Source organism: Hungatella sp. L36 (assembly GCF_014288035.1).
This window is the reverse complement of the sequence record NZ_JACOPC010000004.1, coordinates 1-461,373: the sequence shown is the minus strand read 5'-3', so window position 1 is coordinate 461,373 and position 461,373 is coordinate 1. Positions and strand designations below refer to the sequence as shown.

The following is a 461,373-nucleotide window of genomic DNA, read 5'->3' as shown; positions in this document are numbered from 1 at the left end:
TCGTCCCTTGAAAAATAATCCGGTTTAAATTCTGCTGTTAGCGATTGCGGTGGTGTAACCAGAATACTCTCTTCTGGTTCCAGCCGATTCCCTGTAAGCAGCCTGGTGACCGTATACTCCAGGGTCTGTTTATCCAGTACCGCCTCTTCTGTGGCAACCAGTGTATGATCAAGAATCTGGAATGTTACATTGATCCGGCAGTTAGCGGTACATGGTTTCCCTTCAAAGGATGCCGACGGCCTTGTTTCTGCAGTCAGAATTGCAACACCACCGTTTTGATGGCCGGCGCCAAAGATTGTATTTGGTATTTTATATCGGTAATTTTCCTCCTGTTGTTTTAGCTCCAACTCGCTGATAATTTCCCTGAAAAATTTTGCATTTGAATTCAACGTTATACTGGCTGATTTTGCTGTATATCCATCTGAGTTTTCATCCTCATTTTTTGCCAGTCCGATTAAATCCGCATCATCAATGCTCCATCTAACCCGGTTATCGCTCACATCATTATTTGTATCAATAACTGCCTGTATGGTAACCGGCTGCACCTCTGTTCCCGGCTCCAGATTACCGTTGATATACCGGGCTATCAACTTTCCTGCCTTATTTCTGATTTCTGTGGTCTTTACCGGATTCTTACGATTGCCAGTTCTGGTCTGTGTCACAGTAAAATTATAGATATCCGGATCTACATGAACAGCTACCGCTACTTTCTTATAAGTTCCATCAATCACGATATCTTCTTCCGGCATCTTGAAGGTATAACAGTGGCTGTCTGCAGAATACACTGTATTCTTACTTATTCCGTCTGCGTTTATATAATATGGAGTTCCGGACATTTGAAATTTTTCTGTTTCCGTATCATTGGGAGATGTATTTACATAGACAATGGAGCCAGCCGCTACAGCTCCCCGGTTATTCTTATCAAGCACCTTGGAATACTGTGATGCTCCCTTTGCTTCCAGCAGTGCAACATCATAAAAATTCCGGCCATTCGCTGCCGTGTCGATCTGATTTACGATAATTAAGTATCCCCGAACCGGACGGCCTACAGAATTAGGCGCGAAATGATCAATCGTATAACGGCTGTCTTCGTTTTCGTCCATAACCGTTAAGATACCGTCTTCCAACTCTTCATAGAAATATTGGTCAGTCATATTTTTACTGGTTCCGCCCTGCACCAGCGTATAATGCAGATCACTGCTATGCCAGTATCCGATATGAGCCGCATAAGTATAATCATTATCATCTGCTATTTCGGATCCACATACATTGGCACTGATCTTGCTCTCGGAATCGGCAAACAGGTACGCCACATCGTCAATGTAATTAAAGTTTGTGGCCGCCCCCTGTCTCGTTCCGATAAAAGTACCTTCTCTTGCCATTGACCCCAGCTGTGAATTCCCGATACTGCCTTCAAATCGTGCCACCTTTAATTTTCCGGATACATAGTTTCCGGTTATTCCGCCAATTGCAGTGGAATGGCAGCCCCCAATGGTTCCATTTACATGGACGTTATAAATATCTGTGGAATTCTGAAATCCGACTATTCCCCCGGTATAACCAGTTCCCTGGATTCGTGCCGTGTTCCCCGTACCAGTGGCAACATCACAGTCTGCGATAACGGAATCCGAAGCGATGCCTGCGACTCCACCAATGTAGATCACTTCATTCCCGGCCTGCGCATCTATTATAACGTTATCACATATGGTATTCTCAATAACGGTTCCGCTTATCTCACCTGCAATCCCGCCTGCGATCCCTGAAGTGTTCAGTGCTGCGTTTTTAACGGTCACATTTCGAATTTCTGAGTCAACAGCATAGCCCACTACCGTTCCGATTCTGTCATTTCCTTTTACTTCTTTATCTGGAATGATTTTTACATCGTGAACTTTGGAATCACGTATTGCTCCGAACAAACCAATATGATCATAATTCCCGTACTTATTTAACTTCAGATTTCTGATCGTATATCCCTTTCCATCGAAATCCCCATGGAAAGCGTATTCCACCTCTCCCGACATTTCTGAAGAATCTCTGTAAAAGCCAATGGGAATCCAGTCCACGCCCTGCATGTCGATATTACCGCCAAGGGCAAAGTAACTGCCTGCATAATCGCCCACGTAGTCCGCTCCCTCTGCATCAGGAACCGCCATTCCCATCGCAGTCAATTCTGAAAGTCCCATGAGTTGTTCCCGATTCTTAATCAAAAATGGCTTTTTCTCAGAACCATCCCCCTGCGTTCCATTCAGGAATTCGAAACTTGTCTTACCACTCCATGAATCCCAGATATTTCCCAGTGAATTTGCTGCTCTCAAGGCATTAGACAGTGAGGCCTTTGTCTTTTCGTCCCCTCGTGATGCGTTGGATTCAGCAGCAGTCTGTTTCTCGCCATTTTCCAATTCAGCCCAGGTCGGTTCCAGAGCATTCGAACTCGTGGAGGCATTTCTGCTGCCTTCCAGATCTTTTGCCAATATCGGATGCGAATGAAACGCAGAGAATGCTATTATGCCGCACAGGCTATAGGCCAACAGCTTTTTCCACCGCTTACAGTCTCCCTGCCCTATGTTGTGGTTACTCTTTCTCATTGTCTTTTTCCTCCCTATTCTGTGTATTTTCTTCATTCACTGATCTGCCCCATATAATCTGCTGAAACGGACAAATGAATATTCTCCTCCTCGTGAAGCTTACTCCTCATGCTGTGCGATGACAAAGGCTGGCCGAATTCCTATACTCGTGTCAGAGACATCAACCGGATGCAGGCTGCCATTTCCCAGATCCACTACGTAGATACCTTTTCCATACTGAAAAACGTCTTCCCCTCCATATTGCGGAGTTCTCAAGTAATATCCTTTGGAATACGCAGAGTATTGAGACTGTGGATTATTCTGGCTGCTTCCATTAAATTTCCATAGAACATCTCTGTATTTCACCGCTTCTTCCATCGATAAGATAAACATCTGGTCTTCCATTATCTGAAATGGTTTTTCAAGTTTTTCCAAATCGTCAAATGCAAACTGCTCGTATTCTCCCGAACCGGTCTTTCCCTGATAAGCTGTATTCACACCGGTGTAAATGAAAGATATGTCTTTTGCTGGACTTTCCATATTTTTTTGAAGCCATTTACGGATATTGGAGGTTTTATAGTTGTTATCCAGGCCAAATTCCCATTTCTGTATGGACGTCCCGTCACTTTCAATGTCGGACCGTATTACCGTTTCACATAGAAAAAGAGCTGCATTTCCACGGTTATCCATCATATCGCTGTAATCTTCATCAATACATCGAAATCGATATTGCTTACCACCAATACGTCTTATCTGTATATCGCCTTCCCGGTAAACTGCCTCTTTGGGAGCAGTCTCATCATTGATTTCCTGATAACAGACATCACAGAATCCATCTTCATCTTTATCGATATGCCCCGACGCCGGAAAGAGCACTGTCTCCTCATAGCCGCACAGCCTGCACAGTAATCTCTCATGCCCACCGGATACACAGTCTGCCAAAACATGCTCCTGCATCCTCATCTCATGAATACAGGATTCCTGTCTCCAGACTCTTTGAAAACCGATCCGTACAATACAGTAGCGGTTTTCAGCGCTCTTAAATTCATCCATAAGGAGCCCTGAGACATTTGTTATGTCAGCAAATTCCTGACCAATTACCACCGTGGAAGGACTATGGTTTCGTGCAACCAGATAAATCTCATGGCGTTCCCGGTCATGGACCATGGAAATCAGATTCCTGAGCCGTTCCCGGCTTTCTTCCTGATTCTCTGTAATTACCGGCCAATCTTCCGTTCTGCTTCCTGTGATATTGAGATCGGCCTCTTTGGCAGTTTGAATCCATTTCTCCAGTCGCTGCTCCCCCTCCTCCTGCTCGGGTTCTTCAGCCATTTGATCGGTTCTGCGGAACAATACTGTATATTTTTGAAGACCTGTACCTGACACCGTTATCCGTTTGGGGCTTTCTTCCAGGGCCTGATATAGCCAGCCATCACTTCCTTTCATAAGTTCCGGAAAATCTACAGTCAGCTCCATTCCTTCTTCACTCTTGCCGGCCTGCGTACGCATTATTTTTCTGTTTGGATCTGTCTCCTCAATAAAACGCACTTCCCAGGAAACCATTTTTGCTTCAGACGGGGTTGCAATGTCCTCAAATTTATTTTCTGCACCTGGCTCGTCTTCTCCAGACTTATCATCATTCTTATTCGAGTTATCCTCGCCCCCCTGATCTTCGGACTTGTTACTATTTCCATCTTCCGTTTCCGGCCGTTCGTCTCCATCGTTATCTTCTTTATCCCCGCCTGTTGAGGCGCCGCTTTCCCCCTTAACGCTTTCCCCCTTAACGCTTCCTCCCTTACCGCTTCCTCCCTTACTGCTTCCTCCCTTACCCCCGCTTCCACGCTTCCCTTTTCCTCCGGCCCCCGCTCCTGCCTTTTTATCCCCATCCATTGTATCCGATGACATCAGACCTTTGCCCGCTGCATACCACTCCTCCCCGTGTTCATTCAGCCAGGCTCCACTTGTTCCTACGAAGTATCCGTCTGGAGTTTTACCCTCCAAATACAAGGCTCCCATTGGATACAAATCGGAGCTGATCTCTGCAAGGTAATAGCATTTTCCGTCAATCCACTGCCAGCCTGTCATCATTCGTCCCTTTCCAGCGCCTTCTCCTGTGTTAAGAAAATACCAGTATCCGTCCACATAGATCCAGCCAGTATCCGCCATACCAGACGCATTCAACCGGTACCAAGCCCCGTCCTGTTCCGCTTCATCCCCAGTATTTAACACAGGCCCATGAACTGTTTGACAGACCCACCGGCCGGCGTTTTTACTATTTTCCTCCACATTCTCTGCGCAGGAAGGAGCCGCATATATAATGGTCAGAACAAATCCCAGCCACAGCATAAACCATTGTTTCTTTCTTCTGTATCCTTCCAGTCTGCCTCTCGGCCTCTTAAAAGTATCTCCGGCTATCGCCTGCCACCTTTTTCTTATAGTCCACATCCGTCCCTCTTCTCCTCTCTCTTTTCCACAGCCCGCTTAATCAGCCACGCCGCCAACAGCATGAATAACAGGGCCAGTATTAATGACACAGTAAGTACAATGGCCTCTCTCCTGATGATCCAGGCTGAGTCCGGGTCATACTCCACTGCTTCCACCACTCTGTTAGAGACAATTTTCTTCTCTTCTGCCGGCGTTTGCTCATACTCCTTCAAGCTGTATACTGATCTGCATCGATAGCCCTCAATCTCGGGATATGTGACCGTTCCTCCATAAGTAATCAGGTAATCTATTACTTTCCGTTTTCCAAAAGCAGTCGCATCCCTGCATAAAATATCATCTTCATCTAAGTATGGCGCTCCATTCCATACAGTACTGGTAACCCTGTAATGTTCTTTCGTCACTCCAATTTCTGACAGAAGGGCGTCCTCATACAGCTCCAGCCGCAGCGGTTCTCCATCAATTGGCACATTCTCTTCTCCCAGCTGATATGTCTCTGCTCCATATGAATGAAACACAACCGGAAACGTAAAGTCTTCGCGCCATTCTTCGTTCACCTTCCTCCTTTTGATTACCGGATACTTTGCACTTACCTGCAGTCCTGAGAAATCTTCTTTCGATGTGATACTTCTCGTCTCAGGAACTGACTCCATATTTTCTATGCCTTCGTACAAAACTTCCTGTTCCACATGCTTCTCCCTGGGACTCACTTTGACTGGCTCCAATTCCCAGGTCTTTAGCCGATACAACTTTTCCCCCTCTTCATAAATGAGTTCCGGCGTGTATTCTTCTGATGATCCAAACATGATCTCAGAGATCACCGTTATCTCTGGTTTCGGCCGTGCATAAGCCATTTCTGAAGGAATAGACATCAAAACTATCAGCGCAGCCAGCATGCCACCTGACCATTTTCTATTCATTTTTTATTTTTCACTCCTTGCGTAGTGTATTTAGGTTATTCAAAGGGGGAACCTATACCCACTCAGTACCTATATTTTTTCATCTTCCCTTTTATTGGGGACAAAATAGAATTTAGCTGTGTGATTCGTCCATAAAACAAGTACTTATACAGACACCTGTTAATCGCTTGCATCTGCTTCCCTGAATATCGTTTATAAAGCTAACTTAATCAAAAAAAGCGCAAACAACCTTCACTTAAATCGGAGATAAACCCGGCAGAATTTTATTCCGGGTACAGAAAATAGAAAAGAAAAAACTGAATAACTAAACAGGCACTCATCCGTGCTCAAACAGCGCAGCATGAAACACCTATACGAAACTAATTCGGGAATAAAAGGTTATTGCAAGATAAGTAAAATATATTGAAAAAATAAGAAAAACGATACGGCTTATGCCGCAAGATTTTATGTATGTTTTACAATTTTTAATTGTAAAAACAGTATAACTGATAATTACCAAATAATCAAGGGGTTTTACCAATTTCATAAAAATATTTTTACCAACAGAAAAAAGCCGCCTTCGGCCGAATCAAGCAGTTCACCATTCCAGTTTCCGATCTGCTCAATCCGCCAAGACGGCATTTTATTCTCACAGCCAATACTCCAGTTACTGCTAATCGCATTTCAGTAACCTTCTCATACCTGCAATATTCCCACCAATCCCCTTCATACCTCAACATCTTCACGCCCAAACAATCAATGAGAATCCTCCACCGTATCAATCCAGTCCACATCGGCCATCGGCCGTTTTACCGTGCTGTCCTTCCCCAAATACTCCAACTGATCCAGTACATGTGTATCAGTCACGTAATTATCGGTGACATCCAGTTCCCTCAGATTTTTAAGACCGGCTGCAAACTGAAGATCCGTGAGCTGGTTTCCCCGAAGGCTCAAATATTCCAGCGAGGGATAATGGCCTAAAAATGAGGTATATTCATCGAGAAGCACATCATCGTAATTAATAGAACGGACCATGCCGTCAGACCACATTTCAATATTTTTGTACAATTTCACATGGTTTAAGGAGAGGGCCTTTAACGCAGGATTATCCTGAAGACGGTCAAACTTCACCTCAAAACTGCTTTTGTCTAAAATCAGGGTTTCCAGGGCCGGAAGATTAAACGCGTAGGACACATCCCCATAGAATTCCGAATGATTCATGTCCAGGTAGGTAAGTCCCTGGCAGCCGGCAAGAAAGCTTAAATCATCGCTGTTTCCCCAGTTTTTCCGGTAAGTCAGCTTCTTTAAAGCAGGCAGGGAAGCTATCACCGACGGCTGATCCACGTTGCAGCCCTGAACCTTCAGTTCTTCCAGGCCCGTCAGACTGCCAAGAAAACGAATCCCCATCATTCCATGAAATTCCCCATGCTTTAAACCGGTAAGTGCCGTAAGATCCGGATCATCCTGATTCGTGTATTTATTTATTACCAAAGTTTCCAAACCTGTAAGCGTTCCCACGGGATTATAATCACGAACTTCACCGTTGTCTACCAGCACAAGCTCCTTCAGACTCTCTTTCCCCACGAGCGGATCGAGCAGAAGAATCTTAGAATCCGTGATTCCAAGGCTCGCAAGTTCCGGCATATGATTAATAAAGCTGATATCTTTCAGGTTTTCCGCGTCAATCGACAGGCTCCCCAGCTTCTTAAGCACATTCAGGACCGTAAAATCATTCACCTCATCCATGTCGTATAACTTTAAATTTTCCAGGTCCTTCACCTGAGCTAATGCGGATATGTCCGAAATTTCCCGGCAGTCTTCCATCTCCAGTGACTTCAGTCCCGGAAAATAGGACAGTTCTTCCAGACTCTTTAAATGGGAAGCGTTCAAACGTTCCAGACCTTTGGCCGCATCTCCCAGCGCAAGACGCAGCATATCCAGCTGTATGTAGTCGCAGGTAATCATTTTTAAGGAGCTCAATGTCTCCAGACTGCCCTCCGGCAATTCCGTGTGATCCAGATTCAGATACTCCAGCTGCGGCAGCGCGGCAATATCCTGAAGCTCCAGGGCCTCCTGACAGACCACCACATTGATATCCGCATCCTGCCCCTGTTCGGCGGCCACGATCGGATTTTCAAAGCTGTATGTAATCATCCACCCGGCTTCGCCTTTCCTCATGGACAAATATTTAAAACGCCCCAGTTCCTCTTCCGTGACCGAGGAAACGCTCGTTCCCAGGGCCTCCTTAATCAGTACCTCAAAGGACGCGGAATACGTGGCAGACGCCTTGCTTTTATCCGATGACTGCTCTTCCGAAACAGACGCGGCCACCGTCACTTCCCTGCTGGGATACTTATTCGCATTTTTTGATGTTCCGGAAAGAGGGATCAGAATCAGTGCCATGATGCCAATCACGCCGATAACGGCTCCGGCAGCAATTGCCGCTTTGCTCCCCGACTCCTCCTTCTTCGCCATGCTGTTGTGGGAGGTCTCCTGCTTATACTCGATAAACACCTTCGGCTGTTCCGATTCCAGATAATATTTTGTGTGGCAATACTGACAGTATCCCACATTCTCGTCCTTTTCATCCAACTCGATGGGGCCGCCGCAGGACGGACACTTTAAGGCTGTTAGTTTCATTTTGGCTTTACATTCCTTTCGCTTCGTTCATGGGCAGACTGTCATGTTGCTCACTGCCTGAACCGTCTTTTATATGAAATCATTTTTGTAAATAATTCCGATCCTATACCAATCACAGGAAGGCGGACAGCACATTTCGGATCAAACTACAACCGCTATTTTTAATCATAAACCGATTCCATGCACTTTCGCTTTCCGCCCTGTATGTTTTCATTTTGCTTTGCTTCTTATGGCATTATACCACATGTTGCAGACCGTAGAGAACTATAATACGGAACTTTATTGGAAAATTGTCTTATTTTCCACCTTCCGGCTGCGGGAATCCAGCCCATGTGCTATTTTGAATATTCCAATTTACCATACAGCATAAAAAGGCTTGTAAAAGCGGCGCAGGACCACGATTACAAGCCTTTTATGAATCTCTTATACGAATCACTTCTATGAACTTTTCACGAATTCTTTTCACGAACTCTTTTCACAAATTCTTTTCATGAATTTTTTTTATGAATTCCTATAATATATTTTTCTTATGCATCCTTCTTATAAATCCCCTGCTTCATCGCCGTTCTATCTCACCTGAATACGGAATGCCGTCGTCTGAGGCGGTATACTCGCCGTCTGGAAATTCGCATGGGTTATCTGTACCAGCTGGCCTGGGCGCAGATCACACAATCTGATCGGAAATCCACTTCTGTTCAGGATAACCGTCGAGCTTGTGACAATATATCTCGTTATTCTGCTGATATTGTTTGGCATGCCGGCAAGAAGCTGACTGTTATTGCAGTCAATCCAGATCACTCTCTGCGTTGTAGTATTGGCTGATGGTCTGGAAGGCTGTCTCGTGACTATCGTAAATGCAGTAGACTGAGGCGGTATGCTTCGAGTCATACTCGGTGAAAATGTTACATCCACCCGCATTCCCTGGCGGATATCACTGAGACGGATTGGCATTCTGAAAGAATTCATGATTGCGGTGTTATTATTGACATTCAACCGCAGCTGCTGAACAGTGGTTACTCCGCTTTGCCACGGAACCGAGTAGGAAATTATAATAAATCCGGTATTTCTGCCGGAAGAAGAAACCTCATCGACAAACGCATTGTCGATTCTAAGAAAATTTCCTTGTGTAATTATGGAACCTAAGGAGTCATTGGCCATATAAACCTCTTAAGGATGGATATGTCTTTTCTATCATTATATGATTAGGAACACAAATGTTTCTATGGAAAAGAAAAATAATCGGTTATTGTCTGACCTTTTACCGCATCGGAGAATCCTTTTCTATAACAGATCCATGTATTTATTCCACAACAAACGCCCTGTTTTTTTTAAAACAGGGCGCCATTCTCTATTTATTTCCTATCTCAACCTGAAACCATAAAAAACAAAATATCAAACCATCCGTTTACATGGTCTCATTCACCTTCGCCAGCTTCGCCGCCTGATCAGCCGCAATCAGACTGTCCAGCAGCTCCGTGATATCTCCGTTCATAATTGAATCAATCTTATAAAGTGTAAGCTTAATTCGATGATCGGTCACACGTCCCTGGGGGAAATTGTACGTACGGATCTTCTCGGAACGGTCTCCCGTACCAATCTGGCTCCGGCGTTCTTCCGCCTCAGAATTCTGTCTTTTCTCCAGCTCCATGTCATACAGCTTGGAACGGAGCAGGCGGAACGCCTTTTCCTTGTTCTGAAGCTGGGATTTCTCGGTCTGGCTGTAGATAACAATACCTGTCGGAATATGGGTCAGACGAACCGCGGAGTCCGTCGTATTGACACACTGGCCTCCGTTACCGGAAGCACGCATGACATCGATCCTGCAGTCCTTATCCTCGATTACCACATCCACATCCTCCGCCTCTGGCATAACCGCCACAGTCGCTGTGGAAGTGTGGATCCGTCCGCCGCTCTCCGTCTCCGGAACACGCTGAACACGGTGAACACCGCTCTCGTATTTCAGCTTGGAATAGGCTCCTTTTCCTGTGACCATGGCCACGACTTCCTTGAAACCGCCGATTCCGTTTTCATTGACACTGATCAGCTCCACTTTCCAGTGCTGGCTCTCAGAATAGTTCACATACATACGGTACAGCTCAGCCGCAAACAGAGCGGCCTCATCTCCGCCCGCGCCGGCACGGATTTCCAGAATGATGTTCTTGTCATCATTGGGATCCTTGGGAAGAAGAAGAATCTTAAGTTCCTGCTCCAGCACTTCGATCTGCTTCTTTGCATCGGATAATTCTTCCTTTGCCATCTCACGCATCTCTTCGTCATTTTCTTCGTCCAGAATGGTAAGGCTGTCTTCCACAGCCATCTTCGCCTTCTTATATTCCGTATAAGTCTCTACCAGCGGCGCTAAATCTGCCTGCTCCTTCATCAGCCTGCGGAAACGGTTCTGATCCTCCGTCACGGAAGGATTGCCTAATTCCAGCATCAGCTCTTCATAGTGAATCAATATATCGTCTAATTTATCAAACATGGGAAATTAACCTCCAAAATCTTACATTACAGGTAACTTTGCATTGAAACTTTTCATTGAAACTTTATAAAACCATGGTACCCCTGACCACGCGGTCAAGCCCTGGCGCATCCTGATACACACAAACGCCCTGGAAACCGGCCTCCCGAAGAAGTCCGCTCACCGCCTGCCCCTGGTCGTATCCGATTTCAAAATAAACGGTTCCTCCCGGATTTAAGTAGCTGCCGCATTCCGCAGCAAGCCGCCTGTAGAAATACAGTCCATCTGCCATTCCGTCAAGAGCCAGCCGCGGCTCATGATCCCTGACCTCCGGTTCCAGCTCCTCGATCACGCGCGAAGGAATATAAGGTGGATTTGACACAATCACATCAAACCTCCTGCCGGAAAAAGCTGAGAACAAATCGCTCTCTGCAAGCGTAAGCTTCTGTACGCTGCCCTTCTCATCTGCTCCCTCCGCCAATCCGGCGGAAACTTCCAGCCTCCAGGACTTTTCCTCTCGGCACTCCGCTGTAACTCTGACGGGATTCCATTTCGCCTGCATCAATTCCCGGGCGTTCTTTTCTGCCACCTGAAGCGCCTCCAAAGAGATATCAGCCAGTGTCACATCAGAAAATCCACCGAGGATGGACAGGCTTACCCCGATACATCCGCTTCCGGTGCAAAGATCCAGGACGCCAGGGTTCTTTCCCTTATAATCCTTTAAGACCTGCTCCACCAGAGTCTCCGTATCCTGGCGCGGAATCAGCACATGTTCATTGACTGAAAATTCCAGGCCCATAAATTCACGGCTTCCCGTAATATGCTGAAGCGGAATCCGCTCTGACCGTTTCTCTATCATCGCACGGTAATCCGCTACGGCTCTTTTAACCGAATCCTCATCCTTCACCTCATCGTTTCTGTGCATGAGGAAATGCACCATATCTGTATGGAATGCCTCGAAAAGCAGATACTTTGCATCAAGCTCCGCCTCTCCGATTCCGGACAGTTTCAGTCTCTCCGTTCCTTCGTTCCATAATGCCTGTAATGTCAGTTTCATCCCTGCTTCTCCGGAAAATTCTTATTTAAAAACTCCCGCCAGTCAAAAACCGCCTCTACGGACGCGATGCCGACCTCAATCATGCTGTCATCCGGCTCTGTCGTGGTAAGTCCCTGCATCCACATGCCAGGACGGCTTAGAATGTCCATGATCTTCGAATTGCTTCTGCCGGCCAGACGCAGAAATTCATAGGATACCCCCGCGATAACCGGAATCAGAACGATTCTGCTGACTACACGCAACCAGATCGTATCTACCCGTACCACCATGAAAAACAGGATACTGATCACCATAACGATGAGCAGAAAACTGGTTCCGCAGCGCTTATGCTCCTTAGAGCTTTTTCTGACATTCTCCACAGTCAGATCCAGACCGTGCTCCAGACAGTTAATACACTTATGTTCCGCTCCGTGGTACATAAATGTCCTGCGTATATCCTCCATATTGGAAATAATCTTGATATAAGCGATAAAAATTACGATTCTGATGATTCCCTCGATCACCGCCATCACGGTCTGCGATGCGATAAAACGATGGAATATGTTCGCCAGAAACAATGGCAGAACCATGAAAATAGCAATCGCCATGATCACAGAAAACACCATTACCACTGCCATCAAGGCCTTCTCCAGCTTCTCACCGAATACGCGGTCTAAAAACTGTTCAAACTTTCCGGGTTCTCCAGCATCCTCATCGTCCTCAAAAAAACTGGCAGAAAACGTGAGGGACCTCATCCCCAGCACCATGGAATCGACAAAGCTGAATATTCCGCGCACAAACGGCAGGGAAAAAAACTTTACCTTCTCACCCATGCTGATATACGTATCCTTTTTAACTTCAATCTCTCCGTCCGGCTTACGGACTGCGGTGGCATACTCATCCCCGTTTTTCATCATAACGCCTTCAATCACGGCCTGTCCGCCGATGCCTGAATATTTCATATGTTCCACCTCTCTATAAATCCCAAAAAAGGTTGAGCTAAAGTGTTTCCACCAAACTCAACCTTTTCTTTGCTCTAACTTATTCAGCGGCCTTAACGCCATATTTACGATTGAATTTATCAATACGTCCACGTGCTGCAGCAGCTTTCTGCTGGCCGGTATAGAATGAATGGCACTTAGAACAAACTTCTACGTGGATATCTTCCTTTGTAGAACCGGTTACAAATTCATTACCGCAGTTGCAAACAACTTTGGCCTGGTAGTAATTTGGATGGATTCCTTCTTTCATGATTTTCACCTCACCTGATTTGATTTCTATTATTTTATTTCAATCTGCATCCTGAGTTCTGTAGACTCAGAACGTCACAGCAAACGATCTGCTGTTTTATCTGATTAAAATCCATTTTCTCTAATAAACAGCTTATACAGTATATCATAGAATTTTTTTTAATGCAAGCATAATTTTTACAAAGACCGACAAAACATTAATATCGGAAAAGCTTCTTCGACATCTCCACAAACTCCCGATTTGTCCGTGTCCTGGTGAACAGATCCAGGATCTTCTCCACCGCATCCTCAGGCTTTAAGGTGTTGGTCGCCTTGCGAATGAGATCTACGGCCTCGGACTCTTCCCTCGTAAGGAGCAGATCGTCTCTTCGTGTACCGGATTTCAGGATATCGATGGCCGGGAAGATCCGCTTCTCAGACAGCTTCCGGTCAAGCACCAGCTCCATGTTGCCGGTTCCCTTAAATTCCTCATAGATAACGTCGTCCATACGGCTTCCCGTGTCTACCAGGGCGGTTGCAAGAATCGTCAGGCTTCCTCCCTCTCTCATGTTTCTGGCGGCACCGAAGAATCGTTTCGGCATGTGTAAGGCCGCCGGATCGAGACCGCCGGATAATGTACGGCCGCTGGGGGCTACCGTCAGGTTATACGCCCTTGCCAGACGCGTAATGCTGTCCAGCAGGATGATCACGTCGCGTCCGTGCTCCACGAGACGCTTTGCCCGCTCGATTACCATCTCGGAGACTCTCTTATGGCGCTCCGGAAGCTCATCGAAGGTGGAATACAGAACTTCCACATTGTTGCCGGTTATGGACTCCTTAATGTCCGTAACCTCCTCGGGACGTTCATCGATCAGCAGGATGATGACATGCATATCCGGATGATTGACGGTTACTGCCTTGGCCACCTGCTTTAACAGAGTCGTCTTACCTGCCTTCGGCGGGGATACGATCATACCTCTCTGTCCCTTACCGATCGGTGACAACAGATCGAGAACTCTCATTGCCGTGGTATTGCGTCCCGTAGTCTCCATGTGGAGTCTCTTATCCGGGAAAACAGGCGTCATATTTTCAAAGTTCGGTCTGTGCTCAGCCGCGCTCGCCGGATAACCGTTGATGTATTTTACAAACAGAAGGGCTGCAAACTTCTCCGCTGCGGTCTTCACCCTGCGGCTGCCCTGTATGATATCACCCGTCTTCATATTGAACCTGCGGATCTGGGACGGAGCCACATAGACGTCATTCTCACCCGGTAAGTAGTTCTCACAGCGGATGAAGCCGAAGCCATCCGGCATCACTTCTAAGATGCCGTACGCGTCGACGCCGCTGTCCAGTTCCTGAAGCTCCGGACTCGGCTGAAATTCCGGGCGCACCTCCTCGGCCGTTTCCCTTACGGATTCGATCCGGTTCATCTCCTGGCGCTGGTCCTGTCTGTCCTGGCGGTCGTTCCTATCCTGGCGTTCATTCCTGTCCTGACGCTGCTCCGGCCTGTCCTGACGGTCATTCCTGTCCTGGCGGTCGCTTCGTTCCATGGAATCTCCCTGGGACTGCCTGTAATTACTGGTTCTCTGCGGTCCTTCCTGCCTGTAGGAACGGACCACCGTTCTCTTTTTATCATTCGGATTCGTTCTGTTTACGGAGGCCGCCTGTGTCTGAGCAGGAGCCTTCTCCTCCTTAGCCGGCTCTGCGGTTCTCCTCGCTGGCTCCTCGGCCTGCTTCACCGCTTCTGCGGCTCTCCTCGCTGGTTCCTCGGCCTGATTCACCGTTTCCCCTGCACTAACAGAAGGTTCTTCATTCCCGGTTGAAACATCTGCCGGAGCACTTTTTCCTTCCTTTTCGCCTGCCTTCTCACAGAGAATATCAATCAGCTCCGCCTTTCTCATGGAACCGTAGCCCTTGATCTCCTGTTCTTTGGCAAACTCCTTTAATTTAGCCAATGATAATGTCTCTAATTTTTCACGCATAACTTTCTCCTTATTTTAACTACTCCATATGACAGTTCTTTCATATTCATGGGAATTATCTACGATAGAATATCGTAAACAGATGTAAATAAAATCTGACGTCAGGTCGTACGATAATTTCATTATATACCCTGATTGTCAAAAAGGGAAGATTTTTTTATCTCCATAAATTGCACAGCCCTTTGCCGTGTTACAGTTCACAGCCCTGTCGGCCTCTGCTTCCCGGTCTGTCCCGGTCTGTCCCGGTCTGTCCGCAGGGCCTGCGGCCGGGAGGGCGCAAAGCGGTCAGCGAATCAGTTCCTTCATCGTCCGCCCGTCCACCCGGCCCAGATCCAGTCCCAGAATTTCGGCCAGTGTCGGCCCTTCATCGACCAGTGACATTTTCTCCACCCGGGCCCCCGCTGTAAAATGCGGGCCTGCAGCCATAAAAAATGTCCGGTATCCATCCCGGTCGGGAAGATACCCGTGGGTTGCCGCCTGGATATGGAAATCCGTATGATGGTCGGAGGCTCCGGCCTTTCTCCTGTATTCTTCCCAGCCATTCTGGAAGTAATACCCATCCGCGGCCTCCAGCACAAACGCACATTCCGGGTCCGCCCCCAGTGCGGCGGCTTCGTTGCGGGTAAAGATGCGGGCAATTCCGCTGTTTTCCCGCTCCATCATGCGATTTAAGAGTTTTTCCGTCCGCCCGAGACAGCTTCTATCCTTCACATAGATATAACAGCATCCGTCACAGTCTCTGGCAATCGCCTTCCAATCACGGATTCTGCCGTTTTTCACCTCTGCCAGCCCAGCCTTTACAAAATAGTAATTCGGGTAAATCGCTTCCTTCACATCCAGCTGGCAGTGGTCTCCCAGTATCACCACATCCGTCTCGTCCTCCAGCCCCATTTTACGGAGCAGCCCGAGAAGCTCCCCGAGCCTTTCGTCATGACGCCTGATGGCCGCCATGGCCTCCGGGCTGTCCAGTCCGTACAAATGGCGGTTCGTGTCGACATCGGTCAAATGAACCAGCATCAGATCAGGCCGGTATTTCTCCAGGGTGTGAAGCATGGACGCATGGACGAAATGATCCAGCTGCGGCTGCCTGATGCCTTCCCGCATAGATCCGAACTTCATCTGAAGCTCCAGCTCATAAAGAGGCGTCCCGTTCATCATGCACACGCCCAGCTGATTCTGCCACGGACGGTTCGGAAGCACCTCCGGCAGGTTGTAATGCACTCTGGCCTTCCCCATCACCGGCCACAGAAGGGAAGCCACCCGGTATCCGTTCTTTACCGCTTCATCATACAGGGTCGTTCCCTGCACGTATTTCCGCTGCCAGAACCAGTCCGATGGTTCCCGCTCCGGCTGTACCTGTAAATTGTTGACGATTCCATGGTTCTTCGGATAACGTCCGGTCACAATGCTCACATGAGCCGGATAAGTCAGGCTGGGATATACACTCACCACTTCACCGCATCCGGCCGCCCGCTTAAAGAATGGGCCGAAATTAGGCAGCGTCTCCATATAGGCCAGGTCCCTTCCGCCCACGGCGTCCAGGGACAGAATTATCATACGGCGTTTTTTTCTGTCTTGTCTGCTCATTTCACCAATTCCGCCTTTCTCCCTACTCCTCTGCCTCGTTTCGGATAAACTCCATGTGTTCCTTTATTTTTCTTTCGTATCCGTTCTCCGTCGGCTGGTAGAACACGCTCCCCTCCATGCCGTCGGGCAGGTACTGCTGTTTCACATAGTGATTCGGGAAATCATGGGCATATAAGTATCCCTGGCCGTGTCCCAGCTTCGCCGCGCCCTTGTAATGGGCATCCTGTAAATGCACCGGAACCGGCATGGTCTTTCTTGACTTCACTGCCTCCAGTGCATCAAAGACCGCATTGCAGGCCGCGTTGCTCTTGGGAGCCGTGGCCACATAGGTGACGGCCTGGGAAAGAATAATCTGAGCCTCCGGCAGGCCGATCCGTTCCGCCGCCTGGGCCGCCGCCACGGCTACGACCAGCGCCTGCGGGTCCGCATTTCCCACATCCTCCGCCGCGCAGATCATGATTCGCCTGGCTATGAATTTCATATCTTCTCCCGCATACAGCATCCGGGCCAGATAGTAGACGGCCGCGTCCGGATCAGAGCCCCGCATGCTTTTAATGAATGCGGATATCGTATCATAATGGTTGTCCCCGTCCTTGTCGTAACGCACCACCCGCTTCTGAATACACTCCTGAGCCACGTCAATATCGATATGGATCTTTCCGTCGGCCGGATCCCGCTCTGTCGTCATGACCCCCAGTTCCACGGCGTTCAATGCGGCTCTGGCGTCTCCATTCGCCACATCTGCCAGGAAGTTCATGGCCTCCTCGTCGATCACCGCATTGTAGACCCCCATGCCCTTATCCTTGTCGTAGACGGCCCTGTGGATCAGTTCTCTGATGTCCTCCCGCTCCAGCGGCTTCAGTTCAAACACCCTGGAACGGGAAAGAAGCGCTCCGTTCACCTCGAAGTACGGATTCTCTGTGGTGGCGCCGATCAGAGTCAGCGTCCCATCCTCCACAAACGGAAGTAAATAGTCCTGCTGCCCCTTATTGAAACGATGGATCTCGTCTACGAACAGGATCGTCTTTTTCCCAAACATCCCCAGGGAATCCTTAGCCTCCTTCACGATCTCCTCCATATCCTTTTTACCGGCGACCGTGGCATTGATCTGTTTAAAATCAGCGCTGGTGGTATTGGCGATCACCTTTGCCAGCGTCGTCTTTCCAGTCCCCGGAGGTCCGTAAAAGATCACGGAGCCCAGCTTATCCGCCTTGATTGCCCGGTACAGCAGCTTGTCTTTTCCGATAATGTGCTGCTGCCCCACCACCTCGTCAAGAGTCACCGGCCGGAGCCGGGACGCCAGGGGAGATTCCTTATCCATGGTATTTTCTCTCATAAAATCAAATAAATCCATTTTCCTTCTCCTGCATTGTATACAATATCACTTCCCGGCAGACCCGCGTGAGCTGGATTCCGGAAAAACATCAGTCGTACCAAAAGTATAGCCCTGGTTTCAAAAAGTGTCAATGATTTCCGGGAACATACATTTGGATGCGGTATTTCAAAAGCCTGGCCGCGTCGGAAAAGCCCCCGAATCTACAAAGGCTTTTTCCTGATATAAAATGCCCCGCCTAAAAGCACTGCACTATTGAAAGCCATAATCAGTCTCCATATAAAATACTGATCTCTCATAACCAGAAGCACGACAATCAAAACGCCTGCAACAATCCATGAGAGAATTTTCATTTCCTTATCAAACAGCGCCTTGCTGATAGAAATACCCGCAATTAAGTAACCAGTCAGACACAGGATTCCAATACCCAGGAAAAAGAATTTTTCCGGTATTCTCCCAAAAGCGGCCATGAGCACTCTGGACGCAACGGTCATTAAAAGATAATTACATATAATAACAGCTGCACACACGGCATACAGCTTCTCATCCAACGCATGAGTTTTCCTGATAATGCCCCTATAATCAAAGGTGATATACAGCAGGGCGAGGAATCCAACCAGATCTCTCAGGATATAATTTATGGTATTAATCATGCGGAGACCGAACAATCCTAATATAAAATGGTACACTGCAACCGTGCTGTAAACGTTCCAATAGATAAACACAAGACTGCACAGAATCATAAAGTTTGATAAATAATAGCAGAACCTCTTTCTCTCCATACCGCCCTCCCATCTGACGTTTCCCAACGCTCTATTCCACGAATACCTTTTTAAAGACTTCCTGTGTCTCCGGGAATTCGCTTTTATTCTCATACTTCTCCGAATTCGCAAATGCGGTCTCCACATTTTCCCATTTTTTTTCACAGGTTCATTATACCATGGCCGGCAACCAATATCATTACGAACTTTTAAATATAGAAAAAGCCTGCCGAAGCGCTCCGGCAGGCAGACTTGATCTGCATAAGATCCGTTCTTACATTAATTAACTCCGATTGACATCGTCTCCGGCAGAGTGCTTCCGCCGTCGATCACGATCTGAGATCCGGTTAAGTAGCTGGACTCATCACTTCCCAAAAATGCAAACAGTTCGCCGACTTCAATCGGTTTAGCCAGACGCTTCATCGGAACACCTACTGCGATGTCTGCGATTGCTGCCTCCGGATTCTCCGGATTGGATTCCAGAGCCATTTTTTCAACCATCGGTGTGCGGGCATAGCCTAACTGGGAGCAGTTTACGCGGATATTGCGGGCTGCGTACTCTACGGCAAGGCACTTGGTCAGGCCGACGAGAGCGGCCTTTGTCATGGCATAAGCCGCCTCGCCCGCATCGGCAACGATGTCACCGGTTACGGAAGACGCAATCACGATGTTTCCGCCGCCCTGCTTTAACATATATGGAACCACGGCTTTACAGGTGTTCCATACGCCCTTGATATTCACATCAATGTGGAAGTCACGAGTCTTGTCATCCATTTCCTCGAAAGGTGCTAAACGGCATACGCCCGCGTTACAGCATGCAACATTGATCTCTCCGAAGGTATCAGCGCCCTTCTTAGCCGCAGCGTCCATCTGCTCACGGTCGGCTACATTGGCAATAACCGTAATAATTTCCGCATTGTATTCCCTGCGCAGCTTCTCAGCAGTCTCCTCTACCGAAGGGGATAAATCTACCATAATTAATTTTGCGCCGTATTTTGCGTAAGCAGTGGAGATTCCCTCTCCAAGACCTGCAGCAGCGCCGGTAATCAATGCAACTTTTCCATCTAATTTAGCCATTTTACATATCTCCTTTGTTGTTTTTATATTCCAGGCGGAATGACCGCATGGTTTGCTATAATCATTTAAAACTTCCGGATACCGTCCGGCGTCTCAATTTCCACCGGATGCTTCTTCCAGTTTACCAGATTCATCCACAGCCAGATGATGCCGCCGATTCCAAGATAGACGAAGAAGCAGATCCAGGAATCCACGCCCTGTCCCAACGTACAGAAAAATGCAATCGTTATCGCTATCACCATGGCGAAGATCCGGAATGCGTCGCCGCCCTTCACCGTATTGGAGCTCTTCCAATCCGGATGCTTGTGGTGAATGCAGACCGCCGAAATCATTGTCAGCGCATACGCACAGGCACAGCCAAAACTCATCAGATTGAAGAATGCACTCATAAAATCAGAGGAGTTCTGTAAAACTATAAAAATTAAAGACAGGATCAGCAGAAAAATATTCGGCAGCAGAGGCTGCTTATTTTTGTTCACTTTTGCAAATATTTTCGGCAAAAAGTTTTTGTTCGCCATGGAGTACAGCATACGGACCGTGGACATCCAGAAGCCCAGCAGGGAAGCGCCCATGCCCAGGAGGCAGGAGATGAGTCCCACAACTATCGGCCAGAAAACCCATCCGAGTTCATTCTGCATCGTAGCAATCGTCAGGAAACCATCCTGCGCAAATCCCGCGTATACGTCCTTTAAGCCGTCCAGACCCGCAACACAGAAATAGTAGAATACGTAGATACAGCCGCATGTCAGAATCGAACCGCAGATCGCTTTTTTAGAGCTTTTAATGGGGAAATCCCCCTCTTCCACCATCTGGGGAACCGTCTCAAAACCAAAATACGGAGTAATCAAAAGCGCCATACCGATAACCCAGCCCGGAATTCCGTGGACAGAATCCAATGTGGAGGTGAAAATATTTCCAAAGTTTGCAAGATGCCAGTGACCGGAAAACAGCAGGATAAATCCGGTTAGTATGGTAACCGCAATATTACAGAACAGCATGCCGGCCTGGGCCTTAACGAGAAACTGGACATTCTGAATACTCATCAGGAAGTACAGAATCAAGAGAATCGCCGCACAGCCTACCATGGGCCAGGTGCCCAGATTCAAATGCATCGTCTTATTCACCCATGTCATGATCGCCATAACAACAGCCGGCGGAACGGATATCCAGGCCGCCATAATCAGCCAGGAAGCCAAAAAGCCCACGTGTTTGTTAATCCCGACCGTATTATAAATCAGCTCCCCGCCGGAAGTGTGAAACAGAGAAGCAAGTTCGCTGTATACCAGTGCAATCGGAAGGATTGCAACCGTCATCAGGGCAAAAGCAAGAAATGTACCGGTGCCGCAATAACCGTAGAAAACAGAATCCCAGTAGTTTACAAAGGTAAAAATAGAGCCTGTCGCTACCGTATAAACAAAAATCAATTTCAAACTTTTGTTCAGACCGCCATTTTTATTTTGATTATCTTCCATTCCCAAAACTCCTTTACATAATTAAACTTTTCAGCAGACCCACCGCCGCAGATCATGAGGCGTTAAGCCCACAGAAATAAAAAGGTCCAAAAACCCCTTACAAAGTTTTTGGACCACAATGCCACTCTACTGATATACGCCGTTGCATATCATCTTATATTAAATTTTACCGCTAAAGTGATATCCCTTTAACTGAAATAGATCATAGCACTTTGTGATTAATTTGTCAAGAAAATACCAGTTAATGGAAGACAGAAAATCTGACGGCGGTCCCCTCCCCGCTTTCAATCGTTAGCGTGCCCTTAAGGCTCGATTTCACAAGGCTGTCCACAAGCTTTAATCCAAGGCCCTTGCCGGATCGGTCACCGCTTTTTTCATCAATTCCGCATCCATCATCCCTGACCGTAACCCAGGAGTATTCCTCTCCCTTTTCTATCGTCAGGAAAATGCTGCCTTCCTCACGGTCACAAAAGGCATATTTGATGCTGTTTGTCACCAGCTCATTGACAATCAATGCAACGGTGGATGCCACGTGCTCCGGAAGCTCCAGATCATCTCCTGTGACCTCCACATGAATCCGGCATCCGCGGACGCTCCAGCTCTCCAGCACACAATCGATAATCTGAGCCAGCATGGTCTTTAAATCAACCGCTTCTGCCCCGGTATGAGCGAGAAGGTCATAGGTCATGCTCATGCTGCGGATATATCCGGTAATGGTTTTGGCAAACGCCTTCACCTCTGCGTCCTTTTTCTGTGCCGCCTCCAGCCCGACGAGGCTGATGATCGTCTGAAGGTTATTTTTCACGCGGTGATGAACCTCATGGATTAAGGCCGCCCGGTAAGCGATCTCGTCCTCCATCTGCCGGATCTTCGTCTTATCCCGCAGGATAACGAGAATTCCCTGATACACTCCATTTTCCCGAATCGCACTGATATTCTCCTCCAATACGTATCGGTCAGTCTGGACTTCCTGCTTCCAGGTACCGCCAGCCATAATCTCTTCCTGGCTGTACCTTCCCGTCAGATCCAGTTCTTCATATCTGCGGCCGATGAGGCTCTCCGGATGTCCGGCCTTCTGATACAGCTCCTCCGCCCGCGCGTTCGCAAAGGTGCAGATACCCGCCTCATCGCAGATCAGGAACCCCTCCTGCAGATTGCTGATCAGCTGATTGATCTTACTGTCAAAGAAAGCCGTTTTTCCCTCTTTATTTACGATACGTATAGGCTCCGTATCTGCCCCGGAATTCAGATATTCATAAGTTAAAGAGCCGATGACCTTCTGCTGGTCATTAAAAATGGGACTGACCGTATGGCGGACCACAATCTTTCTATTGTCAATGATACCGATCAGCCCTCTGCCTGGAATCCCGTGTTCCAGCGCCCGATATACCGCCGGTTCATCTTCCTTCTTTTCAACCTCCCCGATCACGTCCCGCTTATAGAGGTCACAGTCCGGATGGCGGTACTGGGCCGCAACCATGGATTCCCCGTTTCGTGTCAGTATATTGATATAGGTATCCCCGCTTTCCAGATTACCGATAGAAGGCAGCGCATGGGATACATCCAGAAGAATCTGGATATCCGCTTCTGTCAAATCGGTATAAGAATGGGCAATCTGGACCAGCTTCCTGTCCCGTTCTTCTTTTGTTAGACAATCAGGCATTTTCCCCTCCCGTCCTCGGTTTTTTCAGCTTGTTTTCGCACCCTGTTTTTCAGTCTCTCTACTCTCCATACGCTTTTAGAAGCGTTTTTGCTATCTCCGCCATGGGCTTTCCCTTGTCCATGGCCAGCCTGCGAATATAGGAAAATGCTTCCTTCTCTGTCATATTTCTGCGCTCCATAATAATTCCCTTGGCACGGTCCACATACTTTCTGTCATTGAGCGTTTCCTTTGTTCTGCTGAACTCCCGCTCCATTTCCTCAATCTGCTTATATTTATTCTGAGCAATCTTAATAGCCGGAATCAGAGTATCTTCATCCACCGGCTTCACAATATAGCCCATGATATCCATATTCACTGCTTTTTCGGCAATCTCCCTGTCCCGGTAAGCGGTCAGCACAATGATAAATCCGGCCAGCTTCTCCTCGTTGATCACCCTGGCCGCTTCCAAACCGGTCATAACAGGCATATTGATGTCCATAATTATAAAATCCGGTTTCGTCTCCCTGCATAGAGTAACGGCATCCATGCCATCCTCGGCCTCTCCTGCCACTTCGTAACCGTTATTCTCCAGGATTTCCCGAATATACATACGGATCAGAACTTCGTCATCTGCAATTACACCTCGTAACCCCATTAATCTCCCCCCAGCCATATACTCCCTGTTTGTATATGAAATATATGTATTTATTCAACTTCTCATTATACCATGAAATCAGGGGGAAACGCAATCTTCATTTGCCTGCGCGCTTAGAGTGCACTCCAGGGACGCACGCGGAGGTGTCTGCTCCATACCGCCTCAACAGGCTCAGAGAAGAAAAATCAGTGCAATCGCAAGATATGCAGGAAACATGCGCCGGTTGGCGGCAAAATAGCAGAGTACAAAAAAAGCGGAAAGAATCAGGCTGAACAGCGCCGTTTCCCAATCCTTCGTCAGTCCATGAAGCATTCCCCAGGTCAGCGCACAGAAAATCCCTCCCCACGGTATCAGAGAGGTCCGCCTGACAGGAAAAAGAGACTCTCCCGCCTCCTGTCCAAAGACAATGATAAAAAGAATCAGCGCGGATTCAAGAAGATAATAAAGGTGCTGAAGCAGAAATACGGAAATCCCTGCCCTCCCATATGTTCTTAGGAAGTACCTGAGTTCTGACAATGGTTTTAAATGCAGCCTCATTTCCTCTGCATCAAACGACATGAATAGAATACCGGCAGCCATGCTCTATCTGTATCGTCTGAAAAAAGAGATCGTAAAACAGAATCAGGATATTCAGCTGATCCGCCGTCTAACCCTTGAAAAAGGAAACAGCACACATGGCGGCTTCAGGGAACGCAGCTGATCAATCCACCAGAAGCTCCTCCACTGTGACAAAAGTATACCCCTGCTTCTCCAAAGTATCGACGACCTCCAGCGCCGCCTGCACCGAAGTCGGGAATACGTCGTGCATAAGTATGATATCCCCGGGTTCTACATTCTTCACGATTTTCCTCACAACTTTGTTTGTATTCTGCAGCTTCCAGTCAAGAGGATCCACCGACCACAGCACCACCGTCATATCGGTTGCGCACTCCAGCTCCTCATTCCACGATCCGTACGGAGGCCGCAGATATTCCGGCCTCTGGCCTGTGATCTCTTCGATTTTCCGGTTGGTTTCCCCGATCTGCCCGCAGGCATTTTCCAGTGTCTCCTTGCTCATCTGTACATGGGTAAACCCATGATTTCCGATCAGATGGCCGTCCTCCTTCATCTGGCGGATCACCCCTTCTTTTCCGTCAATATTTTCTCCCAGAAGAAAAAACGTGGCATGTACGCCCCGCTCTCTGAGTCCATCCAGCAGCTGGCTGGTATAGACGGAATGAGGGCCGTCATCGAAGGTAAGTGCGATCTGTTTCTCCCCGGAAAACTGGCGCCGCACCTCACTCTGCGCCGAATCCCCGGCGTCAGCCGGAAGAAAGAGAGTCCCCTTCGTTTCCTGATAAAAGCCATACATGCTTCTTCCCAGCGCGATATCCAGTGCAAGGACAGCAAACAGGCATAAAATTTTCCATCTCAGTTTCATTTCGATCTCTGGCTTTCTCACTATTATTAAACAATCTATGCACAGACGAAAGAAAATAAAACCGGTTTGTTTTCGTAATTTTTCTATCTTTTTCCCCTAAAATACGATATAATAGGGATATAAACCTGTTATTGTTGCATAATTTCATACGCACATGAAATTCTTTTGAAAGGAGAGGATGTTATGGGGCATAAAATTATTACCATCGGCCGTCAGTTCGGCAGCGGCGGACACGAAATCGGCGACAGGCTGTCCAAATCTCTTGGCATTCCGCTGTATGACCGGAATTTAGTGGAGATGGCAGCCGATAAAATGGGGCTTTCAGAAATCAGTGTTGAAGAAGTGGATGAATCTGTTTTAAACACATTTTTGTCAGCCTACCGCTATCCGGACCATGTCAATTCTTTCACCGGCTATGGCCTTCCTTTAAATGACAGCACCTATTTAACGCAGTCATCCATCATCGAAAGCCTGGCAAAGCGCGGGCCCTGTATCATCGTCGGCCGGTGCGCGGACTACGTTCTCCGTCAGAATTCCGGCTGTCTGAATATCTTCATCAGCGCGTCCATGGAGGACCGCGTCAAACGGATTATGGACCGCTACAACCTGACGGAAAAAGAGGCGGCCACCGCGATTAAGCGGACAGACCGGAGAAGAAAGAATTACTATGAGACGTATACCGATCAGAACTGGGGCAGCACCGATTCCCACCAGCTGCTGATCAACGTCAGCAAGCTCGGTATGGAACGAACGCTGGGACTGATTGAATACCTTTATAAATAGCCATAATAACCTTATAATAAACTACAGGAGCGATATGCTTTCTCGAAGGAGAAACGGCATATCGCTCCTGAATTTTGTTCTTCCTGACGTTCCGGCATCCATACTACCTCTATATCATACCAACAAAGTGGTAAAACAGCCATATCACGCTCCCGCCAATCAAGGCGATTCCGCCAACTGCTGCAATGAGAAACAACGCAACCGCCGTCTGAAAAATCAGCAGGCAGAGCAGCGGATGCTTCTTTTCCAGTTTATCCACCATTTTTTTCACAAGGTTCCTATTTATTAAAAGGACTTCCATCATCGCAATCCCCTCCTCTTCTGCTTTCATTATAATGCAGGGCGATTTAAAGATTCTACGGTTGAGATTGCGGCTTTCATAAACATTCTATAAACGATTGACTTGTTCCGCTTTCCTGGGATATGATTAGAGTAATAACTTTTTACAGTGGAGGTCTTGACTGTTGCAGACGAAATATCTGATTTTGATTCTGGGGCTTTTGATTGTTATTCTGGCTCATAGTGACCGCGGCAGAAAGGCCGGCGGATCCGGCCGCTATATAAAGAGTATTCTGGGGATTGAAAACGGGAGCGGGAGACGTATCAAGGGATACGATTACATTCGTGTTCTGGCCGTTATCGCCGTCATCGGGACCCATGTCGTTCAGTCCGATACACAGCTTTCTGCAGGCAGTCCCGGATGGATCGGCCTGCGCATCGCGGAGACCGCATTTCTGACCTGCAACGTGCTGTTTGTCATGCTCAGCGGGGCGCTGCTGCTGAACCGCGGGAAGAACCTGTCGCGTCCTTTTATAGGAAACGGGTCTTTCGGGTCGTCATTCCCATGGCGGTCTACTATATGTTCTACCTCTATATGGGACTCTATCATTCCGGGCTGTTTAATCCGGCAAACTGGCTTGACGCGGGAAGGCGTTTTCTTTCCGGCCCCTCGGACTGGAACCCGCATTTCTGGCTGATGTATGTTATCATCTCCTTCTATCTCACCGCACCGTTTTTCAGAGTCATGGTGCAGAACATGTCCGACCGCCTTCTGACGTCATTTGTCTTTTTGACCTTTGTCATGAACGGCGCGCTTGCCTGGCTTCCGTTGGCTGGAATCCAGTTCAGTTTCGTAACCGTCCTATGCGGTTGGGAATCCGTGTTTGTATTCGGATATTTCTGGACGAGACCAGTCTCTAAACGCTTTTTTAAGCCTTTTATGGCCCTCGGGGCAGTGTCCTTTGTCTTCACCGCTGCCGCCTCCTGCATCGCTCCTGACGGGGCTGAAATGCTGTTTAACAAGGCTCCTACGATGCTCTTCATGGCAGGCGGCATTTTTGCATGATTTTCTGAGAGGGAGGACCATTTGAAAATGCCGGGGATGGCCGTCAGAGTAATCGGAAAGTATGGATTTTCCATTCTACTGATTCACTGGTACATTCTGCATTACGTCACCGAGGAACGGCTCGGCCTCTTCGCCTCCTCCTTTGGGGTTATCGGCGGCACCGCGCTCGCCATGGCCGTGACGCTGATCCTTTCCCTTCTGGCTGCTCTGGTGTTTGACAATACCGTTGTCATTGCCGTGGAATACGTCTGCGAAGCTGCGCTCAAATGGTTAGAAAAGATATGGAAAAGGCTGACCCGTCGGTCAGCCTCATAGTTTACATAAATTCAAATCGGCCAGTTTTCACTGCATCGGCCATTTCTTTTTACGACTCCACAAACCGGTATCCCACCCCGACTTCCGTCAGGATAAACCGCGGCTTCGTGGAATCTTCCTCTATCTTCCGCCGGATATTCGCCATGAATACGCGGAGGGACTGGTAATCATCCGTCGTGTCGTAGCCCCATACCTCCTGCTGTATGAAATGGTGAGTCAGCACTTTCCCGGAATTGTTTACCAGAAGCGTCAGCATCTTATATTCGATCGGAGTCAAATGCACCTCGCCGTCTCTGACAAAGACTTTTCTCTTCTCGAAATCCATCTTGAAGGTATCCAGCTCGAAGACCGGCTCCTGCTTGGGGGCGTTGCTGCGGTGGCGCAGTGCGACCCGGATTCTGGCAAGAAGTTCACCGGCGTTAAACGGCTTGGTGATATAATCGTCGGCTCCGGCGTCCAGCGCGCCTACCTTCTCCTGCTCCATGCCCCTCGCGGAAACTACGATGACCGGCACATCGGATTCCTGACGAATCTGGTCCAGCACCTCCATCCCATCCAGGTCCGGAAGCCCTAAATCCAGCAGGATCAAGTCCGGATTGTTGGCGTAAAAGCAGGAAATACCAGTCAGGCCGTCGTCGGCCAAATCACACCGGTATCCCTTCGTCTTCAGTGTTATTCTTATAAAGTTCTGAATTGTCTTGTCGTCTTCTATTACCAGGATATCTGCATCATTCATTCTGTCTTACCTCCATCGGCATGTCAATCTGGAACGTGGCTCCCCCCTTGTCGTTGTTAAACGCCGTGATACGGCCTCCGTGGGCTTCCACGATGGCCTTGCAGATGGTGAGCCCCAAACCGACTCCCCGCTGCTTATCTCCGTTTTCATACGCAGTTGTAAAAAAATTATCAAAAATCTGGTCCAGCCGTTCCTGCGGCACCCCGATCCCATTGTCGGATACCTTAAAAACAAGGAAACTTCCGTTCACTTTGGCGGATACGGTAATGGTGGTATCCTTACCGGAGTGACGGATCGCATTGTCGATTAAATTCACCAGGACCTGGGTGAAGAGCCTGGCGTCTACCGGCAGCAGCACGATGTCGTGGGGCGTGGACGTCTTTAACTGGTGATCCCCCAGCCGCTTGGATACCAGCGTGACGGCGCTCGATATCAGGTCATCGACCACCTCTTTTTTCTTCTGTATCTCCAGACGCCCTTCCTGAATTCTCGTCATATTGAGCAGGTTCTCCACCATGGAATTCAGCCATTCCGCATCGGTGCAGATGTCGTTTAGCATGCTCTTTGCCGTCTCCTCGTCGAGCCCGTTGTAATTGTCATACAGGAAATTGGAGATTCCGGCGATTCCGGTCAGCGGAGTCCTTAAATCATGGGAAATACTGCGCAGCAGAGTGCTCTTCAGCCTTTCCTTCTCAATCTGGATCTTGGTATCCTCCTTCTCCTCATTCAGCCTCTCCCGCTCCATCACCAGGGTAATCTGGGAAATAACGGTGTCCACATAAATCCGCTCTTCCGTCTCCAGCTCACTCTCGCTGCAGTCAAAGATTACGACGCCGTACGTTTTATTGTTGCTGCGGATCGGCACGTATAGAGAGGGATTTTCACCGAACTGGGACTCCCCGTGGCCGCAGACCATGGAATTGCGGTAACACCACTCCGCTATGGTATCGGCAAACTCCTCGTTATCCCGGTTTCGAATCAGAATATCCACGTGTCTGGCCGTCAGCTTCTTCAGACTTTCACTGCTGTATCTGGCTACGGCCGGAAGACCGGACAGATTTAAGAATCCGCTTCCGATGGCATTCAGCCTGGAGGTGATCTCCGTCCTGGTGTTAGCGATGTCCATCTGCTTCTGCAGTTTAACCGTCAGCGACGCCACGATAAATGCAACAATGATAAAGATCAGCAGCGAGATCACGTAGTTGGGATCATCCACCTGAAAGGTGAATTTCGGGGCGGTAAACAGGAAGTTAAAGGTGAACACAAATACCACCGCCGAACCGATTCCCCAGCACATGCTGCTGGTCTCCACACTGCAGATCACGACGCCTACCACATAGAGCAGAAGCAGGTTCTCAATCCGGACCCCCATATGGTTGAGCACGATGGCAAACATGGTGGACAGCACCCATATGACGGCTACTTTTGCAGCATTTTTTACTATTTTTAAGACATATCCCGCATCTGCGGCTTCATTTCTCATGATTCAATCCTTTTCCCGTTTCTTTTTCCGCTTGTACCTGCCTGAAAGCGTTTCTCACGCAGGAACTTCTTTCCGTCTGATGCCATTCTGACTACAGCGATAAGAACCACGTAGATCTCCAGCCGCCCCATGAACATACCGGTTATGGCGGTCCAGTGAATCACCGGACTGGCTCCATACGCCGTAATTCCCACGGACAGCCCTACCGTTCCCAGCGATGACGCAAACTCAAACATGGAATCCTGCAGGGAGTAACCGTAACAGCAGAATATAAATGTCCCCGCGCCAAACAGCAGGAGATAGAAAAATACAAACGCGTTGATCTGTTTTCTTTCCCGGTCCGTGACCGCATCCTTCCGCCCGCCCCGGTTAATCTGCTCTGTAAATACCACCCGGTCCGGATACGTATCCCGCACCAGCTTCCACCAGATTTCCTTCAGCATAACATAAACACGGTAAATCTTCAAGCCGCCCGCCGTGGAGCCGGCTCCGCCTCCTATTAGCATTAGAAGGATCATAAGAAACATCATGGCCGGCGTCCAGGAGGCGAAGGAGTCCACCGTCTGAAACCCGGTCGTCGTCAGCGCGGAAACCGCCTGAAACAAAGCCGCCCGAATGCTTTCCGGCACATTGCCGTACACGCTGTTCGTCAAAAGAACCGTCAGAAGAGGCACAAAGAGAGCCAGCAAAAACAGCCAGCAAAAACAGCATGAGCCTTGTCTCGCAGTGCGAAAAGAACGCCCTCCATTTTCCCTTCAGGAGAAGCAGATGAACGAAAAAATTCGTGCCTCCCAGCAGCATAAGCACGATTGTGACCATCTCGATCGCGGGGCTGTGATAATATCCGATGCTCTCCGGCCTCGTGGAAAAACCGCCGGTGGAAAGCGCTGCCACGGCGTGATTAATTGCGTCGAAGAGGCTCATTCCAAACAGCACATACAGTAGTGTTCCAGCCAGAATATAGCCGCTGTAAATCCCTATGACCAGCCTGGCGGATTCGATTAAATTGGGGAGCAGACGGTCTGAATGGCCTTCCGCGTGATACAGACGCATCCCATAGACATCGGACAGAACCGACGTCATGACCAACACCAGCCCGATCCCTCCGAAGAACAGCAACACGGTCCGGTGAATCAGAAAAATACGCGGCGCCGTACCCGTATTGACCACAGTCAGACCTGTGGTGCTGAGTCCGCTGGTAGTCTCAAACACGGCCTGCGTCACCGTGTAATTTCCCGTAAGAACGAAAGGCATGGCCGTCACAAATATAACGATGATCCAGGTTCCCAGCACCACGATCATCTCCTGATTCTTTTCCAGCCTTCCGGCCTTTCTGCCCCGCAGGACAAGGCTCATTAAGTATCCGGCCAGAATAGCGGAGACTCCGGGCGCCACAAAGTACTGCGCCTGCCCGATTTCCTCCGGATAAAAGAAAAGGGTAAACAAAGGCAGCATCGTGATGATCCCTGCCAGAATCATCACGATTCCCATATAACCGGCAATGAGGCGACCGCCTTTCAGCGTGCGCCGGTCGTCCTGGTATTTTGCGCCAAATGTTTCCCATATCATCTTGTCACTTTTCATTTTCTTCACTGCCTATGATCGCTTTTACCGCCTCTTTTTGACTCTCAGGCGTCGTCATGACGACCAGACGGTCCCCCGCCATGATCTTGCTCTGCCCGTTGGGCACCGTCACCTCGGCGTCCCTGATGATGCAGCTGATAATGGTGTTAAAAGGCAGCCGCATATCGGCAATCTTCCGTCCCACCGCCGGGCAGTCGGACATCACTCTGATCTCATTCACCAGAACCCTCTGGTTCTCCAGCGGCATAACCTTGACCAGATCTTCCACCACAGAAGCCTGTTCAATATAATGGGCCAGCATATAGGTAGCGCTGATGGCCCGGTCCACGCCCAGCAGCTCAAAGATTTCCACATTTTTCGGATTTCTTACGGTACAGACGGTCTTTTTCACGGCAAACAGGCGCTTTGCCATCTGGCAAATCTCCAGGTTATCCGCGTCCTTCTCCCGCAGCGCGATCACAATATCGCATCCGCGGATTCCGGCGTCTTCCATCACATACTCCTTGCAGGGATCGCCGTAGATCACGGATATATCATCGTGAACCGCTGCGAGATGCTCACAGTAATTCATATCCTCATTGACCGTAATCAGTTTATGTTTTCCCATTAACAAAAGTCCGATCAGGAAATCAGCCTCGTCCCTGCCTCCTGCCACTACGATTTTCATGAGACCACCGCCTCCTGATACTCGCCTTCTGTCAGACGGTCAAACTCATTGACCGACAGCACAAACGGGCAGATTGGCTTCACATTAAAACCGCTCAGCAGCTTTTCTTTATTTTTATCATTGAGCCGTGAAAATACCTCCGGCACCTTAAATATCCGGCATGCGATCTGGGATGCCAGAATATTAATATTATCATCATCCGTAGCCGCGATAAATACCTCCGCGCTCTCAATTCCAGCCTGTTTTAATAAATCCACGTCGGTTCCGTCGCCTACAATCTGATACCCTCCAAAATCATCCGGTAATTTTCGGAATGCATCTTCATTTAAATCAATAACCACAATTCTTGTATTACGCCCTGAAAGTTTACCTGCCAATCCCGCGCCAAATCTGCTCGCCCCTGCGATGATGATTGTTTTCGTTTTATGAAAAAACATACTGGCACCTCCTTTTTCTATCTAAAGCATAAAACAGCGTATTTTTACAGTTTTATTGTAGCGGATGGCATTATAAAAATGATAGTGGGAATCAATGCAGACATATAAAGATTCTATAAAGATGGGATCCAGGAATAAAGAGTTAAAAAAAGACCACTGTCCCGCAAGAGACAGCAGCCTTTTCATTCTGGTTTTATTCAGCAAAAACAGTGATTATGCTAAGCAAACGTTAACTGCCTGCAAACCACGGTTTCCTTCGGTTGTATCATAAGTTACCTTCTGGCCCTCTTCAAGAGTCTTGTAGCCATCAGCCATGATTCCGGAAAAGTGTACGAATACTTCTTCGCCAGTCTCGTCGTTTGTGATAAAACCATAACCCTTTGCTCCATTAAACCATTTTACTGTACCGTTGTTCATAACGCGTACCTCCTATAAAAATAAAAAAATTATTTGATTTATCTCATGAAACAAAAATCACATATTTTTGTAAAGCATCATCCGAAAATAATGACTTACAAAAATATGTGAAATCATAACCTCATTCGATAATACGGGTGTAGTTTACACCTTTTTTCATAAATTGTCAAGACTATTACAGCATTTTCCCTAAAAAAACCCCCGAGTCTGCAAAACAGATTCGGGGGAAAGAAGAGTCTAAATTACTTTAATGTAACTTTTGCACCCTCAGCCTCTAAGGAAGCCTTGATCTGCTCAGCTTCTTCCTTGGAAGCGCCAGCCTTAACTACCTTCGGAGCGCTGTCAACTACGTCTTTAGCTTCTTTTAAGCCTAAGCCTGTAGCTTCACGAACAACCTTGATAACTTTAACCTTGTTAGGACCAACTTCAGTTAATTCAACGTCGAACTCTGTCTTCTCTTCTTCAGCTGCTGCGCCAGCGCCTGCTGCTGCTACAACAACACCTGCTGCTGCGGATACACCGAATTCTTCTTCACAAGCTTTTACTAAATCATTTAATTCTAATACGGATAATTCTTTGATAGCTTCAATAAACTCAGCTGTTGTTAACTTTGCCATGATAATATACCTCCATTTAATATATGTTTGATTTTTTGTAAGAAAGTTCAGCTTCCCGTGGTCGCTGAACGGCTGATTATCTAAATTCAGCCTGCGCGCCGCTTGTCTTCGTTAAGAAAATTAAGCCTCTGCGCTTTCGCCGCCCTGTGCTTCTGCGATCTGCTTGAGCACGCGAGCAAAGTTGGTGATCGGAGACTGGATGCTTCCAAGTAACTTTCCAAGAAGAACTTCTCTGGAAGGAATGCTGGAAATCTGAGCCATGCCCTTTTCATCGTAATATACGCCTTCAACAACGCCGCCCTTAATCTCTAATGCCGGAGCTGTCTTGGCAAACTCAGCAAGGATTCTTGCCGGAGCTGTCGCGTCTGTCTTGGATACAGCTAATGCTGTAGGTCCTTCCAGATTCGGCTCCAGAGCCTCGAATGCTGTGCCCTTTGCTGCAAAACGGATCATTGTATTCTTGTATACTTTGTAACCAACGCCTGCTTCTCTTAACTTCTTACGCAGTTCAGTATCCTGAGCTACAGTTAAGCCACGGTAGTCAACAACTACTGCGGTCTCAGCGCCATCAAGTAATTCCTTGATCTCGTCTACAACTGGCTGTTTTAATTCAACTTTTGCCATTATGGTTTACCTCCTGTTTAGTCTAAACCTGGCCGATCATCCGGCCGGTCCGCCCGTATAAACCGCAAAAAGAATATCTCTGTCCTGACGGAGCGCTTTTATCTCACTGGACTTTCGTCCCCGTAAAACAAAAACCTCTCTGCCATAAGGACAGAGAGGTCTACAGATCATTCGTTAAAACGATACTTGTACGTTCCTCGGCAGGCGTTTACACCTTATGCCTTGCGGCACCTGCTGTCTTCGGCAGTCAATACTTTGCGTATTGTAACATGATTTATGATTAATGTCAACCACAAAACAAAATTAGTTCATTAATTTTGCTACGTTCAGCTTTACGCCAGGCCCCATGGTAGAAGTCAGAGTAACGCTCTTTAAGTAAGCACCCTTAACAGCACTTGGTTTTGCTTTCATGATTGCATCGATAAGCGTCTGGAAGTTGTCCGCTAATTTATCTTCTTCGAAAGAAGCTTTTCCAACTGGCACGTGGATAATGTTTGTTTTATCAAGTCTATACTCAACTTTACCGGCTTTGATATCGTTGATAGCCTTCGTTACGTCCATGGTAACTGTACCAGCTTTTGGGTTTGGCATTAAGCCCTTCGGTCCGAGTACACGTCCCAGACGTCCAACAACACCCATCATATCTGGTGTAGCAACAACTACATCAAAGTCTAACCAGCCTTCGTTCTGGATCTTCGGAATTAATTCCTCTGCTCCAACGAAATCAGCGCCTGCAGCTAAAGCCTCGTCAGCCTTAGGTCCCTTAGCGAATACTAAGATTCTTACAGTCTTACCTGTACCATGAGGCAGTACAACTGCACCACGGATCTGCTGATCTGCGTGACGTCCGTCACAACCGGTTCTGATATGAGCTTCAATTGTTTCATCAAATTTAGCACTTGCAGCTTTCTTAACTAATGAGATTGCTTCCGGTGCATCGTAGAGAACAGAACGATCGATTGTCTTCGCTGCCTCTGCGTATCTTTTTCCTCTTTTCATTATAAATAACCTCCTAGTGGTATTGTCGGGGATGTCCCTCCCACGTTTTTAATTCCTGCTGATTCACGGGTATGTTCACTGGGCTAAGCGCGGAAGAACCGGGCCAAGCTTTGTGAACGGCGTCTTCACTAAACTCGAAAGGATCTCGTTAAGTGTTCACAGCCTATTCAGCTACCTGAATTCCCATGCTTCTTGCCGTACCAGCAATCATGCTCATGGCTGCTTCCAGAGATGCTGCGTTTAAGTCAGGCATCTTTGTCTCGGCAATCTTCTGTAAATCTTCTTTGGAGATAGTCGCTACTTTTGTCTTGTTCGGAGCCGCAGATCCGGATTTAAGCTTGCATGCTTTCTTTAATAATACAGCTGCAGGCGGAGTCTTTGTGATGAAGCTGAAGCTTCTGTCAGCATAAACAGTGATAACAACCGGGATGATTAAGTCGCCCTGGTCAGCTGTTCTTGCGTTGAACTCCTTTGTAAACTGTACAATGTTAACACCATGCTGTCCGAGTGCCGGTCCGACAGGAGGAGCTGGTGTAGCCTTTCCCGCTGGAATCTGCAGTTTGATATATCCTGTTACTTTCTTTGCCATAATTAGGCACCTCCTAATAAATGTGGTATTGTCGGGGATTTCCCTCCCACGAGCCCTCTGAAACCAAAAGGCCGCTTTTACTTGTTACATCTTTTTAATTTCGTTGAAATTCAGTTCAACCGGGGTCTCTCGGCCAAACATCTCAACATTAATCGTGATGGATTTCTTACCTTCGTTGATGGACTTGATAGCACCAACGGTATCCTTCCATGCACCGGAAATTACCACAACGGTATCTCCAACCTCAAAATCAACAATGACTTCCTCGTTATTTCTGAATCCTAAGCTCGCCATCTCATCTTCTGTCAGAGGAACCGGTTTCGATCCAGGACCAACAAAGCCTGTCACACCACGGGTATTACGCACCACATACCATGTATCATCATTCATGATCATATGGATCAGTACGTAGCCGGGGAACATCTTCTTATCGGCCTTTTTCTCCACACCATTCTTCAGTTCGATAACGGATTCCAGCGGAACTGACACTTCCAGGATCTGATCCTGTAAGTTTCTGTTTTCAATGGTTTTCTCAATGTCGACTTTTACTTTGTTCTCATAGCCTGAGTAGGTATGGACTACATACCAATGTGCTTCTGACATACACTCACCTTAACCCTTAATCATTATAAGATAAAACTGAGACCGAACTTGATGATTAAATCAAGAATGGCGATAATCAGTCCTAAAGCAATCGATACAGCCAGTACTGCAATTGTCTGCTTCGTTACGGTTTCTTGGTCAGGCCAGACGATTTTCTTGAACTCAGTCTTCAAACCCTGGAAGAAATTCTTCTTCTGAGCTCCCTCGTTGTTCACTGTATCTCCCATAATTTCACGTCCTTTACGTCAAACCGATTACTTAGTTTCCTTGTGCAAAGTATGTGTCTTACAGAATCTACAATACTTTTTGGTTTCCATTCTGTCAGGATGAGTCTTCTTATCCTTGGTCATGTTATAGTTACGCTGCTTGCATTCTGTACATGCCAGTGTGATCTTTGTGCGCACGACTTCCACCTCCACTTAAATTTTCGTTGTTGTTATTCGGCCATTCTTCTATTATCAGGTTCTCACGCCCTGCGCTGCCGCAAAACGTAATTTTGAGCATAAAAAAAAGACCTAAGCTCTTCCATTCGCCCAATTACTATATCATATGGGTCAGGATTCGTCAATCTTTTTTTGCGAAAAACTATTGATTTATAAAGTTTTTTAAGTATACCACGAAGAGAAAAAAATTGCAAGCAGGAAAAACAGCTTTGCCAGGAAACGACAAAAGGAGCCGCTGCTTTCGACTCCTTCCGCATTTTTCGACCGGACTGTAACTGTAGGCGCTCTCTTCCCTGCATATGTCCGCGTCTTCTTCCCAGCAAATCACCGCTCAGCTTTGCCGGCCCTCAGCGTTAAAATCAAACACGTGTGGCACTTCTTCCTCCGGCATATGTAAAGCCCTTCGCAGCTCCCGCCAGAGGCATACGATAGAGTTCTCGCCCTCCCGCAGATCGGCCACCACCAGGCCTCCCTCCGCTGTCAGAAGCGCATACGCCTCTTTATATCTGCCGGTCTGATAGAGCGCCGTAATATATTCCAGCACGACACGTGACTCGGAGGCCACGTTCTCCGGAAGCTGCTCATAGACCCGGATCAGCGCATCATACCCGCCGCATCTGGCCAGAACCCGGAAACCTTCCTTAACATAGGAAAGATCTCCCGCCCGCTCCATCAGTCCCATTTCCATCCCGGACACGGCTCTTTCGTACTCCCGGCCTTCCAGACAGAGCAGTGAGGCCAGACCGTAACGGCTCCAGGCGTTTTCCTTCTGGCGGATGCTTTCACAAAAGCACGACTCCGCCTCCCTGTTTTTCCCGCGGGCCATGTGATTTAATGCAAGGTGGTATAACAGGTGCCAATCCGCTGAAACCGTACTTTGGGTTTGATTCGCCTGATCTCTCAGCCTCTCGTACCAGAAGTCATCCGCCATGCAGTCGGCAGGCATGTCAGCCGGATCCGCTGACGGAAAATGGCCGGTTTCCAGAAAAATCCGCCATGGAGTCTGGCGCTCATCCTCACTGGAAAAATCCAGATGAGGAGAAAGCGGTTCTTCCCCTCTGCGTACACGGCAGGCATTTTCCAAGTCTGCGTAACCGCTGCCGCGGTAAACCACCTCGCCTGGCTTCATGGCCCATCCATGGCTGTCCCTCAGCGTTTTTTCCAGCGTCTCCCCTTCTTTCTCACGCACCATGGCCGTCAGACCTTCCCGTTCTTCCTCAAAAGAGTCGCTGCGCCCGCTTAAAGTCACGGCGCCATACCGTTCCAGCCACTCCCACGCGGTGTGGGGCGCCATTGGAATACAGCCGTACTGCGTCTTTCCAAGCCCGGCCTGAATCTCCACATAACGGCCGGCTTCCTCCGTGAGATATTCCTGCCAGCGCGCGGAAGCGCTGTTATTGCCCCAGGTAAAGAGCTTACGCCCCCGCAGGCGGCGTGTGGAATACTGAAGAAGCCCATAGCCGTCCGGAGCCACATTTGCAATATAGCGCGGGGCCTCCTCCGGGATATTGAAGAAATAATCCACCTGCCCGGGAATATTTTGGTAATATGAGATATCGACGCCATCCACCACCGGAACCGGCACTTTATAGACGCTTCCTCCGCCGCTGCTGTAGGCGCTCTCCGCCGGCACAATCACACGGCCGCCTTCGTATTCCGGAACCGCCATATTGCTCCACCAGTACATGGGCGTCACGTCCGGATTATGATTCACCACGCGCATGCGGCAGTTTAGGAAGGCGCCGCCCTCATCCAGCCAGAAATCCATCTGATAGACCATTCTGCGCACCCGCTCGTATTCATACATGCGCAGCACCGGCATACCGCTGTCATTCTTCAGCCTCGCGGTAAAGAGCGGTTCCATGGTCAGAGGCGTATGGCCGATGAGACCGATGTTCCATTCCACGCCGCCTGAGAACCAGGCGTCACGCAGCGCCAGATTACTGGGGCGTATCACATCATTGGTATAAAGCAGCTCGCGCCCCGCCTTTAAATCGGTAAGCCGCCACAGGCGTCCGCCGAATTCAGGCAGAAACACGGCCCTTAAAAATTCATTCTCAAGGACTGCGGTCTTCACCGGATGAATGCCGCATTCCCGCGTATAGCAGGTATAATCCCGGTACGGATAACTATTCGTAAGCATCCCGTAGGCTTCGTATATCTCATCGTCCTCGTCTAAGTAAAACGCTGTCTTGTTCTGCATATTTTCCATGCCTGTCAAGTTGGGCACCGAGGCCTCCGGCCCTTTGGGCGCAGTTTTCATATATGCAGTTTCAAATGTCAATGTCGGATGCATAGGCTACCCCTTGATCGCTCCGCCTGTTACGCCTGCGATAATCTTGTCTGACAGGAACAGATAGAGCAGGAAGGTCGGCGCAAATACGATGACGACGGCCGCAAACATTCCGCCGTAATCATTTGTATACTGCATACCTTTTACCATATTATAAAGACCTACGGCAATCGGGCGTACGTTCTGCTTGCTTGCAAACAGCATGGACATGAAAAATTCATTCCAGATGGCGATAAAATTGAAAATCGTCACGGTAATAATACCGGGCTGCGCCAGCGGAAACATGATCTTCCAGAAAGTCTGGATGGGGGAACAGCCGTCGATGGCCGCGGCTTCCTCAAAGGTGTAGGACAGATTTGAGAAAAACGCCAGCAGGAAGAAAATGCTGAATGGCACATTCATGGCGATATAGAGGAACATAATGAGTCCCCGTGTGTTCGTAAGCTTTAATGATGTAATAATGGAAAAAAGAGGCATTACAATCATGATAACCGGAATGCCTAACGCTGTCGCAAACAGATTCTGCAGAATCATGTTGCCTCTGAATTTAAAACGCGACAGAGCGTACGCGGCGGGCGCCGCTACCAGGATAATCATGGTACAGGAAATCGCCGTATAGATCAGGGAGTTTACAAAGAACACGCTTATCTTCTGTGATTTCCATGCATTGGTATAGTTTTCAAAATGAAATCCGCTGGCGAATTTAAATAATTCTCCGCTTAAAATCTCACGGCTGGTGGAAAAGGAAGCCAGTATAACCCAGCCGATCAACAGGATCGTAAATATAAGCCAGACCACGCACATGATATATCCGGGCAGTTTGGGAACTTCTCTCTTGATACTCACTCTCGGCTTTATTTCTTTTTGTTTTGCCATGCTATCTACCTCCCTACAGATCCGCGTCATCATTTTTAATGATGAGTGTGGTTAAGCTGAATACCGCAACTACAATGACTGCCATCATAACACCGATTGCGGCGCCCACGCCGGAATCACGTACTGCCTGGACCGCATTGGACGCACCGAAAACAAGCTCATACATATAGTTCAGCGGCATTACCGTCTGCTCGGATAAGTTGACCGGATCGAATACCTGGCCCCAGATAAAGAAGCCGACACTCGATACCGTCCACATAACGAGGTTGGTCCGAATGGAACCGCGGAGCAGAGGAAGCGTAATATACCAGAATTTTTTGAATACATTGGCGCCTTCTATGGAAGCGGCCTCGTAATAATCTGCGCTGATCCGTTCAATACCGCTCATAAAAATCAGCATATGGTATCCTACCATACCGAAGCAGTAGGCAATCAGCATGCTCCAGAATTTGTGGTGGGGATCCGTCCACATGACATTGCTGCCGCCAAACCATCCGATGATGGTGTTGAGCAGGCCGTAGCTCTCTTTACTGAGCGCATAATACAGCCACATGGTACCCATAGCAACTGCGGAAACCAGGTTTGGCAGATAAATCACGCTTCGGAAAAACTTTTTTCCTTTCATACCGTTTGTGAGGGCTACTGCAAACACCAGCGCCAGAGCCATAACGGCGATACCGCCGACCAGCCACAGTCTTCCCAGGTTCATCATAGCCGTCTGGAACATATTGTTGTTAAAAGATTTCACATAGTTGGTAAAACCGCTGAACTGCCATGTGGAAACCGGATCTGTCACACCTTCTACCTTGCAGAAGCTCATGATAAAGGTGCGCATCGTCGGATACAGAAATACAATTAAGTACAGCAGCACAGCAGGTGTCAGGAACATTACCAGCATGGGAGTGGTGTTCCGGCGCAACGGGCTGCCGCCTTTTTTTGCCGTTTTTTGCTTTGCCATAAGAGTCGCCCTCCATTTTCCATAGAACACATTTTTCTATTGAAATAAAAAGGGGGCGGCGGCAGTGGCGCCACCGCCCCTTTGTCTATCAGTCTGTTAAAGCGATCATGAACCCTTCTGAATCTTAGCAAATGCATCCGCAAACTGCTGTGCGTTGACACTGCCGCTGATCATCATAGCCATGTTAGTCTTAATAGCCGCGTTGACATTGGTATCATTTTCCATTCCTACTGCCCAGTTCAGTCTGTGTGTCGTAGAATCCAGAACTGCCTTGGCATCTGCAAGTGCTGCCGGCCATGTAGCATTGTTGTCCATCGGAACACCCATACTGGCATCAGCAAGCTTCTGATCCCATTCGCCGCTTGTCAGCCACTGAATCAGGGCAAATGCAGCGTTCGGATACTTGGTATCTTTGTTGATTGCGAAACACTGTGCACCGTACTGGTTGGATTCTGCTCCGTCACCGCCTTCAGCGATCTGCGGAAGTGAGAATGCGCCCCACTTGAAGTCTTCCGGTGTCTGGTTCTTTACTTCGTTTGGAAGCCAGCTTCCGTTTAAGTACATGGCAACACTGCCGTCAGCGATATTGCTCTGGCCCTGCGGATATACGTTGCCTGCTGCACGTGGATCTATGTAGCCCTTTGTTGTCAGTTCTTCCAGAACCTGTGCCGTCTTTAAGACTGCTTCGTTGCTGAAGTCGCCTGCGGCAACTGCCTCGGTTGTATCAGAACCAGCGACACGGTCCATAAGGAAACCGAACAGACATGCCATATAAGCGTCATCAACGGTCATCGGAATCACGCCTGCTCCCTTAAGTGCTTCACAGTCGGCAAGGAATTCGTCCCACGTAGTCGGAACCGCTGTAATACCGGCTTTTGTGAAGGCATCCTTATTATAGAACATAATAAATGTGGATGGCTGATAAGGAACACTCTTTAAGGTGCCGCCGCCCTGCTGCTTGGCTAATTCGATCAGAGTGGCATTCTGTGCGCCGTTTAACGGAGAAGCATCATACATACTCTGAATATCCAGAAGATATTTTCCCCAGGTACCGTTTACACGTTCGATATCTTCGTCAAAGACATCAACGGTCTCTCCTGCGGACAGTGCCGGCTCCAGAGTCTTACGTGTGTCACGGGAGCCTGCCCAGTTAATCTCTACTTCTATACCGGTAGATTTGACGAAAGCGTCAACAGCCTCGGAGATCGCCTGGCCCTGCGGCTCAGTCTCTGCCCACATTGGCCAGTAAACCAGTTTGGCTCCATCTTCAATTGTACCTGCAGCAGCGGCTGTCTCTGCCGGAGCAGCCTCTGATCCTTCCGGAGCTTTGGTCTCTGCCGAAGCCTGTGTGGTGGGTGCCTGTGTCTCTGCCGTCTTGGTGCTTCCACATCCTGCAAGAGCAGATGCAACCATCGCAGACGCCAGAACTAAACTCAGTATTTTTTTCATGTAAAAAACCCTCCTTTTTCAAATATGTTTATAGTATACACCTTTTTTTGTATATTTCAACGAAAAAAGAAATTTTTTCCACAAATATTCCACAACGGATTTCATTTTTACATATTCTATTTTATGCAACCTTACCATAGCGTTTTATTTCTCCTCAATACCGTCTTTTTTCCTATATATGAATATCCTGGCCTTTTATGCATAAATAAGGAAGGGCTGGAGTACACTGGTATTAGATATGGAATGGAAAGAATAAAAGGAGGAAAAAACATGGTAGACCGTTGTGTATGCTGCGGCGCAATCGTTCCCGAAGGTACGGAGGTCTGTATCAACTGCCGTCACCAATATTTGGATACTGAGAATGGACAGACTGTGTCATGTCCGGATCACTCCATTTCCCGGGCGCAAAATCTGAAGAGGCAGGAAACTCCCGGCCATTAGCAATAAGATACGATTTTATTTTTTCCCCGACTCCCTGAGGCAAAGGTAAAATTTCATCATTTCAATGGCCTCCTTCTGCGTCTTTTCATCGTATTTTTTCAGGATTCGGTAGGCCAGGTCCGGATTATCGATCTGTTCTTCTCCCGCCTGACCGAATAAAATATAATCCACCGAGAGGTCGAGATAATGCGATAAATCCAAAAGTGTCTCTATGGACATGCCGCAGGTTCCCCGTTCAATATCGCCGTAATAGTGAACGGCCCTGCCTATTTTTCCGGCCACCTCCGCACTCGTCATTCCCAGTTCCTTCCGCCTTTGTCTGATTCTTTTTGCAGCTCCGGCGCGGTCGTATACCATTTCAACTCCTCCTTTGTTTCCCCCAATAAAAAATGATCCGGCGGTAGAAACCGCCGGTGTTTTTTGTTTGTGTGATTGATGTTGTTTGTATTTTCTGTTATTCTGCCTGATACCCTCTGTCAATGATGGTATGCAGTATCGTATTCACGTAAGCGTCACACGTCTCTATCTGATCCGCCTCAACCATGATCCGGAGTACCGGCTCTGTTCCGCTTTCACGTACCAGAATGCGTCCTTCCTCGCCCAGTTTCTCTTCCACTATGGCAATCGCATTTTTAACTGCCTCGTCATTTCTGGCGGCAGCCTTGTCCCTGACACGGATATTTTTCAATACCTGTGGATAAACCGTAAACGGTTCGGCCAGTTTGCTGAGCGTCATTTTCTTCTCCAGCATCACTTCCATCATCTTTATGGCAGTCAGAATTCCGTCCCCTGTGGCGGCATATTTCCGGAAAATAATGTGGCCGGACTGTTCCCCGCCGAGCCGGTAGCCGTTCGCTTCCATATTTTCATATACGTACTTGTCTCCGACTGCGGTCTTTTCATATTCGATTCCGGCTGCGTCAAACGCCTTGTAGAGGCCGAAGTTGGACATTATGGTGGTGACCACCTTGTTTCCCGCCAGCTTACCCCGCTCCTTCATGTAGCAGCCATAGATGTATAATATTGCGTCTCCATCTACAACATTTCCATGTTCATCTACACAGAGGCAGCGGTCGGCATCCCCATCGAAGGCAAATCCCACATCCAGGCCGTTTTCCATGACATGCTTTTGCAGGGCCTCAATATGGGTGGAACCGCAGCCCTGATTGATATTAATGCCATCGGGATTGTTATGTATCACATATGTCCGCGCCCCCAATGTGTCAAAGACGTTCTTGGCAATCATCCATGCGCTGCCGTTGGCGCAGTCCAGGCCAACCTTTAATCCCTCATAAGAGCGGGTGGCCAGCGATATCAGATAGCCGATATAGCGGTTCCGCCCGATGGCGTAATCGACAGTTCTGCCGATCTTCTCTCCTTTTGCAAACGGGATCTCTCCAGTAATGCCATCCAGATACGCTTCTACCTTCAGAATTGTATCTTCCTCCATCTTTTCGCCGTAGTAATTGATCAATTTGATACCATTATCATAATACGGGTTGTGGCTTGCTGAAATCATGATGCCGCAGTCGAAGTCCTCCGTTCTCACTACGTACGATACGCTGGGTGTTGTCGTGACATGGAGAAGACAGGCGTCCGCCCCCGAGGCCGTAAGCCCCGCAGCCAGGGCGTACTCAAACATATAGGAGGAACGCCTCGTATCCTTGCCTATTACAACCTTTGCGCGTCCGTCCGCGCGTTTTAATCCATAGTACCAGCCGATAAAACGACCTGTTTTGTATGCGTGTTCTGCGGTCAGAGTTTCGTTGGCTTCGCCGCGGAAACCGTCGGTGCCGAAGTATTTTGACATGAGTTGTTCTCCTTTTTTGTTTATTTCCAGCTGACAAGACTGATTATCAGAAGTACAATCATAATTCCCGATGTACTCAGAATAAAGCTTCCAGCAAGTAATTTGCTTTTTCTACATATTCCTTTTCTATATACTACCCATATTGCAAATCCCAATAGAACTCCATAAGTATTATTAAAAATATCATCCAGCTCACACAAGCCTGTATGCGTAAAATACTGATATACTTCCACAAAAACGGAAAGAATAAGACCGGCTGAAAATGTACGCAACAATCGTCTGAATACAGACAAGGCGGAGGGCAATATGATTCCCAGTGGCAAAAACAACATCATATTTCCAATGATATCGTACCAATGCCTCCAGGAATGATTTGTCCAGGCATAACGAAAGGTCCAGAACAGGTGAAGATTTAGATTATCCCCCCTATATCTGCCTCTCCCCAGTATTGTGGCGGAGAGTATGGTAAATATCCAAAACATAAGCAGCAGTCTCCAGATATATTCATTTCTTTTTCTGCCTTCAATTAACCATCTTATTATTACTCCAATCAGGATTAATGACAGGCATAATAACGGCACCACATATTCTGAATATGCAAATCTGTATGGATTCCAGATATTCGCCAAGCTTACTCCACCATCCTTATGAATTATTTTTTCTCCATACCATTTTATTTATTATTCCAGTATAGCTCTGTATGATCTTAACCACTTTGGTACTTACATTTTCATCCATATAGCAGGGGACGTTAACCCCGTTATCCTCGTTTTTTATCATTTTAACCGCCATGTCAACAGCTTGGAGAACCTGATCGGCCGTAATACCGGCAAGAATAAAATTTCCCTTATCCAGTGCTTCCGGTCTCTCCGTACTGGTACGGATACAGACCGCCGCAAAAGGTATGCCTGCAGACTGAAAAAAGCTGCTTTCCTCCGGAAGTGTTCCTGAATCTGAAACTACTGCAAATGAGTTCATCTGTAAATTATTATAATCAAAGAAACCCAGTGGTTCATGAATCCGTACTCTGGAATCAAGTGTGAAATCTCTAAGCTCTAAAAACTTTTTACTGCGTGGGTGCATGGAATAAAAAATTGGCATATCATACATCTCAGCCAGCTTATTCACCGCGGAAAACAGCTCCATAAAATTCTCTTCAGTATCGATATTTTCTTCCCGATGGGCTGACAACAATATATATCGGCCTTTATCCAATCCCATTTTCTCCAATATTTGACTGTCTTTTATTCTTTCCAAACTGGTATGAAGGACTTCCGCCATCGGACTCCCTGTGACGTATGTCCGTTCTTTTGCGGTTCCTTCAGAATTTAAATATCGTCTCGCATGCTCACTGTAGCATAAGTTTACGTCTGCTATATGATCAACTATTCTACGGTTTGTTTCCTCGGGAAGACATTCGTCAAAGCACCGATTACCGGCTTCCATATGAAAAACGGGAATGTGAAGGCGTTTGGCTGCAATTGCTGATAGGCAGCTGTTCGTATCTCCAAGAATTAATAGTGCCTCCGGCTGAATTTGCACCATTAGTTTATAAGATTTATTAATAATATTCCCAATTGTTTCTCCCAAATCTTCCCCCGCAGCCTCCAAATAGTAATCAGGCTCACGCAATCCCAAGTCTTCAAAAAAGACCTGATTCAGACAGTAATCATAGTTCTGACCGGTATGAATCAGTATCTGATCAAAATAGATATCACATTTTTTAATAACTTCAGATAGACGAATGATTTCAGGCCTGGTGCCAACAATTGTCATTAACTTTAATTTATTCATCCACCGTTTCCTCCACATTTAAAAAATAAGTATCTGGATTTGCAGGGTCAAAGCATTCATTACACCACATGAATGTAACCAGATCGGCATTGCCTTCATTTATTATGTTGTGAGTATATCCTGGCGGAATATCTACTACTTCCATTTTTTCTCCAGATACATGATAATTAATAATTTCGTCTGAGCCAACCTTTCTGAATTGAATCAGCCCCCTCCCACTGACCACTAAAAATTTTTCATTTTTTGTATTATGCCAGTGATTTCCTTTTGTAATACCAGGCTTACTAATGTTTACGGAAAACTGGCCACGTTCAGGAGTACGAATAATCTCTGTGAAAGAGCCCCTTTCATCTTTGTTAGTTTTTAGTGGATAGCAAAAGGAGGTTTTAGGAAGATAGCTTAAATATGTACTGTACAATTTCTTTATAAATCCCCCTTCAGCCATATCCGGAACGGTTTTCTCTTTCCTGCTTTCCCGAAAGGAAAAGATTGCTTCTGCTATCTCCCCCAAAGTTGCCGTATGTTCTACCGGAACACTACAAAAACCTTCATTAAGTCTAAACGGTTTCTTCTCCATTGCACAGATAAGTTCTGAAATCACATCATCGATATAGACCAGTTTCAAAACTGTTTCCGGATTGTTTATCTGTATAGGGAGTTCTCGCGCAATATTATAACAAAATGTTGCTATCACACTATTATAATTAGGGCGGCACCATTTCCCAAACACATTAGGAAAACGATATATATACACATCTGCCCCGCATTCTTTTCCATAAGAAAAAAATAAATCTTCTCCGGCTTTCTTACTTTTGCCATAGGGATTGTTCATCTCTGCCTGAATGGAAGACGCAAGCATTACAGGACAGAAGTTATTATTCTTTTTTAAAACTTCCAGTAATCGGGAAGCAAATCCAAAATTTCCGTTCAAAAAGTCTTCCGGATTTTCAGGCCTGTTTACTCCGGCAAGATTAAAAACAAAATCGCAGTCTTTGCAAAACGCCTCCAAACATTCTTCTGATGTTTCAACATCGTATTCGTAGATTTCATGTCCTCCCCGATTTTTTAATTCTGCTATAAGATTTTTTCCAATGAATCCATTAGCTCCGGTTACTAAGACTCTCATCTATCTGGCCTCCCATTCTGCAATTTCATCACGTATATATGATAACTCGAGTAGTTTTTCTTTCACTTGAGTTAAATTTAGTAATTCCGTATTGCTGGAGTTAAACTCACGAAGTATATTTCTCTCCTTATTTCCCTCTTTAAAATACTTATCATAGTTTAGGTCGCGTTTGTCACATGGCACGCGGTAAAATCCCCCCATATCCAATGCATTTGCGCATTCTTCATTAGTCAAGAGTGTTTCATACATCTTCTCACCATGGCGAATTCCAATGACTTTAATTTCATTTGATGCGTGGAAAAGTTCTTTCACGGCTTGAGCCAATATTTCAATGGTACAGGCTGGCGCTTTCTGAACCATTATGTCTCCTGATTCCGCATTTTCAAATGCAAACATAACAAGTTCCACCGCTTCTTCCAGGCTCATGATAAATCTCGTCATGGCAGGCGCTGTTACTGTCAAAGGCTTCTCTTCTTTAATCTGACTGATAAACAGCGGAATTACCGACCCTCTTGAACACATAACATTCCCATAACGCGTACAGCAGATCGTTGTCTTATCCGGAGAAACAGTTCTGGCTTTTGCTACAATTACTTTTTCCATCATCGCCTTGCTCGTACCCATCGCATTGACAGGATACGCGGCCTTATCGGTAGAAAGACATATTACCTTTTTCACACCTTCTTCAATAGCAGCATTTAAAACATTTTCAGTTCCAAGAACGTTAGTTCTGACTGCCTCTAAAGGAAAAAACTCACAAGAAGGCACCTGCTTGAGAGCAGCCGCATGGAAAATGTAATCTACACCATACATAGCATTTCTAATGCTTCCCATATCACGAACATCACCAATATAAAATTTGATCTTATCACTGACATCTGGAAAGTTTCGCTGATAAAAATGCCGCATATCATCCTGCTTTAACTCATCGCGGGAAAATATGCGGATCTCTTTTATATCAGTAGCTAAAAAGCGGTTTAATACAGCGTTTCCAAACGAACCAGTTCCTCCTGTAATTAACAATGTCTTATTTTTGAATAGACTCATAGTTTTTCTCTCCCTGCTTAATTCTCTCCATAAATATCTCTGGTATAGACCTTATCTGCAACGTTTCTCAATGGCTCTTCCATACGATTCGCAATAATAACTGTGCTCGCCCTTGAAAATTCATTAAAATCTTTTATTACAGCGCACCCTTCAAACTTATCACTCTTTAAATTGGGTTCAAAAATAATTACCTTGATATTTTGATTTTGAATATTATCCATTACACCCTGAATTGCAGATTCTCTAAAATTATCTGAGTTCGCCTTCATTGTCAGCCGGTATACGCCAATAACAATATCCTGATTCTCAGGATAACCGGCCCTCCTAAGAACTTGTTCAGCAACAAACGCCTTTCTGGTTTGATTGGAATTAACAATTGCTTTAATCAGATCATTCGGAACGTCCTGATAATTGGCAACCATCTGCTTTGAATCTTTTGGTAAACAGTATCCTCCAAAACCAAAAGACGGATTATTATAATTCATTCCAATTCGGGGATCCATGCTCATTGCCTCAATTATCTGCTTTGAACTAAGTCCTTTACTTTCTGCATAGGTATCCAACTCATTGAAAAAGGCAACTCTCATGGCAAGATATGTATTGGAAAAGAGCTTGACAGCTTCGGCCTCTGTGGTTTTTGCAATAATGACTTTTATATCCTTCTTAATGGCTCCCTGGCACAATAATTCTGTAAAGATCCTGGCCTGATCTTCCAGATCTATATCATTAACACCCACAACAATACGGCTGGGATACAGATTATCGTATAGTGCTTTTCCCTCCCTTAAAAATTCCGGTGAAAAAAGTAATTTTGCCATTGGATATTTCTGCTGCATCAGCTTTGTGTAACCGATAGGTACTGTTGATTTAATTATAATAACGGACTGAGGATTAATAAGCAGTACCCGCTCAATCACCTGTTCTACTAAAGATGTATCAAAATAATTTCTTTTTTCAATATAATTCGTCGGTGTCGCAATAATTACGTAATCTGCGGATTTATAAGCTTCTTCATCATTTTCAGTGGCAATTAGCTTCAGTTTATGATTTGATAAATAATCTTCAATTTCCTTATCCACCAAAGGTGATTTCCTGTTATTTACCATATTTATTTTTTCTTTTAACACATCCACTGCATACACAGTATTTCTTTGTGCCAAAAGTATCGCATTGGATAAACCTACATAACCAATTCCTGCAACCGCAATCGTAAAAGATCTATTGATCATTTTTCTTTCCTCCAATAAACAAAGTTCCAATAATATATAATGTTATTAACTTAGTACAATTAGCTGCTACTGCTGCTATGCAGAAACCAAGAAGTCCGTATGCATTAAGTAAAACCAGTCCCATACCAACATAGGTAATACCATAAACAAGTTCTTTAATTATCTGAAGCCATGTGGGAGCGAACTTTAATACTGACGACTGTGTCAAACTGCACACGGTACTGATCGTCGCCGCCAGATTTGCTATAAATATATAAGGCGCTGCCTGTTCAAAAACTGTAGGGTATAATAATTTTGTAAAAAATGGTGAAAATATCACAGAAAAAATCACAAAAATCACACCTCCGGCAGCAGCAATCATATTAATCGACCAGAATTTTTTCTTTGTCATAATAAAATTTCTTTGTGCATAATATCCCAAAAGCACTCCTGCTATCGGTGTCATAACGATTCCTAATGATTTTCCAAAAAAAGAGGCAACAGTATAAACTGTTACCGCATTTCCCCCCAGTAATGGATAAATAATAAGTCTATCCAAATAAGTAATAAGGGTAGTTGATAAGCCTGTAAATATCAAAATAATGTACTTGATTAGTGTCATCCTAAAAACTGGCGTAGTAGTTATACGCTCCTTTTGCAAGGAACTATTTTTTAGTACATAAATAAGCTGCAACAACTCAGCCAATATAAAAGGAATAACCCAAATATGGAATCCCATTAGAGCCGCAACTCCAACAGCATACCCCACAGCCCCCACAATATTTTGAATCAGTATCTTTTTAAAATCGAGAATCAATCGGAATTCCACACAATAATAAGATCTTACCGTTCCCAGAACAACAAAGACTGCCAAACCAATTACGGTGATAATTGATTGCCTGAAATAGAGACTGCTGATCATACAGGAAAAAACTACAGCAATAAGCGAAGCGAAAAACAACAGACCATTAAAATCGCCTTCCAGATGCTCTCTCTCGTAATCGTTATTAACAATAAGCCTTACATTATTAAGAGTGTTTCCAAATGCGACAATAACGGTATTCGCAATCCCCATTATAGTAAGAAGAGTCCCATATTCCTGATTATTGAACTTCAATGCTAAAAACGGGTAAACAACAACCTGCATAACTCCTGTTAGAATTACAGATGCCAGAATATTATAAAAAAAGTCCTTTGAAATACTCCCAAACCTGCCCTTTGTTTTCATCGCCATACTTTAACTAAAATATTCCTTTCATATCTACACTCGCAAAGTTCTCCAAGGGCAGCTTAACAGGCCTCCCCGTTTTCTGGCTTTGATAAATTGCAAGTACCACTTCCAGTGCATTCTTTCCTGCTACTGCATCCACATACGGTTTTCTGTCTGCTTTAACTGATTCAATTACATCTTTAAACAAACTTATGTGTCCGTTCCCATAGACATTAGACGCAGCTTCTTCTAATCCCTGTTTCTTTATGTCCTCATCAGACAGATCGGCAAAATTCCACACATCAATATTATTAGCTGATGTGCCCCCCAGTTTAACGGTCCCTTTTTCTCCAAATAAATATAAGGTCTCTTCCAGATTTTTAGGATATACATTTGTTGTCCCCTCAATAGTAGCAACAGCCCCGTTCTTAAACTGAAGAACTGCCATACCGACATCCTCTGCTTCCAGGTAATTATGAAATTGTTGCCTTGTAACTCCATAAACGGTATCAATCTCATCTCCAAGCATCCAGCGAAGAAGATCGATACCATGAATGCACTGATTCATTAAAGCTCCACCATCCTGCTCCCATGTTCCTCTCCATGGTGCCTGTTCATAATAGCTACGCCCCCGGTTCCATCTCACATGAACTGAGCCGTGTGAGATGCATCCAAAACGCCCCGCTTCCAGAACCCGTCTCATTTCCTGTACTGCAATATTAAAACGATTTTGATGGCAGGCCGAAACCTTTACACCATTTGCCTCAGATCGCCTGATTATTTCCTCAGCATCAGAGATATTCATTGCCATTGGCTTTTCTATAATAATGTTTATTCCATGATCAATACAATAGAGAGCGATCTCTGCATGAAGACCGCTTTCCGTAGCAATGCTGATAAGTTCTAACTTATTCTCCTCTATCATTTGTTTATAATTTTCATATCGTTTAATTGAAAGATCTTCTTCTAAATCATATTTTTTTAGAAGTGTATCTATATGATCCGTACTTATATCACAAACCGCTACGATTTCCAGCTGATTGCTTAAAGCCGCTTTAATATGATTAGCAGCAATACGCCCACATCCGATTAGTGCATATCTCATTATATTTTCCTCTTATGAATTCATTATATTTTTGACAAAACCTATAAATTTCTTATGCTCAATTGCGAAATTCCCACTTACCGATGATCCATCAGCAACATTTTTTGTAACTACAGCTCCCATATTTACCCTGGAATCATTCCCTACAGTGATTCTGTTTGCAATAGAAGCATTTAACCCAATCCAGGTACGATCGCCAATAGTCGTATTGCCTCCAATTGCTGCATTGGAGGCAATCAGGGTGCTTTCCCCCACTTTAACACCATGGGCAATGTAGCAATGAGCATCAATTTTAGTATGATCACCGATAAATGTAACATCGTCCTGCCAAATTCCTTTTGCAATTTGTGTAAATGGATATATTTCAACAGAATTTCCAATGACTGCACAGCCTTGATCAGACAGTCCTTCCATAATTCCGGAATTGGCTCTTGCAAAGGAAAAGCTTCGACCGCCAATCACTACATTGGAATGGATAATACTGTTATCGCCGATTGCTACATTTTCATGAATGACCACAAATGGTTCAATAACAACATTTCTTCCTATCCGCACATTTTTACTAGCAATTGAAACCTGATGACTAATGGTACAGCCTTCACCTATCGTAGTCTCCATGTTCTTTTTTTCACCTTTAGCTACATAATGGTTATAAATCTGGTGAAATAAAAATTTTGGTTCATCCGACACTATAATCCCTTTTACATGAGAAGGCAGTTTATCAATTAAATCTGCTTTACAGATCATACAAACCGCATTCGGATTAATTTGAGGAATAAATTTTTCTTTTTCCATAAAACTCAAAAAAGGTTCTGTCACTTTGGAAGTGCAGTAATTCATATCTTCAAATTCCGCATCACAAATTATTCGTGCATTTTTTCCTATAGGTACTTCTGATAATTTCATACCTTACCCCTTATAACTGTTTACAGTTTTAATTACACTTTGAATTTCTTCGTCCGTCAGTTCCGGAAACATCGGAATAACAAGGCTGTTTTCCGCAATATTTTCTGCATTTGGGAAATCTCCCTTTTTGTATTTCAAATTCTCAAATACTTTTTGTAGATGCAGCGGAACCGGAAAATATACTCCACTGGATATTCCACAATCCTCAAGATACTTTCTCAGCTTGTCCCGCTTCTCTGTAACCAAAAGATATACATAATAAATATGAGTATTGTACTCCGCTATAAATGGTTTTTTTACCAGCTGATTTGTTATTTTTTCGTTATACATAGCTGCAATTTGGCGTCTTCTTTCATTCCAGCCGTCCAGATAGTCCAGTTTTACGTTTAGAATAGATGCCTGCAATGCATCAAGCCGTGAATTATATCCCACAACAAAGTTGAAATATTTAGGAAGATTCCCATTAAAATCTACTTCTGATTGCGATATATCTGTTCCCTTCTGCAATCCATATGTGAAGTATCCGTTCATTCCGCTGCCGTGAACCCGCAATGCCATACACTGTTTATAAATTGCTTCATCACTGGTAATGATCATGCCTCCGTCACCTGCAGCTCCAAGATTTTTAGTTGGAAAAAAGGAGATGCAGCCTGCATCTCCCATACTTCCGGCTTTTTTTCCCTTATAATCTGCCCCGGCTGCCTGTGCCGCATCTTCTATCACTTTTAGCTTATATTTTTGAGCGATACTGCATATTACGTCCATATCTGCACATTGACCATACAAATGGACTGGAATGATTGCTTTTGTTTTCTCCGTAATCTTTTCTTCTATTTGAGCAGTGTCCATCAGATATGTATCTGATGTGCAATCAACAAATACTGGAATTGCGCCAACAGCAGCGATGGATTCAGCAGTGGAAAAAAAGCTCATTGCTGTAGTAATGACTTCGTCTCCTGCTTTTACACCACAGGCCCTGAGCGCAATAACAAGCGCATCCGTACCATTCCCAACACCTATTGCATATTTTGTTCCACAATAGTCAGCAAACTCTGTTTGGAACCTCTCCACAGACTCACCGAGTATGTATGATCCAGAATGTAAGACCTCCAGAGCCGCCTGATCTAACTCCTCCCGAATTGATTCGTACTGCCTTACAACATTCATTGATGGTATCATTTTTTATCCTCCGTTCATTCATATAATCTTCTAGCTAATGTTTTATAATCAAAAAATTTTTCTGCTATGGCTCTTGATATCATTTTCATCTCATCAATATTTACTTTTCCCAAAGATATGGCCGTCAAAGCGTTGCTGGCCTCCTCCATATTATTAATAAGCCAGCCATTCCCGTTTACAAATGGCCGATATTCTTTTAAATTATTTAGAATTACTACACTATTTCTACAAATTGCATTTTGTGCAATGGCAGAAACTTTTCCCGGCTGAACATAAATATCACATGCATTTAAATATCTGTTTAATTCATTGCCATCGCGCCACCCCAGATATCGGACTCTGCTGTCCTCAGCGATTAATGCTTCCACCTTTTCTTTAATATCTTCTGATAAACTGCCTATTAAAATAAAAATTAATTGATCATTTTTTATTTTCTTAAATGTTTCCAGCATTTCAACCAGCTTTTTATTTTCATCAAACTTTCCAGCCTGAAGGAACAAGATATTGTCAGCTCTTAAATTAAGTTCTTTTATAACATCGTTTTTTGCCTGGTCTAACTCCTGACTGGATGGCAGGTTGCCTCCCAATGAATAAAATTCTATTTTTTCTTCTGGCAGTTTATACACTTCTCTAAGAAAATCTCCGCATCCTATAGAAATATAAAATACTTTTTCAATATATGGTAAAGCGTTTTGCAGATAGAATCGATACAGTAGTCCATGTAAAATGCCTTTAGACAATAAATTTGTACCTGATGTATAGTAATCTGCATGTGAATCTATATATATTTTCACATTATTATGATTTTTTTTATATCGGCACAATGTTTTAATTTCTAATGAGCTGGTTCCATGAAACAAGATAACATCTGGCATAAATGCCTCAATCATATCGTACAGACCATCAATACAGTGGAATTTTTGATTAATAAAACGGATACCAAAATCTTTATATTTTCTGCGTTTTACTAAAATGTTATCTTCGTTAAGGTAATCCCTGGGTTCTGTATAATATCCTTGTTTGTTGTCGTTATTTTTAAATGTATAAGTAGATGCTATAATCAACACTTCGTGGCCGTCTAATTTATTTTGTCTTGGTAAAATATTTTCCTGATAGTTATAGTGATCTATGTAAAAAGCAGAGATACAACAATGCAGAATTTTCATTCCTTTATGATCCTCCACTCAATTTATAATGATTTATTAATACCTCTGGATCGAAAAAATCATTTCCATATTTTAACAGTTCTTTTTCATCCCAGTTCCACCACCCGATTCTCATCAATTCCTCAATCATTTCGTCTGAAAATCTTTTTCTAATTAGCCGTGCAGGGTTACCTCCCCATATTTCATACGGACCTATATTTTTAGTAACCACAGCCCCCATTCCAATCACAGCGCCGTCCGATACAGATATTCCAGCTTTAATTTTAACACCATTGGCGATCCACACATCGTTGCCTATTACAGTTCTTTTATATGGATTAAACTCTTTATTTGAAAAATTTCGTTTAAGCGCATTAGAACCTTTATAGAATACTGGAGAAGTCGAGACAAAAGCGCTTGGGTGCTCTCCTCCACCGATTATGCAATCACCTGCAATGGAGCAGAAAGAACCTATTGAAGTATTAATAATTGTCGCATTATAACCAATGTATGAGTAACGTCCCACCTCAACATCTAATAACTGGCTTCCGCCGAATATTTTAACTTGTTTTTGAAACGAACAATGTTTAATAGATGTGAACCTTAGCCTTTTAAAAATTTTAGGTAAATAGTACATATCAATCCTCTTCTAATTGTTTTTGGTATTATCCGTTACTTTTTAAAGTCAAATATTTGATATTACTAAAAGCAAAGACAATGCCAATAAACAGCCATGCTCTTTCATTTATTAAATAAGAACTTGAAAAAAGCAACGATATCAATCCCGTTGCAAATGCACAGTAAAAAGCAGTTATAATCTGATTATTAATCAATTCTAAATGCTTAATACTTTTATATACTTTTATAAAAAAAGCGAACAAAATAGCGCCTCCAAATACGCCTCCAAATTGATACAATATTTCAAAAAACAAATTATGTGCATACTGACCACTGATTGCAGATGAACCTGAAAAATTTTGGTTTAAGATTACTCTGTCAGCATAAAGTCCATGTGGCAGTATGATATTTCTTTTAATCTCCTCTATCAGTATCTCGTAATAACTATTCCTATTGGATAAATCAAATAGGTTCCCATTTTTTAATAAAATCAGGGTTCTCGAGGTCGAGTTTATGGAGAGCATATAATCCAGAATTTCATCTCTTGCAAAATAAACCAGTATAGCTGCAAGTGAAAAGGCGCCGCAGGCGATAAGCTTCTTATACAAAGGAAACTGAGCTAACTGAATCCATATAAAAATGATTATTGAGACAGCCATACAGGCAACGGGACCTCTCGCTCCCATAACAATTAACTGGATTGTTAAAAAAGTGGATATTATTAGTTTTAGAACTCTTCCCTGTTTTCGTTGTATCATCATAATTAATATTAGCGTTGTTGGAATTAATATATTGTATGAAAAGGTCATGTAGCCTTCCCGCATACCATATTGATCCAGACTTCCCATATTGGCATAAACAATACAATAAACTATTACCAGTACATAATATTTTTTTATTGAATTCCATAGGCCTTCATCAATTTGTATATTTCTGGCTAAATAAAACCCTACGAGACATCGGCTGATAAAAATCATACTTCCCGATAATAACAAGGAATTAACATCACTTCCATTAACAAGGAGGCTGAACAATGCAAAGACAATGTATAAAATCCCCATTCCCAACAGGTTATTTACCCTTTTTTTATTACAGGCATCCATACAGACAAAAAATAAGATCAATAAATAAATTCCATTTCTGCACAGGTTTGTCACCATTGTATTACCAGTAAAAATTCTAATCAGATCAATGATCATGACAGAATTTATAAAAAGACAAAATACTTCTCTTTCTATATTAATTTTCAATCGAAATGTTCCAAATTTCAGTACCATATTCTACCCTCAAATATCAATCACAAGCTAAAAATCAGTTAATGTTTTTACTGTTTTTTATACACATGATATATTTACCAACGCATTTCTCCCGACTGATATTTTCTTCTACGTATTTTCGTGCATTCCTGCCATACTCCTGTAAATATTCTCTGTTAGAATATAAATACTTGATATTAGAACTTAATCCCTCCCAGTCTTCAGCATGATTAAACATTCCAACCTTTTGACTATTTATTAATTTCTCCATATCAGTATCTGAATCAAAACTGGCCAAAACCGGCGTACCTGCCGCCATAATACTCCAGGTCTTACTCGGCATTGCGCTGCTGCCAAACCCCTTCTTACACGGAACAATTGAAACATCGCCTAAACTATATACATAAGATACCTCTGAATACGGCTGGATCGGAAAAAAGCTAAGATTACAGAGATTAAGCTCTGCCGCCATGTTTTTGTATTCTTCCTCCTGGGCTCCTTTACCAAAAATCAAGAATTTAATATCACTGCAGTCCTTCAAAACTTCGGCGGCTTTTATTATCACCTCAATATTTTGTGCATACCCCAGATTTCCCGCATAAACAACATTAAAATTTTCTCTGGATAGCCCAAACTTTTCATACATATAGTTTTGATCTTTCGGAATTGGTTTTACTACGTTTCCGTCGATCCAGTTGTTAACAATTTCTATTTTTGATTCGGGAACCCCTTTCGTCATAATGTTTGTTTTCATGTCATTAGAGATAACAATAATCTTATCCGCATTTCTATATGTAAAATTTTCAATAACTCTGCCCATTCGATATACTGCTGATCCTTTTTTTGCTATCCCGGTTCCTACCAGCGAATCCGGAAAAACGTCCTGCAAATTGTATACAAAAGGAATATGCATTACTTTTTTTATGATTGCTGCTGTTGCTCCCTGAGTGGGCGGCGTGCTCTGGACAAAGATAACATCAGCTTTAGAAGATATACTTTTCAAAATAAATACTGCGTTCATTAATATATAACGAGCCGCCCGCCCAATCACGCTCTTCCCTTCTTTTGGAATGCCGATTCGATGTATTCTTAACCGGCCGTTACACCTTACTTCTACTTTATGGTTTTTATATTTATTTCGTACTTCATCGCTAACGCCTCTTGTAGGCAATGGTACAAATAAATCAACATCAATCCCGGAACCAGCCATATCCTCATAAAGATTTGTCGATAAGTATAAACTCGCTGCAACCTCTGGTTCATAATATGCGCTGAAAACGATTGCTTTCATATCACTCCCTTTATTCATATGTGATCCCTATTTCTTTTATTGCGTTTTCACATTTTTTCATTGCTTCTGCCGCGGAATCAGCCTGTGCAATAACAAAGCCAATACGGTCAACGCTGCTTCTCACCTGTTTGATGTGTTCTCCTACTCCATGAACAATACTGATCTGCTTTATTCCTTCAATTTTACCAGCGTTCTGTACACCTTCTATCTTTTGTATAACCCCTTCTTGACTTTCTAAATAGCGAATAGCTGAGGCTTTAAAATGCTTTGTTTTATAATCTGGCGTTTCTCCAAGAGCTATTTTAATACAACACTCAACCATATTGACTCCTGTCGATAACGGCACTAAATGTGTTGTGATATTATCCCCACCAAGTCTGGCGCCTAATTCTATAATTTTAGGTCCCTCACTGGTCACTTTTATTTCCGTGTGTGAAGGCCCATTTTCAATACCGATTGACCGATTTGCTGCTACAGCCACTTCCATAATTTTTAGTTGAATATCGGCCGGCAGCATAGACGGTTGACTATGCCCCGTCTCTACAAAGTAGGGAGCACCTGTCGTCATCTTGTCTGTAATCTGAATCACGTGGCATTCCCCATCTAAGCTTAACGTTTCTACGCTTACCTCCGGCCCCTCTAAATACTCCTCAACAACTAAATCTCCAGAACGGGAATATTTTTTACTATACTCATAAGCTCTATCCACCATTTCTTTCTCATAGCTTTTAAGGAGATTTACACCTCTGCTTCCCGAATTATCTGCGGGTTTAATAATACATTGACAGCCATGTCTCTTTATTTCATTAACAGCTTTGAAATAATCTTCTTTGCTGGAGGCTTTAAAATACATTGGTATCGGTACACTATGAGAATATAACGCATCTCTCATTGCAGCTTTATTCGTCGCTTTTAATGCAGTTTCTTCAGTAACACCTGCCAATCCAAGTTCTCTCGCTACAACTGCAATTGTTCTGATCGGCATATCACTCGCCAACGTCATAATTCCATTAATACCGTGTATTTTTGCAGCCTTTAATACTTCTAAAGTATCTGTTGTACTAATAACTTCACGATCGATTCCTTCTTCGGCAAATCCTGCTGCATTGGGATCCATATCAACTGCAATTACAGACAATCCCATCTCTTTCGCTTTTTTTATAGCGGGTAATTGCAATATGCCAGCCCCTAAAATCATAATTTTTTTCATTGCTTTTTTGCCCTCTCAGCCTTTGTCAACCCGATAGATATTTTTACGAAAGAGTACCGTTTTTACTGTCATGCAAATTATCTTTACATCGAAAAGAAACGACATATGTTCAACATAGTAAATATCGTTTTTCAGTTTTTCTTTCGTACCTACTGCATTACGATTAATTGCCTGATTATAACCTGTTACTCCAGGACGAACTTTAAGTATTTTCCTTTCTTCCTCACTATACTGACTGAAATAGGAAGCACTATCAGGCCTTGGACCAATCAAAGCCATATCTCCTTTTAAAATATTAATCAGCTGGGGTGTTTCATCAATACTGGTCTTCCTCGCAAACTTTCCAAATTTTGTAACCCTTGGATCATCCACGGAATTATAAGTTGACCCATCTTCAAGGCGTAGGTCCGGTGCATTCATTTTCATACTGCGCAGTTTGTACATCTTAAATGGTTTACCAAATCGCCCAGTACGATCCGCCAGGTAAAAAACCGGTCCGCCGTCTTCCAGCTTAATACAAATAGCGGATGCAAGCAGAATGATTCCCAAAAACGGCATTCCTATCAAAGCAAGTATAAAATCAATTACCCGTTTTACTTTTATATACATAGCTCAACTCCTCAGGCTGTAACATATTAATAATGAAATAATTCCTTATACTTTCCGGCATCAATATCTTTTTTATAATCTCTCATCATAACTTTAAAATCTGCATATTCTGGAACAAATCCAAAATCTCTTTTTGATTTTTCCATAGAAAACAGATATGATGGTGTACTATTCAGTATCTCCGGTTTATAAACAACTCTTGACTTTTTATCTGGACTCAAAGCAAATAAATCCGCAATTACTTCTGCCTGTTCCTGTAATGTTACACCTCTCCCAGATGTCATATTATAAAGGCCACTGGTCTTTTCACTCTGCATTGCTAAATAGAATGCATGAGCCACGTCTTTTACGTATACGACATCCCTGCTTAAATCCTTATTTCCAAAAACAGTGATATCCTCTCCAACAGCTGCCTTATCCATAAAAATCTGAAGTCCGGACTTGACATAGGTGCCGTTGATAAATAATGATCCATGGGGCCCCACGCCATAAACGGGAGGAAGACGGAAACAGGCATTTTTCATACCATGCTGCTGATTATAGTATTCCATAACATCGCAGGCTGCATTTTTCGACATCACATAAATTGCATGATCGCCTGTATAAAGTCCTCCCCGCGGTTCTTCCTCTGTTAACGCCCGATCCGCGGTCCACGATTTTCTGACATCGGCGTAGGAGGAAGTTGAAATTACCCTTTTTATTTTATTTTTTCTACAGTACTCCAATACATTAATTGTACCTATTGTATTTATGTTAAAATAATCGGCTGCATTTTCATCTTCATCCAAATTTACCTGTGCATTTGCAGGCAATAGTCCAGCTAATAAAATTACACCTTCCACCCCGTGCCTGGGAAGTTCTTCAAAATCTTCTTTTCGAACAAGATCCAGATTTTTATAACACACGTTTCTATTTTCATAATATGAGCGAAATTTATTGTTACGCCCGGTAACAAGTACTTCACACCCCTGTTTCAGAAATTCCTCAACGGTATGAACTCCAATAAAGCTAGATGCACCGATAATAATATACATAGACGGTCTTCCTCCATAATATTTACACTATATTTTCTGTTACTACAGTCCTAAAAATTCCCATGACATACTCCACATCCTGATCCGTCAATCTTGTATGAAGAGGAAGACTAATCAAATTATGATAATAATCATAGGCATTCGGAAAGTCTTTGATATCCCACCCCAACGCTTTATACGCTGACATCATAGGCAACGGCTTATAGTGCACGTTAGCAGCAACACCTCGTTCTGCAAGCTTAATTATGATCTCATTTCTTTTCTCAATACTGATTTCCGGAATTCTTACCATATAAAGATGACCGGAACTGCTATGGCCTTCTCCGTAATGTTCCAGATGCTTTATGCCCATTTCATCACACATGGCATCATATTTTACAATAATTTCTTTTCTTCTTGCCAACATCGCGGGATACCGTTCCAACTGTTTCAAACCAATGGCTGCTGTAATATCTGTCATGTTGCATTTATACCAGGCACCAACAATATCATATTCCCAGGCGCCAAGTTGAGTTTTTGCCAGCGCATCTTTTGACTGGCCATGAAGTGAAAACAACTGATACTGGTGATATATCTCCTCATCGCTAACTGTAGGTATGGAACGCCAGGTAGATGCACCACCTTCTGCCGTTGTAAAATTTTTTACTGCATGAAACGAAAAGGACGTAAAATCTGCTATTTCACCTGCCATTTTACTATGCCTGCAAGCCCCTAATGCATGTGCGCAGTCAGCAACAATAGCTACTCTGCTGATTGCTGCCTGTATCTTATTTTGGGGTCTGAAAATATTTTTTTTATTTTCAGCCACTTGAAAAATGCGCTCATAATCACAAATAATACCGCCAATATCTACCATAACAATTGCTTTTGTTTTCTCTGTTATAGCTGCTTCTACGGCCTCATAATCCATCTCAGTGCTATTTGGCTGTGAGTCTACAAAAATAACCTTTGCTCCCACATGTAATACTGCTGACGCAGAGGCTGTATATGTATAGGCTGGCACTATGACCTCATCCCCCTCACCAATTCCAAGAAGACGAAGATTCAATTCTTCTGCTGCTGTGGCAGAATTTAAGCACACAACCCTGTTTGTATGGCAATACTCTGCCAGATTTCTTTCTAATTGCTTTGTACGAGGGCCAGTAGTAATCCAGCCGGAGCGCATTGCTTCACAAACTTCTGCAATTTCCAGTTCACTGATATCCGGCGGGCTAAATAAAATATTTCTTTTTTCCATTTCTTTTCCTTCTTTGATCTAAAATTTCACCCCTAATTTTTCTCCAGTATCTCCAATCCAACCTCCACTCTCTGTATTCTTCCAAACATAACAAGTTCCAACCATGCCTTTCGCCTGTGTCTGTCTATCTTACAGATAGCGCCTTCCAGCTCTTTTAAAGGTCCCTCCAGTATTTTCACTTGATTATCTGCAATTAAGCCTTTTGATATGGTTACGATCTGCTCTTCTTTACCCAGCCTTTTTAAAATGGCTATTTCCTCCCAAGTTAATGGAACAATTGCACTGCCAGTTCCCAAAAGTTTTGTAAGACCTGTAACTCGTTTCAATTCTCCGAAAAGTAAATCCACATCCTGGCTGTCAGCAAATACGTAACCTGGGAACAGCGGCATCATTTCCTTATGCCACTGCCCCATATAGCGCTTTAATTGTTCCTGATAAGGTATAAAGCACCGTTCCATTGCATGATGGTCAACCAGCCTCTCACATTGCTTTCGCACAGATTCCTCTGTTCCAGTCCTTACCTGTATCACGTACCACATTGCTTAAATCCCTCGTTTTCTCCTGTGCACGCTGGAATGTATCAACAATAATATCTCAGTTTAGAAAATCCCGTCTCCAGGGCATGCTTCGCCACTCCGTCATCTTGCAGGCGGATTTCTAAACTTATCTTTTGTCATCCAAATAATATAAAACGCGGCAAAGCGACGATTTTATCCAATTGGATTTTATACTTTCTTTTTCTATTTAACTGATAACATTCTCCTGAAGATAATTTACTGAAGATAATTTACTGAAAATGATACTCCGGTATAATCTTCTGAACCAGCTGCCTCATATCCCCAGTCTCTTTCCACGCAGCTTCGTCAAGTCCAGCCAATTCTAACTCGAATTTTTCATAATCCATCTCAATCGGCTTCCCAATAAATATCCGGCTGTTCTTCGTCCCCTGCAGCCCTTCCTCCGCCATCAAAAGCTCTTCATACATCTTTTCTCCCGGACGAAGTCCCGTAAACACAATATCGATATCTTTATATGGCTCATATCCGGAAAGACGGATCAGGTTTTCCGCCATATCCAGAATTCTCACAGGCTCACCCATATTAAGCACAAAGATTTCTCCGCCTTTTGCATAAGCCCCGGCCTGCAGGACCAGACTTACGGCTTCCGGAATGGTCATGAAATATCGGATGATTTCCGGGTCCGTGACGGTTATGGGGCCGCCGTTTTCGATCTGTTTCTTAAATAATGGGATCACACTTCCATTGCTCCCCAGCACGTTGCCAAACCTCACCGCGACAAATTCCGTGCTGCTCTTGCTGTTGCACATCTGGATCACCATTTCACAGAGGCGCTTGCTGGCTCCCATGATATTCGTGGGATTGACTGCTTTATCGGTGGAAATTAAGACAAAATGCTTCGTCCCGTACTTCATGGCCGCTTTGGCAGTTTTGTATGTTCCAATGACATTATTCTTAATTGATTCATTTGGACTGTCTTCCATGAGCGGTACATGTTTATGCGCCGCAGCGTGATACACGATGTCCGGACGGTATGTATCAAAAATAGAGTCCAGCCGGTTCGTATTTCTTACGGATCCAATCAGGGTGACGAGATCCAGTTCCGGATAGTTCCGCTTTAATTCCTGCTGAATCTCATAAGCGTTATTCTCATACATGTCAAATATAATCAGACGCTTTACCTCGTGGCCGGCCAGCTGTCTGCACAGCTCGCTGCCGATGGATCCGCCTCCACCTGTTACCAAAACCACTTTCCCTTTTACGTATCCCATAATCTCATTTAAACTGACCTTTATGGGTTCCCTGCCTAAGAGATCATCGATTTCCACATCACGCAGCTTGGAGATGCTGACTTCACCACTCATTAACTGATACAGACCCGGGAGTATTTTCAGGCTGCATTTCGTTCTCTGGCAGATCTCCAGAATCTTTTTCCGCTCTACACCGGTAACGGTGGGTATCGCAATATAGATCTCCTCAATATTGTACTTTTCCGCTAACTCGGGTATCTCCTCCCGTGTCCCCCGGATCGGTACGCCATTGATATATTTTCCGTTTTTATTCCGATCGTCATCTATGATACAGACCGGTATACCAGGTGCTTTTTCGCTGCTGTTTAACTCTTTTATCAGAAGAGTGCCTGCCTGTCCGCCGCCGACAATCATGATCCGCTTCTTTACTGCGGCATCCCGCTTTCTTCCCAGATGTCTTCCTGCCAGCCGCAGCGCCCGGTAGCTCATACGGCTGATTCCCACAAATGCCGTTATAAATAAAAGCCATAAGATATGGTAGCTTCTGGGCACCTCGATGCTTAAGAATCTCATTCCCAGGATTTGCAGAATAAACGTTACGCCACAGGCCGCAACAATGGATTCCAGCTCAATTATCCCGGCACTGCTCCACATAATGGAATACAGGCGAAACAGAGCGAATACAAGAACGGTCGTCACCGTCAGAATCACGCTGTATGACGTGACTGCGCTTATATATTGTGAGGGTATGGATTTTGTGGACAAATCAAACCGGATCCAAAGAGCTAAAAATGAGCAGATCTGAATCATGCAGATATCGTAGATAAGAAATAATACCGATCGGAACCATTTATTTGCTATAATACGTGTCTTTATCATTTTATCCCCTTCGTATCCTACTTGCGCCGTCTGGAACGCTTTGCCTGTTTTTCTTCGCTGCTGACAGATGTCGTGTTCACTTCCGTGTTTTGTTCACTCTTTTCTGCCTTATCACTGCTTCCGCTGGCCCCATAACCGTAATACTTCCCATAGTACTTACTGTAATACCCGCTGTAATAGCCTTTATTCTCCTGGTCCACCTTGTTAAGAACCGCGCCCAGGATCCGGCATCCGCTCTTCTCCAGCTGGCCTTTTACCTTTTGAACCATCTTATAGCTGATGACTCCGCTCTCCACCACGATAACGGCTCCATCCACATTTCGCGCAATGATCGCCGCGTCAATGACACTGCCCAGAGGCGGGGTGTCAATCAGGATGTAATCATAGTTTCCCCGCTGTTCGCTGAGCATCTCCTCAAATCTGGAATTTCCCAGAAGCTCCGCCGGATTCGGTGTGGACGGGCCGGCGAAAATCACTTCCATGTTTTCTATGTTTGTGCTGTAAGTGACATTTTCGGCGGATTCCTGGCCCACGAGATAATGGCTCAGGCCTCTCGTCTCCCGGTCGACGCGGTAATGGCCCATCAGGACGGATTTTCGCATATCCGCGTCCAGCAGAAGCACCCGTTTCCCATCCTCGGCAAATGATCTCGCCAGCTGGAATACGACTGAGGTTTTTCCCTCGTTGGGAATGGTGCTGGTAAACAGGATCACCCTCTGGTCGTCGCCGCAGAATGTGATGTTGGTTCTCAGCGTTTTAAACGCTTCGTTTGTCCTGAAATCCAGCTGCGGTATTTTCTTAAATTCTACCTTCTGCATTTACTCCACCGCCCTTCTTCCCCATTTGCTTTTCTTCTTTTTTCTTCTCTGATTTTCTTCAAATTCCGGTATCTGCCCCAGCGTGTTGAGGTCCAGATAGCGCTCGATATCTCCGGCATTCCGGATGCTGTCATTCATCAAATACAGCAGAATGATAATGCCTGCCGCCGCGATCCCTGCCGCCAGTCCGCCGAGTACCGTATTCTTTCTCACATTTGGACTGGAAGGCGCTGTGGGGAGATTTCCCTCTTCCACGATTTTTGGCGGCACCGAGTCCATGATCTCGGCAATGCGCGCTACCGACACCGATGCCATCTCATCGGCAATGGCCCGTGCTGTCTCTGGATTTGTATCCCTGGCTGAAATAGTCAGAATTCTCGTATCGGCCGGATTGTTGACCGTAATTTTCCCATTTAACTGCTGATAACTCATGTCTAATCCCAGATTCCTTGTCACCTGCTCAAGAACCGGGCGGCTGGTCACCAGCACCTTATAATCCTTTGTCAGCTGTGTTCCCAACTGAAGATCTGACAGCGATGTAATATTGTTTGTCTTGTTTAATATGTAAATCATGGTGGAAGACGTGTAAACCGGTTCCACCAGGGTTGTGGTGTACAGCATGGCCGCCGCCGCCCCCACGACAACCGCCAGAATCATAATCCACAGTCTTCTTTTCATCACCCAGAAAAGCTGCAGCAAATCAATCTCTATCTCATCGTCTCTTGTATCTTTCATCGTTCTCCCTCTGAAATTCTTATAGTATCCGGCCCTCCAGCAGCCTCGCAGGATTTTCGTAGAGCACACGCTCCACAAGCCCTTGATCACAGTGGCGTTCCAGCCATTCCACCGCCTTTCTCATCCGCGGCGGTTTTCTGTCCGCGCCATGTGCATCCGTGGAAATCAGCTGGACATAACCGGCCTTCATCAATTTCCTGTACCAGACCATCCGCACGTCCGGAATCCGCTGAAAAAAGCACTCCGTATTCATCTGAATCACAATTCCCAAATCCCGCAGTTCCTCTATTCTCTCCACGCTCTGATACAGGCAGACATATCGCTCCACATGTGCCAAAACCGGGATATATCCCTTTCTCACCACGCGAGAAAGCCCCTGAAACATATCCTGGTATCTTACCCCCTGATAGAATTCCAGAAGCACGTACTTGGTATCTGCAATTGTAAATATCTCGCCCTGTTTTAACAGTTCCTCCACGCCGGAAACGTAGAGCACTTCGTTGCCGCAATAATACTTTATGCCTTGAATCCCTGCGTTTTCGGCGGCCTCTCTGACCTCATTTATTCGTTCTAAAATGACTTCCTTCTCTGCAGAGACCTTCCCCGGTGTATAATGAGGCGTAAATACGATATGACTGATTCCTTCATCCCACGCCATCTGAACAGCACGCAGAGACTCCTCCAGAGAAACGGCACCGTCATCTATTCCATAAAGCAGATGGCAGTGGAGATCAAATAGACCGAGCGGCATTTTTTGTACCCCCCCCCCGAAATGATTCCGATAATCATTATTATCTTTGTCTCTTCCTTTTCTCATTCCTCTCATGCCATCCTCCCGACTTCATCTTTCGTACTTCATACATTTTGATATATAGAATGCCATTGCTGACAGACAGCAGCCCATGCCTCCGAGCGAAAGCGCGCTGTATCCGGCTGAGACTGACAGATACCGTGCAAATTCATTCATATAGACCGGTTCTGTCCACACGGTTCCAGCCCCTCCGAATCGCCAGAGCAGAAGACCGCAGACGCCAAGGCCTAAAAATCCCACAAACAGGCTGGTTCCGAATCTCTTGACCGCCCGGTAACGGGAACGGCTCAGACAGATCAGTTCTGCGGTCCCCAGTGAAAAGACCAGAACAGCACCTCCCAGTAAAACCGGCATCCAGCGCAAAAAATCCCTCGTCTTCTGGCGCCACCAGTCCATCCCCGCCCAGTGCACCAGATTCTCACACCGTGCCTCCAGGCCGTCCATCAGGTACTCCACGCCCGCGGCAGCCACTTCAGAATTCGGATATGCATGCCTGTAACCGGCAGATACAAAAGACCGCAGCGGTTCCATCGCTCCCGCTAAATCAGGGTGCGGCGATTCTCCCTCAAGCTCTGCTTTTACCTGCTGCCTGGCAGTCAGTACCACATTGGAATACTTGACCGTGTCCCCGTAATCATATTCAGGCGCCTGGATCAAGGACAGAGTCCTGAATGTCTCCCGTTTCATATCGTCATAAACCGTCTGGTACCAGGAAGTCTTTTCGATCTGGTTTAACACCGCCTGTTCTGAAAATGCCCCAATGCGAAGCGATAGAAGCAGTCCTGAAAGGAAACAGGCGCCGGCCGTCATGCAGATTACAATCGTCTGCAGCGCCTTTCTCGCCTTGCTCCGGCGCCTTAAGCTCCGGTTCCTGGCAGTTTGGGCCAATGCCGTTATCAAAATGAGTAAACACACGGCTTCGCCCACCATGAGCAGGCAGTAAAGAGCCGGATCTAGCAGGCGATGCCATCCATTTTCTGTTCCAGCTCCAATTCCAGTTCCTGCGTCCTCTCCTCCCGCACGATTCCCTCCGAACCACCAACACCCCGGCAGCCGGAAAATAACGGGAGCACACTTCTTGAACTTCTCATCAGGCTTATTGCCGGGCCACTCTTCAAATTGTTCGTCAGACCTCTCCCCAAGCTGTTTGTCAGAACGCTCCTCATCTCCTGACAGGCCTTCCTGTCCAGAGCCCTTTTCTTCCTGGGATCCCGCCTCTGATTCTATCGCTTCTATGGTATCTGCGGCGGTCTCCCCACTGCCTCCGACTTCATAGAGATAGCCCTCCGTCACACCGCGTTCCACACTGCCGTACATTTCTGCGGCCGCGGCCGCGCAGGTGTCTGCGTTTAAGTCCACATCCTCCCTGCAGAGGTATGCGGTCAGCTGGTCGATATACGTCTGCTTTGCCCGGTACTCTTTTCCATTCCATTCAAACGTACCTTTGGCCTTTGCCACCAGCTCCTGTTCGCTGGCATTTAATCCGGATGCGCAGCCGGTCAACGGTGAGATCAAAACAAATATAATGGATAAAAGAAATGTAAAAAGGATTACTAATAAACATTTCGTTCTTTGAATCATCTCAGAGGACCATCACTCAATTGACAGCAACGGAATATACGAGAGTTCCGTCTTCATATCCATAGTCCAGCGTTCCGGAATAGGATACCGTCACCGTATAGGACCCTCTAGCCTGAGAAAAGCTTCCGCTTCCCGAAAAGCCCAAGCTTCTCGCCGCTCCCACCAGGTCGCCTGCCTCATGAACCACTGCGCTTCCTCCCGGACCGCTGATTGTCACTTCATTGATATATCCGGAGGACAGAAACACCTCAAAAACCGACTGCGCAGCCGGAAGTCCCTCCAGCATCGTAGAAACGGCAACCGGAGTCACACTTATGCTCTGTCCGCTGATCGATGCGCTGGCTATGTGTTCACTTCCGCTTGTCTGATTGACTGCATCTATGATGTCGTTCTGTACGGCGTCCCTGACCCGCACTTTTTCCCTGGACGAACTGCTGTCTGAACCGGAAGTCTGGTTTCCGTTGGCGGACCACACCTGCGCGGTCGGGACAGGAGGTACGGATCCTACGGTTCCATTTTCCGTAAAGTGATAGATCACACCGTTAATTTCCTTATCCCCTGTAAACAGCGCTCCGCTCGGTTCCATATAGTATACTTTCTGGTCTACTTTGATCAGACCGGTCTGCATGGCTCCGCTGTAAGCGAGAAAATACCATTTTCCATCAGGATCCTGGTGCCAGCCGGTCTTCATCGCTCCTGTGTCTGTTGCCAGGAAATACCACAAGCCGCTGCCATCCTGAAACCATCCGGTCTGCATGATTCCACTCTGGTCAAAATGATACCAGCGCCCATCCGTATCCTGGAACCATCTGGCTGCCTGATACTGCCCTTCCACAGACATATAACGCCAGCCCTCCCCGGTTAAACTCCATCCCGGCGTCTGCGCGTAGACGGCTGCTGCCGCGCTGATACTAAGTCCCAGTGTAACAGCTGCAAGTTTCCATGTTTTTCCTCTCATCTTTTCTCCTCCTGATTGAAATATCCTGATTGAAATATCCTGATTAAAATACCCTGTCCGCAATTGTCCTGTCTGCATGATTGGAATATTATGCCGCCTCGGCGCTCTGATTCTGCCCGGGAAATTACCGACCATGTTCGGTTTACAACATAATACACATTATGTTGTGATAAGCATACAGCAACGAAGTTTCGTTGTCAATATACGACAGGGTATTTTTTTTAGAACCTGTAAGGCTTTGCGGCAATAAAAACGAATAGGATCAGGTCTGCGCTCGGACAGCGGCATTTATTCCAAATACGGAAAAAAGCCGCAAATACATGATAGCGCAGGCCTTTTTTACTACATATTGTGTAATATGTAGTTTACCGTACTAAAATCCTTGACATAAAAATCTAAGAGTTGTATAATTGTCACAACATAATGTGTATTATGTTGTGTTTTTATATTATTAGACCCATTTCATTCAATTGTCTTTCATATTCCCAACTGCTCGTCATGGTATAAATCCTGGTTGTTTCGATGCTGCTGTGCCCCAAAATATCGGCCAGATGCACAATATCTTTCTGTTTTCCATAATACGTCCTTGCAAACAGATGACGCATATTATGGGGAAATACTTTTTCATGGGAAATCCCCGCTCGCTCACATATTTTGTTCATTTCAGTCCAGACATTGCTGCGGTCGATCGGTTTGCCTGTCCGGGTTATAAAGATGCTTCCCGACTGGATGTCGTTATTGATACAGTAGTCTTTTAGTTTGTCCTTCAGCTTTAGAGGAATCAGGATAATCCGCTCCTTTCCTTTGCACGAGACGCTCGCATACCCCCTCTGCAGGGATTCTGCCGTTATATTGCGCAGTTCGCTGATGCGAATTCCGGTCCCGCAGATCGTCTCCATAACCAGGGCCAGCCGATCTTTCTTCTCACTCTGGGCCGCTTCAACCAGTCGAATGTATTCCTCTCTGGTCAGCTCTCTGTTCTGATCGGTAAATACGCGTTTCTGGATCTTCAGTAGCCTGACACGGCATTCCTGCCTTTCGTAAAATGTAAGGAAGCTGTTCAGCGCGGTTAAAAAGGAATTCACACTGGAAGGCTTATAGCTTCCTATTAGTTCTGTTTTGTAGTGCATGGCGTTTTCTTTCGTTATCTTGTCTCCCGTTCCCCCACAGGTTTGCAAAAAATCCAGAAATTTGCCAGCATCCCGTACATACTTACTGACTGTCGACTTACTTTTCTCATTGTAGATGAGATACCTTCGATACTCTTCCAACATCATATCTGCATTCATTTCTGTCTCCATCTGTCTTCTCCTTTTCAATTTTACGTTTTATGCACTATTATTACCGATACCAAAGAAAATATTATCTGTTAGGAGATCAGAAAAAAAGTGTTTCATCCATTTCCTGTAAAAATGTGAACATAATCATACCGGCTGATATGTCGCCCGAAACTCAAACCGTGGATGGAAACGATGCAATATCCCCAAAACCATTGACTTTCCACTCGGAATTTGATAAATTTTTATTATTAAACATCCTAATTCAGCGCAGCAGCCACAAGGAATTTCCATACCTGTTCGGGCTTCATGCTGATTTACCTGCTTACAATATGAATGGAAAGGTGAAGATACTCATGATGAACGAGAGAATACATGATGAATTCCTGAAGATACTGGCTGAAGAACTGATCCCCGCCATGGGATGCACCGAGCCCATCGCACTGGCCTACGCCGGAGCCAGGGCTAGAGAGGTGCTGGGCTGCCTGCCCGACAGAGTCATCGCTTACTGCAGCGGCAACATGATTAAAAATGTCCGCTGTGTCACGATTCCCAACTCAGAGAGTATGGTCGGCATCGAAGCCGGCGTCATGCTGGGAATTGTCGGAGGCAATGCCTCCAAATGTATGGAAGTTTTAGAAGATCTGACAGATGAGGACCGGAAGACGGCGGCCGCTATGCTGAGAGACGGAGTCTGTACCGTGGAATATCTGGATTCTGAGATTCCGCTGCACATCATCCTGGAGCTGCATAAGGACGCTTCCGTTGTAACGCTGGAGATCCGGTATGACCACACCAACATCACGAAGATTACGAAAGACGAAGAAGTGATTTTCAGTTCAGACCATAAGGAAGGCGGATGCAGTCTGGCGGACCGCAGTCTGCTCTCCGTGGATAATATTAAGGATTTTGCAGACCAGGTACCGCTTAAGGATATCCACGAGCTGCTGGACCGGGTCATCATTCATAATATGAACATTGCCTATGAGGGAATGGCCGGAAGCTACGGACTCGGTATCGGAAAGATCATCAAGGAATCGTACCCGGATGGCGTGGCTGTCCGCATGAAGGCCTACGCGGCCGCCGGATCGGAGGCTCGAATGGGCGGCTGTGACATGCCGGTCATGATCAACTCCGGCAGCGGAAACCAGGGAATCGCCTCCTCTGTACCTGTCATCGTCTATGCAAGGGAGAATAATATCTGCCAGGAACGTCTATACCGGGCTCTCGCATTTTCCAGCCTGCTGACCATCTACCAGAAGGAATTTATCGGCAAGCTGTCTGCCTTCTGCGGCGCCGTATCCGCTTCCTGCGCATCGGGAGCCGCCATCACCTATCTGGTGGGCGGAACTCTGGAACAGATTAAGAATACCATCGGGAATGTCTTAGCCAATATCCCGGGCATCATCTGCGACGGTGCGAAGATCTCCTGTGCCGCCAAGATCGCCACAAGCCTGGATGCCGCCATGATGGCCCACTATCTTGCCATGAACGGCAGGGCCTACCAGGCAGACAGCGGCATTCTCCAGGAGGACGCCGGCGAGACGATCAGCTGTGTGGGATACATTGGAAAAGAAGGCATGAAACAGACCGATAAAGAGATTATTAAGATTATGCTGCAGTAGTATCTCGCAGTATGATTCTTTGCAATGAAATTTAACAAAATAAGCGATTCATCTCCACCTGTAGAGGCTGGGAGATGAATCGCAAAAACAAGTTCAGCGGCAGCGGCGGGCATATATCCCCCACTGCCATGTCATTCTGGGTATTGTATTCTGGACTCAGAATGTGGATTGAAACAAACACACAAACAAAAACACACTAATCTTCATCCAATTTCCGGTTAATCCGGTTTCTCATCTGGAGAATCCAGTAATCCGACTTCGGATACCGCTTAAAGGTGATCGGCTCTCCCAAATCCTCCTCCAGCATATCAACGACGTACTCTCTCCCCTTCTTATCGGCCAGCTGCTCCATGGCCCTCACGTCCTGCATCGTATGGCACAGGACCATCATGCGTATGGATTCCTCCGGTTTTCCGTCCGCTCCCGGATACACCAGGAATGAATCACCGGATGGAAATGCGCCGTCGGCATCCGTGGACCGGTAGGGATCCAGGGTCTTTAATGAGTACTGGGAATTATAAAAATTGTATCCCCAGTGAAGAATTCCCTCCATGCCGTATTTAAAGACCTGCGCGCCATAGATACGGCATCTGGCGGACGGCATGGCCATGAAGCGGTTGCTGACCAGATAATCCTGGGCTGTACAGTAATAGCTCCACAGAGGCGTAACGCCTGCTTCCAGAAATGGTTCCATATGGTCATTGGAGCACACCGGGCAGTCGATTTCTCCCTCCCTGCAGACCGCGATGCTGGAGATGGCGTCCATGATGACAAAATCCTTCAGATACGGCGCCACGGATTCTCTCGCCTGCTTATAGGATAAGAGATGCTGCGGCTCCGGTTCATCGGAAATGTGAAATCTGGTTATCCCGGCAATGCCTAATTCCCGCAGCTTTTCCGTCAGCCTGGGAAGATAGGCCTCCAGGAATGTGGTGTAGCGTCCGCCCACGGCCGGATCATCCCAGCCGAACAGCTTTATTTCCTTCCCGTTCTCCTCGGCCATGATCTTCGGAGGATGACCGGCTCCCCACTGGGTAAAGAGATGGGACATTTCAAAACAGGTCATGCCGCAGGATAAGCACATGGCAGCCCAGCGCTCCAGCCTGGAAAAATCGAATTCATAGCCGCCCCCGGGAAGCACCTTTACTCCCACCAGCTGAATCGTGGTCCGCTCTCCGCCGGGCGCCGTGTCGAGAGGCGGGGTGAACTGCGGCGTCAGGATCATATTACAGCCCCTGGCCGCAGCCGCCGATATGAAATTCTCCATGATCCTCCAATGCTCCTCGGAAAAGACAGGCACCTGGTAATAGTCGGCAAGACAGTCTCCGTGGAACCATTCCGTGCGCAGGAGTCTCTGGGGACCGAGTACGGTCCGGTACACCTGTATGGAGGTCTCTCTCCTGCACAGCTCCTCTCCCTCCGGCGAAGCAAATACCACAGCCACAGGAATTTCCCCATGCGGTCCGTTCTCCGGAATCTCCACATCAATCCACAGGCTCTTAAACTGGCCCGGTGTGAAGGTAATGCGCCCTCCCGCCGGCTCAGTCAGCAGATCCGGATACATTCCCGGCTGTGTGCGCAGATAATTGCTGTCCGCACAGCTGTTTACCGGGCGTAGGGATGGAACCGGGATGATCTCCCGGATACGGCAGTATTCCGCAGCCGGTGATTCCACCCGCACCACCGCATCGAAATTTCCCCGGCCGCCATTTCCGCCGCCGCAGGTATACGCGGCCACGAAGCTGAACGTCTCCCCGCGGAGCATCGTAAATCCGGTACAGCACGGGTCCTCTTCCGGCTCCTGTCCGGGAAATACCTTCGCCAGTGCGCTCATCAGTTTTATCTGGTATTCTCTGTTATCTTTCATCATACCTCCCCATACGCCTCATTTACTTCCGGGAAACGGGCGCATACCTCCCGCTGCCATCCATGCAGGAGCATCCGGAGCCGCGCAGCCATCTCAGGCATGTTTTCACAAATATTGTTCGTCTCACTGAAGTCCGCTTTCAGGTCGTAAAGTTCTCCGCGTCCATCTTCGAAAAACTCAATATACTTGTAGTCTCCCAGAACAACGGAAGCGGCAGGAGTCCCTCCCTGGTTTCCATAGTGTGGGTAGTGCCAGAAGACAGGCCTTTCCGGCATGTGATTACCGGCCAGCAGAGGAACAATGCTTCTTCCGTCGATGGGAATCCCTGCTTTTTGCGTTACGCCGGCCAGTTCCAGGAATGTGGGATAGAAATCCGGGGTCGTAACAGGCACGTCACACCGGCTCCCCGGAGCCACGTGGCCCGGATACTTAACGATCAGCGGAACCCTGGTTCCGCCCTCATAGACCCAGCCCTTTCCTTCCGAAGCGGGCAGATTGCAGGTGGGCGAGCCTTCGCTTGTGGCGAGTCCGCCGTTATCAGAAGTGAATACCACCACGGTATTCTCCTCTTCTCCGCACTCAGAAAGCGCCTCCAGCAGCCGTCCGATATTCTGATCCAGATTCCAGATCATTCCCGCGTAGGACGGATCCGACTGAATCACTCTTCTGACCACGCGCCGTCCCTTCTTATCCTCGGTATGGTGGAATTCTCCTTCCACCAGGGCCGTCTCCTGATCGAGCCCCTGCTCTCTCGCCTTCTTCTCGAAGCGCTCCCGGTCCTCATCCTTCACCTGTATCGGTGTATGTACCGCGTAATGGCATAAATTCATGTAAAATGGCTTCCTGCTTCCGCCCGCCTTCCGCTCTTTCAGCAGGCGGACCGCCTCGTCCGTGATCCGGTCTGTCAGATATTCCCCTTCCGGCCCTTCGGGAAGCGTCTCGATCCCATAGGGGCTGAAATATCCTTCGTGGGGATGGCCCCAGGAACAGCCGCCTATATTGACATCAAATCCGAAATGGTCCGGGTAGTATTCTCTTCCTCCCAGATGCCATTTCCCCACATGCCACGTATCGTATCCCGCATCCTTTAGCGCCTGGGCGATTGTATACTCCCCCTCCGGCAGATGCTTGATATACGGGGCATCAATGAGTTTTCCCCTCAAGGGGTGAGAGGTTCCTTCCATATCGATCCAGTCCGTCACACCCAGCCTGGCCGGATACTGTCCGGTTAAATAGCTGGCTCTCGACGGAGAGCAGACCGGGCAGGACGCGTAGGAATTGGCAAATACCATCCCCTGTCTGCAAAGCCGGTCAATGTTGGGCGTCTCATAAAAGGTACTGCCGGTACAGGCCAGATCCCTCCAGCCCATATCGTCCATAAAGATAAATAAGAAATTCGGTTGTACTGCCATGATTTCTCTCCTCCGTTTTCATGCGGTGCTGCACTGGCTTTACGTCCCCACCGGGCCATATACATCTGTGCGTACAGCGTAAAGGCCGGGTCTGCAAAGCTGTCCCGATCCTGTCACACCTTCCCTTACCCCGTCGATCGCAGGATCCGCATACTTGAGAAACCACGTTTCCATCTGCTTCTTCAGCTCCAGAACCTTTGCTTCATACTCTGGAAGCCCAAAGAGGTTTTCTGTCTCTCCCGGGTCGTCGGTCAGGTGATAGAGTTCGTGCGTTCCATAGGGGTATCTGTGGATATACTTCCATTCTCTGTTCCGAATCATCCGCACCGGGCCATATTCGTCAAACACGACGATCTCTCCCGTCCGCTCCTGTTCCCCGCCGGTAAGCAGGCTGGAAAAGCTCTTCCCCGGAAGGCCTTCCGGGAACCGGTCAGACAGGCCGGTCAGTTCCAGCAGTGTGGGGAACAAATCATACGCACTCACTATCTCACAGCATACACTTCCCGGAGCGATATGGCAAGGCCAGGATATAAGAAACGGCACTTTGACTGCCGAATCGTACATATTCATAGGAAAGGTTCCGTTTCCCTTTCCCCAGATTCCGTGCTGCCCCATGCTCATGCCGTTATCCGCAGAGAAAATCACGATGGTATCCTCTGTCAAATGCTTCTCTTCCAGGGCGTCTAAAAGTCTTCCCACCTGCTCATCCATGGCGCTGACCGCCGCAAAATAGCCCCGCAGATTTTCCTTCCTCTTTTCCGTACCGTAGACCGGCCCGGTCAGCAAATCGGGATGGTCCGGAATATCCGGAATGGAGGCAAAATCACAGTCCTCATAGAAGTCGATCCATTTGGCCGGATGGTGCTCCTTTCCCCATGGGGCGTGAGGCGCCGTGAAGTTCACAGCCAGGTAGAACGGTTCCTCCTCCTTTGCCAGCTCATCTAAATAGTCCAGAGCCTTATCGGCGAAGAGCTCCGTCACGTATTTGCCGTGCTCCACCGTGATCTCCCCGTGATCCACAATGTCCGGATGGTAATAACAGCAGCCTCCCAGACCGATGGTGTACCATTTCTCAAATCCATGCTGGGGCGTCACGCTGTCCCCCAGATGCCATTTGCCCGCCAGGGCACAGTGATATCCGTCCTCCGCCAGGATGTCCGTATAGGCGGTCTGCCCGTCTAAATAGGCGATGGGCTTCCGTTCATTTTTGTAGCCGTCCGCGTAGGGATTCTCTTTTCCCTGGGCGGCAAATTTTTCCGCGTCCACACTTCCGCTCCGGATCCAGTCCAGGACACCGTGGCCCGACGGAATCTTTCCGGTGAGGAGTGACGCACGGGCCGGCGAGCAGACCGGCGAGGCGCAGAAGAAGTTGTCGAAGCGCATCCCCGAAGCGGCGATTCTGTCCAGATTCGGGGTATAAAGCTCGGGGGTGCCCGAGCAATGCATTGCCCAGGCCCCCTGATCATCTGTAAGTATGAAGAGTATATTTGGTTTCTTTCTCATCGATTATTCCACCTATTTTTCTGACTTGTAGATCTCATTGGCTTCTTTTAAGATCTCATCGCCGCCCTGGTTTCTCCACTCTTTCCCAAGAGATACCACGCCATCCTCGATGGATATCTTTCCCTGAAGCATATCGGAGAAGTACTGGATAAATACGTCATTCACTGCGGATCCATTTTCAATTTCCGCCGGGGTCTTCTGTTTGATTAAATTCGGCATCTGGCACTCGGAGGCTAACTCCACGGTCTCCAGTGCGCGTTCTCTGTTGGGATCGGTTGCCGGGATATATCCGCTCTCCAGCGGCCAGTAGAAGGAGCCCCAGGCCAGCGCATGCGCCCAGCCGTCATCTGCAAATGCGTCTTTTGCACGTTCTTCTTCGTTAAAGGTGATGGTGTCTCCGTCCTTTGTATAGTGGATTCCTTCAATACCAAGTCTCAGTAAGTCATTGCCTTCCTTGGAAACCATGAAATCGACAAATGCAGCCGCCTTATCCGGGTTCTTGCACGCTGTGGTGATACAGGTCATCATACCGCCTTTTCCCTGTTTGTTCAGTCCTCTTGCTCCATCCGGTCCTGCAGGCGGAAGTCCGTAAGAAATGGAAGCCTCCGGGTACAGTTCTTTTACGCTGTTTTCATGTCTTGTAACATGGCGGAACAGAGGCCCAAGCATGGCGCCGCTTTTACCCTGATAGAATTTCTCTTCCTTTTTCGGCTGATCGTTAAGCATCAGTTCCGGATCAACTACCTTTATATCCCATAAATCCTTGATATAATGCATGGCCGGGATAAAAGACGAATCCTCAAAGAATGGAATAATTTCACCATTCTCATTCAGGGAATAGTCCGCATACGGAAGGCCGTAGGCAAAAAATACCCAGTCAAAAGGCGTGACTCCGCTTGAACTGCTCGGTTTTTCAGCCGTATATCCGTATGTATCGTTCTTTCCGTTCCCATCCGGGTCATTGTTTGTAAATGCAATCAGCACATTTTTCATATCATCCAGTGTTTCCGGATATTTGAGTCCCAGTTTATCCAGCCAGTCCTGTCTGAATATGATCAGGGCATTTGCCGCGTTGTACTGGGTAATAAACGGCAGTCCGTAATACTTCCCATCGATAGCTGACCACTGGTAGTCGTCGTCCAGCCACTTTTTTATATTCGGCATTGTATCAAAGTAATCATTGAGGGGAATAACCATGCCGTCGTCAATCCACTGCTGTGTGGCGCTGGTTCCATAGCCTCCTGTCACCACATCGGGAAAGTCCCCGGAAGCCATGGCTACATTGACCTTTTCCGTATTTGCCTCCGGTACGATCTCGACTGTCAGATCGATTCCCAGCTTTTCATTAATGGCCGCTATAATCCGGTCATCCGGTTTGATCGCTTTTGCCGCCGCGTCGCCCGTCGTCAGCCAGCGGAGCTTTACCCGATCCTCGGACTTGGACGAAGCTTCCGTCTTTGCAGATTCTGTCTTCCCTGACTCTGTCTGGCCTGATTCCGCCTTTGTTTCCTTGTTATTGGCCGCTGCGCCCCCGCCGCAGGCAGTTAAGGAAGCTGCCATAATCCCTGCCAATACCAAACTCATTACCTGTCTTTTTTTCATTTCATATCCTCTCTTTCTTTATATAGTAATTGCTGATTTCTTAGAATTCAGATACGCTTAACCCTTGACCGCCCCCGCCGTCATTCCTGTTGTAAAATATTTCTGGAAGAATGGGTAGGCGCACATGATCGGAATAATCGCCATCATAACCGCAGCCATCTTCATCGGCTGCCCCAGCAGGAACAGGCTCTCGCCTCCGCTGGAATACGCTGCATCGTTCTGAAACAGCATGGAACGCAGGAACAGCTGCAGCGGCCACGCCTGTTTGCTGTTGATATACATGATCGCCGAGAAAAAGTCATTCCAGTGATCCACCGCATAAAAGAGCGTAACGGTCGTCAGCGCCGGCTTGGAGATAGGAAGCATGATGCGGAACAGGACTCCAATTTCCGTACAGCCGTCCAGCAGTGCCGCCTCTTCCAGCTCCAGCGGTAAATCCATGAAGAAATTGCGTAAAATAATCAGATTGTAGGTATTGATCGCCGACGGAAGGATCATGGACCACAGAGAATTCATAAGATGAAGGTCCTTAACCACGATATAGGTCGGAATAATACCGCCTGAGAACATCATGGTAAACACCGCCAGGAACATGAAGAACCGCTGTCCCTTTAAATCCTTCTTTGACAGCACATAGGCCGCCATCGTCGTGATCGTCATATTGATCAGGGTACCTACGACCGTTATGAAGAGGCTGTTGGCGTAGGAGGTCCACAGTTCTATATTCTTCACCATGTAGGCGTAGCCGTCAAGTGACCATTCGGAAGGCCACAGATGGATACTCGTTGCAAGATAGCTTTTCAGTGAGGAAAATGACACCACCAGACAGTCCCAGAAGGGATAAAAGGTCGTCAGAGCCAGCAGCAGCAGCAGCGTCACATTGACGACGTCAAAGACCTTGCTTCCGGTGGAAACCTTAACATGGCTTCCTTCCTCTTGTTTTTTCAATCTCAGCATCAGTAAATTCCCTCCTCTCCGGACATTCTTGCAATCTTATTGGCGGCCACTACCAGGCCAAAGTTAATGACGGATTTAAACAGGCCGACCGCCGTGGCCAGTTCGAATTTTCCATCCTGAAGGCCCATTCGGTATACGTACGTGTCGATAATATCCGCTGTCCCGTAGACGCCCGGATGGTAGAGAACGAAGATCTGCTCGAATCCGGCCTGCATCAGACTTCCGATACGGGTAATCAGTATTACAATGATGATGGAACGAATACAGGGGACCGTAATATGTACGAGCTTCTGCCACCGGTTGGCGCCATCCACGGTCGCCGCCTCATAGAGCTGGGTGTCGATGCCTGTGATTGCGGCCAGATAGATGATGGTATTCCAGCCGAAGGTCTTCCAGATCATGGACACTACCATGGTCGGCACGAAAAACTTTTCATCCGTCAAAAATCCGATCGGCTGAAAGCCGAGGCTCTTGATCACTCCGTTGACAATTCCCGAATCCATGGAAAGAATACTCGTCAGGATACCGCCAAGAACTACCCATGATATAAAGTTGGGAATGTAGATGGCCGTCTGAATCACTTTCTTCATCCGCAGGTGGCGCAGTTCATTTAACATGAGTGCGATAATAATCGGAAATGGGAAACCGAATATCAGACGGATCAGGCTGATCCTTATGGTATTCCAGAACACCGAATAAAACTTTTCCATGGAAAACAGCTTTTGAAATGTTTCAAAGCCGACCCAGGAACTCCTCATAATTCCTTTCATCGGGTTAAAATCCTTAAATGCGATAGTCACCCCATACATTGGTACATAGCAAAAGATGATGTAATAGACGATTGCCGGAACCAGCATCAGATACAGATACTTGTGTTTCCATATATAAGTTTTGATTCCGGGTCCATTTCTCACCTTTCTGTTTTTGCTTACGACTGCTTTCCCCAACCTTCTCCCTCCTCGTTATGAGCATTTAGCGGACATCCTTCGGCCGCTTACGTGAGATCACTTACATTTCTCGTGACTAAAGCATAGCAAACTATTGTACTAAAATAAGTACAAAAAATAATCCTATTTCGTTCATTTTTTCACAAACCGTCATATTTACCTTATTTTCAATGGAAATTGCAAAAATTCATCTGCTTTTTAACCAATTAAGTTTATTTTTTGCTATGGATTTTATACATTATATCCAATTTGTGTTTTGATTTTTACCATTATGCGGAAACCTTTTCGCTCATTTCGCACAAATCTTTTTGACTATCTGTCTATTTTTTGTTATAATTGGATACAACTAATCATTGGAAAGGATGGGACCATTGGGAATTAAGCACAAAAACACCAGGGACAGCAAATGGAAAAACATTCTGAAATCCAGACATTTCCGTTCATTTTTCTATATTACATTTCTATTCACTACTGTAATCTTTATCATCGGCGGCGTGGTGATTACGCTCCAGAACCGGATGAAGCTTCATGAAAATCTGGAGATGAAAGCGAATTATGTGGCGCTGTCGGTTCAGGATAATTTGTCCAACATGAAAAGCAGCGCGGTATTTATGGGGAATCTGGCCTCCATCGAGCGGGTTCTGGAATCGAAGGCGCCCACACTCGATCAGCTTTTACGCATGACCAACGATGTGACGCCCTACTCCACCCTGTACCACTATGAGTCTATCTGCCTCTTTTTCAACCGCTCCCAGAGAGTCTTTGACTCCAGCGGCGGGATGTATGATTACAGTGATTTCTATAATAAAGAATTGATAGACACCCTTGAGAATATGAAGGGAGAGGAGATGTGGCTGATTAATGTCCCCTATAAGCGTTACTACGCCCCCACTCCGGCGGTTCCCGTGATAACCTATGCGCGCCGGCTCCCCCTGTATAAATCCCAGGGGCGGGGCTATGTGACGGTATCCTATTCCCTCGACCGGCTTCAGAAGGCCGCCGCAGAAGCCGCGGGCCACAATCCTTACACGGCCACGGTTTCCTTTCAGGACCATTTGCTCTGGTCCTCCTCCAATACCGTCATGAAGAACTGGGACAACGGGCTGTCTGTCTCTGAGAATGAGGAACTTCTGCTGCCAGGCACCTCCACGTTCTCCTCCTTCTCCACGATCGGGGCCAGGTGTTCTTTTTACGCGTCCAGGATGGACCTTTTTACCGCAGTAAGCGCCACGCTCCTGCAGTGGTTTATCATCTATCTGGCCGTGGCTGCGGCCGATTTCGCCGCTTCCATGATTTACGGCATGATTATGCTGCGCCCGGTGGATGCGATCATGAAGAAGATCGGGATCAATCCCTACACGGAGATTCCCGGAGTCCGGGAGGATGAATTTTCGCTGATCAGCACCGCTCTCGATAATCTGAACGCGCAGCTGTCCGACATCGGTACCGTCATGCATGAAAACCAACTGCTGGTCCGCGAACGGCTGCTGTCAGGCATCCTCTATAACTACGTGGATATCACCAGTCTTCCGCCGGAATACGAGGAACACGGGCTGGTATTTCCCTATCCGTTTTACGCCGTTATCCTGATTTCTCTTCCCTCTCTCGACGAGATGGAGGACTATACGAGGCGCGAACAGCTGAAGCTGGTCATCCGGACCAATACCACCAACGCCTTCTCCGCCCTGGGCACTGCCTACAGCCTCTATATTGACAATAAAAGTATCTGCATTATCCTGAATACCGGACTGTCCGACGCCCTGGGAAAGGAGCTGTCGAAGCTGTGTACCGCCCTGAAGAAGCGGATGAAGCAGAGTCTCAGCGTCTACCCGCTGTTCTCCATCGGTATCTGTTCCGAGTCGGAACCGGCCCCATGGCAGGTATGGCAGCTGGCCCGGCGTAACTTCATCTTTACGGCCGCGGATGCCGATGATTTCGTTCTGCTCAGCTATCAGAATGAATTCACCTCCTCCATTGACCAGGATATGCTGTCCCGCATCACCCAGGCGATCATCGATAAAGACGGCGCCGGCTTAAAGGAGCAGACCGATGCCTTCCGCGACCGCTATCTGGAGAGCGAGGACCAGGAAGAGGTCAGGCGGATGGCTCTCATCACCGTCAGCACCATCTACGCCTCTCTTCTGGAGATCAACGGGGACATTCCTGACATCCAGATAAACGCCTCTGTGCGCAAGCTGGAAAACGCCTCCTCCATCGAGGAAATCAATAAGTATTTTTACAACTGCCTGTTTGGGATGCTGGATGCAAAGAACAAGATTTCCACGGAATCCTACGGTTATATCCAGAAGGCGATCCAGTATATCGAACAGAATTACTCGCAGCCCATCACCATCCCGCAGATTGCCGGCTTCGTGGGCGTCAGTTCCATCTATCTGACGAAGCTGTTTAAGCTCTCTACCGGAAAGACGCTGTCGGAATATTTAAACTACTACCGCACCCAGAAGTCCCTGGACCTGCTGATGAATACGGAGGAGACCATCGGCTGGATCAGCGAAGCCGTGGGCTACAGCGACGTAAGAAGCTACATACGTTTCTTCAAGAAATTTTACTATATGACTCCCAGCGAGTACAGAAAAGACCGCTGATCCTTCCTGCGGAACAAAAAATAGGGTTCTCCGAATATAACAGCGGAGAATCCTATTTCTTTGTACTGCTTCTGTACTTCGTTACTGGATTTCTTTCAGATACCGTTCCAGCGCATCCTGCCAGGATGGCAGTCTCTCAAATCCGTTTTCTTCCAGCTTATCCTTGCTCATGCGGCTGTTCATCGGCCGTTTTGCCTTTGCCGGATACTCTGCGGAGGTGACCGGAATTACCTCGACATTCATGTTTGCCTGTTTAAATATCTCCCGTGCAAAATCACACCAGCTGCACAGTCCCTCGTTTGTGGCATGGTAGCGGCCGTACTTGTCGGTCTCAATCATATCCACCAGAAGGCGGGCGAGATCGTAGGTGTAGGTGGGGGAACCGATCTGGTCGGATACCACGGTGAGTTTGTCGTGGGTCTTTCCCAGATTCAGCATGGTCTTTATGAAGTTCTTGCCGTTTACGCCAAACACCCAGGCGATGCGCACGGTAAAGTATTTGGTGAGATTCTGCTCGATCGCCAGCTCACCCTCGTACTTCGTAAGGCCGTAGACATTTAACGGTTCTCTCTCATCGTCAGGCTCCCATGGACGGGTGCCCTGGCCGTTAAATACGTAGTCCGTGCTGATGTACATCATCTTGATGTCCAGCTCCCGGCAGACCCTGGCAATATTCTCCGTGCCGTATGCATTCACGCGTCTGCAAAGCTCCAAATTGTCCTCCGCCGCGTCCACTGCCGTATAGGCCGCACAGTGAATCACCGCATCCGGACTGGCTTCCCGGATCACACGGTCTACGCTCCCGGCATCCGTAATGTCCATCTCATCGATATCCACGCCGATCGCCTCATGGCCTCTCTTTTCCAGCTCATCGACCACATCGTGGCCCAGCTGGCCCTTTACTCCTGTTACAAATACTTTCATATATGCCTCCAGTGTGCTTTCTGCGAATTATAAACGGTCTCCGTACATATTCTCAAAGTAGTTCTGGTACTCTCCGTTGATGATGTGCTTCCACCAGTCTTCATTGTCCAGATACCACTGAATGGTCTGTTCGATTCCTGTATCAAATGTGTATTTCGGCTTCCATCCAAGCTCTGTCTCCAGCTTTTTCGGATCGATGGCATAACGTCTGTCATGGCCGGGACGGTCGGATACGTACTTGATTAAGCTTTCCGGCTTGTTCAATGCCTTTAAAATCGTCTTTACCACTTCCAGGTTCGTTCTCTCATTGTGGCCGCCTACGTTGTAGATCTCGCCTTCCCTGCCCTCGTGGATAATTAAGTCGATTGCGGTGCAGTGGTCGGCTACATGGAGCCAGTCACGGACATTTTCACCTGTTCCATAGACCGGAAGCTCTTCATCCGCCAGCGCGCGGCTGATGATCAGCGGAATCAGTTTCTCCGGGAAATGGTACGGTCCGTAGTTGTTGGAGCATCTCGAGATAGTTACCGGCGTCCCGAAGGTTCTGTGGTAAGAGAGCACGAATAAATCGGCGCTCGCCTTGGAGGACGAATACGGGCTGGAGGTGTGGAGCGGGGTCTCTTCCGTGAAGAATAAGTCCGGACGGTCTAACGGAAGATCTCCGTACACTTCGTCGGTGGATACCTGATGGTATCTCTTGATTCCAAACTCACGGCAGGCGTCAAGGAGAGTGGTGGTTCCCATAACATTCGTTCTGACGAAGCTTTCCGGATCGGTGATGGAGCGGTCAACATGGCTCTCCGCCGCGAAATTGACGATCACGTCCGGTTTCTCTTTTTCAAATAAGTCGAAGATGAATTTGCGGTCCGCAATATCACCCTTTACGAACTTGTAATTCGGCTTGTCCTCTACCGGCTTTAAAGTCTCTAAGTTGCCCGCGTACGTTAATAAGTCTAAGTTGATGATCTCATAATCCGGGTATTTGTTTACCATGTGATGGACGAAGTTGCCTCCAATGAAGCCTGCGCCTCCTGTAACGATGATTTTCATATGTGATTTCCTCCTGTTTTTACTTAATATCAATATATTTACCGGCCAGAACATCCATAAGATAATGGCCGTACTGATTCTTCTTAAGTGGTTCGATATCCTCTAAAAGCTGATCCCTGGTGATCCAGTGGTTTAAATACGCGATCTCTTCCAGACACGCCACTTTCCTGTGCTGATGGGTCTCCATGGTGCGGACAAAGTTGGTGGCGTCCGCCAGGGATTCGTGGGTTCCTGTGTCGAGCCAGGTAAAGCCCTGTCCGAGAAGTTCCACATCCAGTCTGCCCTCTTCCAGATAGATCCGGTTTAAATCGGTGATTTCCAGCTCGCCGCGGGCGGAAGGCTGCAGATTTTTCGCATACTCTACGACCTTATTGTCGTAGAAATAGAGTCCGGTCACGCAGTAGTTGCTCTTCGGATGCTCCGGCTTCTCCTCGATGGATATGGCCTTTCCGTTGGAATCGAATTCCACGATGCCGAACCGTTCCGGATCGTCCACATAATATCCGAACACCGTAGCGCCCTCTTTTTTGTTGGCGGCCTCCAGAAGACGTTTGGTCAGACCGTGTCCCGCGAAGATGTTGTCGCCCAGAATCATGGCTACATGATCGTCCCCGATAAATTCCTCGCCGATGATAAACGCCTGGGCCAGCCCATCCGGTGACGGCTGGACCGCGTAGGATAAATGGATTCCAAACTGGCTTCCGCTGCCTAAGAGCGCCTCGAACCGCGGGGTGTCATCGGGTGTGGAGATGATCAGAATATCTCTGATTCCCGCATTCATCAGAACGGACAGCGGATAGTAGATCATCGGCTTGTCGTAGATCGGCAGAAGCTGCTTCGATGTGACCATGGTCAGCGGGTAAAGTCTTGTGCCGGAGCCTCCGGCGAGGATAATTCCCTTCATAGTGTGTTCCTCCGTATTTTATTTTATCTGTTTTCAGGTTTAGTTCTTCCGTTCATTTTCTTCCTGCACTTAAAGATACCGGCTCTCTTGGTGACAAAAAGCGTCCCCTTTTTCTCGATCTTCTTTTTTAAAAATTCCCGGAATTCATCGTACCGCTCGCTCAAATACTCCTGCTGGTTACCGTGACAGGAAAGAATATACTCCATCAGCGGCCCCTCATCCCGGACCTCCAAATGGTCCTCATACAGGATCTCTTCCACCTGGTCAAAATGGCGGTTTAAAATCTCCCGGCCGTTTTCCAGGCCAAACACGTCGTATAAGTTCACTTCCGACAGCACGATCCGTGAATCAAACTCCTTCACCAGCTGGCTGATCTCCTTCATATGTTCCCGGCCGTAGGTGCTGCAGAAAAATGTCCCGTCCGGCTTCAGAACCCGCCGCACTTCCTCCAGCGCACCGTCTAAGTCCTTTAAATAGAACAGCACATGGTTGGCCGAGACCTTATCGAAGCTCTCCTCCGCCTTCGGAATCCTGCAGCAGTCAAAGACTTCATAGGAGAATCTGCCCGGCACACCTTTTAAATGTTCTCTGGCATCCTGGATCATACCCTCCGAGACATCGGACAGGCAGATCACCGCTTCCGGCGGGATTAAATCCCGGTTCTCTCTCCACAGCTCTCCATTTCCGCATCCGGTCTCCAAAACTGTTTCACCGTCCTTCAGCTCCAGCTGGGAGTACAGCCACGGAAACCACCCGATGGGATTCTTCGCATATTTCTTGTGAAGATCAATCCTGATGTTGATATTGGCCGCATTCTTGTACTGCTCCACCAGGCTCTTTTCCATATTGGTAATATGGATTAAGTGCAGGATTTTATTCCAGTCAATGACCGGATTGTCCTTTACCAGCTTCGAGGTCTCCGAAAGTGTCTGCTCCACCAGTTTCAAATGCTCGATCCGTTTCTTCACCAAATCCAGCTGAAGCTCCAGGGACTGCTCTACATAGCCGTTGTCATCATCGTTGATGGTGATCGAGCGGATCTCGTCTAAGGAGAAGCCTAGATATTTCAGTGAAAGGATCTTCTGGAGCTTGGCAAAATCGGAATCCGTGTACAGCCGGTATCCGGCCTCGCTCATGCCCGCCGGTTTCAGCAAGCCCTGTTTGTCGTAATAACGGATCGTCCGGATTGATACGTTTGCCTTTTTTGCGAACTCTCCGGAAGTATAATACCCTTGCATATTCTGCATCACCGCCTTTGTTCTGGGATCTTTATGATACCATTATATAGGGTGACGTAAGGGAAGGGTCAAGTGTTTTTTAGAATTTTTATTTTTTTAGAATTTTTAACAATGGAATACAGCCGCCGGTATTCCAAAATAGACGGAGAAATTTAGATTAGAAAGATTAATAATGGCTCCTTCCGGAAAATGATTCAGATATTCCGCTAAGGAGCCATATTTCTGACTTATAAAACTGATGCAGTTAATAGCAGCAGCCCGATATTCCTTTATCGCGTCCATAACAGCCACGAAAAAAGCAATACCAACTCGGCTGAAACCATTTCTTATAAACGAACCGTTTCGATTTTTGTTCGATCTGCCTCCCGGGCCGCCAGCCCATCGGTTCCCTTTCCCACAGCCGCCATTGCAATCGGCATAAATCCGGATGGAACTCCCGCTAATTCACACAGTTCAGGAAGCATCTGCATCACGGCCGGAACGGCAAATAAATAGATGGAACCTAATCCCAGATCGGTCGCTTCCAATAAAATGTTCTCTACAATACAGGAGGCGTTGCAGTATGGAATGGCAGCATTGGGGCCTTCTCCCTTCCTGCCGCTGATCAGGATCGCTGTTGGCGCATGATAGATCGGGTGCGCTCCTACTGCCGGCATCGCGGCGCAGACCGCTGCCTCGATTTTCGCAAGAAGCTCCTGATCCTGTATTACGCTTATTTTAACGTCTGAATAGTTTCCATTCGCAACCGGTGCCGCATTGGCCGCCTCCAAAAGGGCAGTACACTCACTTTCAGTAATCTGCTCTCCTGTAAAGCTTCTGCATGACCGTCTGGTTAATATTGTCTGTTTCATATCCATAGTATGAATCCTCCTTCGCTTATGATATGATAATCATACTATGTACGAAAAAGTTAAGCAAGTACGCAGAATTATCATACCTGGTACGGTTCAGCGTACTTCATTTCAAGGAGGTTGCCATATGGAACAGGAAATCAAAGCAGAAGCATCTTTACAGGGTAAGCCGGATACAGTCTCACCGGATACATGTCCGGTCCGCAGAACGCTGGAAATTCTCAGCGGGAAATGGAGATCACGGATTCTATATGAATTATGCCAGAAACCATCGTACCGGTTCGGCGAATTGAAAAAGGCGATTCCAAAAATCACCAATACCATGCTGACCGCCACATTAAGAGATTTGGAGGAATTAGGCATTGTCACCCGCGAACAGTTTAACGAAATCCCTCCCCATGTGGAGTATTCCTTGACCGACAAAGGGAGGGCGTTGATTCCCATTTTTGTGGAGATGGCAAAATGGGGCGAGGCGTATTTGTAGATCATTTATAAGAATCGAAAAGTAAGGGGATGTGAAACAACGCTTCCCCTCCAGAAAAATTCTTACAGCAATCCCGCTGTCTTCCCTACACCATCATCTGGTAATTCTCAATATCCAGATACCTTCCAAACTTCACGCCCACTTCTTTGATCGTCCCGCAGTGCAGAAATCCAAGCTCCTCGTGCAGATGGATGCTGGCCTGATTTCCGCCGGTGATCACGGAAACGACGGTATGTATTCGCTCATCCTCCCTCGCCAGGTTCAGTATATGCAGAGTCAGCTTCCTGGCAATTCCGCGCTTCCGGTAATCCCTGTGGACGTAGACAGACAGTTCCACGGTAGCCGCATAGGCCTCCTTCACACGATAGGGGGACAGGCAGGCATAACCGACCGCATGGCCGTCCTCCACCGCCACGATTAAGGGATGATTACTTATGTTATGAGCATAATACCAGTCGAGCCGCTCCGACAGCGTCCTGGGGTTGATATCGAAGGTCGCTTCCCCGTGCAGCACCTCGTAGTTATAAATATCTAAAAGATATGGGACGTCTTCTTCCTGCGCAATTCTGATTTCCATAAACTTTTCCTCCTGCGTTACTATTTCTTTTCCTAATATTACAATATTTTACTGTCCCCGTCCAATACAAATCGCAATAAAATAGACATTTTTCACTCCCGCACGCAACAGTGCCCTGGCGCACGCCTCCATCGTGCTTCCGGTCGTATAAATATCATCCACCAGAATCACCCGCGTTCCCCCTTCCGGCACCGCTCCCGCTGCAAACGCCTCCTCGAGATTGTGAAGCCGCTCCTTTGGATTCAGCTGCTTTTGAGGCGCGGTCTTCTTCCTGCGCACCAGCATCTCCGGACAGACCGGGATCCCCAGCCGTTCTCCGATCCGGTCGGCAAAAATCTCCGCCTGGTTAAAGCCCCTCTGACGCCTGCGGGACGGATGGACGGGCACCGGCACCAGCGCATCGGCTCCCAGCCGCATCAGAAGCTTCCCATACCGAAGGCAGACCGCCTCCGCGTAAAAATCGAGATATTCCCGCCGGTTTCTGTACTTAATATCCGCCATGGACTTTTTCGCGGTGTCATTATAGTTTAACAGCGCCCTCCCGTAATCAAAGGACCGCTTGTGCTTCGTACAGTCCAGGCAGTACTCCCTCTCGGCACTGGTAATCTCCTTTCCGCATTTCTTGCAGACGGGCTGTTTCACGAAAGACAGCTTTTTCACACAGCCAGGACAGATCAGCTCTCCTTTGGGCAGCACAATGCCGCCGCAGACAGGGCAGCGGCGGGGGAAAAGGAGGTCGGTTAAAAACCGTTTTATCCTGCTTGCGTTTGTAATATGCGTATTATTTACTGGGGAAATTACCTCTGCAAATGTTTTTCTTCGTACAGGGTCACTGCTCTTAGTGGTTATTTTTCTTTCTATAAATTGAATTTTTCCTATCGTATTTTCCTCCATCATCCTGTGTTTTTTGATTGATCTCTCTTTATTTAAATGATAAATATACGGGAATAGAAATGCAGAAATGTCGCAGACACACAACAGAAATAATATAGAAAAAAATTGAATACAACCTTACCGTCAGCTCACGAATAAAGAAAAAAGTACCAGCCAGTACCAGAACAGAGAGAGAATCTATATAACTGTATTGCTTCCTCTTTCTGCTCCGTTACCAACCTTCTATCAGATCCGCTACTCCATCTGATAAATCTCACAAATCCTCTCCCTAAGCCCCGAATACCGTCTCTGCTCCATCTCATTATCCACCATGGCCTGGAACACCTCCGGCACTCCCACCAGACAGACACAGGCCCTGGCCCGCGTCACCGCGGTGTAAATTAAGTTCCGCGTCATCAGCATCTTCGGTCCGCTGAAAATGGGAATCACCACGGCGGGATACTCGCTTCCCTGAGATTTGTGGATGGTGATGGCATAGGCCAGCTCCAGTTCCTCCATCTGTTTGAAGCTGTATTCCACCATACGGCCCTCGTCGAACTCCACGGTAACCAGCTCCGCAAATAAGTTGATCTCACGGATGATTCCGATATCCCCGTTGTAGATTCCGGTTCCCTTGTCCACAGGGATCCCGTATTTATTCCGGACTTCCCACTCGATGTTGTAATTGTTCTTGATCTGCATGACCTTGTCGCCCACACGGAAGGTCACGCCACCGCTCTCCTTCTCCAGCTTGCTCTTATCCGGCGGATTTAGGTATTCCTGCAGGATGGTGTTAAGCCGTTCCACGCCCAGCGCGCCTTTCCGCATGGGAGTCATGATCTGGATATCGTAGGGGTCTGCGCCCACATACCCCGGCAGCTTCTTCTGTACCAGGGTAATCATGGCGTTGATGATCATATTGGGGTCATCACGCTTGATAAACAGGAAGTCATTGCTCTTCTTTCCGAGGGGAACCGTCTCACCTGCATTGATCTTATGGGCGTTGACGACAATATCACTCTGGCTCGCCTGCCGGAAGATTCTGGTCAACATAACTACGTTAAAACAGCCTGCCTCGATGACGTCCTTCAGCACATTACCGGGGCCGACGCTGGGCAGCTGGTTCACGTCCCCCACCAGGATCAGTCTGGTTCCCGGATTGACCGCCTTTAACAGCGACTGCATCAGATGGATATCCACCATGGAAGTCTCGTCGATGATGACGGCGTCCGCGTCCAGGGGATTCTCCTCATTTCTCTCGAAATGCATGCCGATGGAACGCTCGTCCCCCGGCATACCGGAGATCTCCAGCAGCCGGTGTATGGTTCTGGCCTCATAACCGGTGGCCTCGGTCATCCGCTTCGCCGCCCGGCCTGTCGGCGCTGCCAGAAGGATCTCCATCTCCTCACTCTCAAAATACCGGATAATGGTGTTGATCGTCGTCGTCTTTCCAGTTCCTGGTCCGCCCGTGATGATAAGAAGGCCGCTGTTTACTGCCTCCACCACAGCCTGCACCTGTTTTTCGTCCAGCTCGATCGACTCTTCCTTCTGAATCTGAAGCAGCTTCTTTCTGATCTTCTCTTCCGGCTCCCGTCCCCTGATATTTAAATCGTGGAGCATCCGCGCCACGCCCATCTCCATGTAGTAATACTGGGAGGCATAGACAACACGGACGCCCTCCGACTCCCGGATCACCAGACGCTTGTCGATCTGCATGTCCATCAGGTGTTTTTCGATGGATTCCGGTTCTACCCGCAGGAGCTCCGATGCCTGGGAGAGGAGGTCCGTCTCCGGTAAGTACGTATGGCCGTTGCCAGTGGCCTGAAGAAGCGTATAGAGAACGCCGGATTTAATGCGGAAATCCGAATCTGTGAAGATTCCCACCCGCTTGGCAATCTCATCCGCCATCTTGAAGCCCACGCCAGCGATATCGTCCGCCAGCTGATATGGATTTTCTTTGATAACCGTATAAAGCCTGGGGCCATATTCCTGATAGATTTTCACGGCCAGGCTCATGGAAATGCCGTATTCCTGGAGGAACATCATGGCCTGGCGCATCTCCTTCTTCTCTTCCACCTGCTCGGAGATCGCCATGGCCATCTTCTCGCTGATCCCCTTCACTTCGGATAATCGCTCCGGTTCTTCCTCCATAATACGGAAAGTATCTGCCTTAAAACGCCGGACAATCCGGGCCGCCAGCGCGGCTCCGATTCCCTTTACGGCGCCGGATCCCAGGTAACGCTCCATGGCCGCCGTATCCTCGGGAGCCTTGATCTCGTAGGTTTCCACCGTCATCTGTTCCCCATAGACCGGATGCTCGGTCATAGGGCCGGTGGCTTCCACCATCTCGCCCTCGCTGATATAATGGAAATTGCCGACCAGAGTGTATTCCTCTCCTTCGTCCGTAAGGCTCAAGACCGTATAGCCATTTTCTTCATTGCGATATTTAATTCGTTCTACAAATCCGCAGACCGTCGCCATGGTCTTCCCCCTTTGTCGTCATAGAAAAAATACAGAAAGCAGGCAGTCACAAAACAAGCCCTGCCGGAATCCTATGATCCGCCAGGGTTGTCCTGCAACTATCCTGCTCAAATGGTTAAAATTCAGATTTACCGCCGTCATGGGTGAACTCGATAAACTTTCCTGTACCAATCGCAACTGCCGTAAGCGGATCTTCCGCGATCATGGTATTGATTCCCGTCTTTTCCTCGATCAGAGAATCCAGGCCGGAAAGCAGGGAACCGCCGCCCGTAAGAACAATGCCGCGGTCAAAGATATCGGCAGCCAGTTCCGGCGGAGTTCTCTCAAGTACGTTGTGCACGGCGTCCACGATCTGCATCGCCGGTTCTTTCAATGCATCCAGAGTCTCATCGGAGGTAACGACAATCGTCTTCGGGAGACCGGTAACCAGGTTACGGCCTCTTACTTCCATAGTCAGAACTTCCGGTCTGCGGTAAGCAGCACCGATATTAATCTTAATCTCCTCTGCGGTTCTCTCACCGATCAGAAGATTGTGTTTTTTGCGCATATAACGGACCAGCGCCTCATCGAAATCATCACCGGCCACCTTGATGGACGTACTCACTACCGTACCGCCCAGGGAAATAACGGCGATATCGGAGGTACCTCCGCCGATATCTACGATCATGTTTCCGCAGGCCTTGGCGATATCGATGCCTGCGCCGATGGCAGCCGCAACCGGCTCTTCGATAATCGATACTTCTCTGGCGCCCGCCTGATACGTAGCGTCCTCTACCGCCTTCTTCTCAACCTCTGTGGCTCCGCTTGGAATGCAGACGCTGATTCTCGGCTTTCTCAGTGTTTTCTTGCCTACTGCCTTGTTGATGAAATATTTTAACATCTTCTCCGTTACGGTATAATCGGAGATAACGCCCTGGCGAAGCGGTCTGACTGCGACGATGTTGCCCGGCGTTCTGCCGATCATCAGTCTTGCCTCTTCCCCGATTGCCTTGATTTTATTCGTGTCACGGTCGATTGCAACTACGGAAGGTTCTTTTAACACAACACCCTTCCCTTTAATATACACAAGTATGCTGGCGGTACCTAAGTCGATACCGATATCATTGGACATCATAATTTATTTCCTCCTGTTCGCTTAAACGGTTCCCAGAGTTTCCTTTATCTGTATTTCAAATTCGGGTTACTGGCCCTAATAGTTAAATTTCGTTTATCTCCCTTATTATATACAATAACAACCTGTTTTTAAAGGGTTTTTTTTATTTTTATTATGTTTATGGTTTTTTTATGTCCAATACACACTTTGGTCACAATTTCCCCGTATACTGAGAATACGTTATCCGAGAGGATAGCGGGCCTTTGTTTCAAGTAACTTACTTGAAATCACAAAGCTTTTTCATACTCATACCGGATGGTCATAAGATCATCCGGCCCCCCTAAAGATTAGTTCCCGCTTCGATCCCCCTCGGAGCGGGAATTTTGTCTGTATAAAGGAATTCGGGAATGAATGAAAAAGGACGTTCGGGGAGCAGGGCATAAGAAAAAGAAACATAAGAATAGCATACCCGGTTTTTACGAAATAATTTTAAATAAATACTTCATAAAGTTATAACCTTTTTTATTATTTCTTAATGGAAAGTCCACAGATTGCACACAAATTCCTGATATTATATAACTAATCACAAAACAGTGATTAACACAAAGCTTTTTCATACTCATACCGGATGATCCAAAAAATCATCCGGCCCCCCTAAAGACATTATCCTAATTTATTATACCTACCATTCCCAATAGTTTAAAGAAGCAGCCGCCTGGAACAAGGCGGCTGCTTCTTTATTATCATCCATCCCTCCCGGCGCCCTGCCGGGAAGGAACGGAATATCAATTTCTTCTATGACAGCTTCAGCGCCCACTCCCGGCAATCCCATACCTTTGTCGCCACGCCCTCATAAAACTCGGGCTCATGGCAGATTAAGAGGATACTTCCCCGGTACTCCTTCAATGCGCGTTTCAGTTCTTCCTTCGCCTCCACGTCCAAATGGTTGGTCGGCTCGTCCAGCAGAAGCACGTTCGTTTCCCGGTTAATGAGTTTACATAATCTCACCTTTGCCTGCTCACCTCCGCTCAGGACACGGACCTGGCTCTCGATGTGCTTGGTCGTCAGGCCGCACTTGGCCAGGGCGGAGCGGACCTGGTACTGAGTATAGGCCGGGAATTCCTTCCAGATCTCCTCGATACACGTCGTCTTGTTGCCGGGCGCCATCTCCTGCTCGAAATAGCCGATCGACAGGTAGTCGCCAAGCGTCACCTTTCCGTCCAGCGGCGGTACCAGTCCCAGAATGCTCTTTAAGAGCGTCGTCTTACCGATTCCGTTGGCGCCGACCAATACGATCTTTTCCCCGCGCTCCATACGGACGTTTAGCGGTCTCGACAGCGGTTCGTCGTAACCGATTATCAGATCGGTGGTCTCGAAGATCGTCTTTCCCGCGGTTCTCGCCTCCAGGAAATGAAATTCCGGCTTCGGTTTCTCCCGCGCCAGCTCGATGACATCCATCTTGTCCAGCTTCTTTTGTCTGGACATGGCCATGTTCCTGGTTGACACCCGGGCCTTGTTGCGCGCCACGAAGTCTTCCAGCTCCGCAATCTCCTGCTGCTGGCGCTTATAAGCCGCCTCCAGCTGCGCCTTCTTCACGGCATGGACTTCCACAAACTTATCGTAGTCTCCCACATAGCGGTCCAGACTCTGATTTTCCATATGATAGATGATATTCACCACGCTGTTCAAAAATGGAATATCGTGAGATATCAGAATAAAGGCGTTTTCATACTCTAATAGGTAACGTTTCAGCCACTCGATGTGCTGTTCGTCTAAATAGTTGGTCGGCTCGTCCAGTAGCAGGATGTCCGGTTTTTCCAGAAGCAGTTTTCCCAGCAGAACCTTGGTCCTCTGGCCTCCGGAGAGCTCGGTGACGTCCTTATCAATGCCGATATCCGTAAGCCCCAGGGCCCGGGCCACCTCTTCCACCTTGGAGTCTATAATATAGAAATCGTGGGCCATCAGAAGGTCCTGGATCGTTCCCAGTTCTTCCATCATGGTCTCCATCTCTTCCTCTCCCGCTTCGCCCATGCGGTCACAGATCTCATTCATCTGTTCTTCCATCTGAAACAGAAATGCAAACGCGGACTTTAACACATCCCGTATCGTCATTCCCTTTTCAAGAACCGTATGCTGATCCAGATAACCGACACGGACGCGCTTCGCCCATTCAACCTTACCTTCGTCAGGCTGAAGCTTTCCGGTAATAATATTCATAAATGTGGATTTGCCTTCGCCGTTGGCTCCGATTAAGCCGATGTGCTCTCCCTTTAAGAGACGGAACGACACGTCGCTAAAGATGGCCCGGTCTCCAAATCCATGTGTCAGATGTTCAACGTTTAATATGCTCATTCGTAAACTCCTCAATCTTCTTATTCTTTACCCATTTTACATGACAACCGCCGTTCTGGCAAGGGGAAAGAGCGCGCTTAGTTTTGGGTTGTAAAATTCGACAAAAACGTTTATGATATAGTATAGATCGTTAAGTCGATAATTTTAAACGAAAGGATTTTACTTATGTACATATACACCTGGTATCAATGGCTCCTCTTTTTCTTCATTTACTGCTTCATAGGCTGGATCATTGAATCCACATACGTTTCCCTAAAATGCGGCCATTTCGTAAACCGCGGTTTCTTACGCCTTCCGCTCCTCCCGTTATATGGAAGCGGGGCCATCATCATGCTCTGGGTCTCCCTGCCGTTCCAGGATAACCTGTTCCTTGTTTTTCTGTCCGGAATGATCGGCGCATCCGCACTGGAATACGTCACCGGCTGGACCATGGAGCGCCTGTTTAAAATGAAATACTGGGACTACACCAACAATCCCTTCAATATTAACGGCTATATCTGCCTGGGCACCTCCATTGCCTGGGGCTTTCTGACCATTGTGCTGACAGAATTTATTCACCGCCCCGTGGAAACCGTGGTACTGGATTTAAACCCCATCGTGTGCATCGTCTTATGCGGCATTATCGGAGCCCTGTTTGTGGCCGACACGGTGGAATCCACGAAAGAGGCCCTCGATCTGGGCCGCGTGCTGGAGTCCATGACAAAGATGAAGGCAGAACTGGAGGAGATCCAGGTGCAGATGGCTCTCTTAAAGGCAGAAACCGCGGACAAACTCTCCGATCTGCGTGACGAGCAGATTCAGCGGGCGGCCAACCTAAAGGGCGAAGCCGCTGTAAAGATCACCACCTTGAAAGCAGAAACTGCCATGCGTACAGAAGAGACCATAAACGCATTAAAGGAAAGTGCGGAACGGGGCCTCGAGGCCGCTTCCCTCTTCAAGGAGACTGCAGGCAAGGCAGTCCCCGACTTATCCTCACTGAGTGAACGTCTCCAGTCCCTCACAGAAAACCGGGACAAGCTATCCAAACATCTGGGCTTCTACCGCAAGGGCCTCTTAAGAGGAAACCCGACCGCCTCCTCCAGACAGTTTGGAGAGGCGTTAAAGGAATTAAAGGAACGTCTGAAAAACTAAATAGCAAAAAACAGAGTGGAATAGACTGGAAAAAACAGAGCAGAAACATCGGCTCTGTTTTTTTTGTATCATGAATGCTGCTAAATTTTTTTGTTCTTTCTCTTTACAAACAGATCAGAGTATGGTATTCTCTTTTTATAGACCGACAGTCAGTCGGTAATGAATCGTAAAAGGAGACGGCACAATGAGAACGGTAAAAGAACCTGAGATACGTAAAAATGAAATTCTGGATGCGGCAGATACACTTTTCGCCCAGAAAGGCTTTGACAATACCAGTACCGGCGATATTTTAGAGATGGTCGGAATCGCGAGAGGAACCCTGTACTACCATTTTAAATCAAAAGAGGATATTCTGGATGCCCTGATCGACCGGTATAACAGACAGATCCTGAGTGCGGCGCAGGAGGCCGCGTCCGACAGCAGTCTCACCGCCAGAGAACGTCTGATCCGCACAATACTGGCGCTGAATGTCAGCCAAAAGGGCGGTCAGGAGCTGAAGGAGCAGATGCACCGGCCGCAGAACGCGCTGATGCACCAGAAGACACAGATGGCGGTATTAAACGGCGTCACTCCGATTCTGACGGGGTTAATCCGGGAAGGCGCGGAGGCCGGATACTTTCAGACTCCCTATCCAAGGGAGTGTGTGGAGATGATTATGGTCTACAGCAACGTCTTCTTCGACGATGCCACGGAAACCTCAGAGGAACTGAGAGACGAGCGGACGCAGGCGCTTATCTTCAATATAGAACGGCTGCTGGGAGCAGAGACCGGGAGTCTTGCATCGGATCTCATGCGGGTGTTTGGCAGCAGAAAGGTCGAGCGGAATGAAGCAGACAACTAATTTTAATAAATTTCTTCTCCTCTGGACAGGAGAACTGGTTTCCGCCATCGGAAGCGGACTCACCTCCTTCGGGCTGGGCGTATATGTCTTTCAGCAGACAGGTATGGCCTCCGCCACGGCACTCGTCACACTGCTGGCCTTTGCGCCGGGACTGATTCTGGGCGTTCCTGCCGGGGTTCTGGCAGACCGTTACGACCGCAGGCTCTTAATGATTCTGGGCGACGGCCTGTCCGCGCTGGGACTCCTTTTCATCCTGTTCTGCCTCTCTAAGGGGGAGGCCGCGTTGTGGCAGATCTGTGTGGGCGTTACCATAAGTTCTGTGTTTTCCTCGCTTCTCGATCCCGCCTACAAGGCCACGGTGACCGACTTACTGACGCCGGAACAGTATACGAAGGCCAGCGGTCTGGTGGGTGTCGCAGGATCTGCGAAATACCTGATTTCTCCGGTACTTGCAGGCCTGCTGCTCACTATCTCCGATATTCGTCTTCTGCTTCTCTTAGACACCGCTACCTTTTTCTTAACAGTTACTGCGACGCTGGTCGTCCGGAAAGGGATCGACTCCAGGAAGACAATGGAGAAAAAATCCTTTACCAGAGAATTTTCGGAAGGATGGAATGCCATCACGCAGAAGAAGGGCGTGCTGGTGCTGGTTATTCTGTCTTCTGCCATCACATTTTTCTTAGGCTTTATCCAGACGCTTTTCGGCCCGATGATCCTGGGCTTCGCAGACAGCACTGTCCTCGGCGTTTCCGAGACCATCTGCGCCTCGGGCATGCTCATCTCCAGTCTGGTGATCGGGACGGTCAGTTTGAAGAAAAACCGCGTGGTCATCCTGTCTGCCGCCCTCTTTGCAGCGGGAATCTTCATGGCCGGTTTTGGAATCCGGGAAAACATCGTTGTTATCTGCATCTTTGGATTTCTTTTCTTCTCCTCCCTGCCTTTTGCAAACGCAGCGCTGGATTTTCTCGTCCGCACGAACATTGCCGATGATTTCCAGGGAAGAGCCTGGGGGCTGATCGGTGTCCTGTCACAGCTGGGATACGTGGCCGCTTATGCAATTTCCGGCATTCTGGCAGACGGTACCGGCGCGCTGTTTTCCATCGGCTCCGGGAGAGGTTCCGGTCTCCTGATCGTCGCAGCCGGTCTTTTCCTGGCCGCCATATCCTTTCTGCCCTGCCGGATCAAATCCGTGAGGGCTCTTGAAGAAACGAGGTAAGTTATGAACTATTGCCGCATCATCCGTAACGATATCAGAAAAAGCCGGCTCACCACCATGATCACTACCCTGTTTGTGGCGCTGGCCGCCATGCTCGTCTCCCTGGCCGTTATTCTGGCTCTGAACCTTGCGGGCGCCCTGGACCGGCTGATGGTGCAGGCAGAGACACCCCATTTCATGCAGATGCACTCCGGCCCGCTGGATGCTGAGCCCTTAAACCGTTTTGCCTCACACCATGAGGCAGTTGACCGGTATCAAATTCTGGGGTTTTTAAATATTGACAACGGGGAGATTGAACTGAACGGCCAATCCCTGATCAGCAGTACGCAGGACAACGGTATTTCCACTCAGAGCGGTGCGTTTGATTACCTTCTGGACCTGGATGGAGCCGTCATCACCCCTGCCGTAGGGGATATCTACGTTCCGGTCTGCTATATGCAGGAAGCTGCCATGAAGACCGGCGACACCGTCTCCGTCTGCGGAATTCCGTTTCGCGCAGCCGGATTTCTGCGGGATTCACAGATGAATTCCATGCTCTCTTCCTCCAAACGCTTCCTCGTAAGTCCCCAGGATTTTGAGCGGCTGAGAGACCTCGGAACCATGGAACATCTAATTGAGTTCCGTTTAAAAGATTTATCGGCCCTGGACGCCTTTGCCGCTGATTATATGGCCGCCGGGCTTCCTTCCAACGGTCCGGCCGTCACATACCCACTGTTTCGCATGCTGGGCGCCTTATCCGACGGCATGATGATCGCCGTGATCCTGCTTCTCGGATTCCTGACCGTAATGATCGCCTTCTTATGCATTCGTTTTACGCTCCTGGCCCAGTTGGAGTCCGACTGCCGGGAACTGGGCGTGATGAAGGCGATCGGCCTGCGCGTCTCCGACATAAAGAAACTGTATCTCGCCAAATATGCGGCGATTGCCGCGGCCGGATGTACGGCAGGCATCATTCTGTCATTCCTGCTTAAAAACCTTCTCCTTCAGAATATCCGTCTAAACATGGGAACCGGCGGAAACGGCCCGGCCGCCTTCTTCCTCGCACCGGCGGGCGTTTTGATCGTATTTTTTGCCATTCTGCTTTATGTAAACGGAGTTTTGGGACGTTTACATAAAATATCCGCCTCCGAGGCCATGCGGCGCGGTACCGGACCGATGGCTTCCGGCGGCGCCGGCCGGATGGCTCTGAGCCACAGCCATTTTTCCAATGTCAGCATCTTCCTGGGAATCCGGGATGTACTCCTGCAAAAGAAGCTGTACGGCGTCAATTTTATCGTACTTCTCTTTGCGGCATTTCTCCTTGTGATTCCCATCAATCTGTATACCACCATGTCGTCCAGGGGCTTCGTCACCTACATGGGAATCGGTAACTGTGATCTGCGGATCGATCTGCGCCAGTCAGACCATTTGGCAGAAGACGCCGCCCGGATCGCCCGGGAGATGGAACAGGACGCCTCCATTCTCCGCCATACTTCGCTGATTACCAAGGCATTTCAGGTGGAAACGCCGGACGGTACCGTTAGTAATCTCCTGACAGAGCTGGGGGATCACCGGGTATTTCCTGTTTCCTACGTAAAAGGGCAGGCCCCTGTCTCCCCCGATGAGATCGCCCTCTCTGCCATGAACGCCGAAGAGCTGGGCAAGAACCCGGGCGACAGCCTCACACTGATTACCGGCAGCGGTACACAGACCATGACGGTATGCGGAATCTATTCCGACATCACCAACGGAGGAAAAACGGCGAAGGCCTCCTTCCCGGCGGATTCAGACGATACGGTATGGGCCGTCATCTATGCCGGACTGAAGGATCCCTCGATGCTCTCACAGACTGTCCGTGAATATGGGGACACATTTCACGATACGAAAGTCACGGATATCCGCGATTACGTCGCCCAGACTTACGGACCAACGCTTAACTCCATCCGCATGGCGGCCATCGCTGCGGCTGCGGTGGCTCTTGCGCTCACCGGTCTGATTACACTGCTGTTTGTCAACATGCTGACCGCAAAGGACCGCTACTCCATCGCCGTGATGAAGGCCTCCGGGTTCACGGCCGGGGACATCCGGCTGCAGTATATAAGCCGTTTCGTACTCGTATCCGTGTGTGGAGTCTTTGCCGGAATCCTTCTGGCCAATACTGTAGGCGGGGCATTGGCCAGCCTGGTGCTCTCCGGTTTCGGCGCCCCCTCCTTCCGCTTTGCGGTAAACCCTCTCCTGTCCTGTCTGCTCTGCCCGCTTCTCATGATCTACACCGCGGTCTCCGCCTCACTTGCCGGCACAAAGGGAATAAAGAAGATCACAATAGCTGAATATGGAAAGGAATAGCATGGAAAGGTATAACATAGAAAGGTATAACATGGAAGAAATCATACACGCCAAAAATATCATCAAATCGTTTCACGAGGGATCCCAAAACCAGCGCATCCTGGATGGTATCAGCCTGTCGGTCCGCGAGGGCGAATTTATCTCGGTGATGGGTCCCTCAGGTTCTGGAAAATCGACGCTTCTCTTCGCACTGAGCGGTATGGACCGCATCGACAGCGGCAGCGTATCCTTCTGCGGCAGCGAACTGTCCGCCTGCACGGAAAACCAGCTGGCAGACCTTCGCCGGACACAGATGGGCTTCGTCTTCCAGCAGCCCACTCTGCTGAAGAATTTAAACATTCTGGACAATATCATCCTCCCATCCCTGCGGGATAAAAAGAAGGATGTCTCCCGGATCACCGAAAAGGCAAGATCACTCATGAAGGAGACCGGAATCGGGGAGCTGGAGGACAGGGATATCTCCCGTGCCTCGGGCGGACAGCTCCAGCGCGCCGGAATCTGCCGCGCCCTCATGAATGACCCAAGAATCCTGTTTGGCGATGAACCCACCGGCGCCTTAAACTCAAAATCCGCCCAGGAGATTATGGATATATTTACGGAAATCAACGCACAGGGAACCGCAGTCATGCTGGTAACGCACGATGCCAGGATCGCAGCCCGCACGGAGCGCGTCCTGTTCCTGTGTGACGGCAGAATCGTACGCGAGGCTCATTTCCCCAAATATACCGGGAAAGATATGGAGCAGCGGATGGAAAAGATCATGGAACTTATGAAAGAAGCCGGGATATAACCGGCCTAGCCTCTTATGCATATTAAAAAGGAAAGCATCATCCATGATATAAAAATCACTGGTGATACTTCCCTTTTTATTCCATTACTTATTTCGTCTTCATGAAACGCAGTTCCCTACATCATGGAATCCACCATGGCCATCACCGCTTCACCCAGCTTCGCAGATTTCTCATCCGCATCCGCAAGGGAAGTTCCCTTGATCCCATAGTAGAACTTGATCTTCGGCTCTGTGCCGGATGGCCTTACACACAGCCATGCATCATCGGTCAGATCGTAATAGAGAACGTTTGACTCCGGAAGTCCGGTCGGTTTTACTTCGCCGTTTTCCATATCCTTAATGGTATCCAGCTTATAGTCCCTGGCAGAGACCGTCCTGTATCCGCCCACTTCGGTTGGTGTGTTGTTTCTTAATGTATCCATGATGGCCTGGATCTTTGCCTGGCCCTCGATTCCCTTCAGTCCGATGGACTTGACGGCGTCTTTATAGTAGCCGTACTTCTCATAGATGGCAATCATGGCATCCCATAAGGTCATGCCCTTCATCTTATAATAAGCGGCTGCCTCACAGAGCGCTACCGTAGCGGAAATCGCGTCTTTATCACGGGCATACGTACCGATCAGACAGCCGTAGCTCTCCTCCAGACCGAATAAATACGTTCCGTATCCCGTATTCTCTTCTTTTAAAATCTGCTGGCCGATATACTTAAATCCGGTCAGAACCTCAATCAGCTCGCATCCGTAGGACTTCGCCACCGCGTCAACCAGATTGGTGGTAACGATGGACTTCACCACCTGTCCATCCTCCGGAATGGCACCGCGCTCCTTCTTCTGGCTCAGCACATATTCACATAACAGGGAACCTGACATGTTGCCTGTAAGCGGAATGTAGTCGCCGGACTTCGCATCTTTTACGTAAACGCCGAGACGGTCTGCATCCGGATCGGTCGCCAGCACTAAATCGGCGTCCTTCTCCTTTGCCAGAGCGAGGCCCAGTTCAAAGGCTTCCTCTGCCTCCGGGTTCGGATAGCTGACGGTCGGGAAGTCTCCATCCGGAAGCTCCTGCTCCGGAACCACATATACGTGGCTGAAGCCGATCTCAGCCAGCGCTCTCCTGGCCGGAATGTTGCCTGTGCCGTGGAGTGGAGTATATACAATCTGGATGCTGTCCTGCATCTTGTCGATCGCTTCCTGATTCACTACCTGGGCTTTTACCTGCGCGATGTATTTATCATCAATGGCTTCGCCGATGATCTCGTACTTGCCTGCTGCCTTTGCGGATTCCACATCGGTGGTCTTTACCGTGGAAAGGTCTGTGATCGCCAGAACCTCCGCGGTTACTCCCTTGTCGTGAGGCGGGGTAAACTGTGCGCCGTCCTCCCAGTAAACTTTGTATCCGTTATACTCAGGCGGGTTGTGGCTTGCGGTGATGTTGATACCGGCGATACAGCCCAGTTCCCTGACTGCGAAGGAAAGTTCAGGAGTCGGACGCAGGGATTCAAACTTATAGGCCTTAATGCCGTTGGCCGCCAGAGTAAGGGCCGCTTCCTCTGCAAATTCCGGAGACATATGTCTGGAATCGTAAGCGATAGCCACGCCTTTATCGGCGCCGCCCTGCTTGATAATATGATTGGCAAGCCCCTGGGTTGCCCTGCGGACCACATAAATATTCATACGGTTGATTCCCGCGCCGATGATGCCGCGCAGGCCTGCCGTGCCAAATTCCAGATCCTGGTAAAACCTTTCTTTAATTTCATTCTCGTCCTCTTTAATGGACCGGAGTTCTTCTTTCGTAGCCTCATCGAAGTATGGATTAGCCAGCCATTCTTCATAAATACTCTTATAGTCTTTCATAAAACACAATACTCCTTTCTCTCCATTCTGTTATCAACATTATAAATCATAACAGCTTAAAAGGAAAGCGAAATTGTGTTATTTAATTCTGGAAAGGAACTCATTGCGAAGCGGCTGCTGCAATTCCAGGTCCTTCAATTTCTCGATATTTCTGGCCGGAATCCAGGCTTTGTTCGCATTGTAGTAGAAATTGATCTGTTTCCAGTATTTTTCCGGATACAAAAACAGATAGTAAAGGCAGGTCCTGTCTGTGTCCGAAAGCGGAAGGATTTTGGAATACGTTTCCAGCATGGAGGTGCCGAGTTTTAAACTCCAGTCATGCTTCTCCATGGCCTTTCTCATAAAATGGTACAGGTCTTCCATCTGCATTCCCAGATGCATGCGGTTAAATTCCACCACGGCCACGTCCCTGGGACACATCAGGATATGATGCTGGTTTAAGTCTCCGTGACACAGATAGCATTCCTCATCTCCGTGATACGCACAGAATTCCTTCATGCCAAGTCTGGCGTCCTTGGCCTGCTCGTAGAACATATCGTAGTTTCCTATGACGCAGAGTTCAAACTCCGTCTTTTTTCTCTTGTTTCGGATAAAGGAACGCGCCCTTATAAGCTCCCGGTTATGGCGCTCCATCTCATCTCCCGGAAGCTGCACGAGAATAGAACCGAGATTCCACTCTTCCTTGAATTCGATCTCTCGCAACATTTTATGTAAACTGGCAATCTGCGTAATGGCTCTGAGGACTTCTTTGTCGTCTTTTAAATTACACTCTTTGTCGGCATACCAGTCTTTTACGATCCATCTCGTCCCGTCATCCGCGCTGGAAAGCAGTTCGCCCTCACGGTTTCTCACATAACGGTCCACAAAAGGGTGCCAGGCCTCTTCCAGCTGTGTAAACACCTGGTCTTCGAAATCCAGCCGTTTTATGGTCCCTTTATATTCTCTGAGAAGCTTCAGGCCCTGGTTTGTCTCACACAGCCAGGCGCCGCGGCCGCGTCTCACATCCAGAATTTCAAGCTCATACTGCGAAAGCACCTCTGTGTATTTCTCTATCACAACCACCCCTCCAACTCTTAGCTCATCGGCTACTTCTAGGGTATGAGTGGCGGAACGGAAATATACGTGAAAAAAGAAAGTTTGGCCCCTGCTTCCGCTGCTGTTTTTACACAGCCGCGGCCGCAGGGGCCAAACTCCTTCTCATGATTCCTTTATCCCATTTTCCAGTCCGGCGGCGCGCAGCAGATACGCTCTCTCGTTGCACTCCGGACGCTCCAGCACCTGTTCCATCAGCGCATTCAGCGTCTTTCCAAGCGCTGGTCCCGGCTTCATGCCGGCCGCCATCAGATCGCGGCCATCTACGGCCAGATCCTTTAAATTCACCGGGTCTCCGGCCCCGCGGATCTCCTCCGCCAGTGCCTTAACCGTCTCTAACGTCTCTCCATAGCCTTCGCCTACTTCTCCGGCAAATACCGTCTGGAAGCAGAGCAGGCTGTCGAAGAGATCGCCGGGAATCTGGTTCATCACCCGCCGGATCGCCGGTTTTTCAGCGGCGATCGGCGTCCTCCACCGGGATACAAGTATTTTTACCCGATCCATGGTGTCACAGTCCATCTTCAGATCCCGCAGTATGTCTGCCGCCGTCTCCCCCTGCTCCCTGCGGAGGAAGCCGGCCCATCTCATATATTTTACAGCAGGAAGACATCCCAGCGGACGCAGCTCGCCTTTGCTCAGCACGGCTGCCTTAAAAAATGGCTCCGAGATATAGCGGGAAGCCCCGGTGTCGGATACTCTCTTCATCTTCTCCGGATGGCCGGACAGCAGCAGCTTCGTAAGCTCCGTCGCGATACGCTCTTTGCTCACCTTTTCCAGGTTGGGCGCGATCAGGGAAATCGCCTCGTATGTCTCGTCCTCAATCCGGAAATCGAGCTGTGCGGAAAACCGGACTGCCCTCAAGATTCGGAGTGCATCCTCCGTAAAGCGGTTCACGGCGCTCCCAACGCACCGGATCACCCGGTTCTCTAAATCCTCCATACCGCCAAATGCATCCACCAGCCCCTCGCGGCCGTTGTAAGCCATGGCGTTGATGGTGAAATCGCGGCGTTTTAAGTCTTCTAAAAGGCTGGTGGTAAAATCTACGGACTTCGGATGGCGCCCATCCTCATACTCACCGTCCACCCGGTACGTGGTCACTTCATAGCCCTGCCGGTTAAGCATCACCGTAACCGTGCCGTGCTGGATCCCCGTATCGATCGTCCGGCTGAAAATGGCCTTTACTTCCTCTGGCTTCGCCGAGGTGGTGATATCCCAGTCCTCCGGCTCTTTACCCAGCAGGCTGTCGCGGACGCACCCGCCCACGACATACGCCTCAAATCCGTGCTCATTCAGTTTTTCAATGATCTGCTCCGCGTCCGCCGGAACCCGCATTTCTATCCCCATGCCATCATCTCATTTCTATATTAGTTTCAATCCACCAGCCTTACGGTTGAATCGATACAAGCATTAATATGCGCGGCCCCAGTATACCATCTTCGCCGCCGGCTTTCCGCAGCAGATACACGTATCGGAAAGTTTCTCCTGCTTAAATGGCATACAGCGTGAAGTCGCTCCTGTCAGTTCCTTGATCTTGTCTTCACATTCCTGGCATCCGCACCACATGGCTTTTACGAAGCCCGGTTTCTCTTCAATCGTCTTTGTAAATGTATCAAAATCAGTCGCCTCATACGTATGGGCCTCACGGTGTGCCAGTGCGCGCTCGTACATATCGCGCTGGATGGTATCGAGCAGTTCTCCAACCTTCTGACCGATCTCATCCAGGGAAACGGCGGTCTTCTCGTGGGTATCACGGCGAACCAGAATGGCCTGGCCTGCCTCAATATCCTTCGGTCCGATCTCCACGCGGACCGGAATACCGCGCATCTCAGATTCAGCGAATTTCCATCCCGGGCTCTTGTCGGTGTCATCCACCTTCACACGGTATCCGGACAGCACGGATTTGATCTCGGCCGCCTTCTCCAGAACGCCTTCCTTCGACTGCTGGATCGGAACAATCATCACCTGAACCGGTGCGATTCTCGGAGGCAGCACGAGGCCGTTGTCATCGCCGTGTACCATGATGATGCCGCCGATCAGACGGGTGCTCATGCCCCAGGAGGTCTGGTGTACGTACTGCAGCTTGTTTTCTTTATCAGAATACTGGATTTCGAAGGCTTTTGCAAATCCATCGCCAAAGTTATGGCTCGTTCCGGACTGAAGTGCCTTGCCGTCGTGCATCAGCGCCTCGATCGTGTAGGTAGCTTCTGCTCCGGCGAATTTCTCCTTGTCGGTCTTCTGGCCGCGGATAACCGGCATGGCCAGGACTTCCTCACAGAAATCGGCGTAGAGATTTAACATCTGCTCGGTTCTTGCCTGCGCGTCCTCTGCTGTGGCATGAGCCGTATGGCCCTCCTGCCATAAGAACTCGCGGGAACGTAAGAACGGTCTCGTCGTCTTCTCCCAGCGCACAACGGAACACCACTGGTTATATACCTTCGGCAGATCGCGGTAAGACTGAATGTCCCTCGCGTAAAAATCACAGAACAGAGTCTCTGAAGTCGGTCTCACACAGAGGCGCTCTGCAAGCGGCTCCAGACCGCCATAGGTCACCCATGCCACCTCCGGCGCGAACCCTTCAACATGATCCTTTTCCTTCTCGAGAAGACTCTCCGGAATAAACATCGGCATGTATACATTTTCCACGCCAACCTCTTTAAATCTTCCGTCCAGTTCCTTCTGGATATTCTCCCAGATCGCATAACCGGCCGGTTTGATGACCATACAGCCCTTTACGCTGGAATAGTCGATGAGTTCCGCTTTCTTCACCACATCGGTATACCACTGGGCGAAGTCCACATCCATTGATGTGATTGCTTCTACTAACTTTTTGTCCTTTGCCATAACAATTCTCCTTTACCTCTTAAATTTACGTATTTTCCTGTCAATAGAGTCCGGCAGGCCGGACTCCTGCGCCGGAGCGCGGCTGCTTCAGCACGGAGGGCGCATCCCGTGAAACAAAAAAGAGCCGCCGATCCCCAGACAAGGGACCGAACAGCTCGGTGGTACCACCCAATTTAGCCACAATCGTGACTCACTTGTATCTCCGATAACGCCGGATATGCGCCGCAGTTTGCTGCGGGACTCCAAGGCAGGTTGGGCGACCAGGGGCATGAAGGTCTTCCACCAGTGACCCTCTCTCTGGAATGCATCATCGCTTACTAATCCTCTTCCACGTCTGAAACGTATGTTGTTATGTTAGCTTGTATGGTTGATTTTACGCTATTTGGATTTCTTTGTCAAGGGGAGATCAGAACTTGCCCCTGCTGATTTTCATGCACCGTTGACTGAACCGCATCTATAAAAGCAGCTGGATCCAGAAAACGCTCCCCGGAATCATTTTCGTAAGCCGTCTGCCGCATGAGATCCAACAGCTCCTGGCCTGTCAGCGATGGATTTACCTGCCAGCCCAGAGCCAGGACGCCTGTCCCATAAGGAATTGCCCAGCTATGTCCGCCTGACGCGTCATAGCTGTAAGAATACTCACCTTCACTGGAGACCTCTGCCGTGGTGCGGTATCCCACCGGGGTTCCCAGGGCCTGCACAGGACATTCCAAAAAATCACCGTCAGGCGTTCCGATTTTGCTCGCCGTAATATCATCCCGTTGATCGAAATCAAAAAAGCTGGGCCAGAATACACAGGTATCATAGTCCGCTCTGCAGTCCAATACCAAGATACCGGCCTCCCGGGCCCGTTTCACCGCCTCGTCCCACACCTCAGGATGATCAAAATATTCCGTGTTTGTGAGGTCTGCTGATACACTGACAGCACGAATTTTTTCAGACTCCGGCAGTGTTTTATTCTGCTCGATCATCCAGTCCAGCGCCTGGCCTGCCATTTCCGATGCGTTTCTGTCCCAGAATTTGATTGCTGCATAGTACAGCCTGACATCCGGGGCTGTTCCGATGGAGTTCCCCGCAAGCAGACTTGTTACCGCAGGGCCATGCATCGAACTGGGGCGGTCTTTTTCGGTCAATCCCACGGTATAGTACTCTTCAATCTTGCCTGCATACTCTGGATGTCCGGGCAGTAAGGGCTGGTCAATGATTGCCACTGTCACGTTTTTACCTGTAATTCCCCGGTCATGAAGTTCCTGCACATGCAGTCCGGGATTTTTTCCAGTTTCCATAATCTCGGCCGCAAGCGCTTCGTTTCCCTCAAAAAGCGTATTTTGATTAAACCAGTATGTAATCATATCCGCCGGAACATACTCACCGGAACGCAGTGTATTGACTTCATCAAACCCACGCACATCCGAATAGGGAGCCAATACCTCAATGGTCCCGGTACTCGTTTCAGGTATGGAGGCGATCGGCGGCTCAGTCTGACTGCCGCTTCCGCTCTGCCCTGTATTAGGGGCACAGGAACAGAGAAAGAACAGGGAAAATACGATCATTGCCATCCTCTTTTTCATTTTACTTCTAACCTCCTTCGTCTTCTTCGCTGATTACCCCACCCTCGTTCCGTTCGGAACAGGTTTTTCGGGCATCGCAAGAACTGGTACGATTCCGTCCTCATAACCAATGTCCCACAGCATTCCATGGGACTCGATGCCAAACATCTCTCTCGGCGCCAGATTCACAACAAACAACGCCTGTTTCCCTTCTACTTCTCCTGGATTCTCCCGTTCTTTTTTCAGTCCGACGAGAATTGTCCTCTTAAATGTACCGAAATCCACGGTCAGCTTTACCAATTTATCTGATTTCGGTACGTCTTCCACCAGTTCGATCGTCCCCACCCTGATATCAACTTTTTCCAAATCACTCATCTTGATTTCTGCTTTTATATTTTCCATGACACGCTCTATGCTTTCTTCATAAATATTTGATTTATTATTCCATACCATTTTCACGGAAGGTGACACACAACACGGGGATACGCCTATATCTCCGCAAGCAGATACAGGCATCTGACCGCATTTCTGATCACTTCGTCCGGGAACTCATATTCTGGCGTGTGAAGGTCCGGACAGTCTTCACCGGCTCCTATGCCGAAATACATGCCCTGGCATTTCTTTAAATACCATCCGAAATCCTCAGACCAGCGGAATGGGGCGGCGGCTTCGAGGCAGGGGATTCCTTCCTGCTCGAAAAGCATCCGGCTCATGTCTGTGATCTCAGGGGTGTTTACGGTATCACAGGAAATTGTCTCCCTCCTCATAACCGCAGTACCCAGCGGATAGCCTGGGAGATTGTGATAGCCGTAGACTCTGTCCGCGCCCAGTTCTTCTAATAATCTGCTGCATGGATTTCCGCCTTCTCCGGTCTCCTCGGCAGGCTGGAAGAGGAAGCAGAGATTCTTTTGAAAAACCCGCCCCTCCGTCAGGAGGCAGAGCCCCGCCAGAATGGCGCTGTGGCCGTCGTGGCCGCATCCGTGATAAGGAATGTTACCGGCGCCTTTTATGGCGTCCATGTCCGCGCAGAAGACAACGGTTTCCTCAGCGCCGTTTTCCTGATGGAGGGCGTAGAACCAGCCGCCGCGGTCTGTGACCGAAAGGGAGGTGTGTTCTCTGATAAACGTTTTTAACACTTCCATAGTCCTTCGTTCCTGGCCGGACAGTTCCGGGATTTTGTGGAGTTCTCTGCGGAGCGCCTTTATTTTTTCGAAGGTCTCATCGTCAAGAGCGCTGTGGCTTCCTGTACTGCCGCATTCTTTATCCCCCAGCGGCTTTTCGCTTATAATCCGCTCGGACTCCTGCCTGACCAGATCACGTAAACGTCTGGTGTATTCTGACATGTTCGATATGTCATCGCCATATGTAAGATTCAGCTCATATTCCAGAGGGAGCCATGTGTCCGCGCCCGCCTCGTTATGCTGAATCAGGGTCTCGATCTTGTCCAGAGCCTTGGTGAGTCTTGCCTCCTTCGTCTGAAGCGCCTCCATCTCGTCGAAAAGGCCATTAAGCCTGCATGCCAGATTATCGGGGAGGGAACCAGTCATGGTCCGAATGACGGCGCTCTCCGTCTCTTCATCTGCACCGCCTTTTATAAAGGCAGGAATATCCCCGGTAATGGCCTCGCCCCAGTCGTGGATCAGACACATGTTCACCACCCGGTCCATGTCCAGCTCCGGGAATTCATCCTTCAGCAGAAATGCCATAACCGCCAGACGCCAGCTGTGCTCTGCTACGCTCTCCCTCCTGCCGGAGGTGGTCCAGTTATGGCGGGTATTGCATTTTAGTTTTTCCAATATTCCTAAAAATTCGATCAATTTCTCCGGCTCCATTGCTGCCTCCATTTCTGCCATGGCATCGCTGCCCCGGCACGCCTGTTGAGATTCTTATATGGAACCAGTATACCACTAGCCGCCGTACAGTTCCACCAGATCTTCAATAATCAGGAGTCCGATCGGCCCCAGGATAAAGCCCAGAAGGCCGAACAGCTGAAGTCCCACATACATGGAGATCAGCGTTTCAAGCGGTGTCAGGCCAACCTTGTCTGCCATGATTTTGGCCTCCATCACCTGACGGAGGAAGTAGCAGATAATATAGATGACAAAGAGGCCGATTCCGTAGAGCCAGTCTCCATTTACCAGGCGAAACAGAGCCCAGGGGATCAGTACCGTTCCCGTGCCGAAGATGGGAAGCGCGTCGAGAAGGCCAATTCCGATTCCCAGAAGCAGGCTGTACTGATTGCCCATAAGGAAAAGGCCTGCAGTGCAGATGCACATGGTCAGGAACATGATGCTTCCCTGTGTCTTCAGCCATGCACTGCCTACCATGGTCAGCCTGCTGCCCAGCAGGGCAAATTCGTGGCGGAAAATGGAATTGTCACGGCGCATCCGAATATCCTCCATCTCCTGAAGGGAGAGGATGGTGGCGATAAACAGAATAATGGTCATGACCGTAACCTCCACGAAACAGCGCACGACGGTCATGGAATTTACCATTAAAAACGGCATGGCGGCATCCTTCATGGCCTTCCCGCCGCCGACCAGCATCTCACGCAGCATTTTCACCAGAAAGCCCCTGGGAAGGCGGAAGAGATTCTCGGTAAAGAAGCAGCATCCGGTCAGCCAGCGGTCGAGGCTGTTAATCATCTGCGGAAGGTTGTCGAAGAACAAATTCGCCTCCATACACAGCTTTCTCCCGCCATAATACAGAAGCGTGCCGAACAGCGCCATCAGGATGATGATCTGGACGCCGCCGATAAGTGCCAGGGGCAGATGGACTTCTTTCCGTTTTAATGTAAACCTGCATTTCTTTTCCAGCCATACGGCGGAAGGGCGAAGTGCCAGGGCAAATATATATGCAATCAAAAAGGGAATCACCAGGGGCAGCAGATACTTAAAGCTTGCATAAACTGCCCCCGTAACTCCCAGTATTAAAAAAGTTTTCTTCAGTTTCCTACTCGGTTTCTCCATGGACTCACCTGTTTCTGTTTTGTACTTCTTTTGTACAAAATCTAGTATGAGCCGCAGGGCAGTAAATTATTCGGACTTGCTCCTGCCAAAATTTATCCAATTTTGTGATTTTCGATGTAGTATTTTTTCTTATTCGCCGAACCGCCCTCTACGACACAGAAATCCAGCAGATCGCCGACCTCCGTGTACAGCACCAGCGATTCCAGTGTCCTGGCCACGGTAGAACGGTTGATGACCTGTTCCCGGTCCGAAAACGGTGCGTACTGCCGGTTGATCCTATCCGCGATCTGCGAGATCGTCAGCGGCTGCTCCTTTGATCCATGTTGTTTTAATATATTTACAATCACCAGCGGAAATAAAACCTGATGCATGATACTCATCCTCCTGTTGAGGCTTAAAGATCATGCGGTCCCTGCCGCGGGACTGGATATCCGCCGCACGTTCTTTAAGCGATCGTCTGCTGCAACGCAAAAAAGCCTGTAGTTATCATAACTGACAGGCGCGCTGCTGTAATATCGCTCACGTAGTACGACGGTTTCCATTTCGTTTTCCATTCCTTTCTTCCTATTATAAAATACTTCAAACGGAAAAGGAGGGATTCGAACCCCCGGTGCCTGACGGCACAATACTTTAGCAAAGTATCATCTTAATCCTCTCGATCACTTTTCCAAATCTTGAATTTCCCCTTTTTCCGAAGCGCGTCGGCTCCCGTCTCGCTTCGTTTGACGAAAAATGGATGCGGCAGGACTCGAACCTGCGTTGTTTCCGATGTGAGAGATTTACAGTCTCCTGCCCTCGCCGCTGGGCTTACGCATCCTCAAATATTACGTTTCAGTCTTTCTTTCTGTTGTCTATGGTCTGTTGTCTATGGTCATACTTTACCACACCGAACAATGCAAATTTGCATTACTTTAAAGATTTTTGAAATTATTTTTTATAGTATGGCGGATATCCTGCTGCACACAAAAAAGGAACCGCCGGGCAGCGATTCCTCCGATATCATTACATTTTACATTCAAAATGTCTAAACGGATTTCACGATAAACCATATCCCGACTGCATGGATTCCCTCTTATATTGTACGCCAAAAGCTTCACTGCAGTAAGTCTCTGCACTGAAGGTATCGCTGCAATATTCATAAGTGAATGCATGAGCTGGTCTGTTCATCGCTGTTATCCTCATAAAAACGTTTATCGCCGCAATCGGCAGAAGCGTTTTTGATTTCGTTTATTTTCGTTTTACTTCATCAGTGTATCACAGGGGATGCAGTCTGTCAAATGTTGTCTGTGGTCTGTCTTCTGCCTAAAGCCTCATCGGCTTGAAAACCATCTCCCCGTCCTCCCATTCCACACAAGCCAGATACGCGTGCCGGTTCGGATCATACAGCGGATCTCCCGTGATCTCATCGTACTGCCGGGCGTGAAATACCATGATATCCCGGCCATTCTCATCGACAGTGAAGGAATTATGGCCGGGACCGTACAGTCCGGCCGTTTCATCAGTCACAAGTACCGGCAGACGTTCCTTGGTCCAGCTGGCGGGGTCGAGAAGGTCACTGTCCTCTTCGGCGCTCAGTAAGCCCATGCAGTATTCCGCGCCTGTGGCGCTGGCCGAATACGTCATGCAGATGCGTCCGTTCCGCCGAATAACCGCCGGCCCCTCATTGACCCAGAAATCAACCCGCTCCCAGTCGTAATCCGGGGACGACAGGAGAACCTGCTTCGTCGCCAGACTATGCGGGGACTTCATCCTGGCAATATAGAGATTGGAAATTTTCTTTCCCACGCTCACCTTTTCCGCCCAGACACAGTACCACGCGCCGTACGAAGCAAAGACGGTCATATCCAGGGAAAAATCCTGAAAGGAAAAATCATCTGCGGCCTCCATCATCCCCAATTCCTGCCAGGGACCTTCCATGGGATCCTCCGCCCTGCACTCCAGCACATACGGCCGGATGGCCCAGACATCCTCTGCAGCGCCCGCAGCAAAGTAGAGATACCAGGCGTCTCCGATCCGGTGAAGCTCCGGCGCCCAGATGTGGGCGCTCATCTCACCGCTTTCATGTTTTTTCCATACCGTTTTCTCGGGAGCCTCCCGAAGCCCCATAAGGGAATCCGACTTTCTCAATATTATTCTGTCGTACTCCGGAACGCTGGCCGTAAAGTAATACGTGCCGTCGTCGTGGCGCGTCACATACGGGTCTGCCCGGTTACTGATAAACGGGACATTTTCCGGAGTCTTTTTATAGTTAAACTGATTCATACATGTTTCCCCCTCCGACGTCTAGCCTTTCACCGCTCCGGCCGTCATGCCTTCAATGAAATACTTCTGGAAAGCGATAAACAGGATGAAGATCGGGATAATGGAGAACAGGGAACCTACGATCAGCAGGCTGTAATTGTCTCCATAAGGGTTAATCAGCGTATTTAAACCAAGGGTCAGCGTGTATTTATCCGAAGAACGGATTACCAGCAGCGGCCACAGGTAGTTGTTCCATGCGTTCATGCCGTTTAAGATTGCCATGGCGGAGAACGCCGGCTTCATAATCGGTACGATCAGCCTTAAAAAGATTCCGTATTCCGTGGCGCCGTCGATTCTTCCAGCCTCTAAGAGAGACTTTGGAAGGCTCAGTAAGTACTGGCGGAAAAAGAAGATTGTGGATGCATGCGCCATGAACGGAAGGACAATGGCCGTATAGCTGTCCATCAGCTTCATCATGGACATCTGCTTATACAGCGGCAGCATAACAACCTCCAGCGGGATCGAAAGGATAAGAAGGACGATGACGAAAAATACCCTTTTCCCCTTAAACTCGTACGCCGCAAAGCCGTATCCGACAAAGGCGCTTACGGCCAGTGTCAGAAGCACGGTCAGAGCCGTTAAAAAGATACTGTTGAAGAACCAGGTCCAGTACTCGTGCTGTCCCGTGAAAAGAAGGACGAAATTGTCGAGGCTCATTCTGGAGAAATTGATATCCAGGTTTAAGCCGTACTGTAATAAGTCGCCTCCGGGCTTGAAGCTGGCGATTAACAGCAGCCAGATCGGAAGAATAATCACGATTGCCAGAACGATGAACAGGATGGTACTGCCCCACAGCTCCAGACTCGCCTTTTTTGATTTACCGGATAATTTCGTCTGCATACTATTTATCCTCCTCTTTAAAGGTACCTGTCAGCTTCAGCTGAATGACATTGACAACCATGACGATGATAAGAAGCACCATACCGACGGCACAGGCGTATCCCATGGCCCGCTTCTCCACGCCCTGCCGGTATAAGTATCCGACAATGGTAAGGCCGATGTTGTTCGGGGAGTTGTTGCCCTTGAACAGCATGGTACTCTCCAGGAACATGGACAGGCCCGCGTAGATGCTGATGGTCAGTACGTAGACTGTAGTCGGCTTTAACAGGGGGATGGAAATGCTTTTAAACTGCTGCCATTTCGTCGCTCCGTCGATGGACGCCGCCTCGTATAATTCCGTCGGAATGTTCTGGAGGCCGGCCAGGAAATAGAGGATATTGACGCCGGTCCAGCGCCAGCAGGCCAGCAGAAGGAGGGCAAAATATGTGGTATTAGCGCCCTTTAACCATTTGATCGGGTCGAGGCCAAAAAATCCAATGACCTGATTGAAGAGGGAGGAGGCCGATTCTCCGAACATAAGCCGGAAAATCGTACCTGCTACCACTACCGACGTCAGAGCCGGCAGGAAATAAACGGATTTAAAGAACTCGGTTCCCTTTAACAGTTTATTGTTTAATAATGTAGCAAACAGCATCGGGAAAGGAATCAGCAGAACCAGTGTCCCGACCATATACTTAAAGCTGTTCCACACGGCTTTATAAAAGATTTTATCCGTCAGCAGCCGGGAGTAGTTGTTAAACCCCACCCACTCATCCTTCAGCACATCCTGAAAGCTTAACAGCACGCCGTTGCATATGGGGGCGATCCAGAACAGAAGGACCGTGATGACAAACGGGCAGATAAATACGTATGGGGCTATTTTCTGTGAATAAAACAGTTTTTTCATTCCGCTAACTCCTTTCCTCGATGCTTTCCATCATAACTTATCTGAATTCATTGTCCAACGTTTCCTGGGACTGGGTCAGTGCTTCCTTAATATCCATTCCATCCTCGTAAATGCTGTTGAGCGTTACGTTGCAGAATTCGTTGTTGATGGACGGCATCTTCTCATCTGTAAAGCAGGTCAAGAGACCGATACTGTCTTTTACTTCATTTAATACGTCAAATGGATAGGTGGTAAAATACTGTACAAACTGGTTATCCGGATTCTGTGTCAGCGCCGTGTCGGTCCATACTTCTGTGTTGACCGGGTCAAAGCCCAATACGTTCCAGATTTCCTTACTTGCTTCAGCAGACAGCTTGATGTATGCCATCACTTCTGCCGCCAGGTCTGCGTGCTCGCCGCTGGCTACAACAGCCGTACCGGTACCGCCGCCGCCGATGGTCTGAACCTTGCTGCCTTCAAATGCGGGAACGGCTGCGATTGCTACCTTGCCCTTTAAGTCGGTCATGTAGTTGGTGTATCTGGAGGTCTGCCAGAAAGGCATAATCTGTGCTGCGTAGTCGCCGGAATTATAGAACGGATACGCTTCCTCGTTGTCAGGCTGTCCGCCCGGAACGGTTGCAAATGCGCCTGTATCCTGCATTCCCTTTATGTAGGTCAGTACTTCTACCATCTCGTCGCTGGTGATGTTGACATTGCCGTCAGCGTCTAAGTAATTTCCGCCCTTTTGAGCCAGCATCAGGTTGATCATCCACTGTGCGCTGGTTTCGATACATGCGAAATACTTGCCGGTTGCTTCGTAGTACTTGACGCCCGCTTCCTTGAAGTCATCCCATGTCTTAATGCTCTTGTAGTCAACGCCTGCCGCATTTAAGAGATCTTCGTTATAGAAAGCTACCGTGGTTCCTACGTGGGTCGGGAAGCCGTAGATCTTTCCATCCTTGGAGTAAATGTCGAGTCTGGATTCTACAACGGTGTCTCTGTACGGCTCGATTGCAGATGTCAGATCCATCAGGCCGATTTTTCCTGTCATGAACGCCGGGAATTTGCCCAGCTCGATATCCACGATATCCGGCGCGCCTTCGCCTGACTCCAGAGCCAGAGACAGCTTGTTGTGCATATCATCGTAAGCCATGTTGCTTAAGACCAGCTTCACCTTCTTATCCGGATTCTCTGCGTTCCATTTCTCCGCCATGTCTACATAAAACTGCTGGTGCAGCTCGATGAAGGTCCATACATTTAAGGTGGTGACATCGTCGCCTTCCACGGCCATCTCATTCTTGCCTGCGGAAGCAGCTGTCGTCGTCTCGGCGGCCTTGGTATCATCTGTTTTCGTATCTGCGCTCTTGGAGCCGCATCCTGCGAGGGCTGAAACTGCCATCGCTGCCGTCAGTAAAACTGCTAATACTCGTTTTCTCATAAAAGTTTCCTCCTTATTCTGAATCATTTATTCTGATCAGGCTTATTGGCCTGCATCACACATGGTATAATTCCTTCATCCATACGGTCATCTCACCCGGCGTGCGGTTGCACCACCTGGCGTATGGAACCGCCTTCAGCGAAACATCTTCTAACTGCGGCCGTTCTGCGGCGTACAGCTTCTTCTCCTGCGGCGCTCCTGCAGACAGCCGTTTGCCGTGAATGGAAACGCTTACCACGCCGCCTAAAAGATCCGGTTCCCAGGTCTCAGCCGGCGGCTGGGAAGTATCTGCAAAGACTCCGGCCAGATTCGCGCCGTTGTCCGTTTCTTCCAGACAGTACACGACAGGCCCTTTCTTAACGGCCACTCTTCCCGCGTCAGCCCGTACCATGGGATTGGCCCACACATAGGCGGCCGGCATATTCCAGGTGAGAATGACCGGGTCATAGCCGCCGTCCTCATCCAGTACGGCGTACCCCGTCTCCTCATGCCACCGGACCGGTCTGCCGTCACGTCCTGTTATTGCAAATCCTTCCGCGTATGCGGGAATCCGGAGCGCCAGCTCCATCTCCTTCCCGCCACCTCCGCCTCGTGTAATCTCACACCGGCCTTTCCAGGGCATCTGACTCTCGATTTTAAGAGACCCCTTCGAGTTTTGAGTATGCTCCGGGTTAAGACGGTCTTCCGGATCCTCCAGGATTCCATCGATCACGGTGCTTACATATAGGTTTACATAAACCCGTTTTTCTTCTCGAAATGCGATATAGTGGCCCAGGCTTGCTAACGTTCTCGCAATGTTGGGCGGACAGCAGGCAACGCCGAACCATTTCTGGCGCACCGGCTTGACGTGTTCCATGGAAGTCCGGTTCATGCAGTTGTCCGGCCACACCTCCAGGGGATTTACATAGAAGAAGCTCTTTCCGTCCATGGCGATTCCCGCCAGGATGTTGTTGTAAAGCTCCAGCTCTACGGTGTCCATATAGGAAGCGTCCTTTGTGATTCTCGCCATGCGGCTCCCGAAGAGAGCCAGGCCGATGGACGCGCACGTCTCGGAGTAATTCCGGTCGTTTGGCAGGTCGTAATCGGTTGTGAACCGTTCCAGAATGCCGGAGGAACCGATTCCTCCTGTCAGGTACATTCTCTTTCCGGTCATATTGTCCCAGAGAGTCTTACAGGCATCCATCAGGGCTTCGTCCCCGTATTCCAACGCCAGATCAGCCATAGCACAGTACATATAGACGGCTCTGACTGCGTGTCCCTCCGCCGTCTTCTGATCCCGCACCGGCATATGGGACTGGGAATAGGCCGGGTCATATCCGGAGAACTCAGGAAAGATTCCCCTGCCGCCTCTCCTCTTCTGCTCCTCCAGAAAATAATTCGCTCCCACGCCTCGGATATCGATAAAATACTTCGCAAGCTCCAGATACTGCCGTCTTCCGGTCACGCGGTAAAGACGAACCAGTGCGAGCTCGATCTCCTGGTGGCCGGGATATCCGTGAATCTGATCCGCCTCCGGCCCGAAGGTATCGCAGAGCAGATCAGCCGTTTTACAGACAATCTTTAAAAATTCGTCCTTCCCGGTGGCCTGATAGTAGGCAACAGCGGCTTCTATCATATGGCCCGCGGTGTAGAGTTCGTGCCCCTCCTGGAGATTTCTAAACCGTCCCTCCGGTTCCTTTATAATAAAGTATGTATCCAGATAACCGTCTTCCTGCTGGGCTCTCCCGATCAGTGCGATAGTCTCATCGGCCAGCCGCTCCAGCTCCTCATCCGGAAAAGCCTCCAGCGTATACGCCACAGCTTCCAGCCATTTCGCCACGTCCGTATCCTGGAACACGGCTCCCATGAAGTCTCCTTCTTCTTCCTTTGCAGCCACTTTAAAATTGTGCAGGCAGTGGCTCGGCTCCGCGTCCTTTACTAAATCGTTTAATATTTCCCACTGATACGGGATAATACTTTCTCTCACGAGATCAATGGAAGGTTTCCAGAATTCATCGGTAATTTTCGTATTTCTCAGCGGTATTTCCTGAAACATCTTAGCATTTCCTCCTTTCTCGTTATATTAAACGATTAATATAAATGTTATAAAAAAAATACCATTATTAACGTATGGCATGTTTTTATCGGTTATTTCTTATCATTTATGCATTCAATATGCTTTTTTCATACTTTCGATCCATCTTTTTGTTTTATATGTTAGATAATATCACAACAAAATCGCCTTGTAAAGTACTTTTGCGCAATTTTTCCATTTTATTAATCGTTTTATATAGGGCACTTTGACTACAAGTATAGGTTTTTCCTATGACTGCAAAAAAAGGAAGTACAGTCTACCTGTCCGATATATATCGGTTGGCAGATCGTACTTCCTATCATTGTCACTTCGGAATCTTTTCTGATGCATTCTTCTCAGACATATTCTTTCCGGATATATCCTTCACCGACTTCCGAATCCGCCTGGTGCACTCCACTGCGCAAACGGACTCCTCCTCGCTGATCTCCCTGCCTTCCAGCATCTCAATCATGATTTCGCTGGCCCGGTAGCCGATATCGTGAAGCGGCAGGTCAATGGTCGTCAGCGGCGGATTATAATAACTGGACAGCTCCCGGTTATCGTAGCCCACCACGGACAGATCCTCACCCACCGTCATGCCTAACTCCGCCAGCCTGTCGTAGACGCCGCCCGCCATCAGGTCGTTCATGCAGAATACCGCCGTGATATCCTTTGCAAGAAGCTTCGTAATGCCCTCATAGCCTGACTCCCTGTTCCAGTCTCCCTCGGTCACGAAACCCGGGGAATAGAGGATTCCGCTGTCAAACAGCGCCTCCTGGTATCCCACCAGCCGGGACTGCGCGTGGATACTGTCCGCTTTTCCCATAATCACGCCGATTCTCGTATGGCCGTTCTCGATTAAGTATTTCGTGATCTCGTATGCGCCATGGCAGTCGTCCACCACGACGGAGGGCACCTTCGGTGTCCTGGAATAGCCGTAGGCCATCACCGCCGGTATGGGAAGGTTCTCCGGTATACATAAGATCGGCCGCTCATGGGACGCTACATAGATGATTCCTTCCACCTGCTTCTGCATCAGCTTTTTAATCTCACGGTGTACCACCTCGTAGTAGTCGTCCTTGCTGTAGTAGGTATCATTATACTTTTTATAAAGCCTTAAATTGATCAGAAGGATCTGATAATCCACCTGTTCACACTGTTCCGTAATTCCATCTATGATATCCGGAATGCTGAATATGGTCATATCCTCGGCGATCACGCCGATGCTTCTCGTTTTCTGCAGCTTCAGATTTTTGGCCACCACGTTTGGCGTGTAATTCATCTTCTCAATCATGGCCATCACGTTTTTCCTGGTCGCCGCGCTGGCCCCGGGCTTATCATTCAATATATTTGATACCGTTGCCACGGAAACATTGCACGCCTTCGCAATTTCCTTTATGGTTGCCATTCAATCACCCCCAAGTCTCTAAAACTATTAATACAGATTTTTGGGGAAATGTCAAGCTGAAACGTTTAATATATACAAAATCTCTGAATCTCCCGGTCTAAGACCGCGCCGATCCTATGGTAGCCCGCCCGGTTGGGATGAACCCGGTCTTCCAGGTATATACCGGCATTATCGCGGTGAATTCCGCACAGCCGCCGCATGTCGATGAGCGGGAAGCCCAGCCGCTTACTGGAGCGCTCCAGCTCCTCGTAGTAATCAAGCATGGTGTATCCGTTTTTGTTGGACAGTTCGTAAGCCTCTCCCGCCTGCGCCATGCCATCCGGACACTCAAACCGGTAGATCGGAGTCACCCAGACCAGTTCCGCGGTGGGAGCCGCGGCGCGCAGCCTGTTCACAGCTTCCTTTACCCCATGGGAGAACTCTTCCATCCCGCTTCCCCAGTACCAGTCGTTGCTGCCGTGCCAGATAAGAAACAGCTCTGCGTCTTCCGGAACCGGATTCTTATCGAGCACCTCCAGCATGCCGCCGGGCGTCTTTCGCGTCAGTCCGCTGGAGCCGACGGCAAAATTATACACCTTTTCCAGGGAGAGGCTGCTTTTCAGCATGGCCTCATAGCCGCCCTCCCCGTGTGTTCCCGTTGAAATACTGTCGCCGTAAATCGCTATTGTCTTCATAAAATATCACGCCTCATTTGTCATACAAGTCAGAATTTAAAATGTCAGCTTCATGTCGCCCTGCACCATAATCGAGTGCTGTGCGCCCTGATAGATCAGATTTAACTTGAAGCAGTCCTCTGTATGGATGCTCACCTCAAGGGACCCGCCTGCGTCCTTTGCCTCGAAATCAGCCGTCTTTCCTGCAAACCAGTACCGCTTGCAGCCCAGAACGCCTCCCCGCACCAGATGCTCGGATATCTCCCAACGGACCGTCGTTTCCGTCTCATTCCTGTCGAGGGACAGGCCTGCGGCGTACTGGATCAGATAGAGAATCGGAGCAAGGCCGGACCAGCCCACAAAATCCTTGTTGTCTGCATCCCCGCTGGATATCTCATCCGGCGGATAGTTCTCCCAGATAGTTCCCGTCTGCTCATAGACCTTTGCGATCACGTCCAGATGGTTGATGGCGATGTCCTTGGCCAGCTTATGGAATCCGTGCTTCTCCAGTCCGCAGGTGACGAGGGCGTTGGTCGGAGCCCACACGGAGCCTCTCCAGTATCCGCCTCTTGGATCGTATCCCTCTTCGTCCGCAGCCACAACCGGAATCCGGTGTACGCGGTTAAAGGTCTCCTTGTCCTCCAGCCATTCGATGAGACGTTTTCCCTGCTTCTCATCTGCCACGCCGGACACCAGCGGGAAGAAGCCCGCGATCGTCTTGATTCTGGTCTGGCGCTCGCCAAATGTCATATCGTAGTAAAATCCGTCCTGTTCGTTCCACATATAGTGATTGATTTTCTCGATCAGAACCGTGCGGTCCTTCACGAGGCCTTCACGCCGTATATCGTAATCCGGCACCTCGTATCCCCGTTTTACCAGGACATCCATGATGTCAATCAGATTGCCTGCAAACATGGCCATCTCACTGCTGGTATCCACTGCGAGTCCCAGATGCTTGTTTCTCGGTGAGTTATCCATACTCGCCCAGTCCGTAACGTACAAACCGTTCTGATGGCGCAGATGGTACTTCATCGCCTCATGATAGTGGTAGAGCGGCTCAAATACCATGTGAAGACGCGCCGCATCTCTCGTATGGCAGTAGCTCTCCCATTCCGCGAAGGCGAGAAGGGGATGGTTTAGATTGTCTAAGGTCAGATACGGCTTCTTCTCGATGATGCGGCCCATATTCGGCTTGTACATGTCCTCATACGGCAGCTTTCCCAGTTCTCTTAAGGTACGGAAGCCGTAGTGATTCTGGAAATAGGAGTACAGCGGGCTGTCAAAGGCATTGACCCACAGGAGAAAATCTTTTCCCGTCTCCCGCACCATCTCTCTGGGTATCTCCCCATCATCGAACTGCTTGCAGTAAAAGTTATCCAGGGAACAGATTCCCGGAACGTAAGGATGAAGAAGATTGCAGAACAGCGTCATAAATACCGTGTCCCAGAGGAAAATATCATCATTAAACGCGGCGTCCACGAAATTGCTCACAAACCCGCTGCCCTCTGTCGGACGGTGTACGTTGGTATATAAAACCTGAATCGCATACTTGTAGCAGTCCACCCACTCCGGATGGCTGGATACGATAGGAACCGGCAGCCTGTCCTTTACCTCTTCGTAGCTTAAAAGCGGCGCTCCGTCGTACTCTTTCTTATCAAAATACATTCCCCTGTCGAGGGAATCCAAAAAGCTGTAATCTCTGTCCATACCCTGCTTCTCCTCTTTTATAATGTCAGCTGTTAATCTTCATCCACAGATATTCATATGGCTCCAGCGTGACCTCCTGATTCATCTGTTTACCGGAAAGCAGACCGCTTCCCGCCATTCCTGTCTTCAATTCTACCACATCATCCGATACATTGATAAGTACCAGAATCTGATTTTCTTTCGTTCCCCTCAAGAGCGCGAACACTCTCTCATCCAGCTTCAGAACCTGCTGCGGACTGTTGGGCGAGAACGCGTCCTCCTGCTTCCGGATCTTTAACATCTGTCTGTATCCGGCCAGCACCCGGCTTCTTAAGGAATCCGGATCCGAGAGTTCCGCCTTCAGCTGGTCTGCGTCAAGCTTCTCCCTGTTAATCCGTCTCTTGATCCCTGATTCTTCGAAATCCTTATAACAGTTTCTGGAGCCCAGAAGGCTGTGGTAATAAATCGCAGGCATCCCCATGACGGAAAGCAGAATACACTGGGAGCCGAGGAATTTGCGGACCATTTTCCCCATATCCGTCTCGTTGCCGGCTATGGCGTCCAGGTAATTGATGTTCAGTTCATACGGGACCATACTGCCGTCGGCCAGGGAACGGTAACCGACTTCTCCGCCGCGCTCCATGACCTGTGCCACCATGAGACGCCGTTCCCCCTCGCTTAAGATGTCTTCCACCGGGCGAAGGCCGATTCCGTCGTGGGATGCCAGGAAATTAAAGTAGGCAGTCGCTTCCGTGGTCGGTTCCAGCCCCGCCGCCCAGTCCGATAAATGCTCCGCGCTCCCGCTCAAGTATGAGTACAGAGTCAGCGGAGGAAGCGGAAACTGGTAAACCAGCCCGGCCTCATCATAGCCGCTGCCAAAGTAGCTGATGTTCTCCTTATGAGGCACATTGGTCTCTGTTATAATCGTGCAGCCCCTTGCGCAGGACTCCAGGACACACCTCATCAGCTTGATCAGCTCGTGGGTCTGCGGAAGATGCATGCAGGTCGTCCCCAGCTCCTTCCAGGCAAAGCCGATGGCGTCAAACCGGATAAACCGCGCGCCCTTCGCCGCGTAGAGCAGAAGTACGCCGAGAATCTCCATTAAGACTTCCGGGTCCCTGTAGTTTAAATCCAGCTGGTCCTCGCTGAAGGTGGTCCACAGATACTTCGTCCCCATGGAAGTATCAAACTTCGTGAGCAGCGGCTGCGTTCTGGGCCGGATCACGGTGCTGTAGTCCCCATCGGGATCCGCCTCGATGAAGAATCCCCGGTAGTGCGGATTTCCTGCCGCATACTCTTTAAAGTACCGGCTCGACTTAGAGACGTGATTGATCACCGCGTCAAACATCAGATCGTACTGTTTCCCCAGATTTCCGATATCTTCCCAGTCTCCCAGCTCCGGATTGATCTCCTTAAAATCCGTCACTGAGAATCCGTCGTCCGACGTATAGGGGAACATGGGAAGTAAATGGACCGCGCTCACCGTATCGGAGAGCTCCTCGTTTAAGAATGAGCGGAGTGTCGCGAGAGGCGCTTCCCCCTCTCTTTTAATTCCGTCACCGTACGTAATCAGCATGACATCGTCCTTGCTCACCCATGGATAAAGCGCCTCACCGGAGGTACTCCCCATCTTAAGCTTCCACGATTCCGTCAGTGCTTCTATCCGCTGTTCCAGTTCCTCCCAGCAGTCCGGGTATAAATTTTGTAAGTGTTCTTTTATGCTGTCCATATTCTATCTCCATGCGATATATAGTGTTATGATTTTATTTCCCGGTACCGTACAGGTTATGGTGTCCGCCGTGTGCTTTACTTCTCCTTCCAGTTCCTCCAAAAGGCTGCACGCCCGGCATTCACCGATCTCCCGGCCGGTGCGGATCACCAGTTCCTCCTCGTGGCTGCTTCTGTTATAGAAACGCACCACCGTTCCGTCCATTGTCCGGTGTTTCTTAAGGGCGCTGAGCAGGATGTTTTCGTTGTCAAAGCTTAAGAAGGATCCGCCGGCCCCTCTGTCTGCCGGAAGGTGCGGTATGTCCGTTCCATAGAGAGGATATAAGTATTTCTCTGCCTCCCTGGCCGGATTCTCTTCATCAAACAGAACCGCGTATTCCACAGTGGTCTCCCCCAGCTCCATGGCTCCCTTCGTCTCCACCACAGGGGTGGTGCTCTCCTGTCCATCCAGCCATGAGGCTGGAAGGCCGTGGAATAAGTAACTCGTACTCCGAAGCAGGGTGATATAGAAATCCACTGTCTCTCCGTTTTTCTTCGTGTGGTACTCATAAAGACCTTTTCCCATCACGTGGAAGCTTCCATCACATTCCGCCGCCGTTCCTTGCGAGGCGCTTTCCTTTTTCCCCCTGAGTCCTGCGTATCCCCGCATCGGGTTTAACAGGGACTGCGTCGATTTAAGCTCCGGTGCAAAGTCCTTTCTTTCCCCGGTCCGCTCCGTCTCCTCAAAGCCTGTGTTTGAGTATTCTGCCGGATTTTTTAATGCCACCGGGAATCTGGCAAACAGGATGTGATCCGGACAGGGATTGTCGATCTGTACCGTAAATTCCACCCGGTCCGTTCCCTCAGTCAGACAGACGAGTGTTACGATCCGGCACACCCGATACTTGGCGGAGCGCTTTAAAAATCCGCGGTCCGCCCGGTCCGGTATGTTCAGTTCGGCCGTTATCTTAAGCTTCTGTGACAGGGGGCTGTTGTGAATTACGGATACGCCCGTCAGCCTTGCCAGCACATGTTCGTCCAGAAGCGGAGACACGTGCTGATACTCATCTCCCGCCTCGCCTCTGTCCACGAAGCTGTTCAGTCCCCGGTATATTTGTCCGTTCTTTTTGTCCAGCACATTGATGCTGGCGTCTTCATTGACGGTGACAGAAAAACGCTGGTTTTCAATCTTAGCCCCGGATGGCTGGCGCCGCACGTAGAATTCCTGGCACCGCTTCTCCAGAAGACGGCTCTTCTGAATCCGGAAATACCGGATGGAAAGTGCCGGAATATCTTTTACCGGGAATAAAATCTTTACACACGTTCTCGGGACCTTCTCCTTGCTGTTGTAGAGGTATTCCCGGGTGATCACCTCATCCGAAAGTTCCAGAATTTCATAGGGAATCTCTTCGCCGTTGTCCCCGTAAAGCACGAAATCCTTCCAGCCTCCGGCCTTCTCCAAGTGCACCGTCTGTTCCGTCATCCCTGTATAGGCAAATGGATGGGGATTGAAGACCGCCAGATACGACTCATCGCCGGAAGCCTGTCCATACTCTTCCCGTCCCGTCAGCTCCTCCATCGCCGCCTCGCTGATCCGTGAGGAGGACTGGAGCGCATGGATTAAATAGGACTTGATATCATCCATCACCTCGTCGGTGGAACAGCCGGAGATTCCGTCGTGTCCCAGAGATATGGAGATGTTTCTCCAAATTTTTCCGAAGAGCCCTCCCGGATAGTCAAATCCGTCTCCGCAGGCAGAGGCCAGGACGGCCAGCGGCTCCGCGTACCGTTCCACTTGCGACTGAACCGCAAACAGAAGGCGTTTGATCCGGCCCCTGCAGGAAGTGACCGCGGTCGGATCCGGCCCGTACCGGAAATCCCGCAGCTCCCCTCTGACCGTTCTCAGTCCGCGGCAATCGCCCGCCGCTTCCTTCGCCATTTCCGCATAATCGGCAATGGAACCATTCCTGATATCCAGCTCCGGAAACGTTTCCTTCACGTCTCTCACCATAGCCGTAAAATCCGGGTCCTGATAGAGATGATCGGAACCATTAATCAGCAGAAAGGTATTTAAACGGCTGGATTCCTTTAACGTGCGGTAGGCATCGTAGAAATGCTCTGCCGCGGTCTTTCCCATTTTCCCCCAGCTCTTCAGACTCCAGTATCCCAGAATCATATACTCGCACAGGACGCGGGACCCGTCCGGGGACTCCCACCAGAATTCCTTTTCTTTGTATTCCGTCCGGTCCACTCCCCGGAAGAAGAACGCCGTATCGATTCCCACGCCGTTTAGTATCTGCGGAAGCTGGGAGAGATGGCCGAAATTATCCGGCACATAACCCGCGTTCAGCCTGCCTCCAACCGACCGGCATACCTCATCTCCCAGCAGGAAATTACGGATCAGCGCCTCTCCTCCGGATAGGAACTCATCCGGCAGATTGTAGAGCGGCCCGAATACGAGACGCCCCTCCGCCGCCAGCTTTTCGATTCTCCCCCTGTTTTCCGGGTAGATCTCCAGGTAATCCTCCAGAACCACCGACTGTCCGTCAAAGGTATAGCACAGAAACTCCTCATCCTGTTCCAGAAGGGTGATCAGCCGGTTCATCAGACCACAGAGCCGGATCTGGAACTCCTGAAAGGTACGGTACCACTCACGGTCCCAATGGGTTGATGCCGCGATCAGAATCTTATCCATGTTGCATCCTCTTTCCACCGTTGCACGGTTTCCTACTTATCTGACTGCTGCTTGATTCCGATTACTGCTTAATCCTGAAGGACGTATCGCGGTCAAAGAACATCACCTTATCGTCCTTCACGTTTAACGCCACATTCGTCTTTGGTGCCATCTCCATGCAGGTGGTGGTGTGAATCTTCACTTCATTTCCGCCGATCTTTGTGATCAGAATGGCGTGGGAACCCTGGGGCTCCACGAAATCAATGACGGTGTCACATAAGTAACCTTTTGTCCGCTCCATGGAGAATGACAGATCGATGTATTCCGGCCTCACGCCTAAGTCCACCTCTTTGCCTGCGTACGGCAGAAGCGCATCCTTTAAGGAATCCGGCACCAGATAGTGAATATCATCGTTTACAGCCATCAGGCCGTCTGCTGTCTTTTCGATCTTTGTGACAAAGAAATTGGTCGGCGGCGTGCCGATGAATTCTGCGACAAATCTGGTCGCACTGTCCTGATATACCTCCATGGGCGTGCCGATCTGCTCGATCCTGCCCTTGTACATGACGACGATTCTGTCTGCAAGGCTCATGGCCTCAGACTGGTCATGGGTAACGAAAATGCTGGTGGAATTCTGCTGAATATGAATATTCTTCAGCTCGGTTCTCATCGACACACGGAGCTTTGCATCCAGGTTGGACAGCGGTTCGTCCATCAGGAAGATCTTCGGCTTTACAACGATCGCCCTGGATACGGCAACCCTCTGTCTCTGTCCGCCCGACATCTGCGCCGGATAACGGTTTAAGAGCCCTACGATATCGGTGGCTTCCGCGGCCGCCGTCACGCGTTTTTTGATCTCATCCTTCGGCACCTTCTGGAGCTTTAAGGGATAGGCGATATTGTCAAATACCGTCATGTGGGGCCAGATGGCGTAGCTCTGGAATATCATGGATACGCCGCGGTCCTTCGGCTTCTTTCCGATTACGTCTTCCCCGTCGATTAATATCTCACCGCCGCTGATATCCTCGAGTCCCGAGATCATGCGGATGGTGGTCGTCTTGCCGCAGCCGGATGGTCCCAGAAATACGATGAACTCTCCCTTCTCAATGGATAAATTCATATTATTAACAACCAGCGGACCATCTTTCGTATATTTTTTCTGCAAATTCTTGATTTCCAAATAGCTCATAAGCTTCCTCCTATAATTCTACTCCGCCCCACATCTGACCGATATATTTTCTGATAATGAATGTAAACACCAGTGCCGGAAGGATCAGCACGATACTTCCCGCCGCCGCGTACTGGATTCCGCTTGAGGTGGTTCCGATCGCCTTATAGACAACCAGGGACAGCGTCTGGTTTTTATTGGTCAGGATCAGGGCTGAAATGGTATCATTCCAGGCTGTTAAAAACGAATACATCGAGCTCGCCGCCAGGGCCGGAAAGGCCAGCGGCAGGGTGATCTTCGCAAAAGTCTGCACACTGTTGGCTCCGAATATCATGGACGCCTCTTCCAGTTCCTTGTTGATTCCGATGAAGATACTGTTGGTGATCCATGCCGTCAGCGCGATATTGGGGACGGAATAGAGAAGCGCCAGACCGATTCTCGTATCAAAGAGGCCGAACTTAATCAAAAGCATTGCCATGGGAATACTGATTCCCACCACCGGGAACATGCGGACGATTAAAAGCGATACATTAATCTGTTCCTTAAACTTAAACTGGAACCTGGCCATGGCGAACCCGGCCAGACTGCCGATTCCCAGGGAAATCAGAATCGTGTAGAGTGAAACAATAATACTGTTTTTCAGCGCCGCGGCCGCGTTTGGCACGATACTGAAGAACGTCTTGAAATTATAAAATAAGTCTTTTTTATAGGTAAACTCCATGGGGCCATTGGTCAGAGTCTGCTTAAAATCCTCGACCAGCTCCTCACCGGGCACTGTTACCGCATACTGTCTGGTAAAGTGCGCTTCCAGCTTGGAGGCTCTCTTCGTCGTGATAATGGATTCATATCCCTCGCCGCTGTCGTAGAAAATCTCGAATTCCCCCTCCGAAGTCGGCGCCACCTTGACGGTGACCGTGCGCTTGGGGATGAGCCGTTTGGGGAATTCCGTCATTTCGACGGAGTTGGAAAATGCAACCGTTGTAAATGCAAGAAGCGGAACCGCCACAAGGAGGACCATGGTCGCCAGTATCAGGGCCATAACGGTTTTCTGTACGATATTCAGTTTGTCCATCATTTTGCTGCCTCCTTCACTTTAGCCAGGCGTTTCCTGCCTTTTTCGTGGGAACCGGCTCCCGCGCCCTTCGATACCTTTAAGTACACAACCGTCGCACACAGTACGATCAGAGTCGTCAAGAAGGAGAGCGTAAATGCGAGCTTCTGGCTCGTGTTGACACCGGGTACGGCTTCGACATAGAACGCGATTCGCTCCACCAGGAACGGAACCTTGCTGTATCCCAATACCATAACCGCGATCGACCATACCTGAATGGCCGCGATCAGTCTCATAATGATCGACGTGGTGATGGATGGCTTTAAGATCGGAATCACGATATCCTTAAAGGTCTGCCATTTGTTGGCTCCAAAAAGGTATGCCGCCTCCTTTAATTCCCTCTGTACCCCCTGAAGTCCTGCAATTAAGATAATCATGACGGAAGGGGTTACGGTCCAGGTGTCGATGAGGATGATCAGGAAGACTGCGGACAGTCCCTCCGCCCCCATGAACACGATGGGCTTGTCAATTAAGTGTAATCCGATCAGAACGGTGTTGATCCAGCCATCTCTGACCAGTCCCGTCTTCCAGAGTATCGCTACTGCGGTCGGGGTAATGGCCATGGGAATCATGGAAATGAACATCAAAAGCTTGGAGCTTTTGAACTTTCTCGAAAGGAGTACGGCTAAGAGAAGCGCCAGAAAATATTGAAGCACAACTGAGACTGCTGCAAATGTTGCGGTGTTAAAAATTGCCGGGCCGATTAAGTCGGACTGGGCCATCAGCTTAAAGTTGCCAAGAAGTGTGAAATTGCCGTCAAAATCAGTAAAAACCTCTTTTACCCCCGACAGCACCGGCAGCAGCCAGAATACTGCATAAAAGAGGAATGCCGGGAGCAGAAGCAGATAGGGAATGCTTTTTTTACTGAATATTGCTTTTTTTGTCGTCTGTTTTGAATCGTTCTCGTTCAAATATATCCCCCATTCCTTTAGGCAGGATAATCCTGTCTGTATAATAGAAAGGCCTGGAAATGCCCGGTGAAGATCGTATTGTAACAGTTCAGACGGCTCATCTTCTTGACCGAAATACCGGTCAAGAAGCATCGGATATCCATCCGATGCAAAAATCAGTGCAAAAACGGTCTTATAAGCAAGCTTAACGCCCGCCTTTGCACTGATTTTTCCGCCGTCTGAACTGTTACATCGTATTACCACACCGCAGCTTTCCAGGCCTTTGCATAATTGATTAGTTCTTCAATGCTTCCAGCTTACTCTGCTCTTCTGCAAGGTAATCATCTCCAGGAACCGCTTTATTCTTTAATACATCGTTAAAAATATCACCGTAAAGCAGTTTTACCGCGTTCCAGTCAGAATACTCTGCTGCCGGTACACCGGTTACGATCGTGGTCTTTAACATTTCAATACCGGCTCTCATCACTACGTCGCTGGATTCCAGAATGTCGCCAACCTCTTCGATCGGGCTTAAGGATCCGCCGTAGTTGGAACAGAATTCATAGTTTACTTCCGGATCTGCGATGTAATTGATAAATTTCTCTGCCAGTTCCTGATTCGGAGCACCCTGAGCGATGCCGTAGCACCATGCGCCTGATGTGGAGCCTGCGCCCTTGCTTCCCTTAGGAGCCGCGCCGATTACATAGTTGTTGGGAGCTGCGTTGTAGCTTGTACCAACAGGTGCCATATGTGCAAATGTCAGCCATACGTCGCCGCTGTTTAACGGATCTGTCGGTGCGGTGTACTGATCCTGCTCCGCGTAGAATCCATTGCCTGCCGCGATCTTAGCGATAATCCCCAGCGCCTCCTTGAATCCGTCAGAGGTAAATTCCGGGAAACCTCCGCCATAAGCCAGGCTCATGCCGCCCATCGGGTATAACAGCTGGGAGCTTGTTAAGTTGGCAGGCATCATGGTCTTGCCTTCGCCTTCACCGGCTGCGATCGCAACCGCCCAGTCTGCGTACTGTTCCCATGTGATACCGGTAACAACATCTTCTTCTGTCAGTCCGTCCGGAAGGTAATCCAGGGCCTTCTTATTGGCACACGTTACGTATACATCGAAGGTAAACGGAGCGAAGTAGCGGACACCGTCTTTATTCGTTGTGTTGTCAAACATCTGAGTATAGGTCGATCCTGTGCTGTTTACCAGCTCTGTAATATCCTGCATCCAGCCGCCGTTCACGTATGGCGCCATGTTTGCTGTGTCAGCGTAGATAATATCGGTTATGTAATTCTTGCCTTCCTGCTCCGACTGGATCTTCTTCACCGCGTCCGCCTGAGCCACAAAATCCACTTCTACGGTACAGTTATTCTCCTCTTCGAAGTTCTTGAAGAAGGTATCCATCAAGTACTGCTTTTCATGAATTTCCGGAGTGCCGCTGTAGGTAACCTTTAAGACGTTCGAGCCGCCGGCTTCCTTCTTGGCTGCTTCCGTCGCCGGCGCCTCCGTGCTCTCTGCTCCGGCTGCCGCCGTCGTCTCGGGAGCCTTTGTCTCAGCCGGCTTCGATGAGCATCCCGCCATGCTCGCCGTCGTTATTACTGCAAGACCAAGTGCCGCTAATTTCTTCGTTAAGTTTTTTTTCATTGTTCCCTCTCCTTTACCATTTGTTGATGATAACATTATAACATTCCAACATTCCTACCACAATGTGGCAGCGCCCAAACCCGGGCCACGCTTTTGTGCATTTGCACAATTGCCGTTTCTACTTTTCCCCGCCCATTTTAATCACGGCGATATAGAGCATCATCAAATCCTTCGCCCGTCTCGGGTTCCGGTTCAGCAGCTCTTCGATCTTTGCCAGACGATAGTTTAACGTATTGCGGTGAATATGAAGCTTATCACAGATCTGGGCATAGTTATCGTTGTCTTCCACGTAAGCGGCTATCGTCTCCTTCAAGACGCCGTCCACATCCCGCTCCTCCAGAAGCTTCAGGATCTCCTCCAGCTCCCTGGTCACTTCTATATTATTAAGAAGACATTCCAGCGAAACCTCGTGGTAGCACAGAATCCGTTTGCGGATATTCAGCGCCCTGGCTATGTGAAACGTCTGCATGACGGAGTTTGTCGTTCTGCTGGCAATGACATCGGATTCACCAATATAACAGTTCTCCAGATCTTTGCTGATATCCAGTATTTTCTCCAGACGCGATTCCAGCCTTTTATCCGACCGGAACAGAATCAGGACCTCCTCCATACCCTGACGCACGATGTACTCTCCCGCCGCCAGATGGCTTTTTATGGTTTCAATGATGCTGTAGCGGATTCTGCTGCTGGTTATGACGACTGCGGTTCTCGGAATCTTCATATCAATGCCTAAATACGCCGCCTGGTCGTAAAATGCGTCGTCGTACTGTTCCTTGCTTAAGCCGATCCATTCGTACAGGAAATCCTTCAGACGGCTTTCCTTAATGGAGGACATATCGCTCAGCAGACGGTTTTCAATGGTCAGAACCGCGATGGATAAACAGATCTGCCCGATAGGCATCACTTCTTCCACGTCCCCGCCGATTGCAATCACGCCCAGTATGCTGTTGTTATAGATAATCGGAAGGCTGACGCCCTTCTGTTCTGTGGGAGTGCTCTCATATATCACATAGGCTTCCTTCCGCTTCAGCGCGGTCAGCGCTCCCTTGTGAAGCGTTCCCAGCGTGCTTTTGTCACCGCTTGCAAGGATCTCTCCGGCCGTGTCCGTAATGTTGATATTGCAGGGGATGATTTTCATAATCCCGTCTGCAATCTTTTGCGCATTCTCTGTATTCAGATAATTTTCGTACATGTGATCTCCATCCCCTCTCTGGCAGTCCGTTCTTCAAATGGACTGCCAGACACCACGGCCGTTTTCTTCTTTCCATGATCCATAAAGGAAAAACGTATGGACTGCCAGTGGTCCGGCAGATGCGGAGTAAACCGATACGTTCCGCCATCCGTTTTTATCCCTGCAAATCCCCTCAGGATGCAGTTAAGGATCCCGCCCAGCGATGCGGCGTGAATTCCTTCCGCAGAATCCTTATATCCCTCACAGAGATCGATCTCCATCGCCTGACGGAAAAATTTCATCGCCATGTCCATTTCCCCAATCACGGCCTCCGCCTCGGCGTGTGCACAGAGGCTCAAGGAGGAATCGTGAGTGTTCAGTGCCTCGTAAAACTCCACGTTTTTCTTAACGGTTTCTGCGTCAAACCGGCCTGGCAGAAGCTCCAGCAGCATGACCACATCCGCCTGTTTCAGTACCTGCATGTCCACCACCTGGCTGCGGCTGTAGTCCTTTAAGATCAGCTGGCGCACGTCCGCGTTCCTGTATTTCTCAATGTCCGGCAGCTTCTTTTTACTGAGAAAGGTGTCGTCCTGCGGAATAATCTTCTCACCATTCGGCTCCGGCAGATAGAGGAAGCGGAGAAAATGGTCAAACCGCTCGCTCCATCCCTCTTCCCGGTAGGAATCCGCCAGAGGGTTATTCCAGGAGGCCAGGACATCTCCCGCCGCTTTTACATTTTCGTAAGCCATGTAATTGGTATATGCGTTATTGTCCACATGCTCCGTGTACTCATCCGGACCGATCACATCACGAATCTCGAGACGGCCCTTCTCTTCGTTCCAGACGGCTCTGCTGTGCCAGAATACAGCGGTCTCCAGAATCATCCGGCATCCGTACTGCTCCATGAATTCCCGGTCGCCGGTCGCCTGATAGTAAGAGATCAGCCCATGAATGATATCCGCGGTCACGTGGTGCTCCTTGATTCCCGACCATACCTTCGCGGCCTTTCCCGTATGAATGTCGATTGCCGCGTAAAGCGGCGTCTCCTCCTCGCCGGAGGACGCCGCCTCCCAGGGATACATGGCTCCGGAGTATCCATACTCTTCAGCCTTCTTCCGCGCCCCAGCAAGGCCATGGTACCGGTAAAGCAGCAGATTCCTCGCTGTCTCCGGAAACATATAAATAAAAAATGGCATGATAAAGATCTCCGTATCCCAGAAGACATGGCCCTTATAGCCTTCCCCGGTCAGGCCCTTTGCAGCCGCACTGCAGGAACAGCCGTCCCAGGGAACCATGCCCGCCAGATGATACTCTGCGAATTCCACAGCGGCCCGCTCTTCCTTCGAAGCCCCGGTGATCTCAATGGCTGCCATATCCCAGAATCGGTCAAACGCCTCTCTGTGGCGGCGGTTCAGCCCGTCCCAGCCAGCCTCCTGCGCTTCCTCCAGGACGTCCGCCATCTCCGTCACGGTCTGACCGGCCGTCTTTCCGGCAGCTTCTTCGCCGTTTTCCACATAAAACAGCGTATACTTACAGATTGTCCACACCTCTCCCGGCCGAAGCTCCTTTTTAAAGTCCTGACAGATTCCTCTCCGTTCCAGATGAAAGGCCGCCGTCTCACGGCTTTCGCCTGTGCTGCATACCGTCATAACAGATAGTATCTGCCCATCGTCGCATCCGCATTCCAGGAACATCCGTTTTTTTTCAAATACCCTGGCTTCCATATGGTCGAAATGGGACACTCCACTGTTTGTAATCTGTCCGTTGATTCCGGTGGAAAGCTCCAGAATACCGCCTTTCTCACAGGAGAGCGACAGCTGATGGCAGAACAGCCGCCGGTTGTCCGCAGATGCGAATCTCCTGGAGGTAAGCGTGACACCACCGGCCGCCTTCATTTCACATCCGATCCGGCTCTCCAGCTCTCCGTATCTTGTATACAGTGAGCGGTCGTAATCCGTCAGACGGCAGGAATCCAGGCGCAGGTTCTCCCCATTGATACGGATTCTGAATTCGGTGACATCGGGGCAGTTTACCAGCTCCGTCACCTCATGGACACCGGCCTTATGGTACAGGCCGCCGATAAAGGTTCCCCTCGACTCATCGAGCTGCTTCGTCTCGAAGGACGCCCGGATGCCCAGAAAGCCGTTGCACTGTGCGAAAACGGCTTCTGTCTTTCTGTTATAATCCGGATTCCGTTCCGGTTCGTAAAAACGGAATCCTTTTTCCTTCTCCTCTGTTTTGTAATAGATCATAGATTTCCATTCCCATATATGACCGGTCTTCCCGTTCCGGCGGATCGGTATAAACCGGTAATCAGCTTCTGCACATAGACGGCCTGATCCGGCGTGACAAGAATATCCGCCCGGCCCATGCAGCTCTCCACAAAGTTTCTGATGCAGTCGTAATGCCAGTCCTTCGTCTCATCGAAGGGATAGACCGCGTTCACCTGCTGCCCTTCCTCATCGCCGTAGATTCCTAAGGGAAACACGCTGATTCCCCGTTTGCTGCCGTACAGGCGGACATTTCTCTCTTCCTTATCGGCGATATTGACTGCAAATGAGGTCCTTACATGTAAGGAACCGCCGTTGGTAAATCGAATGAATCCGAACAGGCCGTCCTCCACGCCGAATCTGGCGCCGTCCCAGCTTCCCATGAAGCCTGTTCCGCCCTGTTTTCCGATCAGGTCCGAGGAGGAGGCGCAGACATAGGATACTTCCGGGTAGTCCAGCAGACAGGCGGCCAGATCCAGCATGTGAGCGCCGATATCGATCAGCGGACCGCCTCCCTGCATCTCCTGGTTTGTGAAATTGCCCCATCCCGGAATCCCTCTTCGCCGAAGCCAGGTCACGTCCCCGGCGTACAGAGTTCCCATCTCACCGGCTTCGATCTTTCTCTTCAGAAAGGTGATCTTTTCCGCATGGCGGAAATGAAACCCAAACGTTAAGATCTTTCCGCACCGCCTTGCGGTATCCCGCATTTTCTCCGCTTCTTCCTCCGTGATCGCCGGCGGCTTCTCACACAGGACGTGGCAGCCGTGTTCCAGGCAGAGACACGTCATATCACAGTGAAACTTGTTCGGCACACAGATACTGACCGCGTCCGGACGGACCTCCTCAAGCATGGTCCCGGCGTCCGTGTACCAGGATGGAATAAGAAACTCATCGGCCGCCATTTTCGCCGCCTCCTGATTCACATCGCAGACCGCGCTTACCTCCACGTCCGGGAGGCTCTTATAATGATTGATATGGGAGGTCCGGGCTACCTGCCCGGACCCGATAACTGCTACCCTAAGTTTGCTCATGGCCTTCTCCCTGTATTGCAATTGCTGGTTATGTATGAAATGATTTACCTAAACTGTTTTACATAAACTGCTTCATATAAGCAATGGAATCCACATAGACCTTCAGCGGATCTTCCCCGCGGATTCTTCCCTCATTCACAACCGCTCCGTCGTATCCAATCCTCTTTAACGTCTCCATATGGCGTCTGAAATCAATACTTCCGGTACCCGGCTGGTATCTGTGATTCTCCGCGATATGGATATGGCCGATATAATCCTTATATTTTTCCAGTGTCTCGGAGATATCATCCTCCTCGATGGACATATGATAGAAGTCGCCCGTAATCTTCACCATCTCAAATTTTCCTTCGTCGATAATGGAAGCTGCGTCTTCAATCGTATTTAACATATGGTCCTGATACCGGTTTAACGGCTCTAAGTAGATGTAGATTCCGCACTCCTTCGCCGTCTCCTCAAGCTGGCTCAAAGAGTCCAGAATTGCCTTTCTGTCTCCTTCCCGGCTTCTCGGAGATACCATCGGAGGAAGGCGGTATGTAAACATGCCCCAGGCCGCAGGAACCACCACGCCGGTTCCTCCCACTTCCTTTAAATTCCGGATGATCACCTTCAAATCAGCAATGCCGTTCAGTCTCTTCTCCTCGATAAAATCGCCGATCCAACCGCGGTATCCGCCGCAGGCGCTGGAGACCGGAAGGCCGGAAGCGCAGACAGCCCGTTTGATCTCGTCCGGCTTTTCCATCAGCACCTTTCCATCGATCTCGAAGCATTCAAAGCCGATTGATTTTACAAATTTAAATTTTTCTGTCAGGTCCTGCGGAAAAAAATCCCTGTCCTGTGTACCAAGCAGCATCATTCTTCACCTCCAAATGTAACGCCCATCTTTATGCTCTTTTCCTGTTCCTTATCCATATAAGTGCAGATGCCCTCTGCTGAATCCTCAAATTTCACGACCGGATCGATGATCTCGGAGCAGTCTAAATATCCGCTCATCAGCATATCCCAGACCACGTCCTCGATTCTCTTTCTGTTCCACCTCGGATAATCCGGGTTCGGTTCGCTGCACGCTCTCGAGAAAACGATCTTGCCGTAATTATAATGAGCTTCCTGTCCCAGCCAGAGCCCCGCCGGAAATGGCTTTGCAAATGCCAGATAGGCGATAGTTCCGCCGTATGCCAGCCCCTTTAACGCGGACTGAAGGGCCTGCACGCTGCCGCTGGTCTCCAGAATCGCATCCGCACCCATCTTTCCGGTAATGCGTTTGATCTCGTATCCCACGTCACAGGCGGTCGGGTCGAAGCAGTAATCGGCACCGTACTTTCCTGCGATCTCTCTTCTCTTTTCAATGGGGTCCACCGCAATCACGATGGAGGCGCCTGACTTCTTTGCCATCTGTACCGCCAGCTGTCCGATGGCGCCCAGTCCGATTACGACCACATTGTCGCCGGAGCGGACATTGGCGTCACGAATTCCGCCCAATGCGAACTGTGCCGGATCGTAGCAGACGGCATTTTTCGCGGAAGCTTCCCTGCTCATCTTTCTCAGCTTATAGTTGTCCACGGCATTGACAATCTCTGTCTCCTTAATCGGTCCGTAGGAACACACTCTGTCGCCTACCGCATATTCCGTAACATCAGCGCCTGCCTCAATGATGGTTCCGACAAACATATTGCCGATGGGAAGATCGCCGAACTCAATTCCGCGCGGCTCTTCCGCGTCTCTATCCACAAATACCTTCCAGTCATTATCAAATTTTCCATCGATAAATGGTGTTGTGCCTCTGAAATCGGCTAACTCCGTTCCATGCTTCGGTGCGGCAAACTCCACCTTCACTCTCACTTCGTTACTCTGAATCGGTCTGTCCTCATAATCCTTTAATTCGGCTACTCTCGGCGCCGCAGCTACAAGCTTCTTCATGATGCTTCCTCCAAACTCTTCTATTATATAGACTTTTTAATTTTCTTTACTCTGTCCCGGCTATGCCGGTAATTCTGGTCGATTCCCGTTCCTTAATGGTGGACGGCAGGAAAATCTGCTCTCGGATCAGTGCCTCATGACACTGCTTCTTCTGAAGGAGGGACTGGAGCAGAGTGATGCAGTTCTCCGCCAAACCTTCAAAGTCCTGACCCAGAGACGACAGGGACGGATATGCTTCCTCGTTGACGGCCAGATCGTCTGCCGACAACACGCCCAAATCCTGGGGGATTCTGTATCCGCACTCGGCCGCGGCCCTGTAGATTCCCAGGAACCGGTTGTCTCCATTTGTGAAAATACTGTCTGCTGCCCCTTCCTGCAGCAGCTCCCTGGTTCTTTCGTACGCGGTCTTTGCGTCTTTCACGCCGTAGACGACGCGGCCTTCCGGGACTGCCTTTAAAAAGCCGCCGACACGCAGCTTCGTAGAATAGAAATTTGCGTCATTGGTCAGGTAACAAATCTTTTTAAAGCCTTTCTCTTTTAAGTATCCGCCTCCCTTTAACCCCACATCGAAGTTGTCAAGGCTGACCGCCGGGATATCCTGTTCCTCCGGCTGTCCAAGGACTACATACGGAGTTCCGGTCCGTTTCAAATACTCGATTCTCTGATCTTTTGCCATATGTTCCAGCAGTATGGCGCCGTCGGCGATACCACTGGATAGCAGGTAAAATCCATCCGTCTCATCTTCCAGAAAACCGTGGCTGTCGGATGGAGACACAATGATCTTCAAACCGATGCCGCTGGAATAGCGGAACAGATACTTAAGCATCTCGCTTCTCCATAAGTTCATATAGTCGCCGTTGTGCTTGTCCAGAAAAACAATGATGATATTGGTTCTGTTCTGTTTTAAACCTTTGGCCAGAAGGTTTACCTGGAAGCCGCACTGCTCCATCGATTTCCGCACCGCGTCCCTCGTCTTCGGACTCACCTGCTCGGGATGATTTAATACCCTGGATACCGTCTTCAAAGACACGCCGCAGTGCTCGGCAATCTGCATCATATTTGCTTTTTGAATCTCAACCACCCTCTCTCCGTTTTATTTTGTCCTGTGTCCTGTTTCATTTTGTCCTACGTTGTCATTTTAAAACAAACCATTTTCTTTGTCAATTTGCCGGGGCATTCTTTATGCATTTATTTGAATTCTCATTCGGCGATTGTGCAGATGCACAAAGGGGGCGGCGGCCTCTGAAAAAGAGAGCCGGACCCCGGCGCTTTTCTTCCAGCGCGCCCAGCTCCGGCTCTCTCTCATTTTCCTATGAAATCATCAGGCCCGCTCCCGGTCCCAGAGGCAGTCCGGCCCCCATCCACAGGATGAGCAGCAGCGACCAGCCGATCAGGAAACAGATGCAGTATGGAAGCATGGTGGATACCAGCGTCCCGATCCCGGAATTGTCATCATACTTCTTAGCAAACACCACCACCATGGCAAAGTAGGCCATCAGCGGCGTAATCAGGTTGGTAGCAGAATCCCCGATGCGGTACGCCACCTGGACCAGCTCCGGCGAGTAGCCCAGCAGCATAAACATGGGTACGAAAACCGGCGCCAGAATCGTCCATTTGGCGGAGGCGGAGCCCATGAACAGGTTGATGACCGCTGCCAGCAGAATAAAAAGCACCATCAGAACCGGCCCTCCTGCCCCGATATGGCCCAGAACGTCTGCCCCCTTCAGCGCCAGGATCGTCCCCAGCTTCGTATAATTAAAGTAACTGATAAACTGAGCCGCCGCAAATGACAGCGCAATATAACCGCCCATGGCCTCCATATTGCTTCCCAGCTGGGCGCAGACATCCTTCTCGCCTTTGTATGCGCCGGAAACACGGCCGTAAACCACGGAGGGCACGAAGAACAGCAGGGCGATCAGCACGATCAGACCCGTCATAAACGGAGAAGAGGAAATCAGACTTTTCGTCTCCGGGTTCCTGAAAAAGGAATTCTGCGGCCATGCCAGCAGGGCGATCGCCGCGGCCAGCACAAGAAAGCTTATATTGGCGAGTCGGAGTGCCTTTCTCTCCCGACCGGTCAGAGATACGGCCGACCGGTCGGATGGGGAATCGGCCGGCTGGCCGGACAATCCATCGGCCGCGCCGCCTTCGCTTCCTTCCCCGTAAGTCTGTTTTACGCCTCCAGCCAGACGCGGTTCCACGATCCGGTCCGTCACCCAGCTGCCCAGCGCCACGATCAAAAAGGTGGACACGATCATAAAATACCAGTTTGCGGACGGCTCCACAACGTAGCCGGGGGAGACCAGCTGCGCCGCCTCGGAGCTGATACCTGCCAGCATGGGATCCAGCGTTCCGATCAGCAAATTGGCTGAGAAGCCGCCGGACACACCGGCAAACGCCGCGGCGATTCCGGCGATCGGATGGCGGCCGCATGCCAGAAACACCATTGCGCCCAATGGAATCAGCACCACATACCCTACGTCCGAAGCCACATTAGACATGACACCGAGAAATACTAACATGGGCGTCACCAACTTTGCGGGCGTCACCGACACCGTCTTCTTCAGCAGTGCCGACAAGTATCCGCTGCCCTCCGCGCAGCCCACGCCCAGCATAGTCACCAGAACCACGCCCAGCGGAGCAAACTCCGTAAAATTGGTTACCATATGAGTCAGCATGTATACGAGACCGTCGCGGTCCATCAGGCTGACCACCGACACAGTCTGTGTCGTCACTTCCATTGTCGTACTGTCTATCACGTCGCCTTCCGCCGAAATCCCCGCCGCAGCCAGAATTCCCGATAAAAAGACGATAAAAAGGGCAAGCGCTGCGAACATAGTAATCGGATGAGGCAGCCGGTTGCCCACTTGCTCTACGGTATTGAGGAAACGGAAAACCAGTGATTTTCTTTCCTTTTTCCCTTCATTCTGTTTCATATAGAATAAACACCTCCTCGGTCTTTTCTATTTTTACCAGAATGAGGTATAGTTATGTATGCGTTTTACTTTACTTTTTTGTGATTGTTTTATTTCAATCCACATTATGAGCCCATATATCGCTCATAATGACATGACAGCCTTACTGTCTTTTATCTGGTTTCCAGATAAGCCTGACCTCATGTCAGTGGGGGATATATTGCCGTTAAGCTTGTTTTTGGCGATTCATCCCTCCACCTGCGGAGGTGGGGGATTCCTCGCTTATTTTGTTAAACTTATTAAATATCGTCCCCTGCGGCTTTACCGTAAACTCCATCTTCTTTTTATTCCCCGGATGAGTAAAGGCAAGCTTCCAGGCGCAGAGAGCTACGTTTCTCTGGCCGGCCACCTTCGGTCCGGCCGGATTGTATTTCAAATCACCCAAAAGCGGAGTTCCATGTCCGGAAAACTGAACGCGGATCTGATGGTGGCGTCCTGTCTTCAAATCGATTTCCACGAGGCAGAGCGGGCCCTCCTCTCCCTCCTGCTCCTCCAGGACCCGATAGCTTAATTCCGCCCTCTTCGCATCGGTTATCCCCTTATCCACAATTTTAGAAATATTATTTTTCCCGTCTTTCCACAAATAATCCACGTATGTCCCAAAGTTATCCACAGGTTTTCCACAAATAACAGCCAGATACTTTTTCTCCATCTGATGCCCGGAAACCTGCTTACTTAAAGCCCCCGCAGCTTCTTTTGTTTTTCCAAAAACAAGTATTCCACCAACCGGCTTATCCAGCCTGTGGATAACTCCCACATATGGTTCCCCTTTTTTTGGGGACAAACTGTTGATATGTTTCTTCACTTCACTGACCATGTCCGGCTCAAAGGTCCGGTTGGACTGCGACTCAATTCCCACCGGCTTTTCCACAACAATGATCTGGTCATCCTCATACAGTATATTCAGCATCCTTATTACTCCTGTTTTTTTATGTTCTCTGCTTCTGCCCAGTCCTCGCTTTCGCTCGCTTCCTGCTTCTGCCCGGTTACCATTTCTTACACGTCTCTACTCAGCCCACTCCTTCATCATCACTCCCACGGACCGGCTCATCTCCGCGCTGAAATCCGAATTCCATTTCCGCTTGCAGAATGCACGCAGCCAGCGGTCAAATTCTTCTTCTGTCTTTCCCTGGCGGTCAGATAAAACCGATGCATACTCCTCTGCTTCCATCTGACGGTATGTATTCTCAGATACCACCGCCGCTTCCGGCAGACGAACCGGCTTTTCGCGTTCCTGCTGCTGCTTTGTCGGGTAGCCGAACACTACCATGGCGGTAGGTACCACATACTTTGGCAGATGAAGCAGCTCCCTGTGCGTCTCGTACCGCTCCAAAATATCTCCAATATAACAGGATCCAATTCCCAGGGCAGAAGCCGCCACCACCGCGTTCTGGGCAGCGATCAGCGCGTCGCAGGAGGCCAGCATAAAGTCTCCCATGCCCGGCTTTCTGACTTCCTCCTCATGCTGCAAAAACAGGTCGTACCATTTCCGGTAATCGGCACAGAATACCAGCACCATCGGTGCTTTGGCAATAAACGGCTGGTTGTCACAGGTAACCGCCAGCGTGTCCTTGAGCTTCTGGTCCGTCACATCGATAATAGAGTAAAGTGTCATATTGCCTGCGCTTGGAGCCTGGATCGCCGCCTGAATTACCATCTCCTTCTTCTCCGGTTCGATGGGCCGTTCCTCATAGGCGCGAACGGATTTTCGCTCATATAATTCCTGTATAGTCTGATTCATATTGTAATTTCCTCCCTGCATAAAGTATATAAGTATATTACACTGTTTTTTAAATTATTTCAGTATAATCTTATTTTTTCGTGTACTTTATTTTCTTAAAAATTTTTGTAAATCCATTGCATTTTTCTCTCACAAGTTGTATAGTATATAAAAAGATAACATGTAGTTTTCAAAACTATATCACATAATTTTTATTAATTGACAAGGAGGAAACATTATGAAATTTAAAATCAAGGACCCCGGAAGCGCAATCACACATTTTATCGGCATGCTCATGGCACTGTTTGCCGCCACACCGCTTCTCTTAAAAGCATCGGCCGACGACAGGCTCCACCTCGCTGCCCTGTCCATATTTATCATCAGTATGATCCTGCTTTACGCGGCGAGCACCATCTATCACACACTGGATATTTCTCCAAACGTGAACAGAATTCTGAAGAAAATTGACCACATGATGATTTTTATACTGATTGCCGGAACGTATACTCCGGTCTGCTTAATCGTTCTGGGTGACCGGACCGGCTGGGGACTTTTGGCACTGGTATGGGGAATCGCGATAGCCGGTATCGTCATCAAGGCCTGCTGGATCTATTGTCCCAAATGGTTTTCCTCTGTACTCTACATCGCCATGGGCTGGGTATGCGTCCTGGCATTTACAAAGATCATCAATGCACTTCCGCGAGCTGCATTTGGCTGGCTTCTGGCCGGTGGTATCATCTACACAGTGGGCGGTATCATCTATGCGCTGAAGCTGCCGATCTTCAACTCGAAGCATAAGTATTTCGGCTCTCATGAGATTTTCCACTTATTCGTCATGGGCGGCAGTCTCTGCCACTACATTATGATGTATCAGTTTGTAGCATAAGAAAACAAAGAGTCCGGTCCGCTGGACTCACGCGCCGGAGCGCGGCTGCTTCAGCAACCATATTTCCATGGCGCGAAATGTGCATCCTGCCCGGAAGGCTTTTTATGTAATAAGGGCACTTTCCTAATACAAAAAACCGCAGTTCTTTTCCAATAATCCGAAGAGAACTGCGGTTTTTATTTGTCCAGATACCTCCGCCGGTTTACCATTCATCACACAGCGCAGTACCCGTACTACAGCGGACTGCCAGCCACCAGCTCCAGCTTGTCCTTCCTGGATAGCTTTTTTATGGCGGCCTCACGCCTCATGGCCTCCTCCTTCGTCTCAAAGATCTCATAATACGCCAGAGACACCGGCCTGCGCGCCTTGGTGTACTTGGCGCCCTTCCCGTCGTTGTGCGCCTTTAAGCGCTTGTCCAGCTGGTTTGTCCAGCCGCAGTACAGCGTATCGTCTGCACATTTCAACAAATATGTATAATTCATCTTCCGTTGCTCCTGTTTCTGAAATTTCACATTCCCAATCACTCACACCTTTGCCGCATCTAACCGCTCGGACGACGTCCTGCACCTGCCGCCCTGATCCATGTTATGTAAACGGTAATCACGTCTTGCAATCACGTCACTACCGCCCAGGAATGTTCCCCTGTCATCTATTTCAAGCACCAGCTGGATGCGTTATGGCGCCGTCTGGGGTACTGCATAGCTATAATATATTATATAACAGAAGGGGCGGATGTGTGAACACAAAATTTCCAAATCCACTGGAATTATCGTAGCAGTGGACGACAGGGCTGTGAACTGCAGCAAATTATCTGTTTACACCGTGAATGTCTCCGCCCAGCCTGCGCATATTAATCCTGTAGCCAGTCACGAAGCTTCGTTTTGGCATGCTTTCGACAAAGCGGCCGTTTTCTGCCATGGACAATAAAAATGATGAAACAGGCGCCTCCTGTCCCTGTAAATGGGTAAAATGCCCCCGCCACGGCGACTGCGGCGCCTGCAGAGAGCATCACGAGAAAGAGAAGAAGTTCCCGCCTTTCTGCGAGAAAAATCCGCGCAGGAAAAAAGGCGCTGCAAAGTCCTCCAAAAAGGATTAGTACTGCATTTTATTCACAGTTAATTGCGCAATGCAGTACGTATTTAGGTCCGGCGGTACTAGCAGCGCCTCATACCAGCAAAAAGGAGATTCTGCCGCATACGCCGCACCATCTCCTTTTTGATCTTTCTCACAGCAGCCCAGGGCTTTAGCGTGTTTGAAAATCCAAGCCCGTCAGCTGTGCCCCACACTTATAAACGTTCCATCGTTCTATGACATTTCTTTCACCAGCAGCAGACGGTCTCCCGGCTTAATCAGACTGTCGGTCAGCCCATTGGTCGTCATGATCGTTTCCACCGTTGTATGGAATTTTTTTGCAATTTTCCACAGAGAATCTCCAGGCTGGACAATATAGCCCACAATTCCCGGCATCTGCTGCAGTTTTTTTAAGTCCATCGGGGCTTCCGATACATTTTTGATCACCTGCTCGCATACCGGCTGAAGGGCCAGCAAATCCAGCGCGATCGTGGCCTTCACCTCCACCGTGCCGCCGCCCATCATCACTGCACTCATCTGCTCCAGTCCCGGAACCAGCTGGCAGATGGTCTTCTCGTTGATCCCCGGCGCCTCGATTAAGTAATGGAACGGAATCACCTCCACAGAGGACTGAATCGGCTGGCTGTCGTCCGCAGTCAGATAGAGCAGACTTACCTCCAGCACGCCCTCCACGTGAAGTCCATCCTCCTTGACCTCCGTCTCGTCAATCTTCACCACGCCCTCGCTGTGGCAGATCTGAAGGATACGGTCCGCGTGATCCATGTTTAACTTCTCAGCAATCTTACATTTGCTCATATTCTTGGTGAGCACCTTGTCAAAGCATGCGTCTCCCGTCTCAAGAGACAGCTCCCGGTTTGTGGAGTAGAGATCGCTTAACAGTTCCATGCTCTCTTCCCGATAGAGCTTCATATCCAGCTCCAGGACGGCATCCACGTCGAGCTCCCGCATTTCCCCGTCATAATCGGGCTTCGCTTCAATTTCCCGGTGAATCAGATGAACCGACACAGAGGGCACCATCTCCTCGGAAGCCTCGGATAGATCCAGCTCTCCGGTAAATGGAATACTCTCTTCCAGCCACTGAACCGGTGCGTCTTCCCCTTCTCCCTGGTAAATGACGAAGACCATCAGCTCCCCGTCCAGCACCATTTTGCCGTCTAACGGCCTGGTGGTAATGCCGCGGAGCTTCATCTCGCTCCACAGAATGTGATCAATGTTCGGCTTATTTCCGGACAGCTGTAAATTCTCCTTGATCCGGTATGTATCCTTGCGGCGCACCGCGATCGCAGCCACATCCACATTGCGGCGCAGAACCTCCACCTGAGGCGTTCCATTTAAATCGCTGGCGCCTCCCATCATGGCCGGCGCTCCTGCGCCAGACATACCGGTGTCCAATTCTACGGCAGCCTCCACGTCATAGAGAGTCTCCACCTTTACTTCCAGCGTGACGATAGCCTTGATGCTTAGCTTTCTGGAATTGATCATGCCGGCATTTAAATCTTCCAGATCCCAACCCAGCTGGACATAGTCCTTCTCTTCCAGCCCCGGAACATTGATGGGTTCCTCAAAGGAAATGGAACCGCCCAGAGCCTGCAGTCCTCCCTCTGACTTCCTGTATAAGACATTAAAATCCATTTTCCCGCGCACCAGGACCCGTTCTCCCTGGTTTTTCACGGATTCGATGACGATTTCACCGGAATCGAGAATGACCTGATCCACATCGTCCATAGTATCCGGAACGATAAAATCATCGTCGAGGGTTATCTGTGACGTGGCGTTTCCTTTCCAACGGTTCATATGTATGTTTTTCTTCACCAGCTCCAACATAAAAAAGCACCTGCCTTACCTTCTATATTCCTTTAAGAAAGTTTATGCAGGTGCATGTTCCAATATTACGTTAATATTCATCCAGAAAATGATGGCGCTCCCCATTCTTCACATATCCGATGCAGGCGTCCAGGTTGACGTTGGTTACGCTCTTGAAAATGTTGTTTTCAATGTTGGGATTGATCTTTCGGAATTCCTCGATCAGTTCCTTCATCTCCTGACGCTTCGAGGAGTGAACGATATCGCCGCCGGCCATCCCGTCTGACGCGGCACTTTCGGCTCTCATGGCCCGTTCCTTTGCGATGGCCTCCGTGAACCGGCAGGCACACTGCAGAAAATGCAGGCCGTTCTCTTCCTTCCAGTCGATAATTGCCCGCTCCTTCACAAAATACAGCGGTCTCAGAAGCTCCATCCCTTCAAAATTCGTGCTGTGAAGCTTCGGCATCATGGTATTGACCTGCCCGCCGTACAGCATGCTCATAAGCACCGTCTCGATCACATCGTCAAAATGATGCCCCAGTGCGATCTTATTGCATCCCAGCTCCTTCGCATGGGCGTAGAGGAATCCGCGCCGCATACGCGCACAGAGGTAGCAGGGGGATTCATCCACATCTACCACCACGTCGAAGATATCGGAATCGAATATCTCGATGGGAATCTCCATCAGGGCTGCATTTTCCTCGATCAGCTTCCGGTTCGCCGGATGGTATCCCGGATCCATCACCAGAAAATGAAGCCCGAATTTCATCTTACCATGGCGGAGAATCTCCTGCATGCACTTTGCCAGCAGCATGGAGTCCTTGCCGCCGGAAATACAGACAGCAATGTTGTCTCCCTCCTCGATCATCTTATATTCATTCAGCGCATCCACAAAGGGGCGCCATATTTCCTTGCGGTAATTCTTGATAATGCTGCGTTCGATCTGCTGGCAGCGTGTCTTTGGTTCCTTCATCTGATCGGCCTGCTCCTGTCTGCTTTTCTGTATTTCTGCATTTCTGCTTTTCTGCATTTCTGCTTTTCTGCTTTTCTGCTTTTCTTCTTTTCTCTATTCTGCGTTCTCTTTTTCCCTGACACTCGCCAGTTCTTCCTGAAGGGACGCGATCGTCTCCTCCATCTGCCGGATCCGCTCTTCCATCTTGCAGTAGTGATCCATGGTCACAAGATTCTTTTCCTTTTTGGGAATCGGCACGCCGTCGATCTTGACAGCCCGGGCCGGTACGCCCACTGCCGTCACATTATCCTGAAGCGGCTTTAACAATACGGCGTTTGCCGCGATGGTACAGTTATCCCCCACCTCGAAGGACCCTAATATCTTGGCTCCTGCCCCTACGGTCACGTTGCTTCCCAGGGTCGGGTGGCGTTTCCCCTTGTTTAAGCCGACGCCGCCTAACGTAACGCCCTGGTATATCGTACAATTATCCCCGACTACCGTTGTCTCGCCGATCACTACGCCGCAGCCATGGTCAATTAAGATCCCGTGGCCCAGCTGCGCCCCGGGATGAATCTCTATCAGTGTGAAAAACCGGGCGATCTGTGAAATCAGCCTGGCGGCAAAAAACATCTTATGCTTATAAAACCAGTGTGCAAACCGGTGCCAGATCAGCGCGTGGACGCCCTGATAAAGAAGAAGCACCTCTAAGGCGTTCCTCGCCGCCGGGTCACGTTCCTGAACAGCTTTTACATCAAGCCATATATCCTTTAATATCATACGATCCGTCCCCTTTTCTTTCCATTTTCCTTCCATTTAATTCCTAGTGAAACAGTATACCATAGTATATCATATGATGTGGAAAGAAAAAAGGACAATTTCCAGAAATTTAAAGTTCCTCTTCCCAGTCAACATCAAGTACTGCAAACATTCTCTCCTGCACTAAGGCTGATGTGCCAGGCCAGCCTGTCTAACGTTTTTTTCTTCTGCAATTCTATATCTTTTAAGATAGTAAAAAGGCGTCAAACAGTCATTTGACTGTTTGGCGCCTCCTCTTCTCAGACATGCCGCATTTCCTCCTGCCTGGCTACTGGAACACCACCGGCAGCTCGGAAAGCTCCGTCTTGATGACGATAAAGGGGAATGAGGGTTCCGTCCCCCCGCTTTCACCTTTTTCCGGTCCCAGCAGATCCGTATCCAGTACGATGGAGTTCTCCGTCAGATACAGCTCATTCACAGTGATGCTGTAGCCGCCGGTGTCCTGTTTTCCGTATCCAACCACTATGTATAAGTTCTGGTCGTCGCTGTAGGTCAGCTTGAACGGCGTCTTCTGCTTTTCGGCAATGATCTGCTTTAGCTCCTGTGGAATATCTGCTTCCGCTGTCACGGAAAATTCCAGGTCCCGTACTTTGTTTCCGTCATCCTTGCTCATGCTGCACCCGCTCAGTGTCCGTACAACCAGAACCCACATGCAAAGGCACATGAACAGCATCCATTTTCTGTTCAATAAACTCTTCATAGCACTCTCCCCGTTTATGTTGATTATTACTATCTTATTCGTCCATGCCGGGGAATATGCGGATTTTTCAAAATCCGGCTGCAAAAGGTGATCCCTTCCGTTTTTTCTAAAATTTTCATCGGAAAACCTGTTTATCTTCCGGACCAGTGGAAATACTCATAAACAGAACGACAGGAGACGGACAACCGCCAAGGGCCAGGACCGTTTCCGCAAATTATTGACATAGATGTATTAACAGGAGGAGACCATGATGAATCATTTATCAGATAAATATAAAGAAAAACTTGTGCTGCGCGGTGACTTATACTATGCCGACTTATCACCGGTAATCGGTTCCGAGCAGGGCGGACTGCGCCCCGTACTGATCGTACAGAATAACACGGGAAACCGTCACAGCCCCACCGTGATCGTCGCGGCCATTACCAGCAGGACAACCAAGGCCAAGCTTCCCACCCACGTACCGGTCACCAGAGAGGAAAGCGGTTTAAAATGCGATTCCACCATCCTTCTCGAACAGGTAAGAACCATCGACCGCTGCCGCTTAAAAGAGTACATAGGACAGCTCTCACCCGGACAGATGGAACTGGCGGACACCGCACTTCTCACCAGCTTCGGGCTAAAAAAAGAGACCGCTGTCCGGGACCGTACTCCTGTGACGGTCCGGACAGCGGTCCCCTCCCGCATGTATTCCATGCAGTCATCATAACTTACCGGTCTGAATCTTTGCTGCACATGGCCAGCCTGTGCTGGTATTTCTCTTTCGTAGCCAGGCCTCCCCGGATGTGACGCTCGGATTTGTTGATGTCGAGAATCACTCTAGCCCGGGCTGCCAGGGAAGGATTGATGTGCTCTAAACGGTCTGTTACATCCTTATGTACCGTAGATTTGGAGATACCAAATTTCTTCGCCGTCTGCCTTACCGTAGCATGATAGTCTATGATGTAGTTGGCTATGGCAACTGCACGCTCTTCAATATATTCCTTCAAGAAAATCCCCCTGCTTAGGACGTTTTTACAATCTTATGCGGGGGGAATATTGAATATGCCATGCCGTCTTTCTTAATTCAGAATTAAGCATCCAAACTGCGTTTTCCCCACGCTGTATTTGACATTCCCCCCACTTGCAGTTAGACTGTAACAGAGACACTTCTTTATAAAATTACTTATAAATGAAAACTTACTGCACACGTTCACACGTTTTGAGAGGAGGCCGCATGATGGCTGAACCATATAACATTTTTATCGAGGGAATACCAGGCAGCGGCAAATCGACCCTGTTAGACACCCTGTCCCGGCACTTTACAGACTACCGTGTATATCGGGAGGGCGACATCTCCCCTGTCGAGCTGGCCTGGTGCGCTTATATGAGCGAAGATGCATACCGGCAGTCCCTCCTCGATCTGGCGGATATGCGCGGCGAGGTGGAACGGAATACCATAAAAGAAGGGGTTCAATACATCGTTCCCTATACGAAAATAAAAACCGGCAATTTCCACTTTTACGAATACATGGAGAAATTCGAAATCTATGGCGGGAGAAAGGATCCTTCCGAATTCCGGGAAATCATCCTGCGGAGATTCCGGGATTTCCACTCAAACGGCAATGTATTTGAATGTTCGTTTTTCCAGAATATCATCGAGGAACTCATGCTGTATGCAATGTTCAGCGATCAGCAGATTATAGATTTTTACCGGGAGCTGGCGGCGCTGCTGGATTTATCCGCGTTTAAGCTGATCCGTCTCGTTTCGCCGGACATCAGGCAGTGTATCCAGACCATCAAAGAAGAGCGGGTCAATCCGGAAGGCGAAGAAGTCTGGTATCTCATGATGATCGATTATTTAAGCCGTTCCCCCTATGGAGCAGCGCATCAGATTCAGGGCTTTGAAGGCATGGTCAGCCATTTTAAACGCAGAATCGCGCTGGAAAGCGAAGTTATGAAGCTTCTGCCTGCCGGGTGCTGCTTTGATATCGAAAGCAAGCACTATGATACGGCGGATTTGCTGCGCATTTTCTGATCCGGGTCTGCTGGAGCTGCTTCATCAGCACTCTGTTACGGAAATTGAAATCATTGGAACAGATGGCTGCTGCTGTGTGGCCTCCAGTGCCGTAGATGCCTGTAAATCAGGCTTTCACGTAACTCTCCCCTGCGAATTCATCGGCGTACGAAATATGGCAAAGTTTAAAGAAAGAAAAAAGAAACTGGCGGAAGATGGAATTACCATTCTCTAATGAAACAGGTGGAAAGGAGCAGTGCTCCCTTCCACCTGTTTTCTTTTCACGAACAATCCACTCTGTAAAATACTCTATTCTTCCGTCAGAACAAACGGATACTCATAGTCTTTGATATATTCCAGAAGGCCCAGGTCCCGTTCTGCCACTCTGGAAACCACATTGACCCGTTCATCGGCGTCAAGTTCCGTAAGCACGATCTGCATCTCCCCCATATATCTGCCGTAGCCCGTGTTGTCGATAGTGATGGTGCCTCTCGGCCGTGCTCCCGTCCGCCCCGGCTCAAACTGCCTGCGGTTCACTCTCCTGTATTCATTGGAACGAAGGACATCGGCCGCCACGTCCACGCGGTTATGGTGGATCATGTTCAGAATGCTCTTCTCTTCCGTGTTCTCTGTGCACAGTCTGATGATCCCGCTGCCAAACAGTTCTTCCAGCTTACCAAAGGTATCCGGCTGCAGGTCAAAATCTCCCAGAATCACCTTTTCTATTCCATAGAGATGCTTCATTTCCAAGTATGCCTGCAGCGGCGGCATGGTGCGGTGAGCCTCCAGTGTCGGCAGGCCCTCGAAGATCGTCCCTCTCATCTCCTTGTCCCCGGCGATGAATACGGCGGTCTCGATTCCCCTTGAGAACAGCCACTCATTTTTCCGGACAAAATAGCGGATATCCAGTCCGGTGTTCTTTCTCGGATAATAGTTGTACCACGCCTCAAAATCCCCGCGGTATCCGGCGTCTTTCAGTTCCCCGATCTGCTCGTCGTCGATCGTACTGGCATTGAGCACGATCTTAAAGGCCTCCGAAAGCCGGACGATCTCCTGTGCCGTCATCCCATTATCGATCCGCAGGCCGGTGACTCCTGCCCGCTTTAACTCGTCCGCCGAAAAGTTCCGGAAGGTCCTGGGGGAGACGTCCACCACAAACTCCTGCATGTGCTCCCGTATGTATGCCCCGGCCTGAAACAGGTTTTCCTTCACGGTCTCTGCATTTTCTTCCGGAATCTGCACGGAGGCAAAGACCACATCCGCATTTAAGCGTTTCATCTTCTCTAAATATCCGGTTAATTCCGACGGAGTCTTTTCCGTCAGTGAAATCGTAACTCCAAACATGTCTTTTCTCTCCGTTTCCCGCTTCCTATGCCATCTCGAGATCTTCTAAGTCCGTCACTTCCCGCTGGGCCTGCGCCGGCACACCAAAGAGGTACGTCGCCGCAAATCCCACCGCGTAGGAAATCAGCAGTCCGCCCACATAAATCATCCATTTATGGTCTGCAATCAACGGGATCATCAGGATTCCGGTTGCTCCGATGGAGGTAGCGCCCACATTGCCAAACGATCCGATAAACGCGCCGCCGAATCCCGCGCCGATGCACGCCGTGATAAACGGCTTTCCAAGAGGAAGCGTAACACCGTAGATTAACGGTTCTCCGATTCCCAGAATACCTGCCGGAAGTCCGCCCTTGATGATGTCTGTCAGCGGCTTATTTTTTCTGCATTTAAACCACAGGGCAAACGCTGCGCCGACCTGTCCGGCGCCGGCCATGGTCAGAATCGGAAGCAGTATGGTCATTCCGGTCTGATTGATCAGTTCCACATGAATCGGTGTCATAAAATGGTGCAGCCCCAGCATAACCAGCGGCAGCCAGACCGCAGCCAGTATAAATCCGGCGAATGCTCCGCCGATTGCCAGCAGCTTCGTTACTACGAACAGGATTCCGTCTGATACCCAGCCTGCAAACGGCATGATGAAGAAAATCATTATGAGGGCCGAGATAAATAACGATAAAAATGAAGTTGCAATTAAATCAATGGATTTCGGCATGATGTCGCTCAGCTTCCGGTGAATGACCGACAGAATCCATACTGCAAGGATCACGCCGATCACACCGCCCTGTCCGGGCCGCAGTGCCTCACCGGTAAAAATATTGAGGATCGGCGCGTCCGCGCTCATTCCGGTCAGCAGAGCCACTGCGCCCAGGGCGCCGCCAAGTCCCATGTCCGTCTTGAATTCCCGGGCCGCGTTGATTCCCACGTAGATCACCAGATAGGACAGAACACCGGCTTTAATCACCCTTAATACGGTCACCCACTGGTTGAAATCCGCGCTGAGCATTCCCTCGCTGATCATGGTTCCCACGATGGACTGAAGTCCCGCCATCAGTCCGGTGGCAATGAATGCAGGCGCCAGTGGAATAAAGATATTGGAGATGGTCTTAAGAAGCAGCTTTCCCTTGGAAACCTTCTGTTTTTCCTTTATCACGGCCTTATTGTGGGCCGCAATCTCCTTCGCCCGGTCCTTGTTGGACACTGCCCCTGACGGAGAAAGGATTTTGTTGATCTCCTCCGTAATCTTTGCGGCGGCTCCAGGTCCCACGATGATCTGGAACTGTGCGTCGATATTGACTCCCAGCACGCCCTTTAACCCCTTGATCCGGTCAACCTCCGCTTTATCTGCATCCGCCAGCTCCAGCCTTACCCTGGTCATACAATTGTTCGCCGCGATAATGTTCTCAGCGCCTCCTGAATACTGGATAATCGACTGCGCTAACCCCCCGTACTCTTTCATAGTAATTCTCCTTTCGTCCTCTGTCCTCTAATGACTGATTTCCTGATTTACAAGCTGCAGCGCCTTGCCTGCCCGGCCTCCGGCCGCTTCCAGCAGAGCCTTCGCCTCCTCGCGGGAGACTGAAGCCTTAATCATCACGATGGCTGTCTTGGCATCGTGGTGTGCGGCCTCAAGCATTTGAACCGCCGTCTCCTCACTGCATTCCGCCGCTTTCATGACGATGTTGACCGTCCTCTTCTCCAGCTTGAAGTTGGTTGATTTCATGTCCACCATGAAGTTTTTATACGTCTTTCCGTTCTGGATCATGCTGACCGATGAAATCATGTTTAATACCATCTTTTCCGCGGTTCCCGCCTTCAGCCTCGTCGATCCCGCAATAATCTCCGGTCCCGTCTTCAGCTCCACTGCGATGTCCACGCATTTGGAGATTTCAGCATTTCCATTGCAGGAGACGGCGCCTGTACAGCATCCGATGCTCTTCGCATACCGGACCGCCCCGATCGCATAGGGGGTTCTGCCGCTGGCCGTAAGCCCGATCACCAGGTCCCCGGAGCTTAATCGGATATTTTTCAAATCCGCCTCTCCGCCCTCCAGATCGTCCTCCGCGCCCTCTTTTGCCCGGATAAAGGCATTTTCACCGCCCGCTATGACGCCTACTACCGTGTCATAGGAGACTCCGAATGTGGGCGGGCATTCGACCGCGTCCAATATTCCCAGTCTTCCGCTGGTTCCGGCTCCGGCGTAGATAATTCGCCCCGATGATGCCAGCGTCTTCGCCGCCTGTGCTACCAGTCTTTCGATCGAATCCAGAGACGCCTTCACCGCGTTGACCACTCCGGCGTCTTCCATATTCATAACCTCCAGGATCTCTCTCACCGACATGTCGTCCAAATCCATGGTTCTTTTATTTCTCTGTTCCGTCATTAATTCTTCTAAATTCATTCCATTTCAATCTCCATTTTCCGGCTCCGGCACCATCAGGAACGCACTTTTTTCATCTGCGTTTTCTCGATTCTCTCAATGTTATTTTCATAATCCAGTTTGATGTATGCAGAATACAGGATATCGATCACATGCAGCTGCGCCAATCTGGAAGTCATCGCTGCGCTGCGGACGAGATATTCTGAGGAGGCCACCCACAGTTTATAGTCCGCCATTACAGACAGATCCGACTCCGCAAATCTTGTGATCGCGATGACCGGCACCTTATGTTTCTTTAAAATAGCAGCAATATCAAGCATCTCTCTCGTCAGACCGGAATAGCTGATGATGATTCCGACTTCCTCACTGTTCATGTTTTTGGCGATTACAAGCTGCGATTCGAAATCTTCCTCGCAGCAGCTCATCTTATTCACCCGCATGAATTTACTGTGGGCGTCCTTTGCCACCAGCAGAGAGCTGCCGACTCCGAATAATGAAATCCGGCGCGACCGGTCAATCAGCTTTGCACACTTCTGCACGGTCTCCAAATCCACCAGTTCCCTGGTTTTCTCCAGCGCGGCCATGCTCCGGTATACAATCTTATCAATCACATCCTCCAGCCCGTCATTCTCCTCGATATCCCGGTCGTAGTTGATCTCCGGCGCTTTCCGGTTGGCAAGTTCATACGTAAGGGACCGCGTGAAATCCTTGTAACCATCGAAGCCAAGCTTTTTACAGAGGCGTATAATGGTGGACGCCGACGAGTAGGTGTCTCTCGCAAGCTGATGGATGGTGGACACCGAAGCCTGGTCCGCGTGATCCCTGATGTACTCAATGACGTTGGTCTCGGCCTCTGTCGCGTCCTTCGCGTACTCATTTAATCTGACTAATACGTTCTTCATATTGCTCCTTTTCCTGCATTATACATCATGCAATTTTATTGTCAATTATTTCGCTTTTTGTTGAAACTTTATTTCATTCGTTGGAATATTTTACCACATTTTGACGAAATACGTGACATATTTTTTGCATTTTCAGCAGAATTGCACTGTGTTTTTCTTTCTGTATAAAAGAACAGAGACCGCGAAGCCATAATTTCTGGTTTCACGGTCCCTGCCGCATTACAAATCCATATTCTATTTCCCTTACTCTGCGAAACGAGGAAAACGCAGGGTTCCCCGCGGACTGCCCTGCGCGTCTACTCTCCCGCAGATTATTATTTCAGAACAAACAACCGGAAAAGTGAAATAGAAAGATACCTGGAACGGCCCCGACTGTCCCCTTCCGAAATGTCTCACAGTTACATTATATATTTACCAGCTTCGAAGCGGCTCCGTTTGTAACCATATTCTCAATTTACAGGAATCCTTCCTGCAATACAATAGGGTGTGTAGAATTTTGTCGAATCTTTGCGAATTTTGTCGAATGTGTTTTCCCGCTCACTCTGCACGAAAAGAAATGTGATCCGTTCTCCCGCTGCGGCGCTTTTCATCCGACTCAATCCAGTCATCCAGGGTGAGCGGTATATAATCCGAAAACATACAGAAGCAGTTGATCATCTGACACGGAACGGAAAGCGGCGGGCCGCCGTGGCAGTCCGGCCGTTGGGCGCGCCTGGTCTCATCCTGATACCGGTTCACCAGCGCTTCGTCAAAGGTATCATGCACGTGGCCGTACAGCATATAGGCCCTGGGCCGCCCCTCCTCGTCCTTCCGGTACTGGCCGTTGTAACAGATCATGGGGTAATGGCTTAAGATCACCTTTCTCTTATTATCCCGGAGTTCCGCATAAGGCTTCACCCACTCCAGGCGGCTTCTGTCAAACTGTCTGTCCGCCAGATACGAATCGTGATTCCCTTCAATCAGGCAGATCCGGCCTCTCAGCTGACGCAGAATCCCGTTGGTTTCCTCGCCGGTACCGAGGGACAGATCTCCCAGCACGACCACCTCATCCTTGTCCCGTATCCTGCTGTTCCACTGGTGAATCATATGGGCGTTCATCTCAGCAGCATTTAAAAATCCCCGGTGATCCATCTGGTAATTTAAGTTTTCATGGTAAAAATGCAGATCGGATATATAATACCGCATAACTACGCCCTCCTTCCTGTTCCTGCTTATTTAAGTAAATTATACCCGATCCGCTGCCATTTCACAACCCGCACATAATAGAAAGGAGATGGCCCGGCTGCGTTTCTCAACGCATCCGGACCATCTCCTCAAACTGCCGTGCTTTCTCCAGGAAGTCTTCCCGGCGCAGTTTTCCCCCGGCCATCAGCCAGGTATAGTCATAGTAATTAGGCAGAATCTCCAGTCCCATCATTTCCTTGGCAAACGCGTGGGCCGCGATCTCGCTGCACCGCAGGATTCCCGCCTGCCGCCTGCGCCCGAAGAGCTTTACAAGCTGCACCGGTTCCAAATAGTCGGAGACAAATCCATGGCTGTAGTAAGGCTGTGTTCTGTCATCCTTTATCTCACCGCTGTGATACTCCAGATAATGGAAGTATTCATGGGCCAGATGGACGGCCAGCGCCACCTCTTCTCCGATCACATAATCGCAGCTGTGCTTCGCCAGCTCCGCGATGGACTGCTTATACATCAGGACCTTTGCGCTTCCGTCCTTCCCATATTCACTCTGGGCCCGGAAGGAGACGCCGTAGTTTTCCCCGCTGGCCTCCTGATAAATGATCTCGATTCCCGCTTCCTCATACAGCGCGAAGATGCCGCCCGCCCCCTTTACTTTTTCGGCGGCTTCCCGCCCAAGGCGCAGAGGTTCTTCCACGTAATAGCGGTACTTATCTTCCGGTATCCTTTTAAACAGCAGGTCGTTGCTGAGTTCAAACATACCCAGGACTTCATCCGATATCATTTCCGAGCCCCCCTTCTTTACTATTTATATGCGACTGCAATCAGCTCTTCGCCGTCCTCCAGCCCTTCAATTTCCACATCCAGGATGGAATTTAACTGTTCTGCGCTCTGCATTCCCGTCAAATCCAGCATCTTCTCCCGATAGAAGATGAATACCTTTGGGATGGTGGCGTTGGCGTCGGAGAAGGTGGTATTGGCATCCAGAAATTCCGCGAACACGTCACCCTTTCTGGCCTTGGCAAATTTTAAGTAAGCCGCCTTTTCCTTCTTAAGCCTTACCACGCCCTCCCGGTCGATGACACAGAGGCGGCGGCTCTTCTGGCTGAATACGCCGAGGAATTTCTTCTTTAACACAGACTCATAGACGTTCCAGCGGCCCGATGAGGCCACACAGTTGGTGTCTTCCGGCGGCGTTCCCAGCGCTTCCGCCGAGATCTCCCTAAGCTGCTCCGGCTTTAGATCCGCGGCCGCCAGGTCCTTCTGCCGCAGCTCCGTGGCGCCTGTCGCTATGGCCCGCAGAATATTCTTCTGCGCGTCCACCTCGATGGTCACATCCACGGTTGCCTCATTGGCGCCGGATTTCACGATCTTCTCAATGATATCGCGGCGCATTTTCTTGATATCGTCATCTGTGGGATTGGCGATGGTTCTCTCCATCTGTTCCCGGACCATGGCCAGCGCCACGCCGATGGTTGAGATATATGGTGCGTTCTTTGCTATTTTCCACTTTACATTCATGCGTTCTGCCAGAGAATGGACGATTACCGCGCCGGAGCCGCCGCCGCCCACCAGGGTTACAAACCGGGTATCCAGCTCATACTCATCGATCAGCTCTTCCACGACCGCCGCCAGCTTATCCATGGCAAGATCCATGGTCTGTCTGGCCGCCTCTTCTCCGGTGCATCCTAGATACGTTCCCAGCGCGTCCCAGGCGGCTTTCGTCGTCTGTGCACTGCCGCTCGCGTAGTCGCCCTCCGGAATGCAGCCCAGCAGGTTGGCAGCTCCGGCCAGCGTCAGGGAATACTCCCTTCCGGCCGGGTTCTTCACCAGCACATACTCCTTCGGATCGTCCTTTCTGGGGCTGACAAACAGCACCTCCGATCCGTCCAGTTCGCCGTCCTTCTGAAAACATTCATACTCTTTCCCGGCGATATGAGCCGAACGTGGGCCGATATCCGCTATTTTTCCGCCGTTTACGCGCACCATGGAGCCGCCCGCCACGCCCAGTGTCCGGACGTCAAGCGACTGCAGATACGTCTTATGGCCGCCCACCTGGGCGTATTTGATCATGACTTTTCCATTCTTAATTACCGAGATATCCACGCTGGTTCCGCCTGCCTCGAAAAAGATTCCGTCTGAAATCTTTTCATACATCAGCGCTCCCGCCACGCCGGCCGCCAGACCGGAAAGCATGGTGAGAATCGGACGTTTCCGCACCTCATTGATGCTCATGACACCGCCGTCGCAGCGCATAATCATCAGTCCGGACTGAATCTTCGTATCCACTACGGCCCGCTCCGTCATGTTGGCGGTCTCCATCATCTTCGGAATCAGGGATGCGTTGACCACAGCCGTCCTGGTCCTCATCTTCAGACCGTAGAGCTGGGATATCTCATGGCCGCCGGTACAGTAAAGGCCCTGATTTTCGGCATTTTCCTGTACCCGCAGTTCATTTTCAGGATTATCCACGCTGTAAGCCTCGGAAGCGACTATGACCTCCGCGCCCGCGCCGCGCACCTCGTCGATGGCGGCCTGAATGGTTGAATCGTTCACTGATTTAGAGTCGATAAACGTATGGCTCGTCTTTAAGAATTTACCCGGAGCCAGTTCGATGTCACCTACATTTGTCTCATTCCTGGCGCCTCTTGAGTCCATGCCGGTTCCCATGCCGATGATGCCAACATTTGCTACGTCTCCCTCCAGCAGCGCGTTGGTGGCCTGTGTCGTGCCATGGGCGATGAAAACCACATCCTCCGGTGCAATTCCAAGCTCCTCCATCAGCTGGCTGATGAGCGCCACTACGCCTGCCGCCACGCCTTCCTCATGGGTGGTCGGAATCTTCTTCTTCGCAATCACTTCATACGTACTGCTGTCAATGACGACCGCGTCCGTGAAGGTTCCTCCCACATCAATTCCTATCCTTACTTTCTTACTCATAATTGTCAAACTCTCCTCTTCCTCAAAAGCACGCCTGCACGGTACGGGCATTATAATACGATAAAGCTTGCAACGATCAGGCCCGCAAGTGTGGAAACTGCGATCCAAAGAATCGTCTTCTTTAAATAATCATTGACATCCGTCTTCGTAAAATCAGAGATCCATACGTTGTGTGAATTGGTCGGATCACAGACAGCCTGAACGTTGGAGTCCAGTCTCAGTGCAACCATGGCTGCAACCGGGTTCATGCCGCAGGAAGCCAGCAGAGCCACGATACCAGAGCCGAGTCCCCATACGTTTAACGGTCCGCGGTAGATAGCTAACGGGGACAGAAGGCCGAATACCAGTACAAACATAATCGCACTTGACGGGATAATTGCTTTGATTACCGGCTCTAAGACAGCGGCGACCTCAGGAGCCATAACTGCTTTTAAAACCATACCGATACCAATCATCAGGCCGCAGGCGCCTGCCGTCTCCTGGATTCCTTCTACGAAGGAGCTGGATACGACGTGAACGGCATTTTTCGGTGTTGCAAGAATCAGAGTTGCCACGATGCCGATTAAAATAGCGGCTACTAATGGAAGCTTAAATGCGAATACGAGCACAACAGGGATCAGCGGGGAAATCAGTGCGATCGAGCGGACATTTTTATCACCGCCCATATCGGAAGCCGGCATTGCCCATGCCTTTCTCTTCTTGCCGCCGGATTTCACCATCACGTATACCATGATGACGGCTACTACGATCAGCGGAGCTGCGCAGAGGAAGGAATACTGTGTAACGGTCTCCAGCGGAAGTCCCAAAGTATCGATGTAAACACCCAGCGTTCCGACGGAAAATGTAACGCCGACGCCGTTGCCCAGCAGCAGGATCGTTCCTGCAACCAGTGGGCTTAAGCCAGCGCTGATCATGATCGGAACAATGATGGTTCCAACCAGAATGAACATACCCAGACCGTTGGAAGCCGCGAAAATAACAGAAGTTACGATTAAAAATGCATATGCGATCGGAAGCGGTTTGTCTCCCGCCATCTCGGCTGCCTTCCTGATAATGGTATTGGTAATGCCCACACGGCTCAGTACCTTTCCGAAAAAACCGCCAAAGAACAGTCCGGCAATCGCCGTACTCATACGCATGGCGCCTGCTTCCAGAACGTCCTTTGCAATGCTGAACTCACCGCCCATAAACGGAATTCCTGCAATCAGTGCTATGCCCACAGCCATGATCGGCAGAGCCAGAATAGTCGGCAGCTTTCTTGTCATCATCAAGACTACCATTAAAACGAATAACCCCAATATTCCAATAACCTGAATTGTCATCTGAAAAATCCTCCTCATTCATTACTTTTTCAACATGTTTTTTTATTTTCCATTACTTTTCTTACAGATCCAGATATGCGCCCTGCTCCTTCAATCGTTTTTGCAGCTCTTTTCTGCTGACTTTAGAGACGTCTCCATCCCCTTTGGCAGCCAGGGCCGCCGCCACTCCTGCCGCGTGTCCCAGTGCTCCGGCTGTCGGCGTCGTCCGGATAGCCGCCTGCGCCTCAAAGGAAGCGGAAATGCACCGCCCTGCTGCCAGTAAGTTCTTAATCTCCTCGCAGTACAGCGTCTCATACGGAATGCTGTAGTACGTCCCCTTTTCCGAAAGGAAGCGGCTGTCCGTCCCCACGCCCTTGGGATTGTGAATGTCGATGGGATAAGCGGAATGGGCGATGACGCTGTCAAAGCTTCTCCGCTCCAGTATATCTTCCGCTGTCAGAGTATACTTACCGGAAAGCTGTCTGGATCCCCGCACGCCCACCCGGGGGCCGGTAAATTCCAGAACCGCATTCTGAAAGCCCGGAACATGTCTGCGAAGGAACCGGTCCAGCTGTCTGCACTGGCGTCTTCCCGTCACCTCAGCGTCGCTTAAGCTCGCCGCGTTCACGGCGTCGTGGCCGATGATTCTTGTGGTGTTCACGATGTACTCTCCAGGACGGTCCGTCTCGAAACAGAGTACATCCTCCCGCCGGATCTCCAGTTCCCCTCTCTCCCGGGCCTCCCGGAACTCATCCTGGAACCCGCAGAATGAAAAACGGCTTACGGTATCCATCAGCTCCTCATTCCCCTGATGGCGGGAGAAATCGGCGATATGCGTTCTGATATGCTCCTTGATCGCTTCCGTGTCCACATTCAAATACTTCATGTTCATGGTCATGGGCTGGGCAGCGCCGTCGGATTCTCTTCCCTTTGTCATGGGCGCCCCCGCAAACGCAGCCACATCGCCGTCGCCGGTTCCGTCTATGTATACCCTGGCCGATACGCTGTGGATTCCGTCCTTATTGCACACGGTGAGGGACTCGATCTTCCCCTCCCCGCATACCGCGGCTCCGATAAACGTATGGAACAGAACCGTGCAGCCTGCCTCCGCCGTCATCTCATCGAGCACCACCTTGAGGCCTTCCGAGTTGAATGGTGTCAGGTAGCTGATGTACTGCATCGTGTCGTAAATATGGCCTGTGGAATATCCGTCGGTTTTCAGCCGCTCTACAATCTCCTCCATAATGCCGCGGATCACCTGCTTCTCGCCTGCGTGAAACGTCATCATGGGGCCGACGCCGCATCCGGTCAGCGCCCCGCCCAGATAAGCGCCCTCTTCAAGAATCAGGACATCCGCTCCCAGACGGCCGGCCGCGATGGCAGCCACAGTACCGGATACCCCTCCGCCAGCTACAATCACATCGTACTGTTTCTCATAGCCAAACTCCTTCATACTTTCTCCTTTCCTGTAATCATAACAGCAGTTCTGAAAGTGATTTTCATTACAAATCACTTTTTTCATTCACCTTCGGTTCATTTTGTGCATATTTGTCATTTTATCGTTGGTACTGCCGTTATTTTTATGGTTTTATACTATCATCATTTTCATTAGCTGTCAATATATTTGATTTATATTTTCATTACCAATCATTATTTGCAAATATTTTGCAAATATGGTATACTGAAATAACGAAAAAAGGAGGATTTTATGGTATCGACCGTTATTTCTAAAATCATCTCCATGCAGCCCAACTTCACTGTGAGCGAGAACGCGATCAGCCAGTACGTTATAGGTCACGCCGAACAGATTCTTACCACGACAATCACCGCTCTGGCGGATGAAACCGGCACTTCGGAGGCCAGCATCAACCGCTTCTGCAAAAAGCTGGGATATAAAGGATTCAATGGATTAAAGATCGCATTGGCCCAGGAAAGTTTCTACAATAACATGGTTCAGGAGACGCCCTCCTCCGGCGGGAACTTTATCGCCTCCGTCACCTCCGACTACCGGAGCATGTTAAATAACACGGCGGCCCTCCTGGACGAAAGCACGGTATTTAAGGCCGCGGAAATGATCAAAAATGCAAAAAATATAAACTTATACGCCCTGGCCAACACCACATTCGCCGCCAGGGAGTTCCGTTACAAGCTGGAGCTTGCAGGGATCCGTGCCAAAGAGTACACCGACCCCTTAAGCATCAGTCTCCAGGTCGCAGGCACGTCGCCCGGCGACTTATCCATCTTCATTGCGCGCAGCATTATGATGAAGGATATCTATCAGGCGGCCAACGCATCCATTGACCGCGGCGGGAAGAACCTGACCATCACGAGCGTAGATTCCCCGAAGCTGAACGATATCGCGGATTACAAATTTATCGTATCGGACAAGCTGATCGCTAATAACACCACAGCGCTTTCCGATAATCTGATGTATCTCTATGTGACGGATATCATCTACAGCGCCCTCCTGAAGAGTGACAAGGCGCTGAGACAGAAGAAGCTAAGCAGCGACGCGCTGATCAACAACAGCCAGACGATGGATTCTTATGTGTTTGAATACTAGTACAGCGTTGCATAACTAGAGCGTGTTTGAATATCAGAGCGTGTTTGAAAATTCATTCCCGCCATCTGCACGCAAAAAAGGCAGCGTAAGCGAAAACTCACTGCCCTGTCTTATAACAAAATGGTTTCCGGAGCCTGTCACTCCGGAAACCATTTTTATATTTCATTTACTATTCCATTTTTCTCTCTAAAGCGCCTTCATAAACTCATATGTAAATTCCACCGCCCGGCAGGTCAGCGCTTCGCATCTGTGAGGCGGATCATCTGGTGAAAATCCGCCCGGACGCAGATCGAAGCATGTCAGGGATCCGAACTCGCCGGAAAATGCTTCCGCAAACCGGTAACAGGTGGAAACAATCCGCTCCTCCTCCCAGCCAAGCCCATTTAAATAAACTCCGGCAAACATGAGACTGCCTTCCACCAGTCCGCACTGCGCCCGATAACCGCCTGCACCGTGAAGGCCGACGGCGGCGTTCAGCGTCTGGGGCTCATATGTCACTCCGAACAGCTCGCCCAGGCAGATCAGCATGGTCCTGGCACAGTTGACATCGCAGTCCCAGTACAATTCATGGACCTTTTTCTCAATAAACGCATTCATAACGCAATCTCCTCCGTCTGCTTTGCACCATCTCTCATCTCTCATTTCTCGCCTTACGCCGCCCGATAAAACGTCTTCCATTTCCCGCTCCGGTACCGTCCCACAAAACAGATCACACGAACCACCCAGTCCAGTATCATGGCGCACCACACGCCGACGGCTCCCATCCCGAGGCCGACGGCCAGCAGATAACCGGCTCCCAGCCTCACAATCACCATGGACAGGATGGAGATGCACATGGGGAATTTGACATCGTTTGCCGCCCGCAGAACATTCGTCAGGGTAAATGACGCCGGCCACAGAATGATGGCACATCCATCATGGATCAGCACCAGCACCGCCGCCAGCTTAAGGGTTTCCTCCGAAAGGCCGTACAGCTTCATGGTGAGCGGCATGGTGAGAATCACGCCCAGGCAGCAGAGTCCGCTGATGAGATACGTAAGCTTCATCATTTTCTTAGTGTAATATTCCGCCTGCTCAAAATCGCCAGCACCCACACAACGGCCGATCACTGTGATCATGGCCAGATTCATGGCCTGTCCCGGAAGCACTCCCATTCCATCCAGATTGTTGGCGACCGCGTTGGCCGCGATCTGTGTCGTGCCAAAGATGGCGATGATGCTGACGACCAGTACGCGTCCCAGTTGGAAGATGCTGTTCTCGATTCCGCCCGGAATCCCGATATGAAGGATCTTTCCAATCATTCCGCTGTTCCAGCGAAGCCGTCCGAAGCTGACATGAATCTCCAGCCCCGTATTGTGCAGGCGGATAACCAGAATGACACACGCCGTCATACGGCTGATCAGCGAAGCCAGCGCCGCGCCTGCCACGCCCCAGTGGAATCCGAATATAAACAGAATATCTCCCGCCACATTGATGATATTCATGACGATGGACGCCTGCATGGAAATCCTGGAATTTCCCATGGACCGAAACAGCGCCGCACAGGAATTATAAATCGCCAGAAACGGATAGGAAAGCGCCGACAGTATCAGATAGATCAGCGCGTTGTTCATCACGTCATCCGCAATCCCGCCGTACAAAAGTCTCAGAAGCCCGTGCCGGAACAAAATCGCCCCCACCATGATCACAATGGAGATAAGCCCCGTGATCATCATCAGCTGATCCGCCGCCTCACACGCCCGCTTCCGGTTTTTCTGTCCCAGAAACTGTGATGACACCACCGCGCCGCCGGTGGAAACCGCCGCGAACACATTGATCAGCAGGTTGTTGATCATATCCACCAGGGATACGCCCGATGTGGCCGCCTCGCCTGCGCTGGAGACCATCATCGTGTCCACCATGCCCACGGTCACCGCCAGAATCTGCTCCACAATGAGCGGCGCAATCAGGCGTTTCAAATCGCTGTTTGTAAATAAGTACTGTTTCTGCCGGCCTGGCTCTGAAACGCCTCCCATGCGCTCCGGAGCGGACTCTTTTCTGGCCATACTGCCTGTCATACTCTCTTCCTCTGTCTTCCTGATGTAATCTTCTTTCTCTTATCTCTTATTTTTTATTTCTTATGCAGAACCGCCATGGCCGCATAATGCAGCACCTCAAACTCCGGCGGCACAATCCGGTTCAGCAGGTCTCTGTGTTCCTGATCGAAGCATTCTGTCTCCTCAGTGGTAAGGGAGGCGCCGATCCCCCGGCATGCCCTGATTCTCCCATTCCAGCTCTCTCTCGTAAAGGGAACGGACACATCGAACATCGTCTGCTCACCGATGGTGAAGTACTCCTCATAAATTTCGGGAATTTCAATTGGATGCCGTCTTTCCCTGCATCCGGTCCATTTCGGATTATATTTTAGGACCAGTTCTTCGCTCTTTCCAGCCACTTCGTCCTCAAACGGAAGCCACGCCATATAAAGAATCACAAATGTTCCGCTCTCCTTTAAGATGCGGTGAATCAACGGCGCCAGTTCTTCGTGCTTAAAGTAGAAGAAGCACTGACAGGCGGTCACCACATCGAAGGCACCGTCCGGAAATCCGGCTTTCTCAGCCGGAATACACTGGAACTGTATATTCATGCGTCCCTCTTCCGCCAGCTTCTTAGCCTGCCCGATCTGATTCTCCGAAATGTCGATACCGGTAAAATCCGCTCCGTACTGATACAGGTTCCGCGGAAGGACTCCCGTGCCCGTCCCAAGGTCCAGGACCTTCTGCCCGGCCTGGCACAGCCCCAGATCCAGAATCTTCTGATAAAACTCTTGGGGATAAATGTCTCTGTATTTCGCATAATCAGCCGATGCCCGGCCCCAGTCAAACACTTTTCCATGATCGATTTCCGTATTCCTCATCCCATTTCCTCCATTTCTGATAGGCCTGCATCTGCTGCCGGTTCTGCCTCTGCTCCTGGTTCTGCCTCTGCTCCTGGTTCTGCCTCTGCTCCTGCCTCTGTTCCTGGTCCTGCCGCTTCCACTACGTCTACCTATCAGGCTACTCCATACTTGATTTTCCGTCAAGAAGCATTTTAACGAATCTTCCTTGCTTCCTGCTTCGTAATATGGTAAATTAACAGCACATGGCCTCCATTGCCATGGATAATCCTGTTATGAAAGGAGGCGCGGGCTATGAAACTCTGTATTGATACTGCTCCATGCAAAGTCTGAATTACGGACGTACTTTCATGGAGATGAACAATCGGTTCGTCCGGACAGACTTTGCATTTTAACGTAGAACCTAAAATACGCTAAAAGGAGCAAAGTCATGAATAAAAAATTACATATTCTCTTCGAAGGGCTTCACACCTTCCTGATCCTGTGGGTGACCCAGTCATTTTCTGCACTGGGCAGTTCCATGACCAGTTACGCGCTCGTCGTCTGGTCCTACCAGCAGAAGGGCTCTGCGCTGACCACTGCGCTGCTCTCCATCTGTTCCTATGCGCCCTATGTGCTTCTCTCCATCTTCGCGGGGGCCTTAAGCGACCGATGGAACAAGAAACGCACCATGCTGGTCTGCGACAGCTTCGCGGCGGCGACCACACTGCTGATCCTGATCCTGCTGAAGACGGAGAATCTGGCGCTGTGGCATCTGTACATACTGAACGCTTTAAACGGCCTGATGAACACGCTTCAGCAGCCCGCATCCGATGTGGCGGTCAGTCTTCTGACTCCGCGGGAACAGTACCAGCGCGTATCCGGTCTAAGAGCCTTTTCCAATTCACTGGTTACGGTTCTCACACCAGTACTGGCCACCATGGTATTTTCCTTTGCAGGAATCGACGCAGTGCTGGCCTTCGACCTGATCACGTTCTCCGCCGCATTCATTACGCTGGCATGGTTTATTACGATCCCACAGGCGGAGGCGGACGGAAACAGGGAAGAATCTGTACTGGCTTCCGCAAAAGAAGGCCTCAAATACCTGAAAAAGAACCGGGGTATTCTGAATCTTATCCTGTTTCTGGCGGCCATCAACTTAACCGCGTCCATGTACAACGCCGCACTGCCCGCCATGATTCTTTCCAGAAACGGGGGAAGCAGGATCGCACTCGGTATGGTAAACGCCTGCACGGGCGTGGCCAATCTGGCCGGAAGCCTGCTGGTCTCTTTCTGCCATCCACCCAAAAGCAGGGTCCGGGTTATCTGCAATTCCCTGCTGATCGCCATGTGCACGGAAAACTTCTTTCTGGCCTTCGGCAGACAGCCCTGGGTCTGGTGCGCAGGCGCCATCCTGGCCTGGATCTGCATTCCATTTATGAATGCGAACATGGATGTGCTGTTCCGTTCACGGATCCCGCTGACCATGCAGGGACGCGTCTACTCCGCCCGCAATACGCTGCAGTTCTTCACCATACCGGTGGGATACTTACTCGGCGGACTGCTGGTGGACCGGGTGTTTGAACCGCTCATGGCATCGCAGCAGCCAGGAAATCTTCTGGCGGTGATGTTTGGAACCGGGAAGGGTTCCGGAGCGGCGGCGCTGTTTTGCCTGCTGGGTATTCTGGGCGTGGCTACCTGTCTCGTCTTTCGAAGAGATCGACATATATGGGAACTGGAAGAACCTGAATAAGATTTTTCAGTTTCTCCTTGAAATACTGGAATGCTTACAATAGAATGCGGTAGATGATCCTGCAATCATCTACCGCATTCTATTGCTCAATTTCAAATATCCTTTTTTGATATGTATCAGAATCTACCACTGAAACAATACAATTAAGCCATGCTAACTTTTTTCTAATGCTTCCCTGCAACTCTCTCATAATGGTTTTTTTTGACCTTGATTCACACCCAAAATCGCCTTCCAGAAAAAGTATAACCAATAGTTGTTTGCTGCCAAGTTTGGCAGCGGAAGAGACCAGAATATCTGTATATCCTGATAGTTTTTCTGCAGCTTCACAGCCAGAGGATTTTGTATATGCTCCAATCAATCCCCCTATTGTCATTGCCACCTTTTCTGCTATTTCTATATCAAGGCTGTCTCTTCCTGCTGTATGAACTGTAGTATGGGATGTATCTCTTTTTTTATTATTAGGCCAGATACGCCAATTAGCATCGGCTTCATGTCCCTTACAGTTTTTAACTTCTGTAAGTACCAACCGTCCAGCCTGAATTGACATAAAGTCTACACCTTTAGCTGAAGGCAAACGATTCACATAGTTTCTATAAAAATTGCTGTCATCATATTTTATAGCTTTCGATTCATTTTCAAATATAAATTTGAGTCCACTTTCTTCAATTATCATATATTATATCCTGTTCTTTCATGTATAGAGCATCAAACTCCTCCATAATGGAATTATGCTCCAGATCTGATACGCAATCAGCAGATGTATACTGTATTTTTCCATCTTCTTGATATAGTGACACAAAATTAAATTCTAAATTATCCTTATTAAGTTTAGGATATGTCGAAATTAAATTAAAACTCTGTTGAACGAAATAATCATGCGTCGTTATAAAAACCTGTACCCCCATCTTTGCCAATTCCACCACTGCTTCAGCCAGGTACTTCATCATTTTGGGATTCATGTTCGTTTCCGGTTCATCCCAAAATAAGATTGCATGTTTATCCAGACTGCCCGAAGATATCAAATATATGATGGTTGCCAGTTTCCTATATCCTTCTGAAACCAGCCCCATCTCAAATTCACCTGCTCCTTTCATTCTCAAATAAAATTTCTTATCTTTTTGTACAATACTTCCATCCATAATTTTCTCAAAACTAGCCAACACTTTATTTTGTTCCGCAGTATTCGCGCCTCTCTTTAACGGCCTGTCCAAAAGTTTTGTAAGGTCATAATACATCTCCTCAAAATCTATGTCATAATGTTCATAGAGCGATTGAAAATGCTCTGTCGCAGAAATCATCTCTTTAGGGGGAATATAAATTGGTTCAAATTTCTTTAAATCGCCTACCCCTAACTTTATATCTGCATGACGTTCCTGGCGATTACCAAACCCTATTGATATACTTTCTTTTTTCTCCAATCCCAATTTTATGTCTGTTCTGTTACTTCCCTGTTTTCTACTCACCAATCTTCCTATTTTCTTATCATCGGGACGGAATATCCCCACCATTTTCTCTACTACCGCTGTTTCAATTTGTTCTTGTGTCATCATCGACAATTTCTTATTATTAACTGATTTTAAGCAAGAGTACATTAATTTTATTAATGTTGTCTTTCCTGTACTATTTTCTCCACAAATTATATTAATGTTAGGAGACCACTTAATTTTAATACTGTCTAAAATCATGAAATTTTCAACATCTAAATAAGTTATCTTCATTCATTCACCTCATACTGCTTTATTTTCTTTTATTTTTTCCACTTCTCTTTCGTGATAAACATTTAGATTATTATACTATACTTAGATAATAAAAAAAAGGTATGACTACTATTTTGCCATACCTTAAAAGCTTACTGTTACAGTTCACAGACCTGGCAGCCCCCTTCTGCCCTGTACTGGCTCGGCCACATCCCCGTATTTTTCTTAAATACTTTGCTGAAATAGACCGGGTCCGGGTAACCGGACATCTCCCCGATCACTGCCACGTCAAGATCCGGCTGGCGTATCAGCAGTTGTTTCGCATAATTGATGCGAAGGGCAGTCAGATACCGGACCGGAGACTCATCGTGGTATTTCTTAAACAGATGGCTTAAATAATCCGGAGCAAATCCCAGCTTATCCGAGATATCTCCCATGGAAATCTGTTTCTGGAAATTCTCTTTCAGATACTTCTCCACACAATCCGCAATCTCCTCCTTCCCCAAGGTTTTTAAGTGCTCCGGCACACTGGCCTGAAACGTATCATTTTCACTGTCCAGCTCAATAAGCAGCTTTGTGAGCGCCTGCTCTAACTGTTCCTGTCTGATGGGCTTCAAAAGGAATCCCTTCACCTGGTATTCAATGGCCTCCTGGGCCAGGGTAAACTCGTTGTATCCGCTGATAATCAGAATTTTGATGGACGGATACGAGGCGTGCAGGACACGCGACAGTTCCAGACCGTTCATAAAGGGCATCTTGATATCGGTGATAACCAGATCCACGTGGTTGGTTTTTATAAATTCCAGGGCGCTGTCCCCATCCTCGAAAGCGCCTTTGACACAAAACGGCAGGGACATGGAATTAATTTTCTTCACCAGATTTTCCAGAATAAGAAGTTCGTCCTCCGCGACCACTACATCATACTGTTTTCTACTAGCTGTTTCTGACATTTGCAATGCTTCCTCCCATCGTGATGCAGGCTCCTCCCTCCGGGTCGTTCTCTACCGTAAGGATGGCAGACGGACCGTACTGGAGCAGAAGCCGCAGATATACATTTTGAAGTCCCATTCCCCCTATTTTCAGGCGGGTGATGTCCTTGGAATCCCGAATGGATTCCAGGGTGTGAGTCAGTTTCCTAAGTTCTTCCCCGGTAAAGCCCACACCGTTGTCCGTGATCCTGATCAGCCACTTTCCGGCGGCTACGTCCAAATATCCCCGCACAGTGATGTGCCATGGCGGCTTTTTCATGAACGCATATTTCAGAGAATTCTCTATGATGGGCTGAAGGCTTAACTTGGGAATCTGGATCTCCCCCATCCGCTCATCTAAGGTAAAATCACAGGTCAGCCGCCCCCTGTACCGGACGTTCATACAGGCTAAATACTTCTGTGTATACAAAAACTCATCGCTGACCGGCACACGGATCTCGCTTCCCGTCGATGTATACCGCAGATAGTCACAGAGATTTTCCGTCAACGTGATGATCTCCTGGTTCATGTTTTCCTCCGCCATAACACTGATATTGGCCAGATTATTATAGAGAAAATGAGGCTTCATCATGGACTGGGTGGCGATCTCCTTGGCACGGATCTCATTTTCCTGCGATTTCAGCATCTCCATGGTTGAGGCGTTCATCTTGTTGTACATGTCCCGGAAGGAAGTGATCAGCGTCTGTATCTCCTCGTAATGGCTCTGGGGCAGGGAGACGGTGTCGATGGTATGGGAAAAGACATCATCCAGCACCAGCGTCTCAAAGGTTTCCGTCAGTTCTCCCACAGGCTGCAGGATTCTCCGGGATATGGAGAAGCAGACGGCCATGGTGAGGAGAAGCCCGGCAACCAGCACAGCCAGGAACAGAAATGTCGGCGTGGCCAGGGACCTGGTTATGACGCTGTCCGGTTCGAAAACGTATATCTGCCATCCTACAGTTTTCACAGTCTGACGATGCAATGCATTCTTCCTTCCGTTCTCATCTCTGACATGAACCGTCCGGCCGGCGGGAATATCCTGTTTTTCCGCCAGTACTGCGGTTAAATGGGCCGTCTCTTCTCCACGCTCGTCCACAGGATAGATGAGTTCCCCGTTCCTGTCCATAATCAGAAGGCTAAGAGACGGGTTTGCCGCGGTAAGGCGGTCGATAAAGCTGAAAAAGGTGTCACATTTCTGCAAGACCTCCACCGCTCCCTCCATTTGATGGACATCGTCAAAATAAAGTCTGGTCAGGGAAATGTAATATGGTTCATAGGGAATCGCCGCTGTCGGTATGAAATGGGAGATTGGCTGTGGAGTGCTCATGATCTTGTATCCGTTTTCAGCCAATACATCGCTGTACCAGCTTTTTTCCTCCAGATTGATCTTCTTGTTGTATGTATAAAAACCGGTGCCTACGGAAAAACCATTTTTATGATAGAGATTGATCTGGGCGACCGTCTGCTGCGGGCCGATCATGGCAGATATGGAATTATAGATGGCCTGTACCTGGGTATAGGTTTGCTGAGTCCCTAACTGATCCACATGAATTCCCCGGATCCCGGGCAGAATGTCTTTGGAATAGATCGTGTTTAGGGACACCGTGGACATCTTCTCGATCTCCTGTTCCATATTGGAACAGGCAGAATCGCAGACATTCTGGAGATTCAGATATTCGCTGGCTCTTAAATTTTTTGTATAATAAATATAAAATGCGGTCAGCATTGCGGTAAAGGTCACAAAGATTACCAGGAAATAATACCGCGGCAGCGATTTTTGCAGGGACGGTGCTTTACGTTTCATAACTCCTCCTGTGGCGTCAAAAAAGTACAAGGGGCAAAACTATTTTGTGCATGTTGTTTTATTTCTAGTTATTGTACTATAGAACATAGTAAAAAGCTACTAAAAACTTTTTTAAAATTAGATGGAGGATTGCTATGAAGAAAAAAACTGCACTACTGTTAACGATGGCCCTTGGGGTATCCTGTCTGGCCGGCTGCGGCAGTCATACGGCGGAAAAGAGTACGGACCAGACATCATCGGCGGCCGGCACAGAAGCCGCTTCCGGCAAAAATAAAAACGTGACGCTATCATTTGGAACCCATCAGTCCGGTATCCCATCCTGCGGAGTCCTTCAGGATCTTGCGGGCCAGTTCGAGGAGGAAACCGGTATCAAGATCGACTTCCAGGTCTCTCCGGACGCCCAGTGGCGTGACCTTTTAAAAGTAAAACTGGACTCAGGAGAGGCACCGGATATCTTCTGCGTGGATGCCGATCCTTTAAGCCTTTACTCCCGTGTCCGCCCGGATGAGACCTGCGTGGATTTAAGCAGCGAGGAATGGGTGAACCGCATGGCAGATTACGCAAAAGAGTGCGTGTCCTATGACGATAAAATCTATGCCATCCGTTTTGCAGAGCCAAAGCTGAATTTCTATAATTATAACAAAAAGATATTCGCCGATCTGGGTCTGGAGATCCCTGCCACCTACGAAGCGTTTAAAACAGTCTGCCAGAAAATTCAGGATTCCGGGACTATCCCGATTTACGAAGCGACGCAGAGCGCATGGCATCAGTGCGTACCGCTCTACGGCAGCGGACCTTACTTTGAAAAGCTGGAACCAGGCTTATACGACGCGTTAAACAATAACGAAAAAGACATCAAGGACGTGGCTATGATGAAAACCATCTTAGACCAGATGAAAGAATTTGCAGACCTGGGATATTACGGTGAAGATTACTTAAGCAATACCGTAGACGCGGCAAAGGACGAGATTGGAACAGAAAAAGCGGCCATGTATCTGGCGGCTCCCGGCTTTGCCTTACAGGTGGAAGAAGCGTATCCGGAGATGAAGGATCAGATCGGTATTTTCCTGATGCCGTTCGGCGACAATGACGTGCTGGCAAACAATGCCTCCAGCGCCGCCTACTTTATCAATAAGAAGAGTGAAAACGTCGAGTATGCCCTTGAATTTTTCCGTTTCCTGGCCAGACCGGAGAATTTACAGTACAGACAGGACAACAATCCGGAGGAAATGGGACTCTGCTGGCCGGAGATCACACCTTCTTACCCGGATGAATTCAACAAATATATCGATTCCCTGGAAAGAGGAACCATCATGCAGGTAGGCGTAAAATATATTGATCCCCAGTTTATGGATACGGGAAAAGATATCGAAGCCATGTATACAGGAGCCATGACATCGGATCAGGTGATGGAAAGCATCTCCAGAAGACGGGCGGAGCAGGCAGAACTGCAGAAAGACCCGGCCTGGGAATAAATCGGAGGGCCTATGAAGACAAATAAACTATATCCAACCTGGTTTACCCTTGGCGCACTCATCTTCTATCTCGGTCTGTTTTTTCTGCCGGGCATTATGGGAATCGGGTATTCCTTTACGGACTGGAACGCTTACAGCAGCGAAGTAAACTTCGTAGGCTGGAAAAATTACTTAAAGGTTTTTGAGGGTGGTACGAATTATGGAATGTTTATCAAAAATACCTTTGTATTTACTGCGATAAGCTCCATCACCAAGACCACGCTCGGAATTGCTCTGGCCATCCTGCTTACCAGCAGGATGGTAAAGATGAAAAGCATGCACCGGATGCTGGTGTTTCTTCCTCAGGTCATGTCCTTTCTGATCATCGGCCTGGTGTTTAAGAACATACTCCATCCCAGCCGCGGCTTTATCAATATCACATTAAAAACCGTTGGGCTCGATTTTCTGGCCCAGAACTGGCTGGGAGACTTGAATTTTGCATTTAAATCAATTTTTGCCGTCGATGCCTGGAAAGGTACGGGATACGTAATGATGGTGGTCATCGCCGGGCTGAATTCCATATCCTCTACCTATTACGAGGCGGCGGAGCTGGATGGCGCCGGTTTCTGGAGTAAATTCCGGTATGTGACGCTTCCGCTCCTTAAAAACGTAATTATCAGTGTGACCGTATTAAACATCACCTATGGCTTTCGCGTATTTGACTTAATCTACAGCCTGACAAACGGCGGCCCCGGCAATTCTACAGGTGTTATCAACACGGCGGTTTACAGCGAATTTTCCAAAGGCAATTACGCCATGGGCACCACGCTTTCCAGCCTTCTCTTTATATTTGTCATGATGATTTCCTATTTCATCTTAAAAGCAGTGGGCAACAAGGAGGTGGAACAATGAAAAAGAGACTCTGTACCGTACTGGCCAATCTGGCGGCATGGATCGCCAGCCTGATTGTCCTGGTCCCCATGCTTGTAGTTCTGGTAAATTCCTTCAAATCACAGAAAGAATCCATGGTCATGACGCTGACTCTGCCGGAAAAATTCATGTTTGAGAACTATACCACCGTGATCGAACGCGGAAAACTGCTTTCATCCTTCTTTAACAGCGCCCTGTATGCAACCTTCAGCGTACTGCTGATTCTGGCTGTTGTCTCCGCGGCCTCCTATGTGCTGTCGCGGAACCGCAGCCGGCTGCACCGGGTTATTTACTATCTCATTGTGCTGGGAATCGCCATGCCGGTAAACAATGTGGCGCTCATGAAGATCATGAAGGCCACCGCGCTTATTAACACCCGGTACGGGCTTATCTTCCTCTATGTGGCCATGAATATTCCGCTGGCGCTGTTTCTTATGTTCGGCTTCGTGGAAACGCTTCCACGGGAGATCGACGAGGCGGCTGTCATCGATGGAGCCGGTCCCATGAGGCTCTTTTCCAGCGTCATCTTTCCGCTGATGAAACCAACCATCGTCACTGTGGGAATCTTGAATTTCATGGCGATCTGGAATGACTTCTCCATGCCGCTGTACTTTATGAACAACTCCGGGAAATGGCCCATGACACTGGCTGTATACAATTTCTTCGGACAGTTCGAGCAGAGCTGGAACCTGGTGAGTGCGGACATCACTCTGACCGCCCTGCCGGTTCTCATCATCTTCGTGTTCGGCCAGAAGTATATTGTAGGCGGTGTCTCAGCAGGGGCCGTCAAAGGATGACAAAACGGATGAAAAAACATTTGAAAGGAGTATTCTGTGAAAAAAAACATTCTATATATACATACCCATGACAGCGGCCGCTATTTAGAGCCGTTTGGCGCAGCTGTAAAGACGCCGAATCTGATGAAGCTTGCACAGGAAGGAACGCTGTTCCGTCAGGCCTACTGTGCCGCCCCCACCTGTTCTCCCAGCCGGGTTGGACTGCTCTCAGGACAGTCTCCTCACAGCACCAATATGCTTGGGCTGGCACAGAGAGGATTTCAGATGGATTGTTACGATACGCATCTGTCAAATTTCCTCCGAAATCAGGGCTACCATACCTGCCTGTTCGGTGTTCAGCATGAGGCGCTAAAGCCTTCCATGCTGGGATATGACTACTGGTTTGACGAGGACTGCCATCACTCGGAGTTTATCCGCAGAGACACCGCCGCCAGTACTCACGCGGCTGACTATCTGCTGAATTATCAGGAAGACAAACCTTTTTTTATGTCCGTGGGATTTATCAATACTCACCGGCGGTATCCGGAAGCGCCCGCTGATTTTGTGAATCCGGATTACGTGAAGCCTCCGATGACCATACCGGACACGAAGGAGAACCGGAAGGACATGGCCGACTTTATGTATTCCGCAAAAATCGCCGATGATTCGGTCGGTGTTGTGCTGGATGCACTGAAGCGCTCCGGTCGTGAAGACGATACCATTATCATCTTCACGACTGACCATGGAATCGCATTTCCATTTATGAAATGCAACTGTTACGATACCGGGATCGGCGTGACGCTGATCATGAAATTCGCAGGAAACCAGGCAGTGGGAAAGGTCAGCGATTCTCTGATCTCCCAGATTGATGTTTATCCCACGATCTGTGATATGCTTGAAATAAGAAAACCGGACTACCTTCAGGGACGTTCCTTTGCCGGGCTGTTTACGGACCCGGAGCAGGAGATCAACAGCGAGGTTTTTGCAGAAGTCACCTATCACGCGGCCTATGAGCCCATGCGCTGTATCCGTACCAGCCGATATAAGCTGATCCGGTATTTTGACTACCACAACGGATACGTTCCGGCCAATATAGACGCCTCGCCCAGCAAGGAGGACATGATCGATGCCGGACTGCTGCGTCAGACCCATGAACGTGAAATGCTGTTCGACCTGGTCCTGGATCCGCTGGAGCGGAAGAACCTGGTGAACAGCAATGACTGCAAAGACGTATATGAAGATCTGCGGCTGCGCCTGGAAAACTGGATGGAACGGACCAGTGATCCGCTTCTCCGTGTCGGATACCGGGTGCCGAAGCCGGAAGGCGCATGGGTGAACCGGCTCTCCGACCTGGATCCGGGCTGTACCTTAAGCGAGGAATAGAGAGTCCGGCAAGCTGGACTCCCGCGGAGGGGCTATCTGCTTCTGGCCTCCTCCGCCCTTTCATTCATGTTGGCGATGCCGGTATCAATGTCTTCCTCCCCGATCATGATGGCGTCGTGCTCTTCCTCAATCACCTTGCGCACCGCCGCCATCTTCGCATCTACCGGGCGGTCGAACACAAAATTCGTCACGGAAAGAGCCGCCTTTCCGTCCTCCGGAAATCCCTCGATGGAAGCCAGACGGCTCACCACCCCCGGGGTGGTGATGGCGGGGAACACACTGTTATCGGCCAGAACCTCGGCCCCCGCCTCGCTGGTGGCAAAACGGACGAATTCCCAGGCCTGGTCCGGCACATCGGATTTCGCATTGATGGCGATCGGGGTGACTGAGCCAACCGTGCTTCCTGCCGGGATTCCCGCCGGATGCGGAATTCTCGTCACTCCCCAGTTAAAATCAAAGTTCCCCGCATTCCGGTCCTGAACCAGTGTTGCAATAAACCAGGTTCCCATGGGAACCATGGCGCACTGCTGCTGTTCAAAGGCACTGGTGTAGTGGATATTGCTTATCTTCAGATTGGCATAGCTCTGCATGACGCCCTCCTCCTGCATTCGGAGAGCCTGCTCATAATAAGGCTTTAAAAACGCGTAATTCTCATTCATCAGCGTATGATTCCCATCCTGCACCGCCCAGTTGGAAACCAGCGCCATCCACGTATGATGGTGCGTTCCGTAGACCACACCGCCGTCCCTCACCAACGTCATTCTCTCCGCCAGTCTCTCATACTCATCCCATGTCATATCGTCCGCCGGATACGCTTCCCCTGCCATGTCAAATAAATTCTTGTTATAGAACAGCACGTACCAGTCCTGCCGGAAAGGAAGCGTATACTGCTTTCCATCCATCTGAAGCTGGTCTGCCGCGCCGTTGTAAATGCTTAAATTCACGCCATCTCTGGCAATGTAGCTGGTCAGGTCGAGAATCTGCCCCTTTTCCCTCATGGAAATCTGCGTATCCGCGTCCTTGATCATAATGACATCCGGGTCAGACTCATTTCCCGCCAGCAGCACGGTCAGCTTATTGTTGTATTCATCCGACTGGATATCGAGCAGTTCCACATCAATCTCCGGATTTTTCTCCATAAATGCATCCGCCATCGCCTGAAACTGGGGAGAATTGGCATTGTCCCAGACGGACACCGTTATTTTCACGCGCCCCTCCTTTGTTCTGTCCGCCGCGCTCCTTCCTTCTGCCACATTGCCGCTGCCGGCCGCCGTATCTCTGCCGAGGCTGCATCCCGCGGCGCCTGCGGCTACGACAGCCAGCAAAAAAAGGACTGACGTAATCCTGCTGATTTTCATAATAATCCTCCCCAAAAACTACAAAAGTGGTTTTTTAACCACCAGATTTTCATATTCCTTCGGCGTATATCCGGTTATCTTCTTGAAAACCGCGCTGAAGTAGTACTGCGTGTCAAAGCCCAGCATGTCGGAAATCTCATACATCATATACTGGTATGATTCGATCAGTTCCCTGGCCTTCTCTATCTTCATTTCCGTCACATAATCGGAGAAATTCTTCCCCATCTGCTTCTTAAACGTACTGCTCAAATGCCCCTGGCTGACATTCAGCGCTGCTGCTGCCTGGCTCAGCGTTATCTTCTCCTGATAATGCTCCTTTACGTATTCAAGAGCCAGTTCCACCAGCCTATCCCTGCGCGCCTCCTGATGGTCCTCCAGCACCCTGACCACCTGATCCCGGAAGCCCTCGAGCCAGGTAAGCACCGTGCTTAAATTGGCCATGCGGTTTAACTGGCCTACAATGTCCACCGCGTAAGGAAAATCCTGTTCGCCCCAGTCTTCAATCAGAGAGGTGATAAAGTAATAGAGATTATTGCACGCGTTCACCGCCTGCTGTCTGGAAGGCCTGCACTCGGAAAACAGCTGGATCATCTGATTCATTATGGTTTTAAAGGCTTCGCAGTCATTCTGGCGGATCGCCTCCGTGACGTCCTTCTTCAGAAAATTAATGTTGAAATTGCTGCTGTGGCTTAAGTTATCCTCGCACATGGCCGAGTAGAACACCGCGCCGCCGGAATTGTCGTAAAAAGTCAGATTCATGGCGCTCATCGCCTGATACAGCAGATCCTGGATCTCGTCCACGCCGCTTCCAGGCAGGCTCACCGCAATGGAAATGGGAACCTCGAAGTAATCCTTCATGACCTGGCGGAATTTTACGCTCATGACACTGGCTTCCTTCTTAAAATCATCGATTCCTTCCGTTGAAAGCACCAGGACAAATCCGCTCTGCTCCCGCCGCAGAACGCAGCTGTTGTCAAAGAATCCCTTTACCATGCCGTTTATAATATCTTCCGCGAAGCCCATGACCTTTTTCTGGTCGGCCCTCGTAAATGCCTCAGAAAATCCCTCGAATCCATAATTAAAATTAATCAGCATCAGCGCCGGCCTGGGGTACCGCTCCCGTATCAGGCCGGAAAGCTCGTCCTCCGCCTCAACGTCCGTGTCATAGATGAGAACCCGCCGGAAATAGTTCTGAATCCGCTCGTCTACGGTCAGCGGTTCTTCCGCAAGATGTGTCATGTGGTAATTCATGTTGCACCGCTCTATGGCACACTCCAGAGCCTGGATCAAGCTGTCCTCATTGAGTTCCAGTTTTACCAGATAGTCGATCGCCCCTAAATGCAGCGCTTCCCTGGCCAGAGAAAACTCTTCCAAATTCGTCAGGAGAATGAAGCTCGCCGCGCATCCGTTTTTCATGGCTGTCTTCATGAAGGTGATTCCGTCCATGGCCGGCATTTTGATGTCTGTAATTACGATATCCGGCCGGAGCGTATCCAGAAGGGACAGTGCCTGCTGCCCGTTCGATGCCTTGCCCACGATCCGGCACTGATACTCCTCCCAGTTCAGAAGCGAGGCTATGCCCGCCAGAATTAACGGTTCATCATCTACAATCATAATCCGGTACATAAGCTCACTCCCCCTTAAGTCCCTGTCAGTATTCCAGCGGAATTCTGACGGTAATCTGTGTGTACTCCCCTACCTGGCTCTCCACGGAAAGTCCGTACTCTTCCCCATAGATCAGTTTCAGCCGTCTGTCCACATTCGGCATCCCGATACTGCTCATCTGGTCACCCTTTAACTTTTCCGAATGGTTCAGCAGCTCCGGTATCTTTTCTTCCGGTATTCCGATTCCGTCGTCCCGCACATCGACGCAGAGGCACTTGTCCTTCTCATACGCGCGGATCCGGATGGTCCCATTCTTTCCGCCAGGCTCGATTCCGCTGAAAATCGCATTTTCCACCAGCGGCTGCAGCGTCAGCTTCACGATTCGCGCATCGTAGAGCATCTCCTCCCCGATGTCGACCTCCAGATCGAACATTTCCACATATTTCAGCTTCTCGATGGTTACGTAATCGCGGACAAAATCCAGTTCCTCTCTCAGCGTAACGCGCTCGTCCACTCCCTTTGCCATATTCTTAAGCAGCTTCGACAGCGCGGTTACCGCCTTCACGATACCGCTGTTTTTCTGGATCACGGCAATCCATTTGATCGAATCCAGGGTGTTGTAGAGGAAATGCGGATTGATCTGCGCCTGCAGCATCCGGATTTCCAGACTGCTTTTTTCCTTTTCATCCTCCAAACGCTTGTCCATCAGCTGTTCGATCTGGCTGCTCATGGAATTTACGGCCTTACCGATGAGTCCGATCTCGTCCTGGCTTTCCAGCGACTCCTCCTGACTGAAATCTCCCTTCGCAATTCTGCCCACATGATTTACCAGCCGGTCAATCGGTTTTCTGACCGCATTGGTAAACAGAAACGACATGGAAATTCCAAGGAGCACACAGGAGATAAAGATCAGGCCAACCGTCTGCATGAGCATCAGGCTGTCATTTTTCAGATTTGCCATGTCCATGATTTCGATCACCAGGGCGCCGCTCTGGGATTCCTTGTTATACGATACCAGATGCGGTTCCCCATTTATCTGATAGCGCCACGTTCCCCGTCCTTCCTCTCTCCGCAGAATCGAATCAATCAAACGGTCGCTTTCCTCTTTTTGGTTTTCAGACTCCCGCAGCGTAGCGATCCGCTCTCCGCGGTAAGTAGTCACAAGCATTGTATTACCGTTATCGTCTTCCTTCAGACGGTCGAGATAGAGACGAGGCGACAGGAAAAGCGCGGAACAGTCACTGTCTTTATACCCGGAATTTTTACAGATAATGGGGATCGTCATCCCCACTTCCTTATAGAATGGGGAATTCACCAGATCCAGACGGTAGTCGTACATATCCTTCTTCAGTTCCCGGTCAAACCAGGGCGCATTCTGGATTCTTCTCCCGTCATCAACACTGCTTAAGGCCGTTCCGGCCGAAATGTGAACATCGTTGTCATCAAAAATGGACAGCCTTGTGATATAATCTCCATACCCTGTGACAGTGCAGAAATTAGCGGCCAGCTTTGCATAATCCAGGCCTCTTCTCTTTTCCTCTACGGTATCTAACTGCCCCAGGGAGCTTAGATCAAACATCTCCCGCTCCGCACAGTTAAGCACCAGGTTCACCATCTGCTCGTAGACCTCCTGATAATAGCGGGAGATACTCTCCACGTGGTACTCGACGGAATTCTGAGCCAGCTGGACGGCTTTTTTGTTCGCCGTCACATAACTCGTAACACTGAATATGATGCCGATGACGCAGATAATGCAGATGTTATATACCATAATTTTAAATTTTACTGTTCTGTTTTGCAATAACTTCTTCATCATTCAGCTCCATTTTCATCTGTTCTGTTTCCGCAGTAAACTGCACATAGTATCCCGTTCACTCAACAATGATCTGTTCATATTTATCGCTTACAAAAAACACAGAAGCATCTTGCACCCTCTCCTCTATAGAGGCCTGAAGTACTTTCTGTGCTTCTTCAAGAATGATGCTGTTTTTTACCTCTTCATAGCTATCATATCCCAGGTCAGTGCGCTGGGTACAGCGCAGCAGACAGCCGTTATTACCAGATAAGAGCAGCGGAGAGGATATCATTCCCGGTTCAAGCCTCACAACCTCTTCCTGGACAAACTGCTCCCAGATATCATCTTTGCCTATTATTTTCTCAGAACTGATTTCCTGCGTTACTGAATACTCCTCCAGAACCTCCAGCGTTTCGGCGGCATCTTTTAAGCTTTCTTCATTCATAGAAGCTCTTTCAGCTATCTGCCCTAATGCAGTCTTCAGATCAAACCCCGATACAGCAGACTCTGCCTCCAGCCGTTCATAGGTCACACGATACCCCTTACTGTAATTTTCTTTATCTTCATCATAGCGCGCCCGAATCGTTTCTTCCGGAATACTGTCCATTAAACGTTCCATTTCATCTTTCATGAGCCTGGTATTACAATCAGAGCGAATATACAGAAGATACTGCCACGGTTCAAATGCAGTTAATCCATAAGTCATTTCACCAGCTACATCACTTTTTGCATTATCTTCATTGAGAACCCTCATGTCTGCCATCAGATCACTGTAATCAACAGATTCAATAAGGCCTCTTTCATATGCCAGAATACGTTCCGTCTTGTATCTGACGATCTCTTCCATCGCCTTTTCCTTACAGTATTCAGATGGTGTCTGCCCATCAAACTCAGTGGCCCAGAAATCAGATTTCATTTCAGCACCATATGTAACATAGAAATACTGTGCCGCGTCAGAGCGTTGATCCCGGATAAAAAGAGAAAACTCTTTACGGCTTACCGGATAATTATCTACGGTAAAGAGAACATCATCCTCCAAATTTTCAACAGTCTTTATGCGAAACAGAAGGCACAGGGCAAAAACTGCCATAAGGCCAACCACTCCGGCAAGTATATAGTTAAACTTTTTTCTTTCTCCCATACCACGCTCTCCTGATGTTAATAAAATACTTTTTATTATACTTTATAGACTTTTTTTATTCAATGCATAAGATGAAAAACAAGGCTGCGCAGAATGACTGATTTATCAATCGTTCTGCCGCAGCCCGCATTTCTTAAATATCACATTTTATATCTCTTTACTTAATCCAGATACCGTTACTGTCAACCTGGTATCCATCTGGGGTTGTCGTATTCCGATACATCGCGCCATACGGTAATATATTCTGTTTTTCATATAACCACTGTTTCGATGTCTCATCAAATTTCCAGCTTGCTTCCGGTACCTGCTCATTCAAATAATACCAGTTGTCTCCAACCTGCTGCCAGCCACTCATTACTGCTCCTGTTGCAGGATTTAAATAATACCAGTAACCGTCCTGCGTATCTAAATGCCAGCCAGTTGTCATCGCTCCACTTAACGGATCCATATAATACCAGTTATTGTTGATATACTGCCATTCGGTAGCCATATAGCCATCATGATCGAAATAATACCAGGTATTGCCTATGCTTTCCCATTTGTCTGCTGCATACGCTCCGGATGTATAAGTAAAGTACCATCCGGCTGCATCCTGTTTCCAGGTTCCCTGTACAGAAGCCGAAGAGCCTGAACTGCTCCCACTTCCATGAGAAGGTCTGGACGGTTTAGACGGTTCAATCGGAGTCCACGGAATTCCTACTGTTACAACTAATTCAGCCGTAAACTTCTTCTCTTCCTGGTTTTTATCCATTCCGTAATAAACGATTTTTACTTTTTTCTTTCCGCTGGTGGTAAAATCATACACATATTCCAGTTCTCCCGGATCAAGTTCAACCGTTCTTACCACATTACTTGGACTCGCTTTCTGAAGCGCTGATACCTTCATACCTTCCGGTTCAAACTCATCATCCACATAATAAACCAGCTTATCGGGTTTTTTGTCCACTTTAATTTTTGTGGTATAATAAGAATCTTCCTCTATCGGTTCTTCTGTTACTCTTACCTTCACTTTGGCTGTAAATGTTTTTTCTTCCTGATCCGCATTTAATTCGTTATAGCTGATGGTTACCGTCCGTATTCCGGATTCACTGAAATCAAACTCATACTCCAGTTCCTCCAGATCGAGTTCAACGGCTCTTACCGCATCACTCGGGCTCGCCTTCTGAAGAGCCGATACCTTCATGCCTTCCGGTTCAAACTCATCACCAACAACATAAACCTGCTTATCCGGGTTTCTGTCCACTCTGATTGATGTGGTGTAATATGAATCTTCGTCAATTGGTTCTTCTGTTACTCTCACCTTCACTTCGGCTGTAAATGTTATCTCTTCCTGATCCGCATTCAGTTCGTTATATTTGACGGTAACGGTCTGTATTCCAGGTTCACTGAAGTCGTAATCATACTCCAGATTCTCGGTATCAAGTTCGACCGTTCTCACTGCATCACTCGGGCTTGCTTTCTGAAGAGCCGATACCTTCATGCCTTCCGGTTCAAACTCATCATCAACGAGATAAGCCTGCTTATTCGGGCTCTGATCCACTTTGATTGACGTGGTATAATACTTGAATTCTTTCGGAATAATGGTAAGCCCACGATCCTTTGCCTCATACTTTTCATCAAGCCATGTCCGGACATTATCTATACCAAAATTATTATCATGGTCAGCCTGAGACCAGCCGCCGCGAGAAAGAATACTGATCTTCGAATAATTCTTTACATTGGCATTCTCCGCCAGGAAGGTATCATCAATATAAACCTTCAAGCCCTCATCTGAAAATACCCACTTGAATTCATGCCAGCCATCTGTTCGTTCCACTCCGGAATTTCTCCATGTGGTAGTGCCGTCAATACGATAGGCATATGAGTCGGAGCCTGCATCTTTAAATACGCCAAGAGCATACAGTGTATTATTTGGAGAAACTGAGATCGCCTTTCTGGCAATCTTATCCGCCGTATCATAAAACATTAAACTCACAGTCCCCTGACGAGGTTCAAGGAAGGTCTTGACCGCATCATCGTCTGTTGTGCAGTTCATGGTTTTCATACTCCAGTCGCCATCTTTAGCACGTTCATCCGTTCTTACCAGACTCTGTGTACCGCCAACAAATGTTGTGGACTCTGTTTCAAAACTTTCTGTAAAGTCGGGTTGTGACAACACAGTTACCTGTGCACTTATGGTCACTGCACCAGATACCTCCTCCGGTATCGTAAGCATACCGTTTTCATTCACCGTACCTACAGTGGTTTGATATTTGACCGCCATGTTTTCCGGTTTCAAATCGACCTTGTTGCCTCTGCTGTCCACACCAACAACAGAGAGCTGAATGCCTTCTCCTGCTTTTACAGAATCACTTTCTGTATGTACTTCAAATCCGACTAAAACACCTTCACCCAGATCTTTTACAGTAATTTCAACCTCACTGCAGACCTTGTTATCCGCCAGTGCCGTCGCCCTGATCGTTGTTGTTCCCATGCGCACGCCTGTTACAATTCCTGTCTTTGTATCCACTGCGGCAATATCCGGATTGGATGAACTCCAACGCACAGTGGGTTCCCACGCATCAGCTGGGGTAGCCACAGCCTTTAGTGACATACTTTCTCTCGGATTAATTTCTGTCTTTTCCGCTATGATTTCAATAGATGCAGGCAATACTTCCGGTACAGTAAGTTCCGGAGAATCATTGTTCCACTCATGTACGCCAATATCAGGTTTACCGTTGATCGGGTTTCCAAAGAAATCTTTTTCTGCCTCACCAACAGCTGCAAAAACAGCCGGAAGCTTCACTTCTGCACCCGCATTGATTGCAGGAGATTCCTCAAGAAGCTTATATGCATCCAATTTGCTCAAATCAAGATGGGCATTGCTGGTTTTTGCATCTGCCATAATTTCTTCCGGTTTGCTTCCAGGTCCGCCTAACAGTGGATTGACAAAAAGGTTATCCGCTACTTCCGCATTACCGAAAGAACCATTTAAAAGACTCTGCGGATAAATGATGTTATTCTTAATCATACCTCCGGTTATTGCACCCCCAGCAAACTTAGGTACATTACCGTTAACAGACATCAAAATATTGTTGTAGAAATTAACTGCACCGCCTTCGTCAAATATTCTCTCGACGTTTGGAGCAATCAGAAAAACATTATTGTAAAAATAAGTTGCTTTTCCTTCACTGGGGCTTCCAAAGAACAGATGAGGATTATAATAACCGCCGTCTTCTACACTAATATTGTAACGGAAGATATTTCTGTCAGCAACAGACCCCATGGTCAGGAGAACTCCACCTGCATTATCATGAGTATAATTGTACTGGTAAACACTGCCCTTACACTGATGGTCGAAGTCAAATGACTCACCGTCATTACATCTGTACGGGTTATTAAATACTTCATTGTTCTCTACCACGGTATTTTCTGCTCCGATAAGCCAGAGAGCCGCATAGTTGGCGCCGCCGCTTAATTCCGGTTTCCCGCAATTTGTAACAACATTACCAGAAATGGTGCTGTCCAATACATTAGAAATAACCATACCGTCACCGGTGCATCCATCAATATAGTTGTTGCGGAATACAACCTTTGACGTTGCAGGCCAACTGTTGTTCTGGTTGTAAAGACCTGCGTTACGGATACCTTCGTTATCACAATTTTTCGTAATACAGTTTTCTACCAGGATATCGTCAATATTACCAAAGAAGTTAATGCCTCCGGACATCTTGTAATTAGACGAGCTGTTGACATCGTGAACATAACAGTCATCCACATAAATGGAGGTCTGGAATGACTTCTCCCACTCCGCATTATAGGAAGAGGAAGTAGTTCCTTTTGGCAGATCAGCAATTACCAGAATACCGTTTCGTCCATTGATACGGTCAGCATCTTCCTCACCGCCGTCATTGGTAAGCTCCAAACCGGATACTTGAACGTAGCTCGCATTTCGGATTTCCAAAGCACCCGCTGCATAGCAGTTGTTACCCTGATTTGCAAGTGTCAGAATTGTCGGTTTGGTAATATTGTCTTTGGTGACAACCTGTCCTGCATTAATAATCGGACGGCTTTCTCTGCTGTCGGCATTATACTTTGTAATCGTAATCGGCATCCCCGGCAGACCGGAATCATCAATCTTGATCTGACCATTCCAGATACTTCCCGCGTCCAAATAAACCGTATCACCCGGCTGTAAATCCAGACTATTTAACTTCGTCAACGAAGCATACGGATCATCTTCTGTACCTTTTCCAGTCTCATCATTACCCTTGTTGCTGAAATAGTAATTTGTTCCTGCAGTACTGTCAATAACCACAACTGTAAAAGTAATGGTCTTATTCAGAAGAATAAACTGGAACTCATGCTTTCCTGTACTCAGCGTAGATAGGTAATTCTTCGAAAAGATAACCTTATCTCCTTCAACGGTGTATTCACTGCCCTTTGTCAGAGCAGTCCCACCAAGCGTGATCTTCATCTCAGGATCTACTGCCGGTGTCATCTGGACTTCCGTTGCCTCCGGGGCACTTTGGTTAAAAAATACTTCTGTCTTTCCAAGAATGTCGTACTCAACCAGTTCCCTAAGCATAACCGTGGCCGTAACCACCTCTGTCTTAAGATGTGCGTCGGCACCTGGCTTTACTACCGTCACATCATCAAAAAACATCTTATCGCAGATACTATTGCTGTTATCTGAGTTGTCGTTCCAGTTAGTCATAAGCTGGATCCAGCCAATGCTTGTCAGCAGATCGCTGTCAAATATTAGATTATCATCAATATATGTTTTTGTACCCGCTGCAGTAACCTCCCAGCGGAACTGATGCCATCCTTTTGTACGCTTTATACTGCTGTCATCCCAGCCGTACTGTACTAATGGATTTCCGGAGCGCTTTACATAATTCTCATTGCTGCCCACTTTACTGTCATATGCTACACCGACTGCATGGTTTCCGGTAACTCCAGTCTGGTTTACATCAAAACAAAGTTTGGCCTGTGAAGTTCCCGTGTCACCAGTATCATAAAACCAGGCAGTTACCGTACCAAGCTGGTCGGTACCTGAAGAAATATTATGTGTAGCAGGCCCTTTTTTCCCCGATACAGGAGTTCCCGCGCTCCTGCCCCAGTGAGCTTCTGTCGTACTATGCCGATAAGAATCCGGGACGTTATCTGTAAATTTCTTATCACCCTCAAAACCATCATGGAAAATAATATCAGCCGGGTCATAATATGTCACTGTCGCTTTTAATTCAACCGTTTCCCGATCAACCGGAGTGTATCCCTCCTTTATTGATGCGGTACCTGTCTTTGGATCTACAATTACCTTTCCTTCAGTCCCTTCATAAGCGACAGACTTAATAGCAAAATCTTCTTTCCCCTCTAAATAGATCCTGCCTGGGGTCCCCTCAGTCAGATAGCCTCCATCTAATGAGAGGACAAATGACTGTGACTCTTCCGGTGCTGCAAAAACCGGACTGGCTCCCATAGTAGAAAATGCCAGTATGCCCGCCATGACCGCACTCAAAACTCTCTTTGCTTTTTTCATTCTGCTCTTCCCTTTCATGCATATTTGTTCACAAATCAATAAGCGTAATATCTGCCTTCTGTTTACCACCTTCTTCCATAAACTTAAACAGCGAAAAAACTCCATAATAAAATTGTTCTGCCGTTCTATGATAAACTGCGACGGCATAAACCTGGATCTATTGAAGCGTGAAAAGTTTAATAGTGGTTTCAATATAACATCAGGAATCTGAAAAGCAAATAAAGTTTCATACTGCCTTTTTACAAAATCTTCAGATCGTAACCAGGGATATTTGTAATATTTTCATATTTTTGCACTATCTTAAGGTTTTTACCATTAAATCATCAGATGGCCTTCCAGCCCCTCATAATCCACGGCAGCCGTGCGCCCGTCCTTCATCAGGAGTGTAACCGGGCCGTAGCCTCCGCACTGTTCCTCATCGGTAAAGGTGATTGTTCTGATTGGAAACAGTTCATCCTCCGCCCATTCTCTGTCATCAGTCCTGCTTAAAACGGCGCTGATCATCACATAAGGCTCGTACCCATACATTTTTTCTCTGCGCAGCTTTCCATAAGCCAAAATGCTGTTCTCCGCGGCCGGATTAACGCCTCTTCTCTCCTTTGTCTCAACCGATTCCCATGCCGTATAGGCAACCAGCGCAAGCTGCCGGCCATCCTGTTTTAGAATCACTGCCTCCGCGCCATCGCAGGAGCGCCTGATCACCTGTGTTTTCTCTCCATCCTGGTACTCCGGGAAACCGTAGGCCCCCATGGTCAGTGTAAATGGTTTGTTGGGGATGCGCATTTTGTCCACACGGATGTGGCCGTATGCCACAGGAAAATCCGCCAGATCGATGGAGGCGCCGCCCTGAAAGTTATGGTAAAAATCAAAGTATTGTTTCCGGTAGAGAACCCCGTCATTTACACCGCCATACATGATAATATTCGGCACCAGCGCCTCCTTTGCCCCATCATAAGAGAGGCTGTACTGCATGGCCTCCGCCCCCTGGCCGTCAAAAGCCTCCCACGGATAATGGCTGTGAAATGCGAGGCGTATGTAATATCTGATGTACTCATCTCCAGGTTTAAAAAGCCCCTTTGCTGTCCGGAACTCACAGGCCCCGTTCCCGCCCAGATGCGCAGAGACAATTCCCGGGCCATTCATTATCGTTTCTGTATAACCTTTCGGGGAATGTGGATGAGGGGAACTCTCCGCTCCCCAATCTCCCAGCTGCTCCCAATCCCCATTTTCCTCGACTGCGGACCAGAACGGATGCTCCTCCGGATACGTCAGCGCCACAAATGGATTTGCAATCCAAAACGGGCTTTCCGCGCAGCTGTAATCCTGTACCATCGGAAGAAACTGTCCGTAAAAACCCAGCGACGGCACTCCATTAACAAATACATCCTCCCTTGTAATAAACTGAAGCAGTGCGCCGGAATTGATTCTTCTTGCCAGTCCCGGATTGACGTTGGTATGATTGAGAAGATACGCGGAGGCAAAAGGGGAAGAGGCCGCATTGCGGTAGAGGCCGCTTCTCGCCCAAAGCGTCACATGACCCTCTTTATCGAACATGGACAGAAATGAATCCGTAAGCGCATTGGCATACTGCTCTATTTTCCCTGCGATCCACGGCTCTTCTGCATATCCATACCAACGGTTCCAGATCGGCCCATACACCTGGAATGCCCAGGGAGTGTAGTAATCAAAGCGATGGCCGTCGCGATACCATCCGTCTCCGGCATAGTACGACAGAATCGTCTGCGCATGGTCTCTCATCACGCCTCGGTCGATCTCATATCCCTCCTGATGCAGAAATCCCAGAATGAGCATGTTGAAAAGCCGCCAGTTATGCGCCCCCGTCTTCCCATAGGCAAATTCCCGGATATAGGATGCGATCCTGTCTTTCTCCTCCGCTGTATATGTATCCCAAATGACCTCTCTGCACTGATCCAGGCCGATTACGAGTGAGGCACATTCGCAGGTATGCTGGAAGGTGTCCTCGCCCTCCTTTGCCATGGCGAGAAGCTCCTGTAAACCGTACAGATAATTGGGATTTCCAGGCGTCACCGCCTCCAGTATCCGCGTTTTATAATACTCTCTCACCGATACGCCGCAAATTACAGCATCCGGCCGGTTATGCAGCAGCGGCGCCGCGATCAGAAAGCTCCTGGCAAGCCCCTCAAACCGTTCCGCACTGGCTTTTGTCGGTGAACTGTTTTTATTCGGATAACTCACCTCAAATTCCACTCTTCGGCTTACCGGCTGCCCCTCCATACTTTCAATTCCGGAAAAAATCCCCTCCAGAAGAAACTCGCACGCCTCCAGCCAGTGTTCCTTCGTCATGCCTGTATACGGGCTTTTCCCGTAATCAGGATTTTTCACTTCAAATTTCATAAATGTTACCTCCTGTACAAGTACTGCTTGCTTTTTTTATTCCTTATCATATAATAAATATCATGCAGGTTCTTTGCTCATTTTTGTCTTTTTATTGCGTTATGTGATTTTTTATTGCTGCGAGCACTTGGCGCCTGTCTCTTAGGCGCTTACGTGCGATACATGAAAAATAGTTGGCGAGGTCTGCGCAGGATTGGAGGCTGGAGAGCTATGACTTTTTTTACAGAACAGGACACGAATCGAAATGAATCCATACCATTATCACCAGAATGCGGTGCAGTGAAAAACGACGGCTGCCGCCGGATTCATTTTCCAGAGATTATCCGGAGTCACCATATGATCTCCGTGAAGCCAATCAATGACGTCTACCACATGCACGACTCCTACGAACTGCTGCTGTTTTTAGGCGGCTGTACGGACTGCTACATTGAGCACCACCGGTATCGGTTACAGCGTGGGGATTTGCTGATCATCAACAGCCAGGAGATTCACCGCGCTGTCTCCTATGAGGGCACTCCCTATGAGCGGATCGCTACCCACTTTTCTCCCGAGCTGGTTCGGAATTACTGCACGGAACAGACCGACCTGCTCTCCTGTTTTGAGAAGAGGAAAAATGCGGACAAAAATTTACTCTCCCTGCCGCCCCGGTCTCTGGAACGATATCTTTATCTGACAGATCACCTGCACACTGCCGTGGCCTCTGCAAGCTTCGGCCATGATGTCCTGGCCTCCACCTATCTCCTGCAGCTCCTGGTTCTGGCCAACACCTGTTTTTACGAGTCCACATTGATTCCCGAAAACATCATGCCCCAGCTTTCCAGCCAGATCATGAGATACATTGACGAGCATCTGACAGAAGACTTATCCATCCAGGCTCTGGCGGACCACCTTTACATGAACCGCTCCCATATGAGCCGCAAATTCCGGGAACAGGCCGGCTGTTCCATACAGGAGTACCTGATTTTAAAACGGATTTCCCTCGCCAAAACGCTTCTAAAGCAGGGAAAAAGTGTCACTGACACCTGTGAATTATCCGGTTTTCATGACTACTCCAACTTTATCCGTACCTTTAAAAAATACGCCCAGGTATCGCCCGGACATTATCGTGTGACAAATATGGAATCATAATATAATAATAAAAATAATTTTCTGCGAAACTAAAAAGCACCAGACAGACCGCCCTGTTCCAGGCGAATCCATCTGGTGCTTTCCTTTATTCTTATTCTTGTTTTTATTTTATTCCTATTTTTAATCCTATTCTTTGCCCGTAAATTCCCGGAACTGCCTTTTCGGCGCTCCGCACACCGGACACCGGTCAATCTCGTCAACCGCGGTCATTACACACCCGCATACAGGGCACACATACAGTGTATCCACGGAAAACTCCTCCAGCTTCTCCGCCTTTGCAATCAGTTCCGCATGGGAGCGTTCCATCTTTGCAGCGTCAGCAAAGGCCTGCTTGGCCAGCATTCCGCCGATTCCCGCCGCATAATCCGATACCATAGGATACAATCTCTCAAACTCAAAATTCTCGCTCTTTCTAAATCCGCTCAGCGCCTCCATAAACGGCACCGGCTGTTCCAGAACAGCAAAAAAGCTGCGTGCATGGCGATACTCCGAATCAGCCAGAGCCCTCATCAGATTCGCCACCTTTTCGTACCCGCGTTTCTGCGCGCGGTCCGCAAATGTCAAATACCGCAGATGGGCATACAGCTCCCCCTTCACCGCCTCCTCCAGCTTCTCTTTCAAAACCGGCTCCAGCTGCTCTCTTTTATAATACATCTCCGTCAAATCCACAATTCTATGGCAGAGACGGCCTTCCTCCATAAAAAACCTCACGATGTGGTAATCCACATCCGAAGCCTTGATTTCCTCTGAGACATCCTCGATCATCGCTCCGCCGCCACCGCTGCAGATCAATGGAATCCCGTCCACCACATCCTCGAATCTGGAATGCACATGGCCGCAGGCAAAGTACTTCACCTTTTCCCTGTAAGGCGCATACACGGCTCTCAGGCGTTCAAATTCCGCCTCGGAGACAGAATTTCGGATAAAATGGTTGGGCAGCGGAATATGAAATGCGATCACCACGTTCCTGCACTCTTCCATAGCCAGCACCCGTCCAAGCAGCTCCAGCCCCTCAGCCTCGAAGGTGCGCATGGCGTTGTCCAGCACTACCACAGTAAATGAATCGCCGATCAGCGCATAATTCTGCAGTCCAAAATATTCGGTATACACTCCGGTGTCGTGGTTCCCTCTTAAAATATACGTGTCCTTTCCCGCCACAGAATTGGTGATTTCAGAAATCGTCTCATAAAACCGCCTTTTCCCAGTCGGTACCATATCGCCGGCAATCAGAATAAAATCATCCCGGGAAGCCAGTTCCAGCGCGTTGACATAGACACGCATCATTGTGGTTCCCAGCCCCTCGCAGCCCGGATCACCGATCAGGGAGAAGGAGGAAACGTCACCGATTGGCAGAATTGGCGCAGTTACTTTTTGTATAAAATTCATATATATAGTCCTCTCTATTGGTTTATGATATTGTCGCGGCATGATTGGCACTGTACGATTGGTGCTGTACGACTGGCTCTGTACGACTGGCGCTTTACAATTGGCGCTTTACAATTGGCTCTGTACAATTGGCGCTGTACAATTGGCTCTGTACAACGGGCATCTGGCCCCAGTGCTTCCGCCTGAACACCATTTTACAGGATTTTTCGGAAGAAATCAATTCATGTATGCTAACTGCAGCAATTTCCAAAAGCAGAGTTTATTTCCATTGCCCCATCCTGTCCGTCATTTCCTTCAGCATGTTGTCCACTTTTCCAAGACTTGTTTTCACCAGTTCAATTCCACAGTATTCACAGATTTCGCTTAAGACCGCAAATAGCTATGGATTCCTGGCCTTAATTCTCTTCATATTGCCATTTCGTCACATACATAGAGTGGGATTCAGAATAACATCATCTCATAATCTTCCGTTTTCATCAGTTCTATATTGGGTATAATATCTCGGTTCCAATCCATGACAATCAGAACGCACGGGCAGGTAGGGTGGGCATCTCCACTTTGGCTGCCATGTAAATTAGCCAGCTCTTCCCGCCCTTTGTACATACTCACTGTAACAAGTCACCTATTTTCCAATAATGCTCATAAACACAAATTCTTCCTTATCCCTGAGCACTATGGCAGTAATATATCCGGTGGGGATTGAGTTGTATTTGGTGTAGGATTGGTGGAAGGAAAAGCGGAGGCAGTAATAGAACCAACTCAATTACTGTCTCCGCTTTCCTTATGCCATTTTCACAAATCACTGACAAATGTTTTAATATTATTTATTCTCTTCCTGACTTCCATGCTCAGTGTCACATCACAACCAGCTACCGTTTCCTTCATCTGTTCTATGCTGCGGAAAGAGGCCAGCGGAATTGCTGTAAATGGCTGTTCATTAAAATAGGAAATACACGCCTGTACGGGGGTGATTCCGCATGCTTTCAAGGCTTTCAACTCCTCCGTGATTTTGTAATTTGCTTCATTCTCATAAATTGCAGCTACATTTTCTGGAATCATATCTCCCTTCAGCAATTTACTGAAGTATCCTTTTGCCACCGACATATAGGCCATTGCACTGAGCTGCTTCTCTTTGTGATAAGTAAAATTTTCCAGGTCCATCCAAACCAGCGTCGGGTCTCCCAGTCCGGCCGGATTCATATCGGCGAGACTCCACATCAGCTGATTGCAGACAAAGCCGGAAAAGTGATTAGCCTCCGCTGCCCTCTGTGCCTCTTTCAGGCGTTTCAGCTTCCAATTGGAACAGCCATAATACCGAATATATCCTTTTTTTCTTGCAGTTTCCAGAATATCAAGAATCTCGCAAACGGAAACAGACTCGTCATCCCGGTGCAGGAAATACAGATCAATAGTATCTGCTCCAAGGCATTTAAGACTTTCTTCTATGTCAGTCATAATTGCCTCCCGGCTTACCCGCGATACTTCCATGGAATCCAGCCTTGGATGCGCTCCTTTCGTGGATATCACATAGTTGTTTCGCTTGCCGCTTTGCTTCAGCCATTTTCCAATCACTCTCTCACTTCTTGCCCGCTCTCCCGCTAGCCAGTCACCATATACATGGGCAGTGTCCAGAAAATTACCGCCTAAGTCTGTAAATTCGTCTAACTGCTCAAAACATTCTCTTTCCCCTATTGCCGAGCCGAATTGTACGGTTCCAAGACATAAATTAGATACCAGAAGGTCAGTTCCGGTTAGTTGCTTGTAATTCATAAGGTTGTCCTTTCAGTTTCTTAAGCCGCTGTTCCACATTTTTCGCATATCTGCGTATCCGTTGTGGATGCAGCCTGGAATATAAGTAGTATAGATACGAAGTTCCTTCCTCCCATCTTTTAATTGCATCATCCAGCGGTTACTGCCACGCGTTCCGAGGCCCCTTCATCCCGTGACTGTATTACTGTCATAATCTCAAAGGCTTTATCAAGTGTATAAGGAGGCTGATCGCTTTCAAGATATTGATGTCCTCTTATATAACCGACTTTGCAAATGCAATCCAGGATGCTCTCATAAAATCCCTCAATCTCTCATAGGCCAGCGGCGCTTTCAGCGCATCTTTATTCTTCTGTTTTTCTTCATATGTAAGTGACGGCAACGCATCCTGACTTAAAAACTCAAGTGTATACCAGTAATCCAAGATGGATTCTGCAGTCTTTTGTTTTATAGATCGGTCTGTCCTTTTCATCTGTCTATCCTCTTTTTTCATGGCAATTTCTTTAGAATTATCACAACTTATTACGTTTTCGCTAAGATCAATATCATTATCCTGCAAGCCTGAAGTACCCGCTACACATTAAGTAACCCAAAAGCTCAATAAGTTAAATTACTCCCCACTCCTCTAATTTTTTAGTAATTTCAACATTTATTTCAGCAATTTCAGGATTGTTCATATCGCTCACCAAATACAAAAAATCGGCGGTATTTGCTGCTATATCTTGAATAATTTTCAAATCCTGATTCAAATTCCCCAAATTCTGAATCCTCAGACTGCTCAGAGTATCCTCCAGCTGCTGCTGTTGATCCTGCCAATATTTCACATAATTTGCAACTACAGTTGGGTTATAGATTTCTTTTGAAACCACTACGGGAAATATTTTATTCTTATATTTGCGATCTCGCATAACCTCTAAAACTTCGTACATACAATTTCTTGACCTCAAGTAGGCGTCTGAAATTAGCAAAATAATATAGTCCATATTTTCTATATTATTCATATAATCTCTAATACTATCCCATTTCTTAATATCTATTGTATCCCTATGAATATGAATATTCGTGACATTGTTCAAATAGGCAAAAATATCCGCAGCTATTTTATCATCTTGCCAACAATATGATAAAAACATCTCTACTTTGCGTTTTTCCATCGTGCGCTTCCCTTCCTCATATGTTTGATACATAACTGTCTCAACACATTGAATTTCTCTCAAAAGGACTTCCCATAGGTCATAAGCAATGCTTTCCTGATATACCTTTTTTCCATGTAACGCTATTAACCTTGCTAATTCGCTGTTTTTCCCAGCCAATATCTCTCTATCCTTTTCTGAAAGCTCCCTACATTTTCCATTCAATCCTGCAAGATATGTTTTTGCATTCATTTGAAACGGAGATACATTTTTAGGAAAATATTCTTTTAACTTTTCCATCATCTCAATTCCTGCTCGGTCAAAATCACCAGAAAAATAGACTCGGCATTTTGAGTTTCTTTCGATGCATATCCGAACATACTCCAGCACCGCAGCTCGGAAACAGCCTGAAGTACATATAATAATCGGAAATCTGTCTCTTATTAGCTGCTTTGGAATATTGTTAGCCTTCACATATTCTATCAGGCAGTCAACTAAATAATGAAAAACCGATGGATTTTCAATCAAAAAAAGGTTAGACTTAATCTCAAAGTCTCCCATATCCTCAACATTGCCGAGATTAACTGTCTCTTTCTTCATAGATTCATAAATATCTAAAGTAAATCTGTGAAAAAGTGAACTGGTTGTATCATCACTTAAATGATACAAACGATACATCATCCGCTTTCGCATAAAAGCCGGAACATGTTCCAGAGGGTCTGACGCTCCATTTTCACGATATCTTTGGGAGTAAACATTTTCCAAAGCTCGAAAAAAAAGCCTGCCTGCCAACGTTTTTTTCTCATCTAATGAGTGTTTACCCGCGACAAAAGTTGCTAACATGGATATATATATTTTATCAGACTTTTTCACATTCTCCCGCTCCAGGCGTTCCAAATCCATCAGCAGATACCAAAGAGCTTCCAAACAGATTTTAAGAGAGGTGAGTGCAGCATTATAGTCTTTCAGCCCCGCCTGTAAAATCCGATATCCCGAACCAGGTTCCTTTTTCCAGAGACGATATAACCAATCATACGTCAACTCACAGAACGCTTTGTCCACGATATTGATATTCTCTTCATTTTGAAGCTTCTCAACCACATTGGTAAACAAGGTTTCCCACTCTGTATCTGCCTTTACTAAACTTTCCTTTTTGGTCAACAATGGTTCGTGATACAGTATTTCGTATAAGGATGGGACGGTCAACATAAAACGTTTCCCAAGTTCCTCCTCTATCACGCTCATCTCCATGCTCAGGTGATCGCCTACCCCCAGCAGGCCCCTGACCCTCGGTCCAAAAAACGTCTGTAATCGTTGAGCCTCGGCCTGACTGGAGATGACAAGTTTAATTTTTCCTCTGCCACTACCATAACTTCTATACTTGTTAAAAACCGCGTTCAGCATACGTTTTAAATTTGGATCGCTGTAATACTCCTCTGCCGTTATCTTCCTCTTGTGCTCCATATCTGCTGCTAATTCTCCACATATAATTTTTGTTTACCATTCCACCGATAGTGGAGTAACGTTATTATATCAATGTCTTTAGGCCGATGGATTTCATAAATTGCCAGACTTGGCACGGTATCGTAACATCCCCACAGAACCTGTGATGTCATTATGTAGTCAAAATCCATATCTGTCAAAAGATCAAACATATCACGCATATTAGAATCATCCACACCGGCAAATGCCTCATCCAACGCCAAAATCTTCGGGGCATCATCCTCAGCCTTACTATATCGAGAATTTGCTGCCGCAAACAACGGTATATACATTGCCATTGCTTTCTCTCCACCACTCAGCACATTAAATCTACTGTTGGTCAGTTCCCTGTAATTCGACTGATCTCCCTTGCGAAAATCTAATCGGAAGGTAAACCAGGTCCGATAGTCTAGCATTTCATTGATATATTTTCGCAGAGAACCCTGTTCCTCTTTTGCCGACTCCTTTGCTAATAGAATCCGCTTTCTGAAATGTTCAATCATTTGGTTAATCTCGCTGTCATCCAGTCGTTCTGTATCACTTAAAAGCAGTTTGACAAGAGTTTCTGTATCCAATTCTGATTCACTTCGTGATGGCAACGGAACCCATTTTAAAGATAATCTCAGACCGCTGGAGGTGTTTCGCTGTTTCATCAGCCCATCCATTTTATCAATCCAATCAAACGCCTGATGTATTTTTAACTGAATTGATTTACCCACACTACCAATAATAATCTCTGAATACAGTTTTTTATCCTGTTCTGTCAGAAGAAGCTTTTGTTCCGCTTCCTTTTCCCGCAGTTCCTTTAACAATTCTCTGGGCGTCATAGGATTCATTCGATCTCGATTGGAACGGATAATGGCCCGTCCATTCTCCAAGGATTCCCGCTCCAGCGCATACTCACGCAGATTCACATTAGCCTTGTTGAATTCTGTAATCAGGTCGCTTATCACCGTCTCCTTTACCATGTTCCCCCAGACTACTTTATATTCCGTCACAAGCTGCTCCGCCAAACGCATAATGTCCCGACGCTCAGTCAGATTATAGGTATCCATATTTTCTACAAATCCCAGTCCCAGATTCAATTCTGTCTGCCACTGTACAATAGCAGCCTCCAGATTCTCAGTTATCTCTGCCAAATGTTCTTGTCTCGCGTTCAGTTGAGCACCTAAGGAACCTTGCAATTTGTCATTTTCTCTCAATTCCTCATGCCGTTTTGAAACCTCTTTCGCTAAATCTCTTTTCGTTTGCTTGCATTTATCAATTTTATCAAATATATCTCTTAGCCCTTTAGCCTCTATCAACTCTTCAAGCTGGCTTATCTGGCTTTCCAGCAGCACTTGTGATTTTCGTACTCCGCTCAACTCCAATTGATTATCGCTAATTTGCTCATTCGCCTCATCGATATACCCCTGATAGTTCTCACAATCATTCTGCAGACTCCTGTAATGCACATACTCGGTCTTCAGCTGTGACAGACTGGTCTTGTAATCATTCGCACAATTCATCGCCTCCGAAAGCGTACTTAAAGTTTTAAGCCTTGTCCAGGCAGATGTTATCTCGGTCAATTCAACTTTTCGTTCCTTCCAGTCTGCCTCTTTTTTATGGTATATAATCTCTGCTTCCTTTTCCTGTTTAATCGCCGCCTGGAAAAGATGCCACTTACTTGTCAAATGATCCAGACATAATTGAATTTCCCCATCATCTGGGAAACTTTCTTTTTCCGCTGTTAGAATATCCTGCTTTTCGTGCTCCTGGTATATTTTTTCCTGAATAGCATCCTGTTTATTTTCCAGTTCCAAAACCTGTTGTTCCAGTTGGTCAATCATCCGTCTTTTTGCCTTTTGTCGATTCTCACTTCCGATATATTCCGCCTGCTCTTTGGTAGAATTCCGTCCAGCCAAAGCTCCCAGCCGGAATCCCTCTCTCCCGATCTGATTGAATGCCGCCGATGTCATAGAGTCCTGCATATAATCCATTTCACCACTCCATGTAAAACTGGACAATACTAAGGCAATATCTTCTTTTGTCAAACCACTTTCATCAGAAGGACACGGCGCCAACACATCACTTAGGGTCACCACTCCAGGATTTTCACAGGGTTCAATCCAAATTTCCTCATCTTTTTCATGAGCAAAATAGCCCATTCGCCCTCCTGGCAAAATCCAGGCATCCAGTATACCCGCCTGCTCCAGAGTAGTCTCAAGCTGTGCCTTCTCTGCTTCCATCAATTCAGCGGAAAAATCACAGACCGTATAAAGAGGTGCGCCCATCCGCTCCGCCCTCTCACCACGGCACTTGTTTCTCGAAAGTGACCGCAACGGCTCAGGCTCTTTATGGCTTCTCCACGAATCTAGTTCTGCTTGCAAAAGCTCCCTTTTTTCTTCAAATTCTCTAAACTGTTGTTCTAAAACGAGTACCTTGTTTGTCAACTGCTGATATTGATCTAGAAACAAATTGTACACCGACGATCTTACAGTTTCATAATTACGGTTATCCTTGCCCAGTTCAGATAGCGCTGTTAGAATATAACCTACATTCTCATTACTGACTTCTAATTGCGAAAGGCCCTGACGCCAGCCAATGATACACTCCTTCAGCTGCATTTTTCCAGCACTAAATTTCTCTTCCGCAGACAAATATTCTTCTTCCGCTAGGCTTTTCTTTTTATAGAATTCCCCCCATCGCTCCTTTTCCTTTGCCATATCCAAACTAGCTTCCCGTTCTCTTTCGCCAATCAAAACTGCAGCCTTTAACTTTACTTGATGTGCCAGCAAGTCCTGATTCCAATTGTCCGCACAGCGTGCGTAATCATCGCCCACCTGCTGCCACTGCCGATGGTATATATCATGTTCATAAAACTCCATAACTCTCGCATAGCTCTCTAATTCTTCCAGCAAACTGTCTTGATTCTGGAATAACTCATCCCTTAGTACTTTCTTTTCCGCTATTTCGTTTTGCCATGCCTCTACCCGCCTTTCATTATCGGCCATCCGCTTTTTGACTGCCACATATCGTTCATTCAATTTCTTATAATCCGTATGTAAACGTTCCAGTTCTATAGGTTTTTCCAATCCCTCGCTTTGCTGGAGATAATCTAATTCCGACTGTATTTTCTCAATTTCAAGTTCTGCTTTCAATATCTGAGTCTTAAGCGCGATACCACAAGCAATCGTATTGTCTAAATTTTTTTTGCAATCATCCAATTCTTTCTTGCGTTCATTAAAACTGTGATTTAACACCTTCAAATCTAAGGACACATGATACAGCAAAACTTTATTGTAATTATCGTACTGCTTCTCCAGGCCTTCAAGTTCCTGTATCTGAATTTGCAGTTCTTCCAGCCGCTCTGAAATTTGATCCATATCTTCCAGGACATCCGAAAGGTCACCCAACTCGTCTTCCGTCAACGCTGGAAGCGAATTTGTCAGAATACTGTAAATTGATGATGGGCGAAATTCTTTTGAAAGCTTTGGGCTCCTGATCTCCAGAAGAAGCTTTAATAAATCTTTGTAAGAATCATTGTTGTCTTTAAACCCAAATATGTGTTTTTTCACAAGTTCACGATACGTTGCCTGTTCCTGAACTACAATTCCCCCAGCCCCTATGACCTCCGTCAAGGCTTTTCTTGTGAGTGGCACCTTTTTCTTTGTTTCCAGCCAATTCGGATAATCATATAAATGGAGATCTTGATTGATCCGTCGTCCATCTTCCAGCAAAAATCCCCAAAAAACCATTTGCGCCGCCCCTCTTCTGGCGCGCAGGGCAATTCCGATGGTTTTATAGCTCTGTTTATCTTCGTGATAAAATTCAATCCAGAGATAGCCAGTTCGATCCATATGGCCAGTCTCGCTGTCGCCCAAAAGATAATATTCCATGCGGCGATCCCTTGAACCAAACGAATCCAGGCGCTCCGGGCGCTTGTCTCCATCCAGAACCAGCGGGATAAAGCTTTGCATTGTAACAGATTTTCCCGACCCATTTGCTCCTCTGAACAGCAATCTACCCTGTTCCAGTTCAAAAACCTCTTCATCATAAAGCCAGAAATTCAGAATCCCCATACGATTCATCCGCCATCGTTTCATATTCTACTCCTCGATCTCCACTTCTCCATATTGAGTGTAATACCTTCCTCCAACAGGATTCAACAAAAAGAACATGTCATCCTGCCAACTACCGAATTCCCACTGTTCCATATGTTCGCACACTGCGTCTGCCAACTGTGACGATTTCATACTCCGGTATTCTTTCGTCCAGCGATATCCATTTTCATACTGTAATTCAAGCAGAATCTGTTCAATACTACCTCTGGTCAGTCGAATTTTACCCGATGACACCGACTCTGTTTTCACTTCACCCAACTCATACATGGTTCTGATCTTTCCACAAAATAGCAGGACAAGATCTGATATAGCCGATAGTGTGGGGAAAAGCTCCATATCACTCACCAATTCCGGATAGAAAAACAGGAGACCTTCTTTATATTTGGTTCCACCCCAACCAAACATCTTATCGAGCTGTCCGATTAAATGATTTTTTTGTCCATGAAAATAAAATAAGTCTTGTTCCCATAAATCCAGCCCCACGAATGGTTCGAGCAAATACCTCCGGTACATTAGCTGTCGTTTCTTTTTATCCTCTTCCTCAGGCAAATCGCTCAATTCCTCCATAGACTGATAAGATGGCAGTTCTCTACGAAATGTCCTCAAAACATAGCTGGCGCAAGGGGCGCATTCATACAGCACATCATGATTTTCTGCATCAGACGCCCAATCGGACTCCTGACCGTCAATGCTACGCAAAACATTCAAACTTTTCAGTTTTTTTAGAGCCCTGGCCATGGATAACCGATGGAAATAATTCTTCCAATCGACATTTAGGCCCTGCTCATTCATAAATTCCTTTATTTCCTTGACCATAGTAGTCAATATGAATTGATCCCCAGCTGATTTATCTTCCAGGTACCATAGACCATAGGTAAAAAGCGCATAATCGATGGGTTCCTTGAACCCTTCAAACCCCATCCAACTCTTCGCCTCAACCGGAACTTTTTCCAGTTTGATCAGCTTTCTATTCATAATTACGGAATATCCCGGATAGTTGGCAAACCAATTCCGTATTTCCAGATACTGCTCCCTGGCCCAGTGATAGAGCTGCGGATCCTTATCACGTTCTATCCAAGGACGGTTCAATAACGCATTCATACAGATTTTGCGCCGTTCTTCCATATCGGTATGATCTTCAAAGCCGCGTTGCTCTATTCCATCAGCCATCCAAATCACCAGTCATCCCTCTCAGTAAATTTTGCCACGTTTCTTGATTCTCAATTTCAAACACAAAGGAGTAATCTAAAAGGCCTAATGTTCCGTCATCGCAATCTAATGTAACATAATGCTTCTCTTCCGGCATATAAAGTGTTACCTTAATCCCCTCAGACGTATAAAAAGCCTGTCCCTCCGATGAGATACACCTCCCAATCCAATTTAAAAGTTGAATCCTTGCAACTGCTGTAATACATTGGAGTTCTGAGACTTTAACGCTTCCTTTTTTTGTCATCTCAATTAAGAAAGCCAGTTCCTGCTTCTGGTATGCAACAAGTTCTTGCCTCAACGCTTCCTTCTTTAAATGATTATCGGCAATCGTCTCACTCTCTCCACTTCCCTTTCCACCGCGTTTTCGACTTCTGCTCCTAATTACGCGCTCAATAGCAGCCTCATCCCACATAGAAATATCCTGACTATCGGAGCTGCGGTTGTCCTCCCCCTGTAAATGGCGAGTCGGAAATATTCCAAACGCATAGGCTGCTAATTTATGAGCCTCCTTCACATCCTCCAGATGGTAGAACCATTTTCCCAGAAAATCCAAGTCCTGACGTCGGCTCACAATTGACCGTTGCTTTTCCTGTATTCGAAGTGTACTCCTTACGATTTTTTTAATCGCATCTTTTGAAGCTTGCTCCAAAAGGAACATCTCACTTTGTGTATGATCGTCTCCGCAGAACCATCGGCATAATTGACGCCATCTGCGCTCCAGGTTTTGTTGGTATTCCTCTCTCGTAAAAAATTCCTCCACTTTTGGAATTAACCATTCGCCTTCCAATACACACTTAAAAAATCGAGTTTGCATGTCACGATTAATTAACTTTAAATTTCCTTCTATCCGATAAGATCTGCGCTGCAATGCCTGAACAAAATCCTGAAGATACAAGGTGATCGAATCTTTATACATTAAAAAAGAAGATGTCATCATCAAATCTTCGGCTGTCCCGGTATGCAGGCTGGCAATGTAATCCATTGATGTTTGATTCAACTTTTGAAATGAGTCATATAATGAATTCCAGACTTCCAGAGCAGCTTTGGGTTCATAATCTCCTTTATGCTCATAAATATCCAAAATAGTGTCTGCAATCTTGTCAAACAAAGTCGGCTCTAGTGAGCCCCCATATCCCTTCACCCCTTCGAGACGTTCAAGGAAGCGCTCAAGTTCAATAGAATAGGGAGTAATCAGATACTGATATTTTTTTCGCAGATACTCCTCAACGGTTCTCGCTCTAGTACCATCATGTCGATAAGTAAGGTTTTTCCACGAAACCAACTGATCCAAATCCAACTGGCACTGCTCCAGCGTATAATTTTTCAAAATATTCCATTCCATAACTCCAGAATATATCTGCTCAGGGCTGAGCCAATAACTCAATCGCTCATACTGCAAATAAAGATAACGCATAATCGCCCGATAGCGCGTGACATTATCAGCATTTATATATCTTAATTCAGAAATATTTCCCAGTGACTTTATAGTGGGTTTTTCCTTCATACCAATCCTCTTGTCATATTTGATATATTTTCACAAAAATTATGTTCGTCATTCCTTGACATAATATCACATTTCTCTATATATGCCAAACCGCCTATTGATTTTCGGGTAATTTTCACGATATAATGTGAATATTAAAATGAAGGGGTGTATAGTATGGAAATAAAATCATCCGACGTAATCCACCTAGAAAATGTGTCAAAACACATAGCAACCGCTCCACTACCACTGAGCAGCAAGACCCTCCTTACAATAGCACAAAGTTTAAGCAACGCACTGAACCTCTGTATTAAATACATTGACAAAGAACCTGTATCAAAGTCCCCGCCCCCGCTGCCTACCTGTCCAAATTGTCTTTCAGCCAATACAGCAGTCCACGAAAAGCCGAAGTCGTCGTTATATTGTCCCGAATGTTTCAAAACTTTCCCCGATTCAACCGGACTAAAATTCTGTCCAACCTGTATACCCCCAAGCAAGTTAATATCAATTGCTACCTCAAAAACTCGTTATAGATGCAAGGACTGTAATGTAACATTCAAGGAAGGGGTGGGTGTTCCCACTGATTTTAATAAATACATCTATTTTTGCCATTTGATCTATAACACAGATCTTTGCTATAACGATATAATTCGCAAATTAAAAATTTCCAGTGATACTTACTATCGTTGGAAAAAACGATTAGCTATTTATTATCCAGATACCCGAGCATATTTATATGGTAAAAGGTGCAAAAAGTAGGTTTATTTCATACCAGACCTATACTTTGCAAAAAGAAAAAGCTCATAGGCTTTTTGTGATACGATATGAAAATAAAAAATTTATATTTTTAACCTCCACTAAAAATCGAGATATTGAGTTGAAAGAACAGCTTGTAAATTATAGCTATTTCAACAGTGTTGAGTTGGTTTATGTTTGCAAATATAGTAAAGTGCTTATTACAAAACTTATATTCATAAAACAAGGTGTATCAAATGGAACCCTTTACTATATAGTTCCATTTGACACACCTTATTAAGAATCCATAATAAATAAAAATCCGATTAGACCTACTACTACTTTGTTCTTTTCCTCATTCTCTCAACCACTATCCGATCAGCTGCCAGCCAGTCAATCTCATTTAATTCATCTTGACTAACCCATTTTGAAGCCTCATGCTCTTTTAACATTAGCTGTCCATCTAAAATTCTACATTTATAGCAATGCATAGTAAGATGAAATTGGGGATAATCATACTCAACCGTGTCAATATATGTATCTATCTCTATTTCTATATCTAATTCTTCTTTAATTTCACGTTTTAATGCACCTTCTAGTGTTTCACCGAGCTCAACTTTACCCCCAGGAAATTCCCAACCGTCTTTAAATTCACCATATCCACGTTGTGTAACTAATACTTTATCTTTTTCCACAATTATGGCTGCTACTACTTCAATAATCTTCATACTGTCACATTTACCTCACAAATACATTTCTACCAACTCTTCATAACTAATAGCTATCCCGACATGGCTCAACAGTTCTTTTCTTTCTTCATATAATTTCAATAATAAAGGTTCAAAGTCTTTTCCGTAATGAAGTAAATTATGACAATTACTGCATAAAGATACTATATTTTCTTCCACATCTAAAGATATATCAAACTGATCAGAATACTCCAATGGCACTAAATGATGAGGTTCAACATAATTAATATTCATATTTCTGCGAATAAAGGAAGGATGTGTCTCATCAATTTCACACATGAACTTTGCATGTTTCAAAGCATTCATTGCAGTACTCCTACTTCGTTTCTGCACTTCGATTTTATTTATAACAGAAGGCTCTGACTTACTCTTAGGCATTCCTCTATATGCAAAATCATACTGATCGATCTGTCTGATATCCTTTAACGAATCGATCAGCTCTTCATCTTTTATGATATTTGCCTTCTCTACTTCAGGATCTTTTTTATAAACAACCTTTTCATCCACCTGTTTCAAAGGAAATACCCAGACTTTTCTATTATTTTTGTCTTCATCCTGCTGACTTGTTTGATATGGCTTGTCAGCTAATTTTACAATCCCTTTATAAGTATATTTTGTTTTCTCATATACCTCAAAAAGGTGAAGTTCAATACCATTAACATCGGACTCATACAGTTTAATATTATTGTTACCCTTTAACGTCTGGTCCCCATATTTCCCCATTCCGGTATAGTGGAGTATACCATTTTTCCACTCATCTTTATAAAAAGGCTTTGTCATATCAGATATCAGTACTAACGTGCCTGCCTTTGTGGAAGGTCGCATCCCTCCCATAATAGCACAACCAAAGGCTTTCGAAACCTCCCTATTTGACACTACTTCTCCAATAACAAATCCAGGATTAAACTTCATATTTTTCACCTCTAACATTCATGTTAAACCTAGCTCCTATAGATCCATCAAAGACTCCGTTATAATCCTCATCGCTTTTCCTCCGCAAAATACCTCACCGACCTCCACTCCACCGCATCCATCACATGCCTTACAAACGCCTCATTCCCCACAACCTCTTCCATTCCCTCCACAAGTCCAATTACCCCATTCTCCACCTTCTTAAAGCAATTCGGATGTTTATCTAGCATAAATTTCACAGGATTTATAACCGCCAGCTTCACCCATTCCTTCTTTCCCCATGTCATAAACCCGGCCGATGACTGATCCTTGATCATATCCACCTTATAACCGCCCCGCTCATAATACTCCTGAAAGCTGTAATAAATATCATCTTCGTCCACGACTGTCTTAAACTTTCCATCCCGGCAAAACGACAGAAGCAGCGGCATCTTATACGATTTCTGCATCCTCGTCGTCTCCACCATATTGATAAATTCCGCCCCTTTTCCATTGAGAAGCTTCTTTTCATCCTCGGTAAGCAAGTCTCTCTCTGCAAGAAAATTCAGATAATTGGGAACTGGCGCATATTTCATATTTCTTTTCAGCGCTTCCTGAACATCAGCGTCCATATAGGTAAATAAATCGACCCTGGTCGGCACCGAGCGCTGAAATTCATAGGATACAAGCTGGCGAACCTTCTCAAACTGTTCATTTACCTTGTCTTTGATTGACATTTCCTGTTCCGCCTGTCTCTTAAACAGGTCAACAATCTGAAAATCGAGGTCAATCATGCAGTCATCCGGCATCTCGTAGTCTGACATTGAGTAGCTTCTTGCTATCTGTTTCTGGTACTTTTGTCCGCTCAGTAAAAACGGAAGCAAATTCGCTTTTTTATAATTACCTATGAAGTCCAGAACTGTTAAATAGCTTTTTCCTTCTGCAGTTCTTAGCCCACGCCCCAACTGCTGCAGAAATACGGTAGGCGACTGTGTTGGCCGCAAAAACAGCACCATATCAATATTTTTTACGTCCAGTCCTTCATTAAACATGTCAACTGAGAAAATAATCTGCAGCCTGCCATCCTTAAGCTCTTCCAGTGCTTCCCTTCTGTCCAGATTATACTCCCCGTCTGTTCCACTATACACAGCGGCCGCCTTTACTCCTCTATTCTGGAAAAGCTCCGCCATATATTCCGCATGTTTTTTCGTAGAACAGAATGCAAGGGCACGCTTACAATTATACTTGGAATAATTATGGTAAACCAGATCACCCCTTTGAGGAATCATCAATTCCTTTTCCAGTTCTTCCTCATCGTACTTGCCGTGCACATATGAAATGTTATCGTAATTTACCGTACAGTCATAAATCCCATAATAACGGAATGGCACCAGCCAGCCTTTATTTACAGCTTCCTTTAAACGGACATCATAAACAACGTTAAAGTCGCAGATCTCATAAATATTTTTATCATCCAGGCGATCCGGTGTTGCCGTAAGCCCCAGAAGAAATTTCGGTTTAAAATATCTGATAATCCGCTTGTAGGTATCTGCCGCAGCGTGATGAAACTCATCTACAATAACATAGTCAAAGTAGTCTCTTGGAAAACATTTATCGCATAAATACTCTGCTTTTCCCAAAGTCTGTACCGTTGCAAATAAAACCTCACAGTCGTCGTCCTTCTTATCCCCATAGAAGAAGCCGTACTTGCCGCTGCCCCTTACTTTCTGAAACGCCTGTTCCGCCTGTATCAGGATTTCTTCTCTGTGCGCCACAAACAGCACTCTTTTATAAGGCTTTGAATCAAACGCTGCAAGAATGGTCTTTCCCACACCTGTTGGTATTACCGTAATCCCCTTATCCCATCCCTCTTTGCGGCTCTTCTCCAAATGATACAGCGCTTCGATCTGTGCCCCTCTCGGCTGGACGGTCTCCGGCTCTTCTCTGCTGCCTTCTGTGTCGTACACTTCCAGATCCTTTAGTACGTTTGGCTTTTTCCACCTCTCAGAATATTCCTTTAATGCTTTATCTGTTATTTCATAAGCGTAATTCTCATACAGATCTTTAAACGTATTATAAAAATGTTCGAAATCCTCTGGATGTATTTTACTGTCAAAACAGTAATTCCATTCAATCCCCGTTGTTAATGCGCTGAATGAAACATTGGAAGAACCAATATATATTTCACCCTTATCTTCATAATGGAATATGTAAGCTTTTGGATGAAATGATTTATTTGGTACATTATAAAATCGTATCGATACCGTATCCCCCAGTTCTCTTCTCAGCATATATAAAGCGGCAGGCTGGGTTATATTTAAGTAATTACCTGTCAAAATCCGTACCCTGGCTCCGCGTTCCACAGCGGCCTTTATGTCCTTTACCAGCAGCTTTACACCTGATTCCATTAAAAAAGAAACGATAATATCAATTCTCTGAGCTTTATAAAAACACGGCTTCAAACGAGAATACAAATAATTCCCATCACCCGTTATTGCATTTCCCTGAAACTCAATATCAGAAGTTACTCCTTCTTTGTTCTTAAAAGTAAATTCAGCCATTTTTCTTCACTTCTTCCCGGTCGTACATCTGATGTCCGCCACATTTTCTCTATTTGAAAGTTCTTCAGCCTTTTCAGCAATAATTCCATCTTCTCTTCTGTCATATCATTAAAATACCGTCCGTTGCGAACCCCTTCAAACTCTCCATATTTAAATGAAGTATACAAAATACCAGCGGGTTTCAGCGCCCGATACACTCGTTTCATTACCGTCTCTAAGTCTGCCATATTCAAATGCAGTATCGAAGCACATGCCCAAATGCCATCATATAAATTTTCTGCCTCCAGTTCCTGAAATTTACAGCATTTCACTTCCTTACCAATGCATTGAGAGGCCAGCCTGCACAATTCTTTCGACCCATCCATCGCTTCCACATCATATCCCTTATGTAAAAACGCTCTGCTATCCCGTCCGGAGCCACATCCAAGATCCAGAATACTGGCCTGCGGCGGAAGATAACTGAGGAAAGTATCCTGATGTTCCGAAAAAGCTGCATTCTGTGTTCCGAAACAAAACGATTCAGCGTTCACATCATAATAATCCAAAGTAAAATCCACATATTCCTTCTCTCTTGCCTTATTTATTTCCATAATTAACTCTCGACACCTCTGTTTCTGGTTATAATCTCCATCCTTTTCTAATAAGCAAATGGAGTTCTGCCTTTTCGTCCCTTTTGTTGTCATTATACCGCCACTATTCCTTTGAAGCAATTAAATTCCCTTAATACGCCTCCAACTCAAGCCCCCAACTGACGGTAATACTCCTTAAGCACTGGCGAAAGTGCTCCCCACTTGCTTTCTGCCCTCTCAATCTCTTCTTCACCAAAACCAATATTCCCCGCTATATGGAATAAGCTCCTCATTTCTCCAAAATCAATCATATCCAGCCTCATTACACTTCATCACACCTCAAACAATCCTCACAATCTGCTCATACAATACAGTAAACTTCTTCCCCACATTCTGATTCTTATGATAATGCCCAAACAGCCACTTTCCAAACTCACACCTGTCCTTTATCATCTCAAAATACTCTGTCAGATCATCACTTTCACATTGGTCTCCACAGACCAGCTGCTGAACTGAGGTTGCACAGCAATGGCTGACAATAATATCCACGCTCCAGCCACACTGATCCAAATTGCGACTGCCTTCGTCAAATTCACTTTCATCCGGCATTTCTTCCTTCCACCAGGACAGATGATTGATGCGGTACGGCTCCCAGCCGCGATCCAGTTTCTTCTTCTTTCGTTTAAACTCCGGATCATCGGGTTCTAAAATACCGCCGGAGATATCATGACTTCTGGCTCCGCCAAATGTAAAGAAACGAAGTCCCTCTATTTCATATACCTGCCCCCGCATCAGATGAATGATATCGGGCGCAATAAACTGCACCCTTCCGCCCTTCCATTGTTCCACCCGACAGGTTTTCAGAAGATCATAATTTTCATGGTTTCCGTCCACCCATAGAGTTGTAAATGGCTTCCCGGACAGCCATTTTCTCCAATACTTCTGTTCTCCCGACTCATCCCAGAATCCAAAATCGCCACAAACAATCACGAAATCATCTTTCGTCATTTCCCTCTGTTCCGGAAATATATCCGTGCTGAAACGGCGATAATCTCCATGACAGTCGCCCGTTATAAAAATCAAATTCCGTTTCCCCCTTCAGTTTTTATTCCAATTCACGTTTTCATTCCCCTGATTCAATTCCAGACCGTTTTCAGTTCCGTTCCTTCTTTACTTCCACTGCATTCCCGAAATAACTACAACGCTTTCTGCAAACATATGTTCCTTCACTCTGTTTATAGAATATCATATCACATATTGAAAATCCAGAAAAAACATTTGCTTATTTTAGAACCTGCTTATTCAGAAAACGGCGTCCTTCTCCATTGTATCTGAATTCGGCCGCCGTTTTCTCTTGAGTTTTCTATTCTTCAACTTTCCTCCATTCCCCGCTTTTCACCGCCCTAATCTTTGCCGCCTCCCTCATTCTCAAACCGCGTAATCACTCCCCTAATCTTCTCTCTCACCTTACGCACCTCACCTTTCCGCCACGCCTCTAAAAGCGGAACTTACCTTTCGTCTCCGCTCTCTTTTATCTTATCCAGCAGAGCTAAAACCACCTGGCGGTTAACATTTTTCATATTGTTCCAAAATTTCTGGAACCGCAAGTATCTGCCCATTGCTTCCCCCAAGTTTCATATCATATTCCTAAGCGGTTACGTCCAGAAAAGAATCCGGCACCGTTTTAAGGATACTCCGAGATGGTATCAAATCGTAATAAAAGGTCTCGTTCACCATTCCACCTGCCTTCCTCTTCTCCTTCTACACTCTACCGCCCCTCTGCCGCCCCTCGCAGAATCTCCATAAACTCCTCCTTCGACCCAATCACCTCGCTGATGCTTCCATCCGCCATAATCTCCTCAGACAGCCCCGCCTTTCTCTCCTGCATTTCCAGAATCTTCTCCTCCAGAGTGTCCTTCATAATCAGCTTATACACTGTGACCACCTGCTGCTGCCCGATTCTGTGGGCGCGGTCTGTGGCCTGGTTCTGGGCCGCCTGGTTCCACCACGGATCGAAATGGATCACGATACTGGCGGCAGTTAAGTTAAGCCCCGTTCCTCCGGCCTTTAAGGAGATTAAAAAGACAGGCGGTCCATCCCCGTTAAAGGACTTCACCAGTTCATTCCGCTTCTCCTTGGAGGTCGATCCCGTCAGGATATAATAACCGATCCCAGCTTCATCGAGCCGTCTCCGGATAATATCCAGCATGGACGTAAACTGAGAAAACAGAAGAACCTTATTTCCCGCTTCCACCGCATTACTCACCAGCTCCACACAGGTGTCCACCTTGGCCGCCCCGCCGTCGTAATTCTCGTATACCAGGGACGGATCACAGCAGAGCTGGCGCAAATGAGTCAGCTCCGCCAGTATCTGCAGCTTTCCGACCCGGTACTCCTCCTGGCTCTGCCTCGAAAGGGAATCCAGCAGCTTCTGCACTCTGGCCTCATAGATCTCCCTCTGCGCCGTCTCCATGCGGGAATACACCACCTCTTCCAGCTTGTCCGGCAGTTCCTTTAAGACCTCTTTCTTCAGACGCCTCAGGATAAACGGCCTTATCATCCGCCGCAGCCGTTCCGCCGCCACCTCATCCTGTCTCGCCGCCACGGGCTGTTCGTACTTCTCCCGAAAATGCTTATAAGCCCCAAGAAAGCCGGGCATCAGAAAATCAAAGATACTCCACAGCTCACTCAGCGAATTTTCTATGGGCGTCCCGGTCAGCGCAAACCTCCGGGCACAGCCAAGGGCCTTCACCGCTTTCGCTGTCTGCGTTCCGTGATTCTTAATATTCTGCGCCTCATCGATGAAAACAGTATCAAACAGAGCCTCCTGATACGCCTCCACATCCCGTTTTAATAAGTCATAGGATGTGAGCAGAATATCCGCCCTGCTATTCCGTATCTTTTCCTTCCTGCTCCCGGCCCCTCCCACGACCGTCTCCACAGTCAGTCCGGGCGCGAACCGGTGTATCTCACTCTCCCAGTTATAGACAAGGGAAGCCGGACAGATGATAAGGCTGTGCCGTGTCGTATCCCCCTCATAATTTTCTTTCACCGCCGCCAGATACGCGATCGCCTGTACAGTCTTCCCAAGCCCCATGTCATCGGCCAGAATTCCGCCGAATCCCATCGCCCCCAGAGTCATGAGCCATCGGAATCCAAACTTCTGATACGGTCTTAGCTCCGCATTCAATCCGGCGGGGACCTCATAGTCGCTGTCCTCCACATTTTTCATGGACCGCAGAAAGGCCTTGTAGGATGAACTGCGCTTAACTTCTACGATCCCTTCATTCTCCCGCAGAACCTGGTCTAAATAGAAGGATCGGTATTCCGGTACCCGGATATGGCCTTCCTCCAGTTCCTCCACACTCAGTTCCAGCCCTTCGGCCAGTTCTGCCACTGCCGACAGTCCATTATCCTCCAGCTCCAGAAAATCCCCATTCTTTAAGCGGTAATATTTTCTCCTCCTCCGGTAGCTGGACAGCAGTCCCTCCAACTCTCCCGGCTCTAACCGCTCAGTCTGGAGTGTAATATCCAGCAGTCCGCTGTTCCTGGTAATTCCCATTGTAATTTTAGGTGACTTTAAGACCCTCAGCCTTTTTAAGGACTCAGAAATATATACCTCAGCTATCTGCTGAAACTGCGCAATTCCAGTGCTGAGCAGACGATACTGCGCCTCTTCGTCCTCTTCCGGAATATACAGCAGATTTTTCTCCTCGTCTGCATATTGGAGATAACTGCCTGCCAGCTTCGCCGCATACTGCTCCTTTTTCATATCACGATATAAATCCTTGACCTCCAGTCCCTCAATCAGATTATAACGCGCCTCTCCATACTGGCTGTAAACAGATGCAATCAGAGTCCGGTCCACATAATCCAGATATAGGAGTATTTCACACGGCTTCGGCATATAACGTTCCAGTGAATCCGGCTTTTTAAGGACTGAATACTCCTCCAGCGAAGGCAGTACCGAGGTACAGAGCACCGGCATATCTTCTTCATTTACATGATATTCCTGTTCTTTATACGGCTCCATCAGACCGCAGATACCGCCCATATGCGTTCCGAACTCCTCACTGCATAAATATATGGTATCTTCTGTAAAAACACACAGCCCGTTTTTACTTACAAACGCTTCCCCTCTGGGAACGGAAATAAGACAGCCGCCACTACTCCGTTCCACAATAGAAAATCCAAGTACAGGATCCTTTTCCACAATCTTTATCCGGGTCAGATTGGAGAATCTGGATTGAAGCGCAATGACTCCCGGACCCACTGCCTGCAAAAAGCGCACCATTTTATCACCTGACAGAACCAGATTCCGTGCAGAAGCTGCTGTGGGCAGGTAACTGCGCCGCATCACATACAATTCCGTAATAAAGTCCTGCTCCTGATTCACACAGTCTTCCAAAAAGTCCACCAGTCTGCGGCTCTCCTCTGTAAATGCGCTTTTTACATGGTAAAATGCCAGTTTCTGTCCATAGTGTACATACTTTTCTTCTTTCAGAGCATTTACCATAGCGGTAATATCCTTTAATACATACAGATGATCCGAACCGATTTTAAACTCAACCATCCAGCCCTCTGCATCCCGGTGCAGAATAGGAACCAGCCTTATATTTCCATTTACCTCAGGCTGGAAATAGCAGGCATTTTCCTGAATAGTGCTGGCAAATATCAGTTTTTTAACCGCGGTATCTGTCGGCGGCTGCCTCAGTCTGGCGGCCGCAGCCGGTGTCGCAGCCGGTGTCGCAGCCGGTGTCGCAGCCGGTGCGGCAGCAGATACTCTGTCTGCTTCCCCAGATACTTCCTCTCTCTCCGCATCACGTTCCATCATCTCCAGCGCGACCGCGACACAGTGCTTGCACATCCCGTCATAAGACTGGTAGGCCGGACATTCACAGTAGTACCGTGTAAATGTATGGCTCTTCAGACTGTATGCCATTTCCACCTGGTAGCGGTTATCATAAGATCCCTCTACCCATGCACTTGCCTCCAGCTTACCATCGATATTCTGAAAATTCAGATCTTCCACCATTCCTCTTCGGTACAACTGATTTCCTTTCGTAAATGACTGAGGACTGGCTTCCACTCTGATTGCCTTAATCGTTATCATACTGTCTCTCTACCCCGTTTTCGCTCTGTCTGAAACTGTCTTCCCTACCGCTGCCCTGATTCTATATTCCTGCCCATATCTGGGTCTCGGACCGGACCGGACGCCCCGGACTTTTCAGCGCTTCATTGATCAGAATCAGCGCATAGGCGTCCTGAAGCCCTTCCGCCAGAGGATAGCACTCCAGCCCCTCTTCGATATACCGTCTCATTCCCATCATGAGAACGGCAATGGCGGTCTCGTCCTGAGGCAGAACCTGTTTCAGCCCCATGTGTACAAATGGGTTTACATAAAGTTGCTCCTCTCCCAGAGAAATCCGGATGATGCCGCTGCCGGACGCGTTTCGTTCCACGCTCATCGTCTGTTCCATCGGCAGGAAGCGCCTTCCCGAAGGCTGTACCTCTTCCTTTACATACCGCACTGTCCAGTCATTTAATTCCCCCGTCATGCCCTGAACGTTCAAATGCCTGCTCCGGATATAAGAGTGGTACTGCACACTGCTGAAATCATAAAAAGCCGTTTTCCCGTCTTCAAATTCAAATGTAACCCGCCGCCTCATCCGCTCCGACATGCGGCCGTCTGTGATGGCCCCATCTCTGGAGTCTGTCTCCATCAGCGTAAACGGGTATTCCTTCCCGTAAACGGTCATATTCTGAAGTTCCGTCCCCAGCATACGGCGGATAACGCTGGCGCCATGGTAGTCGTGGACAGCAGACAGCGTCATCATAGAGGCCTCTCCTAAAACTCCGCGCCTGACCACCTCCGCAGCTGCGGCAAAGGAAGGGTAGAGAAAATACTGCTCCGCCACCTGTATTTTTGCGCCTTCTTCCATCTTCATACGCCAGAGTTCCTTAAGCTCATCCAGTTCCAGCGCCGCCGGAGTCTCGCAGAGCACCGGAAAGCCCTTCCCGGCCCATTGCTTCGTTACCGGAAAGATCGACGCCTTGTTTACTGCCACCACCACGAAATCCGGCTTCATGGCCTCACAGGAGGCCTCCGATGTCACGGCTGGAACACCGTACTGTTTTCTCATGTGCCCGGCCTTCTCTTCCGTCCTGCAGAGCATCGCCTCCATGGTAAACAGCTCCGGATACGCACAGGCAATTCTCCAGTAAAACAGAGAACGCCAGCCGGAACCGATCACCACAAAGCGAAGCGGCTTTTTCTCCAGTGCAGTCCTGTCTATCGTCATTTTCATAGAAATCTCCTTTCCGTTTATCGCACCTTCAGACTTTCCAGGAACAGCCGGTCCAGCACGTCCCAGCTCTCTCTCCTGTCGTCCGTCTTTTTGTCCAGCAGCGTTTTATAGTAATCCAGCTGTCCTTCAATAAAATGGTTCAAAACTTCGATCCGTTCTCCTGCTCCGCTTTCCGGCGTCAGCGCCTTGATCTCCAGCAGCTTCTCAATGGCCGCCAGGACTTTTGCCAGATCACCGCAGCCGCGGACCGCTTCCATCAGCTCCGAAAAAAGCACCGGCGGCGGGCACGCGTGTTCCTCAATCCACTTACACGCCAGGACCGGACGGATCACATAGAAATATTTCTTATATTTCACAGTGTCTCCCTGCAGAAACTCCAGGAAGTTGCTCTTCGCCGTTCCGTAATAATGGTACATGGCCGCCTTTTCGGAAAAGTACACGGATGCCGCCTGGTGTATCTGCCTCCATTCCTCTGTCGTGCGGTAGACGACCGGAGAGTTCGCCCATTCAAACAGTGTGGAATTTGATCGATGATACTGGCGCAGTGCCTTCTGCAAATCCCAGCCATTGATATCGAGCGTTTCATCCAGCTCCCACTCGATCACATCGCGGGCGGGTTCCAGCTTTAAGTAATCCTCTGGACGGCGCACATAGATAAACCGAACGTCGTAATCGCTGTCCGGGGATGCAAATCCCCAGGAACGGCTTCCGGATTCCACTGCGTGAAGAATCCGCACGTGTTCTTTTTCCTCTATCTCCTGAAGCTTCTGTTCCACCAGTTCCTCCAGCGTTCCCTCAAAATCCTTATATCTCATCTCTTACCACCCTTTCGTTGACGCTCATGACAAACTCCTGCACACGCTCATAATCCGGTTCTTCCGGAAGTGATGTGTTCGCAGCAGCCTCATGCAGCCGCTTTTCATAGTCTGCCAGAATCTCATAAAATTCCGTCCGGTAGGTGCCGTCCTCCTTCTGAAATTCTCCCCGCCGGATTTTCATCAGAAGCTCATGCTCGTCTTTCCGATACGTAATAATATCTTCCTTCTCCAGAATATCGATTGCCATCATAAACAGGCGGATCAAATGCATGGCATGCTTGTTTAAATGGTTGTCGTCCTTCTTCCGGTTCCGTTTTCCAATCTTATCATACTCTTTTACGATGTTATTCATCTCACCCCATATGTTCCGGTAATCCCGCAGCGGATAGTGAGAAACTAAAGCGTCCAGAAATATCTCCGTGTCCATCTCCGGATTCTCCGCCTCATCGATATAAATGTTCAGAGAACCGTAATCGGTAATCCGGTAGCGCTCCTTAAACTCATACATGGCGTTCTTCACGGAATTGTAGATGTGTCTTTCCCGTTCCTCCGAAGCCATCCGGTCCCGCGCCAGCGCGTTCTGGAGCCGCCTCAGCTGCTGGTCCGCGTATCCCCCGAAGGACTGGATCGCCCTCCTTGAAAGGAATAGACGGCGGTTGTCCAGAAGCTCCCTCCCGATGGGTGACAGGTATAAATAGTGCTCTTCATTCAGCCCCAGCAGCTCACAGGTGTTGGGATTGCACTCCAGCAAAAGCCGTATGATCTTATTAAACGCATAGATTACCGTGTCCGTATTCTTATCTGTATACTGGTCATAAGAGGTCATTCCAATCAAATCGGACCTCCTGTTTAATGTTACTCCCCGGACATCAATATCACTGTTTTCCTGATTCGTCCCATAGGCATAACTGCCCGCCAGCCCCAGCAGAATAATATGTTTTCCCAGATGTGGATCCGTTTTCAAAAAGCCGTACTGCGGTTGTGCCAGAAGCTGCTCTGTTAGATGCTGCTCTGTTAGATGCTGCTCTGTTAGATGCTGCTCTGTTTCACTCATGGGGGTTCCCCCTTTCCTGCAAATATAATACTTATAGTATAACTGCTCCCCGGAAAAATGCCAACAAACGTTTAAAAATACCCGATAATTCCATGTTCGGAAACCATCGGGTACTGCGTGACCATATCTATTGACTTTTCTTTAAGAGCCATTCAAGCACATTTCTTTTTTTTATTCCTTCATAATCCACATTGTTAAACAATTCATCCAGTGTTAAGAGATACTTGGGATAATTGTCCTGGATCTTTCTGAGAGGTGCAAGTTCCCTTTCCAGAGTCGATTCCTCCAATGTGGTCGCCGCCACCTGATAATAGATGGTTTCCTCCGGACTTATCGCCACAAAATCCACTTCGCCGTCACTCAGCTGTCCGACATAAACCCGGTACCCGCGGCGCAGCAGCTCCAGATAAACAATATTTTCCAGGATATGTCCCACGTCGCTGTCCTTTCCCCGCACAAGGACATTTCGCAGACCGATATCGACCGCATAGTATTTGCTTTGCTGTGTTAAATACTGTTTTCCCTTTATATTGTAACGCCCCGCCTCGTATAAAAGAAGGCTGTCGGTCAGACCGCGAAGATATTTGTCCACAGTTTTCTGATCCACTTTTGCCCCCTGCGATTTCAGCGTATTGGCTATGTTTGTGGGGGATACCAGATTCCCAATGTTATGCAGCATAAATTTTGCTACATTTTCCAAACTGGTAACATCGGATATATTAAGCCTGGCGACCACATCTTTCAAGAGAACCGTGTGATAAATATCCATCAGATACTCTTTTGCATCCCTTTGTTCCAGTTCCAGCCTCGTAACATACGGAAATGAACTAAATTCCAGATACCTGGCAAACTTCTGCTGCATGGAAAGGCCGGTCTCGGTCAGAGCACCACAGAATTCGGAAAAGGAAAGAGGCAGCCTCAACAAACGTTAGGATTTAATTCCCAACTTTTCTCCTTCTCATTCCATTCAAGGATTATTTTCCTGATTATTCTAAAAAAGCGGAAACCGCCTTCTTCAATCCGGCCGCTTCCGCTTTTTCACACATTACCTTCTGTTTTTCCAATCACATTTCAATACTATTTCCTACCGCTTCTTCCCGCAGCACTTCTTATATTTCTTCCCGCTTCCGCATGGACACGGATCGTTAGGATAGATTTTCTGAACGTTCCTGCGCGATTCCGCGGCCTGGCTGAAGCCTCTGGTCACCATCTCATGAGGCGTATACCCACGGTTCAGCACCATGCGCGTGCTGTTCCACACGTCCATGATCTGGCTGGTGAACTTCTCCAGTTCCTCCTGACCGCGGAATATGACTCCATAGGTCTCAAGCTCGTCTACCACGGTCTGTAAATCAGAACCGACACTGATTGCAGACTGGACATCCCGTAAAATATACGGAATTCGCTCGTCTCCGACGCCCAATCCTTTTATTAAAAATTCTCCAAATTGCTGCAGCTCCCTGCTCATCAGGAACCCGCCGTTGTCCGCCATCCACTCGATTTCCTGCTGATTCGGAATGTAGTAAGGGACGTTCCGCTGTCTGCTGTAAAGTTCGTCATACGACTTCTGCTCGGCCAGCACACAGTCCACGAACCGGCCTTCGATCAGTTCCACCTCGGGACGGGCTGCATACAGTATCCTGTACGCGTCTGTCAGTTCCTCTTCCGTCAGCTTTTTCGCTTCATACTTATTGAATATCTCCAGAACCAGGGAGACCGGAGTCACCGCGTACAGCGCGTTAGCGGCGCACAGATAATCTCCGATGCGGCTGATCCGCCCCCTTACCGCCTGAAACCCTTCCGTATTGATGGCTTCATACGCCTGCTTCACATCGTCGGCCACCGTATATAGCTCAGGGCTCATCTCCATTGTCACATAGCCCCCGGCATAGAGATAATCCATATTTTCCTGTTCAACATAGGGAATATGGCCTTCGCCCTGCAGAACCTGTTCAAACAGCCTGATCTCTGCATCTCTCGCACAGACAAAGTACTCGCTCATCACCTCCGGACAGAGCATGTATTCCGCCGTCTTCCGGATCAGCTCTTCCTTTTTAAGCTTCGAATATCCGCTTAAGCCGTGGCGCTTTGCCAGCTCTGTAATGCTCTCCTTGTCGTAAAACCGGAAGATGTCGGCCAGCTTCACACCTTCCTGCTCCGGCATGCTGCCATCAGGGAAAGCCAGCTGTTTAAGCGCTTCATTGACCAGATCCGCATCATACTCGCGCATTCCCTGGCTCTCGGCCCACTCTTTATAATCAAATCCGTTTTCTTCGTTATAAGCGGCCAGCCTCTGCGGGTCCGCCAGCGTATCCAGAAGCTGATAGTATCCGCAGATTCCGCCGCAGTCCTCCGGTATGACATCGCCCTTATACTTCGTCACCCGCGCATATTGCTCCGTATCTTCCTCCAGAACCTTTTCCACCTCGACGGTGTGTTCCCAGTTATCTCCCAGATCGTATGTATATGTAAATTTCTTCGTATCAGCCACCAGTTCATCGATAACCGTACCGCTGGAGATGGTTCCGGGCATGTCAAAGTCTTCCTCCACCCTGTCATCTCTCACCCGAATTCCCATTGTACGGAACTCAAACTCATAGAGATGGTAATCCGACCAGCAGAATACGGCCTGAATAATCTGGTGCAGCTGCTCAAACGTAATCCCCTGCGGAACCAGAACCCTTCTCCAGATTGGTGGTTTACTCCCTTTTATAACGATCTTGAACTGATAAGCTCCCATGAAAATTTCCTCCTGCTTCAAATAAAGAGTCCTGCGCCCTGCTTCATATATAAAAAACGGCGCCATGACAATTTACCACAAATCTACTGCTCCTGTCCAGTCTATTCGCATATTTTTCTTCGAACCGCCCGCTCCCAGACACACAAAAGCAGGCAGCCGGCCGCATAACAGGCCAGATCCTTCACGTCAAACACCGAACCGAGCACGATTCTGGCGAATCTGCTGCCGGATAGCCCCAACAGCGTCACAAGGTCAAAATACTGAAGCACCTCCACGCTTGCCGCGAATAAAAATACATAAAGCGGCATCCGCCGCACCTTCACCGGGACAAAGATCCTGACGAAACAGTATACCACGAGAACCACCAGCAGGTCCCCCACATAGGGACGTATCACTTTATCGTGAACGTACAGGGCAATCAGCGTTTCCACCGCCATCAGCACCAGAAACGCAGCTCCGTACAGCAGACGCAGCTTCTTATCTCTCTCTGTCATTTCCCTCATCGCGAAAGCCCCTTTCCTCTTTATACGTACTATCATAGCGGAGAACACGCATGATTGCAACAAAAAGAATACCGCAGCAGTTCCGCGCTTCCGGCCGTCTCCGGCCAGTCACTTCCCTGCTGCGGTACTATAATTTTTATCTTATTTCCATGCTCTGTAACCGGGGCATCATCCGATGATTTCCATCTCCTTGGAATCCCGGTTCAAACTTACGGCGCCATCCGCCGTAATCAGCATCAGATCCTCGATCCTTACCCCCAGCTCGCCCGGAAGATAGATTCCCGGTTCACAGGAAAAGATCATGCCCTCCTGCACAACGTCCTGATTCGCGGAAGAGACATCTCCTGCATCATGCACCTCGATTCCGATACAGTGGCCGAGACGGTGTGTAAAGTACGGGCCGTACCCTGCCTCCGTGATGATGTCCCTTGCCACCTTATCGATCTCACAGAACTTCATGCCCGGCTTCATGGCCGCCTGTGCGGCTAAATTAGCCTTCTTGACGATCTCGTATACTTCCCTGCCCTTTTCACTGGCGCTCTTATAGAAAAACGTTCTGGTCATGTCGGAGCAGTAGCTGTCCTTCTTGCATCCCACATCGAAGAGCACGCAGTCGCCGTCTTTTAAAACGGTTCCATCCGGCTTATGATGGCCGATGGCGGCATTGGCCCCAAAGCTTACCAGCGGGCCGAAGGAAGGCCCTTCTGTCCCCAGCTCCTTGTAGATCGCGCACATTCCGGCAGCGACCTCCAGCTCCGTCACGCCCTCCTTTATGAGACCGCGGAAACGGCCCATGGCCTCGTCATTTAACCGGGAGGCCAGAATCATCTTTTCTTTCTCTTCCCCGTCCTTGATCCGGCGGGCTCCGTCCACACATTCGGATGCATTTTTATAGGAGGAACCGGCTCCCAGTTCCATCAGCTCCAGAAGGAATCTGGCCGCCATCTTCTTATCGATCCCCAGCGGCTTCTCATGGTCTGTACAGTTCGCTATCATCCGGCAGGCCGGGTCTGTATCGGAAAACCACACCTTTTCGATTCCGATATCACCGTCCACGGTAAACAGTTTATTGATAAACAGCTTATTGTTTCCATTTTTATTTAAATACAATGCCAGCAAACGCTCATTGGGCAGAATCCATCTGCCGGTCAGATAAAAGACCGACGGCGGATCGCTGATAATCATCTGCTCCAGCCCCATCTCTTCCATATTATGTAAGACGCGGCTTACTCTCTCTTCAAACATATTCCTGCCTCCTTTGTTCCCTTAAACTCCGTAGAATATAGGCGCTCCTGGTCCTAACGGCAGACCGATGATCATCCAGACAGCTAAAAGCAGAGACCAGAAGAATAAGAATGCCATAGAGTACGGAAGCATGGAGGAAACCAGCGTTCCCCACCCGGTATCCTTGTCGTATTTCTTCATAATCGTCAGGATATACGGAATCCATGCGATAACCGGGGCGATGATATTGGTTGTGCTGTCACCGATCCGGTAAGCCACCTGAGTCAGCTCCGGAGATAATCCCATCTTCATAAACATCGGCACGAATACCGGGGCAAAGATCGCATATTTCGCGGAAGCGGAAGCCATAAACAGGTTGACAAAGCCCGCAACCAGGATAAAGCAGACCACAAGAACTACGGAGTTGACATTTAAGCTCTTTAACAATTCCGCGCCCTTAAAGGACAGAACACGGCCGATATTGGTATAGCTGAAGTAATTGGTAAACTGGGCCGCTACGAACGCCATGGCCACAAAACCGGATATGGAAGCAATGGCCTTATTAAAGGAAGACACCACATCCTTATCGGATTTGAAGGTACCGCACAGCTTTCCATATACAAAGGAAGGAATGAAAAACAGCAGGGTGAACAGCGGAATGATCGCGTTCATCAGGGTGGAACCGTCGATTAAGCTGCCGGTCTCCGGGTTTCTCATAAAGGAATTTTTCGGAATACAGCAGATAATGTAGAATGCCGCGATTCCTACGAATACCCAGTTAGCGGCCTTCAATGCCTTCTCTTCCTTAGCGGAAATGCTGTCGGACGCCTCGATTAAAGTTCCGTCTCCATTTTCCTTATACGGCCCAAGGAGCGGGATAATCACACGCTCGGTGATATAGGTTCCCACAATGGTAATCAGGATGGTCGATACAATCATAAAGAACCAGTTGCCCAGCGGTGTAACCGTATAGGACGGATCCAACGTCTGAGCCGCCGCAGTGGAGAAACCGGATAATGTGGCATCTGCGGAACCGATCAGTAAGTTTGCGGAGAAGCCGCCGGATACACCGGCAAATCCGGCTGCGATACCTGCCAGAGGGTGCTTTTTGTATGCCTTGAAAATCATGGCTGCCAACGGGATAAAGACAACGTAACCGGCATTTTCCGCTACGTTTGTCATAACGCCGATAAAGACGACCATCGGTGTCACCAGCGCGGCCGGTGTCACCTTGACCACCTTGCGGATCAGGCCGTTTAAATAGCCGGAGCTTTCCGCCACACCGATGCCCAGCATGATAACGATGGTAAAGCCCAGCGGCGCATAGCTGGTAAAATTGGTTACCGCGGAGGTCAGCATATACTGAAGCCCCTTAACGCTGAACAGGCTGACGATAGATACTGTGGCCTCCTCCACCGTTCCGCTGCCTGAATTGTACATATCGCCTGCGGCGCTCCACCCAAGGGCTGAACCGATACCGGAGACAATGACTACTGCCACTGCCAGGTAAAAGAATATGGTGAGCGGTGTCGGGAGTTTGTTCCCTGCGACTTCGATCTTATCCAGAAAGCGCAGGATCCAGGAACGTTTTTTTGTCTTGGTTGTGTTTTTCATACTTTCTCCTTTATACATTATATTATTTACTGCCTATTTCGCAGTATTTGACGCGATCAGCGCGGCATCCCACACACCGGAAAACGGCGGGGAATAACACAAATCCATAAATCCCATCTCATCCACGGTCAGTCCGGCGTAGATGGCGATGGCGTAATAATTGGCCCTCGGAACCACGATTCCCTGTCCGTACGTCTCCGCCCCCAGGATCTTTCTCGTATCGGCATCGTAGATCAGCTTGATATTCAGCTTCTCCGTGCCGTAATAGGACGCGTAGCTGTTGCCCGTAATCATATGGGCCTTGTAATGAAGCCCCCTTGCCTTCGCCTCCTTCTCGGATAGACCGACCTTGGCCGCATCGATGCCGAACAGCCGCAGCGCCGAGCTTCCGATCAGCTTAAATGGCTTCGGCTGCACACCGCCTAAAATATCGCCGATGATTCTTCCCTGTTTGTTGGCATTGGTTCCTAAAGGCGCATACAGATAGTCGCCGGTGACTGCGGACTTCATAATGCTGCAGTCGCCAGCCGCGTAAACGTCCGGGATACTCGTCTCCATCCGCTCATTCACGCAGATCGCCCCGTTTCTGGCCTTCTCCACATTGGTGATAAAGGATGTGGCCGGAGCGATTCCCGCGCTGTTGATCACCAGATCCGCCGGAATCTCTTCGGTCTCTTCCCCGCGCTGCAGCACAGCCCGTACGATGCGGCCGTCTTCCTCGACCAGACTCTGCACCATGGTTCCCACGCGCACGGTCACGCCGTTTTCTGCAAGCTCGGCTTCCAGCGCCTCACTGATCTCGGTGTCAAAAGCCGAAAGCACGTGCTCAGCCAGCTCCACGACCGTGACCTCTTTGCCGTAATGTCTGCACGCCTCGGACAGCTCCAGCCCGATGAATCCGGCTCCGACGATGACCACATGGCGCTGGTTCTCATCGAACAACGCCTGTTTCACCCTGGTTCCATCCGCCACGTCGCGGATCTCGAATAAATTGGTGTAAGAACGGTCGAACGGCGGAAAATGGCGCACCCCCGCTCCGCTTCCGATCACCAGCTTGTCATAGGTATCGTCAAACACCTCTCCAGTCTTTAGATTCTTCACGGTCACGGTCTTGGCGTCCGTATCCACGGCCGTCACCTCATGGCAGATCTTTACCGGGATCCCGCTCTTCGCAAATTCTTCCGCCGTCCTGGCGATCAGTTCCTTCCCCTGTTTGATATGATCGGAAATATAAAACGGAATTCCGCAGGCGCCAAAGGATACCTCTCCGCCTTTCTCATAAACCACGATCTCGACCGCGTCACCCAACAGCCTTTTTAACTTGGAGGCCGCCGACATTCCGGCGGCAACTCCCCCGATAATCACTGTTTTCACTCTCTCACCCTTCTTTCTACAATAATCGCATTTGTCATACAGCCAGTTACATTAATGAGTGTTCTCGGCACATCGCCGATGGGATCGACGGCAATCATCGGTCCGAGGCCGTTCACCGCTCCGGTGATACCGCTGCCCATCACGGCTCCGAATTCCGCCATGGTGGCCGTACCCGGAACACCGGTAATCCCATAGGAAACCAGTACGATAACCACCACCAGGCCGAACACCAGCGCCGGTGTCATGGTAAGTCCGCTTAAGCCTGCGGCAAATACCGCTGCCATCGCCGGGAACATGGCGCCGCATCCCTGCATTCCTGAAGAGATGGCGTAGGCAGATACCTCGTCGGTAATCTCCTTTTTAAGCCCCAGTCCGGCCGTCAGCGCTTCCTGCGCATCGGGGAGGCAGGCGGAACCGGAACGGGTAACCAGCGCCTTTTTCATCGCCGCCTTTCCCGCCCGGAAAAATGCCGCCGGGCTCACACCGGAAACCGCGCACAGTATCAGCTGTACTGCCAGCATGGCCAGAGAGGCCGCACAGAGAACTGCCAGCATCTTCACCAGCATGAGGAGAAACGCCGGGCCATACGCCGCCGTAAACGCCGCCATGACAGCGGCCGCCCCCATGGGCTTGTAGGCGATAACGGCCTTGCACACACTCATAATTACAGAGAAAGCGGCATCTGTAACGTCCAGAAACGGCTTTACCGTATCCATATATTTACCGGACATTCTCCGGGCTGCAATGCCAATCAATACGGCAAACACAAAGATTCCCACCACATTGCCGGTAAGAAAATCGAAACCGATTCCCGATGGAATCAGATGCGCGATCGAGTCGGTGATCTTCTGTCCCTCCCCGATCTCCCAGGAAAAGACTGCAGTATCTGCGCCCGGCGCCACGCCCACTTTAAAGCAGAGGCCAAGGCAGGCGCCAATCAGAGCGCTGACCGCAAGCATCAGAGTATTGACCCATTTTTTCCATTTTATTAGCGGCGTCTCTGTCTTTACAAGAGGCGTGTGGATCACAAGACGCACCCCTGCGACAAAGATGGCCGGAGCGATCAAAAGCTGAAACAGGGAGACGTATCCGTTCCCCACCAGGGAGAACCAGCGTCCCAGATCTGCGGCATATGCTCCTGTACGGCCGGACAATCCCCATACGATCAGCCCGTATACGGTTCCAATCCCTGTTCCGATCAGCACACGGGCCGCAAATGTAAACTTTTTCTTTGGCAGGCGGCTGATTCCGAACAGCAAACCGAAAAACACGATCACTCCCGCCAGGCTCTCCACCCTCGTTAATCCTAAAAACTCTATTATATTCATGAATCGTTCCTTTCTGTCAGCATTCCGTCATAATACGGATTATTTCCTTATCTGTCTCTCTCATTCCATCTTTTCCGAGACGGCCCACATTGGTGATGGTATTTTCCACTCCCTTGGACACGATGCCGTCGCCGCCTTTAAACTGCTGACCATTGATATACATATAGTATCCCATGATTCCGGCGTCCACCGCGGCCGCGATCTTACCCGCACAGGACGGCTTGGCGCCGTCGCAGATAATGCCCGACACGATGGCAAGGCCGTTGACCAGGGTGTGGGCGATGGTCTTATAATCGGCCCCCAGCAGGAAGGCGATTCCGCATCCGGCCCCGCATCCCGCACTGACCGCTCCGCAGTAGGCGGACAGACGGCCGATTCCCGTCTTCTGGTGGATCGTGATTAAATTCGAGAGCACCAGGGCGCGGTAGAGTTCTTCCTCGCTGGAGCCCAGTTCTTTCGCATACTCAATCACAGGCAGGGAGGCGGTCATACCCTGATTTCCGCTTCCGGAATTGATAATAACGGGAAGCTCGCATCCGCTCATACGGGCGTCCGATCCGGCTGCAGCCGCAGCCCTTGCCCGGACGCGGATATCGTCACCGTAGGCCTTCAACAGGACACTGCCAATATTGGCGCCCCAGTCGTTCTGGAGGCCGTCCTCCGAGATCGCGCTGTTATAGGCAATCTGCCGCCCTATAACGTCTCTCACGTCCTCCAAATCCGCCGTTTTGGCGAAATCGTAGATATCTTCTACATTTAAGAGACTCCGGTCCGCCATCTGCGCCTCCCTGGCGGCCACGGCTCCCACTTTGTATAGGACCTCTCCATCTTTCTCGATCAGCACAATATTCGTATGATACCCGGCGATCCGCACTTTCACGCAGGAACCACCACCGGATACCGTCACCACCATGTCGAGGATCTCGTCCGTCTCCAGCGGCCTCACAGAGATCTCCGCGTTCTGTAAATACGCCTTTATCTCTGCCTTCTGTTCCTCCGTCACGCCTGCGATAACTTCCAGAATTCTGGAGGCATCCCCTGCTGCAATGCCGGCCGCCGCCGCGGCTTCAATGCCCTTTAAGCCGCCTGTGTTGGGGACAATGACACTCTTTACATTTTTCACTATATTGCCGCTGGCTTCCACCACACAGCGTTCTGGAAGGCAGCCCAGCACCTCTCTGGCTTTCGCCGCGCAATAGGCCAGAGCAATCGGCTCCGTACATCCCATGGCAGGCACGAGTTCCTCTTTTAGAATCTGTACATAGGTCGAATATTGAATTCCGGTACGTTCCATGATTTCCCTCCGATTGGTTTATGTATTTTTTATAATTTTATAAGAAAATTTTATCTTATTCTGACCGATATGTCAATGAATTTAATAATATTTTTTTATTGTAATAATAATTTATTTTTGTTTTTATCAAAACAATGGGAAAACAAAAAAAAGAAGCCTGAACTTTCGTCATTCAGACTTCTTTTCCATAGATCTTCCTAATGCGTAGATCTTCCTAATCCATACATCTCCCTATCCATACATCTTCCTATTTAATTGTGCAGTTCCGGCCTTAAGATTTCTTTTGCAGCTTGGACTGATAGCGGTACACACTCGCCTCAGAGCAGCACAGATACTCCGCCACCGCGCCCACTGCACCCTTTAACTGAAACAGACCCGCCTGGCTTAACTCGCCGATGATCTCAATCTTCTCCTGCTGCGTCAGCCGCTCCCTGACCTTCGGTTCAGAAGATCCCACCACGGAGATCACGGCCTTCTTCATCATATCACCGATCACGTCCTCAGAGAAATTCTCCACAGGCCCGGAGCAGACGATATCCGAATGAGGGCCCTGTCCCATCAGTCCCATGCCGCTCAGCTGCCGGATACTCTCCATGGCCTGCTCATACGGCGTCATATCGATGTTGATACAGAGCTGTCCGACCAGCTTCCCTTCCTCTCTGATAAAATACGTCGAGGCGCGAAGCCTCTTGTCAGGCGCCGCCTTCCCCTCATAATTCACCACGTAATCCTTTTCCTTCCACTCCTCATTGGCCAGTACGGACAGCGTAAAATCCGTAATCGGAGCCCCGATCGTCCGGCCGCTGACATGGCCGTTGGCGATCGCGATAATATCGTGATTTGGTTTGCGGCAGTCCCTTAAGACGACCTCCGCGTTTTCTCCCAGCACCTCTCCCAGAAAATCAACCAGTTTTTTATAATAATCCAGTATATCCAATTCCATATTTCCTTTCCCCGTCAATCAAAACTCTTTTTTCATTATAACAGAGGTAATTCTGTTCCGCAACCGATTCCACCGTTCGCAGGGGTATCTTCTATATATATACGAATCCGCCTTAGTAAAGATAGAATCCTGCTTTCCTGCTGCGCAAAGAAAATGCCGCAGGCAGACAGCATAACCATCTCCTGCGGCATTTTCATCTATGTAAACTGTTCGTAATAATTTGGCGAAGCCGGTCACATCAAGCGCGCTTATCTTTATGACCATGGCTTCTTCTATGTTCAATCCCTCTCGGGCTTTCTGATACCTATCATACACGGCAAATGTGTCCAAAATTTGTTGTTTGCCTAAAGCCTTTCTAAAAAGTATGAAAAACTCTTTAACATTTTCATAAGCGCTTCTAATCCGGCGACTTTACACATCTTTTACAAAACCTATACTAAATCCTGATATCTTCTGCTTCAATTCCTTAGTATACTCCAGATGTCAGATAAAAATAAATGTAAGAAATCATATCAGAAAAAGAGGAGAGTCAATTATGAAAAAGAATATGGTAAAAACACTTGCACTTGCCGGAATGGCAGTTTTAACAATGGGAGCCCTGGCTGGCTGCAGCAGCAACACAACCGAGTCAACCGCGGCGCCAACCACTGCACAGTCAGAGGCTGAGGCGACCACAGCAGGTACTTCCTCCGCTGAGACAACCACCGCGGCTCCTGCGGCTTCCGCAGACTTAAAGGGTTCCATCAGCATGGTAGGTTCCACCTCCATGGAAAAATTTGCAACCGCGCTCAGCGAAATCTTCATGGAAAAGTATCCGAACGTAACGGTTCAGGCCGAATTCGTCGGCTCCGGCGCCGGAGTGGAAGCAGTGAATAACGGCTCCGCTGATATCGGCAACTCTTCCCGTAATTTAAAGGACGAAGAGAAAGCCAACGGCATCGCCGAAAACATCGTAGCCATCGACGGCATCGCAGTCGTTATCGATCCGGCCAATGCTGTGGAAGACTTGACAAAGGATCAGCTGACCTCCATCTATAACGGTACAATCACCAACTGGAAAGATGCAGGCGGCGCAGACCAGCCGATCGTAGTCATCGGCCGCGAGTCCGGTTCCGGTACAAGAAGTGCTTTTGAGGAAATCCTCGATGTCGCTGACGCCTGCAAATACAGCAATGAGTTAGACAGCACCGGCGCAGTTATGGCAAAGGTTGCTTCCACACCAGGCTCCATCGGATACGTTTCCTTAGACGTTCTGGACGACACGGTTAAGACCTTAAAGCTGGACGGCACAGAGGCCACTGCGGATAATATCAAGGCCGGCACCTACTTCTTAAGCCGCCCGTTCGTTATGGCAACCAAAGGAGAGATCTCCGAGCAGAACGACCTGGTAAAAGCATTATTTGACTACATCTACTCCGATGAAGGCACCGAATTAGTGAAATCCGTTGGTTTAATCCCGACAAACTAAAAGCCTAACGGCTAAATCAGACATCATAAAAAGGGACGTAGAAGGCGATCAGACACTACGTTCCTTTTATCCGCATATATGAAAGGAGCCATCTTATGCACCCGAAATCTTACTCCATCTTTGCCGGACGCGGCAGCAAATCCGCGGTGGAACATGCGGCGCAGATTATCTTTACCGTCTGTGGTTTCTTTGCAGTCCTGGCGGTCGCTTCCATCACGATTTACATGATCATCAGCGGTACCCCCGCTCTCTTTAAAGTAGGAATCGTCGATATCCTGTTCGGCACCGTCTGGAAACCAGAAGCCGCAGTCCCCGCCTTCGGTATCCTCTATGTTATCCTGACTTCCATTGCCGGAACTGCTCTCGCCATTTTAATCGGTGTTCCCATCGGTGTTATGACGGCCGTTTTCCTCGCTGAAGTGGCGCCGCCAAAGCTGGCCGGAATCGTTCGCCCGGCGGTGGAACTGCTGGCCGGAATCCCCTCCGTCATCTACGGCCTTCTGGGAATTCTGATCCTGAATCCGCTCATGTATAAGCTGGAACTTAAGATTTTCGAGGGCTCCACGACCCACCAGTTCACGGGAGGCGCCAATTTGATCTCCGCCGTCCTGGTTCTGGCCCTGATGATTCTCCCCACAGTCATCAACATCAGTGAATCCGCTCTCCGCTCTGTTCCCAGAGAGCTGCGAAGCGCCTCCCTGGCCCTTGGTGCCACAAAGATTCAGACAATCTTTCAGGTCGTGCTCCCTGCGGCGAAATCAGGTATTATTACTGCCATCGTACTCGGCACCGGCCGCGCCATCGGTGAAGCCATGGCGATCAGCCTCGTATCGGGAAGTTCGGTTAATTTCCCCCTTCCCTTCAACTCCGTCCGTTTCCTGACGACGGCGATTGTTTCGGAAATGTCCTACTCGGCGGGCCTTCACAAGCAGGTGCTCTTCACCATCGGCCTCGTCCTGTTCGCTTTTATTATGATCATCAATATTTCTCTGACCAGGCTGTTAAAGAAAGGAGATGTACAGCATGACTAACGAAATCGCAGTTCCTCTTCACAAAGATACCGTCATCAAAAACAGCATCTGCCGCAGGCAGACGCGGGTTTCTGACTCCATACTCACGTTTTTGATCTATCTGAGTGCATCCATATCCATCCTGATTCTGGTCGGTATCATGGGATACGTGTTCTTCCGGGGAATCTCACAGATCAACTGGGAATTCCTAAGCACCGTTCCCAGCACGATAAAGGGCACCTTCGGAATCCTGGGAAATATCGTCAATACCTTATATATCGTCGTTATCACGCTGCTCATCGCCACCCCACTGGGTGTGGGAGCCGCCATTTACTTAAATGAATACGCAAAGGGAGGCCGTGCCGTCCGCCTCATCGAATTCACCACGGAGACGCTCGCCGGTATCCCTTCCATCATTTTCGGCCTGTTTGGCTACGTATTCTTCGGTACGACACTGGGTTTAGGCTATTCCATCTTAACCGGAGCCCTGACGCTCTCCATCATGGTCCTGCCGCTGATCACCAGAACCACGCAGGAAGCGCTTAAGACAGTTCCCGACAGCTACCGCTCCGGCGCACTGGGAATCGGCGCCACCAAATGGTATATGATCCGCACCATTCTGCTCCCCAGCGCCATGCCCGGCATCGTGACCGGCGTCATTCTGGCCATCGGCCGTATCGTGGGCGAATCCGCCGCCCTCCTATTCACCGCGGGAAGCGGCTACTTACTGGCAAAGGACTTTTTCGGAAAAATCTTTGAATCCGGCGGTACACTGACGATTCAGCTCTACCTTTCCATGCAGAAAGCCAAGTACGACCAGGCCTTCGGCATCGCGGTGGTTTTGCTCCTCATCGTCCTCGCCATCAACGGCCTTGCCAAATATTTATCCCACAAATTCAACACGGAGGTTAGAGAATAGTGAATACCAGTACAGTAAAAATAGCAACTGACAGCCTGGACTTATATTACGGCACCAATCACGCCTTAAAAAATGTCTCCATGGAGCTGTATACCAATAAAATTACCGCCTTCATCGGCCCCTCCGGCTGCGGAAAGTCCACATTTTTAAAGACTTTGAACCGTATGAACGACCTTGTGCCCAATGTGAAGATCGAAGGCGAGGTTCTGCTGGACAACGAAAATATCTACGACCAGAGAGTCGATACCACCCTTCTCCGCAAAAAGGTAGGCATGGTATTCCAGCAGCCGAACCCATTTCCCATGAGTATTTACGACAACGTGGCCTACGGTCCCAGAATCCATGGAATTCACAACAAATCGGAGCTGGATGATATCGTGGAAAAGAGTTTAAAGGGCGCGGCCCTCTGGGATGAGGTGTCTGACCGTTTGAAGAAATCCGCTCTCGGCTTATCCGGCGGCCAGCAGCAGCGGCTCTGTATCGCCAGAGCCCTGGCCGTGGAGCCGGAGGTACTTCTGATGGACGAACCGACCTCCGCCCTCGATCCTATTTCCACGCTGAAAATTGAGGATCTGATGGATGAGCTGAAGAGCAAGTACACGGTGGCGATCGTGACCCATAACATGCAGCAGGCCACCCGTATCGCCGATTATACCGCATTTTTCCTGGTTGGCGAGGTGGTAGAATACGCTCCCACCACGGAGCTGTTCTCCTCTCCAAAGGATTCCAGAACTGAGGACTATATCACCGGACGCTTCGGCTGATCCGGTTTAACTTATGTAAACTTAATTCAGAAAGGATTTACTTAAAATGACGACAAGAATCAATTATGACCACGAGCTGACGCTGTTAAACGATGACATCAAGCAGATGGGATACATGGTGGAGTCTTCGATCGAACAGTGTTTTATCGCATTTGAGGACCAGGATTTCGAAAAAGCGGAGGGAATTATCCGGGGCGACCGCACCATCAATGATTTAGAGCGCTCCATTGAGGCCCGCTGCCTCTCCCTGATTCTCCGCCAGCAGCCGGTGGCCGGCGATCTGCGGGTCGTATCCAGCGCTTTAAAGGTAGTCACGGACTTAGAACGAATCGGTGACCACGCCTCCGATATCGCGGAACTTATCCTGCGCATCCGGGGGGAGCACATCTACCATGTGGTACGCCACATTCCGGGAATGGCCATGGCCGCCCGCGAGATGGTGCGAAGCGCCATAGACGCCTTTATTTCCCAGGACATCACCGCCGCTAAGACCATCGAAAAGCAGGACGATATCGTGGATGAACTGTTCACCAAGGTAAAAAACGATGTAATCGATCTCCTGAAGCAGTCCGCTGAGCACGCCGACCAGTGCATCGATCTTCTGATGATCGCAAAATACTTAGAACGCATCGGCGATCACGCCGTTAATGTCTGCGAATGGACGGAATTTGCGAAGACGGGCGCTTTGAAGAACGTTCGGATTCTGTAGGGTGGATTGGAAAAAGGTGCCGCTAGTGGCTTTAAAATTATTGAAAGCCACTGGCGGCACCTTTAATTTGTTTTACATAACAGATGATGCAATTTCACAATTATCTCCATGGTGTACTGATGTTTTCAGTTAACCAGTCGACCATCTCTTCCTCTGACATATTTAAATCATAATACATATGGAGAAGCTTGAGGAGACCCTGTACCAGATGGAGTATCAAAAATATTATCGCATTCTCCTGCCGAAGCACCAGTACTTAAAATCATTCCTGCTGGCTAGACTGGGCGAAAAAACGCTTGCCCGGTCCGCCGTCAGTCACTGGTATAGTATCCCATAAGGAATTTCGCACTCGGTTCATCCTGATAATTGTATACGTAAAGATAATTGCCGGACGTCCGGGTATAGAAGCATTCCTCGATAGTTGAGACAGTCCCGGACGCGCTGTCGGATTCCAGCGTCTTCACCAAAGCGCCATCCCGGTATATGTAATTGCTGGAGATCGATGTTCCCCCCGAATCATAAACAGATAAATAGGCCATATGATCGTTCACGATAATCGGAAACAACATAATCTCCCTGCCGCCGGGCAGCTTACTCTTATCGAACTCGAAGAGACATTTTCCCCTCATATCATAATAATAGTTGCGGCTGCCTTTCTCGATCACGGCTATATTTTCCTGGAATTCAGTGCCAAATATGGAGACCGCGTCCGAAGTCACTTCCAATTTCATCGCAATCTCCGGATTATGCTCCATGAACTCCTTCACACCGTAGTAGAGCTCCTCACAGCCCTCTCCTTCCCATATTTTCTCATCCGACGGCACGCCTTTTTCTGTGATTGTTCCATTTTTATCCGCGTAGTCGTAGGTATAATGCCATTCACCCGATACGCCCGACTCTACCCATACCGCGTGTTCCAGCCCATAGCCATCTTTTGTGATAAAGATATCGCTGTACACCGGTTCACAGACCCAGCGTTCCTCTGCGATGGAATAGAGGCCGTAATTGCTGGTCAGAGTATCCTGCATGGTGAGCAGGCTGCGGCCGTCCCACACCATAAACGGGGAAACCGCCTGATTATCCACATGACGGATAAATTTCATCAGATTCATGGAGCGGTCGAACACAGCGATTCCATTTTCACCGTAAAGGTAATCCCCATCTGCAAGTATGGCTTCGCCCTTTGAAAGAGGAATCTCCGCCTTAAATACCTCGCCCTCCCCTTCAAACCCCTGGGGAAGCGGCTTCTTCACGTCCTGGATACCCACGTAGCCCAGAGTGTTGATCAGCGCCTGACCGTCATCCGACGTGAGCCATTCAAAGAGACGGTATGCGTTTGAGTCCTTCGGTTCATCTTTCCGGACTGCTGCATAAAAATCGCTGACATAGGGATAGCTTCCATCCCGTATGGTATCGCTGGAGGGCATCACGCCGTCGACCGCCATGAACTTCAGTTCCGGCTTCTGGTACATGTTTTTTGCATAGTAATATACGGAATAACCGAGGGCTTCTCCCGTGTTATCGTAGGCAGAAACCTTTTCAATCAGCTCTCCCATCTCTGAAACCACATAGTCCTGCGGCGCTTCCGCCATGGCGGTACCCTTCATCACCAGCTTCTCCATGAGATTCTGGCTGCCGGAGTTCTCAGGCCTCTGAAACGCCCGTATGGCCTGGCTGCTGCCTCCCACCGCCTTCCAGTTTTTAATTTTACCGGAATAGATATCGATCACCTGCCGCCCGGTCAGGGATTTTACAGAATTCCCCTGATTCGCCATAAAGACCAGCGCATCCCGGCCAATCGGTTTGATAATCAGATTGTCGCCCTCTTCCTTCAGCCGTTTCTTCACGCTCTCACCAGGCTCATAGGCGATAACGAGATCCGTTTCCTGCCCCCAGATCAGGTTTAAATACGCCTGGGTCGTCTTGTCATGCTCGATAAAGCGTTCCGCCTCCTGCTCCGTCGCTCCCGTCGCAAGGCGGTAAATGGCCTGTGACAGTGGAATCGTCGCGGTGGAACCGTCGATCTTCGGAAACTCCTCTCTTCCCATCTTTGGACACGTCACCATCTCCGAGGGGGCGTTCTCTTCGGCCTCCTTTACCGCGGTTAAATTGCCGGTTTCTGACTCATTGAGCACACGGTCATCGAAGGCGTCCGCCTCGACAGATGGCTGATACCACGATTTTCCTGAAAAATACGTATTCAGATCGTCACTCTTAAACATGCGTCCGTGCCTTGCGTAGATCTCATTCCTGGCAATGCGGAGTTCTTCCCTGGTGAGGGAGGAAAGCTCCTCCTGCGTATAGATATGAGTCTGTGCATCCGGAAGAATATAATCATCGTCCCAGCTCCCTACCGGATAGGCTGGGACCTCTTCGGCGGTCTGGCTCTCCGTCTCCTGTTTCGTACTTTCCTCTTCACTGACACCGGACGTCACCGTCTCCGGGGCCGTCCCGGCCGTTTTCTGCCTATTGCCACAGCCCACAGTTCCCAAACCAATGAGGAAGGCCAGGGCCACGGGCAGCAAATGAATTTTTTTCTTCATATCACACCTCGTTCGCGTAAACTATCATTTCCCTGCTTTTCTCCATCATACCATAAAGTCATTTTACCGTCATGATTTTGCAGAATGTTCTGGAATTTGTAAGAAATATCACAAGTAAACCTTTCCTTCGCCGCGTGACGAGTGAAAAAGAGGCCGCGGTATCCTGAAATACCGCAGCCTCTCCTCTTATAATCTTATCTCATTCTATTACAGCATTGCAGTTCCCCTGCAGTACGTCTGTGCCACATCGTAATTGTCTTCCAGCACGACGAAATCGGCGTCATAACCAGCCACCAGTTTTCCCTTCCTGTCATCCACGCCGAGACATCTGGCCGGATTGATGGTACAGGAATTAAGGGCCTGATCAAACGGAAGAAGCGCGTCCTCAACCAGAATGCGGAGACCACGGTTCATGTACAGCGTGCTTCCTGCGATCGTATCGGTGCCCTTTAAATAGGCAAGTCCACTCTCACTGATCTCGATATCGTGACCGCCCAGCTGATAGCTTCCGCCCGGAGGGCAGTGCTTTGCACGCAGGGAATCCGTCACCATGATGACGAAATCGCGGCCCTTTGCCGTAAAGTAATTGTTCAGCGCAGCCAGATGGGAATGGCAGCCGTCACAGATAATCTCTCCATAGATATCTCTTACCCGGAATGCGGTTCCCACAAGGCCCGGCTTCCTGTGATGGTAAGGTGTCATGCCGTTGTATACATGCGTCATGGAGGTAGCGCCATTGGCTATGCCCATCAGCGCCTGCTCGTAGGTTGCAGAGGAATGGCCCATGCTGACCACGACTCCGGTCTCCTTACAGTATTTTGTCAGAGCAAAATCCACGTCATGCTCCGGCGCCAGCGTAATGTATTTAATCAGCCCTTTCGCAGCCTCCTGATACCTCCGGAACTGGTCAACGGCCGCCTGTGCGATCGCCTCCGGCGGCTGGGCTCCTTTATAATCCATGTCGAGATACGGTCCTTCAAAATGAATTCCCAGGATCTCCGTGCCCTCATAGCCTTCTTCCACGACCGAGGCCACATTAGCCACAGCCTTCTCCAGGACATCCGGCATCTGTGTTACCGTGGTTGGAAGAATGGAGGTCACTCCTTCCTCCGGTATATGTTTCATCCAGTTTCGTAAGCCCTCCGGCTCTCCGTCATTGGTATCATATCCATAAGCTCCATGGGTATGCACATCGATAAACCCAGGAACAATCCTTTTGGTTCCATAATCCTGATCCACGGATCTTTCGCCATATTCGCGGACAGCAGTGATCTTTCCTTCTGCGACCTCGAGCTGAGCTGGTATAAACTGGCCTGCGATCCAGACCTTTTTACTTTGTATTATCATGACCATACACCCTCTCTTTCTTATCACCGGCAGTCATCTGTCCGGCTATCCTTAGTATAACCAGTTCCCATCTCTATTTCAAGACCATTTTGAAAATAATTTTCAAAATTAAATTGGAAATAAAAAATGCGGTCCAGCAACCAGGAATATTCTTTCCGGTGCCGGACCGCGTACTCAAAGACTCTTTTTATGTGTCTTCTTACATTCTTCTTATATCCTTACTTATATGATTACATCTCTTCTTCGTCGTCTTCCTCAACCGGATTTTGCTCCACCGGCCACCGGATTATAATACGGAATAAGTCCGCTTCTACCTCTACATCCATCTTCCCATTCTGCAGCTCCACGAAACTCTTGGCGATCGCCATACCCAGGCCGGAGCCTTCCGTGTTGCGCGACTGGTCACCGCGGACGAAACGTTCCGTTATCTCTTTCGGATTAAAAGTAAGCTCGTTGGCCGACACGTTCTTCATAGTGATGACCACTCCGCCGTCGTCCCGTTTCATATCGATATACGCTCTGGTATTCGGCATGCCGTATTTCATGATATTGGTCAGAAGATTGTCAAAAATCCGGTACGTCTTCTGGCTGTCCAGCGGCAGGACGATCTTCTCGTCCGGCAGATTCCACCGGAAATCAATGGTGGATTCCTCAATCTTATCGCTCAGCTCCAGACTCACCTCTTTTAAAAGGCTTACGATGTCCACATCCACCAGATTGAGCGTCACATTGTTGCTGTTGGCCTTGCTGATTTCAAACAGGTCCTCGATCAGGGATTTCAGACGCATGGACTTCTGTTCCAGCACATCAATATAGGCTTTTCTCTGTTCCGGTACCGCATTGTCATCCTTTAGCAGGTTTACATAAGTAATAATTGCTGTCAGCGGCGTCTTTAAGTCATGGGACATGTTGGTGATCAGATCCGTCTTCATCTTCTGGCTCTTAACTTCTTCATCCACAGCCACTTTAAAGCCGCTCTGAATCTTCTGGATCTCCGTCTTAAACGGTTCAAACACGCCGAGATCTTCCGAAATCGTCACATCTAAATTTCCTTCAGCGATCTGATTGGTTGCCCTTAACAGGATTCTGTATTTCCGGGTTAAATCCCGGTAGTATTTGCGCAGCACCAGGAACAGCACGATCGAATAGATGATCAGCGCACCAATTCCAAAGAACCACAAGCTGCATAATACCGCCAGAATAATGAAATTCACACCGACGATCTTAAAGATCGTCCTGTCCGAGTTATCCTGCAGATTGATACTTCCCAGGAAGTTGTAAAATCTGCGGCAGAGTCCTGCGCACCAGCCATAGAACAGCCCGCATAAGGTTCTTTCCCTGATGTAGCGCTTGAATCCGATGTGGAACACATCTCTCATACACAGAACAGCCCAGTAAATGATTGCAAACGGGATACACCACCAGAACACATTCCACAGCTTCACCATTATATCCGCTGCCTTCGGCAGGAAATTCGCACGGATCAGACCGGAATACAGGCTTCCATGGTTCGTCACAGCCACCAGGCTGGTCAGACTGTAGCCGAAGCCTATGCCTCCTGCACCCACACCGAGGACGATCCCCAGCGGCACACGCAGCACCTTGCTGTCATCTGCCCGCGTCACATCGAAGCAGGATAACAGGAATGCGGCTAATGCCACAAAGATTCCCAGTCCTGCAAATACCTGCGCGACTCTTCCAGAGTTATAATAGGAACTCCAGGATGAGCTTCTGGCCAGAGAATACTCCGCCAGCTGCTGTTCCGTCATGGCGTAGGCAAAGGTAATATTCTTCGGATTTGACAGTTTGAACTGTGGTTTACTGCTGTACTGTTCCCAGTAATACTCTTCCATGGGATCGACTTCCCCGAACTTCTGGAGAATGTTTAACAGATACGAGGTATCCTGCCCGCCCAGCTGCATCACATCCATGCGGCCATGCCCATCGTAATGCATCACAACCCGGAACACATAGCTGTCATCGGTTAAGATGTTCCTGTCCTTTGCGTAATTCATCAGAATGCTTCCGTTTTCGTCCAGTACCTGAAAATCGATGGCATTCCTGATGCTTCCGAAATACCGGTTCCAGCTCTCATATTCCATCATACAGTTCTGGCGGAGATTGCGTAAGTATTCCTGCCGCTCCTCAGCCATATAGCTTTGTTCTTCGTCTGTGAGGTACCCATAATCCTCATCTTCCAGAAAAGAGGCGGTATCCTCTCCCGCCGCCAGCGCCTCGTCCTTCGGAATCTGACTGGCCGCCTCCGGTGCCGGTGCCGTTTCATCTCCCGGATTCCCTGCACCTTCCGACGCCGCAGCCGTCTGTTCTGCGTATCCGTCCAGACTTCCGTTTTTCAGCTCATAGGCTCCTTCCGGGAAGAAATGCTCGAACGGCGAAATCACCACACCGTTGGCATACTGATACTGTTCTAAATCCAGCACGTAGTTGCCAAAGACGAGATGGCGTAAAAACGCCTGATCTTCATATGCGGGCTGCTCATGGCGTCCCGCCTCTTTTTCAAAAAACGGGTACAATCCCGTCATGATAACAGCCGCCGCCACTACAATAAGAAAGGACAGCAGCGCACTGATTCTATGCCTGTTTTTCAATTTTATATCCAACTCCCCACACCACCTTTAAATATTTGGGTTCCTTCGGGTTAATCTCAATTTTTTCCCTGATTTTTCTCACGTGTACCATGATGGTGTCCGTGTTGATCGCCCGCTCATTCCAGACGCGTTCGTATATCTCTTCCGCAGAGAAGACCCTTCCGGGATTCTTCATCAGGAGAGCGAGAATCTTAAATTCGATCGGCGTCAGCTTTGCCGGCTTTTCGTCCACCGTGACTTCCACGGTATCCTCGTTCAGCTCCAGTCCGCCGATGATATAAATGTTGCTCTTTTCCTTCTGTTCCTTTGCCTCCAGCATATCCAGATACTTTCTGTACCGTCTCAGCTGGGAATTAACTCTTGCAAGCAGCTCCATCGGAGTAAATGGTTTCGATATATAGTCATCGGCACCGATATTCAGTCCCATGATCTTGTCGACCTCCTCCGTCTTCGCGGAAAGGATAATCACCGGAAAGTCGTATTTTTCTCTCAGCTTGACAGTCATGGTAATGCCATCCATTCTCGGCATCATCACATCCACGATAGCCAGATGTATTTCTTCCTGATCCAGAATCTTAAGGCCCTCGATTCCATCGGCCGCCTGGAATACTTCATAGCCCTGGCTCTTTAAATAAATCTCGACTCCTTCTCTAATCTCCTTATCATCTTCTACCAGCAGAATGTGATTTGTTTCCATGGTATCTCTCCTCGCTTTCGGATATTTTATGGTTCATACAGATTCAAACTATAGTATATCATGAACGCCGGATTCCTAAAAGACCCGCCTGACGTTTTATCATGATTGGTACTGCATAAAAGAACACTGTCTGCATCTCTGTATTATGCCACAAACACGCATATATCTTCCCTTCCTGCCTGCATTACTAGGATATATGGGCAATCTTAAAATGAACGACGTGTAAAACGAAAGAAATTCTAAATCTTTTATTTAAAAATGTCCGCAGCCCCTTAAACCGCTTGCAGCCTCTGGTTGCGCAGGAAAAATATGCCGGTTGACAGATAGTTGGTAGTGTTTTTTTATCATTTCTGTTACACTCAGAAGTATCAAAGAGTGCTTCAAAGGGAAATGGAGGGATTCCACATGTCACTGGCAGAAAAAATACAGGAATTAAGAACGTCTCATCCATCTGGCTGCGCTCTATACACGGTTTCAAGGATTTAGCGACATCACGGTATTTCTGTGTGCGGCGGCATCTGCAGTTTTTATTCTCTCCGCGTTTCTGCCGGTCCTCATCACAATCCTTGCATTTATCTGCCGTGACTGCAAAAAACGCGGAATCCGGCCGGCTTTCTATGTTTTTATCTCCTTAAGTGCCGCCGGACTTCTTTACTACTTCTTAAACCGCGACCGTCTTGCAGTAAAAAAGGATTAACACTGCCGCCGGATAACCGGACACGGGACCAAAAGAAACCGCCTGTCACACCAGCACTGTGACAGACGGTTTTTTACTGCATAAAACCATATTTTATATCTTGTTATTTGACCAGCCCGGCCATCGTCGGAAGCGCCATGCTGACAGCAGGAATATACGTTACCAGCACAAGGCCCACCAGGATAGAGGCATAATACATGACCATATAAGGCATAACCTTGGCAAGTGACGTCTTTCCAACCTTAATTGCCACAAACAGCGTATTACCTACAGGCGGTGTAATATTTCCGATACATAGGTTGTAGACCAGGATCAGCCCGAAATGAACCGGATGCATGCCAAAGGTCTTGACAATCGGAAGAAACAGCGGCGTAAAGATCAGGATTGCCGGAGTTACATCCATAAAGGTACCTGCGATCAGCAAGATCACATTCATAATCAGCAGGATGATAATCGGGCTGTTGGTAAGGCCCAGAAGTCCTGCGGAAATCGCCTGCGGAATCTGGGTAAATGCCATAACCCATCCGAGAATATTCGATACGCCGATGAGGAATACGATCATACCGCTCATCTTTGCGCTGTCCACCAGAATCTTCCAGAAGCTCTTCCATGTTATATTGCGGTAGCAGATGCCCAGCACCAGCGCATAGACAACGGCGATGGCCGAGCCTTCCGTCGCGGTGAATACGCCTGCGATAATGCCTCCGATAACCACGACAATCAGGGAAAGCGCCGGGATGGCTTTTAAGGTAGCCGCGCCCAGGTTCTTCCAGTCAAATTTCCCCGGAGTTCCCTTATATCCTTTTTTCCGTGCAATGATAACTGCCACAACGACACAGCAGACCGCCCATAGAATTCCGGGTATGTAGCCCGCCAGGAACAGGGCCGCCACAGAGGTTCCGCCTGAAACCAGAGAATATGTGATAAGAGCATTTGACGGCGGGATTAAAAGTCCCGAGGGCGCGGAAGCACCGTTGGTAGCCGCACACACCGCGCGCTCATAGCCCTGTTTGTCCTCGCCCTCCTGCACCATGCTTCCAACCGCTGCAGCCGCTGCCGATGCGGAACCGGAGATGGCTCCGAACAGGGCGTTGGCGCCGACGTTGGTCACCAGAAGAGCTCCGGGCAGTTTTCCCAGGATTGCCAGCACAAAATCCACCAGCCGCTTGGCAATCCCCCCCTGATTCATCAGGTTGCCCGCCAGGACAAAGAACGGAATCGCGGTCAGACTGAATTTACTCATACCCACAAAGGTTCTCTGCGCTGCGGTCAGCACGGATACATCCAGAGTCACCATCTGAAGGATCGCCGCCAGCGCGGAAATACCGATCGCATAGGAGATCGGAACTCCTGCAACCAGGAATACCGCCAGAACGAAAATAATAATTGCTAAAGATTGGATTGCCATAGCTTATGCTTCCCCCTTTTCCAGATTTTCTACCAGGGTATCTTCCTCGCTGGTCGGCAGCACAGGAATGTTTCCCTTCACGATATCGTAGATGTTCATAGCAGTATAAATCATGTTAAGAACTCCGCTTAAAGGGAGTACAATGTAGAAGATACCGATGGCCACACCCAGAGAGGAGGTCATCTGCCCCATGGCAAGGCTGGTGATCTGCATGCCGCCGTACACCAGGATTACCGCTGAAAATACGAACGCCACGATCTCAGCGAAAACAGAAAATCCCTTCTTCATCGCCTGCGGCATGCGCTCCACCACGACAGGGATATTCATATGCCCCCTCTCACTCGTGATCAGACTGGCTCCCAGCAGGGACATCCAGGCAAATAAGTAGGAGACCAGCTCCTCCGACCATGTGGACGGATTTTTCAGGATATATCTTGTAAATACCTGCCAGCAGGTCAGGATAACCATAGCCAGAAAACTGATGCCCGCAAGGCCGTTTAATAGTTTTGTCAATTGTTTTCTCAACTGCTTCATCTCGTTTCCCCCTAATTCGTTTCCGCAGGATACTCTGCATTATACATCTGGATCGCATCATAAATCGGCTGCAGTGCCGGGTTATTTTTCAGCACGGTGTCGTGAAGCGGCAGACACGCCTCCACAAATGGTTTCTGATCCGGATAGATGAAATTCACATTCTGCTCGTTCTGCGCGCGGTCCTTGGCATTGGCCACAGCCTTTACCCATTCCTCCTGCTCAACCTGATTTACCAGCTTAAAGCCTTCCTCGAATACTGCCCGGTCTTCGTCGGACAAGCTTTCCATAAAGGCGTTGTTGCCGATCAGAATGTCCGGCACCATCTGGTGCATATCGTAGGAGTAATATTTACAAACATCGCCGTGTCCGTTATCCGTTAAAGCCATCTCGTTATTCTCCGCCCCGTCGATAATTCCCGACTGAAGCGCCGTGTAGACATCTCCGAATCCCATAGGCGTCGCGGAGCCGCCCAGCAGTTTCATCATCTCGATGTTGGTAGGCGACTGCTGCACGCGGATTTTTAATCCCCTCAAATCCGCAGGACTCTCAATCGGTCTGTCAATGGTGTAAAAATTTCTCGTTCCCGCATCCAGCCACGTCACCGCAGTAAATCCTGCTTTTTTTGTGGATTCATAGATTGGTCCCGTCACTTCCGGATCATCCATCACGTGGTGATATGCCTCCGGACTTGCAAACAGATACGGCAGATTAAAGATCTCATAATTCTTGCTGAATGTTTCCAGAATGGCATTGCTGGCCACGCAGAAATCAATCGCTCCCGTCTGTGTCAGCTGTACCATATCGGTCTGGGATCCCAGAAGCTCGCTGGGATAAACCTCCACCACATACTTGTCGCCCAGCTTGCCACTTATGTAATCCTGAAAAGCCGTGAGCGCAATATGAGTGGGGTGATTGGTAGACTGGTTGTGGCCGATTCTGATCGTCCTCTTTTCCTGATTTCCCGCGCATCCGGTCACCGACAGACACGTAAGAGCTGCGCAACATACAAGAGCCAGTAACTTTTTCAACTCTTTCCTCATTGATAAATCCCTCCTGTTTTTTTACACTGGCAAACTGCCTCATCAGCAGGTTCCGCAAGAAACATACCATATTAAAAAACGTTTGGAAATACGTTACGGCAATGCTTAACATGACCTTAACTTAAAAAGTAAAATCTTGTCATAAGAACGGTTCTGATATTAATATTTTCCACCTGCCCGGCTAACTTCCGGCGTTTTACAAACCGCGCCACATATCGGTCAGAATCATTTCTGCATACCAAAAACGGACCGGAAATCACTCTGCTGATTCCGGTCCGCTATAAGAACTTAACTTGAATCGTTTTTTCCTATGACCTGTGTTTTCTCTGACCTCTGTTTTTTCTCACGCCTCGGCGTCTTCCACCGCAGGTATGAATGGTGATAGAAACGGATCCTTTTCCCTGCGGATTTTTCCTCTCGCTATCACAAAAACCTGAAATTCATTTTCCATGCCTGTTCGGTCTTCATCGTCATGCATATAGAACATGCCATAACTGCCCGGCGCCTTCGCGGCCGCATAGGTAAGGAACTCAAACAATTCTTCCACCTCCGGGTTGTGATGGTTGGCAAACAGCGTCACCTCAAGATACCACTCTCCGTCCATGGCTCCCGGCTTCAATCGATGATACTTCAGGCTTTCACATTTTCTGAAAATGGCTTCCATTATCCGGTCGAACTGGCAGTCTTCCACCGCCTCATACGTTTCACGAAATGTAATCCAGCCGTGCAATTCCAGCATAATACGATCCCCTCCTGCCTCCGTTCACTTCCGAATCCATGCCACGGTCTTTGTCAGCGCCTCTATCGTCTTTGTCTCCAGAACCACTCTGGCTCCCGCCTTTTCAGCCATGGAAAGCCGTTCCTCCAGATCAATCTCTCCATCCCCGAACGCCAGATGACAGTTCTTTCCCTTCGCATCGTGACCATGCATGTGAATCAGCCGGTCTTCATGCGTCTGATAAAAGGGAATATCCACATTTCCGGCGGCATGGCTGTGTCCAATATCCAGTGTCAGTCCGAAACACGGCTGCTGCAACAAAAGTTCCAGTGCCCGCTTCTCATGTTCCATAAATCCTTCCGTATTCTCAACCGCCATGTGTATAGCCGTGTCACCGACTGCGTCCCGGCACATCTCTCCAAATTCCGCAATATGTTTCCGATACTCCTCTTCATACCGCTTAAACAGATATTCCTTTCTGCCCGGCAGCGTGAGATAGATTCCCTTTGCAAGGTGCATATTGATCACAGGCGCTCCAATGGCCTTCGCCAGTTCGATTGTCTCTACAGCAGTCTCCAGATACGCCTGCCGGACTTTGGGGTTAAAATCACAGACATTCAGATTCTCATCCAGATGAATCGTAAAATACAGATGCTCCTGATCCATGATCCGCCGCAGCCGGTCTGCCTGGAGTTCCGGCAGCTGACATTGAGGAAAATTCATATTCAGTTCTATGAAATCCAGTCCCAAATGACTGCACAGCCGGGCACACTCCTCCAGAGTGTCCGTCTCCATTAAAAACGGCATACCATACTCCATATCCGCTCCTCCCGCCGTTGTACCGGCCTCCCTATTCAAATGTCTGTATCACTTCAATCTCACCTACAATATGACGGTTAAACTCCGCAAGCTCCTCCGCTGGTATCCAATATTCCATGTGATAGGACGCGCCAGCCTGATGCGGCTCAAAACGGGATATGTATTCATCTTCAACCGCAAACCTTGTAACATACCCTTTAAAACCCGAGTTCGCATCCTTCGTATTCCATCTTCCTGCGATTTCCCCCGCATAGCGGGCGTTAAGCACCGGATAGAAAATCGGCTGCTCCGGCAGTCTGGGCGGAAAGCTTCTCCAGCCCGCCTGTTTAATCAGTTCCAACTCCTTTGCGCCCACAGGCCTGAATAATTCCATACTCTTTTACCTATCCTCTCTGATCTGGATGTCTCTCTTAGTCATTTTTATAACAAAACAAACCGATGTATCCGGAATGGTGAAACATCCAGACACGCTTCATTGGAAAACTGATGACTATGGCGTCTGTATCAAAAAACAGTTCCGAGAATATACGCTGATGGCAGCTCACAAGCTGTTCCATTTTCTCCGCCTGTAGACGAAATGGTCCAAACCCGTCTTTATAACAGATATCCGTGATGACATACAGTTCCCCGGCCGGCTCGCACAGCCCGGTTAAACGTAAATACAATTCTTCGTCACTTAACCCTTCGTAATCCGGAACCGGTATCATGGCCGTTCCAGGGACATTGATATCATCTACTCCGAATTTCATTCGGCAGACCGCCCCATCCAGTTCCTCCCGAAATCGCTCCCTCACTTCATGCCAGGTCTCTATCTGATACAGCATCCCGCTGCTTTGTCTATCGCTCTCTTTCACTTCTTTCTTGGCTTTTGCCTCCATTGCTTCTCTGTTCAAGACATCTTCTACCTCTATTTCCTTACAGCAGAACCGGATATCGCCCTCCTCGAAGTCAAAAATATAGAAATTACGACGGTCACCGAAGGCGTGATCCTCGCTGCATTCGATCTCAAACCCGCTGATTTCCGTCGACTGTGCCAGAAAGAAGGAAGTGACATCACGAAAAAGAAGTGTCACACGGTATTCCTGATCCTGCGACTCCATAACCAGCCGGAGATTCTGTATTTCCCACCACTCCTCATAATCGTAATCGCCATAAAGATACAGCGAATGAATTTTACTCAAGCAGCTCCAGCCATAAAACTCCGGCTTGAGCCCCAGTAATTTTTCTATCCCCTTTATTTTATGAAATGTTTCTCCAAAAGTCATGAGTAAATTCGGTGCCTCCTCTCCATGCTGCAGTCCTCTGCGATGTGATTCCAGGTCATGTTTTAATGTCTGTTATGCTGTCTGCTTCATTATCTGCTATGCGGTCCATTTCCCACCCTATTTCATCCAGTTTAGCATGGATGACAGAAGGTTTCAACACATCGTTCAGAAACCTATTCGGGATTCTTTATCATATTTATGCGGCAGTAATATTCGATTCTATCTAAGTAAGACTACATGAAATAAAGAGCCCGGAGAAATATTCTGTCTTCTCCAGGCTTATTTAATCCGCTTAATAAATCTTTTTAATAATTCAGGTTCAACTTCGCTTTACGCGTCAGCTTAGGCTTGAGTCAAACTTATTACCATTTGAGTTTCTGCCAATCCCCAGCTTCCAGTTACCCGTTTAACACTGGGCACCGTGCAGTTACACCTCACCCACGTCCCGGACGCCCTCCATATATCGTTTTAACCTTTCTGAATCAGAATATTTGTTTCCACAATTCTGCTGAATCTCAACTGCAACCTCATGTGCGGTGCTATCATGGATTACATACTCCAAATTGATATTTTTCTTATCCTTCATACAATAATCTGATCCTTTCTTGTTCTAATTAATACGAGTTCTAATTAAAATAAGTTCTATTTTAATATAAGTACTGTTTACTACAAGTTATGTTGGTATTTTACACTAAACTGGCAGTTTTTTGAACATACCTAAAGTACCATTTCATAATCTGCTGGAATTTTAATTAATCCATTTTCAGGTATTTTTTACCACATAATTGCGTTTTTCTATTGTCATCATAATCAAACCGTGGTATACTAAAAACACATTCTATATGGAAATTCATTTCCATTAAATCGCTCATGTATATCTGGCACATCTGCCGGCAATTCCATGATAAAACCTGTAAGAAACAGTTTATTTTAGAAAGGGATGGTGGTGTGGCCAGACAGGATTTTTATATAAAGAAACTGCTGCAGGACCAGGCCCGTTTTGCGGACCTGTATAATGCCGAGATCTTTCACGGAAAGCAGATTCTGAAAGCAGAACTGTTGTCGCCGGTATCTTTGGAATCCGGAATCGTCATAACCGACCGCAATGGCAGACGGCAAACGATACAAAGGCGTCGTGATGTTGCGATGAAAGCCTCCTTAGGAGCCTGCTTTATCGCAGCGTGCTGCGAGGCTCAGGGAGAGGTACACTACGGTATGCCCGTCCGGGTTCTGACTTATGATGCTCTGGATTATACGGAACAGCTTACGAATATTCAAAAGGAACACAGGAAAAAGAAAGATCTTACAAAAAGTCCGGAGTTTTTATCGGGTATCACCCGCCAGGATAAACTCGTCCCCATACTCACACTGGTCCTCTACTGCGGCAAAAAAACATGGGATGGCCCCGAAAGTCTCAGCGATATGCTGGATTTAAGCGGACCCAGGGAGTGTATTCCAGATCTTCTCGCCGCCCTCCCCGACTACCGCATCAATCTCGTCGATATCCGAAACATCGAAAACCTGGAGTATTACAAAACAGGTTTACAACAGGTCTTTGGTATGTTAAAATATAGTACAGATAAGAGTAATTTTTACAACTATATCACGTTAAATCATGACCGGATATGCCAACTGGACGATGACGCCCTGACGGCAGTCATGGGCCTTTTGGGAGAAAACCGACGGCTGATGAGGCTTTTGGCCGCGCCCGGACGAGAGGAGGAGTATACCATGTGTAAGGCAATCGATGATCTGATTGCAGATGGAAAAATGGAGGGCGAAAAAGAAGGCGAACTCCGTATGGCCAGCCTTATCTCCATCCTTTTAAAAGAGAACCGCCTGGATTTAATCGCACAGATCACAGGGAATGAACCGCTGCGCAGACAGCTGTTCCAACATTACCATCTGTAAAAGAAAGGAGCTGCGGCCACATATCTCCGGCCGCAGCTCCTTTCGGAAATGCTTTTTATGTACAACATCATTCTTTCCGTATCTCTTTAAGTCTCCGATGTCTTCCTCACATTCGTCTCCAACAGCCGGTTAAATCCAAGCCAGCCATTGTTATCTCCAGCGCCCTTTAACACCTCGATCATAGTCTCCATCTTCGCATCGGTATTATCCGCGAAGTTTAATGCCAGAGCTTCCAAAAGGGCCGGTTTCTTCGGTGAACCGTATTCCAGTTCTCCGTGGTGTGCCAGAATACAGTGCTTCAGCTCTGTGGCCGCCTTCACCGGGAAATCCGGAATTGTGCGAATCCGCTCCGATACCATCTCCGTACCGATGATGATATGGCCCAGAAGCTGGCCGTCATCCGTGTAATCATTTTCCGGGAAAACAGAGAGTTCCTTCGTCTTACCCAGATCGTGAAACATGGCAGCCGTGAGCAGCAAGTCGCGGTTGATCAGCGGATAGTAGCCTGCATAATAGTCACACAGCTTGACAACACTCAATGTATGTTCCAGAAGGCCGCCCACAAATCCGTGATGGACGCTCTTGGCCGCAGAGTGGAACTGAAACGCCTTTGCAAAAGCCTTGTCTTCCACGAAGAAGCTTTCAGCCAGTTTTCGATAATATGGTGTCCGGATGGATTTGATAAATCCGGTCAGCTCCTCATACATCTCACCGATGTTTTTGGAGGACACAGGGAGATAGTCTCCCGGTATGTATTCGCTTTCTTCCGCTTTTCTGACACGCTTCACATTCAGCTGATTGGAATTCTGGAACATGGTCACATCCGCGTCAATATAGACGTAGTCCATGGTCTCAAAATTTCCTACTCCCGGCGAATTTAAGTCCCAGATTTTTGCATCGATGGTACCGGTCTTATCCTGTAAAATTAAATTTCCGTATTCTTTGCCGGCTTTGGTCAGGGCAATCTGCTTGTTCTTGCATAAGTATACATCCGATATATGCAGCCCTTCCCGAAATGTTTCTATATATCTCATTGCTCTCCTCCATATCCTTTTATAAGCGCCACAGAAGCCAGTACTGCGTTGGATCAACCACTGTTCCGCAGACAACGGCACAGTGGTTGATCCAACGCAGTACTGGAAAGATTATCTGGCTCCTATGGTTATCTGATATTCAATCTCTTTATATTCATCTCTGCCGCTTCTAAGTACTGTTACCGGCAGAACCTCTCCCGGTGTCGCCGCTTCCAGCTTCACCTGGAAATCCTTCATGGTTACGATGCTCTCACCGCCCATGACCGTGATAATGTCTCCGCACTGGATGCCTGCGTTATAAGCAGGACTGTCTGCATTCACATCCACCACATAGACACCGAGCGGCATGCCGCTCTCGTTCATGATCGCGCTGACTTCCTGTCCCTTGATGCCAAAGTATGGGAATGCATTGCCGTTGCTCATCTTCTCCAGAATGCTCTTATAGTCAGAGATTGCCATGGCAACGGTCATATCTTCGCTGCCCTCGCTCTTATATTCATCTGTCACCCAGCCGATGATCTGACCGGCCGTGTTCATGAGAAATGTTCCGGTTCCTGCATTGCTCTTTAAATCGGAGTATATGATACGAGTCATTCCATCCGTCATCTGAACATTCTTCGCGATATAGGATACAGCGCCATAGCCGGTAGAATGCACCATGCCTGCCGGTCCGCCGATTGCGATGACCAGATCGCCCTGTTTCACGGAATAAGAATTCCCCAGTTCAATCGCCTTGACCTCTTCTAAAAGCGCCCTTCCCAGTTCCGCAGTCGGAACGCTTACGATCGCCATGCCCGACAGCTTATCGGTCTGCCTGATCGTCCCCTGAACCTCCGTACCGTCTGAAAATGCCACACGGATGGAATCTGCCGCCTCTACTGCGCCTTCCGGTGTCAGCACCAAAAGTTCTTCATTGGCGGAAGAGATAACTGCCCCAGCAAAAAGGCCTGAATTCTCGACCGGATTATTAAACCAGTCTGTCTGTGTCTTAACGGAATGGACCGTCACGATTCCTTTATCCGCTTTTAATGAAACGGCTCTCAAATTCCCGTACAGGGTATTCAAATCATCTATGCTGAACGGATACTTTTTCATCGCTGACTCCAAAAGATCCTCAATAGGCTCGGACTCCTTCGTCGTAGCCTGAGTGGTCTCGGGCTCTTCCGCTGCTGTCGTATCCGGGTCATCTTTCGGGATTGTTACCGGAGTAGTCTCCCTTGTGGTTTCTTTACCAAGGTATTTTTCCGCCACCGGCCTGGAAACAACAAAAGTAACTGCAGCAACGATTCCGAAAAGGGCCGCAGTTAATAAAAGGGCAATCGCCCTTCTCATGATCTCTCTCTTTGTTCTGGGCTGTTTCACAATTTTCTCGCTGATAAAACGGCGCGGTTCCGTCTTTTTATCATCTGGCCCGCTTTTATCCGGCATACACACCCTCCTTTGCAGAAGACCTAAACCTATTATACGTTTCTTCTCTGTTTTATGCAAGGAAAAGATAAGAAACGCAGTGAACTGTACCAATCTGCTGGTATAGAATCTGGAATTTGAGGGACACTGTTGGTATCACATGAAAAATTATCCAAGGAGGACTTTACAATGAACGATTTAAAAAACAGCGAGACAGTCAAGAATCTGATGCGCGCGTTTGCAGGTGAGAGCCAGGCCAGAAACCGCTATACCTTTGCAGCCAGCCAGGCGAAAAAAGAGGGACTTCCGGTTATCCAGGCCGTATTTTCCTATACCGCGGGCCAGGAGAAAGAGCATGCAGAGATTTTTTATAATTATCTCAAGGACTTAAAGGGCGAGACCATTTTTATCGACGGCGGTTATCCTGTGGATTTATACGATCAGACCGTTGATTTATTAAAGGCCGCGCGCCACAATGAGTATGAGGAATATCAGGATGTGTATAAGAATTTCGCAGAGGTAGCGAAGCAGGAGGGCTTCCTCCAGATCAGTTCTTCCTTCTCCCTGATCTCTGAAATCGAGAAAGTGCATGGAGACCGCTTCCAGATGTTTGCCGATTACATGGAGCAGAACAGACTCTTTGTATCCGATGTGGAAACCGGATGGCTCTGCTTAAACTGCGGCCACATCCAGCGCGGCTTCGAGGCCCCGAAGGCCTGTCCGGTCTGCCATCATGAGCAGGGATATTTCGTCCGCGTGGAGCTCTCACCATTTCTCAAATAAAATACCTGTCGTAAACGGGAGTATAACTTCCTGAAGCGGGATTTTCTGACTCACGGTTTCACTGGTATATTTCTCGTTGCTGTATCAAAACTAAGGGATTTATTTGATTGCAGGCCGTACTGTGTTTATGATATACTGTAATCACTACCGCCCATACGGGCGTCTGCCAGAAGTCAGTCTGCCATCGTCTGATATTAGTTAGAAACAGAGAAAGGGAATCATGAATCAGAAAGCATTAAGAACGTTAGAATACGATAAAATTATAGCTCAGCTGGTGGAGTACGCTTCCTGTGAATCGGGAAAAGAACTCTGCCGCAAGCTGGTACCTTCCATCGACTACGATGAGATCGTCACCGCTCAGCGGGAAACTACCGACGCGGTGACCAGGGTACGCCAGAAAGGCGGCATTTCATTCGGAGGCGTCAAAGATATCCGCGCCTCCTTAAAACGGCTGGAGGTGGGGAGTTCACTCGGTATCGTGGAGCTTCTCTCCGTCAGCGCCTTACTTACTACCGCGGCCCGCGCCAAATCATATGGACGGCATGAGGATTCCGAGCTTCCGGAGGATTCGCTGGAACAGCTTTTTTCCGTACTGGAACCTCTGACCCCGGTAAATACGGAGATCAAGCGCTGCATCCTTTCCGAGGAAGAGGTCAGCGATGACGCCAGCCCGGGTCTTCACCACGTCCGGCGTTCCATGAAGAACATTCATGATAAGATTCACACGCAGCTGAATTCTATCCTGAATTCCAACAGAACTTACTTACAGGACGCAGTCATCACCATGCGTGACGGAAGATACTGTCTCCCCGTCAAATCCGAACACAAATCCAATGTCCCAGGCATGGTTCACGACCAGTCTGCCACCGGTTCCACTCTTTTCATCGAACCCATGGCAATCTTAAAGCTGAACAACGACCTGCGCGCTCTGGAAATACAGGAACAGAAGGAAATCGAGATGGTACTGGCCGATTTAAGCAATCAGCTGGTCCCGTATCAGGACGAATTGCTGGCCGATTTCCAGGTTCTCACAAAACTGGACTTCATTTTTGCAAAAGCGGCGCTCTCCCGGCACTATCAGGCCAGCGAGCCGCGTTTTAATAGGAAGGGCGTCATCCACATCAAGGATGGCCGCCATCCGCTTTTAGACCCGTCAAGGGTCGTTCCGATCACCGTGCATCTGGGAAGGGATTTTGATCTGCTGGTCGTCACAGGCCCCAACACGGGCGGTAAAACCGTCTCCTTGAAGACCGTCGGATTATTTACACTGATCGGACAGGCAGGCCTCCATATACCGGCTTTCGACGGCTCGGAGCTTTCCATTTTTGATGAAGTGTTTGCAGATATCGGAGATGAACAGAGTATTGAGCAGAGCCTCAGCACCTTCTCCGCCCACATGACCAATATCGTACAGATTCTCGGTCAGGCCGACAGCCGCTCACTCTGCCTTTTCGACGAGCTGGGGGCTGGAACGGATCCGACCGAGGGCGCGGCGCTTGCCATCGCTATCCTGTCATTTTTACACAACATGAAATGCCGTACCATGGCGACTACTCACTACAGCGAACTGAAGGTCTTTGCCCTGACCACGCCGGGCGTTGAAAACGCCTGCTGTGAATTCAATGTGGAGACGCTGCAGCCCACCTACCGTCTTCTGATCGGTGTCCCGGGCAAGAGCAACGCCTTCGCCATCTCATCGAAGCTGGGACTTCCTGATTATATTATCGAGGATGCGAAGACCAACCTGGAGGCCAAGGATGAAACCTTCGAGGATCTGCTTACCCATCTGGAACAAAACCGTGTTACCATCGAAAAGGAGCGCATTCAGATTGAGTCATACAAGATGGAGGTAGAGCAGCTGAAGGCCAGGCTGACGCAGAAGGAAGAGCGTCTTGACGAACGGCGTGACAAGATGATCCACGATGCCAGAGAAGAGGCTCAGCGGATTCTGCGTGATGCCAAGGATACCGCCGACCAGACGATCCGCCAGATCAACAAGCTGGCTTCCGAATCGGGTGTCGGAAAAGAGCTGGAAGCAGAGCGGGCCCGTATCCGCGGCAAATTAAAGGAAGTGGATTCCTCACTGTCCTTAAAGAACCAGGCAAAAGAGCCGCAAAAGTCCATCGATCCGAAAAAGCTGAAACTCGGCGACGGCGTGCGCGTTCTCAGTATGAACTTAAATGGAACGGTGAGTTCTCTTCCCAATCCCAAAGGGGATCTGTATGTACAGATGGGAATTCTCCGCTCTCTCGTCAATATAAGCGATCTGGAGCTGTTAAATGAGCAGTCCGTCTCAGGCCCGACTCTTGGAAGCGGCAACGGCAGGAAAAAGACAGGAAGCGGAAGCAGTTCTACCCGTATGTCCAAGTCTCTGTCCATCTCACCGGAGGTAAACCTGATCGGTATGACTACCGACGAGGCCATTCCGGAACTGGATAAGTACTTAGACGACGCCTACCTGGCGCACCTGCCTCAGGTTCGTGTCGTACATGGGCGAGGCACCGGGGCGCTCAAGAATGCGGTCCATAAGCACTTGAAAAAACTGAAATACGTCAAAGATTTCCGGCTGGGTGTATTCGGCGAAGGGGATTCCGGCGTAACGATCGTCACTTTTAAATAGGAATCTATTGCTGTTCCCGGCCCCGCCGTCCTTTGCTTCCCGGTCTGTCCCGGCCCCGGCTGGCTCATGCGGCCTTTCCAGTTCCGGTTTCGGGTATAAGCACTTCTAAACGTGCAGAATTTTTCTAAAAACCAGAGGAAATCCCCAAACTCGCTGCGCTCAAACAGGTGGGGATTTTCTCTGAACGAAAATTTTTGCGCGTTAAGAATTGCTAATACCCTGCAAAGTCACAGGAAAGGCCGCATGAGCCAGCCGGGGCCGGGACAGACCGGGAAGCAAAGGACGGCGGGGCCGGGAACAGCAACGGGAATCTTGAATACAACGCAAGGAGGATTTGGCTATGGCAGAAAAACAGAGAATATTGATCGTAGACGATGATAATAACATCGCCGAATTGATTTCTCTTTATTTGACGAAAGAATGTTTTGAAACAATGATTGTAAACGACGGTGAGGAGGCACTCCGGGTATTTCCGGAGTTTAAACCGAATCTGGTTCTCCTCGATCTGATGCTTCCGGGCATGGATGGCTATCAGGTATGCCGGGAAATGCGGGCTCAGTCCCCGGTTCCCATCATCATGCTGTCCGCAAAAGGCGAGGTCTTCGACAAGGTGCTGGGCCTGGAGCTGGGCGCCGATGATTATATGATCAAGCCCTTCGACTCGAAGGAACTGGTGGCCAGAGTCAAGGCGGTGCTTCGCCGTTACCAGCAGGCCGCAGTGCCGGCGGCCGCCCAGACCGACCAGCAGGGCGATTACGTGGAGTATCCTGATCTGATTGTAAACCTGACGAACTATTCCGTCATCTATATGGGCCACTCCATCGAGATGCCGCCGAAGGAGCTGGAGCTGCTTTACTTCCTCGCTTCCTCACCAAACCAGGTATTTACCAGAGAGCAGCTATTAGACCACATCTGGGGATACGAATACATCGGAGATACCAGAACCGTGGATGTACATATCAAACGTCTGCGGGAAAAGATTAAGGATCACGCCAACTGGGCATTGACCACAGTGTGGGGAATTGGTTATAAATTTGAGGTAAAACGGTAGGGTATTTGAAGTAAAACAGTAAGTTACTTGATGTATAGCAGCAAAATACTTAATGGGAGGAGGCCAGGATACGGCCTCCTCCCATTCTCACTTATTCCAGTCCCCGGCTTCCAATCGCCTTCATCCTTCGCACTCCCATATCTTCACAAGACCACTCCTGATACCAGTAGCCTTTCGGATGCACCTTTGTCCTATAGCGTTTATGGGGCACAGGAAGAGTATCTGCAGCCTTCATCATGGCCGCCGCAAGCTCCGTCAGGAGTTCGTTTTTCACGCCCTGCATATCCGGCTCTTCCCAGAGATTGTAAAGCTCAAGGGGATCCGTTTTTCTGTTATAGAGATACCCCGATCCCATCATATCCACCTGGATGTGATACGTCCCCTTCCACAGCGCCCGCACCTGCCCGCACTGGGTCCAGGTGTTGAGACAATCGAAACGGTCCCACTCCGGCGATACCGCATCTTCGGCCGGCAGCGTCAGTCCATCGTGCTCGTTCCAATACTGTCCGGAAAATCCGCTCTCCGCATAAGCAGTATCGAATTCCCGCTCCGGGATGTCCCTGTTTTTCAGAATCGGAAGGAAGCTTTTTCCCTGGCAGCCCAGCGGCGTCTCCAGTCCAAGCATATCGCACAGGGTGGGTAAAATATCAACAAGACTTACGAAACAAGAACCGCGCCTTCCCTGAGGGACAATATCAGGTCCTTTCAAGATCATGGGAATATGGGTCAGCACATCCGGCAGATCCGGCCCCTTCCGTATTAATCCATACTCACCGACGAAATCTCCATGGTCCGACACGTAAATGACGATGGTATTCTCCTCCAGTCCACGCTCTCTCAGTCCCTCAATCAGACGTTTTACCTGATCGTCAATCAAACGCAGCATTCCATGGTAATTGGAACGGGCGCGGAGAATCCTTTCCTCAACCGATTCCCCCAGCACCTTCTCCCACACATTTCGGATCCATGGATAGCGATCCCCTTTCTCCTCCAGATTCTCTGTTGTACTGCGGAGAGGCGGAAGCTGCTCAGGAGGGAACATGTCAAAATAAGGTTCGGGCACCTGATACGGGTTATGAGGCTCCGCGAATGAGACCCAGGCGAAGAACGGCTCGTGATCCAGGCTGTCTATGAACTGAAACGCTGACGATACATTTCGATAGGGATGCTGAACCTCAACGCCTCCGGGAGAGGGAACATGCATCTCCATATGATGCGTGGAGTTTAAGAAATCGGCAAATTCACATTCAGCGGGAGTCGTATTGACTTCCCCTTCATTACCAAGATGGCCCGTACACTCATGGAAGTCGAAATCCTCTGAACTGCGGTGAGAATGATTTTTTCCACAGAGGGCCGTCACATACCCATTCTTCTTCAATACGTCCAGCAGATCCTCCGTATACAGGGCATCCTGGAGGTTATGATTGGTTCTCACCTGATGGCATTCGCTGTACCGCCCCGTCATCATGCTGACTCTTGCCGGCATACAGGTGGGATTGGGCGTATAAGCATTTTCAAAATCCACGCCGCCCTTCGCCCACTCATCCAAAAATGGCATCGTGTCCAGCTCGTATCCACAGCCCTTACGCAGATCAGCCCTCTGCTGGTCCGTCATGATAATAATAACATTCTTCTTTTTTTCCATTCCAAACCTACCCTTTCACGGCGCCGATCATGACGCCTTTCACGAAATATTTCTGCACAAACGGATAGAGAAGCAGCATCGGAATACTGGATACTACGATTACCGAGTATTTAATTGCCTCCGCCATCTTAATCTTTTCTGCCATTCCGACGTCATTTGTCCCCATCTGTTCTGTCTGTCCCAACAGAAGGATATTTCTTAATACAATCTGCAGCGGGTGCAGGCTCGAATCCTTTAAGTAAATCAGTGCGTCAAAATAGGAATTCCAGATTGCAACGGCATAATACAGCACTAGAACAGCCAGAATCGCCTTACTCAGCGGAAGCACGATCCGAAGCAGCATCGAGATGTTGCCGCAGCCGTCGAGACGGGCCGATTCATACAGCTCTTCCGGAATACTGTTTTCAAAGAAGGTCTTGGCCACAATCAGGTTATACGTAGAGAGTGCATTGGGAATCAGAATCGCCCAGATGGTATTATACATTCCCAGGTCCTTCACCAGAAGATAGGTGGGAACCATGCCTCCGCTGAAATACATGGTAAACAGCACCGCCATCATGATAAAATTCCGGCCCCTTAAGTTTTTCCTGGAAAGGGGGTAAGCCGCCAGGACCGTCAGCGTCACACTGATTATGGTTCCAAGCGCCGTGTAAAACATGGTATTGCGAAATCCCCTCCAGATGTCCTTATTTTCAAACACCATGGTGTACGCCTTCGTCGTCAGCCCTTTCGGCCAGAGCAGCACCTCTCCCCGGATGACCAGGTCCGGATCGGAAAAGGAGGCCGCCGCCACAAAGATCAGCGGAACCATGACAATCACAATGATAATACAGCCGAGAACCGCCGCAATCACATCAAAGGTCCTGTCACTCCTGACGATCTCACCATACTTTCCTTTCATCTTCATCGTTCCCCTCCCTACCACAAACTGGTTTTTGTTGTCTTCTTACTGATAAAATTTGCACCTGCCAAAAGGGCAAAATTAATGATAGAATTGAACATTCCTACCGCAGTGCTGTAGCTGAACTGCCCTTTCTGAATACCGTTTTTATAAATAAACGTTGATATTACCTCGCTGGAGGAGATGGTAACGTCGCGCTGCATCAGAAGTACCTTCTCAAACCCCACACTCATCAGATTCCCGATTCTCATGATGAATAAAATCAGAATGGTTCCCATGATACACGGAATCGAGATATGTATAATCTTCTGCATCCTCGTAGCCCCGTCAATCGAGGCCGCCTCATAGAGCTGGGGATCGATGGCGCTCAGCGCGGCAATATAGATGATTGCGTTAAAGCCCATATTCTGCCATACATTGGAAAACACGTAGAGCGGCTGGAAGGCCGACGGCCTCGACATAAAATCCACCGGCTTCGCCCCGAAGAACGCGGTAATCTGATTAAACAGGCCGTATTCTTTATTGGAAAACAGGCTCAGCATGCTGACAATTACAACGATTGAAAGAAAATTAGGCATGTACGTGATATTCTGAACCGCCTTTTTTAATTTTGTGCTCTTTATTTCGTTGATTAAAAGCGCCAGAAAGATCGGTACCGGAAAGCCGACGAGCATGGTAAACACACTGAGAGAGAGCGTATTTACCAGGACGTCCTTAAAATAATAGGACTGAAAGAACTGTTTGAAATAGGTTAGCCCCACCCAGGGACTCTTCGTAATTCCCAGCGTCGGATTGAATCTGCGAAACGCGATCTGAAGCCCATACATGGGGATGTATTTGAATACAATATACCAGATGATGGGAATCGCCACCAGCGCGTAGAGGCCGGCATTCTTGCGGATATCCAGCCAAAGCTTTTTCTGTTTTTGTTTCATGGTATTACCTCCAGCTTTCTCTTCATACCGGACAGGCCGGAAGCCCTGCCTCCGGCTTCCGGCCCTCCTTCTTACTTCGTGGCATCCAGCGCTTTCTGATAGATTCCCTCCAGTTCGCGGATTCCGATCTGTTCCAGTGTAGCGCAGTACTCATCCCACTTGTCGAAGCCCCACTCACCGATGACGAATTTGGCTACCGCCTCTTTTTTGTAGTTAATGATATCCTGTTCTATGGCGTTTAGCCGGTCCATATCTTCCATGGAGACCGTCGGCTTTGCATATACCTTCTCAGGCATGTAGTCCACCAGAATGGCGGCTGCCTCCTTGGTTCGTTCGCTGGCCACTACATTGTCGGTATTATCCGTAATCATGCACGGGAAACCGCCGCCCGGCACGAGGTTGATCTTGCCAAGAGCCGTCATAAACCCATCCGGGCTGTTTAGGATCTCATCTTTGAAATGCGGCACATGGTTCGAATCGTAATCAAAGGTCTCCCCCTCTATGCCGTAACGGAAAAACATCTCCCCCTCGGCTCCATAGAAATAATCCACCCAACGGACAGCCGCTTCCGGATTGGAACACGTATTGCTGAGCGCGAAGCTGCCGAGCATACTGATGCTGCCGGTGGCGTCCGTCCACATCTGATCCCCATTCGGACCGATCAGTGGTTTGTAGCCCACATAATCTTCCTCGCAGTTCACGAATACGTCCGAATACGGCATATACATGGCTCCGTACATCTCTCCGGCCAGATTGCTTCTCCATGCCGCTCTGTCGTTCTTATAATAATCCTGCCATAACAGCTTTTCCTCATAGAGATCGTTTAAGTAAATCAGGTATTCTTTAAAGGCATCGTCGCACAGCCAGTTATGTACCGTTCCGTTTTCGTCGATATTATAAGTATCTTTCATCTGGAACTGAAGGCCGAAGCTGCCCGCCAGCGGGTAGATCGAATCGGGTTCGCGAATTCCCAGCGGGATTTCATCCGCCTGGCCGTTTCCATTGGGATCCCCGTCACGGAATGCGATCAGGACATCTTTAAATTCCTCCAGATTCGTCGGAATATCTTTTCCAAGCTTGTCGAGCCATGCCTTGTTGATCCACTGTTTAAATCCCATGCTGCCCGTCGCGCTTATATCGATGGCAGGAATTGTATACATATGACCGTCCGCCGCAGTTACCGCCTGCTTAATCTGAGGGTATTCCTCATAAATCTTCGACAGGTTGGGAGCGTATTTCTCAATCAGATCGTCAAGCACCATCAGCTGTCCGCTCCCCACCCCATAGGTGGCAATCTGGTCTATTTTGATGTCGCTTTTCAGGAAAATGTCCGGCAGCTCATTGGAGGCAAAGAGAAGCTGCTTGTTCTCTTCAAATCCATCGGCCGGTACTTCCTGATAGTCCATATGGATGTTTGTTAAATCCTCATATTTGTTCAGAGTGAGGACCTCGTTCCAGGGCGCGTGGTTCTGATCCCGGCAGCCGTACACCGTCATGGTAATCTTCTCATTTACGATGGGAAAGCCCTCCATATTCAGATTCGCAGCCTCTTCCCCGCCTGCTTCCTCTGTCACCGCTCCCGTCGTCCTGCCCTCTGTTTCCGCCTTTTTTCCGTTTTCAGCAGATTTCCCACAGCCTGTCATCAGCCCTGCTGCCAGGATACCGCCAAGTAATAATACCGCTGCTTTCTTCATACCTTCTTCTCCTTTCGCTTTCTAGCACTTCCTGATAGAAAAATTTTACCATGTAAAAGGATTGGAAAATGGTCTGTTTTCTTTTCTATTTTTACTTTCCTGTCCACAATTTTTACTGTTTCGCCAGATACTCCTTCGGCGTCTTCCCCACGTATTCTTTAAAGACTTTCAGAAAATATCCATAGTTTCTGAAACCGCACCGGGACACCACCTCTTTTAACGGAACCCCATCCCGGATCAGGCGTTTTGCCTCCTCCAGCCGTATCGTATTCAGATAATCGGTCACGGTCTGTCCCGTCTCATCATGGAAGATACGGCTTAGATAGGAACTGCTCACGCCAATCCCATCGGCGATCATCCGCAGGCTGATGGGGCTCTTATAATGCTCCTTCTGATAGGCAATCGCATTTCGCACCATGGCAGAATAGCCTCGTTTTTTCTCCTCCTTCTCGCTGATCTCTCTCAGCACATTCCGGTAAAGGCCGGATACACTGGATACCAGCGCTTCCCTGCTCTTCACCCGGGCATACTGAAACAGCATGAATTCTCTGGGGAGAAAGTCCAGTTCAATCTCATATTCCACCGATATCTTTTCGATCAGCTCCAGAAGCTCTTTCGTCACCATAATGCAGAGTCCGGCATGATCGGCAGGAATCCCGCCGTATATCTCTTCTATCAGCTGCGCCGCCGAGGCTGCGTCGTGTTCTACCGCAACGGCCAGAAGGCGTTTATGCTGGCCGATGGTCAGGGAAAGAGAGGCCTCGCTTTCCCGTTCCGGCCCCGCCTCCTCCAGCTTATGCAGCAGGAAGCTCTTCAGGGAATTGTCGTTAAAGAACAGAGGACACCGGGTAAAATCAAGGCGCAGATGGAAGATGCGGCGTACACTGTCCTGAATCAGGGCCATGACACACTCCAGCTTATTTCTTATCTCCGCCTCTGAGATAACACCGTAGAACCGGGTCAGCAGGACAATGCAGTCCGGCTTTTTCAGGCAGGCCAGAGACTTTACGCCCTCCAGCCGGGCCGCCTCCGCCGCCTTTGCGACGCCCTCCAGCAGACCGCCGTCATCAAGCAGGGCCGTCCGGTCCATATCCTTGATCCGGATGATAACCGCAGCCTTTCTGCTGTTATCAGAGGTGAAGGGGTTGACCCCCTCCCCGAAGATCCATTCCCGCGTCTGTCTTCTTAATTCCGCCTTAATCTCCCAGGAGGAGCGTCCCTTTAAGCGGGTCGCTATGTTTTTTAAGGTGAGCACCAGAAACTCTTCCGACAGGCGGCTCTTCAGAATATAGTCATACGCGCCGTTTTTCAGAATTTCACGGACGTAATCATAATCATCATAGCTGCTCATGGCGATGATGGCGGTTCCCGGATATTTGCGGGAAATGATCTCCGAAAGAACGATCCCGTTCTTTCCCGGCATCGAGACATCCATGAGTACGAGATCAATCTCCCGCTCCGCCAGCACGGCAAGCGCCTCGTCCCCGCTTCCCGCTTCCCCGGACAGCACAAACTCCCCGGTCTCCCAGAATTTCATCTCCCGGATGCAGGTTCTGAAGACCGTCTCATCGTCAACCAGTAAAATCTTCAAGGCCATCTTTTTCACCTCCCGCCGGCAAATGCAGTTCCACGCACGTAAACATCCCCTCGCAGCTGTCTATGGTTCCGCCATACCCGTCGCCATAGATCAATTGAATCCGGTTAAACACGTTGGTAATGCCAATTCTGCGGAATCCCGGTTTTCCTTTACTGGCCATATGTTGTTTCAGCTCTTCCAGCTTGCCCTCACTGATTCCCCTTCCATTGTCCATCACCTTCAAAATAATGGTGTCCTGCTGCCTGTATATCTTCACATTGATCACTCCGTCTCCATCCATCGCCGCAATACCATGAATCAGGGCATTTTCCACCACAGGCTGCAGCAGAAGCTTGGGCACGGGATAGCTCCACAGCTCCTCCTCCACGTCCCACAAAACGGTAAACGGCCTGCGGTACTTGAAACGCTCAATTGTCAGGTAGTTTTCTATGTAATCCTTTTCCTCCCACAGTGTAATAAATTCATTGTGGTTGGAGAGAACACTCCGCAGCAGCTCCGACAGCGACGCAGCCACCGCCTCAATCTCCTTCTCATCCCTGCTGTGAGCCACATACTGGATGCTGTCGATGGAATTATAGAGAAAATGCGGCTCAATCTGGGAGGCCAGCACATCCTGCTGGGCCTCTCTCTTCAGCTTTTCTTTCTGCCGCACCTCGGACATCAGCGCCTCGATCCGGTCCATCATCACGTTGAAGGTATCCGCCAGAGCGCCAATCTCATCCCTGGCCGGAATTTTCATGCGCACGCCCAGATTCCCGGACCGGACAGCCTCCATTCCGCCGGAAAGGCATTTTAAGTCGGCACAGATCCGCTTCGAGAGATAGGCCGCTGCCAGGAGTGCCGCCGCGGAAGCCGCCGCGCCGATCAGGAGAAATTTCGTCTTCAGTTCCTGTGCATCTTTCAGCAGCACGTCTTGCGGAATCAGGCTTATGAGCGTCATGTGGCTGGTGTCGGACACATAGCGGATATAGTAGTAGGGATTGCCCTTCCATTTTACGTAGCCGGCAGAGGGCGCCTTCTGACGGACCTCTCCCACCGGCCCCTGTCTCTCCCCCTCTCCGCTGTTGGTGTAAAACAGCTGTCCATCCGGCAGATACAGATAGAGGGCGACCGACCGCAGGAAGTCGATGGTGTATACACTGGTGATAAACTCGTAATTCAGCTTTACAACAATGACTCCCCTCGTGTTCCCCTGGCAGTACGTAACCGGATGGCTGAGGAGCAGGCTTTGGCCTTCCGCATCATAGATAAGCTCCATGGAATCGCTGGACAGCGCCCGCTTCATTGCAGGAGTATCCAGCTCCCGCTTCATCACAATCCCCGATCCCGCCTGATAGACAGGTCCGTCCCCGGTAATCAGAAGAATATCCTCGATGTACTCCTTCTGCGAGAGAAATCCGGCCAGGAAGCTCTTAATCTGTTTTTTCTGCCGAAACCCTTTATAGGATGCCTCCTCCCCTGCCCTGACCAGATTGGGGGAAATAAATTCCTGCGCCAGCGCAACAGACAGTACGATTTTCTTCGACTCGGACAGCATACTGTTAAATTCCCGGTCCGCAAAGGAAATATACTGTTCCGTATACCGCTCTGTCGTGGATTTAATGGTATTGATCTCCGCATAGAACGAGATGATCAGCGAGACGACCGCGGTGCCTGCCGCAATCAACAGGCTGACCGTCATGATTTTTGTTTGTATGGAATGCAGACTCATACGTATCCTCCCTCCTTTACCCCTGCGATCGCGGCTCACGGGTATAAGCCGCAAAAAGCTTTTGCACGCCGATCACGGGACGTGCAAAAGCTTCCGTTCTTCTATTTCTTAAATCTCTCCATAAACATCGGCATATAGATTCCCCCCTGGACGCTCCTGGCGATAAAGTGGCAGTATCGGCCGCTCACCGTATCGTACCAGTCGGAAAATGGAACCCGGCTCTCTGTCTCCCTTACATAGGCGGCCACCGGCGCGGTCAGCGCCTGAAACATCTCCTTGTCTCCCGCCATGGAAGCGCACCAGAGTATCCAGTCACTCTTCGTATAGCTGCTCCTGCTGTCCAGCGGAGTCCCATACTCCCCGCATTTTTCGACATACCACGCCAGGTCGCCGGATATAATATCCCCGGAGAACAGCGGATTACCGAAAAAGCGGTCCCAGACGAGATTGTATTTTAAGCTCCAGGAATCCGTGTCTCCGAACGTCAGAGCCGTGTGGCCTTTTCCCCTGGCCGTCGTCTCCCAGACCGCAGCCATCGCAGCCGCCTGGCTCCGGTATCTCATCGACTCACTGTCATCTCCCAGAAGCTCCAGGATTCTGGCGAATGCCTTGATTCCCATGATCGCCTTGACGGCCAGATTCGTATTATGAGCCAGATGGCCGGCAAAATCATCGGTACAGAGCTGTTCTCCCGGGTCCGCTCCGTAGGTGAGCAGATACTCCGTCCACGTCTTAAGAAGCCCCTGATACGGCTTTGCAAACTCCGCATTTTTGTCTATTTCACAGCAGGCGGCCGTCATGATCAGCATATTTCCGCATTCCTCTACGGGCATCTGAAACTTCAGATCGTAGACATCACACGGCGGATACTGGTAATAGGGCGGAAATACGGCTCCGTTGGCCTGAAGGTACTGCTTTCCCTTTTTCTCCGGATTCAGCCCGTAGACCTGTCCCCACGCATACGGATAGCGGCCCACATCATGCGGCGCAAAGTCATACTCCCACACGTCACAGGAGGCAAAGCGGAACACCGGCCGCAGCATCCCTTTTATGTAATCCGTGCTGTACATAAGGAACAGCGGCACTGACGGATAGCTGACATCGGCGGTACCGATGCATCCGTTGGAATCATTTTCCTTGGACAGAAAAATCAGATTTCCGTCCTCATCCTCAATCAGCTTATGGGCCGCCACCGCTTGGCGGTAGCTGAGACAGCACAGGAGCTCATAGTCCTCTCCGCCCATCTCCCTTGCCCGCTCGGTCAGGCTGCGGTCCAGAGCCTCGCTCTTTTTCAGCACGTCCTCCCGCTCATCAAGGCTGGCTCCGATGGCGTCGAAAATCGTGGGATATTCCTTTGTCCAATAAGCCTTTCTCCACTGGCCGAAATAGTTGATGGAGACAAGGTCGTCGTAGGCCGCCACGATTCCGCCGCTCTCCGACTCCGTTCCCAGTTCGACGATTCCATCCAGCCGCTCCTTTTCGCTGTCATAAGCAAATCGGGCCTCCGGGCCACGGCCGGCCAGATATAAGTATCCCCAGTCAATGGTCGTGTGGTCTCCGCTGTGCCCCAGCGGGGTCTGGAATGCCTTTCCCATGACGCCATAGCGGAATTTCTCTGTCTGCTGCACATCGCCGTTTACCGGTCCGTCCGTAAATTTCACAAGATCGGAGGAAAAGGCAAATACCACGCGGACGCCGGCCGGCTTCTTCCGGGATACGGTGACATCAAGATACGTGCACGGACGCGATACCAGCAGCAGATCGTCAAGCAGCAGCGGGGAGGTAAACCGTACCTGCATGGTGATCCATTCATTTTCAAACTGATATTCCGTGGACGTCGGTGTGACGGACAGCCCCGTCTGGCCGATCGTCTGACTGAATTCCGGATCACCCATAAAACAGTAAGGCGTTCCGTCAATCACGACGTAACCGCGGACCGCCTGGCGTGCTCCGCTCCAGTGGGAGGTATCGCAGTCATTTAGGTGGCCGCCTCCCGACCAGATGCTGAAATATGGATCGTGTACAATCAGCGGTACACTCGCTGCTCTCTCTATTTTCATAATTAAAGTTCCCCTTTCGCTATATGGTTGCGGTATGTCTGATGATTCTGTCTTCTACCCAGTGGTCCCGGTAGTAGGTATTGCTCTCAAAACGGTCTCCGACCGCCTCCATTCTGGAATACATCTGCCTCTTTAAGTCCTCCATCCGGTCGCGGTATTCCGGATCTCCGGCCAGATTATTCCTTTCATACGGATCATTCTCCAGATCGAATAAAAACTCCTGTTGGTCGGAGCGGTATACGGCATACTTATACCTCCGGGTCCTAAATGCCCTCCATTCCTGCCCGTCGCCCCAGGCTGCGGTAGGCCCGGTACACATCATAAGCGCGCCGTCGTCTCTGACCTCCTCTCCCTTTACCGCCATGCTGAAATCCTTTCCCTCCGCCCCCAAAGGAACGGGAAGGTCCATGAGCGACAGAAGGGTCGGCATAATATCCACCGTGTTCATGACACAGTCTCTCCTGACATGTTCCTCCAGATGTCCCGGCCACCGGATCAGCATCGGCACCCGGACTGCCTCCTCATAGAAAATATTCTTCGCCCTCCTGCCATGGGCCCCGAACAGCTCTCCGTGATCGGAGGTAAAGACGATGATGGAGTTCTCTTCCAGGCCAAGGCGGCTGACCGCCTCCTTCAGACGGCCGATGTTGTCATCTAGATTGGCAGTCATGGCATAGTATACCCTCATCCATTCGGGTAGGCACTTCCTCTCCTCTTCGCTTAAGCGGGCCCACTGGTCGGCGTGCGGATCGTTTTCCGGAAGGTAGTTGGGCGGATAATCGAAATCCGTATGTGCAAACCTCCTTAAGCACTCCTCGGGCACATTATCCGGTTCCCACGGATCGTGGGGCGTGCCGATGGATAAAAACAGTGCAAAGGGGGAGTCCCCACGGGCCAGCCGCTCCAGCTGTTCTATGGCCATGTCGGTCTGGGCGTCCGGCTCGTATTTGTCGTAGTAAATCTTTTCCGGACTGTCCAGATGATAGTAGGCCGTCCCCACGGAATACTCATGGCGGAAATTATAGGCTGCAAAATACCCGTTAAAGCCCAGCCGGTCCCTGCCCTTTGGAATATAGGAGTTTTTCGGATCGTAATGGTTGCCCAGCTCCGACGCATACATATGCCATTTTCCGATGTATGCGGTCTCATAGCCATTTTCATTCAACACGTCCGCGAAGGTGTGATGGTTCGGATTCATCCGGATCTCATTGATCACCATCCCCGTACTCGTCGTATATTTTCCCGTAAACAGTGAGGCGCGGTACGGCGCGCACACCGGATGGCCGCTGACCATCCGGCACAGATCCGTGCTCTTCGCACACAGCGCGTCAATGTTAGGAGTCTGGGCTCTTAAGTCTCCTGCATAGCCCAGGCTGGAGTAACGAAGCTGATCTGCAAAAATGTATATCAGATTTGGCTTTTTACTTTCTCTGCTCATTGGAACCTCTTTCCTGTGTCATTTTTCAGTTCTGACTCTATTTTAACAGGATTTTTTATGGAATCCAGAACACTATTTTTACTACTTTCTCTACTATTTTGCTTCCTCCGGCGAACCGCCCTATTTCACTTCCTTCGCCATATAGGCATCGAGTCCATCCTGCTTTAACTGCAGCGCTTCGTCAATTCCCATTGACTTGATGGTCGCACGGAAATTATCGAAATTATCCAGCGGCTCCGCGCCCGTGATAAATTTCAGGGTCATCTCATCGATATAGGTATTGACCGGAGTCATAATTTCACCCAATCTCTGCTGCTCATCCTCCTCCAGCTGGTATGGCGGAAGCTGAAGGCTGCTGTCGATCTTATCATCATCCGACCATTTCATACGGATTGCCAGAGCTCCCTCACTCTTTAAGAGGTTCGCATGGCACTCGACATCGGGGTAGTTGATCTTCGGTGCAAAATGTACCTTGTAAATAAAACTGGCTTCCTCTGTTCCAAACTTTGGATTGTTCAGCATGGTGTCGTTATACACCCGCTTGTCTCCCTGCCAATTCCAGTTGACACCTTCCACTCCCCAGTTGTAGAGATTGGCGCCTTCCTCCGTGTAGCCGTAATTTAAGAATTTCATGGCGGCTTCTACGTTCTGACAGTCCTTGCTGATGACCACCGTGGACTCGTGCTCCCGCGTTCTCGGCCATACATTGTATTCCTCCCAGTGGAGCTGCTGTCCCTCTTCCAGCCTGATATACGGAGCCGACACGACTTCAAAGCCCTGTCTCTCGCCGCGGTTAAAGGTGGCAACGGTTGGAGCAAGATAGGTACCGATCTGATCCGTGTCAAACAGCGTATTGGCCTCCGCGTCCTTGATGCTGCTGAAATCCTTGGAGATGTAACCGCTTGAATACCACTTGTTAATCAGGGTCAGATAATCCTTAAAGCCGTCCTCCAGAGGCGCACACTTGACGACGCCGTCTTTCTGGAAGAAATTATTATCTTTATTATAATAAACATCAAACAGACCTTCCAGCTGTACCTCATATCCAAACTTATCCAGGAGGTAAGGAGTCATTCCCTTCGCCTTGATCTTTTCAAACATGGCCTCGTAATCTGCCACCGTTTTCGGGATATCACAGTCCAGCTCGCTCAATAAGTCCTTCTTGAAGACCCATCTGCGGAAAGGCGGGTCGGCAACGGGCTTGCAGTTGTTGAAGCTCACGATATGGCCGTTGTTATCGGTGGACTCCCTGTAAAACTCTTCATTTTCCGTCAATACCTTATAGTAGTCCGGCGCATACTGGGGAACCAGCTCTGTCAGATCTTTAAACACCCCGTCTCTCATTCCCTGAAATTCTCCGCCCGCATAACGATCCGCATAGGCGATGATATCGGGAAGCTTATCCCCCAGGAACAGCAGGTTAAATTCTTCCTGTTCCTGTCCGATCGCCGGATGGATAAATTCAATGTTGATCCCCAGACGTTTCATGGCCTCCTGATACGCCACATTGTCATTGTCACCGGTCACGTATTTTGCTGCGCTGCTGCCAAATGGAACCCAGTAAGTCAGGGTAACCGGCTCACTGCTGTCCCCGTCTTTTCCCGCTTCCGTGGTCTCTGTACTCTTCGTCCCCTCTGTTCCTTCGGTTTTCGCTTTTTCAGTCGATGCCGCGGTACCTGCGCTCTGTGCATTTCCGCATGCGGTAAGTCCTAACAGAGCCGCCGCCAGTGTCAAACATACGATTTGTTTCTTTCTCATTTTTGATTACCTCCCAATCAATAATTTTTACCCTCTTTTACCTTCTTTTACTCTTTTACAGACCCCATCATCACACCCGACATAAAGTATTTCTGCGCAAACGGATAGATAAACAGAATCGGGACCGTCGCAACCACAATTGTGGAATATTTTACGATTTCCTCCAGGAACATCGCATCCGTATCCATCATGCTGTTGCCGCCGGATGAATTGGCGATCAGAATCTCCCGCATGACAAGCTGCAGGGGAAATTTGCTCTTATCTCTCAGATAAATCATGGCATTAAACCAGGAACTCCAGTGTGCCACCGCATAGAACAGCACCATAACCGCCATCGTCGCCTTGGACAGCGGCAGGATGATCTTAAACAGGATCACGAAGTCGTTGGCGCCATCCAGCCTGGCGGACTCCTCAAGGCTGACCGGGATCGACTGAAATGAAGTCTTCATAACGATTAAGTTCCATGTGGATATGGCACCGGGAAGAACTAACGCCCAGATCGTATTATAAAGGCCCAGCCCCTTCACCAGCAGGAAATTCGGTATGAGTCCCGCATTAAAATACATGGTAAATACGATCAGCAGCGTGAGCGGCCGTTTCAGCATGAACCCTTTTCTGGACAGCGCATACGCCCCCAGAATGGTGAGAAACATGTTGATGGCCGTTCCCACCAGCACATACACAATTGTATTGAAGTAGCTCGGCAGAATATTGGGGTTCTCGATCACCACCCGGTACCCCTCCAGGGAGAATCCCAACGGCTTCAGGATCACCCCCGTGTGCCTCATCAGCTCGATGGGATCACTGAAGGACGCCATGACCACGTGCCACATGGGGTAAAGGCAGATCAGCCCCATGAGTCCCATCAGGACATATACCATAGAAATAAAGATTCTGTCTCCCGGAGATTTCTGTTTCTTCATTCTTCTCTCCTTTCCGGAAGCCCGCCCTACCACAGGCTTTCTCCTGTCGCTTTTCTGCTCAGACGATTCGCCAGCACGAGAATCAATAGGTTGACCGCCGAGTTAAACAGCCCCACCGCCGTACCATAGCTGTAATTGGTCAGTTCCAGGCCCTGGCGGTAAATATAGGTGGAAATAATATCCGCCGTGTCGTATGTAAGCGGGTTGTAAAGGAGAAATACCTTTTCAAACCCCATTGTCAGAATATTTCCGACCCTCATAATCAGCTGAACGATAATAATCGGCACCAGTCCGGGAAATGATACGTAAAGCATTCGCTGGAACCGGCTGGCCCCATCGATGGTGGCGGCCTCATATAAGCCGGGATCAATGGTGGAAAGAGTGGCCAGATAGATGATGCTTCCCCAGCCCGCCTCCTGCCAGATCCCACTTAAGACATACATCGGCCGGAACAGCTTTGCATTTGCCATCAGATTGCTTCGCTCCACACCGAAGAGGGCAAGGAAGTCATTAAAGATTCCATCCGAACGGCTGAACGTCAGGAGCAGGCTGCACATGACGACAAGCGATATGAAGTGAGGCATATAGCTGACCGTTTGCACCAGCTTCTTGTAGGGGCGGCACTGTATCTCATTAATAAGAAGCGCCAGGATAATCGGCACCGGAAAGGCCAGAATAATCTGCAGTATATTCAGAAGCAGCGTATTCCGAATCAGTCTCCACGCGTACGGCCCGGTAAAGAAATCAATAAAATACTTCATGCCTACCCATTTGCTCCCGGAAATTCCAAGCGCGGGCTTAAAATTCTGGAATGCAATGACGATTTTGCTCATGGGACCGTAGCAGAATACCGCATAGTAGATGACTACCGGAAGGAGCATCAGATAGATATAGCGGTATCGGATAAAGTCCTTTTTCAGCCTTACGGCAAATGCTTCCTCCTGCTTTCGTTTCTTTTCCCTCCTCATAATACTTCCCCTCTCATTTCCTGATCTCTCACGTTTCACTCCTCCTTTCTGCCCACAGTATAGAGGATTGCTTTCTTCCTTTCAATTTGTGATTCCGTTTCCATATGTAGCCCTGTACCTGCAAGGATATGTGCTTTTTAAGCAGTATGTCATATTCTCATCTTTTCCCTGTACTGTCCCGGCGTCACGCCCTCATAACCCTTAAACTTTCTGACAAAATTGGCGACATCGATATATCCGATCTCCGCCACGATCTCCTTGATCTGTTTATTGCTGTTCACCAGCAGCTCCCTAGCCCGGTCCATCCGGATCATGGTGACATACTGAATAAAAGAGCAGCCCGTCTCCTGCTTGAAAAACCGGCTGAGGTAATTGGAGGATACGCCGAATTCGTCTGCGACGCTCTCTAATCCCATGCTGCTGTCGCCGTAATGGCAGTTGACATAATCCAGTATTTCTGATTTGCGCTCATTGTTTCTGCTGTCCTTAAATTCGGCGAACTGGCGGCACATCTCGATCGTAAGGCCGGCCATCTTTTCGCGGAATTCCGGCAGACTCTTAAAGGTGATCAGCTTCTTTAAATCCACATTCTTCAGTTCAAAGCCCTTTAGCTGGTCCAGCGTCTTGATCGTAATATTGATGATATCGAAGCAGAGGCACTGTGTGATGACGAACGATTTCAGCGGTTCGATCTCCCCGATCATATTGTCCAGCGCCTTTAAAGCCGCCTCCTCGTTAGCCTGCTTTAAACACTGGATAAACAGGGCCTGTTCCAGAATGGGATACTGGATATTCTGTTCCTCGTAACCGATCTCCTCAAATAAAATTACCTTCTGATTTCCCAGCATATGGTAATCCGAAGCGATGGCCGCGGACTCTAAAAAAGAGCGGTTTATATCCATGACATCTTCGTAGATTCTTCCTATATAAAAGGGGATGGAAATCTCATAACGGGTCTCCAGTTCACGGCACAGGTGGTCCGCCACGGACAGACGGATATCCACATTTTTCTCACCCGCGGTCCGCTCCCCGCAGTTGACAATCACCGCGATTCCATTGTCCTTCAGCATGTCGAGGCCATAGACGTGGATAAATGGCTGCATAAAACCGGCCAGAACCGTCATAATACGAAGATTTTTATCCTCTTCGAAGCTGTCCTCCACGGGAATCGGAAGCAGGATCACGAAATTATAGCGGTAGCTTAAGTTAATATTCGCCGATTTCAGCGTCGCCTCCATTTCCTCCGAGGTCTTAAACTTGCCTTTTAGAATCCTCCTCAGACAGGAGGCTACCACCATGGGCCTCTGGCGGTTTAAAAGTGCGCTCAGCTCTTCATTTTTATTTTGCACATCGGTCCATTTATTTGTGATGATCTCAAATTCATTAATTCCTTCCTGCTCCTGATCTGCCATGGTATCCTGATCCACAATCTTCTGGACCAGCTTCTGAATCGGCTTGTAGTTGCTCCGTGACAGCACGAGGGAAAGCAGAATACCTCCTATGAACAGGACGGCGATCAGGAAAATATACCAGGAGGCAAACTCACTGCCCGACTGATAGAATTTCTTACTGTCCGTGATCGACACCACCGACAGCCCGGAATTTGCCGAAATCTCCCTCATAATGATGAAGGAACCTCCATCCACCCGTTCTTCTACCAGCTTCCCTCCGGTTCTTCTGTACTTTATGGCCAGATTGTCAAGCGACTCCCGGCTTAACCCGGAACAGTTCTCCTGGCCACATTGAAACAGCGTTAAATACCGTTCATTGAAAATATAGATGGCAGAATCCGCCGTATAATACGTTTTTATCAGCTCATTCAGAGAATCGGAGCCAAACCCAAAGCCAATCGTGGCAATCGGAATATTATTCATATACGGAATCGGGTACAGAAAATAAACGATGGACGATTCTTCCCCCGCCTGCTTCTCTTCCCCAATCTTGAGAGAACGGTCATCCTTAACCGAATTTATGGTTCCGAAAAACGAAGCCTCGTTTAAGTCTCCGTACTGGTTCATGTCCTTTTCAAATTCGGAGTAAGGAATCTTCCCATCCATTGTGTAAACAGATTTGTCCCCTCTTAAATAGAGAATTGGCTTCACATCATTTTCCGTGTCCCCCACGATTTCCGAATATGTCATCAGCTGAGAGGCCACCAGGCCCTCATCGATCTCCGTCCGCTCGTATCTGACATCATTTAACTGGTCCTCTATCTCGCTTCCCGAGAAATGGTAAGCGGCGCTGTTCATCTTTTCTGTCACATAGTCCAGCTTCTGGAGTACCTGCGACAACATGGCCGAATTGGATTTCTCCAGTTCTTTCCTCTCCGTCATGCGGTTTCCATAATAAAAAAATGCCCCCAACACCAGAAGCGGAATCACCCCGATAAAAATATAGGAATAAAACAGTCTCTTTCTCCAGCTCATTTTTTTCATAGTTCCCCTCCTATCCCCCCACAGCCCAATATCAGGCCAACACCGATGGGATCATATGTTCAAGCATCTTCTCTTCCAGATGCGCTGCCTCTGCCTGATATTCCGGCCAGCTTACCCGGTTATCAAACTCATGAGGATCTTTCATCAAATCGATCAATTCTCTTTTCTTTCCATTTTGACGCTGCAAATGGATGTATTTTCTCAGGCCGTCGGTCACCGCCATAAATCCCTCGCCCTCGGCAAACGTATACTCCCGGCTCCACGCGCTGTCCGCCAGATCGTTTCCGTCGCAGCAGATCTGCCTGCCGCCTGCCGCCCCCAGGCATGTGGGGAGAAAATCCGTGGAATTCACCAGCCGTTCCTCTACAGCCCTTTTACGATTACCGGGATAACGGATTAGCAGCGGTATTCTCCACACTTCATCGTAGGCACACATGTTTTTTCCCCATAGCCCGTGATTGCCCAGCATCTCCCCGTGGTCTGCCGTAAACAGGATGAGCGCGTTGTCCCCATATCTCTCCCTGACCGCGTCCTCTATCTTTCCCACCTGGTCATCAATCAGCTTTACATTGGCGTAGTAGCTGGTTCTCATGCGATCCCAGTATTCCTCTGTGTAGCTGCGGCAGCCTTTTCCCTTCGCCGGTCTGGCGCCGTCGATGACAGTTCCGTTATCTCCGCCGTAATAGCTGTCATGGTGAATCCGGTCCATCCCGGCAAATTCCCCCTCCCGCCGGATTCGCTCCGGCAGCCTGGACCGGTCGATTCTGTCCGCGTACTCCTGCGGGGCATCGAATGGGAAATGGGGACCGCTGAAGGAAACCCAGGCAAACAGCGGTTTCTTCTGATCGTACCTGCGGATAGATCCGGCGGCCTGATCTCCCACCCATGCGTCGGGATGCCAGCAGGCAGGCCCCGGAAACGGAAACACCTTCTGGTACTCAGGGTTCCATACGGCCTCCCGGTACGGCGTTAAGTATCCCGCACGGTCCAGCTCCCTGCTGTAATCGTCGAGGAACCAGGCGGACACCTGTTTGTCATCCTGAAGCCTCAGCTCATCAATTCCCAGAGATTGATAGTACTCCCGGAATTCTTCGTACGGAAGCGTGGCGTCCGGCCTTGTCCGATCATAGGGAACCGGAGCAAAATGGCACTTTCCAAACAGCGACGTATGATACCCGCTGTCCTTTAAGGCAAAAAACAGGTTATCCCTTCCCGTGTCGAGCGCACACTTCCGAAAATTGCTGTATGCCCGGTTCCGGTGCGGATAGAGGCCGGACAGCATGGCGCACCGGGCCGGCAGACACCACGGGCTTACCGTGTAGCAGCGGCTGCATACAGTTCCCTCTTCCGCCAGCCGGTCGATATGAGGTGTTTGAATGGTTTTTCCGCCATAACAGCCCAGAGTGTTCCTGTTTAGCTGGTCGCATGTGATCAGGATAATGGCGGGTTTCGTTTCCTTTAAGCCAAGATCATTTTTTTCTGCTGTCATACTGCCTCCTCTAGAGCGTGTCTAAAAATTGCTTTTCGTCAGCTGTGCGTCACACTTTGCGGGAGATTGGGTCCCGATGAAGGAGGCGTAGTGGGCTACGCTGACTGAATTGGGGCTCAATATGCCGCGAAGTGAGACATGCAGCTGGCGGAAATGAATTTTTAGACATGCTCTAAGCCAGAATTGCCGGAATCACATGTTCAATCATCTTTTCCCGAAGCGCCGCCAGGGCTTCCTGGTATTCGGGCAGTGCGATCCGGTTTTCAAACTCGTTCGGATCTTCCCGCAGATCCAGCAGCTCTCTTCCGTGTTCCCTGCCCTTCTGTACGTGGACATACTTAAATCTCCCGTCCGTGACAGCCAGATACCCCTCTCCCTCCGCAAAGGTATAATCCCGTTCCCAATCCGGATCGCTGAGCGGTCTGCCGTCGCAGGCCGGTATCACGGCCCCCGCCGCCTCCAGGCACGTCGGCAGGAAGTCCACGGAGTTCACGAGCCGCCGGTCCGCCGTCCCCGTCTTTTGGCCCGGGTACTTTACCAGAAGCGGAATATGCCACACCTCGTCGTACGCGCAGTTATGTTTTCCCCACAGTCCATGATCTCCCAGCATCTCCCCGTGGTCCGCGGAAAACAGGATCAGGGCATTGTCCCCGTATTTCGCTTTGACGGCTTTTATAATCTCTCCGACCTGGTCGTCGATCAGCTTTACATTTCCGCAGTAGCTTCTTCTGAGCCGGTCCCAGTATTCATCGGTATAATTTTTGCACGCATGGCCGTCAGCATGGCCGCATCCATCGATGTTGCTGTTTGGGCCTCCAAAGTAGCTGTCGTGATGAATCCGGTCTTCCCCGTCCAGTTCTCCTTCCCGCTTAATAAGCGGCGGCAGCCCGGCCATGTCCACCTGACTCAAATACTCCTCCGGCGCATCGAAGGTATAATGGGGGCCGCTGAAGGATATCCAGGCAAACAGAGGCTTTTCCTCCTCATAGCTGTGAATATACTCCACCGCCTTTCTGCCGGTCCAGGCATCCGGATGCCAGTCTGCCGGTCCAGGGAACGGGAAGACCTTCCTGTAGTCCGGATTCCACACCGCATCCCGGTATGCTTTCAAATATCCGGCCTGATCCAGCTCTTTGCTGTAATCATCGCAGAACCAGACGGATACCTGTTTGTCATCCTCCAGTTCCAGATGATCGATCCCCAGACTCTCGTAATACGCTTTGAACTCCTCATACGGCAGAGTCCGGTCCGCCCGCGTCTCCGAGTAGGGAACCGGTGCAAAATGGCATTTTCCAAACACGGAAGTGCGGTAGCCGCTTTCCCTCAGCGACTGGAACAGGTTGCTGATTCCCGTATCCAGCGCGCACTTGCGGAAATTGCTGTAGGCGCCGCTGTTGTGCGGATAACGGCCTGTAAGGATCGAGCACCTGGACGGCAGGCACCAGGGACTGACGGTATAGCAGTTCTCATAGTTCGTGCCCTCTTCCGCCAGACTGTCGATATGCGGCGTGGTAATTGCTTTCCCTCCGTAACATCCCAACGTCTTCCGGTTCAGTTCATCACAGGTAATCATCACGATTGCCGGTCTGTCTTGTCTTTCGCTTTTCTCCATCTCTGCATTTTTTTCCATATCCATCGTTACCATTCCTCCAGTCATCTGACCAATTGTATTACTGTTATCTTAACAAGGAAGAATTGCACTTACAATTTGTAACTCCCTGTCAATATGTAGGATGCCGGTCCGTGGATATGTAGTTTAATTTCAATATGTATTCTTTGTTCCCCGCCTCCTTTGCTGTTTTGTTCCTGCAGCAAGGGATTCACTGTCGGATATCTGTGCGGCAGCTCAGGATTCCAGGGATATGGGCCCCTTTTTAGCGAGACAATTTTAAGAATACCATACTATTATTTGAAAAAGTTATTTTGAATAAAATCTTTCCGTATTTTCCCTCTTTCCCCCATATCTTTCCGTTATCCACACTCTTCATCCCCTTTTTTACGTTTTCCACATCCCCGTTCACACAATTTTCAGATATTAACAATTAATCCACAGACATTTCCACATTATTGTGGATAACTTTTTCCGCCATGTCGATAAGCGGCTGAAACATTTTTTTCCATCCTTTGCAACTTTTTACTTCTCTTTCACGTCTAATTCTCTGTAATTAAAAAAACATCATATGGAGGATTATTATGAAGAAGAAATTATTAATTATGGCAGCTGTCCTGGTATTCGCATTATCTGCGGCCGCATGCTCATCGAAAAAAGAAGCGGCTGCCCCGACTACATCTGTAAAGACGGAAACTTCCGCCAGCGCAACCACCAGGGACGAATCCGGTGCTGCTGATTCCGGCTCCGATTCCACAGGAGATTCCCAGAGCAGTGAAGGTACTGTAACGGGAGTTGTAGAGGAAAACAAAGGCTTTATGATTACCATTGTTGCGGAAGAGGGCGAGGAAGCGTACGTCTTCCCACTGGATGAAACACAGAGTGAAGAGTACAAAGACATCAAGTCCGGAGATAAAATAACCGTGAGCTATACCAACGGACTGCCCACCCCGGACAACCTCGATACCGTTGTCACCGATATTCAGCCTGCAAAATAAACGTATTTTCCAGAACAGAGTGAATGCTCCGCCAACCGGTTTCACTGCCGGAAGGGCGGAGCATTTGTTTTGTTCCATGAAAAATAAATTAGTAACAGTCTTTCTCCCCGTCCCGTTAAAATCCGTAGTGACTTAATGGTCAAAAAGTATTATACTTAATTTATCATATCGAATGATACCTACAGATCAATGAAAATGGAGAATCACAATGACTCATTCCCTTTATTACAAGTTTATTCTCGGCTACCTGGTATTCGGCCTTTTAGGTTTTGCCTCAATTGCCACCCTGTCTTCCCGGATGACGGAGCGCTACCTGATCCGCGAACAGGCTGATTCGCTGTACGATGAAGCCAATCAGATCGCCTCCACCTACAGCGGCATGTACCATGGAAAAGACATGGATCTGATCTCATCCTACCCTCAGCTGGTGGGATCCGCCCATTACCTCCACGCCCAGATCTGGATCATCGACCGCCAGGGAAAGATTGTGGTGGACAGCGACCAGTCAGAGCGGACCGGCCGGGTCATCGACCGCTTCGATCCCACGGCAGCCGGCAACAAGTCGTATACCATCGGCACATTCTATGACCAGTTCACCTATGATGTACTGAGTGTCCACGCCCCCATTACCGGGAATTACACGACTTACGGCTATGTGGTCATCCATATGCCGCTCTCAGTTCTGCAGAATACGAGAGATGGTATTTTGAATATTGTATACATTACACTCGCCGTGGTATTCGGCCTCTCCCTGATCATCCTTCTCGTCTTTACAAAGACGGTATACTTCCCGCTGAAAAAGATCACGGCGGGCGCCAACGAATACGCTCAGGGGAATTTAACGTACCACATTGATGTGAATACCAGAGACGAGATGGGATATTTAGCGGCCACCTTAAACTATATGTCGGATGAGCTGAACAAGATGGAGGAATACCAGAAGACATTTATCGCCAATGTGTCTCATGATTTCCGCTCCCCGCTGACATCCATCAAAGGATACTTAGAGGCCATTCTGGATGGCACCATCCCTCCGGAGATGTATGAGAAGTATTTAACCCGGGTGATTACAGAGACCGAGCGGTTAAACAAGCTGACGCAGGGAATGCTGACGCTGAACACGCTGGACAGCAAGGGCTATTTGAACCGGACGAATTTCGACATCAACCGGGTAATCAAGGACACGGCGGCGTCCTTTGAGGGAACGTGTGAGGAGAAGAATATCAACTTCGACCTGACCTTCTCCAACAATATTCAGATGGTTTACGCCGATCTCGGGAAGATTCAGCAGGTCATGTACAACCTGATCGACAATGCCATCAAATTCAGCCACCACGATTCCACCATCTACATCCAGGCCTCCGGGAAATACGAAAAGATCTTTATCTCCGTAAAGGACACCGGAATCGGTATCCCGAAGGACAGCATAAAGAAGATATGGGAACGTTTTTACAAGTCTGATTTATCACGCGGAAAAGATAAGAAGGGAACCGGCCTTGGCCTTGCGATCGTAAAGGAGATCATCCAGTCTCACGGTGAAAACATTGATGTGGTCAGCACAGAGGGCGTTGGAACAGAATTTATATTCAGCCTTCCGAAATCTACTAATCTTTAATAAAACAGAAAAAAAGGAGGGCTGAATGACTCAGCCTTCCTTTCTGTTTATCATACCTGTTCTTATCCTGTACACGCTGTCATACTTACTCTTTCCAATGCAGATGGTGCAGCTGCCCCTGCATGGTCATCTTCTCAAACCCGTTCTGTCTAAGCGCCTCATACAGCACAATCGACACCGAGTTTGACAGGTTCAGCGAGCGTATGTCTCCCCACATGGGAATCCTCACACACTGCTCCTGATTCTCCAGGAGAATATCCTCCGGAATTCCGGCGCTCTCTTTTCCGAACATCAGGAAACAGTCCGGTTCATACTCCACGTCCGAATAAACATGAAGCCCCTTCGTCGTAGCCATATAAATCTTTGCTCCCGGATTCCTGTCCAGGAAATCCTGGTAATCACAGTAAACCGTCACATCCAGCTTATCCCAGTAGTCCAGTCCGGCCCTCTTGATCAGCTTGTCATTCAGTTTAAATCCCAGCGGCTCGATGAGATGAAGCTTCGTCCCCGTGGCCACACAGGTTCTTCCGATATTGCCGGTATTGGCCGGCATCTCCGGTTCCAGTAATACAACGTTCATAATGATTCTATGCCTTTCCATCCAGTCTCTTCACAAAGCGTTCCATACGTCCCAGCGCCTCTTTTAAGCTCTTTAAGGAGTATGCATAGGAAACACGCAGATATCCCTCACCGCAGTCACCGAACGCCGTTCCCGGAACGACGGCCACCTTCTCCTCCTGGAGCAGCCTTGTAGCGAACTCATCGGAGGTCATGCCGAAACGCTTAATGCTGGGGAATGCGTAAAATGCGCCGTTGGGCTCAAAGCATTCCAGTCCCATCTCCTTAAACGCGTTCATGAGAAAACGGCGTCTCTGGTCGTATGACTCTCTCATCATCTGCACGTCCTTGTCCCCGTCCCGCAGAGCCGCGATGGCAGCGTACTGGCTGGTGGTCGGCGCGCACATGATAGCGAACTGGTGAATCTTTAACATCTGTTCCAGAATAACAGCCGGTGCGGCCAGATAGCCGAGACGCCAGCCCGTCATGGCGTAAGCCTTGGAAAATCCGTTAATCAGCACGGTACGCTCTTTAAGGCCCGGGAAGGATGCGATGGTGGTATGCTCCATTCCATACGTCAGCTCCCCGTATATCTCATCTGTCAGCACAAAAAGATCCTTCTCGATGACGATCTCCGCGATAACAGCCAGCTCCTCCGCGGTCATTACCGCGCCGGTTGGATTGTTCGGGAACGGCAGAACGAGAATCTTCGACTTCGGGGTGATATATGAAAGCAGTTTTTCCTTTGTCAGCTTAAAGTTATCCTTTTCCTCCAGCGGAATCGGAACCGGCACACCGTTTGCCAGAATGGTACACGGCACATAGGAGACGAAACAGGGCTGCGGAATCAGCACTTCGTCGCCCGGGTCCAGCATGGCACGCAGAGCCACGTCAATGGCCTCGCTGCCGCCCACCGTCACCATCACCTCATGGTCCGGATCGTATGTAACATCAAAGCGTCTCTTTAAGTAGCTGCTGATCTCAACCTTCAATTCCCTCAAACCGGCGTTGGACGTATAGAATGTGCGTCCTTTCTCCAGAGAATAGATTCCCTCTTCCCTGATATGCCACGGAGTCTCGAAGTCCGGTTCACCGACGCCCAGGGAGATAGCGTCCTTCATTTCACTTACAATGTCAAAAAATTTACGGATTCCTGATGGCGGAATCTCTACGATTCTTTCAGATAATGGATTTCTCACGGGGTAATCAACATCCTTTCATCCTGCGTCTCTTCAGCGAGTACGGTGCCATGATCCTTGTATTTTTTAAGTACAAAGTGAGTTGCTGTGCTTAATACGGATTCCATCGGGGAGAGCTTATCCGAAACAAACTGTGCTACCTGTCTCATGGTCCTTCCCTCGATAAATACGGTAAAGTCATATGCGCCTGACATCAGATAAACCGCTTCCACCTCGCTGTACTGGTAGATACGTTCCGCGATCTTGTCGAATCCCATGCCTCTCTGCGGTGTTACCTTAACTTCGATTAAGGCAACCACTTTTTCATCACTGGTATTGTCCCAGTTAATCAGGGTATGGTAACCGCAGATGATATGCTCTTTTTCCATCTCGGCGATCTCATTGGCGACCGCGGCCTCACTTTCCCCTAAAAGAACCGCCAGATCCTTCAAGTCGATTCTGCTGTTTTTTTCAATAACCGCCAATATCTTCTCTCTCATAACCTTACCTCCTGATTAAAATGATTTATTATAATGATTGCTTATAATACTTTATGAATCTCATCCTCCGCGGGCCGGTCTAAGTAACCGGAGCTTTCTCCGTGGCGGATGATCCTTCCGATACCTTCCGTCACCCGTCCAATCACCGCGGCGTGGATTCCTTCCCGTTCCAGGGCCAGAACCATCTCACCGCCGTTGTCTGTGACAAAGAGCAGGCAGCCGTCCGAATAAAGCCGGTACGGGTTTAAATCGTACCGCTCGCAGACCTCAATTGTCTCCTGTTTGACAGGAATCTGGCGCAGTGAAAATTCGATGCCCGTCATGTATGCCCCGGATAAATTCCAGAGGGCGGAAAGTATTCCGCCCTCCCCTGCCGGTTCACACTCCGTGGCTCCCAATGCTTTCCACCGTTCCAGATTCCCACTCAGTGTTCCATCTTCATTTTCCATAATCCGGTCTAAGTAGCCTTTTGTAAACCACTGAAGCAGCTCTTCGCGCTTCTGCCTCACGATCGCAATCGTACCGGCATATCCCGCGTACCCTGCCACCACCAGATTCTGTCCCGGCCGCATAAGGCCGGTGTTATCTCGTTCTATTTTTCTCATGCATAACTCCCGTCACTGCACCGGAGTTTCATCAGAACCTCCGGGCTGCGGCGCGGGCACCGGATCCGGTGTAGAAACCGGCGCAGGTGCTGCCGTCTCCGGAGTCGGTTCGGTTACACCCGGACCTCCATCCACGCCTTCTACCGGTGTCGGTTCCACCGGCGTTGTCTCCACCGGCGCTGTCGTCTCCTCCGGAAGCGGTACGGTCACTGCCGGAGCCGCCGGACCTACCTTCACAATCGCCTTGGAGGCGTTGTATGTGTCTGTATGCAGTATCTCTTTGCTCTGCTCCACGCCATCGATATAGACGTATTTCCACAGTCTGGACTTATAGCCCCTGTGAGCAGACTGCACCTGTTTTCTGGCGCCCGGCTCCATGGTCGGATCCACCTCTTCCTTTGGCGGTCCCGGATCCATCGTTCCAAGGGTCTCGGACACAAACTTAAATGTCCGGTTGGCAGGCCTCGTCTCTTTGCCGTAAATGGTAAAGGTCAGCGTTTTGCCTGACGTATAGCCCTCCACGTAAATCGGAGTGCCGTAGTTATTCGTAATCTTCAAATCCTTATAAGTACCGGCGATAGCCGCGTCTTCCGAGGGTTTTACATACGTAACGATCATCGAGTGGTTCTGTCTCTGCGTAATCTCCAGTTCTGCGCGGAGAGACGCGTTGTAAAGCGTCGTGGAAATCTGGCATACGCCGCCTCCCACACTGTCAACCACCTGACCGTTTTCATAAGCGGCCGCAGTGGCATAGCCGTTGGCTGTCGTAAACGGATGCATGCACTCATAACCGGACAGCGTCTCACCCGGCATCAGCACGTGGCCGTTGATCTTGCCCGCTCCCACCCGTAGATTGGTGGCACGGGAATTGCCGCTGCTGGAGAAATCCGTGGAAAAGGTTCCCAGCACATCCTGAATCGTTGAAAGCGCTTCCGTTGTGATGTTCGGCTGAGCCTCCGTCACTGCCGCAGTCACCGTCACCGGTTCCTTAAGGCCTCCGGATATCGCCTCATCGAGGGCTGCTTTCGTCGCCCCTGCATCCACACTCTTTCCAACCACGGCGGGAGTGACGACAAACGCCCCATTCTCTCTCGTGATTGACGCATCCTTTGGCTCTGCTACGACAGAAGCACATTTTTCCTCTACGAATGCCGCCACCTTACCATCGTCAAAAGCTGTCTCCAATGGAATAACGACATGGTTATGTTCGATGTCTTTCAAGTTTAAATAACGGTGGATTAAATTCCCTCCCGTTACGGATGCCGCGGCCTGGTTTACCGCGTCGGTATTGGACCAGTGAAAGCCCAGTTCCTTCGCCGTAGTATCCACGGACTCTCCATCCACTACCAGCGTAATCTTCTGATTCTCCATCTCGCCCACAAGGCTCTGGATCTTTTCGCTGGCTTCCTCTTCTGTCATTCCCCCCAGACTGTATTCTCCTACATAGAGACCCTCCGGAAGGGTATCAGCCCGCGACGGTGCCGGAAAGGCCAGTGTCAGTCCCACCGCCAGCGCCATGGCCGCAAGGCCTGTTGCCAAAGTTCTGTTTTTCATAATCATTCCTCAATTTTCAAGTTGCTGCCTGCTGCTTCCTTCTCCTAGCGGACCAGCATCATCGGCAGTACCATAGCTACGATCAGCAGAATTACCACTGCGATAAGGACTATGGAAACTACCTTCCTGTTTTTTTTATCGTTAAAGTTAATCATGATATTCACCTCTCTTATATTCTTCCGTACTGTGCTATGATTTTATCCGTAATTCTGGAGATTTCATTGCGGGTTAAGTGGTCAATTTGCACAGTTAAGCCTATTTTATGATATTTTATTAAATCCTGCAAGTGTTCTTTTTGCCTTTTTGAGGCTGGCTGCTCCTTTTTTACCCTATAAATAAGATTTTCTTCGGAAAATACGTCCGGGCGCTCCTTTCCGTACCTCTTTTTCATCGCCTGATAAAGCTGGTGCGCCGCCATGGCGTCGGCCATGGCGCGGTGCGTTTCCTTCTGTTCCACCCCAAACCACCCGCAGGCCGCCTTTAAATTCTTCTTCTCATCCTCCGGCATAAACAGCCGGGCGAGTGTCAGCGTATCGATGCCGGCCCGGGCAAATTCTTCTCCCTGATTGACCGCCGCCCTCTTTAAGAAACTGTAATCGAAAATAATCCGGTGCCCCAGAAGCGGCAGTTCCCCTGCAAAGTTCAAAAAGCCGGGGAGCACCGCATCGATTCCCCGCGCATCTGCGACATCCCGGTCACGGATTCCCGTCAGTGACTTCGTCCTCGCCTCCAGCAGACGGTACGGGTTTACAAACGACTCAAAATCCGCCGTTATCTCGCCCGCCTCGACCCGTACAGCCCCTATTTCTATAATTTTATCCCGCTTTGGATCCAGCCCTGTCGTCTCCAAATCCACTGCCACATAGGAATTTACCATCTTATCCCCCTACTGATCCGCACTGGGACAGTACTCCCGAAGGAAGCATTCCTTACACTTCGGGCTTCTCGCAAAACAGATACTCCGTCCCAGCGTGATAATCTGGATATTCCAGAGAATCCAGTGCTCTTTCGGCAGTACCTTCATAAGCTCCATCTCGATCTTCTCCGGATCCTCCGCCTTCGCAAATCCCAGCTTTCTGGATATCCGCTTTACATGAGTATCCACCACGATACTCGGCTCATTGTAAATATTTCCCCGGATGACATTCGCCGTCTTCCTGCCCACGCCCGCCAGGCTGGTCAGTTCCTCGATGGTCCCCGGCACCTCGCCGCCAAACCGCGTAACCAGGTCCCGGCAGCAGGAGATAATATTCTTCGCCTTCATGTGGTAAAAGCCGATGGAGTGGATATCATTCTCCAGCTCCTTTAAATCCGCATTCGCAAATTTCTCTATGGAATCGTACTTTTTAAATAAATCCGCCGTCACGATATTTACTCTGGCGTCCGTGCACTGCGCGCTCATAATAACCGCAATCAACAGCTGCCACGGGGTCTCGTGGTTCAAATAGCAGACGTATTCCGTTCCGTATTCCTGGTCAAGAGCCGCCAGCACATGATCCACACGCGCTTTAAGCTCCGCTTTTGTCTCTCTCTTTGCCATATTCATCTCCTCTTTGTATCGATGCACTCTATCCATTCACCATAGCTGCATCAGTACACAGTCAGTTAAAGAAATCCTCAATCACATAAGCCGCCGCATTATAGCTCAGCGGATCCCGTTTCCTGTAGTCAAACAGCACCGCGGTCTTCCCCGCAAATACCTCAAGATGAGCCATTTTAATCAGCTGTCTCGCCTCAAAGCCCTCGTATCCGTCGCTTAAATAGCGGTGCTTCACTGCCTCTTCTGCGAAGAATTCCCGCACCTGCTCCTTGAACGGAGTCTGATCTTCAGCGAAATCCGGGCGGCTCTTTAAATTCTCCCTGAGATACAGGTCATATACCATGAGCCGTCTGTACACTGCCGCTTTCCCCGGAATGTGTTCCGCCACAAAGCCGTCTAAAATCTCATATCTTGCCATACGGCTGTGGCTGGCCCCCGTCAGCGTGTGCGTCTCATAATACTCCGCCAGATCAGAGAACAAGTCAAACGGCGTATTAAATTCCTTCACCAGTTCCTTCATGGTGACGGTAAACTGTCCGCTGTTCTCATAGACCTCCACCATCTCTTCCACGCCCTTTAGTTTTAGCAGGCTCCCATAATCGAGCCATTTCGTGCCCAGCACCTCGTAGGGCTGCTTTGCGCTGTAGACCAGGCCGTAGGCTTTTGCATTTTCAGCCATAAAAGACCCCTTCAGGACCTTTAAAAAGCCCAGCTGCAGCTGATCCGGCTTCATCTCATAGACCTCGTTAAAGGAGTTCCGGAAGCTCTCATAGCCCTCATAAGGCAGACCCGCGATCAGATCGAGATGGCAGTGGATATTGCCAAACCCGTGTATGCGTTCCACCACCGATTTGAGGCGGGTTAAATCCGTCTTCCGCCTGATCTCGCGGATGGTATCCGGATTCGTACTCTGTACGCCGATTTCCAGCTGAATTAATCCGGGGCGCATCTCCGCCATCAGCTCCAGTTCCTCCTCATCGAGCAGATCCGCGGAGATCTCAAAATGGAAGTTTGTCACCCCATTGTCATGCTCTGTGATGTGGCGCCAGATCTCCATGGTATGCTTCTTGCTGCAGTTAAAGGTTCTGTCCACAAACTTCACCTGGGGAACCCTGCGCTCCAAAAAGAAATCCAGTTCCCGTTTCACCAGCTCCATGCTTCGGAACCTGACCGACTTATCCAGAGAGGATAAACAGTAGCTGCAGGAAAATGGGCACCCCCTGCTGCTCTCATAATAAACAATCTTATGCTCAAAATCATCTAAATCTTCATACGGAAATGGAATAGCGCTCATGTCCACCGCTTTTTTCAGAGGCCGGATAACCGGCTCCCCCTTCTCATTCCGGCAGGCCACTCCGTCGATCGAAGAAAAATCCCTCCTGCCGTCCGCGTAAAGCTTAAGCACCTCCAGAAAGGTTTCCTCCCCTTCTCCCATCATAATACCGGTAACTCCCGGCTCCCTCTGAAGGACATCCGCCGCATCATAAGAAACCTCAGGACCTCCCAGCCAGATCTCCACTTCGGGGAGAACTAACGGAAGGTCCCGCACAAGCTCCATAACCCAGGATATATTCCAGATATAGCAGGAGAAGCCGACCATATCCGGCTTTCTTAAGTAGATGTCCTTTAAGATATCCCCCATCTGGTTATTGATCGTATACTCTCCCAGCTCCACCGAGATTTCCTGCTTCCCTAAGGCGTCAGAGAGATCACACTCCATCTGTCTCTCCGCATAGGCCTTCAGGCTGTAAATCCCGGGGTTGGAATGAATATATTTGGCATTCAGCGCCGCTAGCAAAAACTTCATAATTGACCTAAACCTCGATTTCTATCTTCCGGCCTGTCGGCTGATACTGGTAATACCGCACCCCCGCCGCGTTCAGCATGCGCTTGGAGGCATTGACCGCCGGCGTCCCGTCGTACTTATCACTACCGTAGACGATCGTCTTGATCCCCGACTGGATGATGGCCTTTGCACATTCATTGCACGGAAACAGTGTGACATACAGCTTGGATCCCTCCAGACTGCCGCCTCTGTAGTTTAAGATGGCGTTTAACTCGCTGTGGGTGGAGTAAAAATATTTTGCGTTATACGGATCGTCCTTCTCGTGTTCCTTTCCCCAGGGAAATTCATCGTCGGAGCATCCCTTCGGAAATCCATTGTATCCCATGGACAGGATCTTGTTGTCCTGGCTTACGATACACGCTCCCACCTGTGTGCTGGGGTCCTTGGAACGCTTTCCGGATAAAATGGCAACTCCCATGAAATATTCATCCCATGTAATATAATCTTCTCTCTTCTCAGTCACTGACATAATCTCCTCCCTTAATCATATGGTATCCCGCCGCCTTCTTCAGCCGGTTCATAATCGCCTGTCCCAGATGGTCGGCCGAAAAACTCTCTGAATAGATGTAATCCGCCTCCAGATCATCAAATTCCCTTAGTACAGCGTATAAATTATGGGCAATGGTCTCCTCCCTGGCGCGCAGCCCCAGGCTTCTCACCATGCCATCCGGGTACAGCTCCATGGTCTCGTCCGTGCAGATAATTCCCACGCGGTACCCCGCCTCCAGCTTCTCCCCGGCCAGATGGTTGATGGTGCGGACCACATCGGCGGGCGTCCCCTCAACCAGGGTCAAATCAGCCTTCGGCGCATAGTGCTTATACTTCATCCCGGGCGCCTTGGGCTTCACATCGGCGTTCATCGGGCCGTCACCGGTAATCGCCGGATCGAGGCCGATCTCCATGCCCAGCACCTCGCCGGCCATCTCCTGTGTGATGGCTCCCGGGCGCAGAATCACCGGACTCTCCCCGGACACATCGATAATCGTGGATTCCACACCGATTCCCACAGGTCCGCCATCCACGATCATGTCGATCTTTCCGTTCATGTCCTGCCATACGTGATCCGCCGTCGTAGGGCTGGGCCGTCCAGACGTATTGGCGCTGGGGGCCGCTACCGGTACACCGGCAAGCCGGATGAGCGTCATGGCCACCGGATCGCTGGGCATGCGGACCGCCACGGTATCCAGTCCTCCTGTCGTGCCGTATGGAACGGCGTCACTCTTAGGAAATATCATGGTCAGCGGCCCCGGCCAGAATGCCTCCATCAGCTTCCCCGCCGCCTCCGGAATCTCCGCCACCAGGGGCTTCAAATCAGAAAAATCCGCGATATGTGCAATCAGCGGATTGTCCGAAGGTCTTCCTTTTGCTGCGTATATCTTCTTTGCCGCTTCCTCATCGAGAGCATTTGCCCCGAGTCCATACACGGTCTCCGTCGGAAATGCCACCAGACCTCCCTCCCTTAAAATCTCTGCCGCTCTCTCCAGCTTTCCCGCATCTATCCTGTGCGTATCTTCTATTATAATTCGTTCCGTAACCATCTTTCTCCGCTCTCTTTTCTCCAGTACCGCGCTGCGCAATGCAGTACTGGCTTCTCTCAGACAGGGGCTTTCCCCCTGCATACTTACTGCTTATCATAGCACAACCCTAAGTCGCATGCAACTTTTTACTTGACTTTACAGCTTTGGTTCAAATTTACTTTTTACTGCAATTCATCCTTGTAATACTTGCGGAATTTCTGTAATAATGATACCATAAAAGGGATATTATACCGGGAGGACAATGAAATGGCACTCATCATACCAGAAAACTATGACCCCCATCTCACCGTACGTGAGACGCAGGAGGCCATCAAATACATACGTGACACCTTTCAGAAGGAATTTGGAAGGGAAATGAACCTGGAGAGAATCTCCGCCCCCCTCTTCGTGGAGAAGAGCAGCGGTTTGAACGACAACCTAAACGGCGTAGAGCGCCCCGTCCAGTTTGACATAGCGGGAATTCCGGGTGAAACCGTCGAAGTCGTACACTCTCTTGCCAAATGGAAACGAATGGCTCTTCACGAATACGGCTTTCTGCCGGGCGAAGGCCTCTATACAAACATGAACGCGATCCGGCGCGACGAGGACCTGGATAATCTTCATTCCTGCTATGTAGACCAGTGGGACTGGGAAAAGGTCATCACGAAAGAGGACCGCACCATCGAAACCTTAAAAGAGACGGTCCGCACTATATTCAAGATCATCAAGCACATGCAGCATGAGGTCTGGTATAAGTACCCGAACGCTGTCAACCATCTTCCAAAGGAGATCACCTTCATCACGTCCCAGGAGCTGGAGGACCGTTATCCCGACAAGACTCCGAAGGAGCGGGAGAATTTAATCACCAAAGAGTACGGCTGCGTCTTTTTAATGCAGATCGGCGATAAGCTGGCCAGCGGCGAGCCCCACGACGGCAGAGCCCCTGACTACGATGACTGGCAGTTAAACGGAGATATTCTCTTCTGGTTCGAGAACTTAAACTGCGCCCTGGAGATCTCCAGCATGGGCATCCGTGTAGATGAGAAATCCCTGGAAGATCAGCTCCGGAAGGCGGGCTGCGAGGACCGCCGTTCTCTGCCCTACCACCGCATGCTCTTAGAGGGACAGCTGCCTTACACCATCGGCGGCGGTATCGGTCAGTCCCGTCTGTGCATGCTTCTCCTAAACCGCGCCCATGTAGGCGAGGTACAGGCAAGCATCTGGCCAAACGACATGATCGAGGAGTGCCGGCAGCATAAGATATTCCTGCTGTAGTCGGATACATACGCTTCCACTCCCTGCCAAACAGGAAGAGCGGGCAACAAGGAAGGAAACTGGCTCACGGATATAATGGAGTCTCCTTCCAGCTGCCAGTTCTTCCTTTTTTGAAGCCATTTTTCCAGGCCCTAAAACAGGGCTTGTGTCAAAAAACCGCTCCGCTGAATATTATGATATTGTAAGTAAATATTTTAGGGGCGTAATTTTATCATGAATCTACAGGGAAAAGATTTAGATTTATTAAAAGAAGAGGTATTAAGATCTCTTGAAGGAAAATCAGACTATGAGAAACTCGAGCTATTAAGAAAAAATTTTAATATCGATTGGGACATGCCCAGATGTGGAGAGCGCAGATCGTGCAAAACGTGGTATGCTCAGGTTTTCACGTATTGCAGCACAAGCGAATTAGAGGAAGAACTGAATTTTTTCTTATTCCTGATCAACCTTTTCGGCCGTATCTTCGGTTTTTGCTTCAACCATGAGAGTACCGTATACTTGGGCTGTATCTGCCCATGTGGAAATAAACAGACCATCTTGTATTATACGATTGCATTTAGAGACTGATCCATTTGCCGTCATTGGACAAACTTTTAAAGCGGGTTCAAACTATCTGAACCCGCTCTTCTCCATGACCAATTTTCAATTATCATTATCTTCCGTTCAAATACTCCATAATCCCCATATGTATCGTCCAGGCCAGCCGGTCCTGATACTCCTCGGAATTCAGCATGGCCGACTCATTCCAGTTCGACAGGAAACCGCACTCCACAATGACAATCGGTGTCTTCACATGGAGCAGGAGGAAATAGTTGTCGTTGGCCTTGGCTACTCTCGTATTCTTGTCGCCCAGGACGAAGTCAAACCGCTTCTGCAGCGTCTCCGCCAGCTTCTTTCCTTTCTCTGATCCCTTGTAGTAGAACACCTGGCCGCCTGAGATTCCTTCCTGATGATAGCTGTTCTGATGGATGCTCACCGTCAGCGCCGGACTCGTCTCATTGATAATCTGACAGCGCCGGTTCATGTCCGCCATCTTTTTCTTGCTGTCCTTTTCCGTATAGAGCCCCTGGTCGTCTTCACGTGTCAGGACCACCTGGACATCGGAGGCTTCCAGATAGGCCTTCACCTTCCTGGCAATCTTTAGATTAATGTCCTTCTCGAGGCTGCCATCCACTCCGATCTTCCCGGGGTCATTGCCTCCATGGCCCGCATCGATCACCACGACCGGCCGCTCTTTCCCGGAGATTACGTTGACTCCCGCCGCCATCCGGCCTGCCTGGCGGGATACGACATAGACCATAACCAGCAGCAGTACCGCCAGATACGGTTCCAATTTTGATAGTTTCACTTTGCCTGCCTGATTCGTATTCTTATTGAATTATATCTCCCGGCAAAATAAAAAAGAACCAACTTTATTCCACTTCCAGCGAATTATAGTCTTTCGTGGCATCCCTGACGATCGATTCTAAGTACTGGCTTAAGATACTGGGATATCCATTCTCCCCCCACAGCTTGTATCCGGCCTTTTCCGTAGCCTTATCCTTTATCTCCACGGCCTTTCCCGCATAGCAGGCAGAGTTGATCTCCGCGTATACCTTTGCCATCTGATCCTTCTGGCGCTTCGTGAGGCTGTCAAAATTATTCATGCGTTCAAATTCATCCTGAGCCTGATTGTAGAATACCCGGTTCAGGAATTCTTCCGAGTACGCATTAAAATTCAGCAGGTTCTTATCCGTACTCCCCTGTTCCTTCGCCCAGGCTTCCATATCGAGGGGCACCGTGTGATACTTAAAGCTTCCGTCATCGCCGTAATCCAGCATTCCATACTGGCATGGCGGTGTCGCCAGCGAGCTGGTGACGATCTCATAGATCCCGTAGTCCTCATCTTCACGCATAAAATGCTGCACATGGAGATGGCCGCTTAAAAATAAAGGCACATCCCAGCTGTCCAGCTGGTCGATCAGCTGCTCGCTGTGCTCGATGGTACAGTCCTCCACATAGACCTCGCTCTCATCCAGCAGATTATGGTGCCCCACAGGTATCACATTCATGCCCAGGTCCCAGGCATCCTCCATCTGATCTTCAATCCAGTCGTACGTCTCCTCCTGAATCATGCCGCCGACCTGATTATATGGCGCATACTGGCACGTATCCAGCATCAGCGCCCGGTTATAGTCATCAATCTGATATACGTAGCTGAGCGACGCAGAATCGCGGCTCACCGCTTCATCATATCCGAAATCCTGGTAAATCTCCGCGAAGTCCTCCGGGCCGATGTGAGCCGTTCCCAGAGCCTGCGCTCCTGTAAACTGCGCCGCCGCAGTGTTGTTGATATCGTGATTCCCCGGGATCACAATGACGGGGATCCCCGCGTCCTCGATCTCCTTCAGCTTCCTGGCGAAATCAAGATGGCTGTCCCTCTCACCGTTCAGGGTTAAGTCCCCTGACAGGATCACGAGATCCGGATCCTCTTTCTTCACCGCTTCAATGAACGCATCTGTGATCTCCCATATGTAGTTTACGACTTTTCCGTCCCCGTGTTCCACCTTATACTTGAATCCGTCTCCAAAATCCGTCAGTCCACGGGAGAGATAATGGATATCCGAGGCCAGAAGAATCCGGCAGCCTTCCTCAAATTTCTGCTCCGGCGGTTTTGCAGTGGGGTCATCCGCTTCGTGGGGAAATTCCTCAATGGTAGGAGGCGCCGTCGTCTCTGCCGGTGTCTGAGGAATCTCCGCGCTTTCCGTCTCTGCCGTACTCTCCGGTTCCGTCACCGTCTCCGACACCGGGCTTTTTAAGGAACACCCGGTCATAATCGTACAGATCAGCGCCGCATACAATGCTGTTCTCTTTTTCATAGCTCTGAACCTTCCTGTCTCTTTGCGATGTTCTACTCCTGATCCATCCGTATCTCATCCCACAGTTCGGCGGGCTCGAAGCCAAGCTTCCAGCAGGCAACTCCAGCCAGATCATACTTCCTGATCAGATCCATCTTAAGCCCTATGGAACGTTCTTCCTCCATCCAGACTTTTTTCGTCCCCTCCTCAGTTTTCAGTTCCCCATAATACTGTCCCAGCTCCTCCTGCCAGTACAGTTCCACGTTGTTCTCCACGGCCCATTCTTTGGCTTTGGCGATGCCAAGAGCCACTGATGACGTCTTTCCATCCGCAGCCTCAGTCCAGACTCTCGTATACAGCGGAATGGCATTGATCAGTTTTTCCTTCGGAACCTGTTTTAACGTGTTGGAAATTCCATCATTCACATAGCCGACCGAAGCTACCGATCCCGGCTCGCCGCCGGCGTAATGCTCGTCGTACCCCATAACGATGACGTAATCGGCCACAATTCCCTGTTCCTTCCGGTTATAGAACTCATTGCCGGCATAGGGAACGTAATTATCCACGGACAGCACGATCCCCTCTTTCCTGCAGGATACAGAGAGTTCTCTGATAAACTGGATATAGTGAACTCCGGCTTCCTTCTTAATTCCCTCGAAATCCAGATTCAGTCCGTCCAAACCATACTGCTCCACCTCGGCCATCAGCTTCTCAATCAGCTTCTGCCGCGTGGAGGTCTTCGAAAGCAGAACCTCCGTCTGCACGTTGCCGCTGAAATTATTGATCAGGGCCCACACCTGGAGCCCCATGTCATGGGCTTTCTGTACATACGCAGCATCCGCATAGGAATTGAATCCGCCTTCGTTGTCGGTCAGCTCATACCAGGTCGGAGAAATAACATTCAGTCCCTTTGTATTGGCGATCAGATTATCAAAGGAGGCGTTCCCCTCCGGTTTCGTAACCTGGTGCCATGCCATGCATACCGGCTCATCGAGAGAAATATTCTTATAGACCGGAGCCACAAATGTGCTCACCGGCGCCTCGCTCCGGCTCTCACCCAGACGCTTATGCTCCACGTACCCGATATAGCCGTCCGGGGTCCGCACCTTATCCCACTTCTCCATGGTCTCCAGCACAGTCACCTCAGACCCTTTCTCAACCCTGGTAACGATCGGGCTCTTGATTCCGCCCTTTTCCCGGACATTCCCCTTGCCGTCCGCCACGGCCTTCGTCTCCTCCGACCAGTCGTTATTTACGAAAATGCGCTTGTGATCGGCCAGATCAAAGACGTCAAGCCGGATATCCGTATAATTGGCAATGAGTCCCAGCGACAGATAGACGCCCTCGTCATTCACCCAGATCAAAGGCTTACCCGTGCTTCCCTTTGTCGAATGATCCGCATAGACAATGGACTCCGGAAGCGCGTAAACCAACAGCTTTTCATGATTATCCCAGTAAAATCTTTCGTTGAGTTTGTCATTTACCCATTCGATCGGAAGATAGGTCTGTTCTTCTATATAGATTCCCTTTGCTTCCTGAAGCTCATTATTCAGAAACACCGCCACATTGTCACCGCTTACACCCAGCAGCTTGCCGATGTCGGCCTGTTCCTTTGATGGTGTATATCGTTCAACCAGCCGGATGCCAAAAAACCCGGCAATTACCAGAACAATCAGTCCCAGTGCCACTAGAAATGGCACCACTCTCCTTTTCATTTGCATTCCTCCTGTAATGGATGTAAGTCATAAAAGCCCCTTTGGATTATACTATACCACACTTCACCGGGAAATTGCTTACATTTTCATTACATTGCAAAAATTCCCCTGTCCCGCCCTGGCGCGTCGTTTCCCTGGCTGATGGCTGAAGATGGTATCCGCGCGCCCCATATTTGATTCATTTGTGGTAGACCCTGTCAAACCGGATCTCGGTCAGTCTTCCCGTCTTGTCATCTAAGACAAAATCGGCCATATAAAAGGAATTGTCCTCCCTCGCCTCAAAAATACGGTTCCAGTCCGGCTCGGTGCATACCTCGCCGTCTATTACGATGGGAATTCCCCGTTCACGGTAACGTTTCAGGCCTGCTATGTAACTGTCTTTTCCATTTTCATTCATACCGCCCTCCATGTGCAGAAGCGGCAGGTTAAGCTTCCACAAGGCTTCTGTTCGTGACACATCCTCCTCCTGCCGCTATAAAATCTGCTGATAAAAATCCATGACAGTTTCTGTGACAGTAAAGGCATCTACTGAAACCGGAACCCGCCGGATTGAAAGTCCGAGCTCCTTTTCCATATTCTTTCTGGTCTCCTCGCTTCCGAACACTGCGAGAGTCTCCCAGCCCGTACCGGCCCTCTTCCATGCTCCGGCGGTTTCCAGAAATGCCCCTGTCTGCCACTCACTTAAGCCTGCGAGAAGAAATTGCCTGTCACATCTGAAAAATTCCTCCTGATTTCCTCCGGCAGCGGCCCCGTAATCCACAATTACCTCCTGATAACGGAGTTTTTTGCACAATACCAGGGTCTCTGTCCCCGCATTCCGGTAGTAATCCACGTCCAGAATGCGGAAGCTTCCGCGGCAGCCGCTGTTCTTTTTTCCAAGACAGCTCTCCTCCAGCCGTTCAAACGCCCCGTGGTCATTCCACTCGAGCACCGCACAGCGCCTGCGGCAGATACCGGTCAAGTACCCGGCCATCGTGACCGCAGTGTGGGTCACCCCCACAGCCGGTCCTGCCCCGATCAGCCCAATCAGACGCTGTTCTGCGAATGCCGCGCCTTTTCGGGACGCCTTTGTACGAATGAAATGTTTTTTATGACTCGTTCTCATGTGCTTTCCCCCTGGCTTTTCCGGCTGCAGTCCGCAGAAAATCGACTGTTTTCCGCAGTTCCCCACATACATGGTTCCATGAAGAAACCAGCAGACTTCTCCGTCTCCCCGCCGCGTACTCTCCTACGTCCAGCGCGAGTTTCAGCGATTCCAGCACCTGGCAGTAAAATTCACTCGTGCCTTCATACGCTCTAAACGGGTCTGCAAAATACGGTGCCCGGAAGCAGCGGCTCCGTTCGATCCCCTCCGGCGGCTTTACCCTCGCAGATTCTGCCAGGTGATTATAGACCGCCGCATAAGGTATCCGGCATTCCGACACGCGCTTCAGAGCAGACGATGCCGCTTCCCGGCTCCACTCCCGGCCGTCGCAGACCAGGATCAGCGCGTCCGGTTCCGCAGCCAGAGCCGCCTCCACCTCATGCCCATAGTCGGCAATCATAAGGCCGCAGGAGGGCACGGGAAGCTTAACACCCGGTCCGTAGGCCGGCTTCCACACAAAGCCATGGTGCTGCATCAGGCCGCAGCGGTCCCTCAAAGCACCCGTAAAGGTACCGAGCTCCGCTCCCATGCCGGATCCGTTTCTTTCTTCATACAAATTGGGATAACCAAGATTTCTAAGACAGACTGACAGGCCGACGGCTATATGAGTCGTTCCGGCCCCCGCTTTGCTTCCCGCAAGCGCGATCATAAGAGGTGATGGTTGTAGACAGGCGTTTGCAGCGGCTCCCCTTTGCTCCAGCTGCTTTAACCGTTTGTTCAGTTCTGATGCCGAGGAAAAACGCCGTTCCCGCTTTTCTTCCAGGCAGGTCCGGATGATGGCGGCAAGCTCCGGCTTCATCGCGGGCACCGGTTCATAGGGTACCGCCGGAAACGCACCGGTATAAAGATAATGGAGGATCACACCAATGGCATATAAGTCTGTCCGTTCATCCAGCTTTCCGTTTTTTTCGTACTGCTCCGGCGCGGCGCATCCGACGGTTCCGTACCGGTCCGCGGCCGCATTCGCCTCATCCGTAAAGGCGGCATGGTCAAAGTCAATCAGCTTCACGCTTCCATGGCACACCAATAGATTCCTCGGCTGTAAATCCAAATATAACAGGGGGGGTTGTTCCTGCGAGATGCAGGTAATTCATGATGTCAGTAAGCTGGATTCCATAATGGATGACCAGCCTCTGCGGCAGATAACCCTGGCTCTTTACCAGGTCATAGAGAGATTCTCCTTCCAGATACTCTTCGATTAAATAACTGTAATTCTCGTCTTCTTCTACATCGTATACAATGGGGATTCCCGGATGGCGCAGCTCCTTCAGAATTAATGCTTCACGCCTGAACTGATCATATTCCAGAAAACTCTTCGGCACGCGCTTGATTGCGCGGTATTCGGAAAGTCCAAGATGAACCGCCAGAAAAACGGTTCCAAGACGGCCGGTCCCAAGGATACGGCATAGCTGATATTTTCCAAACAAAACGGTGTTTAATTTTCCCACCTCCTCTTTGCCTGTCCAATATCGCCTCTTAGAGCCTATTCTAATCTATCATACCCAATTTTTCAACCATTTTTCATAAATCCCTTAAATTTATATAAATTTTTTCACATAGTAATTGCCTTTTGGTTATATTATATAGTATAGTTATGTTGAGGAAGTATGTAAACAATCATTCAACATTTTTAAAAGAACAGGAAGTGATCCTATGAAGATAGAACGTATTAATGAAAATCAGATTCGCTGTACACTGACCAGTTTCGATTTAAGTGTCCGAAACTTGAATTTGGGCGAACTGGCTTACGGCAGTGAAAAGGCCCGCAGTCTGTTCCGCGAGATGATTCAGAAAGCATCTAACGAAGTGGGATTTGAAGCCGAAGACATTCCTCTCATGGTGGAAGCGATTCCGCTGTCCAACGAAAGCGTCATGCTCGTCATCACCAAGATTGAAGACCCCGAGGAGCTGGATACTCGTTTTGCCAAGTTTTCCCCTATGACCGACGATGATCAGGACTCCATGTTAAACGATCTGGCGAGTGAGCTCTTAGAAGGTGCTGACGGTCTCCTGGGACTTTTAAGCGCAGACAAGAAAGATAAGGAAGAAGTTCCCGCTCCAAAGGAGGAGGCAGCAGCCAAGACCATGAGGATTTACTGTTTCCAGAGCCTGGACCAGATATCGGAGGCAGCCCGTGCCGTTGGACAGGTCTATGATGGAGAGAATACATTATATAAGAAACCGGAAGTGAGACAGTATTACCTCGTCGTGAAGAACACATCGGAGAGCTCACTCGACTTCAGCCGTGTCTGTAATATTCTTGCGGAATACGGCACCAAGATCCGGCAGGATTACGCTTCAGAAGCGTACTACAGGGAACATTACGAGGTGCTGATTGAAGGCCACGCCCTTCAGTCTCTTGCAAAGCTCTGACCCGTCCCCTTTGATTCATAGTACTTCATCACACAAAGAATAACCCGGAGGCACATCGTGTCTCCGGGTTTTCTTTTATTCAGCCTCCAACGCCTCCTGGAAGAAGCCGGCTATAAGATCCAGTGTCACATCGGTTTCCCTGCACGGAATCAGAATCCAGTCGTGGCACATGCCTGCCGCCTTCCGATAGACGAACTCCGTACCGCTTACCTTCTCCATCTTCTCTGTGAGCAGTTCGCAGTCCGGCGTCAGTATCTCCTCCTCGCCGGAAAACATGAGAATCGGTCCCAGCCCATCCATGGTCCCGTAGATCGGGGATACGAACGGGTCCTCTATATCTAGGCCCCCGCAGTAGCGTTTTCCGGTCTCCATCAGCTCTTCCACCGGGAGTATATGCTCCGTCTTTCTGGCGATCTTGATCTTCGGGTTCGTCAGGCTGATATCCAGCCAGGGAGACACCACCGCTGTTCGTAACGGCATGGGGCAGCCGCCCCGATCGCGCAGCTCCTGTAAAAATGCCAGGGCCAGTCCGCCTCCGGAAGAGTCCCCAAACAGGAAAAACAGATCGTCCGGATATTCACTCACCAGCCTCTCATAGGCTTCCATGAGAATGATCCGGACATCCACCGCCGTATATTCCGGACAGAGGGGATACTGGAAAACCGATACCTTCATGTGATCGAGAAGCGCGAAACGCTCCGCGATTCTCCGGTGGTGTTTCCCCGGTTCCAGGGAATACGCACCGCCCGGAAGCATCAGGATATGACCCCTTCCCGGGTAGCTCCCATTGATGGTAACGCCTTTAAATCCCCTGATATCCCAGTTTTTCACCCGCACCTTCTTCGTAAAGCGTACTATGTCCAAAGCCCCCGTGTTTCTGGGTGGATTCTGAAGATTTTCCGCCATATTTCTGTCCGCCTTACAAAGCCGTGCCAGAAATCCCGCCATCGATGCCTTAAAACTCATGTTCTTCGTCTCCTTCGTAAACGCGCGTCCGTCACGCTTCCGACGCGCTGCACACCTTGTTTAACTTTCTCAGCTCATAGACAACAAACAGGCTCACAATCACCGCCGATGCAACGTCTGCGATTGGTCCCGCATAAAGGATTCCGTCCAGGCTGAAGGTCAGCGGAAGAATCAGGATCAGCGGAATCAGCAGAAGCAGCTGGCGCAGCATGGACAGAACCGAGGCCTTGAGCGGCTGTCCCGTAGACTGGAAATAGCTGGTGGATACAACCTGAAATCCAGCCGTAAAGATACCCAGCATGTATATCTTCAGACACTTAATTGCAAACTGCGTAAATTCTATATCCTGTGTTCCAAAAAGGCTCAGAATCTGACCGGGGAATATCTGACAGGCCAGCCAGCCGAGTATGGAGACCACGGTAGCCGCTGATATTGCCAGTAAGTACGTTTTTCTCACACGCTTCGGCTGGTTCGCACCCTTGTTAAAGCCGAGAATCGGCTGGGAGCCGATACCGATGCCGATACAGATGGAAATCAGGATCATGCTGATCTTGTTGACGATACCCATGGCGCTTAAGGCCACGTCACCGCCGACTGTCGTCTGGTTTCCATAATACACCAGAGAATTGTTCATGACAACCTGTAAAATAGTGGATGCCACCTGAGTAATACCACTGGAGATTCCCAGCGGAAGCGCCCGGACGCAGATTTCGCGGTCGAGGCGGAAGGTCTTCCTGCGAAGGCGCATATTTTTACCCTTTTTCAGGAAATAAACGACCAGAACGACTGCGGAAATGATCTGAGAAGTGATCGTTGCGACTGCCGCACCGCTGACTCCCCAGTGGAAAACGAAGATGTAGATCGGATCAAGGATCGTATTTAAAACAGCTCCGACCAGAAGGGCATACATGGAGAGCGCCGGGCTGCCATCTGTTCTGGACATGTTGCTCAAGACAACGGAAAGCATGTTAAACGGAGTACCAATCAGGATGATAGAGGTATACTGTCTCGCATACTCCATTGTATTGACCGTGGCGCCGAAGATCTTCAGCATCGGTGTCATGAACAGGAATCCCAGCACCATGATAACCGCACTGGAGATCAGGGTCAGGATAAAGACTGTTCCCAGAGTCTTTTCTGCATCCTCTTCCCTCCTCTCACCCAGCTTGATAGCCGCATACGCACTGCCGCCGGCTCCCAGAAGAGTGGACATGGCCAGAATAATCGTCACGATCGGGAATGCGATGGTCGTCGCCGCATTGCCGAGATAACCGATTCCCTGTCCGATAAATATCTGGTCTACAATATTATAAATGGAGTTTACCAGCATCGAGATGATGGCGGGCAGCGCAAACTGCCCAAGAAGCGCTCCAATTGGGCGGTATCCCAGTGGATTGCCCTTTTTTTCTACTTTAGTCTGTTCCATAAAATTAAATCATTCCTTTCCTTTGTTCGCGATAATATGCCTGTATGAATTATCCGCCATGCGGATTAAAAATGCCTCAGCCGAGTCGCGCTCCTCTTCTGTAAATCCCTCCAGCATAACCTCCGTCAGAAAATCCACGCTGTTTCTGGTTATGTCCACAACCGTTTTCGCCTTTTCTGTCGCGTAAATGTGGCGGACACGCTTGTCCTCACCATCGGTTTCCGTTCGCACGTACGCTTCTTCCTCCAGCTTCTTCACCGCCCTGGTCGCGGTCGCTTTGTCAAAGCTTCCGTTGGAAGCCAGCTCCTGCAGGCTGATTCCTGGATTTTTAAAAATCTGCAATAAAAAAAACTGTTGTCCACAGCCTATTTGATAAGAGGATAATTCATTTGCAAAATAAATGTTGCTTAACCTCTGGAGAATCGAGATATACTTCCCGATTTCCCGGTGCTTGTTCACGTCTCCCACCCCCATATTCCGCCTGGTTCTCTTCCTGCCGGACGGAGTCATTTCGCTTTTAGCGCTGCTGTATATGGTAACATAAAATAGTTGCGTATGCAACTATTATTTTCAGCGCGGTTTCTTCAGGCTTTCTTTCAATCACTGATAACAGCTAAGCTTCCTCAGCCATCTCCACAGAAAAATAATGCATGTTCCAAACTGCCAGGGATAAGATTAAGATCATCAGGCCCGCCGCATTGAAAAGGCGCTGGACAGGCATCACATCTGCCAGCGGGCCAAACACCACCATACCGAACGGCAGGGCGCAGGAGGTTGCGATCTGCATAAAGCTGAAGATTCTCCCCTGCATGCCCGGTGATACTTTTTCCTGTATTGTCACGGTAATGGGCGCATTGTAGCACGGCGAGGCAACACCGATGGCAGTGTTAAGCAGCAGATAGAGCAGAAAGACGCCGGCATTTCCCAATCCGATCATGATCAGCCCGTAGATGGCTCCCGCGGCCATTGTCGTATTCATTCTTTTTTTAAATCCGCCCCAGGAGGCGATCAGAATTCCGCCAAGGACCATTCCGAGGCTGTAAGTCATCTCGCTGGCAGTCAGACGCCACACCTCCCTGCCGAACGTCCTGCTCACCATAAGAGGCGTTAAAAAGGCCGATGGACTGACAAGGAAAAGTATGGTGATCTGGAACAAAAGCAGTCTTTTTATAAATCTGTTCTTTTTCAGATAACGGAAGCCGTCTTTTATTTCTTTCAGGCCGGTATTACCGGGAGTGATGCGTCTTTCATATGATCTGACGCGGATGGTGGCGGTAATGCCGACGCCAATCACAGCAGTCAGCACGTCGATAAACAGCGTGGCCTCTAAAGGCGCCACGGACAGAATCGCGCCGCTGGCCGCCGGTGACAAGAACATCATCATGGAGGACAGCGTGCTGTTGATGCCATTTATCTTCATGAAATGTGACTGCGGAACGATCTGAGGGATCATGGCATTTACAGCCGGCGTCTGGATGCCGGTTCCCGCCGAGCGCACCACCAGAGCGGCAAATAAAAGCCAGACGCTCTTATGCCCACTGAGAAACGCGATAGCCAGCAAAAGCGTCGATACGGCGATGGCCGAATCGGAAAGCATAATCATCGTCTTCCTGTCGTACCGGTCGATCCAGACACCTGCAAACAGGGAGATCAATATCTGCGGCAGGAACCCGCACAGGGTGGAAATCGTAAGCATCTTTCCGGAGGAGGTTGTGAGTGTGATATACCAGACAATCGCGTACTGCACCAGCGAGGAGCCAAACAGAGAGATCGTCTGCGCGGTTAAGAACCGGGTAATGGAATTTTTCCAGTTTATTTCATTCATTCTATTTATAGTCCTTTCTATATAGCAAATAAAAAAGAAGGCTGAATTTATTTTTCAGCCCTCTGTTCCCGACATTTTCAGCGGAAGCAAACTTCTGCCCGCTTTCAGTCAGACAAAAAGGCTGCGGACAAAACACTGTCCACAGCCCCCGATATGCAATCATTGCTTCTCTTACGGAAAACAGGTACGAAAAATCAGGCATACCTCTGCATGCCGCCGCACTTCCTGTTTTCCGGCGAAAAAAAAAGCATTTATGCTTCCAGTTTAAGCTCCGTACAATGTCTCACCGGTACCATTTGTACAGAGTTCATTCGCCTCTTTAATTCATCTATGATAATTCGATCCATGGTAATCACTCCTGTCAAAGCTTAATCTATCATATTCCTTCTTTTGTGTCAATGCGGCTGGATATCTTTTCATAAAGGCATGAATAAAGACGGGCAAAATTCTGCCCGCCTTATAGCGCCGGTCTGAAATGCTTATACGCAGCAGCGTACGGCTTTGCAAAGATCCGATGTCCACAGCCCCTTCTTCCGGTAAAGCGTCCGTTCTCTGCAACCAGCATCCCCCTTAGAAAAACCTGTTCCGGGCGCCCTGTCATTTCAAATCCTTCAAACGTCTCATAGCCAATGCCTTCCAGATTATCCTTCTGCGTTATAATTCCTTGATAATCCGGGTCATATATCACGAGATCCGCATCAAATCCGGGAGCAATCTGTCCTTTATTCGCAAGTCCTGCGTTTTTTGCCGGGGTGGTGGCAATCAGATCCACAAACCGCTGTTTAGATATACGCCCTTTGGCCACTCCCTGACTCCATAGCACTGAAATCCGGTTTTGAACGCCAGGGATTCCATTTGGTATTTTTGTGAAATCCTCCAGTCCCTCTTTTTTCTTTTCAAAGCCTCCGGCCAAAGCACAGTGGTCCGAGCTGACTGCATTCAGCCAGCCTCTGTCTATTCCTTCCCACAATGCCTCCTGATGCTCTTTTGTTCTAAGGGGCGGTGCACAGACGTATTTTGCGCCTTCAAAATCCGGCAGAGCAAGATAAGAGGTATCCAGCACCAGATAATGGGTACATGTTTCCCCAAACACAGACTGTCCTCCTGCATAGGCCTCCCTGACCGCTTCCATAGCCCCTTTCGTCGATACGTGAACAATAAAAAGAGGTACATCCGCCACTTTCGCCATGGCAATTGCATGACGAACCGCATCTTCTTCCGTAACCGGCGGTCTGGAATAGGAATGGTTGACCGGTGCAAGATGCCCTTCCGCCTTTAATCGCTCCGTATAAAATGATATCATATCCGGATTTTCCGCATGAACCATCATGGTAATTCCGTGGCGTTTGCTCTCATTCATCACCTTAAGGATTGAAATATCTTCCATGAAGAAGGGAGTTCCTTTGTATGCCATAAACATCTTCACACAGGATACGCCATGTTTGGGAAGCTCTTTTATCTGATCCGGCGTATCCGGCTGCATATCCATCACCATGGAATGAAAACCAAAATCCACGCAGGATATGCCGGAGGCCTTAGCCGCATGTTTTTCAACTGCTGTTCCCAGAGAATCACCTTTCTCCTGAGGAACAAAGTCAACAATGGTTGTCGTCCCTCCGACTGCTGCCGCCTCTGTTGTTTCAAACAGTCTTCCCCCGAAAGAGCCAAAATGAGTATGCTCATCCACGCCTCCCGGGAAAATGTACTTGCCGGATGCATCAATTATATCATCAGCCAATTGATCCAGGTTCTTCCCAACGGCCATTATGGTTTCCCCATCAATCAGAATGTCTCCCTTAAATTCGGATTCCGCAGTCAAAACTGTACCACTTTTTATCAGCTTCATAGCATATCCTTATGAAATCGAATGATTTGCTCTTTTCCTGCTTCCATGGAAGACTGAATAAGATCTTCACTGTCGTCAGAATTCATACGCCGGAAGATCAGTTCTACCAGCATTGGCACATTCGTCCCTGAAATAACATGCAGCCTGTCATCCGAAACAGCGTAAGTAACGGCCGATTTAAACGGAGAACCGCCGGTAATATCCGTCATAATTACTATTTTTTCACAGTCCTTCAGATTATTCAGCTTTTCCCTGTAGTCATCCTCCAGAGCTTCCTGTGATTCTCCCTGAAGAAAATCAATATACTCATAATTTTCCGGTTTTCCAACCACCAGCTCCAGCATGCTGGTAATACCCGACGCGAAATTTCCGTGCCCTGCAACAATGATTCCTATCATAACTTCTCCTCATCTCTGCTGTTTTCACGCAGTTTCCGAGCTGTCTTCACACCTTCCATGAACTGTCCGGCCCGCTCCGGGTCAATTGGATTTCTCATGTTTCCATTTTTCACCCATGTTCCCACACTGACACCGTCGTAATACTGCAGAATCTCGCTGATATTATCCCCGGTTGCGCCGGAACTTAAAAAAATAGGAATTTTGCTGCCCAGACGTTTCCGTACACTCTTAATAATTTCAATACTCTCTTCGCAGCTTAGTCCCCCCAAAAAGAGCCCGTCTGCAAATGCATTCATCACTGTGTCCCATGCATTGTCAACAATGCTCTTTCCCGCCAGCTGTTCATAGTGAACTTCCTGTACATCCGCATAAACCGGAATATGGGACCCGATCCTTTTCTTAAACTGGCAGATGTCCACGCACTGTGCTTCCAGCATACCGGCATACCCGACTTCCACCCCCGTATAGGTGTGCTCCACCCGGATAAAATCTGAGCCTGCCGCAGCTGCCACTGCCAACGATGCTACTCCATCCCAGTTGACCAGAATCCCCTGTATCATATCCGGGTATTTTCTTCTGCACTCCTTTGCCAGCGCGGTCATATAAGCAACCGTCTCCGGGAGTGCCTGCTGCCGGACAGGCGCATCATTCCGGTTCTGAATAATATATCCGTCAAAACCGTTGGCCTGAATCATCTCAATTTCTTTTAATGACACAGCTACAATCTCTTCAAACGGCATTCCATCATGCCGAAAACTTCCCGGAAACGGCTCTGGCTGTATCATGGCCAGTGCCACTGGAAATTCTTTACCACACATCATACCGTTCTCACACCTCCTCTAAAAAACGCGCATATTCCATCGCCTCATGAAAGAAGGCAGAAGACGGAATAATCCCCTTCTCGGTAATTAATGACCGGATGTACTCCGGAGCAATTTCCAATAGCTTAATTCCTCTAAAATCCACCAGTTCCTTCGCCTCCATATCCCACGCTCCTGCCAATCGGGGACCGTAATCAAACGGCATGGGCGATAACCTGTTATATCCATAGACAGGCCGTGTATCCACCTTAATCATCGGAGTCAGTACATAAAGAGGTATCCCAATCTGACGGCACAGAATGGCCAGTATATCCGACCCTACTGTATTAAAAACCGTACCATCAGGATAAACGGTTTCCGCCCCCATGAATGCTGCCTGACACTTTTTTAAAGCAATAAACATCGTTGTATCAGGAATAAAATGAACCTCGTGCCCCGCTTCTACCGCGGTTTTTACGAAAGGCCTCCCTCCATCAAGCGCCCGGCTCTCCGGTATATAGATGGTACGTTTTCTTCCCAGTTCCGCCACAAAACGATCTACGGTACTGGAATAGTCAAAAATCATAATCGTATCCAAGTTTTCCGCAATATGAACACCATAAGAGATCAGTGTGTCCATATCCTTTGCGGCCTCCGCTCCGTAAGCGTTAATCCGATTTGCAATACGCTCCCGTATCTCCCGTTCCCCTGCGTTCTCAAGGTCATCCAGGCCTTTTATATAATAGCGGATCGCATTATAAATCGCCCGGCTCTGCTGCCCTCTTGTTTCCATAAAGAAGCGGGCTATTTCTCTCACCTTATAGAGAACGCTTTTTCCATTCTCCGACTCGTCCTCAGCAGTCAAAAGCATAATTTCCCCTATCATACGAATATGATTATTAGCACCGAGGACGCGGCTGTTTACGATATCGTCAAACAGCTTGGACGACTGGTTATTCAACAGTTGTCGCACTTCTTCTTTATTCATGATACTCCCTCTTCCCTATTTATATTGTAGCCAGCTACTTAGCCGTGCCTCCTCCTGCCTTCGAAAAACATGAAAGCAAACGCTCTGCGTTCTTGCAGAACATGCACTCCTTCAGTTCTTCAGGAAGTTTAAGTAAATCAAAGGTATGAACCGAGCATACCGTCAGTTTATCCGGATAGTGGCTTCCAAAGAGAAAACGTTCCTTCGGTATCTGACTGAAAGCCTTTCTCAAAATAGGAAATTCGTACATACAGGAGGTTTCCACCATCAGATTCTCATATTGGGGAACGAGTTCCACGCAGCCATAGCCAAAGTCCGTGGTTCCCATATGAAGAAGAACCATCGTCATATCGGGATGGCGTTTGGCATAATACGCCCATTGCGCCGGCATGGTGCGGCAGCCCCAGCCCGTGAATACATTCACAGGCATGTGGTTTGCCGCCGCTATTTCGATAATCGTGTCAAGAACCGGCATGGTCTCCGGATAGTAACAGTGTTCCATGGAATCCAGCTCGATGGTTTTGAAGTATCCGGAAGCCGCAATTCGTTCCATCTCTTCAACACAGCCGCGTTCCTTCGGATTAATCACTGCAGACCCAATGATCCGATCCGGATTGGCTTTTACCAGCTCTGCCACTGCGCTGTTCTGCTCTCTCGTGGAAAATCCGGCAAGCGCGGATACCACACGTTTATCTATCTGATTTTCCTCCATGTCCTGAAGCAATGCAGCCGTATCATATTGATTTGTATCCCGATCCCATTTTATATGGGAATGATAATCAATAATCATCTTTTACTCCTTAACTATCCTAAAATTCCAACCGCATATCCGGCAATACCTACCAGCATGGTAACCAGCATCAGAACTACCGGATTCATTTTCTTCTTGTCCATCAGCCACAGCATCAGAAGCGTATACAAAAGCGGAAGAATGCCCGGGACGATCCCATCCAGAGTGGACTGAAGGCTTACCACCGTCTCTCCGGCTTTGTAAGTCCACGGAACGTTAATCGTTACAAACTTGTACACAAAACCACCGATAACTGCGTAAGCGGCAATTCCTGCCAGTCTCGTCATCTTGTCGATCAGACCGGAACTCTGCATGGCACCGACAAATTCAACGCCCTTCTCATAACCTTTAAAAATGCCAAAGTAACGGAGAAGCTGACCTACACCGGCCATAACAAGGACAAAGAGCAGCGGTCCCACCATACTGCTGTATCCGCTGGCAATCACCATGGATACTGCCAGGCCTGCAATAATAGGACGCAGTGTTCCATGGTAAAGGGAGTCACCGATTCCCGCCAGTGGGCCCATGAGCGCTGCCTTTATGGCGTTGATGCTGACCGGATCAATATCATGCTCATTCGCGTTGCGCTCCTCCATGGCCGCCGTTACACCGATGACGAAATGGGAAAGTCTTGCCTCTGTCAGGAAAAGCTCTGTATGACGCCTGTATGCTTCTTTCTTATCTTCTTCATTCTTATATACCTTCTCAATCACCGGCATCATGGAAAACGCAAAGCCCGGCGCCTCCTGCTTTTCGTAGTTAAAGCCGCTTACGAATGCCTGGGAATAGATATACATTTTCAGCAGATCTTTTTTGTTAAGTTTTGTTAAATCGGTATTTACAGTCTGATTTCCTGCCATTATGCTACCTCCCTGTCCATTTCGCGATAATAGGCCATAGCCACACATACAACTGCAATCAGTGTGATTCCAATCGGATTAATATTCAAAAAGCTGGAGAAGAAAAATCCAATCAGGAAATAGTACCAGATATGTTTCACATTAATACACTTCAGCAGCAATGCAAGTCCGACAGCACCAATCATTCCGCCGCCTACAGCCAGACCGTCGATAATAACCTTGGGAATTGCATTGATAATTGCCTGGACCGGTCCTGCGCCTAAATAGATTGCCAGGAAAACAGGTACAGAGAACAGTACGAAATTGAATACATTCGGCAGAATAAGACAGTTCATGGTAATCCCTGTTCTGCTCCCCCGCTCGACAGCGGCCTCGAGCCTGTGCTGAGTCCATACACAGAGCACCATATTTCTGAAGTACATGCCCATCTGCCCTAAAATTGCAAGCGGCAGCGCGGTTGCCAGTGCGACCTCGGTGCTGCCTGAAATGCAGGCAAATGCGGTTGCAATAATCGTGCTGAATGTCTCCTCCGGCGGAAGCGCCGTACCGACAAATACCTGCCCCAAAAACATCAGCTCAATAGTACAGCCTACCATCAGACCCATCTTCAAATCCCCCATGATCAGTCCGATAATCGGTCCTATTACAATTGGTCTGTATGTAAAGAACTGTGTACAATACTTATCAAAAAATGTCAGCCATGTAACCAGCGCTACAAGGACAGCTTTCACTAACAAACTCATACGTTTCTCCCTTCTCCTATTTGGAAATGAGTGCAAGTCCGTCTATGGACTTATCATTTGGTACCGCCCTCACATCAAGTCTTATATTTTTTTCTGCAATCGCCGTTAAATTTGCAATATCCTCAGGCTCTACGTAAATATAAGGCAAAAGGCGTTTTCTCCCCACCGTTGAACGGGCATTACTGATATTCCCCACATTAACACTCTCAATATAAAAGCCCCGTTCAAATAAATCTAATGCCGTTTTCGGATTCCTTACGATCAGCAGTACTTTTGTATCCGACTGATCTGTCTTTAAAAGCTCAGCCGCTTTTTCAACTGATACAATTGTCAGTTTGATTTTCGCAGGAACTGCCAGCTTCAAAAGCATCTGCTGAGTCGGGTCCTTCGCCGCCATATCGTCGGCCACAAGGATCTCTCCAGCTTTCGAGTCCGATATCCACGCTGTTACAATCTGTCCATGAATCAGCCGGTCATCAATTCTCATGTGTGATACAACCATGATGCTGCTCCTTCCTTTTCCATAACTTCTCGGCGTTCCTGTAAAATACCAACTCCAACTCCGATTCGTTAAGCCCCAAATGATACAACTTCTCGATTTCAATATTGGTCGGTTTATATGGCCAGTCGGTTCCAAACAGAATTCGTTCCGGTCCCAGAACCTCCACTGCTTTTCTAAGTATGTCAATTTCCATATTTGCTGACGTCTCTACCCAGAAGTTATCCAGATCCCGAATTGCCTCGATACAGCTGTATCCAAACTCCCGGCCGCAGACATGGGTAAATACAAACCGCATATCCGGCCTTCGCTTCGCATGTTCGATCCAGACAAACGGTGTACATAAAGGGCTCGCGCCTCCATGAATCTGAATATGAACTCCATATTTTCCGATCTCATCAATTACAGGACCCAGACTCGGGCAGTTCTCCACTGCGTAGCCGTGCTTCCATGACATGAACTTTACTCCGTTCATCTTCATGTCTCCAAGCGTCCGGTGAATCTCTAAAAACGCCTCCGGAGCCTTGGGATCAATATCCGCGTAACCTTCAACAATACCCGGATACTGGCACATGGCTTCATAAACAAGGTCATTCTGCGGCCTCATACCGTTTCCTGATAAAGAACAGATACCCACTTTTGTGATTCCAAACTCACCCAGCTCCTTTACCAGCTGATCCGCGTTGTTTGCGTCTCCTGATCTGGTCTTCCCCAGATGTGAATGGAAATCATACCTTTTCACCCGTATTTCCCTCCCCTCTTACATTGGTAATATGAATATAGTATTTGTAAGAATCCGACAAGTAGGAATTCTCCGAAAATTCCACCGGTCTCCCGTTCATGTCATATGTAACCCGTTCCTTGTAGACCAGAGGCTTGCTTTCCTCCAAAAACAGTTCCCTTCGAATCTCAGAAGTCGCCATCTTTGCTTCCACGGTCTCATCCGCACTCCCAAGCACAATTCCATGCTGTTCTAAGTACTCATACAGCGACGTCGTAGAATCAAAGTCCTCTCCCCTGAGTGCAAATCCCAGACGGCCGCTGACATACGTCTCGTTCAGAGCAATAATACGCCCATTGAGCAGCCTGAGCCGCTTTAGGAAGTAAACCTTTTCCCCAGTTTCCACCTGAAGCATCTCTGCAATCTTAACGCTCGCCTCCACTTCCTTGCAGTGCAGAATAATAGAACCCGGTTTATCCCCCTTGACCTTAGCATCACCGCTGAAGCTGTTGAATACAGACATATCACGTTCCTTTTTCTGCGGGCATACAATCGTTCCACGCCCTTTCCGCTTAATCAGATAGCCATCATGTTCCAGATCTGATATCGCTCTGCGAACTGTAATCCTGCTCACTTCAAACATCTCCTGCATTTCTTTCTCTGACGGAATGATCTCATTCTCTTTATAAAAGCCCTCTGCTATCCTTTCTTTTATATAAGAGTACAACTGCTGGTGAATCGGTACCTTAGAATCCTTATCAAGCCTGATGGATTGTTCCATATGCTCCTCCTTGTCTGTGATGTTATAATAACATGTTATAACATGTTTGTCAACATCTTTATCTATTTCGTATATTTTTTCATGGTATCATTTTACCATATATAGAAATTAATTACAAATGCGTTAAACTCATCATAACAGGCACCCCGTCCCGCCATCTTGTTATAACGTGTAAATAACTTTTTTGCAAAATAAAAAGCACCGGCCGTCTCAAAAAAACGGCCGATGCTCCTGTAAAGTTTTTTCTATCTATCAGCAAGAACTTCATTAATCTGATTAACCAGTGTTTCACAGTCAATTCCATGAACCATACATGCTTCTTCTAAAGACTCACCCTGAGAAGCCGGGCAGCCAAGACAGTGCATGCCAGCGCGCATTAAAATCGGTGCAATGCAATCATCCATCTGGATCAGAGCGCCAATTAACATATCTTTACTAATCTGCATCGTGTATTCCTCCTTTAAAAATGTACATACTGTTTCTATAATATAATACTTTTCTTCCGAAATAGCAAGGGATTGTCCAGCCATTTTTGTAAAAATTTTATCATTACAAGGACTTGACGTGTATACAGTATTCAACTATAATATATTCATACAAAAGTTGTATGAATTATAACTTTTGGCAGCACTCGTTCATTATTTTTACTTATAAATAAGCAATCAACGGAGGTACAACATTATGAGACCAGAGTGGAGAGATTTTAGCGGCGGCGTCTGGGAAAGAGAAATCAATGTCAGAGACTTTATACAGAAGAACTACACCCCCTATGACGGCGATGACACCTTCCTCGCAGGTCCGACCCAGGCTACAAGGGATTTGTGGGCCCAGGTTATGGATTTGACCGTAAAAGAAAGAGAAGCTGGCGGTGTGCTGGATATGGATACGAAAATTGTTTCCACCATCACCTCCCACGGCCCAGGCTACCTGGATAAAGAAAAAGAAGAAATCGTAGGTTTCCAGACGGACAAGCCATTTAAGCGTTCCTTACAGCCTTACGGCGGTATCCGGATGGCCGAGAAGGCCTGCGCGGACAACGGCTACACCATTGATCCGGAGATCAGGGAATTCTTTACCGTTCACAGAAAGACACACAACGCAGGCGTTTTCGACGCTTATACCGATGAGATGCGCGCCTGCCGTTCCAACCACATCATCACCGGTCTTCCGGATGCATATGGCCGCGGCCGTATCATCGGCGACTACCGCCGTATCGCTTTATACGGCATCGACCGCCTGATCGAGAACAAGGAAGAGCAGAAATCGACCACACGTACCATCATGTACTCCGACGTAATCCGTGAGCGTGAGGAACTGTCTGAGCAGCTGCGCGCATTGGGTGAGTTAAAGAAGCTGGGCGCTATCTACGGTTTCGATATCTCCAAACCGGCGACTAATGTTAAGGAAGCGATCCAGTGGACATACCTGGGCTATTTAGCGGCTGTCAAGGAGCAGAACGGAGCGGCAATGTCCCTGGGACGTACCTCCACCTTCATCGATATCTACGCACAGAGAGATTTGGCAGAAGGCACCTTCACAGAAGAAGAGATTCAGGAATTCGTGGATCATTTTGTTATGAAGCTTCGTCTCGTAAAATTTGCCCGTACACCGGAATACAACGAACTGTTCTCCGGAGACCCGACCTGGGTGACAGAGTCCATCGGCGGTGTCGGCATCGACGGACGCCACATGGTCACAAAAATGTCCTACCGTTATTTACACACCTTACAGAACTTAGGAACCGCTCCGGAGCCGAACTTAACGGTTCTCTGGTCCACCAGACTTCCGGAAAACTTCAAGAGATTCTGTGCCAAGACCTCCATCGAGTCCTCATCCATCCAGTATGAGAACGATGACCTGATGAGAGTCACCCACGGTGACGACTACGCCATCGCCTGCTGTGTTTCTTCCATGCGTGTCGGCAAGGAAATGCAGTTCTTCGGCGCCCGTGCCAACCTGGCGAAGTGCCTGTTATACGCGATTAACGGCGGTATCGATGAGGTAACGAAGAAGCAGGTAGGTCCTAAGTACCGTCCGATCACCTCCGAATATCTCGATTACGATGAGGTAATGGAGGCATACAGAGACATGATGAGATGGCTGGCCCGTGTTTACGTCAACACCTTAAACATCATTCACTATATGCATGACAAATACTCCTACGAGCGCGTACAGATGGCGCTCCATGACAAGAAGGTAACCCGTTGGTTTGCAACCGGTATCGCCGGCTTATCCGTAGTGGCCGACTCCTTATCCGCCATCAAATACGCAAAGGTCAAGACCGTGCGTGATGAAAACGGCATCGTCGTGGATTATATCGTAGAAGGTGATTTCCCGAAATACGGCAACAATGACGACCGCGTTGACCAGCTGGCCAGCGAGCTTGTTCACACCTTCATGAACTACGTAAAGGGCAATCACACCTACCGCGGAGGTATCCCGACCACCTCGATCTTAACCATCACCTCCAACGTCGTATACGGTAAGAACACCGGCGCGACACCGGATGGCAGAAAGGCAGGCGAGGCATTTGCGCCAGGCGCCAACCCGATGCACCACCGCGACAGCCACGGAGCCGTTGCTTCTCTGGCTTCCGTTGCAAAGCTTCCATTTAAGGATGCGCAGGATGGTATTTCCAATACCTTCTCCATCGTGCCCGGAGCGCTCGGCAAGGAAGATCAGATCTTTACCGGCGATCTGGAAGTGGATTTAGACAACATTTAACTGATAACCTGTTAAGGAAGGAAGTGCTTTTATGGCAGCCCCTGACGAAAAAAAGATTGACGATATCGTCGCCATGCTGGATGCGTTTGTATCCGGCGGCGGCGGTCATATGAACATCCGCACGGCCTCAGACGGAACGGTCAGCGCGGATACCACCACATCAAAGACCGTCACCACCATGAATTCCTTAGACTGTGCCGCCGGCAATCTGGCCTGCAACGTGCCCACCCTGTTCGAGGGTATGGACACCGATGAGGAGGACCCGGAAAACAGTGCGACGGATTTCTCAGACAACTATTAAATACACCATTACAGGAGGAAAAAAACATGGCAAATACAAACATCAGTGACTCTCAGATCGACAACTTGGTATCCCTGTTAGACGGCTATGTACAGGAAGGCGGACACCACTTAAACGTCAACGTGTTCACCCGTGAAACCTTACTGGACGCTCAGAAGCATCCGGAAAACTATCCGCAGCTGACCGTGCGTGTATCCGGCTATGCGGTTAACTTCATTAAGCTTACAAAGGAACAGCAGGACGAGGTTATCTCCCGTACGTTCCACGACGCGATCTAAAATGCACATGAAATACGTTCCATTTTCATAAGAAAGGCAGGCGCTCTCCGCATGACGACAGGTCAGATACATTCGATTGAAAGCTTCGGCACCGTTGACGGGCCGGGCATCCGCATGGTAGTCTTTACGAAAGGCTGTCCCATGCGCTGCCAGTACTGTCACAACCCTGACACCTGGTCGTCAGGCGGGGGCACCTCCATGACGGTCTCTGAGATCCTGAGCCAGTATGAGGCTTCCCGCCCGTTCTACCGCGGCGGAGGCATCACGGTGACCGGCGGAGAACCCCTGCTTCAGATGGAATTTGTGACGGAATTATTTGAGGAGGCACGCCGGCGGGATATCCATACGTGTCTTGATACCTCCGGCGTCACCTTCCGGGACGCAGATACGGAATACTTAGAGCAGCTGGACCGGCTGCTCGCCTCTACCTGCCTCGTTATGCTCGATTTAAAACAGATTGACGACAAAAAGCACCGGCTGCTTACGGGCCGCCCGAACCGGAATATTCTGCAGTTTGCAGAGTATCTCGATCAAAAACAGATCCCCATGTGGATTCGCCATGTAGTGGTACCGGGAATTACGGACAACGAAAAAGACTTATACCATCTGGGCCGTTTTATCGGAACACTGAAATACGTGAAGGCCCTGGATGTCCTTCCCTACCACGATATGGGCAAGGTAAAATATAAGAATCTCGGCATGATTTATCCTTTGGAGGATGTACCGCCGATGTCAAAAGAAGGTGCCGTGGCTGCAAAGAAAATCATACTTCACGGCATCAAAGATGTGCGCACTGGAGCGCCGGATCTTTTCTGCTCCTAATTTTGAACAAAAACTACATCATTTTCCACTTGAATAATTTACATTTATAGTATAGAATATAGGCAAATGTATAGAATATAAGGAGGTAATTTATTATGGCATATGTTATTAGTGATGCATGCGTAAGCTGCGGAACATGTGAAGGCGAATGTCCAGTAAACGCGATTGCTGAGGGCGACGGACAGTACGTTATCGACGCTGATACCTGTATCAGCTGCGGAACTTGTGCTGGTGTATGTCCTACAGGCGCTATTTCTGAGGAATAATTAAATACATAAAGGAGCATGGATCGATACCGTCCGGTATTTGGCCATGCTCCTTTTTGTTTTGCAGATTTATATTTCGGTATGCAGAGAAAATCCGCCCCGTTCCGCCGTCTCCCGGAACCATCTTCCCGATTTCTTTACCGTAAGCCGGCAATTGTCCTTTCTATCCACTCTTATCATGCCATACCGGTTCTTATATGCATTCTTCCAGGACCAGCAGTCAAAGGGCGCCCATAAGTGGTATCCGAAGCAGTTACAGCCCTCCACGATAGCCTTATTAAGCCAGATTAAATGATCCCGGATGAATTCAATTCTGTAATCGTCCTCCACGATGCCATCCACGCCGATGAACTGCTCTTCGTTCTGCACGCCCATACCATTTTCCGATAGGTACCAGGGAATATTGCCGTAATTGTCGCGCAGTTGGATGGCGATTTCATAGACGGCAGGCTCATATATCTCCCATCCTCTCGAAAAATTCATCTTCTGCCCTTCATAAGTATATTCTTCAAAATACTTTTCCGGCATGAGGGGACCAGTAAACGGACTGATCCTTCTCGTAACCCGCCTCGGATGGTAGTAATTCACTCCGAGAAAATCTACCGTATTGGCACGGATCACCTCTAAGTCCTCCGCCTGAGCCTCCGGGCAGATTCCCTCCTTCTTTAAAAGCTCCACCAGGGCGTTTGGATACTCTCCTTTTAAGGAAGGATCCAGGAATGATTTGTTGAACAGCAGATCGGCAATTTCCGCACTTCTTCTGTCTTCTGCATTCTCCGGCTCTTTGCAGTAGGTAGGCGTTAGATTCAGCACGATACCGATCTGCCCCTCCCCGCCTCTCTTCCGAAACTCCTTAACCGCCATACTGCTGGCAAGCTGAAGATGGTACGATACCAGGGCCGCCCTTTTCGCATCACAAACAGCCGGATAATGATTCTTATAAAGATAGCCGCCCTCCGTTATGACAATCGGTTCGTTAAAGGTAAGCCACCGTTTTACCCTGTCTCCGAACAATTCAAAGCATTTTGCCGCGTACGCCGCAAATGCCTCCGCCGTTTCCCTGTTCTCAAAGCCTCCCTTCTCCACCCAGTACATGGGCAGATCAAAGTGATGGAGACAGAGAATCGGCTCGATCCCGCAGCTTAACAGCTCGTCAATCACCGACTTGTAAAACTCCACGCCCGCCTCATTTATGGTTCCCTCACGGTCTTTTATGAGCCGGCTCCACTGAATTGAGGTGCGGTAGGAGTTCATGCCGATCTCCTTCATAAGTCCGGCATACTCCTTATATTTATGGTAGAAATCCGAAGTCACGGCTGGTCCCACACCGTCGTAAAACAACTCCGGGGCCTGCTGAAACCAGTAATCCCATTCCATCTCCGCTTTTCCGTCCCCCGGAAAGCTGCCCTCCGACTGGGGCCCGGAACAGGCCGCGCCCCATAGAAAATCTTTACTGAACTGATACTCCATTGAAACCTCCTGCAATACTGTTACGTATTATCACCTATATAAATGGCAGTACAAAGCCCCATACAGGTTCGCCTTATTCCCAAACCGGCAGGGGACGATCTCCGGCATCAGAAATCCGAACTCCGCATCCTCCGCCATCCGTTCCATCCGCTTATAGATTTCGGGAATAACAAAGGGCGCCTCGCTGATACCGCCGCCCAGCACGATCAGCTCTGTGTCCAGCGTAAACTGGATCTGAAACAGTCCGACAGCCATGGCCTCGTAATATTCCTCCACCAGCCGGACCGCATCGCCGTCCCCGGCTTCAGCCAGACGGAAGAGTTCCCTGCCATCGGCACTTCTTCCCGTCAGCGCCTCATATCTTTTCGCCTGATTCACCATCGTACAGGAACTCCACGTCCGCCTCTGTTCCCCCTCCCGGTTCACCAGATAGTTGCCGAACTCGCCTGCATTATTGGACTTCCCCCGGTATACACGGCCATCCAGAACGATGGAACCGCCGATTCCGGTGCCGCATACCACGGAGACCATATTCCGCCTGCCGGCCGCCGCCCCCTTCCACAGTTCACCGAGCGCGGCGCAGTTGCCGTCATTTTCAATAGAGACCGGAAGCCCGCTCAGGCGGCGGCTGACCGCTTCGGTAAATGGGAAGCCATGGATATACGGGATCGCACTGATCCCCCCTACCACGCCCGTGCGGATGTCCACGGCTCCGGGAGAACTGACAGCAATCCCCGCAATGCGTGAATCTGCCGCCTTAAGTTCCGCCTGCACCGTCTCATACACCCGCCCCATCTCCTCAAGCATTCTCTCCATGCCTTCCTTCGGCGTCGGAAAGGAACCCGTACTGTCAAATTCCCCATCTTTATCTGAAACGGCAAATTTAACAGAAGTTCCTCCCAGATCAAAAATCAGGTAAAGATCCATTTTATCTTCGCTCCCTCAAATAATCTCCATACCACACTATGATCTCCTGAATCCTTCCAAGCTCCGATTCCCGGCTCACACTGCGGTACAGCTCCTTATAATGGTACAGCCACACCTCCAGTCGCTCTGAGAGCGCCCAGGTATCCGGCATAACGCCATACTCCGCGCCGTAATCCCATTTTGTGATTACCTTTCCCAGCTCGTTAAACAGGCCGATCCCTTCAACGGCTATGACATATTTCTTCACCATTTTTCGGCTTCGTCTGTCCATGTGGGGCAGAAGTCCATACAGCTCTCCGGTAATTTCTTCGAGATGCCGGTTCTTTTTATCGACTCCCTCCATGGATTCCATGTGTTCCTGTAAATACTGCCTGTGGTCGGTGGCATATTCCGGCGCGGCGCCTGTCTTGAGCTCCTTAAACCGGACCGCCATCTCCCATGTGAAGCCATGAAGCTCCTGGGTCTTTGCCAGCATACCCACCAACTGCCCGGTGGAATCATCGTATTCCAGGACTGAAATCTGGCGGTTCATCTCTTCCCATGCAGGAGGCTGTGCATTCCAGGAGCATGCGGCCCCGTAAATCATCCCCGGTATGCTGAATTCCGGATGATTGATGTGCAGGAAATCTCCCCAATCCGTATTCAGCACTCCGACCGCCTCGTATTTCCGGGCGTAATCGCACATGATTTTTATATTGCAGTACGCGTTCTCATACAAAGGAATCAGATGGTTCCAGCCGCATACACCCGGGCAGAGATACTGGACCGCTCCGGCCGCATCGAGCGCCCTCGTCTCATCCTCCCTCTGGTTTTTCGCGTATCCCCAGTTTAAGCAGATGGTCTCCGCCGGAAGCTCCTTTAGAAGCTCCGGCTCTCCGGCAATGACGTCGCCCCAGAACATGGGCCGCTTTCCGCAGGAAATCACGCATTCACACAAATCCTTTACGTAATTGATATAGAGCCTGTGAATCCCCAGACTCTCTTTCAGACTGCTGCTCCTTCCTTTTCCCAGATCAAAGGTCTCATCGGCACAGATATTGAACTGGCCGGAAGTAAACAGGGCCGCGAATTCTCTGATCTTTCCCTTGATGAACTCCAGGCTTTCCGGCGAAGACACGTTGATCGTATGGTGGTGCATCCGCCCCCTCAGCGAGAATGGCATGGATTCTGAGCCTTCCAGCTCACACAGATGGCTGTAATGCTTCGAGCCCAGGATTTTGTACAGGTGCCCGAAGGTGGACAGGGAAGGGACCAGCTCGATCCCGCGGTCGAGACAGTACCGGTCCAGCTCCAGAATATCTTCTGCGGTCAGCGGCGTGTCATCCCTCCATATTTCGCTGAAATCACGAAACAGGAATGTGTGCTCAATATAGAGCTGCATCTGGTTCAGCTTATAACGCACCATCCGGTTGGCCAGCTTTTTCAGCCAGCTAAGCTTAGGCACTCTTCCCCTTGTGACATCGTGGTAAAAGCCGCGGTTCCTAATGTCCGGCCTGTCGTGAATACTCATTGCCGGAAGTACGGCGCCCTGCTGCCCTGCCATCTGCAGGATCGTCTGCATTCCATGCCACAGCCCTTTCTCACCGCCGGTGAGAACGATCCCTTCCGGCCGGATTTCCAGAGTATATCCCTGGCCCAGTACATCCTCCGGCCCCAGTATATCCTCCGGACCCAGTACATCCTCCGGACCCAGCGCGTCCTCCCGGCGCAGAATGATATCCCCGTCTCTTCCTTTTCCCCTGGTCAGAGCTGGCCGATAACCGGTCTCTTCCTCCAGCGCATCTAAAAAGAGCATTGCCTGCTTTGTCAGAAGCGGTCCGCAGGACTCCTCCAACACCAGATAGCTTCCATAGCCTATCGTAAACTCCCCATCTCTTTTTTCAGCCTTTTTCGGCTGCGGTATTAAAATCATCAGTTTTCTCCTCTTATTCCTGTCCATTAAATTCATCCCTGTACTGTTCCCTAAGAAGCGGGATCCCGTACGCTCTCCCCGTCTCCTCAAGCCGCTTTTCATACGCTTCCAGGCGGCCTCTGCAGTGCTCCGGCCCGCCTTCCCGCATCACAGTCCACATGGGATCACGGTCTGAATCTGACTGCTTCATCATCCGCTCCGTCCAGTCTAAAAGCAGCCGTGCTCCGCGGCCGCAAAGCTCCGGACGCTCATCCGCCAGATTATGCAGCTGATGGGGATCGCAGTCCAGATCAAACACCATTTCCTCCGGCAGGAGATGGTACCCTCCATGGATGGTGCGGATATAGATATAATGGTCAAACCGGACGCTTCGCTGGCAAACGTGGGCGCACTGGGTCAGCACCGCCGCGGATCTCCCGCACTCTTTTCCGCCCAACAGCGGTTCCTTGAAGGAGACGCCGTCGTACCGGTAGTCCCCAAAGGTCTCCGTGCCTAAAAGCGCCTTCACCGTAGGGAGCAGATCCGTATTGTCATAAAAGCCCTTGATGCGGCGTCCGCCTTCGGCCCCCGGCCATCTGATGATTAGCGGAATATGGCATACCGGCTCGTCGGCCATGCCGTGTTCTCCATAGACCCCGAATTCTCCCAAATCCTCTCCGTGGTCTGCGGTAATGATAATCGCCAGATCGTCTCCGTAAAGCCCTTGCTCCTTAAGCCACGCCACGATCAGCCCAATATTGTCATCGGTGAACCGCACACTGTCATCATAGAGGTCGATAAAATGCTTCGCATCGCCCCTTGTCTTCAAGCTGCCGGGATGCTTCGGCCAACGGCTGAAGGTCTCGTCATTCCACATATTGATTTCATTGGCGCCGTGAGGGCCGATGTGCCGCAGATGTTCCTCAAAAATTTCATCCGTAATCCAGTCGTCCGGCAGAGGCTCATCCTGAAATTGGCTCTTCACCCCCTCCGGGGTGCGGTACGGCGTATGCGGGTCCCAGTAATGGACGTGAAGAAACCAGTCCTCCATCTCCCGGTTCCTTTCTAACCAATTAAGGACTGCCGGTGTGACCATGTCCGCCGACTCCCCGCCCCGGAGTCCCGGATTATAATACTCATCCAGGCCGGAGAGAAACCACCAGGCCGAGTGGCGCTCCGCAAAGCTGGAAAATGAGACTGTGTGAAGTCCGGCCCTCTTAAACTGCATGAAAAGCCCATTCTCCGACACCAGATCCGTAAAGCTCCGCGATTCGCCCTGAAGGCGTAAATCCGCCGCCGTACCGCCGTGTCCCACAATGCCGTTATGTATTCCGTAAAGCCCGGTCACCATCGACGCTCTGGAGGGAAGGCAGGGGGCATTGGGACAGTAATACCGGTCAAAGCACACGCCTTCTTTCGCAATCCCATCCATAACAGGCGTAGTATCCCGCCCATAGCCATAGCAGCCCATATGATCGGCCCTGAGTGTATCAATGTCAAACAGAATTACTTTCATCGCTTAAAACACCACCTTATACGTCTTAATCTCATACGGCTTAATGACAAAGGAAAAGCCATCCTGGTCAATCATAAGGCCGCCTGCCTCGTCAACGGGCTCCTCCAGCAGGTTGCATTCCGTCACTGTCACCGGGGCACAGGAAAGGCTCACTTTCGCGTTCACCCTTTTATTCCGGCTCTCGTAGAGACGCAGGATGATGCCATCACCGTCCTCGCTCCTCTTCACGGTCTCCAGGACCACGGAATCCCCCTTTACGCCTGCAAATCCATAGGATTCCCCGGGTATTCCGCCGTTTACCGCCGAAAGCGGCTGGTTTAAATCCGCAGCTTCCTTCTGGGTATCCGCCTCCCTCCACGTTCCCTGATGAGGATACAGCGAATACGTAAATACGTGCTTCTCGTTGTCCGTGTCAGGATTCGGTTCGATGCCCGATTTGATCAGCGTCAGCTCTATACAGCCCTCACGGACAGAATGGCCGTACTTGCAGTCATTTAACAGACTGACCCCATATCCGCTCTCCGATACGTCCATCCACTTATGGCCGCAGCTCTCAAAACGGGCTCTGTCCCAGCTCGTATTGGTATGGGTCTTTCGCACCACGTTGCCGAACTGGATGTCAAACGCCGCCTCGTCCGTATGGACATCCACCGGAAAGCCTGCCTTTAACAGGTACTGGTGCTCCTTCCAGTCCACCCAGGTGTTAAAATCAATTCTGGGGCTGTGGGCATAGAATCGGATATCCTGTGTCATGCGGGAATGCATGAAGCTACGGTTCACTGTGATCTGCAGACACAGCGGCCCCACTGACGTAACCGCAATCGACGCCGGCTCATCCAAATCCCAGTATTTCTCCGTATAGAACACATCGATATCCCAGTTATCATAATAAATCGGCTTATCCTCGTAGATCCTCAGACGGTTCCCCGCCTCGCCCGCCTTCCATACCTGACGGTTCTCCGAAAGGTCAAGAAGGCTCGTAAAGCTTCCATCCGCCGCCATATCCACTTTTGCAAACGGCGTAGTAATCACGAAGCCATCCGCGGTTTTTAAGACGGAAAACGGCGTATCTCCGCCGCTCTCTGCAGCGCTGTTTTCTACGACGCCCCCGGCCGCCTCGTCAGCCGTACCGCCGTCCGCTTCCCGCACCGCGCCATACACGGAGTATCCCTTGGAGGGAATCTCCCCCGTCAGAGAATACCGCAGTCCGCCGATCTCCTGGCTGGGAAGCGCCTCCCCTTTATCTGTCAAGGATGTCACCCCATCCGGAAGAACCGTCAGGCTCCTGCGTGTAAATCCCAGCGTATTGAATACGGTCACGCCGTCTCCGGCACCCGCCACGGCTTCCTTCCGCTCTTTGAGCAGACGGCCGCCTTCCTCCGCAACCTGCTCATACTCACGCTTCGTCACCTCATAGACTTCCTTAATTGATGATCCCGGGAGAATATCGTGGAACTGGTTTAGCAGCACCATTTTCCACAGCCGCTCCAAGTCCTCCGCCGGATAGGCCGCTCCCCTTTTCTCTGCCAGCACGGCCAGCAGCTCTAAGTCCATGAGAAGCAGCTCGCTCTTTCTGTTTGACCGCTTATTCCTGGCCATGGACGTATACGTTCCCCTGTGGTACTCAAAATAAAATTCTCCGGTCCACGTGTGGAGCCGCCTGCTGTCCTTCACCCGCTTGGAAAGCTCTGTAAAGTAAGTGAGGGAACTCTCCTGGCGCACCTTCGGTATGCCGCGGATTCCCTTTTCCATCCTCCTGCCCGTCTCCAGCATCTCCCTGGTTGGGCCGCCGCCTCCGTCGCCGTAGCCGAAGGCCACCAGAATATCATGGTTCATCTCTTTATTCTGATAGCGCTGCCAGCCGCCCATGATCGCGTCCGGATGCAGGATGCCGTTATAGGTGGTAAAAAAGCGATCCACGCTCTGCCCTACTCCCAATGTCGAGATGAGATGGGTCAAAACCTTTGTTCCGTCGATTCCTTCCCACAGAAGCGTGTCGTCCGGCACCTTGTTAAACTGGTTCCAGGAGAGCTTCGTCGTCATAAAATAGTCGATCCCGCATTTCTTCATGATCTGGGGCAGGGCGCCGGAATAACCGAATACGTCCGGAAGCCACAGCACCCGGCTGTCCACGCCGAATTCCTCTTGAAAGAACCGTTTGCCGTATAAAAACTGGCGCACCAGACTCTCTCCGCTGGTTAAGTTGCAGTCGGCCTCCAGCCACATGCCGCCCTCCGGCTCCCAGCGGCCTTCTGCTGCCCTTCTCTTAATCTCCTCATAAAGCTCCGGGTACCGTTCCTTCACAAACGTATAGAGGACCGGCTGGCTCGACATGAACCGGTATTCGGGATATTCGTCCATCAGCTCCAATACCGTGGCGAAGCTGCGGGCCGCCTTCTCCCGGGACTGGGCAACCGTCCACCACCACGCCACGTCGATGTGGGTATGCCCGATGCAGGTGGCAATCACCGTATCGTCGCCCGCCAGGTCCTCATACAGCGCCTTTGCGATATAGGCCCGCGCCGCCTCCACCGAGCGGTAGAAATCGTCGGAGAAGACGTCCCGTAAGTCCAGAAGGCTGATCGTGTCATTTAACACAGTCAGGATATCAATGGCCGTCTTTCCCTCCTGATCCATCCGGTCCATGGCCCATAACGGCACCTGGATATCATAATAAAGATCCTTAACCGGTTCTGACACTTCCTCCACATCTGCCATCAGACGAAATTCCGGATGAAGGGTGCCTGAATACGCCTGCAAATCAACCGTCACCGTCTCTCCCGCCGTTGCCGCCTCAGAAAGCAGGACCTCCCTGTGGTTCATATCGGCGCCCTGTACCGCCTCTCCGTTCAGAAACACGAGAAACTGCGGATTCTTGGCGTCATCCCACTCCTCAATCTGGGTACGGATGCGAAGCCATAAGCCCTTCCCGTCATACTCTTCCGGTACCGTAAATACGGTTCGGAACCAGTAATGGCGGTCCGGCCCGTACCAGTGCATCAGGCGGCTGTCAAACGTTTCCCAGTCTTCCTCCGCCCGATCGGCCTCCTCCGGCCGTAAAAAGAAGCCCTCCTTCACCTTCCAGTCATCCAGCTGGAATTTCCGGACAACCATTAATTTTTTTAGCTTATTGGCGATTACCTGCGCCCTCTCCCTTGCAAAAATCATATGTCAATTCCTTTCTGAGCCCCGTATTCTCATCTCGGACGGGGTGGTATGGTAATATTGGTTGAATTGCTGGTAAAAATAATTCATATTCGTGTAGCCCACAGAGGCCGCGATCACCGCGATCTTCTCATCACTGTTCACGATCTGCTCCCTGGCCATACAGAGCCGATAGCACATCAGGTATTCCGAAAACTTCATTCCCGTTTCCTTGATGAATATCTGTCCCAGATACGTGGAATTCATGCGAAACTTATCAGCTATGATCTTCAGCGAGATATGGCCCCCGTACTCGGCCGCCACCATCAGGACAATCTTATGGATCAGAGGCGACATGGCCTCATATTCTATCTTCAGGATGGGATCACCGTTCTTCTGCTCCGCTTCCGGCAGCGTGCCGTGAAGCTGTTCCATGATGACCTTGCGGATACACGCTTCCAGCTCCTCCGCTCCCACCGGCTTCAGTAAGTAGTCCAGCGCTCCGCAGCGGAGGGCCTCCCTCACATAGTGAAAGTCATCGTATCCGCTCATCATGATGTAATTCGAATGAATGCCAAGGCCGCTTAAGCACTCGATCAGCTCATATCCCATGTCATTGCCGATTCTGACATCTACCAGACAAATATCCGGATTCCAGTCTATGATGTGTGACATGACCTCCAGAGATGTTTTTGCAGTCCAGATCCGCCCCACGCCTAATTTCTCCCAGTCCAGAAGGCGCTTTACGCCCTCCAGGACATTGGGCTCATCATCTACAATCAGAACCGTATACATGCGGCCTACTCCTTTCCCGGCAGCGCCGGAAGGAAAATATCGATTTTCAATCCGCCTGCCGCCTGATTTTCAATATTCATCGAGAACGCTTCCCCATAGAAATAGCTGAGCCTCATATAGACGTTGCGCAGTCCGATATCGGCCCCGGGGTCATCCCCGCCTTCCACCATATTCTTCCTGATCTCCAAAAGGCGGTCTTTCATAATCCCCCGGCCGTTATCCGACATGGTAACCAGGATTCCCTCCTCTTTCTTAACCGCCTCCAGCATCAACAGATTAAATTCACTCTCCTGGTCCATACCGTGGTTGAAGAAATTTTCCGCCAGTGGCTGAAGCCAGAAGGCGATGGTATCCACATCCTTTGCCTCCTCCTCAATATCCACCCGGTATACAAAGGTATCCGCGAATCGGAGGGACATGAGCTTTAAATACATCTCCAGGACCTCCACTTCCTTTTGCAGAGGAATCACCTCCGGACAGCGGATCAGAGTCCGGTAGAGCCTTCCCAGCCCCTCGATGGCCTCCGCCGTCTCCCTGTCCTTTAGTACCAGCGCTCTGGCCCTTATGCTTTCCAGTGTATTATATAGGAAATGCGGATTAATCTGATGGCGCAGCGCCCTCATCGCCGTCTCCTGCTGCTTCAGCTTCAGCAAATACTCCTTGCGGATATATCCGTCCAGTTTGACGCTCACCTCCGATAATGCGTCGGCAATCAGCGTGTATTCATTGTAGTGGCCGCCCCGCTTCATGACCATGGTTCCCACCTCTACAAAAGAACCGTGTTCCATGGTTTTGAGCATATCCATGATATGGGAGAGAAACCGGGCCTCGCCCTGCAGATTGAAAAAGGCAACCATGACAGCCCCGGCTGCCAGCACAAGGACGGTCACGGCCAGCGTCGCGGCCCCCGCCCCGTTCGCCCGCCAGAGAGAGATGATGTCCACTGCCGATATGTACTCACTGTCCCCGGATGAGTTGACGAATTCAAAATAGAAAACCGGAAGCCTTCCTTTCCATAGAAACCAGCCCTGAAACGCCTTCTTTTCGGAAGCCGTCAGAATCCACTCCCGCTCCCGTTCTCCCTTTACATTTTCATAGGATATCATTTTCCCCTTGATCAGGGCCCAGTCATACGCCTGGCTGCTTCCCTTGTAAATATCCTTCGATGAGCCGTAAAATGTCAGTGTTCCGAGACTCTTCATGACGGAATCCGGACTCCTCACTTCAAAGGATTCCAGCACCGTATCCCTGTCCATCCTGTCGATCAGCTGCCATTCCCCTCTCAATCCATACGTTACCCTCATATTCCCGGAGAGATTATCCAGCCATATGATTTTTAATCCCTCCGGCGACCGGACCGTAACCGCGTTTACCTTCAGCTGGCTGTTGACAAACAGCTTCCGCATGTCACCGGGCAGCCAGGCGATCTGCGTATTGGAACGCGCGCTGTTCTCCTCCCTGAGTCTCGTATAATCCTGCTCGCTGGTGCTCTCAAACAGAGTCTTCGTATCCTCCATCAGACTCGGCTTTGCATAAATGCCGTTCACATAATTTTCTAACTGTTCCGACCTGTCTCTTTTCTGCTGCTCCAGGGTCATAAAACTGGATTGTACCTCCTGCCACCGGTTATCCGCCCATATGGTTGTAAAAAAGCAGAGCGCAAAAATCAGGCAAAACAGGGATATAAAAATAATAGAACAGACCGTGCCTGTAAAACGCCTTCTGTATACACTGATTTTCAAGAATGAACCTGATGTCTTTTTCATAAGCTTTTCCCTCTGTCCGTTCGTTGTCTTTTCTGCCGATTATTAATTATACAGTCGTTTTCTTCGATTCACAAGCAGATGCCATTAGCCGCATCCGGTCTGTTCTATATTTTGCTCTATATTTAGTTTATATTTTATTCTATATTTTGTTCTGCATTTGCTTATCAGTTGTAAAACTCGTTGATCTGCTTCTGTGCCTCCTGGATGACCGTATCAAACCCTGCGGCCTTTAATTCCTGGATTACGGCCGGAACCGCTGTCTCCGGGTCGGAAGCGCCTGTTAATAAGTCGTATTTGTACTTCTGCCATACGGTCAGGCAGTTGGACATCTCATTCTGAATATTGGTCAGATCGAGGGAGAAACCTAAGCAGGAAGAGGAAACCGCTTCCTCGTTCTGTTTCTTTACCTGATCCCACTGATCCGGGTCCGCATCCTCCGTAATGGACATGTTGAAGAAGGTTCCCTGCGTATAGGCGGCCAGCGGCCAGGTATCCGTCTGCTTCTCAATCACGCCGTCCCCCACATATTTGAAGGTCTTATCCGGCACACCGTATGCCAGCATATCGCGTAATTTGGAGTCGGTATTCACGAGCTGCAGGAATTTTAAGCACTCATCCTTATATTTGGAGTTAATGGAAACGGCGTTCATGGAGCCCTGAATGGTATCGGTAGAATAGAGCGGGCCGAATACCTTAAATGCATCATACTTCTCCACACCGTTTAATACCTGCCATGTGGCAACCGCGCTGGGCCAGCCCTGTGCGGAAGAAAATGGAAGCTTCTTCTGCGGCTCGGTCAGAACATTCGCATCCGGATTGATGATGCCATCCATATACCATTGATGAAGCAGCTTTAAATTCTCCATGATATCCGGCTGGTCCAGAGTACAGATCACGGTTCTTGTCTGGTCATCTACCTTTACGCCGAGAGGCTGCAGGCCGGAGGTCAGGCCGTCATATTCGTTAAAGAATCCATTAAACGGGCTTCCCTGGGACATCTGAAGCGGATAGAAGCCCTTGCCCTCTCCCTCCTTCATATCGCGGAACGGCTTATCTAAGTCCTGCATCGTCTTGATCTGATCCAGATCAATGTTGTACTTCTGCACGTACTGATCGTCAAAATACCAGAACTGTGCCATGGAGGAATCCTTATAGGTGGGGACGGAATAAACCTTTCCTCCGATGGTCACGCCCTTCCAGAGCTGCTCCGGAATCATTTCATAAAGCTCCGGCGCCACCGACTGGAGCTTGTCGGATATATCTTCGAAGGCACCCATTTTCACAAAACGGCTGTAATTCGTATTGTTTACGAACATCATGTCAAAATACTCGCCCGAATTGATGATGGTGTTCATCTTCTTCTCGTAATCGCCCCATCCGGCCACCTTCAAATCCAGCTTTACATGGATCTTCTCCTCCAGATACTCGTTAATCGCTGCAATATCCTGATCAAAATCACTGGGCGTGGTTCCTCCCACGGTCCAGTATACCAGAGTCGGAATGTCTCCTCCGGCTGGATCGGCCGCAGCCGTATCCTTCGCAGACGCACCATCTTTTTCCGCCGTGTCTCCCGCGGGAGTCCCCGTCTCTTTCGTATCTGTCTTAGCCGTGCATCCGGTTATGGTGCCGACGGCCAGCAGAGCGGCCAAGCCGGCCGCAGCCGCTTTTTTCCATACATCTGTTTTCTTCATAAACAATCCTCTTCTTTCCTGATTATTCTATTATCAACGGGAAACCCGCCTGATAAGCAGTTATTAAAATACGGGCGCACTCACCCTTTGACGGCTCCGACCGTCAGTCCGGAGATAAAGTATTTCTGGAAAAACGGGTATGCACATGCGATTGGCAGTACAATAATGACCACAATCGCCATACGGGCCGCTTCCTTTGGCATATTTGCCACCATATCCGCCATACTCGCGCCCATGGTTGCGGCGTTCTGCGCCAGCATGTTGATATTGGTCATGATGGCATTTAAAAGCGCCTGCAGGGAGTAGAGACGCTGGTTGTCGATGTACAGCATGGACTGATACCAGTCATTCCAGTAGGCAAAGCACAGGAACAGCCCAATGGTAGCGATAACCGGCAGGGAGATGGGAAGCACGATCTGAAAGAAAATCTTAAACTGGGTGGCCCCATCCATCTTGGCCGATTCGATCAGTTCCTCCGGTATGGTTGTCTTAAAGAACGTCCTGCATATGACGACGTTAAAGGAAGATACCGACAGAGGCAGAATCAGCGCCCACAGAGTATTCTTTAAATGCAGGAACTGGGAGACGATAAAATATGTAGAGACCAGACCTCCGTTAAATACCATGGGGATGAAGACCAGCATGGTGAGAAATCCGTTCAGCTTGTAGTCCGGCCTGGATAACACGTATCCCATCAAGGTGGTGAGAAGCGTTCCCAGGGCGGTTCCCACGATAGTAACAAACAGGGATACTCCCAACGCCCTGATGATCAGGGCCCCCTGCTTCAGCAGATAGCCATAGCCATCCAGAGAAATAATCTTAGGAATCAGCCGGTAGCCGTAATCGGTGATGGACTGCTCCGCGGAGAAGGAGATCGAGACCACCAGCACCGCCGGTATTACACAAATCAGGGCCAGAATCAAAAACATGATATTTAACAGAATATTAGCCCTCGCGGATATCCTGTTGAAGCTCTGCACGTCTGCCGCTTCCTTATTTTTTTTGGACATATTCTTCCTCCTGTCTAATGAATGAGTGATAGTAGCTTTTCAGACACGTTTTAAATCATGGCACTCTCCCGGTCAACCTTGCGCACTACGGCATTGGCCAGAAGAATGGTGATGCATCCGGCAACGGACTGGACGAATGCGGCCGCCGAGGCCATTCCCGTGGTCGATGACATGAGCTGTTTGTATACAAAGACGTCCAGTGTATACGTTACATTGTACAGGGAATTGGAGTCTCTGGGTACCTGATAGAACAGGCCGAAATCCGAATAAAAGATACGGCCCACCGCCATGATGAACATCATGATAATGACAGTGCGCATGAGCGGAAGCGTCACCCACTTCATCTGCTGCCATACGCTGGCCCCGTCAATGCAGGCGGCCTCGTAATACGTCTTGTCGATTCCGGTAATGGTAGCCAGATACACGACCATGCTGTAGCCCAGATTTTTCCAGAGATACATAAATATTAAAAAGCCCGGCCACAGCTTGGGAACCATGTACCATTGTTTGGGATCCTGGCCGAGGCCTTCCATCAGATTGTTTAACATCCCTTTGTCAAAGCTTAAGAAGGCCCACACCAGAGCGGTTACCACTACCCATGACAAGAAATACGGCAGAAACATGGCCGTCTGAAATACCTTCGCCATGCGCTGGTTGTGAATCTGCCCGATTAAAAGCGCCATGGTTACAGGAACCACAATGTTTAAGATAATGAAGGTGATATTATAGAGAATGGTGTTTCTGAGTATCATCCAGATATCGCCGGACGAAAACAGGAACTTGAAGTTGTCCAGTCCGCACCACGCGCTGGTAAGAATGCTGTGTAGAAATCCCCCGTTGATGGTATACTTTTTAAACGCAATAATAATACCAAACATGGGCAAAAACGAGAAGAGCAGGTACCAGACCGCGGTTGGAAATGCCAGTATGGTCAATTCCGTGTCATCCCTGTTCCACTTCCGCTTTTTCCCCGGCTTCTTTTTCAAATCTGCCATAAAATATGCCTCCTTTTTCTTTTTCATTGTTCTTTTTCATATCTAAAAAATATTATAATCTATGCATTTTTACTTTTCTATCTATGATTTCTTATATAGTATCCTGTAAATGTTAGGTATATCCGAAATTTTATTGTTTTATTTTTGTGCATTATGCACAATCACTTTCCTTCTATTTCCTCTCTGTCACAGTTTTTTATCTCACTTTTTTGCAGGTATATCTAACGTTTATGAGATAGACAACCTTCTCCGTATTTTTTATACTGAACTCAGAAATGAAACCGACGCGGTACCCAAAGAGAGAGGAAGAACCCATTATGAATGTACAGCAAGAAATGCAGCAAAAAACGAAAGACAATATTCTGCTGATCACCACGGACCAGCAGCGTTTCGATACCATCAACGCCTGGGGAAACCAGAGTATCTTCACACCGCACTTAAATTATATGGCAGCCATGGGGACCAGCTTTACCGGCTGTTACGCCTCATGCCCGATCTGTGTCCCCTCCAGGACCACCATCATGACGGGAATCGAGGGATACGAAAGCGGCGTTGTATCCAACGCGGACCACAGAGCATTTATGGAAGCGCGGACAGCAAAGCGGCTGACACTTCCCGCCATGCTTACGGACGCCGGTTATCAGACATGTGCAAAAGGAAAGATGCATTTTGAGCCGGCCAGGGCCTGCTACGGCTTCGAGCATATGACCCTGCCGCTGGACTACATGCGCGCCTGTGACAAAAGGGGCGACCGGGTAAGGCCCAAGGTCCACGGCATCGGTGAATGCCTCATGGAGCCTGTGATTTCCACGGTGGAGGTCAGGGACAGCATGACCACCTGGATCGGGGATGAAGCCATTGATTTTATCGAGACCAGAGATCCCCTGCGCCCGTTCTTTCTGTGGACCAGCTTCACAAAGCCGCATCCACCGTTCGATCCCTGCCGTGATTTCTGGGAACTGTACCAGCAGATTTCCATGCCAGAACCGGTATACGGAGACTGGTCCCACTCCCTCGAAGACACCCCCCAGGGCTTTCTGGCCGGTTCCTACGAAAATACAGATATGCATCTCTTCGGTCCCGAACAGATTGCAGCCAGCCGCAGGGCATACTATGCCTGCATCACCCAGGTGGATTACCAGCTCGGCCGGCTGTTCGGTGCGCTGAGAGAACACGGTCTCTTTGAAAATACCTGGATTCTCTTTACCTCCGACCACGGAGAGATGCTGGGTGACCATTACATGTCCCAGAAGAACCTCTTTTTTGAGGGCTCCGCCCATGTGCCGTTCATCCTTGTTCCTCCAGCCGGGCGCGCCATCCCCCACAACAACCAGGTGGATGGCGTCATCACGCTGGCCGACGTATTTCCCACCATACTGGCTATGGCCGGACTCACCCCTCCGGAGGATGGAAGCGGAGAAAACCTGCTGCCATTTCTCAGTGGAAAGGGACAGAAAGAAAAGAGATTCTATGGAGACAGCCTTCATACGAATTTCTGTGTGATGGAAGACCGGAAAAAGCTGATCTATACGAGAATTGGCAGCAGTATGCTGCTGTTTGATTTAGAAAAGGATCCCATGGAACGCCATAATCTGGCGGACGATCCAAAATACAGGGAAGTCAGAGAGCGGTTGTGGAACTTATTAATTAGCCACGTAAAGAAAACCGCTCCCCAGGTGTTAAAACCGGGAAGCGGCACAGACAATTCCGATACTTTTATTTCCATTCCCGCCCCCCGTTTCCCCGGAGACATGCCCGGACGGTGGCTGGGATTCCATTACCGTGATTATACGGTAGATACGTTTCATTGAACAGTTACTGAGCAGGAGCGGCGGCACCAGTTTTCCATTGCAACCGGAAATAAAATCACATATAATGTAAGGAAGATTAAAAATGCAATGAATGAAACGAGGTATGATTCATGAAAAAACCATTGATTGGTCTTACGCCCTCCCACAACACGGACAACAACGACATACAGATGCGCCCCACCTACATAAAGGCTCTGACGGCCGCGGGCGCCATTCCTGTCGTGCTCCCGCTGACTTCGTCTGAGGACGACTTAAGGCAGCTTGTGGACACGCTGGACGGCTTTCTCTTCACCGGAGGCCCCGACGTCCACCCCTTCCTGTTCGGAGAAGAAACTTTAGACCGCTGCGGCAGCGTTTCCGCCGAGAGGGATCAGATGGAACTGGCTCTCCTCCCCCTGGTGATGGAGACCGGCAAGCCTGTTCTCGGCATCTGCCGCGGGATACAGCTTTTAAACATCGGCCTGGGCGGCACCATCTGGCAGGATATTCCCAGCCAGGTAAAGAGTGATTTCCCGCTGGCCCACACCCAGCCCTTCGCCTACGCGCTCCCCTCCCACACCGTGACCTTGCAGCCCGACAGCCGTCTGGCCAAGATCGCGGAAGCGGAGACACTGTCCGTCAACAGCATGCATCACCAGGCAGTCAGGGATGTGGCTCCCAGCCTCGTCGCCTCGGCCCGTTCCTCCGACCAGCTGGTGGAAGCGGTGGAGATGCCGGATTACCCGTTCTTCATCGGCGTCCAGTGGCATCCGGAGTATCTATGGGAGAAAAATGAAGCCGCCGCCAGACTCTTTTCCGAGTTTGTCAAGGCGGCGGCTGGTACTGCATTGCGTAATTAACCGCAATGCACTACAGGAACTTAGCGCTTCTTCCCCGCAGCGGCGATCAGCACCACGCTGAGCAGGATGCACAGACAGCCCGCGATCTTTCTCGCGGTGAACAGTTCGCCGAGGACCAGCACTCCCAGGATCACGCTGGTGATCGGCTCCAGTGTGGACAGTATGGCCGCCGTAGAGGCGCCAGTATACCGGATTCCCAGCTGGAATAAGCTGATCGCTCCCACGGAGGCACAGATGGAGACCAGGAATGCAAACAGCCACGCCTGGCCGGTTAAGTGAAGCGCCAGCTGGCCGGTCACGCCTCCGTAGATTCCCGATAAGGCGGCGCCGAACAGGCATAAGTAGAACGACAGCTTAAAATAGTGCATGTTCTTGATCCCCGACTTGTCCATAACTACCATATGAATGCTGTAAAACAGGCCTGACAGCAGCGCCAGAAAGATTCCGGTGCCGCTTCCCGTGGCCGCAGAAAAATGTTCCAGAAACAACACGGTGCCGGCCGCTCCGCAGAGCAGAGCCAGCACCTTTTTTATCGTGATCCCCTCCCGGAAGATGAGGACACAGCCCGCGGTAACCAGCACGGGATAGATAAAATGAAGCGTGGTGGCCATTCCCACCGGTATGTATGAGTATGACATATAGAGCGTCACCGTCGTTGCGAATGCCCCGAAGACGCCGCACACAGCCACTGGCATTCTCCAGGCAGGTTCCACTTTAAGCGGGATTCCCTTTATTTTTAAGATCAGGAACAGGATCGGCAGGGACAGCAGACAGCGCAGGAACGTCATCGTAATCCCGTTGGCCCCGCCGTCATAAGAGATCCGGGCCAAAATGGGTGTAAATCCGAATATGACGGCAGAGGCTGCCGTAAATATAATTCCTTTATATACCTGGTTTTTCAGCATGGCAATTCTTCCTTTCCAGTGCAGAGCCGTCTGATCGCAGCCGTTCAGACGGCTCATCTGCTCGACCGAAGAATCCGGTCTAGAAGCAGAGCTTCAGGCATTCTTCCGTAATGTCGCCGCAGAACACATCATAGCTCTGTGTCTTTAAAAAATGTTCCACTTTTTCCGGCGATGAGGCCCAGTTGGAGACAATACGGCAGAGCAGCGATAAATTCTTGTCTCCGTCCCGCTTCGTCTTGATCATCACCAGCACTTTGATAATATCCTGTTCCCACAGAATAGGCGTTTTTAAGATGCAGACGTAACAGCCCGCATTCTTTAAGATTCTTCCCAGATCCTGGATATGGGCGATCCCGTTGCCCACCTCGTTGGCCCGGAAAGCATTCTTCCAGTCCAGCTCCGTGGCGATCAGGCCGCGCCCGGCCAGACAGCGGTACAGGTTTTCCATGACCTCATCCCGATTCCGCCCCTCCAGTCCGAAAATGCCGAATTCCGGCTTTAAATACTGCTCGATCTGTACCTGCTCCAGCTTATATTCCGCGATCGCACTGCAGACCTCGCTGGTGGAATCTCCGTCCTGTATCTCATAGTACGGCAGATCTCCCGGCAGCCGGTAGTCGCTCACATAGATCAGATACTGAAGCTGGTTCAAATAGCCGTTATTGTGGTATTTATCCATCCATATCAGCTCATAGCCGTCCTTCGGAAGGCTTTCCGAAAGCTCGTTATAATAGATCAGCGCCTCCGAGAGCCCTAAGTCCCCGCAGAAGCCGATCTTAAACTTCTTCCGCTTCTCATGGGTGCTGATAATCATGTTAAACGCCGGCACCAGATACGCGAACTCATTATTGTCCATCTGCACTCCAAACAGCTTTTCTATGATTCCGCTGGCGGAATGAGCCACCTTGGTGGCAAACAGATAGCGGCGCAGATTTTCAAACAGAAGCGGATTTCTGACGATCAGATGCGTTCTGAGCCTTAATACCATGGGCTCAATGCTGGTATATAAAAAGTCCAGGAACACAGGATCATCGGTAAAATCCAGTTCAAAATTGTCCTTCACCTCCCGCAGGATTTCCGCCACGCACTGCTTTAATGTGGCGTGTTCCTCGGAGCCGACAGGCCCGCTGTCCGGCATTTTCTTACTCAGGATATGGAGGGCAAAATACTCCCGCTCTTTCTCAGAAATCGATATGGAATAGAGCTCTTCCAGCTGGTCCGCGACCTCCCCTGCCGCGTACCGCTCCCTCACATAATTCACCGTCATGGTACCGCAGGACAGCTCCCCGATGCCGCATCCGGCCCTCATGCGCAGCACACTGACATACATATGACTGGCCAGATCCACGGCCAGAAACGGTGACAGCCTGATCTTATTGGCCCGGCACGCCTCCCAAACGATCCGGACCAGTGCCTCTCTCTGGGCATCCCAGTCATACTTTCCGCCATCCGCCCGCCGCTGAACCATAACCTGAAGCTTGTCATCGTACCGGAAGAAATATTCCGCAATACAGAGGCGCTTGTCCAGCTCATCACCGGCGACACCGATTCCCCGCCGCAGATTCACGTCGATCTCCAGACGGAACTTGGCAAGAAGGGTGCGGGCGCGGTTCAAGTCCTGGGTAAGGGTCGAACGGCTGATGTAAAACGTGTCCATCAGCTCCTCCGCCTTATAGTACGGCTTTCCGATCAGCAGCTTGTTGATGATATAGATGACTCTCTGAAAATTATACCGGAACACTTCGCCCTTATTTTTCCGCAGATTGGCCCGGAGCGCCTTCGACAGCCCATCCATGTCGGAGCCGTCTCCCACCAGCAGGCGGTAGCCGTAGGACCGTTTCGATTCGATCTCCACGCCGTACTCCTTTAAGAAGCTCTGAAGCTCCTTTAAGTCGTACTTTACCGTGCGCACAGAAACCCCGGCTGCTTCTGCGAGAGCAGCCGAGGTTACATACGTTTTCCTGCCTAACATCGTTTTTATCATGATGACATATCTGGTTCTTGCCTCAACCATGAGCTTCTGACCTTTCCGGGTTCGCCAGGATTAAAGGATGTGAAGAAGAGAACCTATCACACCTACTGCGATTGTAATCAATAAGATTGTAGTTGATTTGCAGCCTTTTTTCAAGAGGCCAAACATCGCCAGGGTGTAAAGTAACGGAAGCAGCAATGGGAAAATCTGATCTAAGTATCCCTGAAGCTCAAACGCCGTCTCTCCAATGGTAAAGGTGAGCGGGGTTTTCATCGCAACCATGGAGGCACTCATGGCGCCGATTACCATAAGGCCGACGATTGACGCGCCCTTGGAAATCATTTTTAAGATGCCTGCGCTCTTCGAGTTGCTCATTAGGCCTGCGCCGAACTGATAGCCCAGCACTGTGCCGTAGTAGCGGATCAGGAGATGCGGAACGTTGAAAATGATTAAGAACAGAATCGCGCCCAGAACGCTTCCCTGCTGTGCCAGAGATAAACCGATACCTGCGGCGATGATTCTCAGTGTGCCCCAGAAGAAGGAATCGCCGATTCCGGCTAACGGGCCCATGAGTCCTACCTTCACGTTATTGATGATATCCTTGTCAAAGTCCTTGTTCTCACTGGCTTCCTTCTCCATGGCTGCTGTAACGCCGCTGATTACGGATACCATATGAGGTGTGGTATTAAAGATCGCCATGTGGCGCTTTAAGGCTTCCGCCTGTCCCTCTTTTGTCTTATAGAAACGTTTGATCGCCGGCCACATACCCACGGAGAAGCCCAGGGCCTGCTGCCTTTCGTAGTTATAAGAGGCCTCCAGCAGGAATGAATTCCAGAACAGGCCATTTACCATTTTTTTGTCTTCGGCAGACATTTTTTGCTTACTCATCGAACAAATCCTCCTCTTCCTCTGAACTTACGGCTGCAGCCGCTGCTGTCCCATTTCCTGACGCGCCCTTTTCATAGCAGATCACAAAGGCCAGCACGACGCCCATGATGGTCACCGCCATAATCGGCAGATTCAAATAGGATATCAGAATGAAACCAAATACGAAGTAAATAGCATTGCGTTTCTCCATCATCGGAAGAAGGAGAAGTGCGAAACCGACTGCCGGAAGGAGTCCGCCCGCTACGGAGAGACCATTTAAGATTACCTGCGGAATATTGTTTACAAACGCCTCAACCGCCGGTGAACCGAAGAGCAGAGCCACAAAACCTACTACGAAATACATGAAACACTGAAGCAGAAGACCGCCGATGTTTAATGCGTACAGCTTTTTGATGTCTCCCGCCTCCGCTAACTTCATGGCGAGATCCATGAACCAGCTTCGGATAATGAACACGATAACCTTTAATGACTGGGCCAGAATCGCGATAGGAAGTGCCAGAGCCAGAGCGATATCGGCTCCCTGTCCGGACTGGATCGCAAACGCCGTTCCAAGTCCCGCGCCGACTAATACATCCGGCGGAACCGCGGCTCCGATCTGAATAGCACCCATAAATACCAGTTCCAGAGTGGCTCCGACCATGACACCGGTCTGTAAGTCTCCCAGCAGTGCACCGATCACCGGTGAGACCACGATCGGCCGGATCACCATAGGTGTACCGCCTAATTTTTCCAGGAACCACAATACTGCCATTGCGAGTCCAACTAAAATTGCTGCCTGCATAATTTCATTTCCCCCTTTTTAAAATTTCTTACGTAAGTCCGCATACTTTGCCATTGCCGTGGACGGTACTTCCTGAACCTCGATGGTATATCCCGCAGAAGCTATCTCATCCAAATTCCTTAAGTCCTCCTCATCCACATAAACGGCCTTGGAAAACAGTTTCTTACCGTCCGCCATCTGAATTCCGCCTAAGTTGACGACTGGCTTCTCCTCCAGCTTCTTTAAAAGGCCGCCCGCATCGGCCGGACTACCGCAGATTACAAATACTTTCATGTCCTTCAGTTTCGGGTTATTGATCAGCTTCGCCGCTTCCTCCACGCTTCTGGTGGCCAGCTTCACACCTTCCGGGCAGCACATCTTGATAACGCCCTTCCGAAACTCGTCTGCCGCGGCCGCGTCGCTGGCGATTACGATGGCGTTATAGCTGAGCGCCGATTTCCAGCTGTAGGCTACCTGGCCGTGCAGAAGTCTGTCATCAATTCTTAATTTTACTATCATATCGATATCCCCCTTCTATTTAGAAATCAAAGTCATCTGATGAATCAGCGGCTTCTTCCATCTCCACAACCATAAGCTGTTCTCTGGCCAGCGCCACTGTATTCTTCAGCTGATCCGCCGTAATGGGGCTGTCCCCGTCCAGCAGAGTGACAAGTTCCAACACCAGCGGCAGATTCGCCCCAGTGACAATCAGGCTGTTCTTCAGCCGTTTTCCCATGATTTTCTGGTTCACGCTTCCAAAAAATGCATCTGTGATTACCAGAACCTGATCTCCCTCTCCGAGAGATTCCGCATAGTCATCTATCTGTTTTTCCAGAGGTGTTTCCGTGACAAATGCGTTAATACAGGTGATGTCTTCCCGCTTCCCCATAATCAGGGACAGCGCGCTTTCCAGGCCATCCGCAAATCTTGCGTGAGCCGCGATGAGCATTCGTTTCATTTCTTTTCCTCCTCGTTATGAGCACTTAGCGAGGTCTTTCACGAGCTTAGTGCAGTGGCGCATTATGAGCACTTAGTGAGGTCTTTCCCGCTTAGTGCAGTGACTTATAAAGTTTTTGTGATATAGTGGCTGACTACCGCGTTGACGCCTCTGTGTAAGTCTCTTCCGCGGTCATCCGCCATCCGGTAAGCAAGCACCTGGAACACGGTCACGTACTCCAGACCGAAGAACCAGCGGCTGGCCGGGCTGATGGATAAGTCCCGTTCTTCCAGCGGTTCCTCTCCTACCAGGGCGCAGAAACCGATCTGCTCCTTGATGAAGCGGGCGATTGCCTTCGCCTTCTCGTCGTCCTCTCCCCGGTGATGTAAGATAAGGAAGAGGGTCGCGTCATCAAAAGAGTTCTGAGGGCCATGGATAAACTCTTCCAGCTCGAAGCTTCTTGTCATCATGGGAACCATCTCCATAACCTTAATATCCCCTTCGTTGACGATTGGATACAGGTCTCCGGTTCCGGCCAGCATCATTTTGTTTCTTCTTAACAGTGAGAATTTATTGGCCTGATACCACGTTTCCGTCGCCGCTTCCACAGCCGGCAGATTCTGGATCATCGCATCAAAGTCCTTTAAATATCCTGCTTCTGCTTCCGCCGTCACCTCTCCATTATAGACGCCTGCGGCAAGTCCCAACAACCAGCAGACGGCGGCTGAGGTGGAAAATCCGATGGTGCGGTACATGTATTCCTCCTGTCCGCATCCCATATCCAGGTGGAAACCGGCCATCCTTGCGATGGACGCTTCCGCATCCGCGGTGATCGCCATACACGGACTGTCCGCATTTTTAATTTTCTCCAGGGCCTGGTAAACAAGCTTTGTCTCCCCTCCCTGGGAAATTACCACATATACCGTCGAATCCGTATCACCTGCCTCCCGGCTCAGTTCCGTATCGGCTTCATAATTTACAAATAAATTCGGATACTTGAAATCCGTCTCTATTCCGCACTGATTTTTAATAAACAGCTTCGCTGTGTGGGCACTGTTGTAAGAGGACCCGCTGGCGATAAACACGAGGCGGCGAACCTTTTTGATCCCGCTCTCAGACAGATAATCCGCAATATTTTTTGCGCGTTCCGGATAACTGTCCCTGATTCCCTTCAGACATTTTGGAATCCTTTCAATACAATCTAATACAGTTGTCATATCCTGCACCTCCCTGACAAGTCACAGTATAGTCCTTTACAAAAAAGTATTCAAATTGTATTTTTGCACTATATAAAGTGCAAAAACAGGCATACTTCCGAAGTACTGTTCTTTTTTCAGCCAAACTCCCTTTGCATAGTGTGCGCAAAAGCGGCCTGACCATTCGAGTCACGCCGCTTTCATACATGTATTACCATTATTCTGTTTTTCATCTCTGTATCTTCCTTATCGTAAGCTTTATCATCTTGTTGTTTACTTGTTTTATCTGTGGATCCTACACTGCCGCGTTAAAGCTTCTTTCCATTTCTCCCAAACTTCTTTTTCCGGTTGAAAAACGGAATCTTTGAAGCCGCGGCCTCGGCACGCCCTTTGTTATCTTTCTGATACGAACGGAGAAGCTCGTCCAGCTGTTTGAAACGCTCTTCTTCCTTCTCATCCTTCACTCTCATCAAATATTCCAGCTCTTTTACCACCTTGTCATTTACGATACTGCTGACATCCTGGCTCAGCTGTTCATTGTTGACCTCCAGGGCCCGTCCAATGATGTGATTCATGATTTCCTGGAACTGCTCCATCTTCTCCTGAGCAATGATTACCTGCGCTGTGCTATGTACTTCAGCAAGTCCCGTCTCTCCGTCTCCGCTGTCTGTGACTACCGCGCTCTCTTTTAATGCCCGTGTCACCGATTCCTCCAGAAGCTCGTCCGGTATCACCGGATCTTTTCCGTCTTCCATGATTTTATCAAGCGCTGTCTTGATGGCTTTTAACTGGTATCCTTTTTCCTTCAGTTCCTTGATCTGCTGGAATAAACGGATGTGTGCTTCGGTGTAATACCGGTGTCCCATCTCATTTCTTGGAATCGCAAGCTCAAGCTCGTCCTCCCAGTAGCGAAGTACGTGGGACTCTACATCCACCTTTTTAGATGCGTCCGATATTAAGTAATGTATCTCAGCCATAGCTATATCCTCTCCTTTGGTTCGTATAGTTTCATAACTTACTATTTATATCTTATGCGGCGGTGAGAGGGATTATGAATGGTTTTCGAAAATTTATTCAACACCTTTATAATTAATTCTTATCAATTGCTTCATGATCTGAACGGTAGCCTGTATGATAACTCCGTTGACTGCCATGGATATGAGAGTTGCCCAGCCCAGGCAGCCCCCTAAGATAAAGCCGAATGCTGCTAACAGGACATCCAGTGTTATTCTTGTATTCCTGAGTGAATACCGGTATTTGTCCATAAAATACATCATCATGGCATCAATTCCGGCTTCTCCCAGCCTGGCGGATATATAGATCCCGATTCCCATACCCATAAATAAAAATCCGCCGGCTGCGCTGAGCAGCCTGCCCCAGAGGGGCACATGGGCCCCAGCGGGGAAACCGGCTGCAAAGAAGTTAACAAACGCTCCCACCAGAATACTGTTTAGAATGGAGCCAATTCCAATCCGTTTTCTGTCCAGAAAAAACAGGATTATGATAATACCAGTCATTAGAAGCTGGGAGGCCTGTCCCAGTGAAATATGAAATACATTACATAAGCCAGCCTGAAATAAGGAGAGCGGGTCAAGTCCAAAGCCCGCAGCAACCAGCAGATTGATACTGAGTCCCATAACAGCAGAGCCCAAAATTACCAGAACAATACGTACTAACATTTTATCCTTCATAAGTCCTCTTACATCAGACTGCGAAAAATCGTCTCGATTTCCTCTTTGTCCGGTTTGTAAATATTATGGCGCAGACTGGCATCTAAAAGCGTTTTATCTGCCAGCAGGGAGAGATCCTCCATTTTAACACCAAGCTCCGACAATTTCCTCTTCGTCCCTACCGCCTCTGACAGTTTTTCGATTCTTTCAATCAAATAATCCGCCCTCTCCCCGGTTGTCATATCGCGGCTCTCTATGGGGAAAACAGCTTCGCATAACGCGGCATAGCGTTCTTCAGCTTCCGGAGCCTTCCTGTTGGCGCGTGATCCTTCCGGCATCAGGATCGCATTACACAGTCCGTGCGGCAGGTCATAAACCGCGCTTAACTGATGGGACATGGAATGAATGAGTCCGCAGCCAGCGTTTCCAAATGCCAGCCCTGCTAAAAACTGTGCAACCGCCATCCCCTCTCTGGACTTACGATCCGGAGAAATCACCGCAGGTTCCAGATGCTCAAAGATCAGACGCACCGCAGCCGCAGCCAGTTCCGATGTAATCAAAGCTCCATCTATGGAACAGTAGGCTTCCACCGCATGGGTCAATGCATCCATCCCGGTTCCTGCGGTGAGAGACGCAGGCATATTCATCATCAGTTCATAATCATCCACAGCCAGAACGGGAAGCACATTCCGGTCGGAATTTCCATATTTCCGGTTCTGCGCTTCATCGACTACTACATAGTCGCTGGTACATTCGCTCCCCGTTCCCGCCGTTGTCGTAACCGCAATCAGCGGGTATGCTCTGCTGCTTTTATCTGCCCCTGTATAGTCCTCAATTTTTCCGCCGCCCGCCGCTGCCACGGAAATTGCCTTAGCGCAGTCGTGAGCAGAACCGCCGCCGACGGAAATGAGAAAATCGCATTGATTTCGTATAAATGCATCCGAGCCCTGATTTACATTGTTTGTTGTAGGGTTTGGCTTAAAATCAGTAAATAACGCATAGCCTGTATCTGCTGCTTCCAGCGCATGAATGACATTTTTTACGATAGCCGTGTCAGCCAGATCACGGCCTGTTACCAGAAGTGCCTTTGTAAGCTTTCTGCTTCGGATTTCATCCTGAATCCCCTGTACGCTTCCAAAACCAAACAGCGCACGTTCCGGTGACTGATATTTGAATACACCCATTCTCAACACTCTTCCTTTACTTTTTTATAGTTTCCGGCCATTATACAGGCCAGTATGACAGCAAGAATTCCTCCTGTGAGCTTTGCCGCCATCATTGGGGCAATCATGCGCGGATCGATCGACTGGGTGTAGGCATAATGCGCCGTGATAATACAGATCGCATTCGTATACCACGCTGCCGATATTATGACCCCCCGTCTGTCCATATCCTTTATCAGCATAAAGGCTGATAACACATTTACACAGGATATGGGAATCGCTGCTGCCGCCACATCATTGATATGCAGAAGTCTTCCAGCTGCCGCAAGAGGACGTCTCAACAGATAAATAAAGAGATATGCCAGGGGGATACTGCCAAGCTGCACAATACTCATATCGGCCACAATACCCATAGCATTTTCAATCGGTTCCAATCCATTGATGAGTGGGGTGTGGGTAATATACGTAAATGCTGCCGCTCCCAGGCTGAGAATCGTAATGATCCTGAGAATCCTGGCAAAAAGCATAAATCCGCGGATAACGCGGTCTTTAAGGATCAGGAAGCCGGCAATCACCAATCCGGATATCAACGCTACCGGTATTGTATTTCGAATCAGCAGGACTGCATCAAGGCCCATTGACAGACCGCCGGCCACAGCCCCGGCCGGGACTGTGATCAGTCCGATCATAATTCCAGTTGCAAAATCTCCCTGCTGGTCTTTATTGATTAACCCCAGCGCCACCGGTATCGTATAGACCAGGGTGGCCCCCAGAGTAGAAGACACGATAAGGCCGGAATAGAGTCCAACGCCCTGGTCATCAGCCATAGACATGGCCAATGGATAACCGCCCATATTATTAGCCAGAATACATCCGAACATAGCCGGGTCGATTCCGAAGGACCGGAACAGAGGCGCCACAACTATTGCACAGCTTTTTCCCAGCAGAGGAGCAAGACAGATAATTCCCACCATGCTGAGTGCAGTCGGCCCCATACATAGAAAACCTTCCTCAAACTTTTCTCCAAGCTTTAATTTATTTCCGCATACGCAGTCGGCCGCGCCGATCAGGGCCCCCACCGCTATTAATAAATTCAGCATTTTTCTCTGTCACATCCCCTGCATCTGACTGCAGATCCGCTTCACCCGTCTGTCTGCTTCATATTGGACACGCTCCCGGTCTATCGTCAGGAATTCGCCTTCCTTATACACCACGCGTCCGTCTATGACGGTCATATATATATCAGACGCCTGTGCAGAATAAACAACATTAGCCAGAATGTCATGTTTCGGAATCAGATGGGGCTTGTCCAGATCCAAAATGATAAAATCAGCTTTCTTTCCTGTCTCTATCACTCCACAGTCCTCTCTCCCCTGCGCCTCCGCTCCGTTAACCGTTGCCATCTCAAGCACGGTCTGAGGCGGCAGCAGCGTTGGATCCAGGAAGGCACCTTTGGCCGCCAGCGATGCCAGATGAATCTCCTCCATCACATTTAAATTGTTATTGCTTGCCGCTCCATCGGTTGCAACTACTACCCGGATACCCTCATTCAGGTAGCTGCTGATCGGAGCGACTCCGCTTCCCAGCTTTAGATTAGAAGAGATACAATGGGACACTGTCGCTTTTCTCTCCCTCATGATCTCCTTATCCCGCTCCTCGAGCCAGACACAGTGAGCGGCCAACACGGGATTTTCAAACATTCCGCGCTCATAAAAATACTGGACCGGTGTTAATCCTCCATGACGAAGCTTACACTCCTCATGTTCTTTCTTTGTTTCCGAAATATGAGTATGGACTGTAAGGCCCTGTTCCTTTGCAAAAGCGGCCACTGCCTGTACCAGGTTATCTGTGGAGGTATACTCTGCATGCAGTCCCATATCTATCCGTATCCGTCCATCCTTTTTGTCTCTGTATTCATTCAGCAGGGATACCGTATTTCTCCAGCCTTTTAAGCTTTCCGGTCTTTCATGGGGATCTGAGGAAGAAAGACCATGGCAGATATTTGCCTTCATCCCTGCATCGTAAAGGGCACGGGCAATATCCTGTACATGGAAGTACATATCCGAAATTGATACGCATCCGCCTGCCATTAATTCCATCGCACCTAAGAGCGCCCCGTAATAGCAGTCTTCCTCTGTCATGTTTCCTTCAAAAGGAAACATTTTTTTCGTCAGCCAGTCATTTAATGAGAGCCCTTCTCCCAGTCCGCGCGTCAGAGTCATCGGCACATGGCAGTGCGTGTTGTAGAAGCCTGGCATCAACAGTTTATTTTTTCCATCAATGACCATTTCCGGGTCTTTTTCCACCACATCCACGCCAATAGAATCAAACCGGCCGTCTTTCACAACGACATTCCTGTGCTCCAGAGGCTCCATATTACTGTTTAGAACCGTAATATCCTTTATCAGCATACCTTTCCCCCTCACTCAGCGTCGATCCGGATTAATGCCTCCAGGGCAATTAATATTTCATGTTCAACCGCCAGCGCTACCATTTCCTCATCCGGCTGATATCCCTCTACGCCGACTAACTCGAAGGCCGGTGCGTCCGCCGCAAGAATAGCGCCTGCTTTTATCCCATGAAGGCTGGCCACCACCAGAAGTCCCGCCACCTCATTTTCCATGGCGATCACTCCAGCCTTCTGATATAATTTGACCCTGGATTCCAGGAGTCCAGGATAAAACAAAGCCTGAGTCAAGACAATGCCGCTATGGGCCTGTAACTGCAAATTGCCGGAGCTTTCCTCCAATGCCCTCACCACCTCCATATCCGCAACTGCCGGATAGGAAAGCGGAAGCATTTTCTCCGTCACGCCGTCTTCACGGCAGGCTGCCTTCACGATTACCAGACTCCCTGCGGTAACTTCCTTCTGCATTCCACCGCAGGTACCTACGCGTATTATGACCTTTGCTCCCGCGCGGCAGAGGCTTTCAAATCCGATTACAGCACCTCCTTCTCCCACGCCATGGGAAGTTACCGTTACGGGAACGCCTTTATAGGTACCGCTGTACGTATGGTATTCTCTGTTTTTTGCAAGGCATTTCACATTTTCCAGCTTCTCAGAGATTTTCTTAGCTCTGGCCGGATCACCGCAGGTCAGTACTCTGGGGTTGATATCTCCCTCGCAAACTGCAATACACGGTAAAACATCTCTCTTTTTTTCTTCCATCTTCTTACCTCTGTTTTTTTCTGATTTTTTTACTTCCAAAAATCGACAATGCCGCCACCGTCGCAATATAAGGAATTGTCAATGTCAGCTGAGAAGGAATAACATTCTGCAGCGATACTCCGATTGCCTGACAGAACCCGAAAAACAGGCTGGAGGCGATAATGAATACCGGCTGATTCTGGCCCATACTCGCCGACGCCATGGCTATGTATCCTCTTCCTGAGCTCATATTTTCCGAAAAGAGCGTAACCTGCCCCATACTGAGCACAGCTCCGCCGAGACCACACAGGGCACCCGACACCAGAACCACAATCATCTGAGTCTTTAAAGTTTTAATTCCCAGACTTCCTGCCGCTTCCTCATTTTTCCCAATACTCTGTACATGAAACCCCTGCACCGTCCTGTATAGATAGATAAACATAAATATCGCCAGAATATAGGACAGATAATCGATAAAGGTCAGCTGCTCGAGCACGCGTCCAAGAAATGGAATATCCTTTATCACAGGTATGTTTAATTTAGGCAGTGCCTTTAACTGGGGACTTGAGAAGCTTCCCTTAACCCCTAAGATCGTATACAGCAGTACGCTGGTCAGGCCGCTGACCAGGAGATTCACCGACGTACCAATTACCATATCAGCCGCCTTATACTTTACCTGCAGAATGGAAACAAGAGAGGCCACCGCCGCTCCGGATGCCACACCACAAAGCACTGCCATGTACACGTTTCCTGTATAATAATTAGCCACAATAGCTACGAAGGAGCCAATTAAAATCTGGCCTTCCAAAGCAATATTAAATACTCCTACCTGACTGCAGATTGCAGAGCCTAACGCAGCAAGCAGTACGGGAGTTGTGGAACGTATTGTCGAATTAATGATAACCGCCAACAGATTTAAATTCATGCCGCAGCGCCCCCTCCTTCGCTATGATCCATTTTCAGTTTCCGTTTCTTAATAAATTTAATTCCTATCTTTGCCGAAACAAACAGTGTAATCGTACTTTGAATCACAGTCGCCATCTGCAGCGGAATACTGGAGGATCGCTGGATCGCCTGTCCCCCAACCTGAAGTCCGGAAAGAAAAATCGAGGATACCAGGATTCCTACCGGATGCAGGTCTGCAATCAGTGCGGCCATCAGGCCCGTCCATGCGTAACTGGCGCTCGTAAACATCCCATCCGTATACCGGTATTTATATCCGAATATCTCGCACATCCCGGCCACAGCAGCGATCGCTCCGCTTAAGGCCATCGTCTTAAGCATGACTTTCTTTTCGAATACACCGCCATACTTTGCAAAATGAGGGTTTAATCCGGTCATCTTTGACTCATAGCCAAAAACAGTCTTCCGTTCCATATAAAAAAACAGAATTGTAATAACCGCCGCGACAACTATTCCCAAATTCAGGGTGTTCGAGGAGCTAAACTGCAGAAAATGGGTGCTTTCAGGAATTGTTTTTGTTACAAGCGACAATCCATCTCCCGATTTATCCTTAAACGGATAGCTCACCAGATAGGAGGCGATGTAATTGGCTACATAGTTTAACATGAGTGTACATATTACGATAGAGCTTTGAAATTTCATATTCAGAACAGCCACAAGAGTAGCGTAAAGACCTCCTGCAATGATTCCGGCGAGGATTGAAAGCGGCAGCAGCAAAAAGCCGGGAAGAGGCACGTATATCGCTGTAACTGTCGCGGCAAAGGCTCCGGTAATCATCTGCCCTTCCACACCGATATTAATGTATCCTGCCCGCCATGCCGCTGCGGTTGCAATTCCACAAATAATAATTGGTGTAGCTCTGGTTAATGTCTGAGTCAAATAATAGGGGTTGAAAAACGATTTTTCAAACATATTCATATAGATTTCAATTGGATTTTCATGAGATACCAATATGAATACAGCTCCCACCAGAAGACCCAGAAGTGTAGCCGCAACAGGCTGGGCCATAACTTTTCCAAACTGTTTTCCATAGTTTTTTAATTTATCCATTATGCCCTCCCATCATTAAAAATCCGACTTCCTCCGTGGAAACTTCTTCCCGGTTGAACTCTCCTCTGATTTTTCCATCATAAATAACGTAAACACGGTCAGATAAAGCCAGTATTTCAGACAGCTCCGAGGAAACGAGCAGCACCGCGTCTTTCCTGTTTCTTTTTTCCACGATTCTGTCATGAATAAATTCCCTGGCTCCTATGTCGACGCCTCTGGTCGGTTCTGCTGCAATTAAGAATTTTGAGTGATGCTCAATCTCCCTGGCCACAATCAGTTTCTGTATGTTCCCTCCCGACAGCGATCCGGCTTTATTCTGAATATTGTCATACTTTACACCATACTTCTCCAGCAGCTGCAGCGTAAATTCCTGATTTTGTTTCTTGTCCAGTATTCCCTTACGTGAAAATTTCTTCTGATACTCAAATCCCATGATTGCAGTTTCTTCCAAAGACGCTTTCTTAGCGCAGCCATATTCATAACGGTCTTCCGGAATATGAGCGCAGCCTGCCTCCCGGATCTCCCGTACACCCAGGCTGGATATCTCTTTTCCCTCCAGCGTAATCTTCCCTTTCGTCAGATTAGTAAGCCCGGTAAGACACTGGATCAGCTCTGTCTGTCCATTGCCGGATACGCCGGCCAGCCCTACAATCTCGCCCTCCTTCACATGCAGGCTCAGACCCTTTAAGACCGTAACGCCATCGTTCTCACAGTATGCATCCTCTATCTCCAAAACGGTTTTCCCGGGTTCCTGCTTCTCGATCTTACGCTGCGGGATTCCTTTCCCAACCATGAGATAGGACAGCTCTTTTATATCCGTTTCACTGATTTTCCGTTCCCCTATGTAGTTACCTTTTCTCATAATAACTGCCCGGTCCGCCACGTCCATGACTTCCTGCAGCTTATGTGTAATAATAATAATGCTTTTTCCACGGCTTGCCAGATGTTTCAGAGTCTTCAAAAGCTCATCAATTTCCTGCGGAACCAAAACTGCTGTGGGTTCATCGAAAATAATAATGTCCGCATCCTGATACAGCACCTTTAATATTTCAATCCTCTGCCGCATTCCCACAGAGCACTCCTCTACTTTCAAATCCGGATTAATTGAAAGCCCATATTCCTCACTTAGGTTTTTAACGATTTCACTCGCTTTTTTTCTGTCAAAAAACAAGTTTTTCTTCGGCTCTTTGCCATACACGATATTTTCCGCAACCGTATAGCTGTCAAACAGCATAAAATGCTGCTGCACCATGCCAATGCCGCAGGCAATGGCATCCTGCACGGAATGAATACTTACCTTCTTTCCATCCAGAAATATTTCTCCCGAATCAGCGTGGCCCAGTCCATACAGGATCTTCATGACCGTGGTCTTCCCGGCGCCGTTTTCTCCTATGACTGCCAGAATCTCACCCTTATTCATCCCAAAGCTGATATGATTATTCGCAATCGTCTTGCCATATGTTTTTGTTATATCTTTTAATTCCAGGAACATATTAAGTCCTCCTGTTATGGAAGAAGATACTGCAAAACACAGGATCTCTGTCTTTCGCAGCATCTCCTCTGACATCTAAGCCTATTGGTTATAGCTCTCTTCTTCCGGAACTACTGATAGATCAATCTCTTTGTTCTTAATTTTTTCAGCAGTCTCTTTTAATGTTGCCACATCCTCGTCAGTCAGTTTTTCATTTCTCGGATTTTCACTCTCATGGGTAACGAAAACAGCACCGATCGCACCCTCGGCAACACCTAAGGACTCATCCTCTGTCGTCCACTTATCTGAGTAATACTGATCAAGCAAATACTGCATGGTTGCATAAGTATCCTTGATCTGGCTGGTAACAATCCATGGATTGTCAGGGGAAGTCAGATCCACATCCTGACCTGAAGTATAGAATTCTTTTTCTTTTGCGGCCTCAAACACGCCTTTATCTCCTCCTGCCGCCGCGGAATTGATAAACTGGCATCCCTGCTCATACTGCTGGATTGCATACTCTTTGGATTTCGCCGGATCATTATAGCTGCCGACGTAATTGAAGATAAATTTGGCATCCGGTTTTTCGGATTTTACACCTTCCATATATCCCCATCTCCATTTCCAGCTGCCGGGTCCCTGATTCACATGTACTGCGCCGAATTGGCTGGCAGTATCATCCGTTACCATGCCGGCAATCTTTCCGATTAAATACGCACCTTCCTGTTCTCTATAGGAAATGCATTTTACATTTTCTACATCTACCTGGGAATCAATAAGCGCATAGTCCGCCTTATCCGGAAATTCAGTTGCAACCTTGGTAATTGCATCGCCTGCCTGCCAGCTGCCTCCGATAATTAAATCGGCGCCCTCTTCCACCATAGCTCTGCAGTTGTCTTCATATGCAGCCGCATCGGCACACTCAGCCACAACCGCTTCAAATCCATATTTCTCTGCGCTCGCTTTCAGACCTTCAATCATGTTTAATACGAATACCTGTGTACCTGCCACATCGCAGATCAACGCGACTTTTTTCTTTTCACCATTCTTTTCCGGAGCCGCTTCACTCTGTGCCGAATCCTTTTTTTCTGCCGCATTTGTATTGCCTGTCGTTTCAGAAGCACCACAGCCCGTCAGCACGACCATAACAGCGCAAAGCCCCACTGCCAACATTTTTGTTATACTCTTTTTCATCATTCATCCTCCTGTGATTCCATATGCGCCAAAATGCTGCTCAGATATTTTTTGAACTCCTTTGCTGACTGAGCGGCCACATAATCAACCTCTTCCCCATCAACCCGATTATTGTTTACACCCGCTGCCATATTGGATATCAGTGATATAGCCAGTGTCTTCAATCCACAATGTGCCGCAGTAAGTGCTTCTGTGACAGTTGACATCCCTGCCGCATCCGCGCCGGCCATTCTTAAGAAACGAATTTCAGCCGGTGTCTCAAAGTGAGGTCCCGTCTGATATGCGTAGACCCCTTCCTGAATCCTCAGACTGCACTCCTTTGCCAGACTCTTTGCCAGAGTTCTTAAACCTTCATCATAGGCATTGCATACATCAAAAAACCTCGGCCCGATCCGGTCATCATTCGGTCCCCTCAGCGGAGAGGCGCCTGCCAGATTGATATGGTCCCTGATAATCATCAGATCCCCCGGCTTGTATCCCGTATTGATTCCACCAGCCGCATTCGTCAGAATCATATTCTCAACTCCCAAAAGCTTAAAAAGACGAACCGGAGCCACCAGCTGTTCATAATCATATCCTTCATAATAGTGGAAACGACCGGACATACAGACTACCTTTCTGCCGTATAATTCTCCCAGAATCAGTTTTCCCGCGTGAGATTTTACCGTGCTGACTAGAAAGTCCGGAATATCCTCATAAGGAATCTCAACGGGGTTTTTTATATCAGAAGCCAGGCTTCCTAATGCCGAACCGAGAATCAAAGCGGTCTGTGGTTTGAAATCAATCTTACTCTTTACGTAATCTGCACTTTTTTCAAAATATTCCAGATTAAAGTTGTATTTCATCTCGATATTATTCATGCTTCTCCTTTTTAATTAAGATTCGTATTCCTTCTATTACCGTTCTTATGGCCGGTGATAAATCCCGTACAGTCTCACAGGGGAGTCCGGCCTGCTCCCTCTCTTTATTCCAGATTACATGCAAAACTGCACCCGCACGGATCCTTCTGATCTGGGAAACTATGAACACGGCTGCACATTCCATCTCTGATCCAAGCGCCCCTGCACGAATCCATGCATCATAATGTTCTTTTAAGTCCCTTCCAACAGGCATTTCAGCCGGCATATGCTGCCCATAATAGGAGTCCTTACTCTGCACCACTCCCTTGTGGGCTTTTACCCCAATCACAGCTGCAGCCTCACTCAAAGCAGAGGTCACATCAAAATCAGGGACCGCCGGAAATTCTCCATATACATATTCTTTCGTTGTGCCTTCCTGTCTGATCGCACCCGTTGGGAGTATAATCTCACCGCTGCCAACCTCCTGCTGCATCCCGCCGCAAGTCCCTAACCGTATGACCGTATCAACTCCAATCATGGCCAGCTCCTCGACCGCGATCGCAGCCGAAGGGCCTCCCATTCCAGTTGAAATAACCAGTACTTTTTCGCCTTCCAGATAGCCTTCGTAGCTCGTATATTCTCTATGTACCGATAACGGTCTGGGATTTTCCAGATAGCCTGCGATTACCTTCACCCTACCGGGATCTCCAGGCAGAATCGCATACCTTGCACCGACCTCCGGCCCTAAATCAATGCTGCTGCAATATCCCCTCTTTATCATAGCGTTTTTCCTTTCTCCGCGTAGGCCTTCAGCTGATAGGGAGAGAACACTCCTAAATCCGTAACGACACCGTTGCAAAGTTTAGGCGGTGTAATATCAAAAGCAGGGTAATATGCCTTCACCCCTTCTTTTGTGACCTTTGTTCCCATAGCCTCCATTACAAGTTCCGGATCTCTGTATTCAATCTTCACCGTGTCAATAGTCTCATGGCGCAGATTCGGTGTTCCTGTTACGAAATACGGGATGTTATGATAACTGGCGGCCAGCGCAATCTGGAATGTTCCCACCTTATTAACCACATATCCGTCCATGGTGATAACGTCGGCAGCAGAAGTAAATACATCCACATTTTTTTCCTTCATGATAAACCCCGGCATATTATCCGTTATAACCGATACATCAACCCCCATATCATACGCTACACTGGCGGTAAGCCTTGCCCCCTGAAAATATGGCCGCGTCTCCGCGCAGATCATTTTGATGTCATTATTACGCTTGTGGCATTCCTTGATCAGAGTACCGATGATTGTCTCCGCAAAACACTGGGTCAAAATGGTTCCATTTTTCGGAATCAAATCTGCTAAATAGCTGCCGATCTTTTCATACTTTAAATAATTGTTGTTAATATAAGAGAATGCATATTCTCTTAAGGGTTCGACAAGTTCTTTTGCACAGCCGCCGTCTTTTGCGTGCTTTCTTACAAGCATCATGGCTCCATCTACAATCTGTACCATTTTAGCCACCGTCGTCGGCCTTGCATGGGATAGGTTATAGGCTGCCTTGTCCATATATTGCACAAGCTCATCTCCCGATTTCTCCCCTGCCTCATATGCGGCCAGTGCCATACCCATGGCCGCCGCTGTATATGGCCCGCCGCTCTGTGTCACCATATCAGCAATCGCCTGTGCAACCTCCTCGTGTTTACTGCAGATTACATATTCCGTCTTTACGGGGTAAATTCTCCTGTCCAGAATTTTCACCTTCCCATCTTCATACCACGCTACATTTTCGTACCGCAGAAGAAAACCCATCTGCTCATCTGCTCTTCTCATGCTATCCTCCTTATTTTCCTTTCATGACATTCACATATTTTTCATCAATAATCTGTACCTCTCCATTATTTAAGGCAAGGCTGTATATCTTAGCCGCGTCCTCCGTGTAGACTGCCCTGATATGAGCCTGGTCCAAATTCTCTCCCACAGCCAGAACTCCATGGTTGGCCATCAGGCATGCATTTCTGCCATTCAGCTTCTTAACCGCTTCCACACCAACCTCTACAGTTCCAGGTATGGCAAAGTCCGCAACTTCTACCTCACCGCCTAAAAATGGGACCATCTCAATTAAGATCACCGGTATGCTCTGATTATTTACGGCAAACGAAGTGGCATACGGTGAATGTGTATGTATCACAGATGATATCTCCGGCTTCTGCCTGTAAACCTCGGCATGCAGCCTCCATTCTGATGAGGGTTTTCTTTCCCCTTCCAGCACCTCTCCATCCAGAGTCATTCGTACCAGATCCTCCTCCGTCATAGTTTCATATGGGAGCGAACCTGGTGTGATAAACATCTCACCCGACGCATGATCATAATAGCTGATATTTCCGCTGGTCCCTGCAAACAGGGCTTCACGATAAGACTGCTTTGTTACTTCAAGAAGTTTTTTTCTTATTTCCAAGTGATTATGTCCCCCTTTTCTTGGTTTTATGTTGTTTTATGTTTTATATAAACAAGATACCACACAATTCCAATTTATGCAACTATTAATTATTAGTTTCTTCTATTTTTTTTGTGATTGTAAGTTGTTTTTTGTATCTATTCAACACATTTATTGATAGTTCAACACGTTCTTTCCACAAATACCTCTTTTTTTCCTTATCTATTTTCCAATTCTTAAACATAATATACAATCCTCCAAAACAAAAAAGGTGCTGTTTTATGGAGAACGATCCATAAAACAGCACCTTTTTTGTTTTCTATTCTTCTTAACACCTCGTGAAATAATCCTATTTACCGCATTCGACCAAATGTATACTGCATTCTTTTAAATGATTCTTCCAATCCTTCGTCAGCTCTTTATCCGTAACCAGCACATCAACGCTGTCCAGGGTACCCATCCTGGCAAATGCCGAACGGTCGAACTTTGTGTGGTCTGCAATTAGAAATTTCTTATCCGCACAGTTTAAAATACTTCTATGAAATTCAGCTATCATATCACCTGAATCATAAATTCCATAAGCAGTATCCAGGCTGGTACAGGATATAAACGCCTTGTCAAAACAGTATCTCTTTAAATACTGGATCGTCTCAATTCCAAAGAACGCCTGGCTTTTTTCATCAAAGTCTCCGCCCGGTATACATAACTTTATATTGTTATGCTGAGACAACAGCTCCATAGCCGGAAGAGAATTGGTCATCACCGTCAAAGGGATGTTGGAAATAAAATTACAGAGTTCAAACACAGTAGTTGTATGGTCTAAAAATATACAATCATTCGGCTGTATAAACGCTGCTGCATACATTGCCATCTGTCTTTTTTCTTCCCGCATGATCGACGACTTTATCTTCTGTGAAACGGTTATATTCTTCTTAAAAACCAGGGAGGCTCCTCCGTACGTTTTAATCAGAAAACCTTCATTGCTCAAAACTTCAAAGTCGCGGCGGATCGTCTCTGTACTCACGGAAAAGGCGTCTGCCATCTCGGCAACCGTTACATTCTTTCTCTCGAGTAAAATTTCCTTAATTCGCTCTCTGCGTTCAATAGATAACATCTTGTTCCCCATTTCCCATTATCTGATTGGATACTATGAACCGGATCGTACAAACATATTCTTAAATGCGCCGGGTTCCCGAAATTTATTCCGGTTCAGAACCAGATCAATTCCCATCTCTAGAATCCGTCTTTCTGCCTCTGCCCTTTTCCCCTGGCCCAGACTGACGATATCCTCTGCCTTAGCGCTGCCAACAACCCTACGAATTAATTCCAGACCTGCATATCCCGCTGTATCCTCTAATATACCCATATAATACCATTTATTCAGAATCTTTTCAAATGCATCTTTCTGAACCTGCTCATGATCCATTCCTTTCACCACAAACAACTCTGGTATCTTTGAAACTGTATTCTCTGCCCATATTACACCAGCCGGTTTTTGATTCTGTCTGGCATTTTCCCTTGCAAGCAGCAAATGTGCAATCAAATTTCCTATATCATATCCCATCGGGCCGTAAAATGCAAATTCCGAGTCAAATATTTTCATTCCCAGCTCATTTACAAAGATGGATCCTGTATGCAGATCACCGTGCAGCAGTGCCTGTGCCTCGGTCATATAGCGGTATTTCAGCTTTCCGGCTTCCTGATGCAGTGTCTCATTCTGGTAAATATTGGTTTTAACAAACAACTCATTTTCCGGTTCCACTGAATTTTTTCCCGAAAGGTTAAACATAGCTTCATCAAAAACAAGACGTTCGCTTATCTCACACAGTTCCGGATTGGTAAATCTCTTAACCTGATACTTTTTTTGAATATGATCCTTACCGACATCCGATGTCCTAACCCAGGTTTCCGCCAAAAACGAACTGATCTGTTCTGCAAAATCGGGGAAAATCCTGTCTTCTTCAATCAGCGCCTTTCTCAACACAGTATAGTCCTTCAAATCTTCCATAAACATACAGTCCATGGTCTCATCATAGAGATAGACCTTCGGAGCACAGCCGGGCAATATCTCGTTTTCGGCCTCCAGAGCTGCAGCCTCTCTTCGGTTCCTTTTTCGGCTGATACTTCTTTCCGATGAAAGGCGGGTTGACAATCCCGCCTGTTTTAAGATAACGCTTTTCTCACCATCGCTGATCCGGTAAATATAATTCATATTCCCGTCCCCAATCTCCTTACAGCGCACGTTTGCTCCATAACTGCAAAAAAATCCTTTAGCACATGCGTATTCGGCCGCACTCTTTTCATCCAGTGCAAAGTACTCCCCATTTTTCATGCAGTTCACTCCTGTCCTGAATCCATGTAAAGCAGATGAATAAGCCTTTCTCTGTCTATGTGACATACCTGGCTGATATTCATCTCCTCCTCCGTGTGCTCCAAACGGTTGTTAATATCAATAACCAGCATGCCAAATGTCAGCTTCCCCTTTAAATCCACCTCTCCATATCGCTTTTTCTTCTCACAAAGCCATGGAAGTACTGCCGCTGCCACCGCCGCCATCTCCTGCATGGGGAGATGCCTTTTTCTCTCTCCCATGGGGGCTTCTGCGTTCACATCACACCACCGTTTTTTCAACAGCCTGTTGAATTGATGCATGACCGGCTCTGTCTCATATCTTCTGCTGTCAACCTCACTCAAAGACATATAGCAGAAAGTTCCCGCATCAACCGGACACATGGTAAAATTTAATCCCTGTTCCAACACATACTGCGCCGCTTCCGGGTCGAGATATGTCTGCACATCCTTTACAATCTGCAGGCTGGCATGTCTTTGTGTCCCTCCGCACCAGATCAGCTCTTTTATTAATTTTCCTGCTTCCGGGTAGCGTTCAAGAAGTATTGCCATATTTGTCAGAGCGCCTGCACAGAGGACTTTGGCCTCTCCGCCGGCTTCTCTCAATTTTTCGTATAAAAAGTCTGCAGCATCCAGCCTGGATACCGCACAGACTTTGCTGGTATCAACCTGCAGGCCATTGATCGGCTCGGAAATATCACTTGCCGACACAGGCAGCTGATAATCTCTTCTCCACGGACGATCCGCACCAAGTGCGACCGGCACCTCCCAGCCCAGCAGTTCATTGAGGCCGGATATGCTTCTGTATGAACTTTCCAGTGACGTCTCTCCAAAACACAATGATATTCCTTTTACCTCAACATGATTCAGACGGTTCAGGGCAAACAGTATGCCTGCTGTTTCTTCTGTAATATTTATGTCAACCAATATGAGTTCTTTATTCATTTCTGCCTCCTGTCTTTTTCCCGATGTATCTATTGACGCTCATACTTTTGTTCATACATTCGTTCATACTTTTGAAAGCACTCCATAAAGAATGACGAAAAGCCTTCCCGATCCACCGAATCTACAAAGAACAGATTCTTACGGTCAAGCGGAAGTTTCAGCGTATCCTCGTAGTCTATCACTGTCATTGCCACACATAAATCACTCTTGCTTTCTGCTCTGCAGTAATATCTTCCATAAGTAAATAATTCCGGATGTTCGATAAACGCCAGAGCGCAGTTGTCGTGCATAGATTGGCCGGTCAATCCATTTACTACATTTTCTCCAATCTTTGAACAGGTTTCGTAATAGGCGTCAACCATAAGACTGGCCGCCTTGCCTACCGGTGAGCGAAACTGCTTCATTTGCTCCATCTCCTCAACGGTTATAAGCGCATCCCCGGTTAAGTCTCCCGGACACATATAAAAAGGAATACCGGACTCCATGACAATTTCCGCGGCCTGTGCATCATAAAAAATATTGACACTGGACATAGGGCTTAACGTCCCCTCTCTGATATAACCGCCCATATTAACAAAGCATTTAATATACCGGGACGCATCCGGATATTTCGTCAACAGAATTGCAGCGTCAGTCAGAGGGCCCAAAAGGCAGTATACGACGGGCTTCCCATACTCTTTTATCGTCTGATAGACAAAATCCCATGCCTTTTCTTTTCTCAGCGCTGTTTTTGTATCTTCAAAATCGAATTTATAGCCCCCCAGACCATTTGCCCCATGTACCACCATTCCTCCGGATTCATTTTTCTCATCATACTTCCTGTTGCAAAGCAAGGGCCTCTGGGCTCCCGCCGCGACCGGAATATCTTCCCGCCCGCACAGTTTAAGAACGTTCAGTGTATTCCTGAGAGTGTTCTCTAAGTGATTGTTTCCATGGGTAGCCGTCACTCCCAGAATCTCCAGGGAATCACTGACACAGGCCATCATCAGAGTAGTTGCATCGTCAATACCGGTGTCTACATCAAAGATAATTGGGATTCGTTTCATCTTTTTTCTCCTTTTTTCTTTTTATATTACGCCTGCCGGCACTGGTGTTCAATAATCGGTTCGTTGAAGATACCGCCAGATTCAACCGGGGGTTGAATAATTCGTGAAGATAGATTATATTGAAAAGAGAGACAACCCGGCCGGGTCGGAAAGAAGAGGTTTATGAATGGAATTAGGAAAAAACATTGCAAAGTACAGAAAAGAGAGAAATTTGACTCAAACCAGACTTGCAGACATGCTGGGAGTATCGTTTCAGGCGGTGTCAAAATGGGAGAACGGAAATTCTATGCCCGACATTCTGCTGCTGCCTAAACTGGCCGCTGTTCTCAATGTCAGCTGTGATATCTTAATAGGACATTACCCCGCAGTTTTTTCTTCTCCCTATGATGAACTTTATCAGTCTCCGGAATATTATTGGGGGACACAGCCGACAACGCTCAGCATGAAGGTACTTTCTTTCTATCCTCCCATGAGTTCCCCCTCTCTTCTCGATATCGGCTGCCGTGAGGGGCAGAATGTACTTTTCTTTGGCAGAAACGGTTACCGGGCTACCGGTGTCGATGTCTCGGAGGCAGGCATAAAAAAAGCTCAGCTGCTGGCTGAGAATTGGCACGTAAGGGCAGAGTTCATCTGCGCATCCATTGAGAATTACCTTCCCCGTCACAATTTTGATATTGTGTTCTGCGATGATATGCTTCATTTGCTTCCTCCTGACAGCAGGCTGCAGCTGCTGAAGGAGTGTAAGAAATTTACACAGCCAGGTGGAATTCATGTGATGAATGTTCCGGTTGAAAAACCATTTTTAACATATAAGTATGGTATTCAAAAGGCTTATCCATGGCACTCCGGGGAACTGTTCACCATCTATTACGATTGGGAGATTCTGGAGGGCGGCGAGACAGGCAAGATGCCCATGGGACATGGAGGGGAAGAACGGATTTATAATTACCTGGTGGCCAGGAAAAGGGAGGGGAAAGGGATATAGTTTTTATCTGAGAATATGGATTGGCGGGGGATGGGATGGGGGGATTGGAGGAGGGGAGTCCGCAGGAGCCAGGCATACGAATCAGGAAGGTTCTCCAACTATGCTGGTATAGATACAGACTTGGCAGAACCTTCCTGATTCGTATGCCTGGGGGGCGTTCGCCCCATAGAAAATGAGGGATGGGCCGCGCGGAAAACAAACTTAAAGTGCAAGCTTGTTTTCCGCGCGGCCCATCCCTCATTTTCTATCCTGCTCATTGCTTGGCCATGTTTGCGAATTTCGTAAACTCCGGTCTCCATACTAAATTAACCGTTCCAATCGGACCATTTCTCTGCTTCGCAATGATAACTTCCGCAATATTCGGCATATCTGTATCTTTATTATAATAATCATCTCGATAAAGAAACATAACCACATCCGCATCCTGCTCGATTGCTCCTGACTCTCGTAAGTCGGACAGCATCGGACGGTGATCCTGCCTCGTCTCACACGCTCGGCTTAACTGCGATAATGCGATTACCGGCGCGCTTAATTCTCGCGCCAGCGCTTTTAAGGATCTCGAAATCTCTGAGATCTCCTGCTGACGGTTGTCTCCGCCGCCTTTTCCGCTTCCGCTCATCAACTGTAAGTAGTCGATGATTACAACGTTTAATCCATATTCCAGCTTCATCTTTCGGCATCTGGAACGCAGCTCCATGATCGAAATACCTGGCGTATCATCTATGATCAGTTTGGAATTGCCGATGACACCGATTCCTTCTACTACCGCATCCCAGTCCGAATCGGACAGCGTTCCGGTTCGAAGCTTCTGGGAATCTACGTTGGATTCCATCGCTAACATACGGTTTACCAGCTGCTCCTTTGACATCTCCAGACTGAATACCATACACGGCAGACCTTTTTTTACTGCAATATGATCAACCAGATTCAGTACGAACGCCGTTTTTCCCATGGAAGGACGGGCCGCAATCAGGATGAAGTCGGAGGGCTGCAGACCCGATGTCTTGTAATCCAGATCGATGAAGCCTGTCGGGATTCCCGTTACGGTTCCCTGGTTTTTGGAGGCTTCCTCAATTTTTTCGAGAACGTTCATCGCAACCTGACGGATGGGGACGAAATCACCGGAATTACGGCTCTGTAATAAGTCGAATACCGTTTTCTCCGTCGTCGCCAGGATTGTCTCCAGCGGCTCTTTTCCTGCGTAACACGTGTTGGCAATGTCTTCGTTGACCTTGATCAGTCTCCGCAGAACCGCTTTCTCACGCACAATGTTCGCATACGATTTTACGTTGGCCGATGTTGGCACCGTCGTGATGATGTCCCGCACGAAGTCGAGACTGCTTACCTCGGGCGGGACATCCTTTTCCTTTAACCGGTTCTGAAGTGTGATTAAGTCTACCGGCCTGTTTTCATTGAAAAGCTCTACCATGGCCTCAAACATGACTCCATACTGGTGCTGGTAGAAATCATCGGCCGTTATGATCTCGGAAGCCGCTATAATCGCTTCCCTGTCCATCAGCATGGAGCCGATTACCGACTGCTCCGCCTCCACACTGTGAGGAAGTACCCGCTTGATCAGGGCGTCATCCATGTCTTAAGCCTCCTAGCTCTCTACTACTTTAACAGCAAGCTTCCCGGTCACTTCCTTGTGCAGCTTGATCGGGACCTCATGTACTCCAAATGTCTTAAGCGGCTCCGGAAGAACCAGTTTCTTCTTGTCGATATCTAAGGACAGCTGGCTCGCGATGGCTGATGCGATCTCCTTTGAAGATACGGAACCAAACGCCTTTCCGCCTTCTCCCGCCTTGATGGAAACGGTGATGGAAGACTTCCCAAGCTTTTCTGCAAGCTCCCTTGCCGCTGCCAGCTGCTCTGCTGCCAGTCTGGCCTCATTGGCCTTCTGAAGCTTTAAATCATTTAAGTTCTTCGGAGTTGCTTCGATTCCCAGCTTTTTCGGGAGAATAAAGTTTCTCGCGTATCCGTCATTGACCTTGACAATCTGGCCCTTTTTTCCAAGTGTTTTTACATCCTCTAATAATACTACTTCCATTATGATATATCTCCCTTCTCTAACATGTCTCTGATGACTTCCTTGACACGGTTTCTCGCTTCCTCAAGACTCATGTCCTTCAGCTGCGCTCCCGCGATGGTCCGGTGGCCTCCGCCGCCCAGCTTCTCCATCATGACCTGGACATTCACCTCGTCGATGGAACGGGCGCTTAAGTAAATCGTGTTGTTGTAGAACGTCATAACGATAGACGCCTTCATTCCGGCTATGTCAAGCAGCTCGTTCGCCGCCTGGGCGCCCACAACCGTCGGGCTTTCAATGCCCTCGGACGGGCATGTGCTGATCGCAAAACAGCCCTCAAATATCTCCGCCTCCCTGACCGCCTCCGCCTTGGCCTTATAATCGTCAAGATCGTCGCGGAACAGTTTGCGGACACGCACAACATCGGCGCCGTTTCTCCGCAGGAACGCGGCGGCCTCGAAGGTGCGGACACCTGTCTGGTTCGTAAAATTGTTGGTATCGATCACGATACCGGCATACATCGCGTCGGCCTCGGCCGATTTGATACGGATTCCGTCGGCGATGTACTGCAGAACTTCCGCAACCATCTCACACGCAGAAGATGCGTACGGCTCTACGTAAGAAAGCACCGCATTATCGATGATCTCACTGCTCTGACGGTGATGATCCAGAACCACAATGGTCTTGACCAGCTTAAGAAGCTCCGGTGCATCGGTGATGCTGGGGCGGTTTACATCCACCACCACGAGGATGGTGTTATTGTCCACTAAGTCGGCAGCCCTGGCGCCGGTCATGAAAATATCGTCCGGATAATCGCTGTTGCCGGTAAAACGGTCCATCATCGGCTTCACCGAGGAAGTCACTTCGTTGATAATAATGTTGGCCTTCTTGTTCATGGCCGTGGCAATCCGGTAGATGCCGACTGCCGCGCCGAAGGAGTCCACGTCCGTCAGACGGTGCCCCATGATCAGAAGGCGGTCCTTCGTCTCCATCAGCTCACGGAGGGCGTGGGCCTTCACGCGGGCTTTCACACGGGTGGTCTTCTCCACCTGCTGCGCCTTGCCGCCGAAGTACTGAATCCGCTCCCCATCCTTTACCACAGCCTGGTCGCCTCCGCGTCCCAGAGCCATATCGATGGCGATACGGGCGTAGTCGTAGCTCTGGCTGTAGCTCTCCCCGTTCATGCCGAGGCCGATACTTAAGGTTACCGCCATCTCATTGCCGATGTTGACTGTCTTCACATCTTCCAGGATAGAAAAACGGTTATCCTTCAGTTCCTGAATATAGCACTGTTTGATCGCAATGAAATACTTATCCTTTTCCAGCTTCTTCACGATGCCGTTCATAGCGGTGATGTACTTGGTGATCTTCCGGTCGATCAGTGCGGTTAAAAGAGAACGGCGCACCTCTTCCACACTCTCCAGCGCCTCCTCGTAGTTGTCGAGATAGATGAGGCCGGCCACCATCTTCTGGTCGTTGACCATCTGCTTATAAGTAAGAATCTCCGTCTCATCGAATAGATAGACCGCGATCAGCATCTGACCCGCGTCCTCGGTACCGATGGCATCCGCTATGTCCTCGATGGAATCCTTCATGTAAACGGCCTTCAGCTGAACCTGATACTTACGGTCGCTGCACGTACAGTGGAGTACCACGGAGCCCTCCTCTAAATCCAGGACCTCCTTTGTGATCTCCGGGAAAATCGATGATAAGTTTTTTCTGGTATTTTTAAATGGTTTTTCCTCGCCCAGCACTTCTGCCAAAGCAGTATTTCCCCAGAGCACCCGGCCGCTCTCATCCGCAATTCCGTACGGAAGCTCCAGGTCGGTAAGCAGCTGTTTCTGCATCCAGGAATATTCCGCAGAAAATTCCACCAGGCCGTTTAGCAGTCGTTTCTTTCTGTAGGTGTAGATCCACAGAGCGATTCCGATATACAGCAGCGTAAACACAGCCATAATAATCCCGGCCGTCACGCTGACCGCTCCGATTATCGCATTCATGATAATCAGCATCGCCGATAAATATAACGGCCACTGCATATAAGCCCTCAGCTGCCCCTTTACTTTTATTTTTTCTTTCATATCTGTCTCCTTAGAATATAGGTTCCGCAGGCAGAGCGGGGCGCGCCTCCATGCGGAACATTTTCATATTACAGGGCGTATTGTCCCGTAACATGAAAAAAGGGTTCTTTTTTCGCTATTTTAATATTATAGCATAGCCTCTCTGGTTCGTCTATGATAATGGGGCAAAAAATCAGGGACTGCCCCCGCCGGAGTTCCCGCTTATGAATAAGTAAGAACCCGGTGTGCCAGTCCCATTCTGCCTGCTTTTTCCTGTTAAAGCCGTCAGTATTTACTCAGAATTGCGGCGACCTCCTCCGGCTTTACATGACCGTAGGAATCGCTGTCCACCATCAGGTTCGGAGCGGTTTTGCACTGCTTTAGGCATTCCTTCATCATGATCTTAAACGCACCGGACTCTCTCGTCTCCACCGCCTTCAGCACCGCTTCAAAAACTTCAGCGGAACCCTCGCTGCCGCAGCGCGCACCCGTGCAGACCGTGATGCAGTGTCCGTAAGGCGCCTTCTTAAAGCTGGGATACAGTTTGATCAGCTGTAAGAGAAGCGTCTGCTTTACGCCCAGTGCATCTGCCATCGCGCCGGTCTTCTCCGAGGGAATGTATCCGTACAGTTCCTGTACCTCCCGAAGCATCTCCACGATATTATCCTGGCTCTTCGCATCCTTCTGGCCGCCGTAGTAGTCCACGATTTCCTGCCACTGGCGTTCCTTCTGCTCTTCTTCCTCCATCTGCATTCTGAATTCGTTTCTGTCCATGTCATTCACCAGCCCTTTCCCTCCTGTCCGGCATTACGCTCCCATCATACCAGATTTCGTTCTATATTTCTATCCTTTCCTATTTCTGCCTGCCTATTCCTGTAACACAGGGTAACAGTCTGCTTACGCTGAGGGAATTTAGAAAAATGAAAGGGCTGTGAAAAAATGGAATTAAATCAGCTCCATTTTTTCACAGCCACTTTCTGTCTTGTCTCTATTCTACCAGTTTCCCATCTTCATCCACCAGATATCCGTCCGGTGTCCTGGTATTCCGGTACATTTTTCCTCTGGTTCCGTCAGGTTCTTCATTAAAGTAGTAGTAAACTCCGTCAATGAGATACCATCCGGTCACCATCCGTCCTAAGGTGTTGTCGGAAACCGGATTCAAATAATAGGTATCCCCGTTTCCGTCCGTATACCATCCGGTCATCATGTATCCGTTTTCGTCAAACCGGAACCAGTCAAAGGCAGACTGCCCGGCCAGGATATTGGCATAGGGATTAAATGCGGCAGCCCAGACATTTGCATAGCTTCCATTGGCTCCGTAAAAATTCCAGCCGCCAGCCTCCTTCTGCCAGGTTCCTTCTGTCACGTATTCCGGAACACGAATTCCTTCTATCAGCTTCGTAGCGCCTCTGTAATTCACCGGCAGGCTGCTTTTCGATTCCCCGGTTCCGCTGGAGCCGGAGCTTCCTCCGTTATTTTCCGGTTTCTCCGGCTCTGCGGGCTGATCCGGTTCTTTATCCAGAACCTTGACGGTCCAGCCTACGGTAGTAGTCCTCTGATTGCCGGATTCGATGGTATTGGTCACCCTGCACTGATACTCATACGTTCCGGGAATCTCGGTGGAGGGCAGATAGCTGCTGCCCGCAGCTCCCTCTATGGCATTCCACTGACCGTCTCCATTCTTCACATACCACTGGTAGCTTAACGTTCCTCCGTCCGTCACCCATGCGGTGACGCCCATTTTAGCTGCCTTTTCACCCTTTGCATACTCCCTTTTGCCGGCGTCAGAGCTGACAGTTGGATACTGTGCCCCTCCTTCCTCCCTGCCCAGCACCTGAACGCATGCAATCTTACTCATAACCTCTGCTGTCTGGTTTCCTGTTGCCTCGGGCTTGAAATTGATAATCTTACAGAAATAGTACGTAATCCCCGGCTTATCCATATGGGGAATGATCGTTTTTTCATTGTTATACATCGGGAGCCAAGAGGCGCCTGTCATGCTCTTTACATCGTTTTTAAACCACTGATATTCCACCTTTCCGCCGTCTTCCGATTTTGCATCAACCGTAAGAGTGATAAAGTTTCCGCTTCCCATTTCGCAGGTCTGCATCTCCTCATCCAAATCCTTTAAGAGGATCGGCGGTTTCGCATCGGTTACAGGCCCTGAAACCTCAATGAACCAGGTTGCATCGATGGTACTGTGATCGCCGGACAAAATGGTATTGGTCACGGCGCATTTATAACGAAACAGTCCGCTGTCTTTTGTGGAAGGCTTATAGCTCTTCTCGACAGCTCCTTCTATGGGCTTCCACTGACCGTCTGCCATCTCATACCACTGATAGCTTAATGTTCCTCCGTCCGTCACCCATGCATCCACTATCATGGCCTTCGGCTCTTCTCCCTTTGTATACTTTACCTCATTCGCATTGGAGCCGAGACTGGGGCGCTGTGCCTTTGCTTCTTCAACTACAATGGTAACTGCCTGCGTGGACACAGAGACTTCTTTCTCCTGTGTGGCCTTCTCGTTGGTATTGGTCACAACACACCAGTAATAGGTCGTTCCCAGTTCCTCGCTGGACGGCAGATAGTTGGAGCTTTTCGCACCGTCAATGGCTTCTGCGCCGCTCTGATCCGCCTTCAGGCTCCTGTACCACTGGTAGCTGATTTCTCCTCCATCCTTCGGATTCATTACGCCGATATATAATTCATCAGCCTTTTGATTCTGCTGGTATGTAACGGTTTTGGCTTCCAGATCCAAAGTAATCACCGGCTTATCGGCCTTTTCCGGCGGCGGATTTACCACGATCGTGGCAGTCCTACTGTTTATTTTGACCACCTTCATGACACCGCTGAAGGATTTCTGGCTTGTCACCTGGCAGCGGTAGTATACAGTTCCTACTTCGTTTGTAGGGACAGGAAGGATATTCTGGGTTTTTCCGCTTAACAGCTCCCAGTTTTCTTTATCCGTACTCTGATACCACTGGCAGGTGAGCGTGCTGAAATTTTCACTCATGGCGTCGACCCGCAGCGACAGAGAATCCAGCTGGATACATTCCCTCGGCTTCTCGTCCAGATCAACGATAAAGTAAGGCTTATCCACCGCCATAGTATGGACATTTACCATAGTGCTGACAGCCCGGGCCGTCTTATTCACCGTGGCCTTCTCGTTGGTATTGGTGATGACGCACCAGTGGAAAATCTGGCCTGCCTTCTCCGTGGATGGCGTATAGGCAGGTTCCGTGGCTCCTTCAATCGCTGTGCCTGTGTCGTAATTGGCATTTATATTGCTATACCACTGATAGGATAAGGTGCCTCCGTCCTGGGACTCGGCCTTTATCCTTAATTCCTCGGCCTCATCTCCCACCCAATAATCGCTTTTTCCGGTGGTATCCAGGGTAATCTTCGGCTCCTCGGCATTCTCCACGGGTGCTTTTGGCTCCTCAATGATCACAATGACTCCGTAGGTTGCTTTGCTGGCCGTTTTCTTTCCTGTAGCCTGCAGATTTTCATTGGTAACCTCACAATCGTATATGTGGATTCCTATCTCGCTGGAGGAAGGCGTGCAGGAAGGCTTGTTACTGTCCGGTATAAATTCAACAGAGTTGTTTCCCCTGTCGCCGGTTTCATCACAGACCGTCCTTCTCCACCGATAGTTGATGGTTCCCCCGTCTGTTGGCTCTGCCACTTCGATGGTTAAGGGTTCTGCAGTCTGATTGAGTTCATATCTGACAACGCTTTTCTTTTCTAAATTCTTTATAATAACCGGAGCCTCGGCATCCCAAAGCGGCTCGATCGTCCCGCCTTCTCCCTCCGGAAGAAGCGGCGTATCTGTGCCTGTTCCGTCAAAGGCGATGAGGGACGGAAGCTCAGCTCCCGCGGCAAGCTCTGTTTCCCCAGGCTGATTCCAGACATTCTTCGAATCTGCTAAAAGCCGGAAAAACGTCATTAAGGAATCGTTGCCTGAAGCGGCGGAAAGAGTCTGGCCGTTGGCCGCCTTTTGAAGGTCTGACCAGCCCTCCTCTTTGAGCATTGCCTCCTCGCCCTCTTTTCCCAAAACCATATCCTGGCGGGCAGAGCAGTCTGTTATCATACTGAAACTTCCCACATACCCGGCCAACCGGCCAAAGCTTTGCGCATTCTCCCCCAAAGCCGTAATTTTCACATTCAGCGCACAGCATTTTTCTATGTAGGCCCTGGAGGAAGCCACATAGCCTGCGATACCGCCGACGCCCGGTTTTAGATAACCAGAACCGCCATTCGCCGGCCCCGTAACCGTGCCTGTGGCGTAGCAGCGCCGTACAACTCCCTCCTGCATCTGGCCCGCCACGCCGCCGGCATGGCCGATCGCCATTGCTGATTCACTGGGCCATATCGACACGTCGCCGGTGGTATAGCAGTCCATAATCCACCCGTTGTCCTTTGCCGTTCCCACCAGACCGCCGGCGCTGACATTGACAGCGCCATCGTCCAAATCCTGATCAACGGTAATCTCGCAGGCAGAGTAGCACTGCTTCACATAGGAAGAGCCCTCTAAGACTCCCACCAGACTGCCTACATTACAGCCAGCGTCGCGATAAGACTTGGAATAGGCAGCAGTAACCGTAACGGTTCCCTCCACGCCCAACTGTTGTATTGTACTGCCTCCTGCCACATGGCGGAACAGGCCCACTGCATCCTGCCCCTGCATGGAATCCGGATCGGCCGTAATGGCCAGCCCCCGGATCACATGGCCGTTTCCGTTAAAGCTTCCTTTAAAATAGCTTTTCACGCTCTCACTCGAGTTTTCTGCTCCGGTTCCGATCATGATATTCCCGGCATTGCCAATATCTTCTAACAGCTCATACTTTGTCTCCCTGCTGGCCTGATTGGTATCCGGATCATTGACTAACTCCGTCAGTCTCTCAAGCTCCTCCAGGCTGCTGATGGTGTAGGTTTTTCCTGCTTCCAATTCAGTCACAGTGTCGTCCAGGGGGATTTCCGCCTGTCTTTTAGACGCCGCAGACGGGGTGGCCGCATTGCTGTCCGTCGCCTTCCGGCCAGCGAACTCTGCACTTAGTCCCTGATCCTTAGAAAGCTGGGCGTCCTCCCACGCGAAGCTTGGCGCTCCCGACATGGAAAAGACCATGGAAAGCGTGAGAAATACAGATAAAATCCGCTTTCCGTTCTTCATTTTTCTCATTTCATTTCCTCCTTATTTTATTTCTGCGGGCAGCAAGCCAGGCAGACACGCCGGCGCACCCATTTGGCGACTGCCAAAGGAGTCAAATCCCACATTTCTCTACCGTGAATTATAGCACGAACCATGACGGCGTTTTGGACACCGTGCTATAAGTCACGTTTTCGGAGATAAAAATCAACTCCATTTTTCAGCTTCAAAAGAAGGAAAATTGAAAAGGCTGTGAAAAAATGGAATGAAATCAACTCCATTTTTTCACAGCCCTTTAAACGTTTATATCCCGTAAAACCATGATCAGCCCTTCACCGTCAGACTTCCGTCAGTACCATCTGCACAGCCGGATAATCGCCCATAATCATCGGGATGGATATCCCGGCATTCATCAGCGCGCTGCCGCTGTAGATACGGCCATCTTCCTCCAGACGATACCGTTTCTCCGGGTCAAGGCCGCGGAGCTTAAACCAGAGATCGGGGGCATTAGCCCTCACATGAGTGATCACCAGATTAAGCAGCGTCCTCGTCTTATCGCCGGATACAAACTGCCACGCAGTGAAACCGGAATCTCCCTGCGGGCTGGCGAGACGGTAGTAATCCCCGTTGTGAATGAGGTCATAATACTTTTTATAGTCTTCCACCTGCGCCTTCACTGCTTCTTTTTCATCCTCGGTCAGGAGATTTAAATCCATCTCATAACCGAAGCTGCCGGCCATGGCCACCACGCCGCGCGTCGCAAGCGGTGTCCTTCGTCCCGTCTGATGGTTCGGTATGGCCGATACGTGGGAGCCGACGGCCGAAATCGGATAGAAGAACGAAGTTCCGTACTGAATCTCCAGCCGCTCGATGCCATCCGTGTCGTCGCTGCACCAGATCTGCGGCGAGTAATACAGGATAGCCGGATCGAAACGGCCGCCTCCGCCGCTGCATCCCTCGAAAAGGATATTGGGAAATGACGACGTAAAGCGCTCCATCAGGTCATAGATGCCAAGCACGTAGCGGTGGTAAACCTCGCCCTGGCGTTCTTTGGGGAGAACGGCGCTGTAGACATCGCAGATACTGCGGTTCATATCCCATTTTACATACTCGACATTGGCGCTCTTTAGGACCGCAGCAATCGAATCGAATACGTAGTCCCTGACCTCGCTCCTGGACATGTCAAGTACCAGCTGATTCCTGCTTCTGCACGGTTTTCTGCCCGGTATCGTCAAAGCCCAGTCCGGATGCTCCCGGTACAGGCGGCTGTCCTCATTTACCATTTCCGGCTCGATCCAGATGCCGAATTTCATGCCCAGACCGTTGATGCCTGTAACCAGATCCGTCAGTCCGCCCTTCAGCTTATCCGTATTGACGAACCAGTCTCCCAGGCCCGCGTTGTCGCTGTCCCGGCTGCCAAACCAGCCGTCATCCAGCACCAGCATCTCGATACCCAGCTCCGATGCCTGTCTGGCAATGGAGAGAATCTTCTCTTCATTAAAATCAAAGTAGGTAGCCTCCCAGTTGTTGATAAGGACCGGCCTCCTGGCAAACTTATATTTTCCCCGGCACAGATTGTGGCGGATAATGGAATGGAAATTGGCAGACATACGGCCCAGGCCGCTTCCGCTGTAGGTCATCATGAGCTGAGGCGTGTCGAAGGCCTCTCCCGGCTCCAGCCGGTACTCAAAGAATTCCGGATTTATTCCGCATACGGCCCGCACGGAATCCATCTGGTCCATCTCGATCTCCATGGAAAAGTTGCCGCTGTAAATCAGGGACAGGCCGTAACAGCCGCCGTGTTCCTCCGTCGCGTCAGGCGAGCACAGAATCACACCGGGATTGTGCTGATGGCTGGAGGTGCCTCTCCGGCTTCCCACCTCCATCGTCCCATGCATCAGCGGAAGGCGCTCCGGCCTTCGCTCCATGGCGTGCCGCCCGTGGAAATGAATCGCTTCCCAGGAGCCGTTCGGCAGTTCCAGACAGGCGGACATCATCTTCTCCAGCCTGACCGCCTCCTTTCCTCCATTGGTGATTCTGGCGGAGCGGGCGATCACATCGCGGTCCGCAAATACGACGTAGTACAGCTCCAGTTTCAGCGAAGACGCCGCGTCCTCCAGGAATATCACCAGCGTTTCCGCCGTTTCATCCTCATCGAACAGGCACGGCAGCCCCGGAATCTTATGGGCCCCCTCCCGGATCTCCCAGGAGACATAGCGGAAGTCGGCAGCCCGTGTTCCGTCCGCCTGACACACACCCACACAGTTGTTCCGGTAATCCCCCACTCCATAGGAGGGAAATTCCTGAGGCAGCGTATCCAGGGAAAATGTTCTGTCCTCCCCCGCCTCGTAAGGATTTCCGGAAAATCCCACATCTTTTCTGTGCAGCAGGTAATCCATGGTACAGTCCTCTACCCTTGCGCCATAGTAGAGATGAAGCAGAATCCCGTAATCGCCTGCCTTCATCTGATAAGTCGTCCGTTTCGTCTGAAGCGTAAATACCTGTTCTGCCTGATTCATAATGATAGCCATAACCTGATCTCCTTATAATTTTATATAAAAGTATTTTTCTGACACTCTTTGAGATGCGACTGAAACAGCCTCAAGTAAAACCACGCGTTGCCGTAAGCCGTCAATGAAAATCCGCACATGAGCCAGATCAGAAGGTAGACGGGAAAAAGCTTCGCATCCACCATGGTAAAATACATCGGCAGGCATGTGAGGGCAGCCGTGGCAATCAAGTATCCCGGCTTGTGAAAGGCGAAATAGAATGCATGGCCAGCCAGCTTACCCAGGGTGTTGGAAAATGCGGCAATGACCGGAAATATGTAAAGCAGCAGCACTCCCGTGATCAGCCCGATACCGATAAAGCCACAGGACAGGAGAAGGGCTTCCACCGCGGCAAAAACCGCCCAGATGGCCGTCGCCTGCATGAAATTCTGCTTAAAGCTGTGAAAAAATGCCTTCCAGACCGTGACATCTTTATCCTTATGGAGTTTCAGCGCCGTGTAATACATGGCCGTGGTCGAGGCCCCGATCGTCACGATGGGGAGACTCGTCACAAGCCAGAGGATATTTAACGCGATCATATTTCCCAGGAATCCGAATATCTGCCCGAAAATACTGTCTTCACTCAATACATTCATCGTTTCACACATCCCTTTCTCTCTGCCGTTATCCTATAGTTTTCTATCCTACAGCTTTCCGCCGGAAGTTGCAATACCTTCAATAAACTGTTTCTGGAATATTAAGTAGATCACAATCATCGGCACACAGGCCAGCAGGGAAGCCGCCATCAGCTGCGGATAATTGTTCGTATACTGCCCCTGCATTTTCGCCAGCGCGGCGGACAGCGGCATCACCGTCTTGTTGCAGATCATGGGCCACATCAGATCCTTGTAGGCAAACACCGCGGTAAAGATACCGAGGGCCACCATGCCGGAGCGGGTCAGAGGCGCCATGATGTATAAAAATGTCTGACCGATATTGCAGCCGTCCAGACGTGCCGCCTCTTCCAGATCCTTCGGAAGTCCCAGATACGCCTGCCTCAGCAGAAATGTTCCGAACGCGGTCACAAGCCCCGGGAATATCAGGGCAAACACTGTGTCCAAAAGGCCCATCTTACTCACCATTAAATACTGCGGAATAATGAAAATCTGTCCGGGCACCATCATCTGAAACAGGACCAGGGAAAACATGAAGTTCTTTCCCTTAAAATTCAGCCGTGCAAACGCATAGGCCGCCATGGTCGCCGTGAGGACCGCGGCCGCGACACGGCCCACGATCAGAAGGATGGTATTGATATACAGCTGAAGGAAATTCATATTATCAATAACCGTCTTAAAATTATCCGTCTGCCATACGGCCGGGAAGATGACGAACGGATTGACAGAAGTTGCCTCTGTTGATGTCTTAAATGCGGTGAGCGCCATCCAGATAAACGGCACGAGCATCGTAATGCTTACCAGGATCAAAACAACGTGAATGGATATGGCTGCCGCCTTTTTCTTTTTTACCATGTTTCGTCTCCCCCTCTCTAATTATAATAAACCCATTTTTTCTGCGCCTTCATCTGGAATACCGTGATGATCATGATGATGGCCAGAAGTACAACGACAATGGTGGAACCAAGGCCCTTGTTATTCTGTACGAAGGAATACTGATAGAATAAGTAGACCAGGGACTGGGTCTTGGAGAGCGCCGGATTGTTTCTGTCCATAACCATGAAGATTAAGTCAAATACCTGAAGCGCGCCGATCACTCTGGTCACCGTCACGAAGAAAATAGTCGGTGACAGAAGCGGAACGGTGATATGGAAAAACTGGTAGATCCCGCTTGCACCGTCAATATTGGACGCCTCATAGTAATCCTTCGGAATCTCCTGAAGCCCTGATAAGAACAGGACCATGTTGTAGCCGATGATGGACCACACGCCGATGACGCCGATGGAATAGACGGCGATATTCGGGTTGGAGATCCAGTTAATATTGGTTCCGAACACATTGTTTAGAAGGCCGAACTCCGAGTTAAAGAGCCATCTCCACACCATGGCAATCGCCGCGGGGGCCGCAACCATGGGGAGGAAGAAGATCGTACGGTAAGCGGCCCGCCCCTTCATCTTCCGGTTCAGCAGCACGGCCAGAACCAGCGCGATGATAATGGAAAACGGCACTTCCACGATGGCGTATTTGAATGTATTAAGCAGCGACTGCCATACCTCCGGGTCCGTTAAGACTCTTTGGTAATTGGCCAGGCCGATGAAGATGTTGCCCTTTCCGAAATCGCCTGTCTTGAAGAAGCTCTCATAGATCGTCTTGATAATCGGATAGATGTTCAGTACAATCAGTCCGATCATGGTCGGCAGGATAAACGCCCAGCCCCATAAAAACTCGTTCTTTTCCCGGCTGGTGATCTTTCTTTTTATTTTCAATTCTGTTCCCTTTGCCACAGAAATCCCTCCTTCTCGTACCAGAGCGTGTTTGAAAATTCATATCCGAATTTTTCAAACACGCTCCAGGCCTTACTCGTCTGCCAGCATCTGATCCATTTTTTCTGAAATTGTCCCGCATACGGCAGCCATATCCTGATTACCGGACCATGCCTCTTTTAACTCGGTCGTCATCATATTCCACCATACAAGAGTGCTTCTGGAATGCGGACGAAATACGATATCACCGTTCATCATATCCAGATAAGGCTGTAAATTGAACTTATCTGTGTTATTTACCCATTCATCGGATACGCCTTCATAGGCCGCCATGGTAACCCCCAGCTGTGCCTGCTTTAACTGCATATCCTTCGTTCCAAGGAACTCGATCAGCTTCCAAGCCGCCTCCGGATTCTTTGTGTTGGCGCTGGCCGCCCATCCTAAACCATTGTATAAAGAAACGCGTTTTCCTGTCTCAGCATCCTTTGGAAGAACTGCTACGTCACAGTGCTCTGCTATGTATTCGTTGTCCTTAAATGCAGCCACCATCCAGGAGCCCTGGGACAGCATTGCAATCTTACCGGAACCGAGAAGTACATCGGTGCCCGTCTCAGACATAACCGCTGCCGGAGGCATTGCGTCTTTTACCAGCTTATCCACGTATTCCATAGCTTTAATGGTGTTTGGATCATCAAAACCAGACTTCTTCATATCATCAGAAATGACATTTCCGCCCATGGAGTAGATCACGTTCATCCAGCCGTCCTGCTCGTTGGAGGGGTTCATGGCGATTCCGTACTGGCTTCCGTCGTCCTTAGTCAGCTTCACCGCCGCATCGTATAAATCATCCCAGGTCCAGGTATCATCCGGATAGGCGATTCCGGCCTCATCGAACATATCCTTGTTGTACCATAAGGCAATGGTGTCGATGTCCTTCGGTACCGCGTAGGTCTTTCCGTCGTACTGGTACATTTCCTTAATATCGGACGGGAACTTATCCATCTCCAGTTTTTCGCTGGATGCCACTTTATCGGTGAGATCCAGAAGAATGTCGTTGGACATATACTTTGTCGCCTCGTTGGAGTGCATCCAGAATACGTCAGGCATGTCGCCGCCTGAGGCTCCCGCCTCTAAAAGTGTCCAGTAGCTGTCCCATGTGATTACCTGTAAATCGGTCTCGATTCCGGTCTCCTTCGTGAAATCGGCGAGGATCTGATCCAGTCCCGGCTTCTGTCCGTTATCCCAAATTGCTACATTTAATTTTCCGCCTGCGTCCGCAGCCGGTGTATTTCCCGCTTCTTTGCTGCCGCCTGATGAAGAATTACCGCCGCCGCATGCCGTTAAAGATACCGCCATCGCCGCCGCCATGGTAAGTGCTATACCTTTTTTCCACAATTTGATCACTTTTATTTCCTCCTTGCAATCCTGATTCATTCTGAGTTTTCGTTATTATTACCATCTGATTTTCTTCATCGGCCAATGAATTTTTCTTTTATTTGTGCACATCTTGTAATTATGTCTTCGTTTCTGTGACTATATATTAGCACATTGCCACTCTCACCGTAAATGGAAATACCCTGATACAAATATACCAAAATGCTTTCTTGTGCGAAATATCTTGAAGTCACCACGCATTTTGGTATATAATATTTATAATTAATCCCCAGAAACGGATAGAGCGGAGGTGCTTTTTTGTCTAATTTTTCATTTGCCCTGTTTACCGATAAGAATTTCGTTGACTGTACCCTGTTTCAATACGGATGGGAGAAATGTGATCCGCACCACTCCTTCGGGCCGGCGGCGCGCAACCATTATCTGTTTCACTATATCATTTCCGGAAAGGGGCTCTTCGTCTCTACCGACAGCAGCAAAAAGGATACGGAATACCATCTTCACGCCGGTCAGGGCTTCTTAATCTCGCCCGGCCAGACCAATACGTACATTGCCGATTCCCTGGATCCGTGGGAGTACGCGTGGGTGGAATTCGACGGCCTGAAGGCGCCGGAGATCATCGCCCTGTCCGGCCTGTCCTTCGATCTGCCGGTTTACAACAGCAACAATCCAGCCATGGAACAGGTCTTAAAAGACGAGATGATCTATATTGCCGGCCATACGACCGAATCTTCCTTTCATTTGATCGGCCACCTTTATCTGGCTCTCGACGCGCTGATCAAGTCCTCCAACCGCCGTATGACGGCTGTGGGCGGCCAGCTGAAGGATTTTTATGCCCGGGAGGCGGTCTCCTTTGTGGAACACAACTACCAGAACGATATCACGGTGGAGGATATTGCCGCCTTCTGCAACTTAAACCGCAGCTATTTCGGCAAGATCTTTAAGGATGTCCTCTCTGTTACGCCGCAGGAATTCCTGATCCGTTTCCGGATGGCAAAGGCCTGCGAGTACATGGAGACGACCAATCTTCCCATTGGAGAGATCAGCGCACGGGTCGGTTACCCCAGCCAGCTGCATTTTTCCAGGGCCTTTAAAAAAACGTATGGCCAACCTCCACGGGAATGGAGATTGGCCAATCAGCATAAGTAATTTTGATATTCTGTTTTATTTCAGGATTTCTCCGGTTTGGGCTCCCGCCTCTTCCCCTACCAGATTATACGCCTCCTGCTTATAATGGTAGGAATCCTTCATCAGCCCCCTGTCGCGGAATGTGCGAAAGGACCGTGATGTCATGAAAATGGTATCCACGGAGGCCGCCAGCTCCTCCTGGGCCTCCTGCATGGGAACGTAGAGGTCCGGCTGCTCCCTGTGGTTTCCGATCTGAATCAAAAAGATATTCTCAACCCCCAGCGCCTGAAAGGCCTGGAATAAGGTCAGCGTCTTCTCTTTATATTCTTCCTTGGTCATCCCATTGTCCGCATCCGTGCATCCCTGACACCAGACCATCCCGATCGAATGCACCGCGATCTTCTGAGACTCCACAAAGCTTAAGCACGCGGAAAACCGCGCCGCTGCGTCCTTAAAATACGGAGTATCCGGCTGCCATTCCCGGATGCTGGAACCTCCCTTGGAACACGACACTGCGATAACCGGCCGTCCCGTCTTTCGATAACACGCATTTACAAACGCCGCAGCCATGGAGCCGGTCTTCATGCCTGGCTCCCAGACTCCTCCCTCACGGTTCTCATTTACTCCAAATGGTTCTGCAAGCGGTACCAGTCTGTCCGGCTCCGTCACCGCCCGGTATTCCCAGGCCGCCCCGGGCAGCACCTTCGGAGCCAGCTGATCGTCGCCGCGTCCGGCCATATTGCTCTGTCCCATAAATAACAGAATATCTGCTTCCATCATAAGTCCTCTCCTGTTCCAATTGTCTACAGAACCTTCCGGGCCTCTCTCTCGCACCGGTAACGGTTTAACATATCCACAATCTGCACTCTCGTATACGGCTTAATGATAAAGCCGAACGCACGAATCTTCCACGCTTCCAGCGAGAACCCGGGTATTCCGGATAAGAGCACTACCTCCGGCGGATCCTGAAGCTGATATATCTTGGATGCCAGCGTGATCCCGCTGATATCCGGCATCACCACGTCAGAAAATACGATATCCACCGGATTCTCCTTCACATATTGAATCGCCGCAATCGCTTCGCCGAAGCTGCCGCATAGCTCGACGTCCTCCATCTCCCTTAATATTCTGGTAATTTTCTCCAGAAGCTCCTCTGAATTGTCCACTACAATTGCCCTGATACTCATAACCCCTCCTGATTTTCATCTAAAAAGAAGCCCCGGAATATCGCTATTCCAACAGCCTCCGGTAATCGAAATTATTTCCTTTGTTAAGAAATACGATACCATAAAAATGAAAAGAAGTCTATCTTTATGATAAATTATCCTTCCAGTACCAATAATAAGAGGAAATTGGGATTTATAAATGGTAAAATAGAAAAACAACCAGGAAGACGGAGATCACTTAAAATGGAATGGAACGAAAAATTACAAAGAATCATCGATTATGTGGAAGACCATCTGCAGCGGCGGGAAGAACCCATTGACGAAAACGTGGTATCGGACATTGCGGGCTGCTCCTTTGGTTTCTTTCAGAAGGTCTTTTCCTATATGAATGGAATCAGTTTTTCCGAGTACATCCGCTCCAGAAAACTGACGCTGGCCGGCTATGACTTAAAAAGCACGGATTTAAAGGTAGTTGATATCAGCTATAAGTACGGCTATGCCTCGCCGACCTCCTTTACGAAAGCCTTCCAGCAGTTTCACGGCATAACGCCCAAAGAAGCAAGGGATGGCCGTTCAGAATTAAAAATAGCGCCGAAGATGCAGATATCAAACAGACAGCAGTATTCGTGGCATATCGATCAGAAAGAGTCTTTCCGGCTTATCGGTAAAAGCAAGACATTTTCCTGTAAAAACGGAGAGCACTGCCTCCAGATCCCCGAATTCTGGAGCGAATGCCATGCGCGGGGCGATACGGCGAAACTGATTTCGCTGGACCGCGGTAATCCGAAAGGAATCTTCGGCCTGTTTACCGATTTTTGTGAACAGCGCGATGAGACGGTCTATTCCATCATGGTAATATCCGATCAGGAAGCGCCTCCGGGATTTGACGAGATCGTCATTCCCCCAGCCGCATGGGCCGTCTTCGACTGCCATGGTAAAATACCGCAGTCCATACACCATGGCTGGAAGTATCTTAACGAGGAGTGGCTTATCAAGTACCCCTTTAAGCATGCGCCCTGTCCCGAGTTAGAATGGTACAGTGACGGGGATCAGACCAGCGATACGTATAAGGCCCAGATATGGATACCCATTATAGAAGAGCGATGAAAATGCAGGAAGGAGCAGCGTTATGAGCGAAAAATATACATTTGATGATTTTTTATCCACTGTCGATGGAGATAACCGGGAATTTGTAAGGGAACTGCATGAGGAGCTGACGAAACTCGGCTGCAAAACAGAGATAAAGCAGGCAAAAAGCGGCTATGTCGTCTCCTGCCTTCAGAAAAAAAAGACGATCCTCAACTACGTATTCCGCAGAAAGGGACTGATGGTCCGCATCTATCCAAACCATCTGGCGGACTACATGGAGGTGTTTAATACCATCTCCGACGAGCTGGCAATGGCCATCCAGGACGCCCCCGTGTGCAAACGCCTGTTGGACCCCTCCGCATGCAACTCCAAATGCGCCATGGGCTACGACTTTGTCCTGAGAGGCCAGCGGCAGCAAAAATGCCGCAGCAGTGCATTCTTCTTTTTACTTCGCAGCGATAACAGGGCTTTTGTAAAAGCACTGCTGTTAAACGAGGCAAATACAGCCGTACAAGCTTAAAAATACGTAATTTCTAACCGGAAAGGAATAACAATTATGAAAAACATGGAACCGCCGTTTCGAATCGAGAAAAAAGACAGTTTCCGCGTTGTCGGTCCTGCCATGCGCACAACGAATCAAAAAGGGCAGGGAAGGAAAATGATTCCCGCACACTGGGCGGACTTCAAAGCGAAAGGGCTTGAGAAGGACTTATTATTACGGGCGAATCAGGAACCTTACGGCCTGTTCGGCATTAATATCTATAACACCGATGAAGCCGATCCGCGGATATTCGATTATCTTATAGCGGTATCGAGCGATACGGAGGCGGGGGATGCATTGTCGTCTTATGAAGTACCGGCCAGGACCTGGGCCATCTTCCCCTGTACCCTTGAAACGATCGGAAAGACGGAAGCGCAGGCCATCACAAAATGGCTGCCGAAGTTTAAATATAGACCGTTAAATAAAGGCTACATAACCGGCCGGATGAAATCAAACGCACCGGATCTCGAGTATTATGGAGAGAATGGCCTTGTGGAGGTCTGGATTGCGGTGGAGAAAAAGTAAAGAGTCCGGCAAGCCGGACTCTTTCATGGTAATGCGGCATCCACATCCGCAGCTTATCTATGCGACGACTTCTCCCGCGGACTTCTTTGCGTCTGAGGTCTCTGTATTTTCTGAAGTCTCATCTTTTCCGATCAGCTTCTTAATCCCCTCAAAGGCTACAATCACGCCCAGAATCAGAAGAAGCACTGCGAATACCAGCTGCAGGGCATTGCCGAAGACAAACTGGCCGGAAAGTGCGGTCACCAGTTCCGTGATCTTTAAAGCCAGAGCCGTAAATGTGACGCCAAGCATGATCACCATCGGCCCCCAGAGCATGGCGCCCTGGCGTTTCGTCTTCTTTAAGAATACGGCGCAGGCGATCAGGGCCAGTGCGGAAAGCAGCTGGTTCGCCGAACCGAACAGCGGCCAGATGCTGGCGTAACCGGCGCGGGAAAGCGCATAGCAGAGCACCAGTGTCAGGATGGTGGCAAAATACTTATTGGTCAGAACCTTGTTAAGCGGTGACTGATCCTCCGGGGCGATGCTGTCATCCGTGAAGAATTCCTGGAACGCGATACGTCCCACACGCGCTACGGAATCGAGACTCGTCAGTGCAAACGCGGAAATCGCCAGGGTGATTAACGTATAGCAGACGGATTCCGGAAGCCCGAGGCTTGTCAAAAAGATGGAAATGGCCTGTGCAAACAGCTGCGGCGGCGTTCCTGCCGGAAGTCCTTCCTGTGTGGCGACGAATCCGGCCGCGATCAGCGCCGTAATGGCAAGAAGACTCTCCAAAAGCATGGCTCCAAAGGATACCGGAAGCATGTTCTTTTCATTTTTAATCTGCTTGGAGGCCGTTCCCGAGGCGACCAGAGAGTGGAAGCCCGATACAGCGCCGCAGGCAATGGTGACGAACAGCGCCGGGAATAAATAGGAGACGCTCCCGTTGGCCGCGGTCAGCTTGAAGGCTGTAAAGGAAGGCAGATTCATAGACGGATTGTATACACAGATGCCGAGCACCGATCCCACGATCATGGCGATCAGCAGATAGCTGTTTAAGTAGTCACGAGGCTGTAAAAGCGCCCATACCGGTGTCACACAGGCAATGATCACGTAGATAAATACGAATATCAGCCATGCGCTCTGCGGCACATAGATGGGAAATGCCAGCCCCAGGCCTACGGCCAGTACGAGAAGCGCGATTGCAAACAGCGTGTTAAGCATCTTGGGGAATCTCGTATATTTTAAATAAAAGCCCAGTCCCACGGCAAATACGATGAAGAGCAGCGAGGTCGTCGCAACCGCGCCGTTGGCAGTCACCGTGGCTCCGTTGGCGTCAAAACCATTGAAGGTACCCGCCACGATATCGGCAAATGCCGCTACCACCAGAATGGAGAACAGCCAGGTAAACAGCAGAAACAGCCGTTTTCCAAGTTTTCCGATATAGAGTTCGATGATATAGCCGATGGAACGGCCCTTATTTTTCACGGAGGCATACATGGAGGCAAAATCCTGTACTGCGCCGAAGAACACGCCGCCCAGCAGAATCCAGAGCATAACAGGAAGCCATCCGAACATCGCCGCCTGAATCGGTCCGTTGATCGGCCCCGCGCCGGCAATTGATGCAAACTGGTGGCCAAATACCACGTTGGTATCGGCCGGAACGTAATCCACACCGTCCTCCATCTCATAGGCGGGCGTTTTGGAATCCGGATTGATGCCCCATTTCTTTGCAAGATACCTCCCGTAGATTAAGTACGCGCCGCCCAGCACTACGACGGCAAGAATCATCATTGTTAAGCCATTCATACTCTGTCTCTCCTTTTTCTTCAACCAGACCAATTCCTCCTGTGTCTGGTCAGAGGTTCCGGAGAAAAAAGAGACGCTGCGCCGCAGACAAATCATCCCGTTTTTTCTCCAAACTTCTGATGAAATGGAGTTTATCACTTTACCGTACAGAAATCAATAAAAACTTTATACTTTTTTTATACTTTATTTATATATCTTTTATAACTTACAGTTATATAGAGGCCAATTACCATACCACGGAGAGATCACTCCTTGTTTCTATCTGCACCGTCTCATGCTCTCTTAAATACCGAAGGGCCATCTGCGGCACCTCGGAGCCGATCCGTTTCACCACCCGGCATTTGCGGTAGAAATCATAGCCGCCCGTCCCGCTGGCGCAGTAATCGCTCATACAGAGCGTAAGCTTCCGTCCGCCAATAGGGGCCCCGCCATACAGAAGCTTCGTCACGCGGTCTCCCACCGGTCTGCGCAGATCGAACTCACAGGAAATCCCGGCGAAGAAGTCGTAATTGTAGTGCTCGACCTTAGGCTTTAAAAATACGTCCGAAACCCGCACTTCTCCGTTTTCCACGGTGAAATATTCCGCACACCGTTCCAGCGCCTTCTTCATCACCGTTTCGTCCACTTCCAGAACCACCAGCGTGTTGGCAAACGGGTACACAGACACGATATCCCGTGTTGTCACACGTTTCGCCAGTCCCATCGGTGTGTTCCCCAGCCCCACACAGGAGAGATCCGCTCCCGAATATTCCAGCTGGAGCTGGTTAAAGAAATCGGCTACCCTGGAGCCCTGAAGCGCCATCGCAAGCTTGGACTGCCGGGGAATATCCTCCTCCAGGCTGCCCGCCTTCTCGTCAAGCCACTGCTGAACCCTCTGCTCCAGCGGAAGCAGGGACCGGTACGGTTCCTCATCATGAATCTCCCCCGCCGGATCGATCGAGGCCGAGACGGACACTTCTCCATCCTCACAGGCGATCTCCAGCTTTGCATAGCAGACCGCATTTGCCGGAAGCTGCAGCGTTGTGGTCCCGCTTATCTTCCTGACAGGCACCATCATGTGCTGATGAGCGGTCAGCAGCACGTCGAAATCCAGCTCCCGAAGGATCCGGCATCCCACATTTTCCCCGCTCTCACTCAGCAGGTCTCCGGTTTCCAGATCACATTCATAGCCGCCGTGATAGATGCACACCGTCACATCCGAGATCGCCTTTAAGCACTCCAGTTCCCGTTCTGCCGCCGAGAAGGCGTCGGTCACTTCCAAATCTCTCATATGCTCCGGCTGTTCCCACACATTGACAAAATCGGTTACCACACCGGTTACTCCCAGCCGCAGACCATTTTCCATGGTAAATACCTGGCTGGATATCACTCCCAGGCGGCCTTTCCGGTCCCGGACATTGGCACAGATGCAGCGCGCGTTTAAGGCATTTAAATGATGCTCCAGATACTCATATCCGAAGTTAAAATCATGATTTCCAAGAGTCACCGCGTCGTAACCACCGGCGTTAAAGACGTCCGCAATGGCATGCTCCGCCTCCAGGCCTTCCTTCCTGCCTGCGGACAGGTAAATGGCCATGGGGGACCCCTGTAGCGTGTCGCCCCCGTCCAGGACCAGCGTATTCCCGTCCTTCTGATAATTGGCAATGCAGTTTAACAGTCCGGCCGGCTTCTCGCTCCGTTCCGTATATGCAGAAGGGAAAAGATATCCGTGGACATCTGATGTATAATAAATTTTTGCTGTCTTTCTCATGTTTATCCCCTCGTCAGTTTTACCCTGATTCTCGTGGAAATGTATTCCACAATCAGAACCAGCACAATCAGCCCCACCAGAATGGCTCCCGCCTCGTTCCAGCGATAGGAATTCATGGCGAAGATCAGTGGTGCGCCGATACCGCCCGCGCCTACCAGACCCAGCACAGTGGCATCTCTTAAGTTAATATCAAAACGGTAAATGACCGTCGATGCAAAATTCGGAATCAGCTGAGGCAGAATTCCATACCTGATCTTCTGCATCGTATTGCAGCCGCAGGCGTCCAGCGACTCCAGAATTCTGATGTCCAGATCCTCGATTGCCTCAATATACATCTTGGACACCATACCGATGGAACACACGGACATGGTCAAAAGTCCTGTAAATGCCCCAGGCCCGCTGACACGGATAAACATCAGTCCATAGACAAACGCCGGCACAGTACGGATTGCCATGATGGCCATCCGGCTCAGCCAGGCGATGGGCGCCGGCATCAGATTCGATGCGGACAGAAACGAAAACGGGATCGCCAGTACCGCGCCCACCAGTGTACCCAAAAATGCGATGCAGACGGTCTCCAGAAGAAGGTAGGGCACGCCCTGCATGGTAAAGTTAAAGAGCAGCTTTGGATCGGGATGAAAGATTCCCTTTAAAATGTTTAAGGCGATCTGCCCGCCGTTTGCCCCGCCTCCCGTGAATTCCACCGCGGAACCGGACCATACGATCAGGGCCACCACGATCACCGATACCACAATCTGGTATACCGTGCTGCGCGGACGATCTTTATATGCTTGTTCAATCTGTTTGTTCATTTTCCGCTCTCCCCTCTATACCAGTTTTTTCCGGCAGTAACGGCTCACCGATTCGATGATGAATACCGTAAGAAACAACATCACCAGGATCATGCCGACGCTGGAATACTCTCTCCAGCCCAGCTTTTCATTCAGGATCAGGCCCAGGCCGCCCGCGCCCACGTAACCGAGGATCGCGGCGTACCGGACATTTCCCTCAAAACAGAACAGGCCGTTGGAGATGTAGGATGGGAGTACCTGCGGTATAATTGCGCTGACAAATGCGCGGACCCGCGTAGCCCCGATGGCTTCCACCGCCTCGAAGGCGCCCATATCCACCGTCTCGATCTCCTCATACAGGATTTTCCCCATATAGGCGAATGTGAAGATGGCAATCGCCGTGGTTCCTGCCAGAGTGCCCAGTCCGAATACATAGGTAGCGATCAGAGCGGTTACCAGCGTAGGAAGCGTTCTCACAATACTCAGGAACAGCCTCATGACACTGATCACCAGCCTGCTCTTAATCACATTGGTGGAAGCCGCCATGGCAAACGGTACCACCAGCACCGCGCCGACTACCGTACCTAAAAGCGACATTTTGATGGTATCAAATAGCGGTTTCCAGATCTGTGACATATAGGAGACCCTCGGCGGGATCATCATGCCCAGTATGACGAAAAACTGATTTCCCCTCTCGGCCAGAACCCTCAAGTCAAATCCGGTTATCTTCACGGAAATGGCCGTCATAATCAGCAGGATAACCGCAACGAGAGGCAGACGCGAAGCCGGTTTTTCAATTGTCTTACCATTGGAAATCGTCATTTTCTTCGGCGGAAAGACCTTGTCGTATAAACTCATCCGGCCACCTCCTGCTCCAGCTTCCCTTCGTAGATATTGTTCAGGATCTCTTCATTGACATCGGATACGGGGCCGTCATAGACGATCTGGCCCGCACGGATGCCGACCACGCGGCTGGCGTACGTGAGCGCCAGTTCCACGTGGTGAATGTTAAGAAGAATGGTGATATTCATCTCCTTGTTGATCCTCTGGAAGTCCTCCATAACCTGCTTGGCCGTTACCGGGTCTAAGGATGCCACCGGCTCATCCGCCAGGATGATCTGCGGATTCTGCGCAAGGGTTCTCGCCAGGGCCACTCTCTGCTGCTGCCCGCCGGAGAGCTGGTCCGCGCGCACAAACGCCTTGTCCAGAATCCCCACCTTATCCAGAGCCTCCAGGGCCGCCAGCTTGTCATCCTTCGGATAGATCCCGAGGAGTGCCCTAATAAAGGACAGATCCGGCACCTTTGCCATCAGCACGTTATTGATGACCTTTGTCCGGGTCACTAAGTTAAACGACTGGAAGATCATGCCGATCTTTCTGCGGAAACGGCGGAGTTCCTTACCTTTCAGCTGCATCACATCGGTTCCGTCCACAGTAAGCTTCCCCTCGGTGATGTCGTGCATCCGGTTAATGGTCCGCAGAAGCGTGGATTTCCCGGCGCCGGAAAGGCCAATGATCGCCACAAATTCTCCCTGCTCGATCTTTAAATTGACATCCTTCAGTGCGTTGAAACCATTGGGGTACGTCTTTCCTACTTTATCAAATTCAATCATGCTCCTACCTCGACTTTAGTATTTTCTCATGGAAACCCAAAAGGAGGCGCCGTAAACCATATTTCTTTACGGTGCCTCCTTAATAATCGTGCTTATCGCTTATTTGGCATTTAATTCCTGAATCATCTTCTGTGCTGCGCGCTCATTATCGTAATCGGAAGACTGTGCAGGCTCATATCCCATATGGCTGTAAATGGCGATTACCTTCTTGCCATCTTCTGTCTTTCCAATGTTGATAAAGGCATTCTGAATGGCTGTCTTAAAGGCGTCATCCATAATCTTGGAAGTCTTGCTTACGCTGACTGTATCGTTATAGATTGGAGGAGTTACACCGATCACATTCGTCTCTTCCCAGATCGATCCGCTTCTTCCATACTCGGAATTCCACTTTTCTTCATAGTCTCTGCGGGCGTCTGCGTATGTACAGAGGACATCCACCTGTCCGGAAGCCAGTCTTGCAAATGCGCTGCCGTAAGAATCGGACTGAACCGCATGCCCAAGATCCAGAATGTTCTTCTCAAAGTTCTCCTGAAGCCATAAAGACGGATAGATGTATCCGGCCGGTGATGAGGAAGACATCACGCTCCAGTTTGCGCTGCTCAGATCATCAAAGGTCAGCGCTTCTCCGCTGTTAACCTTCTTTGCCAGCTCCTGCCCTTTTTCGGATGGTCCTGCGATCATCAGCGCACGGTAGGAAGTAACCTGCTGGTCTGTCGGCTCTGTTGCCTTGCCGTCATTCCAGTCCTTGGCGCTGTCGGAATTCTTGCTCAGTCCGTCACGGGTTGCTGTCAGGATAACATCGGCACCATCGTCGTAAAGCACATACGTTCCGCCTGGAATCAGACCGATATCCGCGGTTCCCGCGGAAAGGGCCTCGCCTACTGCCTCATAGCTGGTACCTACTGTGATAACCACCTCACCGATATCATACCCTTCCTTGGCGAGTTCTGTCTTTAACATCTCCTTTAATGGTTCTGTTGCCGTTACAATCTCTTCCGGTTCTCTGGAAGGAACGAAGTATACGTTCAGTTTGTCAATCTTCTTATTTTCCGCCGCAGCCGTCTGTTCCTCAGACCCTTTTTCCGCTGCTCCGGAAGCAGTTGTCTCCACTGCAGCCTTGGTATCTGCCGCGGTATCCTTCTGTCCGCCGGATCCTGAACATCCGCTGACCATTGCTGCACACAGTGCAATTGCCATCATTACAGAAACTGATTTTTTCATAACGCTCTCCTTTACCTGATCCATCTTCTCTGGGGTTACCGTTATGCGCTGTCGCCAACCTCTAGCTTGGTGGGAAGATAAATTGTCATGTTGTCGCTGCGTCCGCCCTGGATCTGTTCCAGGAGAAGTTTGATCGCTGTCTGCCAGACAATCTCCGGAAACATACGAACCTTGGTGTACGTCGGCCACTGGGATTCCAGTGTCTCGATATCCTTGTAGATCACCACGGCCACATCCTTGGGTACCCGGAGCCCCGCATCAAAAAATGCCTCCAGCACCCCTTCGGCCACCTCGTCGCTGCCTAAAAGCACCGCTTCCGGCAAATGCCCCGACGCTGCCGCCTGTCTTGCAAGCTCGTATCCGCCATCCCGGCTGAACTCCCCGATAAAGAAGTGATTCTCATCGTAACAGCCCCGCTCCCGGAAGGTCTCTCTCAAGCCCTCCAGTCTCCGGTAACCGATGCGCAAGTCTCCCTCTTCATAAAGTCCGCCTATGTACCCGACACTCCGGTACTGCTTTCTGTCCAGAAGATAGTAAAGCATCTCCCGTATTCCCTTTGTAAAGTCCATGACGATACAGTCGTACTCGTAGTCCTTTGGATCCGAATTAATAAACACGATGGCGAAGCTCTGCATCCGCAGACTCTCCATCTCCGACTCGGAGAAGACACCAAAGGCGATGATTCCGTCGTAATGTGACGGTGCCGCCTTGTCCATACGTACAAACTTCACGTCGGTCTTTTCCGCCATGGTCTTTGCAATGCAGTCCAGAGAAGAAATCCGGATATTCGGCCTGTCCTTCCTGATGATGTGCCAATCCGCAACTCCTATGACAATTTCCTTTTCTTTCTGCGCATGCCGCATTCTGGGTGGGACATAGTTTAATTCGTGGGCAATTTTAAATATCTTCTTTCTTACTTCAGGACTTACCACAATGGTGTCATCCTGATTCAGCACACGCGATACCGTCGTACTCGAGACATTCGCCAGCTGAGAAATTTCTTTAATTGTAGCCATGTTTTATATCCTCACCTTTCAATTTTATTATAGTTCCATTATCTTCCAGAGTCAATGAAAATAGTAAATATTTACTGAAATTTTACTAAGAAATAAAGCGTCCTTTACAAATCGAAAAGGGAGACCGTTTACCGGCCTCCCCTCACTGTACGTGGCAGTCTCACAGTTAGTCTAAAAACTGATCGCCATATCCATAATGTTCCACCACATAGTCAATATCCTTATCGCCTCTGCCGCTTAAGCACACCAGGATCGAACCCTGTCTCATCTCCTTCGCCCTGCGCATCGCGTATGCCACGGCGTGAGAGCTCTCAATCGCGGGAATGATTCCCTCGTAGCGGGACAGCTTGAAGAAAGCTTCCATGGCCTGCTCGTCGCTGACTGTCTCGTATTTCACACGGCCCAGGTCATGTAAAAATGCGTGCTCCGGTCCTACCGACGGGTAGTCCAGACCGCTGGCAATGGAATATACCGGCGCCGGTTCTCCGTTCTCGTCCTTCAGCATGATGCTCTCAAAGCCATGCATGATGCCCTTTTCTCCAAACTTCATGGAAGCCGCATGGTCGCCTAACTTCTCGCCTCTGCCTAAAGGCTCCACGCCGGTGATGTCCACGGGATCATCCAGGAATGGAATGAACATACCGATGGAGTTGCTTCCGCCGCCGACACAGGCGCACACCTCGTCCGGGAACATCCCTGTCATCTCATAAAACTGGTCTCTCGCCTCGTATCCCACGACTGACTGGAAATCACGCACCATCAACGGGAATGGATGCGGGCCCAGCGCGGAACCGATACAGTAGATCGAGTCCTTATAATTCTTCGCATACGATTCGAAAGCGGAATCAACTGCTTCCTTTAAGGTCTTGAGACCGTGTGTCACAGGCACCACCTTGGCGCCCAGAATCTTCATTCTCGTCACATTGGGAGCCTGCTTCGCAATGTCGACTTCCCCCATATGGATCTCGCACTCCAGGCCAAAGAAAGCCGCAGCCGTGGCCAGAGCCACGCCGTGCTGGCCAGCTCCTGTCTCCGCGATCAGACGCTTCTTTCCCATGAACTTCGCCAGAAGTCCCTCGCCCATGCAGTGGTTTAGCTTATGAGCCCCTGTGTGGTTTAAGTCCTCTCTCTTTAAATAGATCTGGCAGTTGCCGATGCTTTTGGAGAGACGCTCGCAGTGGTAGACCGGCGTCGGTCTGCCCTGGAACTCCTTCCTGATTCTCCGCAGTTCGTTGATAAACTGGGAGGAGTGGCAGATCGTCTGGTACGCGTCCGCGATCTCCTCAAAAGCCGGGATCAGTTCATCCGTTAAATAAGCGCCTCCATAAGGGCCAAAACGCCCGTCTTTGTCCGGGTAGTTCTTCAAATATGTCCTGTAATCCATATCCTTCTCCTTTATAACTGTTTTTGTTAGCCGCTAAGTGTTTACAGTATAGCATAAATAGGGGGCGCTTGAAAGACTTGCGGCGTTACTATTTTAAATCACTGGTTATTATCTCCAGGTTTCTTCTGTGCCTTTTCCTATTGCAGTTGAATAGTATAAATGAATTTGCAAACGTTTTATTTTCTAAGTCTTTAGACATCCTGCACAAAATTTTTCCGTTAATTTTACACTATTATACAAATTATTCAATTAAGGTTGAAATATCGCCCCAATAGTGCTACTATGAACTTGCAAACGTTTGCGTTACTGTAACTCACAAAAAATTTTACAGAAAGTAGGTAGGTTTTATGAGGTTTGCCAAAAAAACATTGCTGGCTGCAGCACTGCTTGTAATGGCGGCGTCTGTGAATGTGCTTCCCGCTCTGGCGAGCAAGCAGGGCAGTGCACCGGAAATGGGAGATACGGTGCCTGTCGATGATCTGGTAATCAAGTTCCTTGCCCTTCCGGAATTTGAACCAACAAGATATACGAAACAAAATGGGGGTAAGTTTGCTCCGGAGGAAATTGAAAAGGGATTATTAATAGGTGTTGATATGAAATATGGGCCAGGTAATCCTGACGGCATGATGGCACCCCTTAAGCATTCCTTTGCCGATATCACCGCAGATCTTAAATTTGACACAGGAACAGGTGAGATTGTCATTAAGTACAATGATCTCGTTCTGGAAATGGAAGAAGGAAGTCAGGATGCGGTACTGACAAAGAATGGGAATCAGGAACAGCTGACCATTCCGGAAGATCTGGAACCATATTTTCTGGAAATTGAGGGAGAAACTGATGCAGACGGCTCTCCGTACACTGTATGCTATCTGCCGGTTAGATTTACCGCCGAAGCACTGGGAGCCAATGTTACCTGGGATGAAAGTATGCACCGCCTTGTAATGGCCTTTGCTTTTTATTACTCTGACGCGGCAATACAGCCGATTATCAACAGTAAATCGCCGTACACCACCAAAATGCTTGAATCAAATCCTACCTCCTGGTCCACCATTGCATCCATTGCCTCCAGTTCCAATGCAGCAAAAAAGAAAGAACTGATTACTGCTGCACTCAATGTGGTCAACCCTGCATACCAGAATGAAGACGGCGGCTGGGGAAAGACAAATACCGATTACGATTTATTAGAGGACAGCTTCTCAAGGTTGTATGGACACGCATACTCCACCTTTGATAATGGAGCGACTCATGGCCAGATCAAATTCTTATCCAGAATTTTAAGAGCTGCCAAAGAAGATCCCAATTCATTCAGAGGCTATGAAGATGAACTTGAAACGATTGAGGACGGATTCTGGAAATCCATGGACTACATGATTAATTCCCAGAACGAGGCTGGAGGCTGGCCTCAGTACTATCCTTATGGCGTCGGTTATTTCAAGCTGATTACATTTAATGACAATGCTATGACCAGCGTTATGCAGTTAGTTTACGCGTTAACCCATGAGGATGGTTTGACTGACTCATCTCTGTGTGAGGATTTCGCCTGGGTACGCAAGGCTCTCACCGATGATACACCGGATAAACATAACATCACCATCGAAAAATTAAATGCCATGTGGGATAAAGCGCTTGACTGCACTTTAAAGCTTCAGATCACAGTAGACGGAGAATTAACCGCCTGGGCACAGCAGTACGATCCGGAAACCGGTGAACCTACTATTGGACGCGCCTTTGAACTTCCCTCCATATGTACCTCGGAAAGCCAGGCTATCATGAACCTTCTGACCAATATTACAGAACCTTCTGATGCAGTAAAGACTGCTATCACTTCTTTTGCACACTGGACAGAGGAAATTGGAGTCGAAGGCTATGAGTCCATTAATATCAGTGACCGTACCAGAGAACTCGGAAAAGACAGAAGATACGTCTATACAGGCACAACAAAAAAGACCTATGGCCGTTTTTACGGACTCGACAAGGATGGAAGCAGCTACGATTCCATTGATGATGCAGACGGTTTTTATCCAATCTATTCCGGACGCGACAGTATTGCAAAGCTGGATCACAACGTAGGAGGACATGAGCGCCGAAGCGGTTATTCCTTCGTACAGACTGATATTGAGAAAAAAGCCAATGATCAGTTAAAGAAATGGGAAAAGGCTCTGGAATCTTATGAGAAAAAACAGCTGGAGCTGGAAAACAAAGCAAAAACAGCAAAGACCGCAACCGGTTCCAATGCAGAAAAGAACGAAGAGACAGCACCTGTCGCTACAGGCTCAAATGCAGACGGAGGTAAGAACTAATGAAGAAAATACATAAATTAGTAATGGCCAGTACCATGATTGCGGCAGTATCTCTTACCGTAGTAGGCTATACCGCAGTTGCGGCAAAAGGAACTGCCAGTGTGGTCAGAGGGCAGTATGATTTTTCTGATATGACAGTGCGCCGTGTCTGGTTCAATACTCTTGATCCTGTTTTCATGATAGATGATTACGACCGGGTATGGCTGGATTCCAACAGCAATGTACTGGCGGAAGGTAATTATGAGGAAACCGGAAGCGATGGTTCCCTGTTGGCTCCCATGGCGGAAATGTTCCGGCAGATTGGTGCCCATTACAGGGAGGACGGTAATAAGATCACCATTGTCATGAACGGTGATACACTGGTTCTGGAAATTGGCAAAAGGGACGTCACCTTAAATGGCGTAAAGATCGGCAACGCACTTTCCGCCTCCCAGGTTCCCAAAAAAATCAATGCAAAAGACAACGGCTTAAATCCTTATATGACAGAAGACTATTATGTCACCTATCTTCCTGTAGCCTATGTGCTTCATACATTTCAGGCAGATATTTACACAGATGGCAATGTGAAAAGTTTTTATGCCGCCGTACCAATTTTTAAAACAGAGCTGACTCCGGATCTGGCTGCTGTTTCAGATGATTATGGCGTCAACTACCGGTCGATTCTTAAAGGAGATGCTGAAATCAGTGATGAAATAGCAGAAAATATTACTGCCATACAGAATGCAGACGGTGGTTTTGGACTTCTGCCTGAAGCGACGGACATGGCACAGGAAAATCTGGAAGGAAGAAGAGGCAGCCTGGTCTCCGAATCTACCTTAGAAAAGGGAGCTACAATTGCTGAGTTGAATTATATTGCTGATTGTCTTATGGAAACTCCAGATGAAGCTTATGAATCAGCCCTGATAAAAGGAATCCATTTCCTGTTAGAGAATCAGAATGCCACCGGCGGCTGGCAGATGAATCCGGCTAATCCCAAAGGATTTCGTGCAAATCTGGTCTTCACCGACCAAATTACCACAGATGTGCTCCGTCTGTTAAGACGAGTTGACAGCAGCAATGCATTAAAAGACGTAAAAAACACAGTCGGTGCTGAAAAAATCGCCCAGGCAATTAAGGCCGGAGATCATTTTATTCTCGACAGCCAGCTGGTATATGACGGAAAGAAAACAGGCTGGGCCTCACAATACGGGGAGGACGGTCAGGCAGCTATGGGACGCACCTATGAGAGAGAATCTTTGAGCGCCTTTGCCACCGCTGATATTGCCGAATATCTGATGTATTCCTGTGATCCGGAAGACATGATTAAGGAAGCAGTTGAAAGCGCCGTAGAATGGCTGGAAGAGGTAAAAATTGAAGATAAGGAAGCGGTTTATATCTCCGATCTGTCCATGCAGAATGGTTTTGACGTCTTCCTGCTCGATGGAACAGAACCGGGTATCCTGGACACCAGCTTTGCTGACGACGGCTTGGGCACCTGGGCCTCCAACTACACTTATAAATCCGGAAAATTCAAACCTTTGTACTCTGATGTCGATCCAAAACGTCCTGAACAGCCAAAGGTAAACGACTGGAATGCAGCGGCTTCAGATAACCTGATCTGGTATGCGACCCGCAGCACGATTACCTATTACGATAATGATCTGGCTGATGTACTGATTGAAGAAGAGTATCCGACTTGGATTGAGACAGGTAAGGCACTCGGTACCGCTGATGATCCGGCTCCTGACCCTGATAATAAGCCTGCCCCTGATCATGGCTCCTCTGATTCCGGCTCCAGCTCATCTTATACCACAGCCACAGATCCGAACAGCGGAACCTGGACTCAGGATGAATATGGGTGGCGTTTTACCCTGAAGAATGGAACACAGCCTAAGGCCCAGTGGATTTATCTGGACTGGAATGGCACAAAATCATGGTATTACTTCTCAGAAGAAGGATATATGATAACCGGCTGGTTCGAACATGAAGGAAACCGTTACTACCTGCATCCCATTTCAGATGGTACCATGGGGCATATGTATGTCGGCTGGCATTTCATCGACGGCAAATGGTATTACTTCAATCAGCAATCGGATGGGACTATGGGAAAGCTTCTCATAAACACAACAACACCGGATGGATATGAAGTCGGTGCAGATGGAACCTGGGTGCAATAGCTTAAAATAGAATGCGGTAGATGATTGTAAAACCATCTATCGCATTTTTTAATGGAGTGATATAAAAAAAAACACAGGTTTAAAAAGGAGAATAAAGCTATGACAAATAAGAAAAAAATGAGATCTCCATTCGTTCTTCCGCCGCTGAATATCTGACTTATGTTGCATCCACTGGAGAACAGGAAACCAGTTTCTGTACCAGCTATCAGTCAGCATATCAAACGCATTTATGCTGATCACGAGCTGGAGCCGATGGCAACTATTAAGAAATACTTAACAGTTCAAACGGAAGGAGAACGTCAGGTTTCCAGGGAACTGGATCACTACAATCTCCAGATGATTATTGCGGTGGGGTTTAAAGTTAATAATGAACGGGCTGTCCATGAGATTTTGCAGGACGACGGGAAAGTAACCCATGAGATAGCAAAATCTTTTGCAGAAAGCGAATTTGAGAAATATCGGATTATCCAGGACCGTCTTTTTGAAAGTGATTTCGATCAATTCCTGGTCCTGGAGCAAGAGGTACACAAATAAAATGATTATATTAAGTATCCATCAGACAGACAATACATTATCAAAATAAGATAAAAGGGTGTCATTCCCTTGACACAACCCTGAATACCGTAAACTAAAAAATAACAAAGAGAGACTCCCCTGTTCATCAATACAGGGGAGTCTCTCTTTGTTATCGTTTCTTATCCAAATTTAATTTTGCAAACGCATCCGCAAACGCTGAGTTGATCGGCGCCTCCCCCTCCTTCTTCTGCTGGTTCAGATATTTGGCCACGTCCTTTTTCGATACGCCTGCGCCCTCCTTGGCCCGGCGGTCCTTGAAGGATGACAGTTTTTCCTTATAACCACATTTGCATACAAAGATCTGACTGTCTCCTTTTCCGCGCAGCTCCATCTTCTTATGGCAGACCGGGCAGCGTGCGTTGCTGGTTCTGGCTACGGTTTCCCTGTGGCCGCACTCCCTGTCCTGACACACCAGCATCTCACTGTTCTTCCCTTTTACGAGAAGCATCCGCTTGCCGCAGACAGGGCATTTTGTATTTGTCACATTATCGTGGCGGAACTGGCCCTCTCCGCTTTTAATCTGGGAGATCAATTCATTGGAATAGGAGCGGATATCCTTCATAAAGGCGGCACGCTTCAGCTTTCCATCCGCAATTTTCGACAGCCGCATCTCCCAGTCAGCAGTCAGTTCCGGTTTTCTCAAATCCTCCGGAACCAGGGTAAGAAGCTGTTTCGCCTTGGAGGTCAGGCAGATGTCCTTCCCCCGTTTCTCCAGCAAGAAGCTGGAAAACAGTTTCTCAATAATATCTGCTCTGGTGGCGACGGTACCCAGACCGCCTGTCTCTCCCAGCGTCTTCGCCATAGCTTTATCCTTCGATTCCATATAGGCGGTGGGATTTTCCATAGCGGAAAGCAGTGTCGCCTCGTTAAATGGAGCCGGCGGCTTCGTCTTTCCTTCCGTCATTGTGACGGAAAGCTTCGGAATCCTGTCCCCTCTCTTTACATCCGGAAGTTTCTGCGCGCGTATCTCCTGCCGCTCCGAATCCTCCCCATCATCCTCGTCGTCATCCTGCCCCTCATAGACCTCCCGCCATCCGGCGCTCTTTACAATCCTGCCCTTTGCGGCAAAATTTTCACCGGCCAGTTCTACCGTAAGCTCCGTCTGCTCGTACTCGAAAGGCGGATAGAGAACGGCGATGAATCTTCGCACCACGAGGTCATAGATTTTGCGTTCCTCCACAGTCATATGGTCCAGCTGTACGAACTGCTCCGTCGGTATGATGGCATGGTGGTCCGATACCTTCTTATCATCCACAAAAGACGGCTTAGCCACAATCTTCTGATTCATCAGACGCCCGGCCAGTTTCCGGTACGGGCCCACGCCGCAGGCCTCCAGGCGCTCCTTGATTGACGGTACGATATCCGAGCTCAAGTACCTGGAATCCGTTCTGGGATACGTCAGGACCTTGTGATTTTCGTAAAGCCGCTGCATGATATTGAGCGTTTCCTTGGCCGAATAATTGAACTTCCGGTTTGCCTCCCGCTGAAGCTCTGTCAGATCATAGAGCTGCGGTGCATACGTCTTCTTCGGAATACGCTTTACCTCGGTTACAAGCCCCTGGCCGCTGCCTGCCTCGATCTTCTTCATAATTCCTTCCACCCGTTCCTTATCAAAGGAGCGGAAGCCCTTTGACTTTTCGTCGCGCCATGTCAGTGTGAGCGGTGGTGTCTGGCTCTTTGCCGCGATTCCGTAATAGGGCTTCGGCACAAAATTCTTAATCTCCTCCTCCCGGCCGGCGATAATTGCAAGGGTCGGAGTCTGAACACGGCCGCAGGACAGCTGCGCATTGTACTTGCAGGTCAGAGCTCTGGTAGCATTGATTCCCACCAGCCAGTCTGCTTCCGCCCGGCACATGGCGGCATCATAGAGATTGTCGTATTCATGGCCGTTTTTCAGCTTCGCAAATCCGTCCCTAATTGCCTTGTCCGTGACAGACGAAATCCAGAGTCGCTTGATCGGCTTCCGGCATCCGGTTTTCTCCAGGATCAGCCTGGCCACCAGTTCCCCCTCCCGGCCTGCATCTGTGGCGATAATGATCTCGCCCACATCCTTCCTCTGAAGCTGCGCCTTGACCGCGCTGAACTGTTTTCCCGTCTGTTTGATCACTTCCAGCTTAAACTGCTCCGGCATCATGGGAAGGTCTTCCATCTTCCACGTCTTATACTTCGGGTCGTAATCTTCCGGGTCCGCCAGCGTCACCAGATGCCCCAGCCCCCAGGTTACAATATATTGATCGCCCTCCAGCGCGCCGTTTTGATTCCTTCCGCAGCGAAGGACCCTGGCAATATCACGCGCCACCGACGGCTTTTCTGCAATTACTAAAGATTTCATTCTTATTTATTCCTCCTGACTGATTCCGGTGAATCTCTGTCCTCCTATTATGGTGAATCTCTGTCCTCCTATTATAAGGAAATGCGGGGGAAATTGCAACGTGAGGATGGAAAAACAGCTTGTCCCGGGCCGTCTGTCCATGTTATACTACTATCACAAAACCGATGATAGCCTTTATAAGAAGCTATCGCCACAGGAATCCGGTTTCTGTCCGCATTCCTTTCTGCCCAATTCATCTGGCATTCTACGTCCGTTCGGACTTAAGAATCCCCATTTCACCAAAAATCAATGTAAATAACACCAAAAAATAAGCAGGGCTATTGTCTGTTTTTGAAAAAAACATTATAATGGAGATAGGTTCTTATATAGCTGGAAACGGAGGCTATATGAGCAATACGAATGATGCAGGCGGCTCCAAAGATATACCGGACAACTTTCCGGCGGAAGATCTTGTCTTAAAGAGCGCCATGCAGTTTTTCGGAGATGAACTGCTGTCATACTTAAAAATCACTGCGGAACCGGTGTGACAGTCGGCCAAACGGAATTTGTCCATCTGGAAGCGAAGCAGCTATATGAAGACTTTAACTTCATTAAGCCTGACCAGAGCTGGATTCATCTGGAGTTTGAGAGCGACAGTATCAAGGAGGAGGATCTGCGCCGCTTCCGCAGTTATGAAGCAGTCACCGCGTATATCTGTCACGTCGATATCACGACTTACGTGATCTGTTCATCAACCGTAAAGGAAATCTTGTCAGAATTAAAGACCGGACACAACACCTACCGGATCATCCCGATTCGTCTGAAAGACAAAGACGCGGATGAATTACTTGCCAGGCTGTTTGAAAAGCAGAAAAGCGGAGAAAAGCTGGAACGTTCTGATCTTGTCCCCCTGCTGCTCACCACACTGATGTCTGGTACCACGAATCAAAAAGACCGGATTATTCTGGCAAATCAGCTGATCACTAAATCCGGCGCTATATCAGAGACAGATTTAAAAAAGATGCAGGCAGTCCTGTATACACTTGCAAACAAGTTTCTGTCAAAAGACGATTTAAACCAGGTAAAGGAGGTGCTATTCATGACACCATTAGGTCAAATGCTGGTGAAAGATGGATTTGAAAAGGGCATAGAAAGAGGCGCCGGCGCTCTGATTTCCATTTGCCGGGAAACAGGATATTCCTATGATGATACCCGTAAAAAGCTGATTGAAAAGCTGGAACTGGATTCCCCCGACGCAGTCAGATATATGGAAGAGTTCTGGGGGCGGACCTCTGTCTGATTCCTTAAAAGGCCGCCTTGATATCACGACTGCATAAAATAATCTCACCGAAAAAAACAGCGGCAGAAAGAGCCACTAAGGCTCTCTCTGCCGCCAAAAGTCATACGCTTTTGCATAGATCCGGACACTTCTCTGACCTATATCCGATACTTCTCATACTCCAACTCACAGGGATTTCCCTTGCAGAACAGGATCTCGCCCTTTGTCAGATTAATAATCATAGAGAATACGGTTCCCATCCGCAGTCCCTTTTCCAGCTTCTCATCGTCGTGACGACAGATACTGGAAGGATACTCCACGTGGTCCGTTAAAACGGCCTTGATATCTTCCTCCGAAATTTCGCTTCCTTTCTTTCGAAGCAGTTTATCCGCTCTTCCCAGCCGGACAAAGGAATCCGTAAACTTACGTTTCCCCATATCCTTTCTCGGCAGAATTGGGAGCCTGCTGCTGATAAAATGATTGGTGTGGACGATGATTCCATCCTTCGGATAGAGCACGTCAAACTCTTCATTTTCAATCTCAATATCCACACATTCCCCGTTCTTATGGCCGATCATGAAGTTGGCGCAGCAGCCCAGCTGAAATCTGGTAGCTGCCTTGACTGCCTCGGCCAGCGTCTCACAGTCCAGAATCCCTCTCATAGCCATGTGGAGCGGAAGCCCCTTCGGCGCCTGATCTGTGGACAGCGCATTTAAGTACAGACCTACACCAGCGCTGTTAAATCCCGTCTTTCCGATAATTCCCGCCTCAGTTACCATAAAGATGGTGGGCCTGCCGTTTTTCTGTGTGATCTTCATCATAATCATGGACTCTCTCTGGCTGGTCTTCCAATCCCAGTTGTGAGCCAGGAACGCATCTCCGCCCGCTCCGGCATCGCTGCTGATTCCGATGGAGGTACAGCCGCCGTCGGCCTTGTCGAGTTCATTTCCCACAAATACAAGCTCACTTCTGCAGTTTAAAGCCAGAATATCTTCAAAATCCAGTCCGGACCCTTCTGCAACTCCGCGAATCTCTTCCAGATAATCCGGATTGTAGTCCCGGATTACCTCGACAAATCTGGTAGACAGCTTCTTTGCCCTGGACCACTCCAGATTCGAGTAATCCATAAACATTTCCTTATAACACTGGATGCTGTTTAAAATCTTATCCTTAAAAAGCTCTCCGTGCTGAAATCCAATCTCAAACGGTGTACCCTCAATTTCTACATATGGAAAATTCCCCATTCCATTCTTCCTCCTGCTTTCCTCTATTTTTCACGTTTACAGAATGTTTCCGAGAACCTGTGCGATTCCTCCGGAGACCAGGAACGTACCAAAGATAACCAGCAGGGATACCACGATCCCCTTCCAGCCGATCTTTAAGAAATCACGCCAGTCTCTGCCCACGATAACGCCCGCATAAGCCAGAATCGGTGTAACGGTAGCCATCAGTGACACCTTGCCCGCCCAATAAACCACGAATCCGGAAATCGGAGAAAACGGCATTGCCACGATCATTCCGATTAAAGCGATATAGGCTACCGCCGGTAAATTACCAGGAACGAAATGTTTCACAGTCAGGCCCGCCAGACTGATCAGGCCGAATATCAGCATGCCCGGAAGAGACTCTATGAATCCTCCGTCATAGCCCACAATATTACAAACGGTTGCAAGTATGGCAACCACAAGAAATGTCATTACCCAATCCATAAACATCCCAGAAAATCTTTCCTTCTCCATACGAAACTCCTCCTTATTTTCCCTCTACTGTTCTATTATTTTGGTGCGGCCCTTCACGCCTGTCACACATTATGCCCTGGCCCAATCCGATGGGCGGCCTATTTTCCCTTTTTCATCGCCTTATAGATCACATTGCCCAACGGTACTGTGATAAATAATCCCAGATAAACAGAGATTGAGGAAGATATAACGTTGCTGATGCTTGCAAATGCGGTCAGTGTATCCGGATTCGCAGAAGGCGCAGCTTCCATAATTCCTGCCAGGCCGGCTGTCATCATCGATGCGCTGCCGGCGCCGACGGCCATGGCAGTCGCTTCCGGGGTGAAGATTCCCAGGCTCACAAAGAGCGGCGGGATGATACTCATGAAGATGGTTCCGAAAATAGTTCCAACGATATAACAGGTCATAACGCCCTTAAACTCGGCCGAGTCCGCCCCGAACATATCGGAGATCAGCGCCACGTTTGGTTCACGGCTCATCGCGTGGGTCATGCCGACGGCCTCTCTTCCCATGCCAAGAAGGAGAGCAATCGGAAGCGCAACCAGAAGTGTGCCGATATTTCCCAGATTCTGCAGAATCAGAACCGGACCTGCACTGATTACCTGTTCAATGGAGCCGCCGCTGGTGATTCCCAGCTTTGCCATCAGAAAGGCAACACTTAAGGTCAGCATGGCAGAACCCGTGGCCGCCTGCTTTTCTTTTACGAATTTGATGGGTTTGATCAGATATACGACTAATACGAAAATCATGGAATACAGTAACGGAAGCAGCGTAATGGTAACGCCCCCCAGCGGTATCCGTATAGGACCGACGAGTTCGGCCAAAACGCAGCACAACAGAATAACCAGATGAAACTTGTAATCTCCCCATATTTTATCAGCAAACATATGAAACCTCCCAGACATTATTTTTATTTTTCTTTACACCTCTCATGATCTGTCAGAACGCCCACCGCACTGTACAGACTCCTTTGTTTCTTCCCCTTCAAGCACTTTCCATTTTATAGAATCCTGCGCGATCTGTAAAATAACATTTAATTATTTCATCATAACTGAAAATGACAGGAGAGAGCCAAAATACAGCTCTTTCCTGTCCAATTCCTTTGTCTGTACTATTTTTATCCTCATTCCTTCACACACTTCAGTCCGTATTTCCGGCAGTGTTCCTGGGTAAACCGGATAAAACAGTTGATGTCCTGGTATACCTTCCCGTTCTTCAGCCACACCATCTCAATGTCGGTCTCCATAGGCGGGTCCAGCGGGATTCCGGTTATATCCTCTTCATTTTCGACGATCTCCCGGAACAGAAAACCAGCCGCCATCCCGTTCCGGATCAGCTGAAGCTGCGTATAGAGCTGCTGCGTCGTCCACATGACACGGGGTGTACAGCCATTTTCATGGAAACGCTCCAGCACCTTTTCCCTTACATGGAAGCTGCTCTTAAACATCACCACCGGTTCCAGCGCCGCATGTGCTATGGATACGCACGGCTCACCAGCCAGCTGGTGATTCCGGTTCACGCAGAACAGGAGCTCGCTCCTCTGAAGCTTGCAGAACCCCAGGTTCGTAAAGTCCGTGTTCATGCCGCTAACAATGATTACATCCACCTTATCCTCCTGAAGCATCCTTCTTAAGGTAAGGGAAGCCTCATCATACAGCTCCAGCTCGATCTCCGGATGGGCGGAGTGGAAGTCCTGGATCAGCCGGAACGCCATCACACTGATCATCGGCGGAAGCCCGATTCTGATCAGATTTTTCTGCGTTCCCAAGTGGTACATTTTCTGCGTCAGGGCATTGGCCCTGCTCAGCAGCTCTTCCACCTCCAGGAGAAAATAGGCGCCTTCCTTCGTCAGAATCAGCCTCTTGTCCACTCTCTTAAACAGCTTGACATGAAACTCTTCCTCCAGTTCCTTGATCGCATTGGAGACGGCTGGCTGGGATATATGAAGCGTCTCCGCCGCTTTTGTGATTCCATTCTGTGCGCATACCTCTCTGAAATACTGAAGCTGATGTAATTTCATACCATTCTCCCTCTCCAAACTTCCTGCCTTATATCATTCTATGTCCATTCATATTATTTATTAATAGTAAGACCTGACAGGCTTCATTTCAAGTATTGTTTAATTTTTATCAAATTTTCGTCGATTTTTCAAAACTTTTAGTTATTATCCCATCATTAATTATTATTTTACAATACCTGCTTTTCTCCCTTATGATAGAGCTATGAAAAATCTCTCTGCCCTTCCCCTTAAGCAGACAACACACTGGAGGGTGAGAAAATGAATTATGCACAGGAATCATTAGAACTGCACCGGAAGCTGAAAGGGAAACTGGACATCGTTTCCAGGCTTCCTATTACAAACAAAACAGATTTATCGCTGGCCTATACGCCGGGAGTCGCCCAGCCCTGCGTGGAGATCCACCGTAATCCTGAGGAGAGTTATGAACTCACCGGCCGCGGAAACTTAGTAGCCGTCGTCACAGACGGAACCGCGGTACTTGGCCTCGGTGATATCGGCCCAGAAGCCGCCATGCCTGTCATGGAGGGTAAATGCATCCTGTTCCGGGAATTTGCCGGAGTCAATGCATTTCCCATCTGTCTGGCTACAAAGGACGTGGATGAGATCATCCGGACCGTGGAATGCGTGGCCCCCACCTTTGGCGGCATCAATCTGGAGGACATTTCCGCCCCCAGGTGTTTCGAAATTGAACGAAGACTGAAAGAGCGGCTGTCCATCCCTGTCTTCCACGACGATCAGCATGGGACGGCCATCGTCGTGCTGGCAGGTCTCATCAACGCATTAAAGCTGACCGGAAAGAAGAAAGAGACTGCTCGGGTCGTGATCAGCGGCGCCGGATCTGCCGGAATCTCCATCTGCCGCCTCCTCATGTCTCACGGCTTCCGTGACATCGTGATGACGGACAAATGCGGGGCGCTGGCCCCCGGAGAGTCCTTTATGAATCCGGCCCAGCAGGAGATGGCCGCTGTCACCAATCCGCGCCAGGAACGCGGTCCGCTGGAGACAATTATCAAAGACAAAGATATCTTCGTCGGAGTATCGGCCCCCGGGATTGCAACATCGGCCATGATTTCCACCATGGCACCGGATTCTATCGTATTTGCCATGGCTAACCCGGTTCCCGAAATTATGCCGGACGAGGCGAAAGCCGGCGGCGCCCGTGTCGTTGCCACCGGACGCTCCGATTTCCCGAATCAGATCAACAACCTTTTAGCCTTCCCGGGAATCTTCCGCGGAGCGCTGGACGTCAGGGCTTCCGATATCAACGAGGATATGAAAATGGCTGCCGCAGCGGCTATCGCCGGTCTGGTAACCGATGAAGAGCTGTCTGAGGACTGTATTATTCCAAATCCACTGGATAAAAGAGTCAGCGCTGCCGTCGCCAGAGCCGTAGGAGAAGCGGCGGTCCGCAGCGAAGTCGCACGCAAAGTGAGGAACTGATTGTATGAAACTGGAAATAGGCTTCGGCACCACCCCACAGATTGTGGAGCTGCCTGATAAAAACGTAGACGGAATTCTCTATCCCAATGAAGTAACCGTCGCCACCACCGGGGCGGAGGAAGTGAATCGTTCACTCTCCCATCCGATTGGAACACGTTCCCTGGAGGAGATTGTAAAAGGAAAGGAAAGAATTGTCATTGTAACAAGCGATATCACACGCCCCATGCCCTCTCACGTCGTTCTCCCACAGCTGTTGGAACGCATGTATGCGGCCGGGGTTAAACCGGAATCGATAACCATCGTATTTGCCCTCGGCAGCCACCGGACACAGACGGAGGAAGAAAAGCTCCATCTCGTCGGGGAATCCGTCTACCGCCAGGTGCGCTGTGTCGATTCCTCGGAATTTGATTTCGTTCATATGGGCACCACGCCCGGCGGCACCCCCGTAGACATCTGCCGTCCTGTGGCAGAGGCGGACTGCCGTATCTGTCTGGGCAACATCGAATACCACTATTTCGCCGGATATTCCGGCGGAGCTAAGGCTATCATGCCGGGAGTCTCCACAAGGGCGGCGATCCAGGCCAACCACTCCCGCATGGTCAGACCCGATGCGTGCGCCGGCAAGCTGGAAGGCAATTCCCTCCGGAAGGACTTGGAGGACGCTCTTGTCTGCTGTCCAGTTGACTTTATTGTCAATGTGGTTCTGGATGAGACCAAGCAGATCGTCTACTCCGTCTGCGGGGATATCATCACGGCCCACAGGGCTGGCTGCCGTTTTCTGGACCGTTTTTACCGGAAAGAGATCAGCCGCAAGGCAGACATCGTCCTGGTATCCCAGGGCGGCGCTCCAAAGGATCTGAATCTCTACCAGACCCAGAAAGCCCTGGAAAATGGTAAATACGCGGTTAAAGAGAACGGAATCATCGTCCTGGTCGGCTCCTGCCGGGAGGGCATGGGCGAACGGGTCTTTGAGGAATGGATGCTCGGCGCGGACCAGCCTTCCGACTTAATTAAGCGTATCGAGACCGATTTCCAGCTGGGCGGCCATAAGGCCGCGGCGATCGCCATGGTTCTGGAACATGCGAAGGTATTTCTCGTCTCTCACATGGAGGAAGAATTCGTCAGAAATATATTTATGACACCGTTCTCGTCCGTTCAGGAGGCTGTCGATCAGGCCTTTAAGGAATTAGGGGCGGAGGCTTCCGTACTCGTTATGCCGTTTGGTGGATCTACGCTTCCGGTGGTTGGGGATACGTAAGTATTTACTGCTGGTCACATTTGCAGTAACAATTATATAAATGCACAAAAACGCATAAACATCATAGTTATGCGTTTTTGTGTTCAGAGCCGAATGCCCTCTATAAATAGTTCTTTATATCGCACTGCTCAACCACCCGCTTTCCCAGCAGTGTGATTGCCTGCACCGGACACTGGTTGATACAGCGGTAACACATCGTACACCGCTTTCCCGGCACAGCCGTTTTATCCTTTACCTGAATATTTTCCATAGGGCACAGGTTGGCACACATTCCGCAGCCAATACACCGACCTGCGTCTATCTTCAGCTTATCAGTATATTCCTTTGTCTTATAAAAGAAATACAGCCTCTGCCCAAACAATCCGGCCAGATGCCAGAGAACCCCAAGGCCTTCCCGGGGCGGTTCCCCGCATTTTAAAGCGGCAGCGGCCTTCTTTATTTTGCTGCCGGCATTCACTACCAGCTCCCTGTTTTTCTCCAATGGCCTTTTTAAAGCTCTCTCATCGCCAATGCTGTCAGGCATCTTCACATGCAGACCGCCTGTAATAACGGCGCCGTATCTCTTCAGCAGCCTGGCCATAATTCCTGCCCCATCCCCGCTGAACAGCCCCATAGTGGCAATGATAAAGACTCTTTTGCCCTTCCAGATCTCATGATTGGAAATCACGTAATCCTTCAAAATCTTAGGTATGCTGCTGAATTGTACCGGGTAGCCCAGAACAATCTCGTCCTGACGCCCTATTTCCAGCGCCGCATTTTCATTCTCGATGGAAAATGCCTCAGCCTGCGGTTCATATTCCTCCAAAAATTTTTCCACACAGTATCTCGAGTTACCCGTTCCGCTAAAATAGATCCCAACCATCCTTTTTCTCCTGATCCCGATCGTTCAACCGTTTCTATACGTTTCCAGCATATCACAAACCCACGCCCCTATCCAGAAGGGATTAAAAAGCGTAGTGCCTGACCACAATATAGTTTGATTTTCCACTCGAATCCGCAATATCTGATAACATAAAATCTTTCATACATGCTACAATGTGACCGTGATAAAAAAGTGCATAAACAACGGGCCGGCATTTACGGTTTACTCGTCGGTCCGTTGGTATAAGTCACCGTATTCATTGTTTTTCGATACTTCAAGGGAGACATGGTCATATACGTTTTGAACACCTTCTCAAAATACGTGATACTCTCGTATCCAAGCTTACGGGCAATCTGCTGCACGCTCAAATCCGTCTCCTCCAGCAGCCTCTTCGCCTCCCTGATGCGGTGAATATTCAAATACTCACTAATGCCGTAACCCGTAATTTCCTTAAAGGTGCGGCTCAAATAATATTTGCTGATATAAAACTGGTCGGCCAGCAGATCCAGCGTTATCGTTTCATCAAAGTGCTCCGAGATATAGTCGGCCACCGCGTAGATATTCTGGTATTTGGAAGGCGCGCTCACATCCGTATGTTCAATGGCCGGAGTATGATTTTCACGCATAAAACGAATAAAGTACTGGATAATTTCCGTCTCGATCATGGCCCTGTAATTTCGTTTTTTGCTGTCAAATTCATCCTGAAGCCTGGTATAGAGGTCGATAAACTCCCTCTGCTGCCTTTCGTTCAGCGGAAATACCCCATAGTGCTGGTGAAAAAACTTAACCAGGTTCAGATTCGGGAACAGCCGGTCAAATTCCTTCATTTTATCCCGCTCCACATAGAGGATAATGCGGTCATGGCCGATTTCCTGTTCGCTGTTCGCCGTGGTCATATGAATCGAGTTTTCATCCACCAGAATCAGCGATCCGCCTTTTACCAGATAAGAACGGTTGTCAAAGAAGAAACGCCGTTCCCCTTCCAGCAGATAGAAGATCTCATACTGGTTGTGGAAATGCTTTCCATGCATATTAAAATGACCCTTGCGTATCATTCGTTCCAGTTCGATGCCATCGGTCCTGGCGTAATAGATGACGGCTTCCATGCCTCGTCCCTCCTGTCTGCAGCATTTGGAACCATTATATAATAAAACCCATTAATTTTCTATAAGAAAGGAGTCTCCTACTCATGCAGGAACTGAAAAAAGAAGAAATCACCCGAAAGCTTGACCTGGTCGTAAATAAGCTCTTAACGCTCGGCGGCCCTGAAAATGAAACAGAACTGGAGAACGGGGGTGAAAGCATCGGCTTCTTCCGCCGTGATTTCGGAATCAGCGAATGGGACTGGCCGCAGGGCGTCGGCCTATACGGTCTCTACAAGATCATGATGGTTGAAAAAAAGGACGAATACCGCAAGTTCTTATGCAGCTGGTTTAAAAGCAACATGGCCGAGGGGCTTCCGTCCCGCAACATCAACACCACCACTCCGCTGCTGACGCTGGTACAGCTAAACGAAATCTGCCCCGATCCGGAATTTGAGTCTCTCTGCTTAAGCTGGGCCGACTGGCTGATGCGCTGCCTCCCCCGCACGGAGGAAGGCGGCTTCCAGCACGTGACCAGCGCCAACGGCGACCGCCTGGGCGTCCGTTTAAATGAAAATGAAATGTGGATCGACACCCTGTTCATGACCGTTCTCTTCTTAAACCGAATGGGCCAGAAATACAACCGCCAGGACTGGATCAGCGAGTCCATCCACCAGGTACTCTTACATATCAAATACTTATACGACAAGAAAACCGGTCTTTTCTACCACGGCTGGACGTTCAATACGCGCGATAATTTCGGAGGCGTCTTCTGGTGCCGCGGCAACAGCTGGTTTACCGCGGGGATTCTGGAGTATCTGGAGATGTTTAAGGGCAGCCTGGATGCGGGCGTCCGGGAATTTATTGTAAACACTTATAAGAGCCAGGTCCGTGCGTTAAAGAAGCTGCAGAGCCAGTCAGGATTGTGGCATACCGTACTCGATGATCCGGCCAGCTACGAGGAGGTCTCCGGCTCCGCCGCCATCACCGCGGGGATCTTAAAGGGAATCAAGCTTGGTATCCTCGATGATTCCTATCTGGACTGTGCCTGGAAGGGCGTCCGGGCCGTCATGAATAATATCGATGAGGAAGGCACCGTGCTGAACGTGTCAGGCGGCACCGGGATGGGGGCTGACAGGGAACACTACAAAAAGATATTGATTGCGCCGATGGCCTATGGACAGTCACTTACGATTTTGGCTTTGATTCAGGCGTTAGATAATTTAAAATGATATTTTGTAATATCCCCGGCAACTGGTTTCCAATCATTTCAAGTTGACTGTGCCGGTATGCAGCCTGCTGTGGAGCCTGACCGTGGGTTATGCGTCAACCACAAACGGATAGATTCTTTGGAGTCGAATAAAAACGCTCAAATTAGGGCCTTGCTTTAGCGGGGTCCTATATTTTTCTACAGGATATTTTACATGAACAGGCAATCATATGGACAAATCAGCAAAGGTATACAATATGAAAATTTAGTAACCTTCCCGGACAACTCTGAAAAAAGAACGACTGCATATCAAGCCACAAACATCCACAGTTTATATAATCGTCTCACCTTTTCCTAAAATAAATCAAATAACAAAGCTTCTATTTCACATTCCCCATCGCCCTCTTATACTCGCTCGGCGTGCATCCGCAGCAGGAACGGAAGACCTGGCTGAAGTAGTGAGGATTTTCACCGAAGCCGGTGGCTTCGCACAGCTCATAGACCTTGATGTCGGGCCTTTCTGCGATCAGTTTTTTAGCGCGGTCCATGCGTAAGTCCATGACGTACCGTGTAAATGCAATTCCGGTTTCTTTCTTGAAGAGCTTGCCGAAATAGTCCGGGTGGATGAAGAGAACCGTTCCGGCTACTGCGGCGATAGAGAGTCCCTCGTCGCTTAAATGATCGTGTACATACAGCATGGCCTTCTGCACGGTACTGCTGAAGCTGGCCTGGTTCTTCTCTGACCTGTCAGTCTCCCACTGTGTTAAAAGCTGGCGAAGCATGGCCGCCAGACCGTTAAAGTCGGTGCGGGCACTCGTCATTAAGAGCCTGACAATTCCGGTTTCCCGAACGTGTTCATTCGTGTATTTGGCCAGAAGAAGATAGAGTCTGGCACAGTAGGTCCTTGTTTCTTCCGGAGACTTGTTTAAGCGCCTCAGGTCGTATATCACATCTTCCATCTCTGTCAGAGCCAGCTCCGCATTTCCGTCCTTTACGGCTTCTTCCAGTGCGTTAAAGCAGGGCTCCCCTTCTGCGGATTTCGTTTCTTCTTCGGATAAGATACAGAACTTGTCGTAGTAGAAACGGTATGAGGAAATTCTGGTCAGGAGGCTGTAGCGGTCTGCGAGACAATCCCCGGAGGTAACCGGAATCCAGGATACAGAAAACGGGTATTCGTTTTTATCACTCCATTCCCGGATTCCCGACAGGAGACGGCCAAAATCAATTGTTTCCTGATTTACCGCAAATACAACGTGGCCCATAAACAGCGTGACGACTGCCCTGCTGTCCCGGCGGGGTCCCAGGACGATCTGTTTTATGTTTTCCAGGAGTATATTGAGACCTCCCAGATTTTCTTCCTCCCTCTCGCAGGGAATACACTCCGCCAAGATATAACCGGAGCCCAGAAGCCGGTCAAGACGGCCGTTGTCCGGCCCCCCCAGCAAGCCATTTTCCAGCTGCTGGGCATTGGCATCCCGGATCGTCTGTTTTACAGTCCCGCGCAGCATCTCTTCCTGCTGCCGGGCTTCCTTTTTTTCTTCTATCTCATGAAAAATCCTGGTGATTGTATCGCTTAAATCCAACTGGGAAATGGGCTTTAACAGATAATCAGAAACACCGTAATGGATAGCCTCCTTTGCATAGGCGAAAGAATCATAGCCGGACAGAACCACTGTCGGTATGTCCGGGTACACTTTTCTCATCTGAGAGATAAATTCCAGGCCGTCCATTTCCGGCATGCGGATGTCTGTAATGATCAGGTCAAACCGGTACTGCTCCATTAATTCCAAAGCCTGCAGGCCCGTCATGGCGGGCACAGGCTCAATATCCAGAGAAAGCCAGATCGGCAGTCTCATAATTCCATTTACTATGATGCGTTCATCGTCTACAATCAGCGCCCGGTATTTCAACTGCTTTCACCTCCTGGCTGGCAGATACACAGCGTAATCCATGTTCCCCGCCCTTTTTTTGAATAAATCTTTAACCCGCTGCCGGTTCCTCCCAGCATCTGAATCCGATCCTCGATATTTAACAGGCCGATTCCCGTATTGTCAGGCACCCGCCGCTCTCTGATCTGTGCCAGGATCTGTTCCGGAATCCCCGGTCCGTTATCCCAAATGCAGAGAATCAGGCGGTTTCCCTTCCTTTTGGCCCTGATTTCGATCAGACACGGCTTCATGGTAACCTCAGCCGCGTATTTCACCGAATTTTCCAGAATCGGCTGAAGAGAGAGCTTGGGAATCTTCATATCCATACACTCTTCCGGGATGGTGAACGCCACTTCCAGCCGTTCCTCCAGCCGTATTTTCTGAATCGTTACATAGCACGATAAAAGTGTCAGTTCTTCCCTCAGCGGGATTAAGTACTGCTGTTGCTTCGTCGCTTCACGGAAGAGAGTCGCCAGAGACTGAACCATACTGGATATCTCAGGCCGCCCGCTGTCCATGGCCAGCCAGTTAATGGCATCCAGCGTATTATAAAGGAAATGGGGATTGATCTGCGCCTGGAGGACCTTGATCTGGTACTCCTTCTCCTTGATTGTCCTTAAGTAATTGTCTTCCACCAGCCGGCCGATTTCTCCCGTCATAAGGTTGAAGTTAGCCGCCAGTTCCTCGAATTCCATAATATCCGTATCCAAAAGGTCTCTGTCAATCTGTACCGAAAAATCCCCTTCCTCCACCGCTTTCATTTTCTTGCTCAAAAATGCGATAGGAGCCGTTATGTGATGAACCACACGGGCCGTCGCCAGAAATGACGCAATTAATATGAATAAAATAGCCGCTGTAAAGAATATCATCAGCGTGTTCGTCGATGTCATCATCTCTTTGTATCTCTCATACCCCAGATACGTAATCCCGGGAAATTCAGACTCCCCCTCGGTCCTGAAATACCGTCCGGAGCCTCCATTTTTTTCTTTTCTCACAGAATCCAGCAGCTCCGGGCTGTCAAAGATTCGCTTGTCTCCCGCGTAAATGAGATTTTCATGGTAAAAAATTACGATATTGCCCTTTGCAAGGCTTCCCTGCCTGCTCTCCGCCATCATCTTATCCAGATTCACACGGATCAGTATCATGCCCAGCGGGCGGTGTCCCCCAAACGGCGTGTCATAGAGTTCCCGGCCATAGAGCAGTTCCTGGCCATTCCCCCGTTCCAGCCACACCGGCTCCGTTCTGGAAGAGCGTTCCTCCATGAGAAGCCTGATTTTCTCCTGCTCCTCCTCTGTCAGGTTGTAGTCCAGGCTTCCCGTCGCGTACTGGCGTCCCTCTAAGTCTGTTACAATAATGGAGACTGCGTCATTTGCCACCAGCGATCCGGTAATCAGACGGTAATACAAATCATCTACCAGTGCGTAGCGGTCCTCCCTCTCCTGGTTTACCGCCCGCAGCGCCTCCTTCACCGTCTTGTCATTCATGATGTTAAAAGCGATGTTTTCGACAAAATGAAGCGTGTTTTCTATATTCGAAAAGGAGGCTTCAAATACATTAGAAGTCTCCGTCTCCATATCCTGGCGGTAGATGCGCTGTGACAGAATCACGCCGGCCCCCGCGATCAGAAAAAATATTATAATATCAATCCACACGAGCTGCATCATCTTATGATGCAGCCCTCTTTCCTTCTCCTTTATGACTTCCTCCCTCTGACACAGCATCCCATCTGCGCAATCATAACCGAATGAACCGCCGATGATCCGTCAAATAAATCTTTTTTGTCTTCCGGTATCTCTCCCCCGCTTACCACATGAAGAAACAGCTCCAGCTCCTCCCGCAGAGAGACCAGAATATACTCCGGAGGCCGTTCCTCCGGGGATCCGTAGGAGATACCGCCGTCGGTTCGGGCAAACAGCTCGCAGATCGCCCTCGCGCTCTTCTCATCCTCAAACAGCGGAAACTGCGTCTCCCCCGCATCACTGATCACACGGACTTCGGCACGCTTAAAATCGATCACCGCTCCCGCTTTCGTGCCGTTAATACGGATAAAATGGTTTCCCACCCGGAAACCCGAGCCATACTGAAGCGTTGCGAATGCATTTCCGTTAAAGCTGGCGGTCAGCAGGAGCACATCGTCCTCATCTCCGAACTCTGCCCCGCGGTGCCCTAAGTTTCCTCCCACCGCATACATCTCCGTAGGCACTCCCATGATCCACTGCATAATATCAATCTCATGAATATGATGGAATAGATGGCCTCCGGATTTCTCCTGCATCTTCTTCCAGCTCACTTCCGCCTTTTTCTGCTCCCATCCGGTACGTTCGATATGCATGGTGAGTATATCACCGAAAAAGCCATCCTGAATCATCGCCTTAACTCTGGCAATTCCCTGGTAAAAATGCATGATGTGACCCACCATCAGCGTTACCTCTGCCTTCCGGCACGCTTCCACCATCTCTGCGGCATCCTCTGCGTTCAGTGCAAACGGCTTCTCACAGAAAATGTGCTTTCCCGCTCCGGCCGCCGCCAGTACATGCTGATGATGCAGATAGTTCGGCGTGGCAATGATCACGGCGTCGATATCCGCATTTTCCATGATCTCATCGACAGAGGAAGCCCGTGGGCAGCCCAGCTCCCGGCTTAACCGCTCCGAACTTTTTCCGGGACTGTAAACCGCCGCCAGTTGGACGTCCTCCCTCTCCTTTATGGCTCTGGCAAATTCTGCCCCGAAATAGCCGCAGCCCAAAACACCTATTCGTATCATCTATTTTATCTCTCCTTAATTTATAATACCACTTCCCGCCCGGTCGTGAGGCTCTCACCTGCGGCCTCCAGAAAACGGACCACCTCTGTCATCTCCTGCCTCGTAACGGGACTCTGTCCGGTATCGAACATCCGGATAATCTGTTCCACCAGACACTCATAATACCCTCTCTTGTCCTGGGATACATCGATAAACACACTGCCGGATTCATGGAATATGGTTCCTCCGAAGTTGCCGTTTCCACATCGGTTTCCCCGGATATTTCCGATTCTCCCATCCTTCCAGACTCCGGTGATGATATCATGCTCACTGGTATGGATGACGGAAACCTTGCTGCATCCCGTCCCCATGGTCCTGTAAAGCATGTCCGCCATGTGGACCCCATACCAGAAATACCCCGGCTGCGTAGCGGTAAACGGCATGGGGCCGAAGAAATCGGCTCCAATCACAGAATGCCACTCACACTGCTTCAGTGCGGCTGTAAGGCCGTCCGCAAAGCGGAGAGAGGAAGTAGATAAAACCGGTACTCCATACTGTTCCGCCAGCTTGAACATCTCTCTGCAGTCCACCGTATTTAACGCAAACGGTTTATCGACATAGATTGGCTTCCCAAAGCAGACCATCTCCTGAAACTGCTCCAGCCGCCTTCTTGCGTCGACCTGTTCCAGAAAGACCGCATCTGAATTTTTCATCACCTCTGCGATGGATGAATATAATTTTACTCCCCAATCGCCGGCAACTTTCCTGGTAAAGTTCTCCATCCGGTCCCGACTCATATCAAAATCCTGTGATACAGGGCCCGGATACGCTGCGGTCACCGGATGACCTCCAATATGAAACGGCTCCCTCTCCCCATTCAGGATTCTTGAAAACTGAACCGCATGGGAAGAATCCAGCCCTATGATTCCCAGCTTCATGCTATCTCGCCTCCAGTCTGACCGGCAGTCCCACGGCCATGGACTCCCTGGCCCCGTCCAGTACCTTTACACAGTTTAAGGCTGCGCTTCCGTCCAGCAGGGTCTCACAGCCAGGAACTGCGTTCCCGGTTCTGACTGCCTCATCAAAACACATCAGTTCCTTATAAAATATGGTGCGCATCCAGGAAGAGGTCTTCATTCCCGGCTTACCAAATCCCTTCCCCGCGTCCGTTCTGTTTTTTCGATACCCGTTCCTGCGTTCCTCATCCTCCGCCTCATTTTCCTGCATGGGATACAGCGTCTCCCCCCGGTCATTTTCCAGGCGGACAAAGGAATTTTTAAAATCCATCAGAATTCCACCCGTCTTTCCCTGAAGCTTTACAAAGTGATCTCCCAGGCGGAATGCGGAACCGATTGTCAGGGATGCAAAACCGCCTCCCTGGAGCTCCATATTCAGAAATATGGCATCCTCCTCATCACCGCAGCCATCTCCGTGATGGACCAGATTCTTCCCTTTTGCATATACCGAAACCGGAAGACCGGCCAGCTGGCAGATTAAATCCACCTCATGCATGTGGTGGTACAGATGACCTCCGGAGATTTCCTTCGTCTGTTTCCAGCCTATGGTTTTCTGAGGCCCCGCCCAGTCCGTATGAACGGCCTCAATCATAAGCAGCTCTCCGATCTCTTCCGCGGCCAGCAGCGCCTTCGCCGTCTGGACGCCCCTGATAAAATTGGTTGTATGCGCGGCAAAAAAATGTACCCCCGCCTTCTCCGCCGCATCAAGCATCTCTTTCGTATCTTTTAAACTCAATGCCACAGGTTTTTCACAGAACACATGCTTTCCGGCCTCTGCCGCAAGGATGGCAGGAGTCACATGGCTGTTATTGGGAGTCGTGATGATTACGGCCTCCACTTCCCTGTTGCTGCACAACTCCTCGATTGTCGGGGCCGCATAAGCCCCCGTGTCCCGCACAAACGCCTTCGAGCGCTCATAATCCAGATCAAAGGCCGCTGCCAGCCGCGCCCCCGGCAGTCCCGCAAGATTATCCGCGTGGATGCCACCCGCATATCCGCATCCGATGATTCCATATCCAGCCATTTCCTTCTCCTCTCTCCAGTACCGCCGGACCTAAATACGTACTGCATTTAAGTCCGGCGGCACTAGCTTTATTTGTCTGCCCCCGCGGTAAGCCCCCCTACAATGCTCTTCTGTATAATCGAGAAAAACACAATCGACGGAATGACGACCAGAACTGACGCCGCCATCATATCTCCCCACTGAAGCGTCTCCATACCGCCCTTCAGGGAGTAAAGGCCCACGGAAACGGTCTGCTTATCCCCGCTGCTGATAATCAGAAGGGAGTATAAGAATTCATTCCACGCGTTGATAAATGCAAATATAGCCGTAGCTACCAGCCCGGGCGCCACCAGCGGAAGCGCGATGTGGAGAAATACCCCCGGCCTCCGGAGTCCGTCTATCAGGGCCGCCTCCTCGATATCCTTCGGCACCGTCCGGAAGTAGCTGACCAGCAGGTAGGTGCAGAAGGGGACGGTAAATGACATATAAGCCATTAATAATCCCGGCAGCGTATTGGCAAGCCCCAGATTCGACACCAGGATAAAGTAAGGAATTGCCAGCAGAATCGGCGGAAACATATAGGTCATCACAATCACTCTCGTCAGAATCTTCTGTTTCCTGCCCCCAAACCGCGTAATCGCATAGGCGGCCAGAGAGGAGATCGTCATGCCCAGCACCGTGGACAGCGACGAGTAGAGAAGACTGTTCCTCACGTATATCAGAAAGTCCGTCTTATGAAGCAGATCCTTAAACCAATACAGCGAAAACCGTTCCGGCAGAAGGGCCGCCGTGTTGCTGACAATCTCAAACTGTCCCTTAAAAGAGGCAAATATCACGATAACGAGCGGTCCTCCCGCCAGCAGTACCGCGGCGGTAAGAATCACATAGGACAGTATGGTCCATCCGTTTTTATGCAGTCTCGCTCTCATCACGCCACCTCCTCTTCCCAGTGGTCCAATATCTTAAAATAGATCAGACAGGCCGCCGTCAAAAACAGCAGCAGCAGAATGGTCACAGCCGAAGACCTTCCCAGGGAATACAGGGTCCACCCCATGCGGTAGGCAAAGATCGGCACCGTTTCCGTGGAGGTTCCCGGACCTCCCCCTGTCAGGAGGAATATCAGGTCAAAGCTGTTAAAAATCCAGATTGTCCTCAGAATAATGAGCAGTCCCACTACGACTCTCACAAACGGCAGCGTAATAAATCGAAATCTCTGAAACGGGCTGGCGCCGTCAATCTGGGCCGCTTCGTATAAATCTCTGGATATCGTCTGCAGGCTCGCCAGAATATTAATGGCAAACAGGGGGACTCCAAACCACACATTGATCAGGCTCACTGTCAGCATGGCGATCTTCGGGTTGGCCAGAAACTGAATCGGCTGTGCGATCAGATTCCAATGCAGCAGTTTGGCATTGACGATCCCGTATAGATCATTTAAGAGATAGGACCATGTAAAGGTAACGATAATCATGGGAAATGCCCACGGGATCAGCACCAGCGTCCGGAACATCCCTTTGAACCGGTTGATTTTATGAAGTGACAGAGCCACTATAAATCCGAAAAACAGCTGCAGAGACAGTGAAATTACGGTGTATACAAGGGTGTTCCACAGCGCGTGGTAAAACTCCGGATTCTGCAGAACCGACACGTAATTGTTAAACCCGACGAACTTAACCGCTTTTCCCAGCAGGCTCTTATTGGTAAAACTGTAATACACACTGATACATATCGGATATGCCAGCAGCAGTATGGTCACGAGAAATGCCGGAGTAATGAAAACCCCGCACATATGGCGGTCCACAAAATCCGCTATCCGGTCCCCGACACTCTTTCCGGCGTTTTGCCGATCCCGGTATTGCCTCATAAAATTCCTCCTGTAATGCTATTATTCCATTAAGATCTCAATCGCCGCGTTCAGCTTGTCATTCGCTTTCTTCGCAGCCTCCTCCGCCGGAGTCCCGTTCAGCACGATATCCTGCAGACATTCCTCAATAATGCCCTGACTGGTCAGCGCCGAGGCCGCAGGCGTAAGGCCATAGTCCATACCGATAAAGGTTCCCTTCTCAATCCCTTCCTGGATGTACTCAATCTCTGTCTTGAATTTCTGGATAGTCTCATCATCATAGAATTCTGCTGAGTTCGCAGCTTCCGCCGTCGCCGGCAGCTGTCCGCCCGGAATCAGATGCAGGAAATCAATATAGCGTTCCTTTTCAAAATGGAACTTTATGAAGTCATATACCGTTTCCGGGTACTTCGTCTGATTCCATCCCATCAGACCAATGACAAATGTGGTAGCTCCAAGATTTTCCCCATCCGGTCCCGTAAACGGAACCGCTGCTATCTTATCCAGAAGCTCCGGTGAATTCTGTTTGACTCCATTGATATGGAAGCCCGATCCAAATGCAAACGTCGATTTTCCCTGGAAGAATACGTCATTCTGCTCGGAGAGCCCATAGTTTACGGAGCCTTCCGGAGAGCCTGCCTTATAGAGGTCCGCCATCAGCTGGATTGCCTTTACCACCTTCGGATCGGTTAAATTCCCCTTATTATTTTCTGTAATTAACGGAGCTCCCTCCGCCTTTGCAAAGCAGCTGAGAAGCTGTGCGCACATCTGGTCGTTTTTAGACATGGCAATGGTAAATCCATATCTGTTCGGCGGATCCGCCACCGCGGTCACCGTGCTTAACAGCTCATCCCAGTTTTTCGGCACAGGCAGATTTTTTTCCTCCAATACGTCCTTGCGGTACCACATGACATAGGAATGAAGGTAATAGGGAATCCCCAGAACCGTGTCCCCATCCGTAAAGTTCTCCAGTGGTTTTCCGAGGAAATAGTCCTCTCCCAGCGCATCGATCAAAGGGTTCATGGGCAGCACCGCCCCCGCCTGATTAATTGCAAATAAGTTGTCCGGATTTACGCTGCTGACATCCGGAAGCGCTCCGGCCGCCAGCCCCGCCGTCCATTTCTGCGTAAATACATTCCATGGATACACCTCTACATTGATGGTCACATTTGGATGTTCCTTCATGTACTCGGCTACCATCTCGTCGATATAGTCTTTGCGTGCTCCCTCTGTAAATGTGTGCCAGTATGTAATCGTCTTTTTCGTTCCATCATCGGTAATGGCTGCCATGGGGTCTGCGGTCTCACTCTCCTGTACCTCCTGCCCCTTGCCTGCGTCCGCACGTTCCGCCGCTGTACCTCCCGCTGCCGTACCTTCCGCTGCTGTACCTTCCGCCACACTTTCCGCCGCCGGCGCCCCGGTCGCTTTCTGCCCGTTTCCGCTGCCGCACCCCGTCATTACTGTTGTCGCCGCAAGTGCTGCCGCCACAATCAGAGCTATTCTTTTTTTCATAATCGCCTTTATCCTTTCTTTTCATTTGGGAAGCTTCCTCATCTGTTTCTATTTTAACAGACACTCTTTCTCAAGTTAATTCAAAAATCAGACATAAATGGTAAAATATCCGAAATACCAGAGAGTTTTTATATCATAAAAACATCGTTCTCATGAAATAAAAAAGCGGAACCTCCGGTATCTCTCCGGAAATTCCACTCTCCTCGCCTGGCTCACAGCTTCCTCAATTATCCATCGGCGAAAGCACAGATAAAAAGCCCTGAATTGTCTTGTCATACAGGCAGAACTGGTTCCTGCCATTCTTCTTTGCTGAATAGAGCGCCTGATCGGCGCAGTGGAACAGCACTTCGTAATCCACTCCATTCTCCGGACAGCGCGCCACTCCCATGCTGACAGAGATTTGGAAGCCCTGGAAGGAATCGGTCAGGGAACGGAAGATACGCTCGATCTGAGGCATCACATTGTCACGGTATTCCACGAAAATCAGGAATTCATCGCCTCCGACTCTGGCTGCGACATCATCCCTCCGGATATTCTGCCGCATCTTCTGGGAGATGTACTTTAACACCTCATCCCCGAAGATATGACCGTGCTGGTCATTGGCAAACTTAAAGTAATCCACATCAATCAGGATCATGGCATACTCTTTATTCTCGCGCTGGACTATCATATTCTCTATCATTTCCTTGGCCGCCTTGTGATTATAGAGGCCGGTAAGAGAATCCTGGGAGGCCAGGCGCTTTAAATTGGTGAGTTCCATCTGTTCCTCGTGAATATCGATAAATTTACCGATCGTCCCGGAATATAAGGTATCCTCGTCGGAATCCCAGATCGTGCGCGCCACAACCTTGAACCACCTCGGTTTTCCCTCGATGACAACCTGATAGCTTCCGCTGAACACCGGCCCTCCCGGAGTGGTCGCACGAAGCTGTTTCTTTAAGTCCGCAAAATCACTTTTATTAAATACCCCTGCAAGTTCTTCATTGTGCTCCGGATGAGCGATCAGCTCCGGAATCCCCAGATATTTCGCTCCCCACTCAGATACTTCCAGAAGGTCCGAATGGATATTGTATTCAAACTGAACCTCCTGCGACATGGAGGCGAAGAAACGGTACTTAATCCGCTCCTGCTCCAGAAGCATCAGCGTCCGGTTCGACGCACGCAGTTCATTATGGGACTTCAGTTCGGACGCAATTCCCTCCATCTCAATGTCTGACATCCCGTCCAGGGAGTGTAAATCAAGCTCCTTCAGAATGCGGTCCCCCACCTCCACGAGGCATTCCAGCAAGAGCGGGTTAAATGCCCCGCACTCCCCGTTTAAGATCATCTCCATCGCCTTTTCGTGGCTGTAGGCCGACTTGTATACACGTTCGCTGGTGAGCGCATCATAGACGTCTGCCACTGAGACAACCTGGGCCGCAATGGGGATTTCATCCCCCTTAAGCCCGTCCGGATACCCGTTTCCGTCATACCGTTCGTGGTGCCAGCGGCAGATATCATGGGCCACCTGGATCAGCTTTTCCGTCTGACGGTTCGGCGCATTTTTCAGGATCTGCGCTCCGACGGCAGAATGGGTCTTCATGATCTCAAATTCCTCCGGTGTCAGACGGCCGGGTTTATTCAGAATCTCCTCAGGGATGGAGATCTTTCCGATATCGTGCAGAGCCGACGCATTGACGATCAGAGCGATATCCGACAGCGACAGGTGGATCTCATTGGTCTTCTCCAGCAGCTTCTTTAAGAGCATCTCCGTGATCACGCGGATATGCAGCACATGGAGCCCGCTCTCTCCGTTACGGAACTCGACGATGTTGCTCAGGATCTCGACCATCAGGAAATTATTCTTCTCCTTATCGATGATCTGCTCCGTCACCATGCCTTCCAGAATCTTCTGCTTCGTATAGAGCATGAGCATGTTGCTCACACGGCGCAGCACCGTCTTCTCATCAAATGGGCGGCTGATATAATCGGCCGCTCCCAGGTCATAAGCGTGTTCAATATAACTGGAGGACGTCTCCGCCGAAATCGTAATGACAGGAATGCTCTGAATCCATCCGTTTCTGTTCATAATCGCCAGGACCTCGAATCCATCCATCTCCGGCATCACGATGTCCAGAAGAATCAGCGAAAGATCGGCGTGGTACTGGTTCAGCAGGGAAACTGCCTCCACACCGTTGGACGCTTCCATAATATCATACTCGACAGACAGTATGTCCGCCAAAAGGGAGCGGTTGATCTCCGCATCATCCACTATTAAAATTTTATTCTTCATTTATCTTTTTTCCTCGCGTATCTGGCGCAATTAATCGTTCTTCAGCATTTGAATCGCCTGAACCGTGTGACTGTAATCGTCTTTCACCCGTTCAAAGAGAGGTCCTGCCTCTTCGCTCCAGCCGCCGGCCCGCAGAGACTCGGTCAGCGCACTGCTGGACTCGGCAAGTCTGGTAATCGACAGATTCAGGCAGATCCCCTTCAGCGTATGGGCCGCTCGGAAAGCCGCCTCATAATCACTCTCCTCCACCGCCTTAACCAGCCCGGCAAAGCTTTCATCACCGGGAAACTTCAGCAGAAAACGTGCGACTCTTTCTTCATTCGCCAGACGGCGAAGAACTTCCTCATAATCGGCGCCTATCGCCTCGTAACATTCCTTTACCGTCATCGAAATATCCTCCTGATCCTGTAACCTTAAGTCTTTCTAACTGTTATGATAAAGCGCTTCTCACCATTTGTCAATGAAGGAACCTTCATTCCTCATTTATTTACTGATTTCACAGATAACATCGAAGAAACAAACATTTTTACGGGTAAGACGCGCAGGAAAATAAAAGCTCCCGGGAAGTATCCGCTTCCCGGGAGTCCATGTTCCTATCTCTTAATCAGGGCGCCAGACGCCGTCTTCTCCGATCCGGTATCCGACCGTTACCACAGTGTCTTTAGCCATACTGCCGTCGCTGTTTAAATAATACCAGTTTCCATTCCACTGAACCCATTGGTCTGCGGCCATCGCTCCCCCGCTTTGCAAGAAGTACCACGTTCCCCGGTCCAGTATCCAGGCATCAGCCGCCATGGCGCCATCTGCCCCCAGATAATACCAGTGGTTCTGATCGAGTACCCAGCCGACTGCCATGTATCCCTGATCGCCGAAATAATACCATTTTTCATTGATACGGGCCCAATCTGATTTCACAAAACCGCCGTCCAGTGTCTCAAACCACCAGCCATTCTCATTCTGTTTCCAGCTTCCCTTTACCGTATCGGGCAAAACCGACCGGACCACCGGACTTCCGCTGCTGCCATGACTTCCGCTGCCATTATCACCGCCTCCGTCGTCATTGTCGCCGTTGCCATCATCATTGCCGTCGTCATTGTCGCCGTTGTCATCATCTCCGGAGCCGTCATCCTCCGCCTTTACCGTAACGGTAAATTTTGCTGTCTTTCCTTTATAGGATACCGTAATTGTTTTAATTCCAGCCGTCGCTGCGTCGAATCCGGCCAGTCCATACTCCGTGACGGCAGCCTTCGTTCCGTCTTCATAGACAGCAGTTACCACCAACCCGGAGGCGTCAAACGCCTCATGAATCCGGTACTCTGTTTTTTTCGGCTGAGCCGTAATTTCGATTCCGGTTAAATCGGCCTCTTTGGGATTGGCAATTACAAATGTACTGAAGCTTCTCACGAAAAAGCGCAGGAAGCCGCCGCTGATCTCCGGATCAATCACTTCAATACTGCCATCATCCAATACGTGATAGATGATGAGATCAGCCTTATCGATCCCCTCCGGGATCTTTAAGGTCATATAAAGCGGGATATCCGGCTGAAGCTCTTCTCCATTCACCAGAAGCTTGATTTCCATTGCCGCCGCTGCTTTGGTCTCCGGGATGTCTTCCGGAAGCTTCGTTCCCGTAATCCGGGAAACGATCGTAAGATTCCCCTGGCCAAGCGGAGCATTCAGGAGCGCTCCGGCCACCTCCGCACCTTCCGTCAGCTTTGAATCGCCCTCGGCTCGTATCGTGATACCGGGATATGCATTTTTAAGCAGTGCCTCGAGTTCTACCATACGGTCGGCCATCTCTTTTGTCAGTACCGTATGTTCCGCTCCCATTACATCAAGGAACACTTCCTTAGCCGCATCGGCGGCCGCGGCCTTTTCCTCTTCCGTCACATAGGCCACGTTCTCTTTGTTTAATATCTCCCTGGCCCCGGCCACCGACTGCTCCAGAACCGCGTTCTTTAATATATCTTCGCGGTTTGTTACCGTAACCGTCACACCGGTTGTAAACGTCCTGTCTTCCCCGTCTTTATCCGTTCCCTCATGACTGACCGATATCTTTCTGGTTCCGGTTTTGGTCAGCTCATCTGCATCATAATCGTAATCTGTAATGGTTTCTTTATAATAGACGGCGTTGCTCCCGCTGGCCTTCATGGTCCGTTTTACTTCCATACCCTCCGGATCAAAGGCGCTCCCCGTCTCATAGACCGTCTTCTTCGGCTGCTTTGTCACCGTAATTCCCGTCTCGTAATAGTCCAGTTTCTCATCATAGACGGTTACCGCCACGCGGTCCTCCAGATACCGTTCCTCTCCCTCGCTGTCGGTCCAGGTATAGCGTATCGCCACCTTCGTGTCACCCGGCTCTGCAAAATCACCGATGGCGTCGTATTCCCCATCATCCAGAATTCTGACCTCCGCCGGTGCCGCATTGCTCGCCGTGGCTTTCATGAGAAGGCGCACTTCCATGCCATCCGGCTGGAACGCTTCTCCGGTTCCATATACAGTCTGTTCCGGCGGTTTCACCACCTTAATGCTCTGAGGTTCCATGGTATCCCGGTCGTAAACGGCAATATCAAAGGCGGCTTCCAGCGTCATGCCGTCTTCCGTCACATAAGTAACCGTTACCGGAACGGTTCCCGTCTCCGACGTATCCGGCATACTTACCGCAAACTCGGCCGCGTCAAGCACGCGCACCCGCTCTCCTTCACAATAGGCTCCGACCGTCAGTCCTTCGAAATCAGGTTCTTCCCCTCTCTCATAGACAGTTTTTACAGGCAGCGTATCGATCCTGATTCCGTCAATCACACAATCTCTCGTAACAGTGACAGTATAATCCGCAAAGCTGGTTCCGTCCGCCGATGCGACTCCGATCTCTATGACATTAACACCTGGCTTTAACGGAATCACCGGATCCGTCACGTACTGGTTATTAACCTTGATTGTCACCTCATTGCTCGCCTGAACCGTCTCATACTGCAGTGTCACACGGCGCACGTCTGACGGCACTTCTCCTTCGTATTCCATTGTATTAAAATCAAATTCAGGAGTTAAAGTGACGCCCTCCATGGCAAGACTCGTTAAATAGGCCAGTCCGGCTGCATCCTCTTTCACCAGATTCAGCTGATAGCTCTCCTCTGTCTCCCCATCCTCGGCCAGAACGGTTATGCGGAGCGAATCACCAGATCCGGATACCGGCACGGTAACCGCGTCCTTTGTAGCATCCTGATCTCCAACCGTAATCTTTCTGGCGAAAATGCTGCTGGCAGCCGGCTGTACCTTCACCTCACTGCTGCCGGAAGGGATTTCCAGCTCATAGATATTGCCGCCCTTCCACTCCGCCTCATTTCCATCCACGCGGATTCCTGAGATGCCCGCGTCATCGTAATCCATGGCAGGCCCGGTACAAACCTTAAAATAGTCAATCAGTAAGTCTCCAACATTTGATCCGCTGGAGAAAAACTCAAACCGGTCAATATTTTTTCCCTGTGTCCGCAGCGGCTGGCCGGCCAGCTTCGGAACATTCATGTCGTTTACATAAAAATCAAAGGTGTTGGTATCCAGGTTAATAACATTCCTGATAATATCCCATTCGTTCTTTGTATACCCCTGAACATTTACTGTGTTCGAAGAGCCCTTCTTATTATGGGTGACAATATTTCCTTTCGTTAGCGCGAAGGTGCCGATTGCATTGGAACTGCCCGTCGGATCTCCCGTTTTGAAATCCGCTTTGTTAAAGGAATACATACCAAACTGATTGGCAGACGCAGACTCCGCTGTCCGCTTCACTCTTGCCTCCACCGTAATAATTCCGCTTAGATCATACTCTTTTTTTGTATAAGCATAGAGGCTGTAGGTGCCGGTTTTCGCCATCTCCAGATATTTGTTGCCATTCCCCTCTGCCTTAATCTGCAAAGATGCCTTAGACGCATCTGCAGCGGAGATATCGGAAACCTTCCATATATTGTTTCCGCTGCTGCTGTTTGTAAATGCTCCCGCATCATACTGATCGAATAAGTCTGCAATGAGATACGTCGTTTTCCCGATCTCCTTGGAAAGAATCAGATTCACTTCCGCAGCGGCGGCTGGCATTACCCTCACCTCTTCTGCGGCAGCCGTCGTGTACCCCTCTTTCGAAGCCGTCACCACATATCCGGTTCCGATCTTCACATCCGTCATCTCGTAGCAGCCGTCATTTCCGGTTTTGGCAGTAAATACCAGATCTCCCAGCGATGCGGTCACGGTAACGCCCTGAAGAGGACCGGATGAGTTTGATACGCAGCCTTTTACACTGCCCACGTCAGACAGACTCTCCCCCAGCCTCAGCTGGACTCTCGTCACCGCCTTCTCCTCCACCATGATATCCGGTGTCTCTCCATCCAGATAAATCTCTTTGGATATCACCGCCGTATACGATCCCGGCTTCACCCCCGCTATGGCGAAGAATCCCTGCTCATCCGTCACTGCGGCGTAATCCGTATCCTTTAACTTTACTGCGGCTCCCTTCATGATATTTCCGTAGGGGTCTTCCACATATCCGTTTAAGATTCCGCTGCCCGCTTCCCCCTGATACTCGAAGATTCCCATATCCGGTTCCCCGTTAAACAGGGGAGCTCCGGCAAAGTCACTCCCCGGGTTCGCCGAAATAGACAGAAGCGGATCATCCTCTATCTGGGTTCCTGCATTCAGAAGAGGCGATTCCGGTTTCAGACGCAGCTTGAGAAGCTCCGCCGCCCCATCATCTTCGTCTCCTGTCAGTCCGCCTTCAAACATCGGATCACCGCATACCGCACGGGTCTCCTGCTCCGGCGCCTGCACTCCCTTTCCATAATAGCAGTTGCTGTCATAGGAGGTAGAAGGCCCCTCGCCGATTCCAACGCTGGTTGTGGTCTTAGCAGTATTGTAGAATATATTATTGTTGATGTAGTGCATATTTCCCGATTTATTTAAATAAACACCATTGCCCCCTGATGACTCAATAAACGGCAGATTGGACTTCTCAATTGTATTATAAAGGATGTTGTTGTAGACATAATTGACACCCTTGTCCCCATGTGGATTGATATACCGTTTCTGTGCATCCTTAATTACATTGTAGCGGACCACGGAGGTTCCAAAGATAAAACCGCAGAGAAGGATCCCGTCTCCCGTATCATGGATGTAGTTGTACTGAATCAGAATATTGGTGGACGCCTTATCGGGATCTATGGCATTGGAATCCGCACCCCCGGCTTTTACTCTGGTCTTGTAGACTTCATTCCTCTGTACGGTTACTCCATCCGCGTAGTACATCTCTATGCCGCACGTCCCGGCTTCCTTGGATATATTTCCCTCCACAACGGCGCCCTGCACGCTGGTCAGATAGATGGTGTTGCAGGCATAGTCGGAATTTTCCTGGCTTAAATAGTTGTCGCGTATGGTGACGTCCGTATGCGGCTTCCAGTTTTCACAGTAATAATTATTTGCGGCATTGCCTTTCCCCTCTTCTCTCGACGCCCAGTGTTCTCCGCCGGTATCGGCGCCCTTCCACTGCTTGACAATAATGCCGCCGAAGGAATTGTTATTGACTACGTTCCGCTCAATCGTAATATCGTGAAAAACCGTCGGCTGGTCTGTAGCCGGTTCCAACACCTCGAACAGGATTCCGCCCGTTCGCTTCGACTTATCCCATCCCTGTTTCCCCAGAATTCCCGGCTTTCCATTGTTGTCACCGCTGATCCAGGCACATACGCCGGTCACGTCATGAACGTATAAATCGTGCAAATAGTAATTGTATAAGTCGCCTCCGTCCTGACCGGCAATGCGTATGCCCCTGACATCCTTTAACTTATTTCCATTCTGGTCGTTCATGGCGCCGGTGAATCCGGCTGCCGTATTGGTAATCTCCAGATCTGAAAGCTCCCAGTACTGCTGATTATAGAGCGATACCACTTCGGGAACTGCTGCATTTCCAGCCAGCTTCGGTTTCTCCCCCTCCCCATAGGCGCCGATGACGATCGGATTTCCCTCCTCACCGGACCCCTTCGGGGAAAGCGTCTCCTCTTCCCATACGCTTCCGGCCTTCAGCAATATCCGGTCTCCCGGCTGAAAGGTTCTGTTATTCACCATTTCAAGGCTCTTCCACGGCTTGTCTTCCGAGGTTCCCTCATTTTCATCATTTCCGGCCTCAGAATCGAGATAATAGGAAATGCCTGTTCCCGCTTCTTCTCCATAGTCCCTGGATACAAGAGCCCTTCCTCCTGTGACCAGGCGTTCACCATAAGCCTTCATCTCCCTGTTTCCCGCCAGATCCACGACCTCACTGCCATCGTATGCGGCCATCTTACCTGCCGCCGCTGCCGGAACCGGGAACAGCGTGCTGAATGCCACGGCTCCCGATACTATACATGCTGTCATTCTGGTCTTCCATCGTGATAAGCTGTACAATTTGTTATCCCCCTTTTATTTTATTTATCCCTTAATCCCATCCATGGCAATCCCATCCACCAGATACCTCTGGAAAATAATAAAGAACACCACGATTGGAATCAGTGAAACCACTGACATTGCAAACAAACCGCCATAGTTGTTGTAAGAGTTCGGGTCTAAATACATATTGAGCGCAAGCGGAATCGTATATTTCGTCGATGAGCTCATGAAGATCAGCGGCTGGAAGAAATCCTGCCAGATCCAGTAAAATGCAAAAATAGAAGAAGTGATAATGGCCGGCCGCACAATCGGAATCAGCACCCTGACGAGTGTCTGAATCTTGCCGCATCCATCAATTTCCGCCGCCTCATCCAGCTCTTTCGGAATCCCCTGGAAGAACTGAACCATCAGGAAGATAAAAAACGCTCCTCCGAAGCACCACGGCAGGATCAGGGCCACCCGCGTATCGATTAAATGGATTTTCTTCAAAATAATATACTGCGGAACCACCATAACCTGTGCCGGTATCATCATTGTCATCATCACACATCCAAACCAGAAATTGGAGAACCGGAATTTCAGTCTGGAAAATGTATAGGCTGCCAGCAGTGAGGAGAGCACGCATGTGATGGTCCCCACAACCGTTACCACCATGGAGTTCATGAAAAACGTGCTGAAAGCCACGCCGCCGATTCCCGCAAATCCGCTGGCATAGTTCTTTGCCGCATCCCAGACTTCAGGGAGCAGGGAATAGGTATTGGTAAACATTGTTTCGTTGCTCTTAAAGGAGCTGGCCAGCAGCCACAGGAGCGGGTAGATCATAAAGAATCCCAGTATACACGCCCCGGCGTGAAAAATCACTGAACTCAACTGTCTTTTTCTCTTCATTCCCATGATTTATTCCCTCCCGGCTTCATAGTAAACCCAGCTTTTCTGAGTCTTAAACAGGATTACGGTAAATACGGAGACAATCGCCACCAGCACCCACGCCAGTGCACAGCTGTATCCCATATCAAAATACGTAAACGCACGGCGGTACAGGTACAGGACGTACGATAAGGTGCTGTCCAACGGTCCGCCATCCGTGATGACGTAGCTCTCGGTAAACACACGGAAACCATTAATAATCTGAAGAATCAGATTGAAGAAAATGGTCGGCGTCAGCATCGGAATCGTAATCTTCCAGAAGGTCACGAAGCCGTTCGCGCCGTCCACCTTTGCCGATTCATAGAGCGAGCCCGGAATCTGCTTCAGCGCGGATAAAAAGATCAGCATGGAAGAGCCAAACTGCCAGACCCCCATAAGAATAATAACGTACAGCGCCGTCTTCGGATTACCTATGAGGGACGTCTTCTGCGCGATGCCAAAGACACCCAGCAGCGTCATGATAACGCCCTTGTTTCCGAAAATCTGTTTCCATACCACCGACACTGCGATGCTGCCGCCGATGATGGATGGAATATAGTAAAGCGTCCGGTAGAGTCCCAGTCCCTTGTGCTTCTTGTTTAACAGCATTGCCACAAACAGCGCAAACGCCAGACGCAGAGGCACTAAGAGCAGCACGTATAAAAAGGTCACTTTTAACGCCTTATAAAAGGTCTTATCCTGTGTAAACGCCCGCACATAATTGGCGGCCCCGATAAACTGCGGATCGTTCAGAAGATTGAAATCCGTAAAAGAATAGTAGATGGAGATACACATGGGAATCAGCCACATCCCGATGAAGCCTACCAGCCAGGGGGCAAGCAGCAGATACGCCACTTTATTGTCTTTATATCTTTTCTTTATCAAAATAGTCACCTCAGTCTTTTAAAAAGGGACTGTCACAATGTCTTGTGCAATCCCTTTGTCTTCATTTCCTGAAACGTGTCTGAAAATGTTTTCTTCCACGCCTTAGTTATTTCTCACCAGTATGGCATTTGCCTCCTCACGGAAGGTCTTAGCAGCCTCTTCCGCTGAAACCTGGCCGTAGAATGCGCTGTAAGCCGCGTTCTTAAAGGCTTTATTGATCTCGGACATACCGATCGGGTCCGGAGCAGGCGTCTCGCCGCAGATATCGGCAGTGATATCTAAATAGTTAAACATTTCTTCCTGCTGCGGAGACAATTTGCCTGTGGATTTCATGTGTTCTCTGACCGCGGATGATGCCGGAGTTCCTCTTTCCCCCATCATGATATCGTTGGCCTCCTCAGAGTTTACAAACCAGTTGATGAACTCAGCCGCCTCTTTTTTATGCGCTGATGTTTCGGATATGGTCAGGAACATACCTGGTTTATTCCAGAGGCCTTTATATTCGGTGTTATCAGATAATGGCAGAGAAGTAATCTTCAGCTTATCGTTTACGGATGCCACCTTATTGGCATAGTTGTTCCACTCGATCATGGTAGCGCCTTCGCCCGTCACTACCGGTCCTGCTTCCTGTCCCAGTGTCTGGATTGCCGCATACTCATCCGGATTCGGAATTGCGCCTGCTGCCATCAGCTCCGACCACATATTCAAATAGTCGATACAAACCTGGTCGTCGTCATAACCGAGGGATTTCTGATCATCACTGAATAGAGAAGCTCCATGCTGTCTCACCCAGTAATTAAACAGGTTGGTATCATCTACAGGGCCGGTCGCTGACCCCAGCTTTCCTGTCTTATCCTTCACGGTCTTGCATAAGTCAATAAAGTCACTCCAGGTCCAATCCATGGAAGGAACCGCCACACCGGCCTCCTCCAGCACTAAAGGATTATACCCCATTGCGAGAAGAGAGCTGGAATACACGAGTCCGACTGTCTTTCCGCCGATCTCACCGGACTTCATCAGGTTTTCATCGATACTGGAGGTATCGATGGTGCCGTCTTCTATATATGGCGTCAGATCCGCGATGGAACTGTTCTTTGCATAGGTACTGATATAGAGATAGTCCATCTGGACGATATCCGGCATGGCTCCTGCTGCCGCCTGAGTCGCCAGCTTGTCAAAGTATCCATCCCAGCCGGAGGGAACCGCTTCAAATTTTACATTCGGGTGAAGCTCCGTATACTTATCCAGAAGCTGCTGTGTCAGTTCGTGTCTCGTCTGCCCGCCCCACCAGGTAAACTTAAGTGTTACATCTTCACCATCGGAGGAAGCTGCTGCGGTCGTGCCTCCTGTAGATGTGCCTCCTGTGGCTGCGGCCTGCGTCGTACCAGCCGCGCTGTCTTTCGTCTTATCCGTGCTTTTGCATCCCGTTGCCGACAGTACCATCATTCCAGCGAGCCCCAGCGCCAGTAAACGTTTCATTTTTCTCATAACCATTTCTCCTTGATCTGTATTTTTAACTCTCAAAGTTTCGGTGCGCACCTTGTTTATGCTGTTATTCTACATGATTTGAAACAAATTAAAAATGGAAAAAGCCGTCATCCCAATTGAAAAAAGCCGACTTTCTCCCATGCGAAAAAGCCGGCTTTTTTCAAATTACGCCTGTTTTTGTATATAATCCTTGTACTCAGAAGGGGACATTCCCACTGATTTTCGGAAGGTTTTGGAAAAATACTGGCCATCCGCCGGGTATCCCACTTCTTCCGCGATCTGAGAAAGCTTGATCTCCGGAAAATACCAGATCAGCCGTTTCGCCAGTTCAATTCTGACATTTAAGAGATAAGAAGAATACTTCTGTTTCATACACTTGGAAAAGACTCGCCCGAAATAATCCTGATTCATGTACAGGACTTCCTTCGTCAGCCACTGGATGCTCAGTTCCTGGCTGCTGATGTTCTGATAGATTCCCAGCAGAATATCGCGCATGCGCCGCTCTTCCTTATCTCCGCCCGGATGAAGCCCCTGCTTCTCACTGATATAGTCGGCCAGAAGCTTCAAAAGCTCCCTGTCGTCCTCCTCCTTCACCCACCGTTCATTGTCCTCGTCCTCATAGAGCATGTCAAGCACATAAAGGATTGCCGCTTCCTTTCTCCCGGCCAGATCGCCTCTGAGCCGCATCTTTACGAATCCCAGATACAGCTCAAACAGGATGGCATCATAGGATTTCGCAGCCCTCAAAGCCCGGTAGTTAATCAGCATCAATTCCTCCCGGTTGATATCCTTATAAAATCCATGCCACAAGGCGTCCGTGTCCGCGTCGATCTTACCCATCTTTAAAAGCCCCGAGACCTCCTCATAGAGGCCGTGTATCTGCTCCCAGCTTCCGCGGCCGGAAACCGCTGTCTGAAGCGGGCTGGAATCAAACTTCTCATACTCCTTTTTCACCTTCACAATAACGGGCTGAATCTCATCAAATACACGCCCATCCAGCAGAAGCAGCACATCGTTGCGGATAGACGTCACCAGAAGCACGTGACTGCTTCCCAGCAGCTCCGTGATAATGTTCGTCACCACAAACTGTTCCAGATAGTCAAACCATTTTTCCTTATGAAACGCCAGAAGAAAGACCTCTCTCCGGAAGATCCCGCAGTCCCCCAGATACGCCTCGAAGTCCTTATGGATATCTTCCCGGTTCAGCAGCACATTGCGGAACATCTGCTCCCTGGCTCTCGGAGCCAGCCGCTTGACCTGGGTCCGCATATCGTCCTCTTTCCGCTTCTTCTCTTCCCTGACCTTAAGCTCCTCCGTTACCTTGCCGATCACTTCCACGATCTTCGCCTCATCGCAGGGCTTCAGTATATAGTGACGCACGCCCAGCTCCATGGCTCTGCTGGTATACTCATACTCTCCGTAGCCGGAAAGCACAATGAATACAATATCCGGAAAATCCTCCCTCGTCTTCCGGATCAGCTCAATTCCATTCATGACAGGCATCTTAATGTCCGTAATCACGATATCCGGCATCTGGTTCTGGATCTCCTCATATCCCTCGACACCGTTCCATGCGGTTCCCGCCAGACTTATCCCGTACTTTTCCCACTGGATAAAATCTGCCATTCCCTCTCTCTCCACATCCTCATCGTCCACGATCAGAAGCTTATACACGTCTATTTCCCTCCATATTTCGGAATTTCAATCCTCACAACGGTTCCCTTTCCGGGCTGGCTGGTTATCTCAAATACTGCGTCAGAAAAGATCAGGTTCAGCCGTTCCCTGATATTTTTAAGTCCAATCCCATTTCCCTTGGGCACCATGGTGAAATTCCTGACGGCCTCCAGTTCTTCCTGCGTCATACCCGGCCCGTCATCCTCCACCTCCAGGGTCATGGTCTGCTCCTCTACATTTTCCTTTACCCGCACCAGAATCCTGCATTTATTTAAGGAATTGTCCACGCCATGGTTGATCGAATTCTCCACCAGCGGCTGCAGAATCATCCGCGGCACGTGGTACGCCTCCAAATCACCCTCTGCCTCCACGAGAAACTCGGCCCTTCTCCGGTACCGGACCTTCTGAATATCAATATAATGCCTTGCCAGCTCCAGCTCCTCCAAAACCGTAGCCAGCTGTTCCTTCTTAAATGCCGCCCGCAGCAAATCTCCCAGCGAGATCAGCATCTCAGACGCCTCCTCATTCTTCCCCGACCGTATCATCCAGTTAATGGAATTCAAAGTATTATAGAGAAAATGAGGATTTATCTGCGCCTGAAGCGCCCGGTACTGCGTATCCTTCAGCAATATCTGCTTCTCATAGTTTTCATGAATCAGGACCATGATCTTATCCAGCATAATCCGGAACTCCTGGGTCAGGATTCCCGCCTCGTCGCCTCGCTTCTCTCCCTCCAGATACTCCTTGGCCTTCTGAAACTCACCCGCTTCCACGATCTGAATCGAATCCGTCAGTCTGTTAAGCGGTCTGGTAATGGCCGTGGAAAGCCGTTTCAGGATCAGCATCGCCGCCACAAACAGCACGAGAAATCCACCGATCAGACAGTATCGGACCATGGTGTTCATAAAATAAATCGAGCTGTACGGAAACATGTTCACATACGTCCATCCCGTCTCCGCCGATGTAAGCTGACAGAGAAAATACTTTCTCCCCTCCAGATTTATGATCTCATAATCACTCTCCGGCAGCACCTGCCTGATCTTCTCATACAGACCGTCCTCGCTCTGATAGATCAGGCCGGAGTCGCTGGTCACGCACAGGCTGGAAACATCGGTTTTCAGCTGATTTAAATGCTTCTCGATCAGCACCCGGATATCCGATACAAAGATCAGGCTTCCCAGATAGTCGAGACTGGCATCGATGTGCTTGCGTATATCCCTGCCGGAGACGAGATAGGGAAATTCCTCCGTAGGATTCTCATAAACATAGGCTCCTTTTGCCTTGTCAAACTTCTCCAGCAAGCTGTCGTAAATTCCCACCGGCAGTTCCACATACCGTTTCCCCACCTCATATCTGGTCAGGAATTTATCCGTATAGATAAATTCCGACACCAGCTCCGCAGACAGCGCCTCTGTGGTCAGCCGGCTTCGCATCTTCGACATCTGAAATGAGTATTCCGCCTTGTTCTTCGCACTTTTTATGACCGACAGCTGATTTTGAATCTCGTAGTCCATTGCCAGATCGAAGGACAGCTCCTCCACCTTTTTCAGCTCTCCGTCCACCCGCTCCGTGAAGAAATTCAGTTCCTCCAGCGACTTCTGGTAAAGCTGGCCGTCATAGATACTCAAGGTAACCTGCATGGCAAGCAGCGTGATACCGCACAGAATTCCGAATATGGCCGCATAGACCACCATCATCTTTCTGGCAAGGCTTGTATTCCTAAACCGTTCCACCCACTGATCCCAACGCTTTCTCATCACTTTCCCGCTCCTTCATCGCCTGGTAAAGTTCCTGATCCGTCATATGGTTCTCCATGTTGGTGATGAGAACCACCCGTTTATCTTCCTCCGAATAGGTAACCTCCCTCTGCCACTCATAGAAATGAGGGCCGTCCCCTAAATTCCTGATATATCCCATCAGCCGTCTCAGGCAGTACGCAGTCTCCTTGACATCGCAGAGACAGTCATTTTCGTAAAAGCCCTTCCATTTTCCGTGTTCCCGCGCTCTCATGGACCGGTCCGCCGCCTCATACCAGTCCGCTGCCCTGCCAAACAGATAAAACGCCCGCAGATACTGTTTACCGGCATACGCCTCATAACCGTCACAGAAGGACACAGCGCCTCTCAGACAGTACGTATGTAGTTTCACCTGCAGGAGAAGGGAATCCTCCAGAAGCGGCCCCGCCTGCTCTGCCATCCGGCTGCATGCTTCCAGAAGCGGTTCAAATGCATTTCTCCCATTTACAACCGTTTCCCGGTACTGTTCCATCTGTTCTTCCAGACTCTCTCCCGGTGCAAACCAGTTAAGCTCCGGCTCCGGTCTCTGACCCCCATCCGCCATGATGCGGCAGACAAAATCCCTCGTCACGTAATTATAAAACTGGTCGCCCGCCCGCTCGTCCTCCTCTTTCCCATACGGAACCGTACACTTAAAATACGCTTCAAAGAGATCCGGGAGAGCCGCCAAAAGGTCCTTCCCGTCAATCCGCTGTCCATAGGCGTAGTAAGACTCCATATAACGCCTCCTGTGTTCCGCTGCGGTGAGCGAATTTCCTCTCCACAGATTCCCAATAAAGTCCAGAGGATACACGTGGGGCTTTACATTAGAACAGTTTACAACCCACAGGCTCTTTATTCCACAATCATACGCTATTTTCAATTCTTTTTCCACAAATTCCATAGAATTTGGCAGCATGGTAATATGATTCGCCGCCTGCAGATCGTAAAAAGAGACGTGATAATACGTTCCATGGTTCCCATCCCTTAAATCTGCGGGAGGCAGCGCCGGCACTCTGGGATTGTGGTTCCCCTGTCTTCTCGATACCATTTTCCCGTAACCATTATCGGCCCAGATGGTAATCACATCCTCCGGCAGAGTCAGGAAGCCCTGCTGATACAGTTCCATCGTCTCCCCATAGAGATTCGTACAGAATACAGGATTCTTCACATACTTCTTTACCAGCTCGTACTGGCGCACCATCAGGCTGCTGATTAGGTCTCCCCGCTTCTTCGGGGTATCATACTGGGGATCATCGTCCCAGAAAGGCCGGTCTCCCTGCCCCCGGAACCCGATATTCCAGATAACATGGTAATCCTTCTGCCTCCGGATTCCGTCCTCCCACAGGCTGTAAAAAAGCTCCGGATATTCCGCAAAGGAAGGCGTCTTATCCGGATAGACCCGTGCAAACATCTCGGCTCCCAGCGGTTCCGCGTGATGATGAGTGATCCAGAGCCCCATATCGGCCGCCAGTCCCACATAAATCTTGGAATTCGCATCAGTACCCGGTATCACTAAATTTCCTCCGAGCCGCAAAAGCGCCTCAAATGCCATCTCCCACGGATACTCCCTGCTCACTCCGCCATCCCAGCGGCTGATCAGTACCTCGTCGTTCAGAAACCAGCCTCTGTATCTCACCGGATATGGAGACGACGCAATCGTTCCCACCGGGATCTCCACATACTCCCGCTTTTCGAATTTCTGATCATTCCAGAACCAGAACGGCAGAATCTCCATGTACGCCTCGCTCAAATGCAGCAGTGCATACACAAATCCCAGTTCATCCCCCGCGCAGATTACCATCCGTTTTTCCTCAACCAGTATCCTGTACTGTTCCGGATCCATGGATTCCTCGCAGAGCCTGATCCCGCCCCCATAAGCAGAATTCCCGTCAATCACCATATCCAGATCCCGGTAAAACCGCTCCACCGCTCGTCTCACCGCACCTCTGTCCTTCATCGTTCCAAGATCCGCCGTAACGCTTTTATCCAATAAAAATGTTCCCATCATATCCTCCTTTACCGTGAAAAATTCTATCGTATCTCCACTCCATTATAGGAAAATATACAATGGGCGTAAATGGAAAAAAACCGTAAACACACTTGGAAATTTCCGACTTTTCTGCAAAACAAAAAATGAGACCCCATAATTTCTTACGGAATCTCATTCGCAAAATCCTTATAAAATAAGGGTTTATTCCATTGTATAAGGCATAAGAGCGATGTGTCTTGCTCTCTTGATTGCAACGGTAAGTGCTCTCTGATGCTTTGCACAGTTACCTGTAATACGTCTCGGAAGAATTTTTCCTCTTTCAGAGACATATCTTTTTAATTTATTTACATCTTTATAATCGATGGTGCCGTTTTTCTCACCACAGAATACACATACTTTTTTTCTTCTGCGCATGCCGCCTCTTCTGAACTTGGCGCCATCAGCTTTATCATTCTTATTATATGCCATTGGTACTACCTCCTGTTAGATTTTGTTGTTTCTATCCCTGCAAGTTTAGTTGAATGGAAGTCCTTCGTCTTCGACTCCATCCGGGATATTCATAAATCCATCACCGATTGCGGAAGACGGTGCCGGTCTGGATGTTGGCTGATAGCCGCCGCCATCACCGGAAGCCGCGCCCTTGCTGTCGGCGAATTCCTGATCGTCTACAATGATATCGGTCGTGTAAACTTTGATACCGTCCTTATTCGTGTAACTGCCAGTCTGGATCCTTCCGGAAATCAACACTCTCATGCCCTGGCGGAAATACTTCTCGGCAAACTCACCTGCTCTGTCAAATGCGACACAGTTGATGAAATCTGCGGTCTGCTCGTTGCCGTCCTGGTTTCTGCGGCCTCTTCTGTCAACAGCAAGAGTATATCTTGCGATGGCCATGGCGCGCTCGCCCTGGGAATATCTTACTTCTGGATCACGGGTCAATCTACCCATCAGGATTACTCTGTTCATACGATCACACTTTCTTTATCTATTATGCCTCTTGTCTTACGCATAAATATCTGATAACTGGTTCCATAATACGAATGCGTGATTCTAACTCATTCGGTGTTGTGGAATCGCCATCAAACTGGATGAAGTAGTAGAATCCCTCTTTCATCTTCTGAATTTCGTAAGCTAATCTCTTCTTACCCCATTCGTCGATGTTGGTTACAGTACCGCCAAAACGAGTGATATAATTTGTAATCTTCTCGATGGCTGCTGCTCTCTCCTCATCTTCGAGCTTTACGTTAAGAACAACGGCTAACTCATACTTGTTCATGCTTGTTTACCTCCTTGTGGTCTCTGGCCCCTGCTTTCAGTTTCAGGAGCAAGGAATTTAATGTGTCACGGATTAATATTTTAGCAGAAATTGGCGGAAAAAGCAAGTACTTTTTCCCGTTTTCCTACGTTTTTACGACATTTCCGGGGCTTCTTACCGCTTTTCCGCCCCATCCGCTCCCTTCATCCCTCTGACGTTCTTCTCCACCAGCTTTCTGGGAACCATAATCATGTGGCCGCAGCCCATACATTTCAAACGAAAGTCCGCGCCGACCCGCAAAATTTCCCATTCACTGCTGCCGCAGGGATGCTGTTTCTTCAGTTTTACAATGTCTCCGACTTCAAAATTCATCTCGTTCTCCCGTTATCAGTGTCCTTATTTTAAGATCTCGTCAATCGCCTTTAACTCATCTGCCGAAAACTCCAGATGATCGAGACACTGAACGCTGTTTTCCAGCTGTCTCACACTGCTGGCCCCAATCAGTACGGAAGTCACAGCCTTCTCCCGAAGCACCCATGCCAGCGCCATCTGGGCCAGCGACTGATTCCTGCTCACCGCGATCTCATTCAGCCTGCGGATCTGATCCAGCTTCTCCTCGGATAAATAGCGGTCATTAATCGTAGTCCCCACTCTGGAAGCTCTTGACCCCTGCGGGATACCATTTAAATACTTATCGGTCAATGCCCCCTGCGCCAGAGGACTGTAGCAGATACAGCCCACGCCGTGCTCCCACATAGCTTTAAACAATCCGTCTTCCGGAGTTCTCTCGAACATGTTGTAACGCGGCTGCTCGATGAGACAGTGTACGCCCATATCCTTTAACAGAAGAACCGCTTTCTCCGCCTCCTGCTTCGAATAGTTGGACAGGCCCACGTAAAGCGCCTTGCCCTGTCTTACGATGTCCGCCAGCGTTCCCATCGTCTCCTCCAGCGGTGTCTCCGGATCCGGTCTGTGGTGATAAAAAATATCCACATACTCCAGCCCCATCCGCTTTAAGCTCTGATCGAGACTGGCCATTAAATACTTCCTGGATCCCCAGTTTCCGTACGGTCCCGGCCACATATCGTATCCGGCCTTCGTGGAAATGATCATCTCATCCCGGTAGGTTCCCAGGCCGTGTCTCAAAATCTCCCCAAAATTCTCTTCCGCCTTTCCTGGCGCCGGAAATCCGTAGTTATTCGCCAAATCAAAATGTGTCACACCCAAATCAAACGCCCTGCAGAGGATTGCTTCCTGATCCTCAATCGGCTTTTCCAAACCAAAATTCTGCCATAACCCGAGAGAAACCCTTGGAAGTTTCACTCCGCTTCTTCCACAGCGCTTATAGTCCATCTTCTCATATCTGTCTTCTGCTGCCTGATACATAGTTTTACGCTCCTTTATTCTGTCATTTTTTCTCTGCCTGTACAGCGCTCTCACACGCCTGCCGCGTCTCCCAGCACCTCTCCCAGCTGCCCGCTGATCACCAGATCAGCACGGCTGTCCATGGGGGTAACCGTCTTATTAATCAGAACCATCCGGTTTCCTCTATAATAATCGATCAGTCCCGCGGCTGGATAAACCGTAAGCGATGTGCCTCCAACGATCAGCATGTCCGCCCTGGTGATATATGCCACCGACCGGCTAAGCACCTCCTGATCCAGACTCTCCTCATAGAGCACCACGTCCGGTTTAATTGTCCCGCCGCAGCTGCACCGCGGAATTCCATCCGGTTCATCCATATTTAAAATATCTTCCAGGCTGTAAGACTTCCCGCACCGGGTACAGTAATTCCTGTGTACCGATCCGTGAAGCTCGAGGACTTCCTTACTGCCCGCCGCCTGATGAAGACCGTCAATATTCTGAGTGATAACAGCCTTTAACTTTCCTTCCGCCTCCAGCTTTGCCAAAGCCAGGTGTGCCCGGTTCGGCTCTGCTTCCGGAAACAGCATTCTGTTTTTATAAAACCGGTAAAATTCCTGGGGATTCTGCCTGTAAAAGCTGTGACTGATAATCGTCTCCGGCGGATACTGATACTGCTGGTGATACAGCCCGTCCACGCCCCTGAAATCCGGAATCCCGCTCTCTGTCGAAATACCGGCTCCGCCAAAAAATACGATCCGGCTGCTCTCCGAGATCCACTGCTTCAGCTGTTCCTGTGCTTCCATCTCTTCCGTTCTCCCTCCTGTCCTTTCAATCAGGCCGCCACTGCACTCTGCCATGCAATGCCGGTCCGGTACTGGAACTCAGACGGGGTGCCGCAGACTGGATTCTTCCAAATCCGCCTGCGGCACCCCGGATCGTTTCAGAGTATGTTTGAAAATACCTCATTTCAATCCACGCCCGCCACTGCCGTTCAGCTTCTTTTAAATCTTCGAATATCCGTAACCGTTTACAAGGGCATCCAGCTTGATTCCCTTCTTGCAGTATGGGCATTCCCGGAAATCATACGTCTGATAATCAGGGATATCACGCTCCCGGAATACAGAGTTCACAGGCATCCCGTCCAGTTCCCCGATCGCACTGAAGATCGCCGATATTCCCTGGAGCTTTCCTCCGTAATACTGAATACACTCGACTCCCTTGTTGATCGTCTTTCCCGTTGTCACGGAAGCCATCAGAAGAATCACATTCTTACCGGTTATCATAGGCTGAATATTGTCACGGAAAATCATCTGGCTGTTACTGTTATACTCCGGAGTCACAACGTAAATTGTCTGATGCGCATTCCTTGACATAACGCCTGCCTTTGTCAGTTCCTCCGCCAGATAGGCGCCTACCACATCCATGCCATCCAGGCATACGATGGTATCCACAAACGTATTATACAGGTAAAGTCCCACTAAATCACGGGCGACCTCCTGTGCCTCACTAACACGTGTCTTCAGCGTTGTCATATCAATGTAGTAATTGATATGGGAATGGTTGGTTGCGAAATGTCCCGGCACAACCTTGAGCGGTACGTTACATCCTGGAGCCTGAAGCTTAATATATCTGTTTTCCATAGAAACCTCCCCTGCTGCTGTTTTCTTTATTATACTACAGAAACAGGACTGGTTACAAGGAAAATCTATTAGTTTTGCACAACGCGCTACTATACTACCTCATCAAAATAAACACCGTTTAACGGCCTGATTCTTTCCGCCATACTCCGGCGGTTTTCCGGCATCTGCGGCATTTTGTATCCGAAGAGCCAGGCTGTCATCTCCGCAATTCCCAGCGACAGATGCGGCTTTACAAGAGTCCCCTCCGTCATCCGAGTCACCCTGGAGCCATTCTTATCCAGCTTCCAGCGGAAAATGCCGTCGTTCTGGCGTATCTGCCCGTCCGAGACCTCGATCATAAGTTCCATCTCACTGACTTCTGAGTCCTCTTTTAACCGGATCACAGAGACAAACTGCTCCAGATTGATAATTCGTCCCATCATAAGAGGCTTTGGCGGGGCGATCTCCTTCACATAGTCCGGATGCACCAGAAGCTCCCTCTGTTCCATCTCTCCGCCTCCATAATAGGCGGAAATACCGGCCAGCCGCTCCCTCTCGTCCCTCGTTCTCAAGAGTACCAGATCGCCGTCGGCGCTTCTCACCTCCCGGCACAGAGCCCGGTAATACTCCTCATCACGCATCGTATAGACCTCATAATGCTTTTCGAGGCATTTGCCCGCAAATCTGGCCGCCTCCTCGCATTCCTCCGTCCGCTGTTCTATGAGGGCCCGTCCGCTCAGACGCATCATGCCCTTTTCACTCAAAGTAAGCTGCGGCTGATCAAAGATATAGGTAAACTCAAACGGCAGATAAATAGCCGGATCCACCGGATGCAGAAAGCAAAATCCCATCTTTTCCATATACATATCGGCAAATATCCTGGACAGCAGGCGGCTCATATACCCCTGGTGACGCCATGCCGCCGCGGTAGCCACCCCGGCGATATAGTCGATCCTCCAAATACGGTCCTTAACCACCACATCAAACGGATTCCGGTGGAGCATGGCCACGATCTCATTGTCCTCCTCCGCCACGAGAATTTTGTTCCGGCGAGCCTTCTCCGCATAGTAAAAATCCACGAACGACTGGGAATCTTCCACAAAGATCTCTTCCCACAGCTTCCGGCTCCTGCTTTTCTCTTCCTGTCTTAAATAATGTATCATCCTTTAAAGTCCTTCTGTTCTATGCTGTATTTTCTGGCAAAGTCAATGGGATTATAGGACATCTTCGCTCTGCGCAGGCCTTCCATTCCCACGTCGTCCTCCCGGTTGACAAGCATCATTTCCTCTGGAAATGCCCTGACCAGAAACTCTCTGTTAATAAACTGGTAAAGTCCATTGATCTCCGGATTGGCCTTCTCAATGTGAATTACCGCCATTTTTTCAAATTCATTATAGCTTCCTATCGTAAATGCTTCCAGCTTACCATCGATATAGACACCGGCCATCCGGACGCATAACTGGGAACAGTTCTTCAAGATATCGTGAATTCCGTTTACCTCATAATCCAACTGGGTACCGAACTCCGCGGCCTCCACTTTGTTTTCCCACCATCTGTCCAGGAACTCCCACACATCGTCCCGGTCAGAACAGCATAAAGTCCGGTACTCATACCGCCCTTCATACTCTCTCAAAAATGCATTCAGATGATTCTTTTTCTTATGCAGCTTCTTGCCGGCCAATGACCGCATAGCTGCAGCATCATACAAATAATCCTTTAAATCTTCCTGCTCCTTCACCTCAAACTTCTCAGGATCCAGATTTAAATAGTTCACACCGTCCTCATCCGCCAGATAAATCCGAAACGGCTTCTTTAACACGGTATTAAAATATTCCACCATCTCATAAAAGTAATGGGACAGCTCCTCTTCCTTACACATCGGCATGGCGCTGAAAGTAATGCCATCCTTTTCCATCAAAAACTGTACTGCTTTCTCATCGCTGATAGCGCATTGGATATGGTAAAAATCCCTCCAGATAAAACTGTCCAGAAACACACTGTCACACGTCTTATTGGGCCGCAGTGCGAAAAACGGCGTCACTCTCTCGATATCCTTTGCCTCTACCGGCTTAAACTGTAGGTTCATAATAATTCCCTTCTGCATTAATATTGTCTTTCGTCTTATAATCTGATTTAACTCTTCTTAACAAAATCCGTATTGCACTTCGGACAGTGAATGCTGATTTTCCCTTTTCCTCTGGGAATCCGGATCTTCTGTCCACAGCTGGGACATTTATAGATATGGTATTCCTTCTTTTCCCGGATTCTAAACTTAAATTTGCGAAACTTTTCCATCACAGAATAGCGAAGTCCTTCAAACACCTGCTCTTCCTTATACCTTTTCCCGATATTCCTCGAAAACATCCGAAAATAGCAGAGAATCAGGCACGCAAACGCCAGAATATCCACCCATGGCTTCCTTATGAAAATTCCAAGCAGCAGAAAGAAAAGTGAAACACCGATCAAAAACTGTCCCAGGCGATCCGCCCCATAGCGGCCCACCATAAATCCTGCAAACTTTTCCCTCCATTTATTCATCATATATTTAAACGCCTCTTTTCCTCATAATGACTTAACTATAATGAAGTCCCTGCAAAAAGTCAATCTCGTCAATTGATGTTTCACAATCTTTTTAGATTTTCCTGGGCATCACGCTATTGTATACCCATTTTTCCCCCTCTGTTTCGTCTGATAAAGCGCCGCATCCGCTTTCTGATACAACGTATCAAAATCATTTCCATCAATAGAGGCAATAGAAACTCCAATACTTGCGGACATCTCCCAGCTCTTCCCGCCTTCTGTGCATGTAACCCTCAGTGCATTCGACAACTCCTTCGCCTTATCCTCAACCCATTCAGAGTCAGGCGCCGGAATAAACGCTGCAAATTCATCTCCGCCCACTCTGCCCAGCACATCATTTACCCGGAAATGCTTTCTGATGATAGAAGTAAACTCTCTGATACAGTAATCTCCAAATGCGTGCCCGCACGAATCATTGGCCTGCTTAAAATTATCAATATCAAACAGAAAGAAGGCATAGACCCCATCAGGCGGTCTGGACAACAGGGCGGTAATTTCCCTTCCCGTTTCCATCTTATTTAAGAAACCAGTCATCTCATCAAAAGAGGCCCGAATTTCCTTTTCCTTCTCTGCATTAATATTTTTCCGGTACGTGAACATATGAATACATTCATCTTCCTGAGAAAAGAAGATATAAGCATCGATCCGCATCCAAAAATACCGGCTCCCATCCTGAGTAATCTTGAAATCATATCTTAAATGATTATTCCCCATTTCATACTGCCGGATAACATTTTCCGGAGTAAATGTGGAGACGTATCCCTCCCGGTACTCCTCCTTAATCTGTTTTTCCGCAATCACTTTAAGTCCCTGGTCATAAGGCAGATCCCCCGCACCCAGACTGCCGAAATACTGTTCTGTCAATTTATTCGCATATCTGTTTCTCGTTATATTCAGTTCGTAGATATTATCATACAGCTGCTCTGTAGCCCTCTTAAACGCATCCTGCCGTTCTTCCATCAGCTGAGTAATCTGCCTGTTGAAATTGCGGAGCACCGTTGTTATTACTACCAGGACTGTAATAATAATCGCTATAATAATAACCCCTGTCTGGTACAGCCGATCCTTTATTTCACTCACGATAGCGCCGTTATTCTGTTCCACTACCAGATGCCATGACAGTTCCGGAATATACCTTGAAACCACATAGCTCCTTCCCTGGCCGCCCACCGCAGTATCCGACCATAGTTCCAGATTGGCAGAATCCTCCTTCCAGCCCAGCACCTGACTGCGGATACTCTCCTGCTCAAACGTCTGAAACCAGTCGATCCTGCTGTATCCCGTATGTTCAGAAGAGATCTCAATCACACCGTTCTCATCGATCAGACATGCATTCAAATGATATTTTTCTTCATAGCTCTTCAAAAACTCTTTTAAGTAGCTCACCCGCATACCGACTCCCACCACACCCAGGAAGTCACGATCAGGCCCATAGATCTTACAGTTTACAAACACCGTTATTGCATTGTCCGCTCCGTTTACCTCATCATTATCCACGTTCATGGAGTACTCAAGATCATCGTTCAGCATATCAAAATACCATACGTTCTCCGGGTCTCCTTCCGTGAGTATTCTGTCAATCCCATTGAAATTATAATAGCGGTTCGTCAGGGCCGATACCAGAAAGACTGAATCAAAGTCATACTTCTCCCGATAAGTCTCCAAATAGTTCTTGATCGTCCATGCATACTGTTCGTCCTCTAAATGAGCTTCCTCGCCCTCCAAATGGGCCGCCAGAAGGCTGTCATGGGCCATGGTAAGGGAAATATTAACAGGCCTTGTAAACAGGGCTGTAAGCTGATAATAAATGCCCTCCGTCGTCAGAGAAGCCACCTGTTCGATGTTATTAAGCGAAGCCTCATAATTTGCCTGATAACTAAAAAACGCCGTCACCAGAAAACCACATACCAGGATCACACTGACCAGCAAATTTGTCTTTAAAAGCTCCCGATTTTTTTCCAAAATGAGCCTCCTTTACTTTTTTAATCCTGTATTGTTTTATTTTTGATACTTGTTTCATTTTTGATATTTGTCTTATTTTTAATACTTGTCTTATTTTTAATACTTACTTTTGACACTTTAAATCTGATTTTTAGTATATCACATAATGCGCCGTCTAAATAGTTACCACTCCTGCCTCTTACAGAAATGGTTCTGTTCTTACTTAATTCAATTCAGATACGTCATCTGCAGACGCAAAAAAATCCTGGAAAGTAAATTCCAGGATTCTTTGAGAGGCGACAACCAGATTTGAACTGGTGATCAGGGTGTTGCAGACAGAACCCCTACAAGGATTTTTTCTAGTGTTTTCGGTGCTTTGACGGGCTTCTTGAAAACACTGTCCACTCTATCTCCACCTTTACCCAAAGGTAGCCCTCTATATTTGCTGTACTATGCTTCTTTAACAACTAAAACTTACGTCTTATTATAGCATATTTCCTATTAAAAGTATAGTTTGAATTAAATTCCATAATGGAGGTAAACATGGATTACCAATTAGAAATTAAACAAATAGTGGACTACCCCCGGTGCAGAATGTACCGGGAGTTTATCCGCCGTATCATGGAAGATAGAAACATTCGTACCAACGGAAGCTCCTATCTTTTTTATTTTGTTATACTATGCTCCTATGTAAACTTTAGAAGCTCATACCGCCGCCTGGACGGAATTACCTACCTTGTTGAACCAGGACAATGGATCTGCACAGCTGCAGAGCTGTCCGAGTGGTTCCGAACGCGATTCCAACATCAGGCCATTTCTATTCTGGACACGCTGAAAAAGCAGCACTACATAACCTATTCCAAACTTGGCCGGGGAAACCTTATAAAATTTTCAATTATCGGCTGGAAAACCTCAAATACCGCGTTGGAATATAATTACCCATGTCTGAAGGACGTGGGCTTTTTCTTTTTCCCGATAGCAGCCGCTCATGAACTCATCAGCTTGGGAAAAGCGTCCGAAATGGATATTGTTCTGGACTTGTGGCTCCATACCATTTATCAGGACAGCCAGGTGCAAGGCTCCGATAAAGGCCCGGTCGTATATTTCCGGAATGGAACCGGAAATCCGCTTACCAATTTTTCAGACCTGGCGCTCCGCTGGGGAGTATCAAAATCTACAGTAAGCAGAATTTTCAACAAACTGGAAAAGTTAGACTATCTCTCCCTGATCTCCTTTCCTGGCAGACACGGGAGCGTCATCTACCTAAATAACTACCTGTCAACAATGTTTCAAGTATCAGATGTCATGATTGACAAAGAGGAGGTTTCTATGGCTTTTAATATTCCATTACATATTCCGGCTGCCAGCCTGGAGGCAGACACATCGCCTATCCGGGATGAACAGATTTGCGTTCCAAACGAAGAAAATAGCGTTTCAAAACCGCACATGCGGGCGATGGTCCGAAAAGTGGCAAAAGTCCTTGCTACACAAGGGATTCCATGCTGTGAGTGTTCCAGAACTATATATAAGTTATATCCCTTATCCGACTGCATGGAAGGTAATTATAGGTATTCTCTAAGGGTCATATGTCCGGACGGCCGGGAAGGGTATCACTTTGAACTTTGCCTGTCACCGGTACGAACCGATGATGAAATGGCCGGAAGAAAATTCACTGGAGGACAGCGTGGAAAAAATCAATTCATGGGAGGACATGTCAATGCGTAAAAAATCATCTATCCAAAATGAGACACCTGTAAACAAGGACAGTGCCATATATCACGATACCAGTAAGCTACTGGAAAGTTACCGGGATGCGGTGTGGAATCTGGAATTGGCCGTTCAGCAGGTCCGCCATAGCTTTGAAATTGAGTTTGGCAGCTCGATTGAGGAGTTTCTGGACTCCATTTATCTGGCCGGGGCCGATGTGGGCGGCTCCAAACTGGAGGAATACGCTAAGAGCATTGAGAGAAGCAACAAAATGCTCAATACGCTCATGGCTGCCGTGGATCTGCTCCGGACAAAGCATAAGCACGGAGAGCAATACTACTGGATACTGTACTATTCCTATCTTTCTCCCCAGGAGCTACAGAACGTAGAGGAAATTATTGAAAAGCTCAAACCGCATATTGCCAACATATCGCAGCGGACTTACTACCGTAAACGACCGAAGGCGATTGAGGCACTGAGTACCATTCTTTGGGGATTCACCTCCAGAGATTGCATTTCCGCTCTAAACAGGTTCTGCCCCGATGAGAATAACATGGCATAGAACTGGCACTGAATTATCCTTAATTGGCACAGTATTGCGATTTACACGACATTTTACCCATGATATAATAGTCATGCTCAAAGTTCTATCAAAATTTCATACAGCACACAGATGGCACCCCTTAGATGGTGCTTTTTTTGTGCCAAAAACAGCAAAATGCTGCTGTACCTGGTATCTGGCTCCGCAGATTTCAGGTTCCCGGAAAAGCCGGCGGTCCCTTATTCAGACTGCCGGCTTTTCTGTTTCCGGAGAAAAAACACAATAATCAGGAGGTACAAAGTTGAATAGGATTAAAAAAACAGGGGAGCTTCCCCGGAGGGCGCTGCGGCGTATCCCTTTCCGTAAGATTCTTTGCACGATCAGTTTCAGCACTTATTTTCTCATGCTGAACACCCAGACGATCATGGCCGCTGATATGTGGGCAAAGGCAGAAACCATTATGAAAGATGTCTATGGGAAAATTGTCGGCATTTCCACCATTGCGGCCATCGTGACAGCTTCCGTTGCTCTGCTTCTCATGAATTTCAGCAAAAGCGGAAAAACCGTTGATGAATCGCGCGCCTGGCTGAAGCGGATTGCTATTTCCTGGGTAATCCTTAACGGCCTTGGTTTCATCATGGCCTATGTGACGCCATTCTTTAGTGATGGACGCTGGAACGGATAAGGCAGGTGCGTCATGAAAATATGGACTTTAAATAAAACGATCCCGGCCGATGTGTACGCGCTGCCTTCCGATGGGACCAGGATCTATCTGGGGACCACCAATATCCATAGAAAAAAGAACAGATTCTATACGCGGGTGCATTCTGCACTTCTGGGCGGATTCTCTTATCCGGTGCCGCAGGTGGCATTTCCGGAAGCATTCTGCCGGAAACATGGGGACCGGCCGCTTTGTATCTGTTTTAAAAACTCGGCTATTCACACAAAAGTCCAGAAACAGCTGGCCTTTTTAGCTGTGTAGCCCCGGAAAGGAGGAATTTCTATGGGCATTTTAGATGGGATTGTGGAATGGATTTCAGAGCAGGTCATGAACGGTCTGGATCTCATTACCACTTCCGTTCTGGGTGCTTTGGGATGTGACATGAGCACATTCCTTCGGTACTTCCCGGCAGCCAAAAGCATGTATAAGATTTTTGTTGCAACTGCCATTGGCCTGGTGCTCCTAAACCTGGTTTGGCAGGTCTTTAAGAATTTCGGCCTGATTGCAGGGATTGAAGCGGAAGACCCCATCAAGCTCTCAATCCGGTCAATCCTTTTTATTTTGCTGATTTATTTCTGCAATCAGATCACGGACATTATACTGAAAATTGGCGGCACCCCCTATACCTGGATTTTAAATTCAGAGATTCCGCCGATCAGCTTTTCCAATTTTAATTCCGTGCTGCTGACAATAATCGGAGTCTGTGCAAGCGGCTCCGTGGCCTTAATCGCCCTGATCCTCGTCCTGATTTTGGCCTGGAACTACATTAAACTGCTTTTTGAGGCTGCCGAACGGTACGTGCTTCTTGGTGTGCTGGTCTATACCGCGCCGATGGCATTTGCTACCGGCGCCTCTCAAAGTACCGCTAACATTTTTAAATCCTGGTGCCGTATGTTCGGAGGCCAGGTATTCCTGCTGGTGATGAATGCCTGGTGCCTTCGTCTTTTCACCAGCATGGTTGGCAATTTTATCGCCAATCCACTATCATTATAGGAGGTCACAATGAAATCATGGAAGAAAATACTGACCGTCCCCTTTCTGGCAGTCACTTTACTTTTATTACAGTCGGTACCCGCTATGGCCGCCGTTACAGAAGCCGACGTCCAGGCTGTCGGGAAAGAAACTGCAGCCGGAAATGTTCTGATCTGGTTTCTGTGTGCGATAGCCTTTTTGAAAATAAGCCAGAAGATTGACAGCTTCATGAGCAGCTTAGGAATCAATGTCGGCCATACCGGTGGCAGTATGATGGCTGAACTCATGATTGCGGCCAAGGGATTGACAACCGCAAAAAATGTAGCCGGTGGCGGCATGTTCCGTGGTGGTTCCTTTCGAGGCGGTTCCAGTTCCCAGCATATGAGCAGCGCTTCCTTTATGTCAGGTGGGCTGGCCGGTGCAGTGAGCCGTCAGTTCACAAATGGAGCCGTTCAGAGTGCCACCGGACAGGGTGGAAATCCCATCAGCCGGAAAATGTTTGAATCCTCGGTACAAAAAGGAGGCTCATTTGCTAATGATGTCACCGGGGCGGTTGCCAAAGGGAATATCAACTATACTGGCACCATGTCCGGTCCACAGGCAGCGCAGGCCCTGACTTCTTACCTCGGTCAGACTGGAGTTCCAGATGCCCCAGCCTATAAAGATGTGGAAATCGGCGGCGGACGGATCAGCGGCATAGAAACCTCCGCGGAACATCCCAACGGTACTTCATTTGGTATGTACCAGACCGATCAATACATGGCTCCGGAGGGAAACTACGATGTTGTTACGGCTGCTGATAATTCCACCTGGTACAGGCAGTATGCAAAAGATACGGTGGAGCGGACTCCTTACATGACAGAAAAGGGGCAGATTGCTTACCATGAAAAAATCGTTAAGCAGCTTCCCAACATGCCAAAAAGGAAGGACCGCGTGTAATGGAAGATGAAAGAAAAAGTTCCATAGATACCCTCTCCACGACCGCGTCTGCTGCCAATACACTCCGGGGAGCTATCAAAACAGGAAAAGCTGTTGATGGAATTGCTCAGGGATCTGCAGTTGGTGGTCCATATGGCGCAGTCGCTGCCGGATTGTGGGCGGAAAGAAAGACAGTTGTGAAAATCATTGCCATTGCCGCTTTTATCCTGATTCTTCCCATACTATATATCCTAATGCTGCCCTCTCTAATTTTTGGAGGCGGCGGCCTGGATTCTGTCCCGGATAATGTTTTAAATGATAACTCGGTCATCCTGGCAAATTTAACAGACGTGGAAACTACGATTGAGAGCATTCTATATGAAAAGCATAACCAGATCATAGCAAAAATCAAGCAGGAAGGCGATTCCCTGGGCAGCGACTGTGACTATATCATTACAGATGACTTTGCTGACAGCATTGTATATGAAAGCACGCTCATTATTTCCCAGTTCTGCGCCTCCCAAGGAGATTATCAGGAAATCAATCTTCCAAAGCTGAAGCAGATGATTGAAGCTGCAGACGGACTTTTCTCTTACAGCACCGTGGTAACCAGTGAAGAGGTAACCGATGAAGACGGAACAACAGAGACCATTTATCATTATGCTTACACCGTGGAATACGCCGGTGATGCCTATTTTGCAGACCACATTTTTCAACTCACTGATAAACAGTCTGCTCTAGCCCTGGAGTATGCAAATAACCTGAATGTGTTTCTGTATGATACTGCCTATAAAGTAGACATCAATCCGAATCTTCGCCCTGGCGAAACAGGAAATGCGGCAGTTGACTTGGCACTCACCAAACTGGGAACGCCTTACAGTCAGGGAAAACGGAACCAGCCAGGCTATTTTGACTGCAGTTCTTTTTGTTACTGGGTCTATAACCAGCTTGGAGTCCAATTAATGTATGAAGGCTCTAATACAGCCGCTGCACAGGGACGATACATTGTCGAAAATAACTTGGCGGTTTCGTATGAGAACCTGGCTCCCGGAGATCTGGTTTTTTACTCATTTGAAACTAACAACCGGTTTATGAATATCAGCCACATGGGAATCTATTGTGGAGACGGCTACATCGTGGATGCTTCCTCTGGACGGGGAAAAGTTGTCTACCGGCCAATCTACAGCATTAACCGCATTGTTTTATGCGGAAGGCCTTATGTCGTTGAAGATGAAGCAAGCCCAACAGGACAGTAATCCGACTGCTCCTGTTTTTTTATTGCACTAGGAGGTGAAAGCAATCCATGTCCATGAAACAGGAAGAAAATGACCTGTATATTATACCGCCCAACTTTATAGAAAGCGGAACACTGTTTGGCGGTACTGTGAAAATAAGAAATGCTATCGAAGCTGCCATAATTACTCTGGGTGTTGGACTTCCCATTTTTAAACTTCCCTTTACCCTGACAACAAAAATTATGGTTGCCTGTGTAACCGTCCTTCCTCTGGCTCTTTTTGCAGTTATAGGGATTGACGGAGAAAGCCTTTCCTCTTTTGTTATCAATTTTTTTGTATATCTGAAAAAGAGGCGGATTGTCGGGATTTCTGAAACGAAGGAACCAGATAACGCTGATAAACAGCCGCAAAAGAAAAAGAGCCGGCCCAGGAAGGAAAAGGCGCCTAAAATTAAAAAGGAAAAATTTGCGGAGGAATTCGGCCAGGTACGGGAAAAGAAGGAGAAACCGGCAAGAGCAAAATCACAAAAGCGCAGGTCTTCCGGCAAAAGCAAATCCTCAAAAAAGCCGGAGACCAAAACTCCCGAATACAGTTATCTGAATCCAGCCGCAGCCTATCTTCCGATTGAGAAGATTGCAAACGGCATTATCTATACAAAGGATTACCGCTATGTAAAGATCATCGAGGTGGTACCCATCAACTTCCTTTTAAGAAGTGCCCGGGAGCAGCGCAATATCATTTACTCTTTTGTCAGCTATCTAAAAATCAGTCCGGTCAAGCTGCAGTTCAAAGTTTTGACGCGCCGGGCCGATATTAACCGGCACCTGGAAACCATCCAAACGGAGATGCAGTCAGAAACAGATGAACGCTGCATTGCCCTCCAGAAAGACTACGAAAAGCTAATCCGGCAGATTGGCTCCAAAGAGGCCATAACCAGGCGCTTCTTTATCATATTTCAGTATGAGCCGTTTACAGGCAGCAACCGCCATAATGAAGAGGTGGATGCCATTAATGCCCTCACAACGGCGGTCCAGACGGCCCGGACGTATCTTCAACAGTGCGGAAATGAGGTTGTCCAGCCGGATAATGCGGATGAGGCGGCAACCGATATTTTATACAGCCTTTTAAACCGGAAATACAGCGTGGAAAAGCCGCTTCCTGTCCGGGTGAATGAAGTAATCGGCCAGTACATCAATGCAGGCAGGCGGAATGATTTAGACAGGATACCCGCACAGGAGTTTATTGCTCCGGAGCAAATTGATTACACACACAGTAATTATGTGGTGATGGACGGGGTATACCATACCTATCTCTTAATTCCATCCCGGGGCTACCGCTCACAGGTCTGTGCAGGCTGGATCTCGCTCCTTGTAAACGCCGGGGACGGAATCGACGTTGACCTTTTCTTTGACCGCCAGCCAAAGGACCGGATTCAGCAAAAGCTAGGCCAGCAGCTCCGGATTAACCGTTCAAAAATCAAGGAAACTTCAGACACGAATTCTGATTATGATGACCTGGACAGTGCAATCCGTTCCGGATATTTTCTGAAGGAAGGGCTGTCAAACAACGAGGATTTTTACTACCTCAATACCCTTATCACGATTACGGCGGAATCGCTGGAAGAATTGGAGTGGCGGAGTAATGAAATGAAAAAGCTTCTGCTGTCACAGGATATGGAAGCCGTCTCCTGCCATTTCCGGGAAGAGCAGGCGCTTTTGTCAGCTCTGCCTCTGGTATCGCTGGAGAAAAAGCTGTTTGAGCGCTCTAAGCGCAATCTGCTCACAACCAGCGCTGCGAGCTGTTATCCCTTTACGTCCTTCGAGATGTGCGACGATAACGGCATTTTATTAGGAGTCAATAAGCACAACAATTCCCTGATTATCGTGGACATCTTCAACAGCCGCGTCTATAAAAATGCCAACATTGCGCTGCTAGGAACTTCCGGAGCCGGAAAAACCTTCTCTATGCAGCTTATGGCGTTGAGGATGAGACGGAAAAATATCCAGGTATTTATCATCGCTCCACTGAAAGGCCATGAATTCCACCGGGCCTGCACCAATATCGGGGGAGAATTTATCCAGATTTCACCGGCCTCCCGGAATTGTATCAACATTATGGAAATCCGGAAAACGGACAAAGCGACGAATGAGCTGCTTGACGGCCCAATCGTAGATAAATCGGAGCTGGCCGCTAAAATCCAACGGCTTCATATTTTCTTTTCACTTCTGATTCCGGACATGAACCATGAGGAGAAACAGCTGTTAGATGAGGTGTTGATTCAGACTTACAACGGGAAAGGAATCACACATAATAATGAAAGCTTGGTCGATCCGGAGCACCCGAACCAATACAAAGAAATGCCGGTTCTGGAGGATGTTTATAACATTCTGAAAAAGAATCCGGATACCAGACGCATAGCAAATATCTTAAATCGCCTGGTGCATGGTTCTGCTTCTACCTTTAATCAGAGAACCAATGTAAATCTGGGCAATAAGTATACCGTTCTGGATATTTCCGAGCTGACAGGCGATCTGCTGACTGTCGGCATGTTTGTAGCCCTGGATTACGTCTGGGATAAGACCAAGGAGGACCGTACCGTTGAAAAAGCAATCTTTATTGATGAGACATGGCAATTAATAGGCGCTTCTTCCAACCGTCTTGCCGCGGAATTTGTTCTTGAGATTTTTAAAATTATAAGAGGGTACGCCGGGGCGGCAATCTGTGCGACCCAGGATTTAAACGATTTCTTCGCACTGGATGACGGCAAGTACGGGAAAGGCATTATCAATAACTCTAAAACAAAAATTGTTCTCAACCTGGAGGATGAGGAGGCCCAAAGAGTACAGGATATTCTGCATTTATCAGAGGCCGAGACCATGGCTATCACTCATTTTGAGCGTGGTAACGCCCTGATATCCACAAACAACAATAACGTCACGGTAGAGTTTAAAGCGTCACAGTTGGAAAAAGAGCTTATCACAACAGACCGTGAAGAACTGAAAAAGCTGATTGCAAGGCAAAGGCAGCAAAGCCAGGAGCCGGAACCGGTTACTGCGTAACATATAAGTAGAGTGTGCGTACATATTTGACCTGCTGATTTTCATACGCAGAGTGTACTTATACAATACTTACAACTGAAGGAGGGAATCCAATGTATCATAAACGGCATGAACAGGAGACGGCCGAACTGCTGCGCTGCCTGTCCTTATACCAGTGCCTGACTTACGGCCAGATTATGCGGCTGTTACCGGAACTGAAGGAGGATATCCTTTCCGGCCTCCTGACACGGCTGGAGCACCAGGGGCGGATCTGTTACAACCGTCTGACAGATACGGTTACGTTGTATCAGGATACGGTAATAAACCCGGACACGCTGGCTGGAATATGGGTGCTTTTGGATTTTCTCCCGCAGGTTTCTTACCATACTGCTAGCAGCTATCCGGTCATACTCACCTTTTTCGCAAAAGATGAAATATATGAAGTAATTAGTGTTCCATCGGAAAAAGAACTGCTGATAAACCATGCGGTATCCACACTTCCAACTGCTGAGCACCCGCACCGGCTTGTGATTGTGGAAACAGAGTCCCAGATAAGCAAACTGGACTTTCCATGTATCACGGCTTTCTGCCGGGTATTTCCTGATGGAACCATACAATATTATAAAAAGCAAGGAGTAACCACCCCCCCCCCCATGGATAGAAGAATTTTGAATTTACGCCTGCAGAGAATTGAAGATGAACTGCCCAAAATCACTAATGCAATTCTCGCCATGCGTATTACCGATACAGAAAAATACCCACTGAACTATGAAGAGGTCAGCACAGACGCCGCGATACGGGCGGAAAAGATTGCCTGTTCACTAAGGGGACTGATCTATGCCGCCAACATTGTACCAAAGGCCACCTTGATGGAAAAAACAGTCCAGTCCCACGGCATTTCAATCTCACAGGAGGACGGCATGACATCTATCACCCTGCCGGGACTTCTTCCTAAGAAAAGGAAGCAGGAACGCACCACGTTTTTGACCGATCCGCTCTACTATGCCCTTGAATGCTATGTCAATGAAAACGCCGTTACGAAATACGGGGAATGCGTGGTCTGCTTCTCCCATGTATTTAATGAGGAACTTTCCATCGGCCGAATCCGGGATTACGACAATATGGAATGCAAAATGATTCTGGATACCATCGCCGCCTTCTTGATGGTGGACGACACGGGGCTTTTATGTAACACCTATCATACAACCGAGTTCGGGCCGCAGGACTGCACGGTTGTTACTTTAATGGCCTGTGGGCAGTTTCCGGACTGGCTGAAAAGCCATGAAGGCCGCCTGAAATCCATGTCGGATTTTTGAGTTTTTCAATCACATTTTATCCGACTACGGTAAAAAGCGCTGAAACTCCCCCGGAAACTCACGATTCCGGCATTTCCAGAAGGCATAGTTTTACCGGAGTTTCAGACGGATACGGTTAAGTAAGGGAGGATTAAACTTTGAATACAGATACATTCCAGTACAGGCTCATGGAGCTAACCGCCCTGTCAGGCGAGTTCCCAGCCGACCTGCTTTGGCGCCTTGGCATGGGTGGCAGTTATGGTGAAAAGATGATTACCCGCTTAAAGGATGAGCGCCTACTAAAAACACATTACCGGGACAAGCTCCGTGGCTACCGCCTCTCATCAGTCGGCAAGAAGGCGCTCCTGGCCGAGAATCCGGAACGGTTTTCCTTCTATCTGACGGGCAGTTCCGATACCAACCAGCCCCGCAGCGAACCGCCCCGCAGGCTCCGGCTCCATCAGACCGCCCGTACATACCAGCTTTTAACAGCAGCCGGCATTGAAATATTCCGGGACCGAAAGCCAAATTTATTCCAGGCCGGGGAACCGGCTTCCATGCAGGTGCTGCCCTGTCCTGTATACTATCATTCCCGTGAGATTAAAGAGCTGGGAATGGAAACCGTAAAGGTCAACAATTCCCGGACCATGGGCATTCTGTTGTCGAATTCCACGGTATACGTGATTTACTATACCGGGGACTGTGCTATGAAATGGTCCTATAATACTGAGATTAAGCTGAAGGCCATATTACAGCACCACTTGAACCAGGGTGTCCTTTCCCGGCATTATCGGACAGATACTCAAATCCATGCCATTATGGTTGGTACGGATATGTATACGGCGACTGTCTTGATGAGAAGCACCGGAGGCTACCATAAATGCTGCTTTGCGCTGGATACCAGCTATGACTATTTTCATTTTGTTCCGGACACCCCAGCCGGGGAAGCTCTATTAAAACTCCTGGCCGCTCCACAGCTACTTGCAAAGCTGGATGGCCTGCTGGGGTCCGACTTACAGCCGCCAGATCGCGAAGCCTTTCCATTTGAACACGATGCGGTCCAGGAACAGGGAATCCCTGTGCTTTTTGCCTATGACTTCGACATGCTGGAAATCTGCCGCTTTATTACCGCGCTCCGGATGCACCAGCTTACCGGCCAGATTCTATGCTTTGACTTCCAGAAGGCAGCTATCCTGGAATACGCAGGCGACGCCGTATCCGTCAGCACAATCGACCTTGAAAAATTTAAAAGGAGGTTTTTCAACTGAAACAGAAATTATGGAAGCTGGTATTCCTGCTTCCGCCCATAATCCTGCCGATACTCTATGCAGCCGGTTATCTCTCACAGTTTTTTATAAACTACAATGCCTGGTTGGATAACGGATACAGCCTGGGAAGCTCTGTTTCCCCCGGATTTCCTTCCGGCAGTCCTTCCGCCTGTTTTCATGCCATGACGATTTTCCCGTACAATCTGTATGGGATTTTTATTTGCCTGTCCCTGCTTGGACTTCTGATCTTCATGGTGATGCGGATGGGCTTTGGGGATAAGCTGGTCTATGACGAGGAACGGAACTTAAAATATTCCGACCAGGGTGCTTATGGAACCTCCGGCTTTATGACGGAAGAGGAAATGCATAAGGTGCTGGAGCTTGTCAAAGATCCCAGCCACACACGCGGGATTATCCTTGGGAAGCTGGGGAATCAGGCCATCTGCCTGCCGGAGAATACAAGAATGAACCGGAATATTGCCGTTTACGGTGCCTCCGGCTCCATGAAATCCAGAGCCTTTGCCCGCAATCTGATATTTGGCTGCGTTGCCAGAGGGGAATCGCTGATTATAACCGATCCCAAAAGCGAACTCTATGAAGATATGGCCGCATATTTGGAGTCCAATGGCTATACCGTCAGGGCATTTAACCTGGTTAATCCGGAAAATTCTGATTCATGGAATTGTCTGATGGAGATTGAGGGGCAGGAAACCATGGCCCAGCTCTTTGCAGACGTCATCATAAAAAATACCGGTTCGGGCAAACCGGACCATTTCTGGGATAACGCGGAGCTGAACCTGCTGAAAGCACTGGTGCTGTATGTAGAGCAAGGATTTCCACCTGAAGGAAAGAATATCGGCCAGGTATACAAGCTCCTCACGAATACCTCGGAGCAGGAATTGAACAGCCTATTTGATTTGCTGCCGGTCTCTCATCCGGCTAAGGCGCCTTATTCCATTTTCCGGCAGGCGTCTGATACGGTAAGGAGCGGCGTGATTGTTGGACTCGGTTCCCGGCTACAGGTATTTCAGAATAAACTGATCCGCCAGATCACCAGCTACAACGAAATCAATCTGACGCGGCCAGGCTATGAAAAATGTGCCTATTTCTGTATCACCAGCGATCAGGACAGTACCTTTGATTTCCTCTCTTCCATGTTCATGAGTTTTGTTTTTATCAAGCTCGTCCGGTATGCGGATAAACATGGGGTAGGTGGCAAGCTCCCTGTCCCAGTGCAGATTCTGGCCGATGAGCTGGCGAATATTGGAGTCATACCGGACCTTACCAAAAAAATCAGTACCATCCGAAGCAGGTCGCTGTTTCTGGCATGTATCTTCCAGAATCTTCCGCAAATGCAAAACCGGTATCCATTAAATCAGTGGCAGGAAATTATCGGAAACTGCGATACACAGCTATTTTTAGGCTGTACGGATGAGCTTACGGCCACATTTATTTCAGACCGGACCGGAGAAATTACTATCGGAGTATCCAGTCAGGCTAAACAGCTGGGAACCTGGCGCATTTCAGACTATACACCGGAATACCGGGAGACAAGCTCCATTGGGAAGCGGAAACTGCTCACCATGGACGAGGTATTACGGTTTCCTTTGGACCAGGAGCTTATCATTCTGCGGAGTCAGAAGGTTTTAAAGGCAGAAAAGTTCGATTATTCCCTTCACGCGGAAAGTAAAAAGCTGATTCCCAGAAAGGCGATAGAGCATATTCCGGATTGGAGACAGCTGCCGGAGGCTCCAGAACCGGACTTTGCGAATATGGTAAAGCCTCATCCGGCACCCAAACGAAAACGGGATTCAAAGCCAAAGGTTCCCGCTCCGGAACCTGCAGCTCCAGTATTTCAAGCCAGGCAGTTACCGGAAGATTGGCCGGACAATCAGCTTCAGATCGTACCTACTGATAAAGAATCTATCATGTCCGGTTAATTGCCGCAAATCTTTTGATTGCGGTTTTTATATACCATTTTGAAAGGAGATTTATTATGGCAACTCAAAAAACAGCAGCAAGCACCAAAGAAACCGCTCCGGATATGGCTCCAGTCAAGAAAATAGTCCCATCATCCATCCTCACGATTGATGCGGACAGTGAAATTGAGACACCGGAAAGCCGGGAGGATATTGTCTGGCATGAATTTCAGAATGCATACCGCACCAAAAAGGTTCTGACCGGAACTCTGGGCGGTATCGAAAAAATGGATCAGGGTGGTATGATCGCGGTGATCTACTACAAGGAGATGAGGGTGGTGATCCCCATGGCCGAGATGATGATAAACCTGATTGAGGACGAAAAGCATAATTATGGGGAGCTGGTACAACGCCAGAGCAAAGTCCTTGGTAATATGCTTGGATGTGAAATTGACTTTCTGGTGAAGGGACTTGACACGGCCAGCCGGAGTGTTGTCGCCAGCCGAAAAGAAGCGATGTATAAGAAGCGGCAGATCTTTTATATGTCGGACAGCTCCGGAAATTCCCGCGTGTGCGAGGATCGCATCGTCCAGGCCAGGGTGATTGCCGTGGCCGAAAAGGTGGTCCGCGTGGAGATCTTCGGTGTAGAATGCTCCATCCTTGCCAGGGATCTTTCCTGGGACTGGCTGGGTGACGCCAATGAGCGGTTCCATGTCGGGGATCAGATCCTGGTCCGTATCCTGTCGGTAGATGCTCCAGATATCCAGAATATCTCGGTGAAAGCCGATGTGAAGAGTGTCAACGGCAATACCAGCAAAGCCAATCTGGCCCGGTGCAAAATCCAGGGCAAGTATGCCGGGACAGTAACCGATATTCATAAGGGGACAGTATTCGTGCGGCTTAGTATCGGGGTGAATGCGATTGCCCACTCCTGCTATGACAACCGGCTCCCTGGGAAAAAGGATGACGTGAGCTTCGTTGTTACCAGGATTGATGAGGAGCGAAATGTGGCGGTTGGGCTAATTTCAAGAATTATAAAGCAGAATATATAGTAATGAAAATTAGTGTGGGCTTCTATTGTAATATACATTGTCATAGAAGCCTACACCTAAACACAATCTTATATTTAAAAATCCCTTTTCCCGTAGGCTAATATTTGACACATTATTTAAACAATGGTATTCTGATGTGAGGGGTGAATTGACAATGACTTTAGAATTACCTAACATGATATATATGAATACCAATTTAGATAAATTATTAAAAAAAATATCGCAATTGGAATCAGGGGAGCAAGTTTCCCTATCGTTTAAGAATATAGAATTTATTTTGCCAGAATCCACTATTTTGCTTTTATCAATATCAAAACAGATTTATGACCGGACACATACAGTAGTAACTTGGTTAGATGTAAAGAACGATATGCGAATGTATTTAGAACGTATACAAATCAATAAATTAGCCTGCAAATGAAAAGTCAATAGAGAATTGAGGAAGTTTGCAAAAAAGTTTTATGCAGCGTTTAGGAACTACAAAAAGACCACCGTAAAACGCTGGCCTATTGGATGTTAAGTCAAGG

Annotated in this window: 392 protein-coding genes, 2 tRNA genes, 3 pseudogenes and 2 other annotated features (1 of these 399 only partly in view); of the genes and pseudogenes, 74 read left to right on the top strand and 323 right to left on the bottom strand. The window is 49.0% G+C overall.

Annotated elements, in window-relative coordinates; translation table 11 throughout:
* From H8S80_RS13630 to H8S80_RS13545, 18 genes are all read right to left on the bottom strand, one after another.
* Positions 1-2,585 carry the 5' portion of an N-acetylmuramoyl-L-alanine amidase family protein gene (locus tag H8S80_RS13630; protein ID WP_117631286.1) on the bottom strand. 1,510 nt of this gene lie to the left of the window's left edge, so the window shows 2,585 of its 4,095 coding nt (coding positions 1-2,585); its start codon is at positions 2,583-2,585; the stop codon falls past the left edge of the window.
* Positions 2,586-2,684: 99 nt separating this feature from the next.
* Positions 2,685-5,009 carry a DUF6273 domain-containing protein gene (locus H8S80_RS13625; RefSeq protein ID WP_117631284.1) on the bottom strand — a complete coding sequence of 775 codons (2,325 nt, stop codon included), beginning with the start codon at positions 5,007-5,009 and terminating at the stop codon, positions 2,685-2,687.
* Entirely contained in the window at positions 4,997-5,926 is a 930-nt protein-coding gene (locus H8S80_RS13620; protein ID WP_117631282.1) for a hypothetical protein, read from the bottom strand. Before H8S80_RS13620 ends, H8S80_RS13625 begins: the two co-directional genes overlap by 13 nt.
* A gap of 735 nt (positions 5,927-6,661) precedes the next feature.
* The gene (locus H8S80_RS13615) at positions 6,662-8,545 is read right to left on the bottom strand and encodes a leucine-rich repeat domain-containing protein (RefSeq protein ID WP_117631280.1); all 1,884 of its coding nucleotides are present in this window, start codon (positions 8,543-8,545) and stop codon (positions 6,662-6,664) included.
* A gap of 567 nt (positions 8,546-9,112) precedes the next feature.
* On the bottom strand, positions 9,113-9,703 hold the full coding sequence (locus tag H8S80_RS13610) for a hypothetical protein (RefSeq protein ID WP_002601700.1): 591 nt from the start codon (positions 9,701-9,703) through the stop codon (positions 9,113-9,115).
* 247 nt (positions 9,704-9,950) lie between these two features.
* Positions 9,951-11,027 (bottom strand): peptide chain release factor 1, encoded by a 1,077-nt coding sequence (prfA, locus tag H8S80_RS13605; RefSeq protein ID WP_117631278.1) that lies wholly within the window; start codon positions 11,025-11,027, stop codon positions 9,951-9,953.
* Positions 11,028-11,091: 64 nt separating this feature from the next.
* The gene (locus H8S80_RS13600) at positions 11,092-12,063 is read right to left on the bottom strand and encodes a N5-glutamine methyltransferase family protein (RefSeq protein ID WP_117631276.1); all 972 of its coding nucleotides are present in this window, start codon (positions 12,061-12,063) and stop codon (positions 11,092-11,094) included.
* Complete coding sequence (locus H8S80_RS13595; protein ID WP_002601703.1) at positions 12,060-13,004, bottom strand: DUF1385 domain-containing protein; 945 nt, start codon at positions 13,002-13,004, stop codon at positions 12,060-12,062. Before H8S80_RS13595 ends, H8S80_RS13600 begins: the two co-directional genes overlap by 4 nt.
* 79 nt (positions 13,005-13,083) lie before the next feature.
* Positions 13,084-13,293, bottom strand: a complete 210-nt coding sequence (rpmE, locus tag H8S80_RS13590) for a 50S ribosomal protein L31 (protein WP_002601704.1) — start codon at positions 13,291-13,293, stop codon at positions 13,084-13,086.
* A gap of 196 nt (positions 13,294-13,489) precedes the next feature.
* Positions 13,490-15,253 carry a transcription termination factor Rho gene (gene rho / locus H8S80_RS13585; RefSeq protein WP_117631274.1) on the bottom strand — a complete coding sequence of 588 codons (1,764 nt, stop codon included), beginning with the start codon at positions 15,251-15,253 and terminating at the stop codon, positions 13,490-13,492.
* A gap of 285 nt (positions 15,254-15,538) precedes the next feature.
* Complete coding sequence (locus tag H8S80_RS13580; protein ID WP_117631272.1) at positions 15,539-16,840, bottom strand: alkaline phosphatase family protein; 1,302 nt, start codon at positions 16,838-16,840, stop codon at positions 15,539-15,541.
* Between the two features lie 22 nt (positions 16,841-16,862).
* On the bottom strand, positions 16,863-18,194 hold the full coding sequence (locus H8S80_RS13575; protein ID WP_117631271.1) for a replication-associated recombination protein A: 1,332 nt from the start codon (positions 18,192-18,194) through the stop codon (positions 16,863-16,865).
* Positions 18,195-18,376: 182 nt separating this feature from the next.
* The gene (locus H8S80_RS13570; RefSeq protein ID WP_117631269.1) at positions 18,377-18,955 is read right to left on the bottom strand and encodes a hypothetical protein; all 579 of its coding nucleotides are present in this window, start codon (positions 18,953-18,955) and stop codon (positions 18,377-18,379) included.
* A gap of 258 nt (positions 18,956-19,213) precedes the next feature.
* The gene (gene ucpA / locus H8S80_RS13565) at positions 19,214-20,011 is read right to left on the bottom strand and encodes an SDR family oxidoreductase UcpA (protein WP_002601709.1); all 798 of its coding nucleotides are present in this window, start codon (positions 20,009-20,011) and stop codon (positions 19,214-19,216) included.
* Positions 20,012-20,076: 65 nt separating this feature from the next.
* Entirely contained in the window at positions 20,077-21,483 is a 1,407-nt protein-coding gene (locus H8S80_RS13560) for an APC family permease (protein ID WP_117631267.1), read from the bottom strand.
* A gap of 241 nt (positions 21,484-21,724) precedes the next feature.
* Positions 21,725-23,146, bottom strand: coding sequence for a sensor histidine kinase (locus tag H8S80_RS13555; protein ID WP_117631265.1), 1,422 nt, complete (start codon positions 23,144-23,146; stop codon positions 21,725-21,727).
* Positions 23,147-23,204: 58 nt separating this feature from the next.
* Positions 23,205-23,780 carry an ANTAR domain-containing response regulator gene (locus tag H8S80_RS13550; RefSeq protein WP_002601712.1) on the bottom strand — a complete coding sequence of 192 codons (576 nt, stop codon included), beginning with the start codon at positions 23,778-23,780 and terminating at the stop codon, positions 23,205-23,207.
* Positions 23,781-23,951: 171 nt separating this feature from the next.
* On the bottom strand, positions 23,952-24,338 hold the full coding sequence (locus tag H8S80_RS13545; protein ID WP_002601713.1) for a hypothetical protein: 387 nt from the start codon (positions 24,336-24,338) through the stop codon (positions 23,952-23,954).
* Between H8S80_RS13545 and H8S80_RS13540 the strand changes: the two genes are divergently transcribed.
* Positions 24,337-24,480 (top strand): hypothetical protein, encoded by a 144-nt coding sequence (locus H8S80_RS13540; RefSeq protein WP_157386176.1) that lies wholly within the window; start codon positions 24,337-24,339, stop codon positions 24,478-24,480. The genes H8S80_RS13545 and H8S80_RS13540 overlap by 2 nt on opposite strands.
* Here the strand turns inward: H8S80_RS13540 and H8S80_RS13535 are convergent, their stop codons facing one another.
* Positions 24,481-25,200: a polysaccharide deacetylase family protein gene (locus H8S80_RS13535; protein ID WP_025530879.1), complete on the bottom strand. Its 720-nt coding sequence runs from the start codon at positions 25,198-25,200 to the stop codon at positions 24,481-24,483.
* Between the two features lie 183 nt (positions 25,201-25,383).
* Here H8S80_RS13535 and H8S80_RS13530 point away from each other — a divergent pair, with 183 nt between their 5' ends.
* The gene (locus H8S80_RS13530) at positions 25,384-25,983 is read left to right on the top strand and encodes a cytidylate kinase-like family protein (protein ID WP_117631263.1); all 600 of its coding nucleotides are present in this window, start codon (positions 25,384-25,386) and stop codon (positions 25,981-25,983) included.
* 109 nt (positions 25,984-26,092) lie between these two features.
* Here H8S80_RS13530 and H8S80_RS13525 read toward each other — a convergent pair whose 3' ends face one another.
* The gene (locus H8S80_RS13525; protein WP_025530878.1) at positions 26,093-26,287 is read right to left on the bottom strand and encodes a hypothetical protein; all 195 of its coding nucleotides are present in this window, start codon (positions 26,285-26,287) and stop codon (positions 26,093-26,095) included.
* Positions 26,288-26,827: 540 nt separating this feature from the next.
* Between H8S80_RS13525 and H8S80_RS34260 the strand changes: the two genes are divergently transcribed.
* Together H8S80_RS34260 and H8S80_RS34255 are read left to right on the top strand one after the other, a co-directional pair.
* Positions 26,828-27,328 (top strand): acyltransferase family protein, encoded by a 501-nt coding sequence (locus H8S80_RS34260; RefSeq protein WP_243272819.1) that lies wholly within the window; start codon positions 26,828-26,830, stop codon positions 27,326-27,328.
* A 21-nt stretch (positions 27,329-27,349) separates the two neighbouring features.
* Positions 27,350-27,643: a hypothetical protein gene (locus H8S80_RS34255; protein ID WP_243272815.1), complete on the top strand. Its 294-nt coding sequence runs from the start codon at positions 27,350-27,352 to the stop codon at positions 27,641-27,643.
* A 49-nt stretch (positions 27,644-27,692) separates the two neighbouring features.
* Here the strand turns inward: H8S80_RS34255 and H8S80_RS13515 are convergent, their stop codons facing one another.
* The 18 genes and pseudogenes from H8S80_RS13515 to H8S80_RS13435 form a co-directional block, all read right to left on the bottom strand.
* A complete protein-coding gene (locus H8S80_RS13515; protein WP_117631261.1) occupies positions 27,693-28,379 on the bottom strand; it encodes a response regulator in 687 nt (228 codons plus the stop codon).
* Entirely contained in the window at positions 28,372-29,862 is a 1,491-nt protein-coding gene (locus H8S80_RS13510) for a sensor histidine kinase (RefSeq protein WP_025530877.1), read from the bottom strand. Before H8S80_RS13510 ends, H8S80_RS13515 begins: the two co-directional genes overlap by 8 nt.
* Positions 29,859-30,536, bottom strand: a complete 678-nt coding sequence (locus H8S80_RS34625; protein WP_347565837.1) for a potassium transporter TrkG — start codon at positions 30,534-30,536, stop codon at positions 29,859-29,861. The genes H8S80_RS13510 and H8S80_RS34625 overlap by 4 nt, the downstream gene beginning before the upstream one ends.
* Positions 30,537-30,678: 142 nt before the next feature.
* Positions 30,679-31,164 (bottom strand): annotated as a pseudogene (locus H8S80_RS34620) (potassium transporter TrkG); the annotation flags it as partial.
* A 271-nt stretch (positions 31,165-31,435) separates the two neighbouring features.
* Positions 31,436-32,113, bottom strand: a complete 678-nt coding sequence (locus tag H8S80_RS13500) for a potassium channel family protein (RefSeq protein WP_002601721.1) — start codon at positions 32,111-32,113, stop codon at positions 31,436-31,438.
* Positions 32,110-32,550, bottom strand: coding sequence for a potassium channel family protein (locus H8S80_RS13495; RefSeq protein WP_002601722.1), 441 nt, complete (start codon positions 32,548-32,550; stop codon positions 32,110-32,112). Before H8S80_RS13495 ends, H8S80_RS13500 begins: the two co-directional genes overlap by 4 nt.
* 213 nt (positions 32,551-32,763) lie before the next feature.
* Positions 32,764-32,967, bottom strand: coding sequence for a cold-shock protein (locus H8S80_RS13490; protein WP_002601723.1), 204 nt, complete (start codon positions 32,965-32,967; stop codon positions 32,764-32,766).
* A 242-nt stretch (positions 32,968-33,209) separates the two neighbouring features.
* A complete protein-coding gene (gene rplL, locus H8S80_RS13485; protein ID WP_002601724.1) occupies positions 33,210-33,584 on the bottom strand; it encodes a 50S ribosomal protein L7/L12 in 375 nt (124 codons plus the stop codon).
* Between the two features lie 120 nt (positions 33,585-33,704).
* Positions 33,705-34,208 carry a 50S ribosomal protein L10 gene (rplJ, locus tag H8S80_RS13480; RefSeq protein ID WP_002601725.1) on the bottom strand — a complete coding sequence of 168 codons (504 nt, stop codon included), beginning with the start codon at positions 34,206-34,208 and terminating at the stop codon, positions 33,705-33,707.
* A 119-nt stretch (positions 34,209-34,327) separates the two neighbouring features.
* Positions 34,328-34,470 (bottom strand) — a sequence feature (ribosomal protein L10 leader region).
* A gap of 41 nt (positions 34,471-34,511) precedes the next feature.
* The gene (rplA, locus tag H8S80_RS13475) at positions 34,512-35,207 is read right to left on the bottom strand and encodes a 50S ribosomal protein L1 (RefSeq protein ID WP_002601726.1); all 696 of its coding nucleotides are present in this window, start codon (positions 35,205-35,207) and stop codon (positions 34,512-34,514) included.
* Positions 35,208-35,370: 163 nt separating this feature from the next.
* The gene (gene rplK, locus H8S80_RS13470) at positions 35,371-35,796 is read right to left on the bottom strand and encodes a 50S ribosomal protein L11 (RefSeq protein ID WP_002601727.1); all 426 of its coding nucleotides are present in this window, start codon (positions 35,794-35,796) and stop codon (positions 35,371-35,373) included.
* 84 nt (positions 35,797-35,880) lie between these two features.
* The gene (nusG, locus tag H8S80_RS13465; RefSeq protein ID WP_002601728.1) at positions 35,881-36,399 is read right to left on the bottom strand and encodes a transcription termination/antitermination protein NusG; all 519 of its coding nucleotides are present in this window, start codon (positions 36,397-36,399) and stop codon (positions 35,881-35,883) included.
* 23 nt (positions 36,400-36,422) lie between these two features.
* Entirely contained in the window at positions 36,423-36,626 is a 204-nt protein-coding gene (secE, locus tag H8S80_RS13460; RefSeq protein ID WP_002601729.1) for a preprotein translocase subunit SecE, read from the bottom strand.
* A 27-nt stretch (positions 36,627-36,653) separates the two neighbouring features.
* Complete coding sequence (gene rpmG, locus H8S80_RS13455; RefSeq protein WP_080552267.1) at positions 36,654-36,803, bottom strand: 50S ribosomal protein L33; 150 nt, start codon at positions 36,801-36,803, stop codon at positions 36,654-36,656.
* A 370-nt stretch (positions 36,804-37,173) separates the two neighbouring features.
* A complete protein-coding gene (locus H8S80_RS13450; protein ID WP_243010351.1) occupies positions 37,174-39,072 on the bottom strand; it encodes a DUF5107 domain-containing protein in 1,899 nt (632 codons plus the stop codon).
* A 69-nt stretch (positions 39,073-39,141) separates the two neighbouring features.
* Positions 39,142-40,011 carry a carbohydrate ABC transporter permease gene (locus H8S80_RS13445; protein WP_002601731.1) on the bottom strand — a complete coding sequence of 290 codons (870 nt, stop codon included), beginning with the start codon at positions 40,009-40,011 and terminating at the stop codon, positions 39,142-39,144.
* A gap of 13 nt (positions 40,012-40,024) precedes the next feature.
* On the bottom strand, positions 40,025-40,969 hold the full coding sequence (locus H8S80_RS13440) for a carbohydrate ABC transporter permease (RefSeq protein ID WP_002601732.1): 945 nt from the start codon (positions 40,967-40,969) through the stop codon (positions 40,025-40,027).
* 105 nt (positions 40,970-41,074) lie between these two features.
* On the bottom strand, positions 41,075-42,418 hold the full coding sequence (locus H8S80_RS13435; protein WP_002601733.1) for an ABC transporter substrate-binding protein: 1,344 nt from the start codon (positions 42,416-42,418) through the stop codon (positions 41,075-41,077).
* 270 nt (positions 42,419-42,688) lie between these two features.
* On the opposite strand from H8S80_RS13435, the gene H8S80_RS13430 reads away from it, so the two are divergent.
* The gene (locus H8S80_RS13430) at positions 42,689-42,859 is read left to right on the top strand and encodes a hypothetical protein (protein ID WP_002601734.1); all 171 of its coding nucleotides are present in this window, start codon (positions 42,689-42,691) and stop codon (positions 42,857-42,859) included.
* A 15-nt stretch (positions 42,860-42,874) separates the two neighbouring features.
* On the opposite strand, the gene H8S80_RS13425 is transcribed toward H8S80_RS13430, so the two are convergent.
* The 27 genes from H8S80_RS13425 to H8S80_RS13295 form a co-directional block, all read right to left on the bottom strand.
* Positions 42,875-43,216 carry a helix-turn-helix domain-containing protein gene (locus H8S80_RS13425; RefSeq protein ID WP_002601735.1) on the bottom strand — a complete coding sequence of 114 codons (342 nt, stop codon included), beginning with the start codon at positions 43,214-43,216 and terminating at the stop codon, positions 42,875-42,877.
* Between the two features lie 97 nt (positions 43,217-43,313).
* Complete coding sequence (glmM, locus tag H8S80_RS13420) at positions 43,314-44,669, bottom strand: phosphoglucosamine mutase (RefSeq protein ID WP_117631253.1); 1,356 nt, start codon at positions 44,667-44,669, stop codon at positions 43,314-43,316.
* A gap of 20 nt (positions 44,670-44,689) precedes the next feature.
* Positions 44,690-45,298 carry a VanZ family protein gene (locus H8S80_RS13415; RefSeq protein ID WP_118090466.1) on the bottom strand — a complete coding sequence of 203 codons (609 nt, stop codon included), beginning with the start codon at positions 45,296-45,298 and terminating at the stop codon, positions 44,690-44,692.
* Between the two features lie 16 nt (positions 45,299-45,314).
* On the bottom strand, positions 45,315-46,463 hold the full coding sequence (gene wecB / locus H8S80_RS13410) for a non-hydrolyzing UDP-N-acetylglucosamine 2-epimerase (RefSeq protein WP_117631249.1): 1,149 nt from the start codon (positions 46,461-46,463) through the stop codon (positions 45,315-45,317).
* The gene (locus H8S80_RS13405) at positions 46,456-47,589 is read right to left on the bottom strand and encodes a capsular polysaccharide biosynthesis protein CapF (protein ID WP_117631248.1); all 1,134 of its coding nucleotides are present in this window, start codon (positions 47,587-47,589) and stop codon (positions 46,456-46,458) included. The genes wecB and H8S80_RS13405 overlap by 8 nt, the downstream gene beginning before the upstream one ends.
* A complete protein-coding gene (locus tag H8S80_RS13400; RefSeq protein ID WP_117631246.1) occupies positions 47,590-48,636 on the bottom strand; it encodes a polysaccharide biosynthesis protein in 1,047 nt (348 codons plus the stop codon).
* A 17-nt stretch (positions 48,637-48,653) separates the two neighbouring features.
* The gene (locus tag H8S80_RS13395; RefSeq protein ID WP_117631245.1) at positions 48,654-49,865 is read right to left on the bottom strand and encodes a nucleotide sugar dehydrogenase; all 1,212 of its coding nucleotides are present in this window, start codon (positions 49,863-49,865) and stop codon (positions 48,654-48,656) included.
* Positions 49,855-51,078 (bottom strand): lipopolysaccharide biosynthesis protein, encoded by a 1,224-nt coding sequence (locus tag H8S80_RS13390; protein WP_117631244.1) that lies wholly within the window; start codon positions 51,076-51,078, stop codon positions 49,855-49,857. The genes H8S80_RS13395 and H8S80_RS13390 overlap by 11 nt, the downstream gene beginning before the upstream one ends.
* A 7-nt stretch (positions 51,079-51,085) precedes the next feature.
* On the bottom strand, positions 51,086-52,159 hold the full coding sequence (locus H8S80_RS13385) for a Gfo/Idh/MocA family protein (protein WP_117631242.1): 1,074 nt from the start codon (positions 52,157-52,159) through the stop codon (positions 51,086-51,088).
* 12 nt (positions 52,160-52,171) lie between these two features.
* Positions 52,172-53,065 carry a DapH/DapD/GlmU-related protein gene (locus tag H8S80_RS13380; RefSeq protein ID WP_117631240.1) on the bottom strand — a complete coding sequence of 298 codons (894 nt, stop codon included), beginning with the start codon at positions 53,063-53,065 and terminating at the stop codon, positions 52,172-52,174.
* A 3-nt stretch (positions 53,066-53,068) separates the two neighbouring features.
* Positions 53,069-54,244 (bottom strand): DegT/DnrJ/EryC1/StrS family aminotransferase, encoded by a 1,176-nt coding sequence (locus H8S80_RS13375; RefSeq protein ID WP_117631238.1) that lies wholly within the window; start codon positions 54,242-54,244, stop codon positions 53,069-53,071.
* 14 nt (positions 54,245-54,258) lie between these two features.
* Positions 54,259-55,410, bottom strand: a complete 1,152-nt coding sequence (locus tag H8S80_RS13370; RefSeq protein WP_117631236.1) for a glycosyltransferase — start codon at positions 55,408-55,410, stop codon at positions 54,259-54,261.
* Positions 55,411-55,414: 4 nt separating this feature from the next.
* A complete protein-coding gene (locus tag H8S80_RS35110; RefSeq protein ID WP_117631234.1) occupies positions 55,415-56,026 on the bottom strand; it encodes a CatB-related O-acetyltransferase in 612 nt (203 codons plus the stop codon).
* A 28-nt stretch (positions 56,027-56,054) separates the two neighbouring features.
* On the bottom strand, positions 56,055-57,284 hold the full coding sequence (locus H8S80_RS13360; RefSeq protein WP_117631232.1) for an O-antigen ligase family protein: 1,230 nt from the start codon (positions 57,282-57,284) through the stop codon (positions 56,055-56,057).
* Positions 57,285-57,318: 34 nt separating this feature from the next.
* The gene (locus H8S80_RS13355; protein ID WP_181987917.1) at positions 57,319-58,554 is read right to left on the bottom strand and encodes a glycosyltransferase family 4 protein; all 1,236 of its coding nucleotides are present in this window, start codon (positions 58,552-58,554) and stop codon (positions 57,319-57,321) included.
* 10 nt (positions 58,555-58,564) lie between these two features.
* Positions 58,565-59,764, bottom strand: a complete 1,200-nt coding sequence (locus H8S80_RS13350; protein ID WP_181987916.1) for an ATP-grasp domain-containing protein — start codon at positions 59,762-59,764, stop codon at positions 58,565-58,567.
* A 15-nt stretch (positions 59,765-59,779) separates the two neighbouring features.
* Positions 59,780-60,373 carry a sugar transferase gene (locus H8S80_RS13345; RefSeq protein WP_055650714.1) on the bottom strand — a complete coding sequence of 198 codons (594 nt, stop codon included), beginning with the start codon at positions 60,371-60,373 and terminating at the stop codon, positions 59,780-59,782.
* Positions 60,374-60,399: 26 nt separating this feature from the next.
* A complete protein-coding gene (locus H8S80_RS13340; protein WP_055650713.1) occupies positions 60,400-61,407 on the bottom strand; it encodes an NAD-dependent epimerase/dehydratase family protein in 1,008 nt (335 codons plus the stop codon).
* Between the two features lie 22 nt (positions 61,408-61,429).
* On the bottom strand, positions 61,430-62,644 hold the full coding sequence (locus H8S80_RS13335; protein WP_117631231.1) for a DegT/DnrJ/EryC1/StrS family aminotransferase: 1,215 nt from the start codon (positions 62,642-62,644) through the stop codon (positions 61,430-61,432).
* Between the two features lie 32 nt (positions 62,645-62,676).
* Positions 62,677-63,183 carry an antiterminator LoaP gene (gene loaP / locus H8S80_RS13330; RefSeq protein WP_117631229.1) on the bottom strand — a complete coding sequence of 169 codons (507 nt, stop codon included), beginning with the start codon at positions 63,181-63,183 and terminating at the stop codon, positions 62,677-62,679.
* Positions 63,184-63,431: 248 nt separating this feature from the next.
* Entirely contained in the window at positions 63,432-65,291 is a 1,860-nt protein-coding gene (locus tag H8S80_RS13325; protein WP_117631227.1) for a nucleoside-diphosphate sugar epimerase/dehydratase, read from the bottom strand.
* A gap of 17 nt (positions 65,292-65,308) precedes the next feature.
* Positions 65,309-66,109 carry a CpsD/CapB family tyrosine-protein kinase gene (locus H8S80_RS13320; RefSeq protein WP_117631225.1) on the bottom strand — a complete coding sequence of 267 codons (801 nt, stop codon included), beginning with the start codon at positions 66,107-66,109 and terminating at the stop codon, positions 65,309-65,311.
* Positions 66,110-66,844, bottom strand: coding sequence for a YveK family protein (locus H8S80_RS13315; RefSeq protein ID WP_002601755.1), 735 nt, complete (start codon positions 66,842-66,844; stop codon positions 66,110-66,112).
* Between the two features lie 19 nt (positions 66,845-66,863).
* Positions 66,864-67,595, bottom strand: a complete 732-nt coding sequence (locus tag H8S80_RS13310) for a CpsB/CapC family capsule biosynthesis tyrosine phosphatase (RefSeq protein WP_117631320.1) — start codon at positions 67,593-67,595, stop codon at positions 66,864-66,866.
* A gap of 90 nt (positions 67,596-67,685) precedes the next feature.
* Positions 67,686-69,236: a tudor domain-containing protein gene (locus H8S80_RS13305; protein WP_117631223.1), complete on the bottom strand. Its 1,551-nt coding sequence runs from the start codon at positions 69,234-69,236 to the stop codon at positions 67,686-67,688.
* A gap of 16 nt (positions 69,237-69,252) precedes the next feature.
* The gene (locus tag H8S80_RS13300; RefSeq protein ID WP_025530855.1) at positions 69,253-70,194 is read right to left on the bottom strand and encodes an N-acetylmuramoyl-L-alanine amidase family protein; all 942 of its coding nucleotides are present in this window, start codon (positions 70,192-70,194) and stop codon (positions 69,253-69,255) included.
* A gap of 443 nt (positions 70,195-70,637) precedes the next feature.
* Positions 70,638-71,495 (bottom strand): tyrosine-type recombinase/integrase, encoded by an 858-nt coding sequence (locus tag H8S80_RS13295; RefSeq protein WP_002601760.1) that lies wholly within the window; start codon positions 71,493-71,495, stop codon positions 70,638-70,640.
* 332 nt (positions 71,496-71,827) lie between these two features.
* Here H8S80_RS13295 and H8S80_RS13290 point away from each other — a divergent pair, with 332 nt between their 5' ends.
* Complete coding sequence (locus H8S80_RS13290) at positions 71,828-73,096, top strand: L-cysteine desulfidase family protein (RefSeq protein ID WP_025530066.1); 1,269 nt, start codon at positions 71,828-71,830, stop codon at positions 73,094-73,096.
* A 196-nt stretch (positions 73,097-73,292) separates the two neighbouring features.
* Here H8S80_RS13290 and H8S80_RS13285 read toward each other — a convergent pair whose 3' ends face one another.
* The 6 genes from H8S80_RS13285 to H8S80_RS13260 are packed head-to-tail and all read right to left on the bottom strand — an operon-like array spanning position 73,293 to position 81,384.
* The gene (locus H8S80_RS13285; RefSeq protein ID WP_117631221.1) at positions 73,293-74,963 is read right to left on the bottom strand and encodes a DUF4091 domain-containing protein; all 1,671 of its coding nucleotides are present in this window, start codon (positions 74,961-74,963) and stop codon (positions 73,293-73,295) included.
* A complete protein-coding gene (locus tag H8S80_RS13280; RefSeq protein WP_117631220.1) occupies positions 74,963-76,375 on the bottom strand; it encodes a sulfatase in 1,413 nt (470 codons plus the stop codon). Before H8S80_RS13280 ends, H8S80_RS13285 begins: the two co-directional genes overlap by 1 nt.
* Before the next feature lie 39 nt (positions 76,376-76,414).
* Positions 76,415-77,878 carry a sulfatase family protein gene (locus H8S80_RS13275; protein ID WP_002601764.1) on the bottom strand — a complete coding sequence of 488 codons (1,464 nt, stop codon included), beginning with the start codon at positions 77,876-77,878 and terminating at the stop codon, positions 76,415-76,417.
* A 12-nt stretch (positions 77,879-77,890) separates the two neighbouring features.
* Complete coding sequence (locus tag H8S80_RS13270) at positions 77,891-79,480, bottom strand: extracellular solute-binding protein (RefSeq protein WP_117631218.1); 1,590 nt, start codon at positions 79,478-79,480, stop codon at positions 77,891-77,893.
* A gap of 57 nt (positions 79,481-79,537) precedes the next feature.
* Positions 79,538-80,437, bottom strand: coding sequence for a carbohydrate ABC transporter permease (locus H8S80_RS13265; protein ID WP_002601766.1), 900 nt, complete (start codon positions 80,435-80,437; stop codon positions 79,538-79,540).
* Positions 80,437-81,384 (bottom strand): ABC transporter permease, encoded by a 948-nt coding sequence (locus tag H8S80_RS13260; RefSeq protein ID WP_002601767.1) that lies wholly within the window; start codon positions 81,382-81,384, stop codon positions 80,437-80,439. The genes H8S80_RS13265 and H8S80_RS13260 overlap by 1 nt, the downstream gene beginning before the upstream one ends.
* Before the next feature lie 371 nt (positions 81,385-81,755).
* Between H8S80_RS13260 and H8S80_RS13255 the strand changes: the two genes are divergently transcribed.
* On the top strand, positions 81,756-83,990 hold the full coding sequence (locus H8S80_RS13255; RefSeq protein ID WP_181987915.1) for a helix-turn-helix transcriptional regulator: 2,235 nt from the start codon (positions 81,756-81,758) through the stop codon (positions 83,988-83,990).
* 81 nt (positions 83,991-84,071) lie between these two features.
* On the opposite strand, the gene rfbD is transcribed toward H8S80_RS13255, so the two are convergent.
* From rfbD to H8S80_RS13230, 5 genes are all read right to left on the bottom strand, one after another.
* Positions 84,072-84,914, bottom strand: a complete 843-nt coding sequence (gene rfbD / locus H8S80_RS13250) for a dTDP-4-dehydrorhamnose reductase (RefSeq protein ID WP_002601769.1) — start codon at positions 84,912-84,914, stop codon at positions 84,072-84,074.
* A 27-nt stretch (positions 84,915-84,941) separates the two neighbouring features.
* Entirely contained in the window at positions 84,942-85,964 is a 1,023-nt protein-coding gene (gene rfbB / locus H8S80_RS13245; RefSeq protein ID WP_025530064.1) for a dTDP-glucose 4,6-dehydratase, read from the bottom strand.
* 19 nt (positions 85,965-85,983) lie between these two features.
* Positions 85,984-86,868 (bottom strand): glucose-1-phosphate thymidylyltransferase RfbA, encoded by an 885-nt coding sequence (gene rfbA / locus H8S80_RS13240; RefSeq protein WP_002601771.1) that lies wholly within the window; start codon positions 86,866-86,868, stop codon positions 85,984-85,986.
* 23 nt (positions 86,869-86,891) lie between these two features.
* Positions 86,892-88,106 (bottom strand): MerR family transcriptional regulator, encoded by a 1,215-nt coding sequence (locus tag H8S80_RS13235; protein ID WP_117631214.1) that lies wholly within the window; start codon positions 88,104-88,106, stop codon positions 86,892-86,894.
* Between the two features lie 326 nt (positions 88,107-88,432).
* On the bottom strand, positions 88,433-88,963 hold the full coding sequence (locus H8S80_RS13230; RefSeq protein WP_002601773.1) for a nitroreductase family protein: 531 nt from the start codon (positions 88,961-88,963) through the stop codon (positions 88,433-88,435).
* Positions 88,964-89,084: 121 nt separating this feature from the next.
* Between H8S80_RS13230 and H8S80_RS13225 the strand changes: the two genes are divergently transcribed.
* The gene (locus H8S80_RS13225; RefSeq protein WP_117631212.1) at positions 89,085-89,441 is read left to right on the top strand and encodes a winged helix-turn-helix transcriptional regulator; all 357 of its coding nucleotides are present in this window, start codon (positions 89,085-89,087) and stop codon (positions 89,439-89,441) included.
* A gap of 85 nt (positions 89,442-89,526) precedes the next feature.
* Here the strand turns inward: H8S80_RS13225 and H8S80_RS13220 are convergent, their stop codons facing one another.
* The 6 genes from H8S80_RS13220 to H8S80_RS13195 form a co-directional block, all read right to left on the bottom strand.
* Complete coding sequence (locus H8S80_RS13220) at positions 89,527-90,018, bottom strand: GNAT family N-acetyltransferase (protein WP_002601784.1); 492 nt, start codon at positions 90,016-90,018, stop codon at positions 89,527-89,529.
* Positions 90,019-90,066: 48 nt separating this feature from the next.
* A complete protein-coding gene (locus H8S80_RS13215; protein ID WP_117631318.1) occupies positions 90,067-90,792 on the bottom strand; it encodes a ComF family protein in 726 nt (241 codons plus the stop codon).
* A gap of 354 nt (positions 90,793-91,146) precedes the next feature.
* Entirely contained in the window at positions 91,147-93,372 is a 2,226-nt protein-coding gene (gene recD2 / locus H8S80_RS13210; RefSeq protein ID WP_025530049.1) for an SF1B family DNA helicase RecD2, read from the bottom strand.
* A 115-nt stretch (positions 93,373-93,487) separates the two neighbouring features.
* Positions 93,488-94,486: a rod shape-determining protein gene (locus H8S80_RS13205; RefSeq protein WP_002601794.1), complete on the bottom strand. Its 999-nt coding sequence runs from the start codon at positions 94,484-94,486 to the stop codon at positions 93,488-93,490.
* A gap of 661 nt (positions 94,487-95,147) precedes the next feature.
* Positions 95,148-95,297: a hypothetical protein gene (locus tag H8S80_RS13200; protein WP_181987914.1), complete on the bottom strand. Its 150-nt coding sequence runs from the start codon at positions 95,295-95,297 to the stop codon at positions 95,148-95,150.
* Complete coding sequence (locus tag H8S80_RS13195; protein WP_002601802.1) at positions 95,261-96,817, bottom strand: ABC-F family ATP-binding cassette domain-containing protein; 1,557 nt, start codon at positions 96,815-96,817, stop codon at positions 95,261-95,263. The genes H8S80_RS13200 and H8S80_RS13195 overlap by 37 nt, the downstream gene beginning before the upstream one ends.
* Positions 96,818-96,982: 165 nt before the next feature.
* Between H8S80_RS13195 and H8S80_RS13190 the strand changes: the two genes are divergently transcribed.
* The 5 genes from H8S80_RS13190 (at position 96,983) to H8S80_RS13170 (ending at position 103,120) form a co-directional block, all read left to right on the top strand.
* Entirely contained in the window at positions 96,983-97,948 is a 966-nt protein-coding gene (locus tag H8S80_RS13190; RefSeq protein ID WP_110322934.1) for a putative ABC transporter permease, read from the top strand.
* Between the two features lie 184 nt (positions 97,949-98,132).
* Complete coding sequence (locus H8S80_RS13185; protein WP_117631210.1) at positions 98,133-98,789, top strand: TetR/AcrR family transcriptional regulator; 657 nt, start codon at positions 98,133-98,135, stop codon at positions 98,787-98,789.
* Positions 98,773-100,005, top strand: coding sequence for an MFS transporter (locus H8S80_RS13180; RefSeq protein ID WP_117631209.1), 1,233 nt, complete (start codon positions 98,773-98,775; stop codon positions 100,003-100,005). The genes H8S80_RS13185 and H8S80_RS13180 overlap by 17 nt, the downstream gene beginning before the upstream one ends.
* Positions 100,006-100,008: 3 nt before the next feature.
* On the top strand, positions 100,009-102,330 hold the full coding sequence (locus tag H8S80_RS13175) for an FtsX-like permease family protein (protein ID WP_117631207.1): 2,322 nt from the start codon (positions 100,009-100,011) through the stop codon (positions 102,328-102,330).
* A 31-nt stretch (positions 102,331-102,361) separates the two neighbouring features.
* Positions 102,362-103,120: an ABC transporter ATP-binding protein gene (locus H8S80_RS13170; protein ID WP_117631316.1), complete on the top strand. Its 759-nt coding sequence runs from the start codon at positions 102,362-102,364 to the stop codon at positions 103,118-103,120.
* Positions 103,121-103,236: 116 nt separating this feature from the next.
* On the opposite strand, the gene H8S80_RS13165 is transcribed toward H8S80_RS13170, so the two are convergent.
* The 34 genes from H8S80_RS13165 to H8S80_RS13000 all read right to left on the bottom strand — a co-directional run bounded on the left by H8S80_RS13165 (position 103,237) and on the right by H8S80_RS13000 (position 144,966).
* Positions 103,237-104,973, bottom strand: a complete 1,737-nt coding sequence (locus tag H8S80_RS13165) for a phospho-sugar mutase (RefSeq protein ID WP_002601808.1) — start codon at positions 104,971-104,973, stop codon at positions 103,237-103,239.
* A 78-nt stretch (positions 104,974-105,051) separates the two neighbouring features.
* Entirely contained in the window at positions 105,052-106,029 is a 978-nt protein-coding gene (locus tag H8S80_RS13160) for a protein kinase family protein (protein ID WP_002601809.1), read from the bottom strand.
* 141 nt (positions 106,030-106,170) lie between these two features.
* Positions 106,171-107,403 carry a CCA tRNA nucleotidyltransferase gene (locus H8S80_RS13155; protein ID WP_181987919.1) on the bottom strand — a complete coding sequence of 411 codons (1,233 nt, stop codon included), beginning with the start codon at positions 107,401-107,403 and terminating at the stop codon, positions 106,171-106,173.
* Positions 107,404-107,472: 69 nt separating this feature from the next.
* Positions 107,473-108,906 carry a proline--tRNA ligase gene (gene proS / locus H8S80_RS13150; protein ID WP_117631203.1) on the bottom strand — a complete coding sequence of 478 codons (1,434 nt, stop codon included), beginning with the start codon at positions 108,904-108,906 and terminating at the stop codon, positions 107,473-107,475.
* Between the two features lie 138 nt (positions 108,907-109,044).
* Positions 109,045-109,246 (bottom strand) — a binding site (T-box leader).
* A 55-nt stretch (positions 109,247-109,301) separates the two neighbouring features.
* Positions 109,302-110,477: a S8 family serine peptidase gene (locus H8S80_RS13145; RefSeq protein ID WP_117631201.1), complete on the bottom strand. Its 1,176-nt coding sequence runs from the start codon at positions 110,475-110,477 to the stop codon at positions 109,302-109,304.
* A gap of 33 nt (positions 110,478-110,510) precedes the next feature.
* On the bottom strand, positions 110,511-110,831 hold the full coding sequence (locus H8S80_RS13140; RefSeq protein ID WP_242840513.1) for a tRNA-binding protein: 321 nt from the start codon (positions 110,829-110,831) through the stop codon (positions 110,511-110,513).
* A gap of 113 nt (positions 110,832-110,944) precedes the next feature.
* Positions 110,945-112,309: a M20/M25/M40 family metallo-hydrolase gene (locus tag H8S80_RS13135; RefSeq protein ID WP_243007879.1), complete on the bottom strand. Its 1,365-nt coding sequence runs from the start codon at positions 112,307-112,309 to the stop codon at positions 110,945-110,947.
* Positions 112,310-112,363: 54 nt separating this feature from the next.
* A complete protein-coding gene (locus H8S80_RS13130; RefSeq protein ID WP_002601815.1) occupies positions 112,364-113,425 on the bottom strand; it encodes an AI-2E family transporter in 1,062 nt (353 codons plus the stop codon).
* 92 nt (positions 113,426-113,517) lie between these two features.
* Positions 113,518-113,796: a hypothetical protein gene (locus tag H8S80_RS13125; protein ID WP_002601816.1), complete on the bottom strand. Its 279-nt coding sequence runs from the start codon at positions 113,794-113,796 to the stop codon at positions 113,518-113,520.
* A gap of 213 nt (positions 113,797-114,009) precedes the next feature.
* A tRNA-Ser gene (locus tag H8S80_RS13120) sits at positions 114,010-114,094 on the bottom strand.
* A 64-nt stretch (positions 114,095-114,158) separates the two neighbouring features.
* A tRNA-Tyr gene (locus H8S80_RS13115) sits at positions 114,159-114,242 on the bottom strand.
* A 485-nt stretch (positions 114,243-114,727) separates the two neighbouring features.
* Positions 114,728-115,687 carry a family 43 glycosylhydrolase gene (locus H8S80_RS13110; protein ID WP_117631197.1) on the bottom strand — a complete coding sequence of 320 codons (960 nt, stop codon included), beginning with the start codon at positions 115,685-115,687 and terminating at the stop codon, positions 114,728-114,730.
* 21 nt (positions 115,688-115,708) lie between these two features.
* Complete coding sequence (locus tag H8S80_RS13105) at positions 115,709-116,566, bottom strand: carbohydrate ABC transporter permease (protein WP_002601818.1); 858 nt, start codon at positions 116,564-116,566, stop codon at positions 115,709-115,711.
* A 1-nt stretch (position 116,567) separates the two neighbouring features.
* Entirely contained in the window at positions 116,568-117,452 is an 885-nt protein-coding gene (locus tag H8S80_RS13100) for a carbohydrate ABC transporter permease (protein WP_002601819.1), read from the bottom strand.
* Between the two features lie 37 nt (positions 117,453-117,489).
* The gene (locus H8S80_RS13095; RefSeq protein WP_002601820.1) at positions 117,490-118,869 is read right to left on the bottom strand and encodes an ABC transporter substrate-binding protein; all 1,380 of its coding nucleotides are present in this window, start codon (positions 118,867-118,869) and stop codon (positions 117,490-117,492) included.
* 55 nt (positions 118,870-118,924) lie between these two features.
* Positions 118,925-120,904 (bottom strand): glycoside hydrolase family 127 protein, encoded by a 1,980-nt coding sequence (locus H8S80_RS13090; RefSeq protein WP_117631195.1) that lies wholly within the window; start codon positions 120,902-120,904, stop codon positions 118,925-118,927.
* A 343-nt stretch (positions 120,905-121,247) separates the two neighbouring features.
* Positions 121,248-122,330, bottom strand: coding sequence for a LacI family DNA-binding transcriptional regulator (locus H8S80_RS13085; RefSeq protein WP_117631193.1), 1,083 nt, complete (start codon positions 122,328-122,330; stop codon positions 121,248-121,250).
* A gap of 65 nt (positions 122,331-122,395) precedes the next feature.
* Positions 122,396-123,004 (bottom strand): SGNH/GDSL hydrolase family protein, encoded by a 609-nt coding sequence (locus tag H8S80_RS13080; RefSeq protein ID WP_117631191.1) that lies wholly within the window; start codon positions 123,002-123,004, stop codon positions 122,396-122,398.
* A 36-nt stretch (positions 123,005-123,040) separates the two neighbouring features.
* Complete coding sequence (locus H8S80_RS13075) at positions 123,041-124,690, bottom strand: MGH1-like glycoside hydrolase domain-containing protein (protein ID WP_117631189.1); 1,650 nt, start codon at positions 124,688-124,690, stop codon at positions 123,041-123,043.
* Positions 124,691-124,715: 25 nt separating this feature from the next.
* Complete coding sequence (locus H8S80_RS13070) at positions 124,716-126,398, bottom strand: sugar phosphorylase (protein ID WP_117631187.1); 1,683 nt, start codon at positions 126,396-126,398, stop codon at positions 124,716-124,718.
* 3 nt (positions 126,399-126,401) lie between these two features.
* A complete protein-coding gene (locus H8S80_RS13065; protein ID WP_117631185.1) occupies positions 126,402-129,071 on the bottom strand; it encodes a glycoside hydrolase family 38 N-terminal domain-containing protein in 2,670 nt (889 codons plus the stop codon).
* A 61-nt stretch (positions 129,072-129,132) separates the two neighbouring features.
* On the bottom strand, positions 129,133-130,239 hold the full coding sequence (locus tag H8S80_RS13060) for an ABC transporter ATP-binding protein (RefSeq protein ID WP_002601827.1): 1,107 nt from the start codon (positions 130,237-130,239) through the stop codon (positions 129,133-129,135).
* A gap of 10 nt (positions 130,240-130,249) precedes the next feature.
* Complete coding sequence (locus H8S80_RS13055) at positions 130,250-131,293, bottom strand: carbohydrate ABC transporter permease (protein ID WP_002601828.1); 1,044 nt, start codon at positions 131,291-131,293, stop codon at positions 130,250-130,252.
* The gene (locus H8S80_RS13050) at positions 131,290-132,483 is read right to left on the bottom strand and encodes a carbohydrate ABC transporter permease (RefSeq protein ID WP_117631183.1); all 1,194 of its coding nucleotides are present in this window, start codon (positions 132,481-132,483) and stop codon (positions 131,290-131,292) included. The genes H8S80_RS13055 and H8S80_RS13050 overlap by 4 nt, the downstream gene beginning before the upstream one ends.
* A 31-nt stretch (positions 132,484-132,514) precedes the next feature.
* Positions 132,515-133,864, bottom strand: a complete 1,350-nt coding sequence (locus H8S80_RS13045) for an ABC transporter substrate-binding protein (protein ID WP_002601830.1) — start codon at positions 133,862-133,864, stop codon at positions 132,515-132,517.
* A 118-nt stretch (positions 133,865-133,982) separates the two neighbouring features.
* Positions 133,983-135,056: a CdaR family transcriptional regulator gene (locus H8S80_RS13040; RefSeq protein ID WP_025530042.1), complete on the bottom strand. Its 1,074-nt coding sequence runs from the start codon at positions 135,054-135,056 to the stop codon at positions 133,983-133,985.
* Positions 135,038-137,287: a glycoside hydrolase family 65 protein gene (locus tag H8S80_RS13035; RefSeq protein ID WP_117631181.1), complete on the bottom strand. Its 2,250-nt coding sequence runs from the start codon at positions 137,285-137,287 to the stop codon at positions 135,038-135,040. The genes H8S80_RS13040 and H8S80_RS13035 overlap by 19 nt, the downstream gene beginning before the upstream one ends.
* Positions 137,284-138,336 (bottom strand): Gfo/Idh/MocA family protein, encoded by a 1,053-nt coding sequence (locus H8S80_RS13030; protein WP_117631179.1) that lies wholly within the window; start codon positions 138,334-138,336, stop codon positions 137,284-137,286. The genes H8S80_RS13035 and H8S80_RS13030 overlap by 4 nt, the downstream gene beginning before the upstream one ends.
* Positions 138,337-138,394: 58 nt before the next feature.
* Positions 138,395-139,189 (bottom strand): sugar phosphate isomerase/epimerase family protein, encoded by a 795-nt coding sequence (locus tag H8S80_RS13025; protein WP_002601834.1) that lies wholly within the window; start codon positions 139,187-139,189, stop codon positions 138,395-138,397.
* A complete protein-coding gene (locus tag H8S80_RS13020; protein ID WP_117631177.1) occupies positions 139,186-140,250 on the bottom strand; it encodes a zinc-dependent alcohol dehydrogenase in 1,065 nt (354 codons plus the stop codon). The genes H8S80_RS13025 and H8S80_RS13020 overlap by 4 nt, the downstream gene beginning before the upstream one ends.
* 46 nt (positions 140,251-140,296) lie before the next feature.
* Entirely contained in the window at positions 140,297-141,331 is a 1,035-nt protein-coding gene (locus tag H8S80_RS13015) for a LacI family DNA-binding transcriptional regulator (RefSeq protein ID WP_002601836.1), read from the bottom strand.
* A gap of 229 nt (positions 141,332-141,560) precedes the next feature.
* Positions 141,561-143,186, bottom strand: coding sequence for an AbgT family transporter (locus H8S80_RS13010; protein ID WP_117631175.1), 1,626 nt, complete (start codon positions 143,184-143,186; stop codon positions 141,561-141,563).
* A gap of 205 nt (positions 143,187-143,391) precedes the next feature.
* Entirely contained in the window at positions 143,392-144,135 is a 744-nt protein-coding gene (locus H8S80_RS13005; protein WP_025530037.1) for an RluA family pseudouridine synthase, read from the bottom strand.
* Positions 144,136-144,231: 96 nt separating this feature from the next.
* Positions 144,232-144,966, bottom strand: a complete 735-nt coding sequence (locus H8S80_RS13000; RefSeq protein ID WP_117621128.1) for a nitroreductase family protein — start codon at positions 144,964-144,966, stop codon at positions 144,232-144,234.
* A gap of 217 nt (positions 144,967-145,183) precedes the next feature.
* On the opposite strand from H8S80_RS13000, the gene trhA reads away from it, so the two are divergent.
* The gene (gene trhA, locus H8S80_RS12995) at positions 145,184-145,831 is read left to right on the top strand and encodes a PAQR family membrane homeostasis protein TrhA (RefSeq protein WP_002601840.1); all 648 of its coding nucleotides are present in this window, start codon (positions 145,184-145,186) and stop codon (positions 145,829-145,831) included.
* Between the two features lie 233 nt (positions 145,832-146,064).
* On the opposite strand, the gene H8S80_RS12990 is transcribed toward trhA, so the two are convergent.
* Complete coding sequence (locus tag H8S80_RS12990) at positions 146,065-146,313, bottom strand: GIY-YIG nuclease family protein (RefSeq protein WP_002601841.1); 249 nt, start codon at positions 146,311-146,313, stop codon at positions 146,065-146,067.
* Between the two features lie 434 nt (positions 146,314-146,747).
* On the opposite strand from H8S80_RS12990, the gene H8S80_RS12985 reads away from it, so the two are divergent.
* Positions 146,748-146,927, top strand: coding sequence for a hypothetical protein (locus H8S80_RS12985; protein ID WP_025529148.1), 180 nt, complete (start codon positions 146,748-146,750; stop codon positions 146,925-146,927).
* A 209-nt stretch (positions 146,928-147,136) separates the two neighbouring features.
* Here H8S80_RS12985 and H8S80_RS12980 read toward each other — a convergent pair whose 3' ends face one another.
* From H8S80_RS12980 to H8S80_RS12965, 4 genes are all read right to left on the bottom strand, one after another.
* On the bottom strand, positions 147,137-148,747 hold the full coding sequence (locus H8S80_RS12980) for a DUF3794 and LysM peptidoglycan-binding domain-containing protein (RefSeq protein ID WP_034533219.1): 1,611 nt from the start codon (positions 148,745-148,747) through the stop codon (positions 147,137-147,139).
* 70 nt (positions 148,748-148,817) lie between these two features.
* On the bottom strand, positions 148,818-149,699 hold the full coding sequence (locus H8S80_RS12975) for a tRNA 2-thiocytidine biosynthesis TtcA family protein (RefSeq protein ID WP_002601844.1): 882 nt from the start codon (positions 149,697-149,699) through the stop codon (positions 148,818-148,820).
* Positions 149,700-149,792: 93 nt separating this feature from the next.
* A complete protein-coding gene (gene cysE, locus H8S80_RS12970) occupies positions 149,793-150,455 on the bottom strand; it encodes a serine O-acetyltransferase (RefSeq protein ID WP_029467499.1) in 663 nt (220 codons plus the stop codon).
* Between the two features lie 307 nt (positions 150,456-150,762).
* Positions 150,763-151,167, bottom strand: coding sequence for a protease complex subunit PrcB family protein (locus tag H8S80_RS12965; protein ID WP_086022245.1), 405 nt, complete (start codon positions 151,165-151,167; stop codon positions 150,763-150,765).
* 274 nt (positions 151,168-151,441) lie between these two features.
* Between H8S80_RS12965 and H8S80_RS12960 the strand changes: the two genes are divergently transcribed.
* Positions 151,442-151,900 carry a type II toxin-antitoxin system PemK/MazF family toxin gene (locus H8S80_RS12960; protein WP_117631171.1) on the top strand — a complete coding sequence of 153 codons (459 nt, stop codon included), beginning with the start codon at positions 151,442-151,444 and terminating at the stop codon, positions 151,898-151,900.
* A gap of 1 nt (position 151,901) precedes the next feature.
* Here H8S80_RS12960 and spoIIID read toward each other — a convergent pair whose 3' ends face one another.
* Positions 151,902-152,180: a sporulation transcriptional regulator SpoIIID gene (gene spoIIID / locus H8S80_RS12955; protein WP_002601848.1), complete on the bottom strand. Its 279-nt coding sequence runs from the start codon at positions 152,178-152,180 to the stop codon at positions 151,902-151,904.
* A 227-nt stretch (positions 152,181-152,407) separates the two neighbouring features.
* Here spoIIID and H8S80_RS12950 point away from each other — a divergent pair, with 227 nt between their 5' ends.
* Both H8S80_RS12950 and H8S80_RS12945 read left to right on the top strand, forming a co-directional pair.
* Positions 152,408-153,208: a P-loop NTPase family protein gene (locus H8S80_RS12950; protein ID WP_243007878.1), complete on the top strand. Its 801-nt coding sequence runs from the start codon at positions 152,408-152,410 to the stop codon at positions 153,206-153,208.
* Complete coding sequence (locus H8S80_RS12945) at positions 153,177-153,422, top strand: isochorismatase family protein (RefSeq protein WP_051079279.1); 246 nt, start codon at positions 153,177-153,179, stop codon at positions 153,420-153,422. Before H8S80_RS12950 ends, H8S80_RS12945 begins: the two co-directional genes overlap by 32 nt.
* Positions 153,423-153,496: 74 nt before the next feature.
* Here the strand turns inward: H8S80_RS12945 and H8S80_RS12940 are convergent, their stop codons facing one another.
* The 9 genes from H8S80_RS12940 to H8S80_RS12900 form a co-directional block, all read right to left on the bottom strand.
* Positions 153,497-154,531 (bottom strand): MupG family TIM beta-alpha barrel fold protein, encoded by a 1,035-nt coding sequence (locus tag H8S80_RS12940; RefSeq protein ID WP_117631165.1) that lies wholly within the window; start codon positions 154,529-154,531, stop codon positions 153,497-153,499.
* 25 nt (positions 154,532-154,556) lie between these two features.
* Positions 154,557-155,987: a PTS transporter subunit EIIC gene (locus H8S80_RS12935; RefSeq protein ID WP_117631163.1), complete on the bottom strand. Its 1,431-nt coding sequence runs from the start codon at positions 155,985-155,987 to the stop codon at positions 154,557-154,559.
* Positions 155,988-156,014: 27 nt separating this feature from the next.
* Positions 156,015-156,929, bottom strand: coding sequence for an N-acetylmuramic acid 6-phosphate etherase (murQ, locus tag H8S80_RS12930; protein WP_002601852.1), 915 nt, complete (start codon positions 156,927-156,929; stop codon positions 156,015-156,017).
* 35 nt (positions 156,930-156,964) lie between these two features.
* Complete coding sequence (locus H8S80_RS12925) at positions 156,965-157,810, bottom strand: MurR/RpiR family transcriptional regulator (RefSeq protein ID WP_117631161.1); 846 nt, start codon at positions 157,808-157,810, stop codon at positions 156,965-156,967.
* A 537-nt stretch (positions 157,811-158,347) separates the two neighbouring features.
* Entirely contained in the window at positions 158,348-158,995 is a 648-nt protein-coding gene (locus H8S80_RS12920) for a metallophosphoesterase family protein (RefSeq protein WP_117631159.1), read from the bottom strand.
* Positions 158,996-159,101: 106 nt separating this feature from the next.
* Positions 159,102-159,773, bottom strand: coding sequence for a hypothetical protein (locus H8S80_RS12915; protein WP_117631157.1), 672 nt, complete (start codon positions 159,771-159,773; stop codon positions 159,102-159,104).
* Between the two features lie 20 nt (positions 159,774-159,793).
* Complete coding sequence (locus H8S80_RS12910; protein WP_181987913.1) at positions 159,794-161,929, bottom strand: hydantoinase/oxoprolinase family protein; 2,136 nt, start codon at positions 161,927-161,929, stop codon at positions 159,794-159,796.
* Positions 161,930-161,979: 50 nt separating this feature from the next.
* The gene (locus H8S80_RS12905) at positions 161,980-163,251 is read right to left on the bottom strand and encodes a hypothetical protein (protein WP_002601857.1); all 1,272 of its coding nucleotides are present in this window, start codon (positions 163,249-163,251) and stop codon (positions 161,980-161,982) included.
* A gap of 61 nt (positions 163,252-163,312) precedes the next feature.
* Positions 163,313-164,683 (bottom strand): FAD-dependent oxidoreductase, encoded by a 1,371-nt coding sequence (locus H8S80_RS12900; protein ID WP_117631155.1) that lies wholly within the window; start codon positions 164,681-164,683, stop codon positions 163,313-163,315.
* 255 nt (positions 164,684-164,938) lie between these two features.
* Here H8S80_RS12900 and H8S80_RS12895 point away from each other — a divergent pair, with 255 nt between their 5' ends.
* Positions 164,939-165,793 carry a MurR/RpiR family transcriptional regulator gene (locus H8S80_RS12895; RefSeq protein ID WP_002601860.1) on the top strand — a complete coding sequence of 285 codons (855 nt, stop codon included), beginning with the start codon at positions 164,939-164,941 and terminating at the stop codon, positions 165,791-165,793.
* Positions 165,794-165,979: 186 nt separating this feature from the next.
* Here the strand turns inward: H8S80_RS12895 and H8S80_RS12890 are convergent, their stop codons facing one another.
* The 3 genes from H8S80_RS12890 to H8S80_RS12880 all read right to left on the bottom strand — a co-directional run bounded on the left by H8S80_RS12890 (position 165,980) and on the right by H8S80_RS12880 (position 168,689).
* Positions 165,980-166,390, bottom strand: a complete 411-nt coding sequence (locus H8S80_RS12890; RefSeq protein WP_117631153.1) for a C-GCAxxG-C-C family protein — start codon at positions 166,388-166,390, stop codon at positions 165,980-165,982.
* A gap of 53 nt (positions 166,391-166,443) precedes the next feature.
* Complete coding sequence (locus H8S80_RS12885; protein WP_117631312.1) at positions 166,444-167,808, bottom strand: MATE family efflux transporter; 1,365 nt, start codon at positions 167,806-167,808, stop codon at positions 166,444-166,446.
* A gap of 95 nt (positions 167,809-167,903) precedes the next feature.
* A complete protein-coding gene (locus H8S80_RS12880; RefSeq protein WP_117631151.1) occupies positions 167,904-168,689 on the bottom strand; it encodes a class I SAM-dependent methyltransferase in 786 nt (261 codons plus the stop codon).
* Positions 168,690-169,098: 409 nt separating this feature from the next.
* On the opposite strand from H8S80_RS12880, the gene H8S80_RS12875 reads away from it, so the two are divergent.
* Positions 169,099-170,400 carry an MFS transporter gene (locus tag H8S80_RS12875; RefSeq protein ID WP_117631149.1) on the top strand — a complete coding sequence of 434 codons (1,302 nt, stop codon included), beginning with the start codon at positions 169,099-169,101 and terminating at the stop codon, positions 170,398-170,400.
* 79 nt (positions 170,401-170,479) lie between these two features.
* Here the strand turns inward: H8S80_RS12875 and H8S80_RS12870 are convergent, their stop codons facing one another.
* The 4 genes from H8S80_RS12870 to H8S80_RS12855 all read right to left on the bottom strand — a co-directional run bounded on the left by H8S80_RS12870 (position 170,480) and on the right by H8S80_RS12855 (position 174,869).
* Complete coding sequence (locus H8S80_RS12870) at positions 170,480-171,073, bottom strand: DUF6661 family protein (protein ID WP_117631147.1); 594 nt, start codon at positions 171,071-171,073, stop codon at positions 170,480-170,482.
* Positions 171,063-172,118: an ATP-binding protein gene (locus H8S80_RS12865; protein ID WP_117631145.1), complete on the bottom strand. Its 1,056-nt coding sequence runs from the start codon at positions 172,116-172,118 to the stop codon at positions 171,063-171,065. Before H8S80_RS12865 ends, H8S80_RS12870 begins: the two co-directional genes overlap by 11 nt.
* 137 nt (positions 172,119-172,255) lie before the next feature.
* Complete coding sequence (locus tag H8S80_RS12860; RefSeq protein WP_117631143.1) at positions 172,256-173,047, bottom strand: response regulator transcription factor; 792 nt, start codon at positions 173,045-173,047, stop codon at positions 172,256-172,258.
* Complete coding sequence (locus H8S80_RS12855; RefSeq protein WP_117631141.1) at positions 173,031-174,869, bottom strand: sensor histidine kinase; 1,839 nt, start codon at positions 174,867-174,869, stop codon at positions 173,031-173,033. Before H8S80_RS12855 ends, H8S80_RS12860 begins: the two co-directional genes overlap by 17 nt.
* Positions 174,870-175,003: 134 nt before the next feature.
* Between H8S80_RS12855 and H8S80_RS12850 the strand changes: the two genes are divergently transcribed.
* The 4 genes from H8S80_RS12850 to H8S80_RS12835 are packed head-to-tail and all read left to right on the top strand — an operon-like array spanning position 175,004 to position 179,412.
* Entirely contained in the window at positions 175,004-176,344 is a 1,341-nt protein-coding gene (locus H8S80_RS12850; RefSeq protein ID WP_117631139.1) for an ABC transporter substrate-binding protein, read from the top strand.
* A 12-nt stretch (positions 176,345-176,356) separates the two neighbouring features.
* On the top strand, positions 176,357-177,235 hold the full coding sequence (locus H8S80_RS12845) for a carbohydrate ABC transporter permease (protein ID WP_117631137.1): 879 nt from the start codon (positions 176,357-176,359) through the stop codon (positions 177,233-177,235).
* Positions 177,232-178,050, top strand: a complete 819-nt coding sequence (locus H8S80_RS12840; protein WP_110322994.1) for a carbohydrate ABC transporter permease — start codon at positions 177,232-177,234, stop codon at positions 178,048-178,050. Before H8S80_RS12845 ends, H8S80_RS12840 begins: the two co-directional genes overlap by 4 nt.
* A gap of 36 nt (positions 178,051-178,086) precedes the next feature.
* Complete coding sequence (locus H8S80_RS12835) at positions 178,087-179,412, top strand: sulfatase family protein (protein ID WP_117631135.1); 1,326 nt, start codon at positions 178,087-178,089, stop codon at positions 179,410-179,412.
* Positions 179,413-179,444: 32 nt separating this feature from the next.
* On the opposite strand, the gene H8S80_RS12830 is transcribed toward H8S80_RS12835, so the two are convergent.
* From H8S80_RS12830 to H8S80_RS12805, 6 genes are all read right to left on the bottom strand, one after another.
* Positions 179,445-180,770, bottom strand: a complete 1,326-nt coding sequence (locus tag H8S80_RS12830) for an ABC transporter substrate-binding protein (RefSeq protein ID WP_117631133.1) — start codon at positions 180,768-180,770, stop codon at positions 179,445-179,447.
* 18 nt (positions 180,771-180,788) lie between these two features.
* Complete coding sequence (locus H8S80_RS12825) at positions 180,789-182,396, bottom strand: response regulator (RefSeq protein WP_117631131.1); 1,608 nt, start codon at positions 182,394-182,396, stop codon at positions 180,789-180,791.
* A gap of 25 nt (positions 182,397-182,421) precedes the next feature.
* Entirely contained in the window at positions 182,422-184,191 is a 1,770-nt protein-coding gene (locus H8S80_RS12820; protein ID WP_347561396.1) for a sensor histidine kinase, read from the bottom strand.
* Between the two features lie 55 nt (positions 184,192-184,246).
* Positions 184,247-185,311 carry a peptidylprolyl isomerase gene (locus H8S80_RS12815; protein WP_117631127.1) on the bottom strand — a complete coding sequence of 355 codons (1,065 nt, stop codon included), beginning with the start codon at positions 185,309-185,311 and terminating at the stop codon, positions 184,247-184,249.
* A 157-nt stretch (positions 185,312-185,468) separates the two neighbouring features.
* Complete coding sequence (locus H8S80_RS12810) at positions 185,469-190,832, bottom strand: bacterial Ig-like domain-containing protein (protein WP_181987912.1); 5,364 nt, start codon at positions 190,830-190,832, stop codon at positions 185,469-185,471.
* Between the two features lie 315 nt (positions 190,833-191,147).
* Positions 191,148-193,208, bottom strand: coding sequence for a DUF2264 domain-containing protein (locus tag H8S80_RS12805; protein ID WP_117631123.1), 2,061 nt, complete (start codon positions 193,206-193,208; stop codon positions 191,148-191,150).
* 210 nt (positions 193,209-193,418) lie between these two features.
* Between H8S80_RS12805 and H8S80_RS12800 the strand changes: the two genes are divergently transcribed.
* Positions 193,419-194,336, top strand: a complete 918-nt coding sequence (locus H8S80_RS12800; protein ID WP_117631121.1) for a helix-turn-helix transcriptional regulator — start codon at positions 193,419-193,421, stop codon at positions 194,334-194,336.
* A gap of 126 nt (positions 194,337-194,462) precedes the next feature.
* On the opposite strand, the gene H8S80_RS12795 is transcribed toward H8S80_RS12800, so the two are convergent.
* The 8 genes from H8S80_RS12795 to H8S80_RS12760 all read right to left on the bottom strand — a co-directional run bounded on the left by H8S80_RS12795 (position 194,463) and on the right by H8S80_RS12760 (position 206,920).
* Positions 194,463-195,722, bottom strand: a complete 1,260-nt coding sequence (locus H8S80_RS12795) for a ferritin family protein (RefSeq protein ID WP_117631119.1) — start codon at positions 195,720-195,722, stop codon at positions 194,463-194,465.
* A 441-nt stretch (positions 195,723-196,163) separates the two neighbouring features.
* The gene (locus H8S80_RS12790; RefSeq protein WP_181987911.1) at positions 196,164-196,331 is read right to left on the bottom strand and encodes a hypothetical protein; all 168 of its coding nucleotides are present in this window, start codon (positions 196,329-196,331) and stop codon (positions 196,164-196,166) included.
* 183 nt (positions 196,332-196,514) lie between these two features.
* Positions 196,515-197,492, bottom strand: a complete 978-nt coding sequence (locus tag H8S80_RS12785; protein WP_117631117.1) for an aldo/keto reductase — start codon at positions 197,490-197,492, stop codon at positions 196,515-196,517.
* Positions 197,493-197,745: 253 nt separating this feature from the next.
* The gene (locus H8S80_RS12780; RefSeq protein WP_147338538.1) at positions 197,746-198,048 is read right to left on the bottom strand and encodes a hypothetical protein; all 303 of its coding nucleotides are present in this window, start codon (positions 198,046-198,048) and stop codon (positions 197,746-197,748) included.
* 46 nt (positions 198,049-198,094) lie between these two features.
* Positions 198,095-200,086 (bottom strand): DUF2399 domain-containing protein, encoded by a 1,992-nt coding sequence (locus tag H8S80_RS12775; RefSeq protein WP_117631113.1) that lies wholly within the window; start codon positions 200,084-200,086, stop codon positions 198,095-198,097.
* A gap of 8 nt (positions 200,087-200,094) precedes the next feature.
* On the bottom strand, positions 200,095-204,189 hold the full coding sequence (locus H8S80_RS12770; RefSeq protein ID WP_117631111.1) for a TIGR02680 family protein: 4,095 nt from the start codon (positions 204,187-204,189) through the stop codon (positions 200,095-200,097).
* Positions 204,190-204,192: 3 nt separating this feature from the next.
* On the bottom strand, positions 204,193-205,377 hold the full coding sequence (locus H8S80_RS12765) for a TIGR02678 family protein (RefSeq protein ID WP_243007877.1): 1,185 nt from the start codon (positions 205,375-205,377) through the stop codon (positions 204,193-204,195).
* Complete coding sequence (locus tag H8S80_RS12760; RefSeq protein ID WP_117631109.1) at positions 205,370-206,920, bottom strand: TIGR02677 family protein; 1,551 nt, start codon at positions 206,918-206,920, stop codon at positions 205,370-205,372. Before H8S80_RS12760 ends, H8S80_RS12765 begins: the two co-directional genes overlap by 8 nt.
* A gap of 715 nt (positions 206,921-207,635) precedes the next feature.
* Here H8S80_RS12760 and H8S80_RS12755 point away from each other — a divergent pair.
* Positions 207,636-207,935 carry a hypothetical protein gene (locus tag H8S80_RS12755; protein WP_118090478.1) on the top strand — a complete coding sequence of 100 codons (300 nt, stop codon included), beginning with the start codon at positions 207,636-207,638 and terminating at the stop codon, positions 207,933-207,935.
* A gap of 37 nt (positions 207,936-207,972) precedes the next feature.
* Here H8S80_RS12755 and H8S80_RS12750 read toward each other — a convergent pair whose 3' ends face one another.
* The 13 genes from H8S80_RS12750 to H8S80_RS12690 all read right to left on the bottom strand — a co-directional run bounded on the left by H8S80_RS12750 (position 207,973) and on the right by H8S80_RS12690 (position 223,827).
* Entirely contained in the window at positions 207,973-208,362 is a 390-nt protein-coding gene (locus H8S80_RS12750) for a (deoxy)nucleoside triphosphate pyrophosphohydrolase (protein ID WP_117631107.1), read from the bottom strand.
* 15 nt (positions 208,363-208,377) lie between these two features.
* Positions 208,378-209,313 carry an HNH endonuclease gene (locus tag H8S80_RS12745; protein WP_117631105.1) on the bottom strand — a complete coding sequence of 312 codons (936 nt, stop codon included), beginning with the start codon at positions 209,311-209,313 and terminating at the stop codon, positions 208,378-208,380.
* 50 nt (positions 209,314-209,363) lie between these two features.
* Positions 209,364-211,835, bottom strand: coding sequence for a DEAD/DEAH box helicase family protein (locus H8S80_RS12740; RefSeq protein ID WP_117631103.1), 2,472 nt, complete (start codon positions 211,833-211,835; stop codon positions 209,364-209,366).
* A complete protein-coding gene (locus tag H8S80_RS12735; protein ID WP_117631308.1) occupies positions 211,799-212,425 on the bottom strand; it encodes a class I SAM-dependent methyltransferase in 627 nt (208 codons plus the stop codon). The genes H8S80_RS12740 and H8S80_RS12735 overlap by 37 nt, the downstream gene beginning before the upstream one ends.
* A gap of 146 nt (positions 212,426-212,571) precedes the next feature.
* Positions 212,572-212,715 (bottom strand): hypothetical protein, encoded by a 144-nt coding sequence (locus H8S80_RS12730; RefSeq protein ID WP_181987910.1) that lies wholly within the window; start codon positions 212,713-212,715, stop codon positions 212,572-212,574.
* A 28-nt stretch (positions 212,716-212,743) separates the two neighbouring features.
* The gene (locus tag H8S80_RS12725) at positions 212,744-213,487 is read right to left on the bottom strand and encodes a metallophosphoesterase family protein (protein ID WP_117631101.1); all 744 of its coding nucleotides are present in this window, start codon (positions 213,485-213,487) and stop codon (positions 212,744-212,746) included.
* Positions 213,488-214,172: 685 nt separating this feature from the next.
* Positions 214,173-217,517, bottom strand: coding sequence for a DEAD/DEAH box helicase (locus tag H8S80_RS12720; protein WP_117631099.1), 3,345 nt, complete (start codon positions 217,515-217,517; stop codon positions 214,173-214,175).
* Positions 217,518-217,578: 61 nt separating this feature from the next.
* Positions 217,579-218,712 (bottom strand): Gfo/Idh/MocA family protein, encoded by a 1,134-nt coding sequence (locus H8S80_RS12715; protein WP_117631097.1) that lies wholly within the window; start codon positions 218,710-218,712, stop codon positions 217,579-217,581.
* Positions 218,713-218,729: 17 nt separating this feature from the next.
* Positions 218,730-219,527, bottom strand: a complete 798-nt coding sequence (locus H8S80_RS12710) for a nucleotidyltransferase domain-containing protein (protein WP_002601900.1) — start codon at positions 219,525-219,527, stop codon at positions 218,730-218,732.
* The gene (locus H8S80_RS12705) at positions 219,517-220,584 is read right to left on the bottom strand and encodes a nucleotidyltransferase domain-containing protein (RefSeq protein ID WP_117631095.1); all 1,068 of its coding nucleotides are present in this window, start codon (positions 220,582-220,584) and stop codon (positions 219,517-219,519) included. The genes H8S80_RS12710 and H8S80_RS12705 overlap by 11 nt, the downstream gene beginning before the upstream one ends.
* Before the next feature lie 127 nt (positions 220,585-220,711).
* Positions 220,712-221,446 (bottom strand): ATP-binding protein, encoded by a 735-nt coding sequence (locus H8S80_RS12700; RefSeq protein WP_243010352.1) that lies wholly within the window; start codon positions 221,444-221,446, stop codon positions 220,712-220,714.
* A gap of 222 nt (positions 221,447-221,668) precedes the next feature.
* Positions 221,669-223,324, bottom strand: coding sequence for a plasmid pRiA4b ORF-3 family protein (locus H8S80_RS12695; RefSeq protein ID WP_117631093.1), 1,656 nt, complete (start codon positions 223,322-223,324; stop codon positions 221,669-221,671).
* A gap of 101 nt (positions 223,325-223,425) precedes the next feature.
* The gene (locus H8S80_RS12690; RefSeq protein WP_117631091.1) at positions 223,426-223,827 is read right to left on the bottom strand and encodes a ribosomal maturation YjgA family protein; all 402 of its coding nucleotides are present in this window, start codon (positions 223,825-223,827) and stop codon (positions 223,426-223,428) included.
* A 50-nt stretch (positions 223,828-223,877) separates the two neighbouring features.
* Between H8S80_RS12690 and H8S80_RS34615 the strand changes: the two genes are divergently transcribed.
* Positions 223,878-224,006 carry a hypothetical protein gene (locus H8S80_RS34615; protein ID WP_278321541.1) on the top strand — a complete coding sequence of 43 codons (129 nt, stop codon included), beginning with the start codon at positions 223,878-223,880 and terminating at the stop codon, positions 224,004-224,006.
* Here the strand turns inward: H8S80_RS34615 and H8S80_RS12685 are convergent.
* The 6 genes from H8S80_RS12685 to H8S80_RS12660 all read right to left on the bottom strand — a co-directional run bounded on the left by H8S80_RS12685 (position 223,996) and on the right by H8S80_RS12660 (position 231,604).
* Positions 223,996-225,072 (bottom strand): M24 family metallopeptidase, encoded by a 1,077-nt coding sequence (locus H8S80_RS12685; RefSeq protein WP_117631089.1) that lies wholly within the window; start codon positions 225,070-225,072, stop codon positions 223,996-223,998. The two genes, H8S80_RS34615 and H8S80_RS12685, sit on opposite strands and share 11 nt — an antisense overlap.
* Positions 225,073-225,093: 21 nt before the next feature.
* Positions 225,094-226,665 (bottom strand): AbgT family transporter, encoded by a 1,572-nt coding sequence (locus H8S80_RS12680; RefSeq protein ID WP_181987909.1) that lies wholly within the window; start codon positions 226,663-226,665, stop codon positions 225,094-225,096.
* Between the two features lie 33 nt (positions 226,666-226,698).
* Positions 226,699-228,039, bottom strand: a complete 1,341-nt coding sequence (locus H8S80_RS12675; RefSeq protein ID WP_117631085.1) for a CoA-disulfide reductase — start codon at positions 228,037-228,039, stop codon at positions 226,699-226,701.
* On the bottom strand, positions 228,036-229,367 hold the full coding sequence (locus tag H8S80_RS12670; protein ID WP_117631083.1) for a cation:dicarboxylate symporter family transporter: 1,332 nt from the start codon (positions 229,365-229,367) through the stop codon (positions 228,036-228,038). Before H8S80_RS12670 ends, H8S80_RS12675 begins: the two co-directional genes overlap by 4 nt.
* A 16-nt stretch (positions 229,368-229,383) precedes the next feature.
* Positions 229,384-230,661: an L-cysteine desulfidase family protein gene (locus H8S80_RS12665; RefSeq protein ID WP_117631081.1), complete on the bottom strand. Its 1,278-nt coding sequence runs from the start codon at positions 230,659-230,661 to the stop codon at positions 229,384-229,386.
* Between the two features lie 271 nt (positions 230,662-230,932).
* Positions 230,933-231,604 (bottom strand): helix-turn-helix transcriptional regulator, encoded by a 672-nt coding sequence (locus H8S80_RS12660; protein WP_002601910.1) that lies wholly within the window; start codon positions 231,602-231,604, stop codon positions 230,933-230,935.
* A gap of 535 nt (positions 231,605-232,139) precedes the next feature.
* Here H8S80_RS12660 and H8S80_RS12655 point away from each other — a divergent pair.
* The 5 genes from H8S80_RS12655 (at position 232,140) to phoU (ending at position 236,474) form a co-directional block, all read left to right on the top strand.
* Positions 232,140-233,072 (top strand): phosphate ABC transporter substrate-binding protein, encoded by a 933-nt coding sequence (locus tag H8S80_RS12655; protein WP_117631077.1) that lies wholly within the window; start codon positions 232,140-232,142, stop codon positions 233,070-233,072.
* 95 nt (positions 233,073-233,167) lie between these two features.
* A complete protein-coding gene (gene pstC, locus H8S80_RS12650; RefSeq protein ID WP_002601912.1) occupies positions 233,168-234,103 on the top strand; it encodes a phosphate ABC transporter permease subunit PstC in 936 nt (311 codons plus the stop codon).
* Entirely contained in the window at positions 234,096-235,001 is a 906-nt protein-coding gene (gene pstA / locus H8S80_RS12645) for a phosphate ABC transporter permease PstA (RefSeq protein ID WP_117631075.1), read from the top strand. Before pstC ends, pstA begins: the two co-directional genes overlap by 8 nt.
* A complete protein-coding gene (gene pstB, locus H8S80_RS12640) occupies positions 235,001-235,765 on the top strand; it encodes a phosphate ABC transporter ATP-binding protein PstB (protein ID WP_002601914.1) in 765 nt (254 codons plus the stop codon). Before pstA ends, pstB begins: the two co-directional genes overlap by 1 nt.
* 46 nt (positions 235,766-235,811) lie before the next feature.
* Positions 235,812-236,474, top strand: a complete 663-nt coding sequence (gene phoU / locus H8S80_RS12635; RefSeq protein ID WP_002601915.1) for a phosphate signaling complex protein PhoU — start codon at positions 235,812-235,814, stop codon at positions 236,472-236,474.
* 311 nt (positions 236,475-236,785) lie between these two features.
* Here the strand turns inward: phoU and H8S80_RS12630 are convergent, their stop codons facing one another.
* The 11 genes from H8S80_RS12630 to H8S80_RS12580 all read right to left on the bottom strand — a co-directional run bounded on the left by H8S80_RS12630 (position 236,786) and on the right by H8S80_RS12580 (position 250,151).
* Positions 236,786-239,017: a YARHG domain-containing protein gene (locus tag H8S80_RS12630; RefSeq protein ID WP_117631073.1), complete on the bottom strand. Its 2,232-nt coding sequence runs from the start codon at positions 239,015-239,017 to the stop codon at positions 236,786-236,788.
* Positions 239,018-239,224: 207 nt separating this feature from the next.
* Positions 239,225-240,364 (bottom strand): N-acetylglucosamine-6-phosphate deacetylase, encoded by a 1,140-nt coding sequence (nagA, locus tag H8S80_RS12625; protein WP_002601917.1) that lies wholly within the window; start codon positions 240,362-240,364, stop codon positions 239,225-239,227.
* A gap of 230 nt (positions 240,365-240,594) precedes the next feature.
* The gene (locus tag H8S80_RS12620; protein WP_117631071.1) at positions 240,595-242,985 is read right to left on the bottom strand and encodes a sensor histidine kinase; all 2,391 of its coding nucleotides are present in this window, start codon (positions 242,983-242,985) and stop codon (positions 240,595-240,597) included.
* On the bottom strand, positions 242,957-243,670 hold the full coding sequence (locus H8S80_RS12615; protein WP_002601919.1) for a response regulator transcription factor: 714 nt from the start codon (positions 243,668-243,670) through the stop codon (positions 242,957-242,959). Before H8S80_RS12615 ends, H8S80_RS12620 begins: the two co-directional genes overlap by 29 nt.
* 800 nt (positions 243,671-244,470) lie before the next feature.
* Positions 244,471-245,775 (bottom strand): TRAP transporter large permease, encoded by a 1,305-nt coding sequence (locus H8S80_RS12610; RefSeq protein ID WP_002601920.1) that lies wholly within the window; start codon positions 245,773-245,775, stop codon positions 244,471-244,473.
* Positions 245,776-245,778: 3 nt separating this feature from the next.
* Positions 245,779-246,309, bottom strand: a complete 531-nt coding sequence (locus H8S80_RS12605; RefSeq protein WP_002601921.1) for a TRAP transporter small permease — start codon at positions 246,307-246,309, stop codon at positions 245,779-245,781.
* Between the two features lie 11 nt (positions 246,310-246,320).
* Positions 246,321-247,349, bottom strand: coding sequence for a TRAP transporter substrate-binding protein (locus H8S80_RS12600; protein ID WP_002601922.1), 1,029 nt, complete (start codon positions 247,347-247,349; stop codon positions 246,321-246,323).
* Positions 247,350-247,692: 343 nt separating this feature from the next.
* On the bottom strand, positions 247,693-248,088 hold the full coding sequence (locus tag H8S80_RS12595; RefSeq protein ID WP_055657801.1) for an Imm7 family immunity protein: 396 nt from the start codon (positions 248,086-248,088) through the stop codon (positions 247,693-247,695).
* A gap of 24 nt (positions 248,089-248,112) precedes the next feature.
* Positions 248,113-248,886, bottom strand: a complete 774-nt coding sequence (locus H8S80_RS12590) for a sugar phosphate isomerase/epimerase family protein (protein ID WP_117631069.1) — start codon at positions 248,884-248,886, stop codon at positions 248,113-248,115.
* 31 nt (positions 248,887-248,917) lie between these two features.
* Complete coding sequence (locus H8S80_RS12585) at positions 248,918-249,259, bottom strand: hypothetical protein (RefSeq protein WP_002601924.1); 342 nt, start codon at positions 249,257-249,259, stop codon at positions 248,918-248,920.
* Positions 249,260-249,296: 37 nt separating this feature from the next.
* Positions 249,297-250,151 (bottom strand): hypothetical protein, encoded by an 855-nt coding sequence (locus tag H8S80_RS12580; protein ID WP_117631067.1) that lies wholly within the window; start codon positions 250,149-250,151, stop codon positions 249,297-249,299.
* 948 nt (positions 250,152-251,099) lie between these two features.
* On the opposite strand from H8S80_RS12580, the gene H8S80_RS12575 reads away from it, so the two are divergent.
* Complete coding sequence (locus H8S80_RS12575) at positions 251,100-252,062, top strand: Rpn family recombination-promoting nuclease/putative transposase (protein ID WP_117631306.1); 963 nt, start codon at positions 251,100-251,102, stop codon at positions 252,060-252,062.
* Positions 252,063-252,148: 86 nt separating this feature from the next.
* Here the strand turns inward: H8S80_RS12575 and H8S80_RS12570 are convergent, their stop codons facing one another.
* Together H8S80_RS12570 and H8S80_RS12565 are read right to left on the bottom strand one after the other, a co-directional pair.
* Positions 252,149-253,096 carry a 3'-5' exoribonuclease YhaM family protein gene (locus H8S80_RS12570; protein WP_002601928.1) on the bottom strand — a complete coding sequence of 316 codons (948 nt, stop codon included), beginning with the start codon at positions 253,094-253,096 and terminating at the stop codon, positions 252,149-252,151.
* A gap of 111 nt (positions 253,097-253,207) precedes the next feature.
* Positions 253,208-254,524 (bottom strand): S1C family serine protease, encoded by a 1,317-nt coding sequence (locus H8S80_RS12565; protein ID WP_002601929.1) that lies wholly within the window; start codon positions 254,522-254,524, stop codon positions 253,208-253,210.
* 168 nt (positions 254,525-254,692) lie between these two features.
* Here H8S80_RS12565 and rbr point away from each other — a divergent pair, with 168 nt between their 5' ends.
* The 3 genes from rbr to H8S80_RS12550 all read left to right on the top strand — a co-directional run bounded on the left by rbr (position 254,693) and on the right by H8S80_RS12550 (position 258,957).
* A complete protein-coding gene (gene rbr / locus H8S80_RS12560) occupies positions 254,693-255,286 on the top strand; it encodes a rubrerythrin (RefSeq protein WP_002601930.1) in 594 nt (197 codons plus the stop codon).
* A 220-nt stretch (positions 255,287-255,506) separates the two neighbouring features.
* Complete coding sequence (locus H8S80_RS12555; protein WP_117631066.1) at positions 255,507-257,906, top strand: endonuclease MutS2; 2,400 nt, start codon at positions 255,507-255,509, stop codon at positions 257,904-257,906.
* Between the two features lie 340 nt (positions 257,907-258,246).
* Positions 258,247-258,957: a response regulator gene (locus H8S80_RS12550; RefSeq protein ID WP_002601932.1), complete on the top strand. Its 711-nt coding sequence runs from the start codon at positions 258,247-258,249 to the stop codon at positions 258,955-258,957.
* A gap of 91 nt (positions 258,958-259,048) precedes the next feature.
* On the opposite strand, the gene H8S80_RS12545 is transcribed toward H8S80_RS12550, so the two are convergent.
* The 13 genes from H8S80_RS12545 to H8S80_RS12485 all read right to left on the bottom strand — a co-directional run bounded on the left by H8S80_RS12545 (position 259,049) and on the right by H8S80_RS12485 (position 278,511).
* Positions 259,049-260,602, bottom strand: coding sequence for a sulfatase-like hydrolase/transferase (locus tag H8S80_RS12545; RefSeq protein ID WP_117633249.1), 1,554 nt, complete (start codon positions 260,600-260,602; stop codon positions 259,049-259,051).
* Between the two features lie 7 nt (positions 260,603-260,609).
* The gene (locus H8S80_RS12540) at positions 260,610-261,509 is read right to left on the bottom strand and encodes a carbohydrate ABC transporter permease (protein WP_117633250.1); all 900 of its coding nucleotides are present in this window, start codon (positions 261,507-261,509) and stop codon (positions 260,610-260,612) included.
* Positions 261,510-261,520: 11 nt separating this feature from the next.
* Positions 261,521-262,438 carry an ABC transporter permease gene (locus tag H8S80_RS12535; RefSeq protein ID WP_002601935.1) on the bottom strand — a complete coding sequence of 306 codons (918 nt, stop codon included), beginning with the start codon at positions 262,436-262,438 and terminating at the stop codon, positions 261,521-261,523.
* 71 nt (positions 262,439-262,509) lie between these two features.
* Complete coding sequence (locus H8S80_RS12530; protein WP_117633251.1) at positions 262,510-264,132, bottom strand: extracellular solute-binding protein; 1,623 nt, start codon at positions 264,130-264,132, stop codon at positions 262,510-262,512.
* Between the two features lie 112 nt (positions 264,133-264,244).
* Positions 264,245-265,729, bottom strand: a complete 1,485-nt coding sequence (locus H8S80_RS12525) for a response regulator (protein WP_117633252.1) — start codon at positions 265,727-265,729, stop codon at positions 264,245-264,247.
* Positions 265,704-267,440, bottom strand: coding sequence for a sensor histidine kinase (locus tag H8S80_RS12520; protein WP_117633253.1), 1,737 nt, complete (start codon positions 267,438-267,440; stop codon positions 265,704-265,706). Before H8S80_RS12520 ends, H8S80_RS12525 begins: the two co-directional genes overlap by 26 nt.
* Before the next feature lie 101 nt (positions 267,441-267,541).
* Positions 267,542-269,500, bottom strand: coding sequence for a glutaminase domain-containing protein (locus tag H8S80_RS12515; RefSeq protein ID WP_117633254.1), 1,959 nt, complete (start codon positions 269,498-269,500; stop codon positions 267,542-267,544).
* Between the two features lie 19 nt (positions 269,501-269,519).
* Entirely contained in the window at positions 269,520-270,938 is a 1,419-nt protein-coding gene (locus tag H8S80_RS12510) for a sulfatase-like hydrolase/transferase (RefSeq protein ID WP_117633255.1), read from the bottom strand.
* Between the two features lie 120 nt (positions 270,939-271,058).
* Positions 271,059-272,696 carry an extracellular solute-binding protein gene (locus H8S80_RS12505; protein WP_117633256.1) on the bottom strand — a complete coding sequence of 546 codons (1,638 nt, stop codon included), beginning with the start codon at positions 272,694-272,696 and terminating at the stop codon, positions 271,059-271,061.
* A 47-nt stretch (positions 272,697-272,743) separates the two neighbouring features.
* Complete coding sequence (locus H8S80_RS12500; protein ID WP_025529067.1) at positions 272,744-273,619, bottom strand: carbohydrate ABC transporter permease; 876 nt, start codon at positions 273,617-273,619, stop codon at positions 272,744-272,746.
* A 26-nt stretch (positions 273,620-273,645) separates the two neighbouring features.
* Positions 273,646-274,587, bottom strand: coding sequence for an ABC transporter permease (locus tag H8S80_RS12495; RefSeq protein WP_002601943.1), 942 nt, complete (start codon positions 274,585-274,587; stop codon positions 273,646-273,648).
* 149 nt (positions 274,588-274,736) lie between these two features.
* Positions 274,737-277,022 carry a helix-turn-helix domain-containing protein gene (locus H8S80_RS12490; RefSeq protein WP_002601944.1) on the bottom strand — a complete coding sequence of 762 codons (2,286 nt, stop codon included), beginning with the start codon at positions 277,020-277,022 and terminating at the stop codon, positions 274,737-274,739.
* A 31-nt stretch (positions 277,023-277,053) separates the two neighbouring features.
* Positions 277,054-278,511 (bottom strand): sulfatase family protein, encoded by a 1,458-nt coding sequence (locus H8S80_RS12485; protein WP_117633257.1) that lies wholly within the window; start codon positions 278,509-278,511, stop codon positions 277,054-277,056.
* On the opposite strand from H8S80_RS12485, the pseudogene H8S80_RS35105 reads away from it, so the two are divergent.
* Positions 278,491-278,577: pseudogene (locus H8S80_RS35105) on the top strand (hypothetical protein); the annotation flags it as partial. The gene H8S80_RS12485 and the pseudogene H8S80_RS35105 sit on opposite strands and share 21 nt — an antisense overlap.
* On the opposite strand, the pseudogene H8S80_RS34850 reads toward H8S80_RS35105, so the two are convergent.
* Together H8S80_RS34850 and H8S80_RS12480 are read right to left on the bottom strand one after the other, a co-directional pair.
* A pseudogene (locus H8S80_RS34850) lies at positions 278,548-278,670 on the bottom strand (DUF6783 domain-containing protein); the annotation flags it as partial. The pseudogenes H8S80_RS35105 and H8S80_RS34850 overlap by 30 nt on opposite strands.
* Positions 278,671-278,683: 13 nt before the next feature.
* On the bottom strand, positions 278,684-280,147 hold the full coding sequence (locus tag H8S80_RS12480; protein ID WP_117633258.1) for a sulfatase family protein: 1,464 nt from the start codon (positions 280,145-280,147) through the stop codon (positions 278,684-278,686).
* Between the two features lie 557 nt (positions 280,148-280,704).
* Here H8S80_RS12480 and H8S80_RS12475 point away from each other — a divergent pair.
* On the top strand, positions 280,705-281,118 hold the full coding sequence (locus H8S80_RS12475; RefSeq protein WP_117633259.1) for an entericidin EcnAB: 414 nt from the start codon (positions 280,705-280,707) through the stop codon (positions 281,116-281,118).
* Positions 281,119-281,326: 208 nt separating this feature from the next.
* Positions 281,327-282,733, top strand: a complete 1,407-nt coding sequence (locus H8S80_RS12470) for a sensor histidine kinase (RefSeq protein ID WP_002601948.1) — start codon at positions 281,327-281,329, stop codon at positions 282,731-282,733.
* Between the two features lie 85 nt (positions 282,734-282,818).
* On the opposite strand, the gene trmL is transcribed toward H8S80_RS12470, so the two are convergent.
* The 11 genes from trmL to H8S80_RS12415 all read right to left on the bottom strand — a co-directional run bounded on the left by trmL (position 282,819) and on the right by H8S80_RS12415 (position 292,052).
* Positions 282,819-283,316: a tRNA (uridine(34)/cytosine(34)/5-carboxymethylaminomethyluridine(34)-2'-O)-methyltransferase TrmL gene (gene trmL, locus H8S80_RS12465; protein WP_025529062.1), complete on the bottom strand. Its 498-nt coding sequence runs from the start codon at positions 283,314-283,316 to the stop codon at positions 282,819-282,821.
* Positions 283,317-283,320: 4 nt separating this feature from the next.
* Positions 283,321-284,490 (bottom strand): aminotransferase class I/II-fold pyridoxal phosphate-dependent enzyme, encoded by a 1,170-nt coding sequence (locus H8S80_RS12460; protein WP_002601950.1) that lies wholly within the window; start codon positions 284,488-284,490, stop codon positions 283,321-283,323.
* Positions 284,487-284,969 carry an Lrp/AsnC family transcriptional regulator gene (locus H8S80_RS12455; RefSeq protein ID WP_002601951.1) on the bottom strand — a complete coding sequence of 161 codons (483 nt, stop codon included), beginning with the start codon at positions 284,967-284,969 and terminating at the stop codon, positions 284,487-284,489. The genes H8S80_RS12460 and H8S80_RS12455 overlap by 4 nt, the downstream gene beginning before the upstream one ends.
* Positions 284,970-285,010: 41 nt before the next feature.
* Positions 285,011-285,574: an AIR synthase-related protein gene (locus tag H8S80_RS12450; RefSeq protein WP_002601952.1), complete on the bottom strand. Its 564-nt coding sequence runs from the start codon at positions 285,572-285,574 to the stop codon at positions 285,011-285,013.
* A 12-nt stretch (positions 285,575-285,586) separates the two neighbouring features.
* Complete coding sequence (locus H8S80_RS12445; RefSeq protein WP_002601953.1) at positions 285,587-287,128, bottom strand: VanW family protein; 1,542 nt, start codon at positions 287,126-287,128, stop codon at positions 285,587-285,589.
* 44 nt (positions 287,129-287,172) lie between these two features.
* Positions 287,173-287,283 carry a hypothetical protein gene (locus tag H8S80_RS12440; RefSeq protein ID WP_002601954.1) on the bottom strand — a complete coding sequence of 37 codons (111 nt, stop codon included), beginning with the start codon at positions 287,281-287,283 and terminating at the stop codon, positions 287,173-287,175.
* A 14-nt stretch (positions 287,284-287,297) separates the two neighbouring features.
* Positions 287,298-288,005 (bottom strand): 3'-5' exonuclease, encoded by a 708-nt coding sequence (locus H8S80_RS12435; protein WP_002601955.1) that lies wholly within the window; start codon positions 288,003-288,005, stop codon positions 287,298-287,300.
* Positions 288,006-288,014: 9 nt separating this feature from the next.
* Positions 288,015-288,668: an endonuclease III gene (nth, locus tag H8S80_RS12430; RefSeq protein ID WP_055657833.1), complete on the bottom strand. Its 654-nt coding sequence runs from the start codon at positions 288,666-288,668 to the stop codon at positions 288,015-288,017.
* Between the two features lie 61 nt (positions 288,669-288,729).
* The gene (locus H8S80_RS12425) at positions 288,730-290,475 is read right to left on the bottom strand and encodes a B12-binding domain-containing radical SAM protein (RefSeq protein ID WP_117633260.1); all 1,746 of its coding nucleotides are present in this window, start codon (positions 290,473-290,475) and stop codon (positions 288,730-288,732) included.
* A gap of 7 nt (positions 290,476-290,482) precedes the next feature.
* Positions 290,483-290,977: a deoxycytidylate deaminase gene (locus H8S80_RS12420; RefSeq protein ID WP_025529060.1), complete on the bottom strand. Its 495-nt coding sequence runs from the start codon at positions 290,975-290,977 to the stop codon at positions 290,483-290,485.
* Positions 290,970-292,052: an L-threonylcarbamoyladenylate synthase gene (locus tag H8S80_RS12415; RefSeq protein WP_117633293.1), complete on the bottom strand. Its 1,083-nt coding sequence runs from the start codon at positions 292,050-292,052 to the stop codon at positions 290,970-290,972. Before H8S80_RS12415 ends, H8S80_RS12420 begins: the two co-directional genes overlap by 8 nt.
* 246 nt (positions 292,053-292,298) lie before the next feature.
* Between H8S80_RS12415 and asnA the strand changes: the two genes are divergently transcribed.
* A complete protein-coding gene (gene asnA / locus H8S80_RS12410; protein WP_002601960.1) occupies positions 292,299-293,306 on the top strand; it encodes an aspartate--ammonia ligase in 1,008 nt (335 codons plus the stop codon).
* Between the two features lie 652 nt (positions 293,307-293,958).
* Here the strand turns inward: asnA and H8S80_RS12405 are convergent.
* From H8S80_RS12405 to H8S80_RS34610, 7 genes are all read right to left on the bottom strand, one after another.
* Positions 293,959-294,654: an N-acetylmuramoyl-L-alanine amidase gene (locus tag H8S80_RS12405; protein ID WP_002601962.1), complete on the bottom strand. Its 696-nt coding sequence runs from the start codon at positions 294,652-294,654 to the stop codon at positions 293,959-293,961.
* 64 nt (positions 294,655-294,718) lie between these two features.
* A complete protein-coding gene (locus tag H8S80_RS12400) occupies positions 294,719-296,164 on the bottom strand; it encodes a metallophosphoesterase (RefSeq protein WP_117633261.1) in 1,446 nt (481 codons plus the stop codon).
* A 32-nt stretch (positions 296,165-296,196) separates the two neighbouring features.
* Complete coding sequence (locus tag H8S80_RS12395; protein WP_117633262.1) at positions 296,197-297,858, bottom strand: glycosyl hydrolase family 18 protein; 1,662 nt, start codon at positions 297,856-297,858, stop codon at positions 296,197-296,199.
* Between the two features lie 178 nt (positions 297,859-298,036).
* Complete coding sequence (locus tag H8S80_RS12390; RefSeq protein ID WP_243008008.1) at positions 298,037-298,315, bottom strand: hypothetical protein; 279 nt, start codon at positions 298,313-298,315, stop codon at positions 298,037-298,039.
* A 15-nt stretch (positions 298,316-298,330) separates the two neighbouring features.
* Positions 298,331-298,963 (bottom strand): hypothetical protein, encoded by a 633-nt coding sequence (locus tag H8S80_RS12385; RefSeq protein ID WP_117633263.1) that lies wholly within the window; start codon positions 298,961-298,963, stop codon positions 298,331-298,333.
* Positions 298,947-300,026 (bottom strand): protein kinase domain-containing protein, encoded by a 1,080-nt coding sequence (locus tag H8S80_RS12380; protein ID WP_278321714.1) that lies wholly within the window; start codon positions 300,024-300,026, stop codon positions 298,947-298,949. The genes H8S80_RS12385 and H8S80_RS12380 overlap by 17 nt, the downstream gene beginning before the upstream one ends.
* Complete coding sequence (locus H8S80_RS34610) at positions 299,998-300,450, bottom strand: serine/threonine protein kinase (protein WP_278321561.1); 453 nt, start codon at positions 300,448-300,450, stop codon at positions 299,998-300,000. The genes H8S80_RS12380 and H8S80_RS34610 overlap by 29 nt, the downstream gene beginning before the upstream one ends.
* A 205-nt stretch (positions 300,451-300,655) precedes the next feature.
* Here H8S80_RS34610 and H8S80_RS12375 point away from each other — a divergent pair, with 205 nt between their 5' ends.
* A complete protein-coding gene (locus H8S80_RS12375; RefSeq protein ID WP_117633264.1) occupies positions 300,656-301,375 on the top strand; it encodes an adaptor protein MecA in 720 nt (239 codons plus the stop codon).
* Between the two features lie 75 nt (positions 301,376-301,450).
* Here the strand turns inward: H8S80_RS12375 and H8S80_RS12370 are convergent, their stop codons facing one another.
* From H8S80_RS12370 to H8S80_RS12300, 15 genes are all read right to left on the bottom strand, one after another.
* Positions 301,451-302,341 carry an alpha/beta hydrolase fold domain-containing protein gene (locus H8S80_RS12370; protein ID WP_025529056.1) on the bottom strand — a complete coding sequence of 297 codons (891 nt, stop codon included), beginning with the start codon at positions 302,339-302,341 and terminating at the stop codon, positions 301,451-301,453.
* Positions 302,342-302,372: 31 nt separating this feature from the next.
* Entirely contained in the window at positions 302,373-303,767 is a 1,395-nt protein-coding gene (locus H8S80_RS12365; RefSeq protein ID WP_002601970.1) for an MATE family efflux transporter, read from the bottom strand.
* A 9-nt stretch (positions 303,768-303,776) separates the two neighbouring features.
* A complete protein-coding gene (locus H8S80_RS12360; protein ID WP_002601971.1) occupies positions 303,777-304,241 on the bottom strand; it encodes a MarR family winged helix-turn-helix transcriptional regulator in 465 nt (154 codons plus the stop codon).
* A 139-nt stretch (positions 304,242-304,380) separates the two neighbouring features.
* A complete protein-coding gene (locus H8S80_RS12355; RefSeq protein WP_117633266.1) occupies positions 304,381-305,592 on the bottom strand; it encodes an MFS transporter in 1,212 nt (403 codons plus the stop codon).
* 457 nt (positions 305,593-306,049) lie between these two features.
* Positions 306,050-307,438 (bottom strand): dihydropyrimidinase, encoded by a 1,389-nt coding sequence (gene hydA / locus H8S80_RS12350; RefSeq protein ID WP_117633267.1) that lies wholly within the window; start codon positions 307,436-307,438, stop codon positions 306,050-306,052.
* Complete coding sequence (agaF, locus tag H8S80_RS12345) at positions 307,435-307,836, bottom strand: PTS galactosamine/N-acetylgalactosamine transporter subunit IIA (protein ID WP_117633268.1); 402 nt, start codon at positions 307,834-307,836, stop codon at positions 307,435-307,437. The genes hydA and agaF overlap by 4 nt, the downstream gene beginning before the upstream one ends.
* Complete coding sequence (locus H8S80_RS12340; RefSeq protein ID WP_081034317.1) at positions 307,833-308,657, bottom strand: BtpA/SgcQ family protein; 825 nt, start codon at positions 308,655-308,657, stop codon at positions 307,833-307,835. The genes agaF and H8S80_RS12340 overlap by 4 nt, the downstream gene beginning before the upstream one ends.
* 7 nt (positions 308,658-308,664) lie before the next feature.
* On the bottom strand, positions 308,665-309,624 hold the full coding sequence (locus H8S80_RS12335; RefSeq protein ID WP_117633269.1) for an IF-2B domain-containing protein: 960 nt from the start codon (positions 309,622-309,624) through the stop codon (positions 308,665-308,667).
* Positions 309,625-309,658: 34 nt separating this feature from the next.
* Entirely contained in the window at positions 309,659-310,414 is a 756-nt protein-coding gene (locus H8S80_RS12330; protein WP_055657858.1) for an amidohydrolase family protein, read from the bottom strand.
* 14 nt (positions 310,415-310,428) lie between these two features.
* The gene (locus tag H8S80_RS12325; RefSeq protein WP_055657860.1) at positions 310,429-311,274 is read right to left on the bottom strand and encodes a PTS system mannose/fructose/sorbose family transporter subunit IID; all 846 of its coding nucleotides are present in this window, start codon (positions 311,272-311,274) and stop codon (positions 310,429-310,431) included.
* Complete coding sequence (locus H8S80_RS12320) at positions 311,274-312,017, bottom strand: PTS mannose/fructose/sorbose/N-acetylgalactosamine transporter subunit IIC (protein WP_002601979.1); 744 nt, start codon at positions 312,015-312,017, stop codon at positions 311,274-311,276. Before H8S80_RS12320 ends, H8S80_RS12325 begins: the two co-directional genes overlap by 1 nt.
* Before the next feature lie 16 nt (positions 312,018-312,033).
* Complete coding sequence (locus H8S80_RS12315) at positions 312,034-312,519, bottom strand: PTS sugar transporter subunit IIB (protein WP_002601980.1); 486 nt, start codon at positions 312,517-312,519, stop codon at positions 312,034-312,036.
* Positions 312,494-313,258: an amidohydrolase family protein gene (locus H8S80_RS12310; protein ID WP_055657862.1), complete on the bottom strand. Its 765-nt coding sequence runs from the start codon at positions 313,256-313,258 to the stop codon at positions 312,494-312,496. Before H8S80_RS12310 ends, H8S80_RS12315 begins: the two co-directional genes overlap by 26 nt.
* Positions 313,245-314,018, bottom strand: a complete 774-nt coding sequence (locus tag H8S80_RS12305) for a GntR family transcriptional regulator (protein ID WP_117622603.1) — start codon at positions 314,016-314,018, stop codon at positions 313,245-313,247. Before H8S80_RS12305 ends, H8S80_RS12310 begins: the two co-directional genes overlap by 14 nt.
* Positions 314,019-314,263: 245 nt before the next feature.
* Complete coding sequence (locus tag H8S80_RS12300) at positions 314,264-314,464, bottom strand: DUF1858 domain-containing protein (RefSeq protein ID WP_002601983.1); 201 nt, start codon at positions 314,462-314,464, stop codon at positions 314,264-314,266.
* A 235-nt stretch (positions 314,465-314,699) separates the two neighbouring features.
* On the opposite strand from H8S80_RS12300, the gene pflB reads away from it, so the two are divergent.
* From pflB to fdxA, 5 genes are all read left to right on the top strand, one after another.
* Positions 314,700-316,742 carry a formate C-acetyltransferase gene (pflB, locus tag H8S80_RS12295; protein WP_117633270.1) on the top strand — a complete coding sequence of 681 codons (2,043 nt, stop codon included), beginning with the start codon at positions 314,700-314,702 and terminating at the stop codon, positions 316,740-316,742.
* A 31-nt stretch (positions 316,743-316,773) separates the two neighbouring features.
* Positions 316,774-317,043: a hypothetical protein gene (locus H8S80_RS12290; RefSeq protein WP_002601985.1), complete on the top strand. Its 270-nt coding sequence runs from the start codon at positions 316,774-316,776 to the stop codon at positions 317,041-317,043.
* Between the two features lie 26 nt (positions 317,044-317,069).
* The gene (grcA3, locus tag H8S80_RS12285; protein ID WP_002601986.1) at positions 317,070-317,321 is read left to right on the top strand and encodes an autonomous glycyl radical cofactor GrcA3; all 252 of its coding nucleotides are present in this window, start codon (positions 317,070-317,072) and stop codon (positions 317,319-317,321) included.
* 51 nt (positions 317,322-317,372) lie between these two features.
* Positions 317,373-318,143 carry a pyruvate formate-lyase-activating protein gene (gene pflA / locus H8S80_RS12280; RefSeq protein WP_117633271.1) on the top strand — a complete coding sequence of 257 codons (771 nt, stop codon included), beginning with the start codon at positions 317,373-317,375 and terminating at the stop codon, positions 318,141-318,143.
* Between the two features lie 95 nt (positions 318,144-318,238).
* Positions 318,239-318,409 (top strand): 4Fe-4S ferredoxin, encoded by a 171-nt coding sequence (fdxA, locus tag H8S80_RS12275; protein WP_002601988.1) that lies wholly within the window; start codon positions 318,239-318,241, stop codon positions 318,407-318,409.
* A gap of 69 nt (positions 318,410-318,478) precedes the next feature.
* Here fdxA and H8S80_RS12270 read toward each other — a convergent pair whose 3' ends face one another.
* From H8S80_RS12270 to H8S80_RS12225, 10 genes are all read right to left on the bottom strand, one after another.
* Positions 318,479-319,879, bottom strand: coding sequence for a glycoside hydrolase family 1 protein (locus H8S80_RS12270; protein ID WP_117633272.1), 1,401 nt, complete (start codon positions 319,877-319,879; stop codon positions 318,479-318,481).
* A 30-nt stretch (positions 319,880-319,909) separates the two neighbouring features.
* Positions 319,910-320,806 (bottom strand): ROK family protein, encoded by an 897-nt coding sequence (locus tag H8S80_RS12265; RefSeq protein WP_117633273.1) that lies wholly within the window; start codon positions 320,804-320,806, stop codon positions 319,910-319,912.
* Position 320,807: 1 nt separating this feature from the next.
* Positions 320,808-322,718, bottom strand: a complete 1,911-nt coding sequence (locus H8S80_RS12260) for a beta-N-acetylhexosaminidase (RefSeq protein ID WP_117633274.1) — start codon at positions 322,716-322,718, stop codon at positions 320,808-320,810.
* A 13-nt stretch (positions 322,719-322,731) separates the two neighbouring features.
* Complete coding sequence (locus H8S80_RS12255; protein WP_117633275.1) at positions 322,732-324,213, bottom strand: sulfatase; 1,482 nt, start codon at positions 324,211-324,213, stop codon at positions 322,732-322,734.
* Positions 324,214-324,216: 3 nt separating this feature from the next.
* A complete protein-coding gene (locus H8S80_RS12250) occupies positions 324,217-327,381 on the bottom strand; it encodes an alpha-mannosidase (RefSeq protein WP_117633276.1) in 3,165 nt (1,054 codons plus the stop codon).
* Between the two features lie 3 nt (positions 327,382-327,384).
* Entirely contained in the window at positions 327,385-328,152 is a 768-nt protein-coding gene (locus H8S80_RS12245) for a response regulator transcription factor (protein ID WP_002601994.1), read from the bottom strand.
* Between the two features lie 5 nt (positions 328,153-328,157).
* Complete coding sequence (locus H8S80_RS12240; protein WP_117633277.1) at positions 328,158-329,918, bottom strand: sensor histidine kinase; 1,761 nt, start codon at positions 329,916-329,918, stop codon at positions 328,158-328,160.
* Positions 329,919-330,082: 164 nt separating this feature from the next.
* A complete protein-coding gene (locus H8S80_RS12235) occupies positions 330,083-331,609 on the bottom strand; it encodes an ABC transporter substrate-binding protein (RefSeq protein WP_117633278.1) in 1,527 nt (508 codons plus the stop codon).
* Between the two features lie 80 nt (positions 331,610-331,689).
* Positions 331,690-332,619 carry a carbohydrate ABC transporter permease gene (locus H8S80_RS12230; protein WP_002601997.1) on the bottom strand — a complete coding sequence of 310 codons (930 nt, stop codon included), beginning with the start codon at positions 332,617-332,619 and terminating at the stop codon, positions 331,690-331,692.
* A 50-nt stretch (positions 332,620-332,669) separates the two neighbouring features.
* Positions 332,670-333,614, bottom strand: a complete 945-nt coding sequence (locus H8S80_RS12225) for an ABC transporter permease (RefSeq protein WP_110323174.1) — start codon at positions 333,612-333,614, stop codon at positions 332,670-332,672.
* A 317-nt stretch (positions 333,615-333,931) separates the two neighbouring features.
* On the opposite strand from H8S80_RS12225, the gene H8S80_RS12220 reads away from it, so the two are divergent.
* A complete protein-coding gene (locus tag H8S80_RS12220; RefSeq protein WP_117633279.1) occupies positions 333,932-335,425 on the top strand; it encodes a sulfatase-like hydrolase/transferase in 1,494 nt (497 codons plus the stop codon).
* Positions 335,426-335,535: 110 nt separating this feature from the next.
* Positions 335,536-336,264 carry a gamma-glutamyl-gamma-aminobutyrate hydrolase family protein gene (locus H8S80_RS12215; RefSeq protein ID WP_002602000.1) on the top strand — a complete coding sequence of 243 codons (729 nt, stop codon included), beginning with the start codon at positions 335,536-335,538 and terminating at the stop codon, positions 336,262-336,264.
* 20 nt (positions 336,265-336,284) lie between these two features.
* Here the strand turns inward: H8S80_RS12215 and H8S80_RS12210 are convergent, their stop codons facing one another.
* The 26 genes from H8S80_RS12210 to H8S80_RS12085 all read right to left on the bottom strand — a co-directional run bounded on the left by H8S80_RS12210 (position 336,285) and on the right by H8S80_RS12085 (position 361,197).
* On the bottom strand, positions 336,285-337,169 hold the full coding sequence (locus tag H8S80_RS12210) for a DMT family transporter (protein WP_025531855.1): 885 nt from the start codon (positions 337,167-337,169) through the stop codon (positions 336,285-336,287).
* A 79-nt stretch (positions 337,170-337,248) separates the two neighbouring features.
* A complete protein-coding gene (locus H8S80_RS12205) occupies positions 337,249-339,183 on the bottom strand; it encodes a BglG family transcription antiterminator (RefSeq protein WP_002602002.1) in 1,935 nt (644 codons plus the stop codon).
* 30 nt (positions 339,184-339,213) lie between these two features.
* Positions 339,214-340,029, bottom strand: a complete 816-nt coding sequence (locus H8S80_RS12200) for a PTS system mannose/fructose/sorbose family transporter subunit IID (protein WP_002602003.1) — start codon at positions 340,027-340,029, stop codon at positions 339,214-339,216.
* A complete protein-coding gene (locus H8S80_RS12195; RefSeq protein ID WP_055657891.1) occupies positions 340,022-340,810 on the bottom strand; it encodes a PTS mannose/fructose/sorbose/N-acetylgalactosamine transporter subunit IIC in 789 nt (262 codons plus the stop codon). Before H8S80_RS12195 ends, H8S80_RS12200 begins: the two co-directional genes overlap by 8 nt.
* A gap of 18 nt (positions 340,811-340,828) precedes the next feature.
* Positions 340,829-341,308, bottom strand: coding sequence for a PTS sugar transporter subunit IIB (locus tag H8S80_RS12190; RefSeq protein WP_117633280.1), 480 nt, complete (start codon positions 341,306-341,308; stop codon positions 340,829-340,831).
* A 19-nt stretch (positions 341,309-341,327) separates the two neighbouring features.
* Complete coding sequence (locus H8S80_RS12185; RefSeq protein WP_117633281.1) at positions 341,328-341,747, bottom strand: PTS sugar transporter subunit IIA; 420 nt, start codon at positions 341,745-341,747, stop codon at positions 341,328-341,330.
* Positions 341,748-341,851: 104 nt separating this feature from the next.
* Entirely contained in the window at positions 341,852-342,943 is a 1,092-nt protein-coding gene (locus H8S80_RS12180; RefSeq protein WP_117633282.1) for an SIS domain-containing protein, read from the bottom strand.
* A 287-nt stretch (positions 342,944-343,230) separates the two neighbouring features.
* Entirely contained in the window at positions 343,231-343,899 is a 669-nt protein-coding gene (locus tag H8S80_RS12175) for a helix-turn-helix domain-containing protein (protein WP_002602008.1), read from the bottom strand.
* A 93-nt stretch (positions 343,900-343,992) separates the two neighbouring features.
* A complete protein-coding gene (locus H8S80_RS12170) occupies positions 343,993-344,613 on the bottom strand; it encodes a YczE/YyaS/YitT family protein (RefSeq protein WP_055657895.1) in 621 nt (206 codons plus the stop codon).
* A gap of 8 nt (positions 344,614-344,621) precedes the next feature.
* Positions 344,622-345,776, bottom strand: a complete 1,155-nt coding sequence (locus H8S80_RS12165) for an iron-containing alcohol dehydrogenase (RefSeq protein WP_117633283.1) — start codon at positions 345,774-345,776, stop codon at positions 344,622-344,624.
* Between the two features lie 2 nt (positions 345,777-345,778).
* Complete coding sequence (locus tag H8S80_RS12160; RefSeq protein ID WP_002602011.1) at positions 345,779-346,855, bottom strand: ethanolamine utilization protein EutH; 1,077 nt, start codon at positions 346,853-346,855, stop codon at positions 345,779-345,781.
* Positions 346,856-346,864: 9 nt separating this feature from the next.
* A complete protein-coding gene (locus H8S80_RS12155; protein WP_117633284.1) occupies positions 346,865-348,166 on the bottom strand; it encodes an amidohydrolase in 1,302 nt (433 codons plus the stop codon).
* Between the two features lie 11 nt (positions 348,167-348,177).
* Positions 348,178-348,924, bottom strand: a complete 747-nt coding sequence (locus H8S80_RS12150; RefSeq protein ID WP_117633285.1) for a nucleoside phosphorylase — start codon at positions 348,922-348,924, stop codon at positions 348,178-348,180.
* 4 nt (positions 348,925-348,928) lie between these two features.
* Positions 348,929-349,828 carry an ABC transporter permease gene (locus H8S80_RS12145; protein ID WP_117633286.1) on the bottom strand — a complete coding sequence of 300 codons (900 nt, stop codon included), beginning with the start codon at positions 349,826-349,828 and terminating at the stop codon, positions 348,929-348,931.
* Positions 349,825-350,916, bottom strand: coding sequence for an ABC transporter permease (locus tag H8S80_RS12140; protein ID WP_002602015.1), 1,092 nt, complete (start codon positions 350,914-350,916; stop codon positions 349,825-349,827). The genes H8S80_RS12145 and H8S80_RS12140 overlap by 4 nt, the downstream gene beginning before the upstream one ends.
* Positions 350,909-352,408, bottom strand: a complete 1,500-nt coding sequence (locus H8S80_RS12135) for an ABC transporter ATP-binding protein (RefSeq protein ID WP_025531851.1) — start codon at positions 352,406-352,408, stop codon at positions 350,909-350,911. Before H8S80_RS12135 ends, H8S80_RS12140 begins: the two co-directional genes overlap by 8 nt.
* An 81-nt stretch (positions 352,409-352,489) precedes the next feature.
* Positions 352,490-353,584, bottom strand: coding sequence for a BMP family ABC transporter substrate-binding protein (locus H8S80_RS12130; RefSeq protein ID WP_243008011.1), 1,095 nt, complete (start codon positions 353,582-353,584; stop codon positions 352,490-352,492).
* Positions 353,581-354,441, bottom strand: a complete 861-nt coding sequence (locus tag H8S80_RS12125) for a purine-nucleoside phosphorylase (protein ID WP_025531850.1) — start codon at positions 354,439-354,441, stop codon at positions 353,581-353,583. The genes H8S80_RS12130 and H8S80_RS12125 overlap by 4 nt, the downstream gene beginning before the upstream one ends.
* A complete protein-coding gene (locus H8S80_RS12120; protein ID WP_002602019.1) occupies positions 354,434-355,201 on the bottom strand; it encodes a nucleoside phosphorylase in 768 nt (255 codons plus the stop codon). The genes H8S80_RS12125 and H8S80_RS12120 overlap by 8 nt, the downstream gene beginning before the upstream one ends.
* On the bottom strand, positions 355,198-356,253 hold the full coding sequence (locus tag H8S80_RS12115; RefSeq protein WP_117633288.1) for an S-methyl-5-thioribose-1-phosphate isomerase: 1,056 nt from the start codon (positions 356,251-356,253) through the stop codon (positions 355,198-355,200). Before H8S80_RS12115 ends, H8S80_RS12120 begins: the two co-directional genes overlap by 4 nt.
* A gap of 10 nt (positions 356,254-356,263) precedes the next feature.
* Positions 356,264-356,878 carry a class II aldolase/adducin family protein gene (locus H8S80_RS12110; protein ID WP_002602021.1) on the bottom strand — a complete coding sequence of 205 codons (615 nt, stop codon included), beginning with the start codon at positions 356,876-356,878 and terminating at the stop codon, positions 356,264-356,266.
* An 85-nt stretch (positions 356,879-356,963) separates the two neighbouring features.
* A complete protein-coding gene (locus tag H8S80_RS12105; RefSeq protein WP_181988039.1) occupies positions 356,964-357,101 on the bottom strand; it encodes a hypothetical protein in 138 nt (45 codons plus the stop codon).
* Positions 357,102-357,206: 105 nt separating this feature from the next.
* The gene (locus tag H8S80_RS12100) at positions 357,207-357,971 is read right to left on the bottom strand and encodes a DeoR/GlpR family DNA-binding transcription regulator (protein WP_002602022.1); all 765 of its coding nucleotides are present in this window, start codon (positions 357,969-357,971) and stop codon (positions 357,207-357,209) included.
* A gap of 33 nt (positions 357,972-358,004) precedes the next feature.
* Positions 358,005-359,189: an S-methyl-5-thioribose kinase gene (gene mtnK / locus H8S80_RS12095; RefSeq protein ID WP_181988040.1), complete on the bottom strand. Its 1,185-nt coding sequence runs from the start codon at positions 359,187-359,189 to the stop codon at positions 358,005-358,007.
* A 5-nt stretch (positions 359,190-359,194) separates the two neighbouring features.
* Positions 359,195-360,151, bottom strand: coding sequence for a nucleoside hydrolase (locus H8S80_RS12090; RefSeq protein ID WP_117633290.1), 957 nt, complete (start codon positions 360,149-360,151; stop codon positions 359,195-359,197).
* Between the two features lie 29 nt (positions 360,152-360,180).
* On the bottom strand, positions 360,181-361,197 hold the full coding sequence (locus H8S80_RS12085; RefSeq protein ID WP_117633291.1) for a nucleoside hydrolase: 1,017 nt from the start codon (positions 361,195-361,197) through the stop codon (positions 360,181-360,183).
* A 166-nt stretch (positions 361,198-361,363) separates the two neighbouring features.
* On the opposite strand from H8S80_RS12085, the gene H8S80_RS12080 reads away from it, so the two are divergent.
* Entirely contained in the window at positions 361,364-362,182 is an 819-nt protein-coding gene (locus H8S80_RS12080) for a helix-turn-helix domain-containing protein (protein ID WP_118033145.1), read from the top strand.
* 253 nt (positions 362,183-362,435) lie between these two features.
* On the opposite strand, the gene dnaB is transcribed toward H8S80_RS12080, so the two are convergent.
* From dnaB to H8S80_RS12030, 10 genes are all read right to left on the bottom strand, one after another.
* Positions 362,436-363,773, bottom strand: coding sequence for a replicative DNA helicase (gene dnaB, locus H8S80_RS12075; protein WP_029467553.1), 1,338 nt, complete (start codon positions 363,771-363,773; stop codon positions 362,436-362,438).
* A 12-nt stretch (positions 363,774-363,785) separates the two neighbouring features.
* The gene (gene rplI / locus H8S80_RS12070) at positions 363,786-364,232 is read right to left on the bottom strand and encodes a 50S ribosomal protein L9 (RefSeq protein ID WP_025531337.1); all 447 of its coding nucleotides are present in this window, start codon (positions 364,230-364,232) and stop codon (positions 363,786-363,788) included.
* A complete protein-coding gene (locus H8S80_RS12065; protein WP_002602029.1) occupies positions 364,232-366,292 on the bottom strand; it encodes a DHH family phosphoesterase in 2,061 nt (686 codons plus the stop codon). The genes rplI and H8S80_RS12065 overlap by 1 nt, the downstream gene beginning before the upstream one ends.
* A gap of 264 nt (positions 366,293-366,556) precedes the next feature.
* A complete protein-coding gene (locus H8S80_RS12060; RefSeq protein ID WP_187325884.1) occupies positions 366,557-367,045 on the bottom strand; it encodes an NADH-quinone oxidoreductase subunit NuoE family protein in 489 nt (162 codons plus the stop codon).
* 214 nt (positions 367,046-367,259) lie between these two features.
* On the bottom strand, positions 367,260-371,450 hold the full coding sequence (locus H8S80_RS34245; RefSeq protein WP_243008006.1) for an N-acetylmuramoyl-L-alanine amidase family protein: 4,191 nt from the start codon (positions 371,448-371,450) through the stop codon (positions 367,260-367,262).
* Between the two features lie 305 nt (positions 371,451-371,755).
* Positions 371,756-373,948 carry an alpha-galactosidase gene (locus H8S80_RS12050; RefSeq protein ID WP_117633242.1) on the bottom strand — a complete coding sequence of 731 codons (2,193 nt, stop codon included), beginning with the start codon at positions 373,946-373,948 and terminating at the stop codon, positions 371,756-371,758.
* Positions 373,949-373,968: 20 nt separating this feature from the next.
* Positions 373,969-374,562, bottom strand: a complete 594-nt coding sequence (locus tag H8S80_RS12045) for a YesL family protein (protein WP_243008005.1) — start codon at positions 374,560-374,562, stop codon at positions 373,969-373,971.
* 48 nt (positions 374,563-374,610) lie between these two features.
* Complete coding sequence (locus H8S80_RS12040; RefSeq protein WP_117633240.1) at positions 374,611-375,435, bottom strand: carbohydrate ABC transporter permease; 825 nt, start codon at positions 375,433-375,435, stop codon at positions 374,611-374,613.
* Between the two features lie 17 nt (positions 375,436-375,452).
* Entirely contained in the window at positions 375,453-376,364 is a 912-nt protein-coding gene (locus H8S80_RS12035; protein ID WP_002602035.1) for a carbohydrate ABC transporter permease, read from the bottom strand.
* A 72-nt stretch (positions 376,365-376,436) separates the two neighbouring features.
* On the bottom strand, positions 376,437-377,777 hold the full coding sequence (locus tag H8S80_RS12030; protein ID WP_117633239.1) for an ABC transporter substrate-binding protein: 1,341 nt from the start codon (positions 377,775-377,777) through the stop codon (positions 376,437-376,439).
* Between the two features lie 258 nt (positions 377,778-378,035).
* On the opposite strand from H8S80_RS12030, the gene H8S80_RS12025 reads away from it, so the two are divergent.
* Complete coding sequence (locus H8S80_RS12025; RefSeq protein WP_002602037.1) at positions 378,036-378,884, top strand: AraC family transcriptional regulator; 849 nt, start codon at positions 378,036-378,038, stop codon at positions 378,882-378,884.
* Positions 378,885-378,899: 15 nt separating this feature from the next.
* Here H8S80_RS12025 and H8S80_RS12020 read toward each other — a convergent pair whose 3' ends face one another.
* Both H8S80_RS12020 and H8S80_RS12015 read right to left on the bottom strand, forming a co-directional pair.
* The gene (locus tag H8S80_RS12020) at positions 378,900-379,643 is read right to left on the bottom strand and encodes a sialate O-acetylesterase (RefSeq protein WP_117633238.1); all 744 of its coding nucleotides are present in this window, start codon (positions 379,641-379,643) and stop codon (positions 378,900-378,902) included.
* Positions 379,644-379,666: 23 nt separating this feature from the next.
* A complete protein-coding gene (locus H8S80_RS12015) occupies positions 379,667-380,050 on the bottom strand; it encodes a LytR/AlgR family response regulator transcription factor (protein WP_117633237.1) in 384 nt (127 codons plus the stop codon).
* Positions 380,051-380,272: 222 nt separating this feature from the next.
* On the opposite strand from H8S80_RS12015, the gene H8S80_RS12010 reads away from it, so the two are divergent.
* Genes H8S80_RS12010 through H8S80_RS12000 form a run of 3 tightly spaced genes read left to right on the top strand, consistent with a single transcriptional unit; the run spans position 380,273 to position 382,184 of the window.
* On the top strand, positions 380,273-381,136 hold the full coding sequence (locus H8S80_RS12010) for an AraC family transcriptional regulator (RefSeq protein ID WP_029467558.1): 864 nt from the start codon (positions 380,273-380,275) through the stop codon (positions 381,134-381,136).
* A gap of 22 nt (positions 381,137-381,158) precedes the next feature.
* On the top strand, positions 381,159-381,638 hold the full coding sequence (locus H8S80_RS12005) for a hypothetical protein (RefSeq protein WP_117633236.1): 480 nt from the start codon (positions 381,159-381,161) through the stop codon (positions 381,636-381,638).
* A 36-nt stretch (positions 381,639-381,674) separates the two neighbouring features.
* Positions 381,675-382,184 carry a GyrI-like domain-containing protein gene (locus H8S80_RS12000; protein ID WP_337648750.1) on the top strand — a complete coding sequence of 170 codons (510 nt, stop codon included), beginning with the start codon at positions 381,675-381,677 and terminating at the stop codon, positions 382,182-382,184.
* A gap of 57 nt (positions 382,185-382,241) precedes the next feature.
* Here the strand turns inward: H8S80_RS12000 and H8S80_RS11995 are convergent, their stop codons facing one another.
* The 8 genes from H8S80_RS11995 to trpB form a co-directional block, all read right to left on the bottom strand.
* A complete protein-coding gene (locus H8S80_RS11995; protein WP_117633246.1) occupies positions 382,242-383,972 on the bottom strand; it encodes a carbon starvation CstA family protein in 1,731 nt (576 codons plus the stop codon).
* 226 nt (positions 383,973-384,198) lie between these two features.
* Positions 384,199-385,722 (bottom strand): bifunctional metallophosphatase/5'-nucleotidase, encoded by a 1,524-nt coding sequence (locus H8S80_RS11990; protein WP_117633235.1) that lies wholly within the window; start codon positions 385,720-385,722, stop codon positions 384,199-384,201.
* Between the two features lie 2 nt (positions 385,723-385,724).
* The gene (gene phnE, locus H8S80_RS11985; RefSeq protein WP_002602045.1) at positions 385,725-386,534 is read right to left on the bottom strand and encodes a phosphonate ABC transporter, permease protein PhnE; all 810 of its coding nucleotides are present in this window, start codon (positions 386,532-386,534) and stop codon (positions 385,725-385,727) included.
* A gap of 15 nt (positions 386,535-386,549) precedes the next feature.
* The gene (gene phnE / locus H8S80_RS11980; protein ID WP_002602046.1) at positions 386,550-387,371 is read right to left on the bottom strand and encodes a phosphonate ABC transporter, permease protein PhnE; all 822 of its coding nucleotides are present in this window, start codon (positions 387,369-387,371) and stop codon (positions 386,550-386,552) included.
* A complete protein-coding gene (phnC, locus tag H8S80_RS11975; protein WP_117633234.1) occupies positions 387,368-388,126 on the bottom strand; it encodes a phosphonate ABC transporter ATP-binding protein in 759 nt (252 codons plus the stop codon). The genes phnE (H8S80_RS11980) and phnC overlap by 4 nt, the downstream gene beginning before the upstream one ends.
* 99 nt (positions 388,127-388,225) lie before the next feature.
* Complete coding sequence (locus H8S80_RS11970) at positions 388,226-389,347, bottom strand: phosphate/phosphite/phosphonate ABC transporter substrate-binding protein (protein ID WP_002602048.1); 1,122 nt, start codon at positions 389,345-389,347, stop codon at positions 388,226-388,228.
* Positions 389,348-389,388: 41 nt separating this feature from the next.
* Entirely contained in the window at positions 389,389-390,363 is a 975-nt protein-coding gene (locus tag H8S80_RS11965; RefSeq protein WP_002602049.1) for a LacI family DNA-binding transcriptional regulator, read from the bottom strand.
* A 166-nt stretch (positions 390,364-390,529) separates the two neighbouring features.
* Positions 390,530-391,747 (bottom strand): tryptophan synthase subunit beta, encoded by a 1,218-nt coding sequence (gene trpB, locus H8S80_RS11960; RefSeq protein ID WP_002602050.1) that lies wholly within the window; start codon positions 391,745-391,747, stop codon positions 390,530-390,532.
* Positions 391,748-392,094: 347 nt separating this feature from the next.
* On the opposite strand from trpB, the gene H8S80_RS11955 reads away from it, so the two are divergent.
* From H8S80_RS11955 to rhuM, 3 genes are all read left to right on the top strand, one after another.
* On the top strand, positions 392,095-394,047 hold the full coding sequence (locus tag H8S80_RS11955; protein ID WP_117633233.1) for a pectate lyase: 1,953 nt from the start codon (positions 392,095-392,097) through the stop codon (positions 394,045-394,047).
* A complete protein-coding gene (locus tag H8S80_RS34845) occupies positions 394,047-396,203 on the top strand; it encodes a pectate lyase (protein ID WP_118033147.1) in 2,157 nt (718 codons plus the stop codon). The genes H8S80_RS11955 and H8S80_RS34845 overlap by 1 nt, the downstream gene beginning before the upstream one ends.
* A gap of 252 nt (positions 396,204-396,455) precedes the next feature.
* Positions 396,456-396,737, top strand: a complete 282-nt coding sequence (gene rhuM, locus H8S80_RS35100) for a RhuM family protein (RefSeq protein WP_412313685.1) — start codon at positions 396,456-396,458, stop codon at positions 396,735-396,737.
* A 151-nt stretch (positions 396,738-396,888) separates the two neighbouring features.
* On the opposite strand, the gene H8S80_RS11940 is transcribed toward rhuM, so the two are convergent.
* Positions 396,889-399,111 (bottom strand): DNA topoisomerase III, encoded by a 2,223-nt coding sequence (locus H8S80_RS11940; RefSeq protein ID WP_117633232.1) that lies wholly within the window; start codon positions 399,109-399,111, stop codon positions 396,889-396,891.
* A 386-nt stretch (positions 399,112-399,497) separates the two neighbouring features.
* Between H8S80_RS11940 and H8S80_RS34225 the strand changes: the two genes are divergently transcribed.
* Both H8S80_RS34225 and H8S80_RS11935 read left to right on the top strand, forming a co-directional pair.
* Entirely contained in the window at positions 399,498-399,638 is a 141-nt protein-coding gene (locus tag H8S80_RS34225) for a hypothetical protein (RefSeq protein ID WP_243008004.1), read from the top strand.
* Positions 399,635-400,390 carry a hypothetical protein gene (locus H8S80_RS11935; protein ID WP_243008003.1) on the top strand — a complete coding sequence of 252 codons (756 nt, stop codon included), beginning with the start codon at positions 399,635-399,637 and terminating at the stop codon, positions 400,388-400,390. Before H8S80_RS34225 ends, H8S80_RS11935 begins: the two co-directional genes overlap by 4 nt.
* Before the next feature lie 137 nt (positions 400,391-400,527).
* Here H8S80_RS11935 and H8S80_RS11930 read toward each other — a convergent pair whose 3' ends face one another.
* The 4 genes from H8S80_RS11930 to H8S80_RS11915 all read right to left on the bottom strand — a co-directional run bounded on the left by H8S80_RS11930 (position 400,528) and on the right by H8S80_RS11915 (position 404,128).
* Positions 400,528-401,613: an acyl-CoA--6-aminopenicillanic acid acyl-transferase gene (locus tag H8S80_RS11930; RefSeq protein WP_025531349.1), complete on the bottom strand. Its 1,086-nt coding sequence runs from the start codon at positions 401,611-401,613 to the stop codon at positions 400,528-400,530.
* A gap of 36 nt (positions 401,614-401,649) precedes the next feature.
* A complete protein-coding gene (locus H8S80_RS11925; protein ID WP_002602054.1) occupies positions 401,650-402,108 on the bottom strand; it encodes a hypothetical protein in 459 nt (152 codons plus the stop codon).
* Between the two features lie 98 nt (positions 402,109-402,206).
* Positions 402,207-402,995: a DUF3100 domain-containing protein gene (locus H8S80_RS11920; protein ID WP_002602055.1), complete on the bottom strand. Its 789-nt coding sequence runs from the start codon at positions 402,993-402,995 to the stop codon at positions 402,207-402,209.
* Positions 402,996-403,231: 236 nt separating this feature from the next.
* Positions 403,232-404,128, bottom strand: coding sequence for a LysR family transcriptional regulator (locus H8S80_RS11915; RefSeq protein ID WP_002602056.1), 897 nt, complete (start codon positions 404,126-404,128; stop codon positions 403,232-403,234).
* 258 nt (positions 404,129-404,386) lie between these two features.
* Here H8S80_RS11915 and H8S80_RS11910 point away from each other — a divergent pair, with 258 nt between their 5' ends.
* On the top strand, positions 404,387-405,568 hold the full coding sequence (locus H8S80_RS11910; RefSeq protein WP_117633231.1) for an NAD(P)-dependent malic enzyme: 1,182 nt from the start codon (positions 404,387-404,389) through the stop codon (positions 405,566-405,568).
* A gap of 4 nt (positions 405,569-405,572) precedes the next feature.
* Complete coding sequence (gene larAH6, locus H8S80_RS11905) at positions 405,573-406,826, top strand: nickel-dependent malate racemase, LarAH6 family (RefSeq protein ID WP_117633230.1); 1,254 nt, start codon at positions 405,573-405,575, stop codon at positions 406,824-406,826.
* 100 nt (positions 406,827-406,926) lie between these two features.
* Here the strand turns inward: larAH6 and H8S80_RS11900 are convergent, their stop codons facing one another.
* Both H8S80_RS11900 and H8S80_RS11895 read right to left on the bottom strand, forming a co-directional pair.
* Positions 406,927-407,688: an EFR1 family ferrodoxin gene (locus tag H8S80_RS11900; RefSeq protein WP_025531351.1), complete on the bottom strand. Its 762-nt coding sequence runs from the start codon at positions 407,686-407,688 to the stop codon at positions 406,927-406,929.
* Positions 407,689-407,903: 215 nt separating this feature from the next.
* A complete protein-coding gene (locus tag H8S80_RS11895) occupies positions 407,904-408,794 on the bottom strand; it encodes a helix-turn-helix transcriptional regulator (protein ID WP_117633229.1) in 891 nt (296 codons plus the stop codon).
* A gap of 83 nt (positions 408,795-408,877) precedes the next feature.
* Between H8S80_RS11895 and H8S80_RS11890 the strand changes: the two genes are divergently transcribed.
* A complete protein-coding gene (locus tag H8S80_RS11890; RefSeq protein WP_117633228.1) occupies positions 408,878-410,002 on the top strand; it encodes a glycoside hydrolase family 88/105 protein in 1,125 nt (374 codons plus the stop codon).
* A 358-nt stretch (positions 410,003-410,360) separates the two neighbouring features.
* Here the strand turns inward: H8S80_RS11890 and H8S80_RS11885 are convergent, their stop codons facing one another.
* The 28 genes from H8S80_RS11885 to H8S80_RS11750 all read right to left on the bottom strand — a co-directional run bounded on the left by H8S80_RS11885 (position 410,361) and on the right by H8S80_RS11750 (position 446,201).
* Positions 410,361-411,890 carry a response regulator transcription factor gene (locus H8S80_RS11885; RefSeq protein ID WP_117633227.1) on the bottom strand — a complete coding sequence of 510 codons (1,530 nt, stop codon included), beginning with the start codon at positions 411,888-411,890 and terminating at the stop codon, positions 410,361-410,363.
* Positions 411,887-413,572: a sensor histidine kinase gene (locus tag H8S80_RS11880; protein WP_117633244.1), complete on the bottom strand. Its 1,686-nt coding sequence runs from the start codon at positions 413,570-413,572 to the stop codon at positions 411,887-411,889. Before H8S80_RS11880 ends, H8S80_RS11885 begins: the two co-directional genes overlap by 4 nt.
* A 29-nt stretch (positions 413,573-413,601) precedes the next feature.
* Positions 413,602-414,672 (bottom strand): Gfo/Idh/MocA family protein, encoded by a 1,071-nt coding sequence (locus tag H8S80_RS11875; protein WP_117633226.1) that lies wholly within the window; start codon positions 414,670-414,672, stop codon positions 413,602-413,604.
* A gap of 20 nt (positions 414,673-414,692) precedes the next feature.
* The gene (locus H8S80_RS11870) at positions 414,693-415,589 is read right to left on the bottom strand and encodes a Gfo/Idh/MocA family protein (protein WP_117633225.1); all 897 of its coding nucleotides are present in this window, start codon (positions 415,587-415,589) and stop codon (positions 414,693-414,695) included.
* Position 415,590: 1 nt separating this feature from the next.
* The gene (locus H8S80_RS11865; protein WP_117633224.1) at positions 415,591-416,691 is read right to left on the bottom strand and encodes a Gfo/Idh/MocA family protein; all 1,101 of its coding nucleotides are present in this window, start codon (positions 416,689-416,691) and stop codon (positions 415,591-415,593) included.
* A gap of 68 nt (positions 416,692-416,759) precedes the next feature.
* Positions 416,760-417,599: a carbohydrate ABC transporter permease gene (locus H8S80_RS11860; RefSeq protein WP_002602067.1), complete on the bottom strand. Its 840-nt coding sequence runs from the start codon at positions 417,597-417,599 to the stop codon at positions 416,760-416,762.
* Complete coding sequence (locus H8S80_RS11855) at positions 417,599-418,534, bottom strand: carbohydrate ABC transporter permease (RefSeq protein WP_002602068.1); 936 nt, start codon at positions 418,532-418,534, stop codon at positions 417,599-417,601. Before H8S80_RS11855 ends, H8S80_RS11860 begins: the two co-directional genes overlap by 1 nt.
* A gap of 21 nt (positions 418,535-418,555) precedes the next feature.
* On the bottom strand, positions 418,556-420,025 hold the full coding sequence (locus H8S80_RS11850) for an ABC transporter substrate-binding protein (RefSeq protein WP_117633223.1): 1,470 nt from the start codon (positions 420,023-420,025) through the stop codon (positions 418,556-418,558).
* 223 nt (positions 420,026-420,248) lie between these two features.
* The gene (locus H8S80_RS11845; protein ID WP_002602070.1) at positions 420,249-422,297 is read right to left on the bottom strand and encodes a GGDEF/HDGYP domain-containing response regulator; all 2,049 of its coding nucleotides are present in this window, start codon (positions 422,295-422,297) and stop codon (positions 420,249-420,251) included.
* A gap of 30 nt (positions 422,298-422,327) precedes the next feature.
* Positions 422,328-422,684: an Hpt domain-containing protein gene (locus tag H8S80_RS11840; protein WP_002602071.1), complete on the bottom strand. Its 357-nt coding sequence runs from the start codon at positions 422,682-422,684 to the stop codon at positions 422,328-422,330.
* Between the two features lie 213 nt (positions 422,685-422,897).
* Positions 422,898-428,687 (bottom strand): bacterial Ig-like domain-containing protein, encoded by a 5,790-nt coding sequence (locus H8S80_RS11835; protein WP_117633222.1) that lies wholly within the window; start codon positions 428,685-428,687, stop codon positions 422,898-422,900.
* A gap of 54 nt (positions 428,688-428,741) precedes the next feature.
* Positions 428,742-429,593: a carbohydrate ABC transporter permease gene (locus H8S80_RS11830; protein ID WP_117633221.1), complete on the bottom strand. Its 852-nt coding sequence runs from the start codon at positions 429,591-429,593 to the stop codon at positions 428,742-428,744.
* Positions 429,594-429,596: 3 nt separating this feature from the next.
* Positions 429,597-430,490 (bottom strand): carbohydrate ABC transporter permease, encoded by an 894-nt coding sequence (locus H8S80_RS11825; RefSeq protein ID WP_025532069.1) that lies wholly within the window; start codon positions 430,488-430,490, stop codon positions 429,597-429,599.
* A gap of 102 nt (positions 430,491-430,592) precedes the next feature.
* Positions 430,593-431,978, bottom strand: coding sequence for an ABC transporter substrate-binding protein (locus tag H8S80_RS11820; RefSeq protein WP_243008002.1), 1,386 nt, complete (start codon positions 431,976-431,978; stop codon positions 430,593-430,595).
* A gap of 165 nt (positions 431,979-432,143) precedes the next feature.
* Complete coding sequence (locus H8S80_RS11815; RefSeq protein ID WP_117633219.1) at positions 432,144-433,652, bottom strand: response regulator transcription factor; 1,509 nt, start codon at positions 433,650-433,652, stop codon at positions 432,144-432,146.
* Between the two features lie 2 nt (positions 433,653-433,654).
* Positions 433,655-435,409, bottom strand: coding sequence for a sensor histidine kinase (locus H8S80_RS11810; protein ID WP_117633218.1), 1,755 nt, complete (start codon positions 435,407-435,409; stop codon positions 433,655-433,657).
* Positions 435,372-437,435 carry a glycosyl hydrolase 115 family protein gene (locus H8S80_RS11805; RefSeq protein ID WP_181988038.1) on the bottom strand — a complete coding sequence of 688 codons (2,064 nt, stop codon included), beginning with the start codon at positions 437,433-437,435 and terminating at the stop codon, positions 435,372-435,374. The genes H8S80_RS11810 and H8S80_RS11805 overlap by 38 nt, the downstream gene beginning before the upstream one ends.
* A gap of 186 nt (positions 437,436-437,621) precedes the next feature.
* Positions 437,622-437,888, bottom strand: coding sequence for a 30S ribosomal protein S18 (gene rpsR, locus H8S80_RS11800; RefSeq protein WP_002602079.1), 267 nt, complete (start codon positions 437,886-437,888; stop codon positions 437,622-437,624).
* Positions 437,889-437,933: 45 nt separating this feature from the next.
* Positions 437,934-438,386, bottom strand: coding sequence for a single-stranded DNA-binding protein (locus tag H8S80_RS11795; protein WP_025532065.1), 453 nt, complete (start codon positions 438,384-438,386; stop codon positions 437,934-437,936).
* 22 nt (positions 438,387-438,408) lie between these two features.
* Positions 438,409-438,696, bottom strand: coding sequence for a 30S ribosomal protein S6 (gene rpsF, locus H8S80_RS11790; RefSeq protein ID WP_002602081.1), 288 nt, complete (start codon positions 438,694-438,696; stop codon positions 438,409-438,411).
* Positions 438,697-438,849: 153 nt separating this feature from the next.
* Complete coding sequence (locus H8S80_RS11785) at positions 438,850-439,047, bottom strand: DUF951 domain-containing protein (protein WP_002602082.1); 198 nt, start codon at positions 439,045-439,047, stop codon at positions 438,850-438,852.
* A gap of 24 nt (positions 439,048-439,071) precedes the next feature.
* Positions 439,072-440,061 (bottom strand): aldo/keto reductase, encoded by a 990-nt coding sequence (locus H8S80_RS11780; protein WP_002602083.1) that lies wholly within the window; start codon positions 440,059-440,061, stop codon positions 439,072-439,074.
* Positions 440,062-440,111: 50 nt separating this feature from the next.
* Entirely contained in the window at positions 440,112-440,843 is a 732-nt protein-coding gene (locus H8S80_RS11775; RefSeq protein ID WP_117633216.1) for an NAD-dependent protein deacylase, read from the bottom strand.
* Positions 440,844-441,041: 198 nt separating this feature from the next.
* A complete protein-coding gene (locus H8S80_RS11770; RefSeq protein ID WP_002602085.1) occupies positions 441,042-441,680 on the bottom strand; it encodes a type I phosphoribosyltransferase in 639 nt (212 codons plus the stop codon).
* An 89-nt stretch (positions 441,681-441,769) separates the two neighbouring features.
* Positions 441,770-442,822, bottom strand: coding sequence for a GNAT family N-acetyltransferase (locus H8S80_RS11765; protein ID WP_002602086.1), 1,053 nt, complete (start codon positions 442,820-442,822; stop codon positions 441,770-441,772).
* Positions 442,819-443,745, bottom strand: coding sequence for a DUF2156 domain-containing protein (locus H8S80_RS11760; protein ID WP_002602087.1), 927 nt, complete (start codon positions 443,743-443,745; stop codon positions 442,819-442,821). Before H8S80_RS11760 ends, H8S80_RS11765 begins: the two co-directional genes overlap by 4 nt.
* Positions 443,746-443,792: 47 nt before the next feature.
* A complete protein-coding gene (locus H8S80_RS11755) occupies positions 443,793-444,200 on the bottom strand; it encodes a hypothetical protein (protein WP_110323159.1) in 408 nt (135 codons plus the stop codon).
* A 108-nt stretch (positions 444,201-444,308) separates the two neighbouring features.
* Entirely contained in the window at positions 444,309-446,201 is a 1,893-nt protein-coding gene (locus H8S80_RS11750; RefSeq protein ID WP_117633215.1) for a sensor domain-containing diguanylate cyclase, read from the bottom strand.
* Positions 446,202-446,723: 522 nt separating this feature from the next.
* Here H8S80_RS11750 and H8S80_RS11745 point away from each other — a divergent pair.
* The 13 genes from H8S80_RS11745 (at position 446,724) to H8S80_RS11685 (ending at position 461,267) form a co-directional block, all read left to right on the top strand.
* Complete coding sequence (locus H8S80_RS11745) at positions 446,724-447,905, top strand: helix-turn-helix domain-containing protein (protein WP_117633214.1); 1,182 nt, start codon at positions 446,724-446,726, stop codon at positions 447,903-447,905.
* Positions 447,898-448,449, top strand: coding sequence for a hypothetical protein (locus H8S80_RS11740; protein WP_117624338.1), 552 nt, complete (start codon positions 447,898-447,900; stop codon positions 448,447-448,449). The genes H8S80_RS11745 and H8S80_RS11740 overlap by 8 nt, the downstream gene beginning before the upstream one ends.
* Positions 448,450-448,729: 280 nt before the next feature.
* On the top strand, positions 448,730-449,113 hold the full coding sequence (locus H8S80_RS11735; protein WP_117624337.1) for a fimbrial protein: 384 nt from the start codon (positions 448,730-448,732) through the stop codon (positions 449,111-449,113).
* A gap of 12 nt (positions 449,114-449,125) precedes the next feature.
* The gene (locus H8S80_RS11730; protein WP_117624336.1) at positions 449,126-449,410 is read left to right on the top strand and encodes a hypothetical protein; all 285 of its coding nucleotides are present in this window, start codon (positions 449,126-449,128) and stop codon (positions 449,408-449,410) included.
* A 21-nt stretch (positions 449,411-449,431) separates the two neighbouring features.
* Entirely contained in the window at positions 449,432-450,142 is a 711-nt protein-coding gene (locus tag H8S80_RS11725; protein ID WP_117624335.1) for a hypothetical protein, read from the top strand.
* A 9-nt stretch (positions 450,143-450,151) separates the two neighbouring features.
* Positions 450,152-451,060, top strand: a complete 909-nt coding sequence (locus H8S80_RS11720) for a hypothetical protein (RefSeq protein WP_117624334.1) — start codon at positions 450,152-450,154, stop codon at positions 451,058-451,060.
* Entirely contained in the window at positions 451,060-452,295 is a 1,236-nt protein-coding gene (locus H8S80_RS11715) for a C40 family peptidase (protein ID WP_117624333.1), read from the top strand. The genes H8S80_RS11720 and H8S80_RS11715 overlap by 1 nt, the downstream gene beginning before the upstream one ends.
* Positions 452,296-452,348: 53 nt before the next feature.
* The gene (locus tag H8S80_RS11710) at positions 452,349-455,333 is read left to right on the top strand and encodes a VirB4 family type IV secretion system protein (protein ID WP_330617714.1); all 2,985 of its coding nucleotides are present in this window, start codon (positions 452,349-452,351) and stop codon (positions 455,331-455,333) included.
* 92 nt (positions 455,334-455,425) lie between these two features.
* Positions 455,426-456,628 (top strand): DUF6100 family protein, encoded by a 1,203-nt coding sequence (locus tag H8S80_RS11705; RefSeq protein WP_117633213.1) that lies wholly within the window; start codon positions 455,426-455,428, stop codon positions 456,626-456,628.
* Positions 456,629-456,765: 137 nt separating this feature from the next.
* The gene (locus H8S80_RS11700) at positions 456,766-457,875 is read left to right on the top strand and encodes a hypothetical protein (RefSeq protein ID WP_243008001.1); all 1,110 of its coding nucleotides are present in this window, start codon (positions 456,766-456,768) and stop codon (positions 457,873-457,875) included.
* Positions 457,872-459,815 (top strand): VirD4-like conjugal transfer protein, CD1115 family, encoded by a 1,944-nt coding sequence (locus H8S80_RS11695; protein ID WP_117624330.1) that lies wholly within the window; start codon positions 457,872-457,874, stop codon positions 459,813-459,815. Before H8S80_RS11700 ends, H8S80_RS11695 begins: the two co-directional genes overlap by 4 nt.
* 104 nt (positions 459,816-459,919) lie before the next feature.
* Positions 459,920-460,846 carry a S1 RNA-binding domain-containing protein gene (locus tag H8S80_RS11690; RefSeq protein WP_117624339.1) on the top strand — a complete coding sequence of 309 codons (927 nt, stop codon included), beginning with the start codon at positions 459,920-459,922 and terminating at the stop codon, positions 460,844-460,846.
* Positions 460,847-461,000: 154 nt separating this feature from the next.
* Positions 461,001-461,267: a hypothetical protein gene (locus H8S80_RS11685; protein WP_117624329.1), complete on the top strand. Its 267-nt coding sequence runs from the start codon at positions 461,001-461,003 to the stop codon at positions 461,265-461,267.
* Positions 461,268-461,373: the final 106 nt, after the last annotated feature.

What these genes read in the sequence shown, in the direction of transcription:
- asnA (WP_002601960.1), top strand. Translation starts at nt 292,299, where the DNA reads ATGGCACTCATCATACCAGAAAACTATGACCCCCATCTCACCGTACGT.
- H8S80_RS11720 (WP_117624334.1), top strand. Translation starts at nt 450,152, where the DNA reads ATGAAATCATGGAAGAAAATACTGACCGTCCCCTTTCTGGCAGTCACT.
- H8S80_RS12045 (WP_243008005.1), bottom strand. Translation starts at nt 374,562, where the DNA reads ATGAATGTATTGAGTGAAGACAGTATTTTCGGGCAGATATTCGGATTC.
- H8S80_RS12520 (WP_117633253.1), bottom strand. Translation starts at nt 267,440, where the DNA reads ATGAGTCTGCATTCCATACAAACAAAAATCATGACGGTCAGCCTGTTG.
- H8S80_RS12145 (WP_117633286.1), bottom strand. Translation starts at nt 349,828, where the DNA reads ATGAATTTAAATCTGTTGGCGGTTATCATTAATTCGACAATACGTTCC.
- H8S80_RS12945 (WP_051079279.1), top strand. Translation starts at nt 153,177, where the DNA reads ATGATACGGCGGATTTGCTGCGCATTTTCTGATCCGGGTCTGCTGGAG.
- rplI (WP_025531337.1), bottom strand. Translation starts at nt 364,232, where the DNA reads ATGGAAGTAGTATTATTAGAGGATGTAAAAACACTTGGAAAAAAGGGC.
- H8S80_RS12585 (WP_002601924.1), bottom strand. Translation starts at nt 249,259, where the DNA reads ATGGAATTATTCAGGCCTGTGGGCGCAAAGGAGTTGGAACTGATTAAA.
- H8S80_RS12325 (WP_055657860.1), bottom strand. Translation starts at nt 311,274, where the DNA reads ATGGCAGGAAATCAGACTGTAAATACCGATTTAACAAAACTTAACAAA.
- H8S80_RS12610 (WP_002601920.1), bottom strand. Translation starts at nt 245,775, where the DNA reads ATGGCAATCCAATCTTTAGCAATTATTATTTTCGTTCTGGCGGTATTC.
- secE (WP_002601729.1), bottom strand. Translation starts at nt 36,626, where the DNA reads ATGGGAGATACAGTGAACAACGAGGGAGCTCAGAAGAAGAATTTCTTC.
- nth (WP_055657833.1), bottom strand. Translation starts at nt 288,668, where the DNA reads ATGGCAAAGAGAGAGACAAAAGCGGAGCTTAAAGCGCGTGTGGATCAT.
- H8S80_RS12455 (WP_002601951.1), bottom strand. Translation starts at nt 284,969, where the DNA reads ATGAGAGAGAAGATATTGGCGGTTATTGAAAAAAACAGCAGAATCGAC.
- rpmE (WP_002601704.1), bottom strand. Translation starts at nt 13,293, where the DNA reads ATGAAAGAAGGAATCCATCCAAATTACTACCAGGCCAAAGTTGTTTGC.
- H8S80_RS12485 (WP_117633257.1), bottom strand. Translation starts at nt 278,511, where the DNA reads ATGACAGCAGAAAAAAATGATCTTGGCTTAAAGGAAACGAAACCCGCC.
- H8S80_RS12185 (WP_117633281.1), bottom strand. Translation starts at nt 341,747, where the DNA reads ATGAAACGAATGCTCATCGCGGCTCACGCAAGATTTGCGGATGGCCTG.
- rfbB (WP_025530064.1), bottom strand. Translation starts at nt 85,964, where the DNA reads ATGAAAATCATCGTTACAGGAGGCGCAGGCTTCATTGGAGGCAACTTC.
- H8S80_RS11865 (WP_117633224.1), bottom strand. Translation starts at nt 416,691, where the DNA reads ATGGCTGGATATGGAATCATCGGATGCGGATATGCGGGTGGCATCCAC.
- H8S80_RS12265 (WP_117633273.1), bottom strand. Translation starts at nt 320,806, where the DNA reads ATGGATCTTTACCTGATTTTTGATCTGGGAGGAACTTCTGTTAAATTT.
- H8S80_RS13185 (WP_117631210.1), top strand. Translation starts at nt 98,133, where the DNA reads ATGAGAACGGTAAAAGAACCTGAGATACGTAAAAATGAAATTCTGGAT.
- H8S80_RS12445 (WP_002601953.1), bottom strand. Translation starts at nt 287,128, where the DNA reads ATGAAAAACAGAACTTTGGCAACAGGCCTTGCGGCCATGGCGCTGGCG.
- H8S80_RS13065 (WP_117631185.1), bottom strand. Translation starts at nt 129,071, where the DNA reads ATGGATAAGATTCTGATCGCGGCATCAACCCATTGGGACCGTGAGTGG.
- H8S80_RS34245 (WP_243008006.1), bottom strand. Translation starts at nt 371,450, where the DNA reads ATGAGAAAAATGAAGAACGGAAAGCGGATTTTATCTGTATTTCTCACG.
- H8S80_RS13290 (WP_025530066.1), top strand. Translation starts at nt 71,828, where the DNA reads ATGATGAACGAGAGAATACATGATGAATTCCTGAAGATACTGGCTGAA.
- H8S80_RS13055 (WP_002601828.1), bottom strand. Translation starts at nt 131,293, where the DNA reads ATGATGGACAAACTGAATATCGTACAGAAAACCGTTATGGCCCTGATA.
- H8S80_RS11770 (WP_002602085.1), bottom strand. Translation starts at nt 441,680, where the DNA reads ATGGAAAACAGATATATTAAGCTTCAGGCTCCAGGATGTAACGTACCG.
- cysE (WP_029467499.1), bottom strand. Translation starts at nt 150,455, where the DNA reads ATGATATTAAAGGATATATGGCTTGATGTAAAAGCTGTTCAGGAACGT.
- H8S80_RS12755 (WP_118090478.1), top strand. Translation starts at nt 207,636, where the DNA reads ATGGTAAAAGGTGCAAAAAGTAGGTTTATTTCATACCAGACCTATACT.
- H8S80_RS12270 (WP_117633272.1), bottom strand. Translation starts at nt 319,879, where the DNA reads ATGGAGTATCAGTTCAGTAAAGATTTTCTATGGGGCGCGGCCTGTTCC.
- H8S80_RS12810 (WP_181987912.1), bottom strand. Translation starts at nt 190,832, where the DNA reads ATGAAAAAAGCAAAGAGAGTTTTGAGTGCGGTCATGGCGGGCATACTG.
- H8S80_RS13545 (WP_002601713.1), bottom strand. Translation starts at nt 24,338, where the DNA reads ATGTCGTTTGATGCAGAGGAAATGAGGCTGCATTTAAAACCATTGTCA.
- H8S80_RS12470 (WP_002601948.1), top strand. Translation starts at nt 281,327, where the DNA reads ATGACTCATTCCCTTTATTACAAGTTTATTCTCGGCTACCTGGTATTC.
- agaF (WP_117633268.1), bottom strand. Translation starts at nt 307,836, where the DNA reads ATGATAGGAATCATTGTTGCAGGGCACGGAAATTTCGCGTCGGGTATT.
- H8S80_RS13345 (WP_055650714.1), bottom strand. Translation starts at nt 60,373, where the DNA reads ATGTATATAAAAGTAAAACGGGTAATTGATTTTATACTTGCTTTGATA.
- pstC (WP_002601912.1), top strand. Translation starts at nt 233,168, where the DNA reads ATGCACCCGAAATCTTACTCCATCTTTGCCGGACGCGGCAGCAAATCC.
- H8S80_RS11880 (WP_117633244.1), bottom strand. Translation starts at nt 413,572, where the DNA reads ATGATGCAGCTCGTGTGGATTGATATTATAATATTTTTTCTGATCGCG.
- H8S80_RS13225 (WP_117631212.1), top strand. Translation starts at nt 89,085, where the DNA reads ATGGAACAGGAAATCAAAGCAGAAGCATCTTTACAGGGTAAGCCGGAT.
- H8S80_RS11870 (WP_117633225.1), bottom strand. Translation starts at nt 415,589, where the DNA reads ATGAAGCTGGGAATCATAGGGCTGGATTCTTCCCATGCGGTTCAGTTT.
- H8S80_RS11795 (WP_025532065.1), bottom strand. Translation starts at nt 438,386, where the DNA reads ATGAACAGAGTAATCCTGATGGGTAGATTGACCCGTGATCCAGAAGTA.
- H8S80_RS12830 (WP_117631133.1), bottom strand. Translation starts at nt 180,770, where the DNA reads ATGAAAATCAGCAGGATTACGTCAGTCCTTTTTTTGCTGGCTGTCGTA.
- H8S80_RS11760 (WP_002602087.1), bottom strand. Translation starts at nt 443,745, where the DNA reads ATGAACCTACAGTTTAAGCCGGTAGAGGCAAAGGATATCGAGAGAGTG.
- H8S80_RS13100 (WP_002601819.1), bottom strand. Translation starts at nt 117,452, where the DNA reads ATGAAAAAACTGTTTTATTCACAGAAAATAGCCCCATACGTATTTATC.
- H8S80_RS13540 (WP_157386176.1), top strand. Translation starts at nt 24,337, where the DNA reads ATGAATAGAATACCGGCAGCCATGCTCTATCTGTATCGTCTGAAAAAA.
- rfbD (WP_002601769.1), bottom strand. Translation starts at nt 84,914, where the DNA reads ATGAAAGTATTTGTAACAGGAGTAAAGGGCCAGCTGGGCCACGATGTG.
- H8S80_RS12230 (WP_002601997.1), bottom strand. Translation starts at nt 332,619, where the DNA reads ATGTCCAAAAAAAATAAGGAAGCGGCAGACGTGCAGAGCTTCAACAGG.
- H8S80_RS12435 (WP_002601955.1), bottom strand. Translation starts at nt 288,005, where the DNA reads ATGGTAAATTCCTATGTGGCAGTGGATTTGGAGACGACAGGGCTGGAT.
- H8S80_RS13595 (WP_002601703.1), bottom strand. Translation starts at nt 13,004, where the DNA reads ATGAAATATTCAGGCATCGGCGGACAGGCCGTGATTGAAGGCGTTATG.
- wecB (WP_117631249.1), bottom strand. Translation starts at nt 46,463, where the DNA reads ATGAATAAATTAAAGTTAATGACAATTGTTGGCACCAGGCCTGAAATC.
- H8S80_RS12340 (WP_081034317.1), bottom strand. Translation starts at nt 308,657, where the DNA reads ATGATGTGTGGTAAAGAATTTCCAGTGGCACTGGCCATGATACAGCCA.
- rplL (WP_002601724.1), bottom strand. Translation starts at nt 33,584, where the DNA reads ATGGCAAAGTTAACAACAGCTGAGTTTATTGAAGCTATCAAAGAATTA.
- H8S80_RS13205 (WP_002601794.1), bottom strand. Translation starts at nt 94,486, where the DNA reads ATGATGTCCAATGATATCGGTATCGACTTAGGTACCGCCAGCATACTT.
- glmM (WP_117631253.1), bottom strand. Translation starts at nt 44,669, where the DNA reads ATGTCAAAATACTTCGGCACCGACGGTTTCCGCGGCGAAGCCAACGAA.
- H8S80_RS13145 (WP_117631201.1), bottom strand. Translation starts at nt 110,477, where the DNA reads ATGAAAAAGAGGATGGCAATGATCGTATTTTCCCTGTTCTTTCTCTGT.
- H8S80_RS13510 (WP_025530877.1), bottom strand. Translation starts at nt 29,862, where the DNA reads ATGAGAAATGAAGCCGCAGATGCGGGATATGTCTTAAAAATAGTAAAA.
- H8S80_RS11955 (WP_117633233.1), top strand. Translation starts at nt 392,095, where the DNA reads ATGAGGTTTGCCAAAAAAACATTGCTGGCTGCAGCACTGCTTGTAATG.
- H8S80_RS11765 (WP_002602086.1), bottom strand. Translation starts at nt 442,822, where the DNA reads ATGATACATTATTTAAGACAGGAAGAGAAAAGCAGGAGCCGGAAGCTG.
- H8S80_RS12060 (WP_187325884.1), bottom strand. Translation starts at nt 367,045, where the DNA reads ATGGACAGAAACGAATTCAGAATGCAGATGGAGGAAGAAGAGCAGAAG.
- H8S80_RS12480 (WP_117633258.1), bottom strand. Translation starts at nt 280,147, where the DNA reads ATGGATATGGAAAAAAATGCAGAGATGGAGAAAAGCGAAAGACAAGAC.
- H8S80_RS12205 (WP_002602002.1), bottom strand. Translation starts at nt 339,183, where the DNA reads ATGGTTGAGGCAAGAACCAGATATGTCATCATGATAAAAACGATGTTA.
- H8S80_RS13270 (WP_117631218.1), bottom strand. Translation starts at nt 79,480, where the DNA reads ATGAAAAAAAGACAGGTAATGAGTTTGGTATTGGCAGGGATTATGGCA.
- H8S80_RS11925 (WP_002602054.1), bottom strand. Translation starts at nt 402,108, where the DNA reads ATGGAGAAGGAAAGATTTTCTGGGATGTTTATGGATTGGGTAATGACA.
- H8S80_RS12540 (WP_117633250.1), bottom strand. Translation starts at nt 261,509, where the DNA reads ATGAAGATGAAAGGAAAGTATGGTGAGATCGTCAGGAGTGACAGGACC.
- H8S80_RS12815 (WP_117631127.1), bottom strand. Translation starts at nt 185,311, where the DNA reads ATGGGAGAAAGAAAAAAGTTTAACTATATACTTGCCGGAGTGGTTGGC.
- H8S80_RS11690 (WP_117624339.1), top strand. Translation starts at nt 459,920, where the DNA reads ATGGCTCCAGTCAAGAAAATAGTCCCATCATCCATCCTCACGATTGAT.
- H8S80_RS13360 (WP_117631232.1), bottom strand. Translation starts at nt 57,284, where the DNA reads ATGGTACTGAAATTTGGAACATTTCGATTGAAAATTAATATAGAAAGA.
- H8S80_RS13625 (WP_117631284.1), bottom strand. Translation starts at nt 5,009, where the DNA reads ATGTGGACTATAAGAAAAAGGTGGCAGGCGATAGCCGGAGATACTTTT.
- loaP (WP_117631229.1), bottom strand. Translation starts at nt 63,183, where the DNA reads ATGTGGTACGTGATACAGGTAAGGACTGGAACAGAGGAATCTGTGCGA.
- rho (WP_117631274.1), bottom strand. Translation starts at nt 15,253, where the DNA reads ATGCGTGAAAAATTAGAGACATTATCATTGGCTAAATTAAAGGAGTTT.
- H8S80_RS12235 (WP_117633278.1), bottom strand. Translation starts at nt 331,609, where the DNA reads ATGAAGAAAACAGATGTATGGAAAAAAGCGGCTGCGGCCGGCTTGGCC.
- H8S80_RS12100 (WP_002602022.1), bottom strand. Translation starts at nt 357,971, where the DNA reads ATGTTATCTATTGAACGCAGAGAGCGAATTAAGGAAATTTTACTCGAG.
- H8S80_RS12965 (WP_086022245.1), bottom strand. Translation starts at nt 151,167, where the DNA reads ATGCTGTTCATGTGCCTTTGCATGTGGGTTCTGGTTGTACGGACACTG.
- H8S80_RS12840 (WP_110322994.1), top strand. Translation starts at nt 177,232, where the DNA reads ATGAAAAAGAGACTCTGTACCGTACTGGCCAATCTGGCGGCATGGATC.
- H8S80_RS13075 (WP_117631189.1), bottom strand. Translation starts at nt 124,690, where the DNA reads ATGGACAGAGATTACAGCTTTTTGGATTCCCTCGACAGGGGAATGTAT.
- H8S80_RS12600 (WP_002601922.1), bottom strand. Translation starts at nt 247,349, where the DNA reads ATGAGGAAAGAGTTGAAAAAGTTACTGGCTCTTGTATGTTGCGCAGCT.
- H8S80_RS13380 (WP_117631240.1), bottom strand. Translation starts at nt 53,065, where the DNA reads ATGAAATTATCAGAAGTACCTATAGGAAAAAATGCACGAATAATTTGT.
- H8S80_RS12370 (WP_025529056.1), bottom strand. Translation starts at nt 302,341, where the DNA reads ATGAGTTTTAAGGCATCGATGGCGGGATTTCTGGCACGGCTTTGTAAG.
- H8S80_RS34225 (WP_243008004.1), top strand. Translation starts at nt 399,498, where the DNA reads ATGAGCAATACGAATGATGCAGGCGGCTCCAAAGATATACCGGACAAC.
- H8S80_RS35110 (WP_117631234.1), bottom strand. Translation starts at nt 56,026, where the DNA reads ATGTACTATTTACCTAAAATTTTTAAAAGGCTAAGGTTCACATCTATT.
- H8S80_RS12555 (WP_117631066.1), top strand. Translation starts at nt 255,507, where the DNA reads ATGAATCAGAAAGCATTAAGAACGTTAGAATACGATAAAATTATAGCT.
- H8S80_RS11965 (WP_002602049.1), bottom strand. Translation starts at nt 390,363, where the DNA reads ATGGCTACAATTAAAGAAATTTCTCAGCTGGCGAATGTCTCGAGTACG.
- H8S80_RS13030 (WP_117631179.1), bottom strand. Translation starts at nt 138,336, where the DNA reads ATGAGCAAACTTAGGGTAGCAGTTATCGGGTCCGGGCAGGTAGCCCGG.
- H8S80_RS12895 (WP_002601860.1), top strand. Translation starts at nt 164,939, where the DNA reads ATGGTATCGACCGTTATTTCTAAAATCATCTCCATGCAGCCCAACTTC.
- H8S80_RS11930 (WP_025531349.1), bottom strand. Translation starts at nt 401,613, where the DNA reads ATGGGGAATTTTCCATATGTAGAAATTGAGGGTACACCGTTTGAGATT.
- H8S80_RS13080 (WP_117631191.1), bottom strand. Translation starts at nt 123,004, where the DNA reads ATGAAGACAATAGCGATTTACGGCGACAGTATTTCAACGGGAACACAC.
- H8S80_RS12190 (WP_117633280.1), bottom strand. Translation starts at nt 341,308, where the DNA reads ATGATAGTAAAATTAAGAATTGATGACAGACTTCTGCACGGCCAGGTA.
- H8S80_RS13095 (WP_002601820.1), bottom strand. Translation starts at nt 118,869, where the DNA reads ATGAGAAAACGAGTATTAGCAGTTTTACTGACGGCAGCGATGGCAGTT.
- H8S80_RS13385 (WP_117631242.1), bottom strand. Translation starts at nt 52,159, where the DNA reads ATGAGATATGCACTAATCGGATGTGGGCGTATTGCTGCTAATCATATT.
- H8S80_RS13620 (WP_117631282.1), bottom strand. Translation starts at nt 5,926, where the DNA reads ATGAATAGAAAATGGTCAGGTGGCATGCTGGCTGCGCTGATAGTTTTG.
- rhuM (WP_412313685.1), top strand. Translation starts at nt 396,456, where the DNA reads ATGGCAACTATTAAGAAATACTTAACAGTTCAAACGGAAGGAGAACGT.
- H8S80_RS12565 (WP_002601929.1), bottom strand. Translation starts at nt 254,524, where the DNA reads ATGCCGGATAAAAGCGGGCCAGATGATAAAAAGACGGAACCGCGCCGT.
- H8S80_RS11805 (WP_181988038.1), bottom strand. Translation starts at nt 437,435, where the DNA reads ATGGGAACATTTTTATTGGATAAAAGCGTTACGGCGGATCTTGGAACG.
- H8S80_RS12605 (WP_002601921.1), bottom strand. Translation starts at nt 246,309, where the DNA reads ATGAAGCAGTTGAGAAAACAATTGACAAAACTATTAAACGGCCTTGCG.
- H8S80_RS11900 (WP_025531351.1), bottom strand. Translation starts at nt 407,688, where the DNA reads ATGGTTGGGATCTATTTTAGCGGAACGGGTAACTCGAGATACTGTGTG.
- H8S80_RS13060 (WP_002601827.1), bottom strand. Translation starts at nt 130,239, where the DNA reads ATGAGCTATTTGGAAATCAAGAATTTGCAGAAAAAATATACGAAAGAT.
- H8S80_RS11740 (WP_117624338.1), top strand. Translation starts at nt 447,898, where the DNA reads ATGCGTAAAAAATCATCTATCCAAAATGAGACACCTGTAAACAAGGAC.
- H8S80_RS12860 (WP_117631143.1), bottom strand. Translation starts at nt 173,047, where the DNA reads ATGTCAGAAACAGCTAGTAGAAAACAGTATGATGTAGTGGTCGCGGAG.
- H8S80_RS11840 (WP_002602071.1), bottom strand. Translation starts at nt 422,684, where the DNA reads ATGACGGTAAAGGAATGTTACGAGGCGATAGGCGCCGATTATGAGGAA.
- H8S80_RS13500 (WP_002601721.1), bottom strand. Translation starts at nt 32,113, where the DNA reads ATGAAAATCGTAGTGGCAGGAGGCAGGGACGAGGCTGATTTCCTGATC.
- H8S80_RS12500 (WP_025529067.1), bottom strand. Translation starts at nt 273,619, where the DNA reads ATGAAGAAACAGAAATCTCCGGGAGACAGAATCTTTATTTCTATGGTA.
- rbr (WP_002601930.1), top strand. Translation starts at nt 254,693, where the DNA reads ATGAACGATTTAAAAAACAGCGAGACAGTCAAGAATCTGATGCGCGCG.
- H8S80_RS11685 (WP_117624329.1), top strand. Translation starts at nt 461,001, where the DNA reads ATGACTTTAGAATTACCTAACATGATATATATGAATACCAATTTAGAT.
- H8S80_RS11910 (WP_117633231.1), top strand. Translation starts at nt 404,387, where the DNA reads ATGAATTATGCACAGGAATCATTAGAACTGCACCGGAAGCTGAAAGGG.
- H8S80_RS12090 (WP_117633290.1), bottom strand. Translation starts at nt 360,151, where the DNA reads ATGAATAAAGAACTCATATTGGTTGACATAAATATTACAGAAGAAACA.
- H8S80_RS13400 (WP_117631246.1), bottom strand. Translation starts at nt 48,636, where the DNA reads ATGAGTCTATTCAAAAATAAGACATTGTTAATTACAGGAGGAACTGGT.
- H8S80_RS12580 (WP_117631067.1), bottom strand. Translation starts at nt 250,151, where the DNA reads ATGACTTTTGGAGAAACATTTCATAAAATAAAGGGGATAGAAAAATTA.
- H8S80_RS12985 (WP_025529148.1), top strand. Translation starts at nt 146,748, where the DNA reads ATGGACAATAAAAATGATGAAACAGGCGCCTCCTGTCCCTGTAAATGG.
- H8S80_RS12155 (WP_117633284.1), bottom strand. Translation starts at nt 348,166, where the DNA reads ATGCTGATAAAGGATATTACGGTTCTAAACAGTAATATGGAGCCTCTG.
- H8S80_RS12785 (WP_117631117.1), bottom strand. Translation starts at nt 197,492, where the DNA reads ATGAATTACAAGCAACTAACCGGAACTGACCTTCTGGTATCTAATTTA.
- H8S80_RS13315 (WP_002601755.1), bottom strand. Translation starts at nt 66,844, where the DNA reads ATGAAAGATACAAGAGACGATGAGATAGAGATTGATTTGCTGCAGCTT.
- H8S80_RS13200 (WP_181987914.1), bottom strand. Translation starts at nt 95,297, where the DNA reads ATGGGATTGCCGGGAGTGGGCGCTGAAGCTGTCATAGAAGAAATTGAT.
- H8S80_RS12545 (WP_117633249.1), bottom strand. Translation starts at nt 260,602, where the DNA reads ATGGAAAAAAAGAAGAATGTTATTATTATCATGACGGACCAGCAGAGG.
- H8S80_RS11780 (WP_002602083.1), bottom strand. Translation starts at nt 440,061, where the DNA reads ATGTATCAGGCAGCAGAAGACAGATATGAGAAGATGGACTATAAGCGC.
- H8S80_RS12760 (WP_117631109.1), bottom strand. Translation starts at nt 206,920, where the DNA reads ATGAAGGAAAAACCCACTATAAAGTCACTGGGAAATATTTCTGAATTA.
- H8S80_RS13490 (WP_002601723.1), bottom strand. Translation starts at nt 32,967, where the DNA reads ATGAACAACGGTACAGTAAAATGGTTTAATGGAGCAAAGGGTTATGGT.
- H8S80_RS12335 (WP_117633269.1), bottom strand. Translation starts at nt 309,624, where the DNA reads ATGAATAAAGAAGAAGTGCGACAACTGTTGAATAACCAGTCGTCCAAG.
- H8S80_RS13560 (WP_117631267.1), bottom strand. Translation starts at nt 21,483, where the DNA reads ATGGAAGATAATCAAAATAAAAATGGCGGTCTGAACAAAAGTTTGAAA.
- H8S80_RS12750 (WP_117631107.1), bottom strand. Translation starts at nt 208,362, where the DNA reads ATGAAGATTATTGAAGTAGTAGCAGCCATAATTGTGGAAAAAGATAAA.
- rfbA (WP_002601771.1), bottom strand. Translation starts at nt 86,868, where the DNA reads ATGAAGGGAATTATCCTCGCCGGAGGCTCCGGCACAAGACTTTACCCG.
- rplA (WP_002601726.1), bottom strand. Translation starts at nt 35,207, where the DNA reads ATGAAAAGAGGAAAAAGATACGCAGAGGCAGCGAAGACAATCGATCGT.
- H8S80_RS11915 (WP_002602056.1), bottom strand. Translation starts at nt 404,128, where the DNA reads ATGAAATTACATCAGCTTCAGTATTTCAGAGAGGTATGCGCACAGAAT.
- H8S80_RS12385 (WP_117633263.1), bottom strand. Translation starts at nt 298,963, where the DNA reads ATGAGAACGAGTCATAAAAAACATTTCATTCGTACAAAGGCGTCCCGA.
- prfA (WP_117631278.1), bottom strand. Translation starts at nt 11,027, where the DNA reads ATGTTTGATAAATTAGACGATATATTGATTCACTATGAAGAGCTGATG.
- proS (WP_117631203.1), bottom strand. Translation starts at nt 108,906, where the DNA reads ATGGCAAAGGACAAAAAGTTAGTAGAAGCAATCACATCAATGGATGTG.
- H8S80_RS12875 (WP_117631149.1), top strand. Translation starts at nt 169,099, where the DNA reads ATGAATAAAAAATTACATATTCTCTTCGAAGGGCTTCACACCTTCCTG.
- H8S80_RS13355 (WP_181987917.1), bottom strand. Translation starts at nt 58,554, where the DNA reads ATGAAAGCAATCGTTTTCAGCGCATATTATGAACCAGAGGTTGCAGCG.
- H8S80_RS13395 (WP_117631245.1), bottom strand. Translation starts at nt 49,865, where the DNA reads ATGATCAATAGATCTTTTACGATTGCGGTTGCAGGAATTGGTTATGTA.
- H8S80_RS13135 (WP_243007879.1), bottom strand. Translation starts at nt 112,309, where the DNA reads ATGGCAGAAATGGAGGCAGCAATGGAGCCGGAGAAATTGATCGAATTT.
- H8S80_RS12630 (WP_117631073.1), bottom strand. Translation starts at nt 239,017, where the DNA reads ATGAAGAAAAAAATTCATTTGCTGCCCGTGGCCCTGGCCTTCCTCATT.
- H8S80_RS13235 (WP_117631214.1), bottom strand. Translation starts at nt 88,106, where the DNA reads ATGCAAGGGTATTATACTTCCGGAGAGTTCGCAAAAAAGGCAAACGTA.
- H8S80_RS13070 (WP_117631187.1), bottom strand. Translation starts at nt 126,398, where the DNA reads ATGGACAGCATAAAAGAACACTTACAAAATTTATACCCGGACTGCTGG.
- H8S80_RS12495 (WP_002601943.1), bottom strand. Translation starts at nt 274,587, where the DNA reads ATGAGGAGGGAAAAGAAACGAAAGCAGGAGGAAGCATTTGCCGTAAGG.
- H8S80_RS12260 (WP_117633274.1), bottom strand. Translation starts at nt 322,718, where the DNA reads ATGATTTTAATACCGCAGCCGAAAAAGGCTGAAAAAAGAGATGGGGAG.
- H8S80_RS12315 (WP_002601980.1), bottom strand. Translation starts at nt 312,519, where the DNA reads ATGGTTGTATCACACATGAGAATTGATGACCGGCTGATTCATGGACAG.
- H8S80_RS12490 (WP_002601944.1), bottom strand. Translation starts at nt 277,022, where the DNA reads ATGAAAAAAATGAGCTGGAGAAAGAGACTGTTTTATTCCTATATTTTT.
- H8S80_RS11970 (WP_002602048.1), bottom strand. Translation starts at nt 389,347, where the DNA reads ATGAAAAAATCAGTTTCTGTAATGATGGCAATTGCACTGTGTGCAGCA.
- H8S80_RS13515 (WP_117631261.1), bottom strand. Translation starts at nt 28,379, where the DNA reads ATGAATGATGCAGATATCCTGGTAATAGAAGACGACAAGACAATTCAG.
- H8S80_RS34260 (WP_243272819.1), top strand. Translation starts at nt 26,828, where the DNA reads ATGGCGGTCTACTATATGTTCTACCTCTATATGGGACTCTATCATTCC.
- H8S80_RS12180 (WP_117633282.1), bottom strand. Translation starts at nt 342,943, where the DNA reads ATGACAACTGTATTAGATTGTATTGAAAGGATTCCAAAATGTCTGAAG.
- H8S80_RS13285 (WP_117631221.1), bottom strand. Translation starts at nt 74,963, where the DNA reads ATGAAAGATAACAGAGAATACCAGATAAAACTGATGAGCGCACTGGCG.
- phnE (WP_002602046.1), bottom strand. Translation starts at nt 387,371, where the DNA reads ATGAGTTTATACGACAAGGTCTTTCCGCCGAAGAAAATGACGATTTCC.
- H8S80_RS12115 (WP_117633288.1), bottom strand. Translation starts at nt 356,253, where the DNA reads ATGAGAAGAGCAGATGAGCAGATGGGTTTTCTTCTGCGGTACGAAAAT.
- H8S80_RS12475 (WP_117633259.1), top strand. Translation starts at nt 280,705, where the DNA reads ATGAAGAAGAAATTATTAATTATGGCAGCTGTCCTGGTATTCGCATTA.
- ucpA (WP_002601709.1), bottom strand. Translation starts at nt 20,011, where the DNA reads ATGGCTAAATTAGATGGAAAAGTTGCATTGATTACCGGCGCTGCTGCA.
- H8S80_RS13140 (WP_242840513.1), bottom strand. Translation starts at nt 110,831, where the DNA reads ATGAGTGATTTGGAAAAAGTTGATATCAGGGTGGGGACGATCGAACTG.
- H8S80_RS11745 (WP_117633214.1), top strand. Translation starts at nt 446,724, where the DNA reads ATGGATTACCAATTAGAAATTAAACAAATAGTGGACTACCCCCGGTGC.
- H8S80_RS12365 (WP_002601970.1), bottom strand. Translation starts at nt 303,767, where the DNA reads ATGGAACAGACTAAAGTAGAAAAAAAGGGCAATCCACTGGGATACCGC.
- H8S80_RS12880 (WP_117631151.1), bottom strand. Translation starts at nt 168,689, where the DNA reads ATGAGGAATACGGAAATCGATCATGGAAAAGTGTTTGACTGGGGCCGG.
- hydA (WP_117633267.1), bottom strand. Translation starts at nt 307,438, where the DNA reads ATGAAGCTGATAAAAAGTGGTACAGTTTTGACTGCGGAATCCGAATTT.
- H8S80_RS12170 (WP_055657895.1), bottom strand. Translation starts at nt 344,613, where the DNA reads ATGAAGGATAAAATGTTAGTACGTATTGTTCTGGTAATTTTGGGCTCT.
- H8S80_RS12395 (WP_117633262.1), bottom strand. Translation starts at nt 297,858, where the DNA reads ATGAAAAGGAGAGTGGTGCCATTTCTAGTGGCACTGGGACTGATTGTT.
- H8S80_RS13125 (WP_002601816.1), bottom strand. Translation starts at nt 113,796, where the DNA reads ATGCATCAGGTTTTATTTCCGCTGGTGATTGTAAATATATTAAAACAA.
- H8S80_RS12990 (WP_002601841.1), bottom strand. Translation starts at nt 146,313, where the DNA reads ATGAATTATACATATTTGTTGAAATGTGCAGACGATACGCTGTACTGC.
- H8S80_RS12400 (WP_117633261.1), bottom strand. Translation starts at nt 296,164, where the DNA reads ATGAAAAAGAGAACAGCATTGTATGCGGCGCTGATCTGTACGATTATG.
- H8S80_RS12820 (WP_347561396.1), bottom strand. Translation starts at nt 184,191, where the DNA reads ATGATGAAGAAGTTATTGCAAAACAGAACAGTAAAATTTAAAATTATG.
- H8S80_RS12450 (WP_002601952.1), bottom strand. Translation starts at nt 285,574, where the DNA reads ATGAGAAAAATAGAACGAGATAACACCGGCCTTATGCGGCCGGGACAG.
- H8S80_RS11830 (WP_117633221.1), bottom strand. Translation starts at nt 429,593, where the DNA reads ATGGGAATGAAGAGAAAAAGACAGTTGAGTTCAGTGATTTTTCACGCC.
- nagA (WP_002601917.1), bottom strand. Translation starts at nt 240,364, where the DNA reads ATGATAATACAAAGTAAAAAGGTCTGGATCGCAGGCCAGTTTATACCA.
- H8S80_RS11940 (WP_117633232.1), bottom strand. Translation starts at nt 399,111, where the DNA reads ATGAAATCTTTAGTAATTGCAGAAAAGCCGTCGGTGGCGCGTGATATT.
- H8S80_RS12800 (WP_117631121.1), top strand. Translation starts at nt 193,419, where the DNA reads ATGACTTTTTTTACAGAACAGGACACGAATCGAAATGAATCCATACCA.
- H8S80_RS13195 (WP_002601802.1), bottom strand. Translation starts at nt 96,817, where the DNA reads ATGAGCATATTAAACGTTGAACATCTGACACATGGATTTGGAGACCGG.
- H8S80_RS13170 (WP_117631316.1), top strand. Translation starts at nt 102,362, where the DNA reads ATGGAAGAAATCATACACGCCAAAAATATCATCAAATCGTTTCACGAG.
- H8S80_RS12940 (WP_117631165.1), bottom strand. Translation starts at nt 154,531, where the DNA reads ATGTTTGGAGTTACGATTTCACTGACGGAAAAGACTCCGTCGGAATTA.
- H8S80_RS34845 (WP_118033147.1), top strand. Translation starts at nt 394,047, where the DNA reads ATGAAGAAAATACATAAATTAGTAATGGCCAGTACCATGATTGCGGCA.
- H8S80_RS12245 (WP_002601994.1), bottom strand. Translation starts at nt 328,152, where the DNA reads ATGTATACGGTTCTGATTGTAGATGATGAGCCCAATGTCCTGGAGGGC.
- H8S80_RS12015 (WP_117633237.1), bottom strand. Translation starts at nt 380,050, where the DNA reads ATGAGTATCAGGGCAATTGTAGTGGACAATTCAGAGGAGCTTCTGGAG.
- H8S80_RS11755 (WP_110323159.1), bottom strand. Translation starts at nt 444,200, where the DNA reads ATGATGAATAAATGGAGGGAAAAGTTTGCAGGATTTATGGTGGGCCGC.
- H8S80_RS13525 (WP_025530878.1), bottom strand. Translation starts at nt 26,287, where the DNA reads ATGATGGAAGTCCTTTTAATAAATAGGAACCTTGTGAAAAAAATGGTG.
- H8S80_RS12255 (WP_117633275.1), bottom strand. Translation starts at nt 324,213, where the DNA reads ATGAAAGTAATTCTGTTTGACATTGATACACTCAGGGCCGATCATATG.
- H8S80_RS12935 (WP_117631163.1), bottom strand. Translation starts at nt 155,987, where the DNA reads ATGAAAGAGTACGGGGGGTTAGCGCAGTCGATTATCCAGTATTCAGGA.
- H8S80_RS13275 (WP_002601764.1), bottom strand. Translation starts at nt 77,878, where the DNA reads ATGAGAAAGAAACCAAATATACTCTTCATACTTACAGATGATCAGGGG.
- H8S80_RS12910 (WP_181987913.1), bottom strand. Translation starts at nt 161,929, where the DNA reads ATGAGTAAGAAAGTAAGGATAGGAATTGATGTGGGAGGAACCTTCACG.
- H8S80_RS11995 (WP_117633246.1), bottom strand. Translation starts at nt 383,972, where the DNA reads ATGAATGGCTTAACAATGATGATTCTTGCCGTCGTAGTGCTGGGCGGC.
- H8S80_RS12065 (WP_002602029.1), bottom strand. Translation starts at nt 366,292, where the DNA reads ATGAAAGAAAAAATAAAAGTAAAGGGGCAGCTGAGGGCTTATATGCAG.
- H8S80_RS12105 (WP_181988039.1), bottom strand. Translation starts at nt 357,101, where the DNA reads ATGTTTAAGAATTGGAAAATAGATAAGGAAAAAAAGAGGTATTTGTGG.
- H8S80_RS11860 (WP_002602067.1), bottom strand. Translation starts at nt 417,599, where the DNA reads ATGAGAGCGAGACTGCATAAAAACGGATGGACCATACTGTCCTATGTG.
- H8S80_RS13390 (WP_117631244.1), bottom strand. Translation starts at nt 51,078, where the DNA reads ATGGCGATGAAAACAAAGGGCAGGTTTGGGAGTATTTCAAAGGACTTT.
- H8S80_RS11730 (WP_117624336.1), top strand. Translation starts at nt 449,126, where the DNA reads ATGAAAATATGGACTTTAAATAAAACGATCCCGGCCGATGTGTACGCG.
- H8S80_RS12980 (WP_034533219.1), bottom strand. Translation starts at nt 148,747, where the DNA reads ATGTTGGAGCTGGTGAAGAAAAACATACATATGAACCGTTGGAAAGGA.
- H8S80_RS12525 (WP_117633252.1), bottom strand. Translation starts at nt 265,729, where the DNA reads ATGGCCTTGAAGATTTTACTGGTTGACGATGAGACGGTCTTCAGAACC.
- H8S80_RS13325 (WP_117631227.1), bottom strand. Translation starts at nt 65,291, where the DNA reads ATGATAAAGACACGTATTATAGCAAATAAATGGTTCCGATCGGTATTA.
- H8S80_RS12005 (WP_117633236.1), top strand. Translation starts at nt 381,159, where the DNA reads ATGAGCGAAAAATATACATTTGATGATTTTTTATCCACTGTCGATGGA.
- H8S80_RS12915 (WP_117631157.1), bottom strand. Translation starts at nt 159,773, where the DNA reads ATGATATCGGATGAAGTCCTGGGTATGTTTGAACTCAGCAACGACCTG.
- nusG (WP_002601728.1), bottom strand. Translation starts at nt 36,399, where the DNA reads ATGTCAGAAGCACATTGGTATGTAGTCCATACCTACTCAGGCTATGAG.
- H8S80_RS11920 (WP_002602055.1), bottom strand. Translation starts at nt 402,995, where the DNA reads ATGTTTGCTGATAAAATATGGGGAGATTACAAGTTTCATCTGGTTATT.
- H8S80_RS13280 (WP_117631220.1), bottom strand. Translation starts at nt 76,375, where the DNA reads ATGGCAGTACAACCGAATTTCTTATTTATCTTTATGGACGATATGGGC.
- H8S80_RS12975 (WP_002601844.1), bottom strand. Translation starts at nt 149,699, where the DNA reads ATGAAGGAACCAAAGACACGCTGCCAGCAGATCGAACGCAGCATTATC.
- H8S80_RS12655 (WP_117631077.1), top strand. Translation starts at nt 232,140, where the DNA reads ATGAAAAAGAATATGGTAAAAACACTTGCACTTGCCGGAATGGCAGTT.
- H8S80_RS12020 (WP_117633238.1), bottom strand. Translation starts at nt 379,643, where the DNA reads ATGATGGAAGCAGATATTCTGTTATTTATGGGACAGAGCAATATGGCC.
- H8S80_RS12040 (WP_117633240.1), bottom strand. Translation starts at nt 375,435, where the DNA reads ATGGTAAAAAAGAAAAAGGCGGCAGCCATATCCATTCACGTTGTTTTG.
- H8S80_RS13305 (WP_117631223.1), bottom strand. Translation starts at nt 69,236, where the DNA reads ATGATTCAAAGAACGAAATGTTTATTAGTAATCCTTTTTACATTTCTT.
- H8S80_RS13600 (WP_117631276.1), bottom strand. Translation starts at nt 12,063, where the DNA reads ATGAAACTGACATTACAGGCATTATGGAACGAAGGAACGGAGAGACTG.
- H8S80_RS12900 (WP_117631155.1), bottom strand. Translation starts at nt 164,683, where the DNA reads ATGAAGGAGTTTGGCTATGAGAAACAGTACGATGTGATTGTAGCTGGC.
- H8S80_RS12885 (WP_117631312.1), bottom strand. Translation starts at nt 167,808, where the DNA reads ATGGGAGGCGTTTCAGAGCCAGGCCGGCAGAAACAGTACTTATTTACA.
- H8S80_RS13295 (WP_002601760.1), bottom strand. Translation starts at nt 71,495, where the DNA reads ATGGAGACAGAAATGAATGCAGATATGATGTTGGAAGAGTATCGAAGG.
- H8S80_RS13045 (WP_002601830.1), bottom strand. Translation starts at nt 133,864, where the DNA reads ATGAAAAAAAACTTAACGAAGAAATTAGCGGCACTTGGTCTTGCAGTA.
- H8S80_RS12320 (WP_002601979.1), bottom strand. Translation starts at nt 312,017, where the DNA reads ATGAGTTTGTTAGTGAAAGCTGTCCTTGTAGCGCTGGTTACATGGCTG.
- H8S80_RS13110 (WP_117631197.1), bottom strand. Translation starts at nt 115,687, where the DNA reads ATGAATCAGTTTAACTATAAAAAGACTCCGGAAAATGTCCCGTTTATC.
- H8S80_RS12660 (WP_002601910.1), bottom strand. Translation starts at nt 231,604, where the DNA reads ATGGAATTGGATATACTGGATTATTATAAAAAACTGGTTGATTTTCTG.
- H8S80_RS13010 (WP_117631175.1), bottom strand. Translation starts at nt 143,186, where the DNA reads ATGAAACAGAATGAAGGGAAAAAGGAAAGAAAATCACTGGTTTTCCGT.
- H8S80_RS12710 (WP_002601900.1), bottom strand. Translation starts at nt 219,527, where the DNA reads ATGAGATATAAGGATTTTGAGGGAACGCTGGAGGAACTGGTGGAACAG.
- mtnK (WP_181988040.1), bottom strand. Translation starts at nt 359,189, where the DNA reads ATGAAAAATGGGGAGTACTTTGCACTGGATGAAAAGAGTGCGGCCGAA.
- H8S80_RS12715 (WP_117631097.1), bottom strand. Translation starts at nt 218,712, where the DNA reads ATGAAAATGACGATAGACAGGACTGCACTGGAGAAAAAGCCGCTTCGC.
- H8S80_RS12250 (WP_117633276.1), bottom strand. Translation starts at nt 327,381, where the DNA reads ATGATTTTTGCAAGGGAGAGGGCGCAGGTAATCGCCAATAAGCTAAAA.
- H8S80_RS11810 (WP_117633218.1), bottom strand. Translation starts at nt 435,409, where the DNA reads ATGAGAAAGCGTTGGGATCAGTGGGTGGAACGGTTTAGGAATACAAGC.
- H8S80_RS13180 (WP_117631209.1), top strand. Translation starts at nt 98,773, where the DNA reads ATGAAGCAGACAACTAATTTTAATAAATTTCTTCTCCTCTGGACAGGA.
- H8S80_RS12680 (WP_181987909.1), bottom strand. Translation starts at nt 226,665, where the DNA reads ATGAAAAACACAACCAAGACAAAAAAACGTTCCTGGATCCTGCGCTTT.
- H8S80_RS12825 (WP_117631131.1), bottom strand. Translation starts at nt 182,396, where the DNA reads ATGTACCGGATTATGATTGTAGATGATGAACCGTTAATTCTGGCGGGC.
- H8S80_RS12290 (WP_002601985.1), top strand. Translation starts at nt 316,774, where the DNA reads ATGGCAGCCCCTGACGAAAAAAAGATTGACGATATCGTCGCCATGCTG.
- H8S80_RS12505 (WP_117633256.1), bottom strand. Translation starts at nt 272,696, where the DNA reads ATGAGAAAGAAACAAATCGTATGTTTGACACTGGCGGCGGCTCTGTTA.
- H8S80_RS13190 (WP_110322934.1), top strand. Translation starts at nt 96,983, where the DNA reads ATGTACATATACACCTGGTATCAATGGCTCCTCTTTTTCTTCATTTAC.
- H8S80_RS13425 (WP_002601735.1), bottom strand. Translation starts at nt 43,216, where the DNA reads ATGGTATACGACCGCGCCGGAGCTGCAAAAAGAATCAGACAAAGGCGG.
- H8S80_RS12360 (WP_002601971.1), bottom strand. Translation starts at nt 304,241, where the DNA reads ATGGGGGTGGGAGACGTGAACAAGCACCGGGAAATCGGGAAGTATATC.
- H8S80_RS13265 (WP_002601766.1), bottom strand. Translation starts at nt 80,437, where the DNA reads ATGCTGAGATTGAAAAAACAAGAGGAAGGAAGCCATGTTAAGGTTTCC.
- H8S80_RS13535 (WP_025530879.1), bottom strand. Translation starts at nt 25,200, where the DNA reads ATGAAACTGAGATGGAAAATTTTATGCCTGTTTGCTGTCCTTGCACTG.
- rplJ (WP_002601725.1), bottom strand. Translation starts at nt 34,208, where the DNA reads ATGGCAAAAGTTGAATTAAAACAGCCAGTTGTAGACGAGATCAAGGAA.
- H8S80_RS12960 (WP_117631171.1), top strand. Translation starts at nt 151,442, where the DNA reads ATGATGAATCATTTATCAGATAAATATAAAGAAAAACTTGTGCTGCGC.
- H8S80_RS12415 (WP_117633293.1), bottom strand. Translation starts at nt 292,052, where the DNA reads ATGGTTACGGAACGAATTATAATAGAAGATACGCACAGGATAGATGCG.
- H8S80_RS13570 (WP_117631269.1), bottom strand. Translation starts at nt 18,955, where the DNA reads ATGGAGAGAAAGAGGTTCTGCTATTATTTATCAAACTTTATGATTCTG.
- H8S80_RS13165 (WP_002601808.1), bottom strand. Translation starts at nt 104,973, where the DNA reads ATGAAAGACTATAAGAGTATTTATGAAGAATGGCTGGCTAATCCATAC.
- H8S80_RS12665 (WP_117631081.1), bottom strand. Translation starts at nt 230,661, where the DNA reads ATGGAACGTACCGGAATTCAATATTCGACCTATGTACAGATTCTAAAA.
- H8S80_RS12085 (WP_117633291.1), bottom strand. Translation starts at nt 361,197, where the DNA reads ATGAAACGAATCCCAATTATCTTTGATGTAGACACCGGTATTGACGAT.
- H8S80_RS13615 (WP_117631280.1), bottom strand. Translation starts at nt 8,545, where the DNA reads ATGAAACTAACAGCCTTAAAGTGTCCGTCCTGCGGCGGCCCCATCGAG.
- H8S80_RS12705 (WP_117631095.1), bottom strand. Translation starts at nt 220,584, where the DNA reads ATGAGTGAAACAGAGCAGCATCTAACAGAGCAGCATCTAACAGAGCAG.
- H8S80_RS11715 (WP_117624333.1), top strand. Translation starts at nt 451,060, where the DNA reads ATGGAAGATGAAAGAAAAAGTTCCATAGATACCCTCTCCACGACCGCG.
- H8S80_RS11775 (WP_117633216.1), bottom strand. Translation starts at nt 440,843, where the DNA reads ATGGAAGCACAGGAACAGCTGAAGCAGTGGATCTCGGAGAGCAGCCGG.
- H8S80_RS12080 (WP_118033145.1), top strand. Translation starts at nt 361,364, where the DNA reads ATGGAATTAGGAAAAAACATTGCAAAGTACAGAAAAGAGAGAAATTTG.
- murQ (WP_002601852.1), bottom strand. Translation starts at nt 156,929, where the DNA reads ATGAATTTAGAAGAATTAATGACGGAACAGAGAAATAAAAGAACCATG.
- H8S80_RS12535 (WP_002601935.1), bottom strand. Translation starts at nt 262,438, where the DNA reads ATGAAACAAAAACAGAAAAAGCTTTGGCTGGATATCCGCAAGAATGCC.
- H8S80_RS13130 (WP_002601815.1), bottom strand. Translation starts at nt 113,425, where the DNA reads ATGGAGAAACCGAGTAGGAAACTGAAGAAAACTTTTTTAATACTGGGA.
- H8S80_RS12165 (WP_117633283.1), bottom strand. Translation starts at nt 345,776, where the DNA reads ATGGGTGTATTCAAATATCAGTCACCGGAACGTGCGCTGTTTGGTTTT.
- H8S80_RS12850 (WP_117631139.1), top strand. Translation starts at nt 175,004, where the DNA reads ATGAAGAAAAAAACTGCACTACTGTTAACGATGGCCCTTGGGGTATCC.
- H8S80_RS12530 (WP_117633251.1), bottom strand. Translation starts at nt 264,132, where the DNA reads ATGAAGAAAGCAGCGGTATTATTACTTGGCGGTATCCTGGCAGCAGGG.
- H8S80_RS12695 (WP_117631093.1), bottom strand. Translation starts at nt 223,324, where the DNA reads ATGGGAGCTTATCAGTTCAAGATCGTTATAAAAGGGAGTAAACCACCA.
- H8S80_RS11710 (WP_330617714.1), top strand. Translation starts at nt 452,349, where the DNA reads ATGAAACAGGAAGAAAATGACCTGTATATTATACCGCCCAACTTTATA.
- phnE (WP_002602045.1), bottom strand. Translation starts at nt 386,534, where the DNA reads ATGAACAAACAGATTGAACAAGCATATAAAGATCGTCCGCGCAGCACG.
- H8S80_RS12595 (WP_055657801.1), bottom strand. Translation starts at nt 248,088, where the DNA reads ATGCTGGAATTGCACGGCTGGATTACATTTCGTGAAACGTATGAGGCG.
- H8S80_RS13350 (WP_181987916.1), bottom strand. Translation starts at nt 59,764, where the DNA reads ATGAAAAAAATTATGATTTTAGGGGCTGGCATATTGCAATTACCCGCT.
- H8S80_RS13495 (WP_002601722.1), bottom strand. Translation starts at nt 32,550, where the DNA reads ATGTTTTTTCATAAAACGAAAACAATCATCATCGCAGGGGCGAGCAGA.
- H8S80_RS12030 (WP_117633239.1), bottom strand. Translation starts at nt 377,777, where the DNA reads ATGAATCAGGATTGCAAGGAGGAAATAAAAGTGATCAAATTGTGGAAA.
- H8S80_RS12905 (WP_002601857.1), bottom strand. Translation starts at nt 163,251, where the DNA reads ATGACAATTCAGGTTATTGGAATATTGGGGTTATTCGTTTTAATGGTA.
- H8S80_RS12865 (WP_117631145.1), bottom strand. Translation starts at nt 172,118, where the DNA reads ATGAAGATAACTTATTTAGATGTTGAAAATTTCATGATTTTAGACAGT.
- H8S80_RS12000 (WP_337648750.1), top strand. Translation starts at nt 381,675, where the DNA reads ATGAAAAACATGGAACCGCCGTTTCGAATCGAGAAAAAAGACAGTTTC.
- H8S80_RS13340 (WP_055650713.1), bottom strand. Translation starts at nt 61,407, where the DNA reads ATGTATATTATTATCGGTGCATCTAGCTTTATTGGAGTTCATACCGTT.
- H8S80_RS13550 (WP_002601712.1), bottom strand. Translation starts at nt 23,780, where the DNA reads ATGGGGTTACGAGGTGTAATTGCAGATGACGAAGTTCTGATCCGTATG.
- H8S80_RS12870 (WP_117631147.1), bottom strand. Translation starts at nt 171,073, where the DNA reads ATGATAATTGAAGAAAGTGGACTCAAATTTATATTTGAAAATGAATCG.
- H8S80_RS12735 (WP_117631308.1), bottom strand. Translation starts at nt 212,425, where the DNA reads ATGGAAATAAATAAGGCAAGAGAGAAGGAATATGTGGATTTTACTTTG.
- H8S80_RS13175 (WP_117631207.1), top strand. Translation starts at nt 100,009, where the DNA reads ATGAACTATTGCCGCATCATCCGTAACGATATCAGAAAAAGCCGGCTC.
- H8S80_RS11895 (WP_117633229.1), bottom strand. Translation starts at nt 408,794, where the DNA reads ATGGAAGCCGTCATCTATTACGCCAGGACCGATGGCATCGAACTGGAA.
- H8S80_RS12855 (WP_117631141.1), bottom strand. Translation starts at nt 174,869, where the DNA reads ATGAAACGTAAAGCACCGTCCCTGCAAAAATCGCTGCCGCGGTATTAT.
- larAH6 (WP_117633230.1), top strand. Translation starts at nt 405,573, where the DNA reads ATGAAACTGGAAATAGGCTTCGGCACCACCCCACAGATTGTGGAGCTG.
- H8S80_RS13310 (WP_117631320.1), bottom strand. Translation starts at nt 67,595, where the DNA reads ATGCCGCTCGGTCTATTTGATCTCCACTGCCATCTGCTTTATGGAATA.
- pflB (WP_117633270.1), top strand. Translation starts at nt 314,700, where the DNA reads ATGAGACCAGAGTGGAGAGATTTTAGCGGCGGCGTCTGGGAAAGAGAA.
- H8S80_RS13005 (WP_025530037.1), bottom strand. Translation starts at nt 144,135, where the DNA reads ATGCTGAATATACTGTATGAGGATGACCAGATCATTGTTGTGGAAAAG.
- H8S80_RS12215 (WP_002602000.1), top strand. Translation starts at nt 335,536, where the DNA reads ATGAAAAAACCATTGATTGGTCTTACGCCCTCCCACAACACGGACAAC.
- H8S80_RS12615 (WP_002601919.1), bottom strand. Translation starts at nt 243,670, where the DNA reads ATGGAAACAAATCACATTCTGCTGGTAGAAGATGATAAGGAGATTAGA.
- H8S80_RS12130 (WP_243008011.1), bottom strand. Translation starts at nt 353,584, where the DNA reads ATGATGAAAAAGAGTATAACAAAAATGTTGGCAGTGGGGCTTTGCGCT.
- H8S80_RS13320 (WP_117631225.1), bottom strand. Translation starts at nt 66,109, where the DNA reads ATGCAGAAGGTAGAATTTAAGAAAATACCGCAGCTGGATTTCAGGACA.
- H8S80_RS12670 (WP_117631083.1), bottom strand. Translation starts at nt 229,367, where the DNA reads ATGAATATAATAGAGTTTTTAGGATTAACGAGGGTGGAGAGCCTGGCG.
- H8S80_RS11850 (WP_117633223.1), bottom strand. Translation starts at nt 420,025, where the DNA reads ATGAAAAAAAGAATAGCTCTGATTGTGGCGGCAGCACTTGCGGCGACA.
- H8S80_RS13435 (WP_002601733.1), bottom strand. Translation starts at nt 42,418, where the DNA reads ATGAAAAAAATACTGAGTTTAGTTCTGGCGTCTGCGATGGTTGCATCT.
- H8S80_RS12950 (WP_243007878.1), top strand. Translation starts at nt 152,408, where the DNA reads ATGATGGCTGAACCATATAACATTTTTATCGAGGGAATACCAGGCAGC.
- H8S80_RS12570 (WP_002601928.1), bottom strand. Translation starts at nt 253,096, where the DNA reads ATGAGATATATAGAAACATTTCGGGAAGGGCTGCATATATCGGATGTA.
- H8S80_RS11875 (WP_117633226.1), bottom strand. Translation starts at nt 414,672, where the DNA reads ATGATACGAATAGGTGTTTTGGGCTGCGGCTATTTCGGGGCAGAATTT.
- H8S80_RS13105 (WP_002601818.1), bottom strand. Translation starts at nt 116,566, where the DNA reads ATGCAGACGAAATTATCCGGTAAATCAAAAAAGGCGAGTCTGGAGCTG.
- H8S80_RS12590 (WP_117631069.1), bottom strand. Translation starts at nt 248,886, where the DNA reads ATGGAGTATGGTATGCCGTTTTTAATGGAGACGGACACTCTGGAGGAG.
- H8S80_RS12925 (WP_117631161.1), bottom strand. Translation starts at nt 157,810, where the DNA reads ATGAAGAACGTATTAGTCAGATTAAATGAGTACGCGAAGGACGCGACA.
- H8S80_RS12795 (WP_117631119.1), bottom strand. Translation starts at nt 195,722, where the DNA reads ATGAATTTTATACAAAAAGTAACTGCGCCAATTCTGCCAATCGGTGAC.
- H8S80_RS13085 (WP_117631193.1), bottom strand. Translation starts at nt 122,330, where the DNA reads ATGGCAACCATAAAGGAAATTGCGAAGGCGTGCAATGTTTCCGTGGCA.
- H8S80_RS12745 (WP_117631105.1), bottom strand. Translation starts at nt 209,313, where the DNA reads ATGTTAGAGGTGAAAAATATGAAGTTTAATCCTGGATTTGTTATTGGA.
- rpsR (WP_002602079.1), bottom strand. Translation starts at nt 437,888, where the DNA reads ATGGCATATAATAAGAATGATAAAGCTGATGGCGCCAAGTTCAGAAGA.
- H8S80_RS12355 (WP_117633266.1), bottom strand. Translation starts at nt 305,592, where the DNA reads ATGAATGAAATAAACTGGAAAAATTCCATTACCCGGTTCTTAACCGCG.
- H8S80_RS11990 (WP_117633235.1), bottom strand. Translation starts at nt 385,722, where the DNA reads ATGAGAAAGACAGCAAAAATTTATTATACATCAGATGTCCACGGATAT.
- H8S80_RS34615 (WP_278321541.1), top strand. Translation starts at nt 223,878, where the DNA reads ATGATTGCAACAAAAAGAATACCGCAGCAGTTCCGCGCTTCCGGCCGT.
- H8S80_RS12195 (WP_055657891.1), bottom strand. Translation starts at nt 340,810, where the DNA reads ATGCAGGCAGCAATTTTAGTTGGACTCGCAATGGCAGTATTGTGGTTC.
- H8S80_RS11785 (WP_002602082.1), bottom strand. Translation starts at nt 439,047, where the DNA reads ATGAATTTTGAAGTCGGAGACATTGTAAAACTGAAGAAACAGCATCCC.
- H8S80_RS13530 (WP_117631263.1), top strand. Translation starts at nt 25,384, where the DNA reads ATGGGGCATAAAATTATTACCATCGGCCGTCAGTTCGGCAGCGGCGGA.
- H8S80_RS12240 (WP_117633277.1), bottom strand. Translation starts at nt 329,918, where the DNA reads ATGAAAAAGACATCAGGTTCATTCTTGAAAATCAGTGTATACAGAAGG.
- H8S80_RS12690 (WP_117631091.1), bottom strand. Translation starts at nt 223,827, where the DNA reads ATGAGGGAAATGACAGAGAGAGATAAGAAGCTGCGTCTGCTGTACGGA.
- H8S80_RS13230 (WP_002601773.1), bottom strand. Translation starts at nt 88,963, where the DNA reads ATGGATATGAAACAGACAATATTAACCAGACGGTCATGCAGAAGCTTT.
- H8S80_RS13220 (WP_002601784.1), bottom strand. Translation starts at nt 90,018, where the DNA reads ATGGAAATCAGAATTGCGCAGGAAGAAGACGTCCCATATCTTTTAGAT.
- H8S80_RS11820 (WP_243008002.1), bottom strand. Translation starts at nt 431,978, where the DNA reads ATGAGAAAAATGAAACGTTTACTGGCGCTGGGGCTCGCTGGAATGATG.
- H8S80_RS13440 (WP_002601732.1), bottom strand. Translation starts at nt 40,969, where the DNA reads ATGGCAAAGCAAAAAACGGCAAAAAAAGGCGGCAGCCCGTTGCGCCGG.
- H8S80_RS12770 (WP_117631111.1), bottom strand. Translation starts at nt 204,189, where the DNA reads ATGAAACGATGGCGGATGAATCGTATGGGGATTCTGAATTTCTGGCTT.
- trhA (WP_002601840.1), top strand. Translation starts at nt 145,184, where the DNA reads ATGAAATTTAAAATCAAGGACCCCGGAAGCGCAATCACACATTTTATC.
- H8S80_RS13025 (WP_002601834.1), bottom strand. Translation starts at nt 139,189, where the DNA reads ATGATGCTGCTTGGTACACAGGACAGGGATTTTTTTCCGCAGGACCTG.
- H8S80_RS12225 (WP_110323174.1), bottom strand. Translation starts at nt 333,614, where the DNA reads ATGGCAGATTTGAAAAAGAAGCCGGGGAAAAAGCGGAAGTGGAACAGG.
- rpsF (WP_002602081.1), bottom strand. Translation starts at nt 438,696, where the DNA reads ATGAACAAGTATGAGTTAGCCGTTGTTCTTAACGTAAAGCTCGAAGAT.
- H8S80_RS12685 (WP_117631089.1), bottom strand. Translation starts at nt 225,072, where the DNA reads ATGTTTGAAGAGAGAGTAAGCCGCGTCTTACATAATATGGAAGAGATG.
- H8S80_RS12845 (WP_117631137.1), top strand. Translation starts at nt 176,357, where the DNA reads ATGAAGACAAATAAACTATATCCAACCTGGTTTACCCTTGGCGCACTC.
- H8S80_RS11725 (WP_117624335.1), top strand. Translation starts at nt 449,432, where the DNA reads ATGGGCATTTTAGATGGGATTGTGGAATGGATTTCAGAGCAGGTCATG.
- dnaB (WP_029467553.1), bottom strand. Translation starts at nt 363,773, where the DNA reads ATGGATGACGCCCTGATCAAGCGGGTACTTCCTCACAGTGTGGAGGCG.
- H8S80_RS12305 (WP_117622603.1), bottom strand. Translation starts at nt 314,018, where the DNA reads ATGGAACAATCCATCAGGCTTGATAAGGATTCTAAGGTACCGATTCAC.
- H8S80_RS12140 (WP_002602015.1), bottom strand. Translation starts at nt 350,916, where the DNA reads ATGGATAAATTAAAAAACTATGGAAAACAGTTTGGAAAAGTTATGGCC.
- H8S80_RS13575 (WP_117631271.1), bottom strand. Translation starts at nt 18,194, where the DNA reads ATGGATTTATTTGATTTTATGAGAGAAAATACCATGGATAAGGAATCT.
- H8S80_RS12775 (WP_117631113.1), bottom strand. Translation starts at nt 200,086, where the DNA reads ATGGAGCACAAGAGGAAGATAACGGCAGAGGAGTATTACAGCGATCCA.
- H8S80_RS13580 (WP_117631272.1), bottom strand. Translation starts at nt 16,840, where the DNA reads ATGAGCAGACAAGACAGAAAAAAACGCCGTATGATAATTCTGTCCCTG.
- H8S80_RS12210 (WP_025531855.1), bottom strand. Translation starts at nt 337,169, where the DNA reads ATGCTGAAAAACCAGGTATATAAAGGAATTATATTTACGGCAGCCTCT.
- H8S80_RS13035 (WP_117631181.1), bottom strand. Translation starts at nt 137,287, where the DNA reads ATGATCTATTACAAAACAGAGGAGAAGGAAAAAGGATTCCGTTTTTAC.
- H8S80_RS12920 (WP_117631159.1), bottom strand. Translation starts at nt 158,995, where the DNA reads ATGCGGTATTATATATCCGATCTGCATTTTTACCATGAAAACTTAAAT.
- H8S80_RS12765 (WP_243007877.1), bottom strand. Translation starts at nt 205,377, where the DNA reads ATGGCTGATGGAATAGAGCAACGCGGCTTTGAAGATCATACCGATATG.
- H8S80_RS12175 (WP_002602008.1), bottom strand. Translation starts at nt 343,899, where the DNA reads ATGGCTGAGATACATTACTTAATATCGGACGCATCTAAAAAGGTGGAT.
- H8S80_RS12510 (WP_117633255.1), bottom strand. Translation starts at nt 270,938, where the DNA reads ATGAGCAGAGAAAGTAAAAAGCCAAATCTGATATACATTTTTGCAGAT.
- H8S80_RS12890 (WP_117631153.1), bottom strand. Translation starts at nt 166,390, where the DNA reads ATGAATGCGTTTATTGAGAAAAAGGTCCATGAATTGTACTGGGACTGC.
- phoU (WP_002601915.1), top strand. Translation starts at nt 235,812, where the DNA reads ATGACGACAAGAATCAATTATGACCACGAGCTGACGCTGTTAAACGAT.
- pstA (WP_117631075.1), top strand. Translation starts at nt 234,096, where the DNA reads ATGACTAACGAAATCGCAGTTCCTCTTCACAAAGATACCGTCATCAAA.
- H8S80_RS13555 (WP_117631265.1), bottom strand. Translation starts at nt 23,146, where the DNA reads ATGCCTGATTGTCTAACAAAAGAAGAACGGGACAGGAAGCTGGTCCAG.
- H8S80_RS12730 (WP_181987910.1), bottom strand. Translation starts at nt 212,715, where the DNA reads ATGATTGATTTTGGAGAAATGAGGAGCTTATTCCATATAGCGGGGAAT.
- H8S80_RS13375 (WP_117631238.1), bottom strand. Translation starts at nt 54,244, where the DNA reads ATGATACCATCAATGAATGTTGTAAGGCAGTACGAATCAATTCGGGAG.
- H8S80_RS12425 (WP_117633260.1), bottom strand. Translation starts at nt 290,475, where the DNA reads ATGAAGTTTTTGCTAGCGGCGCTGAATGCCAAATATATTCATTCCAAC.
- H8S80_RS12375 (WP_117633264.1), top strand. Translation starts at nt 300,656, where the DNA reads ATGAAGATAGAACGTATTAATGAAAATCAGATTCGCTGTACACTGACC.
- H8S80_RS13335 (WP_117631231.1), bottom strand. Translation starts at nt 62,644, where the DNA reads ATGGAAAAAAGAAATATTTTATTTAGCCCGCCGGATATCAGTGAACTG.
- H8S80_RS13300 (WP_025530855.1), bottom strand. Translation starts at nt 70,194, where the DNA reads ATGAGAGGAAAAACATGGAAACTTGCAGCTGTTACACTGGGACTTAGT.
- H8S80_RS12050 (WP_117633242.1), bottom strand. Translation starts at nt 373,948, where the DNA reads ATGGCTATCATTATGAATCAGGCAGAACAGGTATTTACGCTTCAGACG.
- H8S80_RS12440 (WP_002601954.1), bottom strand. Translation starts at nt 287,283, where the DNA reads ATGATTAACTTTAACGATAAAAAAAACAGGAAGGTAGTTTCCATAGTC.
- H8S80_RS12125 (WP_025531850.1), bottom strand. Translation starts at nt 354,441, where the DNA reads ATGAATAATATCGAGATGAAATACAACTTTAATCTGGAATATTTTGAA.
- H8S80_RS11855 (WP_002602068.1), bottom strand. Translation starts at nt 418,534, where the DNA reads ATGAGGCAATACCGGGATCGGCAAAACGCCGGAAAGAGTGTCGGGGAC.
- H8S80_RS12720 (WP_117631099.1), bottom strand. Translation starts at nt 217,517, where the DNA reads ATGATAACGATTAAGGCAATCAGAGTGGAAGCCAGTCCTCAGTCATTT.
- H8S80_RS13405 (WP_117631248.1), bottom strand. Translation starts at nt 47,589, where the DNA reads ATGAGAGTCTTAGTAACCGGAGCTAATGGATTCATTGGAAAAAATCTT.
- H8S80_RS11705 (WP_117633213.1), top strand. Translation starts at nt 455,426, where the DNA reads ATGTATCATAAACGGCATGAACAGGAGACGGCCGAACTGCTGCGCTGC.
- rplK (WP_002601727.1), bottom strand. Translation starts at nt 35,796, where the DNA reads ATGGCAAAGAAAGTAACAGGATATATCAAACTGCAGATTCCAGCGGGA.
- H8S80_RS12120 (WP_002602019.1), bottom strand. Translation starts at nt 355,201, where the DNA reads ATGATAAAGAGGGGATATTGCAGCAGCATTGATTTAGGGCCGGAGGTC.
- H8S80_RS12300 (WP_002601983.1), bottom strand. Translation starts at nt 314,464, where the DNA reads ATGCAGATTAGTAAAGATATGTTAATTGGCGCTCTGATCCAGATGGAT.
- H8S80_RS13610 (WP_002601700.1), bottom strand. Translation starts at nt 9,703, where the DNA reads ATGGCCAATGACTCCTTAGGTTCCATAATTACACAAGGAAATTTTCTT.
- H8S80_RS13445 (WP_002601731.1), bottom strand. Translation starts at nt 40,011, where the DNA reads ATGGCAAAACAAAAAGAAATAAAGCCGAGAGTGAGTATCAAGAGAGAA.
- H8S80_RS11845 (WP_002602070.1), bottom strand. Translation starts at nt 422,297, where the DNA reads ATGAAGAATAAAATTTTAATAGTGGATGATGCGGAGATCAACCGCTCC.
- H8S80_RS13090 (WP_117631195.1), bottom strand. Translation starts at nt 120,904, where the DNA reads ATGTTTCAGGAAATACCGCTGAGAAATACGAAAATTACCGATGAATTC.
- H8S80_RS13000 (WP_117621128.1), bottom strand. Translation starts at nt 144,966, where the DNA reads ATGAATCAGACTATACAGGAATTATATGAGCGAAAATCCGTTCGCGCC.
- trpB (WP_002602050.1), bottom strand. Translation starts at nt 391,747, where the DNA reads ATGGATTACAGGACATATTTGAAGAACTACCCGGACAAAGACGGGCGT.
- fdxA (WP_002601988.1), top strand. Translation starts at nt 318,239, where the DNA reads ATGGCATATGTTATTAGTGATGCATGCGTAAGCTGCGGAACATGTGAA.
- H8S80_RS12150 (WP_117633285.1), bottom strand. Translation starts at nt 348,924, where the DNA reads ATGGAAGAAAAAAAGAGAGATGTTTTACCGTGTATTGCAGTTTGCGAG.
- H8S80_RS12805 (WP_117631123.1), bottom strand. Translation starts at nt 193,208, where the DNA reads ATGAAATTTGAAGTGAAAAATCCTGATTACGGGAAAAGCCCGTATACA.
- H8S80_RS13040 (WP_025530042.1), bottom strand. Translation starts at nt 135,056, where the DNA reads ATGTACGAAAATTATCTGAATACAGAGAATGCGCAAAAGATTGCAGAC.
- pflA (WP_117633271.1), top strand. Translation starts at nt 317,373, where the DNA reads ATGACGACAGGTCAGATACATTCGATTGAAAGCTTCGGCACCGTTGAC.
- recD2 (WP_025530049.1), bottom strand. Translation starts at nt 93,372, where the DNA reads ATGGCGACGGTCTGCGGATTTGTAGAACGAATTAAATATCGCAATGAA.
- H8S80_RS13370 (WP_117631236.1), bottom strand. Translation starts at nt 55,410, where the DNA reads ATGAAAATTCTGCATTGTTGTATCTCTGCTTTTTACATAGATCACTAT.
- H8S80_RS12515 (WP_117633254.1), bottom strand. Translation starts at nt 269,500, where the DNA reads ATGAAAATAGAGAGAGCAGCGAGTGTACCGCTGATTGTACACGATCCA.
- H8S80_RS12160 (WP_002602011.1), bottom strand. Translation starts at nt 346,855, where the DNA reads ATGCTGAATTTATTAATAGCGGTGGGGGCCCTGATCGGCGCGGCCGAC.
- H8S80_RS12550 (WP_002601932.1), top strand. Translation starts at nt 258,247, where the DNA reads ATGGCAGAAAAACAGAGAATATTGATCGTAGACGATGATAATAACATC.
- H8S80_RS12700 (WP_243010352.1), bottom strand. Translation starts at nt 221,446, where the DNA reads ATGCAGCAGAAGTTTGCCAGGTATCTGGAATTTAGTTCATTTCCGTAT.
- H8S80_RS12220 (WP_117633279.1), top strand. Translation starts at nt 333,932, where the DNA reads ATGAATGTACAGCAAGAAATGCAGCAAAAAACGAAAGACAATATTCTG.
- H8S80_RS12330 (WP_055657858.1), bottom strand. Translation starts at nt 310,414, where the DNA reads ATGATTATTGATTATCATTCCCATATAAAATGGGATCGGGATACAAAT.
- H8S80_RS13020 (WP_117631177.1), bottom strand. Translation starts at nt 140,250, where the DNA reads ATGAAGAAGCTTGTAGCTGCGGCGCCGAGAGTAGCCGAATTAAAGGAT.
- H8S80_RS12135 (WP_025531851.1), bottom strand. Translation starts at nt 352,408, where the DNA reads ATGTTCCTGGAATTAAAAGATATAACAAAAACATATGGCAAGACGATT.
- phnC (WP_117633234.1), bottom strand. Translation starts at nt 388,126, where the DNA reads ATGATTGAATTTGATAAAGTAGGAAAGACGTACCCCAATGGTTTCAAC.
- H8S80_RS12200 (WP_002602003.1), bottom strand. Translation starts at nt 340,029, where the DNA reads ATGAGTAAGCAAAAAATGTCTGCCGAAGACAAAAAAATGGTAAATGGC.
- H8S80_RS11890 (WP_117633228.1), top strand. Translation starts at nt 408,878, where the DNA reads ATGCAGGAACTGAAAAAAGAAGAAATCACCCGAAAGCTTGACCTGGTC.
- grcA3 (WP_002601986.1), top strand. Translation starts at nt 317,070, where the DNA reads ATGGCAAATACAAACATCAGTGACTCTCAGATCGACAACTTGGTATCC.
- H8S80_RS12010 (WP_029467558.1), top strand. Translation starts at nt 380,273, where the DNA reads ATGGAATGGAACGAAAAATTACAAAGAATCATCGATTATGTGGAAGAC.
- H8S80_RS11835 (WP_117633222.1), bottom strand. Translation starts at nt 428,687, where the DNA reads ATGACAGCATGTATAGTATCGGGAGCCGTGGCATTCAGCACGCTGTTC.
- H8S80_RS13430 (WP_002601734.1), top strand. Translation starts at nt 42,689, where the DNA reads ATGGTAGACCGTTGTGTATGCTGCGGCGCAATCGTTCCCGAAGGTACG.
- H8S80_RS12740 (WP_117631103.1), bottom strand. Translation starts at nt 211,835, where the DNA reads ATGGCTGAATTTACTTTTAAGAACAAAGAAGGAGTAACTTCTGATATT.